The sequence below is a fragment of the Amycolatopsis sp. WAC 01416 genome (assembly GCF_003947485.1).
In the GTDB taxonomy this organism is placed as follows: domain Bacteria; phylum Actinomycetota; class Actinomycetes; order Mycobacteriales; family Pseudonocardiaceae; genus Amycolatopsis.
The window spans coordinates 1-461,373 of sequence record NZ_QHHX01000009.1; the positions used below are offsets into that span (position 1 = coordinate 1).

412 protein-coding genes, 2 tRNA genes, 3 pseudogenes and 1 riboswitch (1 of these 418 only partly in view) are annotated in these 461,373 nt (G+C 68.9%); of the genes and pseudogenes, 231 read left to right on the forward strand and 186 right to left on the reverse strand.

Annotated features, from left to right (window positions below; translation table 11 throughout):
• Positions 1–229: pseudogene (locus DL990_RS28830) on the reverse strand (IS256 family transposase); the annotation flags it as partial.
• Between the two features lie 117 nt (positions 230–346).
• Between DL990_RS28830 and DL990_RS41545 the strand changes: the two are divergent.
• Positions 347–1,849, forward strand: a complete 1,503-nt coding sequence (locus tag DL990_RS41545; RefSeq protein WP_199746650.1) for a hypothetical protein — start codon at positions 347–349, stop codon at positions 1,847–1,849.
• A gap of 520 nt (positions 1,850–2,369) precedes the next feature.
• Here the strand turns inward: DL990_RS41545 and DL990_RS28840 are convergent.
• Complete coding sequence (locus tag DL990_RS28840; RefSeq protein ID WP_125788143.1) at positions 2,370–3,134, reverse strand: SDR family oxidoreductase; 765 nt, start codon at positions 3,132–3,134, stop codon at positions 2,370–2,372.
• Between the two features lie 3 nt (positions 3,135–3,137).
• On the reverse strand, positions 3,138–4,031 hold the full coding sequence (locus DL990_RS28845; RefSeq protein WP_125788142.1) for an NAD(P)-dependent oxidoreductase: 894 nt from the start codon (positions 4,029–4,031) through the stop codon (positions 3,138–3,140).
• Between the two features lie 121 nt (positions 4,032–4,152).
• Here DL990_RS28845 and DL990_RS28850 point away from each other — a divergent pair, with 121 nt between their 5' ends.
• The 3 genes from DL990_RS28850 (at position 4,153) to DL990_RS28865 (ending at position 9,353) form a co-directional block, all read left to right on the forward strand.
• Positions 4,153–7,401, forward strand: a complete 3,249-nt coding sequence (locus DL990_RS28850) for a BTAD domain-containing putative transcriptional regulator (protein ID WP_125800540.1) — start codon at positions 4,153–4,155, stop codon at positions 7,399–7,401.
• Between the two features lie 402 nt (positions 7,402–7,803).
• Positions 7,804–8,901, forward strand: a complete 1,098-nt coding sequence (locus DL990_RS41550) for a hypothetical protein (RefSeq protein ID WP_199746651.1) — start codon at positions 7,804–7,806, stop codon at positions 8,899–8,901.
• Entirely contained in the window at positions 8,898–9,353 is a 456-nt protein-coding gene (locus DL990_RS28865; protein ID WP_255431396.1) for an SUKH-3 domain-containing protein, read from the forward strand. The genes DL990_RS41550 and DL990_RS28865 overlap by 4 nt, the downstream gene beginning before the upstream one ends.
• 2,258 nt (positions 9,354–11,611) lie before the next feature.
• Here DL990_RS28865 and DL990_RS28875 read toward each other — a convergent pair.
• The 3 genes from DL990_RS28875 to DL990_RS28885 all read right to left on the reverse strand — a co-directional run bounded on the left by DL990_RS28875 (position 11,612) and on the right by DL990_RS28885 (position 18,650).
• Positions 11,612–15,970, reverse strand: coding sequence for a tetratricopeptide repeat protein (locus DL990_RS28875; RefSeq protein ID WP_125800541.1), 4,359 nt, complete (start codon positions 15,968–15,970; stop codon positions 11,612–11,614).
• Positions 15,967–16,773, reverse strand: a complete 807-nt coding sequence (locus DL990_RS28880; protein WP_125800542.1) for a hypothetical protein — start codon at positions 16,771–16,773, stop codon at positions 15,967–15,969. The genes DL990_RS28875 and DL990_RS28880 overlap by 4 nt, the downstream gene beginning before the upstream one ends.
• 1,079 nt (positions 16,774–17,852) lie before the next feature.
• Positions 17,853–18,650, reverse strand: a complete 798-nt coding sequence (locus tag DL990_RS28885; protein ID WP_233620605.1) for a leucine-rich repeat domain-containing protein — start codon at positions 18,648–18,650, stop codon at positions 17,853–17,855.
• A 277-nt stretch (positions 18,651–18,927) separates the two neighbouring features.
• On the opposite strand from DL990_RS28885, the gene DL990_RS28890 reads away from it, so the two are divergent.
• The 5 genes from DL990_RS28890 to DL990_RS28910 all read left to right on the forward strand — a co-directional run bounded on the left by DL990_RS28890 (position 18,928) and on the right by DL990_RS28910 (position 22,114).
• Positions 18,928–19,272 (forward strand): hypothetical protein, encoded by a 345-nt coding sequence (locus DL990_RS28890; RefSeq protein ID WP_125788137.1) that lies wholly within the window; start codon positions 18,928–18,930, stop codon positions 19,270–19,272.
• Positions 19,273–19,625: 353 nt separating this feature from the next.
• Positions 19,626–19,994, forward strand: a complete 369-nt coding sequence (locus tag DL990_RS28895; RefSeq protein ID WP_125788136.1) for a hypothetical protein — start codon at positions 19,626–19,628, stop codon at positions 19,992–19,994.
• Between the two features lie 4 nt (positions 19,995–19,998).
• Positions 19,999–21,435 carry a DnaJ C-terminal domain-containing protein gene (locus DL990_RS28900; RefSeq protein ID WP_125800543.1) on the forward strand — a complete coding sequence of 479 codons (1,437 nt, stop codon included), beginning with the start codon at positions 19,999–20,001 and terminating at the stop codon, positions 21,433–21,435.
• 108 nt (positions 21,436–21,543) lie between these two features.
• Positions 21,544–21,741, forward strand: a complete 198-nt coding sequence (locus DL990_RS28905; RefSeq protein WP_125800544.1) for a hypothetical protein — start codon at positions 21,544–21,546, stop codon at positions 21,739–21,741.
• 79 nt (positions 21,742–21,820) lie between these two features.
• Entirely contained in the window at positions 21,821–22,114 is a 294-nt protein-coding gene (locus tag DL990_RS28910) for a hypothetical protein (protein WP_125788133.1), read from the forward strand.
• Between the two features lie 297 nt (positions 22,115–22,411).
• Here the strand turns inward: DL990_RS28910 and DL990_RS28915 are convergent, their stop codons facing one another.
• Entirely contained in the window at positions 22,412–23,155 is a 744-nt protein-coding gene (locus DL990_RS28915; RefSeq protein ID WP_125800545.1) for a hypothetical protein, read from the reverse strand.
• 646 nt (positions 23,156–23,801) lie between these two features.
• On the opposite strand from DL990_RS28915, the gene DL990_RS28920 reads away from it, so the two are divergent.
• Positions 23,802–24,422 carry a lipopolysaccharide assembly protein LapB gene (locus tag DL990_RS28920; protein ID WP_125800546.1) on the forward strand — a complete coding sequence of 207 codons (621 nt, stop codon included), beginning with the start codon at positions 23,802–23,804 and terminating at the stop codon, positions 24,420–24,422.
• A 452-nt stretch (positions 24,423–24,874) separates the two neighbouring features.
• Here the strand turns inward: DL990_RS28920 and DL990_RS28925 are convergent.
• A tRNA-Leu gene (locus DL990_RS28925) sits at positions 24,875–24,958 on the reverse strand.
• Positions 24,959–25,200: 242 nt separating this feature from the next.
• On the opposite strand from DL990_RS28925, the gene DL990_RS28930 reads away from it, so the two are divergent.
• Complete coding sequence (locus DL990_RS28930; protein ID WP_125784730.1) at positions 25,201–26,223, forward strand: LLM class flavin-dependent oxidoreductase; 1,023 nt, start codon at positions 25,201–25,203, stop codon at positions 26,221–26,223.
• Between the two features lie 76 nt (positions 26,224–26,299).
• On the forward strand, positions 26,300–26,965 hold the full coding sequence (locus DL990_RS28935) for a S1 family peptidase (RefSeq protein WP_125784729.1): 666 nt from the start codon (positions 26,300–26,302) through the stop codon (positions 26,963–26,965).
• Here DL990_RS28935 and DL990_RS28940 read toward each other — a convergent pair.
• Positions 26,962–28,344, reverse strand: coding sequence for a hypothetical protein (locus DL990_RS28940; protein WP_125800547.1), 1,383 nt, complete (start codon positions 28,342–28,344; stop codon positions 26,962–26,964). The genes DL990_RS28935 and DL990_RS28940 overlap by 4 nt on opposite strands.
• A 59-nt stretch (positions 28,345–28,403) precedes the next feature.
• Positions 28,404–28,748, reverse strand: a complete 345-nt coding sequence (locus tag DL990_RS28945) for a hypothetical protein (protein ID WP_125800548.1) — start codon at positions 28,746–28,748, stop codon at positions 28,404–28,406.
• Positions 28,749–28,850: 102 nt separating this feature from the next.
• On the opposite strand from DL990_RS28945, the gene DL990_RS28950 reads away from it, so the two are divergent.
• The 5 genes from DL990_RS28950 (at position 28,851) to DL990_RS28970 (ending at position 35,389) form a co-directional block, all read left to right on the forward strand.
• Positions 28,851–30,008 carry an acyl-CoA dehydrogenase family protein gene (locus DL990_RS28950; protein ID WP_125800549.1) on the forward strand — a complete coding sequence of 386 codons (1,158 nt, stop codon included), beginning with the start codon at positions 28,851–28,853 and terminating at the stop codon, positions 30,006–30,008.
• Positions 30,005–31,171 carry a CaiB/BaiF CoA-transferase family protein gene (locus tag DL990_RS28955; protein ID WP_125800550.1) on the forward strand — a complete coding sequence of 389 codons (1,167 nt, stop codon included), beginning with the start codon at positions 30,005–30,007 and terminating at the stop codon, positions 31,169–31,171. Before DL990_RS28950 ends, DL990_RS28955 begins: the two co-directional genes overlap by 4 nt.
• 44 nt (positions 31,172–31,215) lie before the next feature.
• Entirely contained in the window at positions 31,216–32,055 is an 840-nt protein-coding gene (locus tag DL990_RS28960; protein WP_125800551.1) for an LLM class F420-dependent oxidoreductase, read from the forward strand.
• Between the two features lie 117 nt (positions 32,056–32,172).
• Positions 32,173–33,801 carry a GMC family oxidoreductase gene (locus tag DL990_RS28965; protein WP_125800552.1) on the forward strand — a complete coding sequence of 543 codons (1,629 nt, stop codon included), beginning with the start codon at positions 32,173–32,175 and terminating at the stop codon, positions 33,799–33,801.
• A 13-nt stretch (positions 33,802–33,814) separates the two neighbouring features.
• Positions 33,815–35,389 carry a succinic semialdehyde dehydrogenase gene (locus DL990_RS28970; RefSeq protein WP_125800553.1) on the forward strand — a complete coding sequence of 525 codons (1,575 nt, stop codon included), beginning with the start codon at positions 33,815–33,817 and terminating at the stop codon, positions 35,387–35,389.
• Here the strand turns inward: DL990_RS28970 and DL990_RS28975 are convergent.
• Together DL990_RS28975 and DL990_RS28980 are read right to left on the reverse strand one after the other, a co-directional pair.
• Positions 35,386–36,675 (reverse strand): MFS transporter, encoded by a 1,290-nt coding sequence (locus DL990_RS28975; protein ID WP_125800554.1) that lies wholly within the window; start codon positions 36,673–36,675, stop codon positions 35,386–35,388. The genes DL990_RS28970 and DL990_RS28975 overlap by 4 nt on opposite strands.
• Entirely contained in the window at positions 36,672–38,333 is a 1,662-nt protein-coding gene (locus tag DL990_RS28980) for an amidohydrolase (protein ID WP_125800555.1), read from the reverse strand. Before DL990_RS28980 ends, DL990_RS28975 begins: the two co-directional genes overlap by 4 nt.
• Before the next feature lie 209 nt (positions 38,334–38,542).
• Between DL990_RS28980 and DL990_RS28985 the strand changes: the two genes are divergently transcribed.
• Positions 38,543–39,448, forward strand: a complete 906-nt coding sequence (locus DL990_RS28985) for an Lrp/AsnC family transcriptional regulator (RefSeq protein WP_125800556.1) — start codon at positions 38,543–38,545, stop codon at positions 39,446–39,448.
• Here the strand turns inward: DL990_RS28985 and DL990_RS28990 are convergent.
• Genes DL990_RS28990 through DL990_RS29000 form a run of 3 tightly spaced genes read right to left on the reverse strand, consistent with a single transcriptional unit; the run spans position 39,445 to position 42,992 of the window.
• Positions 39,445–40,974, reverse strand: a complete 1,530-nt coding sequence (locus DL990_RS28990; protein WP_125800557.1) for an AMP-binding protein — start codon at positions 40,972–40,974, stop codon at positions 39,445–39,447. The two genes, DL990_RS28985 and DL990_RS28990, sit on opposite strands and share 4 nt — an antisense overlap.
• Before the next feature lie 16 nt (positions 40,975–40,990).
• Positions 40,991–42,118 carry a DUF5938 domain-containing protein gene (locus DL990_RS28995; RefSeq protein ID WP_125784717.1) on the reverse strand — a complete coding sequence of 376 codons (1,128 nt, stop codon included), beginning with the start codon at positions 42,116–42,118 and terminating at the stop codon, positions 40,991–40,993.
• A 25-nt stretch (positions 42,119–42,143) separates the two neighbouring features.
• The gene (locus tag DL990_RS29000) at positions 42,144–42,992 is read right to left on the reverse strand and encodes an SDR family NAD(P)-dependent oxidoreductase (RefSeq protein WP_233620606.1); all 849 of its coding nucleotides are present in this window, start codon (positions 42,990–42,992) and stop codon (positions 42,144–42,146) included.
• A gap of 119 nt (positions 42,993–43,111) precedes the next feature.
• Between DL990_RS29000 and DL990_RS29005 the strand changes: the two genes are divergently transcribed.
• On the forward strand, positions 43,112–43,720 hold the full coding sequence (locus tag DL990_RS29005) for a TetR/AcrR family transcriptional regulator (RefSeq protein ID WP_125800558.1): 609 nt from the start codon (positions 43,112–43,114) through the stop codon (positions 43,718–43,720).
• A 60-nt stretch (positions 43,721–43,780) separates the two neighbouring features.
• Here DL990_RS29005 and DL990_RS29010 read toward each other — a convergent pair whose 3' ends face one another.
• Positions 43,781–46,450 carry a beta-N-acetylglucosaminidase domain-containing protein gene (locus tag DL990_RS29010; RefSeq protein ID WP_233620607.1) on the reverse strand — a complete coding sequence of 890 codons (2,670 nt, stop codon included), beginning with the start codon at positions 46,448–46,450 and terminating at the stop codon, positions 43,781–43,783.
• Positions 46,451–46,598: 148 nt separating this feature from the next.
• Positions 46,599–47,051: an FCD domain-containing protein gene (locus DL990_RS29015; protein WP_125800559.1), complete on the reverse strand. Its 453-nt coding sequence runs from the start codon at positions 47,049–47,051 to the stop codon at positions 46,599–46,601.
• 78 nt (positions 47,052–47,129) lie between these two features.
• Between DL990_RS29015 and DL990_RS29020 the strand changes: the two genes are divergently transcribed.
• The 5 genes from DL990_RS29020 to DL990_RS29040 all read left to right on the forward strand — a co-directional run bounded on the left by DL990_RS29020 (position 47,130) and on the right by DL990_RS29040 (position 51,513).
• A complete protein-coding gene (locus tag DL990_RS29020) occupies positions 47,130–48,134 on the forward strand; it encodes a YbhB/YbcL family Raf kinase inhibitor-like protein (RefSeq protein ID WP_125800560.1) in 1,005 nt (334 codons plus the stop codon).
• An 18-nt stretch (positions 48,135–48,152) separates the two neighbouring features.
• Entirely contained in the window at positions 48,153–48,764 is a 612-nt protein-coding gene (locus DL990_RS29025) for a precorrin-3B C(17)-methyltransferase (RefSeq protein ID WP_125800561.1), read from the forward strand.
• 268 nt (positions 48,765–49,032) lie between these two features.
• A complete protein-coding gene (locus DL990_RS29030) occupies positions 49,033–50,088 on the forward strand; it encodes an LLM class flavin-dependent oxidoreductase (RefSeq protein WP_125800562.1) in 1,056 nt (351 codons plus the stop codon).
• Positions 50,089–50,098: 10 nt separating this feature from the next.
• A complete protein-coding gene (locus DL990_RS29035; RefSeq protein ID WP_125800563.1) occupies positions 50,099–50,989 on the forward strand; it encodes an AraC family transcriptional regulator in 891 nt (296 codons plus the stop codon).
• A gap of 59 nt (positions 50,990–51,048) precedes the next feature.
• Complete coding sequence (locus DL990_RS29040) at positions 51,049–51,513, forward strand: SRPBCC family protein (RefSeq protein ID WP_125800564.1); 465 nt, start codon at positions 51,049–51,051, stop codon at positions 51,511–51,513.
• Between the two features lie 6 nt (positions 51,514–51,519).
• Here the strand turns inward: DL990_RS29040 and DL990_RS29045 are convergent, their stop codons facing one another.
• Positions 51,520–52,482 (reverse strand): M64 family metallopeptidase, encoded by a 963-nt coding sequence (locus DL990_RS29045; protein ID WP_125784709.1) that lies wholly within the window; start codon positions 52,480–52,482, stop codon positions 51,520–51,522.
• 94 nt (positions 52,483–52,576) lie between these two features.
• Here DL990_RS29045 and DL990_RS29050 point away from each other — a divergent pair, with 94 nt between their 5' ends.
• The 3 genes from DL990_RS29050 (at position 52,577) to DL990_RS29060 (ending at position 54,662) form a co-directional block, all read left to right on the forward strand.
• Positions 52,577–53,548, forward strand: a complete 972-nt coding sequence (locus DL990_RS29050; protein ID WP_125784708.1) for a LysR family transcriptional regulator — start codon at positions 52,577–52,579, stop codon at positions 53,546–53,548.
• Between the two features lie 75 nt (positions 53,549–53,623).
• Positions 53,624–54,376: a trypsin-like serine protease gene (locus tag DL990_RS29055; RefSeq protein ID WP_125800565.1), complete on the forward strand. Its 753-nt coding sequence runs from the start codon at positions 53,624–53,626 to the stop codon at positions 54,374–54,376.
• Between the two features lie 55 nt (positions 54,377–54,431).
• Entirely contained in the window at positions 54,432–54,662 is a 231-nt protein-coding gene (locus DL990_RS29060) for a hypothetical protein (RefSeq protein WP_125784706.1), read from the forward strand.
• On the opposite strand, the gene DL990_RS41555 is transcribed toward DL990_RS29060, so the two are convergent.
• The 4 genes from DL990_RS41555 to DL990_RS29075 all read right to left on the reverse strand — a co-directional run bounded on the left by DL990_RS41555 (position 54,652) and on the right by DL990_RS29075 (position 57,293).
• On the reverse strand, positions 54,652–54,795 hold the full coding sequence (locus DL990_RS41555) for a hypothetical protein (protein WP_199746653.1): 144 nt from the start codon (positions 54,793–54,795) through the stop codon (positions 54,652–54,654). The genes DL990_RS29060 and DL990_RS41555 overlap by 11 nt on opposite strands.
• A gap of 107 nt (positions 54,796–54,902) precedes the next feature.
• A complete protein-coding gene (locus DL990_RS29065) occupies positions 54,903–55,889 on the reverse strand; it encodes a helix-turn-helix domain-containing protein (protein ID WP_125800566.1) in 987 nt (328 codons plus the stop codon).
• 2 nt (positions 55,890–55,891) lie between these two features.
• Positions 55,892–56,545, reverse strand: a complete 654-nt coding sequence (locus DL990_RS29070) for a trypsin-like serine protease (protein WP_125784704.1) — start codon at positions 56,543–56,545, stop codon at positions 55,892–55,894.
• A 403-nt stretch (positions 56,546–56,948) separates the two neighbouring features.
• Positions 56,949–57,293, reverse strand: coding sequence for a hypothetical protein (locus tag DL990_RS29075; RefSeq protein WP_125784703.1), 345 nt, complete (start codon positions 57,291–57,293; stop codon positions 56,949–56,951).
• 283 nt (positions 57,294–57,576) lie between these two features.
• Between DL990_RS29075 and DL990_RS29080 the strand changes: the two genes are divergently transcribed.
• The gene (locus DL990_RS29080) at positions 57,577–61,272 is read left to right on the forward strand and encodes a CARDB domain-containing protein (RefSeq protein WP_233620608.1); all 3,696 of its coding nucleotides are present in this window, start codon (positions 57,577–57,579) and stop codon (positions 61,270–61,272) included.
• Positions 61,273–61,316: 44 nt separating this feature from the next.
• Here DL990_RS29080 and DL990_RS29085 read toward each other — a convergent pair whose 3' ends face one another.
• Complete coding sequence (locus DL990_RS29085; protein ID WP_125784702.1) at positions 61,317–61,871, reverse strand: TetR/AcrR family transcriptional regulator; 555 nt, start codon at positions 61,869–61,871, stop codon at positions 61,317–61,319.
• A gap of 97 nt (positions 61,872–61,968) precedes the next feature.
• Between DL990_RS29085 and DL990_RS29090 the strand changes: the two genes are divergently transcribed.
• Complete coding sequence (locus tag DL990_RS29090) at positions 61,969–62,871, forward strand: NmrA family NAD(P)-binding protein (RefSeq protein ID WP_125784701.1); 903 nt, start codon at positions 61,969–61,971, stop codon at positions 62,869–62,871.
• A gap of 35 nt (positions 62,872–62,906) precedes the next feature.
• Positions 62,907–63,896 carry a chlorophyllase gene (locus DL990_RS29095; RefSeq protein ID WP_125800567.1) on the forward strand — a complete coding sequence of 330 codons (990 nt, stop codon included), beginning with the start codon at positions 62,907–62,909 and terminating at the stop codon, positions 63,894–63,896.
• Positions 63,897–63,915: 19 nt separating this feature from the next.
• Here the strand turns inward: DL990_RS29095 and DL990_RS29100 are convergent, their stop codons facing one another.
• Complete coding sequence (locus DL990_RS29100) at positions 63,916–64,311, reverse strand: ATP-binding protein (protein WP_125800568.1); 396 nt, start codon at positions 64,309–64,311, stop codon at positions 63,916–63,918.
• 76 nt (positions 64,312–64,387) lie between these two features.
• Positions 64,388–64,813 carry a RidA family protein gene (locus tag DL990_RS29105; RefSeq protein ID WP_125800569.1) on the reverse strand — a complete coding sequence of 142 codons (426 nt, stop codon included), beginning with the start codon at positions 64,811–64,813 and terminating at the stop codon, positions 64,388–64,390.
• 92 nt (positions 64,814–64,905) lie between these two features.
• Between DL990_RS29105 and DL990_RS29110 the strand changes: the two genes are divergently transcribed.
• The 3 genes from DL990_RS29110 to DL990_RS29120 all read left to right on the forward strand — a co-directional run bounded on the left by DL990_RS29110 (position 64,906) and on the right by DL990_RS29120 (position 67,891).
• Positions 64,906–65,382, forward strand: coding sequence for a MarR family winged helix-turn-helix transcriptional regulator (locus DL990_RS29110; protein ID WP_125784697.1), 477 nt, complete (start codon positions 64,906–64,908; stop codon positions 65,380–65,382).
• Between the two features lie 69 nt (positions 65,383–65,451).
• Entirely contained in the window at positions 65,452–65,673 is a 222-nt protein-coding gene (locus tag DL990_RS29115) for a hypothetical protein (protein ID WP_125800570.1), read from the forward strand.
• Positions 65,674–66,016: 343 nt separating this feature from the next.
• Positions 66,017–67,891, forward strand: coding sequence for a Calx-beta domain-containing protein (locus tag DL990_RS29120; RefSeq protein WP_199746654.1), 1,875 nt, complete (start codon positions 66,017–66,019; stop codon positions 67,889–67,891).
• Positions 67,892–67,944: 53 nt separating this feature from the next.
• On the opposite strand, the gene bla is transcribed toward DL990_RS29120, so the two are convergent.
• On the reverse strand, positions 67,945–68,835 hold the full coding sequence (bla, locus tag DL990_RS29125; protein ID WP_125784693.1) for a class A beta-lactamase: 891 nt from the start codon (positions 68,833–68,835) through the stop codon (positions 67,945–67,947).
• A 101-nt stretch (positions 68,836–68,936) separates the two neighbouring features.
• Between bla and DL990_RS29130 the strand changes: the two genes are divergently transcribed.
• The 11 genes from DL990_RS29130 to DL990_RS29180 all read left to right on the forward strand — a co-directional run bounded on the left by DL990_RS29130 (position 68,937) and on the right by DL990_RS29180 (position 88,428).
• Positions 68,937–69,818, forward strand: a complete 882-nt coding sequence (locus tag DL990_RS29130; protein WP_125800571.1) for a LysR family transcriptional regulator — start codon at positions 68,937–68,939, stop codon at positions 69,816–69,818.
• Positions 69,815–70,705 (forward strand): serine hydrolase, encoded by an 891-nt coding sequence (locus DL990_RS29135; protein ID WP_125800572.1) that lies wholly within the window; start codon positions 69,815–69,817, stop codon positions 70,703–70,705. The genes DL990_RS29130 and DL990_RS29135 overlap by 4 nt, the downstream gene beginning before the upstream one ends.
• Before the next feature lie 74 nt (positions 70,706–70,779).
• Positions 70,780–71,235, forward strand: coding sequence for a flavodoxin family protein (locus tag DL990_RS29140; RefSeq protein WP_125800573.1), 456 nt, complete (start codon positions 70,780–70,782; stop codon positions 71,233–71,235).
• Complete coding sequence (ppk2, locus tag DL990_RS29145; RefSeq protein WP_233620610.1) at positions 71,232–72,242, forward strand: polyphosphate kinase 2; 1,011 nt, start codon at positions 71,232–71,234, stop codon at positions 72,240–72,242. The genes DL990_RS29140 and ppk2 overlap by 4 nt, the downstream gene beginning before the upstream one ends.
• A gap of 253 nt (positions 72,243–72,495) precedes the next feature.
• Entirely contained in the window at positions 72,496–74,265 is a 1,770-nt protein-coding gene (locus DL990_RS29150) for an alpha/beta hydrolase (protein ID WP_125800574.1), read from the forward strand.
• A 219-nt stretch (positions 74,266–74,484) separates the two neighbouring features.
• Entirely contained in the window at positions 74,485–75,402 is a 918-nt protein-coding gene (locus DL990_RS29155; RefSeq protein WP_125784683.1) for a helix-turn-helix transcriptional regulator, read from the forward strand.
• Positions 75,403–76,059: 657 nt separating this feature from the next.
• The gene (locus DL990_RS29160) at positions 76,060–77,466 is read left to right on the forward strand and encodes an MFS transporter (protein WP_125800575.1); all 1,407 of its coding nucleotides are present in this window, start codon (positions 76,060–76,062) and stop codon (positions 77,464–77,466) included.
• A gap of 169 nt (positions 77,467–77,635) precedes the next feature.
• Positions 77,636–79,396 (forward strand): fatty acyl-AMP ligase, encoded by a 1,761-nt coding sequence (locus DL990_RS29165; RefSeq protein ID WP_125800576.1) that lies wholly within the window; start codon positions 77,636–77,638, stop codon positions 79,394–79,396.
• Positions 79,393–85,857: a type I polyketide synthase gene (locus DL990_RS29170; RefSeq protein ID WP_125800577.1), complete on the forward strand. Its 6,465-nt coding sequence runs from the start codon at positions 79,393–79,395 to the stop codon at positions 85,855–85,857. Before DL990_RS29165 ends, DL990_RS29170 begins: the two co-directional genes overlap by 4 nt.
• A complete protein-coding gene (locus DL990_RS29175; RefSeq protein ID WP_125800578.1) occupies positions 85,854–87,437 on the forward strand; it encodes an acyl-CoA carboxylase subunit beta in 1,584 nt (527 codons plus the stop codon). Before DL990_RS29170 ends, DL990_RS29175 begins: the two co-directional genes overlap by 4 nt.
• Before the next feature lie 13 nt (positions 87,438–87,450).
• Positions 87,451–88,428: an alpha/beta hydrolase family protein gene (locus DL990_RS29180; protein WP_125800579.1), complete on the forward strand. Its 978-nt coding sequence runs from the start codon at positions 87,451–87,453 to the stop codon at positions 88,426–88,428.
• Between the two features lie 35 nt (positions 88,429–88,463).
• On the opposite strand, the gene DL990_RS29185 is transcribed toward DL990_RS29180, so the two are convergent.
• The 5 genes from DL990_RS29185 to DL990_RS29205 all read right to left on the reverse strand — a co-directional run bounded on the left by DL990_RS29185 (position 88,464) and on the right by DL990_RS29205 (position 92,681).
• The gene (locus DL990_RS29185; RefSeq protein WP_125784670.1) at positions 88,464–89,426 is read right to left on the reverse strand and encodes a pyridoxal-phosphate dependent enzyme; all 963 of its coding nucleotides are present in this window, start codon (positions 89,424–89,426) and stop codon (positions 88,464–88,466) included.
• Complete coding sequence (locus DL990_RS29190; protein ID WP_125784668.1) at positions 89,423–90,067, reverse strand: transcriptional regulator; 645 nt, start codon at positions 90,065–90,067, stop codon at positions 89,423–89,425. Before DL990_RS29190 ends, DL990_RS29185 begins: the two co-directional genes overlap by 4 nt.
• Positions 90,060–90,413: a RidA family protein gene (locus DL990_RS29195; protein ID WP_125800580.1), complete on the reverse strand. Its 354-nt coding sequence runs from the start codon at positions 90,411–90,413 to the stop codon at positions 90,060–90,062. The genes DL990_RS29190 and DL990_RS29195 overlap by 8 nt, the downstream gene beginning before the upstream one ends.
• 295 nt (positions 90,414–90,708) lie before the next feature.
• Entirely contained in the window at positions 90,709–92,277 is a 1,569-nt protein-coding gene (locus DL990_RS29200) for a multicopper oxidase family protein (RefSeq protein ID WP_125800581.1), read from the reverse strand.
• On the reverse strand, positions 92,274–92,681 hold the full coding sequence (locus DL990_RS29205; protein WP_125784662.1) for a hypothetical protein: 408 nt from the start codon (positions 92,679–92,681) through the stop codon (positions 92,274–92,276). Before DL990_RS29205 ends, DL990_RS29200 begins: the two co-directional genes overlap by 4 nt.
• Before the next feature lie 80 nt (positions 92,682–92,761).
• Here DL990_RS29205 and DL990_RS29210 point away from each other — a divergent pair, with 80 nt between their 5' ends.
• Positions 92,762–93,658 carry a LysR family transcriptional regulator gene (locus DL990_RS29210; RefSeq protein WP_125800582.1) on the forward strand — a complete coding sequence of 299 codons (897 nt, stop codon included), beginning with the start codon at positions 92,762–92,764 and terminating at the stop codon, positions 93,656–93,658.
• 24 nt (positions 93,659–93,682) lie between these two features.
• On the opposite strand, the gene DL990_RS29215 is transcribed toward DL990_RS29210, so the two are convergent.
• From DL990_RS29215 to DL990_RS29225, 3 genes are all read right to left on the reverse strand, one after another.
• Entirely contained in the window at positions 93,683–94,777 is a 1,095-nt protein-coding gene (locus tag DL990_RS29215) for a S1 family peptidase (protein ID WP_125784658.1), read from the reverse strand.
• 429 nt (positions 94,778–95,206) lie between these two features.
• The gene (locus DL990_RS29220; RefSeq protein WP_125784656.1) at positions 95,207–96,352 is read right to left on the reverse strand and encodes an SGNH/GDSL hydrolase family protein; all 1,146 of its coding nucleotides are present in this window, start codon (positions 96,350–96,352) and stop codon (positions 95,207–95,209) included.
• An 8-nt stretch (positions 96,353–96,360) separates the two neighbouring features.
• Positions 96,361–96,933, reverse strand: a complete 573-nt coding sequence (locus tag DL990_RS29225; RefSeq protein WP_125800583.1) for a TetR/AcrR family transcriptional regulator — start codon at positions 96,931–96,933, stop codon at positions 96,361–96,363.
• 118 nt (positions 96,934–97,051) lie between these two features.
• On the opposite strand from DL990_RS29225, the gene DL990_RS29230 reads away from it, so the two are divergent.
• Positions 97,052–97,900, forward strand: a complete 849-nt coding sequence (locus DL990_RS29230) for a hypothetical protein (RefSeq protein WP_125800584.1) — start codon at positions 97,052–97,054, stop codon at positions 97,898–97,900.
• Positions 97,901–97,914: 14 nt separating this feature from the next.
• Positions 97,915–98,910: a DUF3592 domain-containing protein gene (locus tag DL990_RS29235; protein WP_125800585.1), complete on the forward strand. Its 996-nt coding sequence runs from the start codon at positions 97,915–97,917 to the stop codon at positions 98,908–98,910.
• Here DL990_RS29235 and DL990_RS29240 read toward each other — a convergent pair.
• A complete protein-coding gene (locus tag DL990_RS29240; protein WP_125800586.1) occupies positions 98,890–99,327 on the reverse strand; it encodes a Dabb family protein in 438 nt (145 codons plus the stop codon). The genes DL990_RS29235 and DL990_RS29240 overlap by 21 nt on opposite strands.
• Positions 99,324–100,505 (reverse strand): MFS transporter, encoded by a 1,182-nt coding sequence (locus tag DL990_RS29245; protein ID WP_125800587.1) that lies wholly within the window; start codon positions 100,503–100,505, stop codon positions 99,324–99,326. Before DL990_RS29245 ends, DL990_RS29240 begins: the two co-directional genes overlap by 4 nt.
• 81 nt (positions 100,506–100,586) lie before the next feature.
• On the opposite strand from DL990_RS29245, the gene DL990_RS29250 reads away from it, so the two are divergent.
• Positions 100,587–101,930, forward strand: a complete 1,344-nt coding sequence (locus DL990_RS29250) for an FAD-binding protein (RefSeq protein WP_125800588.1) — start codon at positions 100,587–100,589, stop codon at positions 101,928–101,930.
• A gap of 47 nt (positions 101,931–101,977) precedes the next feature.
• A complete protein-coding gene (locus DL990_RS29255; RefSeq protein ID WP_125800589.1) occupies positions 101,978–102,745 on the forward strand; it encodes an EI24 domain-containing protein in 768 nt (255 codons plus the stop codon).
• Here the strand turns inward: DL990_RS29255 and DL990_RS29260 are convergent.
• On the reverse strand, positions 102,730–103,365 hold the full coding sequence (locus DL990_RS29260) for a DsbA family oxidoreductase (protein WP_125800590.1): 636 nt from the start codon (positions 103,363–103,365) through the stop codon (positions 102,730–102,732). The genes DL990_RS29255 and DL990_RS29260 overlap by 16 nt on opposite strands.
• A gap of 62 nt (positions 103,366–103,427) precedes the next feature.
• Between DL990_RS29260 and DL990_RS29265 the strand changes: the two genes are divergently transcribed.
• Entirely contained in the window at positions 103,428–103,904 is a 477-nt protein-coding gene (locus DL990_RS29265; protein ID WP_125800591.1) for a MarR family winged helix-turn-helix transcriptional regulator, read from the forward strand.
• 10 nt (positions 103,905–103,914) lie between these two features.
• On the opposite strand, the gene DL990_RS29270 is transcribed toward DL990_RS29265, so the two are convergent.
• Positions 103,915–105,330, reverse strand: coding sequence for an MFS transporter (locus tag DL990_RS29270; RefSeq protein WP_125800592.1), 1,416 nt, complete (start codon positions 105,328–105,330; stop codon positions 103,915–103,917).
• A 170-nt stretch (positions 105,331–105,500) separates the two neighbouring features.
• On the opposite strand from DL990_RS29270, the gene DL990_RS29275 reads away from it, so the two are divergent.
• Positions 105,501–107,294, forward strand: coding sequence for a carboxypeptidase-like regulatory domain-containing protein (locus DL990_RS29275; protein WP_125800593.1), 1,794 nt, complete (start codon positions 105,501–105,503; stop codon positions 107,292–107,294).
• A 75-nt stretch (positions 107,295–107,369) separates the two neighbouring features.
• Here the strand turns inward: DL990_RS29275 and DL990_RS29280 are convergent, their stop codons facing one another.
• Complete coding sequence (locus DL990_RS29280) at positions 107,370–110,354, reverse strand: family 16 glycoside hydrolase (protein ID WP_125800594.1); 2,985 nt, start codon at positions 110,352–110,354, stop codon at positions 107,370–107,372.
• A gap of 200 nt (positions 110,355–110,554) precedes the next feature.
• On the opposite strand from DL990_RS29280, the gene DL990_RS29285 reads away from it, so the two are divergent.
• Positions 110,555–111,247 carry a DsbA family protein gene (locus DL990_RS29285; RefSeq protein ID WP_233620611.1) on the forward strand — a complete coding sequence of 231 codons (693 nt, stop codon included), beginning with the start codon at positions 110,555–110,557 and terminating at the stop codon, positions 111,245–111,247.
• Between the two features lie 20 nt (positions 111,248–111,267).
• Here the strand turns inward: DL990_RS29285 and DL990_RS29290 are convergent, their stop codons facing one another.
• On the reverse strand, positions 111,268–111,684 hold the full coding sequence (locus DL990_RS29290) for a helix-turn-helix domain-containing protein (RefSeq protein WP_125784626.1): 417 nt from the start codon (positions 111,682–111,684) through the stop codon (positions 111,268–111,270).
• A 105-nt stretch (positions 111,685–111,789) separates the two neighbouring features.
• Here DL990_RS29290 and DL990_RS29295 point away from each other — a divergent pair, with 105 nt between their 5' ends.
• The 7 genes from DL990_RS29295 to DL990_RS29325 all read left to right on the forward strand — a co-directional run bounded on the left by DL990_RS29295 (position 111,790) and on the right by DL990_RS29325 (position 121,610).
• Positions 111,790–113,196 (forward strand): FAD-dependent monooxygenase, encoded by a 1,407-nt coding sequence (locus DL990_RS29295; protein ID WP_125784624.1) that lies wholly within the window; start codon positions 111,790–111,792, stop codon positions 113,194–113,196.
• A gap of 73 nt (positions 113,197–113,269) precedes the next feature.
• Positions 113,270–114,583 carry a hypothetical protein gene (locus DL990_RS29300; RefSeq protein WP_125800596.1) on the forward strand — a complete coding sequence of 438 codons (1,314 nt, stop codon included), beginning with the start codon at positions 113,270–113,272 and terminating at the stop codon, positions 114,581–114,583.
• On the forward strand, positions 114,580–115,632 hold the full coding sequence (locus DL990_RS29305; protein WP_125800597.1) for a hypothetical protein: 1,053 nt from the start codon (positions 114,580–114,582) through the stop codon (positions 115,630–115,632). Before DL990_RS29300 ends, DL990_RS29305 begins: the two co-directional genes overlap by 4 nt.
• Positions 115,619–118,660: a hypothetical protein gene (locus DL990_RS29310; protein ID WP_233620612.1), complete on the forward strand. Its 3,042-nt coding sequence runs from the start codon at positions 115,619–115,621 to the stop codon at positions 118,658–118,660. Before DL990_RS29305 ends, DL990_RS29310 begins: the two co-directional genes overlap by 14 nt.
• 58 nt (positions 118,661–118,718) lie before the next feature.
• The gene (locus DL990_RS29315; RefSeq protein WP_125800598.1) at positions 118,719–119,246 is read left to right on the forward strand and encodes a hypothetical protein; all 528 of its coding nucleotides are present in this window, start codon (positions 118,719–118,721) and stop codon (positions 119,244–119,246) included.
• 183 nt (positions 119,247–119,429) lie between these two features.
• Positions 119,430–120,275: a DUF3592 domain-containing protein gene (locus tag DL990_RS29320; protein ID WP_125800599.1), complete on the forward strand. Its 846-nt coding sequence runs from the start codon at positions 119,430–119,432 to the stop codon at positions 120,273–120,275.
• Between the two features lie 21 nt (positions 120,276–120,296).
• Positions 120,297–121,610, forward strand: coding sequence for an MFS transporter (locus DL990_RS29325; protein WP_125784614.1), 1,314 nt, complete (start codon positions 120,297–120,299; stop codon positions 121,608–121,610).
• Here the strand turns inward: DL990_RS29325 and DL990_RS29330 are convergent.
• Positions 121,603–122,418: a hydrolase gene (locus DL990_RS29330; protein WP_233598835.1), complete on the reverse strand. Its 816-nt coding sequence runs from the start codon at positions 122,416–122,418 to the stop codon at positions 121,603–121,605. The genes DL990_RS29325 and DL990_RS29330 overlap by 8 nt on opposite strands.
• Positions 122,419–122,500: 82 nt before the next feature.
• Entirely contained in the window at positions 122,501–123,097 is a 597-nt protein-coding gene (locus DL990_RS29335) for a DUF6801 domain-containing protein (protein ID WP_125800600.1), read from the reverse strand.
• 362 nt (positions 123,098–123,459) lie between these two features.
• Here DL990_RS29335 and DL990_RS29340 point away from each other — a divergent pair, with 362 nt between their 5' ends.
• Positions 123,460–124,014, forward strand: a complete 555-nt coding sequence (locus DL990_RS29340; protein WP_233620613.1) for an adenylate/guanylate cyclase domain-containing protein — start codon at positions 123,460–123,462, stop codon at positions 124,012–124,014.
• Positions 124,015–124,154: 140 nt separating this feature from the next.
• Here DL990_RS29340 and DL990_RS29345 read toward each other — a convergent pair whose 3' ends face one another.
• On the reverse strand, positions 124,155–125,543 hold the full coding sequence (locus DL990_RS29345) for a Gfo/Idh/MocA family protein (RefSeq protein WP_125800601.1): 1,389 nt from the start codon (positions 125,541–125,543) through the stop codon (positions 124,155–124,157).
• A 172-nt stretch (positions 125,544–125,715) separates the two neighbouring features.
• Positions 125,716–126,411 carry a nitroreductase family protein gene (locus DL990_RS29350; RefSeq protein WP_125784606.1) on the reverse strand — a complete coding sequence of 232 codons (696 nt, stop codon included), beginning with the start codon at positions 126,409–126,411 and terminating at the stop codon, positions 125,716–125,718.
• Positions 126,412–126,691: 280 nt separating this feature from the next.
• On the opposite strand from DL990_RS29350, the gene DL990_RS29355 reads away from it, so the two are divergent.
• Complete coding sequence (locus tag DL990_RS29355) at positions 126,692–127,411, forward strand: trypsin-like serine protease (protein ID WP_125784604.1); 720 nt, start codon at positions 126,692–126,694, stop codon at positions 127,409–127,411.
• A 57-nt stretch (positions 127,412–127,468) separates the two neighbouring features.
• Here DL990_RS29355 and DL990_RS29360 read toward each other — a convergent pair whose 3' ends face one another.
• Positions 127,469–128,236: a twin-arginine translocation pathway signal protein gene (locus tag DL990_RS29360; RefSeq protein WP_125800602.1), complete on the reverse strand. Its 768-nt coding sequence runs from the start codon at positions 128,234–128,236 to the stop codon at positions 127,469–127,471.
• A 154-nt stretch (positions 128,237–128,390) separates the two neighbouring features.
• A complete protein-coding gene (locus tag DL990_RS29365) occupies positions 128,391–128,999 on the reverse strand; it encodes a CGNR zinc finger domain-containing protein (RefSeq protein WP_125800603.1) in 609 nt (202 codons plus the stop codon).
• Positions 129,000–129,063: 64 nt separating this feature from the next.
• Between DL990_RS29365 and DL990_RS29370 the strand changes: the two genes are divergently transcribed.
• From DL990_RS29370 to DL990_RS29395, 6 genes are all read left to right on the forward strand, one after another.
• The gene (locus tag DL990_RS29370; protein ID WP_125784598.1) at positions 129,064–129,702 is read left to right on the forward strand and encodes a haloacid dehalogenase type II; all 639 of its coding nucleotides are present in this window, start codon (positions 129,064–129,066) and stop codon (positions 129,700–129,702) included.
• A 71-nt stretch (positions 129,703–129,773) separates the two neighbouring features.
• The gene (locus DL990_RS29375; protein ID WP_233598833.1) at positions 129,774–130,271 is read left to right on the forward strand and encodes a hypothetical protein; all 498 of its coding nucleotides are present in this window, start codon (positions 129,774–129,776) and stop codon (positions 130,269–130,271) included.
• On the forward strand, positions 130,271–131,644 hold the full coding sequence (locus tag DL990_RS29380) for a hypothetical protein (RefSeq protein ID WP_233620614.1): 1,374 nt from the start codon (positions 130,271–130,273) through the stop codon (positions 131,642–131,644). Before DL990_RS29375 ends, DL990_RS29380 begins: the two co-directional genes overlap by 1 nt.
• On the forward strand, positions 131,641–133,011 hold the full coding sequence (locus DL990_RS29385; RefSeq protein WP_125800604.1) for a VWA domain-containing protein: 1,371 nt from the start codon (positions 131,641–131,643) through the stop codon (positions 133,009–133,011). Before DL990_RS29380 ends, DL990_RS29385 begins: the two co-directional genes overlap by 4 nt.
• A 20-nt stretch (positions 133,012–133,031) precedes the next feature.
• Positions 133,032–134,144 (forward strand): AAA family ATPase, encoded by a 1,113-nt coding sequence (locus DL990_RS29390; RefSeq protein WP_125800605.1) that lies wholly within the window; start codon positions 133,032–133,034, stop codon positions 134,142–134,144.
• Entirely contained in the window at positions 134,141–136,897 is a 2,757-nt protein-coding gene (locus tag DL990_RS29395; protein ID WP_125800606.1) for a DUF5682 family protein, read from the forward strand. Before DL990_RS29390 ends, DL990_RS29395 begins: the two co-directional genes overlap by 4 nt.
• 42 nt (positions 136,898–136,939) lie before the next feature.
• Here DL990_RS29395 and DL990_RS29400 read toward each other — a convergent pair whose 3' ends face one another.
• Positions 136,940–138,406, reverse strand: a complete 1,467-nt coding sequence (locus tag DL990_RS29400; protein WP_125800607.1) for a carotenoid oxygenase family protein — start codon at positions 138,404–138,406, stop codon at positions 136,940–136,942.
• A gap of 81 nt (positions 138,407–138,487) precedes the next feature.
• Between DL990_RS29400 and DL990_RS29405 the strand changes: the two genes are divergently transcribed.
• Both DL990_RS29405 and DL990_RS41970 read left to right on the forward strand, forming a co-directional pair.
• Positions 138,488–139,207, forward strand: a complete 720-nt coding sequence (locus DL990_RS29405) for a TetR/AcrR family transcriptional regulator (protein WP_125800608.1) — start codon at positions 138,488–138,490, stop codon at positions 139,205–139,207.
• A gap of 384 nt (positions 139,208–139,591) precedes the next feature.
• Positions 139,592–139,882, forward strand: coding sequence for a hypothetical protein (locus DL990_RS41970; RefSeq protein ID WP_233598830.1), 291 nt, complete (start codon positions 139,592–139,594; stop codon positions 139,880–139,882).
• Between the two features lie 97 nt (positions 139,883–139,979).
• Here the strand turns inward: DL990_RS41970 and DL990_RS29415 are convergent, their stop codons facing one another.
• Positions 139,980–140,591: a TIGR03086 family metal-binding protein gene (locus tag DL990_RS29415; RefSeq protein ID WP_125800609.1), complete on the reverse strand. Its 612-nt coding sequence runs from the start codon at positions 140,589–140,591 to the stop codon at positions 139,980–139,982.
• 70 nt (positions 140,592–140,661) lie between these two features.
• Here DL990_RS29415 and DL990_RS29420 point away from each other — a divergent pair, with 70 nt between their 5' ends.
• On the forward strand, positions 140,662–141,090 hold the full coding sequence (locus DL990_RS29420; RefSeq protein ID WP_125800610.1) for a MarR family winged helix-turn-helix transcriptional regulator: 429 nt from the start codon (positions 140,662–140,664) through the stop codon (positions 141,088–141,090).
• A 1-nt stretch (position 141,091) separates the two neighbouring features.
• Here DL990_RS29420 and DL990_RS29425 read toward each other — a convergent pair whose 3' ends face one another.
• Positions 141,092–141,718, reverse strand: coding sequence for a hypothetical protein (locus DL990_RS29425; RefSeq protein WP_125784583.1), 627 nt, complete (start codon positions 141,716–141,718; stop codon positions 141,092–141,094).
• Positions 141,719–141,802: 84 nt separating this feature from the next.
• Between DL990_RS29425 and DL990_RS29430 the strand changes: the two genes are divergently transcribed.
• Entirely contained in the window at positions 141,803–144,799 is a 2,997-nt protein-coding gene (locus tag DL990_RS29430) for a DEAD/DEAH box helicase (RefSeq protein WP_125800611.1), read from the forward strand.
• Positions 144,792–145,496: a hypothetical protein gene (locus tag DL990_RS29435; RefSeq protein WP_125800612.1), complete on the forward strand. Its 705-nt coding sequence runs from the start codon at positions 144,792–144,794 to the stop codon at positions 145,494–145,496. The genes DL990_RS29430 and DL990_RS29435 overlap by 8 nt, the downstream gene beginning before the upstream one ends.
• On the opposite strand, the gene DL990_RS29440 is transcribed toward DL990_RS29435, so the two are convergent.
• A complete protein-coding gene (locus DL990_RS29440; RefSeq protein ID WP_125800613.1) occupies positions 145,484–146,482 on the reverse strand; it encodes an enoyl-CoA hydratase/isomerase family protein in 999 nt (332 codons plus the stop codon). The two genes, DL990_RS29435 and DL990_RS29440, sit on opposite strands and share 13 nt — an antisense overlap.
• A gap of 130 nt (positions 146,483–146,612) precedes the next feature.
• Here DL990_RS29440 and DL990_RS29445 point away from each other — a divergent pair, with 130 nt between their 5' ends.
• Positions 146,613–148,268: a DUF885 family protein gene (locus DL990_RS29445; protein WP_125800614.1), complete on the forward strand. Its 1,656-nt coding sequence runs from the start codon at positions 146,613–146,615 to the stop codon at positions 148,266–148,268.
• A gap of 22 nt (positions 148,269–148,290) precedes the next feature.
• Here the strand turns inward: DL990_RS29445 and DL990_RS29450 are convergent, their stop codons facing one another.
• Together DL990_RS29450 and DL990_RS29455 are read right to left on the reverse strand one after the other, a co-directional pair.
• On the reverse strand, positions 148,291–150,813 hold the full coding sequence (locus DL990_RS29450) for a LamG-like jellyroll fold domain-containing protein (RefSeq protein WP_370451382.1): 2,523 nt from the start codon (positions 150,811–150,813) through the stop codon (positions 148,291–148,293).
• 210 nt (positions 150,814–151,023) lie between these two features.
• Positions 151,024–151,533, reverse strand: coding sequence for an HAD domain-containing protein (locus tag DL990_RS29455; RefSeq protein WP_125800615.1), 510 nt, complete (start codon positions 151,531–151,533; stop codon positions 151,024–151,026).
• 97 nt (positions 151,534–151,630) lie between these two features.
• Here DL990_RS29455 and DL990_RS29460 point away from each other — a divergent pair, with 97 nt between their 5' ends.
• Positions 151,631–153,214: an FAD-binding oxidoreductase gene (locus DL990_RS29460; protein ID WP_125800616.1), complete on the forward strand. Its 1,584-nt coding sequence runs from the start codon at positions 151,631–151,633 to the stop codon at positions 153,212–153,214.
• Here the strand turns inward: DL990_RS29460 and DL990_RS29465 are convergent.
• Positions 153,189–154,112, reverse strand: a complete 924-nt coding sequence (locus DL990_RS29465) for a LysR family transcriptional regulator (protein ID WP_125800617.1) — start codon at positions 154,110–154,112, stop codon at positions 153,189–153,191. The genes DL990_RS29460 and DL990_RS29465 overlap by 26 nt on opposite strands.
• A gap of 117 nt (positions 154,113–154,229) precedes the next feature.
• Between DL990_RS29465 and DL990_RS29470 the strand changes: the two genes are divergently transcribed.
• Together DL990_RS29470 and DL990_RS29475 are read left to right on the forward strand one after the other, a co-directional pair.
• On the forward strand, positions 154,230–155,615 hold the full coding sequence (locus tag DL990_RS29470; RefSeq protein ID WP_199746655.1) for a M20 family metallopeptidase: 1,386 nt from the start codon (positions 154,230–154,232) through the stop codon (positions 155,613–155,615).
• The gene (locus tag DL990_RS29475; RefSeq protein WP_233620615.1) at positions 155,615–156,889 is read left to right on the forward strand and encodes an MFS transporter; all 1,275 of its coding nucleotides are present in this window, start codon (positions 155,615–155,617) and stop codon (positions 156,887–156,889) included. Before DL990_RS29470 ends, DL990_RS29475 begins: the two co-directional genes overlap by 1 nt.
• Positions 156,890–157,261: 372 nt before the next feature.
• On the opposite strand, the gene DL990_RS29480 is transcribed toward DL990_RS29475, so the two are convergent.
• The 4 genes from DL990_RS29480 to DL990_RS29495 form a co-directional block, all read right to left on the reverse strand.
• Positions 157,262–158,500, reverse strand: a complete 1,239-nt coding sequence (locus tag DL990_RS29480) for an HNH endonuclease signature motif containing protein (RefSeq protein WP_125800619.1) — start codon at positions 158,498–158,500, stop codon at positions 157,262–157,264.
• A 120-nt stretch (positions 158,501–158,620) separates the two neighbouring features.
• A complete protein-coding gene (locus tag DL990_RS29485) occupies positions 158,621–158,914 on the reverse strand; it encodes a transposase family protein (protein ID WP_125800620.1) in 294 nt (97 codons plus the stop codon).
• A 392-nt stretch (positions 158,915–159,306) separates the two neighbouring features.
• Complete coding sequence (locus DL990_RS29490) at positions 159,307–160,890, reverse strand: AMP-binding protein (protein WP_125800621.1); 1,584 nt, start codon at positions 160,888–160,890, stop codon at positions 159,307–159,309.
• A 75-nt stretch (positions 160,891–160,965) separates the two neighbouring features.
• A complete protein-coding gene (locus tag DL990_RS29495; RefSeq protein WP_125784559.1) occupies positions 160,966–161,526 on the reverse strand; it encodes a TetR/AcrR family transcriptional regulator in 561 nt (186 codons plus the stop codon).
• A gap of 125 nt (positions 161,527–161,651) precedes the next feature.
• Between DL990_RS29495 and DL990_RS29500 the strand changes: the two genes are divergently transcribed.
• From DL990_RS29500 to DL990_RS29510, 3 genes are all read left to right on the forward strand, one after another.
• Positions 161,652–162,356 carry an alpha/beta fold hydrolase gene (locus DL990_RS29500; protein WP_125800622.1) on the forward strand — a complete coding sequence of 235 codons (705 nt, stop codon included), beginning with the start codon at positions 161,652–161,654 and terminating at the stop codon, positions 162,354–162,356.
• A 76-nt stretch (positions 162,357–162,432) separates the two neighbouring features.
• On the forward strand, positions 162,433–163,077 hold the full coding sequence (locus DL990_RS29505; RefSeq protein ID WP_125784555.1) for a flavodoxin family protein: 645 nt from the start codon (positions 162,433–162,435) through the stop codon (positions 163,075–163,077).
• On the forward strand, positions 163,078–164,130 hold the full coding sequence (locus tag DL990_RS29510) for a LacI family DNA-binding transcriptional regulator (protein WP_125800623.1): 1,053 nt from the start codon (positions 163,078–163,080) through the stop codon (positions 164,128–164,130).
• A 149-nt stretch (positions 164,131–164,279) separates the two neighbouring features.
• Here the strand turns inward: DL990_RS29510 and DL990_RS29515 are convergent, their stop codons facing one another.
• The 9 genes from DL990_RS29515 to DL990_RS29555 form a co-directional block, all read right to left on the reverse strand.
• Positions 164,280–165,581, reverse strand: a complete 1,302-nt coding sequence (locus DL990_RS29515; protein WP_125800624.1) for a protein kinase — start codon at positions 165,579–165,581, stop codon at positions 164,280–164,282.
• A 16-nt stretch (positions 165,582–165,597) separates the two neighbouring features.
• The gene (locus DL990_RS29520) at positions 165,598–166,230 is read right to left on the reverse strand and encodes an SGNH/GDSL hydrolase family protein (RefSeq protein ID WP_125800625.1); all 633 of its coding nucleotides are present in this window, start codon (positions 166,228–166,230) and stop codon (positions 165,598–165,600) included.
• Positions 166,227–166,988: a sugar phosphate isomerase/epimerase gene (locus DL990_RS29525; protein WP_199746656.1), complete on the reverse strand. Its 762-nt coding sequence runs from the start codon at positions 166,986–166,988 to the stop codon at positions 166,227–166,229. Before DL990_RS29525 ends, DL990_RS29520 begins: the two co-directional genes overlap by 4 nt.
• A complete protein-coding gene (locus DL990_RS29530; RefSeq protein WP_125784547.1) occupies positions 166,985–168,022 on the reverse strand; it encodes a LacI family DNA-binding transcriptional regulator in 1,038 nt (345 codons plus the stop codon). Before DL990_RS29530 ends, DL990_RS29525 begins: the two co-directional genes overlap by 4 nt.
• A gap of 66 nt (positions 168,023–168,088) precedes the next feature.
• Positions 168,089–169,531 (reverse strand): polysaccharide lyase 6 family protein, encoded by a 1,443-nt coding sequence (locus DL990_RS29535; protein WP_125784545.1) that lies wholly within the window; start codon positions 169,529–169,531, stop codon positions 168,089–168,091.
• A 13-nt stretch (positions 169,532–169,544) separates the two neighbouring features.
• Positions 169,545–170,846, reverse strand: a complete 1,302-nt coding sequence (locus DL990_RS29540; RefSeq protein WP_125800626.1) for an alpha-L-fucosidase — start codon at positions 170,844–170,846, stop codon at positions 169,545–169,547.
• 32 nt (positions 170,847–170,878) lie between these two features.
• Positions 170,879–171,745: a carbohydrate ABC transporter permease gene (locus tag DL990_RS29545; RefSeq protein ID WP_125784541.1), complete on the reverse strand. Its 867-nt coding sequence runs from the start codon at positions 171,743–171,745 to the stop codon at positions 170,879–170,881.
• A complete protein-coding gene (locus tag DL990_RS29550; protein WP_125800627.1) occupies positions 171,742–172,698 on the reverse strand; it encodes a carbohydrate ABC transporter permease in 957 nt (318 codons plus the stop codon). Before DL990_RS29550 ends, DL990_RS29545 begins: the two co-directional genes overlap by 4 nt.
• Positions 172,695–174,023 (reverse strand): sugar ABC transporter substrate-binding protein, encoded by a 1,329-nt coding sequence (locus DL990_RS29555; RefSeq protein WP_125800628.1) that lies wholly within the window; start codon positions 174,021–174,023, stop codon positions 172,695–172,697. The genes DL990_RS29550 and DL990_RS29555 overlap by 4 nt, the downstream gene beginning before the upstream one ends.
• 182 nt (positions 174,024–174,205) lie before the next feature.
• On the opposite strand from DL990_RS29555, the gene DL990_RS29560 reads away from it, so the two are divergent.
• Complete coding sequence (locus tag DL990_RS29560; protein WP_125800629.1) at positions 174,206–175,213, forward strand: hydroxyacid dehydrogenase; 1,008 nt, start codon at positions 174,206–174,208, stop codon at positions 175,211–175,213.
• 119 nt (positions 175,214–175,332) lie between these two features.
• On the opposite strand, the gene DL990_RS29565 is transcribed toward DL990_RS29560, so the two are convergent.
• A complete protein-coding gene (locus DL990_RS29565; protein ID WP_125800630.1) occupies positions 175,333–176,496 on the reverse strand; it encodes an epoxide hydrolase family protein in 1,164 nt (387 codons plus the stop codon).
• 81 nt (positions 176,497–176,577) lie between these two features.
• Between DL990_RS29565 and DL990_RS29570 the strand changes: the two genes are divergently transcribed.
• Together DL990_RS29570 and DL990_RS29575 are read left to right on the forward strand one after the other, a co-directional pair.
• A complete protein-coding gene (locus DL990_RS29570) occupies positions 176,578–177,144 on the forward strand; it encodes an ABATE domain-containing protein (protein ID WP_125800631.1) in 567 nt (188 codons plus the stop codon).
• Between the two features lie 913 nt (positions 177,145–178,057).
• Positions 178,058–178,303, forward strand: coding sequence for a hypothetical protein (locus tag DL990_RS29575; RefSeq protein ID WP_125784529.1), 246 nt, complete (start codon positions 178,058–178,060; stop codon positions 178,301–178,303).
• A 6-nt stretch (positions 178,304–178,309) separates the two neighbouring features.
• On the opposite strand, the gene DL990_RS29580 is transcribed toward DL990_RS29575, so the two are convergent.
• From DL990_RS29580 to DL990_RS29620, 9 genes are all read right to left on the reverse strand, one after another.
• Positions 178,310–179,311, reverse strand: coding sequence for a LysR family transcriptional regulator (locus DL990_RS29580; protein WP_125800632.1), 1,002 nt, complete (start codon positions 179,309–179,311; stop codon positions 178,310–178,312).
• Complete coding sequence (locus DL990_RS29585) at positions 179,308–179,847, reverse strand: sigma factor-like helix-turn-helix DNA-binding protein (RefSeq protein ID WP_233620616.1); 540 nt, start codon at positions 179,845–179,847, stop codon at positions 179,308–179,310. The genes DL990_RS29580 and DL990_RS29585 overlap by 4 nt, the downstream gene beginning before the upstream one ends.
• Positions 179,832–181,178: an alpha-lytic protease prodomain-containing protein gene (locus tag DL990_RS29590; protein ID WP_125784525.1), complete on the reverse strand. Its 1,347-nt coding sequence runs from the start codon at positions 181,176–181,178 to the stop codon at positions 179,832–179,834. The genes DL990_RS29585 and DL990_RS29590 overlap by 16 nt, the downstream gene beginning before the upstream one ends.
• A 348-nt stretch (positions 181,179–181,526) precedes the next feature.
• The gene (locus DL990_RS29595; RefSeq protein WP_199746657.1) at positions 181,527–183,125 is read right to left on the reverse strand and encodes an alpha-amylase family glycosyl hydrolase; all 1,599 of its coding nucleotides are present in this window, start codon (positions 183,123–183,125) and stop codon (positions 181,527–181,529) included.
• A gap of 50 nt (positions 183,126–183,175) precedes the next feature.
• Positions 183,176–184,045, reverse strand: a complete 870-nt coding sequence (locus DL990_RS29600) for a carbohydrate ABC transporter permease (RefSeq protein ID WP_125784523.1) — start codon at positions 184,043–184,045, stop codon at positions 183,176–183,178.
• Entirely contained in the window at positions 184,042–185,016 is a 975-nt protein-coding gene (locus tag DL990_RS29605; protein WP_125784521.1) for a carbohydrate ABC transporter permease, read from the reverse strand. Before DL990_RS29605 ends, DL990_RS29600 begins: the two co-directional genes overlap by 4 nt.
• Entirely contained in the window at positions 184,994–186,373 is a 1,380-nt protein-coding gene (locus DL990_RS29610; RefSeq protein WP_125784519.1) for an ABC transporter substrate-binding protein, read from the reverse strand. Before DL990_RS29610 ends, DL990_RS29605 begins: the two co-directional genes overlap by 23 nt.
• 379 nt (positions 186,374–186,752) lie before the next feature.
• The gene (locus tag DL990_RS29615; protein ID WP_125784517.1) at positions 186,753–187,757 is read right to left on the reverse strand and encodes a LacI family DNA-binding transcriptional regulator; all 1,005 of its coding nucleotides are present in this window, start codon (positions 187,755–187,757) and stop codon (positions 186,753–186,755) included.
• Between the two features lie 32 nt (positions 187,758–187,789).
• On the reverse strand, positions 187,790–189,001 hold the full coding sequence (locus tag DL990_RS29620) for an MFS transporter (protein ID WP_125800633.1): 1,212 nt from the start codon (positions 188,999–189,001) through the stop codon (positions 187,790–187,792).
• Positions 189,002–189,056: 55 nt separating this feature from the next.
• On the opposite strand from DL990_RS29620, the gene DL990_RS29625 reads away from it, so the two are divergent.
• Positions 189,057–189,602 (forward strand): hypothetical protein, encoded by a 546-nt coding sequence (locus DL990_RS29625; RefSeq protein WP_233620617.1) that lies wholly within the window; start codon positions 189,057–189,059, stop codon positions 189,600–189,602.
• 115 nt (positions 189,603–189,717) lie between these two features.
• Complete coding sequence (locus tag DL990_RS29630; protein ID WP_125784513.1) at positions 189,718–191,100, forward strand: PepSY domain-containing protein; 1,383 nt, start codon at positions 189,718–189,720, stop codon at positions 191,098–191,100.
• Here DL990_RS29630 and DL990_RS29635 read toward each other — a convergent pair.
• Entirely contained in the window at positions 191,090–191,986 is an 897-nt protein-coding gene (locus tag DL990_RS29635) for an SDR family NAD(P)-dependent oxidoreductase (protein ID WP_125784511.1), read from the reverse strand. The two genes, DL990_RS29630 and DL990_RS29635, sit on opposite strands and share 11 nt — an antisense overlap.
• Positions 191,987–192,068: 82 nt before the next feature.
• Between DL990_RS29635 and DL990_RS29640 the strand changes: the two genes are divergently transcribed.
• Together DL990_RS29640 and DL990_RS29645 are read left to right on the forward strand one after the other, a co-directional pair.
• Positions 192,069–192,644: a TetR/AcrR family transcriptional regulator gene (locus DL990_RS29640; protein ID WP_125784509.1), complete on the forward strand. Its 576-nt coding sequence runs from the start codon at positions 192,069–192,071 to the stop codon at positions 192,642–192,644.
• 17 nt (positions 192,645–192,661) lie between these two features.
• The gene (locus DL990_RS29645) at positions 192,662–193,780 is read left to right on the forward strand and encodes a CdaR family transcriptional regulator (RefSeq protein ID WP_125800634.1); all 1,119 of its coding nucleotides are present in this window, start codon (positions 192,662–192,664) and stop codon (positions 193,778–193,780) included.
• On the opposite strand, the gene DL990_RS29650 is transcribed toward DL990_RS29645, so the two are convergent.
• The 3 genes from DL990_RS29650 to DL990_RS29660 form a co-directional block, all read right to left on the reverse strand.
• Positions 193,777–194,718: an alpha/beta hydrolase gene (locus DL990_RS29650; RefSeq protein ID WP_125784505.1), complete on the reverse strand. Its 942-nt coding sequence runs from the start codon at positions 194,716–194,718 to the stop codon at positions 193,777–193,779. The genes DL990_RS29645 and DL990_RS29650 overlap by 4 nt on opposite strands.
• A gap of 64 nt (positions 194,719–194,782) precedes the next feature.
• Positions 194,783–196,090 (reverse strand): MFS transporter, encoded by a 1,308-nt coding sequence (locus DL990_RS29655; protein ID WP_125800635.1) that lies wholly within the window; start codon positions 196,088–196,090, stop codon positions 194,783–194,785.
• Between the two features lie 121 nt (positions 196,091–196,211).
• Entirely contained in the window at positions 196,212–196,853 is a 642-nt protein-coding gene (locus tag DL990_RS29660) for a TetR/AcrR family transcriptional regulator (RefSeq protein WP_125784501.1), read from the reverse strand.
• Between the two features lie 127 nt (positions 196,854–196,980).
• On the opposite strand from DL990_RS29660, the gene DL990_RS29665 reads away from it, so the two are divergent.
• Positions 196,981–197,829 carry a shikimate dehydrogenase gene (locus tag DL990_RS29665; protein WP_125784499.1) on the forward strand — a complete coding sequence of 283 codons (849 nt, stop codon included), beginning with the start codon at positions 196,981–196,983 and terminating at the stop codon, positions 197,827–197,829.
• Positions 197,819–199,582: a bifunctional sugar phosphate isomerase/epimerase/4-hydroxyphenylpyruvate dioxygenase family protein gene (locus DL990_RS29670; protein ID WP_125800636.1), complete on the forward strand. Its 1,764-nt coding sequence runs from the start codon at positions 197,819–197,821 to the stop codon at positions 199,580–199,582. Before DL990_RS29665 ends, DL990_RS29670 begins: the two co-directional genes overlap by 11 nt.
• Before the next feature lie 79 nt (positions 199,583–199,661).
• Here the strand turns inward: DL990_RS29670 and DL990_RS29675 are convergent, their stop codons facing one another.
• The 4 genes and pseudogenes from DL990_RS29675 to DL990_RS29690 all read right to left on the reverse strand — a co-directional run.
• Entirely contained in the window at positions 199,662–202,304 is a 2,643-nt protein-coding gene (locus DL990_RS29675; protein WP_158632666.1) for a tetratricopeptide repeat protein, read from the reverse strand.
• Positions 202,305–202,530: 226 nt separating this feature from the next.
• Positions 202,531–203,706, reverse strand: a complete 1,176-nt coding sequence (locus DL990_RS29680) for a 4-hydroxybenzoate 3-monooxygenase (protein ID WP_125800637.1) — start codon at positions 203,704–203,706, stop codon at positions 202,531–202,533.
• Positions 203,707–203,738: 32 nt separating this feature from the next.
• Complete coding sequence (locus DL990_RS29685) at positions 203,739–204,509, reverse strand: IclR family transcriptional regulator (protein WP_125784491.1); 771 nt, start codon at positions 204,507–204,509, stop codon at positions 203,739–203,741.
• 26 nt (positions 204,510–204,535) lie between these two features.
• Positions 204,536–204,955, reverse strand: a pseudogene (locus DL990_RS29690) (arsenic transporter); the annotation flags it as partial.
• Between the two features lie 142 nt (positions 204,956–205,097).
• Here DL990_RS29690 and DL990_RS29695 point away from each other — a divergent pair.
• Both DL990_RS29695 and DL990_RS29700 read left to right on the forward strand, forming a co-directional pair.
• Entirely contained in the window at positions 205,098–206,324 is a 1,227-nt protein-coding gene (locus tag DL990_RS29695; RefSeq protein WP_125800638.1) for an FAD-binding protein, read from the forward strand.
• 82 nt (positions 206,325–206,406) lie between these two features.
• Complete coding sequence (locus tag DL990_RS29700; protein ID WP_233620618.1) at positions 206,407–207,579, forward strand: PLP-dependent aminotransferase family protein; 1,173 nt, start codon at positions 206,407–206,409, stop codon at positions 207,577–207,579.
• On the opposite strand, the gene DL990_RS29705 is transcribed toward DL990_RS29700, so the two are convergent.
• Positions 207,576–208,280: a FadR/GntR family transcriptional regulator gene (locus DL990_RS29705; RefSeq protein WP_125800639.1), complete on the reverse strand. Its 705-nt coding sequence runs from the start codon at positions 208,278–208,280 to the stop codon at positions 207,576–207,578. The two genes, DL990_RS29700 and DL990_RS29705, sit on opposite strands and share 4 nt — an antisense overlap.
• 148 nt (positions 208,281–208,428) lie before the next feature.
• Here DL990_RS29705 and DL990_RS29710 point away from each other — a divergent pair, with 148 nt between their 5' ends.
• The 4 genes from DL990_RS29710 to DL990_RS29725 are packed head-to-tail and all read left to right on the forward strand — an operon-like array spanning position 208,429 to position 213,209.
• Positions 208,429–209,706 (forward strand): SLC13 family permease, encoded by a 1,278-nt coding sequence (locus tag DL990_RS29710; protein ID WP_125800640.1) that lies wholly within the window; start codon positions 208,429–208,431, stop codon positions 209,704–209,706.
• A 12-nt stretch (positions 209,707–209,718) separates the two neighbouring features.
• Positions 209,719–211,128 carry an acyl-CoA synthetase gene (locus DL990_RS29715; RefSeq protein WP_125800641.1) on the forward strand — a complete coding sequence of 470 codons (1,410 nt, stop codon included), beginning with the start codon at positions 209,719–209,721 and terminating at the stop codon, positions 211,126–211,128.
• Positions 211,121–212,377 (forward strand): carboxyl transferase domain-containing protein, encoded by a 1,257-nt coding sequence (locus tag DL990_RS29720; protein ID WP_125800642.1) that lies wholly within the window; start codon positions 211,121–211,123, stop codon positions 212,375–212,377. Before DL990_RS29715 ends, DL990_RS29720 begins: the two co-directional genes overlap by 8 nt.
• A gap of 10 nt (positions 212,378–212,387) precedes the next feature.
• Positions 212,388–213,209, forward strand: a complete 822-nt coding sequence (locus DL990_RS29725; RefSeq protein ID WP_125800643.1) for an SGNH/GDSL hydrolase family protein — start codon at positions 212,388–212,390, stop codon at positions 213,207–213,209.
• Here DL990_RS29725 and DL990_RS29730 read toward each other — a convergent pair.
• Positions 213,190–214,143 (reverse strand): helix-turn-helix domain-containing protein, encoded by a 954-nt coding sequence (locus tag DL990_RS29730; protein ID WP_199746658.1) that lies wholly within the window; start codon positions 214,141–214,143, stop codon positions 213,190–213,192. The two genes, DL990_RS29725 and DL990_RS29730, sit on opposite strands and share 20 nt — an antisense overlap.
• 101 nt (positions 214,144–214,244) lie before the next feature.
• Between DL990_RS29730 and DL990_RS29735 the strand changes: the two genes are divergently transcribed.
• Positions 214,245–215,246: a trans-acting enoyl reductase family protein gene (locus DL990_RS29735; RefSeq protein ID WP_125800644.1), complete on the forward strand. Its 1,002-nt coding sequence runs from the start codon at positions 214,245–214,247 to the stop codon at positions 215,244–215,246.
• On the opposite strand, the gene DL990_RS29740 is transcribed toward DL990_RS29735, so the two are convergent.
• A complete protein-coding gene (locus DL990_RS29740; RefSeq protein WP_125800645.1) occupies positions 215,236–215,736 on the reverse strand; it encodes a D-alanyl-D-alanine carboxypeptidase in 501 nt (166 codons plus the stop codon). The genes DL990_RS29735 and DL990_RS29740 overlap by 11 nt on opposite strands.
• A gap of 154 nt (positions 215,737–215,890) precedes the next feature.
• Between DL990_RS29740 and DL990_RS29745 the strand changes: the two genes are divergently transcribed.
• The 16 genes from DL990_RS29745 (at position 215,891) to DL990_RS29820 (ending at position 240,443) form a co-directional block, all read left to right on the forward strand.
• A complete protein-coding gene (locus tag DL990_RS29745) occupies positions 215,891–216,625 on the forward strand; it encodes a response regulator transcription factor (RefSeq protein WP_125784469.1) in 735 nt (244 codons plus the stop codon).
• Positions 216,622–218,028 carry a HAMP domain-containing sensor histidine kinase gene (locus DL990_RS29750; protein WP_125800646.1) on the forward strand — a complete coding sequence of 469 codons (1,407 nt, stop codon included), beginning with the start codon at positions 216,622–216,624 and terminating at the stop codon, positions 218,026–218,028. Before DL990_RS29745 ends, DL990_RS29750 begins: the two co-directional genes overlap by 4 nt.
• Positions 218,025–218,486, forward strand: a complete 462-nt coding sequence (locus tag DL990_RS29755) for a GerMN domain-containing protein (RefSeq protein WP_125800647.1) — start codon at positions 218,025–218,027, stop codon at positions 218,484–218,486. The genes DL990_RS29750 and DL990_RS29755 overlap by 4 nt, the downstream gene beginning before the upstream one ends.
• Before the next feature lie 288 nt (positions 218,487–218,774).
• Positions 218,775–219,524 (forward strand): 2,3-dihydro-2,3-dihydroxybenzoate dehydrogenase, encoded by a 750-nt coding sequence (gene dhbA, locus DL990_RS29760; RefSeq protein ID WP_125784463.1) that lies wholly within the window; start codon positions 218,775–218,777, stop codon positions 219,522–219,524.
• A gap of 157 nt (positions 219,525–219,681) precedes the next feature.
• Positions 219,682–220,875: an isochorismate synthase gene (locus DL990_RS29765; protein WP_125800648.1), complete on the forward strand. Its 1,194-nt coding sequence runs from the start codon at positions 219,682–219,684 to the stop codon at positions 220,873–220,875.
• A complete protein-coding gene (locus DL990_RS29770) occupies positions 220,872–222,494 on the forward strand; it encodes a (2,3-dihydroxybenzoyl)adenylate synthase (RefSeq protein WP_125800649.1) in 1,623 nt (540 codons plus the stop codon). The genes DL990_RS29765 and DL990_RS29770 overlap by 4 nt, the downstream gene beginning before the upstream one ends.
• Positions 222,491–223,159, forward strand: a complete 669-nt coding sequence (locus DL990_RS29775) for an isochorismatase family protein (RefSeq protein WP_125784457.1) — start codon at positions 222,491–222,493, stop codon at positions 223,157–223,159. Before DL990_RS29770 ends, DL990_RS29775 begins: the two co-directional genes overlap by 4 nt.
• Positions 223,159–223,392, forward strand: a complete 234-nt coding sequence (locus DL990_RS29780; protein ID WP_125784455.1) for a phosphopantetheine-binding protein — start codon at positions 223,159–223,161, stop codon at positions 223,390–223,392. Before DL990_RS29775 ends, DL990_RS29780 begins: the two co-directional genes overlap by 1 nt.
• Positions 223,389–224,243 (forward strand): siderophore-interacting protein, encoded by an 855-nt coding sequence (locus DL990_RS29785; RefSeq protein ID WP_125800650.1) that lies wholly within the window; start codon positions 223,389–223,391, stop codon positions 224,241–224,243. The genes DL990_RS29780 and DL990_RS29785 overlap by 4 nt, the downstream gene beginning before the upstream one ends.
• 31 nt (positions 224,244–224,274) lie before the next feature.
• Positions 224,275–225,279 (forward strand): ABC transporter substrate-binding protein, encoded by a 1,005-nt coding sequence (locus DL990_RS29790; protein ID WP_125784451.1) that lies wholly within the window; start codon positions 224,275–224,277, stop codon positions 225,277–225,279.
• Positions 225,276–226,259: an iron ABC transporter permease gene (locus tag DL990_RS29795; protein WP_125800651.1), complete on the forward strand. Its 984-nt coding sequence runs from the start codon at positions 225,276–225,278 to the stop codon at positions 226,257–226,259. Before DL990_RS29790 ends, DL990_RS29795 begins: the two co-directional genes overlap by 4 nt.
• 5 nt (positions 226,260–226,264) lie before the next feature.
• The gene (locus DL990_RS29800; RefSeq protein ID WP_199746660.1) at positions 226,265–227,287 is read left to right on the forward strand and encodes an iron chelate uptake ABC transporter family permease subunit; all 1,023 of its coding nucleotides are present in this window, start codon (positions 226,265–226,267) and stop codon (positions 227,285–227,287) included.
• Positions 227,284–228,060, forward strand: a complete 777-nt coding sequence (locus DL990_RS29805) for an ABC transporter ATP-binding protein (RefSeq protein WP_125794390.1) — start codon at positions 227,284–227,286, stop codon at positions 228,058–228,060. The genes DL990_RS29800 and DL990_RS29805 overlap by 4 nt, the downstream gene beginning before the upstream one ends.
• Positions 228,054–238,010, forward strand: coding sequence for a non-ribosomal peptide synthetase (locus tag DL990_RS29810; protein ID WP_125800652.1), 9,957 nt, complete (start codon positions 228,054–228,056; stop codon positions 238,008–238,010). The genes DL990_RS29805 and DL990_RS29810 overlap by 7 nt, the downstream gene beginning before the upstream one ends.
• The gene (locus tag DL990_RS29815) at positions 238,007–239,413 is read left to right on the forward strand and encodes a DHA2 family efflux MFS transporter permease subunit (RefSeq protein ID WP_125800653.1); all 1,407 of its coding nucleotides are present in this window, start codon (positions 238,007–238,009) and stop codon (positions 239,411–239,413) included. The genes DL990_RS29810 and DL990_RS29815 overlap by 4 nt, the downstream gene beginning before the upstream one ends.
• Positions 239,400–240,443, forward strand: a complete 1,044-nt coding sequence (locus DL990_RS29820; protein ID WP_125800654.1) for a 3-deoxy-7-phosphoheptulonate synthase — start codon at positions 239,400–239,402, stop codon at positions 240,441–240,443. Before DL990_RS29815 ends, DL990_RS29820 begins: the two co-directional genes overlap by 14 nt.
• A 108-nt stretch (positions 240,444–240,551) precedes the next feature.
• Here the strand turns inward: DL990_RS29820 and DL990_RS29825 are convergent, their stop codons facing one another.
• The 9 genes from DL990_RS29825 to DL990_RS29865 form a co-directional block, all read right to left on the reverse strand.
• A complete protein-coding gene (locus DL990_RS29825) occupies positions 240,552–241,175 on the reverse strand; it encodes a hypothetical protein (RefSeq protein WP_125800655.1) in 624 nt (207 codons plus the stop codon).
• A 142-nt stretch (positions 241,176–241,317) separates the two neighbouring features.
• Positions 241,318–241,854 carry a hypothetical protein gene (locus DL990_RS29830; RefSeq protein ID WP_125800656.1) on the reverse strand — a complete coding sequence of 179 codons (537 nt, stop codon included), beginning with the start codon at positions 241,852–241,854 and terminating at the stop codon, positions 241,318–241,320.
• A 100-nt stretch (positions 241,855–241,954) separates the two neighbouring features.
• The gene (locus DL990_RS29835) at positions 241,955–242,611 is read right to left on the reverse strand and encodes a response regulator transcription factor (protein WP_125784434.1); all 657 of its coding nucleotides are present in this window, start codon (positions 242,609–242,611) and stop codon (positions 241,955–241,957) included.
• Positions 242,590–243,660, reverse strand: a complete 1,071-nt coding sequence (locus DL990_RS29840; protein ID WP_125800657.1) for a histidine kinase — start codon at positions 243,658–243,660, stop codon at positions 242,590–242,592. The genes DL990_RS29835 and DL990_RS29840 overlap by 22 nt, the downstream gene beginning before the upstream one ends.
• The gene (locus DL990_RS29845) at positions 243,653–244,756 is read right to left on the reverse strand and encodes a sensor histidine kinase (protein ID WP_125800658.1); all 1,104 of its coding nucleotides are present in this window, start codon (positions 244,754–244,756) and stop codon (positions 243,653–243,655) included. The genes DL990_RS29840 and DL990_RS29845 overlap by 8 nt, the downstream gene beginning before the upstream one ends.
• A gap of 8 nt (positions 244,757–244,764) precedes the next feature.
• Complete coding sequence (locus DL990_RS29850) at positions 244,765–245,793, reverse strand: hypothetical protein (RefSeq protein WP_125784428.1); 1,029 nt, start codon at positions 245,791–245,793, stop codon at positions 244,765–244,767.
• Entirely contained in the window at positions 245,790–246,689 is a 900-nt protein-coding gene (locus DL990_RS29855) for a hypothetical protein (protein WP_125800659.1), read from the reverse strand. Before DL990_RS29855 ends, DL990_RS29850 begins: the two co-directional genes overlap by 4 nt.
• Positions 246,686–247,897, reverse strand: coding sequence for an MFS transporter (locus DL990_RS29860; RefSeq protein ID WP_125784424.1), 1,212 nt, complete (start codon positions 247,895–247,897; stop codon positions 246,686–246,688). The genes DL990_RS29855 and DL990_RS29860 overlap by 4 nt, the downstream gene beginning before the upstream one ends.
• A 2-nt stretch (positions 247,898–247,899) precedes the next feature.
• Entirely contained in the window at positions 247,900–250,023 is a 2,124-nt protein-coding gene (locus DL990_RS29865; RefSeq protein WP_125800660.1) for a metallophosphoesterase, read from the reverse strand.
• A 191-nt stretch (positions 250,024–250,214) separates the two neighbouring features.
• Between DL990_RS29865 and DL990_RS29870 the strand changes: the two genes are divergently transcribed.
• Positions 250,215–251,123, forward strand: a complete 909-nt coding sequence (locus DL990_RS29870; RefSeq protein WP_125800661.1) for a helix-turn-helix transcriptional regulator — start codon at positions 250,215–250,217, stop codon at positions 251,121–251,123.
• On the opposite strand, the gene DL990_RS29875 is transcribed toward DL990_RS29870, so the two are convergent.
• Complete coding sequence (locus tag DL990_RS29875; protein ID WP_125800662.1) at positions 251,124–251,771, reverse strand: TIGR03943 family protein; 648 nt, start codon at positions 251,769–251,771, stop codon at positions 251,124–251,126.
• Entirely contained in the window at positions 251,768–252,727 is a 960-nt protein-coding gene (locus DL990_RS29880) for a permease (protein ID WP_125800663.1), read from the reverse strand. Before DL990_RS29880 ends, DL990_RS29875 begins: the two co-directional genes overlap by 4 nt.
• A gap of 156 nt (positions 252,728–252,883) precedes the next feature.
• Here DL990_RS29880 and DL990_RS29885 point away from each other — a divergent pair, with 156 nt between their 5' ends.
• Positions 252,884–254,491, forward strand: coding sequence for a choice-of-anchor A family protein (locus DL990_RS29885; protein WP_125800664.1), 1,608 nt, complete (start codon positions 252,884–252,886; stop codon positions 254,489–254,491).
• A 370-nt stretch (positions 254,492–254,861) separates the two neighbouring features.
• On the opposite strand, the gene DL990_RS29895 is transcribed toward DL990_RS29885, so the two are convergent.
• Entirely contained in the window at positions 254,862–255,050 is a 189-nt protein-coding gene (locus DL990_RS29895) for a hypothetical protein (protein ID WP_125784412.1), read from the reverse strand.
• A gap of 206 nt (positions 255,051–255,256) precedes the next feature.
• Between DL990_RS29895 and DL990_RS29900 the strand changes: the two genes are divergently transcribed.
• Positions 255,257–256,150, forward strand: a complete 894-nt coding sequence (locus DL990_RS29900) for a helix-turn-helix domain-containing protein (protein WP_125800665.1) — start codon at positions 255,257–255,259, stop codon at positions 256,148–256,150.
• A gap of 102 nt (positions 256,151–256,252) precedes the next feature.
• On the opposite strand, the gene DL990_RS29905 is transcribed toward DL990_RS29900, so the two are convergent.
• Both DL990_RS29905 and DL990_RS29910 read right to left on the reverse strand, forming a co-directional pair.
• Positions 256,253–256,924 (reverse strand): GntR family transcriptional regulator, encoded by a 672-nt coding sequence (locus DL990_RS29905; protein ID WP_125784408.1) that lies wholly within the window; start codon positions 256,922–256,924, stop codon positions 256,253–256,255.
• Entirely contained in the window at positions 256,921–258,354 is a 1,434-nt protein-coding gene (locus tag DL990_RS29910) for an aldehyde dehydrogenase (RefSeq protein WP_125784406.1), read from the reverse strand. The genes DL990_RS29905 and DL990_RS29910 overlap by 4 nt, the downstream gene beginning before the upstream one ends.
• Before the next feature lie 138 nt (positions 258,355–258,492).
• Here DL990_RS29910 and DL990_RS29915 point away from each other — a divergent pair, with 138 nt between their 5' ends.
• On the forward strand, positions 258,493–259,938 hold the full coding sequence (locus DL990_RS29915) for a GMC family oxidoreductase (RefSeq protein ID WP_125800666.1): 1,446 nt from the start codon (positions 258,493–258,495) through the stop codon (positions 259,936–259,938).
• On the opposite strand, the gene DL990_RS29920 is transcribed toward DL990_RS29915, so the two are convergent.
• Genes DL990_RS29920 through DL990_RS29930 form a run of 3 tightly spaced genes read right to left on the reverse strand, consistent with a single transcriptional unit; the run spans position 259,922 to position 262,914 of the window.
• Positions 259,922–260,845, reverse strand: coding sequence for an alpha/beta hydrolase (locus DL990_RS29920; RefSeq protein WP_125800667.1), 924 nt, complete (start codon positions 260,843–260,845; stop codon positions 259,922–259,924). The two genes, DL990_RS29915 and DL990_RS29920, sit on opposite strands and share 17 nt — an antisense overlap.
• Positions 260,842–261,801, reverse strand: a complete 960-nt coding sequence (locus DL990_RS29925) for an aldo/keto reductase (RefSeq protein WP_125800668.1) — start codon at positions 261,799–261,801, stop codon at positions 260,842–260,844. The genes DL990_RS29920 and DL990_RS29925 overlap by 4 nt, the downstream gene beginning before the upstream one ends.
• A 9-nt stretch (positions 261,802–261,810) precedes the next feature.
• Entirely contained in the window at positions 261,811–262,914 is a 1,104-nt protein-coding gene (locus DL990_RS29930; RefSeq protein WP_125800669.1) for a zinc-binding dehydrogenase, read from the reverse strand.
• A 50-nt stretch (positions 262,915–262,964) separates the two neighbouring features.
• Here DL990_RS29930 and DL990_RS29935 point away from each other — a divergent pair, with 50 nt between their 5' ends.
• Entirely contained in the window at positions 262,965–264,344 is a 1,380-nt protein-coding gene (locus DL990_RS29935; protein ID WP_199746661.1) for an amidohydrolase, read from the forward strand.
• Here DL990_RS29935 and DL990_RS29940 read toward each other — a convergent pair.
• Positions 264,261–264,977, reverse strand: coding sequence for an SDR family NAD(P)-dependent oxidoreductase (locus DL990_RS29940; RefSeq protein ID WP_125800808.1), 717 nt, complete (start codon positions 264,975–264,977; stop codon positions 264,261–264,263). The two genes, DL990_RS29935 and DL990_RS29940, sit on opposite strands and share 84 nt — an antisense overlap.
• 69 nt (positions 264,978–265,046) lie before the next feature.
• On the opposite strand from DL990_RS29940, the gene DL990_RS29945 reads away from it, so the two are divergent.
• Positions 265,047–265,988, forward strand: coding sequence for an aldo/keto reductase (locus DL990_RS29945; protein ID WP_125800670.1), 942 nt, complete (start codon positions 265,047–265,049; stop codon positions 265,986–265,988).
• Positions 265,989–266,398: 410 nt separating this feature from the next.
• Here the strand turns inward: DL990_RS29945 and DL990_RS29950 are convergent, their stop codons facing one another.
• From DL990_RS29950 to DL990_RS29970, 5 genes are all read right to left on the reverse strand, one after another.
• A complete protein-coding gene (locus tag DL990_RS29950; RefSeq protein ID WP_125800810.1) occupies positions 266,399–267,052 on the reverse strand; it encodes an alpha/beta fold hydrolase in 654 nt (217 codons plus the stop codon).
• Positions 267,053–267,127: 75 nt separating this feature from the next.
• Positions 267,128–268,048, reverse strand: a complete 921-nt coding sequence (locus DL990_RS29955; protein ID WP_125784394.1) for an ABC transporter permease — start codon at positions 268,046–268,048, stop codon at positions 267,128–267,130.
• Entirely contained in the window at positions 268,045–268,989 is a 945-nt protein-coding gene (locus DL990_RS29960) for an ABC transporter permease (protein WP_125678541.1), read from the reverse strand. The genes DL990_RS29955 and DL990_RS29960 overlap by 4 nt, the downstream gene beginning before the upstream one ends.
• Positions 268,986–270,566 (reverse strand): ABC transporter substrate-binding protein, encoded by a 1,581-nt coding sequence (locus DL990_RS29965; protein ID WP_125800671.1) that lies wholly within the window; start codon positions 270,564–270,566, stop codon positions 268,986–268,988. Before DL990_RS29965 ends, DL990_RS29960 begins: the two co-directional genes overlap by 4 nt.
• Complete coding sequence (locus tag DL990_RS29970) at positions 270,563–272,323, reverse strand: ABC transporter ATP-binding protein (protein WP_125800672.1); 1,761 nt, start codon at positions 272,321–272,323, stop codon at positions 270,563–270,565. The genes DL990_RS29965 and DL990_RS29970 overlap by 4 nt, the downstream gene beginning before the upstream one ends.
• A gap of 234 nt (positions 272,324–272,557) precedes the next feature.
• Here DL990_RS29970 and DL990_RS29975 point away from each other — a divergent pair, with 234 nt between their 5' ends.
• Positions 272,558–273,544 carry a methyltransferase dimerization domain-containing protein gene (locus tag DL990_RS29975; protein WP_125800673.1) on the forward strand — a complete coding sequence of 329 codons (987 nt, stop codon included), beginning with the start codon at positions 272,558–272,560 and terminating at the stop codon, positions 273,542–273,544.
• On the forward strand, positions 273,541–274,476 hold the full coding sequence (locus tag DL990_RS29980; protein WP_125800674.1) for an alpha/beta hydrolase: 936 nt from the start codon (positions 273,541–273,543) through the stop codon (positions 274,474–274,476). The genes DL990_RS29975 and DL990_RS29980 overlap by 4 nt, the downstream gene beginning before the upstream one ends.
• Before the next feature lie 222 nt (positions 274,477–274,698).
• Here the strand turns inward: DL990_RS29980 and DL990_RS29985 are convergent, their stop codons facing one another.
• From DL990_RS29985 to DL990_RS30000, 4 genes are read right to left on the reverse strand one after another with little or no spacing between them, the layout of a single operon-like run.
• A complete protein-coding gene (locus tag DL990_RS29985) occupies positions 274,699–275,286 on the reverse strand; it encodes a TetR/AcrR family transcriptional regulator (protein WP_125784384.1) in 588 nt (195 codons plus the stop codon).
• A gap of 41 nt (positions 275,287–275,327) precedes the next feature.
• On the reverse strand, positions 275,328–276,962 hold the full coding sequence (locus DL990_RS29990) for an amidohydrolase (RefSeq protein ID WP_125800675.1): 1,635 nt from the start codon (positions 276,960–276,962) through the stop codon (positions 275,328–275,330).
• A 3-nt stretch (positions 276,963–276,965) separates the two neighbouring features.
• A complete protein-coding gene (locus tag DL990_RS29995; protein ID WP_125800676.1) occupies positions 276,966–277,757 on the reverse strand; it encodes a molybdenum cofactor biosynthesis F family protein in 792 nt (263 codons plus the stop codon).
• A gap of 9 nt (positions 277,758–277,766) precedes the next feature.
• Positions 277,767–279,632 (reverse strand): primary-amine oxidase, encoded by a 1,866-nt coding sequence (locus tag DL990_RS30000; RefSeq protein ID WP_125800677.1) that lies wholly within the window; start codon positions 279,630–279,632, stop codon positions 277,767–277,769.
• A 114-nt stretch (positions 279,633–279,746) separates the two neighbouring features.
• On the opposite strand from DL990_RS30000, the gene DL990_RS30005 reads away from it, so the two are divergent.
• Both DL990_RS30005 and DL990_RS30010 read left to right on the forward strand, forming a co-directional pair.
• Entirely contained in the window at positions 279,747–280,466 is a 720-nt protein-coding gene (locus tag DL990_RS30005) for an SDR family NAD(P)-dependent oxidoreductase (RefSeq protein ID WP_125784376.1), read from the forward strand.
• A gap of 14 nt (positions 280,467–280,480) precedes the next feature.
• Complete coding sequence (locus tag DL990_RS30010; RefSeq protein ID WP_125800678.1) at positions 280,481–281,278, forward strand: SDR family NAD(P)-dependent oxidoreductase; 798 nt, start codon at positions 280,481–280,483, stop codon at positions 281,276–281,278.
• A 152-nt stretch (positions 281,279–281,430) separates the two neighbouring features.
• On the opposite strand, the gene DL990_RS30015 is transcribed toward DL990_RS30010, so the two are convergent.
• From DL990_RS30015 to DL990_RS30055, 9 genes are all read right to left on the reverse strand, one after another.
• Positions 281,431–282,126, reverse strand: a complete 696-nt coding sequence (locus DL990_RS30015; protein WP_125800679.1) for an ABC transporter ATP-binding protein — start codon at positions 282,124–282,126, stop codon at positions 281,431–281,433.
• Complete coding sequence (locus DL990_RS30020; RefSeq protein ID WP_125784372.1) at positions 282,123–283,826, reverse strand: ATP-binding cassette domain-containing protein; 1,704 nt, start codon at positions 283,824–283,826, stop codon at positions 282,123–282,125. The genes DL990_RS30015 and DL990_RS30020 overlap by 4 nt, the downstream gene beginning before the upstream one ends.
• Positions 283,813–284,673 (reverse strand): branched-chain amino acid ABC transporter permease, encoded by an 861-nt coding sequence (locus DL990_RS30025; protein WP_125784370.1) that lies wholly within the window; start codon positions 284,671–284,673, stop codon positions 283,813–283,815. Before DL990_RS30025 ends, DL990_RS30020 begins: the two co-directional genes overlap by 14 nt.
• A 137-nt stretch (positions 284,674–284,810) precedes the next feature.
• Entirely contained in the window at positions 284,811–285,989 is a 1,179-nt protein-coding gene (locus DL990_RS30030) for an ABC transporter substrate-binding protein (protein ID WP_125784368.1), read from the reverse strand.
• On the reverse strand, positions 285,986–286,378 hold the full coding sequence (locus tag DL990_RS30035) for a nuclear transport factor 2 family protein (RefSeq protein ID WP_125784366.1): 393 nt from the start codon (positions 286,376–286,378) through the stop codon (positions 285,986–285,988). The genes DL990_RS30030 and DL990_RS30035 overlap by 4 nt, the downstream gene beginning before the upstream one ends.
• Before the next feature lie 32 nt (positions 286,379–286,410).
• Positions 286,411–287,178, reverse strand: a complete 768-nt coding sequence (locus DL990_RS30040; protein WP_125800680.1) for a MoaF C-terminal domain-containing protein — start codon at positions 287,176–287,178, stop codon at positions 286,411–286,413.
• Positions 287,179–287,218: 40 nt separating this feature from the next.
• Positions 287,219–288,199, reverse strand: coding sequence for a helix-turn-helix domain-containing protein (locus DL990_RS30045; RefSeq protein ID WP_233598822.1), 981 nt, complete (start codon positions 288,197–288,199; stop codon positions 287,219–287,221).
• Positions 288,200–288,278: 79 nt separating this feature from the next.
• A complete protein-coding gene (locus tag DL990_RS30050) occupies positions 288,279–288,761 on the reverse strand; it encodes a hypothetical protein (RefSeq protein ID WP_125800681.1) in 483 nt (160 codons plus the stop codon).
• A gap of 364 nt (positions 288,762–289,125) precedes the next feature.
• Positions 289,126–290,460, reverse strand: a complete 1,335-nt coding sequence (locus DL990_RS30055; protein WP_125784357.1) for a cytochrome P450 — start codon at positions 290,458–290,460, stop codon at positions 289,126–289,128.
• A gap of 236 nt (positions 290,461–290,696) precedes the next feature.
• Here DL990_RS30055 and DL990_RS42485 point away from each other — a divergent pair, with 236 nt between their 5' ends.
• The 3 genes from DL990_RS42485 to DL990_RS30070 all read left to right on the forward strand — a co-directional run bounded on the left by DL990_RS42485 (position 290,697) and on the right by DL990_RS30070 (position 294,012).
• Positions 290,697–290,945: a hypothetical protein gene (locus tag DL990_RS42485; RefSeq protein ID WP_370306177.1), complete on the forward strand. Its 249-nt coding sequence runs from the start codon at positions 290,697–290,699 to the stop codon at positions 290,943–290,945.
• The gene (ilvD, locus tag DL990_RS30065; RefSeq protein ID WP_125800682.1) at positions 290,921–292,600 is read left to right on the forward strand and encodes a dihydroxy-acid dehydratase; all 1,680 of its coding nucleotides are present in this window, start codon (positions 290,921–290,923) and stop codon (positions 292,598–292,600) included. Before DL990_RS42485 ends, ilvD begins: the two co-directional genes overlap by 25 nt.
• A gap of 287 nt (positions 292,601–292,887) precedes the next feature.
• The gene (locus tag DL990_RS30070) at positions 292,888–294,012 is read left to right on the forward strand and encodes a helix-turn-helix domain-containing protein (protein WP_233620619.1); all 1,125 of its coding nucleotides are present in this window, start codon (positions 292,888–292,890) and stop codon (positions 294,010–294,012) included.
• A gap of 3 nt (positions 294,013–294,015) precedes the next feature.
• Here the strand turns inward: DL990_RS30070 and DL990_RS30075 are convergent, their stop codons facing one another.
• Complete coding sequence (locus tag DL990_RS30075; RefSeq protein WP_125784352.1) at positions 294,016–296,328, reverse strand: LuxR C-terminal-related transcriptional regulator; 2,313 nt, start codon at positions 296,326–296,328, stop codon at positions 294,016–294,018.
• Between the two features lie 87 nt (positions 296,329–296,415).
• Positions 296,416–296,649 carry a hypothetical protein gene (locus DL990_RS30080; protein WP_125784350.1) on the reverse strand — a complete coding sequence of 78 codons (234 nt, stop codon included), beginning with the start codon at positions 296,647–296,649 and terminating at the stop codon, positions 296,416–296,418.
• A 179-nt stretch (positions 296,650–296,828) separates the two neighbouring features.
• Here DL990_RS30080 and DL990_RS30085 point away from each other — a divergent pair, with 179 nt between their 5' ends.
• The 5 genes from DL990_RS30085 (at position 296,829) to DL990_RS30105 (ending at position 300,855) form a co-directional block, all read left to right on the forward strand.
• A complete protein-coding gene (locus DL990_RS30085; RefSeq protein ID WP_125800683.1) occupies positions 296,829–298,007 on the forward strand; it encodes a sensor histidine kinase in 1,179 nt (392 codons plus the stop codon).
• Complete coding sequence (locus DL990_RS30090; protein WP_125784347.1) at positions 298,008–298,679, forward strand: response regulator transcription factor; 672 nt, start codon at positions 298,008–298,010, stop codon at positions 298,677–298,679.
• An 84-nt stretch (positions 298,680–298,763) separates the two neighbouring features.
• On the forward strand, positions 298,764–299,339 hold the full coding sequence (locus tag DL990_RS30095; protein WP_125800684.1) for a dihydrofolate reductase family protein: 576 nt from the start codon (positions 298,764–298,766) through the stop codon (positions 299,337–299,339).
• Between the two features lie 39 nt (positions 299,340–299,378).
• Positions 299,379–300,212, forward strand: a complete 834-nt coding sequence (locus DL990_RS30100; RefSeq protein WP_125784343.1) for an ABC transporter ATP-binding protein — start codon at positions 299,379–299,381, stop codon at positions 300,210–300,212.
• A 106-nt stretch (positions 300,213–300,318) separates the two neighbouring features.
• Positions 300,319–300,855, forward strand: a complete 537-nt coding sequence (locus DL990_RS30105) for a DUF4232 domain-containing protein (RefSeq protein ID WP_125784341.1) — start codon at positions 300,319–300,321, stop codon at positions 300,853–300,855.
• A gap of 6 nt (positions 300,856–300,861) precedes the next feature.
• Here the strand turns inward: DL990_RS30105 and DL990_RS30110 are convergent, their stop codons facing one another.
• Positions 300,862–301,275: an ATP-binding protein gene (locus tag DL990_RS30110; RefSeq protein ID WP_125784339.1), complete on the reverse strand. Its 414-nt coding sequence runs from the start codon at positions 301,273–301,275 to the stop codon at positions 300,862–300,864.
• A 153-nt stretch (positions 301,276–301,428) separates the two neighbouring features.
• Here DL990_RS30110 and DL990_RS30115 point away from each other — a divergent pair, with 153 nt between their 5' ends.
• Positions 301,429–301,779, forward strand: a complete 351-nt coding sequence (locus tag DL990_RS30115; protein ID WP_125784337.1) for an STAS domain-containing protein — start codon at positions 301,429–301,431, stop codon at positions 301,777–301,779.
• Positions 301,780–301,791: 12 nt separating this feature from the next.
• Here the strand turns inward: DL990_RS30115 and DL990_RS30120 are convergent, their stop codons facing one another.
• Together DL990_RS30120 and DL990_RS30125 are read right to left on the reverse strand one after the other, a co-directional pair.
• Complete coding sequence (locus DL990_RS30120; RefSeq protein ID WP_233598820.1) at positions 301,792–302,274, reverse strand: STAS domain-containing protein; 483 nt, start codon at positions 302,272–302,274, stop codon at positions 301,792–301,794.
• A gap of 193 nt (positions 302,275–302,467) precedes the next feature.
• The gene (locus DL990_RS30125; protein ID WP_125800685.1) at positions 302,468–302,806 is read right to left on the reverse strand and encodes a helix-turn-helix domain-containing protein; all 339 of its coding nucleotides are present in this window, start codon (positions 302,804–302,806) and stop codon (positions 302,468–302,470) included.
• A gap of 68 nt (positions 302,807–302,874) precedes the next feature.
• On the opposite strand from DL990_RS30125, the gene DL990_RS30130 reads away from it, so the two are divergent.
• Positions 302,875–303,432, forward strand: a complete 558-nt coding sequence (locus tag DL990_RS30130) for a carboxymuconolactone decarboxylase family protein (RefSeq protein ID WP_125800686.1) — start codon at positions 302,875–302,877, stop codon at positions 303,430–303,432.
• Here DL990_RS30130 and DL990_RS30135 read toward each other — a convergent pair.
• Both DL990_RS30135 and DL990_RS30140 read right to left on the reverse strand, forming a co-directional pair.
• Positions 303,429–303,638 carry a hypothetical protein gene (locus DL990_RS30135; RefSeq protein ID WP_233598818.1) on the reverse strand — a complete coding sequence of 70 codons (210 nt, stop codon included), beginning with the start codon at positions 303,636–303,638 and terminating at the stop codon, positions 303,429–303,431. The two genes, DL990_RS30130 and DL990_RS30135, sit on opposite strands and share 4 nt — an antisense overlap.
• A gap of 57 nt (positions 303,639–303,695) precedes the next feature.
• On the reverse strand, positions 303,696–304,682 hold the full coding sequence (locus DL990_RS30140) for a LysR family transcriptional regulator (protein ID WP_125784329.1): 987 nt from the start codon (positions 304,680–304,682) through the stop codon (positions 303,696–303,698).
• Between the two features lie 90 nt (positions 304,683–304,772).
• Between DL990_RS30140 and DL990_RS30145 the strand changes: the two genes are divergently transcribed.
• Positions 304,773–306,188: an aminopeptidase P family protein gene (locus DL990_RS30145; RefSeq protein WP_125800687.1), complete on the forward strand. Its 1,416-nt coding sequence runs from the start codon at positions 304,773–304,775 to the stop codon at positions 306,186–306,188.
• 243 nt (positions 306,189–306,431) lie between these two features.
• Here the strand turns inward: DL990_RS30145 and DL990_RS30150 are convergent, their stop codons facing one another.
• The gene (locus tag DL990_RS30150; RefSeq protein ID WP_125800688.1) at positions 306,432–307,565 is read right to left on the reverse strand and encodes a metalloprotease; all 1,134 of its coding nucleotides are present in this window, start codon (positions 307,563–307,565) and stop codon (positions 306,432–306,434) included.
• 237 nt (positions 307,566–307,802) lie between these two features.
• Between DL990_RS30150 and DL990_RS30155 the strand changes: the two genes are divergently transcribed.
• The 7 genes from DL990_RS30155 (at position 307,803) to DL990_RS30185 (ending at position 314,654) form a co-directional block, all read left to right on the forward strand.
• Positions 307,803–308,402: an XRE family transcriptional regulator gene (locus tag DL990_RS30155; protein WP_199746663.1), complete on the forward strand. Its 600-nt coding sequence runs from the start codon at positions 307,803–307,805 to the stop codon at positions 308,400–308,402.
• A 78-nt stretch (positions 308,403–308,480) separates the two neighbouring features.
• A complete protein-coding gene (locus DL990_RS30160) occupies positions 308,481–309,653 on the forward strand; it encodes an FAD-binding oxidoreductase (protein ID WP_125800689.1) in 1,173 nt (390 codons plus the stop codon).
• Positions 309,650–309,958, forward strand: a complete 309-nt coding sequence (locus DL990_RS30165; RefSeq protein WP_125800690.1) for a (2Fe-2S)-binding protein — start codon at positions 309,650–309,652, stop codon at positions 309,956–309,958. Before DL990_RS30160 ends, DL990_RS30165 begins: the two co-directional genes overlap by 4 nt.
• A complete protein-coding gene (locus DL990_RS30170; RefSeq protein WP_125800691.1) occupies positions 309,955–311,316 on the forward strand; it encodes an NAD(P)/FAD-dependent oxidoreductase in 1,362 nt (453 codons plus the stop codon). Before DL990_RS30165 ends, DL990_RS30170 begins: the two co-directional genes overlap by 4 nt.
• Positions 311,313–312,224, forward strand: a complete 912-nt coding sequence (locus DL990_RS30175) for a dihydrodipicolinate synthase family protein (protein ID WP_125800692.1) — start codon at positions 311,313–311,315, stop codon at positions 312,222–312,224. The genes DL990_RS30170 and DL990_RS30175 overlap by 4 nt, the downstream gene beginning before the upstream one ends.
• Positions 312,225–313,226 carry a proline racemase family protein gene (locus tag DL990_RS30180; protein ID WP_125800693.1) on the forward strand — a complete coding sequence of 334 codons (1,002 nt, stop codon included), beginning with the start codon at positions 312,225–312,227 and terminating at the stop codon, positions 313,224–313,226. It begins immediately after the preceding gene.
• Between the two features lie 57 nt (positions 313,227–313,283).
• A complete protein-coding gene (locus tag DL990_RS30185; protein ID WP_125800694.1) occupies positions 313,284–314,654 on the forward strand; it encodes an aldehyde dehydrogenase (NADP(+)) in 1,371 nt (456 codons plus the stop codon).
• A 58-nt stretch (positions 314,655–314,712) separates the two neighbouring features.
• On the opposite strand, the gene DL990_RS30190 is transcribed toward DL990_RS30185, so the two are convergent.
• Genes DL990_RS30190 through DL990_RS30200 form a run of 3 tightly spaced genes read right to left on the reverse strand, consistent with a single transcriptional unit; the run spans position 314,713 to position 317,752 of the window.
• Positions 314,713–315,927: an amidohydrolase family protein gene (locus DL990_RS30190; protein WP_125784310.1), complete on the reverse strand. Its 1,215-nt coding sequence runs from the start codon at positions 315,925–315,927 to the stop codon at positions 314,713–314,715.
• On the reverse strand, positions 315,924–316,364 hold the full coding sequence (locus DL990_RS30195; protein WP_125800695.1) for a GAF domain-containing protein: 441 nt from the start codon (positions 316,362–316,364) through the stop codon (positions 315,924–315,926). The genes DL990_RS30190 and DL990_RS30195 overlap by 4 nt, the downstream gene beginning before the upstream one ends.
• The gene (locus DL990_RS30200; protein ID WP_125800696.1) at positions 316,361–317,752 is read right to left on the reverse strand and encodes an MFS transporter; all 1,392 of its coding nucleotides are present in this window, start codon (positions 317,750–317,752) and stop codon (positions 316,361–316,363) included. The genes DL990_RS30195 and DL990_RS30200 overlap by 4 nt, the downstream gene beginning before the upstream one ends.
• A 144-nt stretch (positions 317,753–317,896) precedes the next feature.
• Here DL990_RS30200 and DL990_RS30205 point away from each other — a divergent pair, with 144 nt between their 5' ends.
• The 5 genes from DL990_RS30205 to DL990_RS30220 all read left to right on the forward strand — a co-directional run bounded on the left by DL990_RS30205 (position 317,897) and on the right by DL990_RS30220 (position 321,113).
• Positions 317,897–318,823 carry a MurR/RpiR family transcriptional regulator gene (locus DL990_RS30205; protein ID WP_125800697.1) on the forward strand — a complete coding sequence of 309 codons (927 nt, stop codon included), beginning with the start codon at positions 317,897–317,899 and terminating at the stop codon, positions 318,821–318,823.
• 79 nt (positions 318,824–318,902) lie between these two features.
• Positions 318,903–319,067, forward strand: a complete 165-nt coding sequence (locus DL990_RS41310; protein WP_158632667.1) for a hypothetical protein — start codon at positions 318,903–318,905, stop codon at positions 319,065–319,067.
• Between the two features lie 95 nt (positions 319,068–319,162).
• Entirely contained in the window at positions 319,163–319,456 is a 294-nt protein-coding gene (locus tag DL990_RS30210) for a hypothetical protein (RefSeq protein WP_125784302.1), read from the forward strand.
• Positions 319,449–320,546 carry a VanZ family protein gene (locus DL990_RS30215; protein ID WP_125800698.1) on the forward strand — a complete coding sequence of 366 codons (1,098 nt, stop codon included), beginning with the start codon at positions 319,449–319,451 and terminating at the stop codon, positions 320,544–320,546. Before DL990_RS30210 ends, DL990_RS30215 begins: the two co-directional genes overlap by 8 nt.
• Before the next feature lie 165 nt (positions 320,547–320,711).
• Entirely contained in the window at positions 320,712–321,113 is a 402-nt protein-coding gene (locus DL990_RS30220) for a hypothetical protein (protein WP_125784299.1), read from the forward strand.
• Here the strand turns inward: DL990_RS30220 and DL990_RS30225 are convergent, their stop codons facing one another.
• The gene (locus DL990_RS30225; RefSeq protein WP_125800699.1) at positions 321,114–322,208 is read right to left on the reverse strand and encodes a S1 family peptidase; all 1,095 of its coding nucleotides are present in this window, start codon (positions 322,206–322,208) and stop codon (positions 321,114–321,116) included.
• Positions 322,209–322,632: 424 nt separating this feature from the next.
• On the opposite strand from DL990_RS30225, the gene DL990_RS30230 reads away from it, so the two are divergent.
• The 6 genes from DL990_RS30230 (at position 322,633) to DL990_RS30255 (ending at position 328,388) form a co-directional block, all read left to right on the forward strand.
• The gene (locus DL990_RS30230; RefSeq protein ID WP_125800700.1) at positions 322,633–323,802 is read left to right on the forward strand and encodes an LLM class flavin-dependent oxidoreductase; all 1,170 of its coding nucleotides are present in this window, start codon (positions 322,633–322,635) and stop codon (positions 323,800–323,802) included.
• A gap of 98 nt (positions 323,803–323,900) precedes the next feature.
• Positions 323,901–324,650, forward strand: coding sequence for a hypothetical protein (locus DL990_RS30235; protein ID WP_125800701.1), 750 nt, complete (start codon positions 323,901–323,903; stop codon positions 324,648–324,650).
• Entirely contained in the window at positions 324,647–325,036 is a 390-nt protein-coding gene (locus DL990_RS30240; protein ID WP_233620620.1) for a VOC family protein, read from the forward strand. The genes DL990_RS30235 and DL990_RS30240 overlap by 4 nt, the downstream gene beginning before the upstream one ends.
• Positions 325,037–325,235: 199 nt before the next feature.
• The gene (locus tag DL990_RS30245; protein ID WP_125800702.1) at positions 325,236–325,733 is read left to right on the forward strand and encodes a DUF6292 family protein; all 498 of its coding nucleotides are present in this window, start codon (positions 325,236–325,238) and stop codon (positions 325,731–325,733) included.
• A 230-nt stretch (positions 325,734–325,963) separates the two neighbouring features.
• Positions 325,964–326,881, forward strand: a complete 918-nt coding sequence (locus DL990_RS30250; protein ID WP_125784288.1) for a diiron oxygenase — start codon at positions 325,964–325,966, stop codon at positions 326,879–326,881.
• Position 326,882: 1 nt separating this feature from the next.
• Positions 326,883–328,388: an FAD-dependent oxidoreductase gene (locus DL990_RS30255; protein ID WP_125800703.1), complete on the forward strand. Its 1,506-nt coding sequence runs from the start codon at positions 326,883–326,885 to the stop codon at positions 328,386–328,388.
• A 177-nt stretch (positions 328,389–328,565) separates the two neighbouring features.
• Here the strand turns inward: DL990_RS30255 and DL990_RS30260 are convergent, their stop codons facing one another.
• The 3 genes from DL990_RS30260 to DL990_RS30265 all read right to left on the reverse strand — a co-directional run bounded on the left by DL990_RS30260 (position 328,566) and on the right by DL990_RS30265 (position 330,706).
• Positions 328,566–329,123 carry a M23 family metallopeptidase gene (locus tag DL990_RS30260; protein WP_125800704.1) on the reverse strand — a complete coding sequence of 186 codons (558 nt, stop codon included), beginning with the start codon at positions 329,121–329,123 and terminating at the stop codon, positions 328,566–328,568.
• A 157-nt stretch (positions 329,124–329,280) separates the two neighbouring features.
• Complete coding sequence (locus tag DL990_RS41315) at positions 329,281–329,448, reverse strand: hypothetical protein (protein ID WP_158632668.1); 168 nt, start codon at positions 329,446–329,448, stop codon at positions 329,281–329,283.
• Positions 329,449–329,890: 442 nt separating this feature from the next.
• Complete coding sequence (locus DL990_RS30265; protein ID WP_125800705.1) at positions 329,891–330,706, reverse strand: serine hydrolase; 816 nt, start codon at positions 330,704–330,706, stop codon at positions 329,891–329,893.
• A 260-nt stretch (positions 330,707–330,966) separates the two neighbouring features.
• Between DL990_RS30265 and DL990_RS30270 the strand changes: the two genes are divergently transcribed.
• Positions 330,967–331,779, forward strand: a complete 813-nt coding sequence (locus DL990_RS30270; protein WP_125800706.1) for a trypsin-like serine protease — start codon at positions 330,967–330,969, stop codon at positions 331,777–331,779.
• Between the two features lie 26 nt (positions 331,780–331,805).
• Here DL990_RS30270 and DL990_RS30275 read toward each other — a convergent pair whose 3' ends face one another.
• Complete coding sequence (locus DL990_RS30275) at positions 331,806–331,961, reverse strand: hypothetical protein (protein ID WP_233598816.1); 156 nt, start codon at positions 331,959–331,961, stop codon at positions 331,806–331,808.
• A gap of 134 nt (positions 331,962–332,095) precedes the next feature.
• Here DL990_RS30275 and DL990_RS30280 point away from each other — a divergent pair, with 134 nt between their 5' ends.
• The 3 genes from DL990_RS30280 to DL990_RS30290 all read left to right on the forward strand — a co-directional run bounded on the left by DL990_RS30280 (position 332,096) and on the right by DL990_RS30290 (position 335,195).
• Positions 332,096–332,932 (forward strand): PhzF family phenazine biosynthesis protein, encoded by an 837-nt coding sequence (locus tag DL990_RS30280; RefSeq protein ID WP_125800707.1) that lies wholly within the window; start codon positions 332,096–332,098, stop codon positions 332,930–332,932.
• An 18-nt stretch (positions 332,933–332,950) separates the two neighbouring features.
• On the forward strand, positions 332,951–333,727 hold the full coding sequence (locus tag DL990_RS30285; protein WP_125800708.1) for a hypothetical protein: 777 nt from the start codon (positions 332,951–332,953) through the stop codon (positions 333,725–333,727).
• Positions 333,728–334,370: 643 nt separating this feature from the next.
• Positions 334,371–335,195: an SAM-dependent methyltransferase gene (locus DL990_RS30290; RefSeq protein ID WP_125784748.1), complete on the forward strand. Its 825-nt coding sequence runs from the start codon at positions 334,371–334,373 to the stop codon at positions 335,193–335,195.
• 17 nt (positions 335,196–335,212) lie between these two features.
• Here the strand turns inward: DL990_RS30290 and DL990_RS30295 are convergent, their stop codons facing one another.
• On the reverse strand, positions 335,213–335,539 hold the full coding sequence (locus DL990_RS30295; protein WP_125800709.1) for an ankyrin repeat domain-containing protein: 327 nt from the start codon (positions 335,537–335,539) through the stop codon (positions 335,213–335,215).
• A 254-nt stretch (positions 335,540–335,793) separates the two neighbouring features.
• On the opposite strand from DL990_RS30295, the gene DL990_RS30300 reads away from it, so the two are divergent.
• Positions 335,794–336,198 carry a hypothetical protein gene (locus DL990_RS30300; protein ID WP_125784272.1) on the forward strand — a complete coding sequence of 135 codons (405 nt, stop codon included), beginning with the start codon at positions 335,794–335,796 and terminating at the stop codon, positions 336,196–336,198.
• Between the two features lie 420 nt (positions 336,199–336,618).
• Complete coding sequence (locus DL990_RS30305; RefSeq protein ID WP_199746664.1) at positions 336,619–336,933, forward strand: hypothetical protein; 315 nt, start codon at positions 336,619–336,621, stop codon at positions 336,931–336,933.
• A gap of 54 nt (positions 336,934–336,987) precedes the next feature.
• Here the strand turns inward: DL990_RS30305 and DL990_RS30310 are convergent, their stop codons facing one another.
• Positions 336,988–337,854 carry a hypothetical protein gene (locus tag DL990_RS30310; RefSeq protein ID WP_125800710.1) on the reverse strand — a complete coding sequence of 289 codons (867 nt, stop codon included), beginning with the start codon at positions 337,852–337,854 and terminating at the stop codon, positions 336,988–336,990.
• Complete coding sequence (locus DL990_RS30315) at positions 337,854–338,222, reverse strand: hypothetical protein (RefSeq protein WP_125784268.1); 369 nt, start codon at positions 338,220–338,222, stop codon at positions 337,854–337,856. Before DL990_RS30315 ends, DL990_RS30310 begins: the two co-directional genes overlap by 1 nt.
• A 131-nt stretch (positions 338,223–338,353) precedes the next feature.
• Here DL990_RS30315 and DL990_RS30320 point away from each other — a divergent pair, with 131 nt between their 5' ends.
• Positions 338,354–339,016 (forward strand): class I SAM-dependent methyltransferase, encoded by a 663-nt coding sequence (locus DL990_RS30320; protein ID WP_125784266.1) that lies wholly within the window; start codon positions 338,354–338,356, stop codon positions 339,014–339,016.
• Here the strand turns inward: DL990_RS30320 and DL990_RS30325 are convergent.
• From DL990_RS30325 to DL990_RS30335, 3 genes are all read right to left on the reverse strand, one after another.
• Complete coding sequence (locus DL990_RS30325; RefSeq protein WP_233620621.1) at positions 339,006–339,695, reverse strand: choice-of-anchor P family protein; 690 nt, start codon at positions 339,693–339,695, stop codon at positions 339,006–339,008. The genes DL990_RS30320 and DL990_RS30325 overlap by 11 nt on opposite strands.
• Positions 339,696–339,719: 24 nt before the next feature.
• Positions 339,720–340,544, reverse strand: coding sequence for a L,D-transpeptidase family protein (locus DL990_RS30330; protein ID WP_199746665.1), 825 nt, complete (start codon positions 340,542–340,544; stop codon positions 339,720–339,722).
• Positions 340,545–340,900: 356 nt separating this feature from the next.
• A complete protein-coding gene (locus DL990_RS30335) occupies positions 340,901–341,302 on the reverse strand; it encodes a Dabb family protein (protein ID WP_125784264.1) in 402 nt (133 codons plus the stop codon).
• A gap of 98 nt (positions 341,303–341,400) precedes the next feature.
• Between DL990_RS30335 and DL990_RS30340 the strand changes: the two genes are divergently transcribed.
• The 3 genes from DL990_RS30340 to DL990_RS30350 all read left to right on the forward strand — a co-directional run bounded on the left by DL990_RS30340 (position 341,401) and on the right by DL990_RS30350 (position 343,297).
• Complete coding sequence (locus tag DL990_RS30340) at positions 341,401–342,027, forward strand: TetR/AcrR family transcriptional regulator (RefSeq protein WP_125784263.1); 627 nt, start codon at positions 341,401–341,403, stop codon at positions 342,025–342,027.
• A 190-nt stretch (positions 342,028–342,217) separates the two neighbouring features.
• Positions 342,218–342,571 (forward strand): hypothetical protein, encoded by a 354-nt coding sequence (locus tag DL990_RS30345; RefSeq protein ID WP_125784261.1) that lies wholly within the window; start codon positions 342,218–342,220, stop codon positions 342,569–342,571.
• Positions 342,572–342,871: 300 nt separating this feature from the next.
• Positions 342,872–343,297, forward strand: a complete 426-nt coding sequence (locus DL990_RS30350) for a VOC family protein (RefSeq protein ID WP_125784259.1) — start codon at positions 342,872–342,874, stop codon at positions 343,295–343,297.
• A gap of 387 nt (positions 343,298–343,684) precedes the next feature.
• On the opposite strand, the pseudogene DL990_RS42490 reads toward DL990_RS30350, so the two are convergent.
• Positions 343,685–343,786, reverse strand: a pseudogene (locus DL990_RS42490) (RNA polymerase subunit sigma); the annotation flags it as partial.
• Between the two features lie 226 nt (positions 343,787–344,012).
• Here DL990_RS42490 and DL990_RS30360 point away from each other — a divergent pair.
• Entirely contained in the window at positions 344,013–344,636 is a 624-nt protein-coding gene (locus DL990_RS30360; protein ID WP_233620622.1) for a S1 family peptidase, read from the forward strand.
• 139 nt (positions 344,637–344,775) lie between these two features.
• On the opposite strand, the gene DL990_RS30365 is transcribed toward DL990_RS30360, so the two are convergent.
• On the reverse strand, positions 344,776–345,219 hold the full coding sequence (locus DL990_RS30365) for a DUF1579 family protein (RefSeq protein ID WP_125784257.1): 444 nt from the start codon (positions 345,217–345,219) through the stop codon (positions 344,776–344,778).
• Between the two features lie 732 nt (positions 345,220–345,951).
• Between DL990_RS30365 and DL990_RS41560 the strand changes: the two genes are divergently transcribed.
• Complete coding sequence (locus tag DL990_RS41560; protein ID WP_199746666.1) at positions 345,952–346,119, forward strand: hypothetical protein; 168 nt, start codon at positions 345,952–345,954, stop codon at positions 346,117–346,119.
• A gap of 227 nt (positions 346,120–346,346) precedes the next feature.
• Entirely contained in the window at positions 346,347–346,580 is a 234-nt protein-coding gene (locus DL990_RS30370) for a hypothetical protein (protein ID WP_125800711.1), read from the forward strand.
• A gap of 393 nt (positions 346,581–346,973) precedes the next feature.
• Here DL990_RS30370 and DL990_RS30375 read toward each other — a convergent pair whose 3' ends face one another.
• Positions 346,974–347,762 (reverse strand): GntR family transcriptional regulator, encoded by a 789-nt coding sequence (locus tag DL990_RS30375; protein WP_125800712.1) that lies wholly within the window; start codon positions 347,760–347,762, stop codon positions 346,974–346,976.
• 119 nt (positions 347,763–347,881) lie between these two features.
• On the opposite strand from DL990_RS30375, the gene DL990_RS30380 reads away from it, so the two are divergent.
• The 16 genes from DL990_RS30380 (at position 347,882) to DL990_RS30440 (ending at position 356,116) form a co-directional block, all read left to right on the forward strand.
• Positions 347,882–348,265, forward strand: a complete 384-nt coding sequence (locus DL990_RS30380) for a hypothetical protein (RefSeq protein ID WP_125800713.1) — start codon at positions 347,882–347,884, stop codon at positions 348,263–348,265.
• 553 nt (positions 348,266–348,818) lie between these two features.
• Entirely contained in the window at positions 348,819–348,947 is a 129-nt protein-coding gene (locus tag DL990_RS42230; protein ID WP_255431397.1) for a hypothetical protein, read from the forward strand.
• A complete protein-coding gene (locus DL990_RS41320; protein WP_158632669.1) occupies positions 348,947–349,111 on the forward strand; it encodes a hypothetical protein in 165 nt (54 codons plus the stop codon). Before DL990_RS42230 ends, DL990_RS41320 begins: the two co-directional genes overlap by 1 nt.
• Before the next feature lie 5 nt (positions 349,112–349,116).
• A complete protein-coding gene (locus DL990_RS41325; protein ID WP_158632670.1) occupies positions 349,117–349,287 on the forward strand; it encodes a hypothetical protein in 171 nt (56 codons plus the stop codon).
• A 1-nt stretch (position 349,288) separates the two neighbouring features.
• Positions 349,289–349,555 (forward strand): hypothetical protein, encoded by a 267-nt coding sequence (locus tag DL990_RS30385; protein WP_125800714.1) that lies wholly within the window; start codon positions 349,289–349,291, stop codon positions 349,553–349,555.
• Position 349,556: 1 nt separating this feature from the next.
• Complete coding sequence (locus tag DL990_RS30390; protein WP_125800715.1) at positions 349,557–349,736, forward strand: hypothetical protein; 180 nt, start codon at positions 349,557–349,559, stop codon at positions 349,734–349,736.
• A gap of 87 nt (positions 349,737–349,823) precedes the next feature.
• The gene (locus DL990_RS30395) at positions 349,824–351,209 is read left to right on the forward strand and encodes an FtsK/SpoIIIE domain-containing protein (RefSeq protein WP_125800716.1); all 1,386 of its coding nucleotides are present in this window, start codon (positions 349,824–349,826) and stop codon (positions 351,207–351,209) included.
• On the forward strand, positions 351,209–351,571 hold the full coding sequence (locus DL990_RS30400; protein WP_125800717.1) for a hypothetical protein: 363 nt from the start codon (positions 351,209–351,211) through the stop codon (positions 351,569–351,571). Before DL990_RS30395 ends, DL990_RS30400 begins: the two co-directional genes overlap by 1 nt.
• Entirely contained in the window at positions 351,568–351,792 is a 225-nt protein-coding gene (locus DL990_RS30405; RefSeq protein WP_233620623.1) for a hypothetical protein, read from the forward strand. Before DL990_RS30400 ends, DL990_RS30405 begins: the two co-directional genes overlap by 4 nt.
• Complete coding sequence (locus DL990_RS30410; protein WP_125800719.1) at positions 351,789–352,214, forward strand: hypothetical protein; 426 nt, start codon at positions 351,789–351,791, stop codon at positions 352,212–352,214. Before DL990_RS30405 ends, DL990_RS30410 begins: the two co-directional genes overlap by 4 nt.
• Positions 352,211–352,402 (forward strand): hypothetical protein, encoded by a 192-nt coding sequence (locus tag DL990_RS30415; RefSeq protein ID WP_125800720.1) that lies wholly within the window; start codon positions 352,211–352,213, stop codon positions 352,400–352,402. The genes DL990_RS30410 and DL990_RS30415 overlap by 4 nt, the downstream gene beginning before the upstream one ends.
• A 12-nt stretch (positions 352,403–352,414) precedes the next feature.
• Entirely contained in the window at positions 352,415–352,618 is a 204-nt protein-coding gene (locus DL990_RS30420) for a hypothetical protein (RefSeq protein WP_125800721.1), read from the forward strand.
• A gap of 17 nt (positions 352,619–352,635) precedes the next feature.
• Positions 352,636–353,304 (forward strand): DUF2637 domain-containing protein, encoded by a 669-nt coding sequence (locus tag DL990_RS30425; protein WP_125800722.1) that lies wholly within the window; start codon positions 352,636–352,638, stop codon positions 353,302–353,304.
• Between the two features lie 88 nt (positions 353,305–353,392).
• Positions 353,393–354,760, forward strand: coding sequence for a replication initiator (locus tag DL990_RS30430; RefSeq protein WP_125800723.1), 1,368 nt, complete (start codon positions 353,393–353,395; stop codon positions 354,758–354,760).
• Complete coding sequence (locus DL990_RS30435) at positions 354,735–354,908, forward strand: AlpA family transcriptional regulator (protein WP_125800724.1); 174 nt, start codon at positions 354,735–354,737, stop codon at positions 354,906–354,908. Before DL990_RS30430 ends, DL990_RS30435 begins: the two co-directional genes overlap by 26 nt.
• Positions 354,909–354,910: 2 nt before the next feature.
• Positions 354,911–356,116: a site-specific integrase gene (locus DL990_RS30440; RefSeq protein WP_125800725.1), complete on the forward strand. Its 1,206-nt coding sequence runs from the start codon at positions 354,911–354,913 to the stop codon at positions 356,114–356,116.
• Positions 356,117–356,224: 108 nt separating this feature from the next.
• Here the strand turns inward: DL990_RS30440 and DL990_RS30445 are convergent.
• The 5 genes from DL990_RS30445 to DL990_RS30465 all read right to left on the reverse strand — a co-directional run bounded on the left by DL990_RS30445 (position 356,225) and on the right by DL990_RS30465 (position 362,024).
• A tRNA-Pro gene (locus tag DL990_RS30445) sits at positions 356,225–356,298 on the reverse strand.
• A gap of 138 nt (positions 356,299–356,436) precedes the next feature.
• Positions 356,437–357,606 (reverse strand): alginate lyase family protein, encoded by a 1,170-nt coding sequence (locus tag DL990_RS30450; RefSeq protein WP_125800726.1) that lies wholly within the window; start codon positions 357,604–357,606, stop codon positions 356,437–356,439.
• Positions 357,607–357,796: 190 nt separating this feature from the next.
• A complete protein-coding gene (locus DL990_RS30455) occupies positions 357,797–360,013 on the reverse strand; it encodes a glycosyl hydrolase family 18 protein (protein WP_125800815.1) in 2,217 nt (738 codons plus the stop codon).
• 304 nt (positions 360,014–360,317) lie between these two features.
• On the reverse strand, positions 360,318–361,097 hold the full coding sequence (locus tag DL990_RS30460; protein ID WP_125800727.1) for an enoyl-CoA hydratase/isomerase family protein: 780 nt from the start codon (positions 361,095–361,097) through the stop codon (positions 360,318–360,320).
• A 36-nt stretch (positions 361,098–361,133) separates the two neighbouring features.
• Positions 361,134–362,024: a PaaX family transcriptional regulator C-terminal domain-containing protein gene (locus tag DL990_RS30465; RefSeq protein ID WP_125784251.1), complete on the reverse strand. Its 891-nt coding sequence runs from the start codon at positions 362,022–362,024 to the stop codon at positions 361,134–361,136.
• A 146-nt stretch (positions 362,025–362,170) separates the two neighbouring features.
• Between DL990_RS30465 and DL990_RS30470 the strand changes: the two genes are divergently transcribed.
• Positions 362,171–363,808, forward strand: a complete 1,638-nt coding sequence (locus DL990_RS30470; protein WP_125800728.1) for an ABC-F family ATP-binding cassette domain-containing protein — start codon at positions 362,171–362,173, stop codon at positions 363,806–363,808.
• 27 nt (positions 363,809–363,835) lie between these two features.
• Here the strand turns inward: DL990_RS30470 and DL990_RS30475 are convergent, their stop codons facing one another.
• The 7 genes from DL990_RS30475 to DL990_RS30505 all read right to left on the reverse strand — a co-directional run bounded on the left by DL990_RS30475 (position 363,836) and on the right by DL990_RS30505 (position 371,735).
• Complete coding sequence (locus tag DL990_RS30475; protein WP_125800729.1) at positions 363,836–364,666, reverse strand: carbohydrate ABC transporter permease; 831 nt, start codon at positions 364,664–364,666, stop codon at positions 363,836–363,838.
• Entirely contained in the window at positions 364,663–365,550 is an 888-nt protein-coding gene (locus DL990_RS30480; RefSeq protein ID WP_233598812.1) for a carbohydrate ABC transporter permease, read from the reverse strand. Before DL990_RS30480 ends, DL990_RS30475 begins: the two co-directional genes overlap by 4 nt.
• A 7-nt stretch (positions 365,551–365,557) precedes the next feature.
• On the reverse strand, positions 365,558–366,829 hold the full coding sequence (locus DL990_RS30485) for an extracellular solute-binding protein (protein WP_125800730.1): 1,272 nt from the start codon (positions 366,827–366,829) through the stop codon (positions 365,558–365,560).
• A gap of 125 nt (positions 366,830–366,954) precedes the next feature.
• The gene (locus DL990_RS30490; RefSeq protein WP_125800731.1) at positions 366,955–369,060 is read right to left on the reverse strand and encodes an alpha-galactosidase; all 2,106 of its coding nucleotides are present in this window, start codon (positions 369,058–369,060) and stop codon (positions 366,955–366,957) included.
• Positions 369,061–369,282: 222 nt separating this feature from the next.
• Positions 369,283–369,720: a PPOX class F420-dependent oxidoreductase gene (locus DL990_RS30495; protein WP_125800732.1), complete on the reverse strand. Its 438-nt coding sequence runs from the start codon at positions 369,718–369,720 to the stop codon at positions 369,283–369,285.
• A gap of 4 nt (positions 369,721–369,724) precedes the next feature.
• Positions 369,725–370,687 carry an RNA polymerase subunit sigma-70 gene (locus DL990_RS30500; protein ID WP_125800733.1) on the reverse strand — a complete coding sequence of 321 codons (963 nt, stop codon included), beginning with the start codon at positions 370,685–370,687 and terminating at the stop codon, positions 369,725–369,727.
• 100 nt (positions 370,688–370,787) lie between these two features.
• Complete coding sequence (locus DL990_RS30505; protein ID WP_125784236.1) at positions 370,788–371,735, reverse strand: methionyl-tRNA formyltransferase; 948 nt, start codon at positions 371,733–371,735, stop codon at positions 370,788–370,790.
• Between the two features lie 137 nt (positions 371,736–371,872).
• On the opposite strand from DL990_RS30505, the gene DL990_RS30510 reads away from it, so the two are divergent.
• From DL990_RS30510 to DL990_RS30525, 4 genes are all read left to right on the forward strand, one after another.
• Complete coding sequence (locus tag DL990_RS30510) at positions 371,873–373,216, forward strand: lysine N(6)-hydroxylase/L-ornithine N(5)-oxygenase family protein (protein ID WP_125800734.1); 1,344 nt, start codon at positions 371,873–371,875, stop codon at positions 373,214–373,216.
• A 46-nt stretch (positions 373,217–373,262) separates the two neighbouring features.
• The gene (locus DL990_RS30515) at positions 373,263–395,489 is read left to right on the forward strand and encodes a non-ribosomal peptide synthase/polyketide synthase (protein ID WP_125800735.1); all 22,227 of its coding nucleotides are present in this window, start codon (positions 373,263–373,265) and stop codon (positions 395,487–395,489) included.
• A complete protein-coding gene (locus DL990_RS30520; protein ID WP_125784230.1) occupies positions 395,486–395,695 on the forward strand; it encodes an MbtH family protein in 210 nt (69 codons plus the stop codon). The genes DL990_RS30515 and DL990_RS30520 overlap by 4 nt, the downstream gene beginning before the upstream one ends.
• A 122-nt stretch (positions 395,696–395,817) precedes the next feature.
• The gene (locus DL990_RS30525; RefSeq protein ID WP_233620624.1) at positions 395,818–396,858 is read left to right on the forward strand and encodes a metallophosphoesterase; all 1,041 of its coding nucleotides are present in this window, start codon (positions 395,818–395,820) and stop codon (positions 396,856–396,858) included.
• A 133-nt stretch (positions 396,859–396,991) separates the two neighbouring features.
• Here DL990_RS30525 and DL990_RS30530 read toward each other — a convergent pair whose 3' ends face one another.
• From DL990_RS30530 to DL990_RS30540, 3 genes are all read right to left on the reverse strand, one after another.
• The gene (locus DL990_RS30530; protein WP_125784228.1) at positions 396,992–398,077 is read right to left on the reverse strand and encodes an iron-siderophore ABC transporter substrate-binding protein; all 1,086 of its coding nucleotides are present in this window, start codon (positions 398,075–398,077) and stop codon (positions 396,992–396,994) included.
• A 113-nt stretch (positions 398,078–398,190) separates the two neighbouring features.
• Positions 398,191–399,948: an ABC transporter ATP-binding protein gene (locus DL990_RS30535; RefSeq protein ID WP_125800736.1), complete on the reverse strand. Its 1,758-nt coding sequence runs from the start codon at positions 399,946–399,948 to the stop codon at positions 398,191–398,193.
• Positions 399,945–401,630: an ABC transporter ATP-binding protein gene (locus tag DL990_RS30540; protein WP_125800737.1), complete on the reverse strand. Its 1,686-nt coding sequence runs from the start codon at positions 401,628–401,630 to the stop codon at positions 399,945–399,947. The genes DL990_RS30535 and DL990_RS30540 overlap by 4 nt, the downstream gene beginning before the upstream one ends.
• 103 nt (positions 401,631–401,733) lie before the next feature.
• On the opposite strand from DL990_RS30540, the gene DL990_RS30545 reads away from it, so the two are divergent.
• Positions 401,734–402,780, forward strand: a complete 1,047-nt coding sequence (locus DL990_RS30545; protein WP_125800738.1) for an iron ABC transporter permease — start codon at positions 401,734–401,736, stop codon at positions 402,778–402,780.
• A 23-nt stretch (positions 402,781–402,803) separates the two neighbouring features.
• A complete protein-coding gene (locus tag DL990_RS30550; RefSeq protein ID WP_125800739.1) occupies positions 402,804–403,841 on the forward strand; it encodes an iron chelate uptake ABC transporter family permease subunit in 1,038 nt (345 codons plus the stop codon).
• Here the strand turns inward: DL990_RS30550 and DL990_RS30555 are convergent.
• Positions 403,822–404,673: a DMT family transporter gene (locus tag DL990_RS30555; RefSeq protein WP_125784218.1), complete on the reverse strand. Its 852-nt coding sequence runs from the start codon at positions 404,671–404,673 to the stop codon at positions 403,822–403,824. The two genes, DL990_RS30550 and DL990_RS30555, sit on opposite strands and share 20 nt — an antisense overlap.
• A gap of 156 nt (positions 404,674–404,829) precedes the next feature.
• Here DL990_RS30555 and DL990_RS30560 point away from each other — a divergent pair, with 156 nt between their 5' ends.
• The 3 genes from DL990_RS30560 to DL990_RS30570 all read left to right on the forward strand — a co-directional run bounded on the left by DL990_RS30560 (position 404,830) and on the right by DL990_RS30570 (position 407,298).
• Entirely contained in the window at positions 404,830–405,354 is a 525-nt protein-coding gene (locus DL990_RS30560; RefSeq protein WP_199746667.1) for a DinB family protein, read from the forward strand.
• Between the two features lie 17 nt (positions 405,355–405,371).
• Positions 405,372–406,082, forward strand: coding sequence for an MBL fold metallo-hydrolase (locus DL990_RS30565; RefSeq protein WP_125784216.1), 711 nt, complete (start codon positions 405,372–405,374; stop codon positions 406,080–406,082).
• A gap of 112 nt (positions 406,083–406,194) precedes the next feature.
• Positions 406,195–407,298, forward strand: coding sequence for an LLM class flavin-dependent oxidoreductase (locus DL990_RS30570; RefSeq protein ID WP_125800740.1), 1,104 nt, complete (start codon positions 406,195–406,197; stop codon positions 407,296–407,298).
• A 3-nt stretch (positions 407,299–407,301) separates the two neighbouring features.
• On the opposite strand, the gene DL990_RS30575 is transcribed toward DL990_RS30570, so the two are convergent.
• The gene (locus DL990_RS30575; protein WP_125800741.1) at positions 407,302–408,069 is read right to left on the reverse strand and encodes an IclR family transcriptional regulator; all 768 of its coding nucleotides are present in this window, start codon (positions 408,067–408,069) and stop codon (positions 407,302–407,304) included.
• Positions 408,070–408,110: 41 nt separating this feature from the next.
• Between DL990_RS30575 and DL990_RS30580 the strand changes: the two genes are divergently transcribed.
• Positions 408,111–409,013, forward strand: a complete 903-nt coding sequence (locus DL990_RS30580) for an acetaldehyde dehydrogenase (acetylating) (protein ID WP_038514145.1) — start codon at positions 408,111–408,113, stop codon at positions 409,011–409,013.
• Complete coding sequence (gene dmpG, locus DL990_RS30585) at positions 409,010–410,044, forward strand: 4-hydroxy-2-oxovalerate aldolase (RefSeq protein WP_125800742.1); 1,035 nt, start codon at positions 409,010–409,012, stop codon at positions 410,042–410,044. The genes DL990_RS30580 and dmpG overlap by 4 nt, the downstream gene beginning before the upstream one ends.
• Here dmpG and DL990_RS30590 read toward each other — a convergent pair.
• A complete protein-coding gene (locus DL990_RS30590; protein WP_125784211.1) occupies positions 410,035–410,628 on the reverse strand; it encodes a TetR/AcrR family transcriptional regulator in 594 nt (197 codons plus the stop codon). The genes dmpG and DL990_RS30590 overlap by 10 nt on opposite strands.
• A 90-nt stretch (positions 410,629–410,718) precedes the next feature.
• Here DL990_RS30590 and DL990_RS30595 point away from each other — a divergent pair, with 90 nt between their 5' ends.
• The 13 genes from DL990_RS30595 to DL990_RS30655 all read left to right on the forward strand — a co-directional run bounded on the left by DL990_RS30595 (position 410,719) and on the right by DL990_RS30655 (position 423,627).
• Positions 410,719–411,639, forward strand: a complete 921-nt coding sequence (locus DL990_RS30595) for an oxygenase MpaB family protein (protein WP_125800743.1) — start codon at positions 410,719–410,721, stop codon at positions 411,637–411,639.
• 197 nt (positions 411,640–411,836) lie between these two features.
• The gene (locus DL990_RS30600; protein ID WP_125800744.1) at positions 411,837–412,862 is read left to right on the forward strand and encodes an LLM class F420-dependent oxidoreductase; all 1,026 of its coding nucleotides are present in this window, start codon (positions 411,837–411,839) and stop codon (positions 412,860–412,862) included.
• A 373-nt stretch (positions 412,863–413,235) separates the two neighbouring features.
• Positions 413,236–415,251, forward strand: coding sequence for a neutral/alkaline ceramidase (locus DL990_RS30605; protein ID WP_125800745.1), 2,016 nt, complete (start codon positions 413,236–413,238; stop codon positions 415,249–415,251).
• Between the two features lie 17 nt (positions 415,252–415,268).
• Positions 415,269–416,228, forward strand: coding sequence for a sphingomyelin phosphodiesterase (locus tag DL990_RS30610; RefSeq protein WP_125800746.1), 960 nt, complete (start codon positions 415,269–415,271; stop codon positions 416,226–416,228).
• 34 nt (positions 416,229–416,262) lie between these two features.
• Positions 416,263–417,567: an MFS transporter gene (locus DL990_RS30615; protein WP_125784205.1), complete on the forward strand. Its 1,305-nt coding sequence runs from the start codon at positions 416,263–416,265 to the stop codon at positions 417,565–417,567.
• Positions 417,564–418,964: an aminotransferase class V-fold PLP-dependent enzyme gene (locus DL990_RS30620; RefSeq protein WP_125800747.1), complete on the forward strand. Its 1,401-nt coding sequence runs from the start codon at positions 417,564–417,566 to the stop codon at positions 418,962–418,964. Before DL990_RS30615 ends, DL990_RS30620 begins: the two co-directional genes overlap by 4 nt.
• Before the next feature lie 75 nt (positions 418,965–419,039).
• The gene (locus tag DL990_RS30625) at positions 419,040–419,471 is read left to right on the forward strand and encodes an SRPBCC domain-containing protein (RefSeq protein ID WP_125784201.1); all 432 of its coding nucleotides are present in this window, start codon (positions 419,040–419,042) and stop codon (positions 419,469–419,471) included.
• A complete protein-coding gene (locus DL990_RS30630; protein ID WP_125784199.1) occupies positions 419,461–419,796 on the forward strand; it encodes a helix-turn-helix transcriptional regulator in 336 nt (111 codons plus the stop codon). Before DL990_RS30625 ends, DL990_RS30630 begins: the two co-directional genes overlap by 11 nt.
• Complete coding sequence (locus DL990_RS30635; RefSeq protein ID WP_125800748.1) at positions 419,793–420,242, forward strand: SRPBCC domain-containing protein; 450 nt, start codon at positions 419,793–419,795, stop codon at positions 420,240–420,242. The genes DL990_RS30630 and DL990_RS30635 overlap by 4 nt, the downstream gene beginning before the upstream one ends.
• Positions 420,239–420,931, forward strand: a complete 693-nt coding sequence (locus tag DL990_RS30640; RefSeq protein ID WP_125800749.1) for a DUF899 domain-containing protein — start codon at positions 420,239–420,241, stop codon at positions 420,929–420,931. The genes DL990_RS30635 and DL990_RS30640 overlap by 4 nt, the downstream gene beginning before the upstream one ends.
• Before the next feature lie 21 nt (positions 420,932–420,952).
• Positions 420,953–422,374, forward strand: coding sequence for a class I adenylate-forming enzyme family protein (locus tag DL990_RS30645; RefSeq protein ID WP_125800750.1), 1,422 nt, complete (start codon positions 420,953–420,955; stop codon positions 422,372–422,374).
• A 51-nt stretch (positions 422,375–422,425) separates the two neighbouring features.
• Complete coding sequence (locus DL990_RS30650) at positions 422,426–423,277, forward strand: LLM class flavin-dependent oxidoreductase (RefSeq protein WP_125800751.1); 852 nt, start codon at positions 422,426–422,428, stop codon at positions 423,275–423,277.
• A 53-nt stretch (positions 423,278–423,330) separates the two neighbouring features.
• Positions 423,331–423,627 (forward strand): hypothetical protein, encoded by a 297-nt coding sequence (locus DL990_RS30655; RefSeq protein ID WP_125784189.1) that lies wholly within the window; start codon positions 423,331–423,333, stop codon positions 423,625–423,627.
• Between the two features lie 71 nt (positions 423,628–423,698).
• On the opposite strand, the gene DL990_RS30660 is transcribed toward DL990_RS30655, so the two are convergent.
• From DL990_RS30660 to mrf, 4 genes are read right to left on the reverse strand one after another with little or no spacing between them, the layout of a single operon-like run.
• The gene (locus DL990_RS30660; protein ID WP_125800752.1) at positions 423,699–424,796 is read right to left on the reverse strand and encodes a GTP-binding protein; all 1,098 of its coding nucleotides are present in this window, start codon (positions 424,794–424,796) and stop codon (positions 423,699–423,701) included.
• Positions 424,793–424,951, reverse strand: coding sequence for a 50S ribosomal protein L32 (gene rpmF, locus DL990_RS30665; RefSeq protein WP_005149940.1), 159 nt, complete (start codon positions 424,949–424,951; stop codon positions 424,793–424,795). Before rpmF ends, DL990_RS30660 begins: the two co-directional genes overlap by 4 nt.
• On the reverse strand, positions 424,951–425,208 hold the full coding sequence (locus DL990_RS30670) for a type B 50S ribosomal protein L31 (protein ID WP_125784185.1): 258 nt from the start codon (positions 425,206–425,208) through the stop codon (positions 424,951–424,953). Before DL990_RS30670 ends, rpmF begins: the two co-directional genes overlap by 1 nt.
• A complete protein-coding gene (gene mrf / locus DL990_RS30675; RefSeq protein WP_125800753.1) occupies positions 425,205–426,458 on the reverse strand; it encodes a ribosome hibernation factor-recruiting GTPase MRF in 1,254 nt (417 codons plus the stop codon). The genes DL990_RS30670 and mrf overlap by 4 nt, the downstream gene beginning before the upstream one ends.
• 84 nt (positions 426,459–426,542) lie before the next feature.
• On the opposite strand from mrf, the gene rpmB reads away from it, so the two are divergent.
• The 6 genes from rpmB to cobA all read left to right on the forward strand — a co-directional run bounded on the left by rpmB (position 426,543) and on the right by cobA (position 429,240).
• Complete coding sequence (rpmB, locus tag DL990_RS30680; protein WP_020635051.1) at positions 426,543–426,779, forward strand: 50S ribosomal protein L28; 237 nt, start codon at positions 426,543–426,545, stop codon at positions 426,777–426,779.
• Entirely contained in the window at positions 426,779–426,946 is a 168-nt protein-coding gene (rpmG, locus tag DL990_RS30685; protein WP_005149953.1) for a 50S ribosomal protein L33, read from the forward strand. Before rpmB ends, rpmG begins: the two co-directional genes overlap by 1 nt.
• Positions 426,946–427,251 (forward strand): 30S ribosomal protein S14, encoded by a 306-nt coding sequence (gene rpsN, locus DL990_RS30690; RefSeq protein ID WP_125784181.1) that lies wholly within the window; start codon positions 426,946–426,948, stop codon positions 427,249–427,251. Before rpmG ends, rpsN begins: the two co-directional genes overlap by 1 nt.
• Positions 427,248–427,496 carry a 30S ribosomal protein S18 gene (gene rpsR, locus DL990_RS30695; protein WP_125784179.1) on the forward strand — a complete coding sequence of 83 codons (249 nt, stop codon included), beginning with the start codon at positions 427,248–427,250 and terminating at the stop codon, positions 427,494–427,496. Before rpsN ends, rpsR begins: the two co-directional genes overlap by 4 nt.
• 64 nt (positions 427,497–427,560) lie before the next feature.
• Positions 427,561–427,968, forward strand: a complete 408-nt coding sequence (locus tag DL990_RS30700; RefSeq protein ID WP_125784177.1) for an ankyrin repeat domain-containing protein — start codon at positions 427,561–427,563, stop codon at positions 427,966–427,968.
• Positions 427,969–428,022: 54 nt separating this feature from the next.
• Positions 428,023–429,240: a uroporphyrinogen-III C-methyltransferase gene (gene cobA / locus DL990_RS30705; protein WP_125784175.1), complete on the forward strand. Its 1,218-nt coding sequence runs from the start codon at positions 428,023–428,025 to the stop codon at positions 429,238–429,240.
• Here cobA and DL990_RS30710 read toward each other — a convergent pair.
• Both DL990_RS30710 and DL990_RS30715 read right to left on the reverse strand, forming a co-directional pair.
• Entirely contained in the window at positions 429,228–429,788 is a 561-nt protein-coding gene (locus DL990_RS30710; RefSeq protein ID WP_125800754.1) for a GNAT family N-acetyltransferase, read from the reverse strand. The two genes, cobA and DL990_RS30710, sit on opposite strands and share 13 nt — an antisense overlap.
• Complete coding sequence (locus tag DL990_RS30715; RefSeq protein ID WP_199746668.1) at positions 429,778–430,665, reverse strand: alpha/beta fold hydrolase; 888 nt, start codon at positions 430,663–430,665, stop codon at positions 429,778–429,780. Before DL990_RS30715 ends, DL990_RS30710 begins: the two co-directional genes overlap by 11 nt.
• 118 nt (positions 430,666–430,783) lie before the next feature.
• Here DL990_RS30715 and DL990_RS30720 point away from each other — a divergent pair, with 118 nt between their 5' ends.
• From DL990_RS30720 to DL990_RS30730, 3 genes are all read left to right on the forward strand, one after another.
• On the forward strand, positions 430,784–431,626 hold the full coding sequence (locus DL990_RS30720; protein ID WP_125800755.1) for a crotonase/enoyl-CoA hydratase family protein: 843 nt from the start codon (positions 430,784–430,786) through the stop codon (positions 431,624–431,626).
• A gap of 37 nt (positions 431,627–431,663) precedes the next feature.
• On the forward strand, positions 431,664–433,367 hold the full coding sequence (locus DL990_RS30725; RefSeq protein WP_125800756.1) for an AMP-binding protein: 1,704 nt from the start codon (positions 431,664–431,666) through the stop codon (positions 433,365–433,367).
• Between the two features lie 285 nt (positions 433,368–433,652).
• Entirely contained in the window at positions 433,653–434,411 is a 759-nt protein-coding gene (locus DL990_RS30730; RefSeq protein ID WP_125784167.1) for a D-Ala-D-Ala carboxypeptidase family metallohydrolase, read from the forward strand.
• A gap of 5 nt (positions 434,412–434,416) precedes the next feature.
• Here the strand turns inward: DL990_RS30730 and DL990_RS30735 are convergent, their stop codons facing one another.
• Genes DL990_RS30735 through DL990_RS30750 form a run of 4 tightly spaced genes read right to left on the reverse strand, consistent with a single transcriptional unit; the run spans position 434,417 to position 438,181 of the window.
• Positions 434,417–435,049, reverse strand: a complete 633-nt coding sequence (locus DL990_RS30735) for an NUDIX hydrolase (RefSeq protein WP_125800757.1) — start codon at positions 435,047–435,049, stop codon at positions 434,417–434,419.
• Positions 435,046–436,239: an adenylosuccinate synthetase gene (locus DL990_RS30740; protein WP_125800758.1), complete on the reverse strand. Its 1,194-nt coding sequence runs from the start codon at positions 436,237–436,239 to the stop codon at positions 435,046–435,048. The genes DL990_RS30735 and DL990_RS30740 overlap by 4 nt, the downstream gene beginning before the upstream one ends.
• Positions 436,236–437,210 carry a hypothetical protein gene (locus tag DL990_RS30745; RefSeq protein ID WP_125784161.1) on the reverse strand — a complete coding sequence of 325 codons (975 nt, stop codon included), beginning with the start codon at positions 437,208–437,210 and terminating at the stop codon, positions 436,236–436,238. Before DL990_RS30745 ends, DL990_RS30740 begins: the two co-directional genes overlap by 4 nt.
• A gap of 2 nt (positions 437,211–437,212) precedes the next feature.
• Positions 437,213–438,181 (reverse strand): adenylate cyclase, encoded by a 969-nt coding sequence (locus tag DL990_RS30750; RefSeq protein ID WP_125800759.1) that lies wholly within the window; start codon positions 438,179–438,181, stop codon positions 437,213–437,215.
• Between the two features lie 109 nt (positions 438,182–438,290).
• On the opposite strand from DL990_RS30750, the gene DL990_RS30755 reads away from it, so the two are divergent.
• Positions 438,291–439,226: a hypothetical protein gene (locus DL990_RS30755; RefSeq protein ID WP_125800760.1), complete on the forward strand. Its 936-nt coding sequence runs from the start codon at positions 438,291–438,293 to the stop codon at positions 439,224–439,226.
• 17 nt (positions 439,227–439,243) lie between these two features.
• Complete coding sequence (locus tag DL990_RS30760; RefSeq protein ID WP_233598810.1) at positions 439,244–439,678, forward strand: hypothetical protein; 435 nt, start codon at positions 439,244–439,246, stop codon at positions 439,676–439,678.
• A 76-nt stretch (positions 439,679–439,754) separates the two neighbouring features.
• Here DL990_RS30760 and DL990_RS30765 read toward each other — a convergent pair whose 3' ends face one another.
• Positions 439,755–440,132, reverse strand: coding sequence for a hypothetical protein (locus DL990_RS30765; protein WP_125800761.1), 378 nt, complete (start codon positions 440,130–440,132; stop codon positions 439,755–439,757).
• 23 nt (positions 440,133–440,155) lie between these two features.
• Positions 440,156–440,509, reverse strand: coding sequence for a hypothetical protein (locus tag DL990_RS30770; protein ID WP_233598808.1), 354 nt, complete (start codon positions 440,507–440,509; stop codon positions 440,156–440,158).
• Positions 440,510–440,522: 13 nt separating this feature from the next.
• On the opposite strand from DL990_RS30770, the gene DL990_RS41975 reads away from it, so the two are divergent.
• The 7 genes from DL990_RS41975 to DL990_RS30805 all read left to right on the forward strand — a co-directional run bounded on the left by DL990_RS41975 (position 440,523) and on the right by DL990_RS30805 (position 444,376).
• Positions 440,523–440,732, forward strand: a complete 210-nt coding sequence (locus tag DL990_RS41975) for a hypothetical protein (protein WP_233620625.1) — start codon at positions 440,523–440,525, stop codon at positions 440,730–440,732.
• A 237-nt stretch (positions 440,733–440,969) separates the two neighbouring features.
• Complete coding sequence (locus tag DL990_RS30780; protein ID WP_125784153.1) at positions 440,970–441,203, forward strand: hypothetical protein; 234 nt, start codon at positions 440,970–440,972, stop codon at positions 441,201–441,203.
• A 38-nt stretch (positions 441,204–441,241) separates the two neighbouring features.
• Entirely contained in the window at positions 441,242–441,877 is a 636-nt protein-coding gene (locus tag DL990_RS30785; protein ID WP_125784151.1) for a CDP-alcohol phosphatidyltransferase family protein, read from the forward strand.
• 62 nt (positions 441,878–441,939) lie between these two features.
• Entirely contained in the window at positions 441,940–442,323 is a 384-nt protein-coding gene (gene gcvH / locus DL990_RS30790) for a glycine cleavage system protein GcvH (RefSeq protein WP_125784149.1), read from the forward strand.
• A 125-nt stretch (positions 442,324–442,448) separates the two neighbouring features.
• The gene (garA, locus tag DL990_RS30795; protein ID WP_005150023.1) at positions 442,449–442,916 is read left to right on the forward strand and encodes a glycogen accumulation regulator GarA; all 468 of its coding nucleotides are present in this window, start codon (positions 442,449–442,451) and stop codon (positions 442,914–442,916) included.
• Complete coding sequence (locus tag DL990_RS30800) at positions 442,913–443,683, forward strand: MerR family transcriptional regulator (RefSeq protein WP_199746669.1); 771 nt, start codon at positions 442,913–442,915, stop codon at positions 443,681–443,683. The genes garA and DL990_RS30800 overlap by 4 nt, the downstream gene beginning before the upstream one ends.
• 219 nt (positions 443,684–443,902) lie before the next feature.
• Complete coding sequence (locus tag DL990_RS30805; protein ID WP_005150031.1) at positions 443,903–444,376, forward strand: bifunctional nuclease family protein; 474 nt, start codon at positions 443,903–443,905, stop codon at positions 444,374–444,376.
• A 168-nt stretch (positions 444,377–444,544) separates the two neighbouring features.
• Here DL990_RS30805 and DL990_RS30810 read toward each other — a convergent pair whose 3' ends face one another.
• Complete coding sequence (locus DL990_RS30810; RefSeq protein ID WP_125784145.1) at positions 444,545–445,159, reverse strand: TetR/AcrR family transcriptional regulator; 615 nt, start codon at positions 445,157–445,159, stop codon at positions 444,545–444,547.
• A 297-nt stretch (positions 445,160–445,456) separates the two neighbouring features.
• On the opposite strand from DL990_RS30810, the gene DL990_RS30815 reads away from it, so the two are divergent.
• Positions 445,457–446,038: a MerR family transcriptional regulator gene (locus DL990_RS30815; protein ID WP_005150040.1), complete on the forward strand. Its 582-nt coding sequence runs from the start codon at positions 445,457–445,459 to the stop codon at positions 446,036–446,038.
• Between the two features lie 46 nt (positions 446,039–446,084).
• Positions 446,085–446,186, forward strand: a riboswitch (glycine riboswitch).
• A 170-nt stretch (positions 446,187–446,356) separates the two neighbouring features.
• Positions 446,357–449,236, forward strand: a complete 2,880-nt coding sequence (gene gcvP, locus DL990_RS30820) for an aminomethyl-transferring glycine dehydrogenase (protein WP_125800762.1) — start codon at positions 446,357–446,359, stop codon at positions 449,234–449,236.
• A gap of 3 nt (positions 449,237–449,239) precedes the next feature.
• Here gcvP and DL990_RS30825 read toward each other — a convergent pair whose 3' ends face one another.
• On the reverse strand, positions 449,240–449,602 hold the full coding sequence (locus DL990_RS30825; protein ID WP_125784141.1) for a nuclear transport factor 2 family protein: 363 nt from the start codon (positions 449,600–449,602) through the stop codon (positions 449,240–449,242).
• A 114-nt stretch (positions 449,603–449,716) separates the two neighbouring features.
• On the opposite strand from DL990_RS30825, the gene DL990_RS30830 reads away from it, so the two are divergent.
• Positions 449,717–450,544, forward strand: coding sequence for a helix-turn-helix domain-containing protein (locus DL990_RS30830; protein ID WP_199746670.1), 828 nt, complete (start codon positions 449,717–449,719; stop codon positions 450,542–450,544).
• A gap of 48 nt (positions 450,545–450,592) precedes the next feature.
• Complete coding sequence (locus DL990_RS30835; protein ID WP_125800763.1) at positions 450,593–451,417, forward strand: aldo/keto reductase; 825 nt, start codon at positions 450,593–450,595, stop codon at positions 451,415–451,417.
• Between the two features lie 289 nt (positions 451,418–451,706).
• Here DL990_RS30835 and DL990_RS30840 read toward each other — a convergent pair whose 3' ends face one another.
• The 5 genes from DL990_RS30840 to DL990_RS30860 form a co-directional block, all read right to left on the reverse strand.
• Complete coding sequence (locus DL990_RS30840; RefSeq protein WP_233598805.1) at positions 451,707–452,390, reverse strand: hypothetical protein; 684 nt, start codon at positions 452,388–452,390, stop codon at positions 451,707–451,709.
• Between the two features lie 93 nt (positions 452,391–452,483).
• Complete coding sequence (locus tag DL990_RS30845; protein ID WP_125800764.1) at positions 452,484–453,395, reverse strand: 3-methyladenine DNA glycosylase; 912 nt, start codon at positions 453,393–453,395, stop codon at positions 452,484–452,486.
• On the reverse strand, positions 453,392–454,435 hold the full coding sequence (locus tag DL990_RS30850) for a hemolysin family protein (protein ID WP_125784135.1): 1,044 nt from the start codon (positions 454,433–454,435) through the stop codon (positions 453,392–453,394). The genes DL990_RS30845 and DL990_RS30850 overlap by 4 nt, the downstream gene beginning before the upstream one ends.
• A complete protein-coding gene (locus tag DL990_RS30855; RefSeq protein WP_125800765.1) occupies positions 454,432–455,778 on the reverse strand; it encodes a hemolysin family protein in 1,347 nt (448 codons plus the stop codon). The genes DL990_RS30850 and DL990_RS30855 overlap by 4 nt, the downstream gene beginning before the upstream one ends.
• A gap of 157 nt (positions 455,779–455,935) precedes the next feature.
• Complete coding sequence (locus tag DL990_RS30860; protein ID WP_125800766.1) at positions 455,936–456,532, reverse strand: TetR/AcrR family transcriptional regulator; 597 nt, start codon at positions 456,530–456,532, stop codon at positions 455,936–455,938.
• A 201-nt stretch (positions 456,533–456,733) separates the two neighbouring features.
• Between DL990_RS30860 and DL990_RS30865 the strand changes: the two genes are divergently transcribed.
• From DL990_RS30865 to pip, 5 genes are all read left to right on the forward strand, one after another.
• Positions 456,734–457,132: a hypothetical protein gene (locus tag DL990_RS30865; protein WP_125800767.1), complete on the forward strand. Its 399-nt coding sequence runs from the start codon at positions 456,734–456,736 to the stop codon at positions 457,130–457,132.
• A gap of 2 nt (positions 457,133–457,134) precedes the next feature.
• Positions 457,135–457,761 (forward strand): DUF3558 domain-containing protein, encoded by a 627-nt coding sequence (locus DL990_RS30870; protein ID WP_125800768.1) that lies wholly within the window; start codon positions 457,135–457,137, stop codon positions 457,759–457,761.
• Entirely contained in the window at positions 457,758–459,101 is a 1,344-nt protein-coding gene (locus tag DL990_RS30875) for a hypothetical protein (protein ID WP_125800769.1), read from the forward strand. Before DL990_RS30870 ends, DL990_RS30875 begins: the two co-directional genes overlap by 4 nt.
• 24 nt (positions 459,102–459,125) lie before the next feature.
• Positions 459,126–459,857, forward strand: a complete 732-nt coding sequence (locus tag DL990_RS30880) for an ESX secretion-associated protein EspG (protein WP_125800819.1) — start codon at positions 459,126–459,128, stop codon at positions 459,855–459,857.
• 145 nt (positions 459,858–460,002) lie between these two features.
• Positions 460,003–460,950, forward strand: coding sequence for a prolyl aminopeptidase (gene pip / locus DL990_RS30885; RefSeq protein ID WP_125800770.1), 948 nt, complete (start codon positions 460,003–460,005; stop codon positions 460,948–460,950).
• 69 nt (positions 460,951–461,019) lie between these two features.
• Here pip and DL990_RS30890 read toward each other — a convergent pair whose 3' ends face one another.
• Positions 461,020–461,373: the 3' end of a Glu/Leu/Phe/Val dehydrogenase dimerization domain-containing protein gene (locus tag DL990_RS30890; RefSeq protein WP_125800771.1), read on the reverse strand. The gene runs 837 nt beyond the window's last position; only the last 354 of its 1,191 coding nucleotides appear in the window; its start codon lies off the right edge, out of view; the stop codon is at positions 461,020–461,022.

A 461,373-nucleotide genomic window follows, 5' to 3' on the forward strand; every position in this document is an offset into this window, starting at 1 on the left:
CCGGGTCGTGCTTGTCATAGCCGAGGTGATCGGTGATCTCGCCCTCGAGCGCGGACTCCAGCATCAGCTTGGTCAGCTGCTGCAGCACCCCGCCCTCACCGGTCAGCTTCAGCCCGCTGGCCTTGGCGCTGCTCAGCAGCTGCGCGACGAGCTGCTCATCCAGGCCGTCCAGGCCGGTCCCTGGCTTCGAGTCCTCGGCGTTCTCCACGCCGGACATCCTGTCGGTCATCAGGTGCACTTCCATGATCGGGAGTTACACCGAACGTTTTACAGTCCCCCGTAGGGCGCCTGCTTCGGATCGCACTCTCGTCTTAGAATCGGCCGTTCGAGGATCGGAGATGGCTCAGTGGTCGACCAGCAGTGGGCAGTTGATCAGCTTCAGGCGTTCGTGGCCAAGATCGAGGAGATGGCGGAGCTCTACCGCACGATCCACACAATCGGTAGTGACCGGCCCGAAGCTGAGGACTTCGAGAGGGAGATCAGCGAGCTGGAGGACGAGCTGTGTCGGCTGGAGCCAGCGGTACAGGTCGTGATGGATGCCGTCGACCCCGAGCTCCGGAACTACCAGCGTTTCGACCCGGACCTACCCGGTTCTGTCGGTGGTATCTCCTGGACAGAACGGTGGTTCCCAGCGAGGCGCGCTGCGCTGAGGGCAGTAGGGCTGCATACGGTAGGAGCTGAGGCCAAGCGGAGGATGCAGGAGGACTCGGGTCGGACGTCCGCTCTGGCCGCTGACGGATATGGTGGGGCGGATTTCGAACTGGTGTGGCCGCGGGAGCTGTTCGTCAGGGAAGGCGAGGCGCTGATCGCGCATGCCGGGCAGGACTTCACCCAGCAGTGCGAGTGGTTGCTTACTGAGGCCTTCGCCGGCACTTCCGCGATCGACGCCATGAGTGAGAACGGTTCCTCCAGTGACTTCTGGGGCAGCGACCCGCTTTCCAATGCACTACGTGGCACGAGAAAGTTCCTGTCGCGGCTTGTGGAAAATGCGGGCCAGCTGAGAGAGGCATCTGTACGAACGCCGTACTGGTCTCAGCGGCGGCGCGCGACTGTACCGAGCCGTCTCGATATGTCAGCGGTCGCCCGTGAGTTCGTGCGGATGGTCGACTCGTTCCGGTTGAACGGTTACTTCGGTAGGGCGTTCCCCGACATCTGCGTCGACGACCACGACGGGGTCGACGTCGATGGTGGCGATGTCCTGCAGCAGATGCTGGGCATCTCGAACCTACGTTGGCCGCTGCACGCCGCCCAGCTTTTGGAGCTCGAGGATGCCATGTTCGACGTGATAGAGGCACTCCACGACCTGGTCGCGCGGCCGCGGTCTCGCTCGTTTCACAGCTACGGCGGCTGTGGGTGGCACTACTCGCAGTTCGCGATTGAACCGGGCAGAGCGCTCTACAGGTGGCGTGTCAACCAGCTTCTCGACCGTAGCGAGTTGGGCCTGAGGCTGGCCGACGACGGCGAGGACATCGGACGGCTCGTCGCCGTCACCGACGACGCCCGGGCCGACCTTGTCACGCGTCTCGCGAACCAACCGCCCGGTCGGACATCCGACCGGGTTCGGCACGGCATCGCCTTGTATCGTGCGCGCGGATCAACTGAGCACGACAAGCGGTCTGCCATCCTTGTACTGGCCGGGATCATCGAGGAACGCCGCCAACTCCTGAAAGACAATCTAGTCAAGAAGGACGAAGGCGCACTCTTCGACATCGCCAACAACTTCGCCCTACGTCACCAAGACCTGAAGCAGCAACGCGACTACGATCCAGCCTTCCTAGACTGGATCTTCTGGTGGTACCTGGCAACGATCGAACTCAGCGACCACCTTCTTGCACGCCCCGCCTCGTAGTAACCGATCTCCTTGTCCCACCCGTCAAAGACAAGACTCGGACGGACCTCCACCATGAACACGGATCCAGATATTTGGCCCAATCCGGTCGTGTGAACGTCCGCTACTGCCGATGAGCGGCTACGACATCGCAGTCAGTGACCCATGCCTGTGGCAACGGATGGCGGACTTTGAGTTCGCGTTGAGAAGATGCGCGCGACGCCGTCGCGAACTGCTGTCCAGTTGTGGTGATCCACACCAAACCCGGAGGTCCTCCCGCACTCCAAGATCATCCGACTACGTGTCCCCACGTTCGCGACCTCCCGGGCAGTACACCTAGCACGTTTGGAAGACCCGTGCTCGAGAGCTATCGCGCGGGGTAACCGGTCGACCCGGTGGGGTTGGCAGGCGCACGCCGCCGATGGGGCCGGTGAGAGCACCGCCCCCATCAGCCACCCGTCCGCAGTCAGGCTCAAAGGAAAATGATGCTCACCGAAAATCGCGGTCGAGCCTCGCCGCTCTCGTTCGCGCGGTGCCGTCCTTACTGGGGTGCGGGGATTCCTTGGCTGATCCCGCCGTCGACGGTCAGTCTGGCGCCGGTGGTGAAGGTCGCGTCGAAGGCGAGGAACAGCACGGCCGCGGCGACTTCCTCGACGCTGCCGTGCCGCTGCATCGGGGTTGCCATGTCTCCCATTTTCATGAAGGCGTCCCGGCTCTCGTCGGTCATGCCGGTGATGCCCATGGTCGGGGTGTCGATGAAGCCGGGGCTGACCACGTTCACCCGGATGTTCCTGGGCAGTAGCGCGTGGGCGATTCCTTTGGCGAACGCCCGGACCGCGGCTTTCGCTCCGGAGTAGACGGTCAGGGCGTCTGTTCCGCCTTCGTCGGCGATGGAGGTGGTGAAGACGATCGAGCCACCATCTCGGATGAGGGGAGCCAGCCGTTGGGTGGTGAAGAACGCGCCCTTGGTGTTGGTGTCGAAGCTTTGGTCGTAGGACGTTTCGGTTACCTGGGCGAAGGGTTCGAGCTTGGCGAGTCCGATGTTGACGAATACGAAGTCGATTCGGCCGAGCTTTTCTTCGACGAGGTCACCGAGCGCGTGGATGTCGGCCATGCTGGTGGCGTCGGATCGGACCACGTGCGCGGCCGGGGACGCGAGTTGGGTCCGTGCCGTTTCGATGTTCTTCTCGTTGCGGCCGGTCAACAGGACTTCCGCGCCACCGTCGAGGAGTGCCTTGACGACGGCGAGTCCCATGCCGTGCGTTCCGCCCGCGACGACGGCCTTCTTGCCTGAATACTCGCTCATCGTCTACTCCACGGGTTTCTTGATCAGGTCGACCATGTCGGCGAGGCCGCGGCCATGAGCCGGCGGGCCGATGAGGTCTCGCAGGGGGGTGATCAGGTGGGAGAGCAGGGCTTTGTCGACGTTCTGGGCGTTGCTGGTCGTGACGATGTTGGCGATGGCCACCGCCTGCATGTCCGGCGGGGAATCGGATTCTGCGGCAGCCTGTGCGCTCGTGTCGTTTTGCTGGACGAGCAGGGGCAGCGCGACGGTCGTCGCGGTCAGCCAGGGGGCCAGCAGGGACGAGGCGAATTCCGTGAGATCGGCCTTCTCCGTGCGGACGAGGGCGAGTGCGTGGCTCGCTCCGGCGAACTGGCCGTACATCGCGCTGAGCAGGGCCAGGTCGTAGAGCGACGCCAACCCTGGGGCGGCGCCGACGTACTTGGCGATGCCCAGCCGGTTCAGCGCCTGCTCGTACTGGTCGAAGACGCGCCGTGAGCCGCTGTAAAGGACGAAGGCTTCCGGCTGGCCGATCATCGGAGGCACGGCCATGATGCCGCCGTCGAGGTAGTCGGCGCCGCGCTGGGCCGCCCAGGTAGCGGTCTCGCGGGCCTGGTCCGGAGTGCCGTTGGTGAGGTTCACCAGTGCTCGACCGGTCAAGGCGTCGCCGACCGGATCGAGGATCTCGTGCAGGACCAGGTAATCCAGCAGACAAACGACCACCAGAGGACTGGCCGTGACCGCCTCGGTGATCGTGGCCGCCCGCGTCGCGCCGTCCGCGACGAGACTGTCGGCCTTGCCCGCCGAGCGGTTCCAGACGGTGGTGGGGTGGCCGGCGGCCAGGAACGCGGCGGCCAGCGCCTTGCCCATTGCGCCGAGGCCGATGACCGTCACCGGGACGGGCGATTCGTGCTCGTTCATTCACAACTCCATTCGGTCTGTGACCACCACTCTGGGATGGGGCACCCCAGGTCGGGTCTAGGTCCGGTCTAGGTCGGGTGCGCGTCGAGCCGGCCGCCGGCCCGCCGGTTACCGTGGTGCCGTGCGTTTCGGAGTGCTCGGTCCGTTGGCCGTGTGGACGGCGGACGGGACCCGGGTCAACGTCCGGGAGTCGAAGGTCCGTGCCCTGCTGGCGGCCCTGCTGGTCCACGAGGGACGGCCGGTGTCGGCTGATCGGCTCATCGATGACCTGTGGGGCGAGCGGCTTCCGCTGAACCCCCGAAAGACCTTGCAGACGAGGGTCTGGCAGCTTCGGCGGGCGTTGGAAGACGCCGAGCCGGGAGGGCGGGACCTGGTGGTGTCCCAGCCGCCTGGGTACCTGCTGCGGGTCGATCCGGCCAGGGTCGACATGGGCCGGTTCCGGGACCTGACCGCGCAGGCGCGAATCAGCGGCGACGCCCGCACACGGGCGGAGCTGTTGTCGGATGCCCTGCGGCAGTGGCGGGGGCCGGCGTTCGCGGACTTCCAGGACGCGGAGTTCGCCGGGCATCTCGCTCGACGTCTTGAGGAGGAGCGGCTGGTCGTCCTGGAGGAACAGGCTGAGGCGAGGCTGGAGTCGGATGACCGGCTCGCCACCGCACTCGCCGGCGAGCTCGGCGAACTGGTGGCTCGATACCCTCTGAGGGAACGTCTGTGCGCGGTCTACATGCGTGCGCTCTACCTCGCCGGGCGCCAAGCCGAGGCACTGGCCGCCTACAGCGGGCTCCGCCACCGGTTGGCCGAGGAACTGGGCCTGGACCCCGGGCCTGAGCTGGCGACCCTTCACCAGTCGATCCTGGAACAGGCCACCCACCTCAGCCTCACCTCCGGCGCCGCGCCGCGAACCACCCTGCCCATCCCGCTGAGCGCCCTGATCGGCAGAGCGGACGTCGTCGGCGCGGTGCGCTCGGCGCTGGGCACGGCCCGGTTGGTGACGCTGACCGGCCCCGGCGGTGTCGGCAAGACGCGGCTGGCCGTGGAGACGGCGGGCGGTCTGGTCGATGCCTTCCCCGACGGCGTCTGGCTGGTCGAACTGACCATGCTGGATCGCCAGGACGATCCGCGGACGTCAGCGGAACTGACCGACCTGGTCGCCGCGGTCCTCGGCCTCCGCGACGACGCCACAACTGCCTCGTTCCCGTCCTCTGGTCCCGTTTCCTCGCTCGAGCGGCTCACCGGTGCCTTGTGCACGAAGCAGCTACTGCTGGTCCTGGACAACTGCGAGCATGTGACCGAGCCGGCCGCCGAACTCGTCGAACAGCTGCTGTCGACAGCGCCGGGGCTGCGAATCCTGGCGACCAGCCGTCAGCCGCTCGCGGTCGACGGGGAACAGGTGTGGCCCGTGTCGCCGCTGGAGCCACCGGCGCCCGGGGCCTCGATCGAAGCCGTGCGCAAGTCCAGCGCGGTCAGGCTGTTCCTGGCACGAGCGAGCGCCGCCGTGCCCGGGTTCGAGTTGACCGCGGACAACGCGGACGCCGTCGCCACGATCTGCCGGCGGCTCGACGGGATTCCTCTCGCCTTGGAACTGGCCGCCACCCGGCTCCGGGCCTTGGGCGCGCGGGAACTGGCCGCACGAGTGGACGACCGGTTCCGGTTGCTGGCAGGCGAGAAACGGGGAGCACCTGCTCGTCAGCGGACGTTGCGGGCGATGATCGACTGGAGCTGGGAACTGCTCACCGAGGCCGAACGCCTGGTGCTGCGCCGTCTTTCCGTCCATGCCGGAGGCTGCACCATCGAGGCGGCCGAAACGACCTGTGTCGGCGGGGGAGTGCGGGCGAGGGAGGTCCTCGATCTGCTTGCCCGGCTGGTGGACCGTTCGCTGGTCGTCATGACCGAGGCCGCGGACGGCCCTCGGTACCGGCTACTCGAATCCGTCGCGGCCTACAGCCACGAACGGCTCGACGAGGCAGGCGAGTCCGAACGGATCCGGCAGCTGCACCGCCGGTACTACACCGAACTCGCCGAACGCGCCGAGCCACACCTGCGAAGCAGACAGCAACAATACTGGTTGCGGCGCCTCGACGCCGAGACCGCCAATCTCCACCGGGCGCTGGACGACGCGATCCAGCACGACGAAGCGGAAGTGGCTCTCCGGCTGGTCAACGCGCTGGGCTGGTACTGGTTCCTGCGCGGCAGGCTCGGCGAAGCACGCCGATTGCTGAACCTGGTCTTGCCCCTCCACGGGCAAGCACCTGCCGCGACGCGGGCCGTGGCGGCCGTATGGCAAGCAGGCATCACACTGCTGATCCGCGATGCCACCGATCCGAACACGGTCGTGCCGAGCGGCGTGCTGGACACGGTGAACGACACCGTCGCCGACCCTGCCGTGCGAGCGTGGGCCGAGTGGTTCCTCAGCTTCGCGCAGAGCGGTTTCGACACCCCGGCAACGACCGGTGACCGGATCGATCGGCTTCTGTCGGCCTACCGCGCCGCCGCCGACGACTGGGGCGTCGCGGCCGTCCTGATCACGCACACGTTCGCTCTCGCCAAGGGCGACATCGCCGAAGCCGGCCGGCTCGGCCGTCAAAGCCTGACCCTCTTCGAGGAACTCGGCGACAGCTGGGGGCAAATGAAAGCCAGGCAGCGCCTCGCCACACTGTCCGAAATCAATGGCGACTACGAAGACGCCGCACGTCTTCGCCGTGAGGGCCTGTGCAACGCCGAAGAGCTCGGGTTATGGACCGAAGCGGCGTATGAACTGTCCGGACTCGGACGCAGCGCCCTGCTGGCAGGCGACTACGGCACAGCCGAGGAGTTCCACACCCGAGCGATGCGACTGGCCGCGGAACAGTCCCACCAGTGGGGCGTCCAACACGCCGAAGTCGGCCTCGGGCTCGGCGCGCGCAGGCAAGGCAAACTCGATACCGCCGAAACACATCTGCGAAACTGGCTCGACTGGTGCCGACGCTGGAACGGAACCCCCGGCCTCGCCTTAATCCTGGCCGAACTCGGCTTCATCGCGGAACAACGCGGCGACGCGTCGACGGCGCTCGACCTCCATCTCGACGGTTACACCGCGGCACAGGCCACCGGCGACCAACGGGCGATCGCGCTCGCGCTGGAAGGATTGGCCGGGGCACACTCGCTCGCCGGCCATCATCACCACCACGCCGCCCGCCTGCTCGGTGCGGCCGCCGCACTCAGAAAAGCAGCGGGAGCGCCACTACCGGCCGCCGAACACGGCGACATCGACCGGATCACCGCCAGGATCCGGCACAACCTGCCCGAAAACGTCTTCGTCACCGAATTCGAAAACGGTCGGAGAAACGACCTCGACGTGATCGCCGGAAACACCACAGCGCCAAACGCCTAGCAGCCAGCAAACGCCCTCGCTGGTCGGGCGAACGCCGGCGCGTCCGCGTCTTGACGGCCCTGCGCGCCGTCGTGGTAGCCGGTGAGGTCGGAGGGAACAGTCAACTGAGGAAATGCCAAGAGTTTGAGACTGATCATGGTGACGTCACCATGAGACAACAGAGAAAGCCCAGGTCGCGCAAGATCGGCATGTCACGGGCGGCGAGACCCTACAGGCGCTGTAGGGTCTCAAAACAGACCTCATTTTCTCATTGGCAGTTTCATGCCTGGTTCATTTATGAAGCTGGAATGAGATTGGGCTGTCCGGGTGGTCGTCGTCGACACACCGAGGTGGCGCGGTGTGGGTAGGTCTGCCCGATGGGAGGGTGCCCTCGCCTGCAGCTACCTAGGTGAGAGAGCAGGGATGGCCGCCGCGGACATCCCTACGTCGACGGTGGTCAGTTGTCGTTGCGCGGTCACGCTTGCCGAGCAGGCTCAGGTTTGGGCGTCGGTAGAACTGGAGGCGTTGAGGTCGGCTGTGCCGTGGAGGACTTTCCGCTGGTACAAGGGGCAGAAGCACTACTCGGGTACGTTCTGGTCGGCGACTGAGCGCGATCTGGTGATCTACGAGTCTCGGCTCGAGCTGGCGCGATTGCTGTTCGCGGACTTCGACACCTCCGTAGGCCACATCGTGGCCCAGCCGTTCCTCCTGCGCGCCCCGGCCCGCGTTGCTCCGGAACCGCTGTCGGGCAGCGAGTTACGGCGCCTGGGAGCGGATGCCTTGGCCGACTACAACAAGCAGCGGCGGGTCTGGCACGCCAACCTGGGACCGATCAAGACTCCGCAGCTGGCCGAGCTACACGAGGACTTGTGGGACATCGTCGACAGCAACACCCAGGATGGAGACAAAGCCAAGAGCGCGGTCGCGATCGACGCGTTTCCCGGGCTGGGCAAGACAACGTCGGTGCTGGCGTTCGCCAAGCAGTTCCACCTGCGGGAGATCGCCGAAGAAGGCGCCTTCACCAGGGACGGGCACGAGCGCTGGCCGGTCTGCCGGGTCGGGTTGACCGGCAACACCGGCATGAAGGACTTCAACCGGGCCATGCTCGAATACTTCGCCCATCCGGGGCGAACCACCGGAACGACGGCACAGTTCGCTCACCGGGCACTGGATTGTGTGCTGTCCTGCGCGGTCAGGATTCGGCACAGACCAGGCCGTCGTCGGGGTCGTCGTGCCAGCCCTGCTCGGCGAGCCACCGGTGAACGGGTTCGGGTGGGATGTGCCCGATTTTCGGCGGATACTACGGCGCCCCCAAGAGAGGCAACGGACACGGCAGGTGCGGCCTCATCGGGTGCCAAGCTGGACGGACAGGACGTACGTGGTGTGGAGGCTGCTGCGATCATGGGCAGGTCCCTGGGCAACGAGAAGTACCTGTGGGGAATGGATCCGTGTGACAGTTGCAAGGCTGTTGTGGCCCATTACGGCATCCGGTTCCGCACGTACGATCGGAGGAATCCGTGAAAGAGTGGCCGACTGGGCTGCAGGACGAGCTTCTGCGAGTCGGATGGAGCCCGGAACGCCGGGTGGACACCTCGGAGTGGCGGAGCATCTTCGAGCCGCACGGGCTCGAGATGTTCCCAGCGGCGGAGGACTTCCTGTCCCGGTTCGGCGGGCTCTCGTTCGAGAAACGTCCGAACGGGGTCGATTCCTACTGCTTCCAGTTCGAGCTGGATCCCAGGCTGTGTGCGGGTGAGGAGGATCTGTTCCTCGACTGGGGGAAAACGATGGGAAAGGCCTGGTTTCCCCTGGGGGAGTACGACAACAGCAGGTTCTTCCTCGCCATCGACGAGGACGCGGTGATCTACACCGCCGTCAACTGGATCGCCCGGTTCGGCCGAGGGGTCGAGGGGCTCGCCGCGATCGTGTTCGGTGTGTTGCCGGAGCCCCTCGAGATCGACGCCGTCGAGGACTGACGCAGCGGCGGTCGAGTGCGCGGATCATCACCACGCTCACTCGGCCGCATACATTCCGCGGGGCCTGGCCGACGCCACCAGCACGCACGCTGCCGCTGAAGAAGTGCCGCAAAACTGAGACCGGTCGTGAGTGACACCGGAGTGAGACGACTCGGAAACCGCAGGTCGTAGAAGATCAACATGTCACGCGCGGTGAGACCCTACAGCGCACCCTGGAAACCCCGATCCGGCCCGGCACTGGGGAACCTGCACGATGCCCCTGGGGTCATGACCTCGCTGTCGCCGGAGTCCGGCAGAGCTGGTCCCAGGACTACCAGGCGCCGGAATGGCTCTGCGAGGCCTGGTACGCACTCCCCGGTCGGGATGGGGTGTGGGCGCTGATCGATCCTTCGCCCGCGCCGGCACGTCACCGACGATCAGGCGGACGAGTACGGGCTGCGTCTGATTCTGTTCCGTCCCGCCACACCTGGCGGGGTCGGCGCTCTCCAGCTTCGGATGGGCACACGGTCTTCGGTGAGATTCGGTTTTCCTTGTGCGGCATCGATCGGCGCGCGATCCTCGTGCACGTCGAGGTTGAAGAGAAACACCGGCGCCGTGGAGTCGGCCGAGTGCTGGCCGCCGCCGCAGCAGCCAGAGCGCCCCGTTACAGCTGGACGATGCTGCCAATCGGTCAGGACCCGATCGCGGTCGCGTTCTGGGCCCGGATCGGAGCCGCCGGCCCGGCGAGTCCGCGTCCCTGCTCGCATCAAGTTGAACAAGGGGTTGTGCCCTCAGAATCGCGATGGACGAAGTGGTGGTGACACGCACGAGAAGAGGTGGTTCGAAGCCGCCGGCAACTCGGGCCGGGTCCGCGGCGACCAGGACTCGCGCGCCCGCGTGCAGGAAGCATCGCGCGCGGACCGCCGCCGGGATCACGACATACGGTTTCGCCGTCATCGCCACGGAACCGTCGGGGCGGCGCTGGAACACCACCGACGTCTCGAGGACGGTGACCACGAGCGTGTCGCCACGTGACCATCCCAGCAGGTCGACCGAGTCGTGGTTCTGCACCCGGCCTGAGGCGTCAACCCGGGCCATGCCGACATAGGGCGCTGCGGATGACGGCGGGGCGGGCAGCGACGCCAGGGCCGGAGCCGGCGGTGGCGCTGGTGAACCCTGGGCCGGACCGGCGGGACGGCGGCGTTCCGCAGGGACAGGCCCGGCATGAGACCGCTCATGACGTTCCTCCCCTGCGCAGACGTTCAGGGGAGGAACCAGCGGACAGGTCCAGCCTAGCCGAACCAGAAAAACCCGGAACACTCCAGTGACCTGGAGCGACCGGGTTGTTGCTCTGTGATGCGGGAGATTTCCCGTGCAAGTGTGTCCGAGGGGACGTGATCACAGATCCTTGACAGATCCCCCAATTTCTGGGAGGTCATGCGGAGATCGTATCAGAAGACTCATTGTGGGTTGAGATTCGATCCTGCCGCAGTTGCCGCAGTAGGACTGCCGCCGCGCCTTTGTGCTGAATACTGGCTGCAGTCGTTGCGCTGGTCGCCAACGGCGGAAGCAGGTCGAGCGGGAGCTGCTGGCCTTCGCTCGTGTCCATGCGAAAGGTGTCGTACGCAGGGCAGTGCCTGCAGGCCGCATAGTGCGTGCTCTTCAGGTGCTGCTCTCTCGTGGACGCTACTCTTCAGGTTTCAGAGGGCTCGTTTGGTTTGCTGGGGGATGGCTCGGTTGATCGTGAGGACCAAGGGAGTTGTTCGTTTGCCAGTAGTACTTCGAATCTCTGCGGCCTGGTTCCTCAAAACCGTGTCCAAGTTCTGTGCAGTATCGTGTCTGCGTGCTTCGGTTATCCGTCGATCGTCCTTGGCTAGGGTTGTCTATCGACAGTGGCTCAAAACAGTAAGCACTGTCCAAACATGACAGTCCGCGACACCCCGACAGAGCACGTCGCACACACTCGACTTCACCCGGTACAGCGACAGTGCGCGACACGGACAAGACCCCCGACGGAAGGGCCTGCCCCCGGGCTGGGTCACCGCCGGCCACCTCGAATTGCCCCGCACCGCGCAACTTCGCGCTCTGGGCAACGGGGTCATGCCCAAGCAGGCAGCGGGCGCACTACGTCACCCGCTGGACGACCTCACTCACCTGCACCGTCCGCCCTGCCACCCGCTGGCCAGCCCGACCCAGGACAGGCCCTCCCGCGTGAGCCGACGGCGCAGTTGTTGTCGCAGCCTGTGCGGGTTCGCAATGGTCCGCTTCGCGGAGCGCCGTCAGCGCTGGGGTCGCGTTGACGCCCGCTCGACCTGACCCGATACTCCGAGTCCTGCGGAATAGGTAACATCTTCTACCTGTTCGAAGAAATTATCGTCAAGGTTCGCCCCGTCGGCTCTCCAGGATGCCAGATATGCGGCCAGGTTATCGAGCCGGAGGTCCAAGTCCTGCTTTTCGGGGTCGCGCCGCCGCGTGTGACTCGAGTGTGTGACGAATTGTTCGAGCACCTCACTGACGCGTACTAGCTCTTTGCGGTATTCTGCCGCCAGACCGTGATCTGCTCGAACCTCTGTCGGTGGTGTTGAGTGCGCGCGCACTATCGTGGCGCACGCACGAATACGGCAGAGCATGACACCGCAGTCGTAGTATCGGGCACCGTTCCCGCCGACTGCCTCACGTGTCGCTTCGAGCAGGTGTTCGAGGGTTCTCCTTATGCGCCTTCTTCGCATCGCCCACGCTATGAGAGATTCTTTGGTGGGGAGGTTTTCTCTAGTGGGCAGACTGTCCAGTGCGCGCTCGAAGAGCTCGATCAGAGACGACTCGACGTTGATTTCACGAAGCCGCCCAACCACCCAGGATCCCCTGGTCTTCATGTGCGCAACTACGTTATCCGGGAGGTCCTGAGTGATATCCACCTGCGAGTCGGCGTAGATGCAGTAGATCTCTTCCAGCTCGTAGCCCAAGTGCAGTTGCCAATGTAGCCGAGACGCCACGGCTTCCACGATTTCGGCAGCCAGGCTCAGTTCGGTGCGGAAGGCCGGATCTGTCACAGCAAACTCTCGGTACAAACGCATCGCCTGCTCGCCGGCGGGTACGGCAGCTTCCAGGTCAGCGCCTGACATCGCGCGTACGGCCGCGAATGTGCGCAGGCTGCGCGCAAGGGAGGGCCGCTCACCTGCGTGCGAATCGGCCAGCTCCTGACACAGCTCAACCGACCGCTGTGAAGGAACGTGAGCGTCGGTGTATCGACCGACCTCCAGCAGCCGCGCCACCTGATTGTGGACGACGACCGCAAACTCGCTCAGGTACGTTGGCCGATCGGTGGTCACCAGTGACTCGAACAGCTCGCAAGCACGCTCGGTACACGTCAACGCCTCTTCGCGTTGTCCGGAGGTTGCCAGCCTGTTGCCATGATTGGTCAGCGCCCGCGCCAGCCCGGGCAAGCAGGTGAGGGGGTGGGCCGCGGCCAGTTCCTCATACATTCGTAGGGCGCGTTCCGACTCGACCACTGCTTCGGCGTGCCTGCCGCGTTCGGCCAGACGGATCGCGTGATTGCTCAGCGATTCCGCAAGGTGGGCATCGGCCGCGGTGGGCTTCGGGTCTGCCAAGGTCGCTCGCAGCGCGACCACGCGTTCGGAGACTGTGAACGATTCGGCGCGTCGGCCGGAGTCGGCCAGCCAGACCGCGTGATTGTGCAGCCACGTCGCCAACTCCCGCTGTTGCGACGGGTCACTGGCATCGTTCAGTTCCTCCCGTAACGTGAGTGCGCGCTGGGAAAACGTCAAGGCCACGGCGGGTTGCCCGGCTCTGCCCAGCCGCAGGGCATGTTTGTACAGCGTGCCGGCCAGCGCGAGCTGACGGACCGGCCCCTCCGCATCGACGGCTGGCTCCTCGCTAAGCTGGATCGCCTGCTCAGAACAGATCAGGGCCTCCTCGTGGCGGCCGTACCGATCGAGCAGCGCCGCGTGGTTGTGCATCGCGGCCGCCCATTCGGGCACATGTGCGACCCGGTTGCCTGCACACAGCTCCTTTTGCAAGTGGAGGGCGCGCTCCGAGCAGGCCAGGGCCTCGTCGTGGCGGTCGTTTTCGGCCAGCCGTGTGGCGTGATTGGTGATCGCCTTGGCGAAGGCGGCCAGGTGCGCCGCCCGCTCGGCCGCCGCCAGCTCCTCGAAGGCCTGGACCGCGCGATCGGAACATTCCAGGGCCTCGCCGGACCGGCCGGCTTCCGCCAGCCGTATCGCCAGGTTGACCAGTGAGGTGCCCAGGTACGGCAGATACATCGCCCGGTTGGCTGCCACCAGCTCCTCACGCAGTGCCACGGCGCGTTCGCTGCAGGCCAGCGCCTCGGTCTGCCGACCGTGCTCGGCCAACCGGACGGCGTGATTGTGTATCGATACCGCTAACCCGGGCAAGTAGGCCGCGCGGTCGGCCGCGGCGAGCGCTTCACGAACCTCCAGTGCACGCTCGGACAAGGTGATCGCCTCGGCCCGAAACCCGGCCTGGCCAAGAAGACTGGCGTGGTTGGCCAAGGCGTTGGCCAAGGAATCACGGTGACGCGCGGGATCAGTCGCGTGCAATTGTTCATATAGTGCGACCGCCCGCCGGGAGACGTCCAGAGCCTCAGCACGTCGTCCCACCTCGACGAGTTGCAGCGCGTGGTTGGTCACAGCGGTGGCAAGATCGGAAAGCCTTTCGCCGGGGCTGGTTTCAGCCAGCCCCTCATACAGCGCCGCGGTGCGTTCGGTGTGGACCACGGCTTCGGCAGAGCGCCCGAGTTCAGCCAGGGTGAGCGCGTAGGTGCCGACTGAGCGCGCCAGTATCGGCAGGTGCGTGGCGCGGTCCGCCGCGGCCAATCGTTCGCTGATACCGACGGCATTCCGGGAGTGCTCGAGCGCTTCGGCGGGTCGGCCGGCCGAAGCGAGGCGGTCGCTGACTTCCAGATGCAGGTCCGCCCGGTCGACGGGGTCGTCGACAAGCGGAAACACGCGTGCGGCGAGAGCGCTGACGATTTCCGCGGCGCCGACGTCCAAGTTGGTGTTCCGGCCATCAGGCAGCGCCTGCTCCACCGCGCCGAGGACCTCCACAGGAACGTCCTTGATGTCGGCGATGGCGGTCAGCGCACCGCTGCCGGCCGCGACCGCAATGTTCGGCTGCGCTTTGAGCAACGGATACAGCACTTCCGTGCCGACGTGAGGCCACCGATCGGTGGCCGAGGCGAGGAAGGTCACCGCGCGGGCCGCGACGCTCAAGCGTTGCCCGGTGCTGGCGACGGCAGACTGGCCGGGCTCACCCGACCTCCAGCGGTCGGGATCGACGGAGTTGGTGTCGTTGTCCGTGAGTGCGGCGACGATGCCCCCGACCGCCGTGTTCAAGAGCGCGGTGAAGTCGAGGAGCAACCTGCCGGGCACGGTCGTGGCCCAAGGATCAGGCTCGTAGGAGCCGATGTCGTGGCCAGGTGTGAGCAGGGAAAGGAAGTCTTCAGCGAGCCGGTCGGGCAGCAACGGTTCCAGGACGTTGGCCTGTGCGGGGTCGGTAGGTGGATAGCAGCTGGCGTGGTCGGTGAGAACCCGCTCGGTGGGTTCGCCCGGCATGAGTTCGTTCAGGACGCTTTGGGCTGCCTGCAGGTGTGTGGAGCCGGTAAGGATCGCGGTGAACACGGTACGGGCCATCACCGTGTCGGAAGTGCGGAAGTCGAGACCGGCCTCGGCGTTCTCATACAGCTGCCGCCAATTCTCGTGCTCCCGGTTCAACAAATAGGCGGTCAAGCCGACCATGTTGGCAGGGGCGGTGCGGCCATGGGCTTCAGCGTCCACGGCGACCAGCGCGGCCATCTGCACCGCCAGCGTCAGACCGAAGTCCGGGTGGCGAAGCGGTCCGGGTGGCGCGATGGCGTCCGACCGGGTGACCTCCGGATAGCGCTGGGCGAAGCAGTCCCGTGCTGTGGTGAACATGTCGTCGCGGTGCCCGCCGACATCGGGTAGCGGAGGCAGCTTCTGAGCGGAGGTGTCGATGTCCTGCTGGAGCTTGTGGAGTTTTCCCTGGATCGCCGGCCATCCGCCGGCGGAGCGGGCCAGCAACAGAACCCGTGTCGGCACGGACTGGTGCAGGAGCCGGTTCTGAAACAACCAGCTCAGATCCGACACAGGCCATCGATCGGCGTAGTCGACCAGCAGCAGCACCCCGGCGCGCCCGTCCGGCCGCAAGTCCTGGCTGCCCGCCGCCGGTGGGTGGGTGTCCATCCGGTGCGAGGCGCGCACGGCCATCCAGCCGACCCGCCGGGCGTCGGCCGCGAGTTGCGCGGCGAGACGCGTCTTGCCCTGGCCGCCTTCGCCGTGTAACCACCGCACCGCGAACCGCGGGCGAGCGTCTCGCCAAGTGGCCAGCTCATTCAGTTCCGCATCACGGCCGGTGAAGTCGACGACCTCGGCGCGGGCGTCCAGCAACCGGCTGGGCTGCGCCCGCAGCCACTGCGGGTCCGGGCTGGTCGCCTGGCGATGTTCGAACAGCAGGTACAGTGGGGTTCCGTCACCGAATACGTGGATGTCGGCGCCGAGAGCGCCGTAGGCGTAGCCACCTTCGGCCCGCACTTCCTGGTTCAGCGATTCTGGCAGCGGGGGCCCATCATCAATCCCGGTCACTGTGGCGTTCCGATGCCGCCGACCGCATCACCCGGTGCGGACGGCACTTGTTTGCCGGCGTGGTGATGGTGGGTGACGTTGCCGAACATCGCGCCCGAGGCGATGGAACCTTGGCCGGCCGCAGTGACGTGCTGCACCGCGGGGGGCGGGGATGGCACCTGTTCGATCCGATGGTCAGAGACCGGCACCGGGGCCGCCAGATGCGCGGCGTCGGGTGGATACGGGTGATCCGGCAGGCAGATCCAGCACACCGCAGTAGTCTCCTTCACCAAGACCTGCATCGGCCGATACGTCGCGGGAGCTGCATCCCGGCTGTGCCGGACCACCTCTTCGAAGAACCACTCGGAGGCGACCAAGGCGAGTAGGCCCGGCGACTCGGCGAGGGCGGACTTCAAAGGGTGGGCATCCAGCAGCCGGAAGGCCAGGTTGATCGATGCCGCGGTGACGCCATGCTTGTCGTAGTTGACCTCTCCCGCGTGCAACGCCATCCGCACCCGGATCCGTTCCTCGTCCGGGTGCGTGGCGTTGTGTTCGCGCAACGCCCTGGCCAGCGCGTGTGGCACGGTGTCCACGAACGGCGCCTTGGGTATCGCGGCGGGAGCCAGGATGAACACCCCATCGCCACGGTCCTCATGGTGGCAGTCCGCCCATGGCACGCCCGCCATGGCGAACGCTTGCTCTACGGCCAGGTATAACCCCTCACGGACACCGAGCTGGTGCTGATTGGTCCGTCGCTTGTCCCCGAACCCCTCCACATCCACCACGATGATCGTGTGATGCACCGCCGACTTCGATCCGTTCACACGACCCCCTGCCAGTCGGGCAAGCCCCGCTGCTGCGGCCAGTTGTACCGGCCAACGACCGGACGCGGTGGGTCAAATGACACATAGATCTCCGGACGGCAGCGACACCACCCGACCGGGCGAATCGATGGGCAACCCATGGGGCGAACAGTTGCCTCTGTTCTCTCGCACTTGCTGCGAGCTCTTGCCTCGATCGGAGTATTTCGGCACTAGCGGGCTGGGCGCCGTCCTCCTCGAGCGGTACCACCGGCTGGTGGTCTGTGTCCCTGATCTCCGCGCGCACGGCGACCGATCTAGCGGCCGGCCAAATGAGAACGGAGACTGGAAGCCTTCCGGGAGAATCACGTTGAGCGCCGACCCGAGGGACTTTCCGCGCTGGCTCGCTACGGTCGCCACATCGAACCTGTCGGCTTCACTCGTGAGAGCTTCCTCGTCACCGTGGAACTGGCGCTGGACGGGGGGCGCGAGGTGCACGGGTACCGCCGTCCAGGTACTGCCCTTGTGTCAGTGTCGAGTCTTGGCGTGGAGCTTCGAGGCGTTTGTGTCGTGATTGGTGGTTAAGCAGTGGTTCTGGGCGAGTTCGGTGTGTCAAGGTGACGGAATGTCCGGCCGGTTTGATGATCGCGATGAGCCACTGCGTTACCTGCGTCTGGGGGCGGTCCTGGTGCGCTGTCCACGATGTACTGGCCGGGCAGTGGCCACTGGTACGAGGGTGAGTTGTACGGGGTGCGGGTATGCCGCCGTGGACGGGCACCCTGGGGCCGAGATTGACCGTGTGGAGGTGTCTGCGGCCGGCCGCTGCGGGAACTGCGGGCGGCCGGTGGCGCAGCGGCGGCAGCGATGGCGACGCGCCGAGCCGCGCACTCTGCGGGTGTCCTGCTCCCACTGCCGGACCGTGACGGCTCTTGCCGTGTCGGCGGTGTGGTCTCGGTCTGTTCCGGCGGTTCCCCGGTATCGCGGCCTGGAGCTGCGTGAGAAGCACCAACCAGATACACGGGATCCAGGCACTGTAGGGCTATCGGCCACCGCGGGAATGTGCCCGCGTCGGAACGGCTCGGCCGGGCGGTGCCGTTCCTCCGTTAGCGGCCGACGGGCTGGGCGATGTCCGAGCCGCCGGTGTGTGGCGTCGGGACGTAGCCTGGTTCCGGCTTCGGCAGCGTCGCCAGGCAGTTCGCGGAGCACGCGTTCACCAGCAGTGGCAGTACGTCGGTGCCGACCCGGCTGGAGATCCATACCTGGCGCAATTCTTGGTTGACCGGCCTGTCGCAGACGCTGCAAGTCCGTACGGCGGTGATTCCCCACACGCCCGGATCGAGCTCGGCGAAGTCCGCCTGGTTGGCGTGGGTGACTGGCCGCAGTGCCGGAAACGGTGGCCGGAACTTGCTGTTGCCGTAGAGGACGCGGGTGCTTACCGTGCTGTCGGTGACCTTTATGCACCTGGTGAGTTCGTACGGGTACCAGTGCAGCCGGTGTGATGTGTAGGGCTCGAACACCTCAAGGTTGGTCATAGCTCCGATCTCGGGTGGCAGGCGCACCAGGTTCGTGCCGTAGAGGACCAGCCGCCTGACCGCGGTCAGCTTCGCGATCGTGGACGGCAAGGTGACGACCTGCCGTCGTTCCGCCGCGCTCATCCCCCTGAACGGAGTGAACTCCGTCCGGCCATCCGCGGCCGCCTCGTCGATCAGTGTCAGTAGGTGCTGCCAGCCTTCTGCCGCGTGGTCCTGCGTGTCCTTGTGGAAGGAAACGGTCACCGGCCGGGTCGCCTTCGAATAACCGACGCACCGGCAATGATCCCGGCCGGGCTCACCTTGCGGGGATCCGACGGCGTCGGCGAACCGATTGGGGAACACCTGCGGTGAGTTCTCGTCCGGCGACACCTGTGAAGCGTATCGATGAGGGTCGGGTAACGGTTGCCCACCGCGACGACCCGCAGGGCGCAACCCCCTGTCATCGGCATGACCGGGTGTTTTGGCTCGTGCCGTCGTGCTGCAGACGTCGGTAGTGCGTCTCCGCGTCCGCCGGAAAATCGGTCCCTACCATGGAGTATGTTGATGGTACTGAGCTTCGCTCACTCATGCCAACGGCAGGGCAGCGGGTCTGGTCGCTGTGTATCGCCGCATGAGCGGAGATTCGAAACCTGACTAAGGGTGGTCGATGAGCGCCTACACGATCGCGGCCATAGGTGCACTCATCGACACCCATCGCGAATTGGTCCCCGTCCTTGAGGAACATCTCATCGAGAACGAGGGCGAAGTTTTGCCGCATCTCGTGATGGCCGACGTCGTCCGATGGTTGGTCGAGCATCGCACCTCTGACCCCGAAGTCTGCAGCTCGGTGGTGGGTTGGCTCGAAGAGGAATTCGGGCGGGGCCCGGAGGAGGTACGCGGGCTGATCACCGTGAGCGGCGTCGAGATGATCCCGGATCCCGGTCACCCCGGTGCTGAGCTTCGAGACCTGTTGGGGCCTGTTCTTCGTGAGGCGGACCCGTGGTCCGCCTGATCATGTCAAACATCACTCGGCGAGTGACCGGGCATTGAACTGCGGTTATGGAAGAGCCACGGTAATCGAGCTGTGCCGCGCAGCCTCCGTTGGAGACAGTGGGTACGAGGCTCAGCCGAGATATGTTCTCTGCTCGACAGCGAGAGTCTGGCTATCTGGCACGCGCCGCAGGCGGCCGACCGGGCCTGGCGGAACGACCCTGCGGCGCGGCCAAAAGGATCAGAGAGTTGTGGAGCATTCGCGACCGGTGAATGCCTGTCGGCGACCTTGGCCAGTCAGGCAGTGTCATGGTGCTGGACGCCTTCGCCGATTTGATCAATTATCATGCGCAGACAGCCGGATGAGGGGGGCGCATGACGACGTTGCTGGTGCGGGTGGCGGGGGACGAGGACCTCGACGCGGAGACGCGGAAACTCCGGAGTGCCTTGCTGGAGCTGGACGTCGCGGACGTCCGCTTGCCTGTGGTCGTCGCGCCCGACGGCGCGAAAGGCACCGGAACTGACATCGGGGCGATGATCGTCAGCCTGGGTGGTTCCGCAGTGCTGACCGCGCTGGTCACCGGCGTCTGCCAGGTGCTGCGGACCTGGGTGACCCGGGACAAGGACCGGCGCGTGGTGATCGAGGTCGGTGGCAACAAGTTGGAGCTGACCGGAGGGAACGCCGAACAGCAGGCGCGCGCGATCGAAGCCTTCACGAAGACGCTGGAGCTGGAAGCGGACTGAAGACATGGGTGTCCGCGACGCACTCCTCATCGCCACCGGCACGTACAACAGCGGACGGCTCGCCGAGCTGCGTTCGCCGGCCGCGGACGTCGGCGAGCTCGCCGACGTGCTGGCCGATCCCGCGATCGGCTGGTTCGAGACGCGGCAGGTCGTCGACGCGCCCGCGCATCAGGTGATGCGGGCGATCGAAAGGTTCTTCCGCAACCGCGGCACCGACGATCTGCTGGTGCTGCATATCTCCTGTCACGGCGTCAAAGACGACGACGGCCTGCTGTACTTCGCTTGTGCCGACACGGATCCGGAGCTGCTCGCGTCCACCTCGGTACCAGCGGAGTTCCTGCACGCCCAGATGGGCCGGTGCCGCGCGAAGTCGATCGTGCTGTTGCTGGACTGCTGTTTCAGCGGGGCGTTCGTACCGGGCATGAAAGCGTCCGCCGGAGTGGACGCGAAAGAACAGCTGTCCGGCTACGGGCGCGCGGTCCTGATGGCCACCGGACGGACGGAGTACGCGTGGGAAGGGAACCGGTTCCGGGAGCTGGAACCAGAGCCTTCGCGTTTCACCGAAGCCATCGTCCACGGTCTGCGCACCGGGGAAGCGGATCGGGACGGCGACGGCAGGGTGGCTGTGGACGAGCTGTACGAGCACGTCTACGAGCGTTTGCGGGAATCCGGCGTCAAGCAGACGCCGCAATGGTCGTCGGAACTGGTGCACCGCGTGTACCTGGCGAACCGGGCGATTCCCCTGCAGACGGAGCAACCAGCGAAGTCCCGGGCCCGGCCGCAGCGCCGTGCCCGCCGCGGGCAGGACGCGTTGATCATGCTCGACGTCCCGCTGAGGGACGCGGTCGTGGGCAAGGTCGAAACGGTGCAGATCGAGACCGCGGTCACGTGCGGAGAATGCCAAGGGCTCGGCACTGCCGCGGATTCCGTCGTCGACCGGTGTTCCGGATGTGGCGGGGACGGCCGCAGGGAAGGGGAGGACTGCGGGGCCTGCGACGGGTTCGGGACGCTCATCACTGATCCCTGTCCGGTCTGTGACGGCGACGGCCGGGTCCGTGTGCGGAGGCAGACGACATTCAGCATCCCGCCTGGGGTGGCGACCGGTATGCGCATCCGGCTGGCGGAGCAGGGTGAAGTCGGGCCTGGCGGCGGGCCTGCCGCCGATCTTTACGTCGAGATCAACGAACTGCCCGACGACCGATTCGAACGGCGTGGCAACGACCTGTTCTGCACGACCACCATCCCGGCCGCGATCGCGCGCGACGGCGGGATCGTCGACCTGGACACCTTCGACGGCACGAAAAAGGTCCGGATACGGGGCGGGATGAAGTCCGGCCGGACGATCCGTGTCGCCAGGCTCGGCGTTCCGCGGCTCGGCGCGTCCGGCAAGGCGGATGACCGGGGAGATCTGATGGTCACGGTGGACGTCGACCGGGGCTAGGCGGGCACAACGTCGAGACCGAGAACTTCACGCTGCCACTCGGCCTGGTGACCTTCCAATCCCAGTACACCGCACGCGTGCTCGCACTCGCCGAACGCCGCATCGTCGGTGGACTCAGGTGGCGACGAGCGCGGCCGCACGCTCACGATCATCGAGACCGCCAAGTCGGCCGGGCACGCCCGGATCGCCGAGAAGAACACCAAGATCCTCGACAACCTCGACAAGATCATCACGACCTGCGAGAGCTGCGAGGACGACGAGGTCGTCCTCGGCGGAAAGGTCGCACAACTCGATGGCGCCAGCTGACAACGCACACCACCTCATCGAAGCCGCTGCGCGCTGAACGGCCGCTGCCCGGAAACGGGCCGAGGACACGCTGCTTGCGGTGAAGAACTCCGGCGAAGCAATCAACGCCTCCAAGCTCGCGAAGCGGGCCGGCGTCTCTCGGTCATGGCTCTACTCCCAGGCCGACCTGATCGCGGCCGTGCGAGAAATCAGCCAGCATGCACAGGCACCACGGTCAGCGCCGGCCACCGACCGATCTCTCCAAGTACGGCTCCAGTGGCGCGTCACGTCGCTGACCGAGCAGAACGACCAGCAACGTCTCCAACTCGAACGCGCCTACGCCGAGATCCGACGTCTCCAGGCACAAGCTCCCGGAAGCATCACACGGTCCTGACGGGGAAAACTGGGGACCTCACGGATCTACTCGCGGATTCAACTGTCGCGTATTCATTGTGAGGGTGGCCGGTCTGGTCACGGTGTGTGGCGCTCGCTGGATGCGTAGCGGTTCCAAAGGCATCAAACGCGAACTCTTGTGGTGGCTAGTCAAAATCTTAAACTAGTCAACGCGCCGACCCGCGGCAACCTCCGCACGGTATGTTCGCCCCAGGGGACACAGGTAACCTGGGCAACACAGGCGGCCGGTTGACACATGTAGGCGCTGCCTGCACTCGTTGTCCGATATGGTCGAGTGCTAGTCGAACAGCACGAACGCGCCGCCGCTATCGTCAATAGTATTGGGCACGATCCGCGTGGGACGACCCATCAGATGCGTGAGGTCCTGTCCGTAGAGGACCGTCGCGACGAACCTCTCGTCATTGGCCTGGTCGATGCTGGCCAGCCAGATTCCGACGATGCCGCCGGACCTGTCGCGGACCATCGCGAAGTTGCCCCCGGAGTCGCGCCGCTCTTCTGGCCGCACCTTCTCCGCCTTCGGCTTGCGCCGCAGTCGCCCGAACAGGCCCGGCTTTTCGGGCGGCGTCAGCATGTCTCTGACCGGCCGCGACACGCGGATCATGCCGTCGTTGGCGCAGGTGGCGATCCTGACTGCGCCGTCGCCGCCGGTCACGGCGATCAGCGAATTGATCGTGGCCGCGTTGAACTCCGCGTTACCGAAGGCGGGTCCGTGCCGGTTGAACAGCCCGGTCACCAGCTCCTGGCTCGCCGGGTCCCACAGACGGACGCCGGACTCGCTAGCCCGCGACGCGAGGGCTAGCAGCGTCCGGTCGCCCAGCGGGACTGCCACGAGCGCGTCCACCGGGGTATCGAGTTCGCCGCGGCCCACCAGCTCTCCGCCGTCCAGGTCCCATATCTCGATACCCCGTCCCACCGCGACTGCCAGCCAGGACTGCCCGCCCGTGCCACGAAGGGGTGTCATCACGCCGCGAAAGGGCTGGGACAGCCCGAACTCGCGACCGTTGAGCTTTCCCGTCGGCATCGAGACGCCACACTTCGAGCCTGCCACCGTTGTCCACGGCGAACCCCGCAGTCCCGTCGGCGAACCGCACGCCGGTCGGTTTGTACACGCGATTGCCGACGCCGCCCTCGGGCGTCTCAGGGAACTGGATGGCCGAACGCTGCTCGCCGGTCGCGGGATCAACGATCCGAATGATGTCCTTCTCGGCCGTGACCAGCAGTTCGGCACTTGAGTCCGTCGCCGGTATCGCCGCCATCCCCATCGCCCAGCTGACCTCATACTCGCGCAGTGGCACGTCGGCGGTGCCGAACGTGGCCAGGTCCCACACCGACACGGCCCGCGGCCCGCAGACAGCCAGGGCGGGTCGGCCGCCGATCGTCACCACGGCCATGTCCCACACCGCGGTCTCGCCCACCTGGCGCCGCTCATCGTGCGTCGCCCCACGGGCGACGTCCCACAGCTGGACCCAAGACTCGCTGTCGGCGCAGGCCACCAGCGGCCCACCAGGCACGGCGGCCAGCCGCATCAGGTTGTACACCTCACCACGCAGTTCGAGTTCGACGTGCATGGCGCTCCCAACGTCGGAATCCGCTGCCACGCACCATAGCGAGATCGGCCGAGGACCGCTCCCGACCCGCTGCAGCACGGTCTATACGAAGCCTGCGCCATGAAGCTCTACTACGACCACACAACCCGCAACGTCGCCATCCGCGCCACCCACCAGAGTCCCACCCCTAACGAGCTGGTCTGTGTCGCGAACCTGAGCATGATCCGCGCAAGCAGGGGCGATCCTGAGGGAGCACGAGCGCTGCTCTGGCGCGCCTACAACGCGGGAATGTACTGGGTGCTTCCGCAGATCGGCGAACTGCATGAGGAGCAGGGCGCTCTGCGCCAAGCCGAACGCATTTATCGCAGGTCTATCAGAGAACTCGGCCGACTCTCGTGGACTGCAGTGACAGGCCTCCTCCGCGTGTACGAGTCCACGGGGCGACACGACCGTGCTTACGCACTGGCCATGGCGAAGCCGAAAGACTTCCTGCCGATCTTCGCCACCGCCCGCGCCAAGGGTGGTGATCGCGCGGGTGCTGAACGGCTCCTGCTCAAACTGGTGGATGCCGGGCACCCCCGGTTCCTGGTGCAGGCCGCCTCGATGCGCAAGCACGAGGGTGACCTCGAAGGCGCAAGGCGGATGCTTCGTCGCGCACGCGATGCCGGTGTAGGGGGCGCGGAGAAGGCACTCAGAGAATTCCAAGCCCGTGACACACTCCCGAGTGGAGAGTCCGGCTGAGTCTCGGTTATCGGGTGGACGGCTGCTACAGGGACGAACCGAGCGGATGGTCCGCCCGAAACCCCGGCAGGATCAGGAACGTCCCGGTCGCAGTGGTGGTCACGAACCGCATCGACGCGTCCTGTTCGTCCACCGTCGAGCTGTTGCCTCTGCGCTCTCGGCAGCGCTTGCGCACCCACTTCTTCTGACCTCCTCCTTGCGAAAGGCGGAGCATTGTCGACAGCGGGGCGCGACGAGGAAGCTCGCGAAGTCTTGACTGAAGCCGCGTCGTGGGGAGACCTCGACGCAGCCGAGCTGGGGGTTCGAACTCACACGGCGCCATCGCGCGTCTGAGCCGGCGTCCGCAGCGGTGACCTGCGACGCCGTCCCCGGGCCTTGAAAAATAAAGAAACCTTCACTCGGTAGTGTTGAGTGAAGGTTCTCGTAACTGGTGAGTTCTCACCTAAAGCGGGTGTCCGAGGGGGGACTTGAACCCCCACGTCCGTTAAGGACACTAGCACCTCAAGCTAGCGCGTCTGCCATTCCGCCACTCGGACTTGCTGATGTGAGAAGAGTATACGTCGCCTCGGAGGCCTCAATCAGGGGGGTCTGTGTCGTCACGCAGACCTACATTGAGACGATGATCGGTTACCCTCCGACAGCTTTTGTGTCTCCGGATGGATGGATAGTACGGGTAAGTCCCCAGGTCGGAAGCTAGAAATGCGTAGCGTGACTGCCGGTGACAGAAGGTCGTGGGCGGCGGGGAATCAAACCCGGTCACGGAGCGCTTACACGTGCTGTGAAGAAGATTGGTTTCCTCTCGTTTGGCCACTGGTCGGCGAGTGAGCACTCCGAGACCCGGTCCGCCGCGGACTTCCTGCATCAGTCGATCGACTTGGCGGTCGCGGCCGAGGAGCTCGGCGTGGACGGTGCCTACTTCCGTGTGCATCACTTCGCGCGGCAGGCGGGCAGTCCGTTTCCGTTGCTGTCGGCGATCGGCGCGCGGACCTCGAGGATCGAGATCGGGACGGGCGTGATCGACATGCGCTACGAGAACCCGATGTACATGGCCGAGGAGGCGGGCGCCGCCGACCTCATCTCGAGGGGCAGGCTCCAGCTCGGGGTCAGCCGGGGGTCCCCGGAGCAGGTGATCGACGGGTGGCGGTACTTCGGTTACGGGCCCGCGGAGGGGCAGACCGCCGCGGACATGGCGCGGCAGCGCATCGAGGTCTTCCTCAAGCTGCTCGACGGCGAGGGGTTCGCGCAGCCGAATCCGCGGCCGATGTTCCCCAATCCGCCGGGGTTGTTGCGGCTCGAGCCGTACTCGGAGGGGTTGCGCGAGCGGATCTGGTGGGGATCCAGCTCGAACGCGACCGCTGTTTGGGCCGCGGAACAGGGGATGAACCTGCAGAGTTCCACGCTCAAGGACGACGAGACGGGCGAGCCGCTGCACGTTCAGCAGCGCAAGCAGATCGAGGCCTACCGCGAAGCCTGGAAGGAGGCCGGCCACGCGTGGGAGCCGCGGGTGTCGGTCAGCCGCAGTATCTTCGCGTTGACCAACGACCTGGACCGCGCGTACTTCGGGCGTGATCGGAACTCGCGCGACCAGGTAGGCATGATCGACGAGACGACCAGGGCGATTTTCGGGCGGTCGTATGCCGCGGAGCCGGATGAGCTGGTGCGGGCGCTCAAGGAGGACGAGGCGATCGAGGCCGCGGACACCTTGTTGCTGACCATCCCGAACCAGCTCGGTGTCGAGTACAACGCGCACGTCCTGGAGAGCATCCTCACGCACGTGGCGCCGGAGCTCGGCTGGCGCTGAGAATGCGCGATTCGGCGGATGGGCCGGGGCGCTTCGCTCGTTACGATCAGGGGATCCCCGGCCATCGGAGGGTCCCATGAGACTGCCCCGATTCCACTTCCTGTTCGGCCTCGCCTCGGTCTTCTGCCTGGCCCTGCCGCCGACGGCGCAAGCGAGCGCGCCGGCCCCGCTCGGCGGCGGGAGCGTGTTGCAGACCAGCGTCTCGTCCCGGTGCACGGCGGGATTCGCCGCCGTCTCCGGCAAGACCGGCTATCTGATCGCGAGTTCCTCCTGCGGCAAACCCGGCGACACCATCCGCAGCGCGGGCCGGGTGGTCGGGGTGGTCGTGGGCGCCCAGGTCCCGCCGACCGGCGCGATCGTCATCCGCGTGACCAACACGACCGACTGGCGGCTGGTGGGATCGATCCCGCCCACCGACAGCCGGGTGACGATCACCGGTTCGGTCGAAGCGCCGGTCGGCTCGTCGGTGTGCCGGTACGGCGCGACCACTGGCTGGCACTGCGGGATCATTCAGGCGAAGAACGTGTCGATCACCTTCCCCGAAGGAACGCTGACCGGCTTGACCCGCACTTCCGTATGCGCCGAGCCGGGTGACAACGGCGGGCCGTTCGTCAGCGGGACGCAGGCGCAGGGAGTACTGGTCGGCGGCAGCGGGAACTGTTCCAGCGGCGGCACCACCTACTTCTTCCCGGTCAACCGCGTCCTGTCGGCCTACGGGCTGACGATCCTCACCGGAACCTAGAACGGCAGCGCCCTCGGATACGGGGGAGGGGAGTGCCGCGCGAACGCGGGCGTGGTCGTGACCCGGGCTTCCCCGACGGCGTCGAAGATCGTCTGGTGTTCCGCGGCGAGCCCGGCGGCTTCGGCGTTCAGCGCGGCAGGTCCGCTCGACGGCCAGTGTCCGCGGTCCAGTCGCCGCTCCAGCGTACGCAGGGCGGTGATCTCCTCGGACGCGGTGAACACACAGTGTCCGGCCCGGTTCACGAACAGCTGACGAAGGTTCCCCGGGTCTCCGGCCAGCGCGACTCGCTCGGCGTAGGCGCGTTCGTGTGCCGCCGGCGCGGTGCCGTCCGCGATGGTGTGCATGGTCAGCACCGGGAACGGCGTGCGTCCCAGCGGCAGCCCGAATCGCGCCAGGTAACCCACGGCGGCCGGATCAGGCGAGACACGTGGCGCCCTCGCCAACTTGTCGAGGTCGGTGCCGAGATCAAGGCCCGCTTCCGCGTAGGCGCGTTCCACCAGCGGCCGCTCGCCTGCCTTCGCCAGGATCCGCCGGTAGTCGACACCCACGTTCCAGCTCGGGTTGCCGCCCGCGCGCTGTTCCAACGCGACCCTGTCGACGCCGAACGCACTGGCGCGGTAGAAGCGATCCCATACGCCCTGCCAGAAAACCTGATCGGCGACAGCCGCCGGCCGGGGACGGGTGGCGTCGAACCAGCCGGGGATCTCGGCCAGCGCGTTCGCCAGCGCGAGCCGGGCCTGGCCTTGCGGGTTCGCGGTGGAGGCCTGGACCACGTCGGCGAACTTGCCCGCATTGGCCGCGGGGTCGGTGATCCGCACCAGTTCCAGCCGCGCGTCGAGCAGTGTGTTCAGCGCGTAGCCGAGATCGAGCCCGGAGTTCCAGTGCGCGGCCCCGCCGGCGAGGTTGCCGCAGAAGGTCATCAACCCGGCGAACCGGCGCGGGTTCCGCTCGGCGAGCAGGGTCGCGGTGATCGCACCCACCGATTCGCCCGCCGCGATGGTCCGCCGGGGCGTTCCGACCGTGCGAGCGAACCAGTCGTGCAACCGGATCTGGTCGGTCAGCGCTTCCTCGATCGACCAGCCGCGCACTGCCCGGTACTGCGACGCGGCCAGCGCGTAGCCCTGCTCCAGCAGGTAAGACTCGGTCGTGGGCTGTGAGGTCAGCGCGATCCGCTCCGGCTCCGGATACGCCAGGGAGTACATCCCGTGACTCCACAGCATGAGCGTGCCGTTCCAGTTTTCCGGCACCAGGACCAGATAACGCGCGCCTTCGAGTTCGCCCTCGTATCTGGTCACCGGGCCGGCGGCCGAGGCGCCAGGACTCACCAGCCCCAGTAAGACGGTGAGCAGAGCCAGGAAAGTCAGACCACGCCGTGCCATGACCATCACCCCGGGAGTCATCCTTCCAGCGCGGGGTGAATTGTCCAGATCCGCTTGGCCTAACTGAAGATGACCGAGCGCAGGAGAAGTCTGTCCGAACCGCGGCCGCCGTTGGGGCGGAGCGTGAAGTAGGAGTCGCTCGCGCAGTCGTCGTCCAGGAACACCACCGCGGTCGAGTCGGTGTCGTTGCGTGGACGGAACGCGTCGACGTCCCAGTCGGCTATTTCGGGGATTTCGATGCATTCGCCGCTGGGTGGGTCCACCAGGATGCCGACCTGGAGCTCTTCGTGTTCGTCGTAGTAGCGGTAGGTGAATTCGCCCTCGGCCGCGGAAGCCACCGCGGGGATCGTGAAGCACAAGGCGACGGCACTGGCAATGGCCAGGAAAGCGGTACGTGTACGCATCCTTCGACGTTAGGACGATGATCAACATCGCCGGTAGGTCTCGCGGCCAGATCCACTCTGGGGAGTGGACCGGAGTCCGGCCGGTGATCGATAGTGAGGGTCATGTACACCGGCAACCCCGACGTCCCCGACGACGTGTTCGCGGCCGTCCTCGGCCAGATCGACGACTTCGTCCGTACCCGCGTGATGCCTCGTGAGCTGGAGATCATGAGCACGGACGCCATCCCGGCCGATCTGCGGGCGCAGGCCGCGGCGATGGGGTTGTTCGGGTACGCGATCCCGCAGGAGTGGGGTGGACTCGGCCTCGATCTGGTGCAGGACGTCGAGGTGGCGATGACGCTCGGTTACACGTCCTTGGCGTTGCGGTCGATGTTCGGGACGAACAACGGGATCGCCGGGCAGGTGCTGGTCGGGTTCGGCACGGACGAGCAGCGGGCACGGTGGTTGCCGGGTATCGCGTCGGGCGAGATCGTCGCGTCGTTCGCGCTGACCGAGCCGGGTGCCGGATCGAATCCGGCCGGGCTGCGGACCAGCGCGAAGCCGGATGGCGACGGCTGGGTCATCGACGGCGGCAAGCAGTTCATCACCAATGCCACCGAGGCCGGTCTTTTCGTGGTTTTCGCGCGTATGGGCACCGGCATCGCGGTGTTCCTGGTGCCCGCGGACGCGCCAGGCATCACGATCGGCGCGAAGGACGCGAAGATGGGGCAGGAAGGCTCGCGCACCGCGGATGTCACCTTTTCGCAGGTGCGTGTCGGGCCGGAAGCACTCGTCGGCGGGGACGGGGATGTCGGCTACAAGGCAGCGATGACGTCGCTGGCCCGCGGCCGGATCCATATGGCGGGGCTGGCGGTCGGGACGGCGCAGCGGGCGCTCGACGAGTCGGTCTCGTATGCCGCGACGGCGACTCAGGGTGGCACGCCGATCGGGGATTTCCAGCTGGTGCAGGCGATGCTCGCCGATCAGCAGACCGGTGTGCTCGCCGGCCGGGCGCTCGCCCGTGAGGCGGCGCGGTTGTATGTGACGGGGCAGGACCGGCGGATCGCGCCGTCGGCGGCGAAGCTGTTCTGCACCGAGATGGCGGGGAAGGCCGCGGATCTGGCGGTGCAGGTTCACGGCGGAAGCGGCTACATGCGCGAGGTCCCGGTCGAGCGCATCTACCGGGACGTCCGGTTGATGCGGTTGTACGAGGGCACGAGCGAGATCCAGCGGCTGATCATCGGTGGCGGTCTGGTGCGGGCCGAGAAGAAGAAAGCATGACCCGGCCGCTCGAAGGGGTCACCGTCGTCGCCATCGAACAGGCTGTCGCCGCTCCGCTGGCCACCCGCAATCTCGCCGATCTCGGCGCGCGCGTGATCAAGGTGGAACGCGTCGACGGCGGGGATTTCGCGCGTGCCTACGACCACGCCGTACACGGCACCGGCGCGCATTTCGTGTGGCTGAACCGAGGCAAGGAGTCGCTCGCCGTCGACCTCAAGACCACCGAAGGCCGTGACGTCGTCCGGCGGCTGGTCTCGAAGGCCGACGTGTTCGTGCAGAACCTCGCTCCCGGCGCGGCCGAGCGGCTCGGTTTCGGTGATCTGCGGGCGGACCATCCCGAGCTGGTCGTGGTGAACCTGTCCGGATTCGGGGCGGGCGGGCCGATGGAGCGGCGCAAGGCCTACGACATGCTGGTCCAGGCCGAGGCCGGGCTCATCGCGATCACCGGCACCCCGGACGCTCCGGCGAAGACCGGGATCCCGACCGCGGACATCGCGTCCGGCATGTACTGCGCGCAGGCGGTGCTGGCGGCGTTGCTGCGCCGCTGGCGCACCGGCGAGGGCGCGACGATCGAGGTCTCGATGCTGGAGGCCACCATCGAATGGATGGGGTACGCGCTCAACACCCGGATGTACGCCGGAACCGAGCCCGAACGCATGGGCCTGAGCCACAGTTCGATCGCGCCGTACGACGCCTTTCCCACCCGTGACGGCCAGATGCTGATCGGCGTCCAGAACGACACCGGCTGGCGCACCCTCGTCACCGACGTCCTCGACGCGCCCGAACTCGCCGACGATCCCCGCTTCACCACGAACGTGCGACGCGTGGCTCACCGCGCGGAATGCGACGCCGCCGTCGCCGCCCGGACTTCGCGGTGGTCCAACAGCGAACTCGACGAACGGCTCGCCGCGGCAGGGGTTCCCGCCGCCCAGCTCAAGGACGTCGGCCAGGTCGCCGATCATCCCCAGCTGCGGGCCCGTGATCGCTGGCGCGAGGTCGGTACCGAATTCGCCCGGATCGACGCTTTGCTGCCGCCGGTGACCTTCGACGATTTCGAGGCGTGCATGGGCGACGTCCCGGCGCTGGGGGAACACACTCGAGCCTTGCTCGTCGAGTCCGGAGTGGACGCCGACGACTACCTTCGCCGTGGCATCGCCCGCTGAATTCCGGGAGCGACTGGAGGAACTCCAGGTTTACGCTCGAGATCATGCGATTCGCCATCAAGACTTCGCCGCAGGACACCGTCTGGTCCGACATGCTCGCCGTCTGGCAGGCCGCCGACGAGATCGAACTCTTCGAATCGGGCTGGACCTTCGATCACTTCTATCCCATTTTCTCGGATTCGACCGGTCCGTGCCTGGAAGGGTGGGTGACCCTCACCGCGCTCGCGCAGGCCACGAAACGACTCCGGCTGGGCACCTTGGTCAGCGGGATCCACTACCGGCACCCCGCGCTTCTCGCGAACATGGCCGCGACGCTCGACATCGTTTCCGGCGGCCGGCTGGAGATCGGCGTCGGCGCGGGCTGGAACGAGGAGGAATCCGGCGCGTACGGCATGGAACTCGGCACCATCAAGGCACGCAGTGACCGGTTCGAGGAGGCCTGCGAGGTGCTCGTCGGCCTGCTGACCCAGGAGAGCACCACCTTCCAGGGCGAGCACTATCAGCTGACCGACGCCCGCTGTGAACCGAAGGGTGTGCAGAAGCCACATCCGCCGATCTGCATCGGCGGCAGCGGCGAGAAGCGGACCTTGCGCACGGCCGCGAAGTACGCCCAGCACTGGAACTTCGTCGGCGGCACGCCGGAGGAGTTCGCGCACAAGCGGGAGGTGCTGCACCGGCACTGCGCGGACATCGGCCGGGATCCGAACGAGATCACCTTGTCCTCGCACGTGCGTCTCGGCACGGACGGTGAGTACGCCAAGGTCGCCGCGGGCGTCGAAGCCCTCGGTGAAGCGGGCCTCGACCTGGCGATCATCTACCTGCCGCCGCCGCACACGCCAGCCGTGCTGGAGCCGCTGGCGAAGGTGCTCGAGCCGCTGCGCTGAGGACTCGAAGACCGGCCGGGGAGCGACGGCCCGTTGCGGAACCGGCCGGTCTCGCTATACGGTGACAGAACTAGAACAGGTTACAGTTCTGCACGGTGGGCGGACCGAGGAGCGGACATGGCGAACAGGGCTGCGCGCGGCGACGAGGCCGACTACGTGGTCGTCGGATCGGGCAGCTCGGGCGCCGCGATCGCGGGCAGGCTGGCGGAAACCGGAGCCAGCGTGATCGTGCTCGAGGCGGGCAAGAGCGACCAGAAGATGCTCGTCAAGAAGCCGGGGCTGGTCGGCCCGATGCACGCGGTGCCCCAGCTGAAGAAGCCCTTCGACTGGGGCTACTACTCGGTGCCGCAGAAACATGTTCTCGATCGGCGGATGCCGGTGCCGCGCGGAAAGGTGGTCGGCGGCTCCAGCTCCATCAACGGCATGGTCTACGTCCGCGGCAACCGCGCCAACTTCGACTCCTGGGCCGCCGAGGGCAACAAGGGCTGGGACGCCGACAGTGTCAACGCCGCGTACAAGCGGATGGAGGACTTCGAGGACGGCGAGAGCGACTTCCGGGGCGCGGGCGGGCCGATCCGGGTCACCCGCAACAAGACCCCGCAGGAGGGCACGCTCCAATTCCTCCAGGCGACCGCCGACGCGATCGGCTGCGAGATCCTCGACGACTACAACGCCGAGTCCCAAGAGGGCGTCAGCCGGATGCAGCAGAACGCCGCAGACGGCCTCCGGTACAGCGCCTCGCGCGGCTACATCCACCATCTCGCGCCCGCCACGCTGCAGGTCCAGTCCGGAGTGCTGGCGAAGAAGGTACTCATCGAGAACGGCCGTGCGGTCGGCGTCGAGGTCGTCGACGCGAACGGGGGACAGCGCACGCTGCGCGCGGGCAAGGAGGTCATCCTCGCGGGAGGCTTCGTCGGGTCCGCGCAGCTGCTGATGTTGTCCGGGATCGGCCACGCCGAGCACCTGAAGGAGCACGGCATCGACGTCGTCGCGGACCTGCCGGTCGGGGACAACCTGCACGACCACATGTTCCACGCGCTGACCTTCCGCGCGTCGTCGAGCAAGAACAGGGGCACGCCGCCGTACTTCGCGCGCGGCCTCGTCAGCGAACTGATGCGGCCCGGCACGACGTTCCTGGCGAACTCGGTCTTCGAGGCGGTCGCCTTCCTCAAGACCTCTCAAGCCGCCGAGGTGCCCGACCTCCAGCTGCACCTCCTGCCGTGGGCGTACGTGACGCCCAACCAGGACGCGCCGATCCGGCACGACGTCGACAAACGGCCCGCGCTCACCGTGCTGACCACGCTGATCTACCCGAAGAGCCGCGGCACGCTGCGCCTCGCTTCGGTCGATCCCACGGCGGCGCCGCTCATCGACCCCCAGTACCTGTCCGACCCGGCCGATCTCGAAGTGCTCGGCGAGGGCTCGGAGATGGTCCGCGAGATCTTCGCCTCGGGGGCGTTCAACGGCTCGATCAAGGAAGAACTCCACCCGGGCAAGGGGTTGCGGGGCCAGGAGTTGCGCGACGCGATCCTGAACCGCGCGACCTCGGTCTACCACGGCGTCGGCACCTGCCGGATGGGCGTCGACGAGCTCGCGGTCGTCGGTCCCGACCTGAAGGTCCGCGGTGTCGACGGCCTGCGGGTCTGCGATGCCTCGATCATGCCGTCGATCACCGGCGGCAACACCAACGCGCCCGCCATCATGATCGGTGAGATGGGCGCGCAGCTCGTCCTGTCGGACAACTGACGGAAAGAGGGTCATGACCGTCACACCGCTCGCGCTCACCCGTCCGGCGTCGGTGACCGACGCGTTCCTGCGACGCCTCGTCGCCCGGGTGCCGGGCTCGTCCGGCGCGACCTGGAAGCTCACCGAGGTCTACACCGGTGACGTGCTCGTCGAACTGCCCCAGTCGACACCCGCCGACATCGAGCAGGCGTTCACCACCGCTCGCGCCGCGCAGGAGAAATGGGCCGCGACACCGCTCAAGCAGCGGCTGGAGGTGTTCAAACGGGCGCACACGCTCTTCGTCGACAACGCGCCGGCCGTCACAGACCTCATCCAGGCCGAGAGCGGCAAGAACCGGCGGATGGCGATCGAGGAGACCTGTGATCCGGCGATGGTGATGAGCCATTACCTCACGCGGGCCACCAAACTGCTGGCGCCGACCAAACGCGGCGGGCCGGTCCCGTTCCTGACGACGTCGACCGAAGTCCGGCAGCCCAAGGGCGTGGTCGGGATCATCGCGCCGTGGAACTTTCCTTTCGCCACCGGCATTTCCGACGCCGTCCCGGCGCTGATGGCCGGGAACGCGGTGGTGCTGAAACCCGACAACAAGACCGCGCTTTCCCCGCTCTACGGTGTCGAGCTGCTGGAGAAGGCCGGGCTGCCGAAGGGCCTGTTCCAGGTGGTGTGCGGTGAGGGGCCCGACGTCGGCCCCACCCTCATCGACCAGGCGAACTACGTGATGTTCACCGGTTCGACGGCGACCGGCCGGGTGATCGGCGAACGGGCGGGCCGCAACCTCATCGGCTGCTGTCTCGAACTCGGCGGCAAGAACCCGATGATCGTGCTCGAAGACGCCGACCTGGCCGAGACCGTGCAGGGCGCGATCTTCGGCGCTTTCGGCAACACCGGGCAGATCTGCATGCACATCGAGCGGATCTACCTGCCGGAATCCCGTTACGACGAGTTCAAGAAGGCTTACGTGGCCAAGACCAAGGCGCTCGACGTCCGCGCCGCCTATGACTTCGGGCCGGACATGGGTTCGCTCGTCTCCGTCGACCACATGAGCCGCGTCAAGTCGCATGTCGACGACGCCGTCGCGAAGGGCGCGACCGTCCTTTGTGGAGGAAAGCCGCGGCCCGATCTCGGCCCGGCGTTCTTCGAACCGACGATCCTCGAAGGCGTCACGAAGGACATGCTCTGCGGTGTCACCGAAACCTTCGGACCCGTTGTCGCGCTGCACAAGTACCGCACGGTCGACGAGGCCGTCGCGTTCGCCAACGACACCGAGTACGGCCTCAACGCCTCGGTCTGGGGCGCCGACGTCGGCGCCGCCCGCGCCGTGGCCGCGCGGATCGAGTCCGGCAACGTCAACATCAACGACATCCTCGCCACCGCGTACGCCGCCAAGGGGACACCGTCCGGCGGCGTCAAGAATTCGGGCGTCGGCGCCCGCCACGGGGACCAGGGCCTGCTCAAGTACACCGACGTGAAGAACGTGGCGGTGCTCAAGAAACAGGTCATGGGCCCCCGTGGCGGCCAGACCTACGAGAAGTACGTCGAGGGGATGCTGTCCGGGCTGAAGCTCATGCGGCGGTTGCGCATCCGCTAGGCCGTGTCCGGGGAGTCTGTGTGCTGCGGAGCGGCCAGCACGCAGACGATGCTCAGCACGCACATGCCGATCAGCAGGCCGATCGCCGGCCAGACACTGCCCGTCGCTTGGAACAACAGGGTCGACACCAACGGCGAGAGGCCGCCGAAGAGCGCGCCCGCCAGCTGGTAGGACAGCGAGATGCTGGTGTACCGCGCCCGCGGGCGGAACATCTGCGACAGGATGGCGGCGATCGGACTGTAGGTCGCCGTCATCGCGAGGCGCATCGCCACGAACGCCGCGATGATCAGCGCCGCGTTCTTGGTCGAGAGCACCAGGAACTGCGGTGCCGCGAGTACGGCGACACCGACAAGGCCGATCACGACCACCCGCACCCGGCCGAAGCGATCGCCGAGCCAGGCCGCGCCGAAGCTGACGACCAGTTCGACGAACGCGGCGATGGTGAGCGCGTTGAGCACCAGCGATTCGGAGACGCCGACGGCCGGATCGGTCGCGTACGCCGTCGCGAAAGTGGTGACGAGGTAGTAGCCGCCGACCGCGACGGGCAGCACGCAGATGCCCAGCAGGATCGGTTTCCAGTTCGTCCGGACGGCGTACAGGATCGGCGCGCCGGTTTCCTCGGCGGCTTCTTCGAAGACCGGCGACTCCTCGACCTTCAGGCGCACGATGAGGCCGACGCCGATGAGCAGCACGGAGGCGAAGAAGGGGATCCGCCAGCCCCACGTGGTGAGCCATTCGGTGCCGCCGATGCTCAGGAGACTGAACAGGCCGGTGGCCAGCAGCGCGCCCGCCGGATTCCCTGCCTGTGCGAAGGCGCCGTAGAAGGTCTTCTTGTCCGGCGGCGCGTGTTCGACGGCCATGAGCACGGCGCCGCCCCACTCACCGCCGACGGCGAGCCCTTGGACGAACCTGAGCACCACGAGCAGGATGGGCGCCCACGTGCCGATCTGCGCGTATCCGGGCAGGCAGCCGACGAGGAAGGTCGCCGCGCCCATCATGGTCAGGGTCACCACGAGCGCGGTCTTGCGGCCGACCCGGTCACCGACGTGCCCGAACACGATGCCGCCGAGCGGCCGTGCGAAGAACCCGACCGCGTAGGTCGCGAAGGCCGCCGCGACTCCGGTCAGCCGGTCGCCGGTCGCGGGGAAGAACACGGTACCGAAGACCAGGCTCGCCGCCGTGGCGTAGATGTAGAAGTCATACCACTCGATCGTGGTGCCGACGAAGGCCGCGAGCCCGGCCCGGCGGGCTCGACGGAGCGACTGGGTGTCGGTTTGGACGGTCATCGGGCCACCTCGCCGTCGATCCAGGTTTCGAGCACGCGGATACCGGCGATCCGGTCCGGCTCGCAGGTGAGGGGATTCTCGCCGAGCAGCACGAAATCGGCGCGTTTGCCGGGGCTGATCGAGCCGAGGTCGCGCTCACGGCCGAGCACCCTGGCGCCGGCGATCGTGTGGGCGGCGACGGCCGACCGGACGTCGATCAGCAGCTCGTCGCCGCCGAGCCGGTGGCCGCGCCGGGTCGTCCTGGTCACCGCGGTCTGGATGGCTTCGAGCGGGTTCGGCTCCGCGACCGGGGCGTCCGAGCTCAGCGTGACCGGGACACCCGCCGCCTGGAACTCGCCGAGGGGGTTGAATCGCTCGCCGGGGGTGCCGACCGCGTCGGTGACGCCTTCGCCCCAGTTGTAGTAGTGCTGCGGCTGGTTGACCGGGTGGACGCCGAGCGCGGCCATCTGCTTGATCTGCTCCGGGGACGGCAACCCGCAATGCTCGATGCGGTGACGGGCGTCGGGCCGGGGATTTCGCCGCTGCGCGTCCTCGATGGCGTCGAGCACCATCGCGATGGCGTCGGGGGACTGGGCATGGGTCGCGGTCTGGAGCCCGGCCTCGTGCGCCTTGCCGATCAGCGCGGAGTAGTCCTTCGGGTCGTGGTAAAGCTGCCCGGTGCGGCACGGATCGCCGACGTAGCCGTCCGGGAAGTACGCGGTCCAGCCGCCGAGCGTGCCGTCGGCGTAGAACTTGATCCCCGCGAACGCGAGCCGTGTGGTGCCGAAAGCACCGTGCAGCCCCATTTCCAGAGCTTGGTCGAGCAGATGCGACAGCAGGTACATGTGGACGCGCGTCTTGAGCAGACCGGCTTCGTCCAGCCGCAGATACATGTCGAATTCGCGGCGCGTGACCTGGGCGTCGCCGATCGCGGTCACGCCCGCGGCGAGGAACTTCTCCTGCGCGGCGGCCAGCTGCCGCGCGTGCTCCTCCGGCTCGTCCTCGAGGTGGAAGTTCGGCCCGTGCCGCCCGACCTTCACCCCGGTGACGCCGGTGAGGATGTTGCACGCCGCGTCCGAGAGCTCCCCGGTGAGTTCGCCGTGCTCGTCACGAAAGAACACGCCGCCGTCGGGATCCGGGGTGTCGCGGGTGATGCCGTTGCGCCGCAACGTGAAGCTGTTGACCACGCCGCCGTGCCCGCTGGCGTTCATGAGGTAGACCTCGCGGTCTTCGGCGACCGCGTCGAGCTCCTCCTTGCGGGGATGCCGCTTCTCGGCGAGGTTGCGATGCTCGTAGCCGTAACCGCGGACAGGCCTGCCCGCCGGGGTGTTCTCGGCCGCTTCACGCAGCAGCGCGACGATCTCGGGAATGGTCGACGCGCGCTCGGGACCGCAGTCCACCCAGGTCATCATCTGCCCGTACATCAGCGGATGCGCGTGCGGATCGATGAAGCCGGGCAGGAGCGTGCCCGGCAGCCGTCGCACCTCCGGCTCGGGGTGGCCGAGGCCCGCCGCGCGGGCGCGGCATTCGTCGACCGAGCCGACGGCGGCGATTTCCTCGCCGAACACGAGTACCGCTCCGGCGCCTTCGGTGGCGTCGTCGACGGTCACCAGCTCGTCGGGAAGCAGGATCGTCGCTCTCGCGTCGAGGACTGAACGATCGAGGGGCAACAGACGCATCGCGCGGACTCCAGGGATTCGACGGTGAAGTGGGGCGAAGGTAAGCGACGAGAACCGCGAGCGCAATCAGATCGGTCGTGCACGGACAGTGTTCGCGATCGATATGTCGGCGATCATGGACAGAACGCGCAACTCGGCTGTCGTTCGGGCTGCCTGGCCGGTGATATGGTGCCGTCTGCCGTCGGAAACTCAGCAGAGGGGAAACCGCCGTGGACGACGCGTTGGTCGCGGCTTTGCGCGCGGACGGCCGGATGAGCGTTGCCGATCTGGCTCACCGCGTCGGGGCGTCACGGTCGGCCGTGTCGGCGCGGCTGGAGCAGCTGAAGGCCGACGGTTCGCTCAACGTGGTCGCGGCGGTCCATCCCGAGTTCCTCGGCCTGACCGCGTACGCGCATCTCGCGATCCGCACGTCGGGCCGTTCGCAGGCGACGACGGACGCCATCGCGGCGCTGCCTGCCGCGGCCTTCGTCTCCGCGGTGAGCGGGGAGTACCAGACCGTCGCCGAGCTGCGGTTGCCCGATTCCCCGGAGCTTTACCGCACGGTGGCGGACATCCGCGGCCTGCCGGAGGTGGAGCAGGTCAACACCCTCGTCTACGTGGACGTGGTCAAGGGCCTGTTCATGCCCGGCCGTCCGCTGCCGCCCTGGCTGCGGCTCGACGATCGCGACCTCGCGATCATGTTGCGCTTGCAAGCCGACGGGCGCGAAAGCTACGCGCGCATCGCCGAACACGTCGGGCTTTCGCCGTCGGCCACCCGCACCCGCGTGCGCTTCCTCGTGGAACACGACGTCATCCGGATCGCGCCGGTACTCAGCCGGGCCCGTCCGGACGCCGGCCTGGTCTGCGGGATCGGCCTGAACGTGCGGGGCGCGGGGGACTCCGTGACGGCGGCGCTCGCCGCGCGCGACGACACCGAGTTCCTCGCCAGGACCATCGGCCGGTTCGACGTCGTCGCCACCATCGCGGCGCAGTCCGCCCGCGACCTCGACCGGGCGCTCGAAGAGATCAGTGGCAGGCCCGACGTCGTGACCGCGGAAACGTGGGTCCACCTCCGTATCGCCAAGGAACGGTACGAGTGGCCGTTGCCGACCGCGGACGAACTCGCACGCCGCTAGTCGTTGTCCAGCAAGGATTTCCGGATCTCGGTCTTGAGCACCTTGCCGATCTTGGACCGGGGGAGATCCGGCCAGATCAGGATCTCCTTGGGGGTCTTGACGCTGCCCAGCCGCTCCTTGACCACGGCACGGAGTTCTTGCGCCACCGCTGTCTTCCCGGTGTGGAGCTGGACCACGGCGGTGATCTGCTCACCCCATTTCTCGTGCGGCAGCCCGATCACGGCACAGTCCTGCACCGCTTCGTGGGCCATGAGCGCCTGCTCGACCTCGGCCGAGTAGACGTTGAAGCCGCCGGTGATGATCATGTCCTTGGCGCGGTCGACGATGTAGAGGTAATGATGCTCGTCGAGATACCCGATGTCGCCCGTGTGATGCCAGCCGTGCGCGCTCGCTTCCGCCGTCGCGGCCGGATTCTTGTAGTAGCCGAGCATCACCAGCGAACCGCGGACGACGATCTCGCCGCGTTCGCCGGGCGGCAGCAGTGCACCCGTCTCGGACATGATCGCGACCTGGGTGAGCGGGGTGGGCCTGCCCGCGGAGGTGAACCGTTCGAGCGCGAGCGAGCCGTCGGGATGGACGTGGTCGGCGGGGGCGAGGGTGGAGATCATCATGGGCGCTTCGCTTTGGCCGAACAACTGCCCGAAGACGGGGCCGATCCGGGTGATCGCCTCGGCGAGTTTCGTGGCCGACATCGGCGCGGCGCCGTACCAAAGGCATTGCAGCGACGAAAGATCGGCACTGTCCAGCGCCGGATTGTCGAGCAGGAGGTAGATCAGGGTCGGCGGCAGGAAGGTGTGCGTGATCCGGCGGCTTTCGACCAGCGCGAGGAACTCGCCGAGGTCCGGCGACGGCATCACGACGATCTCGCCGCCGAGCGCCAGGACCGGGAAGCAGAGCACCCCCGCCGCATGCGTCAGCGGGGCGAGCGCCAGATAGCGCGGCCGCCCGGTGAACGGGTAGCTCATCAGCGTGAGCGCCGACATCGTCTCGACGTTGGTACCGCTGAGCATCACCGCCTTGGGATGGCCGGTCGTGCCGCCGGTGCCGACGAGCAGGACCATGTCGTCGAGCGGGGTCTCCTCCCACGGCTCGGCCTCATCGAGCCATTCGGAAAACGGGACGGCGCCGGGCATCGAGCCGTCGAGGCAGACCACTGTGGACAGTTTCGGCAGGTCGGGAAGCATCCGGGAGACGAGCGGTGCGAAAGACTCCTGCACCAGAAGGCAGGTGCAGTCGAACAGGTCGAGCAGTTCCCTGTTCTCGGCGGCTTCGTTGCGCGGGTTGACCGGGCACCACACGGCGCCGGCCCGGCCGATGCCGAACACGCAGCCGAACGACAGCGGATCGTTCCCGGACAGGATCGCCACCTTGTCGCCGGGCTTGACACCCGACCGGGCCAGCGCCCGCCCCACCCGCCACGACAGTTCCCGCACTTCGCCGTAGCTGAGGGATGTGTCGCCCATGGTGAGGCAGGGTGCCGCCGGATCGAGTGAAGCGCCCTTGTCGAGATAGTCGGTCAGTCGCACGCGCTCGTCCTCCCGGTCAGTCGTGGACGGTCAAGACCGGCTTCGAAACCAGCCCGAAGCTTCGTAGCACGCCGAGCAGTTCGCGGTGGCCGAAAGCCTGGCACCCGGACGCGAAACCGACCCGTTTCGGTGGCTGTTGCAGCAGCGAGTACGCACCGTATGCCTGCATCAGCCCGGTCTGCTTGTAGTTGCAGGTGCCGTGGATGACGCAATGCGCGCGGCCCAGCGGTCCCGAGGCGTGCACCGAATCGAGCGACGTGTTGAGCCGCTGGTTCTCCCGCGGCGGCATCTCGTCGCGCACCGCCGCGGCCTGCTCCGCCAGCACGCGCATCTTTTCGTCCAGCGGCAGGTCTTTCACCTGTTCCAGGACGGCCGCGACGATCTGCGGCACCCCCTGCATGAGCGCGCGATCGAAGACGCCGCCGACGGCCTTGACGTTCGCCACGCGGGCGTCGTTCTTGAACCAGACCGGATGCGACGTGCCGCCCCAGGGCAGGGCCAAGCCGGTCTCGTGATGGCCGGGCACGGTGACGTCCTGCAGGCCGCCGTCCGCGGGCCAGGGCAGATACTCGTTCTGCTCGAGGTAGTAGGCGGCGGACAGTGCGGCGTTGACGAGGATGGTCTTCGTCGAAGCGACCGTGGGATAACCCTTCCAGAAGACCAGGATGTCCAAAGTGTCCAGTCCAGGGGTCTCCAGGCAGAGGTTCGCCGCGATCTCGCCGGTGGTGTACATCTGCGCGATGCCGGGGGAGAGCAGGAGGCCCTTCTCCGCCATCTGCTCGCCGTAGCGGTCTTCGGCGGAGATCAGCCAGTCCTGTTCGCCGGTGGTGTCGAGATAATGCGTTCCGGTGCGCAGGCAGGCTTCGACGACCTCGTGGCCGTACTCACTGAACGGGCCGACGGTGTTGCAGACGACCTTGGCGTCACGGAACAGTTCGGTGAGCGCTTCGACGTCGTGCGAGACCTCGACGACCTCGTGGTCGATGGTGTCGAGACCGGGGACGTGGTCGAGCGCCTCCTGGATGCGGGCCTTGTCCCGGCCGGCGGCGATGAACGGGACGTTGTACTCGCGCAGGTACTCGCAGATCAGCCGTCCGGTGTAGCCGGAGGCGCCGTAGACCACGACGGGCTTGGGGCTGCTCATAGGGATTCCTTTCGGTGAATGCTGGTCACATGCCCATTCCGCCGTCGACCGGAAGCCCGGCGCCGGTGATGAAACGTGCCGCGTCGGAGGCGAGGAACACGACGGCGTCGGCCATGTCGGCGACCTCCCCGAGCCGCCCGGCCGGGGTCTGCCCGATCACGGCGCCGATGGCCTCTTCGACGCTGGGGAACAGGCCGACCTCGACGACGTCCTGCGCGAGCTGATTACCCATCTGGGTGGGGACGAGGCCGGGGTAGACGCAGTTGACGCGGACGCCGTAGCCGAGTTTCCCGGCCTCCATCGCGGCGACCCTGGTCAGCCGGTCGACCGCCGATTTCGTCGCCGAATAGCCCGCGATCCCGGGGAAGGCGATGGTCGCGGCGACCGAAGAGATGTTCACGACGGCGCCGCCGGTGCCCGCGGGTCCGCCGGGCCGCATCGCGCGGAAGGCGTGCTTCACGCCGAGGGCGGTGCCCAGCACGTTGACGTCGAGCATCTTGCGCACGTCGGCCGGATCCAGATCGGCGACGAGCCCGGTGATCTCGACACCGGCGTTGTTCACCACGATGTCCAGCCCGCCGAGTTCGCCGATGACCGCGGCGACCGCCTGCTCCCAGCTCTGTTCGTCGGTGACGTCGAGCCGGACGAAGCCCGCGTTGGCGCCTTTCTGCTTGATCTGGTCGGCGGTGGCGCGCCCGAGGTCCTCCTGGACGTCGCCGATGACCACCGAGGCGCCCGCCAGGGCGAGCGCTTCGGCCATCCCGGCTCCCAGGCCCTGCGCTCCACCCGTGACCAGGGCTTTCCGGCCCGAAAGGTCGTACGAACCCATGGACTTCTCCTCCTTGAGACGGTCCGCGGTTGCGGTGTGGGTCACATCCTGAGCCTGTTTTGGACAGTCGTCAAGATAATCTTGGACAGTCGTCAAGATTTCCGCGACGCTAGACTGAGGGACCCGCGGCAGGCGCGGGCTCCCGGACCGGACAGGAACTCGTGGTGACCGAGACGAGCGAGCGGATCGCACGCCGGAGCGTGGACAAGTTCGCCCAGCGCCGGGCAGAACTGGCGGACTCGACGCTGCAAGCGCTGTCCGAACTGGGGTACGCCAGGACGAGCCTGCGGGAGATCGCCCAGAAGTCGAACTTCTCGCACGGAGTGCTGCACTACTACTTCACCGACAAGGTGGAGCTGCTGACTTACGCGGTCCGCAAGTTCGAAGAAGTGTGCGTCACCCGCTACGACGAGGCCGTGGCCGCGGCGCGGTCGGCCGAAGAACTCAAGCAGGGCTTCGGCGCCGCGATGGCGGGCACGCTGCGGGCCGACGCCGCGATGCACCGGCTCTGGTACGACCTGCGGAACCAGAGCCTGTTCGAGGCCGCGTTCCGCCCCGACGTGCTCGAGATCGACACGCAGCGGCAAGCGATGATCTGGCGCGTCGTGGAACGCTATGCCGAACTCGCTGAGGCTTCGCCGGTCGTGACGCGACCGGTCGCCTATGCGGCTTTCGACGGCTTGTTCCAGCAGGCGCTGCTGCACCATCTCGCCGGCGAGGAGACCAGCCTGGCCGAGGATGCCGGGTCGTTGATGGGGCAGCTGGTTTCGTAGGCCCGGACCTTGGGTTGGACGGCACTCGTTCCGCAGCCTCCGGCAGAACCGTTGAACGCGTCAGACCTTCGGTACTACCTCCGCGATCCTCGGCGCCGCGCCTCCCGGGGACCAGAGGAGCCGGACCTGGCCGGTCACGACGCCCTCGGCGGGCAGTTCCGTGTAGCCGCCCGACATCCTGCCGATCGTGCGCCAGCCCCCGGCCGGGTCCTCGATCTGGACGTCGGCGCCCGCGCCTGCTTCCGCCGCCAGTACGACTACCTTGTCCAACGGTTTCGGCGTGGCGGAGGTGACCACGAGCGCGTCGCCGGGCATCGGTGCCGACGCCGCCGTGTACAGCGAATCGGCGTTGTTGTCCGCGGCGGCGGCCAGGTTCGATCCCGCCGGGGTGCCGGTGACCGTGTACTTCGGACTGTCCGGTGTGGACACCGTGAATTCCCGGACCACGACCCAGAAGGACTGCGGTCCGGTCGTGCGCAGGCGGACGAACCTGGCCTCGGCGCCGTCCGGAAGGTCCGCCGAGATCACCGGTTCGGTGACTGTCTTCACGGTCGTCCATCGCGTGCCGTCGGCGGAGTACTCGAGGACGCCGTCGCGCACGAAGTCGTCCGGACTGGTCGGTTTGCCCATCAGGATGTCCACATGGGACACCCGTTGCGATGAGCCGAGGTCGACGCCGATGGTGGCGCCGACGCGGGGCGCCCAGTCGCTCCAGTAATAGGTCTCGGGGTCACCGTCGACCATCCGGGCGGGCACGTTGTCGGTGTAGGTCCCCAGCGACGTCGTCGGCTGCGGCCGGATTCCCGGCAGGCCGAACCAGCGGTCTGCCGTGGCCAGCGCGCTGTTGAGGAACGGGACGCAGACCGCCGTGCAAGTGCTCGGGTTACGCGGCCCGCGCGAGGTCGGGACGCGGATCGCCTGCGCCTGCTTGAGCGCGGCGACGAGTTTCCCGCGCTCCGCCCACGCCTTCGCGCCATCGCCGTCGAACTGTGCCAGCAGCATCTTCACCGCGTGACCGCCCGCCTGGCCGTAGAGGCCGACCTGGTCGAGCCACGGTCCGACCTCGGCGAGGAACTTCGGGTTCGACGCCATCCCGTGTCGCAGCTCGTCGGGATCGGAGGCCATCGCGGTGAGATAGCGATCCAGTTTCGCCGCCGCGTCCCACGGGTCCTTCTTCTCCAGCGCGGACCAGAAAGCGGCGAGCAGGGGGCGCAACACCGGTGAATCCAGATCCGGCTTCCCGGTTTCGAGGCGGACGAGCAGACTCGAATAGTTGTTCTCCGCGAACACCTTCAGCGCCGGCGCAGCGGGGCCGCCGAGGTCGGCGATGGCGGCGAGCCACGATTCGTCCGGATCGTAGCGATCCGGGTTCCAGAGGAAGTCACCCGAGGTGAATTCGGCGATCTTGGACGCCTCCGCCTGCACCATCGGGTTCGCGGTGATCCCGGACAGATACTTCGCGACCCCGGGCTCACGGCCGATGTACGGGCCGAGCAGCAGCCGTTCGGTGATGTAGTCGTTGACCGGGTAGTTGTCCCAGATCAGGATGTCGTGCCCGAAGACCTCTTTCGCCTGCCGGGCCTGCTTCTCGGTGATCTGCCCGGCGATCACACCGACACCGGTCCACTCGACGATCACCGCCTTGTCGAGCTGAGTGCGCAGCGCGGTCTTGTACGGTGAGTCGGCGAGGTCGTAGTACTCGGTCGGGACGGTCTGGAGCCGCTCGACACCGGGATGTGTGGTGATGAAGTCCTGCTGAACCCGGTTGAGCAGGAACGATTGCGCCGCGCCCGCGGCCGCGCCGCCGGTGCCGAACAGCGCGGCGTCGGCGTCGCAGTTCCAGCGGGTGTAGGAGATGTCGTCGAGCGGGATCGCGAACGACCGCACCCCGATGTCCCACAGTGATTGGAACTTCGTGACCAGCGCGGTCTTGTCGGCGTCCGAGGAGTAGCACACGGAAAGGCCGGGGGAGAGGGCGTACGTGAACTCGACGTGGTTCGCGGCGGAACGGGCCACCAGTTGCGAGAGCAGCGCGAGCTGTTCCGGCGGGTACTGGTCGCGCCAGCGGGCACGCAGGAACGGGTCGTCCTTGGGGGAGTAGACGTACATGTTCTGCTTGGTGCGGCCGTAGAAGTCCAGCTGCGCCAGCCGATCCGCGTGCGACCACGGCGCGCCGTAGAACCCTTCGATCACGCCGCGCAGCGGGGCCGCCGGCCAGTCGCGCATGCCGAACGCGCGGCTCTTGCCGGACGCGAAGAGCTGCCGGAACGACTGCGCGGCGTAGAACGTCCCCGAAGTGTCCACACCGGACAAGGCGATCACGCCGCGGTCGGCGGCGAGGACGTATCCGCCGGGGGACAAGCCTTCGGGGCCGTCGACGCGGAGCGCGGCGAGCGCGAGGGCCGTCGCCCTGCTTTCGGTGGGACCGCCGACGAAGACGACGAGCCCGCCGTTACCGCGTTCCCGCTCGACGGCCGCCCGGTCGTTGTCGGTGATCTTGACGATCGTGCTCGCGCCCGCCGAGCGGAGCACCCGGTCGACGACGGCGAGCGCGGACGGATCCGTGCCCGCTCCGACGACTTCGACGACGGTGCGCGGGATGGTCACCTGACCCGGTCGCGGCGTCAGCTGCTGGGGTGTCGGCCACACCCGTGCCAGTGGTGGTTCGGCGGCGGGAGCCGCGCTCGCCGGTGCGGGGACCGCCACCGCCACCGTGGTCACGAGAAGCATGACCGGAATGAGTCGAAGTACCCACCCGAAGGACATCGGCCGCCCCCAAATCGTCGATCAACGACGTTCTGCGAGCAAGGAAACACCCAATGTGATGACGAAGGCTAGGTCGGTCTGGGTGATTTTCGCCAGCGACGGGCCTGCGGACTTATGACTCGTCCGTCTGTGCGGCCGCGGTCGGGGTGAGATGCCGGGTCAGCGCCTCGGCCGCCGCGTCGGCGTCGCGGGCCAGTTCGCTCGCGGTCCACATCCGGTCGAAGGTCTCGAGCAGGACGGGGTTTCCGCAGCCGTCCAGCAAGGTCGGGTGGAAGACGCGGTGGGCTTCGGACCACGCACCGCTGAGGTGCTCGCCTTTGTCGGATTCGAACGGCGGCGTCCGGCTCGGCCGGTGATGGGCGGCGCGTACGCGGGCCTCCCAGGCCGGGACGGCGAAACCGCGGTTGGGCAGTCTGTCGGCGAGGCCGTCGCCGACCACGCGTACGACCGCCAGGCTCACGCCCTGTTCTCTCGCGAGGTCCTGCGGTTTGAGCGCGGCGCCGGGGGCGTGCTCGCCACGCATGATCGCCTCCCGCAGGCGCGTGTACACCTGCTCGGAGAGCATCTGCTTGTCTCCGGTGAAGCCATCGATGAAGGATGGACGAATCGAAAGATAATCGATTATCTGTGTTATGGTCGATTTATGACCGCTGTCAATGACCCTTTCGCCCGGCTGCCCGAAGTGGCCTCCTTCCTTGTCACCAGTACGTCTGTCGCCGAAGGTGCCGCCTGGTCGCCCGATCAGTTGGCCGGTAAGGACGCCTCGCCACAACTGAGTTGGAGTGGTGCCCCGCGAGGCACCAAGAGCTACGCCGTCACCGTCTACGACCCCGACGCCCCCACCGGCTCCGGTTTCTGGCACTGGGCGGTCGCCGACATCCCCGCCACCGTGACCGAGCTGCCGGAGGGGGCCGGCGACGACAGCGGATCCGGGCTGCCCGAGGGCGCCTTCCAGCTGCCCAACGACGCTCGCCTGGCCCGTTTTCTCGGTGCCGCGCCGCCTGCCGGACACGGCGTGCACCGTTACTTCGTCGTGGTGCACGCCCTCGACGTCGAGTCGCTCGGCGTCCCGGCCGACGCCACGCCCGCGTTCCTCGGCTTCGCCATGGCCTCGCATGTGCTCGGTCGCGCCGTCCTGATCGCCACGGCCGAAACCCCGGGTGAAGAGCGCGTCGAGGTCTCGCGGCTCATCCCGGCCTCCGCCGAGGCCGTCTTCGCGGTCTTGAGTGACCCGAAGGGCCATGTCGACATCGACGCGTCAGGGATGCTCCTCGACGCGGAAGGGGACCCGGTCCGGCAGGCGGGTGACCGGTTCCTCGTCCACATGGACCGTGAAGCGCTCGGGGACGTGCCCTTGGGCAAGTACGACGTCGAGGTCGTCATCACCACGCTCGTCCCGGAACAGGAGATCGCCTGGACCGTCGAAGGCCGGGTCCGGCCGCACGCCCGGCACATCTACGGCTACCGGCTGGCGCCGGCCGAGGGCGGCACCCTCGTCACGTCGTACTACGACTGGTCGGAGGTCGGCGAGGAGTGGAAGAAACGCCTCACCTTCCCTGTGGTCCCGGTGTCCGCGCTCAAGGCCACGCTCGGGATTCTCGAACGGACGGTCCGGCGTCGAGGCGAAACACCCCCGCGCGGGCGCTGAACCCGCCAGAATGACCCCGTGCGAATACTTCCCGTCGTAGTGGCGCTCGTCTTGCTCGGTCTCGCCGGTTGTCAGGGCGAGGTGTCCGGTCAAGCCGAGCCCGAGGGCGACAGCTTCACGATCAAGGACGGGTCTCGGCTGCGGTTCCGGCCGGTGCTGGCCGAGCTCCCGCCGGGGCCGCCGACAGGTTCGGCGACCGACCGGCAGAGCACCGATCCCGCCGGGCAACAGGCCGCCGCGGCGGCGCTGGACTGTTCGGCGGGCCCGGATCCGCTGGACGGCCGGGACGATCCGGCGCTCCCGCTGGTCAGCTGCGACCGTGTGGAGGGCGTCAAATACCTGCTCGGCCCGGCGTTCCTCACCGGAGCCGACCTCAGCCGGGCGAACGCCCGGCTCGCCACGCAATCGGGAGGCCCGATCGTCGGGCTCAGTTTTACCGACGCGGGTGCGCGGACGTGGGCCGACTGGACCGCGGGGAACGTCGGCAAGCAGGTCGCGATGGTGCTGAAGAGCCGCGTACTGACCGCGCCGATGATCCAGTCCGCCATCACCGGCGGCGAAACCCAGATCACCGGCAAGTTCACCATGTCCGAAGCCCGTCAGCTGGCAAGGGACATCGCCGGCGCTTGAGAGTGGCTCCGGCACCTACTGGATTCCGGCTTCGGCTGATCGTGTAGCCCCGGTCCGTGAAGGACTCCTTCACGCACTTCAAGCGACCAGAGCGCCGGAAAGCGTCGGTCGGCGGGGTCGTGAGTAGCGATTCGGGTTAGAACCCGAATCGCCACTCACGACCACCCGGACCGAACGGCGACTACGAGACCGCGGCAGTCCCCGGACCGGCGCGGAATACGATCACCCGACCCGACGTTTGAGCGTTCAACTACTTGAGGAGTTGGACATGGGTTACGAGATCCTGGGCACCCGGCAAGAGCCGACTTTCGGCCTGGACACGTTCGGCGACGTCGAGAACGGCGCGGACGGCCAGCCGGTTAGCCAGGCCGAAGCCATCCGTCAGGTCGTGGCCGAAGGCGTCCTCGCCGACCAGGTGGGCGTGGACTACTTCGGCGTCGGCGAACATCACCGCGCGGAGATGGCGGTGTCCTCGCCGGACGTCGTGCTGGCCGAGGGCGCGGGGCAGACCGAACGGCTCCGGCTGGGCACGGCCGTCACGGTGCTCAGCTCGGACGACCCGGTGCGCGTGTACGAGCGGTTCGCCACGCTGGACGCCGTTTCCCGTGGCCGCGCCGAAGTCACACTCGGCCGGGGTTCGTTCACCGAGTCGTTCCCGCTGTTCGGGTATTCGCTGGACGACTACGAGGTGCTCTTCGCCGAGAAACTCGACCTGTTCACCCAGTTGCAGGGGGAGAAGCCGGTCGACTGGTCCGGGACCGTCCGCCCCGCGCTGGAAGGCGCGCAGGCGTTCCCGGTCACCGAATCGGGCAGGCTGCCCGCCTGGGTCGGCGTCGGCGGGACCCCGCAGTCGGTGGTTCGCGCGGCCGCGTACGGCCTGCCGCTGGTGATGGCCGTGATCGGCGGGTCGCCGGAGCGGTTCACCCCGCTCGCGGACCTGTACCGGCGCGCGGTGAAGGAGGCGGGTCACCAGGAGCTGCCGATCTCGATGCACAGCCCTGGTCACATCGCCGAGACCGACGAACTGGCCGTCGCCCAGCATTTCGCGCATCACCAGGCCGCCTTCGCCAAGATCGGCGCCGAACGGGGCTGGGGCCCGATGTCCCATGCCGACTACGACGCCATGGCCGGGTCGCGCGGCGCGCTCTTCGTCGGCTCTCCCGAAACCGTCGCGCAGAAGATCGCCTGGGCGGTGCGGACCCTCGGTCTGTCGCGATTCCAGCTCAAGTACAGCGTCGGCGCGCTTCCGCACGAGCAACGCCTGAGCTCGATCCGGCTTTACGGCGAGCAGGTCATCCCGCGCGTGAAGGAGCTGCTCGGCTAGCCTCGAAACCGTGGTGTTCGATTCCGAGCGATTCGACCTTCAGCCGTACACCGGGTTCGACATGTCCCGTTATGTCCGGCGGACCTATTGCAGCTGGGAGGATTCCGGCTGGGAGTCGCTGCTCGTCCAGCGGTTCGAGCACGTTCCGGTCGCCGAGGACCTGCGGCTGCCCGCCGTCGCGGATCTGCATCTGGTTCTGCCGCTTTCGGGGCGGGCGGTGATGGAGACCCGCGGCGAAGGCCGGTGGAACCGCCACCACTGGGGGCCGGGGCGGCTCGAACTCGCCGTTCCCGGCAGGCCGGTCCTGCGCCGCTACCGCGGGGACGAGTCGATGCGCAGCCTGCAGGTGCACCTCCCGGGCCCCACGGTGGAATCGGTCGCCGCGCGGCTGGGCGGACATGCGGTGGACCACGAGGCGATGGCGGCGTCCGTGGCCGGCGGAGATCCGTTGCTCGACGAGCTGGTCCGGGCCGTCGGGAACGCGAGGGAGAACGACGACCTCTACGCCGAATCCGCGGCCGCCTTCCTCACCGTGCACCTGCTCACGCGCCACGCGCGGAAACCGGACCCGCCGAGTGCCGGCCGGGAGGACGAACGGGTCCGCGCCGCCGTCGTGATGATGCGTGACCGGCTGGGCGACCCGCTCAGCGTCGCCGAAATCGCCGGAGAAGTGCATCTCAGCGTCTACCACTTCATCCGGGTCTTCAAGGAGAAGACCGGCGAGACACCGCATCGGTTTCTCGGCGGGCTCCGTATCGAGGAGGCGCGAAGGCTGCTGCGCGTCACCGATCTTCCGATCGCGCGGATCGCGGAGAGATGCGGATTCGCCACTCCCGGCGCCTTGTCGGCGGCTTTCCTGCGGCACACCGGATCGCGCCCCTCGGACTACCGCAATTCCTGATCGCCGCCCCGCAATCCCGCACATGGTGACCCCGGCCGCCCGTTCCTAGGGTGAGCCGGGTGAGTAGTTCTGGAACGCAGTCGTACGACGTCACCGCCGAATCGCCCGCGCCGCCCGACGCGGTGTGGGCACTGTTGCTGGACGCCCGCAGCTGGCCGGTCTGGTCACGGGTGGGGTCACTGGAAGTCGCCGCGTCGCAAGGACTTTCCGCCGACGGGCGCGACGGTGTCGGTGCGGTCCGCGCCTTCCGCACTGGCAAGACGGTCACCAAGGAGCGGATCACCGCCCTCGACCCCGAACGCCGGTTCGCCTATGAGGGGGTGGACGTCCCGGTGATGATCGATTACCGGGCCTCGGTCGAGTTGAGCGAAATGCCCGGCGGGGGAACGCGGATCCGTTGGCACGGAACGTATCGCGTGGGCAAGGGAAACGCGTGGATCTTCCGGTGGTACCTCCGCCGCTTCATGCGGGACATGGCGACCGGGCTCGCCGACCACGCCGGCGGCCCGGCCGAGAGGCCATGACGAGGATCAGTGCCGATGAGCGGCTTCGCGGTGGAAGCCCGCGATCATCGCTTCGGTACTCGGCGGGTTGAAGGGCTGACCGAGAGTGCGCATCAGCGAGTTCACGCTGGGGCGGTACATCCCGGTCTTGCAGTAGCGGGATCCTTCGAAGGCGCCGACCGTGCCGCCGTCGGGGGAGGGCTTGCCGAGCCAGGTGTACCACTTGGCGCGGCGGTCCCGCATCTGCGCGGCCGTGAGCGCGGAAGCGTTGGGCTCCCGGGGTTCGCGGGCGTCGCAGGTGCCGTAGTCGTATTCGTCGGCGAGCCCGCCGATGGAGTGCCCGAGTTCGTGGGCGACGATCTGACTGGCCTGGATGTTGCCGCCCGAGGAGGTCGCGACCCCGCCGCCGGCGCCGCCGTACTTCGTGGTGTTCGCCAGCATGATGACCTGATCGACGTCCGGCGCGGCCGCGGCGTACTGGTTCGCCTTGGTTTCGTTGACGCACAACAGCCGTTCGATGCCGCCGCACCAGAAGTACGAGCCCAGCGCGGTGTTGCGCCGGATCCCCTGCGTCGGGTCGTTGGTGATGCCGGACTGGGGTGACACCACGTCGACCTGCCAGAGGTTGAACTGCTTGCGGTAGCTCTTGTACGGCTCGATGGCGAACAGCGCCGCGATGCTGGAGCGGACGTGCTGCGAGTACGTGCCCAGCTGGGTCGAGGTGTAGCCGTCACCGACGAAGACCAGGTCGAAGGTGGTCTCGCTCGGGCCGTTGGTCTCGATCGGGGTCACCGCGGCGGCGCTCGCGATCTGCTGCGGCGCGGCGGTTCTGTCCGAAGCGGGCCGGGTGACGTCCACCCGGGTGATGGTTCCTCCTGGTTCGAAGGCCTCCATCGACGTCGTGAACCGGGGAGCCGCCGACGCCGTCGCGGGAACGAGTGCGGCGGCGAGGGTGGCGGTCAGCGCGAACACGAGACAGGCGCGTCGCATGCGTACTCCTTGCGGGGAGGTTGGGGGAGTACGAAAAACGATCCCGACTTTCGACGGCTTCCGGCACATCCCAAGTGGCCATAAGGTCCGCGTGATGGACGTCGAGTTACGTCACCTGCGCGTGGTGTGCGCCGTCGCCGACGCGGGCAGCATCACGCGCGCGGCGATCGCGATCGGGAGCACCCAGCCCGCGCTGACCGCCGCCGTGCAACGGATCGAGCGCGCGTTCGGCGGAACCCTGTTCGTCCGTGGGCGGGACGGCGTCTTCCCGACGGCGTTCGGCGAATGCGTGCTCGGCCGCGCGCGGGCGGTCCTCGCCGCGGCGGACACGATGCACCGGGACGCGGGACGCTGGCTGGCGGAAGGCGAAGAACGCCCTGTCGCGCTGGGTGGGATCGGCGGATCGATGGTCGTCGAACTGGCGGACCGGCTCGGCGATTCCGGCCGGGGGCAAGCGGTTTCGGTGACCACCGAGTTCTCGCCGTCGCGGCTGCTGGATCTCGTGGCCTGCGGACAGCTCGACGCCGCCGTCGTCGCCGACTATCCCGGGCACGTCCTGCCGTCCGCGCCGGGTGCGGTCTCGCGGCCGATCGCCACGCAACCGGTGTTCGTGGCGATCGCCGCGGACCATCCGGCCACCCGGCACGGCGAGATCGACCTCGCCGATCTCGCCGGGGAACGCTGGGTGCTCGGACCGTCCGACGGGGCAGGCTGGCCGGAGTGCTTCGAGGAAGCCTGTGCGCGGGCCGGATTCCGGCCGAAGGTCGCGCACCGGAGCACGGAACTGCGGCCCCTGCAACGCCTGATCGCGGCGGGCCGGGCGATTTCTCCTTGTCAGGTCACCTTTCCCGCCTCGCCGGGAATCGCGATCCGCGCGCTGACGGGAGATCCGTTGTGGATGCGATATCTGATCGCCTGGAGTGTCGACGGTGCCTTCGGCGGGAACAGCGATGCCTTGATCGCCGCGGCCGAGGCGGCTTACCGGTCCGACACCGAAAGCAGCCTCACCTATCGCCACTGGCTCGCCCGCCGCGGTGAACCAGTCGCACGGCGTGCCATCGGGTGACACCTGGTCGGGGAATTCCCCTTGTCGGGCAGTGGGTCCTAGCCTCGGATCACCTCATCGACGAAGGGTAAGAAATTGCGTCTGCGCGCCCTGCTGGCCGCTGCTGTCCTGACCATCACCACCGCTCCGGCCGCGCTTGCCGCGCCGGACGTCGCCCACGGCACCGATGTCCCACTCGGGCAGTTCGGGTTCGTCGCGAAGATCGCGATGACGAAGATCCCCCGCCCGGACGGCTCGACCTACACCAGTTACTGCACGGGTGCGCTGATCGCACCCGGCTGGGTCGTCACCACCGGGCACTGCTTCCACGACGCGCACCGCAAGCGGGTCGCGGGCAAGGTGCCGTATCCGACGATGGTGACGCTGGGCCTTGTCGACGAAGCGACCGAATCAGGCGTGGCCCGCAAGGCGACCGAAGTGCTGCAGGCGAAGGAAAACGACGTCGCTCTCATCAAGCTGGACACCCCGGTGACCACCGTGACCCCGCTGACGGTGAACCGGGTGCTGCCGAAGATCGGCCAGCAGCTGACGTTGGCGGGCTGGGGCAGTTTGACCGCCACGAATCCCGCTCCCGCGACCCGGATGCAGCAAGGCACCGTCCAGGTGGCGACGGTGGCCCCGGCGACGATCGGTGTCCGCGGTGCGGCGCCCTCGATCACGACCAGCGCCTGCACCTACGACTCGGGCGCGCCGTACTTCGTCCCGGGAGGCAAGAGCGGCGTCTTGGTCTCGCTGGAGGCCACCGGGCCGAATTGCCCGCACGCCGGGATCGAGACGACCTCTCGCGCGGACGTCATCGCGGACTGGATCGTCACTCACACGGGCTAGCGGGCCGTTTTGGCCGGTGGCGGATCGGGTAGTGGCGTGAGCAGGAGGTAGTGCGATGACGAGTGCTCGAATGACCGCGCCTCCGGCGCCGCCGGACCCCATGCCGCCGGATCCCGGGATGCCCGAACCCGGGATCCCCGAACCGGTGCCGGACCCTGGCAGGCCAGAGCCGGTCCCGGACCCCGGGGTGCCCGAACGGCTCCCCGATCCGGGGCCGGACCGCCCGGTCCCGGAACCCGAGAGCCCGCCGGAAGCCCAGCCGGGACCGGCGGGACTCAGAGGGTGAACGCGAGCCAGAGCGCGAGCCAGGCGCAGGCCGCGACCGCGACGACGACCGCGAACACCCGCAGACCGGCGGTGGCGATCCGGAGCGACGCGGTGCCGTGGTGCGGACGGTGGTGCTGTCGGTGATTGCCCATGGTGCCGCCCTCCCTTCAAGATCACCTTCCGTCGTCCGCGCGTTCTTCGCAGCGGGGATGAGCTGCCCGGGTGACCCCATCCGGGTGAGGACTGCTCGCGTGGGTCGTCAGAGCCAGCCGTTGTGGGCGGCGAACACCCCCAGCTGAAACCTGCTGGAGACGCCCGCCCGATCCATCAGGGTTTCGAGGTAGCGGAACAGGGTGCGCCTGCTGACGCCGAGCGAGGCGGCGATCTCGTCGTCCTTGAGCCCGGCGGCGAGCAGGATCAGCAGCTGCCGCTCGATCGGCCGGATCGGCTGCTCGGCCATTCGTCCTTGCCGGTCGAGCGGGAGCGCCGCGGCCCAGGACGTTTCGAACAGTCCCTCCAGCGCGGAGAAGAGGCTGCACGGGCGCACGACGACGATGGACTGGTTGCGATCGGCCTCGCGGATGGTCAAGGCGATGGTGGCCGCACGGTCGTCGAAGAGCGTCAGTTTCACCGGGAGCTCAGGCAGGAGGCGTGCCTGTTCGCCCGCCCGAAGGCACGGCAGGATGTTCTCGGCGAGATAACCGGGATTGCCGAACGACGCTCCACTGTAGACACAGCGGTAGGTGATCCCGCGCCGCAGTTGCTCCTCCTCCAGCAGATTCCGGCGGCCACCGGTGAAGTAGGGCGGGGAATCGAGACGGCGCACCTGATGCCGCACCGTGGTCGCGAGCTGCCGCAGGCGGGGGATGATGGCGTCGCCGGTGACCACTTCGAACAGGTCCTGCGCGTTCGGCATCCCCGAATGCGCCCGGCGGAAGACGCGATACGCGGTCTGGACCGCGAGCCGCGCGTCGTGGAGCTCGGCTTGCCGCCGCGTGGTCAGCGCCGTCAGCGCTTCGCTCGGGTTCGCGGGGAGGAACTCGGCCCCGTCCACTCCGGACGGCACGGCGAGTCCGGCGTCGGCCAGCTCTTTCAGTGCCAGCCGGACCGTCTCCGCGTCGTCCTCCCGGCAGACCAGGCCCTCGGCGGTGACGGGCGCGGACTCGAGCATCTGGAGATAGGTCCGGGCGGCGGTCTCGCCGACGCCGAGTCTGATCAGCTGTGCGGCGAGCCCGTCCGAGGACACGCTTAGATGCCCGAAGTGTTGCGGATCCAGGTGCGGTTCGCCGAGATCGCGGTGTGCGTCGAGCTGTCCACCTTGTTGCCGGCGATGTGCACGCCGACCTGCTTGCCACCGACGAAAACCGGCCCGCCCGAGTCGCCGCCGTTGGTCAGTCCGTTGCCCCGGCGTGCCTTGATCAGTCCATTCCCGACACTGGTCACCGTCATCCGGGCGACCTTGAGGTAGCGCTGCAGGTCGCCGTCTTCGTTGTAACCCCAGCCATAAACGTATTCGGTGTCTCCGACGGCGACGGAGGTGCCAAGGGACGCATAGGTCGTGCTCACCGAGCGGTCGAGCCGCAGCAGCGCGATGTCGGCGCCGCTGGACGGCGTGTAGATGTCGGCCACCACGGCGTACGTCCCGGCCTGGTGGTCGACATCGCCCACCCGGACCGAGTATTCGGCGCCAGGCTCGTCGACGCAGTGCTCGGCGGTGAGCACCCAGCGGGCGCCGATGATCGAACCGGAGCACCACTGCCGGCCGTTCTGTTCGATCATGGCCGCCCACGGGCCGGATTGGGCGTATTCGCCGTCGATGATGGGGGCGGCGCCGACGGCCGGAGCGACCGTCGTGAGCCCGGCCGCGCACAGCAGGGCGGTGAGGAGAACTCGGATGCGCATGGGTGCCTTCCAATGCAGGGGAATCGGGGAAAGCGACGGATCACCCGTTCACGGCCGCGGCGGATCACCAGGGATCGCCCGGCCGGATCCGTTACCGGTTTTCCCATGCTAGGCAGGCGGATACGGCGGTCGATAGCGACTAAAGACGGGATAAGGCCGCACCGGACCTGGGCTTTCGGCACGGTAGTGCCGATGGCACCGATGTGTCACGGAAGGCGGCTGGGGCCTGGGCCAGGTGCGCCCAATGTGGCATTGGGGACGCTCGGCGACCCCAATGCCACATTGGGCGCACCGAACGAGCTACGGCGACGCTTCACCAGCGTCTCAAGGCTCGCCGTAGTTCCGTGAAGGCCTCCTTGAGGGACCCAGAGTCCCTCAAGGAGGCCTTCACGGACCTCGCTGGTCATCGACGACGGGGCTTGGGATCGAGTAGTTCCTCGGCGAGGAGAATGGCCCGGTCCGAAAGCGTGGCGGACAGCCGCTCCACCGAATCGCCGATCCGGCCCGCTTCCCGTCGCACGCCCTCGCCCACGGGCTTGCTGTGCCGATCGGCGAGTCCCGCGAGCCTGCTCCCGGAGACCAGGACCAGATCGGCGAGGTGCTCGCCGAGTTCGGTCAGCCGGTTCGCCGTCCTGCCCGCTCGTCGGGCCACGAGGTCCTCGGTCTCCCGTCGCAGCTCCCGGACGGCGGACCTCGACTCGCTTGTCGTCCCGGTGAGCGCGGACTTCAGGGTTTTCGTCACGTCCATCAGGAATCGACCTCCACGCGGATTGCCTGATTTGAGTGTACAGCCGTACTCTGAGTCAGCGGAACACGCAACTCACATTCCGTTGTTGCATAAGAAATAAGCCCAGAACCGGTGAACGCTCGTAGGCTGAATAGCACACCTGACTGGCTCATCAGGCCAGCCCACAAGGTGGGTAGTCGCAAAATTTCTGAAACGTGTCAACTTCTTGCATCCTGTCCCCGGTTTGTTGCATGCTCGTACGGCTCTGGCTCCCTCCCCGCCGTCTCAAAGAAGAGAAGACGCCATGACACGTATGCGCCTGTCCCGGCTCATCGCCGGTTTCCTGGTCACGGGGCTTTCCGTCGCCGGACTCTCCCTCGCTTCCGCCGCGAGCGGGCCACCTCCCGATCCCGCCGCCCCACCAGGTCCCGCCGCGCTCGCCGAGGTGCCGTTGACCCGCACGGTGTCGGCGAGCAGCGCGCTGCCGGGTTACCCCGTGGCGAACGCCGTCGACGGAAATCAGGAGAGCTACTGGGAATCCGCCAGCAACGCGTTCCCGCAGTGGATCCAGGCCGACCTCGGCACGGCCAAAACCCTCTCGCGGATCGTGCTGAAACTGCCGTCGGGCTGGGAATCCCGGACACAGACGCTGGCCGTGCGCGGGAGCACCGACGGCGCGGCGTTCACCGACCTCGCCGCGCCGGTCGGCTACACGTTCACCCCCGGCTCGAACACGGTCACGATCCCGATGACCGCGTCGGCCCGCTACGTGCGTCTGCAAGTCACCGCGAACACGCGATGGCCGGCCGCGCAGCTCGCGGAGTTCGAGCTGTACGGGCCGGACACCGGTGACACGCAGGCGCCGAGCGCGCCCGCGAACCTCGCGCTGACCGAGCCCGCCGCCGGGCAGATCCGGCTGAGCTGGGCGGCCTCGGCCGACAACGTCGGGGTCACCGGCTACACCGTCTACCGCGACGGCACGCCGGTCACCACGATCACCGGCACCACCTTCACCGAGGGCAGGCCCACCGGGACGCGGGTCGAGTATTTCGTGCGCGCCAAGGACGCGGCAGGCAACGAATCCGGCGACAGCAACCACGTCGTGCGCTCCGGGACGAGCGCGGGCGCGAACCTGGCGGCGGGCAAACCGATCGAGGCCACCTCGGCGGTCCACTCGTTCGTTCCCGCCAACGCCAACGACAACAACACCGCGACGTACTGGGAATCCGCCGCGGGCTATCCGAACTCGCTGACGGTGAAGCTCGGGACCGACGCGGACGTCGACTCGGTCGTCGTGAAACTCAATCCGGACGCGATCTGGGGCGCGCGGACGCAGAACTTCGAGATTCTCGGCCGCGCGCAGGGCGCCACCGCGTTCACCGCCCTGTCGGCGCGGGCGGATCACCGCTTCGACCCGGCCACCAACCAGAACTCGGTGGTCATCCCGGTCAGCGGGCGTGCGTCGGACGTGCGCTTGCAGTTCTTCGCCAACTCCGGTGCGCCAGGCGGCCAGGTCGCGGAGTTCCAGGTGATCGGCACTCCGGCGCCGAATCCGAACCTGGTCGTCACGGGCACGAGCTGGACGCCCGCCGACCCGACGGAGACCAGCAAGGTCGCCGTGTCGGCGACGGTGAAGAACATCGGCACCGCGAACGCGGGCGCGACGACCGTGAACGCCGCCCTCGGCGGCACCGTCGTCGGCGAAGCGGCGGTCGGTGCTCTCGCGGCAGGCGCGTCCACCACGGTGACGGTCGACGCGGGGACGCGGCCGCAGGGCACGTATACCGTGGCCGCCACCGTCGACCCGGCAGGCTCAGTGGCCGAGCAGAACGAAACCGACAACACCTACACCTCGCCGACGCCGCTGGTCGTCGCGCAGTCGCCGGGTCCCGACCTCGAGGTCGCCGGCATCACCTCGAACCCGCCGAACCCGTCGGCCGGTTCGGCGGTGTCGTTCACCGTCGCGGTGCACAACCGCGGCACGAGCGGCGCGGGCGCCTCGGTGACCCGGCTGGCCGTCGGCGGCACCACGCTGACCGGCGCCACCGGCGCGATCGAGGCGGGAGCCACCGCGAACGTCGCGATCTCGGGCACGTGGACCGCCGCGGACGGAGGCGCGACCCTGACCGCGACGGCCGACGCGACCGGCACGGTCACGGAGACCAACGAGGCCAACAACGCCCTCTCGCGGGCGATCGTGGTTGGCCGCGGCGCGGCGGTCCCGTACGTCGAGTACGAGGCGGAAACCGCGCAGTACCAAGGAGAACTGCTGGTGGCGGATCCGCTGCGCACCTTCGGCCACACGAACTTCGCGACCGAGTCCTCCGGCCGCGAATCCGTGCGGCTGGCGAATCAGGGTCAGTACGTGGAGTTCACGTCGGCGAACCAGGCGAACTCCATCGTCGTGCGCAACTCCATCCCCGACGCTCCCGGCGGTGGCGGACAGGACGCGACGATCAGCCTGTACGTCAACGGGACGTTCGCGCAGAAACTGACGCTGTCGTCCAAGCACAGCTGGCTCTACGGCAGCACCGACGATCCCGAAGGCCTGACCAACACCCCGCAGGCCAACGCGCGGCGGCTGTTCGACGAGTCGCACGCGCTGCTGTCGCAGTCGTATCCGCCGGGCACGAAGTTCAAGCTGCAGCGGGACAGCGGTGACAACGCGGCGTTCTACATCGTCGACCTCATCGATCTGGAGCAGGTCGCCCCGGCGTCGGCGAAGCCCGCGAACTGCACGTCGATCACGGAGTACGGCGCGGTGCCGAACGACGGGAACGACGATTCGGCGGCGGTCCAGCGCGCGGTGACCGACGACCAGAACGGCGTGATCGGCTGTGTCTGGATCCCGGCGGGGCAGTGGCGGCAGGAGAAGAAGATCCTGACCGACGACCCGAACGTGCCCAACGGCGGCGGCCAGTACAACCAGATCGGCATCTCCAACGTGACGATCCGCGGCGCCGGAATGTGGCATTCGCAGCTGTACTCGCTGACGGAGCCGCAGAACGCGGGCGGTATCAACCATCCGCACGAAGGCAATTTCGGGTTCGACATCGACAAGAACACGCAGATCTCCGACATCGCCATCTTCGGTTCCGGCCGGATCCGCGGCGGCGACGGCGGCGCGGAAGGCGGCGTCGGTCTCAACGGCCGGTTCGGCACCGGCACGAAGATCTCGAACGTGTGGATCGAGCACGCCAACGTGGGTGCGTGGGTCGGCCGGGACTACACCAACCTCCCGGCGCTCTGGGGCCCGGGCGACGGTCTCGAGTTCAGCGGTATGCGGATCCGGAACACCTATGCCGACGGCATCAACTTCACCAACGGCACCCGGAACTCGAAGGTGTTCAACTCGTCGTTCCGCACCACCGGTGACGACTCGCTCGCGGTGTGGGCGAACCAGTACGTGAAGGACCCGTCGCAGGACATCGCGCACGACAACGTGTTCGCCAACAACACGATCCAGCTTCCCTGGCGTGCCAACGGGATCGCGATCTACGGCGGCTACGGCAACAAGATCGAGAACAACGTCGTCCACGACACGATGAACTATCCGGGCATCATGCTGGCGACGGATCATGATCCGCTGCCGTTCTCCGGGCAGACGCTCATCGCGAACAACGCCCTGTACCGCTGCGGCGGCGTGTTCTGGGGCGAGCAGCAGGAGTTCGGCGCGATCACGTTCTTCGCGCAGGGCAAGGACATTCCCGGGGTCGTGGTGCGGGATACGGAGATCCACGACTCGACCTACGACGGTATCCAGTTCAAGACGGGTGGCGGAGTCGTGACCGCGGCCGTCACGAACGTGAAGATCGACAAGTCGAACAACGGGGCAGGCATCCTCGCGATGAGTGGCGCCCGCGGCAGCGCGACCTTGACGAACGTGACGATCACGAATTCGGCGGGCGGCGACGTCGTCCGTGAGCCGGGATCGCAGTTCGTGATCAACGGCGGACCGGTGCCGGCGGTGGTCTCCTCGGGCCGCCGCGGTACGAGGTAAGGAAAGTCGTCAGCGGCCGGAGCGGGCGACCGCTCCGGCCGCTTTCACGTCCGGGGGCTCAAACCCGCCACGGCCAGCCGGAACAGCCGGTTCGCCTGTGCGGCCGGATCCGGGTGGTGCTCGGTCGCCAGGACGATGCCGACGATCATCGTGATCAGATCCGCGACGGTGACCTCCGGCGCCACCACGCCGTCCTGGGCGGCTTGACGGAGCAGCGGGCTTCCGGCGTCCTCGATGGCGGCGGAACAGGAGTTCTCGTGGGTCGGGCCGTCGTAGGCGAGTGCGGCCGCCAGGCCACGGGCGGCGACGCAGTAGGTGACGACCTCGTCGAGCCAGGTCAGGAGTGCCTTCCGGCTGTCGCCCTCGCCGGTCAGTTCGGCGGCGCGGGCGCACAGCGCCGCGATCCGTTTCGCGGAGACCGCTTCCAGCAGGGCCCGGCGGGTGGGGAAGTGGCGGCGGACGGTCGCCGAGCCGACGTTGGCGGTGCGTGCGATCTGCTCCAAGGAGGCACTGGAGCCGTGGGCCGCCACCTCCTCCTCGGCCACCGCGAGGATACGCGCGTAATTGCGCCGTGCGTCGGCGCGTTGGCCGTCGGACATGTCTTCACCTCGGCGTTTGCGTAAGTGGCGGGCCCCGCCATATGGTAGCGGACGATAAGTGGCGGGCCCCGCCACTTAGCTTTCCGAAGGAGCGAACATGTCCTCAGCACCCGTTTTGGTCACCGGCGCCACCGGCAGGCAGGGCGGTGCGACCGCCCGTGCCCTGCTCGCCGCCGGTGTTCCCGTCCGCGCGCTGGTGCGTGACCCGGCCAAGGCGAAGGCCGTCGAGGCGCTCGGCGCCGAACTCGTCGTCGGCGATCTGCACGACATCGATTCCGTGATCCGGGCGGCCAAGGGGGCCCGCGCCGTCTTCTCGGTGCAGATGCCCGGCGTGAGCGCGGAAGGGTTCGATTTCGTCGGGGAGGTGACTCAAGGCGTCAATCTCATCGAAGCCGCGAAAGCGGCCGGCGTGCCTCAGTTCGTGCACACCTCGGTTTCGGGAGCCGGTCAGCACGTGGACGCGGACGGATGGGCCGAAGGGCGCTGGAGTTCGATGGAGCCCACGCTGGGCGCCAAGGCGGCGATCCAGGACCGTCTCCGCGAGGCGGGCTTTCCGCGGTGGACCTTGCTCAAGCCGGGCTTCTTCATGGAGAACTTCCTGCCCGACATGAAGTTCCTGTTCCCGCGCGGGGTCGGCGGCGGCCTGGTGAGCGTCATCAAGCCGTCGACTTCCCTCTCGCTGGCCGCCGTCGACGACATCGGCACCGCGGCCGCCGCGGCCATCGCCGAACCGGAGCGGTTCTCTGGCGTCGAACTCGAGCTCGCGAGCGACTTCCTGACCATGGCGGAGATCGCCGAGGTCCTTTCCGATGTGCTGGGCACGCGGCTGCCCGCCCCGGACATGACCGTGGAGCAGGCGGTCGCGGCCGGGATGCCGCCGATGGGCGCCTCGCACGAGTGGCTGAACGTGGTCGGCCAGCCGGGGCGGCCGCGATACGCGCGAGAGCTCGGCGTTCCGCTCACCGACTTCGCCGCCTGGGCACGGAAGTACCTCGCGTAGAGGTGATCGTTTGACAAAGCGGAACGCTGCTCCGTATGTTTGTGGAACAGTGCTCCGCTTATCGCGGCGCCGTCACGCAAAGGGGAAGACTCACCATGAGCGCCACACCTGTCCTCTCGATCGCCCCGGTGGTCCTTCCGACGCCGGATCGGGCCGTGGACCTGCGGCTGCGGCTCTCCGCGCCGACGACCGGAAGCGAGTTGCCGGTCATCCTGCTGTCGCACGGTCAGGGCCCGTCGAACCATCTCTCGTCGCTGAACGGCTACGCCCCGCTCGTGAACTACTGGGCGGCGCACGGCTTCGTCGTCATTCAGCCCACGCATCTGAGCTCGCGGACACTGAACCTGCCGTCCGGCGACCCGGAAGCGCCGCTGTACCAACGGTCCAGGGCCGAGGACATGATCCGGATCCTCGACCGGCTCGACGAGATCGAGGACGTCGTCCCCTTCCTGCGTGGTCGGCTGGATCGGGCCAGGATCGCCGTGGCCGGGCACTCGATGGGCGGGCACACCGCGAGCCTTCTGCTGGGCGCGCGGTACACCGATCCCCGCGGCGGTGAGGAGATCGACCTCGCCGAGCCCCGGATCTCGGCCGGTGTCCTGCTCGCCGCACCCGGCCGCGGTGGCGACGCCGTCACCGAATTCGTGGCCGAGAACTACACGTTCTTCCTCAGCACCGACTTCTCCGCGATGACGACGCCCGCGCTCGTCGTCGCGGGGGAGAAGGACGCCTCGACCCATCTGACGGTTCGCGGTCCGGAATGGCATACCGACCCGTACTTCCTTTCGCCGGGCCGCAAGACGCTCCTCACCCTGGTCGACGCGGAGCATGGGCTCGGCGGGGTGTCCGGCTACGACGTCGCCGAGACGACGGACGAGAACCCCGAGCGTGTGGCCGCGGTGCAGCGCCTCACCTGGGCGTACCTTCGCTCCGAGCTTTACCCGGGAGACAGCGCCTGGCGGGTGGCGTGCGAGGAGCTGGCCGCGGCGCCGGATCCGCTCGGCCGGGTCGAGGCGAAGGATTGAAGTAAGGTGATCCGGTTCGTCAGAGCATCGGGATCTCGGCCCACACCGTTTTGTATTCGGTGCCGGTGTTCACGCCCCACTGTGCGCTGATCGCCTCGACCAGCGCCAACCCTCGCCCACGGGGGCTTGTCGGATCCCGTTCGGTCACGCGGCGCGGCCGCAGGAGCGGGCGGTGGTCGTCGACTTCCACGCGGACGACGTCCCTGTCCGAGGGCAGGGAGACCCTGAGTTCGCAGACGCCGTTCGCGTGTTCGTGCGCGTTGGTGACCAGTTCGGTGGTCAGCAGTTCGGTGTCCGCGATGGTGGTGCGGTCGACCTCGCCGAGCTGCTCTCGCAGCCAGGCCCTTACCTTTCCCAGCGGCGGGGCGATGCCGGCGGGGAATTCGTAAGCCTGCCGTGTTCCCGTGATACCCACGCGTGTCTCCTTAGCGGGTTTCCCAGCTTGGCCAAGAGCATGGGTGCAGTCTCGGGATACCCAAGGAGAGTGGCGTTCACACGCGGGATGGTCCGGCGATCGCGGTGACCCTGATCTCGACCCGCATCTTCGGCGCGCCGAGGGCGGGGACGCCGATCTCCGTCCAGATCGGCGCGCGGTCGCCCATGCGCTCGCGGAACTGCTCGACCATCACGCGGTTGTGGACCTCGCCGATGAAACCCGGCGTCTCCGGGACGTGGTACGAGTTCACGGCGATCACATCGCGCCAGGTCGCGCCGGCGGTGGCGAGGGTCCGCTCGACGTTCTCGAAGGCCCGGACGATTTCCTCCTCCAGGTCCGCGGGGAAGTTCAAGTCGTCGTCCCAGCCCCCTTGTCCCGAGATCTCGATGCGATCGCCGACGCGCACTGCCTGGCTGTAGCGCATCTCGGCGAGTTGCCGGTCGCCGTATCCGGGAGTGGCGAAGAACTCCGGCTGGGTCATGGTGGATCCTCTCGTTGACTTCATGCTTGAAGTCAACGTAGCACGATTTGACTTCACGTGTGAAGTCGTCTGGTTCTGGGTAAGGTTCCGCCATGGCCACCCCGGACCCGGACGAAGCACTGTGGCTGACCCCTGCCGAAAAGGAGGCCTGGACCGGGCTGGTCTCTTTGGTCCTCCTGCTGCCGGGGCGGCTGGAGTCGCCGTTACAGCATGACGCCGGGCTGACGCTGTTCGAATATCTGACCCTCAGTCACATTTCCGAAGCCCCGGAGCGACGACTGCGGATGAGCGAACTGGCCTACCTCGCGAACGGCTCGCTCTCGCGCCTGTCCAATGTGGTCAAACGCTTCGAGCAGCGAGGGTGGGTGGAGCGGACCCCTGACCCGAGTGACGGCCGGTACACCCTCGCCGTGCTCACGGACGACGGCTACGAAGTCGTGGCCGCGGCGGCGCCCACGCACGTCCGTTCGGTGCGGGATCTCGTCCTCGACCCCTTGACCGCGGAAGATCAGCAGGCGCTGGCCCGCATCGCCGCCAAATTGCGGACACGGCCGGTCGATCTCGCCTAGGTCTCACTTCGAGGCGGTCGATGGTGCGCGCGAACACGAAGGGGGGAACTCTCGTGTTCAAGAAGGCGCATGCCAGTGACGCCCCATTGGGCCGACGGTTACGAATCGAATCCGTACGGAAACAACGGCCTGCTCTTCGCCTGCCACGGCTGTTCCACGATGCGGATCGCCGAATCGTTCAGCAGTTTCCCGTCGAACCGATCGAACTGCTCCACCGCCATTTACGCCGATCCGGTCAACGGTGGGGCGACCGTCGGCCTCGATGACGCGGAGATCCGGTGTTCGTACTGAAACCTCAGGTCTCGGCGGGGTATCGATCAGCAGGCGACGTTACGACATTCGGTGATTGTTCCGTCGTGAAATCCGGGCGGAATCGGCTTTCGTCCGGCGACGTGATCACGGAAGACACTTGAATTTCCGGCTTCTCTCAGGCGGAAGAGTGAGAGAAGCCGGAAAGTTTCAGCTTGTCGGCGTAACGCGGGCATTGTCCGCGTAGGCCGGATTCGCGGTAACAGCCCGTTGAGCGTCTTGACATGGACCGTTCGGGGCCCGCGTTAACGAAATGCGGATCTTTCCGTCGTTCCAGGAAGCCCACAGGAATTCCGGCTCCGGCCGGGTCTCGAAAGGGAAGTCCATGTCGCGAAGACCATTGTTCGTCGTTCTGACCGCCGTCACGGCGGTGCTCGCGTCCACCGCGGTCGCCGCCGCGGCCCCGCCGGGAGTCGACCCCGCCACGGTCGACCTCACCCTCGACGCGGGGCAGAGCACGACCGTGACCAAGAACGTGACGACCTCGGCGGTGCCGCCGAATCCCGACCTCGTCCTGCTCGCGGACACCACGGGCAGCATGGGCGGGCCGATCGGCAACGTACGGTCGAACGCCGGCGCCATCACCGGTGACGTGCTCGCCGCCCAGCCGACCGCACAGTTCGGCGTCGCCGAGTACAAGGACTTCACCGATTCGGTGCCGTTCAAGGTCAACCAGGGCATCACCGGGGACACGGCCGCGGTGCAGGCGGGGATCAACCAGTGGGCGGCATCGGGCGGCGGGGACACGCCGGAGGCGAACCTGAACGCTCTCTATCAGCTGGCCTCCGGCGCGGTCGCCTTCCGGCCGGATGGCACCCGCATCATCGCCTGGTTCGGTGACGCGCCCTCGCACGATCCGAGCGGCGGACACACGCTGGCCCAGACCATCGCGGCGTTGCAGGCGGCGAAGATCCGCGTGGTCGCCGTCAACGTCGGCAACCTCGACGCCACGGGACAGGCCACCGCCATCACCTCGGCCACGGGCGGTGTACTGCTGAACAACGTCCCGGCCGGTCAGGTCTCCCAGGCCATCCTGGACGGCATCAAGTCCATCGAGGTCACCGTGACCCCGAAGGTGACCAGCTGCGACCCGCAGCTCACGGTCACCAACGACCCGGGCAGCGTCAAGGTGGCCAGCGGCGACGTCGCCACGTTCACCGAGACGATCACGGCGTCGGCAGGGGCCGCTCCCGGCACCTACCAGTGCGTCGTCGACTACCAGGTCGACGGTGTGTCGCGCGGGTACATCGAGACCACGACCGTGCGCGTGCTCGGGTTGAGCATCGACGACGTGACGGTCAACGAAGGCTCCGGGGGAGCGCAGGTACCGGCGACGTTCACGGTGTCGCTGCTCGGCGGTCCCAGCCCGAATCCGGTGACGGTCCAGTACGCGACAGCGAACGGCACCGCGACGGCGCCCGCCGACTACGCGGCGGCGAACGGGACTGTCACGTTCGCACCGGGACAGACGACCAGACCGGTGACGGTCCTGGTCAACCCGGACACCGTCGACGAGCTGAACGAGACGTTCACGGTGAACCTGTCGGCCCCGTCGGGCGCCGGTCTCATCGACGCGACCGGGGTCGGCACGATCGTCGACGACGACCGTGACGGCGTCTTCTCCTGCACCGGCACCGCGGCCAACGTCCTCGGGGTGACCGCGGCGCGGGCCAACCCGGCGAACCTGCCTTGTGCCGACGACAGCAGCACCGTCGCCGCCGCGACGCTCAACGCCGGCCTGATCAAGGTCGACACCAAGGTGCTGACCGCGTCGACCGATCTCACGCCGGACGACCAGTCGGCGGCCCCGGCCGCGGGCGATCGCGCGCTGGCGTCGGCCAGGATCGACAAGACGGTGATCAGCACGCTCGGGCTGACCGTCGAACTCGGCGTGATCCAGTCGCAGGCGACCGCGACCTGCCAGCCGTCGCCGGGCGGGCTCGCCCCGGTGCTGGCGGGCAGTTCGAACGTCGCCTCGTTGAAGATCAACGGTGAGTCGATCACGGTGGGCTCGGCGCCGCTGACCATTCCGCTGGTCATCGGCTCGCTGAAGCTCAACGGCCAGACCGTGGCGAACGGCGTGGTGAAGCAGCAGGCCGTGGCACTGGACACCGCCCTCGCGAAGATCGTGCTCGCGGAGTCCCAGGCCGACGTGCACGGAACCTCGGCGCATCCGGCGGGCAACCCCTGCCGTCGCTGAGCCGGTGAGTCCCGCCGGGACGGACGGATCCTCGTCCGTCCCGGCGGGCTCGGTCAGGGGAGGGCTTTGACCACGGCCGCGGTGGCTTGCGCGAGGAGTTTGTTGTCGATCTTCGCGTCCTTGCCGGACCGGTCGGTCAGGATCGAGATGACGATCGGCGCCCGGTTCGGCGGCCACACGACCCCGATGTCGTTGCGCGTCCCGTAGGACGCCGTTCCGGTCTTGTCGGCGACCGGCCAGCCGGGGACGCCTGCCCGGATGTTCTGGTCGCCGGTGGTGCTGGCGCGCATCATGTCGACCAGGATCTTGCGTTTGTCCTCGGGGAGGGCGTCGCCGAGGGCGAAGGCGCGCAGGCTCACCGCGAGCGCGCGGGGCGTGCTGGTGTCCCGAGGGTCGCCGGGCGCGGTGTCGTTGAGTTCGGGTTCGATCCGGTCGGCGTGGCTCGTGGTGTCGCCGATGCCGCGCAGCACCGCGTTGAGTCCTTCGGGGCCGCCGAGTTCACGGAAGAGCAGGTTGCCGCCGGTGTTGTCGCTGTACCGGAGGGTCGCGTCCATGACGGCGCGCAGCGGCAAGCCCGTGCCGACGTGCTTCTCCGTGACCGGCGAATTGACGACCACGTCCTTTTGGCCGTAGGTCACCGTGCGGTCCAGGTCGGCGATCGACGTCCGCTGCAGAACGCCGCCGGCACTGAACACCTTGTGCGTCGAGGCGTAGGCGAACCGTTCGTCGGCGCGGAAGGCGACTTCGCGGCCGTTCGCGGTGTCCACCGCGTACACCCCGAGACGGGCGCCGAAAGCACGTTCGAGCTGTTCGAAGTCGGCTCGGTCGACCGAAACGGCCGGAGTGGCGGCGGGCGGCTGCGCGGGAGCGGGGGTGGAGCACGCGGCGAGTGGCACGACCGAGAGCGCCAGCAGGGCGGCCCAGCGGCGAGAAGTGACGGACACGGTGATTCCTTTCAAGATCGTTCGATGTCCGCAGTCTGTCCAGCGCCGGTCATGCTGTCCAAGACACAAATGACCTCTTCCATGCGTAATGCGCATAGTATGTGGTCGTGGACCTGATCGGCAGCTGCCGGGCGTTCGTGAGCGTGAGTGAGGCCGGGACCTTCACCGCGGGAGCCGCTATCGCCCGCGTTCCCCAACCGGTGGCGAGCCGCCGGATCGCCGCGCTGGAACGGCATTTCGGCGAGCGGCTGTTCGACCGCTCCACCCGGCGCGCCCGGCTCACCCCGTTCGGCCAGGACATGCTGCCGTCGGCGAAACGGCTGGTGACCCTGGCCGACGCCATGGAACACGACGCGCAACGCGCCAAACTGCGGCCGCTTCGGCTGGCGATGCCGGAAACCTGCACCGTCCGCGAGCTCGCCGAACTCGACGCGGCGGCGCGAACGCTCGACGTCTTCCTGGAATTCCGGCAGGCCCCGCCGAGGGAGCGGGCGGAACTCGTGCGCACGCAGGAGGTCCGCGCGGCGCTCACGGTCGTCCCCGCCGAAGAGGGCGGGTGGAAGGTGCCGCTCGGCCTGGCGGGCAGAGGGAAGCCACGGGTGGGCGCCCTGCATCTGGAAACGCTTCGGGTCGGCCGCTCCGGCCGCACACCACGCCGGGTCTGGATCCAGCCAGAGGACGACGTGCCGCATATCCGCGACCGTCTGTTCCGGATCCGCGACTCGGTGGGACTGCGGCCGGCGCAGGTGTCCGTCGCCGATTCGCTCACCGCGGCCGCGGCGGCCGTGTTCGGTTCGGACGATCTGTTGTTGTGCTCGCCCGCACAGGCGGCCGAACTCGGCTTGGCCTGGCGGCCGCTCGGCGAGATCCGGCTCGCGCGCGGATTCGAGGTCTCGGCGGGGCTCGGCGAGGACGCGCAGCGGCTCCGGGCACGATTGTGGCCGGACATCGCTCGATGTCTCGGCGCGGAGGAGACGACATGAACACCGAAACGCTGCGCGCCGAACTGGACGATGGCGGCCTGCGCGGTTCGTTTCTGGTGCGGGATCTGCGGACAGGATACGAGATCGGCATCGACCCCGACCTGGAGTTCCCGAGCGCGTCGCTGGTGAAGATCCCGCTCGCCGCGGCGACCCTGGAGCGGATCCGCCGGGGCGAACTGGACGGTTCGGTGCGGATCGACGTCCAGCCGGGGCGGGCCACCGCGCCGGGACCGACCGGGCTGACCCGGTTCCGGCATCCGGCCAGGGTGGCGATCGACGACCTGCTCTATCTGTGCATGGCCATCAGTGACGAGACCGCGGCGGACACGCTCTTCGCGCTGACACCGCCCGCCGAGGTCACCCGGATGACGCGCGAATGGGGCGTTTCCGGGATCACCGCCCGGCATCCGGCCGCGGACCTCAGCGACACCCCCGCCGAACGGTTCGACCCCACCGACGTCCACCTCGCGCACGCGCTCGCGATCAACGCGGGCACCGCCGGGCAAGGCCATCCCGTTCCGCAGCTCGACGTCACGCGTGCCAGTTCCGGTTCGGCCCGTGCGTTCGTGAACCTGCTCGAAGCGCTCTGGAAGCCGTCCAAAGTGGACGGAGAGGTGGCGGCGCGGGTGCGCGAGCTCATGGGACTCAACCTGCTGCGTCAGCGGCTGAGCCCCGATTTCGTCTCCGACGCCACGAAATGGTCGTCGAAGACGGGCACCGTACTGAACCTGCGGCACGAAGTCGGGGTGGTCGAACACGCCGACGGCGGGATGTACGCGATCGCCGCGCTGACCGGATCCCGGGTTCCGGCGGCGATCCAGCCGGAGGCCGAAGTGCTGATGGCCCGCGTTGCGCGGGCGTTGCGCGATCACCTGCGTGAGGGATGACACAGCACCCGTTGTCACAGTTCTCCCCGCTGCCCGGTTCTGAGGAGAAAGAACCGGCGAAGTGGAGGATCGGCATGAAGGTCGTCATCGTGTGCGTTTCGGTGTCCCACGGCAACACGGCACGGATCGCGGAGGTGCTGGCGGGGGTGCTCGGCGCCCGCGTCGTCAGCCCCGACGAGATCGATCCGGCCGACCTTGATTCCTGTGACCTCGTGGGTTTCGGCTCGGGGATCTTCGGCATGGACTTCCATCCGCGCCTGCGGCGGTTCGTCGAGGAACTGCCGTCGAAGCAGCGGCGGAAGGCGTTCGTGTTCACCACGAGCGGGTTGCCCGAACCGCGATTCCGGCGCTACACCCGTCGTCTGGCGCGGTTGCTCGGCCGCAAGGGATTCGAGGTGGCTGGCACGTTCTCGTGCCGGGGTTTCGACACCTGGCTGCCGTTCAAGCTCGTCGGCGGTATCGGCAAGAACCGGCCCGGCACGGCCGATCTCGAAGCGGCGCGACGGTTCGCCGAAGGGCTCGGCGGTTGACGCGCCGCGTTTGCGCGCCGTCCGGCGTGGGTATCAGCGGCGCGTGCCAGGCCACTCGTACTTCCCGGAAACTGAGGGACCAGCGTCTCGTCGTCGACTACGACGATGCCGACGATCCGGTCCTGCTCCGCCCCGACGGATCGCCGATCGACACCTGGCGGGAGAACTACCCGTACACGACGCGAATGTCGCGCGAGGAATACGACGTCGTGAAACGGACGCTGCAGATCGAACTGCTGAAAATGCAGTACTGGATCAAGGACACCGGCGGCCGCATGGTGATCCTGTTCGAAGGACGCGACGCGGCGGGCAAGGGTGGAACCATCAAACGGTTCACCGAACACCTCAACCCGCGCGGCGCGAGGGTGGTGGCGCTGAGTAAACCCACCGAGCGAGAACAGGGGGAGTGGTACTTCCAGCGCTACGTCGACCACCTGCCCACCGAGGGCGAGATCGTGCTGTTCGACCGATCCTGGTACAACCGCGCCGGCGTGGAACGGGTGATGGGGTACTGCACGGACGAACAGTACGAGCGCTTCATGCGGCAGGCGCCGACGTTGGAGCAGATGCTCGTCGAAGACGGGATCATCCTGGTCAAACTCTGGTTCTCGGTGTCGAAATCCGAGCAGCGCACCCGGTTCCTCATCCGGCAGGTCGACCCGGTGCGCCAATGGAAACTGAGTCCCAACGACATCAGGTCGCTCGACCGCTGGGACGCCTACACCGAAGCGAAGGTCGCGATGTTCCGGTCCACCGACACGGAGGTCGCGCCGTGGACGGTGGTCAAGAGCAACGACAAGAAACGAGCGCGCGTCGAGGCGATGCGCAGCGTCCTCGCTCGCGTGGACTACGCGGACAAGGACGAGGACGCCGTCGGCGAGCCGGATCTGAAAGTGGTCGGTGCCGCGGCGACCCTGCTGGAGGAGGGGGAGGACGACGCGTCGCTCAGCCCGACCCCGATCGCGCCGTCGCAGGAGCCCGATCACGGACCCGGCCTGCATCCGTGACGGAAGGCGTAACTCGCGTGATCAGGGACGTAACTCGCGTGCTTGAAGGCGGAACACGCGAGTTACGCCTCTGATCACGTGAGTTACGGGTCTGATCACGCGAGTGTCGAGATCCTGCCATGTCGGGTATCCGCCAGCTCCGGGCCGTGTGGGAAACCTGATCACCCGTCTTTACTTCACGTACGGACGTCGGGGGCTCTTGTCGAAAGGGATCATGGTGATCGGTAGTACGAGAAAGACGCGGAGAGGCGCGGTGGCCGTGGTCGCCGGTGCGTTCCTGGCCTCGGGCCTGGTGCCGGCTCCCGCCGCGGGTGCGGCTCCCGCGACCAAGGCCGACCCGGACACCGCGGCGCTCGCCGGCGCGCTGACCAAGCAGGCCGTGGCCTGGGGCGAGTGCTCGTTCCCCTCCGTCGCGCCGGCGACGGAAGCCGAACTCAAGAAGGTCAAGGGCCTCGCCTGCGCCACCATCCAGGTGCCGCGCGACTGGCACGACCCGCAGGACGGCAACACGATCGGCGTCCGCGTGTCCAAGACCGCGACCGCCTACCCCGGCACCGGCAGGCAGGGCATCGCGCTGGTCAACCCGGGCGGACCCGGCGGCGAGGGCCTGCCGTGGGGCGCCGCGATGGCGATGCGCAGCCCCGTGCTGGCCTCGCAGTACGACTTCGTCGGTTTCGATCCCCGCGGTGTCGGCCAGAGCACTCCGCTGACCTGTAGCTACACCGTCCCGGACAGCACGGATCAGAACGTGATCAGCCGGGCGAAGGTCGAAGGCTGCCTGAAGAACCCGCTGACGAAGTTCATCACCACCGAGCAGACCGCGTACGACATGGACTTCATCCGGGTGCTGCTCGGGGAGAAGAAGACCAGCTACATCGGTTACTCGTACGGCACGTGGCTGGGCACCTGGTACGCCACGACGTTCCCGAGCAAGGCGCACCGGTTCCTGCTCGACTCCTCGACCGACGCGAGCCGCTCGACGCTGGAGAAGACCTGGGACCTCCAGCCGCGCAGCCGTGACCGCCAGTTCCAGGAAGCGCTGCTGCCCTACATGGCGCGCAACGACGCCAAGTACAAGACGGGCACCGACCCGCTCGAGATCCGCCGCGACTGGGAGAAGGCGGGCGGCACCCGGGAGTTCGCGGGCATGCTCTACGCCGCGTGGTTCATCATCCCGGCGATGTACGACACCTCCCAGTACCCGTCCGCGGCCTCGATGGTGGCCGCGCTGGCGAAGGGGCCGGCGCCCACCGGGACCGACGCCGAGAAGCTCGAGCAGGTCGTCGCGAAGGCACTGACCACGCCCGGTCTGACCGACGCGAACAAGGCGTTCCTGAACAAGGCGAAGGGCAACGCTCTGGAGGCCATCGCGAAGAAGGACTCGGTCGAGCGCAAGGCTTCCTACCAGGGCGGCGCCGAGGTCGAGACCTGGGACGCGGCGTTCGAGGCGATCCGGTGCCAGGACGGTCAGTGGAACCAGAACCTGCACTACTGGAACTACTGGCAGGCCGACCTGACCGTGAACGCGCCGTTCATCGCGCCGATCATGGCCCTCTCGGGTGCGCCGCTGTGCGCGTTCTGGCCGACCACCAACGCCAAGCCGGCGCCGGATCAGAAGACGTTCCCGAAGCTGCTGATCGCGCAGACCGAACTCGACGCGGCCACGCCGTACGAGGGCGCGCTCGCCACCGCGAACGGCCTGCCGGGCGCCAAGATGATCAGTGTCGACAACGAAGGCAGCCACGGGATCTTTCCGTACAACACCGACTGCGTCGACGACCCGATCGTCGCCTACTTCCAGACCGGTCTCACGCCGAAGAAGAAGTTCACCGGCTGCCAGGGGCTGCCCCTGCCGGGTGAGGACAAGACGGCCGAGGTCGGCGGTCACCTCGGGCACGACGGGAAGATCAAGATCAAGATGATCACGCCCCAGGTGCGCAAGGCGAACGAGATCGTCCGTGAGCTGCTCGAAGGCGCCGCGACCCCGGCGGCCGACGAGAAGGGGATGCCCGCCAACGCCTAGTCCCCGAAAGCGTCGAACAGAGGCTCCCGCGAGCCCGATCCGGTTCGCGGGAGCCTCTTCGGCGTGCCTCCACCGGGATCTGTGATCCTTTCGTTATCGGTCCAGCCGCACGATTCCGGCGCTTTCCCCCTCAAGAGCAGTGAGTGGAAGCAGCGATTCCGCGAGGCGTGACATCGATGTCACGCCGTTCGATCCCGGGGGTGGGGGAGGAGAAGCGTCATGCTCGCCGAGTCGCGGGGCCTGTCGATGGAGGCCGAGCAGCTGTACCGGGCTTTGCTGGACGGGCGCCCGATCACGCCCGGCGCCGAGCTGGCGGAGCTGGAGCGGTTCGGTCTGGTCCGGGCGGGCGCGTCCGGGGTCGAGGTGCGACCGCCGCGTGCGGCACTGTCGGCGTTCGCGGCGCAGCACGAGGCCGCCGCCGTCCGCGCGCGGGAAGCGGCCGAGGTGCTGGGCGCCGCTTACTCCCTGCGGACCGGCCGGGACGCGGATTTCGTCGAGGTGCTGCGCAGTCGCGACGAGGTGATCGCCACCTTCGAGGCCATGCAGACGCAGGCGAGCGTGGACATCGTCGCCTTGGACCCCGGGTCGTACATGAGCCCGAAAGCCGAGGTGAGCACGGTGCAGCCGGGTTCGATGGCGCGGGGGATCGCGTACCGCGTCGTCTACGACTCGTCCGTGCTGCAGCACGATGACGGATTCGCCCAGGTGCAGTCGAGTATCGCGCTGGGGGAGCAGGCCAGGGTGTTCCCGAGACTGCCCTTGAAGCTGGTGATCGCCGACAGCAAGCGGGCGCTGATCGCCGTCCCGAACTCCGACGCGGGTGACGTGCTGGCCCTGCTGATCCATCCGTCGATGATGTTGAGCGCGCTGATCGAGTTGTTCGCGTCGTTCTGGCGGATGGGCGTGCCGGTGCGGGCGGGTGGTCCGGACGACGCCGAAGCCGCACAGGAACCGACAGTCGCCACTCGTCGTCTGCTCGCGCTGTTGAGCGGAGGCCTGACGGACGAGGCGATCGCGCGCGAGCTCGGCATCAGCGAACGCACGGTGCTCCGGCGGATCAGCCGCCTGCAGCAATTGCTGGGCGCGCAGACGCGATTCCAGCTGGGAGTACAGGCGTCGCGCCAAGGCTGGCTCTGAATCGCGTTTCTGTGGCGCGGGCCCCAAGGCCGGCGGTGGAAATTGTCACGTGAGAAAGGGGCCGCTTCTCACGAGTGGTAGGGGTAAGTAGAGCCGACCGTGTCGTCCATTCAGTCACGCGAAACCGCCAGTTCGGTACATGAAAGGCAAAAGTGTCGTGTCGGTGGTCTGGCACGGTTGTCCCGGCGGCACCAGGGGCCCGGCAAAGTCGCATAACTGCTGGTCAAGCGGGGTTGGAGTGGTGGAGGTGGGCTCGTCAAAGTGACCTGACGCCTTCTCGGCTGTCCACAGGGGACACTTTCGAGGTGACAGTGCCCGATTCGGGCGTTTTGCGAAGGGGTCGTGAGTGGCAATGATCGTTCTGGCCAAGGGTGTTTCAGGTACCTGCTGGAGTGAGCCGGGTAGCGACCGGTCCGTGAAGGACCCCTTGCCTCGGCTCAGCCGAGGCAACTCGACCTTCACACCTTCCCCAGTACATGAAGGCCCCCATCCTTGCGCCAGGCGCAAGCAAGGGGGCCATCACGTACCTCACGCAAGCAAAGCCGCAGGCCACGCGTAGGTAGCTCAGAGAGGGCTCGTTCTAACGAGCCGGAACACGCACGACCCTCGCGACACACCCCGCGTGAGAGCCGTCCTTACCGCTCACGAGGAGGAAACATGGGCCCGACGCTCCTCATGATCGCGTTAGGGGCGTTCGTCACCACCCTCGACAACACGATCGTCGCGGCGGGCGCGCCGTCGATCGCCCGGGAACTCGGCCTCGATCTGCCCACGCTGCAATGGGTGAGCATCGGCTACATGCTCTCGTTCGCCGGCCTGCTCCCGGTGGCGGGCACGGTGGTGGACCGCTGGGGCCAGGCCGCGACGCTGCGGGCCGGGCTGCTCGCGTTCGGGGACGGCGCGGCGGCCGGCGGGCTGGCCACGACGGCGTGGCTCGTCATCTCCGCGCGGGTACTGCAGGGCGCCGCCGCGGCGTTCCTGGTCCCGGCCCTGCTCAGCTTGCTGCGCACCAATCTCGACGCGCGAGGGCGGGCGGTCGGGGCGACGGTGTGGACCGCCTGTCTCGCGGCCGCGCTCGCGCTCGGTCCGACGCTCGGCGGGGTACTGAGCGAATATTGGGGCTGGGGCTGGATCTTCTTCGTCAATCTCCCGTTCGTGGCGGCGATGCTGCTGCTGTCGCGTACGGTCGCCCTCGCGGATCGCGATCCGGCGGCCGGGCGGCCCGCCGTGCTGTCCATGCTCGTGGTGACCGCGGGGATGATCCTGATCACCGCCGCCGTGGTGGAGCTGGGCGAGGGCGGCGCGCTGCTGTCCGCGGTGTTCGGCGTCGCGGGGACGGGGTTCGCGATCTGGTTCGTGTTCCGGGAGAGACGCGCGCGCGTGCGGCTGGTCCCGGTGGGGCTGACCGGCCAGCGGGTCTTCGCCGGCGCCCTCACCGTGCAGTTGCTGTGGGGATTGGGCGTTTCGGGCGTCTTCTTCTTCACGCCGTTGCTGCACCAGGAATCCCTCGGACTCGGGCCGCTGCACGCCGGATTGCCGCTGGTCGTGGTGGCGGTGGCGGTCGTCGCCGCGGCGGCCGTGGTGCCGTGGGCCCTACCGCGATTCGGTCCACATCGGACTGTCGCGGCCGGGCTGGCGACGGTGGCCGCGGGACTGCTGGCGATCGCCGCGGTCAACCACGTGCCGGAAGTGCTTCCGCGGATTCCCGGGTTGGTGCTGATCGGTGCCGGATCGGCCCTGACCACACCGTTGACCTCGTACGCGCTGGAAATCGTGGCGGAGCGGCACGCGGGCACGGCGTCCGGGCTGCTCACCGCGTCGCGTGAACTGTCGAGCGCGCTGGGAGTCGCGCTGATCGGGGCCGTGCTGGCGGTGGTCCGCACGGCCCGGCTCGACGAGGGCGCCGCGTCCGCGCTGGCGAGTGGTTACACGGCGGGCCTGCTGACGGCGGCGGGACTGGAACTGGCCGGCGCGCTCCTCGCGCTCCGGTTGCTGAACCCCCGGCAGGGCCGAAGTTCGTCCCGAAGTGACAAGCAGGGTGCCCCCTTTCTCACTTCCCGGTGAGCACGTCGGCATCGCCGTCGGCGTTTCACCGTCCTTTCATTGACACTCTTCCCGCGGTATCCATACAGTTCCGGGCAGATAAAGAACGGTCTCCGGAATGGAATCCGCTTTCGGCAACGGTGCCGTTCCGAATTCACCCGCTCCTGCTCACGTCGTCAAACGAGGGGCCATGGAAACCATTTCGGAATCGGTCGTCGCCGCCTACGAGCCGGACGACGCGCGCGGCGGTGAGTCGTTCGCGACACTGCTGAGGTACTGGGCGTGGCGGCTCGGCGACGAGGTCGCCGTGACCTATCTCGACCATCGCGCCGGAGCGGACGGCCGGGCGGTCACCCTGTCCTGGCGCGAACTCGACGACCGGGTCGACGTCCTCGCCACCCGGCTGACGTCTTTCACCGCCCCGGGGGACAGGGCGGCGATCCTGGCGCGGCAGTCCGTCGACTACGTCGTCGCCTTCCTCGGCGCGATCCGCGCCGGGCTGGTCGCGGTCCCGCTGTTCGCCCCGGACCTTCCTGGGCACGCGGGCAGGCTGGCCGCCGTGCTCGCCGACTGCGCGCCGCGGGTCGTGCTCACCACCGCCGACGGGCTCGACGCCACCGCCGGTTTCCTTTCCTCGACGGATATCGAGCGCCCCGCCGTGCTCGCCGTCGACACCCCGACTCCGGTCGCGGCCGGTGACCGTTCCTGGCCGCGACCGGAACCAGACGGACTGGCGTACCTGCAGTACACGTCCGGTTCCACGCGGACGCCGGCGGGCGTGATGCTGACCCACCGCAACGCGCTCACCAACGCCCGCCAGGCCTGCGACGCCTACTCGGTCGAAACCGGGACGACATCCACGGTCAGCTGGCTTCCGCTCTTCCACGACATGGGCCTGATCCTCGGGATCGGCGCGCCGATGGCGGCGGGCGCGGCATCGGTTCTGATGGATCCGCTCGCGTTCCTCGAACGGCCGTCACGCTGGTTGCGTGCCCTCTCCGCCAGCCCCGGCGCGATCAGCGCGGCACCCAATTTCGCCTACGCCTACAGCGCTTCCCGGGTGACCGAGGACGAGAAGAGCTACCTCGAACTGAGCCGGGTCGTCTCGTTGATCAACGGTAGCGAGCCGGTCCTGCCCGCGACCATCGCGAAGTTCCACGGTGCCTTCGAGGACTGCGGGCTGCGGCCCGAGGTGCATCGTTCCTCCTACGGGCTCGCCGAGGCCACCGTGCTCGTCTCCGTCACCGAAGCGGGCAAGGCTCCGCGCCAGGTCGCCTTCGACCGCGAGCGGCTCGCCGTCGGACTGGCGACGCCCGCCATCCCGGGGGCGGTGTCCACCACGCTCGTCTCCTGCGGATTTCCAGCTGGGCAACGGGTCCGCATCGCCGACCCGGTCACCGGCGCGCTCGTCGAACCGGGGCGAGTGGGGGAGATCCAGGTCAACGGCCCGAACGTCGGCGTGGGCTACTGGGGACGGCCCGCCGTATCCGACGGTGTCTTCGGCCTGCCACCGATCGACCCGGAGTCCGGCGCGGGCTGGCTCGCGACCGGGGACCTCGGCGTGCGTCACGAGGGCGAGCTGTTCATGACCGGCAGGCTCAAGGATCTCGTCATCGTCGACGGCCGCAACCACTATCCGCAGGACATCGAACAGACCGTGGAGACGCATCCCGCGGTCCGGCCGCATTCCGCCGCGGCGTTCGCGATCGAGCACGAAGACGGCGAAGCGGCGGTCGTGGTGGTGGAACGGGCCAAGGGTGCCGAGGCCGACACCACCGTGGCGACCGGGGAGATCCGGAGGGCGGTCTCGGCCGCGCACGGTCTGCGGCCGCACGACGTCGTCTTCCTCGCCCCCGGCGAGGTTCCGCGCACCTCCAGCGGCAAGATCAGCCGCGCGCTGTGCCGGAAGTCCTTTCTGGACGGTTCGCTGACCGCGCGGCGGCTCGCGTGACCGCGGAGATCCGCGCCTGGCTCGTCGCGCGGGTGGCGGAGCGGACAGGGCTGCCCGCGGCTCAGATCGACCCGGACCGCCCGCTGCACGAGAGCGGCCTTTCGTCCCGGGAGTCGATGGAGCTGGCGGCGGAGCTGGGCCGGTACCTCGGCCGTCCGCTACCGCCGACCCTGGTATGGCAGTACCCGACGATCGCCGCTCTCGCCGCGCGTCTGTCCACAGTGGAGGAATCGGCGATCGTGAGCGGTGAAGGCCGCGAGGGAGAGCCGATCGCGATCGTCGGAGTCGGCTGCCGCCTGCCGGGCGGCGCGGACTCGCCGGAGCGGTATTGGCGGCTCCTGGACGACGGCCGTGACGGCATCCGCGACGTCCCCGAAGGCCGCTGGGACGCGTTCGAGGAGGACTTCGGCCGTGGCGGATTCCTCGGTGACATCGCCGGTTTCGACGCCGCGTTCTTCGACATCACCCCGGGTGAGGCCGAAGCGATGGATCCCCAGCAGCGGATGCTGCTCGAAGTCGCCTGGGCGGCGCTGGAACACGCCGGGATCCCGCCGTCCACCTTGCGGGGCACCCGGACCGGCGTGTTCGTCGGGCTCTCGGCCGGCGAGTACGGCCACCTGACGATGGCCGATCCCGCCACTGTCGACGTCTGGTCCGCTACCGGGGCCGCGACGAGCATCGCCGCCAACCGGCTTTCGTACCTGTTCGACCTGCGCGGGCCCAGCCTCACCCTTGACACCGCCTGCTCGTCTTCGCTGGTGGCGGTGCATCAGGCGGTGCAGAGCCTGCGCCGCGGTGAATGCGGGACCGCGCTCGTCGCCGGGGTGAACCTCCTGCTCTCACCCGCCGTCACCGCGTCCTTCCGGCGTGCCGGGGTGCTGGCCCCGGACGGGCACTGCAAACCGTTCGACGCCGACGCCGACGGCATCGCCCGTGGTGAGGGCTGCGGCGTGATCGTGCTCAGGCCGCTGAAGGCCGCTCGCCGCGCGGGGGACCGGGTGCTCGCGGTGATCCGCGGCAGTGCGGTCAACTCCGACGGCCGGTCCAACGGTCTCGTCGCGCCGAGCCCCGGCGCGCAGGCCGACCTGTTGCGTGACGCGTACGCGGCGGCGGGTGTCGAACCGTCCTCTGTGGACTATGTGGAGGCGCACGGGACCGGGACGGCGGTGGGAGATCCGATCGAGGCCGTCGCGCTCGGCGAGGTGCTCGGAGCCGGCCGCGAATCCGGCAGGCCGCTCCTGATCGGGTCGGTGAAGGGAAACCTGGGCCACCTCGAAGGCGCGGCTGGGATGGCCGGGCTGATCAAGGTGGTCCTCGCGATGGTCCACCGGCGGCTGCCGCCGACCCCGCATCATCGCGCACCCAGTCCGCATATCGATTTCCCCGGCCTTCGTCTCCGTATGGTCGGCGCCGGGACGGACTGGCCGCGGTACTCCGACGTCGTGCGGGCCGGGGTCTCGGCGTTCGGCTTCGGTGGCACCAATGCCCACGTCGTCCTCGAAGAGTGGCCCGCCGCGTCGTTCCCCGCTCGTGGGGCGGACGCCGAGGGCCCGCGCGTGCTGGCGCTGTCGGCCCGATCGCCCGAGGTGCTTCGGGCGCGTGCCGCCGATCTGGCCGACTGGCTCGAAGAACCCGCCCATCGCGCGGTTCCGCTCGACGCGGTCGCCACGACGCTGGCCAGGAGCCGGGACCACCTGCCGATCCGCGGTGCGGTGGTGGCCGAGGAACGCGACGGCGACGCCGCCGCGCTGCGGGAACTGGCCGCCGGTCGCGACGGCGGTGACGTCGTCGTCGGCGAGGCCGATCCCATGCCCGACGTCGTGTTCGTCTTCTCCGGCTACGGCTCCCAGTGGCCCGGCATGGGCCGCCTCCTGCTTCGCTCCGAACCCGCGTTCCGTGCCGAGGTGGAGGCGCTCGACCCGGTGTTCCTGGCCGAAGCGGGGTTTTCCCTTCGCGCGGTCTTCTCCGGCGAGCGCGACCTGCCGGACCTCGCCGCGACCCAGCTCGCGTTGTTCGGCATGCACCTCGCCCTCGCCGGGCTCTGGTGTGCGCACGGCGTCGTCCCGGCCGCGGTGGCCGGACATTCGATGGGCGAGGTCGCGGCCGCCGTCGTCGCGGGAGCGCTGGACGTCACCGACGGCCTCCGCGTGATGGCCACGCGCGCCCGGCTGCTCGCCGAGGTCGACGCGTCCGGCGACGGAGCGATGGCGGTGGTCGAACTGTCCCCGGCCGAGCTCGCCGATCTGGAAGCGGAGTTCCCCGGGATCACCGTCGCGGTCTACGCCTCGCCGGTCCAGTGCACCGTGAGTGGCGGCGCCGAGCAGGTCGAGGCCCTGGTGTCGCATGTGGAGGGCCTCGGAAGGCTGGCGAAGCGGTTGCCGGTCGGAGGTGCCGGCCATTCGGAAGCCGTCGACGCCGTCCTCGGCCGGTTCCGCGCCGAGCTCGACGGGCTTTCCCCGCGACCGGCGGAGATCCCCTGCTACAGCAGTGTTCTCGACGATCCACAGTGGTCACCGGTGTTCGACGTCGACTACTGGGCGGCGAATCTGCGCCGTCCGGTGCGGTTCAGCCAGGCGCTGGCGGCGGCGACCGCGGACGGGTACGGCGTGTTCGTCGAGATCTCGCCGCATCCGGTCGCGCTGGCCGCGATCGAGCAGAGCACCGGCGCGCTCGCGCTGCCTTCGGCGAGCCGTCGGATCGACGAGCGGACGGCGTTCCTGACCTCGCTCGCCCGGCTCCACACCCTCGGACTGCCCGTGGTGCTCGACGGCGGTGGGCCCCGCCCGCTTCCGGTCGAGCTGCCCGGACCACGCTGGCGGCACGAACGGTTCTGGCCGCGACGGCCGGCCTCCCGGCCCGGATCCGGTGGCGCGCATCCGTTGCTGGGTGTCCACATCGAACAGCCGACCGGCGGTGGGCACCTGTGGCACGCGGACGTCGGGACGGCGGTGCAGCCGTGGCTGGCCGACCATGCGGCGATGGGGGTCCCGCTGTTCCCCGCCGCGGGTTTCCTGGAACTGGCGCTGGCGGCGGTGAAGACCGTCCTGCGGCCCGGCGGGCACCTGCGCATCAGCGGTCTCGAACTGCGCCGTGTGCTCCCGCTCGCCGCGCACACCGAGGTGACGACCAGTCTGGGCACCGGCTCCGGACCGTCCGAAGTGGACGTCTACGCGCGGGCCGCGGGTGGCGGCTGGGTCCGGCACGCGACTGCCCGCGTCCGCGACGGGAACACCGCGGTCGTGCCGTTCGGCCCGGTCGGCGGCGACGCCCGGCCGGTCGACCTCTATCAGGTGCTGGCCGCGGCCGGGCAGAGCTACGGTCCCGCTTTCCGCGGACTGCGAGAGGTTCTGGCGGCGCCCGGGCGGGCCTCGGCGCGGATCACGCTGCCCGCCGACCATCCCGCGTACGTCCTGCATCCGGTGATCGCCGACGTCTGTCTGCACGCGCTGGCCGCGGCCGCCGGGGACACGCTGCGCGAGGCCGACGGCGTCTTTCTGCCGCTGACCCTCGGCGAGATCGTCCTCGCCGGTGATCCTCGGCGCGGTGTCCGGGTCGACGCCGTACTCGACTCACTCGACCCGGCCGGTGACGGCCTGGTCGGCGGCGTCCAGCTGGTCGACGCCGACGACGTCGTCCTGGTCGAGTTCCGCGACGTCTACTGCCGCCGGTTCCAGCGTTCGGCTCTGCCGGTACCGATGGCGGATCTGCTGTTCGAGACGGTCTGGCGGCAGGCCGGGCATCCGGCGGCGAAACCGGGTCCGCACAGCTGGGTGGTTCTGGAGGACGAGTCACCGTGGCCGCCGGCGTTGCGCGAACGACTCGCCGGAGACGAACTGGTGACGGTTCCGCTCGGGGATCGGGCCGCGTTGGCGGAGATCCTGCGTACCCGCGAAGTGACGGGAGTCCTCGCGTGGGTGGCCACTTCGGACGCGCCTGACCCGATGCGGGCCGCACGGAGTGTCGCCACGCTCTCCGGCGTCGTCGCCGAGCTGGCCGAAGCGGCGTCCGCACCACGGTTGTGGCTCGTCAGCACCGGCGCCTCGGCCATCGAGCCCGGCGAACGCGGTGATCCCGGACAGGCCTGGCTTCGCGGGCTGGTCCGTGTCCTCGCCTTCGAACACCCCGAGCTGCGAGCGAGCCAGGTCGACTTCGATGCCGAGCCGGATCCGGCACAGCTGTGGGTCGCCAGGCTGGCGGCGGAGCTCCACGCTGACGCGCCGGACGACGAAATCGCCTGGCGTGAGGGCGTCCGGTACACGCGGTTGCTGGCCCGCCCGGACCTCGGGGAAGCGGGCCACGAAACCGTTGTGCGCGAAGGCGCCTACGTGATCACTGGTGGTCTTGGCGGACTCGGCCTGGTCGCGGCGGACTGGCTGGCCGGTCGTGGCGCGACCAGGTTGATCCTCTCCGGGCGTCGCGGCGCGAGCCCGGCCGTCTTGGCGGACCTGCGTGCACTGGACGCGGACGTCCGCGTGGTGACGGGCGACATCGCCGAGCCGGGGACCGCGGAAGCGCTGGTCGCGGCCGCCACGGAAGGCGGTATGCCGTTGCGTGGCGTGCTGCACGCGGCCGGCGTGCTGGCCGACGGTGCCGCCATCGCCGTCGACGAGGATGCCGTCGAGGCCGTCTGGCGCGCGAAAGCGCTGGGAGCGTGGCGATTGCACGAGGCCACGGCCGGACACGAACTCGACTGGTGGCTGACGTACTCGTCGGCGGCCGCGTTGTTCGGATCGCCGGGGCAGGCCGCCTACGCGACCGCGAACGCCTGGGTGGACGCGCTCGTCGAGTGGCGCCGGGCAGGCGGGTTGCCGGCGGCGACCATCGGCTGGGGAGCCTGGGGCGAGGCGGGATCGGCCGTCGGAAGCCGCAACCCGGTGCTCGAACCGCTCGGCACGGACGAGGCACTGGCGGCGATGGAAGCCGTGCTGAACCGTGATCGCGGATCGACCGGCATCGCCCGCGTCGACGCCGGGACGGTACTGGCCCTGTTCCCGCGTCTGGCCGGACGACCGTTCTTCGAGATGCTGGTGCCGAAGGAAGAACCGGATACCGGACCATCCACTTGGGACGGATTGGACGCACTGCGGGCGGTCCTGCCGGAAGCGGCCCGCGAGATGCTGGCCGACTACCTCGCCGGTCTCGTCGCCGGGATGCTCGGCCTCGCCGCGGACGAGATCGACAGGCACGTCCCGCTCACCAGGCTCGGCCTGGACTCCCTCACCGCCATGCGCGCGAGGGGTGTGGTGGAGCGCGATTTCGGCCTGTCGTTGCCGATTCCGTTGCTGTTGCGCGGCGCCAGCCTCGGCGAACTCGCCGATCACCTCGCCGAACAGGCAGGCTTCGGCGAGGGAGGCCCGCGGCCCGCCCGGCCGACCGTGACCGTGGGACCGCGTGATCCGGCCGAACGCTGGATCGCCCGGCACTGGCAGACCGAACTCGGCGGCGCGGAATCCGGCGGTGCGGAACCCGGAGTCCACGACGACTTCTTCGCCGCAGGAGGCGACCATGAGGCGGCGAAGCGACTGCGCGCGGTGTTCGCCGGGCAGCTCGGGGCAGTCCCCGACGTCGACCTGCTCTTCGCCACGCCGACGATCGCCGTGATGGCCGATCTGCTGCGTGACCGGATCGAGGGACGCGGGGGCTGTCCGGTCCGGCCTCTGCGCGAAGGCGGCGCGGATCCGGTGTTCCTGTTCCATCCGGCGGGCGGCCCGACGAGCGTGTACGAGGGACTCGTCCGCCTGTTGCCGGAGGGCAGGCCTGTCTATGGTCTCGAACGGATCGACGAAGAGGACACCGTCGAGGACAAGGCCGAGTGCTATCTCGAGCTGATCAGGGAGATCCAGCCACAGGGCCCCTATCGGCTGGGCGGCTGGTCGTTCGGCGGCTGCCTCGCCTACGAGGCCGCCCGGCGGCTGACCGCGGCGGGGGAGCGGGTCGATCTCGTGTTCATGATCGACAGCATCCTGCCCCTGCCCGCACGTGGAAAACCGGCGGACGAGATCCTGCTGGACCGGTTCGACCGGTTCGCCGAGCACGTCGAACGGACCTACGGTGTCCCGCTGGACATCCCGCGCGAGGACCTCGTCCGGCTCGGCGACGACGAGCAGATCCGGCTCGTGATCAGCAGGCTGGCCGCACAGGTCCCGGAGATGGGACAGGGCGTGCTACGGCACCAGTACGAGTCCTATGTGGACGCCCGGGTCGCCGAACGCTACCAGCCGGAACCCTATGCGGGGCCGGTGCTCCTGGTGCGTGCGCAGGAGCCGCATCCGCTGACGACCACCCTCGATCCGCGGTACCTGCGTACCGACGACGCCCTCGGCTGGGACGTCTTCTGCACGAATCTGGAAGTGGTGCGGGTGCCCGGCGATCACCTGTCGATGATCGACCCGCCGCACGTCGCGGTGGTCGCCGCCGAACTCTCCGCCCGGCTCGGGGCACCGAGGGCGGCGAGACCGTGACCGATGCCCCGTTCGCGCCGACGACGGCGTTCCGGATCGCCGATCTCGCCGCCCGCCAGGACGAAGCCGTCCGGATCGCCGAGAAGCGGGCCGTCGACCGGCAGCACACCAAGGGAAAGCTGACCGCGCGCGAACGCGTCGAGCTGTTGCTGGACCCGGGTTCCTTCGTCGAACTCGACCAGTTCGCCCGGCACAGGTGCACCGAGTTCGGGATGGACGCCAACCGCCCGTACGGCGACGGCGTGGTGACCGGCCACGGCACCGTCGACGGCAGGCAGATCTGTGTGTTCTCCCAGGACTTCACGGTCTTCGGCGGCAGCATGGGCGAAGTCTTCGGCGAGAAGGTCCTCAAGGTGATGGATCTGGCGATGACGCTGGGCTGCCCTGTCGTCGGGATCAACGACTCCGGCGGCGCCCGGATCCAGGAAGGCGTCGTCTCGCTGGCCTATTACGCCGAACTCGGCAGGCGCAACGCGCTGGCCTCCGGCGTCATCCCGCAGATCTCGCTGATCATGGGGCCCTGCGCCGGCGGAGCGGTCTACTCGCCGGCGATCACCGACTTCACCGTGATGGTCGACGAGACCGCGCACATGTTCGTCACCGGGCCGGACGTCGTGCACGCCGTCAGCGGTGAACGGGTCACCGCCCAGCAGCTCGGCGGCGCCTCGGTGAACAGCGAGGTCTCCGGGAACGCCCATCATCGGGCGGCCGACGAACAGGACGCGATCGACTGGGTACGGACGCTGCTCGGCTACCTGCCGTCCAACAACCTCGACGCCGTCCCCGAGTACGCCGACGAAACCGATCCCGACCTCACCGCCGCAGACCTCGAACTCGACCGGCTGGTGCCGGATTCGCTGAACCAGGTCTACGACATGACCGAGGTGATCGTCCGGCTCGTCGACGACGGCGACTTCATGGAGGTGCACAGCGGCTTCGCGCCGAACATGATCTGCGCGTTCGGGCGGGTGCGGGGCCGCACCGTGGGCATCGTCGCCAACCAGCCGCGGCATCAGGCCGGCGTGATCGACATCGACGCCTCGGAGAAGGCCGCGCGGTTCGTGCGGTTCTGCGACGCCTTCGGCATCCCGATCCTGACCCTCGCCGACGTCCCCGGCTACCTTCCCGGCGAGGCGCAGGAACGGAACGGGATCATCCGCCGCGGCGCCAAACTGATCTACGCCTACGCCGAGGCGACTGTGCCGATGGTGACCGTGGTGATCCGCAAGGCCTACGGCGGCGGCTACGCGGTCATGGGGTCGAAGCATCTCGGTGCGGACGTCAATCTGGCCTGGCCCACCGCGGAGATCGCGGTGATGGGCGCCGAGGGCGCGGTGCGGGTGCTGCACCGGCACGAACTGGCCGCGCTGCCGCCGGAACAGCGCTCCGCCGAACGAAGGCGGCTCACCGAGGCGTACCGCGAACGGCATTCGAATCCTTACCTGGCAGCGGAACGCGGCTACGTCGACCAGGTCATCGCGCCGTCGCAGACCCGCCTGCAAGTGGCGCGAGCCCTGCACACGCTGCGGACGAAACGGCAGACCACCCCGGCCAGAAAACACGGAAACATCCCATTGTGAGCGAGGAGAAACGATGAAGCGAACGTGGCGTTGGGGTGCGCTGGCGCTGTGCTTGGCCGCACTGCTCGGAAGTTCGGTCCCCGCGAGCGCGGCGCCCACGCCGGTCACCGCGGACAACGGCGCGAAGGTCGTCGAGGAGACGTGGCTGGACCCGCGCACCGTCGATCTCAAGATCAGTTCGCCCTCGCTCGGCACCACCGGCATGGTCCGTCTGCTCGTCCCCACCGGCTGGGTCGCGCAACCCACCCGGACCTGGCCGACGCTGTACCTGCTGCACGGTTGCTGCGAACCGGTGGACTACCGCTCTTGGGACCAGTTCACCGACGTCAAGGCGTTCACCGCGGACAAGGACGCCCTCGTGGTCATGCCGACCGGCGGGCCCGCCGGGATGTACACGAAGTGGTGGAACTTCGGGCTCAAGAGCACGCCGGACTGGGACACCTTCCACACCCTCGAAGTGCGGCAGATCGTCGAACGCGGTTACCGCGCGGGCACGCGCCGGGTGATCGCCGGACTGTCGATCGGCGGATACGGCGCGCTCGCGTATTCCTACAAGCACAAGGGGATGTTCGCCGCGGCGGCGTCGTACAGCGGCGTGCCGAACACGCTCAATCAGGGAGCTCCGTTGTTCATCCAGGGGATCCTCGCCCGCGCGGGGGTCTTCAACTACCTCCAGCTCTGGGGCGACAGCTGGGGGATGCGGCCGCTCTGGACGGCGAACAACCCGTTCGACCACGTCGACGATCTGCGCGGCACCGCGCTCTACATCTCGTGCGGGAACGGCAAGACCGGCCCGCTCGATCCGCCGGGCCAGTCCGACATCTTCGAATCCCAGGCGCTGGCCTCCTCGGTGAGCTTCACGGATCGGTTGAAGGCCAAGGGCATCCCGGCGACCGTCGACTACTACGGCGATGGCACGCACAGCTGGCCGTACTGGCAGCGCGCCCTGCGCAGCTCCTGGCCGGTGCTGGCAGGAGGGCTCGGCCTGTGAGCGCGCCATCGCAAGTAGGTGACGAATTGCGGGTGTTACTCGGACGCGATCAGTTCGGCGAAGCGTTCCGGGCTGACGTTCCCGCCGCTGATGATCACCCCGACCCGGCCGGAAACGGGAATCCGCCCGCTGAGCAGTGCCGCGAGACCGGTGGCCCCGCTCGGCTCGATGACGAGCTTCAGCCGTTCGAAGGCGAACCGCATGGCGTCGCGGACCTGGTCGTCGGTGACCAGTGCGATGTCGTCGACGAGCTTCCGGTTGATGGAGAAGGTCAGTTCGCCGGGGATCTCGGCGGCCTGGCCGTCGGCGATGGTCCGCGGCACCGGAATCGACACGCGCTCCCCGGCGTCCAGCGAACGTTTGGTGTCGTCGCCCGCGGCGGGTTCGACGCCGACGACCCGGATGCCGGGCCGCACGGCCTTCGCGGCGGTCGAGCTGCCCGCGATCAGGCCGCCACCACCGACCGGGACGACGAGGGTGTCGAGGGAATCGGTGTCTTCCAGTAGTTCCAGCGCCGCCGTGCCCTGTCCGGCGATGACGTGCGGGTGTTCGTACGGCGGGATGAGCGCGAGGCCTCGTTCGGCCGCCAGCGCTTCACCGATCGCGACGCGGTCGCCGGTGTACCGGTCGTAGGTGACGATCTCGGCGCCGTAGCCCGCGGTGGCGTCCTTTTTGGACTTCGGGGTGTCCTCCGGGATCAGGATGACCGCGCTGCTCCCGAGTTCCCGCGCGGCGAGCGCGACGGCCTGGGCGTGGTTGCCCGAGGAGTAGGCGGCGATGCCCTTGGCCAGCTGCTCCGGTGAGAGCCGGGAGGCGGCGTTGTACGCGCCACGGAACTTGAAGGCCCCGACGCGCTGGAGGTTTTCGCACTTGATGAAGACCTCGGCGCCGACGAGGTCGTCGAGGGTCCGGGAACGCACGACCGGGGTCCGGTGCGCGACACCGGCCAGGCGGGCGGCGGCGTCACGGATGTCGTCGATGGTCACGGGGGCGGTCATGATGCTCCTTGATCACGGATTTCGGCGAGATAGTTGTAAGCGGAGGCGCGGGAGATCCCGATGCGGGCGGCGACCTGGGGCACGGCCCGCCGCACGGCGAAGACACCGCGCGCGTGGAGGCTGCGGAACAGGTCGAGCCGTGCTTCGCGGCTGAGCGCGGCCCAGGGTTTGTTCAGCCGGAGCTGGTGTTCGTCGACGATCGCGTCCACCACCGCGTCGACGTCGTCGCCGAAGGTGGTGGTCGGCGTTTCGGTGGCGGCACCGACGTCGGCGAGTTCACCGACCAGGGTCTTGAGCTGGCCCAGTGCGGTGACGTCGAGGTTCACGCACAGCGCGCCGAACACCGAGCCGCCGCTGTCGCGCAACAGCATGGTCGAAGACTTCACCAGCTTCCCGGACGCCGTCCGGGTGACGTAGTTCAGTTGGTCTTCGGCGTCGTCGCCGCGGGCGAGCAGGCCCATGCCGATCTCGCTCATCGAGCCGCCCACGCCGCGGCCGGTGACCGAGCCGGCGATCGCGACCACCGATCGCTCCGGACGGCGGAAGTCGTGCACCACGACCTCGCAGAACGAGCCGAGCGTCGCTGCGATGCCGTCGGCCACCGGGGCGAGCGCGTCGAGGATCGCGTCCTGCTCAGACATCGCGTACTCGGGCGAGGGCCTCGACTTCGACGCTGCCGCCGTAGGGCAGAGACGCGACGCCGACACAGGTCCGAGCGGGCCGAGGCTCGGCGAAGAACTCTTCGTAGACACGGTTGAGGCCGTCGCGGTCGGCGATGTCGGTCAGGTACACGACGACCTTCACCACGTCGGCCCGGGTCGCGCCGACCGAATGCAGCGCGACGTCGAGGTTGGCGAAGGCCTGCGGGCATTCGGCGTCGAATCCGCCGGGCGCCAGTTCTCCCGTCTCGGTCACGCCGAGCCGTCCGGACACGGAAACCAGGTCGCCGCTACGGAAGGCCGGCGGGTACGGATGCTCATTGGTCACGAGACTGACTGTATAAGCGTTGGACAAATAGTCCAAGCGAGTATCGAGTGACGTACCGCTCACGCAAGATCGTCGACGCGCCCTCGGTGACCGAGAAACCTGCGCGACCGCGACGCCCTGTGTCCCGGCGACGTCGTGCTCACCGGCAGTCCGGCCGGGGGACGAGGTGACCGTCGCCGTCGAGGGCGTGGGCGAACTGACCAACCCTGCCCGGCGTGGGCTGAGCCTGGCCGGATGTGTCAGGAAAGGGTCATTCGGGACGTTTTCGTCCTGAACGACCCTTTCCTGACATCGCTCAGACCACTTCGAAGTTCGCCATCATCGCCATGTCCTCGTGTTCGGCGTTGTGGCAATGGAAGACGTAGCGGCCGCGGTAGCCGTCGAAGCGGGCGATGACCTCGACCGACTCGCCGGGACTCAGGTCCACGGTGTCCTTGGTACCGCCGTCGAACGGTCCCGGCGGACGTCCGCCGCGTGAGAGGATCCGGAAACCCACCAGGTGCAGGTGCACGGGGTGGTGGATGTCGGCGACGAACCGCCAGATCTCGACGTCACCGAGGTGAGGGCTCGCCGACATCAGGTCCGGCGAGAACGGTTCCCCGCCGATCACCCAGCCCGCGCGGCCGTGGACGGTGCCGGCGCGGAACGAGAAGTCCCGTGTGGTCGTGGCCTGTTCGCGAGTGAGTGGGGGGATTTCGCTGAGCTTCGCCGGAATCCGGCTGTCGTCCGCCGCGCGGCGCGCGACGACGAACCGCATGACCTTGGCGGTCGAGCCGGTGCCGAGCCGGTTCACCAGGGTGACCTCGGTGCCGACCGGATACCGGCCGAAGTCGACCACGAGGTCGTACCGTTCCGCCGGTGCGATGGGAAGGTGGTCGTGTTCGCGCGGCGCGTCGAGGAGGCCCTGGTCGCCGCCGATCTGGACGAAACCGCCTCCGCCGGGTGGCGGTGGGTCCAGTGCCAGGTCGTAGCGCCGGGCGTTGGAGCCGTTGAGGACACGCAGGCGGTATTTGACGGCCGCCACTTCGTGCACCGGCCACGGCGCGCCGTTGACCAGGACGACGTCACCGAAAACGCCTTCCACGTAAGCACTTTCCACGCCCGGCGTGATCCGCAGTGTCCGGTCGAGAGACGGGTACGCGAAGGCGCCGTGCTCGTCGAAAGAGCGGTCGGCGATCATCAGCGGGAGCTCACGGTCCCCGGACGGGAGCCCCAGCGAGTCTTCCTCGTCGTCGCGGACCAGATGGAAACCGGCGAGGCCCCGGTACACGGCCGGACCGGTGAAGTCCATGCGATGGTCGTGGTACCACAGGGTCGCGGCCCGTTGCCGCAGCGGGAAGACGTAGTCGCGCTCCCCGTTCGAGATCCGGGCGCGCGAGTCGGCCATGCCGTGCCCGGTGTGCCCGGCGGTCCAGCCGGACCGCGGCAGGACGAGATCGGTCGGATAGCCGTCGGACTCGGCGGGCGTGTGCCCGCCGTGCAGGTGGACCACGGTCGGGACGGGGAGTTCGTTGCGGTGGTGCGCCACCACGGTGCGGTCCCGCCGCGATTCGATCGTCGGTCCCGGGAAGATCCCGTCGTAGCCCCAGATCGGCGTCCGGACACCGGGCAGGATCTCGGCCGTCGCCGCCCGCTGGGTGATCGTGTAGTGATCGGCGTCGGCGGTCCTTTGTGGACGCAGGACCGGCGGGATCGGCAACGGTACCCGGAACGGTTCCGGCAGCGGGAGCGCGCTGCGCAGCAACTCGCCCGTCCCGGGCGCGCCCTGTGCGATCAGGCGGGGAGCGGTGATCCCCGCGGCGACGAGGACACCGGCCCCACCGGCGAGCCCGAGGAAGGTCCGGCGGGGAAGACGGCGGCTCATCGGCTCGCCCGCCAGGTCTGCGGCCGCCAGACGGCGATCGTGGTCAGCACGGTTCCGGTGACCAGGGCGACGCCGAGCGGGACGTGCAGATCGAGCGCGCCCTTCATCCCGGCGAGATACTGCCCGGTCTCGCCCAGCGCGAGCAGCAGGCTGACCCAGAACAACCAGCGCGGTCCGCGCACCAGCCACAGGACCAGCGCGGCCAGGATCTGCGCGTACGCCAGGTAGGACACCGCGTCGGCGCCCCAGCGGTGTAGCCAGAGCATGTCGTAGTCGCCGCCGAGATAGCCGCCGGCGAACACCGGCTGGCCGATGATCGCGACGGCGTGGGCGGTCACCAGCACCCGGTTCACCACCAGCGTGCCGTTCGCCTTCCGGCTCGGGCCGGTCAGGGTTTCACTCACGTGCTCGAACGTAAGAGACCACGGCTTATGCTGTCCAAGACAAGATCAGTTATGTGTTCATAACAGGTGAGGTATCAGCAGTGGATCTTCTGGCGCTCCGGTACTTCCAGACGGTCGCCCGGCTCGAACACGTCGGCCGCGCCGCCGAGAAGCTGCGTGTCGCGCAGCCCTCGCTCAGCCGGACCTTGGCCAGGCTGGAAAACGACCTGGGGGTGCCGCTGTTCGACCGGCACGGCCGCCGGATCCGGCTCAACCGGTTCGGCACCGCGTTCCTCCGCCGCGTCGACCGGGCACTGGCCGAACTCGACGACGCCAGGCAGGAACTCGACGACGCCGCCGGACTGGAACGCGGCGCGGTCACCGTCGCGGCCGAAAGCCTGCTCGTGCTCACCGAACCGCTGCGTACCTTCGTCCCCGGCCATCCGCTGGTGGACGTGCGGCTGTCCCAGGGGTCGGGGGAGGGGATGGTGCAGAAGCTGCGATCCGGCGACGTCGACCTGTGCGTCACGTCGCAACCCTTGACAGGCAACGACATCCACAGTCGCGTGCTGCTCGACGAAAAGGTGATGCTCTGCGTGCCCGCCGGTCACCGGCTCGCCGGACGCGGTCGCGTCGGGCTCGCGGATCTCGAAGGCGAGCCGTTCCTCACCACACGGCCCGGCTACTGGCAGCGTGCGCTCGTCGATCGTCTTTTCGCGAAGGCCGGCCTCGCACTGCACGTCGTCTGCGAGGGAGACGAGGCCGCGGTGCTCTTCCAGCTCGTCGACGCGGGACTCGGCATCGCGTTGGTGCCCTCCCTGGGTCTGCGGTCGGTCACCAGCCCGACGGTGGTCTGGCTCGACGTCGACGATCCCGACTGTCGCCGCGTGCTCAGCGTCGCGTGGCGCGAGGACACCTATCTTTCCGTTGCCGCCCAGCGCTTTCGTGACCACACCGTCGAATATTTCCACGCACAGGCCGGGCCTCGGTCGCGGTGACCAGCGCCCGGCCTCGCGACGTGCTTACGGGTTGAGCGTGACGCTGTAGGCGCTCATCGCTTCGCCGATGGGCTGGAAGTAGGAGCTTCCGCCGCCCTTGCCGGAGGTGATGCCGAGGCCGACGCTGCCGGAGAACAGGCAGCCGCCCGAGTCACCGGGGTTGACCAGCGCGTTGGTCTGGATCAGCTGGTGCACCGAGCCTTCGGCGTAGTTCACCGTGACGTTGAGCCGCTGCACCGAACCAGAAGTGAGGCGGGTAGTGCTGCCGCTCTTGCTGATCCGCTGGCCGACGGTGGCGGAACCGGCGGAGGCGATCCGCTGGGTGGAACCGTTCCACAGGGTGACGGCGCCGGGCGCGCTGCCGGTGGTGTTGCGGATCAGGCCGTAGTCGTTGGTCGGGAAGCTGGCGCCCTGCGACGGTCCGACGTTCCACTGCGACACCGCGCGGGTGCAGTGGCCGGCGTCGAGGATGTAGTTCTGGCCGCCGCGGTTGGTGTTGAACCCGACCGAGCAGCGGGTGCCGCCACCGGTGATGGCCTCGCCGTTGTAGATCGCGGTGTGCATCTCGCCGGTGGTCCGCTCCACCCGGACCCGGTCACCGAGCGCTTCGGCGGCCTTCACGAGGGCTTCGGTACCCTTCGCCGCGTCGGAGAGGGTCAGCACTACCTGGTTGGTCTTCGGGTCGAGACCGATCGACGTATGCGCGACGGCGGGCAACGCCTGCAAGGCGTTCTGTGCCCCCGCCAGTGCCGCGCTGGAGTGCTTGACCACGCGGGCCTGGGCTCCGGCCGCGGTCACCTGGTCCGCGGCGGCCTGGTCGAGCACGTTGACCACCGGCTTGGCGGCGTCGTCGACGTAGCCGTCGGCGGCACGGGCGCCGAGCGACGCGGTGACCTTCTGCAGTGTTTCGACACTGGCCGTCTGCGTCCGGAGGAACTCGACGGCGGCCGCCGTGCTGATCCCGGCTTCCGAGGCGAGGGACGTCACGGCTTCGTGCTGCACCGTCGGGGAGTAGCCCGCGATGGTGGTGGCGGTGGCCGTGGACGGGGCGAGGAAGCCGATGACCGCGGCCGCGGCCACCAGTGTCGTGGCGGTACGGGCTAAGGGGTTTGTGCGCATACCGGTGACTCACTTTCGCGAGGGGACATCCAGCGCGAGGGGTGGTGCACTGGACACGGTGGGTAGCCGGGTGCGGCCAAGGCGACCCGGCACCGGTGATCCGGTGCCGATCATGGTGATCCGCCGCTCCGGTGGCGGATACCGACTTTCGTTGGACAGGAAGAAAAATAGGTATCGCGAAAGGGGGCTACCGACGTATACGCGCACAGTAAACGCGGCGGCAGGTCGTGAGTGTTCTGGGTCGTCAGGGCCAACGGTGTTCCAGGTACCCGCGGCGGCGCGGTCGTGGGTATGTCGTGAAGGGGCCCTTTGAGACGATGAAGGTCTCAAAGGGCGCCTTCACGACGTAAGAGTTCGACGCCGGGCCCATCGGAAGCGCTGAAGAAGCCGCCCGCTCACCCGATCTCTCGTACTTCAGAGCCCTGCACCTCACGACCCGTCGATGACGAGGTGTTTCGCGAAGCGCTCTCCGATGAGCCGGTGTGTGGCCGCGTCCGGGTGGAGGGCGTCGGGCAACGGCAGCTCGGCATGGTCGGCCTCGCCGTACAGTTCCAGGCCGTCGACGTAGCGCAGGTGCGGATCGGTCGTGCTCCGCTCCTTGACGATCCGGGCGAGTTCCCCGCGGATCACGGTGAGCGTCAGCTTCCCCGCGGCGGTTTCCGCGGGGTCCCCGGTGGCCCTGAATCGCACTTTTCCTTCCCGTAGGCCATCGGGGTCGAACTGGCCGGGTCCAGGGGTGTGCTCGTGGATGGGGCAATGGATCGGCGAGACGACCAGCAACGGCGTGCGGGGATGCCCTTCCCGGATGGTGTCGAGGAAACCGTGCACCGCCGGGCCGAACGCGCGCAGCCGCATCAGGTCGGCGTTGACGACGTTGATGCCGATCTTGACGCTGATCAGATCCGCGGCCGTGTCCCGCATGGCGCGGGCGGTGAACGGGTCGAGCAGCGCGCTGCCGCCGAAGCCCAGATTGACCAGCTCCACACCGGCGAGCACCGCGGCCGTGGCGGGCCAGATCCCGGTCGGGGTGGCCGCGTTGGAGCCTTGGCTGATGGAACTGCCGTGGTGCAGCCAGACCTTGCCGCCGCTCGACGGTACATTGTGGACGGACGCGTCGGTGCGCAGGGCGACCAGTCGGGTCGTTTCGTTATGCGGCAGCCAGATTTCGACGTCCTTCACGTCGGCGGGCAGGCCGGTGAAGCGCAGGGTGCGCACAGGTCCGGGCTGGTGAGTTCTGGCGCCGGTGACCATGTCGACGCTGATCGTGTCGCCCTCGGTCACACTCGCCTGTCCCGCGAGCCTGCCGTCGACGAGTAGTTCGTAGACGCCGTCGGGCCGGGGTGGCACGCCGACGAGGAACCGTTTGGTGGCGATGACGTCCAGTTCGACGAGCGTGGCCGCGGTGCGGAAGGCGAGCCGCACGCCAGACGGCTGCGATTCGGCCATGGCCAGCTGATCGTCGGGGATCTGCTGCCTGGCGCGCGCGGGCAGCCGGTGGGGGACCACGCCGCGTTCGGTGGACTCGAGGTCGAGCGCGCCGCGGACGAGGTCGGCGGTGATCGGGATCGTGAGCATTCTTCCGTTCATTTCGTTCGGGGCCAGCCGCGCAGCAGGACGTCGAGCGCGTCGAGGATCTCGGTCCAGCTCTCCTGCGAGCCGGGGGTGCTGTGGCTGAAGCCTCCGGCGGCCTCCAGGCCGACGTAGCCGCTGAAAACGCTGCCCAGGAGCCGGACCGCGTGCGTCTGATGCGGCTCGGCGAGGTCGTAGCCGCGCAGGATCGCCCGCATCAGTTCGGCGTGCCGGACGCCGGCGCTGGTGGCCGCCTGCTCCGGGGCGAGCCGGAACCTCGCGGCGGTGAACCTGCCGGGATGTTCGAGGGCGTAGTCGCGGTGGACGTTCGCCAAGGCGACCAGCGCGTCCTTGCCCGCCAGGCCCGCCACCGCGGTGGAGGCGAGGTCGGCGAGTTCGGCCAAGGCCAGCAAGGCGATCTCGGTCTTCAGTTCATGGGCGTTCTTCACGTGCGAATACAGGCTCGCCGTCTTGACGCCGCACCGTTTCGCGAGCTCTGTCGGCGTCACGAGTTCGAAGCCGATCTCGTCGGCCATGTCCGCGCCCGCCCGGACCACGCGTTCCGTGGTCAGTCCCGCTCTTGCCATGCCGACGACTCTACCATAGTCCATTTGGGATTTGCCTAAGAGGCTTAGGAAGCAAAACTTGGGTTCGGTAGCGCCCGGTCCGACGGAGGCTGGGCGCTACCGAACGGAGGTGAGCGTGATGAACACAGTGGACCCGGCTCGTGCCCGGTACGAGCGCATCGAGCGCCTGCGAGGTGACCGCCGCCTGCTCGTGGGCGCGATCCTGGCCTCCGCGGTCACCCTGGTCTGCGGCTTCGTGACCGGACACGGATTCGGCGCGCTCCTCGAACAGTTCCGGACGATGGCGATCGACAGCGTCTTCGACGACCGCGGCGACGGCGAGCCGCCGTATGGCTCGATCTGGGGGACTTTCGGCCTCCTCGGTTGTCTCGCCGCGGGCAACCTCGCGCGAGCCGCGATGCGGCGCTACCAAGGACGGCGGTCGGGGCCGGCGTTCCCGGTCGTACTGGCTTTCGCGGCCAGTACGCTCGGCCTCTGGGAATCGTCACGAGGATGGCTTCCGCCGCTCGCCGTCGGCACCGCGGTCGACCCCGTCTTCCACACGGACGAAAAGTGGGGGTTCTGGGCGTGGCTGATGTACTACGCCGACCTGTGGATGCCGGCGTTCCTGCTCCTCCTGACGTTGCTGGCCCTGTGGTACGCCGTCCAGGTTTCGCGGCACCAAGCCGAACTGGCGCGCACCAGGGAACGGCTGTTGCGGCACGGCCGCCGGGTGCCGGCCGAGGTCGTCGAAGTGAAGCTGCGCATGGGAGGGGACGAGTCGGGCACCCGGGTCGTCGGCGCGGACGTGACGGTGTCCTTCGTCGATCTCTCGGGCGTCCGGCACTGGGTGACCCGCCGCACCGGCGACACCACGATCGCCGGCGCGGAAGTGCTGTTCGACCCGGCTTCACCCGCCGATGACAAGAAGATCTTCGTGGCGCTGCGGCGCCATCCCGCCCTCAGCGACTGGCTGTCCGCGAACTGAGCTCTGGAGTGTCCATGCCGCTCACCCTTGTCCGCGGATTCCTGACCGGGATCATCAGCGGGACGACCTTGTGCGCGTTCATCGTCGGCGTCGTCATCGAGTACGTCCCGCTGATCATCACGGGAGTCGGACTTCCCGTCGTCTATGGGATTCTGCTCCACCTCGCCGGGGCACCGCGCCGCGCTCGCGAGGCGAAGGTCGTTCCGGTGATCGCGCTCGCCAAGATCGAAAGCCTTCGTGCCGGGGGCACCGAGACGGGGGACATCCCGGTCGACCTCGTCTTCACCGTCGCCCCCGACGGTATGGCCACGTTCCGGCTGAAGGTCGTCCACCACATCAACCTGGTCGACATCCCGAACTACCGGCCGGGCGACGTCCTCGTCGTCCGGTACCTGCCGGACCGGCCGTGGAAGGCGGAGGTCGTGGACCGGCCGCCGCCGTCGTGGGAACGCCGCGCGGCCGAAGCCACGATCGAATCCGCTCCGGAGTCCAGCCTGGTGCAGGAACCGCCGGAGGGCTGCGGGTTCGCCGCGCTCGCCGTCCTCGGGTTCCTGCTCGGCGCGGGGCTCGTGCTGTTCCTGTTCCGCGCCGAGCTGTTCGCGCCGGAAACGCCTGCCCGGACGGAAGAAACCCAGTCCGGCGTGACCACGTCCTCCTCGGGATCCGCGACCGTCGACGTCGACAGATCCTTGCTGGGCGAAGGGGAGTTGCGCCGGGCGATCGACTCACTGGCGCAGGCGACGGACGTTTCGCAGGTGATCACCGTGGTCGTCGAGGACCGGCGGCTGACCGTGGTCTTCGCGCCGTCGGGCGCCCAGGTGCCGCGGTTCGACCTCCGCGCACTGGAGGTCGACCGCGTCCCTGCCCTGGTACGGCGGGCGAAGGCGACCGTCGAAGTCGGGGAACCGCAGACGTGGCAGGTCACGACCGTCCCGTTCGGCACCGCTGTGAGCACCCGGGTGATCGTGACCGGACCCGACGGCAGCGGCTCACTCGCCGACGGTGGCTGAAGCCGTTCCGTGCTTTCCCGGCGCGGCGCTGCCGGAGTACTCGCCGAGATCGGAGATCAGCGCGGTCAGCTCGGCGTCGTCGTCGTAGCGGCGCTGGTGCAGTTCGGCGATCTTCGTGCCCATCTCCGGGTCCGGATCGTCGGTGACGTCGAAGGAGGCGAACTTGTCGACCAGCGGAAGTCCGACCCGGTCGGTGTTCCGGTGCGCCGGGTGGATGAGGTACTCCCAGTAGCCTTCGAGGTCTTCGAGCACGAAGACGGCGCCCCATTCGTACTCGCCGCCGAAATCACGGCCGACGACGAAGGACTTCACCGACGGGATGACCCGGCCTTGATTGCGAAGGCTCTCCAGTGCTTCTTCGATCTGCTCGGGGGCGGCGTCGGGCCGCAGGGTGAAACGGTTGCCGTGGTAGATCATCGTTTTTCCTTTCCGTTGTTCCGGTTCGTGAGAAGAGCGGCGAGTGCCGCTCCGGCTGCCATGGCGATACCGGTCCAGGTGAAGGCGTCGGAGATGCCGATGCCCTGGACGAGTGGCTGGACGACGAGCGGGGACAGGAACTGCCCCAGGAAGATCCCGGTCACCAGGCCGCTGAGGACCCGGCCGCGCTGCGCGGGGTGGGCGACCTCGGCCAGGCGCAGGTTGAGGTTCGGGACGACGAGGCCGACCCCGAGCCCGCCGACGAGCAGCCCCGCCACCACTTGGGCGACGGTGCCCGCCGTGCCGATCACCAGCCAGCCCGCGCCCATGAGCGCGACGCTGAACGTGGTGATCGCCGTGGAGCTCAGCCGTTCGCGCAGGCGAGGGAATGCCAGCGCACCGGCGACGCCGGTCACCGTGCTCCCGGCGACCACGGCGCCGATGACGGCGGGGCCGCTGCCGAATCCTTCCAGCAGGAACGGCAACTGCGTCGGCGCCATGTAGAAGGCCAGCGTCACCACCAACGCGAGGACGTAGACGCCGAGGACGCGGGCGGGCAGCCGGGTCCGCTCGCTTTCACTGACCGCGGGGCTGCTTCGGGCCGGTTCGCTCAGGGAGACGATCGCGAAGAGGGCCACGATCGCCGAGGCCGAATAGATCCAGAACGGTGCCTTCCAGTCCACTGTGGCCAGCAACCCCGCCAGAGGCAGGAAGACGACGCCGCCCAGACTCGCGAACGCCTGCTGCAACCCGAGGAACGAGGCACGCCGATCGCCGGAGTACCAGTCGGTGATCAGGGTGCTGACCGCCGTCATGATCGCGCCGACGGCGAGTCCGAGTCCAGCCCGGGTGGCCAGCAACAGGGGAAGGTCGCTCACGAAGAAGCCGGCCGTGCCGGAGATCGCGTAGAGCCCAAGGCCTGCCAACAGCAGCGGACGGCGTCCCACGCGGTCGGCGACGATCCCGGACAGGGGCGCGCTGCTCGCGATCGCGAGCGAGGTCACGGTCAGCGCCAGCCGTACGAGCAGATCGGAGCCGGGCGTTCCGGCGAAGACCTCGCGCATCGCGGGCAGGCTGGGCGCGATGATCGCCGCGGCCATGATGGTCAGCGGCGCCGCGGCGAGCACGGTGCCGCGCGCCAGGCGCGTCGGCGTCAGGGCGTCCGCTCGGTTCGTCATTCCACCAATCTCGCAGCGGGAGGCCGGGGTTCGCGTCGGTGAAAATCGCCTAGGCGCGCCCGAAGTCGGTAGCGTGCGGGCATGACCGCCGAGATCTTGCCCGCCATCTCCGGAGAGATCCTCACCGGAGAAGCGGACCTTTCCGTCGCGAGCAGCGACTGGGGAAACCTCGTCCACACCAGGCCGGGCCTGGTGGTGAGGCCGGCTTCGGTGACCGACGTGGCCGTGGTGCTCAGGTTCGCCGCCGCGCGCGGCCGCTCGGTGCCCGCCCGCGGTGCCGGGCATTCGCCGTACGGCCAGGGACAGGTCGAGGGCGGCATCCTGCTGGACATGACCTCGCTGCCGCCGCGCAGGGTGGTCACCGGTGATCTGGTGTCGGTGGATGCGGGCGCCCGCTGGCGGGAAGTGCTGGAGACGACGTTGCCGTACGGGCTGGTGCCTCCGGTACTCACCGACTATCTCGAGCTGACCGTCGGCGGCACCCTGGTGGTCGGCGGGATCGGCGGCGCCGCCCACCACCACGGCACGCAGACCGACAGCGTGGTGGAACTGGAAGTGGTCACCGGCGCCGGCGAGGTGCTGACCTGCTCCCGCGACAGCGACAAGGACCTGTTCGACGCCGTCCTCGGTGGCCTCGGGCAATGCGGGGTGATCACTCGCGCGACCCTGCGCCTGATCCCGGCCCCGGCGCGGGCCCGGCGGTGGAAGCTCTACTACGACTCCCTTCCGGCGTTCCTGGCGGATCAGCGCACCGTCGTCCGCGATGGTCGTTTCGACTACGTGGAAGGCCAGCTGATTCCCGTCGACGACGGCTGGCGGTACATGCTGGAGGCGGTCGCCTACTACACGCCGCCCGACGCGCCGGACGAGGACGCGTTGCTGGGCTCGCTCGACTTCGGCGAGTCCGAAGACGAGGACACGACGTATTTCGACTTCCTGAACCGGATGGCCGACGGCGAGGCTGCCTTACGTGCGGAGGGAAGCTGGTTCCATCCCCACCCATGGCTGAACCTGTTCCTCCCCGACGACACGGTCGAGCACTTCGTGGCCGAAACCCTCGCCGCCACCGGCGAACCCGAACTGGGTGCCACGGGACTGCTCCTGCTCTATCCGGTGCGGAACGACCGGTTGAAGACGCCGTTGTTCAGTGTGCCCCCGGGTGAGCTCTCCTGGCTGTTCTGCCCGCTGCGCGCCGGTTCCCCCGACGACCCGCTGCACAACGCGCGTTTGCTGGAGCTCAACGTGGACCTCTACCGGAAGGCACGGGGCCTGGGCGGTAAGGCATACCCGACCAACGCGCTGCCGATGTCCACAGAGGACTGGCGCGCGCACTTCGGCCCCGCTTGGCCGAAGCTCGCCGAGGCGAAGGCCCGGTACGCGCCGGGAAACCTGCTCAATCCGGGACAGCGGCTCCGGTCGCCTTGAGGACCGCGGCCACGACCGGACATCCCGGACACTGGTAGAAATGTCCGATGCGGGATTTCTTCAAGGGTTTCCGGATGTTCGGGCAAGGCCTGGGCATCCTTCTGCGGTCGCCGAGACTGCTGCTGATCGGCGCGCTGCCCGCGTTGCTGACCACGCTGTTGCTGATCGGCGGTGTCGTCGCGCTGGCGTTCTGGATCGATGATCTCTCGCTGCTGCTCACCCCGTTCGCCGACGACTGGTCGCCGGGCTGGCAGACGACGATCCGGGTGGCGGTCGGCGTCGCGGTGTTCGGGGTCGCGCTGGCCATCGCGATGATCGGGTTCACGGCGATCACCCTCGCCGTCGGCGGGCCGTTCTACGAGCACATCGCGGAGAAGGTCGAGGACGACCTCGGTGGCGTGCCCGGCGCGGTGGACCTCTCGTGGGGGCGGTTGCTGGTGCTGGGCCTGAAAGACGGTCTCGCTCTCGTGCTCCGTTCGCTGATGTTCACGATCCCGCTGCTGATCGCGGGCTTCATCCCCGTGGTGGGGCAGACGGTCGTGCCGGTCCTGCTGGCTTTGGTGACGGCGTGGTTCCTGGCGCTGGAACTGATCGCCGTGCCGTTCTACCGGCGGGGGATGGGTTTGAAGCAGCGTCGGCCGCTGCTGCGCCGTCACCGCGCGCTCGCCCTCGGGCTGGGGCTTCCCGTGTCGCTGCTGTGCCTGATCCCGTTCGCCGCGCTGATCGTGATGCCGGTGGGCTTCGTCGGTGGTGTGCTCGTCGCCCGCGAGGTCCTCGCGGCGGACGCGGCCGATCAGCTTCACCGCGTGGCGTGAGCTTCTCGAAGGATACCGAGGAGGACATCGACCGGCTCCGCGCCGGAGATGGCGAAAGCGCGGTCGACGACGAAGAACGGCACCCCCTTCGCACCTAGGCGTCTCGCTTCGAGGGCGTCTTCCCGGACGGCGTCCGCGTAGTCGTCTCCGGCCAGGACCAGACGCGTCTCGTCGGCGTCCAAGCCGATCTCGGTCGCCAGGCGGACGAGGGTTTCGGTGTCGTCGAGGACTTCGCCCTCCGCCAGTAGGGCGTGCATCAGCCGTTCATGGGCATCCGGCCCCAGTCCGTGCGGTCGCGCGAATTGCGCGACACGATGGGCGTCGAACGTGTTGCAGAGGAAGGCGCTGTCGAAGTCGTAGGTCAGGCCTTCCGCCGCCGCGGGTTCGGTGACCCTGCCGACCAGCGAGCGGACATCGGCGAGTGTTCTGCCCGTCTGTTCCATGAGGGCTCCGTAGAGCGGCCGAGCGGCACCGCGCGGATAGTGCGGGGCCAGCTGGAAACTCCTCCAGACGACCTCGACGTCGTCGCTGTGCTCGAACAACTCGATGGCCTTCTCCAAGCGGCGTTTACCCAAGTAGCACCACGGGCAACCGACATCGGACCAGACTTCGACGCGCACGTTCGCCTCCAAGGGAACTCTGTGGTGAAGATGATCTGGATCGTGAATGATCTGCCGCTAGCATGGGCAGGGTGACAGGTTCGGAGATCGGCGCGCTCCCGCAAGGGCTGGACGACAACCTCGGCTGGCTCCTCGGGCAGGTGTGCCGGGCACACGGATCCGTTCTGGAGCGTGCGGTCTCCGATATCCCGCACGGTCTGCGTGGCTTCCAGGCTCTGTGCGGCGCGGTGCACGGGAGCGCGCGGAATCAGGCGCAGCTGGGCAGGCAGCTGGACATCGACCGCACCGTGATGGTGTACCTGGTCGACGACCTGGTGGCCGCCGGCTTGGTGGAACGCGCGGTGGATCCGGACGACAGGCGGAACAAACTGATCCAGGGGACCGAGGCCGGGCGGAAACTGCTGGAAACGACCAAGGCCGCGATCATGGAAGCGGAGGCCGAGGTGCTGGCGCCGTTGCCGGGAAAGGATCAGGACCGGTTCCGCGAGATGCTGCGAGCCGTCGTCGCGCACAACCTGCTCGCCGCAAGTGGTGGCTGAAAGAGAAAGTTCACGCACGTGAGAGTTCCTCGCGTGCAGGGATGACGACGAGCGCGCTGAAAAGGGCCAGCACGACGAAGGCCGCGCTGCCCGAGTAGGCAAGCCTGAAACCGGAGGTGAGAGCTTCCCGCTGCCCCAGGACGGTTTCGGCCGGTGACGCGGTGCGGGAAGCGGCGACCGCCGCCAGTACGGCGGTGCCCATCGCCGAACCGATCTGCAGGGTCGTGTTCACCAGGCCCGACGCGACCCCGGTGTTTTCCGGTGACCCTGCCGACATCGCGGTACCGATGACGGCTGGTACCGCGATGCCCATCCCGATTCCGGCCAGGAGAAGCGGTGGGAGCACGTCAGTGAAGTAAGCGCCGTCGACAGGGACCGTGGTCAGCAGCGCCAGCCCTGTCGCCGCGACGAGGAGTCCCGTGGTCAATATCGGGCGGGTGCCGAACCGGCCGATCAGCCGTGGCCCGAGCCAGAGTGCGACGAGGGCGTTCATGACCGGCGTCGGCAGGAAAGCGAATCCGGTGGTGAGTGCGTCGAGCGCGAGAACCCGCTGTAGGTAAAGGGCGGTGAGGAACTGGAACCCCATCATGCCGGCCACCATGAGAAGCATGACGATGTTCCCGCCGGTCACCGCGCGGGAACGGAACAGGCCCAGTGGCATCAGCGGAACGGGTGCTTTCGTCTGGCGAACGAGGAATCCGGTCAGGAGGAACACCGCGAGCGCGAGCAGGAGCCAGCGCCGGACAGGCTGACCGCTGTCGACGATGACATAGACCAGCAGCATCACGCCGGATGTCGCCAGCACCGCACCGAACGCGTCGATGCCTGCCCGCAGGCCGGCGCCGCGGTCTCGTTCGATGGCCGCGAACGTGGCCAGGACGACGACGAGGCCGATCGGCACGTTCACCAGCATGGTCCAGTGCCAGCCGAGGCCCTGCGTGAGCACACCTCCCAGGATCATGCCGAGTGATGCCCCGCCCGCCTGCACGAAACCGAAGAGTCCGAGCGCCTTGCCCTGTTCGGGTTGACCGGGGAAGAGCGTGACGATCATGCCGAGCACGACCGACGTGGTGAGTGCTCCGCCGACGCCCTGCAAACAGCGGAAGGCGATGAGTGTCGCCTGGTCGCCCGCCGAACCGCAGAGCAGGGACGCGACGGTGAAGACGCTCAAGCCGATCAGGAACACCCGACGCCTGCCGATCAGGTCACCGAGCCTGCCCGAGAACAGGAGCAGCCCGCCGAAGGGGACGAGATAGGCGTTCACGATCCAAGTCGAATTCGTTTGCGTGAAGCCGAGATCGGTCTGGATGGACGGCAGTGCCACCACCACGATCGTGCCGTCGAGCACCACCATCAGCGACGCCAGGCACAGCACGACGAGTGCGTGCCACCGCGACCGGCCGCTCGTACCGCGATCTTCGAACATCGGCCGGTTCCCCCTCGAAGCATTAATCTGTGAACCAGATCATCTGTTAAACAGATTATCGCGAGGCGGGTGATATTGCCAAGGGCCCAGCAGGTCGATGTCTGTGTCAGATGACGCAGACACGGCGGCTCCCCGGCGCCATCGTTGGCGGACACTGAGGGGAGCTTCCGATGAAGAGAGCACTGTTCCTGGCCGCCGCCATACCGATCGCAGCCCTGCTGACGACCGGACCGGCGGTCGCCGACGAGGGAATCGTGTCCGGGGTGGTCAAAGCCGCGGGCTCCGGAGAGCCGATCGCCGGCGCGTGCGTGACACTATTCGATCTCGACCTGAAAGAGACGGGCTCGGGGTGCGCGGGTACGGACGGCCGCTACGAGATCACCGGCGTCGTTCCCGGCAAGTACAAGGCACGCGCGACCGCCGCCGGATACGCCGAGCTTTGGGCGTACAACAAGGGAAGCGCGCTCGCCGCGGAAGTGCTGGACCTGCCGCACGGACTGGACTTCGGGTTGCGGCAAGGCACGGCCACCGTCCGCGGCCGGATCACCGATCAGGGAAAGCCCGCCGCGGGAGCGTCGGTGAGCCTCACCGACCAGAACCAGCGGTGGTGGTCGACGGTGCTCACCGCGGCGGACGGCACGTACTCGTTCAGCGGCGTGAAAGCCGACACCTACACGATGGCGATCACCTATGGGGATCGCACGCAATGGATCCGGCAGAAGGCGAGCTTCCCGGAGGCGGAGACCTTCGCCGTCGCCGATGATCAGGTCGCCGTCGTCGACGAGGCCATCGCACCGTACGGGAAGCTCCGAGTGGTCGCGACGGACGAGAAGACCGGCGCGCCCGTCGCGGGTGCGTGCTCGCAGGTCGAACAAGGGCATCCGCCGCAGCTGCGGAAATGCGCCGGCGCGGACGGCGTCATGCTCTACGAGGACATGCCGCCGTTCGGTTACTACACGCTGAGCGTCTGGGGACCGGATGGTTCCTACCAACCGGTGAACTGGGAGCGTGTTCACCTGGCTCCCGGAGAAACCACCGAAATCCGGGCGTCGATGAAACCCGCCGCGTCGATCGTGACCACCGTGCGGGACGCGAAGACCAAAGCACCGCTGGCGCGGGTCTGCGTCGACACCTACGCCCTTCCGGTCGTCGGTGTCCTCGACGCCGACTATCTGTACCACTGCAGTGACGAGAGCGGGAAACTGGTGATCGGGCCGATCGAGCCCGGCGCGTACAAGCTGCTGGTCAAGTCGCTGGACGAGCGTTACGGCATGCAGTGGGCAGGGACGGACGGCGGCACCGGTGACGTCGGGCAGGCCCGCACGGTCACCGCCGAACTCGGCAAGGTGGTCACGACGCCGGACATCAAGATGGATCCCGCCGGGACGATCACCGGCAAGGTAACCGATCGCGCCACGGCGGCCGCGCTGGGCGGCGTCTGCGTCTACCCGTACGCGGTCGATCCCCGGATCGGCTTCCGCTTCGACGTGAACTGCAGCCGGAACGACGGCACCTACACGATCAAGGGCCTCGGACCGTACAAGTGGCCGCTCGAGTTCGCCTCGTCCCGAGGCGACTACGCGTGGGAGTGGTCGGGAGGAGCCGCGGACCGGTTCGCCGCCCGTCCGGTGCGGGTGCGGCCCGGCGCGACGATGACCGAGAACGCCGCGCTCGTGCCGAACGGCTCGGTCACCGGACGGATCCTCGGTTCGGACGGCAAGCCGACCTTCGGGTACGTGTACACCTACAACGCGCGCACCGGAGACATCGTCGACTGGACCACGCCGGACTCGAACGGGCAGTACACCGTCAACGGCCTCACCACGGAGAAGGTCAAGATCAGGTACTACACCAATACCGAATGCTGGTACCGCGAAGCGGCCGATTTCGCTTCCGCCACACCGATTCCGGTCACCGCCGGGCAGACCACCGGCGGAGTGGACCTCGGCCCCTGCCGCCGCTGAGGGGTGTGATCGCGCGTGAAGGCCTCCTTCCCTCGGCTCAGCCGAGGGAAGGAGGCCTTCACGCGTAACGGCGTCCTAGCCGATGGGCTCGATCCAGATGTTGCGGAACCGCGGATTCTCACCGGGATCCCCGTGATCCTGGAGGCGGATCGCGCCCGGTCCGGCGTTCTCCGGGTTGTTGTCGCCCGTGCCGCCGTCGATCGCCACGTCGTTGTGGACCACGACACCGTTCCAGACCACGGTCACGCGGGCGTTGTCGGTCTTGTTCCCGGCACCGTCGAACCGTGCGGCCCGGAAGGTGACGTCGTAGGTCTGCCAGGTCCCGGGGGCCGTCGCCATGTTCCGGTCGGGCGCCCGCTTCGAGTAGATCGAGCCCGCTTCGTTGTTGGCGAGCGTGGTGTCCCCGAACGATTCCAGTACCTGGAGTTCGTAGCGTTCCTGGAGGTAGACCCCGCTGTTGCCCCTGGCCTGTCCGGTGACCTCGGGCGGATAGTTCGGCTCGTTCCACTCCACGTGCAGCCGGAAATCGCCGAACTGCTGTTTCGTGCGGATGTCCCCGCCGTTCGACTCCATCGCGCCACCCGAGACCGGCCACGTCGCGGCGCCGCCCGCGCGTTTCTCCCAGGCGTCCAGGTCGGTGCCCTTGAACAACTGGATGCGCTGGGACTCGGTGACGGTGAGGCTGTCGAGGTTGACGTTGCCCGCGTCGCCCGTGTCGTAGCGATAGGAGATCGTGTTCGCTCCGGCTTTCAGGTTCAGCGTTTCCGGCTGGGTGTTCCAGGTGTCCCAGTTTCCGGTACTGGCGAGCCTGACCTGTTTCACCTTGGCGCCGTTGACGTAGACGGTCACGGATTTGGTGCCGGGAGCCGGATCCGGGCCGTTGGAGTAGCGCAGTGCCGCGTTGTAGGCACCCGTCTTCGGCGCGTTGACGGTGAACGTCGTCGCGGCGCCCTGGTTCCAGTAGCCGTCGACGAAACCGGTGCCCGTGTAGCCCGCGTGGTTCGTGTTCGTCCCGGCGCCACCGCTGAGCGCGGCCCGCTCCGCCTCATAGGTCGTGCTCGCCGGCGTGCCGCCGACCAGCGAGTTGAGCGTGTACCACGCCTCGGTGCTCCACAGCGCCGCACCGGACTCCGCGGCGAACGGACGCGGCGACCGCACGTGGACCACGTGCCCGGCCTTCAGCCCCGCCATCTGCAGCGTGACCTTCTTGCGGTCGGCAGAAAGGCTCGCGGAGGTGACGGACAGCGTCGTCTCGTCGATCTTGGGCCCGCCGTACGCCGGGGTGGGCTGGTAGCGCCACTGCTGCGCCTGGTACTTCGCCGCCAGGTTCTGCGCGGTCTCGGCCGACAGCGGCTGGGTGTACTCGAGCTCGAATCCGCCCGCGACCGCCCGCATCGCCTTGATGTCGAAGGCGTTCGTGCCGTTGGGTGTCACCTTCTGCAGGCCGTAGGCGAGCTTGCCGGGCTGGCCCCAGTTGCCTCCGCCGTCGATGCCGCCGGTGTAGATCGCGCCGTCGGGACCGAGGCTGATCCGGCTGACGCCCGACTCCAGTCCTTGCGTCATGCGGAAAACGGCGCCCTGGTACTCGCCGTTGACCTTCTCCAGGAAGGCACGCTGGAGCCCGCCGTAGGTCACGTCGCCGTACACCATCTGCCCGGCGAAGGGGCCCTGCGACAACATGACCATGTTGCTCGGCGAGTTCGCGATCTCGTTGTGCGGCAACCACAACACCGGCGCGGTCACCGGTTTCGAGTCGAACGGGCCCGAGGGATTGGTGTAGTGGTTGAAGAAGCGGTCCTGCTTGACCCGCACGAGCTTGTTCGCCGGCAGCCAGCCGCCCTGGTTGTCGGTGACGAACACGTCGCCTTCGGGGCCCCAGCCGATGCCGTGTGGCGTGCGTAGCCCACCGGCGATGTAGGAGACCTGCCCGGTCGCCTTGTTGACCTTGATCGTGGTGCCGCGGTTCGGCGCGGGCTGCGGGTCGGTCGTGGCGCCGCCGTAGTTGATGGACACGGAAAGGTTGGCGTAGAAGAAGCCGTCCTTGTACAGCAGGCCGAAGGCGAACTCGTGGAAGTTGCCGCCGAACGGCCAGGTGGCGACGGTACGGTAGTCGTCGGTCACGCCGTCGCCGTTGGTGTCGTTCAGTTCGACGAGCCGCGTCTTCTCCGACACGTACAGCTTGCCGTCGACGTACTTGACGCCCATGGGTTCCTTGAGCCCGCTGGCGACGCGCTGGGTCCGGACCTTGCTCGGGTCGGTGTTCCCGCTGACGTTGCTCAGCAGGTGGACCTCGCCGAGGACCTTGTCGGATCCGCCCCAGGTGGCGATCGCGAGCCGCCCGTCCGGCAGCCAGTCCATGCCGGTGACCTGCGGCTGGAAACCGTCGGGACGCAGGTTCGTCAGCGTGAAACCGGGGTGGACGCCGTTGAGTGGCAGGCCGTCACCTGGCGAGTCCGCGGCGCCCTCGCATTCCTTGCGTCCCGGCGCGGTCACCCGGACGACGTCGGCGTCGGTGCTGAGCACCGAAGTCGGCACGAGCGCGAAGTCGGCCGCGCCCGGCGGCCGCCATTCGAGGGTGACCTGCTGGTCGTGGAGGTTGTCGAAATGGTCGATCCGCAGCGCGTGGTACCCCGTGCCCAGCTGGACCGAGCCGGTCGCCGGGGTCGCCCCGTGCAGACCGTCGTGGTTGATCACCGTCTGGCCGTCGATCCGGAGCCGCGACCCGTCGTCGCTCGTGAGCCGGAATTCGTACTGGCCGGCGGAAGCGATGTTGATGTTGCCGATGACCTCGGAGACGAACTGTTCACCGAGCCCGAAGTCGGCCGTGGTGGTCCAGTCGATCGTCGGCATCAGCTTGTCGACGTTCGGCGTCTGGCCGGATTTGATCGTGCAGAGCTTGGTGATCTCGCGCTGGAGGTCGTACGTGCGGAGCGTGACTCCCGGTTGCTGGGGTGGGATGGCCGCTTCGGCCGGGGCTGTCACCAGCCCGGACACTGCCGTGACCAGCGCCAAGGAAGCGACGATGGACCGGTTGAAGCGCTTGCGGACAGACGGAAGCATCGTCGCTCCTCGGGTCGGCGGCGGAGCACCTCTGTGACGACGCTGAACCTAAGAGGACTTTCGGTCGAAGTCAACGAAAGTATGTACAGAACGGACGAAAGTTAGACCGAACGGTCTCCTCGGGAGGCACACGCACTTGAAAGTGCCTTTTGTAAGCCCGTTCTCACTCACCCATGATGGGGTTACGCACTACTAGTGAGGTGAGGAAATTGCTCGAGCGGGCGGCACGATCCGACGGGTCGCGGGTCGTCATCGAGGTGTGGGCCGACCTGGGCTGCCCTTGGTGTTACGTCGGAAAGCACCGGCTCCGGGCCGCGATCTCGCGGCGTCCGGACCCGGAACGGTTCGAGATCCTGATGCGATCCTTCGAGCTGGACCCGGACGCGCCGCAGGAGCCGGAGAAGAACGAGGAGAGCTTCATCCGGACCCACGGCGGCACCGCCGCCCACGTCTTCGAGGCGGAGCGCCGGATGCAAGCCATGGCTCGCGAGGAGGGGCTCGAATACTCTCTGGATCGCTTGAACACCAACACGTTCGGCTTGCACCGCGTGGTGCAGTACGCCAACGATCAAGGCCGCGGGTTCGAGTTCTTCTCCGACGTACAGGACGGCTTCTTCGCGGGCACCCTCGCTCCCTACGACCCGGACGCTCTGGCAGGCGTCGCGGAGTCGGCCGGGCTGGACGGGCGGCGAGTACGCGAGATCCTCACGGGCGACGAGTACGCCGACCGTGTGCGCGCCGACCGCCGCGAGGGTGTGGAGCTGGGCGCGACCGGTGTCCCGTTCGTCGTCTTCGACCGCCGGGTGGCCGCTCCAGGCGCACAGAAGGCCGACGTCTATGCCCGGTTGCTGGAGCAGGTGGCCGGGCCCGTGCCGAGTGAGCGCGTGTCATGACCAAGTCGATTTGCCCGGCGTTACGAAGCGCCGGCCACGGCCTTCGCCCGGCCGACTCCGGTCAGCTCGCTGGCTGCCCGGTTGCCGGCGATCTCGCTGTGGTGGGTGGCGGCCCACTCGGCCATCGCCGTCACCGCGTCGATCAGCGACCGGCCTAGGTCCGTCAGGTCGTACTCCACCCGCGGCGGGACTTCGGCGTACGCGGTCCGGGTGATGAGGCCGTCGCGCTCGAGATGCTTGAGCGTCTGGGTCAGCATCCGCTGGGAGATCCCGGGGATGCTCGCCTGCAAGGCGGAGTAGCGCAGCGAGCCGGCGCGCAGGGTGCCGATGGTCAGCACCGTCCACTTGTCTCCGATGCGGTCGAGCACCTCGCGGATGAAGGCACTGTCCTCCGGCCATGCCCGGCACGGACCGACGATCTGCCGCGCTGACGCCATCTCGATCACCTCATCATCCGGATGCAACCGCACTACCAGTATGTAGTGCCCCCTGGGCGACCACGCACTCACACCATTCTGAAATGTCCATTCGATCCGAGGGAAATGATCACCTTGAACGCATACGACACCATCGTGGTCGGCGCGGGTCCGGTCGGGCTGTGGACGGCGGCGGAGCTGGCCCTGGGCGGCGGGCGACCGCTGGTCCTGGAGCGGGCCGAGCAGCGCAGCCCGCACTCGAAGGCGCTGGCCATCCACCCCCGCACCATCGAGGTACTGGCGATGCGCGGGCAGGAAGAGGCCTTCCTCGACGGCGGGCTGCCCGTGCCGGACGGGCATTTCGGCATGCTGCCCGCCCGCCTGGACTTCCGCGGGCTGGCCACGCCGTTCCCGTTCATGCTCGCGCACCCGCAGCTGCGCACCGAAGAACTGCTCGAACAGCACGCCATGGCACTCGGGGTGGTGATCCGGCGCGGGCACCGGGTGTCCGGGCTGAGCCAGGACGACCAGGGCGTGACGTTGCGGGTCAGCGGTCCGGACGGCGACTACGAGATCACCGCGGGCCACGTGGTCGGTGCGGACGGCGCGGGCAGCTCCGTGCGCCAGGCGGCGGGCATCGACTTCCCCGGCACCGACTCGACCGTCTTCGGCTTCCTCGGCGACGTCGAGCTGGCCGACCCGCCCGAGCGGCCGGGTTTCTGGCACAACGAACACGGCGCGCTGATCGTGGCCCCGATGCCCGACGGGCGCTGCCGCGTCACCGGGTACGCCCCGTCCGCGCCCACCCTGACCCTCGAATCCCTGCGGGAGACGACGAAACGGATCGCGGGCACGGACTTCGGCATGCACTCCCCGGTGTGGCTGTCCCGCTTCGGCAACGCCACCCGGCTCGCGGCGGAGTACCGCAAGGGCCGGGTGTTTCTGGCTGGCGACGCCGCGCACATGCATTTCCCGGCGGGCGGTGTCGGGCTGAACGTGGGCCTGCAGGACGCGATGAATCTTGGCTGGAAGCTCGCCGCGGTCCAGCAGGGCCGGGCGGCCCCGGCCCTGCTGGACACCTACCACCCGGAACGCCACCCCGTCGGTGCGGCCCTGGGCGAACACACCAAGGCCCAGACCGCCCTGATCACCGCCACCACCGAGGAAGGGCTGTCCTTGCGCCGGTTCATGGCGGATCTGCTGCGTACTCATCCCGACGTGGCGACCACGCTGGCCAACACGCTGACCGCGCTGGACGTGCGCTATCCGGGCACGCATCCCCTGGCAGGCAGGCGCCTCCCGGCCACCCGCGAGCAGCTGCACCTGCTGCGCGAGGGCCGCCCTGTGCTGCTGGCCCAGGAAGCCGGCCCGGCGTTGAAGGACCTGGCCACGAGCGCGGACCTCCGGCTTTACGAGTCCGAGCTGCCCTGGCCCACGGCCGCCGTGCTGATCCGCCCGGACGGGCACGTATGGGCCGCGGGGGACACTCCTGAGCAGTTGGCGGACGCCATGGCGGAGCTGCACCTGGCCTGACGAAAGCGGCGGAAGCCCCACGGCGAGCCTGCCCGGCTCGGATAGAGTTGCGGCCGGAGCGTGGGGAGGGCGAGTGACGACGGGATCGGGCGAGTCCCGGCTGCGGTCGGCCGTCCTCGCGCGGGCATGGGCGAGCATCCCCGGTGTGGAGGTCCTGTCGTCGGCCGACGGCGGTCCGCTGACCCGGACGATCAAGAAGATCATCGACCCGCTGGTGATCCGCACCGCGGCGCGCCCCCGGCTCGGCCGTCCCGTGCTGGACACGGTCACGGCGGCCGAGTTGACGGAAACGCTGCTGGCCGACGCGGACAGGCTGCGCGCGACGGCCGCGTGGTTCACCCACCTCAAGCGGCAGCGCCGCGCCCTGCGCATCACGGCGGGCAACGTCCAGGACGTGTGCTTCCCGCTGGCGTACGAATTGGCGACGGGGTTCGGGTCACCGGGGCCGGACGCGGGGGAGACGGCCGCGGCGGCGTTGCGGGACCTGCACGGTGAGGGCAGCGCGGTGGGCGTCGATCAGCTCACCGCGTACCTCGCGGATCCGCGGCACTCGGCCGGGCTGACCGCGGAACTTCGGCGCCGCTGGCACGCCGAAACCGCCGTACCGCAGGACATCGCCGCGCTCCGGGCGTTCGTCGACGGGCTTTCGGACTCCGCTTGGCGTGCTCTCACCGATTCGGCCGCCGGGCACGCTCTCGGGCTGATGCTGCGGCAGCCGGGCGGAGCCCGCGGCTTGAGCGAAGTCGTCCAAGGGATTTCAGGGCTGCGCGCACCGGATCTCGGTCTGCAGCGCGGGGATCGCACCGCCGTCCCGCCGCTGAGCCGGAGCGACGAAACCGGCACCGAACTCCTGGAACGCAGTGTCGAACGGCGGGTACGCGCGACCCTGCGCCGTATTCCGCCGGACGAGCGGGCTTCCGTCGAAGACCTCGTCGACGACGAACTCACCAGGGTCGCCGCCGGATTCGGGCTCGGTCTTCCCGCGCTGGCCGCGTGTTTCGCGCTCGGTGTGGTCCTCGCGCCCGCGTTGCGGCCACTCGACGGCGCGGCTCCCGCCGGTGTTCCCGAATTCGCGCGGCAGCTCAACGCGCAAGTCGCCCGGGAGGGTTACGTCCTGCACGCTCGTCGAGCCCTGGCCGGTGCCACGCCGCTCACTCCGCGGCCCGACGCCGAACTCCTGCGCGATCTTCGCGAGTTCGCCAAACACTTCCTCGGCAGGCTGTGGGTCCGGCTGCACGGTTTCGACGTCCGCGGTGACCTGCCCGCCGATGCCGCCGACGTACGCGACCTTGTTACCGGCGTGGTCCGTTCCACCTCGCTGGATCTGCGGACGAAGGTGCGGCGCGCGCTCATGGCGCGTCTGCCGGATCTGGAGGCCGTGTCGTGACGCATCCGGTGCACACACCCGTCATCGCGGCCGACGGAGCGCTCATCCGCTTCGCCCTGGCGGATCTCCTCGCCGGCCGGACCGCCACGATGCACATCGAACTCACCGACGCCGGGGCGGCCGAACTGTGGCTGACCCGGCTCGTCGGCGCGGAGGCCACTCTCGCCGCACTCGGCCGAGGCCAAGCGGAAGTCGCCGCCGTCCCGGAACTCGGCAGGCTCGCCTTGCTGCTGTGGCTCCGTCGCTGGTGGCCCGCCGGCCCGTCGCTCGGGATTCCTTCGCTGGACCCGGCGTTGCTGGATCTCGAAACGGCGGTCGCGACGGCCGACGTCGAGAGTCTGGCCGAAGGTCTTCTCGACGGGTTCGAAGCTTCCCCGGCCGAACTGTTCGACGCGGCGATCGCGGACGGCGCCCTCCTGGCGGCGGCCCCGCCGGTCGCGGAGGAGGTCCGGGGACTGTGCGCCCGGCTCGCCGCCTGGTTCGACGACGAGGACGACGTCGTGCGCGCCGAGGCCGCGGCGGAAATGTCGGCGCGGCTGGAAACGGTGACGCCCGGCCAACGTGCGTACGCGCTGGCCGCGGGACTCGATCCGCTCGCACCCGGCGAAGGGGTGCTGGCGAGCGGACGCGCGAGCGTCGACTGGACCCGGGTGCCGTCCGGGATCCTGGACGCCGGCGAGGACACGGTGACCTGGCGGATCGTCGCCGCCGCGGCCGCCACCAGGCTCGAAGTCGTCGTCGCGGGCGCGTTCGCCGACGCGGCCGTCACCGCGTTCGCGAGTCACACGGGCGAGCCGTTCGCGGAGGTGCCGCTGGAGCTGGGCGCCGGGCGGTTCTCCGGCACGGCGGATCTGGGCGAGAACGCGACCAGGCTCGCGGCTGTCGACAGTGGACAGATCGCCCTCGTCGTCGGCGTGGCGGACGAGGGCGTCGCCGGGACCACGGTGGAAGACCGGGCGGAGGTGGTCGCGCTCGTGCGGGCACGCCCGCCGGAGGCCAGGACGCTCGCCGAACGGGCGGCGGCCGCTTCCGCCGATGAGGAGTTCTGACGTGCTCGTCGGCATGCCACCGCCCCGGAATCCGCCGGACCGGCCGCTCCCGCCCGAACTGAGTCCGGCCACTTCGCACGGTTACAACTGTCGTTGTGTCGCGCGGCATTTCGGCCTCGATCCGGCACCGTACGGAGAACTGCCGGCGTGCTCGCTGTCCGAACGCCAGTATCGGAAGCTGCTCGTCGACGCGGCCAAACTCCAGGACAAGGCCAAACGGCTCGCCGTCACCCGGGACGTCGCCGGCGCGCACCGCACGTACGGGAAGATGCGGGAGATCGCGCAACGGCTGGACCGGACGGATCTGGACCTCGCCGCGGTCAGCGATCTGGCCACCGTCTGCTATTCCGCGGGCGACCTGCGCAACGCGAGACAATGCGCCGAGGCCGTGCTTCAAGCCTTCAGGGTGAGCACCGCCGCCATCGTCCACTTCGGACAGTACGCCGAGGTCCGGATGATCGAAGGCTCCCGGGAGGTCGCCGAACGCGTGCTCATCTCCTTGAGCACGGAGGAAGGGGACGTCGTCAAGGCGCGTGAGCTGATCGCCGGGCAACGGCGCCGGGCGGCGCTGCGCAAGGAAGAGGGCCCGGAACAGTACCCGCCCGAGCTTCTCGACGTGCACGGCGCGGACGAGCTGGAGCTGCGGATCTTCGACGTGCGCGTCCAGATCGCCGCCGGGGACATGGCGGGCGCGCGGGCCGCGATCGAGGAGATCCTGACGGCGTTGGACGCCATCGCGGAGATCGACGAGGTCCGCGAGCAAGTGGTGGCGCTGCAGGCGATGGCGCGCGCCGAACGTGCCCGCGTCCGCCAAGCGGGCGGCGAAGACGCCGACGCGCGCGCGGATCTGCTGCGGCTGAGCGCCCAGCACGAAGGCCGTCCCTTGGCCGCCAGGGCGAGCATCGAGCTGGCTGCCGATCGGGCCTTCGGCGGCGACCTCCCCGGAGCGGTCGCCGCGATCGTCGCCGCCCGTGACGAACTCGCGGACGCCGGCCTGAACGGCGATGTCGCGGAGGCGAGCCACGCGCTGGGCACCCTGCTGCTGTTGGCGGGTGATGCCGCGCAGGCCAGGGAACAGTTCGAGCACGCGGGAAAGATCTGGACGGCCAACGCCGACGTCCCGGGCCTGCGGCGGCTCGACGTGGCGCTGGCCCGTTGCGCCGTGGCCGGAGGCGACTGGGCGACGGCGGGGGAGCACGTGACCCGCGCCCGGGAGTCGGCGCGGACGTCGGGGGACTGGTCGGACCGCCTGCACACGGATTTCGTGGCGGCCACGATCGGCTTCGCCCACGGCGAGGACCTGCGCTCGGTGCTGGATGTGCTGCTCCCGCTGGCCCTCGCGGCGGCGGAATACCGGTTCGAGTTCACCTCGCCGCAGGCACGCACGGCCTGGGCCCGTGACGTCGCCGGTCCGGCGACGGAAATGCTGATGGCGCTGCTGGCCAGGCTCCAGGAGCCTAGGTTGGCGGCGGAACTGATCGAGCGCACCTGCGCCGTCGGGGCGTACACGGGCGTCGAGGGCCGTTCGCTGGACCTCACCGGCGCGCTGCCCACCCTCGAAGTCGGCCCGATCGCCGAGGGACTTCCGTTGGCGGCACTGGGTTCCGTCACGTCGTCGCTTCCGCTGCGGCTCGCCCCGTCGCCCGCGCTGCGCTGGTCGCCGTCGTCGCCCATGGAGCTGGACCCGTGGCTCCGCCTCGCCGCCGAGCGATATCGACTTCCCCGTCCGGTCGCCGAAACCGTCGAGACCTGGCCTGCCGCGAAGCCCGGACGCGAGACTTTCCTGCTGCGCTACGCCGACGCCGGCCACACCTTCCTCACCTGGCGGACCACCGAGGACCTCGACACCGTCCACACCCATCCCATCGAATTCGCCCTGGTCGCGACCGCTCGCCAGTTCCTGGACGCCGCTTCCCCCACACCACGCGAAGGCGAGAGCGTGGCCGACGCCGTCCGTCGCTCGCTCGGTGAAGACGCGTTCGGCAGCTTCGAAGGCGAACAACGCCTTGCCCGCGTCCTCGCCCTCAATCTCCTGCCGGCAGACCTCGTCGAGCGGCTCCGGCGTGCCGCCGCCGGCGGAGCCCGCCCGCTCCTGCGGATCCAGCCTTCCCCGAGCCTCGCCGGTGTCCCGTGGGGACTGCTCGCCCTGCCCGACAGACGGGCCGATCACGTGCTCGAGATCGACGAGATCGGCGGCTGTTTCGACAGTGACGAGCGCGTTCTCGACGTCGCCGACGTCTCTCTGCTCGCCCCGGCCGCGATCTCACGCCGTCGCCCCGCCGCCGACGGCCCGCCCGTCTACCTGCTCGACCCGCGCATCCCCGGCCAGAGTGCGTTCGGCGAGCTGGGTTCCGTGCTCGGCAAGCAGGACGCGACGTCGCCGCTGATCCGCCATCTGGACGCGCGGCTCGCCGAAGGCCCGGTCCTGCCCGCCGCCGGACGCGGGCTCGATCTGGTCCGCCGCACCGACACCGATCGGCGTCTGCTCGCCGAACTCCTCTCGCGGCCCTGTTCGCGGCTGGTGTTCGTGGGACACGTCAGCCGGGTCCACGACGAGTACGGCGCGCAGACCGCGCTCCATCTGTCCTGTTCGGCCGATCTCCCCGGCACGGCCACCCCGATCGGAACACACCGGCCGTTCACCGCCGCCGACCTCGCACTGTCCGAATTGGACGGTATGCCCGCCAGGGTGGCGCTGATCGGCTGCGCCAGCGCGAGCGATTTCGGCCTGGCCGAACCGTTCGGTGTGCTGCTCGCCGCCGTCGCGGCCGGCGCGGGACTGGTCGCCGCCACGGTCTGGGCCTTGCCGACTTCGGCCGCCGTGCCCGGTTCGGACCCGATGTCCGAACTGGTCATCGCCGTCGACGCCGCGCTCGCCGGCGAGGATCCGGTCACCGAACTGTGCGCCTGGCAGCGGTCACGGCTCGCCCGCTGGCGCGAGAAGCCCGAACCGGCGGGCTCGCCGGTCTTCTGGGCGCCGCTGACCTGCCTCGACGCGACCGACGACGGGAAAACCTGGGTTCGGTAGCAGGCCGGTCCGCCGAAGCTGTGTCCAGCACGAACGACACGGCGAAAGGCGGCACCCGATGTTCAAGAAGATCCGCGACAAGATCAACGACGCGACGCAGCAGGGCATGGCGCGAGGCGAGCAGGACTTCCACCGTCACGCGGAACAGTTCCGGCAGGCCGCCGCCGCGCAGGGGCACGACATCACCCCGCAGCTGCCCACGCCGCAGCTGGCCGCGCAGGCGTTCCGGAACCTCAACGCCGACCCGGACATGGCGGCGTTCCTGGCGCTGCCGATGGACGAGCAGTTGCGCCAGCAGCAGGAACTGCAGGCCTACGGCACCGAACTGCGACGGCTCTACGACACCTGCGAGCCCGCCACCCTGGTGATCCGCGAACTGGAGCCGACCGGCCGGAAGATCGCCGGGCAGGCGCAGTACACCGCGACGCTCGAAGTCACCCGCGCCGACGGCACCACCTATCGGACGGTGTCGCAGCTGATCGCGCCGCTGGCGACGATCCAGCAGTACGCGCCCGGCACCCGTCACGAGGCCCGCGTCGACCCCGCCGACCCGGCGAAGGTCGCCGTGTTCGGGCCGATCTCTTAGCGCTGGTAGGCGGAGCTGCGATAAGTCCAGAGAAGTGACCGTATGCGTGAACCCGCCCTGCCGAAGGCCCCGCAATCGCGGTGGCAGGGCGCCTTGCTCGCTCGACATGACCTTTTTGCCATACCGCGCCCTGCCGACGTCGATCGCGGTCGCGGGTTCACTCACGAAAGTTAGGCGGCGGTGATGTTCGGGTCCTTCGAGTTCGGCCTGCCAGGAGACCCCCGGCATGCCCGCCGCCCGGGTCCGCGCCTGTGGTTGCTCGGCGTGCCGACGACACTCGCGTGGGCGGCCGTCGGCTGGTCGGGCGCCCTCGGGCTGCTGGACGGCTTCCGGCTGATGTCGCTGAACCGTGTCGACGCGTGGGGGCCCGACGCGGGTCCGGCGGTCTCGCTCGTCCTGTTCTTCAGCGTCTCGATCACGGTGGCTTCGTCGCTCGGGTTCGCGATGCTGTGGGGCGGCGGGATGTCGTTGCGCGGGATGGGCGTCGGCTTCCGGGCGAGCAGCCTCGCCGCGTCCCTCGGCATCGCGCTGGGCAGCGGCGTCGCGATCCCGTCCTGGACGCCGCCCGAGTCGGTGGGGCAGCGGCTGCCGTCCGACCCCTGGACCGATGTGGACTGGATCATCTACTACGAGCCGTATCTCGTACCGGCGGTGGCCGGGGTGAGCGCGCTGGTGATGATCATGGTGCTGGGGCGGGCTTTCGTCACCAGGGCCGAGGCGGACGACCGCGCGCAGGCGCTGGCCCGGACCGGCCGTCAGGTGATCGGCCACGTGCTCGGCGTCGAGTTCACGAACGTCTGGGTGATGGGGAATCCGCGGTTCAGCGTGCAGGTCCGGTTCCCCACGGACGGCGGCGAGCGGACCGTCATCACGACGATGATCACCTCGCCGATGCGGGCCCCTTCCCGAGGTTCGACGGTGAAGGTCACCTACGACCCGCTGAACCCCGACTCGGTCCAGGTGGATCCGGATCCGGCCGATCGGGCCGCCGGCGGAAACTTCGGTGCGTTCCTGCCTCCGCTGTTCTGATCGCCCTCTACACTCGCGCGGATGGACGAACAGACGGCAGAGGTGTCCACCGCGTCAGCGGTGCGCAAGGCGATGATCCGGCTGGTCCCGTTACTCGGGCTGCTCTATCTGCTCAACTATCTCGACCGGGTCAACGTCGGGTTCGCGGCGCTCACCATGAACGCCGACCTCGGCATCAGCTCGGCCGCCTACGGGCTCGGCGCGGGCCTGTTCTTCGTCGGGTATTTCTTCTTCGAGGTGCCCAGCAACGTCATCCTGCACAAGGTCGGCGCCCGGATCTGGATCGCGCGGATCATGGTCACCTGGGGCATCGTCGCCTCGGCCACCGCGTTCATCCAGGGCGAGGTCAGCTTCTACATCGTCCGCGTGCTGCTCGGGATCGCCGAGGCCGGGTTCTTCCCCGGCATCATCCTGTACCTGACCTATTGGTTCCCGCGTAAGCAGCGAGCCAAGATCGTCGCGCTGTTCTTCCTCGCGGTGCCGCTGTCGTCGGTCATCGGGAGCCCGGTTTCGTCTCTGCTCATCAAGCACGGCGACGGCGTCCTCGGCTTCGACGCCGGCTGGCGCTTCATGTTCTTCGCCGAAGGGGTGCCTTCGATCCTGCTCGGGGTGGCGGTGTTCTTCCTGCTGCCGAGCAAACCGAAGGACGCGAAGTGGCTCTCCCCGGGGGAGCGCACGGCGTTGCAGTCGGCCATCGACGCGGAAGACTCCCGCGAGGTCGGTAAGGAGGTGAGCACCCGATCGGCGCTGACCGATCCGCGCGTGCTCGCGCTGAGCGCCGTCTACTTCGGGATCATCTTCGGCCTCTACGTCCTCGCGTTCTTCCTGCCGCAGGTGATCAAGGGCTTCCAGCAACAGTTCCAGACCAACTACAGCATCGTGGAGATCGGGCTCATCACGGCGATCCCGTACGCGGTGGCCGCCGTGGCCATGGTGCTGTGGGCACGCCATTCGGACCGCACCGGCGAACGGGCGGGGCACGTCGCCATCGCCGCGTTCGTCGGCGCGGTCTCGATCGCCGTCGCGCTGTACCTGGGTTCACCACTGCTGGTGATGATCGCGGTGACCCTCTGTGCGATCGGCGTGTTCACCGCGATCCCGGTGTTCTGGCAGCTGCCCAACGCCTTCCTGACCGGAGTCGGTGCCGCCGCCGGGATCGGCTTGATCAACTCCTTCGGTAACTTGTCCGGCTTCGTCGGTCCCTACCTCACCGGCTGGTTGCAGGGGGTGACCGGAAGCTTCCGCGCCGGGATGTGGGCCGTCGCGTTCTTCATGGCGATGGCGGGGGCCATCGCGTTGACCTTCCGCAACAAGGAAAAGAACGCGATCAAGTGAGGTGGTCGAAGTCGCCGTTCACCCACCGGATGTGGGTTTCGGCGCTTCGGCGAACCACAGCCTTGGCGTCACGATCGATGGTGTCGCCGCCGAGGGTGTAGAGCCGGTCGTAGGCGAAGTCGTCGAGCCGGTCGACGATGCGGCGGACCACGGCGCCCGAAAGCGGGATGTGCTTGGGGAAGTTGCGCTGGAACGACACCCAGTCCGGCGCGAGCCCGCCCGTGATCGTGTCCCCGGCCAGGATGCTGCCGTCCGGCGTCCTGGCCACGGCGCTGCCGCGCATATGCCCGCCCAGTCGCACGAGTTCGAGGCCCGGCAAGGGTTCCGCGTACTCGTCCCAGAACTCGAACGCCGGATCGGGGGCGGGCAGCCATTCGCGGTTGCGTTCGTTGACGAGCACCGGAACCCCGCCGAGCGCGCGGCTCCAGCCGAGCTGGGCGCCGAACATGTGCGGATGGCTGGTGGCGATCACGGAGACGTCGCCGAGGCCGCGCACGACGTCGAGCACCTCGGTGTCCAACCAGGACGGCGGATCCCAGAGCATGGTGCCTGCCGCGGTCACCGCGATGAACGACCAATGGCCGATCGCGAAGTTCGGTTCCCGTTTGATGCTGTGCAGGCCGCGGCCGTGATCGCGGTGCAAGGTCTTGTGCGGCGCGGAGATCAGTTCTTCGTGCGTCCACCAGCGTCCGGTGTGCGCGCCGAGGTCGCCTGCTTCCTCGATGCCGACCTCGCCGCGGTCGAGAACGCACCGGGGAGGTTCGGGAGTGGCGGGATGTTCGATACCGCACCTGTCGCAAATCCACATGATCGACAGCTTGCGACCTCCAGTGCGCTGGAGGTCAAGACCCGTCTTCCCCCGGCTCGTCGAGCCGGGGGAAGACGGGGGTTCAGCTGACGGTCGTCTTGCCGAGGACGGTGTCCTGGTCGGGCGGGTCGAGTGCGAGCTGGACGTCGAACTCGCCGAGGGAGCTGTCGGTGACGATATGCGAGGTCGCCGCGGCGTCCACGCTGCTGGTCGCCTCACCGGCTGGGGTGCCAGCGGGGATGGTGAAGTCGACCTTGCCCTCCGCGGTGAACTTCAGCGGTCCTTCGGCGGGCACCTCGGTGTCGGGGATCGGCAGTTCGATGGGGATCGCGATCTTCTGCTCGCCGAGCGCGATGTTCACCTTCGAGCTGATCGTGCCGGAGAGCTTCTTGGCACCGACGAGCCGGAGGCCGTCGCCCGCGGCCTGGCCGGCGTCGACGTCGAGGGTGAACGGCACCGAAACCGGCTCTCCGGCCTTCGCCGCCGCCGGGATTTCCGCCTTCACGACCACCGCCACCTTCTGGTCGCCGATGATGGGGAAGCCGCCCTTGTACGTGAGATTCTTTTCGACGGCGGCAGCGGTTCCCGCCGCGGCGAACATGATCGTGCCGGCGACCGCGGCCGCGATCCCGGCCGCGCAGAACCGCCGAACACCCTTCCGTACGAGGGTTTCCGTCATGTCAGGTCCTTTCGTCGTTGAATGGGATCGACGCCGAATCTAGGTGGAAAGTCACCAACGAGGAAAGGAAAAGATCTCTCGCGTTTTCTTTACGTGTCGATCTTGTCACGCCTATGTGGAATAGCGTGTTCGTGAATTGTCATGCGAAGGCGGAAAGGGGAAATGCGCGCCGCATTCTTGTCATCCCGGTGACAGGTGCTCCGGACCTACCGTGCGCGGACTAAGGTCTTGATCGTGACCGAACGACCCGAGCCGTGGCATCGCCGGACCCGCAGGTTCCTGCGCGCGACGGACCAGCGCGGCGAACTGGTGCGCGGGGCGCGGACCGGCCCAGTGCCACCCGTGAGCTGGGACTTGCCGCCGTGCAGGCCTGGCAGGTCGTCCGCCGGACCGGGGCGCCGCCGATGTCGGCGGACGGGATCACGGTGCTGTTCACCGACCTGGTCGGCTTCTCGACCTGGGCGTTGCAGGCGGGTGACGAGCGCGTGCTGGAGTTGCTGCGTTCGGTCGCCGAGGTGACCGAATCGGTCGTCACCGGGCACCGCGGCAGCATCGTGAAAGGGCTCGGCGACGGCGTGATGGCCGTGTTCGGCGACCCGGGCGAGGCGGTGAAAGCCGCGTACGAGACGTGCTCCGCCGTCAGCGTGATCAAGGCCGAGGGCTATCTGCCCCATCTGCGCGCGGGGCTTCATCGCGGCAACCCGAGCCGCGTCGGCAACGACTACCTCGGCGTCGACGTGAACATCGCCGCCCGGATCATGGCCGCCGCCGACGGCGACGAGGTCCTGGCAAGCGGAAGTGTCGTCGACGAGCTGGACCCCGGCTCGGTGATCGTGCGCCCGCGCCGGAGTTTCCGCGCCAAGGGGACTCCGAAGGACCTCCGTGTCTACCGCGTCGTGCCTCGCTACTCCTCGTAAGTGGCAAGAGGAGAAAGGCCCAGGTGCGCCAGCGGTCATAGCGGCCGAGTACATGAAGGACCCCTTCCTTGCGCCTGGCGCAAGGAAGGGGTCCTTCATGTACTCGGCAAGGCAAGGACGCCGGTGTCGAGCCGCAAGCCCTAGCCGGGCATCTCCGAGGGCTGCGAGTCCAGCCCCGCCCGGGGCTTCGACCAGCCGCCGCGGGTGAAGTCCGGCACCGCGACCGGTTTCCCGCCGTGGGCGAGCGAAACCACGCTCAACGGCACTGGGGAGCACCAGGCAGCCGAGTCGTAGACGTCGATGTCCGGCACCATCCCGGCGCGCATCTGCTGCACGATCCGCCACTGCAGCACGTAGTCCATGCCGCCGTGCCCGCCGAGGTTCGGGTCGTCCTTGAGCTTCTTCCACAGCCAGTGGTCGTGGCGCTCGCGGTACGGCCCGAAGTCCTTCCACGCGTGCCCGCTGTGATCGGGCTCCAGGTAGATGCGGGCGGGGTAGTCCTCCACGATGCCGCGGCTGCCGGCGAGACTGTTGATGCGGCTGTACGGCCGCGGCGAGCTGACGTCGTGCTCGGCGCGGATGATCCGCCCCTGCTCGGTCTCGATCAGGCAGGTCACCAGGTCGCCGTTGACGTAGGTCTCTTCCCACGACGGATGGCCCGGCGGCATGTGGCGTTTCCGGTAGTCGGCGAGCCCCTTCGGCTCGGTCGCCGTGGCGCGCAATGTGGCGAACCGGTCGCCGCGGTTGACGTCCATGCAGGCGGCGATCGGCGCGAGGCCGTGCATCGGATAGAAGCTCGCGGTGCTGCGGGTATGCCATTTCCGGCGCCACGCGTCGGTGTAATACGTGTCGGAGAACAGCAGTGCGCGCAGGTCGTGCAGGTAGCCGCCGTGCCCGTTGGTGACCTCGCCGAAGACGCCCTCGTGCGCCATCTTGAGGATGGCCAGCTCGTTGCGGCCGTAGCTGCAGTTCTCCGCCAGGAACAGGTGTTTGCGGGTCTGTTCGCTGGTGTTGACGAGGTCCCACAGCTGGTCGAGCTCGGTGGCGATGGGCAGTTCGACGCCGACGTGCTTGCCGGACAGCAGCGCGGCCTTGCCCTGCGGGTAGTGGAACTCCCACGGGGTGGCGATGTAGACGAGGTCGATGTCGTCGCGGGCGAGCATTTTCTTGTAGGCGTCAGCGGACCCGCCGTACTCGGCCGGGCGTGGACGCCCGTCGGCGGCGAGCTTGTCCGCGGCGGCCTTCGCGCGCTCGGCGCGGATGTCGCAGACCGCGGTGACCGCGGCGCCCGGTACGGCGCTCCACCCGCCGATCATGGACATGCCACGATTGCCGAGACCGATCATCCCGATCCGGACGGTTTGGTGCCGCTCGAACGGCACCCCGATCATGCTGCGCTGACCAGGACGGCGAGGCGCGCTTTCCGCCTCTTCGGCTGCGGTCGCACTCGTCGGGATCGCGGCGATCGCCCCGGCGGCGAGCGCGCCGCCGAACAGTGTCCGCCGGGAGACAGAGGGCAGGTCGGCCATGAAGAACACTCCTTCGTGTCGCCTTCGGTGCCCAGACCTTGTCCAATCGCCGCCGGATATGTCAAGAGATGCATCAAAGTGAGCAGAAAACTGCACTAATGCGCAGTTTGACTGCTTGTTTGCGGGCGCTTCGCGCAACCCGGGTGCGCGCACACCCGGGTCACGCTCGCGCTCAACGGCGGATCAGCACCTGATCGATCGACTTGCGCACCAGGTTCGGCACCACGCAGTCGTCCGCCGGATAGCCGACCGGGATGACGGCGAACGCCTTCTCGTTCTGAGGCCGCTCGAGCAGCTCGCCGAGGAACCGCATCGGCGACGGCGTATGCGTCAACGCGGCCAGCCCGGACAGATGCAACGCCGTGATCAGCATGCCGACCGCGATGCCCACCGACTCGTCGACGTAGTAGTGCTTGTGCTTGGTGCCGTCCTCGTCGAGGAAGTAGCGCTGCTGGAAGACCACGATGAGGTACGGGGCGTCGGTGAGGTGGGTCTTCACGGCGTCGGTGCCCAGCGGACGCAAGGCGGACAGCCATTCGTCGCCGAGCCTGCCCTCGTACGAAACGCGCTCCTCTTCTTCGGCCGCCTCCCGAATCCGCTGTTTGGTCGCGGCGTCCTTGATGAGCACGAAGGTCCACGGTTGCTGATGCGCGCCACTGGGTGCGGTGGAGGCCACCGCGATGGCGTCCACCACCGCTTGCTCGGGTACCGGGTCGGTCGAGAACATCCGCACGGTGCGGCGGGTGTCCATGCGGCGGCGCAGATCGGCGGCGGTGGCCAGCGATTCTTCCGCGGACATGCGCGCCGGACGGTAGGGCACCGGCTCGAAGGGGTCGCCGTAGGTCGGGGTCCACTGTGCTGCGGTCATGGTCTCGATTGTGGTGGCGGACCTGGTTTTCGGGAAGCCCCGGAGTCAGGTTATGTCCCTGGGGTTATGCCGCCATCCGTCTCAAGTGGACGGACGCCGGTCGTCGTAACCGGCGGGCCGTTCCAGTACCTAGACGGCCACTTAGCGGTGGCCGCGGCGTAGGAATAGGTATCTACTGCACGACTTTCGTCGGTGTCAGGTTTCTCTTGCCGCGCCCCAGAATCAGCACACCCGTCCCCATCGCGCGGCCGAACCCGGGTCGCAGAAATGAGTCGGAACCATGCGACTGCGCTCCTTCGCCCTGATCGCCGGCACCGCCTTCGCGGCGCTGCTCGGCGTCACCGCCCCCGTGGCGTCCGCCGCGGAACCGTCCTCCGATGTCCAGCCGATGATCATCGGCGGCCAGAACGCGTCGAGCGGCCCCTGGGCGGCCAGGCTCTTCGCCAACGGCAGGCAGACCTGTACCTCGACGATCATCGCGCCGCAGTACATCCTGACCGCGAAGCACTGCGTCGCCAGCAGTGGCACGTTCACCTTCCGGATCGGCAGCCTCGACCAGCAGAGCGGCGGCACCATGGCCACCGGCTCCACGGTCACCCGCCACGCGAGCGCGGATCTCGCGATCGTGCGCCTCACCGCCCCGGTGAACGCCACGTACTCGCCGCTGGGCACCACCGCCAACGTCTCCGTCGGGCAGACCGTCCAGGTCTACGGCTGGGGCGCGACCAGCCAGTGCGGCTCGGAGATCAACTGCCAGTCGCGCTACCTGAAGGTCGCCAACGTCTCGGTCACGTCGGTCTCCTGCCGTGACTACAACGGCGGCATCGCGGTGTGCGCGCGGCGCGGCGACGGCATCACCGCCGGCGGCGACTCGGGCGGCCCGATGTTCGCCTCCGGCCGTCAGGTCGGCGTCGCGTCGACGAGTGACCGGCAGACCACGACCGCGTACACGAACATCACGCGGTACCGGCCCTGGATTCAGCAGATCGCCGGCGTCTGACGTCTGGATGTGGCAGGGCCCTCCCCGGCGGTTGCCGGGGAGGGCCCTGTGCTTGTTCTAGTCGGGACGGCCGACCTGGGTGTTCGACAGGTCGAGACCGATCGCGAAGTCCGCCGTGTAGCCGCTTCCGGCCTGCTGTGGACGTAGCAGCATCTGGGCTCCGCCGCTGCGGTAGATCGAGTCCCGGCTGTTGGTCGTGTCGGCCGGGCCTTTGCGCCGGTACGGCTCGGTCCGCAGATAGGCCGCGCCGAACTCGGGTGTGAAGTAAAGCTGCGAGGTGAACTCGTACGGACGGCCGTTGGTTCCGACGGTGCGTATTTTGATGTGGATATGCAGCGTGCGTCCCGTATACCAGCCCGGAAGAATGGTCGTGAACCTGGCCGCTCCCGCTTGGTCGGTGTTCTGGTAGCCGCGCAGGAAACGGCGGCCGCGACTTCCCTGGGACGGAATGTCGGAGTACAGCCCGAACGCGTCGCACTGCCAGAGGTCGACCATGGCGCCCGGTAGTGGGGTGCACACCTGCTGGCGAATTTGCTGAACGGTGAAATTGATTGCCAGCGCGGTGCCTGCGACCAGTTGTCCGGTGGATGGCTCACTGCGGATATCGGATCGGTTGAGCCGTTCGTCGACGAAGTACGGACCTTCCATTTGCTCTGGCTTGACCACGCAGTCCAGCGTGCAGACCTCGGGTGTGCCTGCGCTGGAGGTGGTGGCACTCGCGGTGGCGGATCCGGCGACAGTGAGTGTCGCGCCGGCGGCGCCGAGAAGAATCAGCGCCTGCCGCCTGCCGAGTACCCGGCCTACGGGCTCATCATCGTCATGCATGGGTTTCCTTTTCGCCGAATGAGGGGAGCAAGGGAACTGAGCGCGACAAGGGTTTGCCGCAATGTGTCGCGCGCATTCGATTGTCCGTCATCACTCGTCCGCTGTCGAGAAAGTTCACTCTCGCGCATCATACTTCGAAGTGGGCGGCATTCTTTTATGGGCCAAGCTCTCGAACCGCTGCTACGGCATTCGCGGCGGACTGGGGTTCGGGCGCCTGTGTGGATGCCCTACGCGCCCGATGGTTGGCCACGTTGACGCGATTTCCGCATAATCCCGGCATGCAATAGCGACGTCGTCCGGGTCGCGTCGTATCGATGAACGCACCTCGGCATGTAGGTGCGGCACAGGCGCGGAACCGTTCCACGCCGAGAGACTGGGCGACGCCGAGTATTCCGACGCCACAGATCAGTGAAAGCGCGTCGACGACGGTCGCGTCCGGCCGGAGTGAGACGGCCCATCGAGCGCGGTCGCGCGAGGTGTCGAGGGTGACGCCACCGATCGAAGCGGTGAGCGCGGTGGCGGCAGTGATGAGGCACGCCTGGTCCGGGTGGTCGATCAGGTCCCGCGCTGTGACGCGTAGCCGGTGAACGGCACGCAGATCACTGCGTCGGGTGGGCTCAGGTAGTGAGTGAAGCTCGGCGAAGGCAGCGAGAGATGCCAGGTCGGGCAGCTTGTCCTCGCCGTGCCAGACCTCCGCGGCGGTGTTGACCAGGTCGGTAGCGACGCCCGCCGCCCAGACGTAATCGTCTAATACTACTTGCATCCCTTACCGACCTCTCGTACGTTCACGGTTAACTGCTACTTTAACCCTTACCAGGAGGTTGTCCGTGGAGATCGACGCCTTGGTGTTCGACATACTCGGTACGCTCGTCGACGAGCCCGCCGGGATTCGCGCGGCCATCCGGCAAGCCGTGCCGGATGCCGACGCGGACGAGCTGGTCGAGCTGTGGCAGGGCCACGTCGAGACCGAGCAGCGGCGCATCGTCGAGGGGGAGCGGCCGTACGCCCCAAGTGACGTTCTCGACCGCGAAGCAGCTCAGTTGGTCACCAAGACAGACGTGGTGCCGAAGCTTTCGCCGTGGCCCGACTCCGTCGAAGGGCTGGCCAGGCTCGCCGAGAGCCACCGGATGATCGGGCTCTCCAACGCCGGCCGGACGAGCCTGCTGCGGATCAATGCCCACGCCGGCCTCCGCTGGCACGTGGCGCTGTCCGCCGAGGACGCCCAGACCTACAAACCGGACCCGGCCGTCTACGAACTGGCCGTCGAGGCCTCAGGTGCACCGCCGGAGCGGCTGCTGATGGTCGCCACCCACGCGTGGGACCTGAGGGGAGCGCAGAGCGTCGGTCTCCGGACGGCTTACGTCGCGAGGCCTGTCGGGGACCCGCCTTCGGTGGCGGATCGCTTCGACTTCCATGCCGACGACCTCGCCGATCTGGCCGGTCAGCTCGCAAAACATCGAACCTGATCAAAACTGTCGGTGCCTCCCGCTAGGTTCATCCCAGTCCCCACCGAGGCACCCCGCAAGGAGAAGATGCGTTGTCAGACTGGGAAAGAGCGAGCACGGCCCGGGTGTTGCCACCTGCCCGCCCGCGCAAGCTCGCGAAGGTCCCGTTCGTCGAACTGGCCGACGGACGGGTGCAGGGCGTGGTGTCCAGCGGATCGGACATCGGGCGCGTGTACGTCTCGTCGGTCGCGGCGAGCACGTACGAGTTCGCCTGTAGTACCAACAACAATCGGCCTTGCGGCGGGGCGCGGGGCATGTTCTGCAACCACATCCTCGCCCTGATCAACGAATCCACTCTTCAGTACGGCGCCGAGCGGGTCGCGCGGTACTTGCGCGTCGAAGTTCCGGAGCCGACCGCGCAGGCCATTTCGCAGACCATGAGCGCGACGCGGCCGTCGCAGGGCGACAACACCGCCGCCGCGTCCGTGTTCAGCCAGTTCTTGCGGCACTTGGCCTATCTGGAATTCGAAGCGTCGACGGCGCCGCTGCCGGAACTGCACTGGTTCCCGCCGACCAGGGCGGTGGTGTGATGCGCACCGATCTGCTCACCGACCCCATCGACGGTCTCGACGAGGCGCTGGCGGTCGTCGACGCCTTCGATGACGTACTCGTCGCCGGATTACTTCGTCCACAGAAGATCGCCGGGTTGACCGAGCTGGCAGAGGCCGTCGCGGGGTCGCCGTTGGCGTCGAGAGTCGCCGAGGCGGCCGAGAAGACGGCAGCCGGTGCCGCGGGGGAGGAACACTTCGTTTCCCTTGCGGCGGCGAGGATCGCCGTGTTCGGTTCCGTGCACGACGCCGTCCTCGCACGCCTTGCCGAGGCGACCGGCCGGCGGTCGGAAGAGGAGTCCATCCGGCAAGTGTCCGAGACGGACATGCCGAATCTGCCGGCCGCGGCCCGTTCCTGGCTGGCCGATCTGGCCCGCGCCGGCTGGCAGGGTATCGACCACGATTTGATCTCGGCTTCGTCGCAGGTGATCTCCGCTCTGCTCGCGGAACCGGGCCTGCGTCGGCTGGCTGTCCTGCTCGACGGCTTTGCCGCGGAGCTCGCCGCGTCCTGTCCTGGTGCGGCGTTGGAACGTGTTCCGGTTCGACGCTGGGGTGACCTGTGGTCGCGCGGGATACTGCTGACCTTGCCCGCGGCCACGCCCACGATCGGCACGGTCACCGGCCGCCTGCTGCCGCTCGGGGTCGAGCTGCTGGAACACTCGACGGCCGCCCAAGCCCAGGTCCACGCCGTGTTCGAGCCCGAGGACGGCAGCACGCCGCGTCTCGTGCGTGCCAGCGTGACGGTGCCGAAGCCGGATACGATCATCGGCGCCGGGATCTGGCAGTTGCTGCGCCCGCATCTTTCCCTGCTCACGGCGATCAGCGAGGGCCGCTCGATGGACCTCGCCGAGATGCCGGTCACGGCCGAGGGCGACCTGCTCTGGCAGGACCGACATGCCCGCCTCGGTGAGCTTGCGGACGCTTTCTCCACCGCGCGTGTCGCGCTGCCGAAGGCTGTCACGCCGGCGGTCGCACCACTGGATCGGCATCCGGTGCGGATCGCCGTCCCCGTCTTCCTCGAGGGTTACGGCATCGAGGGCGACGAAGACGCGCTCACGTTCACGTTCGCGGGGAACCACCTCGCCGTCGAGACCGACCGCATCCCGGCGGCCGGTCCGCTGACGCCGAAAGCGGTCGCGAGTTCCAGCGCGTGCATCGGCCTGATCCGGTGGGACGGCGGTTTCCGGCTCCAACCGCTCGCGGTGGAGACGACGGTGCGCAAGAAGACCACCGCCGTGCACGCCGGAGCCTGGGCCGGGGGCACCACGGACAAGGCCGGGGTGAAAGCCGAGAAGGCGGCCACCGACGCCGCGGCCGTGCTGCGCGAACGCGCCGGAAGGCTGTTGCGGAAATGACCGAATCCGAGGACAACCGCCGCCAGGTCCTGTACTGGCGGCTGCTCGCCCGGCTTTTCGACACCGAGGAGCAGGCCGCGCTCGAAGCGGCGAGTGTGGCCGTGGTCGAGGACATCGGCCTGCCGTCCGCTCTGCTCGATCCGAACGTCGCGGTCGACTCGGTCGTCCAGCGTCATCCGGAACTGGCCGCCGAGTTCGACGGGCTGATGGTCCCCGAAGCCGAAGACAGCCGGGACAAGGCCGCGGAGGTGCGGCGCGCGGCGCTGGTGTCGAAGGTGCTGCTCAACGTCTTCGCCGCCGCGCCCTCCACTGTGACGGCCGGGCAGCTGTCCAGCTGGCAGGCCGACGCGGGCTGGTTCGAGCGCGCACTGGGATGCCGTCCGGGCGAACTCCGCGGCGGTCGTCCCGGTGGCTCCCCGACCGGGCTGGGTGGTACCGGCGGGGGCCCGGCTCCCGATCTGAGCACGCTGCTCCCGTCGATCGGCCCGGAACTCGGTGCCATCGAGGCCGACCTCGTCAAGCGGATGCATCTGCGCGAGGTCCTCGCCGATCCCGCGCTCGCGGCGAAGCTGAGCCCGAGCATGTCACTCATCGAACAGCTGTTGCGGGACAAGGACAATCTGTCCGGAGTGGCGCTGGCCAACGCCAAGTCGCTCATCCGCCGCTACGTCGACGAGATCGCGGAGGTCTTGCGGACCCAGGTCGAGAAGGCCTCGACGGGCAAGGTCGACCGGTCGGTCCCGCCGAAGCGCGTGTTCCGCAACCTCGACCTCGATCGCACCATCTGGAAGAACCTCACCAACTGGAGCCCCGACGAGGAACGGCTCTACGTCGATCGCCTCTACTACAAGCAGACCGCGAAGAAGACCACCCCGCAACGGCTCATCGCGGTCGTCGACCAGTCCGGCTCGATGGTGGACTCGATGGTCAACTGCGCCGTACTGGCCTCGATCTTCGCCGGACTGCCCAAAGTGGACGTTCACCTGATCGCCTACGACACCCAGGCCCTCGACCTCACGCCGTGGGTGCACGATCCGTTCGAAACCCTGCTGCGCACCAATCTCGGCGGCGGCAACGACGGCATGGTCGCGATGGCGCTGACCCAGCCGAAGATCGCCGAGCCCGCCAACACCGTGGTGGTGTGGATCTCCGACTTCTACGAGACCCGCGTCGAGCAGCTCTTCGAAAGCATGGCCGCGATCCACCGGGCCGGGGCGAAGTTCATCCCGGTCGGCTCGGTCACCAGCGCCGGCCGGGGCAGCGTCAACCCCTGGTTCCGCGAGCGCTTCAAGGATCTCGGCACGCCGGTGATCTCCGGCCACATCACCAAGCTCGTCCACGAACTCAAGACCTTCCTCACCTCCTGAACTTCCCCGAAAGGCAAGACATGTCCGACGTCCTGCGCGCCCCCGCCGAACTCAAGTACGCCGAAGAGCTGGATTGGCTCGAGTCGATCGACGACAGCCCCAAACCGTTCGCCTGGCGCCTGTCCCCGAAGATGGTGCGCCTGTTCGTCCTCGGCGCCGAGCGCGCCGACGGCCTCGACCGTGAGATCTCGCAGAAATGGTTCGGCGACCGGAGCATCGTCGAACGAGCCATCGTCACGCTCGCCTCCGACCGCGGGCTGCTGCTGATCGGCGACCCCGGCACCGGCAAGAGCTGGCTCGCGGAACTGCTGGCCGCGGCGATCTCCCGCAACTCGACGCTCGTCGTGCAGGGGACCGCCGGCACCACCGAGGATCACATCAAGTACTCGTGGAACGTGTCCATGGTCATCGCCAAAGGCCAGTCCCGGGAGTCGATGATCCCGTCGCCGATCATGACCGCGATGGAGGCGGGCTCGATCGGCCGGTTCGAGGAGCTGACCCGGTCCACCAGCGACGTGCAGGACGCGCTGATCTCGATCCTGTCCGAGAAGTACATCTCGGTACCGGAGCTGGACAGTGACGGCATCGTCTTCGCCAAACCCGGCTTCTCCGTGATCGCCACCGCCAACAGCCGTGACCGCGGCGTCAACGACCTGTCCTCCGCGCTCAAGCGCCGGTTCAACTTCGTCCGCATCCCGGTGGTGACGAACAAGAAGAGCGAGGCGGAGATCGTCCGCTTCCGCACCGAGGAACTGCTGCGCCGTCACCAGATCGAGCTGGACGTGCCGCCGACCCTGCTCGACGTGCTGCTGCGCAGCTTCGGTGACCTGCGTGCCGCGGCGGCGTCGGCGGGCAGCGACGACGAGAAGCTGGAGTCCGCGTTGTCCACCGCCGAACAGATCGGCGTGCTCGAAGACGCGGTGCTGCACAGCAACTTCTTCGGCGAACAGGCGCTGACCGCCCGAACGCTCGCGTCGTCGCTGGTCGGCTCACTCGCCCGTCGTGAGCCGGAAGACCTGGCGATTCTCAACAAGTACCTGCACGGCGTCGTCGAGCCGCGCAGCAAGGACGAGGGCGGAGACTGGCCGGAGTTCCTCGACGGCGGCCGCGACGCGATCGCCACGCTCTCGTGAGCGGCGCCTTCGAGGCGCTGCGCGGCCAGTTGCAGGAGGCCGCGGCCGCCTTCGCCGACGGGCCCGGCGCGCTGGAGGGCATCCTGCTCGGACTCGTCGACGACGTCGACCGCGCGGTGCGGGAACCGTTGGAGATCTTCCCGGTCTGCCACCATTCCCCGGCTTCGGCCGTGGCGATGGCCCGGCGGTTGCGGGAGAAGCAGCCGAAGGTGGTGTACCTCGAGCTGTGCGAAGACATGGCGCCCTTGCTGACCGAGCTGCGCAACTGCCGTCTTCCCGTCGCGGTGCAGGCTTTCGCGACGGACGTGAAGGGCTTCCCCGCCGAGTGGGCGCCCTTGTCCGTTGTCGCGCCGATCACCGAGGCTTCGGCCGAGTACCAGGCGATCGCGTACGCCCTCGACACCCCGGGTGTCGAACTCGTCCTCGTCGACCGGTCGGCCGACCACGTCTTCCAGTGGAACGAAGGCGAACCCGCTCCGGATCCGGACGCGCCGCCCGCGGAGGAAGAGGCCGCGCTGCACGGTGACGCGGTCGGCGTCGAGATCGGTGACCTGCGGCCGCGGTTCGCCGAACTCGAGGAACACCTCCTGCGGCACGGGCGGGTGCGGCACTGGTCGGAGTGGTGGCACCAGTACGTCGAGCTGCCGCTCGGGGACAGCGACCACGACACCTACCGCCAGGTCATGTTCCTGATCGGCAGCCTGTTCCGCCGTCTCGCGCCGGGCGACACCCGGCGCGTGCGGGTGGACGAAGACCGCGAGCGTTACATGTGGACCCGCATGCGCGAGCACCTCGCCACTTCGGGTGCGGATCCCGCGGACTGCCTCTACATCTGCGGCGCGTTCCACGCGGCCAGCCGGGTCGCGGAGTTCGGCGTCGAAGGCACGGACGGGTTCGTGATCAGTCCGCGCAGCGCGAGCACCTGGCAGTACGGGCTGATCCCGTCGAGCCACGCCTCGATCGAGGCGCAGTTCGGGCTCGCCGGGGGATCGGTGTCGATCGCCGCGACGGAGTGGGCGAAGAACCTCAAGCGCACCAAGGTGAAGCAGTTCCAGCTGGACGGGCAGGTTGGCGTCCCGAAGCGGAAGAAAGCCGCGGAGCTGCCGGCACAGACGCCGGATCCGGCGTCGTCGGATCAGCTTTCCGGTTTCCTGCAACGGCCTCCGGTGCTCGACCGGCTGGACGAGGCCGAGTTGCTCGGCTGGTCGGTCGAGATCGTGCGGGCGGCGCGCCGCAATGGGTACCTGTCCTCGACGGCCGACGCCATCGCGGTGTTCGAGACCTCGATCCTGCTGGCGGGCCTGCGTGACAGGGCCAAGCCGACGCCGTACGACTTCCAGGACGCGGCGGTCACCTGTATCGAGAAGGACGTCGTGCCCGGCAGACGCGACGTGCGCCGCCTCGTCGAGATCATGATGGGCGGCGACCGGATCGGCCAAGTCGGCTACGACGCGTTGCCGCCGCTGGCACGCGACGTGCACGACAGGCTCGAGCCCCTGAACCTCAAGCTGCAGCAACGAGGTGTGCAGCGGGCGCTGCTCGACATCGCTTCGAGGCCGGAGCTGGAGCCCTGCTCCGATCTGCTGTGGATGCTGCGGTACCTGATGCCGCACGGCGCGGCGCGGCCGATCATGGGGGAGCGGCGGCTCGGTGAACGGCCGATCCAGGAGTCGTGGGATCTGGCGCTGGGCACTCACCAGCGGGCCCTCATCGAGTTGGGCTACGAGGGCGTCAGCATCGAGCAGGTGCTGGAGCAACGGCTTCGTCGTGCCGCCTACCATCCGCAGGCCACCGCGGCGAAGGTGCTCGGAGCGGTCGAGGACGCGACGCTCTACCTGCGCAGCGCCCGGCTGGCGGGGGAGCTGGGCACGCGTGCCCTGGAGGTGCTGGCCACCGAACGCTCCGTCGACGGAGCGCCGGAAGTGCTGCGGCGGGTGCGGAGGCTGCTGGCCCACTACCGGACCAGCGAGCCGGTGCTGCCCCGATGGATCGAGGATTTCGTCAGGACGGGGTACGCGCATTACTGCACCCTGCTCCCGGCGGCCTTCGCCGACGAGGAGGCCGGTGTCGAGCAGGTCGCCGCGATGCTCGGCTTCCTGTTCAGCATGGAGGCGCTCGCCTTGTCGCTGGGGTGCGACCGTACGCAGCTGGAGCTGGCGATCTCCGGATCGCATCCGGAGGAGCCGTCGAAGGTGGCGTTGCTGTGGGCGGCGCAGGTCCAGCTCGGACGCCTCTCGCGCGCGGAACTCCGCGAGCGGTGCGCCGGACTGCTGGCCAACCCGTTGGTGCTGCCCGCTTATCCGCGCTACCTGAGCGGGTTCGTCCACGCGTTGGAACCGGCGCCGGGATTGGCCGACTTCGTCGTCGAGGCGGTGTCGAACGCCTTCTCCGAGCTCCCGGACAGGGTGCTGCTGCCGTGGTTGCCGACGTTGATCACCACGCTGCGGTCCCGGGGCGCGGACCTGGTGCCGCTGCTCGTGCGTGAGGCGGGGCGGATCTTCCCCGGTCGCCTGGCGGCGCTCGATGAATGGGTGCCGCCCTGGAAAAACCAGTCGGAACCGCTTGCCATATTGAGGAAATCGGGCGGGAGCGGGCTCGCGCTGCTGGCCGCGCACCCGGCGGCCTGCGACGCCGTGGCGGGGCTGCTGGGCTGCGACGAGCCTTGGGGGAGCGCCGCACCCACTGGCTTGAGGCTGCTAGAGCGGTACCCGGACTCCGCCGCCGCACTGGAGGAGGTGCTCACCGGGGTGTGAACCCGAGGGCGGTCGCCGGGCATCCGGCGACCGCCCGATCGGTCAGTCGGCGACCCAGCTTCCGTGGAAGCCCAGCGGCACCGGCCTCGGCAGATGGATGCGCGCCAAGGGTTTCGCGGTGAAGTCCTGTGCCGCGAGGATCACCAGGTCCGAGGCGTTGCGGTCGGGATTGTTGACGTAGGCGATGGCATAACCGTCGTCCTCGGACTTGCCGCGGGACGACGGGACGAAGACCGCTTCGCTCGCGTCGGCGCCCCGCCCGAATTGATGCACCTCCGAGCGTCCGTTCCGCAGGTCGTGCTTGATCAGCGCGTTGCCGAAGGTATCGGCGGGCTTGTCCAGGTAGACGTCGAACAGTTCGCCGGGGGAGGCCGAGTAGCCGTACCGGTGCCGTCGTGACACCAGGCTTTCGTTGACCCGCGGGAACTCCTGTGGCCGGTCGTCGAGGACACGGCGCCGCACACGGCCCAGCGCGAGATCGATCGTCCAGCGCTCCAGCACCGGCGGCCCTGACGCCGACGGGCCGCCGAAGCCCTGCTTGCCTGCCACCTCGAACGGTGCCGGCATCGTCGTCAGGTCGACCACCACCGTGGAGCCGTGGTCGTAGGCGTTGAGCGTGTGCGAGTAGAACACCGGATCCACGCCGAACCAGCGGACGGGGCCACCATCGCGTTTCATCACCCCGACCCTCGCCGGGTGATCCGTGTTCCACTTGTAGGGCACGACTTTGCCCGGCTGCGGGTCGAAGGTGACCGGTACGTCGAAGACGACCACATAGTTCTCCGTGAGCCCGAAGTCGTGCATCATCGGGCTGTCAGTGACCGGGATCCGGGTGGTCCGCCCGACGCGGCCGGTCCGGTCGATCATCAGATGCCGTACGTGGTCCCAGGTCGGGTGGTAGGTCACGGCGTGCAGTTCGTCGGCGCGCGCGTCGAACTTGGTGTGCGCGGTGTAGGAGCCCTCCAGTGAGCCGCTGAAATCGAAGGGCCCCAAGGTGTTCAGCTCGCCGTCGAGTTCGTATGGCGGGGCGCCGGACTCCTGCAGGGTGAGGATGCGGCCGTGGTGGCTGATCACGTGGGTGTTCGGCGCGAAATCCTCGGTGGGCACCGGCCACGGGTACCGCTCGCCCAGTTTCGCCGCGACACCGGACGAACGCACCCATCGGTTGCGGTACCACTCGGCCTTCCCGTCGCGCAGCCGGACACCGTGCACCATTCCCTCACCCAGCATCCAGTGGTGAGCGCGCGGATCTTCGAGCCCGAGGGCGTTCGGCCCGGTGCGCAGGTACCGCCCGCAGAGGTCGTTCGGAATGCGGCCGGTGACCGGCAGGCCGAACGCGGTCACCTCCTCCTTCACCGGCGCGAACGCGCCTTCGGCGAACGGGTAACGCGGTTTCGCCGGATTCGTCGCGGCGAACGCGGGCGCGGTGCTCCCGTAGGTCGCGGCGGCTCCTCCGATGGCGAGGGCGGCCGCGCCGCGGAGCACGTTCCGCCTGTTCGGTTCGGTCATGTCGATCCCCCAACTCGGAAACAACTGTGTATGCCATGAACAGTGTATGCCTTTACCTGTTTTGGATGCAACAATGCCCCGATGGACGACGTCGAGATCGGGTTGCTGCCGCCGGGTACCGCGCTGGCCTGGGGGAACGCCCCGGCGCCCCGGCGCGGGCCGAAACCGGGATACAGCCTCGAGCAGATCGTCGACGCGGCCATCGCGCAGGCCGACGCGGAGGGCTACCAGGCACTGTCCATGCCGTCGATCGCCAAACGGCTCGGCATCACCGCCAATGCGCTTTACCGGTACCTGAGCTCCAAGGAGGAGTTGCTCGTCCTGGTCGCCGAAGCGGCCTGGGGGCCGCCGCCGGAACTGTCGTCCGGCGACTGGCGCGCAGCGGTGACGGCCTGGGCTCGCGCGCTTCTCGCACGCTGCCGTCGCCACCCGTGGCTGATCGACCTGCCGGTGCGAAGGGCGCCGAGCACGCCGAATCTGCTGGGGTGGCTGGAAAACTTCCTGGAGGGGATGGCCGGCTCGGGTCTGAACATCCAGGATGCGACCGGCTGCGCCGTCCTCGTGGACGGCTGGGTCCGCAGCACCGCCTCACTGCTGCGAGACGTCAACGCGAGCCCTTCGGATCAGGTCCGGGCGTTGAGCGCGTTCCTGGGGCCGCGTCTCGAAGGCCGAGGCTACCTGCGCGTCGCCGCCGTGATCTCCGGCGAGGCGTACGGCGAAGAAGGTATGGAGGAAGCCGACATCGAGTTCGGTCTCGGCCGCATCCTGGACGGCATCGAAGCGCTCATCGATCGCCGCTGAACACCTCGTCGATCCGGTCACGAGCCGGCGGACATCGGCGCGAGCGCGGGTCAGGTGGGGTAGGCGCGCAACTGGACATCAAGACGAGATTCGGCCCGACCCGTGTCCGGCGTTGCGGCCCGCGGGACGGTCCGCCGATCGTGCTGCTCTCCGGCGGGATGGGAACGTCACTGTCCTGGTGTCCGCATATCGCCGAACTCGCCGTCCGGCACCGGATCCACGCCGTCGACATGATCGGCGAGCCGGGGCGATCGAGCCAGACCGCGCCCATCGGTCCACGGAGGACTGCGCGGATCGGCTTGCCGAAGTCGTCGATGGGGTGCTCGCGGGAACCGGCCACAAGAAGGTCTGCTTGCCGGCGTTTCGCGAGGCGGCTGGCTCGCCTTGAACCTCGCTACCCGGGCGACCGGCCGGATCGCCGTCGTCGTCACCTTCGAAGCCGCGGGGTTCGGCGCGATCGGCCGGAGCTTCATCTGGTGGAGCTTCCGTGAGATCTTGCCGAAATGGCTGCTCCGGTTGGTGTCGTCCGGGGATCCCGCGGTCCGGCGTACCGTGCGACCTCTGCTTTTCGGTGCCCTCAAATACAAACAGCGCCTCCCTGAAATGCACCTGTTCAGCGACGACGAGTTGTCCGCGATCGACGTGCCCGTCCGGCGACCCGGCTCGGATCACTGAACCCGCACATCGATGTGGAGGTCGTGCCCAAGGCCGCACATGGGTTGTCCCTGGAGAAACCGGTGCTGATCACCGCCCGGACTCTCGAGGCCGCGCATCACGCCAGTACGGCTTCGTGACGCGACCACGACGGCGAACGGCCGAGCAAGGCGACGATCGTGTCCAGGTCGGACGGTCCCTTCTCGTCGACGGCAGGGGCGAAGGCGGCGCCGGGTGCCTTCCGGTTCTTCCCGTCCGGAATCGATTCGGCGAACCGCAGCCCGGCGTCGAGGACCTCTTGCTGGAACGTGATCGGCAGGCCGAGGGTTTTGGCGACGTCCCACGAGTGCACCAGGTAGTCGACGAAATGGAAGCCTAGAGCCTGCTCCGCGGTGAAGGTGACTTCGGTGGAGAACTCGGGAAGGGCGAACTTCCGGTCGGCGAGGTCGTGGGGGACGAAGGCGTTCAGGACTCGCTTGACCGAGGCGCGGTAGGTCTCCACGGGGTCGTCGCCCAGCGGGAGCAGGCGCCAGTGGCCGAGGTCGGTCTCGCCCTCGGCCGCGGCGGCGAAGCCGTGGTGCTGAGTGGCCATGTGCGCCAGCAGGCCGTGCAGGGTCCAGGCGCTGCACGGCGTCGGCTTGGTCAGGTCGGCGGGCGTGATCTTGGTGACCAGATCCAGACTGGCCCGAGTCACGATGGCGTCGAGGATGCGGAGTTCATCGATAGGCATACGCATATCATCTACATATGCATACGAGTTCGTCAACCGGTTTCGCGAACCGGGTCGGTATGGTCTGCGCATGGCGGAGCAGGGGAGGCCGGATCTCGCGGCGATGCTCGGCGGGCTGATGCGACGGCTGATGAACGCCGAGACGCCGGTGCTGGCCGAGCACGGGTTGACCATGTGGGGCTACGTGGTGCTGAGCGCGCTCGACGACGGGCCCGTCCGCACGCAGGCCGCCCTCGCGAAGGCGGTCGGCGCGGACAAGACCCGGATCATCGGCACCCTCGACAAACTCCAGGAGGACGGGCTGATCACCCGCGAGCCGGATCCGAAGGACCGCCGGGTCCGGCTGCTGGGGATCACCGAAGCCGGCCGCGCCGCGCGAAGGTCCGCCCAGTCGGAGATCCAGGCGCAGGAGGAGCGGCTGCTCGGACAGCTTTCCGCCGCCGATCGCGAAGCCTTCCTTCGCGCCGCGCGTGTGCTGTCCGAGACGCGGTGTCCGTGAGTCAGCCGAGCGACTCCACGACCATGCCCGCCGGATAGTCCGACGGCGACCGGCGCCACCACGCGCCGAAAGCCTGTGCCAGCCGCCGTGGCACCTCGACCTGCGCGCCGCCTCCGTGGAAGTCGATCGTCACCAGAACGCCGCCGATTTCCGTGGAACCCCAGGGGATCCGCCGGATCAACTTCGCGTAGTCGGCGCTGGCTGACACGAACGTGACCACCTTCGCCGCCCCGATCCGGCGTGCCTCCCCGAGGACGGCGTCTTCGAGCACACCGGACGGCCAGTCGCGGAGCTTGAGTTTCCGGTCGTAGCAGGAGATCGGCTCGTCGGCGCGCAGCAGCCCGTAGCCGCCGCTGAGGATCAGCGTCCGCCCGGACGCGGCGGCCTCGCCCAGGGCGCCGCCGACGTTCCGGTAGAAGTTCCCGTTGTAGCGCAGCCACGCGGGCCGCAACCCGCCGTCGTCGACCTTGGACCTCGCCAGGACATCGGCCCGCGCGCGAAGCATCGCCTCCGGCCAGACAGTGCTGGACTCGGGCAGGTCACCGCCTCGGTTCTTGGCCTTGGAAGGGCCGAGAACGGTCAGCGCCTCGCGCGGATCGATCGCGTCGAGAACACCGGTCGCCTCCATCGAAGGGATCCTATCGGCGACGCGCTGACCGGACGCTGATCGGTCCCGGGCATGCTGGAAGGACCAGACCGCGGAAGGGGGATCATGTCGCCACTCGTCGTGCACGGCTTGTGGTCCCGTGGCCGCGGGATCGTGCTGTGGGGTGAGCACGGCGACCGCCCGGCGACGACGTCGATGCGGCCGTCGAGCGCGGCCCGGCCGCATCCGTTCGCCGCGTCGGTCGCGGATCTGACGGCCCTGCATCCCGGCAAGCCGGCGTCGGCCGTCCTGCTGCTGCCGTCACGGCGCGGCGGACCGGTCGCCTCGCCCGAATTGGGCGCGCGGGGCCGTCCGCAGCGGGAACTGACGCTGGAACCCTGGTCGGTGCCCGCGCTCCTGATCGACCCGTCCGAGCTGGGGGACCTGGCCGACACGGTCAGCTACGGCACCTCCGTCCGTCACCTTCGCGCCGTCGTGCGGCTGGCGGACGACCTGGTGCGCCGCGGCCGGGTGCTTCCCACGCTCGTGCGGAACGAGATCGTGGCGCGGGCGCGCTGGCGGCCGGTGGCCCGCGGTGGCGACGCGGTCGCGGTCCGGGCGCTGATCGCGGCCACCCCACCGGTCGGCCGGGCCGAACACCCCGGACCGGATCCGGCGGCGCTCGTCACCGACGCGCTCCGCACCCTGGTCGACGCCGCGGTCCGCGACCGGCTGGCCGCCGCCGGACACGCCAAGGAAAGTGACGGGCGCGAAGGCCCGTTCGGGTCGTGGCTCCACGCGCTGAAGAGCGCCGACGACCGGATCGGCCAGTCGCCCGGACGGATGGGGATCGTCGCCGAGGGCATCGCCGCCTGGGACGCCGTCGGCGACACCGACCTCACCGAGGGCACCGTCTGCGTCCGGCTCGACGAGGTTCCGACGCTGCACGGCCCGGCCGACGACCCGGACGACCAGACCGGCGACGGGACCAAGTGGCAGCTGCGTTTCCTCCTGCGCTCCACGGCCGACCCCAGTCTTCTGCTCCCGTCCGAGGACGTCTGGTCCGGCAAGGCGGGCGCCAAGTTCACCGACCCCGAAGGCCTCTTCGCCGCCGAGCTGGAGCGGGCCGCCGAGGTGCTGCCGCTGCTCCGCCCCGCGGTCGAAGCCGAGAAGCCGGGCATCTATGACCTCACCGTCGCCGAAACCGTGGAGTTCCTCGACGGCGGCGCGGAGCGACTGGTCGCGGCCGGGTTCGACGTCCAGCTCCCGGCGAGCTGGGGCGGCCGGCGGAAACTCGCGCTCAAACTGTCCGTCCGCGGCGCGCCCGTCGACCAGGCCGCCGTGCACCGGCTCGGGCGGCACCAGCTCGCCTCCTACCGCTGGGCGCTCGCCGTCGGGGAGGACGCGCTGACCGACGAGGAACTCGCCGGGCTCGCCGCCGCGAAGTCGTCGCTGGTGCGGCTGCGCGGCCGGTGGGTGAGCGTGGACCCCGAGCTGCTGCGCGCCGGCCTGGAGTACCTCCGTCGCGAGCCGGATCGCGAGAAACCGCCGCTACCCACCCCGGCGGACCTGCTGGCGTTGCTCCGAGGCGGCTTCGAAGCGCCGCTGCCGGTCACCGAAGTCACCACCGACGGCTGGATCGACGACTTCCTCGCCGGACGACTCCAGCGCACGATCGAGCCGATCGAGCTGCCGCCGACCTTCGTGGCGACGCTGCGGCCCTATCAGAGCCGTGGTGTTGCCTGGCTTTCATTCATGGCGTCGATCGGGCTCGGGGCCTGCCTTGCCGACGACATGGGGCTCGGCAAGACCGTCCAGCTGCTCGCGCTCGAAGCGATGGAGAGAGCGCAGGACGATACGGGACCGACGCTGCTGGTCTGTCCGATGTCGCTGCTCGGGACGTGGCAACGGGAAGCCGCCAAATTCGCCCCGAAGTTGCATGTCCACCTCCATCACGGCGCCGATCGCGGCCGCGTGCGGACCGAGGGCGCGGATCTCGTCGTCACCACCTACTCGACCGCCGCCCGCGACGCCGACGAACTCGCCGCCATCCGCTGGCACCGGCTCGTACTCGACGAGGCGCAGGCGGTCAAGAACGCGAACACCGGACCCGCGCAGGCCTTGCGCCGGATCCCGGCCGGGCATCGGGTCGCACTGACCGGGACGCCGGTGGAGAACCGGCTCGCCGACCTGTGGTCGCTTTCGGATCTGCTCAACCCCGGCGTCCTCGGTGGCAGGCAAGAGTTCCGTGAGCGGTTCGAGGTGCCGATCGAGCGCCGGGGCGACCTCGCCGCGGCCACCGAGCTGCGCCGGCTGACCCGGCCGTTCCTGTTGCGGCGCCTCAAAACCGACCCCACCGTGCTCGCGGACCTGCCCGAGAAGATCGAGATCCTGCAGGAATACCGCCTCACCCGCGAACAGGTGACGCTGTACCGCGCGACCGTGGACGAGATGATGACGAAGATCGCCGACAGCGCCGGGGTCAAACGGCGCGGCAACATCCTCGCCGCGATCACCAAACTCAAGCAGATCTGCAACCATCCCGCGCATCTGCTGCACGACGGTTCGCCGATCGGGCACCGCTCCGGCAAGGTCGACCGGCTCGAAGAACTCCTGGCGGAGATCCTGGACTCGGGCGATCGCGCGCTGTGCTTCACCCAGTTCGCCGAGTTCGGCCACCTGCTCGTGCCGCATCTCTCGCACCGGCTGAACGTGAAGATCGCCTTCCTGCACGGCGGGTTGTCGCAGCGGCGCCGAGACTCGATCGTCGAGCACTTCCAGTCGGGCGAGGGCCCGTCGATCCTGCTCGCGTCGCTGAAGACAGGGGGAGCGGGGCTGACCCTCACCGCCGCCACCCACGTCCTGCATCTCGACCGGTGGTGGAATCCGGCGGTCGAGGAACAGGCCACCGATCGCGCGTTCCGCATCGGCCAGCGGCGCAGCGTCCAAGTGCGGAAGTTCGTCTGTCCCGGAACCATCGAGGAACGGATCGACGAAGTCATCACCAAGAAGGAGGCGCTGGCCGATCTCGTCGTCACCGACGGGGAGGACTGGCTCACCGAGCTGTCCACCGATTCGCTGCGCGAGGTCTTCACGCTCGGCCGGGAGGCGGCCGATGACTGAGGGATTCCGCCGGGCGCTCGACGAACTGGGTGTCCACAGAGGACTCGTGCCGCCCTGCACGGTCGATACGCTCACGCTCGGGCCGGGGGCAGCCGTCGCCAGGGTCCGGGTGACCAGGCAACGGTTCTACGAGGTCCGTATCGGCTTGCCGGCGTTCGGCAAACAGGTGTGGACGGCGGTCGCCGCCGCCGTCGTCGCGGACGAGCCCACGAGGACCGCCTTGCTCGACGGACGGGTCCCGGACGGCATCGATCGCTTCTTCGCCGCCGAGCAGGTGCCGCTGTTCCCCGAGGCGGCGTGGGAACTGTCGCTGGACTGCACGTGTCCCGGCACCCGCGTCCCGTGCGATCACCTCGTCGCGGGCCTGATCGCTCTCGAAGCGGACATGGACCCGTTCTCGATCTTCACGCTCCGCGGACGCGATCGCGCGACGCTGCTCGAAGAGATCGGACGGCAGGCGGGTGCGCGCGTGACAGCTCCCGCCGCGGAAGACGAAACAGCAGGGCTCGACGAGGTGATGGACGATTTCTTCGGCTGGGGCCCGGCCGGGGACGTCACGAACAGGCGACGCCCGCCCGCCGGGGATCCGCTGGGGCTGCTCGACGAGGTCCCGCCGCTCAAGGCCACAGTGGACGGAAAATCGGTCACCGCCCTGCTGCGGCCGCTCTACCGGGCGATCACCGGTCAGGAGAAGTAGGCGTCGACGATCGTGTCGTCCACTTCGGACAGAGTGGCGGGCGACCACTTCGGCGCACGGTCCTTGTCGATGATCTGCGCCCGGATGCCTTCGGCGAACTCGGCGGTCGAGAGTGCGTGGGCCGAAATCCGGTATTCCTGCGCCAGCACGGTTTCCAGGTCGGGCATCGCCGCCGCCGACCGGAGCGCCCGCAGGGTCACCTTCAGCGCGGTCGGCGACTTCGCCTCGATCTCCTTGGCGGCGGTGGCGGCCGCGTCACCCCCGGCGTGAAGCCGGGCCAGGACCTCTTCGACGGTGTCCGCCGCGTAGCAGTGGTCGATCCAGGCAGCGTCCGCGGCCAGCGCGCTCGGCGGCGCGGGCTCGGAGATCAGCTCCAGCGCGTCGTCCGTGGGGCGCGACGTGAGCGCGTCGAGCAGGTCCGGGATCCTTTGGCTGGGCACGAAGTGATCGGCGAGTCCACAGTGGATCGCGTCGGGCCCGGAGATCGCCCCGGCGGTGAGCGCGATGTGCGTCCCGAGTTCGCCGGGAGTCCGGGACAACAGATACGTGCCGCCGACGTCGGGGACGAAACCGATGCCGGTCTCGGGCATGCCGACGCGGGCGCGTTCGGTGACGATCCGGTGGCTGCCGTGCGCGGAGACGCCGACCCCGCCGCCCATCACGAGCCCGTCCATGAGTGCGAGATACGGCTTGGGGTAGCGCGAGATCAGGAGGTTGAGGCGGTACTCGTCGGCCCAGAACCGCAACGACGCGGTGCCGCCGCCGCGCGCGTCTTCGTAGATGGCGCGGATGTCGCCGCCGGCGCAGAGCCCGCGATCGCCGGCGCCGTCGATGAGCACGGCGCGGACTCCGGGGTCGGCGCGCCACGCTTCGAGGTGGTCGAGCATGGCGAGGACCATGCCGTGGTTCAGCGAGTTCAGCGCACGCGGCCGGTTCAGCGTGATCCGGCCGATTCCGCTCTCGACGAGGAACTGGACGTCGTTCACGAAGCCACCCTAAAAGTCGGAAGTCCGACTATGTGGAGCTTGTGGCGTACGCCTCGGACGGGGAAGTCGGTGCTTTGCTAGTGCTAATAACTGCCAGCGGGCGCGAGGTACGGTCTGGTAGTCATCGGTCATGAGCGATGAGCCCACCGCGGCGGAGCTGGCCGACGAACTTCTCGACGTCCTCGCGACCGAGCTCCCTTTGATGGCGACGTTCGACAACGTCCCCGGGCACGACCACGAACTTCGGGACGTGTCGGAGGCGGGCGACGACCGGCTGCGCGAGCGCGCCGTCCGGATCGCCGGGCAGGCCGCCCGGTCCACCGATCCGGACCGGATCACCCTGGGGGTCGTCACTCATCACGCGGAATCGCTCCTGACCAGGCTGGATTCGCGGCTGACGGAATTCATCCTCGCCGATCCGATGGTGGCCGAGGGGATCGGGGTGCTGGCGTGGCTTCCGCAGCTGGAGCCGTCGGGGGAACAGGCGGAGGAGGACTATCTGGACAGGCTGGCCGCTTTCCCGGAGTTCTTCGCGGCACTGGCCGAGCGCCACCGTGCCGGGGTCGCGGCGGGCCGGACCCCGGTGGAACGCGCGGTGCGCAACGCCGTCGACTACCTGGACCGGATCCTGGCCGCCGAACGCCACCCGGTGCTCGTCCCACCGTTGACCGGCGACCGTGTCGCGCGACGGGAGCGGCTGTTCACCGAGCAGGTGCGACCGGCGCTCGTCGCCTATCGCGAGGTGCTCGCCCGGGAGATCGCCGGACGTGGCCGCCCCGACGACCGGCCGGGTCTCTACTGGCTGGAGGGCGGCAAGGAGAGTTACGCCGGCTTGGTCAAGACGCACACCACCACCGGGATCTCGCCGGAGGAACTGCACGAGACCGGTCTCGAACTCGGCCGGGCGCTGGACGAGGAGTACCGGCGGCTCGGTGCGGCCGTGTTCGGCGAGCACGATCCCGCTGCGGTCCGGCTGCGGATGCGCACCGATCCGTCGCTGCGCTGGCGGGACGCGGACGAGATGATCACGACCGCGACGGAAGCGGTCGCGCGGGCCGCGGCCGCCGCGCCTGGCTGGTTCCGGCGGATGCCGTCGGCCGAATGCGTCGTGCGTGCCGTGCCGGAAGCCGACGGGCCCTCCGCCGCGCAGGCGTACTACATGCCGCCGTCGGCGGACGGCAGCCGTCCCGGCGTCTACTCCACCAACACCTACCGGGTGACCGAGCGGTTCCGGTTCATCGCCGAGTCCGTCGCCTTCCACGAAGCCGTTCCAGGGCACCATTTCCAGGCCGGTGTGTCCTACGAGCTCGACGGAGTGCCGCGGCTGCGCAGGCTCGTCCCGCTCTCGGCGTTCGACGAGGGCTGGGCGCTCTACACCGAACGGCTCGCCGACGAGATGGGGCTGTACTCGGACGACGTGATGCGGCTGGGCATGGTCGCCGAAGACTCCTTGCGCGCCGCGCGGCTCGTCGTCGACACCGGACTGCACGCGCTGGGCTGGAGCCGGCAGCGATGCGTGGACTACCTCGCCGGACAGTGCGTGCTCAGCGATGTCGAGGTGCAATCGGAGACCGACCGCTACATCGAATGGCCCGGTCAGGCGCTGTCGTACATGACGGGCAGGCTGGAGATCCAGCGGTTGCGCGCCTTCGCCGAGGAGGAGCTGGGAAAGGCGTTCGACATCCGGGACTTCCACGACGTGGTGCTGAGGAACGGGCAGGTGCCGTTGCCCGTGCTCAGCGACATAGTGCGGGAATGGGTGGCAGGCACGCGGCGCCGGGAGTGACCCCGGCGCCGCGCGAGCGAGCTCAGTCGCGCTTCGCGAGCATCGCGACTTCGGCGTCGGACAGCGGCCGGTCGTACAGCCGGACGTCGTCCACCGCGCCACGCAGGAAGTCGACCTGCTGACCGCCGTACTGGCCGCGGCCGACCACGGTGTGTCCGGTGCTCGGTGCGGCGGAACAGGCGTTCTGTGAGGCGACCTTCTGGCCGTCGACGTACAGCGACAACGTGCCCGCCTTGGCGTCGCGGACCCCGGTCAGGTGGTACCAGCGGCCGACTTCCGGCTTCTCCGGCGACAAGGCGCGGAGGCCGACGAAGCTCATCGCCCACCGCTGATCCTGCCCGGAGTACTGCAGGAAGAACGCGCTGTCGCGGCCGGTGTCCTGGCTGACGACGGTCTGGAAGGCGCCGCTCGCTTCATCCAGCTTCGCCCACGCCGAGACCGAGTAGCTGCTCGCCGTGTCGACGAGATTCGCCCCGGTGTCGGCCTGGCCGTTGCCCGTGAAGGCCAGCGCGCCGCCTTCGACGCCGCCTGCCCACTGCGTGTTGGTCAGCGCGGCGTGCGCGGTGCCGACCGAGTCCTTGGCGCTGGATCCGGTGCCCTCGTTGAACTTGTACGCGTGCACACCGGCGAGTCCCGGAGTGCCGGGACCCGGGTCGGGTGCGCCGGAACCACTGCCGTCGGCGTTACGGATGATCGCCTGGTTGACCGCGCGCACCTGCGCGAAGTCCATCTTCTTCACCTGCCTGTCGTAGGTGAAGAAACCGTTGACCTCGTGCTCGACATCGGTGATCTGCGTGTAGATCGAGCCGCTGATGCCGCAACTCTGCGCCGACGCGAGCACATCGCGCTGGTTCTGGACGTAGCGGCTGTTCAGCGTCGCCTGGTCCTTCACCATCTCGTAGGCGTGGCCTTCGCCGAACCACATGTGGTCCTCGACTTCGAGGCCGTAGCCGCCGTGTTCGCCGTCGATCGAGATCCGCTTGGCGTCGGGCATCGGCTTCGCGGGGCCAGGGTAGGCGTGCCAGTCGATGACGTCACCCTTGCCGGAGTCGCCGAGGGAATCGCAGCAGTTGACACCGCTGTGCGCGTTGACCAGCCGCGTCGGATCCTGGGCCTTGACGTCGTCGGCGATCTTGCCGGTGGTCTCGCGCGACCATTCGCCCCAGCCCTCGTTGAACGGCACGTAGCCGACGATCGAGGTCCAGTTCTTCTTCTGCTCCACCAGTTCCTTCAGCTCGACCTGGAACTGCCGCTGAGCGTCGGCAGGCGGGCGCCCGCCGGTGCGCATCGACGGCATGTCCTGCCAGACCAGCAGCCCGAGTTTGTCGGCGTGGTGGTACCAGCGGTCGGGTTCGGTCTTGATGTGCTTGCGGACCGTGTTGAAGCCGAGGACCTTGTGCTGTTCGAGATCGAAGCGCAGCGCCTGGTCGGTCGGCGCGGTGTAGATGCCGTCCGGCCAGTACCCCTGGTCCAAAGTGGACTGCAGGAAGAGGATCTTGCCGTTGAGGGTGAAGCGGAGTTTGCCGTCGGCGCCCTTCGCGGTGCCGAATTCGCGCATGCCGAAGTAGGACGAGACCTTGTCCACGGTGCGTCGGCCGTCCTTGAGCTCGACGTCCAGGTCGTAGAGGAACGGCGAATCCGGCGACCAGAGTTTCGCCTTGGGCACCGGCAGGGAGATCGTCCCGGCAGCGGACGCCTTGCTGCGGCTGACCACCTTCCGGCCGTCGCGGACCACGGCCTCGACGGTCAGCCCGGAGTTCCCGCCGGTGTCGACGGTGAGCTTCAGCGTGGAGGACTTGAGATCGGGGACCATGCCGAGCGTGCCGATGTGCTTCGCCGCGACCGGTTCCATCCACACGGTCTGCCAGATGCCCGAAGCGCCTTCGTAGAAGATCCCGCGGTCGGGGACCAGCCGCTGCTTGCCGACGGGCTGCCAGGTCGCGTCGGCGCGATCCTCGACGCCGACGATGATCTCCTGCTCTCCCTGGGGTTTCAGCGCCGAGGCCACGTCCGCCGAGAACGCGCCGTAGCCGCCCTGGTGCGCGGCCACCTCCTTGCCGTTGACGTAGACCTTCGCCTTGTAGTCGACGGCGCCGAAGTTGATCCGGAGGGTGTTGTCTCTGCCGACGTTCCAGTTCCGGGGCACGGTGAACGTGCGCCGGTACCACATGAAGTCCTCATGCCGCTGGATCCCGGAAAGCGCCGATTCGGTGGGGTAGGGGACCAGGATCTTCTCGGCGAGCTTCTCGCCGAAGGGCGGGACCTCGCCGGGGGCGGCGCCGGCGAACTCCCAGACCCCGTTGAGGTTCTGCCAGTTCTCGCGCACCAGCTGCGGCCGCGGGTACTCGGGCAACGCGTTCGAGGGCGACACCTGATTCGTCCACGGCGTCGTCAGGCGCGGCTTGCCCATCTTCCAGCCGCTCTCCGCGGCCGTCGCGGCTCCCGGCGTCATCGCCAGGGCGGAGACCACCGCGACCGCGGTGACCAGTGATTTCCGGAAGCGTCTCGGCTTTCGGGAGCGGTGTGGTGACAACGTTGACAACATCTGCTCGACACCCTTCTCCGGGGGCGGCCGCCTCGGCGGAGGTGCGCCTCCCGCTGGACTTGTGCAGGCGTGAAACCACGACGCCGTGGCCGGGGAACCAGTGTGAGCCGGGCCACGGGCGGCCGTCAGGATGTTTTTACATCGTTGATACAACGTTGTAAAGCGTCGAAGGCCTCGAATCGGTCCTGGGTGGAAGAGCTGTCCTGTGTGTCAGGGAAGGCGGGTTTCCCGCAGCCACTCGGCGAGCTTCCGGTAGTCGGCGCTGGTCAAGCCGCGCCGGGGATCGACCCGATGCAGGAGGGCCGGTCCGGGATGGTTGCCGGACACCCAGTCGCGATCGATGTCGGAAAGCTCGTCGTCGATCCACACGAACGGACGGTCCTGGGCGTGGTCCAGTAGAGGGCGGGTCTTCCAGTGCAGGCCGATGCGGGCGTCGAACTCGTCGGTGTCGGACGGCTCCGGCCAGTCCACCACTGGCAGGCGGGGTAGGCCGAGTCTGGGGGCGAGGGAGTCGTTGGCGTCCTGAAGCCAGGTCGTGGCCCAGATCAGCTCGCCGGGAAGAGCTTTCAGGCGCAAGCCATGCGACGGGTCGAGCCTGCCGAGAAGCGGGTTCTCGTCATCCTGCGGCGACGGTCCGAACAAGGGGTAGCTCGAAGGCTCCAGCCCGAAGGGGATGAGCGGGCCGTCGACGTCGAGGTAGATCAGAGGACCTGGGGCCACGACGGCACACGTTATCGGTGTTCGTCGTCGCGGTGCGTTGACACAATAATTGACCGATAGGTAACTTACTGGCGAGTCAGATCGGAGGGAGGCATCGATGCCGACCGAGGAGCGTTCCTGGTGGGGCTGGGGCACCACCGCCGGCGCACTGTCCAGGGAAGAGTCCGACGCACTGGTCGCCCGCACCTCGGGGGTGCTGCCCGCTCACGACTTCACCGACCACGCCCCGCCGGACCCCGCGGCGCTCGACGTCCCGGCATCGCGGATCCGTCCACCCGCGGCGCTCGCCGCGTTGTGCAGCGACCTTCCCGCCGATCGGCTGTCCCACGCCAGGGGCAAGGCGTTCCGCGATGTCGTCCGCAACCTGCTCGGACGGCTCGGCCACGTGCCGGACCTGGTCGCCCGCCCTCGCACGGAACAGGACGTCGTCGACCTCCTCGACTGGTGCACGACCTCAGGCACCCCGCTGATTCCTTACGGTGGCGGCAGTTCCGTGGTCGGCGGGGTCGAACCGAGGTTCGACGGGCCGGCGATCTCGATGGATCTCGCGGGCCTGGGTGGCGTACTCGAAGTGGACACGGTCAGCCGCGCGGCCCGGATCCAGGCCGGGATCTTCGGGCCGGCGCTGGAAGACCGCCTTCGCCCGCTGGGGCTGACCCTGCGGCATTTCCCGCAGTCGTTCGCCCATTCGACGCTCGGCGGCTGGCTCGCCACCCGCGCGGGCGGGCATTACGCCACCCTCGCCACGCATATCGACGATCTCACCGAATCGCTGCGTGTCGTCACACCCGCTGGGATCAGCGAATCCCGGCGCCTGCCGGGATCGGGCGCCGGCCCCTCGCCGGACCGGATGTTCCTCGGCTCCGAGGGAACGCTCGGTGTGATCACCGAAGCCTGGATGCGCCTGCAGGACCGGCCGGTCTGGCAAGTGACCGCGTCCGTCGCCTTCGAACGGCAGGATGACGCCGTCGCCGCCACCCGCGCGATCGCGCAGTCCGGGCTGTACCCGTCGAACTGCCGTCTGCTCGACCCGGCGGAGGCGTTCATCAACGCGGGCGCGAGTGTGGGGGGTGGCCTCCTGCTGATCGGGTTCGAATCCGCCGATCATCCGGTCGACCCCTGGCTCGACCGCGCGCTCGAAGTGACCGCGGGCCACGGTGGAATCGTGAAAACCAGGCGCGGCAAGGATTCCTCCGGCCAGGACAGTGCGTCGACGTGGCGATCGTCGTTCCTGCGCATGCCCTATCAACGCGACGCGCTGGCCCGCCGGTCGCTCATCGTGGAGACCTTCGAGACGGCGTGCACCTGGGACGGCTTCGAGGAGTTCCACGACGCGATCACGTCGGCCGCACGCGCCGCGATCGACGAGGTGTGCGGCGGTGCCGGTGTCATCACCTGCCGTTTCACCCATGTCTACCCCGACGGTCCCGCGCCCTACTACGGGATCTACGCGGCCGGGCGCTGGGGGAGCACGGTCGAGCAGTGGGACGAGATCAAGGCCGCCGTCTCCGAGGCGATCGCGGCCCATGGCGGCACGATCACCCACCACCACGCCGTCGGCCGCGACCACCGGCCCTGGTACGACCGGCAGCGTCCCGACCCGTTCGCCGCCGCGCTCGACGCCGCCAAGTCCGCCCTCGACCCGGCGGGAATCCTCAATCCCGGGGTGCTGCTCCGCTGACCGGCGAGCGGACGAACGAGGTCAGCAGCGTGGTGAACCGCATGGCAGCCAAGGACAACGTCCGCCCCGCCATGGTCTGCACCTGGGCTTCGCGCTTGCGGAACACGGCGTTGTCGAGCAGGACATAGGCCACTCCTTCGGTGGCGGCGTCCTCCTCGATGTCACCCAGCCCGCCCACGAGCGTGATTCCGCCGCCGCGGCGGACGAACTCGTACTTCGGGCTCAGTTCGTTGCACACCAGCACCGGATGCGCTGTGAGGTTCTCGATCCTGGTGGCGATGTCGAACAGGTCGCGCAGGCTCTGCCCCGGCGTCGGCAGTGCGAGCGGGTGTACGCACAGTTCGGCGAGCCCCACGGAGTCGCGGCCGGTGAGCGGGTGATCGAGCGGGACGATCGCGTACACCGGGACGACGACCGCGCTTTCGACACGCACACCGTGCTGAGGTCCCGTCGCGAACGTGACGGCGACGTCGGCCGCGCCCTCCAGAACCCGCCGCGTCGCCTCCTCCCTGGTCACGACGTCGATGTGGAACGTGACGTCGTGGTCGCGCCGGAAAGTCGCGATCGCCCGCGGGACGACACGGCGGGCGAATCCCTCGGAGCAGGCGACCGTGAGGGACCGGGCGTGCAGGCCGCGGCCGGTGCGGAGTTCGTCGACGAGAACGGCCGATTCGGCCTCGCTGCGGCGGACGTGGTCGAGCAGCCGGTTCCCGGCCTCGGTCGGCACCATGCCACGCGGATGCCGGACGAACAGCGGTACCCCGATGCCTGCTTCGAGTTTGGCGATCTGACGGCTGATCGCCGAGGGCGCCACCGTCAGTTCCGTCGCCGCCTCGGACACCGAACCGGTGCGGGCGACTTCGAGGAAGTACGTCAACGCGATCGGCAGCAGTCGCATCAGGTCTCCGCAGGTTTGCCTCAATGAGAACGCGGAGCACCGTAAACGGCAATGGTCAGGGTACGCAAACCGACTTACGCTCCTCAGCGATACTCGACGAGCGAATCGGGAGATACCGTGGCGATCCCTGCAGGACTGGTCTCGAAAGCCCGGGAGCACGTCGACTCGGGTGCGTTCTTCGCCGAGCTCGCCGACCTTGTCCGGTATCCGACTGTGAGCGATCATCCGAGCGGCCGCGTTGCCATCAAGGCATATCTGGACGAGGTGCTGACCCCGGCGCTGACCGCGCTCGGCTGTTCCGTGGCGACCCGGCCCAATCCCGACCCGGCCGGCGGCCCGTTCCTGATCGGAACCCGTATCGAGTCGCCGGAGCTGCCGACACTCCTGTGCTACGGCCACGCCGACGTCGTCGACGGGCACGAGGGCCGGTGGAGCGAAGGCCGGGACCCGTGGACGCTGACCGCCGACGGCGAGCGCTGGTACGGCCGCGGCTCGGCGGACAACAAGGGACAGCATCTGATCAATCTGACCGCGCTCAGGCTGCTCCTCGCCGAGACGGGTTCGCTCGGGTTCAACCTCAAGTTCCTGTTCGAGACCGGCGAGGAGATCGGTTCGCCCGGTCTCGACGAGTTCGTCGCGGCGAACCGGGAGGCGCTGAGCGCCGACGTCCTCGTCGCGTCCGACGGTCCGCGCCTGGACGCGGCGACACCGACGTTGTTCCTCGGCGCGAGGGGCAGTGTCCGCATCGCCCTCGACGTGGATCTCCGTCCCGACGCCTACCACTCGGGGAACTGGGGCGGTGTCCTGCGCAATCCCGCCACCACCCTCGCCGGGGCGATCGCCTGTCTCGTCGACGGGCACGGCCGCGTCCAGGTGCCGGAACTCCTGCCGCCAGGACTCCCGGACAGTGTCCGCGCGGCGCTCACCGCGCTCCAGATCGGGAACACGCCAGGGGATCCGGCGCTGGACGAGGGCTGGGGTGACACCGGGCTGACCGCGGCCGAGCGGCTGTACGGCTGGAACACCCTCGAAGTCCTCTCGCTGGGCGCGGCCGACATCGAGCGGCCGGTCAACGCCATCCCCGGCCGCGCCCGCGCGATGCTGCAACTGCGCTACGTCGCGGGCACCGACGTCGACCGCGTGGGCGAGGCGATCACGAAACACCTTGCCGCGCATGGATTTTCGATGGTCGACGTGACCGCCGAAGGCAGCTTCCTCGCCAGCCGCACCCCCGTGGACGACCCGTGGGTCGGCTGGGCGAAGGGCGTCCTCGACGAGGTTTCCGATCGTCGGGTGGCGATCCTGCCGAGTTTCGGAGGGGGACTGCCGAACCACGTTTTCACCGACCTGCTCGGCCTTCCGACGCTGTGGCTGCCGCACTCCTATCCCGGTTGCCTGCAGCACGCGCCCGACGAACACCTACTCGCGCCGATCGCGCGAGAGGGGCTCGTCCTCGCCACGGCGCTGTTCCACGCGCTCGGGCGGCGAGGCGAGGAAGCATGATGAGCGACCAGACGATGGCCAAGCCGCGCACGCCGTCGTCCACGCGACGCGCGATCGCCGCCGCGACCATCGGCAACGCGCTCGAATGGTTCGACCTCGCCGTGTACGCGCTCATGGCGGCCTACATCGGCAAGACCTTCTTTCCCGGCGGGAACGCGGCCGTCCAGCTCGTCCAGGCGTACGCGGTCTTCGGCATCACATTCCTCGTACGCCCGCTCGGCGGTCTAGTGCTCGGCGCCTACGCCGACCGGTTCGGCCGCAAGAAGGCGCTGGTGCTGACCATCTGGCTGATGGTCGCCGGGACGTTCCTGCTCGCGGTGATGCCGGGATACGCGACGATCGGTTTCCTCGCCCCGGTCGGCGTGATCGTCGCCCGGCTGATCCAGGGCTTCGCCGCGGGCGGGGAATTCGGGGCGGCCACGTCGTTCCTGATCGAACAGGACGATCGCCGCAAGGGATTCCTCGGCAGTTTCCAGTTCGCCAGCCAGGGTTTCGCGACGCTGTTGTCCGCCGGGTTCGCCGCCGGGCTGACCGCCGCACTGAGCGCCGACGCGATGACGTCGTGGGGCTGGCGGATCCCTTTCATCTTCGGACTGCTCGTCGGCCCGGTCGGCTACTACATCCGGCGTCACGTCGACGAACCCGCGGCCGAGCAGGCGGATAAGCCGAAGTCACCGCCCGTGCGGACGCTGTTCCGTTTCCATTGGGGCGGCCTGCTGATCGCCGGGGGAGCGCTGGTCGTCTCGACCTCGCTGAACTTCATCCTGCAGTCGCTGCCGACGTTCGCGATCAAGAACCTGGGCCTTGACGACTCGCTGTCGTTCGTCGCACTGATGATCACCGCCGCCATCCTGACCGTCGTGACGCCGATCGTGGGCCTGCTCACCGACCGGCACGGCCGCATCAAGATCATGATCGCGGCCGCGGCGGTGATCGGAGCCGGTGTCGTGCCGTTGTATCTGTGGGTCACGATCTCGCCGTCGTTCCTGACGCTCACGATCACGATGACGATCCTGGGGCTGCTGAAGGCAACCTACTTCGGCGCGCTTCCTTCGGTGATGGCGGACGTCTTCCCCGCGCACACCAGGGCGACGGGCCTTTCGTTCGCCTACAACGCGACCGTCGGGATCTTCGGCGGTTTCACGCCGACCATCGCGACCGCGATGATCGCGGCCACGGGGTCGCCGGTTTCGCCTGGGTACTACCTTCTGGCGACCGCGTCGCTGAGCATCGTCGCGCTGGTCGCGGCGAACCGGCGCCGCGGGATTCGCTGAATTCGAGGGAAAGACGGGCGCTGCCACGACAAGATGCGGTCGGCCAAAGCGTCGCCGGGGATGTCCGAATGGCCGCGTGCGGGATCGAACACCGCGACCTGCTGCTGGTTGGTAGGGAACGCCAGGCGGCAGGGGCACGAGGTGCCAGTGGACGCGCCGGTTGGCCAGGTACTCATCGACGGTGAAGTCGCCGACAGTGTGCTCGCGGTGCTCGACCGGGGCAGGTCCGGTGGGCGAGATCAAGGTAGGCATCGGCTTGCCACGGAGAACGGGTGGTCATGCCGTCCATATTTACGTGATCTCGCCTTGCGGTGATTTCGGAATCGGGGCACGCCGAGGGGCCCGTCGCCGGTGGGGCGGGCTCCTCGGCGTTCAGCGGCGGGGTGTTTGTAGCGGGTCCAGGTATTGGGGTGGGATGAATTCGGGGCGTCCGTCGGTGGCCATCCGTACTGCCCAGCCGGATTGTCCGTGGATGACCATGTGGTGGTAGCGGCAGAGCAGGCAGAGGTTGGTGAGGTCGGTGTCGCCGAGTTCGCCCCACGGCAAGAGGTGGTGGGCTTCGCAGTGTTTGGGTTTGCGGTGGCAGCCGGGGAAGGCGCATCCGTGGTCGCGGATGTTCAGTGCTCGTCGTTGGCCGGGGGTGACGGTGCGGGCGGCGCGGCCGATGTCGAGGGGTTCACTCTCGGTCCCGAGAACCGCGGGGATGATCTTGGCGTCGCAGGCGAGCATGCGGGCGTGGCGTGCGGTGATCTGGGTGACTTCGTCCACGCAGGCCGACCCGAGCCCGGAGGTCAGGGTCTCCAGCGGGATCGTGACCACCACCGTCGTCCGATCCCCCGACAGGGTGGGGGCTTTGTCGTTGGTCATGGCGTAGTGGATGGCGTCGAAGAGTGCGTCGCCGTGGCGTTCGCCGGGGGTGCGGGGGTCGCGGTTGCCGTCGTGGTCGGTGGGTCTTCGTTGTCCCCAGGTGTCGAAGAGGGCTTGAGCGCGGGCCCCGAATTCGGGGTCGAGCAGGCCGTTGAGTCGCCACCAGCCGTCGTCGCGTTTCCGCAGATGGACCTCGCGCGAGGGTGGTTTCAGGTCTTCGTCTTTCGGCTCGTTCCCGTCGGGATCCAGGCGCGCCAAGAGTTCCGCGCCACCGTTGAGGATCTCCTGGGGGCCGGCGTGGCGGGCCAGGTTCACCAGGATCTGTTCCGCGCCGGACCGGTCCTCTTCTGATGCCTCGGCGGGGATTTTCTTCAGTACCGCCAGGAGTGGGTCGAGGTGCTGGTGCCCGAGTTCCCCTTCGGCCGCAGTGGCTCCGGCGATGGGGGCGAAAGCAGGGGCGGGGGTGCCGTCCAGGTTTCGGCTTTCGTTCACCGCCAACGCGCGCGCCACGGTATCGCGGGCTTCTTTGGGGCTGATGCGGGCGGTTTCGGCGAACCAGCCCGCGGTCGAACCATGCCCGAAGAGTTCCATCGGACCGCGGGACTCGATCTCCGTCAGGAACTGCCCGACCTCCGCCAAAGCCTGTCGTGCCACCGACAACCGCTCCACCACGCCGTGCGCGAGCTCGCGCGCACCGGCACGCCACAACTCCTGTGGCGGTTCGAGGATTCGTTGGCTGGACACCCGGCCATAATACCACCGAATCGAACAGGCATTCGAGTCGAAAGGCGTTTTCCCGAAAGTGTATTGAGCCTTTTTCATCTTGGTTAGGTGAGGTTGTGTCCGAGGTGAGGATGGCTTTGTCTAGTGCGGTGACGCGGTGGGTGCTGGTGAGTACACGCCAGTGTTTGAGGTGGCGAACCCGCGTTCGGTGCGGATGACGGTGCCGTCGAGGATGGCGTAGTTGTTGTGGCTCCAGGCGAGCTGCCACAACGCGGCGGTCAGGGACGGGGCGCGCTGGGCGAGCAGGTTGATGACTTCGTGCAGGTAGCGGCACACCGTGGCCACGCCGATGCGGAATCCGGCAGCCAGGCGGGCGTAGGTGTCGCCGTTGTGCAAGTGGGCCGGCACGAGCAGGGCCTGACGCTGGCAGGACAGCCGGCGCTAGTCCGACCCGATCGCCTGCCGGTGTTCCCGGATGATCCGGGCCAACTTGGCCGATGTCTGGCTGGACAACGTGATCGCCGACGGGTAAGACAACGCAGCGAAGCTCCTGGCAGTGCATGGTTCTTGGTCGTTCCACGCATCTACCAGGAGCTTCGCCATACCCAGCACACCAACACACCCTCACCAACCCAAACCAGGTTGGAAAAGGCTCATTGAAGACAGTTCACCTTTATTGATGCGCTAATGACACTTGCGGGTGATAGGGGCGCAACGACCCCGCGGCGTATGAGGCTGACCTGCGCTCGATCCTTCGAGTTTCGTTAGCCTCTCGTCGTGCGTTCGCTGTACCGCCGTGCGCGTGGCGAGACTGACCTGCGGCGATTTCACAGTTCCCGCAGTAGATAACGCTGCAGCTTTCCGCTCGCATTACGCGGCAAGGCTTCGATGAAGCGCACGCGCCGTGGGTACTTGTACGGCGCCGCGGTCGCTTTCGCGTGGTTTTGCAGTGCCCGCGCCAGGTCCGTGCCCGGGTCGGCGCCGGGACGCGGGACGACGAACGCCGTGACGACCGAACCGCGGTCGGGGTCCGGCGTGCCGATGACGGCGCATTCGTCCACGTCCGGATGGGTGAGCAGGACTTCCTCGACCTCGGGCGCGGCGATGTTGTAACCGGACGAGATGATCATGTCGTCGCTGCGGGCGACGAACCGGAAATAGCCGTCGGCGTCGCGGACGTAGGTGTCGCCGGTGATGTTCCAGCCGCCGCGCACGTAGTCCTGCTGGCGCGGGTCCTCGAGATAGCGGCAGCCGGTGGGGCCTCGCACCGCCAGGAACCCGGGAGTGCCGTCGGGAACGGGTGAGCCGTCGATGTCGAGAACGGCCGCTTCGTAGCCGGGTACTACCTTCCCGGTCGCGCCGGGACGTGCGGTGTCGTCGGCGGCGGAGATGAACACGTGCAGCATCTCGGTGCTGCCGAGGCCGTCGATGAGCGGCCGTCCGACGATCTCCCGATACCGCTCGGCCACGGGAGCGGGAAGCGATTCGCCGGCGGAGACGGCCCGGCGCACTCCGGCCAGGAGTCGTCCGTCGCCGGCGTTCAGAATCGCGCGATACGCGGTCGGGGCGGTGAAGAGGACCGTGACGCCCTTGTCGGCGACGATGGCGGCGAGTTCCGCCGGAGTGGCGCGTTCGACCAGAAGCGTGGCCGCGCCCGCACGCAAGGGAAAGACCAGGAGGCCGCCGAGGCCGAAGGTGAACGCCAGCGGTGGCGTGCCGCAAAAGAGATCGTCGGACGTCGGGCGCACGATGTGCCGGGAGAACGTGTCGGCGATCGCGAGCAGGTCGCGATGGAAGTGCATCGTCGCCTTCGGGGATCCCGTCGTGCCCGAGGTGAAAGCCAGCAGGGCGACGTCGTCGGCCGCGGTCGGGACGTCGGCGAACGTGGGCGGATGTCGCTCCGCACGGGCGGCCAGATCCGTTCCGTACGACACGACGGGCAGATCGGCCGGGAGTTCGTCCAGCAGGCGTTCGTCGCAAACGGCGAGTGCGGGCTTCGCGCGGCCGACGATCTTGTCGAGTTCGGTACGCCGCAGCATCGGCATGGTCGTGACGGCCACCGCGCCCGCCTTGAGCACGGCCAACCAGGCCGCCGCGAGCCACGGGGTGTTGGTGCCCCGCAACAGCACCCGGTCTCCGGGAACCACTCCGAAATCGGCGACCAGGACGTGGGCGACGCGGTTGGCGCGGGCCAGGACTTCGCCGTATGTCCACGTTTCGGCGAGGGAGAGCAGGCAGGGCCTGTCCGGACCGAAGCGCGCCACGGTGTCGTCGAGCAGTGCGGTCGCGGCGTTCAGCCTGTCGGGATACCGCAGTTCCGGCAGGTCGAACACGAACTCCGGCCACTGCCCGGCGGGCGGCAGCCGGTCACGGCAGAACGGGTCGACGTGCGCGCTGGGAGAAAGCCTCATTGTCGCCGCTCCTCGGTCCGGCCCCCTCCTGCGAAGGTAGCACTTGTTACGACCGTCGAGAAGACGCGATGAAGCTCAGGGGACGAGGTCGGCCACGGCTCGATGCAAAGTGGCGCGCACGGTCTCGGCGTCATCGAGGTTGCCGCCGTGAAGCGCGCCGTCGCGGAGAAGGACGAGAGTGCGGGCGGCGTGGTCCGGGTCGGCGTGGCTCGCGTCGCGAGCCAGGTCGCGAAGGACGCCGAAGAACCAGTCCCGGTGGTCGTCGATGACCTGGCGGACCTGGTGTTCGGGATCGGGGTATTCGGCCGCGGCGTTGAGGAACGGGCAACCGCGGAAGTCGTCGTCGAGCGTCCGGTCGCCGATGATGCCCAGCGCGGCGAGCAGCGCTTCGCGGGCGGATCTTTCGCTTGTCACCGCGTCGACGCCCGCGCGGATCCGCTCGCTCGTGGTGCTCAGGTAGGCGGCGACGAGGTCGTCCTTGGTGGGGTAGTGGCGGTAGAACGTCGCCCTGGTCACGGCCGCCTCGGAGACCAGGCGCTCCACGCCGACGGCATGGATGCCCTCGGCGTAGAAGAGCCGTGACGCTGTCTCGAGCAGCCGGATCTTCGGATGTACGTCCCGGTCGACAGTCGGCATCCTCCAACCCTAGAGAAAGAACGGTCATTCCACCAGGTCGCCTTCGTCACGTTGCGGAAGGTCGTCCGGGCAAGCATTGTTCAGGGAGAAAGACCGATCGTTCTCCCTGACTTGAAGGAGCCACCATGACCAACCAGAAGCCCGCCATCGTCCTGGTCCACGGTGCTTTCGCCGACTCGTCCAGCTGGAACGGCGTCGTCCCGAAGCTGCGTGAGCAGGGCTATCGGGTGCTGGCCGCGTCGAACCCGCTTCGCGGCATCGAGTCCGACGCGGACTACGTCGCGGACGTCGTCAACGGCGTGGACGGCCCCGTGGTGCTGGCCGGGCATTCCTACGGCGGCGTGGTGATCAGCCGCGTGGCCACCACCGCGCCGAACGTCAAGGCGCTCGTCTACATCGCCGCCTTCCAGCCGGAGGCGGGGGAGAGCGTGTTCGAGCTGTCCGGCCGGTTCGAAGGCGGCAAGCTCGGCCCGGACACCACGAACGTCCTGGCTTCCCAGGGCGAGCTGTCGATCAAGCCCGAGAACTTCTCGGACGTGTTCGCGGCCGACGTCTCCGCGGAGACCGCCGACGTCATGGCGGTCACCCAGCGTCCGGTCACCGAGCGCGCGCTCGCCACGCCGTTCGACGGCGAGCCTGCCTGGAAGAACCTGCCGTCGTGGGCGCTGATCGCCGAGCAGGACCACGCGATCCCCGCCGCCGCGCAGGCGTTCATGTCCGAGCGCGCCGGCTCGGAGGTCACCAGGACGGACGCTTCGCACGCCGTCTCGGTCTCGCGGCCGGACGTCGTCGCGGAGGTCATCCTCGCGGCGGCAGCCAAGGTCGCCTGACCTCGGTCGCTTGACAGCGGAAACCTCCCCGGAGAGACTGCAAAAGCGTTTTTGCAGTCTCTCCGGGGAGAACCACGTGAAGGTCTTGGTGCTCGATTCGAGTCCGCGTCGTGAGGGCAATTCCTGGGCCCTCGCCCAGGCTCTGGCCAAAGGGGCGGAGGAAGCGGGACACGCGGTCGGCTTCGTCCGCCTTTCCGATTTCGTCGAGTCGCCGCTGGGGGACTGTCGCGACTGCCGGCTGAGCGACCGGTCCTGCGGCATCGCGGACGGCTACGAGCGACTGCTGTTCGACCACGTGCTCCCGGCGGACGCGATCGTCTACGCGACACCACTGCACTGGTACGGCATGACCGGTCGGCTGAAGTCCTTCTTCGACCGGCTTTTCTGCTACACCTCCGGCAGTTCGCCGCATACCGCCGAAGTCGTGCCCGGGCTGATGCACAAACGCGCCGCCGTGCTGATCTCCTGCGAGGAGAGCTACCGCGGCGCGACACTCGGGCTCGAAGCCCAGTTCCAGGAACTCGCCCGGTACCTGCGGCAGGACCTCGCCGGGATCGTGGTCGGGGTCGGCAACAGCCGGGGCGAGGTGGAGTGCGATCCCGCCCGGCCGCTGGAGGCCGCGGCGGACCTCGGACGTAGGCTGGGCGACGCCAACGTCACCGACTATCGGCTGGACACCGACCGGCCGAACCGCGTTTGGGGACCGCCCGTGGAGGCCTGAGTGTCGCCGACCATCCGTGACGTCGCCGCGGCCGCGGGGGTCTCGATCACCACCGTCTCGCATGTGCTGAGCGGGCAGGGCCGGATCTCCGAAGAGACCCGGCAGCGCGTCGCGCGGGCGGCGGCCGAACTCGGCTACCAGGCCAGTGTGCACGCACAGCAGCTGGTCACCCGGCGCAGCCGCACCTTGGCGATCCAGCTCGCGAACTCGGTCGACGCCGGCAGCGCGTGCGCGCTCGTGCCCAACTCGGACTACTTCCTCGAAGTCCTCAACGGGGCGGCCGAAGTGGCGTCGAAACGGTCGTACGCCTTGCTCCTGACGCCGAGGGAAGCCGACCTCGACCGGCTGAACGCCTTCGCCGTCGACGGCGCGATCCTGGTGGATCCCCGTGGGGACGAGCCGTTCTTCGCGACCGGCTGGTGCCGTGACCGGCCGCTGGTTACCGTCGGACGCCCGATGGCGGCGCCGTGCCCGGTGCCGGTCGTCGTCGACAACGACCTGGTCGCGGCCGCGCGGCTGATGCTGGATCACTTGGCGGACAACGGTTACGAGCGTCCGGCGATGATCACCACCGACACCCGCCGCTCCTACGCGGCGGACCTGGTCGCGGGATACCGGGGCTGGATGGAGGCCCGGGGCCTGGAGCCGATGGTGGCCGAGATCGACGAACCGCCGACCACCGAAGGCACGGCGGAGGCGCTGGGCAGGCTGCTCGACCGGCGGGTGTGCCCCGACGCCGTGTTCACGACGTCGGAGAACCTCGCCCTCGGCGTCCTCCACGAGGCCCGTCGCCGCAGGCTCGCGGTGCCCGGCGCGCTCGGGATCTGCAGTGCGGTCGACAGCGGATCGCTCCGGCTCACCTCACCGCAGGTAACCGGCATGTTCGTGTATCCCCGCGAGGTGGGCGGCCGCGCGGCCACGGCGTTGATGGACCTCATCGAGGGGAAGGCGTCCGACGGCGAGCCGCGCCGGATCGAAGTCGCCGTGCGTTTGAACGCGCGGGAATCCACCGTTCCTCGGCGCGGGGGGGTCGTGAGTGGCAATGAGGGTTAGAACCCGAATCGTCACTCACGACCCCCCGCGCAAAGTTCGGCCCAAATCAGGCACCGCTGTCTCGAAGGTGTCCTTTATGGACGGTCGAGACCGGCACGGTGCCGACGCCTTGTCCGCTTGAAGTACCTGAAGGACGCCAACCCCCACCGCTAAGAACTCCGGCACTCCGCGACCGGCGTGTCCCCGCCGTCTTCGCCGGTGGTCGCGATGAAGCCGAAGGTGGTCGTCCCGCCGGCGGGGAGGACCGCGTTCCAGTCGGCTTCGGACACCCGCACGCGATCGCCGTCCTGTGCCAGGGAACCGTTCCACAGATTGGCGATGCGGGTGCCGGGCGGCAGGGTCCAGCTGACCTCCCAGCCGGTGAGCCGGGTGTCCTGGGAGTTCCGCACGGACACGCGGATCTCCGAGCCGCCGGGCCAGCGATTGGCCACCTCGTACCGCGCTTCGCACACCGGTTTCGCGGTGGGAGTGGGCTCGATCGGTGCCGCCTGCGGAGCCTCGGGCGCGTCGCCGTCGAACAGGAGGACGCCTGCCAGCACACCGCTCGCCACGACCACACCGCCCGCGATGGCGAACGGCAGGCGTGAACGACGAGTGGGCGCGGGAAGCCGTTTGGTGCCGGACAGGATCGCCGGACGGCCGTCGGCGACGGCGGCGAGCATCCGCTCGGCTTCGGCCATGTCCGGCCGTTCCAGTGGATCGCGCCGGAGCATCCGCAGCAGGACGTCCGTGAGCGGGCCGGTGGACCGCGGCGCGGTGATCTCGCCGCGGGCGACTCGTTTGAGGAGGGCGATCTGGTTGCCGTCGGTGCCGAACGGCGGCGCGCCTTCCAGCGCGGTGTACAGCGTGGAGCCGAGGGAGAACACGTCCGACGGATAGCCGGGCTCCTCGCCGTCGGCGACCTCGGGGGAGAGGAACGCGGGTGTGCCGACGACGAGACCGTCGCCGGTCATCGTCCCTTCGCCCGTGGCGTGGGACAGGCCGAAGTCGGCGATCTTCGCTTGCCCGTCCTCGGTGATCAGGATGTTGTTGGGGGTGACGTCCCGGTGCAGGATGCCGTCCTCGTGCGCGGCGGCCAGCGCCGAGGCGATCTGCGCGCCGAGTTCCGCCACCCGGCCCGCTGGGAGCGGGCCGTCGTCCGCGAGGAGTTCCGTCAGCGGCCGCGACGACAGGAACTCCATGATCAGATAAGGGGTTCCGTCCTGTTCGACGACGTCGTAGACGGTGACGGCGTGCGGATGCTTGAGCCGCGCGGCGACCCGGGCCTCCCGCATCGCGCGCACGATCGACCGGAACGGCGCGTCACCCGGCGAGTTGTCCGGCAGCAGCTGTTTGACCGCGACCGTGCGGTCGAGCCGCTCGTCCCGCGCCTGCCACACCACGCCCATCGCGCCCCGGCCGACCTTGTGCTCCAGCCGGTAACGACCGGCGATGATGGCGTTCCGGTTCACGGGGCAACTGTATCCGTTAAGAAAGCTTGGCCTCCTCGACCGGCGAACCGGCCGTCGCGAGCCAGGCCTCGGCGAGCAGGCGGTGGCCGAGCGGGCTGGGGTGGACGCCGTCCGGGGCCAGTGTCGCCGCCCCGTGTTCGGCCGCCGCGCGCGGCATGAACAGATCCGCGCGGATCAGCCGCGCGCCGAATTCGGTGGCCACTTCCAGCGCGACTTCGATCCGAGGTGCCAGATCGGCCACCCAGTCATGGTGCTCCGGCTCCACCGGTAGCAGGAACGGCGTGATCACGTACAACTCGGCAGGCAGGTGCTGCCGAGCGTCGGCCAGCAGCCGGGTGTAGGCGGCGCGGAACTTGTCGATCGGGCTCGGCAGGCCGCGGTCGAAGGTCCGCCAGGTGTCGTTGATGCCGATCTTCACCGTCAGCACCGTCGGACGCGCCGCGAGGACGTCGGTGGTCCAGCGGGCTTCGAGGTCGTAGATCCGGTTGCCGTTGATGCCCCGGTTGATCACTTCCGGCCCGTCACCGAGGAGATCCGCGATCTGCCGGACATAACCCTTGCCCAGCGACGCCGGATCGGTGCGATCGCGGCTGGAGTCGGTGATGGAGTCGCCGGCGAAGAGCAACCTGTCGGCTTCGGTGAACCTCACGCGGCCGCCTCGATCAGCTTCCGCAGCGAGTCGGCCTCACCGGGGATCAGGTCCGGATCGTTGTCCGGGACGAATTCCAGCAGTGCGTCAAGCTGCCGCCCGGTCTTCGCGAGCAGGCCGAACGCCCTCGTCCACAGGTCCGCCCGGAAGGTCAGCGGATGCCGCTCGTTGCTGGGCCACCACGAGAAGACGTGCACCGCGCGCACGTGGTCGAGCACCAGTTCCAGTCCCGCGAGCGCCTGGTCGTCCGGCAGGTCCTGCGGCGGTTGCCAGTAGGTGCCGAGATTGTCGCGGCCGACCTCTTCGAGCAGCCGGACGGTCGATTCCGCGGTGTCGGTCAGTGTCCCGCCGTGGAATTCCAGCGCGACCTCCAGACCGTGGTCGTTCGCGACGTCGGCGGCCTCGCGGAGACCGGTGACGACCTGCGCGCGTTCGTCGGGGTCGACGTCCTCGGAGCCCGCTTTGCCGGCCCACACGCGGATCCGCGAGGCGCCGAGCCGGACCGCGGTGGCGGCGATCTCGCCGAACTTCCCGGCTTCGGCCGGGGTGGCGCGGAAGTAGGAACCGTAGGAGTCGCAGGTCAGCCCGTGCCGTGCCATGGCTTCGAACGCGCGCTCGGCCGCCCAGTCGTCGTCAGGGCGCACGTGGACGTCGGCGCCCCACTCGATCACCCGCAGCCCCGCTTTCTCGGCACGGCGCGCGACCTCGTCGGCGTCCAGCCGCCGCAGCGTCACCGAACACAGTCCCGGGCGGATCATTTTCCCTCCAACGGTTGAGTGCTTTCGCGCAGCACGACCTCACCGGTGATCGGCTTGACACGAGGACCGGCCGCGCGGTCGTCGAGGATGAAATCGAGCGCCTGTTCGCCCATACGCTCGATCGGCACCCGCACAGTCGACAGCGAAGGCCTTATGTCGCGCAAGGTAATAATGTCGTCGAAGCCGGCGATCGCGATCTGCGCGGGGACCAGCAGCCCGCGGTCGCGGCAGGCGGCCATCGCACCGACGGCCATCACGTCGTTGACCGCGAAAACACAGCCGCGGAAGCCGTTCTCGATCGCACGCACCATCGCCGCGTAGCCGCCGTCGCGGGTGAATTCCGCGCGCAGCACGTGGTTCTCGGGCAGGGGGACGCCGTGCCGGGCGAGTCCGTCACGGAAGCCGAGTACGCGATCCCGCGACGTCAGCAGGCCGGGCGGCCCGGCGAGCACGAGGAAGTCCCGATGCCCGAGCGCGGCGAGGTTGTCCGCCAGATCCGCCGCCCCGGCCCGGTTCTCCAGCATGACGGTGTCGAACGGCAGTTTCCGCTGGCCGATCACGACGACTTGACCGTCGGCGGCCTCGAACGCCTTGAGTTCCTTGGTCAGATTCCGTTGCAGGGCACTGTCTTCGTTACGCGACCCGGCCAGGATGACCGCTCGCGCCCGTTGCCCGCGCAACGTGGTGACGTACTCGAGTTCCTTCTCCGGATGGTTTTCCGTGCTCGCGATGGTGACGGTCAGCCCGTGCCGCGCCGCCACGCGCATCACCCCGGACGCGATCGAGGAGAAGTAGGGGTCGACGATGTCGTGCACCAGCAGCCCGACGACGTTGCCGCGGCCGCGGGCCATCGCCTGCGCGGGCACGTTCGCCGTGTACTGCAACCGTTCCGCGGCCCGCAGTACCGATTCGCGCAGCGTTCCGCTGACCTGTCTGGTGCCGCCGTTGAGCGCCCTCGACGCCGTCGCGAGCGACACGCCCGCCTCACGGGCGACATCGGCCAGGGTAGCCGAACCCGCGGCGCGCTGCGGCATGGTTCCTCCTCGATCGTGCGGTGGGCTCACGCCGGCGTGGGCTGACGCCGGCGTGAGCCCGGTTCGCTACGGAGCGCCGGGGCCGACGTCCGCGGTGGTGAGCGGCCGGTTGGCGATGGCGGCCGTCGAGTACTCGTCGGCACCGACGTCACGCAAACTGCCGCGAGCCTGGCCGTCGATGTCCAGCGTGACCGGCGCGGTCGACAGGGTCGCCGCGTCGATCGCGGGGCTGCCCGCGGCGAGCCGCGAGACACCGTCGCTGCCCTGCACGAGCTTCGGGTCGACCCGGCGGAAGGTGCCGGCCGGGATGTTGCCGTTCCCGCCCGAGCCCCACAGGATGTTGCCCGACCACGTGAAGTTGCCCGTGGTGCTCATCGCGACCAGGTCACCGTTGCTGCCGACGAAGAGATTGTCCGAAATCGTGCAGTCGCGCGGTTCGATCGTCCGTTTGGTCTCGCCGGCGAGTGTGCCGCTGTTGTTCAGCAGCGTGTTGTGCGCGATGAGCACGCGGTCCGCCGCGTCGTTGCCGCGCCGTGATTCCTTTGACTCACCAGGGAAGTGGTCGCGGACGCTGCCGCTGCCGACGACCAGCGCGCTGCCGGACACTCCGGCGACGTAGTTGTTGAGGATCTTGTGGTCGTTGCCGTAGATCCGGATGCCTTCCTTGCCGCCGAGGATGAAGTTGGATTCGACGAGGGTCTTGTTTCCGTGGCGGAGCACGATGCCGCCCTTGCTGTTCCGGATGGTGTTGTTGCGGATGAAGTTGCCCGACGACTTGACCGAGATCGCCTCCGGGTCGCCGTTCGCGCGTTCGAACAGGTTGAACTCGATCTTGGCGCCGGCGGTGGTGAGCGCGCGGGGGCTGACGCCGAGCCGGATCGGCTCGCCGCCGTTGTCACCGGGGAAGGTGTGGTCGGAGAAGTAGTTCCGGAAGACTTCGACGTCCGCCGCCATCTTGTCCTCGTCCGCACCCTCGATGCAGAGCATGACGCCGAGTGTCGTCTTGTGGTGGAAGTGGTTGCGGTCGATCTTGCTGTTGTCGGCGCGGACCATCACCCAGTGCAGGTCGGGGAGGTCGGCGAACTGGAGATCGTTGCGGGTCAGCCGGATCCGCGAGCAGTTCGCCGGGATCTCCAGCGTGGTGCTCTGGCGGAACTTGAACCCGCTGATCGTGACGCCGGTGGAGTCGTCGAAGACGAAGCTCTGCTCACCGTTGAGCGTCACCCCGCCGCGGGACTGGGCGACGATGGTGATCGGCTGGTCCTTCGTGCCGCGCCTGCCCTTGATGCTGATCGGCTTGCCCGTGGGCACGGTGTAGGTGCCGTTGTTCACGGTGATGACGGCACCGGGGCCTGCCTTGTTGATCGCGTTCTGCAGTTCGGTCAGCGAACTGACGTTCAGCGCGCACAGCCCCTGCGGTTTGGCCGACGCCGTGCCCGCGGTGACCCAGGGGACGGTGATCAGCGCGGCGCCGAGGGTGGCGCCGCTGAGGAACCTTCTGCGATCCATGATGCCTCCGTGCTCAATCGGTGGGGAGGGTTTCGGCGGCGGGGCTTTGTTCGCTGAGGAACAGTTCGATCACCGGGACCGGGGTGTCCGGTTTCCGGATGGGGAGCTTGAGGGTGAGCGTGCCTTCCGGCTGCCCGCCCATCTGGGTGTTCTGCGCGGTCTGCCCGGGATCCGTGTGCACCTGCCGGATTTCCGAGGCGTCGTCGAGCAGCTGGGCGTAGCGCACGCGCCCGGCGAGCCCTGGCAGGTGCACGTGGTTCATCGGCCAGCTGAAGAGATGCAGGTACAGCCGGTCTCCGCGCTGGGTGTAGCGGCCGTCCGCGGGGGCGGTGAACCCGGCGGGACCGCAGCCGCGGATGGCGCGTTCGTGCCGGTCCATCCAGCGGCCGAGTTCGGCGAGCACCTCGAGCGCCCGCGGGTCGATCTCGCCCCGGCCGTTCGGGCCGACGTTGAGCAGCAGGTTGCCGTCCTTGGACACGCCGTCGACCAGCATCCGGATCAGCAGTTCGGGGCTCTTGTAGTCGAGGTTGTCGCGGTCGTAACCCCAGCTGCCGTTCAGCGTCTGGCACGCCTCCCACACCACGGGGACGCCGTCGCGGGTCATCGGGCCGGACGGCTGGTACTGCTCCGGGGTGATGAAGTCGCCGGGGATCCCGGCGCGGTCGTTGACCAGGATGCCAGGCTGGAGTTCGCGGACCAGCGCGAGCAGGCCGGGGGAGTCCCAGTCGTCCGGTCCCTTGCCGCCCCACCATTCCTTGCGGCCCTGGTACGAGAAGTCGAAGAACAGGTAGTCGATCGTGCCGAAGCGGGTGAGCAGCTCACGGACCTGACCGTGCAGGTAGAGCTGGTACTCGGCGATGTCGGCGTACTGGTGCGCCGCGATGTACTCCGCGTCGTCACGGCGGGGATGGGTGCCGTCGACGGGGAACGCGGGGTGGTGCCAGTCGATCAGCGAGTGGTAGAAGCCGACCTTCAAGCCTTCTTCGCGGCAGGCATCGACGAACGGGCCGAGCAGATCCTTGCCGTAGGGCGTGTTCGTCACCTTGAAGTCGGTGAGATCGCTGTCCCACAGGCAGAAACCGTCGTGGTGCTTGGTGGTCAGTACGACGTAGGTCATGCCCGCGGCCTTCGCGGCCCGTGCCCAGGACCGCGGGTCGTACTTGTCCGGCTCGAAGTGGTCGAAGTAGACCCGGTACTGCTCGTCGGTCAGCTTTTCGCGGTTCTGCACCCATTCGTGCCGGGCGGCCAGCGAATACAGTCCCCAGTGGACGAACATCCCGAACCGGTCGTGGGTGAACCAGGCGGTGGAACTCACTTCAGGATCGCTCCTTGATTGTCTTTGGTGAGTCAGCCCTTGAGTGCGCCCGAGGCGAGGCCGCGGACGAACGAACGCTGGAAGAACAGGAACGCGGCGACCGAGGGGAGCAGCGCCAGCAGCGACGCCGCCATGATCACGCCCGGCGTGACGTTCGTGTCGATCCGCAGTGTCCGCAGGGCCAGCGGCAGGGTGTAGGTCGAGGCGTCGGTCGACACGAGCAGGGGCAGCAGGTACTGGTCCCAGATCATCGTGAAGCCGAAGACCCCGATCACGCCGAGCGCGGGCTTGCACATCGGGAGGATGATCTGCGCGAAGATCCGCAGATCGCCGGCGCCGTCGATCCGCGCGGCCTCCTCGAGTTCGCGGGGGACGTCCTTCATGAACTCGGTCATCACCAGGATCGAGAAGGCCCACGCGCCCAGCGGCACGATCATCCCGGCGAGGCTGCCGATCAGGTTGAAGTGCACCAGCGGCAGATCCGAGAGGATCAACGACAGCGGGATCGCGAGGATCTCCTCCGGCAGCATCAGCGTCGCCAGGATCGCGACCAGCACGAAGGTCATGAACCGGAACTTCTTGCGCGCCAGCGCGTAACCGGCCAGCACCGAGACGATGACCTGCAGCAGCAGGCCGAAGCCGACCACCAGGAACGAGTTGAGCAGGTACATCCCGACGCCGAGGTCGAACGCGATGCCGAAGTTGTCCAGGGTCGGGCTCGACGGGACGACGCTCAGCGCAGTCGGATCGGAGACGTTGTTGAACGCGCTGACCAGCAGCGCCAGCAACGGCCCGGCGAACACCAGGAGCAGCAGGGTGTACAGGACGAACTTCAGGATCCGTCCGCCCGGCGATTTGACGGCGTCGAGGCCGAGTGCCGAATCGTTGGCCGCGGTCATGCGTCTCGCCTCCGTCGGAGCACCTGGACGAACAGCGTCAGCACGAGCGTCGCGAGGAACAGCAGGACCGCACCCGCCGCGCCGACGCCCAGCCGGTTCTGTTCCAGGCCGAGTTTGTAGATCAGGGTCATCGCGACTTCCGTCGAGCCGTTCGGCCCGCCGTTGGTCAGCAGGAACACCTCGGTGAACACCCGCAGGCCGCGGATCGCCGCGAGCACGAACAGGATCGAGAACACCGACCGCAGGCCCGGCAGCGTCACGTGGAGGATCTTGCGCCAGCGGGAGGCACCGTCCACAGTGGCCGCTTCGTAGAGGCCCCTGTCGATTCCGGCCAGTCCGGCGAGGAAGATCATCATGTCGTACGGCGCGCCGCGCCAGATGCCGGTGACGATGACCGAGATCATCGACGTGTCGGGATCGTTGATGAAGCCCGACGGGCCAAGCCCGACCATGCCGAGGATGGAGTTCAGCATCCCGTCCTCGGTCGGGTGGTACATGATCCGCCAGAGTTCGGCGACCACCGCGATCGGCACGACCACCGGCAGGAACGCCGCCGACCGCAGGAACTTCAGCCGTTTGCTCTGGCCCTCCATGAACAGGGCGAGCGCGAGGCCGATGACCATCGACCCGACCGTCTGCCCGACCGCGATGACCACGGTGTGCCAGATGGCGGAGTGGAACGCCTCGTCACCGAGGACGGTGCTGTAGTTCTGCCCGCCGACCCACTGGTTGCCGAGGTACGGCTGGACGTCCTGGAAGGACATCGTCACCGCGGTGATCATCGGGATGAACTTGAAGTACACGAACAGGATCAGGGCGGGGGCCAGGAACAGCCACGGCGTCCACCACTTCCCGTCGCGGTCGCTGCGCCTGCGGGCCTTCGGCGCGGGCGCCCGCTTGGCAGCGGGACGGTCCGCGCCGACGGCCGCCGGCTTGGCGTGATCTACGGTCATGACGCGCTGATCCCCTGTTGCTGCAAGGTCGCGGTGAGCTTGGTGTCGAGTTTCGCCAGTTCCGCCTTGGTGTCGAGCTTGCAGTCGGCGATGAGCGCGCTGACCGTGTCGGCGGTGTCCTGGCGGACGGGCGTCCAGTTCGGGATGGACGGCGCGTAGTGGCCGGACTTGGCATAGATCTCGGCGTAGGTCTTCCAACGCGGGTCGGGCCGGACCTGGCTGATGTCGATGTTCTTGTTCACCGGGAGCTGCACGATGAAGGCAGAATCGCCCTCCATGCCGATCTTCTGGCCGTCGGCCGAGATCGCGAAGTCACCGAAGGCGTCCTGCCCGGCCTGGTTCGGCGAGCCTGCCATCATGTAGATCGACAGGCCCTCGGCGAGCACGTCGGCGTTCTTGGCGCCCTGCGGCATCGGGACGACCTCGTACTTGTCCTTGCCGAGTGCCTTGTCGAAACGCGGCAGCAGATACGGGCCGACGACGTACATCCCGGCCTTGCCCGCCTCGAAGGTCTCGTTGGTCGCCGGGGTCGGCATGGTGACCGAACCGGGCTGGATCACGTTGTCCTTGCAGCCGAGGTCGCGGAACCACTGCACCGCGGCGACGGATTCGGGCGTGCTCATCGACGGCTTGTACTTGCCGCCCCCGGCCTCGGTGATGAAGTCGCCGCCCGCGGCCCACAGGAAGTTGGAGAAGTACCAGGAGGCGTAGCCCCGCTTGGTCGACAGCGTCGCGTTGAGGCCCGCGGTGTCGTTCTTGCCGTTGCCGTCGGGGTCACCGGTGGTGAACGCCTTGGCGAGGTCGACGAGCTCCGGCCAGCTCTGCGGCACGCTCTTGCCGAGCTTCTCGCGCCAGTCCTTGCGGATCAGCAGCGCCGAAGCCTGCGCGCTGTAGGGCAGGCCGTACAGCTTGCCGTCCGGGGTCTGGTTGGACTTCAACGCCTGCTCGGTCAGCTCGGCGGCGTGCTTGATCTTGCCCTGTTCGATCTCGCGCACGAGACCCTGGCTCTTCAGCGTGCCGACCTGCGTGACGTCGTTCATCACGATGTCCGGCAGGTCGCGCTGGGCGGCGCGCTGGGCCAGCTTCGTCTCGAAGTCGTCGAAGATCGCGGTGACCTGCACCTTGAACCCGGTGGCCTTCTCGAAGGCTTCCGCGAGCCGTTTGGTGGCCTGCTCGCCGGCGCCGCCGGGAGTCGTCCGGGTCCACAGTTCCAAGGGCGCCTTGGTGTCCTGCGCGACGTTCGTTCCGGCGGGGCCTGCCGAGCAGCCCGAAAGGACCAGCGCTGAGACAGTGAGTCCCACGCCGATCCACCGCGATTTCCGCATCGCATCTCCTGTTCACTGTGGACCACGCTGTCTACTCCGCAGGGGACGGTAAGCGCTTTCCCGACCTGAGGTCAATGGTCCGATGATTACGAATTTCAATCGGCAGGGTTTGCCCCTGCGTGGGCCTTGCCGCGCGTGGACCGGGGAAAGCATCCGATGTATGGTCGCCGACGGAGGTAGGGATGACCGAGCTGCAACACCGGCCGACGGCACTTCTCGTGATGGAGGAACGCCGCCGCGACGACGTTTACCCCGAGGCGGTGCTGAAGGAGATCGGCACGCTGGTGGACCTGCGTGAGCCGCTCACCCGCGAGCGGCTGGCGGAGGATCCGGCGGCACTGGAAGGCGTCGAAATCCTGTTGTCCGGCTGGGGTGCCCCGGTGCTGGACTCCGTCCTCTTGGGACACGCGGCGGACCTGCGCGCGGTACTCGTCGCCGCCGGATCGGTCCGGCCGCTGACCACCCCCGAGTTCTGGGCGCGCGAGCTGCCGATCGTGTCCGCCGCGGCGGCGGGCGCCGTCCCGGTCGCCGAGTTCACCCTGGCCCAAGTCCTCTTAGGACTCAAGCAGGTACACCGGATCTCCCGCGAGATCCGGGAGCGGCGGGCCTATCCGCCCGACCCGAGGGTCGCCGGTGCCTACCGGTCCAGGGTCGGCCTCCTGGGCCTCGGCGAGATCGGTGCTCTCGTCGCGTCGCATTTGCGCGGTTTCGACGTGGACGTGCTCGCGAGCGACCCCGTCGTCGACCCGGCGACCGCCGCCGGACTCGGCGTGCGGCTGGTGGGTCTGGACGAACTGTTCGCCACCTGCCCCGTGGTCAGCCTGCACGCGCCGCTGCTTCCGGAGACCGAAGGACTGGTGAACGGGGAGCTGGTGGCCAGGATGGGCATCGGCGCGACCCTGATCAACACCGCCCGCGGCGCCGTCGTCGACGAACCGTCGGTGATCCCGGTGCTGCGCGAGCGCCCGGACCTCACGGCGATCCTCGACGTCACCTGGCCCGAACCGCCCGAGCCGGACTCGCCGCTGTACACGCTGCCGAACGTGGTGCTCACCCCCCATCTGGCCGGCGCGCTGGGCGCCGAACGCGCCCGGATGGGCGAACTCGTCACGCGGGAGCTTCGGCGGTTCGTGCTCGGGGAGCCGCTTCAGTACGCCGTCGCACCGGACCGGGCGCACTTGCGGGCGTGATGCTCGCAGTTCGAGAGATCGGTCCGCGTTCTGGCCGTCGACCTGCCAGGACACGGCGACAGCGCTCCCGCGGAGAAGGGCGCGGCTCGGCGTGAGGTTGCGTCAGGTCGTATAACGCCCTATACCGCGTGCCGACTGGCGGTCAACACGGCCGTGAGGCCCTCCTGCAGATCTTTGACGAAGTACCCGGGCACCTCCAGCGACGGGAAATGGCCCCCGGTTTCGGGTGACCTCCATCGGACGATCTGGCGGTACCGCTCCTGCGCCCAGGGGCGCGGATACTTCTCGATGTCGCGGGGATAGACGGTGATCGCCGACGGGACGTCGACCCGGAGATCGGGATCGAGCGAGTTGTGGCTTTCGTAGTAGATGCGGGCCGACGACGCGCCGGTCCGGGTCAGCCAATACAGGGTGACGTCGTCGAGGACACGGTCCCGGGAGATCGTCTCGAACGGGCTGTCCTCGGTGTCGGACCACTCGGCGAACTTGTCGAGGATCCAGGCGAGAAGCCCGACCGGTGAGTCGACGAGCGAGTAACCGATGGTCTGCGGCCTGGTCGCCTGCTGCTTCGCGTACGCCGCGCGGTGATGCCAGAAATCGTGGGTTTCCTCGGTCCACTCGCGCTCGATCGCCGTCAGCCCGTCCGTGGTCAGCCCGGGCGGCCCCTCCGCGAACGTCGTGTGGATGCCGAGGACGTGCGCCGGGAAACGGCCGCCGAGAACCGTGGTGATATTGCCGCCCCAGTCGCCGCCGTGGGCGGTGAACCTGTCGTAGCCGAGCCTGCCCATCAGCTCCACCCAAGCGGCCGCGATCTTCTCGGTGCCCCATCCGGTGGTGGCCGGCTTGTCGCTGTAACCGAAGCCGGGTAGCGAGGGCACCACGACGTGGAACGCCGGCGCGTCCGGGTTCTCGGGGTTCGCCAGTTCATCCACCACATCGACGAATTCGGCGATGCTGCCCGGCCAGCCGTGCGTCAAGACCAGGGGAACGGCGTCCGCGCGGGCGGACCGGCGGTGCAGGAAGTGGATACCCAGGCCGTCGACGGTCGTGCGGAACTGACCGATCCGGTCGAGGTGCTTCTCGAAAGATCGCCAGTCGTATTCGGTGCACCAGTAGTCCACGACATCGACGAGGTCGGCGAGCGGAACGCCCTGCCCCCATCGGCGATCGACCGTCTCGGGCTCCGGTAGCCGCGCCGCGGCCAATCGCGCGCGCAGATCGTCGAGTTCGGCGTCAGACGCGCGGGCTTCGAATGGTTGTACGTCGCTGGTCGGACGGGGCATGGGACCTCCTGTCATCGTGGAACCGGCTAAGACGGTTCTAGCAGCTCTTCCGGTCTGGGTGCAACCGGCTAAGGTGGTTCCATGCCTGCTGGGTTCCCTGACTTCCGCCTCGGCAACGTGCTCGCGACCAGCTTCACCGCGACTCTGACGGAGCGCCGCGGTGACGCCGTGGAGCGCATTCCCACGCCGCCCCGACTCGTCGACTGGCTGGCGGTGAACGGCCTCGCCGTGGACTCGTGCACCGACGCCCAGCTCGAACTCGCTCGAGAACTGAGGGAGTCGATTCACGCCGCAGCGACCGCGGGCGCGCTCCAGGACGCGCTTCCCGCTTCGGCTGTCCAGGTCATCAACGACCACAGCACTCAGGGCCGCGCCGCGGCTGTCCTGACGCCCGAAGGCAAGCGGCGATGGCAGCTCGGTTCGGCATCCCGCGTGGAAGACGCCCTCAGCGTGATCGCCGCCGACGCGATCAGCATCATCGCAGGCGAACGCGACGGAAAACTGGCCCTGTGCGCATCGCCGACCTGTCAAGCCGCCTTCTTCGACACCAGCCAAAGCCGCACCCGCAAATGGTGCGACATGAACACATGCGGGAACCGTCAGAAGAAGGCGCGGTTCAATGCCAGCCAGCGGAAGAGCTCTCTGTGAGCGTATCGGTGGGTGGCGAGGCTGGGTCTGTTGCCGGGGAATGGCGACGGGGCCGGGTGGCGGTGTGAGGTCGGGCTGGTGACGTGAGCGCCCGGGCCGTTGCCGAAGAAGGGTGACAGGCAAGAGCGGCGGCCGTGCGAGGTCGGTGCTGTTCCAGTTCGTTGCCGGGTAACGGCAATCGGTTCGGGCGGCGGTGTGAGGCCGGCTTTGTGATGTGACTGGCTGCTCTGTTGCCGCGAAACGGCGACGAGCGGCATCGGCATCGAGCCCGGCCACCTCGGCTGATCGCCGCTGAACGGCAATAGTGGGCTATCGGCTTCGTGACCCGGTCACCCGCCGTTGCCGCGAAACGGCAACAGGCCGGGCATCGCGGAGGTGCAAGGCCGGACCGGCGACATGAGCGCCCGGGCCCTTGCCGTTTCGCGGCGATGGGGTCGGGCGGAGAACTGTGGCCGGCCTGGTGGCATTGCCGCTCCGACCCGTTGCCGCAGAACGGCGACAGACCAGAGCAGCGGCGGCGGTGTGAGGCAGCTCTGTTGCCGCGAAACGGCGATAAGCGGGGACGGCACCGGCCCGGGCCCATCGCCGCGAAACAGCGACACCTCAGCGCAAAGCAGTCACGGGTTCCGCGCCGCAGGCGCATACCTCGGCCCAGGCGAGATCACCCAGTTCTGGTATTCCGGCATGAAACCACCCGTGCCGAGCCCAAAAGGAACCCCCAGGGCCTCACTATGTCCACTGTGGACGGAACTGGCGAAGTTGACCATCTCCTGATCGAGGATCTCGTGCGGCGGCCGCCACCGGACAGCCGCCACCCCTGGACGACACGTCACCGTGACACTTTCCGGTGACAACCCGGTGAACCGGCCGGATCCGGGGAATACGCGGGCATCGAGGAGAAAAGGAGAGAACGATGAAGTCACGTATCGCCGCCCTGGCGGCCGCAGTCACGTTCTTGGTCTCCGCGGGAGCCGTCACCGCCTCGCCAGCCATCGCGGACCCGGTGCCCGGCAACCCGAACCAGTTCTACGCGTCGTGCGCCGTCGACCTGCTGGGCGTCCCGGTGGGTTGCCTGGAAACCGACGAAGAACACGCGACGCACATCTGCCAGTATGTGCTCACGGCGTTCGGTCTCGGCCTCGACTGCATCCAACGCTGAGCCGGATCAGGTGCCGAGCCAGCCGGGGTTCGCCGCCGCCCACTCGGGAAGACGGTGGCGGATCGCGGCGGGTTCGGCGATCGCGTGCATCAATCCACTTCGGACGGTGGTGACGTCGATGGGTGAGCCTTCGCGCCACAGCAGGAGATGCCTTGTCCTCAGCGGAACACCGCGCAGGGCCACCACCGGGCCGGGCATCGTGGTACCGGAATCGAGGGACTGGACCGGCGCCACCGCGCGGGGATCGTTCCGGACGGCCTGCCACAGCGCCGTCGGTTCCACTTCCCGCACGGTGATCTCACCGAGGCCGGCGCGGGTGCACTGATCGGTCAGGTGGTCGCGGAACCCGTCGTCCGCGCCCGCCGCGGTCAGCCAGGCCGATCCGGCGAGTTCCGCCAAGGACACCTCGCCGCGTCCGGCGACGGGATGGTCCGGGGACACGATCACGAACACCGGCTCCGTTCCGACGGGAAGCAGGTGGACGCCGTCCGGCGGGACGATCTCCTGGCCGGGGTGATCCACGTACAGCGCCAGTTCCACCGTGCTGTCGAAAAGCGCGGCGAACAACGCGGTCCTGCCGGTCATCGTGAGCAGTTCGACCGGACGGCCGGGTGCGGCCGCGGCGACCACGCCACTCAGCATCTCGGCGAAGACGGTCGGGAACGCGCCGATCCGGAGCAGGCCTTCGGGCGGTGCGCGGTGGAACCGGCGGATCGCCAGTTCGAGGTCGTCCGCCGCGGCCAAGACCCGTTTCGCGTGCTTCAGGAGCACTTCGCCCAGCGCGGTGGGGTGGATGCCGTGCCGGTCGCGTTCGAACACCGTCCGCTCCAGGGCCCGCTCGACCCGGTGCAGTTGTGCGCTCAACGCCGGCTGCGAGAGCCCGAGCGCGGTCGCGGCCTTCGCGAGACTGCCCGCCGACGCGATCGCGTCGAGAAGGCGCAGATGCCGGACATCGATCTCCGCGGGCCAGGAATGGCCGTCCCCGGGACCGATCAGGGGGCTGATCACAGGTCGTCCTCGTCGATGATCGTGCGGAGTTCGTGCAGTGCGCGGTGCTGGACGACCCGGACCAGGCCGGGGCACACCCGCAGGATCGCGCCCGCCTCGGGCGCGGTCATGCCGACGGTGATCCGCAACCGGAGGATCTCCTGCTGGATACCGGGCAGTTTGCTCATCAGCCGCGTCAACCGGTCGTGGCCGTCGGCGGCGAGGGCCTGCCGCTCGGGTTCGTTGGGCTCGGGCGTCGCGCGATCGGGCGGATCGGACCTGGGCTCCGATCGGTCCCGTGCTCGCCATCGGAAGGCGGCGGCGACCTTCCGGGCGGCCATCACCCGCACGTCGGTTCCGTCCAGCCGGAGCCGGCAGTAGTTCGCGACCACCGGCTGGACGATGCTCATCAACTCGTTGGTCGCCGCGGGGTCACCGCGGCGGGCGCGGGGGACGAGGGATTCGAGATCCGCCGCCTCCGCGCCGTCGTCAGGGGAAGGAGCCGCCCCCGGCGAGGTGAGTTCGCCGGGGGCGGTCCAGGTCAGGCGAGTTCCCAAAGCGCGGGCACGTTGGGCGGCTCCCAGCCAGGCTGGGAGGTGTGCGGCTGGATCACCCGGTAGTTGCTGCCGCCGTAGCTGGCGGTCGCGCCGGAGCCGTAGTAGGTGTTCGGCGCCCAGGTGCCGCCCGGCGGGTTCGAGGTCGTCGGGCTGGTCGGGGTGGTGGTCCTGGTCGGCGTCGTGGTGGTGCTGGACGGCGGGTTCCCGCTGACCGTCAAGCGCAGGTTGTAGACGCTCAGGATCTCCGTGACCGGCTGGAAGTAGATCGTGCCGCCGGAGGTGCAGTTTCCGGAGCCACCGGAGGTGACGCCCTGCGCCTGGTCGCCGGTGATCCACGAACCGCCGGAGTCACCGGGCTCGGCACAGGCGTTCGTCCGGGTCAGGCCGGTGATGGTGCCCTCGGGGTAGGTGACCGAGGTGTTCTTCTGCAGGATGGTGCCGCAGTGCCAGCCGGTGGTGGAGCCGGAGCGGCACACCGAGGAGTTGACCGGGGCCTCGGTCGAACCGGCGACCGGCACGGTGCCCGGGTAGCGGTTCACCAGCGGGCGCGGGGTGTTGCCGGCGTCGGCGCGGACCCAGGCGTAGTCATTGCCGGGGAAGCTGGAACCCGCGACGCTTCCGCTCGGGTTCGAGGTGCGCGTTCCGGTCGTGCCGCAGTGTCCGGCGGTCACGAAGCCGCCTTCGACCGCGAAGCCGATGGAGCAGCGGCCCGAGCCGAAGGTGTAGGCGTTGCCTCCGATGATGTCGATCAGCGGGCGCGGGTCTTCGGTGCTGGCTTCGACCCGGACCAGGTCGGACGGCACGCCGGACTCGGCCGCCCACGACTTCGCGGCGGCCTCTCCGCCGGCGTTGGCGAGCACGACGATCGAATTGGTGGTGACGTCGGTGAACCAGCCGGGCACGGTGTTCGGTGCCTTGCCGGACTTGGCGTCCAGCCGCAGCTTCGCGGCGTCGAGATCGGTGGCACTGCGGGCGACGGTCTTCGGGGTCGCGCCCGCGGCGCGCACCAGGTCGGTCTGTGCGGCGTCGGTGACCGCCACGGTGAGCGTGGTCCCGGTGCCGTCCAGCCACGATCCGGCGTACGACGTGCCGAGCTGCTTCTTCAGCGTGTTGTCGGCGACCGCGGCGCGCTGTTCGCTCGCGAGCCGGAGCTTGGCCTGCTCGGGGCTGATCTTCAGGTCGCGGGCCATCGCGGCCAGCATTTCGGACTGGGCCTGGTCACCGGCGGTGGCTTGCTGACCGGCGCTCGCACTGGGGGTGAGGGCGATGGCGGTGACCAAGCCTGCCCCGGTTATGGCCGCGGCAGTGGCGGCTAAGATCTTTCTGTTCATGTCGGCGCTTTCCTCGAAAGTGGCGGGGGAGGGGGATTCGTCCCCGACCGTACGAGGCGCCTCACTCGATTGGTACATACCATTTGGGTCATATCACCCGGCTTGAACGCGGGGTGATATGGCGGGATTCCATGGTGATCCGGCCGATGAATCCGTTACGGTGCAATGGTTTAGCCGCCAACGGAGGAAGCTGAGTCCAGCCGCGCCATCCGATCCGTCGCGGCGTTCCCTGTCGTGAATACCGTACTTTTGAGGGGTAGGGCAAAGGGAAAACCGGAACTTCTCACAGTGTGAGGAAGTGCCCGTCGTGCCGGAGGGTGCGCCGGCACGACGGGCGAGGGCCGGTGATCAGGTGCGCAACCACACCGCGGTGTCCGTCGGGAGTTCACCGTCGACCGGGCCGCTGGCCATGAGCACTTCGCGATGCGAAGGCAGCGGCACCGGCGAGTCCGAGAAGTTCAGCACGAAGGTGAACCCCGGTTCCCTGGTGAACGCGAGTACGCCTTCGCCCAGGTCCAGCCACTCCAGTTCGCCAGGACCGAGCGCGGGGAGTTCGTCCCGCAGGCGCAGGCCGGCGCGGTAGAGCCCGAGCATCGATGCGGCGTCGGCGGCCTGTGCCTCCGCCGTGCTGGAGCGCCATTCCGTCGGCTGGGGCAGCCACGTCCCGCCGGTGCCGAAGCCGAACGGCGGTGCGTCGCCGGACCAGGGGATCGGGACGCGGCATCCGTCACGGCCGGGGTCGGCGCCGTTCGTGCGCGTCCACACCGGATCCTGGCGGAGTCCGTCCGGGATGTCCTCGACCTCCCACAGGCCGAGCTCTTCCCCCTGGTACACGTACAGACCGCCCGGCAGCGCCATGGTCAGCAACGCCGCCGCGCGCGCCCGGCGGGTGCCGAGTTCGCGGTCCACCGGCGTGCCGTGCAGCCGATCGGCGAACGCGAAACCCGTGTCGCCCTCGCGGCCGTACCGGGTCACATGCCGGGTGACGTCGTGGTTCGACAGCACCCAGGCCGCTGGCGCGTCGACCTCCTCGTGCGCCACCAGCGTCCGCTGGACGACGTCCCGGAACCGCGCGGAATCCCACGGGCACACCAGGAAATCGAAGTTGAACGCCGCGTGCAGTTCGTCGCGGCGGAGGTACCTCGCGGCGCGCGACATGTCCGGCAGCCACATCTCGCCGACCAGCACCCGGTCGCCGGGGTAGCTGTCGGCGATCTTGCGCCACGACCGGTAGATCTCGTGCAGCCCCTCCTGATCGGAGAACGGCGTCTCGTCACCGGGATCGACGTCGGGCAGCCGCGGGTCCTTCACCAGCCCATCGGCGACGTCGATCCGGAAGCCGTCGACGCCGCGGTCGAACCAGAACCGCAGCACGTCCTCGAAATCCTGGCGGATGTCCTGGTTGTCCCAGTTGAAGTCCGGCTGGCGCGAGCTGTACAGGTGCAGGTACCACTCGCCGTCCGGCACCCGTGTCCACGCGGAACCGCCGAAGCGCGACTTCCAGTTGTTCGGCGGCTCGGCGCCGTCCGGCCCGCGGCCCGGCCGGAACCAGAACCGTTGCCGCTCGGGCGATCCCGGCTCCGCCGCGAGTGCTTCCCGGAACCAGCGATGCTCGTCGGAGCAGTGGTTCGGCACGATGTCGATGATCACGCGGATCCCCTTGGCGTGGGCCGCGGCGATCAGGTCCTCCGCTTCGGCGAGGGTGCCGAAGAGCGGGTCGATGTCCCGGAAATCGGCGACGTCGTAGCCGCCGTCGTCCATCGGCGACGGATACCACGGGGTGAACCAGATCGCGTCGATCCCCAGCTCGGCCAGGTAGTCCAGCCGCGCGCGGACGCCGGCGAGATCGCCGACGCCGTCGCCGTTCCCGTCGGCGAAACTGCGGATGTAGACCTGGTAGATCGCCGCGCTCCGCCACCATCCGGCGGTCTGCCCCAATGCGGTCACGGAAGTGCCCTCCTCAGTCGTTCGTGGATACCCCGAATGCGGCGAAGAATTCAGCCTTTGAGGCTGCCGGCGGTGAGCCCGGCGAGGATGTGCCGCTGGAATGCCAGGAACAGCGCCACCATCGGCAGGCTGGCCAGCACCATGCCCGCGACGAGCACGTTCAGCGGCATGTCGATGGCCACCCGTTGCAGCATCACCGACAGCGTCTGCTTTTCGGTGTCCGGGAACACCAGCAGCGGCCAGATGAAGTCCTTCCACGCGGCCACCACCGCGAGGATCGACACCACGGCCAGGATCGGCCGGGAGATCGGCAGGATGATGCGCCACAGCGTGCGCACCGGCCCGGCGCCGTCGAGCCGCGCGGCCTCGATCAGCTCGTCCGGGATCTGGTCGAAGAACCGTTTCAGCAGGTAGATGTTGAACGCGTTCGCGGCGGCCGGCAGCCAGATCGCCGCTGGGGAGTTGATCAGGTTGACGTGCAGCAGCGGCAGATCGGTGATCGTCACGTAGGTCGGCACCAGCAGCGCCGCGGCCGGAAGCATCAACGTCGCGAGCATGAGTCCCAGGACGACGTTGCCGAATTTCGGCCGCAGCTTCGACAACGCGAACGCCGCTGGGACGTCGATGGCCAGCTGGGCCAGCCAGGCGCCCCCGGCGACGATGACCGTGTTGAGGAAGTACTTGCCGAGACTCAGCTGATCCCACGCGTCGGCGAAGGTCTCCGGATGCCACTCGGTCGGGACGAGCGTCGCCGGTGTGTGAGCCAGCTCCTGTGGCGACTTCATCGCCCCCGTCACCACCCAGTACAGCGGGAACAGGAACGCGATGACGAACAGAAGCAGGGTGCAGCCGAAGATGACGGCGTAGCCGATTTTGCCGCCGGGGCTGCGAAGCGTGCTGGGGGAGACGAGCGTCCTCATGACTGATCCGCCTTCCGGGTCAGGCGCACGTACAACGCGGAGAACACCCCGAGCGCGACGAACAGCAACAGGCTCAACGCGCTGGCCGAGCCGAAGTCGTTGTAGACGAAGGCATAGCGGTACAGCAGGAGGAGCACGGTGACGGTGGAGTCGTCCGGCCCGCCGCCGGTCATCACGTACGGCTCGGTGAACACCTGCATGGTCGCGACGACCTGCAGCAACAGGAGCACCAGCAGCACGAACCTGGTCTGCGGCAACGTGACGTGGATCAGGCGCTTCCACAGCCCCGCGCCGTCGAGCTCCGCGGCTTCGTAGAGCTCGCCGGGGATCGTGCCGAGCGCGGCGAGGTAGATCAGCGTCGTGCTGCCCATGTTCGCCCATGTGGAGACGAACACCAGCGACAGCATCGACGTGTCACTCGAGTCGAGCCACTGGCCGCCCGGCAGGCCGACGGCGCCGAGCGCGGAGTTGAACAGTCCGGAACCCGGGTCGTAGAACCACTTCCACATCAGCGCGGTGACCACCGGCGGCAGCATCACCGGCAGATAGACCGCGAGCCGGAAGAACGCCTTGGCGTGCCGTAGTTCGTTGAGCAGGACCGCGGTCAGGAACGGCACCACGAAACCGAAGACCAGCGCGAGCCCGGTGAACAGCAACGTGTTGCGCCAGGCGACGCCGAACAGCGGATCTTCGAACAGGCGGGTGAAGTTGTCGAAGCCGACCCACGTCGGCGGGTTGACGAAGTCCACCTGCTGGAAGCTCAGCAGCACCCCGCGCACGATCGGATACCAGGAGAACAGCGCGAACACCACGAGCGCGGCGCACAGCAGCCCGTACGCGGTAAGGTTCTCCTTCAGCTTGCGGCGCAACCGGTTCCGCCGGCGTTCGGCCGCGGACGCGACCGGCCGACCGGCCCGCGACGACGCTGTCGCGGGCCAGTCGAGGACGCTACTTGACCTGTGCGAGGACACTGTTGACCTTCGACTCGGCCGACGACAGCTGCTGATCGATATTCGCGCTCCGATCCGTGAGCACCGCCTGCATCACACTGTCGAGGACGGCGTAGACCTGCTGTGCGTTCGGCGGCTCGATACTGCCCTTGATCCGCGAACTCGCGTCCACATAGGACTGATAGTTTTCGGCGGGAACGTTGGCGTGCTTCGCTTTGATCGCGAGCTGCTGGTCACGGACGGCGCCCTGCCAGACGTCCGGGGTCGGCTCGGCGGGCAGTCCGACCGGCTGCTTGCCGTCGACGTACTGCTGGACGTGCTTCTCGAAGCGATCCGGGTTGAGGTACTTCCAGCGGACCCATTCCAGGCCCGCCTTGATCTTCTCCGGCGAGGCCTTGGGGTTGATCATGTAGCCTTCGCCGCCGAGCAGCGTGCCCTGCCCACCCGGCATCCCGGCGACGCCGTAGTCCTCGTACTTGCCGTTGAACTGCTTGACCAGCACCGGGACGTTGTCCGGCGCGGCCATGTACATGCCGAGCTGGCCAGCGCCCATCATGCGCTGCACGTCCTGCGCTTCCAGCAACTGCTTGGCGCCCATGGAGTCGTCGTCCCACCGCATGGCGCGCAGCTGGTTCAGCGCGGCCTTGGCCTTGTCGTTGTTGAAGGCGGCGACCCATTTGTCGCCCTCCTTGCGGGCGACCTCGCTGCCCATGGAGTAGAGCCAGCCGGTGAGGTGCCAGCCGCCCTGGTTGTTCTTGCTGTAGTCGGCGTATCCGACGGTGCCGTTGCCCAGCGCGGCGATCTTCTTCGCCGCTTCGCGGACCTCGTCCCAGGTCTGCGGCGGCTTGTTCGGGTCGAGCCCGGCCTTCCGGAACAGCGGACGGCTGTAGACCAGGCCCATGCTGTAGTTCATCGTCGGCAGGCCGTAGAGCTTGCCGTCGGCGCCCCGGAAGTTGTCCAGCAACTCCGGCTTGATGTCGCCGAAGTTCTTCAGGCCCTTGGCCGCTTCGGTGATGTCGGCGGCCTGACGGCGCGCGATGATCTGCGCCGGATCGGTGAAGTAGACGTAGTAGACGTCTTCGAGCTGCCCGCCGGCGAGTTTGGCGGAGAACGTCTTCGGGTCCATGAACCCTTCGTGCGGCTCGATGTCTATGTCCGGGTGGGTCTCCTCGAACTCCTTGACGTCGGCGTCGAACACGCCGCGTTCGAACGGCTGGCTGGCCGGGGGCTGGCCGGTGACGGTGATCTTGACCTTGCCTCCGGCCCCGGTGGTTTCACCGGAGCCGGATCCGCAGGCGGCCACCCCCAGAGTCAGTCCGCCCGCAAGGAGCAGGCAGAACATCCGGCGGCGCACGGTGGGGGACCAAGTGCTGCTCATCTTCAAGCCTCATCTCGGGATCGCGACGGCTGTCACGTGATTGCGGTCACTCTAAAACGAAGCCCCGGATTAACGCAATAACTGGATGAGAACTTGCAACTTTACGACAGCCGACGCGTGCAGGGGCGCCTCAAGTACATGAAGGCCCCCTTCCTTGCGTCTAGCGCAAGGAAGGGGGCCTTCATGTACTGGGGAAGGTGTGCGGGCCCCCGCAAGGAGGTGACTTAGTGAGAAGAAGGCGTCCTTCGCCGCGTCCGATGCGACGAAGGACGCCTCCGGCCCTGGTCAGGCACGGGGGTCGTGAGTGGCGATTCGTGTTCTAGCCCGAATCGCCACTCACGACCCCGGCGCGACCACGCCACCTTCGCCCTGCCCTCACTTAAGTACGGCGGGCGGTGGAGCCCCGGACGACGAGTTCGGGTGCGAAAAGCAGCTCCTCGGCCGCGACCTCGCCACCGTTTATGCGCTTGACCAGCAGTTCCACCACGGCGCGGCCCATCGCCTCGATCGGCTGGCGGGTCGTGGTCAGCGGCGGGTCGGTGCAGTTCATCAGTGCCGAATCGTCGTAGCCGACCACCGAGATGTCATCGGGGACCGACAGCCCCTGCCGCCGGGCCGCGCGGATCGCGCCCAGGGCAAGCAGGTCGCTCGCGCACAGCACGGCCGTCGCGCCGCGGGGGTACAGCCGGGCCGCGGCCGCGTGCCCGCCTTCGATGGAGAACATGCCGTGTTCGACGAGTTCGTCCAGGACGGGGAGACCGAGTTTCCCCGCGTAGGCGCGGAAAGCCTCGAGTTTGCGCTGGGACGGCACGTGGTCGGTCGGGCCGAGGACGAGGCCGATCTTCTCGTGCCCGAGCGAACTCAGATGCCCGACGACCTGCTCGACGGCGACCGCGTCGTCGCACGAGATCTGCGGCAGTCCGAGGTGCTCGACGGCGGCGTTGATCAGCACTGTCGGCAGGCGGCGTTCGGCGAGATGGTGGTAGTGGGAGTGCACCGCGTCGGACTGGGCGTAGAGCCCGCCTGCGAACACGACACCCGAAACCTGCTGCTGCAGAAGCAGCTCGACGTACTCCGCTTCGGAGACGCCGCCCGCGGTCCGGGTGCACAGCACCGGCGTGAAACCCTGCTGGGCCAGCGCGTTACCCATGATCTCGGCCAGTGCGGGGAAGATGGGATTCTGCAATTCGGGAAGGACCAGTCCGACCAGGCGGGCGCGATCACCGCGCAGCTGGGTCGGCCGTTCGTAACCCATCACGTCCAGCGCGGTGAGGACGGCGGCCCGGGTGCCGGCGGAGACCCCGGAGCGGCCGTTGAGTACCCGGCTGACCGTGGCTTCACTGACCCCGACCTTGCGGGCGACTTCGGCAAGACGACGCGTCATGGCTGAAACTTTACCGCAAGCGAGCGCAAAACCTAGACATTCTTGATCGGTGCGGTGCTGGAGTATCTCAAGACATGGAAGTCGCGCGAGGAGGGAACGAGCGCGGCGGCCGCCGGAGCGGCGAAGCAGACGACGGCGCAGGCCGCCAAGACGGGCGCCGCTCCGAATCGGTCGATCGCGGGCGCGATGAGGGCCAGTCCGGCGGGCGCCAGGCCGTAGGAGAACAGGAAGTCCAAAGAGGACACCCGGGCGAGCTTGCCCGGCTCGACCTCGCGCTGGGTCGCGGTGAACCACGGGACGTTGAACAGCTCGATGCCCAATCCGGCGATGGCGTAGGCGGCCACGACGAGGGCCGGGTGCACTGGGAACAGCAGGCTCAGTGGCGCGAAGCCGTAGCAGCCGAGCCCGATCAGCGCTGCCCAGCCCTGCCGTCTGGGGCGCCAGCGGGCGATGACGACGGCGCCGGCGAGCGCGCCGATGGTGTACGCGGTGAGCCCGGCGGCCAGGACGGCTTCGGTGTCATAGCGGTCGCGGCTGACCAGCGGCAGCACGACACCGGTGGCCGAGTAGCCGGTCGCGATCACGGCGGTCAGCGCGCCGAGCCCGGCGAGGAACCACGGATGACGTCGAGCTTCGCGGAGACCGTCGGCGAACTCGCCGAAAAAGCGGACCTTCGTCTTGGCCGGGGTGGGCGCGAAAGTGCCTCGCGGCGGGATCAGCGCCGCACCCAGCCACAGCACCGCCGTCCCGATCACCAGGGCCGACGTCGACGCGAACTGGGAGAGCAGTGCGGTGAGCCCCGGCGCGACCAAGGTCGTGACCCGGACGGCGAGCGTCATTGCGGCGTTGGCCTGCTGACGCCGGTCCTCGGCGATCACTTCCGCGGTCAGCGCCTGGAACGCCGGGCGGCAAGCGCCCTGACCGACACCGACAACGGCGGCCGCGACGGCCATCAACAGGACGGACCGGCCCATCCCTGCCGTGATCAGGGGAGTGGCGAGACCCGCGATGAGGCCGGCCCAGAGCACGACCCCGCGCCGTGAGTACCGGTCGGCGAGTACCCCGGCCACCGGGACCGCCATGAGGAATCCGGCGGTCCGCGCGGCCAGCACGACGCCGAGGTCCACGGCCGAAAGCGACCGTTCCAGCACGGCCAGTCCGAGGATGAACGGCAGCGCCCAAGTCGCCAGTCCGGAGGCGGTGTTCCCGGTCCAGAGCCGGACGAACGACAGGCTGCGGAACACCGGGTGACGATAGCAAGGAGAGACAGCGGGCCCGGTCGCGCTCTACTCTGCCTCCGTGCGCACACCGACCTCGACCCGAGGCCCGGCCCGGCGCCTCCGCGGCGGGGCCGTGGGGGTCCTGACCGGGACTTTGGCGACCGGTGCCCACGTCGGGACCAGCGGACGAGTCCCCGACCTCGGCGTGGTCGTGCTGCTCGTCGCCCTGCTGAGCTGGGTGGCGTACGCGTTCGCGGGCCGTCGGCGCGGTCCGCTCGCCATCCTTGGCCTGGTGGCGGGCGGGCAGGTGGCGATGCACGCCTGCCTGACCTTCCTGACCTGGCAGTCGCACTCCCATCATGCCGAAACCCCGGGCAACGGCCTGTCCATGGCGGCCGGGCACGCCGCCGCGACCCTTGTGGTGGCCATGGTGCTCGCGGGCGCCGAGCGTGTCCTGTTCGCGCTCACGGCGCTGATCGCTTCGGTCCTCCCGCGCCGCCTGGCCCCGCGGCCGGCGACGGCGCCGCTGCGGATCCACGTCCCGCTCGCGGTGAATTTCCCCGCGACCGAGGCGCTCCTGCGAGACGTGCTTTCGCGGCGCGGTCCGCCGGTGTCGTTCGCCTGATCCCCGAAACCCTGCCGAGACCCATGCCCCGGCAGGGCTCAGCACGCGTGCCGTGACCATCCCGGCGCGCGGCGAAGGCGCACGCCTCCCCACCGACGCCTCAGGAGTTCCCCCCATGGCAACGCAAACCGATCCGACCACGAGTCCACCCCGCACGTCCGGCTGGCGCGGGCTGTTCCTCCGCCTCCACTTCTACGCAGGTGTTCTCGTCGGCCCGTTCGTCCTCATCGCCGCGCTCACCGGCGTTCTGTACGCGGCGACGCCGCAGATGGAGTCCTGGATCTACGCCGATCAACTCCGGGCACCCGTCGGGCTGAACCAGGTCTCGCTCGCCGACCAGGTCAAAGCGGCTCAGGCGGCCAACCCTGGTGGTGATCTGGTCGCCGTCCGTCCCGCTCCCGAACTCGGCGACACGACTCGAGTGCTCTTCGCACAGGACGGGCTCGGCGAGTCCGAACGGCGCGCGATCTTCGTCGACCCCGCCACCGCGCAGGTGCGCGGGGATCTCGTCGCGTACGGCTCGAGCGGTGCCTTGCCGTTCCGGACCACGCTCGACCAGTTGCACCGCAACCTGCTGCTCGGCGAGCCGGGACGGCTTTACAGCGAACTGGCCGCGTCCTGGTTGTGGGTGGTCGCGCTGGGCGGTCTCGTGCTGTGGGTGAGCCGCCGCCGCGCCCGCCGGAACGAGAAGGCCGAGTCCGTGCGTGGGCAGTCGGTGCGCCGTCACGGATCTGTCGGCTTGTGGGTGCTGCTCGGCGCACTGTTCCTTTCCGCGACAGGGCTGACATGGTCGGCGTACGCGGGCGAGAACGTCTCGGCGCTGCGTGAATCCCTCGGCTGGGCCACGCCCGCGTTGAAGGTGACCGGCGCCGACGAACACGCCGGGCACACCGGGCACTCGGGTCACGGCGAAGCGCCCGCCGCGAAACCCGAGAGTGTGGACGCGATGCTCGCTTCGGCCCGCGCCGCCGGGATCGACGCGCCCTCCGTCGAGATCGGACTGCCTGCCGAACCCGGCGGTCCTTGGCAGGTGGCGGAAGTCGAGCGCGGCTGGCCGACGCAGGTCGACGCCGTCGCGGTCGACGGGACCACCGGGCAGATCCTCGGCGAGGTGCGGTTCGACGACCACCCACTGATGGCGAAGCTCGCCCGATGGGGGATCGACGCGCATATGGGCGTGCTGTTCGGCTGGCCGAACCAGATCTTGCTGCTCTTGCTCGGCGCCGGGCTGGTCACGCTGGTCGTGCTCGGCTACCGGATGTGGTGGCGGCGCAGGCCGACCCGGGCCACCGGGCTGACCTTCGGGCGGCCCATCCCGCGCGGGCAGTGGCGAAAGGCCCCGCCAGCCTTGGTGGCGGGTCTTCTCGTCCTCGCCGCCGCGATCGGCTGGTTCGTGCCGCTGTTCGGCCTCAGCCTGCTGGCTTTCCTGGTGATCGACCTGGTGTTGGGCCTGCGGTCCCGCCGGTCCGAACCGGAAGCCACCGACGTCACCGGATGAGTTCCGCGCTCGCCGCCCATAACCGGGCGGCGAGCGCGGTGTCGGCCAGCCTGCCGCGTACCGGTTCCCGCCTGGGTTCACCGCGCAGGCCGAATACCCGGGGGCCGAACATCTCGCCGCCGCGCACAGCGGGATCGAGAACGGCGCGGACGGCGGGCCAGGCGCCGGCTTCCTTGCCCTGCAACAGAAGTCCGGTCGGGAACTTCCGACCGCCCGGTGACGCGTGCACCGGCCTGGGCGGGGTCAGCGAGTCGAGCGCGCCGCCGGGATGGTCGACGACGCTCAGCACCGTGCTGCCTGCCGCGCGCAGCCGCCTGTCGAGTTCGAAGGCGAACAGCATCTGTGCCTGCTTCGAGCGCGCATAGGTGCGTTTGGGCTGGTAGTCGCGCTTGCTCTGGAGATCGTCCAGATCGAGTTCCGCGGACTTGCCCACGAAACTGCCCGTGGTGACGACGCGGCCGGCCTCCGCCGCTTCGAGCAAGGGCATCAGCCGATGCGCCAGCACGAAATGGCCGAGATGGTTGGTGGCGAAGGTCAGTTCGAGGCCATCGGCGGTCTCCTGCCTCGGCCGTCCCTCCAGGAGGACGCCCGCGTTGCAGACGACGGCGTCCAGTCGCTCGATCTCCAGAGCGTCCACAGAGGACTTGATGGACGAAAGATCGGAAAGGTCGAGCCGCAGGTGCCCGAGTTTCGCGTCCGGGACCCGGGACCGGATCGAGGCAATCGCGGCGTTGGCCTTTTCGGCGTTCCGGCTGCCGAGGAGCACGGTGGCCCCGGAGCAGGCGAGCTGTTCGGCGACGAAGTAGCCGATCCCCGCGTTGCCGCCGGTGACCAGGAAGGTCTTGCCGTCGGCTCGGGGCAGGTGGTGGACGTTCCAGTCACTCATGACGTGCTCCTCCTCTAAGTCGAAGTCACTCCGAAGATACACTCGTTGCGATTTCGGAGTTACTTCGATGTAAGGTGATCGTATGGGAACGACCGAGCCGGGCAGGCGTGAACGAAAGAAGGCGGCGACCCGCCAGGCCCTGTCTGAGGCGGCGCGAGAACTGTTCCTGGAACGGGGTTTCGACAACGTCACCGTCGCGGAGATCGCGGACGCCGCCGACACGGCGGTGTCCACGCTGTTCGCGCACTTCCCCGGCGGCAAGGAGGCGCTGGTCCTCGGCCACGGGCACGAACGCGAGGAGGCACTCGCCGCCGCCGTGCGCGAACGCGGCGAGGACGTTTCGATCCTGGACGCCTTGCGGGACTTCCTCGCGAGTCGCGGCCCGTTCGATCCGGATCGCGGCCCACTGGCGCGCCGGGTCGCGGATCTGGTGATCGCCACCCCGGCGCTGCGCGCCTACGCCAGGACATTGTGGACGGGCTGCGAGGACGCGCTCACGAAGGTCGTCGCCGAAGAGACCGGACAGGGCGATTTCTCCGTGCGGCTGCTGGCTCGCTATGTCCTGGAGGTCCCGGACCTTGCCGGTGCCGAACCGGATCCCGCCGCGGCACTGGAAGCCGCTTTCGTCTTCCTACGGCGAGGCTGGCCGGGGTTCTGAGCGGCTAGCCTGGAGCGATGAAGGGTCTGCTCTTGCGGCTGTCCGAGGTGGACGCCGACGCGGAAGCCGCGGTCCGGGTCATCGCCTATTTCGATGAGCTCGTGGCCAGGCAGGCCCGCCTCTCCGATCTGGTGCGCGCCACCGCGGCGCTCGCGGGCTGCGTGGCCGGGCTGCGCCGGGAAGGCGTCCCGTCGCCACTGCGGTTCACCCCGGACGGCGAGCCCGCCGCCGATGCGGTGACAGAGCCCGCGTCGGCCGACCTCGGTGAGCCGCCGGGGAAGGTCTGGCTGGAGCGGGCCGGTTCGCCGGGGCCGCTCGACGATCTCGTGCTGGAGCGGTTCGCCATGGCGGCCCGTGTCCTCGGCCGCGCCGAACCCGGTGGAAACGCGCCGCATCTGGCGGATCCCGCGCTCGTCGAATTGCTGCTGGGCGAGCAGGCGGGGGAGGAGGACCGGGCCAGGGCGCTCCGACTGCTCGGCCTGGCCGCCGGACGACCGGTGCGGGTCTTGGCCGTCGGTACCGAGGACGGCCGCGATCCCGGTGCGGCCGCCGTCGGGCTCCTGGCGCGAGGCGGTTCGCTGCCCCGGCTGCCTGTGGCGACGGTGGGGGAAGTCGCCGCCGTGCTGCTGCAACCCCGCGACGACGACGCGATCGTCGGCGCGCTGCGTTCCGCACTCGCCGACCGGGCGAGGGAACGCGACGCCACCGGCGGGGTACGGGTCGGTGTCGGTGATGCCGTGCCGGGACTCGAAGCGCGTCACTCGTGGTTGCAGGCCAGGCTGGCGGAACGCTTCGCCGTCCCCGCCGCCGAGCCGATCGTGGTGCACGGCGACCTCGGTTCGCTCACTCTGCTCGCCGAGGTACCGGTCGCACGGTTACAGGGACAGGACGACGTCCTCGCACTGGACGCCCTCGCCGCGACGCCGACCGGGGCCGCCGACGTCGCGGCGCTGGAAGCGTTCTGCCGGACGGGATCGCTGCGGCAGGCGGCGGTCGCACTGCACCGCCACCACAGTTCGGTGGCGGCCAGGCTGGCCCACGTCGAAGACGCGCTGGGCTGGCGGCTGGACGAGCCGGGCGATCGCTTCCGTGCGCGTCTCGCGTTGCTCGCCCGCCGCCTCGCGCAACGCGGCTAGGCCTCCAGCGCTCGCGCGAGCACGGTGATCGCTTCCGCGACCTCGCGTTTGCTCACCGCGGCGTGCTCCACCGAGGACGAGCCGTGGAACGTTCCCGGGAACAAGTGCAGTTCGGTGGTGACGCCGGAGGCGAGGAGAGCCTGCGCGTAGGCGATTCCCTCGTCGCGCAACGGGTCGAACTCCATCACCGAGACGTAGGCCGGCGGCAGGCCGCTCAGGTCCACCGCCCTGGCGGGCGCCGCGTGGACGGGGACGTCCGCGCCGCCGCGAACCCCCTTGCCGAGATAGCAATCCCAGCTGATCTCGGCCCTCGGCTTGTTCCACTGTGGAGTGTCGACGAACGCCCGCATACTCGGCGTGTCCAGCCGGTCGTCCACCTCCGGCACCCCGAGGTACTGGAACGCGATCGCCGGGCCGCCCCGGTCGCGGGCGAGCAGGGCGAGCGCCGCGCACAACCCGCCGCCCGCGCTGATGCCGTGGATCGCGATCCGGCCGGGGTCGACGCCGAGTTCGGCCGCGTTCTTCGCGACCCAGGTGAGCGCCGCGTAGCAGTCTTCGAGAGCCGCCGGATACGGCGCTTCGGGTGCCAGCCGGTAGTCGACCGACACCACGACGACACCGATTTCCCTGGCGAAACGCACGTTGGCCGCGTGGTCGATCTCCAGGTCGCCGATGACGAATCCGCCGCCGTGGACGTCGAAGATCGCGGCGGGCGCCGAGATCCGGTCCGGCGTGTAGATCCGCACCCGGACATCCGGGGCGCCTTCAGGACCGGGTACTCGTTCCTCGCGGATGCCGACACCCGTTTCGTCCACCACGCCTTGCCGCTCCGCGAACACTGCCTTCAGCTGTTCCCGGGTGCCGGGCAGATCGGTGAGGTCCAGTTTGGGCAACAGCGGGACGGCCGGGGCGATTTCGGGGTCGTACGCGTAGGTCATCGGTCGTACTCCTGACTCGGCGGGAGGATCCGCCCCCGATGATGGCCGCCCCGGCCGCCGGGTTTCATCCGCCACGCGTCGCGGAAGCGGGCTCTTTCACCCACCGAACGTGCGCCGTGCCGAGGTCTTCGGTCGGCACGCGGTGCGTTTCGCGGGCGGTGAGCGCGGCCGTGGCACTGAGCAGGCAGACGGCGGCGGTGAACATCGCGACGCCGAGCCAGTCTTCCTTCCCCGAGCCGATCGCGGCCACCACGCTGGGGGCGAACCCGGCGATGGCGAACCCGATCTGGGTGCCGATCGCCATCCCCGAAAGGCGGACCTTCGCGCTGAACATCTCGCCGTAGAACGACGGCCACACCCCGTTGACGGCACTGTAGGCGACACCGAACAGCAGGATGCCGAGCGCGAAGATCAGCGGATACGAACCATCCGAAATGGACCACAGGTACGGGAAGATCAGTACGGCACAGGCGAGACAACCCGCGATGAACACGGGTTTGCGGCCGATCCGGTCGGAAAGTCCGGCCAGGAAAGGGATCGCGAGCAGTGCGACGACATTGGCCAGTACGCCGACCCACAGTATCGGCCCGCGTTCGAGCCCGACCGTGTTGACCGCGTAGCTCAGCGCGTAGACGGTGAAGATCGTGCTGACGGAGGCGATGGTGGCCGCGGCGACGACGCGGAGCACGTCCTTCCAGTGCGTCCGGAACAGCACGGCGACCGGCAGTTTGGCGACGTCGGACCGGTTCTGTTCGAACACCGGGGTCTCGTCGATCTTGCGGCGGATCACGAAGCCGACCATCACCACGACGGCACTGCACCAGAACGGGATCCGCCAGCCCCAGGTGAGCAGTTGTTCCTGGGGGAGCGCGGCGATCGGCAGGAAGACCGCGGTGGCGAGGATCTGGCCGGCCTGGGTGCCGCTGAGGGTGAAGCTCGTGTAGTAGCCGCGCCGGTGGGCAGGCGCGTGCTCCATCGACATCGAGTTGGCGCCCGCCTGTTCGCCGGCGGCCGAAAGCCCTTGCAGCAGGCGGAGAACCACCAGCAGGATCGGGGCGAGTACGCCGATGGAGGCATAGGTCGGCAGGCAGCCGACGAGGAACGTCGTGGCGCCCATCAGCAACAGCGTGAACACCAGGACCTTCTTGCGGCCGAGGCGGTCGCCGACGTGCCCGAGCACGAACGCGCCGACCGGGCGGGCCAGGTATCCGACGCCGAAGGTCGCCAGCGCAAGCAGTGTTCCGGTGGCGGGGGAGGAAGCCGGGAAGAAGACCTTGTTGAACACCAGCGCGGCGGCGGTTCCGTAGATGAAGAAGTCGTAGTACTCCAGTGCGCTGCCGATCCAGGCCGCCAGTGCGGCCTTACGGGGCATGCCTTGCGTGACAGGAGGGGGAGAGGCCACGTCGACGCTCCAATGTACTATCCAGCAATGTACGATCTAGTTAGTTAATACAGCGTGCGAGACGGTGCCCCGGTTGTCAAGAGCGGGGATTTCAGGCCGTCAGGTACTCGATCACCAGGTCGCCCAGCATCAGGCGATAGTGGGCGCGGCGCGCGGGGTCGAGCATGTCGCGGCCGAAGATCGCGGAGAAGGTGTGCCGGTTCGCGAGACGGAACACGCAGAACGAGCTGATCACCATGTGCACGTCGAGCGCGTCGACGTCGTCGCGGAACCGGCCTGTCTCCCGGCCGCGGTCGAGGATGCGGGTGAGCACGTCGAGGGCTGGATTCGCCATGCCCGACAAGGCTTCGGACCGCGCGATGTGCTCGCCGTGATGGATGTTCTCGATGCTCACGAGCCGGATGAAGTCCGGGTTCGCCTCGTGGTGGTCGAAGGTGAGTTCGGCGAGCTGACGGATCGCGTCCTCGGGTTCGAGGTGGTCGACGTCCAGATCCTGTTCGAGGGCGCGGATGGTCGCGTACGCCCGTTCGAGCGCGGCGACGTAGAGCTGCTCCTTGCCGCCGAAGTAGTAGTAGATCATCCGCTTCGTGGTGCTCGTACGATCGGCGATCTCGTCCACTCTCGCGCCGGCGTAACCCTTGTCGGCGAACTCTCTGGTGGCCACCGCGAGGATTTCGGCGCGGGTGCGTTCCTTGTCGCGCTGGCGCTCGACCTCGGACGACGGTGCGGCCACCTGACTCCCTCCGAACCGCTGGTGGAGGCCCTACTCTAGCGCAGCCCTTCTCGCGTCGGCCGGTCCGCGCTACAGTGAACTCACTAGTTCGTACATTAACTCTGCTCGGCATCCACGGAGGATCTTGGTGACCAGTTACCTCATCGGCCTGGTCGGCACCGGCATCGGGCCGTCACTGAGCCCGGCGCTGCACGAACGGGAAGCCGACGAACTCGGGCTGCGCTATCTCTACCGGCGGCTCGACCTCGACGTGCTGAGGATGCCGATCGGTGAGGTGCTCGCCGCCGCGCGTACCGCGGGCTTCGACGGCCTCAACATCACCCATCCGGTGAAACAACAAGTGCTCCCGTACCTCGACGAGATCGCGCCCGACGCGGCGGCGCTCGGCGCGGTGAACACGGTGGTGTTCCGCGAAGGGGTGGCGACCGGGTACAACACGGACGCGACCGGTTTCGCCCGCAACCTCATCGGAGGACTGCCCGACGCCGACATGGACACGGTCGTCCTCCTCGGTGCGGGCGGGGCGGGCGCCGCCGTGGCGCATGCCCTGCTTTCGCTGGGAACCGGACGGCTGATCGTCCACGACGTCGACTCCGCGCGCGCCGGAACCCTGGTGGCCGGACTGCGGAAGCGGTTCGGCGGCGACCGCGCTCTTTCCGGCTCCCTCGAAGACGTTCGGACCGCGGACGGCCTCGTCCACGCCACTCCGACCGGGATGGCCGCGTATCCGGGATCGCCGGTTCCCGCCGAATCGCTGCGGCCCGGGATGTGGGTGGCCGACATCGTGTACCGGCCGCTGGAGACCACGCTGCTGAAACAGGCGCGGGACCGCGGATGCCGGACGCTGCACGGCGGCGGGATGGTGGTCTTCCAGGCGGCGGACTCGTTCCGTCTCTTCACCGGCGCGGAACCGGACGCCGACCGGATGATCCGCCATTTCGAAGCGCTGGAAGGGAAACCCGCCCATGCCCGGTGACACCGCCATCGCGACCGTCTGCCTGTCGGGCACGCTCGAGGACAAACTCGCCGCGGCCGCCGCGGCCGGCTTCGACGGGGTCGAGATCTTCGAGAACGACCTGATCGCCTCACGGAGGTCGCCTTCGGAGATCCGGCGGCTCTGCGCCGATCTCGGCCTCACGATCGATCTCTACCAGCCTTTCCGTGACTTCGAGGCGGTGCCGCCGGACGTGCTCCGGTCGAACCTCCGCCGGGCGCGCCGGAAGTTCGACCTCATGGCCGAACTCGGCGTGGACACCGTCCTGGTCTGTTCGTCGGTCTCGCCCGACTCCGTCGACGACGACGATCTCGCCGCCTCTCAGCTGCACGAGCTGGCTTCGCTGGCCGCGTCACGCGGAATCCGTGTCGCCTACGAAGCCCTTGCGTGGGCCCGGTTCGTGAACACGTACGAGCACGCGTGGCGGATCGTCCGGCGGGCCGGCCACGCGGCCTTGGGAGTCTGCCTCGACAGCTTCCACATCCTTTCGCGGGGCAGCGATCCCCGCGCGATCCGGACCATTCCGGGGGAGAAGATCTTCTTCCTGCAGCTGGCCGACGCGCCGCTGCTGGACATGGACGTGCTGCACTGGAGCAGGCATCACCGGCTTTTCCCGGGGCAAGGCGCGTTCGACCTGGCCACGTTCATCGGTCACGTCCTGGCGGCAGGTTATCGAGGGCCGCTTTCGCTGGAGGTGTTCAACGACGTGTTCCGGCAGGCGGACCCGCGACCCGCGGCCATCGACGCCATGCGGTCGCTGACGGCCTTGCGTGAATCCGTTGGCACCCTTGAGATTCCCGAGGCTCCTCGGCTGGATGGGCACGCCTTCGCGGAGCTGGCCGTTTCGGGAACGGTGCTCGCGGAACTCGGCTTCACCCACGTCGGAACCCATCGCACGAAGCCGGTCCAGTTGTGGCAACAGGGATCGGCGCGCTTGCTGGTGAACGAAGCGACCGAGGAGGGCGCGATCAGCGCCCTCGGCCTGACCAGCGCGAACCCGGCCGGATCGGCGCGGCGCGCGGAGACGTTGCTCGCGCCGGTGCTGCCCCGCGAGCACAGCCCGGACGAGGCCGACCTCTCCGCCGTCGCCGCACCGGACGGGACCGAGATCTTCTTCTGTGGCAACGACGAATGGTTGCGCGACTTCGCTCCGTCCGGGACCGCGCCTGCCGGGCTGGGAATCATCGGCATCGACCACGTCGCCTTGACCCAACCCTTCGACCACTTCGACGAGGCGACCCTGTTCTACCGTTCGGTGCTGGGCCTCCGGCCGGAACCGGTTTCGGAGTTCGCGGCGCCGTTCGGGCTTGTGCGCAGCCGTGCGGTCGGAGACCAGGACGTCCGTTTGACGTTGGACAGCGCCCTGGTGCGGCGAGGGGAGTGGTCGCCGGGAGTGCCGTCGCCACAACACATCGCTCTCGCTTGCGAGGACGCGATCGCCGTCGCGCGAGCTCTGCGCGAGGCGGGTGCGCCACTGCTTTCGATCCCCGGGAACTATTACGACGACCTGGATGCGCGGTTCGATCTCCCGTTTTCGGCGGCATTGCGAGAAAACTCGGTGCTGTATGACCGGGACGCGTCCGGCGAGTTCCTGCACTTCTGCACCGAACTGGTCGGCTCGCGGGTCTTTTTCGAGGTGGTGCAACGGATCGGCGGATATCGCGGGTACGGGGTCGTGAACACGCCGGTGTACATGACAGCGCATCGGGAACGACGGCTCAGTCTGGCGCGCTGAGGCTCGCTCGGCCGAAGAGCTCACGCTCCGGCCGGTCGAGGCGGGGTCGGATTCCGGCGATCAAGCTCGTCAGATCAGGTCAGCTGACGGACTCGTCGTCGAGTTCGGCGAGCTGTTGCGCGACGCGGTCGGCATCGGCAGTCCGTTCCTGGGTCCGGTTGAGTCGCAGGGCCTGTTGCCATACCAGGCGAGCCTCGGCTCGGCGCCGGAGCGCGGCCAAGGATTGGCCGAGATGTTCGAGGGTATCGGCTTCGTAGTAGGTCGCCCCCAGGTCCCGGCACAGTTCCAGTGATTCGTGGAAGTGGTCCAGAGCCAGATCGTATTCGCCGCAGTGGTGGGCGATGTAGCCGAGTGTGTCCAGGGTTACTGCCTGGCCCTGCCGGTTGCGGGCGTCGCGGAACAAGGCCAGTGCCTGCTCGCATGACGAGCGGGCCTCGTCGTACTGACCCAGCCGCGCTTGGTGCCACCCCATTCGATCGAGCGCTTCCGCCTTCCACACGAGGTTGTCCAAGGGCTCGAACAACCGGAACGCCTCCTTCGCGTGGTTGAGGGCGAGCTGGTCGTTGTTCTGCTGCCGCCAGACCATGATCAGGTCGTAGTACGAACGAGCCTCGCCGTGGGTGTCGCCGGTCTCCTTGGCCAGTTCGCGCCCCCGGTACAGGTGCTCCAACGCTTCGGTGAGCCGCTGTGACCGTGCGTATGCCTGACCCAGAAGCCGGTGGGCGAGTCCTTCGATCGTGGCGTCGTCCAGTTCACGCGCGGCGGCCAGCCCGGCTTCCCAGGTGGTCCGCTGTTCGTGAAGGTGGCCGCGTCGCCAAAGGTATCCGTGCAGGATCCACGCGAGCTGCCAGACCAGCGTCTGCCAGCCAAGTCGTTCGGCGGTCGTCTGTGCGGCGATCAGGCACGGATGTTCCTGGTCGAACCAAGCCAGAATGGAGCTGTCGTCGGTGAAGGAAGGCAGCTCGAACTCGGCCGGAGTATCGCCGATCTCGACCTTCTTCCGGTCGGGATACAGCAGTCGTTCGCCCGCGTAACCGGCGTGGATGTAGTACGAGATCAGCCTGTGCAGTTTGCCCAGCGCCTGGTCGTCCTGTCTCGCCCATTCGGCGGCGTAGAGGCGGACCAAGTCGTGCATGCGGTACCTGGTTGGCAAGTACCGCTGCAACAGGTGCGCTTCCTCCAGCCGTCGCAGCAGGTTGCGTGCCTGCTCGGTCTTCAGATTCGTGAGCACCCCCGCGGCGACCTCGTCGATATCCGGGCCCGGGGCCAGGCCCAGCATCCGGAAGACCTCGGCCGCCTGCGCGTCGAGCGCTTGATAGGACCAGGACAAGACGGTGCGCAGGTTCGCGGAGAGTCCACCGCCGTCCAGCGCGTCCAACCGAGCCGAGGCATCACCCAGGTCCGTGGCCAGCGCCGCGAGCGGGAAATCGTGGTGGGCGGCCGCGTGGGCGGCGACGATACTCAGCGCCAGAGGCAACCCCGCGCAATAGCCCACCAGGTCTTCCACCGCGTCGGGCTCGGCCTCGACGCGGTGTGGCCCCAGCCGTTTGGTCAGAAGTTCGCGTGCTTCGGTGTCGTTCAGGGTGCCCAGGCTCAGCGGTCGTGCGCCGTGGGCGACGATCAGTTCGGTGGGCTGGTGGCGGGTCGTGATCAGCACGGTGCAACTGGAGCTCTGGGGAAGCAGGGGTACCACCTGTGCGCCGCCGCGGGCGTTGTCCAACAGGATCAGCATGCGCCGGTCGGCGACTTTGCGTCGATACAGCGCGGCCTGCGCGGCGGTGCCGACCGGGATGTCCCGTTGCGAGGAGCACAGGGCATCCAGGAAACCGCGGATGGCGACCTCGGCCGCCACCGGCGCACCGGACGGGTCGTAACCGCGCAGGTTCACGTAGAGCTGTCCGTCCGGGAAGCGGTCGATGTTCTCGTGTGCCCATTCCAGCGCCAGCCAGGTCTTGCCGATTCCGCCCATGCCGCTGACCACCATGATGGGAGTGGTGCCCTTGAACTCCGCGTCGACAATCGATGAAGCGGTCAGTTCGGCGAGCTCACGGATCCGACCGGTGAACAGTCCTGATCTGCCGGGTAACTGCCTCGGCGCGGAAATCTCCGTCAATTGTTCGGTTTCGCGCTGATACGGATGGTCGGGAAGGCAGATCCAGGCGCGAGTGGTCGTCTCTTTCACTTTCACCGTTGTCGGCTGATAGCGGCTGGGATCGTCAATCGAACTGTTCTGGACGACTTCCTCGAAAAACCAGTCGGACACGATGAACGCCAGCACGCCCGGCGACTGGGCGAGTGACGTTTTCAACGCGGGTGCTTCGATCAGCCTGAATGCGCGGATGATCGACGGGCCGGTGACGCCCTGAGTGTCGTGTTTGATCTCGCCCGCGTGCAGGGACATGCGCAGCCTGATGCGTTCTTCGGGGCGTGTGGCGCTTTCGTTGTATTGCAGCAGAGCCTTGATGAGCATCTGCGGCAGTGATTCGACGAAAGGCGCCTTGGGCACCTGGGGCGCGATCAGAACGAGGACCCCGTCGCCGCGATCTTCGTGGTAGCAGTCGTCCCAGGAAATGTTCGCGGCATTGAGGGCCCAGCGTAAAACCTGATACAATCCGTCGCGAACGGCTTCCTGAACGGGGTTTCGTCGACGTTCGGCGCTGCCGAACCCTTCCACGTCGAGGACCAGCAGTATCCGATGGCCGGGCTGCTTGGAATAGACCATGCGATCAACCCCTCGTCGCGGTGTCGGCTCCATGCTACAGGACGATCAAGATACCGACTTCCGCCGAGAAGCCTCCGAACGCCGAGACTTTCAGCGTTGCCGAAAAACGGCGACCGAGGCCATCGCGCGCGAATTCCCGTCAGGGAACCGGGACGTTCGAGGCGGCCCGGAAACGGTCGCCGGGCGGGGCGACGGCCGGCGTTGCCCGTTGCCGGGAAACGGCGAATCAGAAACCGATCGGCAGTCCCGCGTAGTTCTCCGCCAGTCCCGCCCGTCCCGCCTCGCTCCGCGCCAGCCACCGCAACTGCGAAAGCTGCAGCTGCCGGTCGAACGGATCGTCCGACTGGTGCAGCATCGTCGTCATCCACCACGAGAAATGCGTGCATCGCCAGACCCGGCGCAGTGCGGTGTCGGAGTAGGCGTCGGCGAGTGCGGAGTCCTTGTCCCGCACCAGGGCCGCCAGGGCGGGGGCGAGGAGGGCGACGTCGGCGACGGCGAGGTTGAGGCCTTTGGCGCCGGTGGGCGGCACGATATGGGCGGCGTCGCCGGCGAGGAACAGGCGGCCGTGCCGCATGGGCTGCTGCACGAAACTGCGCATGGGCAGCACGCTCTTGTCGGTGATCGGCCCTGGTGTGAGGGTCCAGCCGTCCTGGCCGTGGCCGAGCCGGGTCGCGAGCGCCTCCCAGATCCGGTCGTCGGACCAGGTGCCGATGTCGGTGCCGTTGGGCACTTGCAGGTACAGCCGGCTGACGGTGGCCGAACGCATCGAGTGCATCGCGAAGCCGTCGGGATGCCAGGCGTAGATGAGTTCGTCGGTCGACGGGGCGACGTCGGCGAGGACACCGAGCCACGAATACGGGTAGGTGCGCTCCCAAGTCTGCTTCGCGGCGTCGGGGATCGCGGTGCGGCAAGGGCCGAAGGAACCGTCACAGCCGACGATGACGTCGGCGTCGAGCCTCTGTCGTGTGCCTTCCGCGTCGGTGAAGGTGAGGTAGGGACGGTCGGTCTCGATGTCGTGCACGGCGGTGTCGGCCACCTCGTAGTGGATCTGCTGCCCGGCTGCCGCTCGCGCCTTGCCGAGGTCCTTCGTCACCTCGGTCTGGCCGTACACGGTGACGCTTCGCCCGACCAGGTCCACGAAGTCGAGATGGTGCCTCTCCTGCGGCCACTGCAGGTAGATACCGCGGTGCTCGTCGCCTTCGCGGTCGAGGCGGTCCGCCAGGCCTGCCTCGTGAAGAAGGTCCACTGTGGACTGTTCGAGGATGCCCGCGCGGATCCGCGCCTCGACGTACTCGCGCGAGCGGGCCTCCACGATCACCGATTCGACCCCTGCCAGATCGAGAAGATGCGACAGGAGCAGTCCGGCCGGGCCGGCGCCGACGATGGCGACTGGGGTGCGCATGACCGGAGTCTGGCCGCCGGGTGGGCGAACTCCTAGCGTTCGCTTCCACTCAGTGAAACCGGCAGGCTCCGCCCGATTCCGGCGGCCGCGACCTGGAGCGCGGACACCAGCCGCGCCCGGCCGCGGCTCAGATCCGGGACGACCAGGCCGAGCGCCGCGACGACCTCGCCACCGGACGGCCGGATCGGGACGGCGACCGAACAGGCGCCTCGGCTCATCTCCTCGACAGTCTGCGCGAACCCCTCCCGGCGGACGCGCCGCAACTGCTCACGGAGCCGTCCGGGCTGGGTGACGGTGTACGGCGTGACGCGGGTCAGGGAGGCGAGCACCTGCCGCTGGACGTCCTCCGGAGCCCAGGCCAGCAGCACCTTCCCGACGCCGGTGGCGTGCAGCGGCAGCCGTCCGCCGATCCGGCTGACCACCGGCACGGACGCGTTCCCGGAGAGCCGGTCGAGATAGAGCACCTGGACGTCGTCCCGCTCGCCGAGGTGCACGGTGGCGCCGGTCGCGCCGTAGAGGTCCTGGAGGAAGGGGGCGGCGACCTGCCGCAGTTCGAACTGGACGGGTGCGAGCAGTCCGAGGTCCCACAGTCGCCGGCCGACGGCGTACCGATCCTCGCGCCGCTCCAGCGCGCCCAGGCCCACGAGTTCGCGGGCGATCCGGTGCGCGGTGGGCAGCGGTAGGCCGGCGCGGCCCGCGAGTTCGGTCAGCGACAGCTCGCGATGGTCGACGTCGAACGCGCCGAGGAGCGCGAACGCCCGTGAGGTGACGCTGGCGCCCGGTGTGGACAGGTTCCCGGCCATCCGGGCATTCTCTCACTGAGCGGAAGTCAGGGCAGCAGGATCAGCCCGGCCCACAAGCCGGCGACGGCGAGCACGATGGCCGCCGGAACCGTGAGGTTCGGCCCGAGGTTGACCCCGATCAGCACGGCCAGCACCACCGGGGCCCCGCCCGCGGTGGCGAGCGGCAGCAGCACGAGCACCGCCGGCAGGTTGTTGATCAGGTTGGCGAGGACGGCCGCCATCAGGCCGAGCACGACCAGGACGAACGCCGGGGCCTTCCCTGCCGGGACCGCTTTGCCGCCACGAGGCCAGGCCGCCAGGTCTGCGGCGAAGAACCGGCGGAACACCAGGTACTCGGTGAGCACCGCCGCGAGCCAGGGCAGGGGCATGAGCCCGGTGAACCGGAGGAAGGAGATACCGGTCGCGGCGACGGCGAGCAGATTGGTCAGATTGGACACCGGCAGCAGCCGCCGTGGCCGTCCCCGGCCGAACCGGGCCATGAGCATCCCGCCGGGAAGGCCCGTCAGTGCCAACCTCCTCGTGAAGCCATACCCGGCAATCTAGCCTGAGTAGGCTCGGCGTCCGGACGCCGTAAGGAAAAGGGGCTTGGTGCGCGAGACGAACTGGGCGGGGAATCAGACTTTCACCGCAGAACGCATTCTTCGCCCTCGGACCGTCGAAGAGGTCCAGGAAGCCGTCGCCGGGGCGACGGCGGTCAAGGCATTGGGCAGCAGGCATTGCTTCAACGACATCGCGGACTTCCCGGGCGGTGTCCAGATCGACCTGGCCGGGCTCGACCAGATGGCCGAACTCGACAGTGACGCGGCGACGGTCACGGTGCCGGCGGCGGCGCGCTACGGCGACGTCGCCATCCAGGCGCACGCGGCCGGGTTCGCGCTGGCCAACCTCGCTTCGCTGCCTCACTGCACGGTGGCGGGCAGTGTCGCGACGGCGACCCACGGTTCCGGGCGGCGCAACCAGAGTCTCGCGTCGGCGGTGTCCGGTTTGGAGCTGGTCACCGCGGACGGTGAGGTGAAGACGTACTCACGGCACGACGGCGTGGTCGTCGGCCTCGGCGCGCTGGGCGTGGTCACCCGGCTGACCCTCGACCTGGTGCCGTCCTTCGACCTCCGCCAGGACGTCTTCGACGGGTTGCCATGGGAGTCGGCGTACGAGCACTTCGAAGAGATCCAGGACGCGGGTTACAGCGTCAGCCTGTTCACGAACTGGGCCCGCGAGACGATCGACCAGGTCTGGGTCAAGGGTCCGGGGCGGCCGGGCGCGGACTTCTTCGGCGCGAAGGCGGCGGACGGGCCGCGGCATCCCGCTCACGCGGCGGGTATCCCGGCGGACAACTGCACGCGGCAGCTCGGGGTCCCGGGGCCGTGGCACGAACGGATCCCGCATTTCCGCCTCGACTTCACGCCCAGTGTGGGGAACGAACTCCAGACCGAGTACTTCGTGCCGATCCGGCACGCCGTCGCGGCGATGGAGGCGATGCGCGGACTCGGGCACCGGCTGGCGCCCGTCCTGCTCACCTCGGAGATCCGCACGGTCGCGGGGGACGACCTGTGGCTCAGCCCGTTCCACGGCGGCGACAGGCTGGCACTGCACTTCACCTGGCAGCCGGACGAGGACGCGGTCCGCGAGCTGCTGCCCGTCATGGAGGAACGCTTGGCGCCCTTCGGGGTCCGGCCGCACTGGGGGAAGCTGTTCCACCACGCCGTGGACTACCCGAAGCTGGCCGATTTCCGGGCGCTGGCCACCGAACTGGACCCGGACGGGAAGTTCCGGAACCCGTTCGTCCGGCGGCACGTGTTCGGGGAGCCGGGCTGATATCCTGGCGGTAGTTGCTTGCTCGCGCGGGAAGATCCCCGGCTGCTGCACTGGAGCCGCACGTTTCTCCCGAGGAGCCTTCATGTCTCTTCCCCTCGCCCGTCGTATGGACGGCGTCACCAGTTCTCCCGTGCGCGACCTGCTCGCGCTCACCGCCCGTCCGGGCGTGATCTCCTTCGCGGGCGGTATGCCCGCGCCGGAACTGTTCGATGTGGACGGCCTCCGCGCCGCCTTCGACCGGGCACTCGCCGAGAAGTCCGCATTACAGTATTCGCCCACCGAAGGGAATCCGCGGCTGCGCGAGCTGCTCGCGAAACGGCTGGCCGGTCGCGGGCTCGCGACCACTGTGGACGATCTGCTGATCACCACGGGTTCACAGCAGGGCCTTCAGCTGCTGAGCACCGCGTTGCTCGATCCCGGAGCCACCGTGCTGGTGGAAGAACCGGTGTACCTGTCCGCGTTGCAGTGCTTCCAGCTCGCCGAGGCGCGGATCGTGCCCGTTCCCGGTGACCCGGAGGGGATCGATCCGGCCGCGCTGGACGAGATCGCGGCCAGGGAACGGCCGTCGCTGTTGTACCTCGTCCCGACGTTCTCGAATCCGTCCGGCCGGACGATCAGCCCCGGCAGGCGTCGCGCGCTCGCGGAAGTCATCGCGCGCCACGGGTTCTGGCTCGTCGAGGACGATCCGTACCACGAGCTGCGGTATCGCGGCGAACGCGAAGAACTGATGTCGGCCCGTCCGGAACTCGCCGAGCGCGCGATCTACCTCGGCAGTTTCTCGAAGGTGATCGCCCCGGGGATGCGGCTGGGCTGGCTCCGGGCGCCGAGGGAGCTGTTGCGCCGCGTCGCGATCCTCAAGCAGGCGAGCGATCTGCACACCTCGACGGTCGATCAGGCGGCGGCGGCCGAGTACCTGGCCGCCGCGGATCTCGACGCCCACGTGCGGAAACTGTGCGCGACCTACCGTGTCCGCCGCGACGCGATGCTGGCCGAGCTGCCCGCGATCACGCCGCCCGGGACGACATGGACCGACCCGGACGGCGGGATGTTCGTCTGGGTCACCCTTCCCGGCGGCGCGGACACGGATTCACTGCTGCCTGAAGCGTTGCGCCACGACGTCGCTTTCGTGCCCGGTTCGGCGTTCCAGGTGGGGGAGCCGGACCGGTCGGCGTTGCGGCTCTCGTTCGCCGCACACGCGCCGGAGACGATCGCCGAAGGGCTGCGGCGGCTGCGCAAAGCCCTTCATGGACGCTAATCGGCCTGCGGATCCCAGGTCAGCAGCCGGACTTTGCTGACGGTCTGGACGTGCCGTCGCATCGCGTTCGCCGCCGCCTTCGGATCGCCGTTCCGGATGGCGTCGGCGATCTTCTGGTGCTGGCTCAGCGAGCGGGACGGCCTGCCGGGCTGTCGTAGCGACTCGTTGCGGCTCTCCGCGATCTGCGCGTCGATCGAGCGCATGAACTCGGCGAGGAGACCGTTGTTCGCGGCGGCGGTGATCGCTTCGTGGAACCGGCGGTCGCCTTCCGCGCCGTGCCCGCCGTCGCCGATCTCGGTCGCCATGTACGCCAGCGCCGCGTCGATGGCGGCGAGATCCGCGTCGGAGCGCCGCAGCGCGGCCAGTTCCGCGAGCTTGGTCTCCATCGCTTCGCGGGCTTCGAGCACTTCCGGGAGCCGGCTGCGGCGCGCCACGAGTTCGTCGACCGGTTCGACGTCGAGGTGATCGTTGCGCAGGTAGGTGCCCCCGCCGTGGCGGGACTCGAGCAGTCCCTGTACTTCGAGGACGACGATCGCCTGCTTGATCGACGCGCGGCTGACCCCGAGCCGCTCGGCGAGGTCGCGTTCGCTGGGGAGCTTGTCGCCCGCGTGCAGGCCGGACTCCTCGACGTGCGCTTTGATCCGCTCGATGACCTGCTCGTAGAGCTTCGCCCGGTTCAACCGGCTCAGCGCCTCCGGCACTCGGTCCCCCTCGCTCGTACTGGACAAGTGGCTGAGCCAATTTACCATTCTTGGGTTGACAGGTGGTCGCCGTCACAGGGAAAGTGGCTCAGCCACTAGTCCACTCGGCCACTCGCCAAAGGGGCTCCCGCCGTCAAGGAGGACGGTCATGTCCGCCCAGCTGATCTCGATTCTCGTCCTCGTGGTGATCTTCGCCCTCGCCACGACCCGTTCGATCAACATGGGGGCGCTCGCCTTCGCCGGCGCTTTCCTCGTCGGCACCCTCGCCGGTGGCCTGGACACCGACGGCATCTTCGCCGGATTCCCCGGCGACATCTTCGTGGTGCTGGTGGGGGTCACCTATCTGTTCGCCATCGCCAGGGCCAACGGCACCACCGACTGGCTGGTGGCGGCGGCCGTCCGGCTGGTCGGCGGCCGGATCGCGCTCATCCCGTGGGTGATGTTCGTGGTCACCGGCGCGCTGACCGCGATCGGCGCGGTGAGCCCGGCGGCCTGCGCGATCGTCGCGCCGATCGCCCTCGGTTTCGCCGCCCGGTACAAGATGGGCCCGCTGCTCATGGGCGCGATGGTGGTGCACGGCGCGCAGGGCGGCGGGTTCTCGCCGATCAGCGTCTACGGTTCGATCGTCAACGGGATCGTCGAGCGCAACAACATCGCGGGCAGCCCCGTGGTGCTGTTCTTCGCGAGCCTCGGCATGAACCTCGCCATCGCGGGTGTCCTGTTCGTCGTCCTCGGCGGGACCAAACTGCGGCGCCGAGAGCTGGTGACGGCGGGCGCCGCCGGTGCGGAGGCCGACGAGGAACCGCTGCCGCACGAACAGCGCATTCCCTTGGACGGCCCCAAGATCGTGACGCTGACCGGCCTGATCGCGCTCGTGGTCGGCACCCTGGTGTTCGACCTCGACCCGGGCCTGACCGCCATCACCGTCGCCGTCCTGCTGAGTGTCGTGTGGCCCAAGACCAGCCGGTCCGCCGTCTCCGAGATCACCTGGCCGACCGTGCTGCTGATCTGCGGCGTGCTGACGTATGTGGCGGTGCTGAAGGAGATCGGCACCATCGACTACGTCGGCAACGCGGTGACCACCGTGGGGATCCCGCTGCTCGCGGCGCTGCTGCTCTGCTACATCGGCGGCGTCGTCTCGGCCTTCGCGTCTTCGGTGGGGCTGATGGGCGCGCTCATCCCGCTCGCCGTCCCGTTCCTGGCGCAGGGCACGATCGGGCCGGTCGGCATGATCGCCGCCCTCGCGGTCTCGGCGACGATGGTGGACGTCAGCCCGTTCTCCACCAACGGCGCGCTCGTCCTCGCCAACGCGAAGGACGTCGACCGGGACAAGTTCTTCAAACAGCTGCTGGTCTACGGGGCGCTCGTGGTGGCCGTCGTGCCGCTGATCGCCTGGCTCGTGTTCGTCGTGCCCAACTGGGGCTGAGGGAGGAGATCCATGCTGATCGCCGGAAAGAGTGACCGCGTCGCCCTGCGGTTCGGGGCCGAATCCCTGACCTACGGCGAACTCGCGTCCGTCGCGGGCCCGATCGCCGCCGCGCTGGCCGGTCGCACGCGCGTCGCGGTGTGGGCGACACCGACGCTCCGGACCTGTGTCGCGATCGTCGCCGCGCTGACCGCCGGGGTCCCGGTGGTGCCGGTCAATCCGAAGGCCGGATCACGCGAACTGGCGCATATCGTCGCCGACAGCGCGCCGGATCTCGTGCTGGCCGCGCCGGATGCCGTGCTGCCGCCGGAACTCGAGGCGCTGCAACGGGTTCCGGTCGAACTGGACCTCTCGGGCACGCCGTGGCATGGCGACGAACCGGACCCGGAAGCCCCGGCGTTCGTCATCTACACCTCCGGGACCACCGGACCGCCGAAGGGTGTCCTGCTCCCGCGCCGGGCGGTGGCGTCGAATCTCGACGCGCTCGCGGAGATCTGGGACTGGACCGACGCCGACGTCCTCGTGCACGCCCTCCCGTTGTTCCACGTGCACGGCCTGATCCTCGGGGTGGTCGGCCCGTTGCGGCGGGGCGGTTCGCTCCACCACCTCGGCCGGTTCACCAGTGAAGCGGCCGCGAAGGAACTCGCCGGCGCGGGCACGATGCTCTTCGGCGTCCCGACGATGTATCACCGGCTCGCGGCCGACTGCGAGGCCGATCCCGCGCTGGCTACCGGAGTGGGCGCGGCGCGGCTGCTCGTCTCGGGTTCCGCGGCCTTGCCCGCGACCGATCACCAGCGCATCACCGCCGCGACCGGCCAGCGGGTCGTCGAACGCTATGGAATGACCGAGACACTGATGAACTGCGGTGTCCGCGCCGCGGGGGACCGGCGGCCCGGTGCGGTCGGCCCGCCGGTGCCCGGCGTCGAACTGAGGCTCGTCGACGACTCCGGCGAACCGCTCATCGGCGAGATCGTCGGTGAGATCGAGGTCCGCGGCCCGAACCTGTTCCTCGGCTACCTGAACCGGCCGGACGCCACGGAAGCCGCGTTGCACGACGGCTGGTTCAAGACCGGTGACATGGCGATACGCGATCCGGACGGTTACGTGCGGATCGTGGGCCGCCGCGCCACCGACCTGATCAAGAGCGGCGGCTACAAGATCGGCGCGGGCGAGATCGAGAACGCGCTCCTGGAGCATCCCGGGGTCGCCGAAGCGGCCGTCACCGGGGAACCGGACGACGACCTCGGCGAGCGCATCGTGGCCTGGATCGTCCCCGCCGAGGTCAAGCCGTCGGCGGGCGAACTCGCCGACCACGTCGCCGGACTGCTGTCACCGCACAAGCGGCCACGTGTCGTGCACTACCTGGAAGCGTTGCCCCGCAACGAGATGGGCAAGGTCCTCAAGCGGGCTCTCCATGGCTGACCCACTCGGCTGGGACGGTTACGAAGTTTCCCTGGCACGCGCGAGGGAACGCACGGGCACGGACGAAGCGGTCGTCTGCGAACGCGCGAAGATCGGCGGCCACGAGGTCGTGAAGATCCGCTTCGAGTTCGGGTTCCTCGGCGGCTCGGTCGGGACCGGGACCGGCGCGCTCATCGAGCGGGCGTTCGACGAGGCGCACTCGCACCGTCTGCCCGTCGTCTCGCTGTTGTCCACGGGCGGGACCCGGATGCAGGAAGGCGTGCCCGCTCTGCGGCAGCTGCAACGGATCGCGCGAGGTCTGGCACTGCTGCGCGAAGAGGGGCTGCCCCACATCACCGTCGCGCTGCATCCCACCACCGGCGGCGTGTGGGCGTCCCTCGGTGCCGACGCCGATGTCGTGCTCGCCGTTCCCGGCGCTCAGGTGGGCTTCGCCGGCCGCCGGGTGCGGCCGGAGCGGTACGCCGACGACCCCGCGTATACGGCGGAAAACCAGTACGCGGCCGGATATGTCGACGAACTGGTGACCGAAGACGCGCTCGCCGATCGGCTGGAGGTCTGGCTCGGGCTCTTGACCGGTGCTTCCCGGGACCGCCCGGCGGACCTGCCGCGCGCGCTCGGCGCCCTCGATCCCACGCGGGACGGCTGGCACTCCGTTCAGCGGGCGCGATCGGTGGGCCGGCCACGCGCGGACGCTTATCTCGACGACCATTTCGACACTCGCGTCCACCTCCGGGACGGCGCCGACGGTGGCGTCCTCTGCGGGATCGGGAGCCGTGGCGGGCGGCCGGTGGCGTTCGCGGCGCAGACCGGGACCGCGACCACACCCGAGGGCTTCCGGACGGCGACACGGTTGATCCGGCTCGCCGACCGGCTGGGGCTACCGGTGCTGACGCTCGTCGACACCCCCGGCGCGGCCGCCGATCCGGCCGCGGAGACGGCCGGGGCCGGGAACGCCATCGCCGGCCTGTTCGGCACGATCGCGGCGGCGAACGTCCCGATCACGACCTTGGTGATCGGTGAGGGCGGTTCGGGCGGCGCGCTCGCCCTCTGTTCGACGGACCGGATCTGGCTCACCCCGGACGCCTGCTTCACCGTGATCGCCCCGGAACTGGCGGCCGGGATCCTCAAACGGGACCCTGAAGAGATCCCCGCCCTCGCCGGCGAACTCAAGCCACGCCCCGAAGATCTGCTCGCCCTCGGTGCCATCGACGGCATCGCGGGATCGGAACCGGTCACCTTCGTGAGATAAGGGGTTCGACATGTTCAAGCGGATATCCGCCGCGACGATCGCCGCGGTCACGCTCGCTCTCCTGGCTGCTTCGCACGTCCAAGCGACTACGCCGTCCCGCTATGTCGCCATGGGCAGTTCCTTCGCGGCGGGTCCGGGAATCCCGCCGCAGCAACCGGGAACACCGGCCGCGTGCGGACGTTCGACGAAGAACTACGCGAGCCTCGTGGCCGCCGGCCGCGGGCTCGCCCTCACCGACGCCACCTGCAGCGGCGCGACCACCGCGAACATCCTCACCACCGGACAGGCCGGGCAGCCGCCGCAGATCGAGGCCGTCACCAGGGACACCCGGCTCGTGACCATCACCATCGGCGGCAACGACGTCGGCTACGTCGGCAGTCTGTTCACCTACGGCTGCCAGAACACCGGCGGCACGAACTGCGGCCAGGTCGACCAGGACGCCGTCCGCGCGGCACTCACCACGGTGCACGAGAAGATCGGCGCCGTCATCGCGGAGGTCCATCGGCGCGCACCGCGAGCCCGGGTGCTGGTCGTCGACTACCTGACGATCGTGCCGCGCACCGCGCCCGCGTGCGACGGCGTTCCGCTCACCCCGGCGCAACTGGCCTTCGAACGCGAGGTCGCGGATCGGCTCGCGGCGGCGACCCGGCAGGCCGCCCGCACTGAGCGGGCCACCTTGATCCCGGCTGCCGCCGTCAGCGCGTTCCACGACGCTTGTGCCGCCGTGCCGTGGATGGAGCGGTACGCGGCCGCGCCGGGACGCGTTCCCTATCACCCGAACGAAGCCGGGATGGCGGCCGTCGCGGAGCTGATCACGGCACGGCTGCGTTAGCCGCGCGGAAGGTGCGGCGGTAGCTGTCCGGCGGCACGCCGACGGTCCGGTTGAAATGCCGTCGGAGTGTCGCGGCGGTGCCCATCCCGGTGGCCTCCGCGATCAGGTCGACGCTGTCGTCGGTCCGCTCCAGGAGTTCCTGCGCGCGGCGGATGCGCTGGTTCAGCAGCCAGCGCAACGGGGTCGTCCCGGTCGCCGAGCGGAAATGCCTGGCCAGATTGCGCGAGCTCATGTTGGCGTGGCGGGCGAGATCCTCGACGGTCAGCGGCCGGTCCAGCCGTTCGGTGATCCAGGGGAGCAGGCCGCCGAGCGGATGGTCGTCCTGTTCGGGCACCGGGGCGGTGACGAACTGGGCCTGCCCGCCCGCGCGGTGCGGCGGGACGACCAGGCGGCGGGCCACGGTGTTCGCGACCGCCGAACCGTGGTCGGAGCGGACCAGATGCAGGCACAGGTCCATCGCGGCGGCCTTGCCCGCCGAGGTGAGCACGCTGCCGTTGTCGACGTAGAGGACGTCCGGATCGACCTCTACCAAGGGATGTCGGGCGGCGAGGACGTCGGTGTGCGCCCAATGCGTCGTGGCGCGGCGGCCGTCGAGCAGGCCGGCGGCCGCCAGCACGAACGCGCCCGTGCAGAGGGACGCGACCCGTGCGCCCGCTTCGTGGGCGGCCCGCACGGCGTCGACGAGGTCCGCGGGCGGATCGATGTCGATGTCGGCCCAGCCGGGGACGATGACCGTGTCGGCGCGCGCGAGATGGCCGAGCCCGTGGTCCGGTTCGAGGAGGAAGCGGCCGACCCTCACCGGCTTCGATCCGCAGACGCTGAGTTCATACCAGGAGCCGGCGAATCCCGGCAGGCCCGTGCCGAAGACCTCGTGGGCGATGGCGAGCTCGAACTGCAGCATGCCGTCAGTGGCGGCGAGGGCGACCGTGCTCATGTCCGAAAGTGTACGCATGATGGCGTTCCGGACACTGTCAGCGGACGGGACCCGCCGACAGGATGGTCCACAGTGGATCAGTCGAGGACAGGAGAACCCTCATGGGTACGTACGACGTCGCGGTGTTCGGGGCTTACGGGCACACCGGGCGCTTCGTGGTGGAGGAGTTGCGCGAGCGCGGTTTCGGCGTGCTGGCGGTGGGGCGTGACGAGGCGAAACTGCGCGGTCTGCCTTGGTCCGATCTCGACATCCGGCAGGCGTCGGTCGACGACGCGGCTTCGCTCGACCGCGCGTTCAAGGGCGCCGAGGCGGTGATCAACGCCGCCGGCCCCTTCGCCGACACCGCCGCTCCGGTGATCGAAGCGGCGTTGCGAGCGGGCGTCCCGTATCTGGACGTGGCGGCGGAGCTCGAAGCGAACATGGACACCTTCGCGCATTTCGGTGATCGTGCCGAGGGAGCGACGGTGATCCCGGCGATGGCGTTCTTCGGCGGCCTCGGCGACCTGATGGTCACCGCCGCGATGGGCGACTGGACGTCCGCGGACGAAGCGCACGTCGCCTACGCGCTGAGCAGCTGGCATCCGACCGAGGGAACCCGCGCGGCGGGCAAGGTGTCACGGGAACGGCGAGGCGGTCAGCGGATCCGGTTCTCCGGCGGCCGGATCGAGTATCGCGACGACGCGCTGCCGGAACTGGACTGGGACTTCCCCGCGCCGCTCGGGACCCGCGCCGTGCTCGGCGAGTTCACGATGGCCGACGTCGTCACCGTCCCGAGCCACCTCGCCATCCCGGAGGTGACCACGTACATGACCGTGAACGCGGCTCGTGAGGTGGTGACACCCGAGACGCCCACGCTGGGATCGGACGGCCCGTCCTCGCAGGAGTTCCTGGTCGACGTCGTCGTGCGATCCGGTGACGCGGAACGGCGGATCGCCGCGCGAGGCCAGGACATCTACGCGATCACGGCACCTTTGGTGGTGGAGGCCGTCCAGCGGGTGCTCGACGGGCGGACCAAGGCGACCGGGGTCGTCTCGGCCGGGGAGGTCTTCGACGCGGCCGACTTCCTGGCGGCGCTGACCCCGCGGATCACCGTCACCGGGTGACACCCGCCCGCCGGCCCGGATGCGGCAGCCGCGCGGGCGGGGCTTCGCCGGGCCGGTACTCGAAATGCCACCATTCGTTGTCGTAGATCCGGTAGAGCGCGAAGCGGGCACCGTGGTCCTCCAGCCACTGCGCGCCTTCGCGCGGCCGGACGTCCAGCGCGGTACCTCGGACGTGCGCGGAATCCTTCGGCGGCAGGACCCGCTTTCGCCCGGCCTCGGCGAGGAAAAGGCGATGCTGCTCGGCGGCGTCGCGATGTCCCGACGTGACGCCGAGGAGCGTGCCGTGCCGCCAGAACGCCTCGGTCCTGGCGGCGGTGAACGCGTCGAGGGTGCCGGCGGTGAGCCCGGCGAGGTTCTCGGCGGGGAACCGCAGCGACAGCGCCCAGCCGCAGGCGAGCCGCCGGGCGTTGCCGGGGGACCGCAGCCACGCGGGGATCAGCAGCAGCACCGCGAGGACGCGGGTGATGGCCGCGAGCACGAGTTCTTTCATGCCGTTCACAGTCGGCGTCGCTTGTCCGAGGCCGGTCGCGGCGACGTGCGCGGACGCCGACGAAAATGTCACCGTTCCGCACGGAGCACGCCGTGACAGAACGAAGACATTCCGCGGACGCTCCGCGGAAACAGGATGGGCACCATGGCGTGTCATGGACGAGCGGATCACGTCCGGCGCTGCGATAGTCGTCGGCATGCCCAGGGTGCTGCTCATCGAGGACGACCAAGCCGTGCGTGACGGGCTGTGCATGGCGCTGGGCGGCCGCGGCCACGCGGTCGACGCGGTGGCCACCGGCGAGGAAGGCCTCGCGCGGCTCGCGTCGCGGCCGCCGGACATCGTCGTGCTGGACCTGATGCTGCCCGGGCTGGACGGCTTCGAGGTCTGCCGCCGGATCCGTGCCGCGGGCGACCTGCCGATCATCATGCTCACCGCGCGCAACGAGGACATCGACGTCGTGGCCGGGCTCGCCGCCGGCGCGGACGACTACGTGGTCAAACCCGCCAGGGCACAGGTACTGGAGGCGCGGATCCGCGCGGTGCTGCGCCGCAGCGGGCAGCCGTCGCACGCGGCGCCGGCGGCGTCCGGGATCGAGCGGCACGGCGATCTCGGCATCGACCGTGCCGCGCTGACGGTGACCAAAGGCGGGGAACCCGTCGCCCTCGCTCCGACCGAGCTGCGGCTGCTGCTGGAACTGACCCAGGTGCCGGGCCGGGTGCTCAGCCGTCAGTACCTGCTGGAAAGTGTGTGGGAGCACGGCTACTTCGGCGACTCGCGGGTCGTCGACGCCTGTGTGCAGCGGCTGCGCGCGAAGATCGAGGACGACTCTTCCGCGCCGGTGTACGTGCAGACGGTCCGTGGGTTCGGCTATCGCTTCGGGCCACTGTGAAGCTTTGGGGTCTGCGGACACGGCTGCTGATGGCGTTCAGCATGCTGGTCGTGATCACGGCGGCGACGGTCGCCGGGTTCGGCTACGTCCAGTCCCGCACCGTGATCCTCCAGCAGGCACAGGACGCCACCGCCCGTGTCCTGGTCGACAAGGCCACCGCGCTGTACCCGCTCGGCCCGCTGCCGCCGGGTGACGGGACGCTGAGCCGGATCAGCGGCGAACTGTCCGACCGTGACTTGAGTTCCTTGGTGCTGTACGCGGAAAAGTCGAGCGGGAACGAGCAGATGCGGGCGCTGATCTCGCCCGAACTCCGTGCACGGGTCCAGGCGGGAAACGTGGCCTGGCAACGGGTCGACGTCGCGGGTACGCCGATGTTGCTGGTGGGCACCAGGTTCACCGTGCTACTGCCCGGCGGACAGCAGCGGGCTTCGGGGATCGAGGCCTACATCGCCCGCAGCATGGTTCCCGAGGAGCAGAGCATCGACGAACTCGCCACCCGTGCCTGGCTGATCGGCGGGGTGGCGCTCGTTCTCGCCATCGGACTGGCACTGCTGGCCGCGCGTGGCGTCCTGCGGCCGGTGCGGGAACTGGGCGACGCGGCACAACGGCTGGGCGCCGGCGATCTGCGGGCCCGCATCAGTGTCCGTGGTTCGGACGAACTGGCGGGTGTGGCGCGGACTTTCAACGAGACGGCCGAATCGCTGGAACGGCATGTCGGCGAGTTACGACGGATGGAAGCCGACGCACGGCGGTTCGTCGCGGACGTCTCGCACGAACTGCGCACCCCGCTGGCCGCGATGACCGCGGTCGCGGACGTGCTGGAGCAGGAGGCGTCGCGGCTGCCGGGGGACGCGGGACGTGCGGCGCGGATGAGCATCGACGAGACGCACAACCTGACCCGGCTGGTGAACGACCTCATCGAGGTGTCGCGGTTCGACGCCGGGGCCGCCGCCCTCGCACCGGAGGAGGTCGACGTCGCCGAGGTGGTCACGGCGAGCCTGCGCATCCGCGGCTGGGCAGGCGAGGTGGAAGGAGATCTGCCCGCCGGGATCTTCGCCGGGCTGGATCCGCGGCGGATGGACGTCATCGTGGCGAACCTGGTCGGCAACGCGGTGCGGCACGGGGAAAAGCCGGTCTCACTGAGACTTTCCGAAGCAGGGGAGTGGATCACGCTGGAGGTCGCGGATCGCGGGCCGGGGCTGGCGCCCGAGGTGCTGCCGCACGTGTTCGACCGGTTCTACAAGGCCGATTCGGCAAGGGCGCGTTCCGGCGGCAGCGGGCTCGGTCTCGCGATCGCCTGGGAGAACGCCCGTCTGCACGGCGGCACCCTGAGCGCGGCCAACGGCGTCGACGGTGGCGCCGTGTTCACCCTGCGCCTGCCTCACCGGGTGGTGACGGAATGAAGCGGATCGTGTTCGCGCTGCTCCTGATCGCGTCGGTGGTCGCGGGTTGCGGTGTCCGGCCCAGCGCCGTGATCGCCGGAGCGCCCGCGCCGACGGGGCCTGCCAACGGCGCGGTGCTCTACTTCCTGTCCGGCGGGCAGCCGGTCCGGGTGCTGCGCCCGCTCGCCGAGGGACTGCCGCCGGCGAGCCCCGTCGATCTGCTCGCCGCCGGACCGGACGAGAGCGAGCGGGAACGGGACTACACCACCGAAGTCCCGCCAGGCACCGCGGTTCTCGACCAGAGCGCCGGGCCCAACGGGGTCACGGTGACCCTCTCGATCGGCGTCGCCGCGCTGTCGGCGATGGCCGTCGACCAGATTGTGTGCACCGCCAGGGATTCGCTCGGCGGAAGCGCGCAGATCACCTTGCGGGGCGGAGGAACCATACGCGGTCCACTGTCCTGTTCCTTGCCCGGTTAGCGGTGCGGGGGGTCGTGAGTGGCGTTTCGGGTTAGAACCCGAAACGCCACTCACGACCCGCGCGCCCCACGGCTGAGCCGAGGGAAGGGGGCCTTCACGCGCAGCCGCAACCACGTAGCCCTTTGCCCGCCAGGACCGGAATGCAGACACAAGTGGCACGTGCCACGGCATTTTTACCCTGCCCGTCCAGGCGGACGTGTCATGGATCACCGGTGTCGGTCCCTCGCTTTGTCCGGATCCGCCCGCTAGCTTAGGCAAGGCTAAGCATAGGGAACGGGGGGTTGTGGCGTGGAAGGGATCGAGGGCAAGGTCGCGCTCGTCACCGGAGGCGCGCGCGGGATCGGGGCGGCCGTCGTGGACGGGCTCGTCGGAGCGGGCGCGATCGTGGCGGCGGTGGACCTGACCGAAGGGCCTTCGCGGGACGGGGTGACCTCGTTCGTCGCGGACGTCGGGGATCCCGCGGCTGTCGCGCGGGTGGTCGACGACATCGAACGCGAACTCGGGCCGATCGGGATCGGGGCGTCCGTCGCGGGCGTGCTGAAGCCGGGGTCGGTCTGCGAGACGAGTGACGAGGACTGGGCGGCGACGTTCGCGGTCAACTCCACCGGGGTCTTCACTGTCCTTCGTGAGATCTCCCGCCGGATGTTGCCTCGCCGGAGCGGTGTCCTGGTGACGGTCGGGTCGAACGCGGCGGGCGTCCCGCGCGCCGGGATGGCCGCGTACGCCGCCTCGAAGGCCGCGGCGACGATGCTGACGCGCTGTCTCGGCCTCGAACTCGCCGGTTCCGGTATCCGCTGCAACATCGTCTCGCCCGGCTCGACCGACACTGAGATGCAACGTCTACTGTGGACGGACGAGAACGGCGCGGACCTTGTCATCGCGGGAAATTTGGAGCAATACCGCGTCGGCATACCACTGGGCCGGATAGCCGAACCCGCCGATATCGCCGACGCGGTCCTGTTTTTGGCCTCCGATCGAGCGCGGCACATCACGATGCAGAATCTCTACGTCGACGGCGGCGCCACGCTCCGCGGGTGATCTCGATGACGCAACGAAGACTTTTCGGGTCCGTACGATTAGGTTAGGCTAACCGAAAAGGCGCGTCCGGGGGTTTGCGTTCCGCGCCGGCATACGGCACCGCGGCACCACGCGGGTGCCGACCTGGTCAGTAGTATTCGCGAAAGGGAATCCAGTCGTGTCCTCACCTGCACCGGCCCGACCAAGGCCGGTCCACCAGGCGGCCGATCTGCTGGCGGCGTACCTGCCCGGATCGTTCTACTACTCGTCCGCTCGAGGATCGCTTCTCGCCGACGGGGTGTACTCGCCGGTCCACGCGGCGCCGGGCAAACGTGCCCGTGCCGCCGCCGAGATCCTCGACGCCGCTTTGGTGGCGGGAGTGGACGAACCGGTGGTCGTCGGGGCGATCGGGTTCCGGCCCGACGCGCCGAGCAGCCTGGTGGTGCCCGCGGTGGTCCGCCGGGCCGGACCACCGAAGAAGAGTGGTCCGGTGGCGCCGCTCGGCGGGAACTGGTCGGTGTCGCCGCGGCCGGCACCGGAGGTCTACACCACTGCCGTCGCCAGGGCGCTGGACGAGATCCGCGACGGTGACCTGCGCAAGATCGTGCTGGCCCGCTGCCTCGACGTCACCGGCGGAGACCCCGTCGCCGTACCGCGGCTGCTGGCCCGCCTCGTCCACGCGGACCCGGCCGCCCATGCCTTCGCCGTCGACGTCAGCGCGCCGGGTGATCCCGCGCCGCGCACCCTGATCGGCGCGAGTCCGGAACTGCTGGTCTCCCGCCGCGGCCGGATCGTGACGGCCAACCCGCTGGCCGGATCGCGGCCGCGAGTGGCCGACGACGCCGAGAACGCCCGCCGGATCGACGATCTGCTGGCGTCCGAAAAGGACCGTGCCGAACACGCCCACGTCGCCGCTCAGGTGGCCGAGGTGCTGGGCCGGTTCTGCGTCGACCTCGACGTCCCCACCGAACCCGAGGTGATCGGTACGCCCACGATGTGGCACCTCTCGACCAGGATCAGCGGACGGCTCGCGGACCCGGGCGACGCCGGTTCGTCCGCGCTCGGGCTGGCTGAAGCATTGCATCCGACACCCGCCGTCTGCGGTGTGCCGACAGCGCTCGCTCGCGACACCATCGCCGCGCTCGAACCCGAGGATCGGGGCTATTACGCGGGTCTCGTCGGCTGGACCGACCAGGACGGTGACGGCGAATGGGTCGTCACCATCCGCTGCGCCGAGGTCCGCGACCGGACGGTGCGGCTGTTCGCCGGCGCGGGTGTGGTGGCGGGTTCCGACCCGGAAGCCGAACTCGCCGAGACCGGCGCGAAGTTCGGCACCATGCTGCGTGCGCTCGGCCTGGAGGGAGTGGCGTGAACCCGGACCACGTGCCCTGGCCGCCCGAAACCGCCGCGCGGTACCGGGCTTCGGGATACTGGCGCGGCCAGACCTTCGGCAAGCTGCTGACCAGCCTTGCCGAGGCGTACGCCGAGCGTCCGGCCGTGATCGGCGAGACCGCCCGCTGGACGTTCGCCGAACTCGACGAGCGGGCGCACCGGGTCGCCGGCGGGTTCGCCGGGGCCGGGATCCAGGCGGGTGACCGGGTCGTCGTGCAACTGCCGAACGTGCCGGAGTTCGCGTCCGTCGTTTTCGGACTGTGGCGGGCGGGCGCGCTGCCGGTGTTCGCGCTTCCCGCGCACCGGGCCAGCGAACTGCGGCATTTCGCCGAGCAGAGCGAGGCCGCGGCGATCCTGACCGTCGGCGAACACGAACGGTTCGACCACGCGTCCATGGCGCGCGCGGTCGCGGCCGAGATCCCTTCGGTGCGGACCGTCTTCGTCGTCGGCACGGAGGAGTTCGCCGTGCTCGAAGCGGCGACTCCGCGCGCTCTGCCGGATCCGGATCCCGCCGGGGTCGCGTTCCTCCAGCTGTCCGGTGGTAGCACCGGCTTGCCCAAGCTGATCCCGCGCACGCACGACGACTACCTCTACAGCGTGCGCGAAAGTGCGCGGATCTGCGGCCTGCGCCCGGAAAGCGTGTACCTGGCCGCGCTGCCGGTCGCGCACAACTTCCCGCTCAGCTCGCCCGGCCTGCTCGGGGCCCTGCACGCGGGCGCGGCCACGGTGTTCGCGCCGCGTCCCGACGCCGACACCGCGTTCCGGCTGATCGAGGCCGAGGGCGTGACGATCACCGGGCTCGTGCCGCCGCTGGCCGCCGCGTGGGCGCAGGCGGCCGCGCGGACCACCCGCGATCTGTCCTCTTTGGACGTCCTGCTGGTCGGCGGCGCCAAATGCGCGCGTGAGCTGGCCGAGAAGATCGGGCCCGCGCTGGGCTGCCGTCTGCAACAGGTGTTCGGGATGGCCGAAGGGCTGGTCTGCTACACCCGGCTCGACGATCCGGACGAGTACGTCCTCGCCACGCAGGGACGGCCGATTTCGCCGGACGACGAGATCCGCGTCGTGAACCCGGACGACCCACTGTCCACTTCGGACGATGTCGTCGCGCCGGGCGAGATCGGCGCGTTGCTGACCCGTGGCCCGTACACGATCCGCGGCTACTACCGCGCCGCCGAGCACAACAAGACCGCGTTCACCGAGGACGGCTTCTACCGCACCGGCGACCTCGTGCGACAGCATCCGTCGGGACACCTCGAAGTCGTCGGCAGGGCCAAGGAACAGATCAACCGCGGCGGCGAGAAGGTGGCCGCGGAAGAGGTCGAGAACCACCTGATGGCCCATCCCGGCGTGCTCGACGCCGCCGTCGTCGCGGTGCCGGATCCGTACCTGGGCGAGCGCACCTGCGCCTACGTCGTCCCCGCTGCCGGTGCGGAACCGGTCGCGGCGGAACTGCGCCGGTTCGTGCGCGAGCGCGGGGTGGCGGCGTTCAAGGTGCCCGATCTGGTCCAGGTGGTGCCGGAGTTCCCGGTGACGGGGGTCGGCAAGACCAGCAAACGCGAGCTGCGGGCGGCGCTGGCCGCCCTGGCGAAGGAGATGTGAACGTGTCACTTCCCAAGATCCAGCCGTACGCCCTGCCGGCGGAGGCCGAGCTGCCCGCCGGACGGGTCGACTGGAAACCCGACCCCGCCCGCGCCGCGCTGCTGGTGCACGACGCGCAGCGGTACTTCCTCGCGCCGTACGAGGGATCCCCGGTCCCGGAGATGGTCGCGAACATCGCCGCGCTGGCCGACGCCGCCCGCGCCGCGGGCGTTCCGGTGTTCTACACCGCGCAGCCCGGTCACCAGGCCGCCGAGGATCGCGGTCTGCTCACCGAGTTCTGGGGCGACGGCATCGGCGCGGTCATCGAGGACGACCCCGCGGCCGCGGACGTGGTGCCCGAACTCGCCCCGAAACCGGGTGACACCGTGCTGACGAAGTGGCGCTACAGCGCGTTCCAGCGCAGCACGTTCACCGAACAGCTCGCCGAAGCCGGTCGCGATCAGCTGCTGATCACCGGTGTCTACGCGCATATCGGCTGCCAGGCCACCGCCGTCGAGGCGTTCATGCGCGACATCCAGCCGTTCCTGGTCGGTGACGCGGTCGCGGACTTCTCCCGCGAACGCCACGACCAGGCCTGCGAGTACGTCGCCCAGCGCTGCGGCGCACTGACCACCACGGCCGCCGCGCTCGGCGCGCTGGCCCCGATGCACGCCGGAGCACGGTAATGAGCCTCACCACCACGAAGATCCACGCCGACGTAGCCGAACTGCTCGGCTGCGACCCGGCCGAGCTGACACCGGACACCGATCTCACCGACCTCGGCCTCGACTCGATGCGGATCATGGGCCTGGTCGAGCAGTGGCGCACCGAGGGAGCCGACACCCTGGAGTTCGCCGACCTCGCCGAACAGCCGACCCTCGGTCACTGGACCCGGGTCCTCACCGGGAGCCCCGCGTGAGCCGCGCCGACCACCGCCACCGGCACCTCGAACGCATCGCCGAGGTCCGCGTGGGCGAGCACGCGGAGAAGGTGGGCTACCCGATCCGCGTGCGGACGGCCGAAGTCGTCCGCACCGCGATGATCGGCTCCGGACTGGTTCGCGTGACCCTTGGCGGACCCGGCACGGCCGGGTTCGAGGCGCATTCGCCCGACGAGCACGTGAAGCTGATTTTCCCGGAGCTCGACCCGGAGCCGAGGCTGCCGGAGCCGAACGGCGACATGCTGCGCTGGCCGAAGCCGTTCCCGACGACGCGCGAGTACACGGTCCGCCGCTACGACCCGGCCTCCGGGGAACTCGACCTCGACGTCGCGCTGCACGACGGTGGACTCGGTGCCGAGTGGGCCAAGGCCGTCACGCCGGGTACGCCGGTGCACGTCGCGGGTCCGCCGGGCGGGCTGATCGTGCCGCACAACTACGACCGGTACCTGCTCGCCGGCGACCTCACCGCCCTGCCCGCGATCGCGCGCTGGCTCGAAGAACTGCCGCGCACCGCCGCGGGCTGGGCGTTCATCGAGGTCGCGGACGCGGCCGAGGAGATCGAGCTGTCCGCACCCGAGGACGTCGAAGTGCATTGGCTGCACCGGGGTGCCGCCGCGCCGGGCACCACCGACATGCTCGCCCGCGCGGTACAGACGATCGAAGTCCCCGCAGGTGAACGGCTCTACGCCTGGGTCGCGGGCGAGGCGGGGCAGATCAAACCCCTGCGCCGATGGCTCAAGAACGACCTCGGGCTCGGCAAGGCCGACCACGACGTCACCGGCTACTGGAAACTCGGCGTCGCCAACTTCGACGACGACCACGACCACTGATCCCCACCCACTGAAATAACGAGGAATTCCCATGCGCACCACCAGAACCCGACGTCTCGCCGGAGCGATCGCGCTCGCGCTGACGGTCGCGACCGCGGCCACCGCCTGCGGTTCCGGCGAAGACGGCAAGGCCGCAGACGGCGGTCAGACCCGGGTGTTCGCCGCCGACAACGGCCAGATCACCATCCCGGTCTCGCCGAAGCGGGTCATCGCCACCGGCTACGCGGTCCCCGCCCTGCTCGAAGCGGGCGCGCCGCTGGTCGGGGTGTCCAGCTGGAAGCGCGGTGTCCCGCTGTTCAACGAGCAGGAGCGCAAGAAGTACGACGAACTGGCGAAGGTCGCCGGCGAGACGGCGGCGGAGACGAACTACGAGGCGATCGCGCAGGCTGATCCCGACCTCATCGTCATCGGGGTGCCCAAGCCGGTGCTCGCCGACATCGACGTCAAGCGACTCGAAGCGATCGCCCCGGTCGTGGCGATCGGCCCGTCGGTGCCGTCGATGTGGCGTGAGCTGTCCCGTAAGCAGGCCGATGCCGCGGGTGCGGCCGCCGGGTTCGACGCCGTCAAGACCGCGTACGAGACCAAGGCCAAGGGGCTGGCCGAGAAGTACAAGGCCGTGCTGCCGCAGCTGAAGCTGGGTCACGTCGGTGCCTACGGCGAGGTCGCCAAGGGCAACTTCCAGCGCGAGTTCAACGGTTCGTGGGGCACCAACGCCGCACAGGACCTCGGCGCCACCTACTACGGCCAGGTCAAGGTCAAGGGCGGCGGCTCCAAGGACGTCAGCGAGTACCCGTCGATCGAAGAGCTGCCGACGGCGTTCGCCGAAGCCGACGCGATCAGCTACTCGGTCGGCCCGGACGGTTCCGTGCCCGCGCCGGTCAAGTACGTCCTCGACTCGCCGCTGTGGAAGGAACTCCCCGCGGTGAAGGCGGGCAAGGTCTACGCGTTCCGTTACACCGAGGCCGCCACCTACCGGGCCGCGACGTCCACTTTGGACGCTGTCGACCAGGCGTTCGCGCCGCTGCTCAAGCAGTGACCACCACCGGGCGGTCCGCGCTGCTCGGCGCCGCACTGCTCGGGCTCGTCGTGGTCGCCGTGCTGAGCGTCGGCATCGGCGCGCACGCCATCGCCCCCGGAGAGGTCGTGCGCGCCCTGCTCGGCGACGGGAACCCGAGTGACCGGGCGATCGTCCTGGACATCCGGATGCCGAGGGCGGTGCTCGCGATCGGCGTCGGCGCGGCCCTCGTCGACGACGGGGTGCTCGTGCAGGCCTTGTCCCGCAACGCTTTGGCCGAACCCGGCGTGCTCGGCGTGACCGCGGGGGCCGGGTTCGCCATCGCGGTGGGTTCGTCGTTCGGCCTCGCCGCGTCGGCGACCGTCGAACTGGGCCTGGCGGTGGTGGGCGCGCTCGGCGCCTCGGCGCTGGTGTACGCGGTCGGCAGCAAGTCGCCGCTGCGGCTTGTGCTCGCCGGGACCGCGCTGAGCGCCGTGCTGCTGGGGCTCACCCTCGGCCTGCGGCTGCTGTTCCCGGAAACCTTCGACGTCTACCGGTTCTGGTCGGTCGGTTCGCTGGCAGGCCGGGAACAGGCGCCGACGACGGTGCCGCTGATCATCATCGGGCTGTCCCTGCTGGGCGCGTTCGCGGTGAGCCGTCAGCTGAACGCCATCGCGCTCGGCGAGACGGTCGCGCACACCCTCGGCGCGAACGTCGCCCGCGTCCGGATGGCCACCCTGCTGCTGATCACGCTGATGGCGGGCGCGGCCACCGCGCTGGCCGGGCCGATCCTGTTCGTCGGGCTGATCGTGCCGCATCTGGCGCGGCGGGTGGCCGGCGCGTCCATCCCGTGGCTGATCGCGTTCGCCGCACTGCTCGGCCCGGTCCTGATGCTGGCGGCGGACGTCGGCTCGCGGGTCCTGCTGCCGACCGGTGAAGTCCCGGTCGCGATCGTGACCGCGTTCCTCGGCGGCCCGGTGCTGATCTGGGCCGTCCGCAAATACGGGGCGGCGCCGCTGTGAACACTGTGAGCACACTCGTCCTGCGGCGCGGGCGGTTCTCCGCCCGGCTGGAACGCCGCACCCTCTGGTTCTTCGTGGCGATGATCGTGGTCATCGCCGGGCTGACGCTGCTCGGCCTCTGCTACGGCGCGGCGTGGGCAAGTCCCGCCCGCGTGTTCGCCGCGCTCACCGGTTCCGGTGGCGGTCCCGGCGTGGTCATCCGGGAATGGCGCCTGCCGCGGGTGCTGGCGGGGCTGGTGTTCGGCGCCGCGCTCGGGCTGGCGGGCGCGATCTTCCAGAACATCACCCGCAACCCGCTCGGCAGCCCGGACGTGATCGGCCTCGACGCCGGCGCGTACACCGGAGCGCTGTTCGCGATCACCGTGCTTTCGGGGACGTCGACGCAGCTGACCGTCGGTTCGGTGGTCGGCGGCGTGCTCACGGCGGCGATCGTGTACGCGTTGTCGCTCGGCGGCGGGCTGTCCGGGCTGCGGCTGATCGTGATCGGCATCGCGATCAACGCGATGCTGACCGCGTTCAACTCGTGGATCGTGCTGCGCGCGGAACTCGAGATCGCGATCGCGGCCGTCGGCTGGAACGCCGGTTCCCTCAACGGGGTCGGCTGGGACGACGTCGCCATCCCGTTCGGTGTGCTCGCCGTGCTGTTCGTCGTGCTGTTCACCAGGGCGCCGGCGTTGCACCAGGCCGGGCTCGGCGGGGCACTGGCGGTCACCACCGGCGTCCGGTGGGACCGGCTGCGGCTGGTACTGGTCCTGATCGGGGTCGGCTGCACTGCCACGGTCACCGCCGTCGCCGGGCCGATCGCGTTCATCGCGCTGGCGGCCCCGCAGATCGGGCGGCGGCTGGCCCGCACACCCGGTATCGGCCTGCTGCCCGCCGCCCTCACCGGTGCCGTGCTGCTGACCGCCGCCGATCTGGCCGCCCAGATGTTACTCGCGCCGGAAGCGCTGCCGGTCGGTGTGATCAGCACCGTGATCGGCGGCGGCTACCTGATCTGGCTGCTCACCAAGGAGGTGCGGCGCACATGAGTGCCCGCTTGACCGCTCGGGACCTGACCCTCCGCTACGGCGACCGGGTGGTGTCGACCCGGCTCACCCTCGACGTGCCCGACCGGGCGTTCACAGCCGTCGTCGGACCGAACGCGTGCGGCAAGTCGACGCTGCTGCGCGCGTTCGTCCGGCTGCTGCGGCCAGCCGAAGGCGAAGTCCTGCTCGACGGCAAGGACGTCGGTTCCTTCCACGGCAAGGGATTGGCGCGGGAACTCGGTTTCCTGCCGCAGGACCCGGTCGCGCCGGAGGACGTCCGCGTCCGGCAGCTGGTCGCACGCGGCCGGTTCCCGCATCAGTCGCTGTTCGCGTCGTGGTCCGAAGAGGACGAACGCGCGGTGCTCGACGCGATGACCGCGGCCGGGGTGGCGGGGCTGGCCGACCGGCCGGTGCAGGAACTCTCGGGCGGACAGCGTCAGCGCGTGTGGGTGGCGCTGGTGCTGGCGCAGAAGACGCCGTACCTGTTGCTCGACGAACCGACGTCGTTCCTCGACATCGCGCACCAGTACCAGCTGCTGGGGTTGCTGGCGCGCCTGCGCGACGAGGGCCGCACGGTGATCGCCGTCCTGCACGACATCAACCAGGCCTGCCGGTACGCCGATCACCTCGTGGCGTTGCGCGACGGCCGGATCGTCGCGGAAGGCGCTCCCGCCGACATCGTCGACGCCGAGTTGATGAAGGAGGTCTTCGATCTCCCCAGTGTCGTCGTGCCCGACCCGGTGACCGGAACCCCGATGGTGGTGCCCTCATGCTGAACCTCACCGGAGCCCAGCTGGGCATTTGGACCGCGCAGCGGCTTGAGCCCGACTCGCTGTACTACGTCGTCGGCGACGTCATCGAAATCGTCGGCGAAAAGCCGGTCGACGTCGAGGCGCTGACCGAGGCGATCCGCGCGACCGCCGAGGAGGCCGACAGCCTGCGGCTGCGCGTTTTCGAGACGGCGGACGGGCCATGTCAGGTGGTGTCGGACGACGCGGTGCCGCCGCCCGAGGTGGTGGATCTGCGCGGTGAGGCCGATCCGGTGGCCGCGGCGCACGCACGGGTCGAGACCGAACGCCGCCGGGTCGCCGAAGCGTGCCGTGACATGGTGGACCGGCCGCTGTTCGCCCATCTCGTGCTGCGGCTTTCCGAGTCGCACGTGTGGTTCACCCAGCTCGGGCACCACCTCGTGTTCGACGGCTACACCGCGGCGATGCTCGCGCGCCGGACGGCCGCTCGCTACACCGCTTCGGTCCTGGGCAAGGACGTGCCGCCCTCGACGTTCGCGCGGTTCGCCGATCTCGTCGAGGCCGATCGCTCATATCGCGAGAGTGAACGGTTCGAGCAGGATCGGGCGTATTGGCGCGAGCGATTCACGCCGTTGCCGGATATCGACGACGGCGGTGGCACGTCGGGGCCTCCCGAAAGCACGGTGACCGCCCGATCGATCCTGCCCGCTTCGGACGTGGCCCGGTTGCGCGAGCTGGGAAAGCGCGCGGGAACGACCTGGGGCGACGCCCTGATCGCCTGCTACGCGGCCTTCCTGCACCGCGTGCTCGGCTGGACCGACGTCGTGTTCGCGATGCCGTTGATGTGCCGCGAAGGCGCGGCGCTGCGGACCCCGGCGATGGCGGTCAACGTGCTGCCGCTGCGGGTCACGGTGCTCCCGGTGGATTCGGCGGCCGAGCTGACCGCGCGGGTCGCGGGCGCGCTGAAGGAGATGCGCACGCACCAGCGGTATCGCGTCGAGGACCTGCCGCAGGACCTGGCGGTGCCCGGTGCCGGGGCGCTGCTGCACGGCCGCGGCATCAACCTCAAGGCGTTCGACCTGAAGCTCGACTTCGCCGGCTCGCACGGCACCATGCGCAACGTCGCCGGTGGACCGCCGGAGGACATGGGCCTGTCGGTTCTCCCGACCTCGGACGGCGGGTTGCTGCTCGGCTTCGAGGTCGACGCGCGGACCCACGACCAGGCCGCCGTCGACGCCAAGCTGACCGCGCTGCGCTGCCTGATCACCGCGCTGACCGAACCGGACGGCCCGGCCGTCGGTGGCGCCGACCTCGTTCCGACGGGGGAGCGGGACGCGTTGCTCCAGGCGTGGACGACACCCGCGCCGGACGGCGAACTCCTTGACGTATCCGAACTTCTGGACCGGCTCGATCCCGAACAGACCGCTCTGGTCTTCGGCGGCGAACGGCTGGCCGCAGGCGAACTCGTCACGCGCGTACACCGGTTCGCCCGGGCGTTGCGCTCCCGCGGTGTCGGTCCCGATGACGTCGTCGCGCTGGCCCTGCCGCGATCCGCGGACCTCGTCGTCGCCCTGCTGGCGGTGCTCGACGCGGGGGCCGCGTTCCTGCCGCTGGATCTCGCCCATCCCGTCGAACGGTTGCGGGAACTCGCCGCCGAAGCCGGTGCGGTGCTCACGATCGCCGTCGACGCGGAGATCGTGCCCGGGCCGCATTTGCTGCTGAGTGAAACCGATCTGTCCACACTGGACTCCTCGCCGCTCGACGTGCCGCGGCACCCGGACCATCTCGCGTACGTCATCTTCACCTCCGGCTCCACCGGCCGCCCCAAGGGCGTCCTCGGCCGGGCCGGCGGACTGGCGACGCTGCTGCGTCATCACCGCGCGACCACGGTCGCCGAGACCGAACGCGCCGCGGGCCGGCGGCTCCGGGTCGCGCACACCTACTCGTTCGCCTTCGACTCCGCGCTCGACCAGTTGATGTGGCTGCTGTTCGGGCACGAACTCCACGTCTACGGCACCGATGTCGCGCGTGACGCCGACGAACTGCTGGCCGCGTTCGCCCGCGACCGGATCGACGTCGTCGACACCACGCCGTCGATGGCCGCGCCGCTCGTCGACGCCGGGCTGCTCGACGGCCCGCACCCGCCCGCGCTCCTCGTCCTCGGCGGCGAGGCGACTCCGCCCGCGCTGTGGCGCCGGGTCGTGGAGTCGGGTGTCCGCGCCCGCAACATGTACGGTCCGACCGAGGCCACTGTGGACGGTGCCGGATCCTGGTTGGACACCGGGGAACCGACGATCGGGACCGCGGTACCCGGCACGGCGGTGCGAGTACTCGACGCCGCGCTGCGTCCCGCGCCCGCGGGCTCACCGGGCGAGCTGTACCTCGCCGGACCGCATCTGGCGCGCGGCTATCTCGGACGCCCCGGTGCGACCGCCGAACGGTTCGTCGCCGATCCGTTCGGCGCGCCCGGTGACCGGATGTACCGCACCGGAGACCTCGTCCGCTGGGTGCCCGGTCGCGGGCTGGAGTATCTGGGCCGCCGCGACGGCCAGGTCAAGGTGCGCGGACACCGCGTCGAACTCGGCGAGGTCGAGGCCGCGCTGGCCGCCGTACCGGGAGTGCGCGCGGCGGCGGCCGCCGTGCGTGGGCCGAGGCTCGTCGGGTACGTCGTCGGGCAGGTCGTCCCGGACGAGGTCCGCGCCGAGCTCGCCGGGCGGGTGCCCGAGCATCTCGTGCCCGCCGCTGTGGTCGTGCTCGACACGCTTCCGTTGACCTCCAACGGGAAGATCGACCGGGCCGCGCTGCCCGCCCCGCGCGCGGCGGCGGGCCGGACCGCGGCCACCGAACGCGAACGGCTGCTGTGCGCCACCATCGCGGAGGTGATCGGCGTCGAAGAGGTGGCCGTCGACGACGACTTCTTCGCACTGGGCGGCGACAGCATCACCGCGATCAGCGTCAGCAGCAGGCTGCGCGCGCACGGACTCGACCTGCGCCCGCGTGACTTGCTGGCCCGCCGCAGTTTCGAAGCACTGGCGGCGGCGAGCGCGGAGATCGGCGGCCCGGCCGCACCGCCGGACGAACCCGTCGGTGAGGTGCCCGCCCCTCCGATCGTCCGTGCCCTGCTCGACCCGCATCCGGACGTCACGACCGTCGCCGGATACACGCAATGGACCGCGATCCGGCTCGACGAGGACCTTCCACCCGGCCTGCTGATCGAAGGCGTGCAAGCGCTCCTTGACCACCACGATGCTCTTCGGCTGCAAGTAGATGACGAATTGCGGGTCCGGGAACGCGGCGTGGTGAAGGCGTCCGACGTGGTCATCGAGACGACCGGCGAACCGGCCGAGGTCGCGGCGGAGCTGGCCGCATCCCTTGATCTTCGAAAGGGCGTGCTCCGGGTCGCGCTGCTGCCGGATCACCTCGTCATCGTGATCCATCACCTGGCGATCGACGGCGTCTCCTGGCGGGTCCTCCTGCCGGACCTGCGCGCCGCGTGCGCCGGTGAACCGCTCGAACCGGTCGGGACGTCGTGGCGCCGGCACGCGCTTCGCCTTGCCGAGCAAGGGACTTCCGGCGCCCGACGTGGCGAACTCGAGCACTGGCGGGGCGCGCTCGACGGCCCGCGTCTCGGCCACCGGCCGCTCGATCGGGCCGTGGACACGGTCGCGACCGCGCGGCGTTCGGTCACGCTCGCCTCGCCGGAGCAGACCGACGCGGTGCTCAACGGTTTGCCCTCGGCCTACCGTGCCGGACCGGACGACGTCCTGCTCGCCGCGCTGGTGCTCGCCCTTCGAGCGTGGCGGGGTGCACCGGTCGAGGCGGAAGCCGTGTCCCTCGAAGGACACGGCCGGGATCAAGACGGGATGGACCTCTCGCGCACCGTAGGCTGGTTCACCGCCGAACATCCGTTGCGGGTGGCCGCCGGCGCGGTGGCGGCGACCACGGACTTCGGCAGCGCGCTCGCAGGCGGCGACGCGGCGGGAAAGCTGGTGCGGGCGGCCAAGGAGGCCAAACGCGCCGTCCCGGACAACGGCATCGGCTTCGGTGTCCTGCGCTACCTCGACCCGCTCACCCGGGACGAACTCGCCGCCGTCCCGCGGCCGGACGTCGTCCTGAACTACCTCGGCCGATTCGCCGCGCTGCCCGGCACCGGCTGGCGGCTGCCGGAGGAGGACCCGTTCGCGGTCACCGAACCGGACGCCAAATCGCTGGAACAGGTACTGGCGCTGAACTGCTTCGTCCGTGAGGACGGCCGCCCCCTGCTGGCCGTCGAATGGACCGCGGCAGGCGAGGTCCTGCCGGAGGAAAGCGTTGCGGCGCTCCAGGAAGCCTGGTCGCGAGCGCTGGAGGCCCTGGCCGCGCACGCGGCGCTGATCGGACCGGACGGCGGTGGGCTCACGCCGTCGGATCTGCCGCTGGTCGGCCTCGACCAGGCCGACATCGACACGCTCGAACGCCTGGGCCGGGTCGAGGACGTGCTGCCCGCGACCCCGTTGCAGACCGGGCTTTCGTTCCACACCCTGGCGCGCGGCACCGAAGACACCGACGTGTACGTGGTGCAGGCCGTCACCCTGCTCAGCGGCGCGCTCGACGCCGGCCGCATGCGGGAGGCCGCGGCGGAGGTGCTGAGGCGGCATCCCGCGTTGCGCGTCCACCTGCACACCACCGACGCGGGCGAAGTCGTCCAGGTCGTGCCCGCCGAGGTCACCCTGGACTGGCGGTTCGCGCAGGTCTCACCGGAGCAGGTCGAGACCGAGTGCCGCGCCGAACTCGCGCGGCCGTTCGACCCGGCGACCCCGCCGCTGATCCGGTTCCTGCAGCTGACCCTCGGCCCGGACGAGCACCGCCTGGTGCTCACCAACCACCACGCGCTGCTCGACGGCTGGTCGATGCCACTGGTCGGCCGCACGCTGCTGGCCACCTATGCCGAACTCGGCGGCGGCCCGGCCGCCCCGGTCGCACCGCCGCTTTCGGAGTACCACCGCGTGCTCGGAGAACGCGATCCGGACGCGGCACTGGAGGCCTGGCGCGAGGCGCTGGCCGGGCTCGACGAGGGAACCCGGCTCGCCCCGGCGAGTGTCGAGTCCACTGTGGAGCGTCCGGACCGCGTCACCGTCGAACTGGGCGGGGAGTTCAGCGAGCGGCTGCGTGCCTTCGCCCGCGAACGCGGGATCACCCCGACGACGGTGTTCCAGACCGCCTGGGGTGTGCTGCTCGCCAGGCTGACCGGCCGCCGCGACGTCGTCTTCGGTTGCCCTGTCTCCGGTCGCCCGGCCGACGTTCCCGGCGTCGAGCGCATGATCGGGCAGCTCGGCAGCACGATCCCGGTGCGGGTGCGGTTCGACGCCGCCGACACCGCGGCCACCGTGCTGGAACGTGTGCACACCGAAAGCGTCCGGCTCACCGATCACCATCACGCCGGACTGCCGGACCTCCAGCGCGTGGCCGGCGTCGGCGACTTGTTCGACACGATGCTGGTGATGGAGAACTTCCCGCTCTCCAGCCGCTCCCGCACCACCCTGGCGCCCGGGCTGGACCTCGTCGGGGTCGACATCACGGACGCCACGCACTACCCGCTCACGGTGATCGTGCTGCCCGACGACGAGTTCACCGTCGGCCTCGGCTACCAGCCCCAGGCGTTCACCCGCGAGGAGGCCGAGTCCTACGGCCGCTGGCTGCGCGCCGTGCTGACCGAGATCGTCACCGATCCGTCCAGGCCGGTCGCCCGGTTGCGCGCACTCGACGCCGGCGAAGAACGCGCGATGTTGCGTCTCGGCGAAGGCCCGGAACCGAAGCGCGAACGCGGCGGCATGCTGGAGGAGTTCGGCCGCTGGGTCCGGGAGACGCCGGACGCCGAAGCCGTCGTGTGCCGCGACCGGAGCCTGACCTACGCCGAACTGGACCGCCGTGCCAACCGGCTCGCGAACACGCTGATCGACGCCGGAGTGAAACCGCAGGACCCGGTCGCGGTCCTGCTGCGCCGTGACGTCGACCTCGTGGTCGCGTTGTTCGGTGTGATCAAGGCGGGCGCGGTGCACGTGCCGATGGATCCGGACTACCCGGCCGACCGGCTCGCGTACATGCTCGACGACATCGAACCCGCCGCCGTCGTGTCCACTTCGGACGTCGAGGGTCTTCCTGTCGTGAGCCCGGACGTACTGTCCATAAAGGACACGGATCCCGCTGTGTCATCGTGTGAGGACGCGCTCGCCTACGTCATCTACACCTCCGGCACCACCGGCAAACCCAAGGGCGTGGCGGTGCCGCACCGCGGCGTGCCGAGCCTGATCGCGCTGCAGGAGGACATCGTCGGGATCGGGACCGCCGAGCGGTACCTGCACTTCGCCTCGACGAGCTTCGACGTCGCCTTCTGGCAGTTCATGCTGCCGCTGCTGTCCGGCGGCACCTCGGTGATCGCGCCGGAGGAGGTGCGGATCTCCGGCGACGACCTGCTGGCCTACGCCGCCGAACACCGCGTGACCGGGCTCAACCTGCTGCCTTCGTTCCTCTCCGCGATGCCCGACGACGCCACCGTCGACCCGGACGTGTTCTTCGTCGTCGGCGCCGAACGGCTCGACCCGGAGCTGGCGCGGCGCTGGGGGAACCGGCGGGCGCTGTTCAACGCCTACGGGCCGACCGAGGTCACCATCAACTCGGTCACCTGGCATTACGACCCGGCCGATCCCGGTCCGCTCCCGATCGGCCGTCCGGATCCGGAGGTCCGCGCGTACGTGCTCGACGGCGGGCTGCTCCCGGTCGGCACGAACGTCACCGGCGAGCTGTACCTGGCCGGGCCGAAGCTCGCCCAGGGTTACGTCGGCCGGGCGGCGCTCACCGCCGAACGGTTCGTCGCCGACCCGTTCGGGCCGCCGGGGGAGCGTATGTACCGCACCGGCGACCTGGTCCGCTGGCGGCCGGACGGGCAGATCGTCTTCCTCGGCCGCGCCGACCACCAGGTCAAACTGCGTGGGTTCCGGATCGAACTCGGCGAGATCGAGACCGCGCTGACCGCGCACGACGACGTGCGCGCCGCCGCGGTGATCGTCCGGGAGGACCGGCTGGTCGCCTACGTCGTCCCCGTGGACGGCGCCGAACCGGATGCGGCCGCGCTGCGCGAGTACCTCGCCGCGGAGCTGCCCGCGTACATGGTGCCGACCGCGTTCGTGGCGCTGGACCGGCTTCCGCTCGGTCCGAGCGGCAAGCTGGACCGGGCAGCGCTGCCCGCGCCGGAAGCCCGGTCGGATGGCGGGCGTGAACCCGCCACCCCGGCGGAAGCCGTGCTGCTGCGGGTGGTCCGTGACCTGCTCGGCCCCGACGTCGGCCTGGACGACGGCTTCCTGGACGCGGGCGGGGACAGCATCGCCTCGCTGCGGGTGGTTTCCCGCGCTCGTCGAGAAGGGCTGAACCTGACGGCTCGCGACGTCCTCGAAGGTGGCACGGTCGCCGGGATCGCCGCCCGCTGTGGTGAACCCGAACGGGCCGAAGAGGCCCACGCGGTCGGAGACGCCCCGCTCACGCCGATCATGCGCGATCTGTTGCTGCGTGCGGGGAAAGCGGCCGACGGGTTCTGCCAGTGGATCGAGATCTGCGTGCCTTCGGCGGACGACGTCGCCCGCTGGCGGTCGGTGCTCGACGCCGTCCTCGCCCGCCACGACGTGCTGCGCGCGCATCTGGTCGAGGACGTGTTGCGGGTCCCGGACGTCGGCGCCGTGACCGGTGCCGACGTGCTCACCGCCGTCCGCGCGCCCGGCGATCCGCGTGCGGCGCTGGACGCGCAGCTCGAACAGATCGTGGCACGGATGGACCCGCGCACCGGCCCGCTGCTCCGGGCGGTGCTGGTGGACGCGGGGGACGAGCGGCCAGGACGGTTGCTGCTGGTGGCGCACCACCTGGTCGCCGACGCGGTGACCTGGCGCGTGCTGCTCGACGACGTCGAACAGGCCTTCCACGGCAACACCCTGCACCGGCGCGGGCAGTCGTTCCTCGGCTGGGCGCGGTCGCTGCGCGCCGCCGCGCCGCATCGAGATGACGAATTGCCCTACTGGCGGGGGATCGCCGCCGCGCCGGTGACCACGCTCGGCCGCACCCGGCTCGATCCGGCACGTGACACCGTGGCGACCGCCCGCCATCACCGGGTCGACATCGGCGAGGACACGACCCACGCCGTGCTCACCGCGTTGCCCACGGCCTACCGCACCGGCCCGGACACCGTGCTGCTGACCGCGCTCGCCCGGGCCGTCGCCGCCTGGCGGGGGACCGGGGCCGATCTGCTCGTCGCCGTCGAGAGTCACGGGCGGCCGGGGCACACGCCGGACTTCGCGGGAACGGTCGACCTGGCGCAGACCGCCGGCTGGTTCACCGCCGTACATCCCGCGCGGATCGCCCCGCCCGCCGGACCGCTGCCGGACGCGCTGCGGGCCGTGCGTGACCATCTGCGCGCGGCGGGGGACGGCCTCGGGCACGGAATCCTCGGCGTCGACGGCCCACGGCCCGAGATCGCCTGGAACTATCTCGGCCGATTCCCCGAGGCTCCCATCGAGGAGACCCTGTGGCAGCGGCCGCCGGACGCCGATCCGCTCGGTTCCGGCGGCGGCGCGGAAATGCCTCTGCCGTACGCGCTGACGGTGAACGCGATGGTCCCCGACGGCGGCACGCTCGGTGTCCGCTTCACCTGGCCGTCCGCGCTGTTCACCGAAGACGAGATCGCCGTGCTCGGTGCGCGTTTCCGTCGCGAACTGGACGCGCTCGCCGCCGACATGCCGGGCCCCGGCGAGGTCCTGCCGCTGACGCCGTTGCAGGAGGTGATCCTGCGCGAGTCCCGCGCGGCGGAAGAGGACCCGTATCCGGTGCAGGCCGCGTTCACGTTGTCCGGTGACCTCGACGTCGAGGCTTTGCGGGCGGCGGCGACGGCGCTGGTGCGACGGCAGCCGAACCTGGGCGCGGTGTTCCCGCCGTCGCACGAGGTCCAGGTGATTCCCACCGAACCGCGGGCCGGTTTCCGCGTCCGTGACGTGTCCGAAATGGATGCCGCGTCGGACGAGGAACTCGCCGAGCCGTTCGACCTTGCCCGCGGCCCGCTGTGGCGGGTCACCGTGCTGCGGCACGGACCCGGCCGCCAGACCCTCGTGCTGACCAGTCACCATCTGCTGTCCGACGGCTGGTCCGCGCCACGGATTCTCGGCGAACTGTTCGCGCTGTACGCGGGAAAGCCGTTGCCGGAGCCGGTTCCGCCGACCCGGTACACCAGGCTGCTCGCCGCGGCCGACCACTCCGCCGACGTCCGGGCATGGCGGGCGGAACTCGACGGCCTGCCCGAAGGCGACCACCTGCCGCGCACCGGCGGATCCGACGAACCCGCGCTGTTCACTGTGGACGGTCAGCTGGTCGCGGAACTGACCAGGCTGGGCTCGTCGCGCGGACTCACCGTCAACACGCTGTTGCAGGGCGCGTGGGCGGCCGTTCTCGCGACCCACGCCGGGCGCCCCGACGTCAGTTTCGGGGTGATGACCTCGAACCGGACGTCCGATGTGGACGGTGTCGAAGAGATCATCGGCCTGCTGGCGAACAGTGTCCCGGTACGCGCCCGGTTCACCGGGACGGTCGCCGAGGCCCTCGCCGATGTGCAGGCACGGCAACAGGCGATGGCCGCGCACCACCGGATGGGCCTGCCCGAACTCGCGTCGCTCGCCGGCCGCGAGCGGCTGTTCGACAGCCTGCTCGTGTTCGAGAACTACCCGGTGGATCCGGCGAAGCTGCGCGAACCCGCGCCCGGCCTGACCGTCACCGGGACGAGGTTCCGGGAACGGACGCACCATCCGGTGAGCGTCACCGTCGTTCCCGGCGAGCACGGCTGGGAAGGCGTCCTGTACGCAAGGGACGCCGACGCTCGGTCGCTGGCAGGCGATCTCGTCGGCTTCCTCCGGGAACTGCCGTCCTGGCTGGACGGCGACGCCGCCCGGTTCGTGGGTGAACGGTGACCGCGCGCCCGATCGACGCCGCGCTGTGGCGCACGGCGGCCGTCCTGGTGCTCGGCACGTTCATGGCGACCTTGGACAGCACGATCGTCTCGGTCGGCGTCGACACCCTCGCCGACGAGTTCGGCGCGCCGGTCACCGGCGTCCAATGGGTGACGACGGCGTACCTGCTGGCCGTGGTCACGGCGGTGCCGGCGTCGGGCTGGCTCGCCGACCGGTTCGGCGGCCGCCGCGTCTGGCTCACCGCCGTCGTCGTGTTCCTGCTGGCGTCCCTGCTGTGCGCGCTGGCGCCGACGTTGCCCGCGCTCATCGCTTTCCGTGTCCTGCAAGGACTCGCGGGCGGCCTGCTGCCGCCGATCGGGCAGGCGCTGCTCGCGCGGGCCGCCGGACCGGACCGGATCGGCCGCGTGATCAGCGTCGTCGGGCTCGTGCCGCTGTTGTCGCCGGTGCTCGGCCCGCTGGCGAGCGGCACGATCCTCGCCGTCGCCGACTGGCCGTGGCTGTTCTACGTCAACCTCCCGGTCGGCGTCGCGGCCGTGGTCCTGGCGCGGCGCTGGGTCCCGGCCGGCGAACCCGGCGGCAAGGGTGAGCGGTTCGATTTCCGGGGCGCGATGCTGCTTTCCCCGGGGCTCGCGGTGCTGGTCTTCGGGCTCACCTGGTTCGAACAGGGCTCGCCGGTGGTCGCCGGGATCGGCGTCGCGGCGGGCGTCGTGATGCTCGCCGCGTTCGTACGGCACGGTCTGCGGGCCGAAGCACCCCTGCTGGATCCGCGGTTGTTCACGAAGCCACCGTTCGGGGTCGCCGCGCTGGCGCTGGTGCTGCTCGGCGCGTCGGTGTTCGGCACGATGTTCCTGCTGCCGCTCTACCTCCAACGCGGCGCAGGACTGTCCACATGGGACACCGGACTGCTGCTGGTGCCGCAGGGCATCGGCGCGGCGGCCGGGTCGGTGCTGGTGAACCGGCTCGTCGACCGGCTTTCGCCACGCACACTGGTGCTGATCGGGATCGGGCTGGTCGCCCTCGGCACCGCACCCTTCACCCAGCTCGGCCTGGGTCTCCCGGACTGGGTGATCGTGGTTTCCCTGCTGCTGCGCGGTTTCGGCGCGGCGCTGATCGGTGCGCCGGTGATGACGATCGTCTACCGCCGGGTCGAACCCGCCCGGCTGCCCCGTGCCGCCGGGGCGCTGAACCTGCTCAACACGCTCGGCGGCTCGATCGGCACCGCGGTGCTGGCCCTGGTGCTGCAGGCCCGGCTGGCCGCGCGCGGCCCGGACGTCGCCCCGGTCTTCGCCGACGCCTTCTGGTGTGTTCTCGGCCTCGCCGTCGTGGCGGTCGCCGGTGCGACGCGGCTGCCCCGGACCGGGGTGGCCGCCCCCGACAAGAAGAGAGGTCATGCGGATGCTTGACCAGCTGCCCAGTCCGGCCGAGGTGGTCACGATCGGCTTCGTGCCGGAGGAGATCGTCCGGCACCGCGAAACCGTCGCGAACGTGCTCGCCAGGCGGGACTCCCGGCTGCTCGTCGTCGTGGGCCCGTGTTCCGTGCACGACACCGACGGCGCGCTCGAATACGCGCACCGGCTCGCCGAGGCGTCTCGCCGGTTCGCCGACGACCTCGTCGTGGTCCTGCGCGCCTACCTGGAGAAACCGCGGACGATCGCGGGCTGGACCGGTCTGGTACCCGACCCCGGCCTGGACGGCAAAGGCGATCTCGCCGCCGGTGTCCGCATCGGACGGAGGTTCCTCGACGACGCCGCCGCGACCGGGCTGCCGCTGGCGTACGAGTTCGTCGATCCGTTCCTGGCGCCCTACTTCGCGGACACCATCAGCTGGGGCGCGATCGGAGCGCGGACCGTCGCCAGCCAGCCGCACCGGCACCTGGCGTCCTGGCTGCCGATGCCGATGGGCATGAAGAACTGCGTGTCGGGACGGCTGGACACGGCCGTCGCCGCGGTCCGGGCGGCCGCGCTGCCCCACGTGTTCCCCGGCGCCGCGGCCGACGGCCGCCCGCGGATCCAGCGCAGCGCCGGGAATCCGGATGCCCACCTCGTCCTGCGCGGCGGCCCGAAACCCAACCACCACGCCCACGCCGTCGCGGACGCCCTCGACGCGCTGACCACCGCGGGACTGCCGCACCGGCTCGTCGTCGACGCCTCGCACGGCAACAGCGGCAAGGACCACAACCGGCAGCCCGTGGTCGTCGCGGACCTGGCGGACCAGATCTCGGCGGGCAACGACGCGCTGGCCGGGGTGATGATCGAGTCGTACCTCTCCGACGGCAGGCAGGACGTCGGGTCCACGCCGCCGCGGCCCGACCTGAGCATCACGGACGCTTGTCTGGGCTGGGAGCGGACCGTTCCGCTGCTGGAGTCCCTCGCCTGCGCGAACGCGGTGCGGCGGTTGAGCGCCCCTGGACGCTCTTCGCATTCAGCCCTCTGAATGCGGCGGGCTTCCAGCGCCTCGGCCATCGATCGGGACCCCAGTACGTGAAGGACCCCTTCACTGCGCTAGACGCAAGGAAGGGGTCCTTCACGTACCGCGAGGGCCTTACTTCTTCCAGATGATCGGGTCGTCCTTGTACCCGTCACCGTCGCCGAAGGTCGCGCCGCCGACCTCGCCGCCGTCCCTGACGGCCTGGAGTTCGCAGGTGTCGTAGGTCGCGCCGACGGTCTTGAAGTCCTTCTTCGCCGACTCGGACTGGCACTTCGGGGTCTCGCCGGTGATGATCACGCCGGTGCTCTTGTTGTTCGGGCCGACCGCGCGCAGCCGCACCGTGCTGTAGGTGAGGTCTGTGCCGCCGACGTTCTCCACCGTCATCCGGATGTACACCGGAGTCATGCCCTTGGCCTTGTCGCCGTACGCGGCGAGGTCTTCCTTCGGGCCGAGCTCGATCGCCTTGACGGTGATCGCGATGGTGCCGGACTTGTCGTTGCCGTACTTGAACGGGACGACGGCGCGCTCGCCGACCTTCAGTTCGCTGCCGGGCGCGGTGGCGTCCGCGTTCGAGACCGGGACGGTGCCGCTGGTCGCGGGCGAGGACGCCGCGGCCGTCGTCGGCGCGGGCGCCGGGGCGGGAGCGGGGCTGCCCGACTCCTCTTTGCCGCCGCAGGCGGAAAGCAGCAGCACGGCGGCGCAGCCGGTGGCGGACAGGGCGATGCGGTCGAACTTCATGGATCTCCTCGGACTCCCCGCCGAATCCTGCTCCGGCGTTCTCGCCACGCACCGTAGTCGATGAGGGAGTAGAACGGTGTGGGCCATTCGCACCACGAACGGTTACGAAAAGGTTACGCTGTTCGGCTTAATGGGGTGCCGTTCACTTCTTCCAGGTGATCGGGTCGTCTTTGTAACCGTCGCCGCCGAACGACGCGCCGCCGACCTCGCTACCGTCCTTGACGCCTTCGGTGTCGCAGGTCTCGTAGGTCGCGCCCGGTGTGCTGAAGTTCTCCGGCGCCGTCTCGCCCTTGCAGGCCGCGGTGCCGCCGGCCATGATCACCTTGGTGCCCTTGCCGTTCGCGTCCACCGCGCGCACCGACACCGAAGTGTCGGCGAGGTCCGTGCCGCCGACGTTCTCGATCACCATCCGGACGTAGACCGGAAGCGTGCCCTCGCCCTTGTCCTTGAACCCGGCGAGGTCCTCCTTGGGCCCGATCTCGACCGACTTGACGGTGATCGCGATCGTGCCGGACTTGCCCGCGTCGCTGAACGGGACGACGGCGCGTTCGCCGACTTTCAGCTCGCTGCCTGGCGCCATGGTGCCATCGGCTCGGACGGTCTTCCCTGCCGCTTCCTCGCCGCAGGCGGAAAGCAGGAGTGCGGCGGCGCAGCAGGTGGCGATCAGGGCGGACTTCATGGATCTCCTAGGACGTCCGCCGAACCGGTACCGGCGAGCTCGTCACGCACCGTAGCCGCATCCGGCGGTGGCGACTGTGGCCCGTTCGCACCACAACCGATCACAAATCGCTTACGCCGATCAGGCCGTCCTGGATGGCCCGCGCGACCAGTGCGGCCTTGGTGGGGGCCTCCCGGCCGATCTGGGCGTATTTGACCCGGATCCGCTCGAGATGCGAGTTGACCGTGTTCGGCGAGATCCCCAGCCGGTGCGCGACGAAGTCCTTCGACTCGGACTGGAACCATTCGATGAGCACTTCGGTCTCACGCGCGGAGAGGGCGGGGCGCCGCTCGGAGCGGTCCCCGGCCAGCGCGCCCGCCAGCGACGGCGGCGTGTACGACCGGTCGGCCGCCGCCGCGCGCACGGCTTCGAGGAGGTGCTCGGCGCCCTCGGCCTTGGTGAGATAGCTGAGCGCGCCGAGTTCGAGGCACTGCAGGACGGTCTCGTCGTCGGCCCGCATCGAGTAGACGACGACGCGACGGCCCGCCTCGATGAGCCGGCGCAGATCACCGATGGCCGGGGTGGTGCTGTTCAGGTGCAGGTCGAGGATGACGACGTCGGCCCGCGCGCCCTCGCCGATCCAGGCGGCCCGCACGTCCTCGCCTTCCGCCACGACGGTGACCGGCGGGCTGCCCGACGACAGCCAGTACACGACCCCGGCCCGCACGGCCGGATGATCGTCGACGACCACCGCCGTCAGTTCGGTCCCGAACGCCATTTCGCCTCCATCCACGATTGTTCTCCCAGTGCGTGCCATTCGACGTCGACGGCGCCCGATCCGTTCGCCGTCGCACCGGGTTCACCGTCGGTGATCGCCGCGACGCGGATTTCGTCATCGGTCCGCAGGACGCTGACCCTGGCCTGCGATCGGGCGGCGACCAGCGCGGTCATCAGCGGACCGGTCAGTTCGCGGCGGACGCCGGTCGGGATCGGCGCCGGTTCGCCGCTGACCGCCAGCGTCACCGTCAGTCCCCGCCGCTCGGCGAGATCGACGCAGGCCGAGACCTCGTGCAACAGCGGATCGGGCACGTCGTCGTTCTCCGCGAACAGCCGTCGCAGCTGCGTCGCCGCGAGCGCGCAGCGCCGCCGGACCGCTTCGTCGCGCGGGTCCAAGGTGTGGTCGGCCAGTCCGGCGAGCAGCGGCAGGGTGGCGCCGAGCTGACCGGCGAACCGGCTCCGCTGGTCGGCTTCGCGCTCCTCGGCGAGCGCCTTGCGGTGGGCCTGCCGGTCGCGTTCCGCCGAGGCCACCGCGGCCTCGCCCACCCGCCGGTTGACGACCCTGATCAGCGCCAGCGTCGCGGCCTGGAAGGTGAGCACGCTGAGCCCGACGATCACCAGGCCGCCGATCTCGCCGCGGTCGGCAGGCGCCGAACCGATCTGCCGGGAGAAGGTGAGCGTCATCTGGAGGACGAGCGCGCCCATCGCGAGCGCGGGGCGGTCCAGCAGCAGCACCAGCAGATGCCAGCCCGCGAGACCGGACGCCCAGTCGTCCCCGCCGAGCAGCCGATCCGGTGGCAGCGCCCAGACGGCGACCGTCGACGCGGCGAGGACCAGCACCGCCCCCGCGATCGCGACCGGCCAGGGGACCGGCTTCCAGCGCAGGACCCACCACGCCGCCACGACCAGCACCACGGCGAGCGCCGCGAACGCCAACCGGTCGGCGGTGTCGCCGAGCCGGGGCAGGCTCAGCCCGGCCTGGATCACCGCCGTCGCGAGCAGGACCGCGATCCGGCAGCCGCCGAGGACCCGGTCCGCGGTCTCACTCATGGGGCCACACCAGGTCCACCGTGGTCCCCGCGCCGGGCGCGGAGGTCACCTCGGCCCGGCCGCCCGCCGCGGCCATGCGTTCGACGAGCGAACCGCGCACACCTCGCCGCTGCGCCGGTGTCCGCGCCGGATCGAAACCGCGGCCCTCGTCCCGGACGGTTACGCGTACCCCGCCTACCACTGTCAGCCTGGCCTCGCCGACACCCGCGTGCCGATCGACGTTCACCAGCGCCTCACGCACGGCCCGCACCAGCGCGAGCGCCGCCGACGCCGGGATCGGCGGGACCGGTGACCAGTGCGTCTCGACCGTCACCGGGCTCTGCGCGAGCACGCCGCGCAACGAGGTCTCGAGATCGACCACACTGCCGGGACCGGATTCGCCGGTGAGGATCGCGAGATCGCGGCGGGCGTAGCCGGCGACCTCGGCCGGGTCCGCCGTTTCCCCGCGCTGGGCGACCGTGAGGAAGGTGGCCGCCGCCGTGTCGTGCAGGACGGCCAGATACTCCCGTTCCCGCAGTCGTCGTTCCACGGCAAGGGATTCCTCACGCGTCAGCCGGGCACGGCGCTCACGGAGATGGTCGATCCGGCGCGTCGTCCGCGACAGCAGGAGGAAGGCGCCCCTGGCGAGGGTGGCCTCGAGCAGCACACGCAGTACCACCGAGAGACCGCCCTCGAAACCGAGCGGCACCACCTCGATCGCCAGCAGGCAGGCGAGGGCGGGCACGGTGATCTTCGGCGGCCATTCCCACTGGAGGGTGATCGCGGTGATGGTGAGGACGTTCAGAGCCCATTGGTTCAGCTCGCCCGCTTCGGGCGCTGTCAGGAACTGGGTGCCGCAGATCGCCGCGGCGCGCACCAAGGCCAGCGCGAACGCCACCGGTCTGCCCCGGCCCGTCTTTCCCACCAGGTATTCGGTGACGGCGGTGACCAGCGCCAGCGCGAGCAGACCGAAGGCGAGCGGTAGCGCGCCCGACGGTGTGGCGAGCACCCCGAAAACGCTGATCACCAGCAATCCGGCGCCTCTGGCCGGACCGGCGAACCGGCCGACCACCCGCAGGAACTCCGCTTCGACGGAGGTCTCACGATCGGACGGCACGGCAGCAGTCAAGCAGACGCCTCGAGCGTCCGCAGGTCCAGTACCCGCCAGGTGAGAGCGTCGTTCCCGCCCGCGGACCACCACACGAACGGGCCGCGCGCCAGCACGGTGCCGAACTCCGCGGCCAGGTCGGCCAGCCTGCCGGTGGCCGTGTCGTAGAGGGCGAGTACGCCGCGATCGTCGTCGACCACGACCGCGTACCGGTCGAGCACGACGACGTCGCCGAACGCGGGCCGGATCCCCTTCCCTCCGACACGTCTTCGCTCGGAGCCGTCGGGTCGCATGAGGTCGAGCCGCGCGGTCCCGCTCTGGCGCAATACCTGGACCCGGCACCAGGACGGCGTGCAGTCGACCAGTTCGACGCTCTGCCCGTCGACCTTCGTCCTGCGGCCGTCGCGGAGGTCGACGAGTTCCGACGGTCCCGCCTGTTCGACGGCCGCCGCCGTCGCGAAGGGCCACGCGGTGAGCGCGTAGTCGCCGGGCAGTGGGGTGCGGGTCACCGGGCCGCCGGCCAACGCCACCGTCCGCACCTCGGTGGCGTCACCCCGCACGGCCACCCAGCTGGCCTGGGCGTCGTGCACGACGAGGTCGTACTGGGAGTCCAGGAGCACGACCCGCCCGGTGTCGGCGGTGACGGGGACCGGGCCCTCACCGTGTGGCCCGGCCCGCCACAACGTCCCCGTCCCGGTGATGTCGGACAGTTCCAGCCACACCAGCGCGTCCGGGGAAGTGGCGAGGACGAACCGGGGCGAGCCCGACGGCGGGACCTCGCGGAGTACACGATCTCCCACCACGAGCCGGACGACGTCGTCCGCTTGCCGCACTCCGGCCGAGGTACCGGAATCGAGGAACGCCAACGGCGTGTAAGGCACCCCGGTGACGGCGTTCGCGGCGATCCTCGCGTCCGGCCAGACGTCGGTGAGCGAAGGGACGGCGGGTGCCTTGGCCTCGGGGGCGGGCGCGGGCAGAACCATCACGACGACGGCCGCCAGCGCGGCCAGCGCCAGCCCCGTGCGGGTGCAGTCGCGCGGGATCACCGCACCACCGCGGGAGAGGAGGCGCTCGCGCGGACGAGCGCCGGAGCGCCGGTCCCGTCGGCGGGGACCGCGTAGATCGCCTTGTCCCGGCCGTAGGCGACGGTCCTGTCGTCCAGCCACTGCGGCTGGTCGTCCAGATGCGCGGGGTCGGCGAGCGGGACGTCGCGGCCGTCGGCGAGAGAGAGCACGTGCAGCCGCCACCGGTCGCCCGTACGGAACTTGTAGGCGACGCGGGTGCCGTCCGGCGAGAGCGACGGGCATTCGACGTTGCGCCGCATCGCGGTCAGCGTGCGACCGCGGAGATCACCCCACACCAGCCAAGTGCCGCCCGCCGATCTGGCGGTGGCGTAGAACGTCAGATCGTCCCGGGCGAAGGTCACTCCCCAGTAGTTCAGATCCTGGGCCGGGTACGGCTTTCCGTCCACGGTGAGCGCGAAGTCCTCCAGGGAGCCGTAATGGTTTCCGGTGTCCAGGTCGAAGATCCCGGAGGTGGTCGAGAACGTGCCTACCCCGCCCAGATAAGAGTCACCGGAGCGGAACACCGTCCAGCCGACCAGTCGTCCGGACGGGGAGACGCGGACCCGGGACGGCAGCCCCCATTCGGAGATCGACCGTGGTTCGGCTCCCGGTTTCGTGACGACCAGTTCGGCCTGATCGGGCATCGCCGTCGCGCGCAGGCACGCCAGCGTCCCCGCGGCGACGTCCACGCGCTGACAGGCCGGGCCGACGCGGTCGTCCTGCCGGACCCGGCCCGAGTCGTCCACGTACAGCAGGCCGCCGTGCGCGAGGTCCAGCCGCTGTTCCGCCACCGCGTCCCCGGTGCGCAGTCCGACGAAGACCGCCCCGGCCGCCACCGTGACCACCACGGCCGCGACGCCCACCCACATCCGTTTCATTTCACCCTCGTTCCGGCCAGTACCGACACCAGCAGCACCACGGCGAACACCGCGAACGCGGGCCGCAACGCCACCCCCGCCGCGAGCGCGCCGAACACCACCGCGCCCGCCGCCCTGGCCAGCGCCTGTCCTGTTTGGACGATCGCGAGACCGGTGGCCCGCAACGACTCCGGTACCAGCGGCGACGCGTGCGCCATCAGGACGCCGTCCGTGCACGCGTAGAACACCCCGTGAGCAGCCAGGACGACCGCCGCCACGGGCCATCCGCTCGCCGAAGCGGCCAGGACGGCGTACGCGGCGAGCAGCACGACGTGACCGCCGAGGAACACCTTCCACCGTCCGACGCGGTCGGCGAGCCGTCCGATCGGTGAGGCCAGTGCCATGAAGCTCAACGCCGTCGCCAACGGCAGCAAGGGAAGCGCTCCCGGTGGCAAGCCGGCGGACTGCTGCACACCGACGAACAAGAACATGTCGCCGACCGTGCACACCCCGAGAAGCGCCGCGGCCAGACAGGTGCGGCGGAGCGCGGGTTGCCGCAGCAGGGCGAAACCCGCCCGCAGCCGTACTCGTGACCGCTCGACCGTCCCGGCGGGGGCACGGACGAACACGGCCAGCACGATCACCGCGATCACGGCGAGGCAGAAGCTCACCCCGAACACCGCCGGATAGTCGCCGACGAGAAGCGTCAGCAGGCCGAACGCGGCGATCGGCCCGAGCAGCGCGCCCGCCGTGTCCATCGCGCGATGGACACCGAACGCGCGGCCGAGACCGTCGGCGGGGGTGGCGAGGGTGATCATCGCGTCCCGCGGCGCGGTGCGGATGCCCTTGCCGGCGCGATCGGCGCCGATCACCAGCCCGATCGCGCCGAGCGAGGATCCCGCCGCGGGGAAGGCGAGTTTGGTGACCGCCGAGAGGCCGTAGCCTGCCAGCGCGACGGCTTTCGGACGGCCGAGGCGGTCGGAGAGGTAGCCGCCCGCCAGCCGCAACAGCGCGGTCGCGCCCGTGTAGAGCCCGTCGATCGCGCCCAGTTGCAGGTAGCCGACGCCGAGGCCGTAGACGAGGTACAGCGGGAGCACGGCGGTGACCATCTCGGCGGACATGTCCGTGATCAGGCTGACCACGCCGAGGCCGATCACGGTCGCGGGCACCGATCCCGCCCGGCTCGCGGGCCGGGCGGGATCGGTGGAACGGAGGGTGGAGAGGTACATGGCTACGCGCTGACGCGGATGTCGTCGACCGCGGACTCCCACAGCGACGCGGTGCTCGCGTCGGCGGCTTCGACCAGCAGCCGCACGCTGCGCCCGGCGAACGACGACAGATCGGCCGTCGCGGTCTGCCAGGCACCCGCGACCTCGGTCGCGGAGCCGAGCTTCTCGAACACCGTCGTCGGCGTGGTGCCGTCGAGCACGCGGATCCGCAGGTGGTCGGCGGAAGTCGCGTTGTCGCCGTGCGCGAAGGTGTAGGAGAAGGTCAGCTTGCCGCCCGACGGCACGGTGAACGACGGCGAGGCCATCGACGACCCACCGCCGTCGAGGTCGTTGACGCCGTACTCCGATCCGGCCAGCCGACCGGTGACCAGGCAGTTCGCGCCGCTGGTCGTATCGCCGCGCTGCTTGATCTGGTTGCTGTAGGTCGAGGTGGTCTGCTCGGGATCGCCCCGTTCCCATTTGCCCGAGGTGGCGGTGTCCGCCCCGGCCGCGTTGAGCCGCCAGCCCTTGTCGGTCTCGAAGTCGTCGGCGAACGCCTCACCGCCCGCCGGACCGACGCTCACCGAGACCTGCGCCGTCTGGGTCGTGGAGCCCGATGACCCGGTGACCGTGGCCGCTGTCGAGCCGGTCGCCGCGTCCGACGCGGTCAGGGTCAGCGTCGCCGTCGTGGTGCCGTTGGCGGGCGGGGTGACCGACGACGGCGAGATCGTGCCGGTCACTCCCGAGGGCAGGCCCGACACCGACCGCGCGGTCGCCGAGCTGAAGCCGCCGGTGCTGCCGACGTTGACCGTCACCGACGCTGTCCCGCCCGGTTGCACCGACACCGACGACGGGCTGGTGCCGACGGAGAAGGTGGGGGAGGACACGCCCTTCTTGCATTTGCCGGTCGCGGTGTCGGTGAAGGTGCGGCCCGACACCGGCACGAAGTCGCTGCGGTAGTCCGTCGCGCTCAGCGTCAGCTTCCCGACGCCGAAGGTGTTGGTGTTACCCGCTTCCTGCACGGCGGCCGACGACTGGTCGAACTTGTAGTAACCCCGGCCGCCGGTGCCGATCAGCAACTCGCGGACGCCGTTCACGTCATCGCGTGTGCCGTCCGGCCGCGACGGTGCGTACCGCTGGTAATTGTGGTCGTGGCCGACGACGATCAGGTCCGCCTTCGCGTTGTAGAGCGCCTGGAAGAACGGCGTCACCGACGAGTCGTCGCCGTGCGAGCCCCGGCTGAACCGCGGGTGGTGGAAGAACGCCGCCGTACAAGGTTTGGTGCTCGCCGCGAGGTCGTTCTTCAGCCAGGTCTCCTGAGCCGAGCCGGTGCTCCGGGTGATGTTGGAGTTGAGCGCGACGAAATGCCAGTCACCGACGTCGAAGCTGTAGTAGCCCTTGGCGCGTTCACCGGCCCGAGTGCCGAAGTAGTCGAAGTAACCCGAGGCGCCGGACGTGTTGTACTCGTGGTTGCCCGGCGTCGGATAGGTGATGGACTTGAACTGCCCGTAATAGGGGTCGTAATTCTTCTCGTATTCGGACAGCGTGCCCGAGCTGTAGGCGTTGTCCCCGGCCAGGATCAGCGCCTGTGGATTCATTTTCTCGATCAGCGGCGCGGTCTGGTTGCACGAAGACCCGCAGACGTCGCCGACCGCCGCGACGGTCGTGGTCGCCGCGGCGAGCGGACCGTCACCCGCCTGATAGGCGTCGATGGCGAAGCGGCTGGCGGGGTCGGCCAGCGCCGCCGACACCCGTACACAGTCGCCCTCGAACGCGCGGGTGTGGAAGGCTTTGCCCGGCCAGTGCTGAGCGGTGAGCGTGAACGAGCCGGCGGTGCTGCCGGTCAGCGTCACGGAGTCGTTGCCGCGCAACGAAAGTTCCGTGAACCGGACGCGGAGCCAATGCGCTCCTGGCGCGCAAACGGATCGGGCGGCCATCATGGCCGCGCCGTCACCGGACACCGAGGCGGGGCCGCCGGTGACACCCGCCTCGGCGAGTTGCGGAACCTGATCGGCCACTTCGGGTACGGCGGGTGGCGCGGCTCCGCCTGCTTGCGGTTGCGCGGCGACCAGGAACGCCCCGACGGCCAGCGTGGAGGTCGCGACGGCGAGTGTCCGGCGGCGCCATCGGCTTGTGGTTGAGCGCATGGAAAATCCTCTTCGGTCAGCGACGGGAGGAAAGTGGGATTCGGGAATTCCGGGGGATTCTTCCGACGATTCAGACCCTAACCGCGGCCGGAGGAGCGTCAACGGAAAGTCGCCGAGGGGCTGGATAACTCTGAACGGAGCCCGGTTCACCCGACGAAAGTCGGGCGTTTCGGACGGTACGCTGCGCCTTCATGACGAGTCTCGCTCCGGCGGAATTCGGTGCCGCCCTGCGCGCCGCGATCGAACGCAGCGGGCTGAGTCTCAGCGAGATCAGCCGCCGCTTGCGTGACCAAGAGACGCCGGTCAGCGTCAGTGCGCTGAGCTATTGGCAGAATGGTGAGAACCGGCCGGAACGGGCCAGTTCGCTCGCCGCCGTGACCGCGCTGGAAACCATTCTGGGCCAGCGGCCTGAGACGCTCACAGGTCTGCTCGGCCCGCGACGGCCGCGCGGCCGCTGGACCATCCGGGCCGACACGGCCCTGCCCTACGACCAGGTGTGGCGGCGGCCGGAGGAGGTGGCGCGCGCACTGGCCAAAATGGACGTGACACCGGACGAACTCGACACCCCGAACCGGCTTTCGCAATACCTTTCGTACCGGGTGGACGGTGAGGGGCACCAGGAATCGGTCCGGGTCCGGCGGCTGATCCGGGCCGATCACGACGGCACGTCGAGGTTCGTCTTCGTGAACCGGTGTTCCAGCATCACGCAGCCGCCGGCCGTGCTGTTCGCCGAAGGCTGCCGTCCGGCGCGGTTCCGCGCGGACGTCCCGTCGTCCACCTGCGTCTTCGAGTTCGCTCTCGACCGCACCTTGGCCGCCGGCGAACTCGCCGTCGTCGAGTTCGGGGTGCGCTTCCCACCGGGGCAAGCCAGAAAGCACGTCCAGATCGCGCTCTACCGCCCGGCCCGCGACGTCGCGGTGCAGATCGTCTTCGACCCGAAGCGACTGCCGCGGCGGTGCGCCGGTTTCTTCCGGCCGAGGGGTTCGATGCCACCCGAGGAACGCTGCGAAGCGACGTTCGACCGGGACACCAGCACGTTCCAGTTCATCACGCTGGACCCGCAGCCCGGCCAGTACGGGATCCAGTGGAGCTGGACGTAGCTATTCGTAAGGACGTTCGGGCGCGGCCACCGGCGTGACGATTTCGACCTTCAGGAACGGGATGCGTTCGCCGTTGACGGCGTCCGCCACGGACCCCGGCCGGAACGTGCCGGTGACCTCGACCCAGGTGTCGGGTTCGTGCGGGACGCTCCCGTCCAGCACGACCTTCACCGGGCGCCCGTCCGCGGCGCAGCAGGTCAGGATCATCCGGACGAGCAGCGCCCCGCCGTCCGGGCCGGCGGCGGTGAAGCCGGTGAGCACGACCCGTCTCGAACCGAGGGAACGGCCCTCGTCGAACACCGCGCGCGAGGCGTAGTCCAGGACGGTCACCTTCACCGGGTCGCCGTCGGGCAGCGGCGGGTACTCGTCCGGGCGGGCCAGTGCCGTGCCCGCGTTGCCCGCCGCGTAACTGCCGAGTGGTTGCGGGGAGACCAGCAGCAACGCGAGGACCGGAAGCGGGAGCAGCCAGGCCACCTTCGGGTGACGATGGCGGTTCGCCGCCGCCAGGATCAGGACCAGGACGCCCGAGGCGAGCAGGAACGGCCAGAGCCCTTCCTTCACATAGCGCAGGTATTGGCCGGTCAGGCAGACCTTGACCACGGCCGCGCCCAGCAGGAGCAGCACGACGGTCGCCGCGGTCCGGTTCACCAGAGCACCGCCCCGGTCACGGCCGCGCAGGCGAGCGCGACCACGAACGTGGCGGGCGCGAACCGGACGGCGAACCGCCTGCCGAAGGTCCCGGCCTGCATGGCGAACAACTTCAGGTCGACCATCGGCCCGACCACCAGGAACGCCAATCGGGCGGTGAGCGAGAACTGGGTCAGCGAGGCGGCGACGAAGGCGTCCGCCTCGCTGCAGATCGACAGCAGGACCGCCAGCAGGGCCAACGCGAGGACACTGAGCACCGGGTTGTCCGCGACGGCCTGGAGCCAGCGGCCGGGGACCAGGACGTTGAGTGTCGCGGCGGCCATGGCGCCGACGACCAGGAATCCGCCCGCGTGCACCAGGTCGTGGCCTGCCGCCCCGGCGAACGCCCGCCAGCGCGTGTCACCGTGAGCGTGTTCGGGTAGCTTGATCCACTCCGTCCGGCCGAGGCCGAGCCACAGCCACCCCATCACGACCGACGCGGCGAGACCGGCCGCCGCCCTGGCGAAGACCATCGACGGCTGATCGGGGAACGCGATCGCCGTGGCGGCCAGTACGACCGGATTGAGGGCGGGGGCCGCGAGCAGGAACGCCAGCGCGGCGGCAGGGGTGACCCCTTTGCGTACCAAGGCGCCGGCGACCGGGACCGAACCGCATTCGCATCCCGGCAGCACCATTCCGCTCGCCGCGGCCGCCGGAACCGCGAGAGCGGGATGTTTCGGAAGGACTTTCGCGAAGAATTCGCGCGGGACGAAGACCGCGATCGCCGCGGAAAGGGTCACGCCGAAAGCGAGGAACGGAACGGCCTGGAGGACGATCGAAACGAAGACCGTCGTCCAGGTCTGCACGATCGGTGTCCCGAGGACATCGTCGAGTGGGCCTCGGAGGAGCAGAACGACAACGAGAAGGCCCGCGAGCACTTCCACCGAACCGACGCGCCGGTCCACTTCGGTCTTCACCGGCCCTACTCTAGGGTTTTCGCCTTCCACCAGGAATTTCGTCGTCTGGATAACACTGGACGACCACGAATGGGGTGGGTTGCCTTCCTCGCCCGGTCGGGGGTATTTCCGGTTTCCGGTTGTGTTCACCCGGTCGAAGGGCACAAGAATCGCCCCATGCGTGCAAGGCGGTTCGCCTCCCTTTCTGCCGGTGCCGCCGCCGCGGTGTGCGTGGCGGCCCTCGTGGTCACCGACGGCGCGGTCGCCGCCCCCTTACCGGGCGGCCTGGGACCGTGTGTCGGATCCGCCTGCCCGGACAAATACCCGCCGGTGAACAACAAGGACTACGCGGGCCGGGACAACGGCATCAACGTCTATGTCGGCGGCGAATTCCAAGTACGCGAAGCGGCGGCGGAAGCCGAAGGGCGAGTCGTCGTCCTCGGTGATTTCGACATGGCGAAACGCGCAGGCGCGTCCTCCGTCTACAACGTCGGCGTCGCCGGTGTCGGATCACGCGTTCCGCCGCCGGACGGCGCGGACTTCCTGAGCACGGGCGGGAACGTCAGCATCGCGACGGGCCAGCGGCTGCTTGCCGAGGACGGTGTCGTCCGGCACGCGGGAACCGTCACCGGGACGGTGATGGGCAAACTCGAAAAGGACCCCGACGCGGTGAAACCCTATGTGGGCCTGCGCGAGGATCTTCGGGTGGCCAGCAAGTGCTACGCACGGGAAGGCACCACGCCGCGTCCGGCCACGGGCACGGCGGTCAACCAGGGATACCGCACCCTGTTCACCGGAGACGGTAAGTCCGCGCTGCAGGTGTTCACCGTGGACTTCGACCTGACCGGCGCCACCGGCGGCATGCAGGGGATCGAGTTCGAAGGCATCCCGGCGGGGGCCACGATCCTGGTCAACCTGGTGGGAGCCGCCAGGACGATCAACACCTACACCGGAGACCTGAACGACCAGGACCCGCTGAACAAACTGCGGGAACGTCTCCTGTGGAACTTCCCGGACGCCACCCAGGTGAAGATCGCCGGTGGCGCCCAGTTTCAGGGGAGCGTGCTGATCGGCGAGCCGGGGAGCACCGCGACCATCACCGCGTCCGGGATGAACGGCCGCTTCTTCACCACAGGCTCGCTCGTGCACACCTCCGAAGCCACCGGCGGGGGCGGGCAGGAGTTCCACGCCTATCCGTTCGACGGCGACCTGCCCGAATGCGTCAGCGCGCCGACCATGACCCCGAGCAGCTCCACTTCTTCTTCGTCGTCGTCTTCGAGTTCGACTTCGACGAGCCCGACGAGCAGTTCGACCACGACGAGCAGCAGTTCCACGACGACCAGCAGCTCGGCCACGTCGACCTCGCCCACTTCCACCTCGACGACGGCGGTTTCGACCACGGCGACTTCGACGACGCCGACCTCGTCGAGCCAGACGAGCACCACCTCTACGTCCAGCAGCAGTTCGGCGCCGAGTAGCAGTTCCTCCAGCAGCGCCACCTCTCCGAGTCCGACGAGCAGCAGCACCGCTACATCTTCGAGCTCGAGTAGCACGTCACCGACGACCAGCAGCTCGTCGAGCACGACGCCGGGCCCCGGGGTGACCGTCACCACCACGCCGGGGCAGCCGGGAGCGACCACTCCTGGCGGCGGGCCGACCGACAGTGGACCGCTGGCCTCGACCGGCAGCGAGGTCCGGGGACTGCTGGTCTCCGGCCTGTTCCTGCTGTTCCTCGGTGGCGCGCTGGTGGTGCTCACGATCCGGTCGAGGCGCCGCGAGTCCTAGCGTCCTGCGCCCGGATCGGGCACTCAGGTTTCGAAAGCGGTCCGGCCCGTCGCCGCCAGATAGGCGTCGACGAGCCGGTTCCCGACCGCGTATCCCGCACCGGCCGGCAGGCCGACGGGAGTGCCGCCGAAGCTGCGGTTGATGCCAGGCCCCGGTCCGTGGGGATGTCGTGAAGGGCTCCATTGAGACGTTGAAGGTCTCATAGGGGCCCTTCACGACATGAGAGTTCGAAACGCCACCGTGAGCCTCAGCGCTACTGCGACAGCGCGTGAAGGCCCCCATCCTTGCGGCTAGGTACAGGAAGGGGACCTTCACGTACTGAGAGGAGGCTCGCCAGAACCGTCCTAACCACTCACGAGGCACCTGTCGCTTACTGCCGCAGGGCGAGGCCGCCGGCGACCGGGATCCCGACGCCGCGGACGGTGTCCAGGAACCGGGTCGGCTGGACGGCAGTGAAACTCGACGCCGATGAAGTGAGGGCCGTCGCAGGTGCCGCCTCGGCGGCGAAGCCCGTCACGACCGACGAGAACGTGAGGATCCCTGCGGCCAGAGCCGCCACTCGGGATCTGAAAGTCGACAGTGGACGCGATGTATCCAGCGCGGGACTCATGTAACCCCCAGTAAAGGCCCGGATCGGGCTTCCGGAATTTACTTTTCTCCCAGCCCGTCCCGGTATCGGCCGTTCAGGCTAGTGCGGCGCCCCTGAGGCCGGACCAGGGAAAAGCCCGGATGCCCCTGCCGCCGCCCCCTTCTACCGTCGTGATCATGATCCGACGCCTACTGCTGACGGTGCTCGCCGGTGCGGCGGTCCTGCTCGTGCCCTGGACCGTCTACCTCGCGCATACGCTGCCCGACCGGTACGACACCGGCCAGTGGCGCGCGGCCTGGGTCGGATTCGACGTCGCACTCCTGCTCTGCTTCGCGGCCGGAGCGTGGCTCGGGTTGCGTCGCCGCCGTGCGGCCGTGCCGCTGCTGTCCGCCACGGCCGCGATGTTGTGCTGCGACGCCTGGTTCGACGTCATGCTCGGCTGGACGTCGTCCGAACGGTGGACCAGCGTCGCGCTGGCCGTCCTCGTCGAGATCCCGGTCGCCGTGTTGCTGGCCCTCGCCGCGCGGAGGCTGTCGAGCGAAGCGTTGCCGCGGCGATCGGTCACGTTGCGCGACATCGCGATGCGGGAAGACCCGCGATACCACTGGGTGACGCGCGAGCTTCCCGGCGGAGCGGAGGAGGTCGCGCGCCGCACAGGACTGGGGCGAACCGAAGTCGACGGATGTCTGAAAACCTTGCAGGACAACGGTTTTGTGCGTCGTGACCGGAAAGGCGACTGGATCGCGATCCCGCAGGACCTCCGTGAGCCGAGGCCGGAGGACTACGACGGCGAGGAGCGGGAGCGGGTCACCGCGTTCCTCGACGCAAAGTATGCGAACGAGGTCGCCCTGCTGTCCTGGGCCGCGGAGCACCGCGACGAGTTCGGCCAGTGGTCGACGGCTCAACGGGCCTCGGCGCGGTTGACCGAAGAGGAATTCCGTGAACTGGACGCGGAGTACCGCGAACTGATCGCGCGGTACTGCCGGCGCCGACGTCGTCCGGTGGAGGGGGAGAAGGAACTCTCGGTCCGCTTCTACGCGTTCCCGCCGCCGGAGACCGTCCCGGCCTAAGCCCGTCGAGGGAGGCCTGGGTCCGGTTGGTCGTGAGTGGCGTTTCGGGTTCTAACCCGAAACGCCACTCACGACCACCCGGCCGGATTTCACCACGAACCCCTAGGGATGCCGCCAGGCCAGGAACGTCTCCAACGTGGTCAACCGGTGTTCCCGCACGGCCAGTTCGATCTCCCCGGCCGGCGCGTTCCGATCGAACAGGTCGAGGATGTTCTGGTGCTCCTGCACGGATTCGTGTGCGCGGCCGGGGACGAAGCTGAACGTCGACGTGCGCAGCCCGGCCAGCCGGTTCCAGCCGCGGTTGACCAGATCGAGCACCTGGGGATTGGGGCAGGTGCCGAACAGGACGCGGTGGAAATCGCGGTTCAGCGCGGTGAATCGCGACGGCTCGAAGTTGTCCAGGCAGGCGGTCAGTTCCGCGTTGAGTCCCTTGGCGTCGTCGAGTGCCTTGGCGGGCAACGTCGGCGCCGCCAGCGCGGCGGCGTACCCCTCGACCAGCGCGAGGGTCTGCATGGTGTGCTGGTAGTCGCGTTCGTCGGCCATCGCGACCTGCGCGCCGATGTTGTGCTCGTAGGTCACCAGCCCCTCGGCTTCCAGCCGCCGGACGGCCTCGCGCACGGGTACGGTGCTGACCCCGAGTTCCTGCGCGATCTGCCCGAACACGAGACGGTAGCCGGGGGAGAAGGTGCCGTCGTCGATCCTCGCCTTGATCCAGTGGTAGGCGATCTGCGACTTGCTCATCGCGGTCGAGTTCACCGCGTCGCCGGCGGTCACGAGTAGTGCAGCCAGACTGACTTGATCTCGGTGTAGGCGTCGATCGCCCACGGCCCCATCTCGCGGCCCCAGCCCGACGCCTTGTATCCGCCCCACGGCGCGGCCATGTCCGGGATCGGCGGCATGTTGACGAACACCGCGCCCGCCCGGATGCCGTTGGCGAACCGCTGCGCGACGCCGAGGTCGCGGGTCCACACAGTGGCCGCGAGTCCGTACTCGGTGTCGTTCGCTCGCGCGAGCAGTTCGTCCTGATCGTCGTAGGCGGTGACGGCGAGGACCGGCCCGAAGATCTCTTCGCGCATGATCGTCATGTCGTCGGCCACTCCGGCGAACAGCGTCGGCGAGTAGAAGTAGCCTTCGCGGTCGATGCGCCGGCCGCCGGTGACCAGATCGGCGCCCTGCTCACGGCCGGTCGAGACGAGGAAGTCCACGTGCTCGCGGTGCTTCGCGGACACGAGGGGCCCGAGCTGGGTGGACTCGTCCAGGCCCGGCCCGAGCTTGAGGTCTTCCAGCCCGGCGGCGAGTTTCGCGACGAACTCCTGCTCGCGTTTGCGGTCCACGAAGAACCGGGTGTACGCGGCACAGACCTGTCCGCTGTTCAGCGTCGCACCCGCGAGGTTGCCCGCGACGGCGGCGTCGATGTCGGCGTCACCGGCGATGATGCTGGGTGCCTTGCCACCCAGTTCGAGGGTGAGGCGCTTCAGGTTCGACTCCGCGCTGGCGGCCGTGATCAGCTTCCCGACGGCGGTCGACCCGGTGTAGGACAGGTGGTCGACGTCGTCGTGCTTGCTCAGGAGCGCGCCCACCGCGCCGTCGCCGGTGACCAGGTTGACCACCCCTGGCGGGAAGCCGGCCTCGTGCACGAGTTCCACCAGCCGGATGCTGGTCAGCGGCGTGACCTCGCTGGGCTTGATCACCACGGTGTTGCCGGTGGCCAGCGCGGGCGCGAGCTTCCACACCAGGATCATCAGCGGGAAGTTCCACGGCGTGATCAGCGCGTTCACCCCGACCGGCTCGCGGCGGGTGTAGTGCAGCGTGTCCGGGAAGGACACCGGGTTGGTGGTGCCCTGGATCTTGGTCACCCAGCCCGCGAAGTACCGCAGATGCTCGGCCGCGCCGGTGACGCTGACCTGGCGGGAGATACCGATCGGCTGACCCTGGTCACGGGTCTCGAGCGCGGCCAGCTCCTCGTGGTGCTCGTCGACCAGCGACGCCAGTTTGAACAGCAGCGCGGCCCGCTGGACCGGCAGCAGTCCCGCCCAGGCGGGGTCGTTCAAGGCCTTCCGTGCGGCGCCGACGGCCGCGTCGACGTCGGCGGACGATGCGGTGCCGACGTCCTCGATCACCTGGCCGGTGGCCGGATCGTACGTCGGCAGTGACCCGCCTCCCGCGGCGGTCCACTGTCCGTCGATGAACAGGCGTGTGGCCATGGCTAGCTCCTCCTCGACCGGTGTGTGATCGAGTATCGGGCGCCACGAGGTCCCCGGTCTTGCCCGCCAGGGCACGCCGATTGTCGGCCAGCGAACCGAATCCGCCGGACGGCGTCGTGCCTTGCGAGGGTGAGGGACATGGACGTCATCGTGGTGGGAGCGGGTTCGGCCGGTTCGGTGGTCGCCAGGAGACTGGCCGACTCCGGGGCGTGGGTCACCCTGCTCGAAGCGGGCGGGCCGGATACGAACCCGGCCATTCACGACCCTTCGCGGGCAGGGGAGCTGTGGCACGGCCCCGAGGACTGGGACTACTACACGGTGCCGCAGCCGCACGCGGCGAACCGGCGGCTGCATCTGCCGCGCGGCAAGGTGCTCGGCGGATCGCATTCGCTCAACGCGATGATCTGGGTGCGCGGCGCCCCGGCCGACTACGACGGCTGGGATCTGCCCGGCTGGCGGTGGGACGACGTGCGCCCGGTGTTCGAACGGATCGAGAAGGATCTGCTCGACGTCGTGCTGAACGAGCCGTTGCATCCGATCCAGCAGTCCATTGTGGACGCGGCAGTGCAGACCGGCCTGCCGTTCAACCCGGACTACAACGGCGACGAGCTCGACGGCGTCTCGGTGCAGCGCGTCACCACACGCGACGGCGAACGGCTCAACACCTGGCTCGCCTACGGGCGACCCGCCGCCGAACGGATGACCGTCCACACGGGAGCGCTCGTCCATCGGCTGCTGTTCGAGGGCGACAAGGTGACCGGTGTGCTGGCCGAGGTCGGCGGCGAACTGCGCAAGGTCTTCGCCGACGAGGTCGTGCTCGCCGCCGGCGCGCTGGCGTCCCCGGCGATCCTGCTGCGCAGCGGTGTCGGTCCGGCAGGCGAACTGGCCGCGCACGGCATCGACGTCGTGGCGGATCTGCCGGGGGTGGGGAAGAACCTGCACGACCACCTGCTCTCGCCGGTCATCTTCGCGACCGACCGCCGTCAGGTCGACCCGCCCGCGCCCGGCCGTTCGGTGACCCAGACCCATCTGTTCTGGCGCAGCCGTCCCGGCTTGGCGGTGCCCGACACGCAGCCGATCCATTTCAGCGTGCCGATGTACGAGTCGTGGATGACCGGCCCGGAGACCGGGTTCTCGCTGATGGCGGGCATGGTCACGCCGCGCAGCCGGGGCAGTCTCCGGCTTTCGGGGTCGAACCCGCTCGACGAGCCGTTGATCGACCTCGCCGCGCTGGAAGACCCGGCTGACTTCGAGAGCCTCGTCGCGTCGGTGGAACAGTGCCGTGAGATCGGCAGGGCGGCCGCGCTGGCGGAGGACTGGGGTGCCCGCGAGCTGTATCCGGGACCGGGCGCCGACGTCCGCGACTACGTCCGGCGGACCGCGATCACCTACCACCACCAGGTCGGGACCTGCCGGATGGGCACCGACGCCGAATCCGTGGTCGACCCGGAGCTCGCCGTCCACGGTTTGAGCGGACTTCGGGTCGCCGACGCGTCGGTGCTGCCGCGGGTGACCACGGGCAACACCAACGCGCCGGCGGTGCTGGTCGGCGAGCAGGCCGCCCGGTTCATGCTCGGCCGATAGTGCGGCGCAGCCAGGAGGCCCGGGCGGCGAGCGCGGCCCGGGTCACCTCGCTGTCCGGGGCGATCCGGTCGAAACCGTGGTACGCGCCCGCCCAGACGTGCAGTTCCGTGGGCACCCCCGCCTGCCAGAGGCGCCGCGCGTAGTCGACGTCCTCGTCGCGGAAGATCTCGGCCGCGCCGACCTCGATGAAGGCGGGCGGTAGCCCGGTGAGGTCCTCCGCGGTCGCCGGGACCGCGTACGGCGAGGTCTGTCCATTCAGGAGTGATCGCCAGCCGAACTCGTTGGCTGCCCGGCCCCACACGCCGCGTTCGCCGAATTCCACTGTGGACGCGGAGCCGTTGCTGCTGTCGATCATCGGGCACAGCAGCAGCTGACCGGCGAGTGCCGGGCCGCCGCGATCCCTGGCGAGCAAGGCGATTCCCGCGCTCAACCCGCCTCCCGCGCTGCCGCCGCCGACGATCACGCGGGCGGGGTCGAAGCCGAGTCCGTCCGCGTGCTCGACCATCCAGGTCAAGCCCGCATAGCAGTCCTCCAGCGGTGCCGGATGCGGGTGCTCGGGAGCCAGCCGGTAGTCCACGGTGACCGCGACGAAGCCGAACTCCTCGACCAGCGAGACCATCCGGGGCAGGTCGGCGAACCGGTCGTCCAGCACCATGCCGCCGCCGTGGATGTTGTAGAACCCCGGCGCGCCCTGGGCGTCCCGCGGCTTGACGACGGTGACGACCACGCCGGTACCGGGCACCTGCCGGTCCTCCCAGACGAGATCCCGGTCGCCGATCGCCTCGGCACAACTCAGGTTCCCGTCGGCCATCGCCTGCCGGATGCCCGCCAGCGAGCCGGTGCTCAACGGTGGTCCCGCCGGCAATACTTCGAGGGCCGCGGTGAGTTCGGGGTCGAAGGCCGTCACGGTCCCTCCGGATCGACGACGCCCCGGTCGGCCCAATACGGCTCGACGAGCTCGCGGAGCCGGTCCGCGCCGACGCGCTCGACGAGGTCCACCGCGCCCAGGTTGTCCTTGAGCTGCTCGGTACTCGTCGCGCCGAAGAGGGTGGTCGTGTTGGCCGGGTGGGTGAGGGTGAACGCGAGGCACAGCCGCGCCGGGGTGGCGTCCAGTTCGGTCGCGAGCTTCACCAGTTCCGGAGCGGAGGCGGCGATGCGTTCGCGGATGTCACCGGGGTCGCGGCCGACCTGGCGCGCGCCGCTGTTCTTGCCCAGCAGGACCCCGCCTTCGAAGATGTCCGAGGACTGGAGCGTGACCCCGAGCTCGCCGAAGACCTTCTTGAAGGGCTCACCGTCCGGAATGGACCTTCGCGCGACGCTGTACTTCAGCTGCGCGATGGCGGGCCCTGGCACGTTCTCCGCCGCGGCGAAGTCGTGCAGGGCCTGGATCGTGGCGGCGGACCAGTTGTTCACACCCCACTGCCGGAAGAGCCCGGCCTCGCGGAGCTCGTTCAGGTCCAGCACCAGTTGGTGCAAATCGGTGTCGTCGCGGCGGAGATCGCCCAGCACCACCAGATCGGCGTGCTCGACGCCGGCGCGGAACAGCGCGTTGTCGAGCTGGTCTCGGAGGTTGTGTTCCGGATAGCCCTCCAGCCACAGCTTGCTCGAAAGCAGGTAGTCGTCGCGGCGGAGACCGGCCGCGCGGACCATGGCGGAGAACAGGACGTCGGTGAAGACCGGTGTGGCGCCGGGGAAACCGTATACGCCGACGTCGAAGAGCGTGATCCCGGAATCGACCGCGGTGCGGATCAGGTCCACCGCCTCGCGGAAGTCCATCCGGTCGTAGGTGTGCCAGGAGCCGAGCGAGAGCACGCCGGTGAGCGGCCCGTCGCGGCCGATCCGGCGCTGGGGGATGACGGACATGGAGGTCTCCTAGGGAAGACGGGGATCGATGACGGCCTTGAGTTCGCCGAGCCGCGACATCGACTCGACGCACTTCGAAGCTTCGGACAGGCCGACGGGCGCGCTGAACAGCTCGTCCCACGGCAGCCGATCGGCGAACGTGCGGAAGAAGTCCACCGAGCGGTGGTAGTCGGCGATGTCGCCGTTGAGCGAGCCGACGACCGTGAGTTCCTTGCCCATCACGGTGCCCAGCGCCACGGGGGAGGGGGCGGGACCGGTGGAACCGACGATCGCGACCGTGCCGCGCTGCGCGGCGAACGCCACAGCCTCCTCGCCGATGGTCGGCCCGCCGGCGAAGTCGAAGACGTGGTCGGCGCCCCGGCCGCCGGTGAGTTCCTTGACCCGATCGATGCGATCTTCCGTGCTGCCGTCGACGGGGATCGTCGCGGTGGCCCCGAAACGTTCGGCCGTCTTCAACCGGTCGGCGGGGCCGCCGATGGTGATCACGTCGCCCGCGCCGGAGATCCGCGCGACGGCGGTGGCGAACACGCCCAGCGCGCCCGCACCCTGGACCACGACCGTCGCGCCGGGCCGGATCCCGCCCGAACGCGACACCGCCCGCAGCACGGTCTTTCCCGCACAGCCGGACATCGAGGCCCAGGTGTCCTTGACATCGTCCGGCAGAAGGAGTTTGGCCGCGCCGGGGGTCACGTAGCAGTACCGTACGAGACCGCCGGTCGCGTACGGGAAGACGTCGGAGCGCTGGAGGAAACCGTATCCGCGCTTCTCGCAGGCGACCGGTTCACGGAGGATCGTGCAGCCGTAACACTTTCCGCACGTCGACTCGGACCAGCCGATGCGGTCGCCCTCGGCGATCTCGCGGCCGAGGGTGTCGGTGGTGCCCGGTCCGACGGCCACCACCTCGCCGACCATTTCGTGACCCAGCACCATCGGGAGCATGCCGGGGAAGGTCATCTGGCCGGACCAGAGGTGCACGTCGGTGCCGCACAGCGTCGTGCAGGTGATCCGGACCAGCGCGGCGCCCGGTTCCGGCTCCTCGGGCAGCGGTAGTTCCCGCAAGGTGAGCGCGGAGCCGTGTTCGGTGAGCACCGCCGCTTCGGTTCTGTTGACCATCTTTTTAGTCTACAGTCGTAGGAGAAAAAGTCCAGATCCTGGAGGAAACCATGCCGTCGCAACGTATTCGCCCCGCATCGCTGGTGGTCCGCGGCGGTCCGATCCGCACCTTCGACCAGGCGGGCACGGTCGTGCGGGCGATGGCCGTACGCGACGACCGGATCGTCGCACTCGGTGATGTCGCGCTGGACCACATCGGCCCGGAGACCGAGGTGATCGACCTCGCGGGCAGAACCGCTTTGCCCGGTATCAACGATTCGCACCTCCACGCGACCTGGCTCGGTGCCCGGTGGCCGGACACGCTCATCGGTGGCGCCGGATTCACCGGGGGAGAAGAGAAAACGGTACGGACCGCGGCCGAGCGCCGGGCCGCCATCCTGCGCGCGGGCGATCTGTGCGCGTCACTGGGCATCACGAGCTACACCGAACCGGGTCTCGGCCCGGGTGAGACGGGATGTTTCGGCGCCGAGGTGCTGGAGGAGTACGCGGCGCTGGCGGCGAAAGGGCTGCTTCGCGCGAGAGTCACCGCGTTGCGGCTCTTCGGCCTGCTCGACGGCGCCAGTTCGCTGGCGGACTTCGAGCGTGGGCTGGCGACGCCGTCGCCGGCCGCGGATCCGTTGTGGCTCAGCGTGCCCGGCGTGAAGATCTTCGCCGACGGCATCCCGCCCATGCGCTCCGCGTGGACACATCACTGTTACGCCGACGGTTCGCACGGTGCGCTGCTCGTCGACGGCGACGACGATCCGGAACGCGCGGACAACCTCGCCGCGATGATCCGCCTCGCCCATGACGCCGGGATGACGGTCGCCGTGCACGCCACCGGGGACCGCAGCATCGAGGCCGCGCTCGGGTCGCTTCGCCGCGGTGACCACCTGGTGCACGGCGATCTGGTGACAGCGGATCAGCTGGCGCGGATGGCGTCGGCGGGGATCGGCCTGACCACGCAGCCCGCGATCGCGGTCGCCATGCGGGGCATGCTGTCGGCCGCGCTCGGCGTCGAGGTCGGTGCCCGTGCCTGGCCGCTGGGGGACATGCTGAGTTCGGGTGTCCCGCTGACCTTGAGCAGTGACGCGCCGGTGGTCACTCCCGACTGGCGGGTGCACATCGCCGCAGCCGCGCGGATGCTGAAGATGTCCGAAGTGGATGCCGAGCTGATGGAACGATTGCTGCGCTGCTACACGGTCGCGGCCGCCGGGCAGGACGGGGCGGCGGGTTGGAAGGGATCGCTGACCGTCGGCCGGGTCGCCGATTTCTGTGTGCTGGCGGCCGATCCGCTCGAGGTCGCGTTCGCGGACCTGCCGGACGTCGGTGTCGAACTCACCGTGTCCGGCGGCCGCGTCGTGTACTCAGGTGAGCAGTTGCCCGCCGTCGACCTGGAGGCTCACCCCGGTGAGATGGCCGGCGTCGGCGGAGGCGAGGAACAGGACTGACGGCACCACGTCGGCGACGGAAGCGATGGTTCCCAACGGAATCCTCGCTTCCCACGCCGCGCGGGCGGCGGTGTCCGAGGCGAAACCGGCGGTCATCGGGGTGAGCACCGGGCCGGGCGCGACGGCGTTGACACGGACGCCGTGCGGTGCCAGTTCGAGCGCGGCGGAGCGAGTGAGCGCCTCGACGGCGGCCTTGGTGGCCTCGTAGTGACCGAGCCCCGGGGTCGGCTGCCGGGCGCCGATGGAGGTGATGTTGACGATGGCGCCTCGGGTGCCTGCTTCCAGCATGTGCGCGCCGACCGCGCGAGTCATCAGGAAGGTGCCGCGGAAGTTCACCCGCATGCACAGATCGAAGATGCCGATGTCCAGCCCCACCAACGGACCGCCGCCCCCGGCGAGACCCGCGTTGTTGACCAGGACCTCCACCGGGCCGAACCGGTCGGTGATCAACGCCAGCGCCGCGTCGACCGAGCCGGGGTCGGAAATGTCGAGTTCGACGTGCTCCGCGCCGAGTTCACCGGCCAGGTCGTGGGCCGCGCGGGCGTCGACGTCGGCGATGACCACACGGTCACCCGCGGACTGGAAGGCTTCGGCGACTCCGCGGCCGATGCCACTGGCACCGCCGGTCACCACTACTAGTCTCTTGTTCATTCTACGATCGTAGACTAAAACTTGTTTCCGTTGCCAGCGAAAGGAAATCTCGTGCACGAGAAGCGAAACGGGCTGGGCTTCGCCACTTCGGCGCTGGGCCTGGGATCGTGGAACACCTGGGACCGCATGGACTTCGACGACGCGGTGCGCCTGATCCGGCACGCGATCGACACCGGGGTCACGCTGTTCGACGTGGCCCACTACAACATGGGGCCGCATGCCGAACAGTCGCGCACGGACCTCCTCTTCGGCGAGGCCGTCCGAGCGGCCGGGATCAGCCGCGACGAATACCAGTTGTGCGGCAAACTCTGGCTCTGGGACTACCCGAACACCGGTTTCGCCGAGCAGCTCGCGACCTCTTTCGACCGCGTCGGCGTCGACCGCGCGGAAGCCGTCGTGGTCGGCGACTACTTCGAGCGCCCGGACATCCCACGGATCGTCACCGAGGTCGCCGAACAGATCCGGCTCGGCCGCTTCGACGTCTGGGGCGTGAACAACTGGCAGGCCGCGGACCTCGACCGGGCACTGGACTTCGCTTCGCGCGAAGGACTTCCCGCACCTGCTTTCGCCCAGCTCAAGTACAGCGTCGCGCGGCGGTCCATGGCGGAAGGTCCTTTCTACGGCGCACATTTCGAGGCCGGGCGGTTGACGCTGCAGGCGTCCGACGTGTTCGAGGGTGGCGTGCTGCTCGGCAAGACCCCATCGCGGAAGATCGGCGCCGATCCGGGCGGGATCCGGGATTCGATCCGTGCCGCCGCTTCGCGAGTGGTTGCGGTGGCCGGGGACTTCGGGGTGAGCCCTTCGCAGCTGGCTGTCGCGTTCTGCTTGGCGTACGCGCCGGTGGCGAACGTTTTGTTCGGGGTGAGCCGGATGGCCCAGCTGGAGGACAACCTGGGCGCTGTCGCGTTGGCCGCTTCTCGCGGGGCTGAGGTGCGGGCGGCTCTGGACGATCTCTGGCTGGACCGTTCGGTCGCCGCCGATGGGACCTTCTGACGCCTTTCGGGACCGCAATGAAGGACGCTTTCATAGCAAAATTTGCTATGAAAGCGTCCTTCATTGCGGTTGCGGGAGTGCTGGATCCGCGCCCGCTGCTCCATCGCCACGCGAGGCCGCCACCCCTGCCTGACGTGCCATGAAAGGTCCTTTCCTTGCAAAATTCGCAAGGAAAGGACCTTTCATGGCATCGGTCGTGCCTCGGGAGCTGTTGCGGGCGAGGGAGGGAGCCGTTGCGAGGGCGTGGGAGAGGGCTGCGTTGCGAAAGCCACTTTCGCAACCTTCAACGTTGCGAAAGTGGCTTTCGCAACGCAGCCGGCGCCGCCTCCCGGATGTCATGAAAGGGTCGTTCAGGACGAAAGATGTCCTGAACGACCCTTTCATGACATGAAGGCGGTACCGGCGCAACCTCAGCCGAGGAACTCCAGCACCGCAGCCTTGAACTCCGGACTCCGCAAAGCCCCACCGTGATCCCCGGGCACCCGCACGAGATCCGCACCCGGCACCAGCTCGACCAACGTCTCGATGCCCTGGCTCACCGGATCCTCCACCCCCGCGACGAACCGCGTCGGCACCGACACAGCACCGGAAACCGGCGCGAAAGGCTCCGACCGCAGGTCCTCGATGCACCGCGCGAGCGCGGCGGGGTTCCGTCCCGGTGCGGTGATCATGTGCGCGATCATCCCGGTCAGCGGATCCGCCGGTGCCTTACCGCCGTCGGCGAACGCCAGCGCGGCCGCGACGTCGACGGCGCCGAACGGTTCGAACGGGCTTACGCCGGCGAGCACGAGCCGCCGGACCGGAGCTTGCGCGGGCAGTTCCCAAGCCAGCCGCGCGCCGAGCGAGTATCCGACAACGTCCACTTCGGACAGATCCGAGACCAGCCGGGTCAGTTCCGAAGTGATCGCGGCGGCACCCAGGGAGCCCGAGGGAGCTGGGCTGGAGCCGTGCGCGGGAAGGTCGGGCACGAGCACTTCGCGGCCCGCGGCGGTGAGCGCGGCGGGCCAGCCCGTGGTGATCCAGTCGGTGTGCCCGTCGGAGGCGAATCCGTGCACCAGCAGCACAGGCGGCCCCGAAACAGTCTCGGGGGCGAAGCGGCGCACGGCCAGGGAAGTAGTGGCAGACAACGGAATCCTTTCTCAGTTGCCGGAGGGGCGGCGGGTGCGCAGGCGCTGCATCTCGCTCAGCGTCCGCGCGCGGGCGTCGACGGCGATCCGCAGCGACGAGCCGATGAGGTTCAGAAGGAACACGCACACCATGATCGTCACGCCGGGCACGATCACCAGCCAGGGCGCCTGCACGAGGTACGAGCGGCCCTCGGCGATCATGTTCCCCCAGGTCGGGGTCGGGGGAGCGATACCGAGACCGAGGAAGCTCATCGCCCCGTCCACCAGCATCGCCGCCGCGGACAGGATCACCACCTGCACCAGCGCGAGCGGCAGCACGTTCGGGAACACGTGCACGACGAGGATCTTCCACTTGCTCATCCCCGAAACCCGGGCGGCGCCGATATAGGCACGCCCGGCGATGCCGAGCACCCGGCTGCGGATGACGCGGGCGGTGAACGGCGTGAAGATCACCGTCAGCGCGATGAGTTCGGTCCAGATGCTCGCGCCGAGCGAGATCGCGAGCGCCATCGCGAGGATGATCGCCGGGAACGACATCCAGGCGTCCATCACCCGCATCAGCACCGCGTCGGCGGCGCGGAAGAACCCGCTGATCAGGCCGATCACCAGGCCGGTGAAGGCCGCGCACAGGGTGATCAGCGCGGACAGCCCGAGCGACGCCCGTCCGCCGGAGACCAGCCGGGCGAGCACGTCACGGCCGAACGAGTCCGTGCCGAGGGGATGCGCGGCCGACGGCGGCAGGAGCCGGTTGACCGGGTCGGTCGCGCTGACGCTCGGCAGGAAGAACGGCAGCACGATCACGGCCAGGACGATCACCGCCAGCAACCCGGTCGTGATCACCAGCATCCGGTTGCGCCGGAACACCCTGGCGGCCCGGCCGGGCGGCGGCGTTTCGCGTACCGGCGACGTCTTTTCCACCAGTGCCACGCTCACGAGACACGCACCTTCGGGTCGAGCAGCGCGTACGACAGGTCCACCAGCAGGTTGACCAGCACGAACAGCACCGCGACGAACAGGGTCACACCCTGGATCAGCGGGAAGTCGCGAGTGGACACGGCGCCCATCAGCAGATGGCCCAGCCCCGGCACGACGAAGATGGACTCGATGATCACGATCCCGCCGACCAGCATGGCGAAGTTGCTGCCCAGCTGGGTGATCAGTGGCATCAGGGCGTTCGGCAGGACATGTTTCGTCATGACCTGCCGCTCCGACAGTCCCTTCACCCGCGCGGTGCGCAGATACGCCAACGGCAGTTCGCCGAGCAAGCTTTCCCGCAGGGTGAGCACGAACAACGCGGTCTGCCCGATGACCAGCACGGTCAACGGCAGCACCAGCGCGGGCACCGCCGTCGCGGGATCGGTGAAGAGGTTCTCGTAGCCGCTGGAGGGGAACCAGCGCAGCGTCACCGAGAACACCAGCACGAGCATCAGCGAGATCCAGAAGTCCGGCATCGCCATCCCGAGCGCGGACAACCGGTCCAGCGCCCGCGCCACCGGATTGCGCGGCGACACCGCCTGCCACGAGGTGATCGCGACCGAGAGGAAGAAACTGATCACCGTGGACAGCACGGCGAGGGTCAGCGTCGGCAGGATGTGGTCGGCGACCACACCGAGCACCGGAGCGTGGTAGGTGATCGACGTGCCGAAGTCGCCCTGCAGCACGTTCCCGGCCCAGCTGAAGTACTGCTCCCAGAGTGTCCCGTTCAGTCCCATGCTCTCCCGCAGGGCGTCCACATCGGACGGTCGCGCGGTCGGGCCGAGGATGGCCTGCGCCGGGTCGCCGGGGATCAGCCGGATGACGAAGAACATCATCGTCCCGACGATCACCAGGATGATCACCAGATCGCGCAGCCTGCGCAGCAGCAGACCGGTCATGACGCCAGCCAGGTGTTCCAGAAGACGCGGTAGAAGTCGCCGTAGCCCTTGAGCTTGGGGGAGTAGGCCGCGTACAGCTTCGACTGGCTCAGGGTGATCACCGACAGCTGCTTCCAGGTGAACGCCTGAAGCTTGTCGACCACCGCTTTCGCCTGCTCCGGCGTGGTCGAAGCGTTGAACTCGGCCATGAGCGCGTCAAGCTCGGGAGAGGACGAACCGTTCAGCGTGCCCAGGGTGAGCGCGGGCATCTGCGCGGGCGAGGTCAGCGCCGAGTCGAAGAACAGCGTGGTGATGTCCCAGCCGCCCGGTTCCTTGGTCAGCGTGCCGAGCATGGTGGCGAAGTCGAAGGTGTCGATCTTGGTGTTGATGCCGATCTTCGACAGGCTGTCCTGGATCAGCACCGCCCACTTGCCGAACTCCGGGTACGAGTTCGTGGTGACGATGCGGATCGTGGCGCCGGCGGTGATCCCGACCTCGGCCAGCAGTTGCTTGGCCTTCTCCGGATCGTGCTTCTTGTAGACCTCTTCGCCGGCGGTCGAATAGAACTGCTTGTTGTCCGGTGAGGCGAACGCGCCGGTCTCGATGGTGAGGTCCTTGCTGCCGCCGGTGGCCGCGTTGATCGCGGGCTTGTCCAGCAGCAGGTTCAGCGCCTCGCGGGCACGGGGGTCGGCGAACTTCGAACCGGTGTTGAAGTTCGGGATCACCACGTTGTCGTTGCCGCCGGGCAGGTTGTGCACGACCACGGCCGGGTTGTCGCGCAGCGGCTCGTACTGGTCGTTCGTTGGCATGATGTGGTCCCACTGGCCGGTCTGGAGGCCGTTGATCAGCGCGTCCTGGTCGGAGACCACCTTGTAGGTCACGGTGTCCAGGTACGCGTGCTTGGCGCCCGCCTGCCCGCCCCAGTCCTCTTCGGACAGGGACTTGTAGCCGGAGTACCGCTCCAGCACCAGCTCGCGGCCGATGTCCCAGCTCTTGAGCTTGTACGGCCCGGTCCCGATCGCCTTGTCCTGAGCGAACCCGGTCGGCGCGACGCCGGCGAGGTTCTTCGCCTCGTAGATCTCCGTGCCCGCGCCGGCGAGTTCGTTGATCAGCGGGTAGCGGGGTTGCTTGAGCTTGATGGTCACCGTCGCCGGGTCGGCGGGTGTGATCGCCTCGATGTCCGGTGTGACCAGCTGGCCGGTGCGGTGCACCTGCTGCCATCGCTTGAGGCTCGCGACGACGTCCTCGGACGTCAGAGGGTTGCCGTCGTGGAAGGTGACGCCCTGGCGCAGCTTGAAGGTGTACGTGAGCCTGTCCGGGCTGGTGGTGTAGTCCTCGACCAGCATGGGCCGGGCGGCGAAGCCCTTGTCGACCTCGAACAGCTTCTCGTACATCATGTTGCCGATATGCGCGGTCACCTGACCGGGGTTGGCGACCATGTCGAGGGACTGGGGATCGGTGGGCACGGCGACGTTCAGGTTGCCGCCGGGCTTCGGCGGCCCATCGGCGGCCCCGCCGCCGGCTTGCCCTCCCATGCACGAGCTGATCAGCAGGACGGTCGCCAGGCCGAGTGCGGCCTTGGTCAGGGTTCGTCTCATGGGTTCCGCACTCCAGTGTGGGGGTGGGCGGGCAGTTCGGGGTTCGCCGCGAGGAGACGGCGGGTGTACTCGTGCCGGGCGTGGAGCCGGATCTCGTCCGGTTCGCCGATCTCGATCAGTTCGCCCTGGTACATCACGCCGACGCGATCGGCTACGGAGAGCACCAGGCTGAGGTTGTGCGTGATGAACAGGAAGCTGAGCGCACGGGTGCGCCGCAGTTCCAGCAGCAGGTTCATCACCTGGCCCTGCACCGAGACGTCGAGCGCCGAGGTGGGCTCGTCGGCGACGATGAGGTCGGGTTCGGCGGCGATCGCGCGGGCGATCGAGACACGCTGGCGCTGCCCGCCGGAGAGTTGCGAGGGGAGTTTCTTCGCGGTGTCGGAGGGGAGGCCGACCTCGTCGATCAGTTCCGTGACACGGCGGTCCAGCTCGGCGCCGCGGAGGCCGGTGAGTTCCCGCAACGGTTCGGCGATGATCCGGGCGGCGGTGTGCCGGGGATCGAGCGAGCTCTGCGGGTCCTGGAAGATGAGTTGCGCGCGGCGGCGGAACGCGCGCTGGTCGCCGTCGAGGCCGGACGGGGTGCACCGGTGCTCGCCGAAGGTGATGGTGCCTTCCGTGGGCGTCTCCAGCGCGCTCACCAGCCGGCCGAGCGTGGTCTTGCCCGAACCGGATTCCCCGACCAGGCCGAAGAACTCGCCGGGCGCGATCGCCAAGGAGACGTTGTCGACCGCGTGCACCTCCGGCTCGCGGCTCAGGGAGAACCGGCCGCGTCGTCCGTACACTTTGGACACCGAATCGATGACGAGCGCGGTGCCCTCGCCGGTGTCTCCGGTCTTCGCGCGGCTCAACGACCTGGTTTCGGTCGCGACCGCCGATTCGCCGTTCATCGCGGCTTCGAGCAGCGCTTCGGAGATGGTGGGGAACCCATCGCGCCTGCTCACCCCGAGCTGCGGGACGCAGTCGAGCAACGCCTTGGTGTAGGGATGCTTCGGTGCGTGCAGAATGTCCTCCGTGGACCCGAGCTCGACGAGTTCGCCGCGGTACATCACCGCGATCCGGTCGTCGACCTGCGCGGCCACACCCATGTCGTGCGTGATGAAGACGCAGGCGGTGCCGTGGTCGCGGCGGACGCGATCGAACAGGGTGAGGATCTCCGCCTGCGTGGTCACGTCCAAGGCGGTGGTCGGCTCGTCCGCGATCAGGAGGGTCGGGTCGGCCATGAGCGCCAGCGCGATCATCACGCGCTGCTGCATCCCGCCGGACATCTGGTGCGGGTACAGGGAAAGCACCCGGTCGGTGTCGGTGAGCCCGACCTCCTGCAACAAACCGCGTGCCTTCGCCTCGGCCTCACGGTGCAGCGGCGTGCCCTTGCGCGCGGCCTGGCGTGGCAGGGAACCGGGCTTCCGGTAGGCCTCGACCAGCTGTTTGCCGACCCGTTGACTCGGGTTGAGTGAATCCAAGGCCTCCTGGAAGATCATGCCGATCCGCGGGCCGCGGTAGGCGCGCATCTCGTCGGCGGAAAGCCGTGTGACGTCCACGCCGTCGACGGTGATCGCACCGCGGGTGAACACCGGCGCGACGAACTCCAGTAACCGGATGATCGACAAGGCCGTCACCGTTTTACCGCTGCCGGATTCGCCGACCACACAGAGTGTCCGGCCTTGTTCGAGGTCGAACGAGAGTTCGCGGACCAGTTCGCGTTCGGTTTCGTCGGCGATCACGCCGACGGTCAGTTCTCGTAATTCGAGCAGGGTCATGAATCCCCTTTCCCGAGCCCGCCCGAAGCGGGCCGCACTGCCGGGGAACGGGCCTCCGGCGGGGGTAGTTCTACGCATGTTGACACCGGGTGGAGGTGCTGTCAATGGGTATATTCTACGAATGTAGGAAGTTGATATCCGGCAGGTTTTTCCTGGTGGTGGGCGAAAACTTGCACTGGATTCTTTTGTCTACGCCTGTAGACTCTCGGCGGAAACGAGCTAAGGAGGGCACCCGTGAGCGGGTCGACCAAGACTGCCGGTCCCGAGCGGATCGTGGACATCGCCGTGGGGTACATGGCGGCAAAGCAACTCTTCGCGGCGAGCCGGATCGGCCTGTTCACCGCACTCGCCGACGGGCCGCTGACGGCCGCGGAACTGGCGGGGAAGACCGGCAAACCGGAGAAGATCACCCGCATCCTCGGTGACGCCATGTCATCACTCGGTCTGCTGTCCCGTGTGGACGGACGGTACGAGCCGGCCGCCGACGCCACGGAGTACCTCGGCGGCGGAGACCTCGATCTGGCACCGTTCCTGACGTTCCTGGACTCGATCAGCTACCCGCATTGGCTGCAATTCGGTCACACGGCCGACAGTGGCGAGCCGGGCAAGCTGGAGATGGACGACGCACGCTGGGGCACGTTCATGGCCGGTGTCATGACGTATAACGCCCTGCACGCCAAGATGCTGGCCGGCGCGTTCGATTTCGGCCCCCACCGGAAGCTGCTCGACCTGGGCGGCCTCTCGAGCGCGTTCGCGGTCGAGGCCATGAAGGCCAACGACGAACTGCGCACCACGTTCGTCTTCGACCCGGGCTTCACCGAGTCGGTCACCACCGCGGCGGCCGAGGCGGGCCTGGCGGACCGCGCGGCCGTCGTCGGCGCGGAAACCCCCACCGCGCGCCCCGAAGGCGAGTTCGACCTGGTGATGGTCAACCACGTCGTCCACCGGTTCGACGCGAAGCAGAACGCGGAGATCCTGCGCAACGCCCGTGCCGCCGCGGCACCGGGGGCGACTTTGCTGCTGCTCGACTTCTTCCTCGACGACGACGGGGTCCAGCGCCCGATCGACGCCCTGCACGCGGGGGAGTACCTGGTGATCGACGGGACGGTCGTCTACCCGGAGGCCGAGGTCCGGGCGTGGCTGAGCGGGGCGGGCTGGCGGGTCACCGACCGGCTGGCGCTGCCGGGCAGCCCGCGGGTGCTCGTCGCGGAAGCGGTGTGACCGTGACCCTCGATCCCGCCGTCAAGGAGCTGCTCGCCCGCAGTCCGCAGCCCGAAGCGCCCGCTGTTCCCCCGACGGCCGCCGAGTTGCGCGCCGCGTTCGCCGCCTCTTGGCGACGTCCCGAGTCGGTCGAAGAGGTCGCCTCGGTCACCGACCATGTGCTGCCTTCTGGCGTGCGCGTGCGGATCTACCTGCCCGAGTCGGCCACTCCGGTGCCCGCGTTCGTCTGGATCCACGGCGGCGGGTGGACGATCGGCTCGATCGACGAGAACGAGGTCGCGTCGCGGGCGGTGTGCAACATGGCCAAGGTCGCCGTCGTCGCGGTGGACTACCGGCTCGCGCCCGAGCATCCGTTCCCGGCGGCTCCGGACGACTGCTACGCCGTCGTCGAATGGCTCGCATCGGGTGGTGCGGGTCCCGCGGTCGCCTCCGGGCGGATCGCGATCGGCGGGGAGAGTGCCGGTGGCAACCTGTCGACGGTGGTCTCGATGATGTCCCGCGACAGGGGTGGCCCGCCCGTGGCCGCGCAGGTGCTGATCTGCCCGGTCTACGGTCACCCGGACGACGGTTTCCGGTCCTATGTGGACTTCGCCGAGGGTTTCGGCATGACCGCCGGGGCGATGCGGTTCTTCTTCGAGCAGTACGTGTCGGATCCGGCTCAGCTGAACGATCCGTATCTGCTGCCGATGCGGGCCGCCGACTTGACGGGGCTCCCGCCGGCACTGGTGCTCACGGCCGAGTACGACGTCCTGCGGGACGAGGGGGAGGAGTTCGCGCGGCGCCTGACCGACGCCGGGCCGCAGGTCGAGCTGACGCGGTACTCGGGGCAGATCCACGGGTTCTACGGTCTGTACACGGATCTCCCGGCTTCACCGCGCTCGCACCGGCACGTGGCGAGCTTCCTGACCCGGATCTTCGACTCCCGCGATTAGTCACCTACTTGCGGTATCGGCCGGCGCCGGCACGTTGCGAAAGCCACTTTTGCAACGCTCAAGGTTGCGAAAGTGGCTTTCGCAACGTCCTCATAGTGGTGGCGCGAGTTCCGCCTCATCACGCGAGTCCGGTTGTGCAGGCGGAAGTCCGTGAAGGCCTCCTTCACTACCCTGAAGGTAGGGAAGGAGGCCTTCACGGCGTCCGATGCGGGAAAGGGCCCGTCAGGGGCGGGTGAGACGCTCGAGGAACGACTCTAGGTGCTGTCGCTGCAAAGCGATCGTCGAGAACTCCCCGGCGACCAGGCTCATCACGTTCGCCCCGGCGTTGATCAGCACGACCTCGTCGACCAGCTGTTCGTCGGGGATCTCGGTGACGATGTCGCCGTCCTCCCTGCCCTCGGTGAGATACCGGTGCAGCAGGCCCCGCCACGAGCGGATGTGTTCGAGGTACTTGTCCTGCAGTTTCGGGTTGGTGAGCGAAAGCTGCCAGAAGGTGAGCAGGACGCGCCCCGCGGCGATGCGGTCCTCGTCGATGGGCATCGACGAGACGCACAGCTCGCGGAGCGCGGTCAGCCCGCGCAACTCGTCCAGCTCCACGTACTCGCGCATCATGCCGAGCGCGCGTTCGTAGGTGGCCTGGATGATGTCTTCCTTGCTCGGGAAGTACAGCTTGAGCGCGCCGTTGGCGAAGCCGGCGGCCGCCGCGATCTCGCGCATGGTGGCGGCCTCGATCCCGCCCTGGGTGATCAAATCCCAGGTGACGTCGACGATGTGACTACGCCGCTCGTCGTGGTCGATGATCTTCGGCATCGGCAGACCTCCCGCACTGGTTCTTCTACCAGTGTAGGAGATCAGGCCCGGTGATACACGCGGTGCCCGGCGAACCACGTTTGTGTCACCTTTGTCTTGACGAGCGCGGCCGGATCGGTTCGGAACGGATCGCGGTCGAGGACGACGAAATCCGCCGACTTCCCGGGCACCAATGAGCCGGTGACGTCGCCCAGCCCCATCGCGCGGGCGGCCGCGAGAGTGAAGACCTCGACCGCTTCGGCCAGGGTGATCGCCTGCTCCGGCCACAACGCTCCGGGGAACGTGCCGGTCGGATCCCGACGGGTGACGAGGCCGTGGATGCCCTCCCAAGCGTTCGGCGATTCGCTGACCGGCCAGTCCGAACCGCCCGCGACCAGCGCGCCCTCGTCCAGCAGCGACCGGTTCGGCTGCATCCGCCCGGCGCGATCACCGGGCAGCACCTCGGCGATGGCGGCCGGGATGACGCCGGGCACCCACAGGAACGGCGAGATGTCCGCGGCGACGCCCAGCGCGGCGAAGCGGGGGAGGTCGTCGGGGTGGACGAACTGGCCGTGCGCGACCTGGAACCGGGATTCGGTGAAGCCCTCGGCACGCACCTTCTCGACGGCGTCCAGCGTCGCCCGCACCGACGCGTCCCCGGTGCAGTGCACCTTGGCCGACAGGCCCGCCGCGGCGGCGGTGCGCAGCCAGCCCACGAGTTCGTCACCCGGCATGGTGGTGGCGCCGTGGTGACAGGCTCCGTGCGCGGCGTCCGGCAGGTACGGCTCCAGGAACGCGGCGGTCCGGGTCGGCGGGACACCGTCGAGGAAGATCTTCACGAAGTCCGGCCGGTGGTGCTCGCTCCGGTACTGCCCGGCGACCTCCAGCAGCGGTGCCCCGATCGGGTCGAAACCGAAGATCGGGTCATTGATCAGCAGCGACGAAACGACCCACGCGCGTAGTTCGCCCGCGTCGTCCAGCGACTTCAGCGCGCGCAGGATGTCCGACGAAACACCGGCGTCCTGGAACGCGGTCACGCCGTACGAGTGCAGGGTGCCGATGCCGTGCCGTGACGCCGCGGCGTGCTGATCCGCGGTGAGCGTCCGGGTCTCGCTGAGCGCCCGCTCGACGGCGACGCCCGCCGCCTCGAGCAGAATGCCGACGGGCTCACCGGTCGAAGGATCGCGGACGATCTCCCCGCCCGCCGGGTCGGGCGTCGACGAGGTGACGCCCGCCAGTTCCAGCGCCCGGCTGCTCACCCAGCGGTTGTGCCTGCTGTCGTCGGAAAGCATGACGGGCCGTCCGCCGGCGGCCTCGTCGAGCGCGTGCCGGGCCGAAGACCGCGAAAGGGCGCTGACCAAAGTGGACGCCCAGGCGCCGCCGACCACCCACTCGTCCGGCCCGAGCCCGGCGGCCCGCGAGCGGACGGCCGCGAGGATGTCGTCCAGTCCGGCGTCGAGGCCGAAGTTCAGTTCGAACAGGGCCGCGCGGCCGGCGAGGGCGTGGTGGTTGTGCACGTCGACCAGGCCGGGCATCACGAAAGCGCCTTCGAGGTCGACGACCTCGGTGTTCGGCCCGCGTTCGATGTCCTCCAAGGACAGCACCTTGCCGTCCTTGATCGCCAGTGACGATGCCCAGGGTCTGCCACCGTCCACTGTGTACACGGTGGCGTTGGTGAGGACGATGTCGGCGGTCAAGGCTCAGCTCCCGGCGGGGTCGTACGCCTCGGGGTGCACGGTGGTGCTCAACAGCTTGCCGTGCGCGCCGAAGGTGAAATGGGTTGGCGTGCTGCCGGTGGCGTCCAGTCCGAAAAGGACACCGTGCGAGCGCAGCCGTTTCGCGTCACGGTGGTCGGCGACGGTCACCGACGCGCACGGGATCACCTTCTCCCGCCACGCGAAGACGTAGATACCCGGCCGCAGCTCGTAGACCGAGTTCTCGTCGGTGTCCGCGAGCCCCCGCTCCGGACCGGCCAGGCACTGCCACGTGTACCAGTGCGGGCTGAGGTACACGTGCTCGTAGGCGTGCTCGGTGCTGTACACCCACAGCACCCGGCGCCCGACCAGCGACGTGGTCGGGGCGAGCGATTCCCCGGCCGGCTCGATGCCGCCGATCGTGGCGGCCACGAAGGCCTGCGTGACACGGGGCGAGGTGTCGCCGATCTTGCTCAGCACGAGGAGGGCGCGGCCGCGGCGCAGGTCCAGTAGCAGCGTGAACGCCTCGTCCTGCCGTGCCTGCGGGTGGAACTGGACGTAGTAGAGGTCGTCGTCGACCAGGAACGTCTCGCAGCGGTCGGTCCCCGTGCCGCGGTAGGACCATTCGATCCGGGTGCCGGAGAAGGCCGCTGTGAACGTGGTGCCGTCTTCGCAGGCGAGTTCGAAGGTGCGGCCGTGCAGGTCGCCGACGGTGGGTGCCTTGTTCGCGTCGAAACCGGGGGCCAGACCGTCCAGCGGCAGCCAGGTGGACGTATCGGACAGGGTCAGTTCGGGCATCGATGAGTCCTAGTGCTCGTGGGCGGAACAGTGATCGTCGGAGGCGCCGGAAGGCAGGTCCAAGGCCGGGTTTCGGTCCAGGAAGCCGTAGGGACGCAACGAGAAACCGGAGTAGTCGACCGGCATGACCGGCCAGTCCTCCGGACGCGGGATGTGGGTCGGGCCGAACACGTGCCACAGCACGAGATCGGTGTCGACGAGATCGCGGTCGGCGGCGGTCCAGGCGGGGAGACCCGCTCCGCCCGGATGCGCGTTCGGGCGGTCGCCTGCCGGGAAGCGTTCGTCCGCGCGGTACGGCGTCGCCCACAGGTGACGGGTGGCGAACGTCGCCCGCTGGTGGACGGTCGATTCAGGCTGTGCCATCAGGGTCGCGGACGGCCTCGGCACGAGCTGGTACGCCGTCGGCGAGCCGAGCCGGTTGGTCCGTTCCGCGCTGCGGATCTCCCAGACGCGTGCCTTGGCCGGATCCGCGTGCCGCTGTGCTTCCCGTTCGGTTCGCAGCGGGGTCTCCTTCCAGGTGAACGCGTTCCCGTACGGGTTCTGATCGCCCATCGGCACCCGTTCGACGTCGACCTCGACGAGCGAGTTGCGTTCGCCGTCGATCGCCACGTCCAGCCGCGCGCAGAACAGGTGCTGGTGCACCGGCGCGAACAGGCCGGGCGCGATCTCGTTGGCGTGTGGATGTTCCGTGCCTGGGTGCGCGGCGCCGGCGAAAACGATGCCGGTGGCCTTCGCCTCCAGTTCCACGGTGCCGTCGAGGTAGAAGTACCAGAAGAAACCGTAGTCGTAGTTGCCGATGGTGGAGATCGACGAGATCACCAGCCGCCGCGACCGCCGCACCTCGGCGCGGCCGGCGAGATCCGTGTGCTTCCAGAGAATCCCGTAGTCCTCCTCGTGCATGCAGATCGCACGCGGGATCTCCACCGGGTGGCCGTGATCGTCGGCGACGAACGCGGGGAAGTAGTGGATGACGCCGAGGCAGTCGCAGCCCAGCCGCAGGTCGTTGCCGTTCTTGCCGAGCAGGTACTCGCCCGCGTCGAAGTAGCTGATCCAGAACCGGCCGGGCGCGGTGTCGCCGTAGGGCACCACCATCTCCGGCACCGAGGCCCGGTGGAGCACCGAGCGATCCTGGAACGAGATCCGGTTCAGGGTCAGACCCTCGCGGGCGTTGAAGCCGACCCGGAGCTTCCAGCCCTCCCAGGTGACCTCGTTGCCGTCGACGGTGAAGCTCGGACCCTCCGGCTGGGTGATCTCGATCGGCTTGAGGGTGGTGCGTGCCGGGACACCGTCATAGCGGCCGTGCTCCGGCGGGACGGGCACGTCACCTTCGTCCTCCACCCGGATGACGCGCTGCCCGGTCAAGTCGATGTGCACGATCAGGCCTTCGACCGGATGTGCCCAGGGGCTGTCGGATTCGTCGTCGCGCAGGAACGTCAGCGAGCGGATGACCCGGCCGGTCTCGTCGGGCCTGCCGAAGAACCCGGGCGCCAGGGGAGCGCAGAAGGCGTGCCCGATCCGGTCACCGAGACCGCGCCGCTCCATCGCGGCCTGCCATTCCGGCGACGCCTTGGTGATCGACGCGGCGAGGTCGTACTCCTCGAAAAGGTACGCGGGCTGGCCTTCGCCGCAGTCCTCAGTGGAGACCACTTCGCGCTTCGCCAGCGAAACGACCACATCACGCGCCTGGCCGGTCGCGGTGTCCAGCAGCGTGTACTGGACGCGGCGATCAGGGGCGGCGTCGCCCTTCTCCGGCTCCACGGGCAGCACGGCCGGGAACCGCGTGGTCTCGGTGAGCAGGCCCTCCCCGGCCAGGATCGCGCGGCCTGCGGTGAGTTCGTCGGCGGTCAGCGGGTCGAGCGGATGCGGCCTGGTCATGCTTCGCAGTCTTGCCGGTCCGCCCCCGGCTGAAAAGGCCGCCGTGCGGCCGCGGACAAGAAGGGTGCACTGACGGCCAACCTCCGTGAAAGGCCCGGACCGGAGGATGGCGCCATGCGACTGGATCTCGCGGGCAAGGCCGTGCTGGTGACCGGCGCGGCGTCCGGTATCGGCCTTGCCTGCGTCGACGCCTTCCTCGCCGAGGGGGCCAGGGTCGGCGCCGTCGACCGGGCACCCGTGCCGACACTCGCCGACGGTCTCCTGGCGGTCCGGGCCGACGTGACCGACGAGCCGTCGGTGGCCGCCGCTGTCGGCGCCGTGGCCGACCGGTTCGGCGGACTCGACGTCGTGGTCGGCTGCGCCGGGATCTCCGGACCGGTGGGGACACCGGTCACCGAAACCTCGGCGGCGGACTTCGCCGCGCTCATGGCGGTCAACGTCACCGGCCAGTTCCTGCTGGTCAAACACGCCGCGCCGTGGCTCACCGCGTCGGGTGGCTCGGTGGTCCTGCTGGCCAGCGACTCGGCGTTCACCAGCGCGCCCGGCATGGTGCCGTACTGCGCTTCGAAGGGGGCCGTGGTCGCGATGACCAGGGCTCTCGCGGTCGATCTTCCCGGCGTCCGGGTGAACTGCGTCTGTCCCTCGGTGGTCGACACCCCGATGGCGCGCGGCGATCTCGGCGATGTCCTCGACGATCCCGCGTTCCCGGTGCAGGCTCCGGAAGAAGTCGCCTGGCAAGTGCTTCATCTCGCGTCCGCGCGCTCGCGGGCGGTCAACGGCCAGGCCGTGCTCGCCGACTTCGGCGTCTCGGCCCGTTCCGGTTTCCCCGCTTAGAAAGGACTCCGCAAGTGAAGAAGGTTGTCGCGATCACGGGTGGCGGTACCGGTATCGGTGCCGCGGTGGCCCGCCGGTATGCCGACGAGGGTGCCCAGGTGGTGGTGCTCGGACGGCGGCGCGAGCCGCTGGAGAAGGTGGCCGCCGAAACCGGCGCGCGCGTCATCGCGTGTGACGCCAGCGATCGCGAAGCCGCCGAGAACGCCGCGGCGGAGATCGCCGGCGAGTTCGGCAGGCTGGACGTCGTGGTGGCCAACGCCGGCGGGCACGGCCTGTCTTCGGTGACCGACACCGGCGACGAGGAATGGGAACTGGCCCTGCGCTCGAACCTCTCCAGCGCGTTCGTGTTCTGCCGGGCCACGCTGCCGTCACTGGTCGAAACCGGTGGCCAGGTGGTCATCGTGTCGTCGCTGGCCGGGCTGTTCGCCGGGCCGAACGTCGCCGGCTACACCGTCGCCAAGCACGCGCTGATCGGCCTGACGCGCTCGATCGCCCGCGACTACGGGCCGAAGGGCGTCCGCGCGAACGCGGTCTGCCCCGGCTGGGTGCGGACCCCGATGGCGGACGGCGAGATGGACCAGTTCGCCGAGGCCGCGGGCTTCGACGGCGGTCACGCCGAGGGCTACCGGCGGGTCACCGCCGAGGTCCCGCTGCGCCGCCCCGCCGAACCCGAGGAGATCGCGTCGATCGTGCGGTTCCTGGGGTCTTCGGAGTCTTCGTACATCACCGGTGCGGTGATCGTGGCCGACGGCGGCGCGCACGCCGTCGATCTGCCGACTTTGGCCTTCGAACGGGCGGGAATGGGTTCTTGAGGTGGTCGTGAGTGGCGATTCGGGTTCTAACCCGAATCGCCACTCACGACCCCGGCACCGGCCACGCCACCTTTGCCCTACCCCTCAGTAGTAGTTGCGCGTGAAGGCCCCCTTCCCTCGGCTCAGCCGAGGGAAGGGGGCCTTCACGCGCTTCAGGATTCGCCGAGGTAGGCCGCGTGCAGGGTGCTGGGGGAGTCCAGCAGGCCCTGCGCGGAACCCGCATAGGTGACACGCCCCGAAGACACCACCAGCGCGTCGCTCGCCACCCCGAGGGCCAGATGCGTGAACTGCTCGACGAGCAGGATCGCCGCACCTTCCTCGGCGAAGCGGGTGACCATCGGCAGCAGCCGCGTGAACACCACCGGCGCGAGTCCCAGTGACATCTCGTCGATCAGCAGGAACGACGGCCGCGCGGCGAAGGCGCGGGCCAGCACCACCATCTGCTGTTCACCCCCGCTGAGCAGCGCCGCCGGTGAGTCGCGGCGTTTCTCCAGCTCGGGGAACAGTTCGAACAGTTCGTCGGCCCGCGCGCGGGTGCGCGCGGTCAGCATCAGGTTCTCCAGCACGGTCAGGCCGCCGAACACCGCGCGGCCCTGTTCGATATGCGCCAGACCCCGCCGCGCGCGGGAGACGCGCGACTGCTTCGTGATCTCGTCCGGTCCGATGTGGACGGTCCCGGCCGAGGCGGGCACCACACCCGAGACAGCCTCCAGCAGGCTGGTCTTCCCGGCGCCGTTGGGGCCGACGAGCGCGGTGATCCGGCCCGGCTCCAGGGTCAGGTCGACACCGGAGATCACCGGCCCGGCGCCGCGCGTGACGGTCAGCCCCGCTATCCGCAAAGCGTTCACAACAGCTCCGTTTCGCCCATGTACGCCTTGAGCACGGCCGGATCCGCGAGCACCTCGGCCTGCGGGCCGGAGGCCAGGACACGGCCGAAGTCGAGGACGGTGATCGTGTCGCAGACCGAACGCACCAGGTCGAGGTCGTGCTCGATGAGCAGCACCGACACCCCGAACCGGGCGGGAACCTGCCGCAGCCGTTCCCCGAACGCGACGTGTTCCTCGTGCGGAAGTCCCGCGGCCGGCTCGTCGAGGAGCAGGACACGCGGCCGCGCCAGCAGATGCCCGACGACCTCGACCAGCCTGCGCGCGCCGACGTCCACTTGCGACAGTGGAGTGCGGGCGGAGGGGCAGCCGAAGAAGTCCAGCGCCTCGCCGATCTCATCGGCGGTGAGCCGCCGCCTGGCCAGGAATTTGAGGTACGCCCCGACCGTCAGGCCCGGCGGGACGCGGTCCTGCTGGAACGTCCGGCGCAATCCGGCGCGGGCCCGGTTCGACGGCGACCCCGTCAGCGGGTTGCCGCCGAGTTCGACCCGGCCCTCGGCGTTCGGCAGGAAGCCGCTGATCGCGTCGACCAGCGTCGACTTGCCCGCGCCGTTCGGCCCGATCACGCCGAGCACCCCGTGTTCCGGCACCGATATGTCCACTGAGGACAGTGCTGCGACGTGCCCGAAGTTCACGCTCAGACCGCGCACGGTGAGCACCGGCGGGCCGGGCGCCTTGGCTTCGATGTCCGCGGTCCCGGCGGCGAGGTCGAGTTTCGCCGGTTCCTTCTTGGATCGCCGGTACCAGACGTTCCGCACCGTGGTGCCGAGGTTCCCGCCGCCGGCCAGCGCCTGGACCCCGAGCACGCCGAACACCACGAAACCCCAGTCCTGGGGGATCCCCCAGCGTTTCAGCAGTTCGGGAACGCCGACCCACAGCACCGCGCCGAACACGGCCATGTCGATCAGATGCGCGCCCGACATGATCGCCAGCACGTACAGCGCCAGCGACTGGATCGCGGTGAAACTGGCCGGGAAGGCGAGCCCGACCTGTCCGGTGAGCAGACCGCCGCTGATCCCGCCGAGGGTGGCGCTCACCGCGAACGCGGTCAGTTTCGAGGTCCGCACGCTCGTCCCGGCGGCGGCCGTGCCGCGTTCGGAGAAGGCCACCGCTTGCCAAGCGCTGCCCCAGCGCCCGCGGCGCAGGAAGTAGACGGCCAGGCAGCACAGCACCAGCACCACGATGGCGAGCTGGAAGTAGGACCGGTCGTCGGAGAACGCGTCGGGCCGTTCGACCGAGATCCCGCCCGCGACGCCGGGGAACTGGAGCTGCACCAGCGCGAGATCGGCCGCGGCGGCGAGCCCCAGCGTGACGACGGCGAGGTTGATCCCGCGCAGCCGCAACGCCGGGAGCCCGACGAGCACCCCGACCAGCCCGGCGGCGAGACCGCCGAGCAGCAGCCAGGTGAGGAAACCGCCAGGGGCCTCCGCCTCGTTCAGCGCGGACACCGTCCACGCACCGACCGCACCGAAGGTCAGCTGGCACAGGGAGATCATTCCCGCGCTCCCGGTGACCACGCCCAGTCCGAGCAGCGAGATCCCGGCGACGACGGCGCTCATGCCGAGGTACACGAAATACCCGTCGAGCCCGACACTCAGGCCATAGCCCGCCGCGATCGCCACCAACGCGACGACGAACGGCATCCCTCGTTCAGCGAGCCGCATCCCACACCTCCTTGCGCTGCGACCAGAGCAGCAGCGCGACGATCACTGCGAACGGTAGGAAGTACCGCACCACCGAAAGGCCGTCGACCTGCGCGGCGGCACCCTGGATCAGGCCGAGCCCCAGCCCGCCCGCGACGGCGAAGTCGAGGCGGCGGAATCCGCCGAGTAAGGCCGCCGCGGCCGCGGGGACCACCAGCATCGCGAGCGAAGTCGCGTCGTTGGACTGCGACGGCGCCACGATCGAGATGACCAGCGTGCTGACCACCCCGGTGACCGCCCAGACCGCGACGCTGAGCCGTTTCGCCGGGATGCCCAGCAGCTCCGCCGTCGTCGGACGTTCCGAAAGCGCCCTGAGCTGGACTCCCGCTGAGGTCCGGCTCAGCACGATCCGGCTGGCCACCGCCACCAGCACCGCCAGCGCGACGGTGACCACGGTGACCTGGCTGATCACCACGCCGCCCACGGTGACCGCCGGTCCGTCGAGAATCGGGTGGAACGGCTGCGGTTTGTTGCCGAACAGGATGAACGACAACGAGATCAGCAGGAGCAGCACCGCCACGGTGACCGCCGAGCGGGTGCCGGTGTCCGCCTCGGCGAGCCAGGTGGACACGATCCAGCCGAGCAGCGCGCTGAGCAGCCCGCCGAGCAGGATCCCCGCCACCGTGGCGAGCCAGGTCGGCAGTCCCGCGTGGACGGACAGGAACACCGCCACGTAACAGCCGAACATCCCGGTGGCGGACTGGGCGAAGTTCACCACCCGCACCAGGCGCGACATCAGCGTCAGGCAGACCGCCAACACCGCGTACAGTCCGCCGGCGGCCAAGCCTGCCAGCGCTCCCTGCAGCATGAATCCTCCTGAGTGGGGGGAGGGGAGGGGAGGGGGAGGGCAAGTGGCCGTCCGGTCCGGGGGGTCGTGAGTGGCGATTCGGGTTAGAACCCGAATCGCCACTCACGACCCACGCGACCCACCACTTGCCGTTCCGGTTACTTCTTGGGGATCCGCAGCCAGTCGTCGGCGACGAGCTCCCATTTGTTGGTGCCGGAGGCGAGCTTGATCGGCCAGCCCGCGGTGTTGTCGTGGTGGGTCTGGCCGGGGCCGAAGACGTACGGCGTGCCGACCATGGGATCGGTGATCGGCTTCATCTCGCGCAGCGCCTTGGTCACCGACTCACGCGTGATGTCCCCGCTGATCCCCTTGACGACGTCGAGGAAGTACTTCGCCGCCAGGTAGCCGCCCTGGCTGAACGAGGTCAGCGGGATGTTGTTCTTGGCCATCAGCTCGCGCCAGTCCTTGTTCTGCGGGCTGGTCGCGTCGGTGAACGGGTAGAACTCGGCGGGCACGTACACGCCGGCACCGGCGTTGGTGATGGCCTTGGCGTAGTTCTCGCTGTAGACGCTGGTCAGCAGCAGCCACGTGACGTCGTTCCAGCCCTGCGCGGCGGCGGCCTTGAGCTGTCCGATGGAATCCGGTTCGACCGGGTTCACCGTGATCGCCTTGCAGCCGGCGTTGCGGGCCTTGACGATGTAGGAGGTGTAGTCGGAACCGCCGTAGGGCACCGTGGCGTCGAGGTACTTGAGCTTCTTGCCGGTGATGGCCGACCACTCGTCGATGGCCGCCTGGTACGACGGCAGTGTGTTGCCCGCGATCTCCAGCAGCGCGCAGATGTCGTTCAGCTTCAGCGTTTCCGAGCCGTAGAGCAGGGTCAGCGTCATGTCGTGGTAAGGGCCGACGTTGACCGGAGCGATGTTGGGACTGGTGAAGCACGCCGGGTCCACGCCGATGCCCTGCATGGACAGGATCTTCTGCTGCTCGTAGTACTTGTTGTTGATCTCGCACTCGATGAGGCTGGACGAGCCGACGAGCGCGACCGCTTCGTCGCGGCCGACGACTTCACGGGCCGCGGCGGCCGCGGCCGCCGGGTCGCCCTTGTCGTCGAGGGCCTTGTACTCGATCTGTCTGCCGTTCACGCCGCCGCTCGCGTTGGCCGCGTCGAAGACCGCCTTCGCGGCTTGGGATGCCTCGGGGAAGGTGGCCGCGCCGCTCAGCGCGTTGACCGAACCGACCACGATCGGGCCGCTCGAACCGCTTTCGGCCCCGGCGCAGGCGGCTGTGGCCAGCAGGACGCCGGCGGCGAGGGCGACCAGTCGCCGTGCGGGTTTCACCGGTTCCCCATGGCGTTCACGACGGGCACCGAGTCGACGATCTGCTCGAACGAGACCACCTTGCCGCCGTCGAACCGCCACACGTGCGCGACCCGGGCGGTGAACGAGCGACCGGTCTCGCGGTGCTTGCCCTGGTAGGTTCCGAGTCCGATCACCGTGTCATCGGCGTCGAGCAGGTCGCCGAGGGTGAAGGTGTAGCCGTCCCAGTCCTTCGCGATCGCGCCGAAGACGTTGTCCCGTACTTCCTCCGGGCCGGTGTAGGTGCCGGCGTAAGGGAAACCGGCCGCCTCCGTCCAGGTGGTGCCGGGACCGAGCGGGGCCAGCATGCCCGCCAGATCGCCCCGGTCGCTCGCGGCGTAATGCGCGGCGATGATGTCTGAATTGGACACTGAGAACTCCTGATGTCTTTGGTGAACGGTGGTCAGACCGGTTGCGCGTCGGGATAGGCGACGGCGCCGAGTGGGTAGATGTGCCCGCCCGCGCGAGAGTGTTCCGACCGGCCATCGCCGGTCAGGCCGAGGAAGACGCCGGTGGTCTTCAGCCCGTAGCCGAGGTCGTGCAGCCACACACTGGCCACGGCGATGCGGAATTCGCGGAAGCAGAACAGGTAGAGCCCGTCCTGGAACTTCCACACCGTCGACAGGTCCATGTCCCCGTGGCCGCGCTGCACACCTTCGAGGCATTGCCAGGCATAACGTTGCGAAGACACGTACACGTGCTCGTAAAGGTGTTCCGGGCTGTAGCGGTAGATGTTGCGCTTGCCGATCAGGTCGCGCGACGGCCCCGGTACCTCACCGGCCGGCGCGCCCGCGTCGGTCGTGCCGGACCAGAACGTCTGGGAGACACGGGGAACGCCTTCGACGTCCTCGGCGCCGATGACCGAGCGCACGGCGAGCGCGCGATGCGTCGTCGTGGAAAAGACGACGGTGAGCGCTTCACCTTCCACGCTGGTGTGTGGGAGATTGACGAAGAAAACGTCTTCCCGGACGGCGACCGCGTCGTACGGATCCTTGATGCCGTTGCAGGAGACGGTTTCGGCGTCCTCGAACCGCAGCGCGAGCGTCGTTCCGTCGTCGAGGGTGACGGTGAGCTCGCGTCCCGACAGGTCCGCGTTCGGCAGGCGGTAGGTGGCTATTCCGGCGGCGAACTCGTCATAGGTGCGCCACTGTTCCTCTGATGCTTCGGGCATGCGGTCATCGTCGAGGTGACCGCACCGGAAGGGCCAGCTGTCACGCGCTGGGTGGCAACAACCGATCGCTCACGGTCAAGCCACGGCGAAGTTCGCTCGGCGAGCAGCCGAATTCCGTCTTGAACACCCGGCTGAAATGCGGCGCGTCGACGAAACCCCACTTCGCCGCGATGGCCGCGACGGGTCGCGAAGTGTGCACGGGATCCAGCAATTCGCGGCGGCAGTGTTCGAGGCGACGGGTGCGGATCCAGCTTGAGACGGTCGTCCCCTGTTCGTGGAAGAGGCCGTGCAGATGCCGGGTGGAGATGTAGTGCTCGGCGGCGATCTGGGCCGGGCCGAGGTCGGTGGAGGAGAGGTTCGTGTCGATGTAGGCGAGGACGCGGCGCATCAGTTCGTGGTGTGGCCCGGCGGTCGAGCGGGCGAGGTCGAGTTCGCTGGCGAACAGCGTGGCGAGCAGATCGACCGCCGTATGCGCGAGCCGGACACCCGCCGGCCCGCCGAGCTGGTCGAGGTTGCTGCCGAGTTGCGCGAGGAAGGGCACGACGACGTTGCCCATGCCTCGTTTGCCCGACATCGGCACCGCGGTCAGCTGGCCGACCAGATCGCGGGGGAGATCGATGAGCCGCTGCGGGAACATCACCACGAGCGTGCGGAAATCCTCTTCGAACGCCAGGGTGTACGGCCGGTGCGTGTCGTACAACGCCACGTCACCGGGACGCAGCATCGCCTCGCGGTTGTCCTGCACCAGCAGCCCGGTCCCGGACAGGATCAGGCTCAGCTTGTAGTAATGCCTGTCGGCCCTGGCGATGAGCTCCGGCGTCCGCTCGACCACGTGCGCCGACGCGGTCACCTCGGTGAGTTGGACGTCGTCGGCGCCGCACGAGCGGATGCGGCCGCGGAAATGGTCGCGGTGCTCGCTCGTCACGTGCAGCGGCACGAAGGATTGCGACACCACCGTGCGGAAATCGGTGAAATCTCGCGCGACCGTGGTGGTCGTCGGGTCGGCGGTGGCGGTGGTCACGAGGTCACCTCGCAGCATCGGGGGGTGAATTTCATATACGATAAGCGATACGATGCTGCCGGGCAATGACCCCGCGAGGTCAGTCGGCGAGGCGGAACAGGAGGGTCCTCGGGTCGACGTCGACGGGTACCACCGTGCCCGTTTCGTAGCGGCCGACGTCCTCGGTGAGCACTCGCGCACTGAACGGAGTCACGCCGGGACCGGTGACCACGAGGTCGACGTCGTCGGCGGGAGTGCTCACCTCGCCGACCCAGATCCGCTTGCTGGAAACGACTTCGGCGTTCGCGCGGACACCTTTCCGGTCGAGCCCGCGGTGGACCTCACGGGCTTTGGCGTTCTGCCAGAGGTGCGAAGTGACGGTGCCCAGCCCGCCGATCGTGAACACCAGGCCCATGGCGACGACCACCAGGCGGTCGTCGTCCTCGGGTTCGAAGTGAGTGCTGATCCAGAGCAGCCCCGGGCCGATCAGCACCAGCACGGTCATGAGGAACCCCAGCAGGCACCCGATAACGGTGAGGACAGGCAGTTCCGGCGCTTCCTTGCCTCGGCGGTCCGTCTTCACCGGCGTGAGGTTACTGGCCGGTTTCCGGCCCCGGTTCGGTAAAAATGCCCGCTTGCCCGCGGTTGTGCCGGGCGAGCGCGTCGAATGACCGCTTGCGCTCGAACCGGTACGACGCCATGTCGTAGTCGTACTCAGGCCGGGACGGATCATGCGGCAGGTTCGGCGGGTGAGGCAGCCCTCCCTCTCTTGAGTGGTACGAGGGGTAAGGCCTTGTTGCCTGCCTTGAGGGTCGATGCCAGGTGCTCAAGGTCGGTCGAGTGGTTCGCGTCCCCTGTGGACGGTTGGCGAGCCTCCGGACCTTCGGCAGCCCGCGCCACATTTGCCTTACCCCTCAATAGAACCGTCTTTACCGCTCACGAGCCCGTCACGCGAGCGCGGCGGGGAGCGTTTCGAATCCGCGCAGGATCCGGGTCTGCCGCCGCCGTGCCCCACCGAGAAGCCGCAGATCGGGGAAGCGCTCGAAGATCGACCGCAGCCCGATTTCCCCTTCCATCCTCGCTAGCGAAGCGCCGAGACAGTAATGCCGCCCGGCGCCGAACGACACGTGGTCGCGCGCGTTCGCCCGCTCGACGTCGAAGGTCGCCGGGTCGTCGAAGATCTCCGGGTCCCGGTTGGCGCCCGCGAGCACGGTGCTGACGATCGCCCCGCGGGCGACGCGTGTCCCGCCGATCTCGGTGTCGCGCGCGCAGAGCCTGCCGGTGAGCAGGACGGGCGGGTCGTAGCGCAGGATCTCGTCGACGGCGTTGCTCCACAGGTCCGGATCCGCCCGCAGCTTCGCGAGTTCGCCCGGATTCCTGGTGAGCAGGGCGATGCCGTTGCCGAGGAGGTTGACGGTCGTTTCGAAGCCGGCCGCCAGCACCAGTCCCGCGGTGGCCTTGAGTTCCCGCTCGGTCAGGCCCACCCCGTCCTCGCGGGCGGCGATGAGCTTGCTGAGCAGGTTGTCGCCGGGATTCGCCCGCAGCTTTTCCAGATGCAGGGTGAGCCACGAGTCGAACTCGGCCAAGGTCGCTTCCACTGTCCGGAAGGTCCGCCACGGGAGGCCGAGGTCGAGACTCGGGGCCGCGGCACCGCCCAGCGCCAGCACCTTGTCCCGTTCTTCGAGCGGGACGCCGAGGATCTGGCTGATCACGGTGACCGGCAGGAGTCCGCAGTACTGCTCGATGAGATCGACGGGGTCGGCCGGGTCGAGACCGTCGAGCAGTTCGTCGGTGATCGCCTGCGTGCGATGCCGTAGCTGCTCGACGGCGCGGGCGGTGAAGACGCGGGTGACCAGTTTCCGGTAGCGCGTGTGGTCGGGCGGTTCGCTCGCGAGCAGCGACGGCGGTTCTATCGGATGGATCAACCCGGACGAAGACCAGGCGACGAGCCGGTTGAGCAGCGGATTGTCCGGGACGAACCGCACGGTTTTGAACGCGTCGTCGCTCAGGATTTCCTTGCACGCCCAATGCCGGGTGGTCACATGCCCGACCCGGGTGGTGGCGATTGCGCCGCGCGAGCGGATCTCGTCGAACAGTCCGGTCAGGTCCGCTCCGCCGCTCGCCTCGACCGACAGCCTGCCCTGGAGATCGCCCCGGCGTGCCGCTGCCCGCAGCGCGACGCGGGGGAGCGCGTGGCCGATGCTCCAGCGGGTCACCGGTTTGGCGATCTCCTCAGCCCGGCGCCGCAAGGTCCGTGCGGGAGCGGTCTTGAGTGTGAACATCAGGACTCCGTCCGTGCAGGTCCTTCGAAGGTATCGGAACGACGTGTCAGTAGCGAGCCGCTCCGACATCTGCGGACCCGCTTCCCACGACGTCGTCGGTGTGGTGCAGCTGCGCGACCTGCTCGGCGACCACGAAGACCTCGCCGGGGCCGTCAGACCGGCGGTGGTGTTCCCCGATTCACTGCGGGTGTCGGACGCGCTGCGGAGTTTCAAGGCCGAGCGGCGCCGTCGCGGGCATGGTCACGCTGGAGGATCTGCTGGAAGAGATCGTCGGTGAGATCTACGACGAGACCGACCGCGACGTGCTGGCCGTACACGACGGCCACGATGGAAACCGGGCGACCGGGTGGCGCTGCACCGGGGAGCGCCGCATCGTGGACCGGATGCGGAGCGGTGAGTTGCGCCGGGCGCGTCCGGTTGGCAGCGTGCCCGGTGTCCCGCCACGAAGAAAGGTGTTCCGATGCCGCAAGACCAGCCGGATTTGAAACCTCGTTCGCGCGATGTGACCGACGGTCTGGAGCGCGCGGCGGCTCGCGGGATGCTCCGCGCGGTCGGCATGGGCGACGACGACTTCGCCAAACCGCAGATCGGGGTGGCGTCCTCGTGGAACGAGATCACCCCGTGCAACCTCTCGCTCGACCGGCTCGCCAAGGCCGTCAAGAACGGTGTGCACGCGGCGGGTGGCTACCCGCTGGAGTTCGGCACGATCTCGGTGTCCGACGGGATCTCCATGGGACACGAGGGAATGCACTTCTCGCTGGTGTCCCGCGAGGTGATCGCCGACTCGGTCGAGACGGTGATGATGGCCGAGCGGCTCGACGGCTCCGTGCTGCTGGCCGGCTGCGACAAATCGCTGCCGGGCATGCTCATGGCCGCGGCCCGGCTCGACCTCGCCTCCGTCTTCCTCTACGCCGGCTCGATCATGCCCGGCCAGGTCGACGGCCGGGACGTCACGATCATCGACGCCTTCGAGGCCGTCGGCGCCTGCCTGGCGGGCAAGATCACCCGCGCCGAAGTGGACAAGATCGAACGCGCGATCTGCCCCGGCGAAGGCGCCTGCGGCGGCATGTACACCGCCAACACGATGGCGTCGGTGGCCGAGGCACTCGGCATGTCGCTGCCCGGATCGGCCGCCCCGCCCGCCGTCGACCGGCGCCGTGACGGGTTCGCCCACCGGTCGGGGGAGGCCGTCGTCGGGATGCTCCGCCAGGGAATCACCGCGCGGCAGGTCATGACCATGGAGGCGTTCGAGAACGCGATCGCCGTCGTGATGGCGCTGGGTGGTTCCACCAACGCCGTCCTCCACCTGCTCGCGATCGCGCGGGAGGCGGAGGTCGACCTGCGCATCGACGACTTCAACCGCATCGGCGACAAGGTCCCGCACCTCGGCGACCTCAAGCCGTTCGGGAAGTACGTGATGAACGACGTCGACAAGGTCGGCGGCATCCCCGTGGTGATGAAGGCGCTGCTCGACGCCGGGCTCATGCACGGCGACGTGCTCACCGTGACCGGCAAGACCATGGCCGAGAACCTCGAAGGCATCGCGCCCGCCGGGATCGACGGCGAGATCATCCGCCCGCTCGACCGCCCGATCCACAAGACCGGCGGACTGACCATCCTCAAGGGATCGCTGGCGCCCGAAGGCGCTGTCGTGAAGTCGGCGGGCTTCGACGAATCGACGTTCACCGGCACCGCGCGGGTGTTCGACGGCGAACGCGCCGCCCTCGACGCGCTCGCCGAGGGCCGCATCGTCGCCGGGGACGTCGTGGTCATCCGGTACGAAGGCCCGAAGGGCGGGCCGGGGATGCGCGAGATGCTCGCCATCACCGGCGCGATCAAGGGCGCCGGGCTGGGCAAGGACGTCCTGCTCATCACCGACGGCCGGTTCAGCGGCGGCACGACCGGCCTCTGCGTCGGCCACATCGCGCCGGAAGCCGTCGACGCCGGGCCGATCGCGTTCGTGCGCGACGGCGACCCGATCACGCTCGACGTCGCGAACCGGACGCTCGAGGCCGAGATCGACGACATCGAGGCCCGCCGGGAGGGCTGGGTGCCCAAGCCTCCGGCGTACACGCGCGGAGTGCTCGGCAAGTACGCCAAGGTCGTCCGCAGCGCGGCGCACGGAGCCGTTTGCGAGTGAGACTTGCCCGGTGCGCGGATGGCGGTCACACGTGTCGTCCACTCGGTCACGTGTGATCGCCGGTTTGGTGCCGGGAGCATCACCAGCTACAGCGAAGGGGCGAGCGGGGAAGGCCATGTGCCGCGCTCACGCACCGGCGAATAGCCGCGCGTGTGCGCCGGTGACCACCACGAACGGGTGATGCGTAGGCCGGATGGGCGCGAGTACGTAATTCACCCGATGTGCCCCGCTACTCCGGAGTAGCAGACTCGGCGCCCCGACGATTCCCGCTGCTCCGGAGGTCGATGATGACCCTGACCGCGTCCCTTGCCCCAGCCCGTTCCGCCGCCCTCGTGATCGCCCGCGTGGTCGTCGACGGGATCCGGCATTCGCTGCCCGAGCACGCGTCGCTGTTCGACGCGCGCGCCACGGAGTTCGTCGCCTCCGTGCTGGAGCACGACCGGATGAACTCCGCGCTGGGCATCGCCGCCGGTGCGGACGCCTTCCGGCAGGTCGGTGTCGCCGAGTACGCGGCGGGCAAGGATCTGGAGCGACTCTCCCGGGCGTACCACTCGGCGGGCCGGGCCGCGCTGCCCGTGCTGGCGTCGTTGTCGAGGCAGCCCGGGGCGGGCTCGTCCGTGATGGACAGCGGGGTGGAGGCCCTGCTCCGGTGCGCCGACGTCCTGATCCGGTTGTCGACCGCGGCCTACCGCGCCGCGCACACGCCTTCGGTGGCCGAGTTGCGCCAAGAATTGCTGAAGGAGCTCTTGAGCGGCCGCCCGCCCGCGAAGTGGGCGGGTCTCGCGGCCGAGGCGGGCTGGGTGCCGCCCGCCAGGGTGGTGGCCGTCGCCGCCGAGCCCGGCGCGGTGCGCGCCTCGTTCGGCCCGGAGGTGCTGGCCGATCTCGGGGGCGAATACCCGCATCTGCTCGTGCCCGACGACGTCGAGATCAGCGGTGTACTGGCGGGGGCGCGGGCGGCGGTCGGGCCCGCGGTGGCGCCCGCCGAAGCCGCGGTGTCCCTGCGCTGGGCCCGTCGGACGCTGGAACTGGTCCGCCGCGAGGTGATCGAGGACGGCCCCCTCGTGCGCTGGTCGGATCACCTGACCACGCACTGGCTGTTCGCCGACGAGGTGCTCACCTCCGCGCTCGTCACGCGCAGCCTGGCGCCGATCGCCGATCTGCCCGCGAACGAACGCACCAAACTCGCCGAAACCCTCGACGCCATGCTCGCCGCCCGCGGCGGGGCACCCGAGATCGCGGAGAACCTCGGCGTCCACCCGCAGACGGTCCGCAATCGCCTGCGCCGCCTCCGGGTCCTGTTCGGCTCCCGGCTCGACGACCCTCAGACCCGGCTGGACCTGCGGATCGCCTTGCGCGTGGAGCTGCTCACGCCCGAACCGGCAGGGACGACCACCCCGATCAGGGCGGCGTGAAGCTCACGCGGGGCCTGCCGACCGGGTCACCCAGGTGGCGACCTGAACGCGGTTGGAGTAGCCGAGTTTGGTGAGGATGTGGTCGATGTGGGTGTCCACCGTGCGCCGCGCGATGCCGAGCCGGTCGGCGATCTCCTGGTTCGTCAACCCTTCGGCGATCACGTGCGCGATCTCGGTCTCGCGTTTGGTGAGCACCTGCGCGGCGGGTTTCCGCGGCTCGGGGGTCCGTTCATCGAGGGCGTACGCGATCGCGTCGCCGATCGGCATAGCGGCGCCGTCGGCGAACTCCTTGATGGCGACCTCCCAGCCCAGCGCCGCCGTCACGACCTCGGTGTCGGTCTGTAGCGGCTCGGAGAACGCGGCGTACCGGGTCGGCCAGGCGCCGACCGTGCGCCAGACGTTCATCGAGGCGCCCTGGAGGAGCGCGGCCCGGTCGGGGCGGCCGGTGCGGGCCGCGCAGCCTGCCATGACGGTGAGCGTGAACCCGACGACGACGCGGTCGTCCACTCGCTCGTGCAGGCGGAGGACCTGTTCGCAGCACCGGCTCGCCACGGCGAGATCACCTTGGAGGTATTCGGCGGCGGCGCGCGACCACAGGGCCCAGCCCCGCCAGAAGACCTCGCCCCGCCGTTCGCAGCGTTCGACGGCTTCGGCGAGCACTGCCCGGCCGCGGTCGATGTCGCCGTTCAGCCAGACGGCCAGCCCGTGGTTGTAGCTCGCCCACAGGTCCGCGCCTTCGTCGCCGTGTGCTCGGAAAAGCTCGATGGCCGTGCCGAACAGACGGGCGGCCTCGGACATGTCGTCGCCGATCAGCGCGGCGTAGGCGCGTACGTGGAGCACGTATGCGGCCGCGAGTTCGTCGCCGCTCGCCTCGGCTTCGGCGGCCGCCCTGTCCAGCATGCACCGATGGGCAGGCATATCTCCCTGCACCACCGCGAGGAAACCGGACAGCCAGAGCCCGTGCGCCCGCTCCGGGACACCCGGTGCCGCGACCTCGTCGAGACGGCGGACCCACATCCGGCCCTCGGTGTTCAGCCCGCGGACGATCCAGAACTCCTTGACGTCACGCAACATCCGCAGCCCGACGACCGCGTCCTCCGGATCGCCGGTGCAGTAGTCGAGGGCGACGCGCAGGTTCGCGTGCTCGCGCCGGAGCCGTCCGATCCAGCCGAGCTGATCGGTCTCCAGCCATTCGGTGGCGTACCGGCAGGCGAGTTCGGCGAACCAATCACGGTGCCGTTTCCGGAACTCCGCCGTCCCGCCCGTCTCGGTGAGCCTGTCGACTCCGTACTCGCGCACCGATTCCAGCATGCGGTACCGCACGCCGCCGGGGTACTCCTCGCGCAGCAGGATGGACTTGTCGAGCAGACCGTCGACGACTTCGAGGACCCGTTCGCGCGGCAGTTCGCCGCCGGAACAGACCTGCTCGGCCGCGTCGAGGTCGAAGCTGCCGGAGAACACCGACGCGCGCGCCCACAGCAGGCGTTCCGGCCCGGTGCACAGGTCGTGGCTCCAGTCGATCAGGGCACGCATGGTCTCGTGCCGCTCCGGCCGCCCCCGCCGGTCCTTGGTGAGCACGGAGAACTGCCGGTCCAGCCGGTCGGCAAGCTGACGCAGGGACAACGCCCGCGCGCGGACGGCGGCCAGTTCGATGGCCAGCGGCAGCCCGTCGAGCCTGCGGCACAGCCGGATCAGCGGCTCGGTGTCCTCCTCGGTGAGCCGGAACGACGGCGCGACCGCGGTCGCGCGGTCCACGAACAGCCGCACGGACTCGTCGTTCATCACGCGCTCGAAGGAGTCGCCCTGTTCCGGGATCGCCAGCGGCGGCACCGGCAGGACCCGTTCGCCCGCCACCCCGAGGGATTGCCTGCTCGTGGCCAGCACGGTCACCTGAGGGCAGGACCGGACCACGGTGTCGGCGAACCAGGCGCAGCTGTCGACCAGATGCTCACAGTTGTCCAGCACCAGCAGCAACCGGCTCGCCTGAAGCGCCTCGACGACCACTTCGATGGCCGGTTTCGCCGAGCGGTCGCCGAAGCCGAGGACATTCGCCACGGTCGGCACCAGCAACGCGGGTTCCCGCAGCTCGGCGAGCGAAACGAAGGCGACCTCGTCGGCGGTCGCTTCCTTGTGGGCCGCGGCGACCCGCCACGCCAGCCTGGTCTTGCCGACACCGCCCGGCCCGGTCAGCGTGACCAGCGACGACGTCTCCAGCAGGCGCCGCGCCTCGCCGGTCTCGGCGTCACGACCCACGTAGCTGGTCACTTCGGTGGGATCGGCGGGCCACCCCGAAAGCGAGCCGACTCCGTCCGCCATGCACTCTCCCGCGATCGACCAGCCCCGCGATTCCGTCCGATGTAGACGGAATCGCCCGGCTGCGGATCCTAGCGGAGAAGCGTCCCCCTAGCGGGACGCTTGTTTGCCGCGGTCGTGCGCCCAGCCCGCCAGCACCGTTCCGGCTGCCACGAGCAGCAGGAACACGAGCAATCTTCCGCCCCATTCACCGGGTACCCAGTCGAACGCGCCCCACAACTGGGTCGCGGAGTGATCGAAAAGGCTGCGGATGGCGGCCTGCGCGAAGACGGCGACGGCCACCATCCCGACTATTTGCAGCCCCAGATAGCCGCCCTTGGTCATGCTTCCTACCTCCTGTTTCGCGGTCGGACCCAGCATCGCCGTCGCGGATCCGGGAGCACATCGGCAGCGCGTCGCGCTTCGCGTCCGACCAAAGTCGAGTCCGGTCCCGACCGAGGTCGGGGCCAGGATCGTCCTGTGTCCGGCTGCGCCGCCGCGGACGGGTCGACCATGATGGGCCGGTGATCACCGACGCCCAGCCGCCCGTCCGTCCGTGGGGGCAGGCATGGCGCCTGCTCGCCGCGGCCGCGCTGGGCGTGCTGCTCTGGCTCGTCACGGCGTCGCAACTGCCGGTGGGTGCGACGGGTCCGAGGGTGGACTGGCTGACCACCGGTGATCCGCTGATCGCACTCGCCTGCCTGATCGCCCTGCTGTGGCGCCGCCGCTTCCCGGTCGTGATCACGACCGCGGTCATCCTCGCCTCGACGGTCTCGGTACTGGCGGCCGGCGCGGCGTTGCTGGCGCTCTGCTCGCTGGCCACCCGGCGGCGACCGGCCGAAACGGCGGTGGCGGCAGTGTTGTCCGTGGTCACCGCGGTGCTGACGGTCGATCTCTACCCCCAGCGGGAGGTACCGGGACCGTTGTGGCTGCTGATCAGCCTCCCCGCCTTGCTGGTGGGCATCGTGGTGGCCGTGGGCGCCGCGATCGGGGCTCGCCGGGAGGAGGTGCGCTCCCTGCGGGAACGGGTCGAAAGCGCGGAGCGAGAGCAGGCCGCGCGGGCGGCCGAGGCACGGATCATGGAGCGGCACCGGATCGCCCGCGAGATGCACGACGTCCTCGCCCACCGGGTCTCGCTGGTCGCCATGCAGGCCGGGGTGCTGGGGCACCGCCCCGATCTGCCCGCCGACCAGGTCGCGGAACTGGCTCGCGGGATCGCCGACGGCTCCCATCAGGCGCTGGAGGAACTGCGCGACGTCCTCGGCGTGCTGCGGGCGAGCCCGGACGAACTGGAGCCACCGCAGCCTTCGCTCGCCGACCTGCCGTCGCTCGTCGCGGACGCGCGGGCGCTGGGACTGGACGTCACCTTGACGGTCACGACGTCGGGCGAACCGCCCGGCTCGGTCGCGAGGACCGTCTACCGGATCGTGCAGGAAGGGCTGACCAACGCGGGCAAACACGCGCCGGGTGCCGAAGTGGGCGTCACCGTCGAGGGGGAAGCGGGCGGCGGCCTGCGGGCGACGGTCCGGGATTCCGGTGCGGCGCGGGCGATCGCGGGCCCGCCCGCGTCGGGATACGGCCTGCTCGGCCTGTCCGAACGGGTCGGGCTGGCAGGTGGCGAACTGGACCACCACCCGGAGCCGGGCGGCGGATTCGTCCTCACCGCGCGATTGCCGTGGCCGGTCCGCGAAGGGAGCGAGTGAATGGACAGCGAGCGGGTGCGGGTCGTGCTCGTCGACGACGAACACCTGGTGCGGATGGCGCTGCGGCTCATCGTCGACGGCGAACCCGACCTCGTCGTGGTCGGCGAGGCCGCCGACGGCGACGCCGCGATCACCGTGGTGGGGGAGCAGCGGCCCGACGTCGTCCTGATGGACGTCCGGATGCCCGGTCGCGACGGGCTGAGCGCGACCGAGGAGATCCTCCGCCGCCAGGAGCCGCCCCGGGTCCTGGTGCTGACCACCTTCGACTCGGACGAGATGGTGCTGGGCGCACTGCGCGTCGGCGCGCTCGGCTTCGTCCTCAAGGACACCCCGCCGCCGCGGATACTCGCCGCGATCCGGACGGTCGCGACCGGCGAACCCGCGCTTTCGCCCGCCGCCACGGCCCGACTGATCGCCGCGGCCACCGGGCCGCATTCGTCCGACGCGCGCCGGGCGTCCCGCGAGACCGCGCGCGGGCTGCTGGCCACGCTGACCGATCGCGAACGCGAGACCGCGAGCGCCATCGCCGAGGGGCTGTCCAACACCGACGTCGCGCGGCGGCTGGACATCACCGTCGCGACGGTGAAGGCCCACACCAGCAGCATGCTCGCGAAACTCGGCGTCGAGAACCGGGTCCAGATCGCCCTCCTGGTCCGCGACGCCGAAGCCTGAAAACTTTTCGGCCCGGTGTCGAATCCGTCGTTCCCCGGTCGACGCAGTGTCGAAAGCAGTTCGGAACGACCAAGGAGAAACCAGATGCGCACCCTGATCGCCACCGCGTTCGTCTCGCTCGACGGCGTCGTCGAGGGGCCCGGCGGGGAGCCGGGCTACCGCAACTCCGGCTGGACCTTCGACGGCATCGAGTTCGACGAAGCGGCGTACGAGCTCAAGGGCCGTGAACAGGAAGAGGCCACGGCGATGATGATGGGCCGGGTCAGTTACCAGGCGTTCGCGCCGGTGTGGCCCACCATGACAGAGGAATTCGCCGGCTACAACGCGATGCCGAAGTACGTCGTTTCGACCACGCTGCGGGAGGAGGACCTCGTCGGCAACTGGGGCGAGACCACGATCCTCCGCTCGCTCGACGACGTCGCGAAGCTCAAGGAGGCCGAGGGCGGGCCGATCATCCTCCACGGCAGCGCGGAACTGAACCGGGACCTCGCCGACGCCGGGCTGATCGACCGCTACCACCTGCTGCTGTTCCCGGTGCTGCTCGGCGCGGGCAAGAAGCTCTTCAGCGACAGCGACAAGGACAAGCAGAACCTCAAGCTCGTCGAGAGCGAGGCGTACTCCAACGGCGTCCAGAAGCTGGTCTACGACATCATCCGATGATCGGACCCCGGGCGGGTGCGGGCCGCGCGCCCTGCGATCATGAACCGCGTGACCAAACCCGTGTTCGTGCAGCCGAACCTCGACGGACCGGCGGTGGAGCTTTCCGGGGTCGAGGTGCACGTCGGCCGCGTGCCGCTGGTGTCGGACGTCGACTGGCGGGTGGACTACGGCCAGCGCTGGGTCGTCCTCGGCCGTAACGGGGCCGGGAAGTCGACCATCCTCTCGGTGGCTTCCACCCAGCGGTTCCCCAGCGCGGGCACGGCCGTCGTGCTCGGCCATCGCATGGGCGCGGTCGACCTGCGTGACGTGCGGACGCACATCGGCTTCGTCGGGGCGAACCAGCGGTTGCCGGACGCGGAGAACCACGACGCGCACACCGTGGTGCTCACCGGGTTCAGCGGAAGTGTGCTCCCGCTGTGGGATCGCTACGACGACGCGATCCGGGACAGGGCGTCGAAACTGCTCGAACTGGTCGGCTGCACCGAATTGCGCGACCGGCCGGTCCGGGTGTGCTCGCAGGGTGAACGCGCCCGGGTCCGGCTCGCGAGGGCGCTCATGGCCGACCCGCTGCTGCTCCTGCTGGACGAGCCGTTCGCCGGTCTCGACCTGCCCGGCCGCGAAGATCTCCTGATGGCGCTGGAGAACCTGACGCTCGCCCAGCCGGAACTGGCCACGGTCACCGTGACACACCACCTGGAGGAGATCCCGGCGACGGCCACGCACGCCCTGATGGTGCGGCGCGGCAAGGTCACCGGGGAGGGGCCGATCGACGAGGTCCTCACCGGCGAGGGGCTCTCCGCCTGTTACGAACGCGACGTCGAGGTCCACCGCATCAACGGCCGCTGGGCCGCGCACGCGACCCGGCGGTCCTGAAGGCGGGTGTCACTCCTCGGGGTTGTTCCGGCGGAGCAGCGGCATAGTCCCGGTTTCCGTGGGCATCTTTCCCGGTGAGTTCGCTCGTCGAGCGGGAGGAGATGTCATGAACGTCCGGGTGAAACAAGCCGCCGCGGTGACCGTTCTGGGGATCGCCGCGCTGACCGTGACCGGTCCGGCCGAGGCCGCCACGCCGCGGTGCGCGACGGCGGACCTCGCGGTGTCCTTGGGCGAGCCGACGCAGCTCGAAGAGGCGACGGGCCAGTACGACGTTCCGTTGACGTTCGAGAACGTCTCGCCGCGTGCCTGCGGCCTGCACGGCGTGCCCGAGGTCGACCTGGTCGGTCCGGCCGACCCGAACGGGCCGGTGTACCACTTGCCGCGGGTCGACAACGGCGAACCCGGTAACGAGGTGCCGCCGGGCTCGACCGCGACGGCGACCGTCACCGTGCTGTCGCGGACTCCGGGCTCGGCCGGAAGCCAAGGCTCGGCCTCATGGACACCTTCAAAGCTGGTGACCGTCCCGCCGGGACAGACGGAGGCAGTGAGCGTGGACTGGCCGTCCGGGCTGCCGGTGCTTCGTCAGGACACCGCCACGCGTCCGGGCAGCTGGGTCAACGGGATCGTCGCCGGACCCGCCTGAGGCCGGTCACACGGCAGGGCAGGGCCAGGCGAGCCGGACGATGGTCCCGGTGGGTGTACTCGTCACCGAGGCCTCCGGAGCGAAGGCTCGGATGATCGGCAAGCCGCGTCCGCCGTCCGGGCGGCGCCCGTCGCGCCAGCGCCCTTCGTCGGCGACGGTGATCTTGAGCCGGCCGTCCTCGTGGGCGGCGGTGATCGTCATGACGTTGGCGTCGGTGCCGTCCGGGTACGCGTGCCGGACGACGTTCGTCATCGCCTCGTAGGAGGTGAGCTTGAGGTCCTCGGCCAGTTCCCGGGGAAGACCACGTTCGAGTGCCCACTTCGCCAGAAGATCCCGCAACGCGGCCGCCTGTGCGGGGACGGCGGCGACCTCGAGGATCAGCTCGCCGGTGGTCTCGCGCACCGGCTCGTCGATCGGCATCACGAAGCTTCTCCTCGTCGCCCGCCGCGGTCCACGACCACCGGATCCAGTGACCAGATTAAGGCACCGGCGGGACCGGGACACGAGTGCGGCGCGAGAGGGCCTCGCGATCCGATATGTTCGAGAACAGCGGGGTTCCGACATAAGGGGTGGATGACGGTGACGAGCGGAGACGGCGACAACCGGGAGATCCCGTTCTCGGTGACCGTCACCAGGCCCGATGGCGCCGAGGTCGTCATCGCGGTGGCGGGCGAGATCGACCTGACGACCTCCGAAGATCTCAAGGAGACGTTCGAGGCGGCGCTGGAGCCGGCGCCCGGCAGGCTCGTCGTCGACCTCGAAGGCGTGGACTTCTGTGACTCCACCGGGCTGGCGGCCCTGGTCAGGATCAACGACCGGTGCGGCACCCAGGGTGTCGACCTGAGTTTCCTGCCGTCGCCGACGATCCGGCGGCTGGCTTCGAAGACCGGCCTCTCGACGCTTCTGCCGCTCGCCGGATCCTGAGCGTCGCGGCGGTCAGCGGTTCGATACTTCTCGGATCGCTTCGTCGAGGCGCCGGTACACGGGGATATGGGCGTCGACCCGGAACAGCTGCAGCAAGCGCAACACGGGCCGGGTGTCGGCGACGAGCCGGGTCGCGCGGTGGTGGAACCGGGCGCGCGCCGCGGCGGACTCGATGACCCGTAACCCGGCGACGCCGAGGAAGCCCACCTCGGTGAGGTCGAGCACCGTGGTCGCGGGGAGGCGGCCGCTCAGTGCGCGTTCGAGTTTTCCGGCCGTGGCGAGGTCGACCTCCCCGGTCGCGGCGACGACGAGCAGGTCCTGACTCCACCGGATCCGCCGGATCCGCAACAGGTCCTCGTCCGACGGTCGCGGCGAGGGAACGCCGGGACGGATGACGGCGCGGAGAATCGGGCCGTCGCGGCTGCCACGGGTGGACGGAACGCGTTCGATCATGATGCTGGTCTCCCGGATGACCGGGGACGACGAGACGGACAACGGGTAAGCCTGCACAACAGCTGCGCAAGTCGACTCGCCGCCGCGTCGCCCCGGGAAAAGTGCTGGGCCGCGGAAATGTGGGTCGGTCTCGCGGGCTGGTGGACTCAACCCTCACGTACTTCTCACCGTACGCCGCCGGCCATATCTGGCAATACCACGGGCGGTGAACAGTGGGATTCATCTTCGCGCATGATCATTCGCGTAAGGCCTTTTCCCAGGCGCGGCCCCATTTTTCCAGTGGGTGCAACGCGTCGAGGAGTCGTTCCCCCAAAGGGGTCAGGCGGTAACCTTCCTCGCCGGACTCGACGATGCGCGCTTCGGTGAGCTCGCCGAGCCGCGTGGAGAGCACGCTGGACGACATGAGTTCGCAGCGCCGCTGGAGTTCCCGGAATCCGACGTCTCCCTGGCGCAGTTCCCAGATCACCCGAAGGGTCCACCGGCGCCCCAGCAGATCGAGTGCGGCCATGAGCGGGCGGCCGGTTTCGGAGCCGCGGACCGGCCGCCCGGGCCGCGGGGTCGGGTGATCGGGCATGTCATCCCCTTGCGCTTCGACTTTCGAAGCAGCATAGTGGTTCGAAAGTCGAAGCACACGAGGTGGTCATGGCACGGATCGCACCACTCGTCCCGCCCTACGAGGCGGACGTCGAACAGGCCCTTCGCAAATGGATGCCGCCCGGCGTGACACAGGATCCGCTGGCGCTGTTCCGGGTGCTGCAGCACCATCCGGCACTGGCTTCACGGATGCGCGTCCTGGGCGCGGGCCTGCTCGCGCACGGGGAATTACCCGCGCTGGACCGGGAAATCGTCATCGCCCGGGTCACCGCCCGATGCGGATGCCGCTACGAATGGGGTGTCCACGCCGCGATTTACGCACCGTCGGTCGGTTTGACGCCGGATCAGCTCGAAGCCACCGTTTCCGGCGACGCCGGGCATCCCGCTTGGTCCGGGCGGCATCGCGCGCTGATCGGCGCCGTCGACGAACTCCACGACACGGCAACGGTTTCCGATGAGGCGTGGGCCGCGCTCGCCGAGCACTACCCGGCCTCGCAACTCCTGGAGCTGCTCGTGCTCGCGGGCTGGTACCGGACGATCGCGTACGTCGCCAACGGCGTCCGTCTCGAAGAAGAGCCTTGGGGTGCCACCTATCCCGATCGCTAGGGCCGGCGCGAGTCGATTCCCCTGGTGTCGTCCCGTTCCTGTTTCGAAGCCTTCCACGAGGCGAGCACACACAGGAGTGCCGCCACGAAGCCGATCGCGGTGAGTGTCCCGGCCCAGACGGCGCCGGTGGTGACGAGAAGGTAGAGCTGGACCACGGCGGTGCACGTGTAGACGACCGCCAGTCCGAGCCAAAGCCGTTGCGCCATCATCCCCCCGTTTCCGTTCGCCCGGTACGGGGTCAATCGCGGCTGGGCGTGATCTGGTTACATCCCGGCGCCCCGGAAGAAGTCCACCAGCCCGTCCCAGGACTGCGAGCTCCGCCGCCGCTCCCACCAAGTCCGGAACGGGGTCGACGCCATCGCGTGCCGCGTGTACGACGTCATCACCGCGCGGTACACGTTCTCCGTCTGGTCCCACGTCAGCCGTTCCTTGCGCCACGCCAGCACCAGCCGCATCCGCATGGGGTCGCCCTTCAGCGGCCGGACGACCATGCCCGGCAGTTCGGGCGCGGTGGGTTCCACGAGCTGCACCGCCTGCCCGGCGGCGATCAGGTGCCGCCCGCCGCCGTTGGGGCATTCGAAGCGGATCCGCGGCGTGAAGCCGGCGCGGTGCGTCGCCGCGCGCAGGGACGTCAGCGAGCCGTCCTCGGGTCCGGGCGGGCCGATCCACGCTTCGTCCGCGAGATCGGCCAGGTCGACTTCGAAGCCGTCGGCGAGCCGGTGCCGGGCGGGAAGGCCGATGAAGACGGGCACCCACGAGAACAGCACCCGGTGTCCCAGGTGTTTCGCCAGCGGCACTTCCTGGTCGTCCGACATGGCGATGACGGCGATGTCGAGGGTCGCGCGGGCCAGCGCCTGTGCCAGCACGGCACTGGAAGGTTCCACGTGGACGGTCACGTCCAGGCCCGGCAGCGCGTCGTCCAGCCGCTCGACGAAGGTGGGCAGACAGTCCATTTGGGACGATCCGAGCCGGACCGGGCCCTCGCCGAGGGCGCCGAGGAGGTCGCTCTCGAACCGGTCGAACTCCACGAGCAGGGTCAGCGCGCGGCGCAGTGTCTGTTCGCCGACCGGGGTCGGGGTCACGCCGGTGTGGCTGCGGACGAACAGCGGCGCGCCGATCTGCCGTTCGAGCCGCTGGAGCAGAGAGGTCAGCGACGGCTGCGACATGCCGAGCGCGGCGGCCGCCTGCGAGAGGCTGCCCGCTTCGGCGATGGCGCAGATCGCCCGCAGGTGCCGGATCTCCAGGGCCATAGGCGGAGTCTATCGCCGCCGGTCATTACGGCCGGGCCGTTCGTGGTGCGAAGGTGCGGCCAAGACTCCGACTACCTGAAAGGGGAGCCGATGACCGGCGACCGAACCCGGCCGGATCTGCGCGCGCTGCTGGCCGCCAAGGGGTTCCGGAACTGGATCGGCGAAGGCTGGGAGCCTGCCGACACCGCCGTCGATCTGCCGTCGGGCACCGCCGAGGCGGCCGCGGCCCATCGCGGCAGGCTGTCGGCGGAACTGCCCGGCCAGCGGATCGCGCTCGCGGCGGGCCGGGCGGTGGTGCGGTCCAACGACACCTTCCACGGCTTCCGCGCCGACAGCGACTTCGTCTGGCTCACCGGTTGCCAGCGTGAGGGCGCGATCCTGGTGATGACCCCGGCGGGGGACAGCCACCACGCGACGCTGTATGTCCCGCGCCCGGCCGAGCCGAACGAGCCCGATTTCGTGGGCGACGCCGACACCAGCCCGCTGTGGGTCGGCTCCGCCGCCGGGCCGGCGGCATACGGGGACGTGCTCGGCATCGACTGCCGCCCGCTGGAGGACCTTCCGCACGGTTTGCGCGGGCGGTACCCGAGCTTCCTGACCGGTGCCGGGGTCGATCCCGCCCTCGACGCGTTCGGCTTCGGCCACAGCGATCGGCTTCGGACCGTCCTCGCCGAGTTGCGGCGGATCAAGGACGAGTGGGAGATCGGCCAGTTGCGTGACGCCGTCGACGCCACCGCCCTCGGATTCGCCGACGTGCTGGCCGCGCTGCCGGAGGCCGTCCGCGGCGGCGGGGAGCGCTGGCTGCAGGGGACCTTCGACCGCCGTGCCCGCACCGAGGGCACCGGCCCCGGATACACGTCCATCGTGGCCGCCGGGCCGCACGCGCCCATCCTGCACTGGACGCGCTGCGACGGGCGGGTGACCGACGACAGCCTCCTGCTGCTCGACGCCGGAGTCGAGCTGGATTCCTTGTACACGGCCGACATCACTCGCACCTTCCCGGTCGGTGGCGAGTTCACGAAGGCTCAGCGTGACGTTTACGACCTCGTGCACAAGGCGCACGTCGCGGCCCTTGGCGAGGTCCGGCCCGGACAGGACTACGGCGCGTTCCAGGCGACGGCGCTGCGGGTGCTCGCGGAGGGCCTGCACGATTGGGGCCTGCTTCCGGTGTCGGTGGACGAAGCGCTGTCGCCGGACGGGCAGCAGCATCGGCGGTACATCGTCTGCGGTACCGGCCACTTCCTCGGGCTGGACGTCCATGACTGCGCCGCGGCGCATCCCTCCGCGTACCGGGAGGGCACCCTCGCCGAGGGGATGGCGCTGGCGGTGGAGCCCGGTCTGTACTTCCACGCCGGCGACCTCACCGTGCCGTCGGACCTGCGCGGCATCGGCATCCGGATCGAGGACAACGTCGTGGTCACGGGGTCGGGGCACGCCCTGCTCTCCGGCGGTTTCCCCTCGACCGCCGACGAGGTCACCGCCTGGGTCCAGGCAGCCAGGGGGTGAGACCCGGAGGGCCGGGCCGAGCTCCGGCCCTCCGGTGGCCCTGTCAGTACTTGAGGGGTAAGGAAAGGTGGCAGGTTGCGAAAGCCACTTTGGCAACCTTCAACGTTGCGAAAGTGGCTTTCGCAACGTCGGGAAGAGGGTGCGGGTAGCGAAGTCGCCCAGGGGCCACGAGCGAATCCCCGCGATCCGGCACCTTTGCGTTGCCCTCGACAACAACCGTCCTCACCACTCACGAGGTCCCCGTCAGTACCGGATGGTGTGCCCGGCGAGGATCCGCTCGGCGGCACCGGTCGTGGACAGGCCCGCGGCTGGCCGGTCCACGGTGAAGTACTCACGGAAGTCCTGGCTGAAGTGGCGGGTCATCAGCGCGATCGTGCGGTTCCAGTTCCCGCCGTCCGGCCCGCCCGGCGCCCACAGGTCCAGCAGCGACGAGCCGACCCGGCCCTGCACGGTGTCGCCGTCGTCCCAGCCGGGCGTCGAAGCGTCGTTCTCGAAGCTGTAGGAACTCCCGTTGTCGTAGACGTAGCGGTAGTCGCCGAGCGCGTAGGCGGCGACGGCGTCCGCGAAGCCTTCGGTCCACGCGCACGATTCCGAGCTGTGCTTCTCGATGTAGTGCGGGTTGCAGTTGTCAACGACGGGGAAGCCGCGGCCGTAGAGCTGCCACTGCAGCCAATGCCCGGCCTCGTGGAGGATGAGGTGCTTCGAGTCCGGCATCGTCGCGCCGAGGAAGACGTAGTTCGTGTTCGGGTAGTCCCAGTAGCCGCCGCCGGCGACCTTCGGATCCCAGACGAAGGTGATCTGGTCGCAGCGTCCGTCGGACTGCCTGGCCGTCCAGCACGACGAAGACGGGTTCGCGCGTTTCCAGTAGAGGACGTTGAGCGTGTCCACCACCTTCCACGCCCGCTGCAGCGTCGAAGGCACCTTCACCGTGCCGAGATCGAGAGTGCCGGACACGTTCGTGCGGCGTGCCGAGTCGAACGCGTAGTCGGTGGTGTTGTTCGCGGCCTTGACGACCCGCCACATCGAGGTGCTGCTCGACCGGAACCGCACGTACGCCTCGGCGAGCGACGCGGTGTGGCAGGCGGTGAACCGGCCGTCGGACGCGCCGGTGATGCCGGCGGCGAGCCTGGCCGCCGCGCCGGAGCCGGTGCGGCCCCACAGTTCCCAGTTCGCGTTCCGGGCCACCTGCGTGCGCAGGGGTTTGCTCGTCCCGGCTTCCGCGTCGAGATGGTCGAAGGCGAGCGTGCCGGTGAGACAGGCGTTCGCGGCCGCCGTCGCCGGTGTGACGGCCGCGGTCGCGGTGAGCCCGAGGGTCGTGATGAGCACCGCGCCGAACGCTCGAAGTCGTCGGCTCGCGGATCTGCGGATCAGCTGCACGGGGATCTCCTCGCTGGAGGGAAACGACGGTGCGCCCGTGACCCTGTGTCGACGGTGACACACCGGTTGGTGATGGAGTTTCATCGCGGCCGGAGCCGCCCACCATCGCGTCGCCCCATCGGCCGCGGCTATGCCCCCGGTGTCGGCACGCGTGTCATGATGTCCGCGAACTCGATCGGCAAAGCGAACGATTCGCCCATCCGGTCGTACGGTTTGACGAACGACAGGGGAGAAGCGGTGGAGGACGGGACGCCCTCGATCCGGGACATGCTGGCGGTCAACCTGCGTGCGGCCAGGGCGGCGAGGGGTATCTCGCTGTCGGAGCTTTCGCGGCGTTCGGGCATCGGCAAGGCGACGCTGTCGCAACTGGAGTCCGGCGGCGGCAATCCGACCATCGAGACCGTGTTCAGCCTGTCCAGGGTGCTGGAGGTGGCGATCTCGGATCTGCTCGACCACCGGGCGGGCGGCGCACTCACCGTGGTGCGCGGCGCCGACGTCGAGGTGCTCAGCGGTGAGGGGGTGGATCTCCGGCCACTGCGGCGGATCGAGACCGGAGACGGCGTCTTCGAGGTGTACGACCAGGTGGTGCGCGGGGACGCGCCGCAGCGTTCGCAGGGGCATGTCGGTATCGAGCACACCATCGTGCAGTCGGGTTCGCTGCTGGTCGAGGTGGCGGGCCGCGGCGTCGAGGTCGGGCCGGGGGACTACGTCGCCTTCGACGCCCGCGAGCCGCATTGCTATACCGCTTCGAAGGGGCCGGTGCACTCGGTGCTGCTGCTGCAATATCGCGCCGACGAACGGCTCGACGGCAGGCCGCATCCGGTGCTGAAGGGCTGACCGCACCCGGGGTGTTGACACGTCTCCTGGCGGGAACCTACTCTCCGATCGTTCGCTTTACCGAACGATGGAGGGTCGATGAACCGAACGCGCGTGGTCGTGCTCGGCGCGGGCATCGTCGGCGCCGCGTGTGCCCGTGAGCTGAGCCAGGCGGGCTTCGACGTCGTGGTCGTGGACCGCGGCCGTCCCGCCGGGGGCACCACGTCGCACGGCGAGGGCAACATCCTCGTCTCGGACAAGGGACCCGGCGCCGAACTCGAACTCGCGAAGCTTTCGATCGCGCTGTGGCCCCGGCTGGTCGCCGAGATCGCCGACGAGGACGCCCGTGCCGCTTCGGAGATCGAGTACGACCCCAAGGGCGGCATCGTGGTCGCCACCACGGACGACGGCGCCCGCGCTCTCACCGCGTTCGCCGCGTCGCAACTCGGTGTCCGCGCGGAACCGTTGTCTCCCCAGGAACTCGCCGAAGCGGAACCCGCGCTGACCCGTGAGGTGACCGCCGCGTTCACCTACCCGGAAGACGCTCAGGTCCAGCCCGCGGGTGCGACGCTCGCGCTACTGGGCTCGGCACTGCGCCACGGCGCCCGGCTGCGGCCCGACACCGAGGTGCTGGGTGTGTCCGTCCACAACGGACGGATCACCGGCGTCCGCGTGCCCGGTGAGGTCATCGAGGCCGACATCGTCGTGAACGCCGCGGGCCCGTGGGCAGGCCAGGTCTCGGCGCGCCTCGGCGCCCCGATCGCGGTCCGCCCTCGCCGCGGCGAGGTGCTGGTGACCACCCCGATGCCCGGTGTCGTCCGGCACAAGGTCTACGACGCCGATTACGTCGGCGCGGTCGGTGCCGATTCGGGTGAGTTGCAGACCTCCGCCGTCGTCGAGTCGACCTGGGGTGGCACCGTGCTGATCGGTTCGTCACGCCGCCGGGTGGATTTCGACGACGCGATCCGCCCGGACGTGCTGAGCGCCATCGCGGTCAAGGCGCTGCGGCTGTTCCCGGCACTCGCCGACGTCGCCATCATGCGCGCGTACGGCGGTTTCCGGCCCTACGTGGACGACCATCTGCCGGTGCTCGGCGAGGATCCGCGGCTGGAGAACCTCTGGCACGCCACCGGGCACGAAGGCGCCGGTATCGGATTGAGCGTCGGTACCGCGCGGCTGCTGCGCGAACTGCTCACCGGGGCGGAACCGGCGATGCCGGTCGAAGAGTTCACTGTGGACCGTCCGGCCGTCCTGGCGGAGGTGGCCGCATGAGCGGATGGCTGCTGCCGCGTGATCGCGATCCGGTTGGCCGCACCGACCGCCCGATCCGGATCACCGTCGACGGCGAGACCCTGATCGGGATCGCCGGACAGAGCGTCGCGGGAATCCTGCTCGCCGCGGGCCGGGCCTCGTGGCGGACCACGCGTTCCGGTGCGCCACGAGGGGTCTTCTGCGGGATCGGCGCGTGCTTCGACTGTCTGCTCACGGTCAACGATGTGCCCGACGTCCGCGCGTGCCGCCGTCCGGCCGCCGACGGCGACGAAATCCGCACCCAGACCCGGGAGGAGACCACGTGAAAGTGGTGATCGTCGGCGCCGGGCCCGCCGGGCTCGCGGCGGCCGAGCACGCGCTGCGGGCCGGTGCCCGCGTCACGGTGCTGGACCAGGCGGACGCTCCCGGCGGCCAGTACCACCGGATGCTGCCCGAGGCTTACGCGGCGCGGAGTCCGGAGCGGGTTCAGCACGGCCGGGCGGAGTTCGACCGCAGCCGCCGGGTGCTCGCGCATCCGCGGTGCCAGTGGCTGCCCGGGTCCACGGTCTGGGCGTTCGACCGGGCGGAGAAGCGGGTGCACGTCCTGCGGGGACAAGCCGACGGTGGTGGACGGCGGCGGCTGTCCCTCGTCCCGGACGCGCTGATCCTGGCGACCGGCGCGCACGACCGCACCCTGCCGTTCCCGGGCTGGGAACTGCCCGGCGTGTACACCGCGGGTGCGGCACAGGCGTTGGCGAAGGGTGAGCGGGTCGCGATCGGTGAGCGGGTCCTCGTCGCCGGGGCCGGGCCCTTCCTGTTGCCGGTCGCGGAATCGTTGCTGGGCGTCGGCGCCGAAGTGGTCGCGGTGCTGGAAGCGAACCCGTTCACGACCGTCCGAAAAGGATGGTCGTCCCGCCCGTGGCGTCTGGCCGCCCACGCCGGGAAAGCGGGCGAACTGGCGCGGTACACAGCGACGCTGGCGCGTCATCGGGTCCCGTACCGGCCGGGCCGGGCCGTGATCGAGGCACGCGGGGCCGATCGCGTCCGCGAGGTCGTGACCGCGAAGGTCCGCGCGGACTGGTCGATCGTCCCCGGCACCGAGCGGACGTACGAGGTCGACGCGGTCTGCGTCGGACACGGCTTCACGCCGCAGCCTGAACTGGCCGTCGCCGCGGGCTGCGTCCTGGACGGCGGTTTCGTCCGGGTCGACGGCGCGCAACGGACCACTGTGGACGGTGTCTTCGCCGCGGGCGAGATCACCGGCATCGGCGGCGCGGTCACCGCGGCCGCCGAGGGTGCGGTGGCGGGATGCGCCGCCGCCGGAGGTGAGCCGTCGCCGGGGTTGATCCGCGCCCGCGACCGGGCCCGCACCTTCGCCGAACGCCTCGCCACGGCGCATCCGATCGGCACGGCCTGGCGAAGCTGGCTGCGCGAAGACACGATCGTCTGCCGTTGCGAGGAAACCACGTACGGCGAACTGACGCGTGCGGCGGGGGACGCGGCCTGTCCCGGACCGCACGCACTGAAACTCGGCACCCGGGCCGGCCTCGGCCCGTGCCAGGGCCGCATCTGCGGTCCGACCGTGTCCGAACTCTGCGGTGGCACCGAACGGCACCACCGCCCGATCGCCCAGCCGATCCGGCTGGGCGAGCTGGCCGCCCGAACCGAAGGAGAACCTGAATGAGCACCCCCGACCTCGGTGGCGTCGTCGTCGCGACCGCCCTCCCGTACCGGGCGGACGAGTCGGCGCCGGCCGGGCTGGCCGTGGACTACGACGCCTACGCCGCACACTGCCGGTGGCTGGTCGACAACGGCTGCCGGGGTGTCGGCCCGAACGGCTCCCTCGGCGAGTACTCCTCGCTGACCGACGAGGAGCGCCGTCGCGCCGCCCGCACCGCGATCGAAACCGTCGGCGACGACGGGATCGTCGTCGTCGGCGTGCACGGCCCCGGCTCGCATCAGGCCAAGCACTGGGCCGAGGTGGCGGCCGAGGACGGTGCCGACGGCCTGCTGTGCCTGCCGCCCACGATGTACCGCGCGAACCGCGGCGAGGTGCTCGCGCATTTCGAGGCGGTGGCGTCGGTCGGGCTGCCGGTGATGGTCTACAACAACCCCATCGACACCAAGGTCGACCTCACCCCCGCCCTGCTGGCCGAGATCGCGCAGATCGACAACGTGGTCGCGGTCAAGGAGTTCTCCGGTGACGTCCGGCGGGTGCTGGAGATCCGGGAGCAGGCACCGGGCCTTGACGTGATCAGCGGCGCCGACGACGTCGTGCTGGAAAGCCTGCTGATGGGCGCGACCGGCTGGTTCGCCGGGTTCCCCAACGTGTTCCCCGCCGAGTCGGTTCGGCTGTTCGACCTGGCGCGGTCCGGCAAACTCGAGGAGGCCAGGGCGCTCTACGAACCGCTGGTGGCCGCGTTCCGCTGGGACTCGCGCACCGAGTTCGTCCAGGCGATCAAACTCGGAATGGACCTCGTCGGCCGCTACGGCGGTCCGTGCCGTCCGCCCCGGGGCCCGCTGACCGACGAGCACCGCGAGCAGGTCACCGCCGACATGCGCCGCGCGCTCGCCTCGCTGGGGGTGGCGTAGGTGCGATCGATCCGGTCGATCACCGCCGTCGACTCGCATACCGAGGGCATGCCGACCAGGGTGGTGACCGGCGGGATCGGTGCCATCCCCGGCGACACCATGGCCGAACGCCGCCGGTACTTCATGGACCACATGGACCATCTGCGGCAGTTCCTGATGAACGAACCGCGCGGCCATTCGGCGATGAGCGGCGCGATCCTGCAGCCGCCGTCGAGGCCGGACGCGGACTGGGGCGTGGTGTACATCGAGGTGTCCGGCTGCCTGCCGATGTGCGGGCACGGCACGATCGGCGTGGCGACCGTGCTGGTGGAGACCGGCATGGTCGAGGTGACCGAACCGAAGACCGTGGTACGCCTGGACACCCCGGCCGGGCTCGTGCACGCCGAGGTCGAGGTCCGGGACGGCCGCGCCGTACGCGTCAAGCTCCGCAACGTCGCGTCGTTCCTCGCCGAACGTGACGCGGTCGTCGAGGTGCCGGGCCTCGGCGCGGTACGTTACGACCTGGCCTACGGCGGCAACTTCTACGCCATCCTCGAACTGTCCCAGGTGGACATCCCGTTCGACCGGGCGGAGAAGGACCGCATTCTGGCCGCGGGGCTGGACATCATGGCGGCGATAAACGAACAGCGTCCGCCGAAACATCCGGCGGACCCGCTGATCGGGGGCTGCAAACACGTCCAGTTCCTCGCTCCGGGGTCGGATGCCCGGGCTTCGCGGAACGCGATGGCGATCCATCCGGGCTGGTTCGACCGGTCGCCGTGCGGCACCGGCACCTCGGCCCGGATGGCGCAGCTCCATGCCCGCGGCGAACTGCCGCTGCACACGCCGTTCGAGAACAGCTCGTTCATCGGCACCACGTTCACCGGCGAACTGGTCGCCGAGACCACCGTCGGCGGTGTCCCCGCCGTGGTGCCGGAGTTCTCCGGGCGCGCGTGGATCACCGGCAACGCCACCTATCTGCTCGACCCGGACGACCCGTTCCCCGCCGGCTTCGTGCTCTGACGCGAGGCAGCACCCAGGCCGAGCCGCCGCGGCGGAGAACCCGGAGAGGAAGGAAGCATGAAGCACATCGAGAGGGCGGCGGAGATCGCCGGTGAGTGGGCCGCCACCGACCCGAAGACGCGCACCGCCGTGATCACGGGTGTCGCCGACGCGCTGGACGCGGCCGGCCCGTCCCTGATCGAGGTCGCCGACGCCGAGACCCGGCTGGGGACGAAACGCCTGACCGGCGAGCTGGCCCGCACGACGTTCCAGCTGCGGCTGCTCGCGGCCGAGAGCAGCTCGGTCCACGACGTCCGGATCGACCGTGCCGATCCGTCGTGGCCGCCCGGCCCGCGGCCGGAGCTGCGCCGGTACCGCACCGCTGTCGGACCGGTCCTGGTGTTCGCCGCGAGCAACTTCCCGTTCGCGTTCAGCGTGGCGGGCGGGGACACCGCCTCGGCATGGGTGGCCGGATGCCCGGTGGTGGTCAAGGCTCATTCCGGACACCCGGAGCTGTCCCGCCGGACGGCGTCGGCCGTCGTGGAGGCACTCGGTCGATGGGGCGCGCTCCTTGGCCTTGTCGAAGGGGAAGCCGCCGGGGTGGAGGCGTTGCGCCATCCGGCGATCGCGGCCGCCGCGTTCACCGGGTCGGTGGCGGGTGGGCTCGCACTGGCGCGGATCGCGGCCGAGCGGCCGGTGCCGATCCCCTTCCACGGTGAGCTGGGCAGTGTCAATCCGGTGATCGTCCTGCCCGGCGCCGCGGCGACGCGGGCCGAGGAACTGGCGGCGGGTTACGCCGGTTCGCTGACGCTGGGCAACGGCCAGTTCTGCACGAATCCGGGTCTGGTGTTCGCGCCGTCCTCGGGGCCGTTCGTGGATCTCGTCGCAGAACGGCTGCGCGAGACTTCGGCCGCGCCGTTCCTGAACGACCGCATCGCGTCCGGATTCCACGCCGGCGCCGAGAGGCTGGCCGCGATCCCGGGAATGCGCGAGATCGTCCGGGGAGCCGGGGCCCGGCTGCTCGAGATCGACCTGGCCGGCTTCGTGCCCGATGCGGCCGAAGAGTGCTTCGGTCCGCTGGGTGTGGTCGTGCGGTACTCCCGGCTTTCCGACGTCCTGCCGGTTCTGGCGTCCTTGCCCGGTCAGCTCACGACGACCGTGCACGCCTTGCCCGAAGAGGCCTCCGAGATCGAGGCGCTGCGCCCGGTGCTGGCCGCCCGCAGCGGGCGGATCCTGTGGGGCGGCTGGCCGACCGCCGTCGCGGTGACCGCCGCGATGCAGCACGGCGGACCGTTCCCGGCGACGACGTCACCGTCGTCGACGTCCGTCGGGACGGCGGCCGTGGAACGCTTCCTGCGGCCGGTGTCCTATCAGGACTGGCCGTCGCATCTGCTGCCGGAACCGCTGCGGGACGACAACCCGTGGGACGTCCCGCAGCGCTTCTCCTGACCCGCAATTCGTCACCTACTTGCGACGGGAATGCAGCGCAAGTAGGTGACGAATTGCGTCAGGGGGAGACCACGGTCCCGCCCTGAACGATGTGCCGGAACTTCTCCGGCTCGGCGAGGACGCCGATGTCCTCCAGCGGATCCCGGTCCACGACCAGCAGATCCGCGTGCGCGCCGGGGGCCAGCGTGCCGATCTCGCCGGTCAGGTTCAGCAGATCCGCCGCGGTCGACGTCGCGGAGCGGATCACCTCCAGCGTGGACTGGACTTCGGCGCGCAACCGGAACTCGTGATTCTGGTGCCGGTGCATCCCGCCGAGCAGATCGCTGCCGTACACCAGTTTCACCCCGCCCCTGGCCGCCCGCTCGAGTGCGGCCATACCCGCGCCGAGGACCTCGTCGACCTTGCGCCAGCTGGATTCCGGCAGTCCGTGCTCGCGTCCTTCCTCCTTCAACGCCCAGTACGTGACCAGGGTCGGCACGAGGTACGCGTCGTGCCGGAGGAACAGTTCGACGCTGAGGTCGTCGATCAGGTTGCCGTGCTCGATCGACCGCACACCCAGTTCCAGCGCGCGGTTGACCGCGCGGGCGGTGTAGGCGTGCGCGGCGACGTACCGGTTGGCCGCCTCCGCCTCCTCGACGATCGCGCGCAGTTCCTCGGCGGAGTACTGCGTCGAGTCGATCCGGTCGGTGGGGGAGGCGACGCCGCCGGAAGCCATCACCTTGATGTGGTGCGCCCCCTTGCGCAGTTCGTCGCGCGTGGCCGCGCGGACCGCGTCGACCCCGTCGGCGACCCGGCCGAGACCGGCGCAGCACGGGTGGTCGTCGCTGGCGTTGGCGCCTCGGGTCCGGCTGTCACCGTGTCCGCCGGTCTGGCTCAGTGCGCGGCCGCAGAACAGCAGGCGCGGACCGCGGAACAGGCCCTCGGCCTGCGCGTCGGCGAGGCCGTAGTCGGCGCCGGAGGCGTCACGGACGGTGGTGAAGCCCCGGTCCAGCATCCGGCTCATCGTGCGGGCGCTGTGCGCGGCCACGTAGGACGGCGACGAGGCGGGCAGCGATCCCAGGTCCGCGGTCGAGGCGGTGACGTGCACGTGGGCGTCGACGAGACCGGGCAGCACGAACGCGCCACGCAGGTCCTCCGTCCGGGCGTCACCGGCGCTGAGACCCACGCCGATCTCGGCGATCCGGCCGTCGGCGCACCGGAGGTCGCCCTCGGTGTACTCGCCCTTGACCGGGTCGAGCAGGCGGGCGTTGCGGAGCAGCAGCGATCCGGTCATCGGGTCTCCTCCAGGAGTTCGCGCAGGGCCGGGGCCGCCAACGGTGCCAGGGAGCGGGCGACCGCGACGGAATCGTCGTCGTAGCTGCCTTCGGCGTCGAGGATGTTGAGGACGCCGAGGGTGCGGCCGTCGGCCACCACCGGAACGTTGATCACCGCGCCGCAGCCGAGCCGGTCGATGAGTTCGTGGTCGGCGAAGATCTCCCGCACCGCCGCGCTGTTCGGTCCGAAATAGGGCTCCTGCCCGGTGATGCACCGCTCCAGCCAGCCCGCCGCCACCTCGACGGTCTTCTCGCCGCCCACCGGATACTCGTCCGGATGACTGCTGTGCACGCGCCGCAGCGCCCGCCGTTCGGGCACCCAGGCCAGCACGGTGAACAGCCGTACGCCGATCGAGGCCCGGGTCTTGTCCTCCACAGTGGACAGTGACACCGTCACTTCGTCATCTCCTTCGCGGTTTTCACGGGCGCGCCGTGTTCGGTCAGTTCTTCCAGGGAACGGCCGGCGGTGGACAGGCCGAACACGACCACGACCACCACCCCGGCCACCAGGACGGCGGTGGTCATGCCGAAGACGCCGGCGAACCCGAGGCTCGCCGCGGACAGGCCGATGATCGTCGGGGCCAGGATGCTGCCGACCCGGCCGAACGCGCTGGACAGCCCGGTCCCGCTGGCGCGGATCCAGGTCGGGAACACCTCTGGGGTGTAGGAGTACACGCCGGCGTAGGTGCCGTTGAGGAAGAACGACAGCACCGCCCCGGCCAAGGTGATCGACCACGGCGCGTCCATCTGGCTCAGCCAGAAGGCGCTCACCGCCGAACCCGCGAGGTACAACGCGATGGTGTGCTTGCGGTCGAGCCGTTCCGACAGCCACGCGGCGGAGAAGTACCCGGGGATCTGCGCCAGGTAGATGATGATGGAGAACTCGAAGCTCTTGGTCACCGTGATGCCCCGCTCGACGAGCAGCGTGGGGATCCAGGAGAAGAAGCCGTAGTAGGAGAACGTGATCACGAACCACACGGTCCAGATCACCGCGGTGCGCCGGGCCATCGCCGGGCTCCACAGGAACTTCAGCGCGCTGAGGAGATTGACCTTGGGGGTCTCCGTCGCGGGCTGGGTCTCGGTCTCCGGGACGGCCGGAAGTTCCTGTCCCGTCGCCTTTTCGACGTCCCGCTCCAGTTTCGCGACGATCTTCTCCGCCTCGGCGTGCCGCCCGTTCGCGACGAGGAACCTCGGCGATTCCGGCAGGGAACGGCGCCACCACAGCAGCATGACGATCGGCAGCGCGGTGATCAGCTGGGCGACCCGCCAGCCTTCCGGCACCGTCGGGACGACGAACCGGCCGATCAGCGCGGCCATGACGAACCCGAACGAGAAGAACCCGGCGAGCGCGCCGACGAACCAGCCACGTCGTTTGGCGGGCACGAATTCGGACAGGAACGGCGCGATGATCGCGCTTTCGGCGCCCGCGCCCGCCCCGGCCAGCACCCTGGCGCCCAGGAAGACCTCATAGTTGGGGGAGAAGGCGGCGACCACCGAGAACACCGCGTAGAAGGCCAGCGCGTACATCATGACCTTCTTGCGGCCGATGCGGTCGCCCAGCAGCCCGCCGCCGATCGCGCCGAAGAGGAAGCCGAACGGTGTCGCCGACCCGATCAGCCCGAGCTGCCCGTTGTCGAGGCCCCACACGGCTTTCGCGCTCGGAAGGAGGAAGGCGACCACGGCGGAGTCCATGCCGTCGAAGGTGTAACCGAGCCCGCCGATGAGCAGGAGCAGGTAGTGGGGACGGCTCAATGGGAGCCGGTCGAGTCGTGCCAGAAGCGTCATGGGGAACGCCTTCCGTGGTTCGGGCGACTAGGAGTCACGAGAGTGCGGACAACGTATACTGCGTTTCATCAAAACTGCAATGGTTGTTGCAAGTGGTTCGGCGGGCACGATGCGTTACCGTGACGCGGTCGAGGGAGGGCGTGCGTGACAGAGACGGAAACCGACGACGGCTTCGAGGCATGGCTTCGGGATCGGACGCCGGAACGCGGCCTGCGGCCGAAGTCGGCCGCCGTGCTGGAAGTGCTGGTCTCGCAACCGCGCCGGGCGTCGTTCGGCTCGACGGCCGAGCTCGCCCAGCTCGCCGGGGTCAACGTCGCCACCGTCACCCGCACCGCGCAGGCGCTGGGTTTCGCCGGCTGGCCGGCGCTGCAACAGGAATTGCGGGCGCGCTACATGTCGTCGCTGAGCGCGCCACAGGTCGCCGAGGAACACCGGGACGTCGACTCGCCGGGATCGGCGTCGCTGCGCCGCGACCTCGACAGCCTCGCTCTGCTCAACCGGCGGTTCGCCGAGGACGAGATCCGTAACGTCGCGCAGGCCGTCGCCGCCGCGCGCCGCACAGTCGTCATCGCCGACGGCAGTTACGCGGCGGTCGGGATCGCCTTCGCGCACAACGCCCGGCTCGCCGGCTACGACGTCCACGCGATCACCGCCGGCGACGCCGAACTCGCCAACGCCACGGCGAAACTCTCCTCCGAAGACGTCCTCATCGCGATCAGCTTCTGGCGGCTCTACGAGAGCACCGTGCTCGCCGCGAACGAGGCCAAGGCCAGGGGAGCTCGCGCTTTCGCCATCACCGACGCGGCCAGCCCCGCGCTGGCGGGTGCGGTCGAACAGGTGTTGATGGTGCCTGCCGAGGGCGTGACCTTCTTCCCGTCGCTGACCGCCGGGATGAGCCTGGTGCAGGCCATCGTCGCGCAGCTCGCCGCTGTCGATCCCGTCCGCACCGGGGAATCCATCGAGGCGGCCGAGGCCATGTGGTCGCGGTTCGACCTGCTGCACCGCCGTCCTGGATCGGCCGATCGGACAGTGCCGAAAAGGCCGACCGGTCGAGGCACATCCGCCGGATGACCGATCCGCCCGCCCCTGTCGGCGGGTGATCCTGGTTCCAGGCCGCCGGAACAGGCGGTACGGGATCGAGGAGGCCGAAATGACGATCATCGCGACCATGGGCGCTTACGCCGGGCTCGCTCTTCTGGCACTGATGGCGGCGACCCCGCTGCTGGTCGAACTCGACCAGCGCTTCCCGGTCACCCGTCGGGCGAAGACGGCCGAACGGGAACGCCGCCTGCCCGCCGGGCTCGCATCGGCGTGACGCAGAGCACAGATTCGCCCGCCGACTACCTCACGTGAGTGATTCGCACTCGGCCAATTCGTGACTTTGCGTCGCGCTATGGAACGCTGAGTGACGTGACCGTGGATTTCTGCACCAACGCCCAACCCGCCGACGCCTTCGCGGAGTTCCGGAGGAACGTCGACGAACTGACCCAGACGTTCACCGACGCCTGCCGCCAGGGGCGCACACCGGGCGACGCCACCCTCGACCTGTTGCAGCGGGTGCACCGCGAAGACCGCAACTGGGTCGTCGTCCACCTGACGTTCGCCATCGCCGCGCTCGCGCATCAGCGAGCCCTCGCCGTCACCCGCCCAGGTGGCGTGACGGGTGCGCCGGAGCGTGCGTTGTTAACTTCCGCGAGTGACTGATCCGACCATCTCCGCGGTCATCGCGGTGTTCGCGGGTTTCGTGCTCGCGGGCCTCTTGGCCGTCCCGTACATCGCCGCGAGCTATCGGCGCCGCGGCGAACTCGGGCTATGGCGGGTCCTGCTGGTGTTCGGCTTCCTGGTCTACGCCATGTCCCTGTGGACGTACACGTTGCTCCCCATCCCGGAGACGACGACGGCGTGGTGCGCCGAACACGCGGCCGGTCATCTGCAACTACGCCCGTTCCAGTTCCTCGCCGACATCGGCCGCGAACAGACCGGGACGGGCATCCGGGCGTTCCTGCGCAATCCCGCCGTCCAGCAGGCGGTGTTCAACGTCGCCTTGTTCGTGCCGCTGGGCATGTTCGTGCGGCACCTGTTCCGGCGCGGTTTCCCGGCCACCGTCGCCATCGGGTTCGCGGTCTCGCTGTTCATCGAATGCACCCAGCTGACCGGTGTCTGGTTCCTGTTCGAATGCCCGTACCGGCTCGCCGACGTCGACGATCTGCTGACCAACACCCTCGGCGCCGCCCTCGGCTTCGGGCTGGCCCCGTTGCTGCGGCTCCTGCCGGGGAACGAGCCGTCCGCACCTCCGGGCACGCCGCGGCCGGTCACGGCGCGCCGCCGTCTGCTCGGGATGGCGGTCGATGTCGTGTCGGTCGTCCTGCTCGGCACCACCGTCGCGATTCTCACGACCCTGCTGGTGGGCGAGCCGGACACGGTGGTCACGGCACTGATCGGCACCCTGCTGCCCGCGGTGCTCTTGTTGTTCGTCATCCCCCTCGCGGGTAACGGCGCCAGCTTCGGCCAGCGGGTCGTGTTGCTGCGCCCCGCCGGGCCGGACGGCGGGAAGCCCGCCCTGTGGCGGATGGCGGTGCGGTTCCTCGCCGGTTCCGGCGGCTACTTCACGCTGCTCACCCTGGCTTCGGCGGTCAACAGCGGATTCGAGCCGCTCGCGAACCTGCTGTTCTTCGTCAGCGGCATTCTCGCGATCCGGCCTCAAGGCCACCAAGGACTCTCCGGACTGATCGCCGGGCTGCGGATGGCCGACGCGCGCGACCAAGAACTCGTGGACACGCTCACCGGTCCGTGAAGGCCTCCTTGAGGGACCCAGAGTCCCTCAAGGAGGCCTTCACGGACCGGTCACCTGACACGGAACTTTCGGCTCAGTCGCCTGGGTTCCACCCGATCGGGTCGACCCTGCCGTTCCCGCGAGTCATTGCGCCTGGCAGCGAGCGCGGGCCGGAACACTCGCCCGGTGGACGTGGAGTCGATGGACGAGGTGGCCGACTGCCTGCTCTCGGTGGCTTGGAACATCTTCACGCTGATGGGGAAACCTGCCGCGAGGCCGGGGGACCGGCCGGAGGAGATCCGGACCCTTCTCGTCGACGCGTGCCACGAAGCCGGGATGCGTGCCCGTGAATGGGCGGCGGCGCACGGGGCGGGAACTGAGGACGACCGGCGGCCTTTCCTGCGGCTCGCGGAGGTCGGGACGGACGCGAATCTGTTCCTGGGCATGGTTTCCGGCACGCTGGTCGCCGATCACGAGCGGGTCCGTCGCCGCTGGGCCGAGATCGAGGCGCTGGTCCTCGAGGCGGGCGAACTCGCCGAACAGGTCAAAGGGGCGGCTGGTGAGCCTGCCGCCCCTTCCCTCGGCTGATCAGTCCTTTTCGAGCGTCAGGTCGTAGCGGTTGAGTACCTCCTTGACGGGCTGGAAGAACGTGGTGCCGCCCACGTCACAGTTCCCGGAACCGCCCGACGTCATACCCTGCGCCTGCACCAGTTTCGTGCCGGAACCGGAGGAGGGACGGCTGACGAACGAGCCGCCGGAGTCGCCGGGTTCGGCGCAGGCGTCGGTCTGGGTGAGACCTCGCACGATGTTCCCGTTGCCGTAGTTCACCGTCTGGTCCAGCGCTTCGACCCGTCCGCAGTGCCAGTGGGTGGTGATCCCGGACCGGCAGACCCGGCCGCCGACGCCGACCACGTCGGCACCCTCGATCCGCACGTCGGATCCGTCTCCGTAGCGGTCGACCCGAGGCGGCGTCGACACGTCGGAGTGGGTCACCTTGACCGTCCCGTAGTCGTTGCCGGGGAAGGACGACCGCTCGACCCTGCCGATCGTGCCGCCGACACCGCGGACGGTGCCACCGAGTTCGGTGCAGTGGCCCGCGGTGATCACGTAATGATCATCGTCGTCGTAGGCGTTGAAACCGACCGAGCAGGCACCACCGCTGAAGTAGAGACCCTGCCCGCCGATCACGCTCCACAACGGCCGCGGCGCGTTCTTCACCTGGTCCACCCGCACCGGGACGCCGGCGGAGGTGGCCCATGCCCGGCCTGCGGGATCGCCGCCCACCACGCTGACCACGACCTCGTTCGTGGGCGCGTCGACATACCAGCCGGCGACCGAATCGGGTACGCCTTCGGTTCTATCGTCCAATGTGGACTGGAATTTCTTCAGTTCGGCGGCGCTGTGCCGGAGTACCTTCGGGATCGCGCCCGCGGCGCGGATCCCCGCCGACCGGCTCGCGTCGGTGGTGCCGACGACCAGTTCGCCGGTCGTGGTGTCCAGCCAGGAGCCGGCGAAGGCGGCGCCGAGCGAGGTGCCGAGCTTCTGTTGCACGGCGGCCAATGCGGCCGGGCCCGCCGCTTCGCTCAGCACCGAGGTCGCCGCCGAAGCCGGGGACGCGAACGCGGTGACGGCTGCCGCGGCGCCGATCAGGACGGTCATGGTGCGCAGAGGACGTCGGATCACGAAAACCTCCATGGGATAGCGGAATTCGGTGCGTGGTGTGGATGGAATCGACGTTACGACAAGGTCGCGTCGTCGAATGCCGCCATTTGAGTAGCGCTCACAATTCCCCTTTCCGGCGCAAAGGAACGCGCCATTGCCGGGTGTTGCTCACTCTTGTGAGTGGATCATGCGCGATTTACCGTCCCCGATGTGCTGGCCGAATCGCGACAATCCGCGACGGGGCGCGGCATTCGGGAAAGTGTGTCTTCGGTGTTCGTCACCTGATTGTGCGCGGCTGAACCCGTTTGCCCGTATCGGTGACGAACGGATCTCGGTCGGCGCCGCGCCGTTCCGGCCACGTTGCGCCGAACGTGCGACTTCTGTAACGCGGCGCGCGCACCCGCGGACTGATCTCTCGGTGACCTGAGGCAGACGGAGGCCATGGATGAAGATCGATCTGTTCAACGAGATCCAGAACCCGCGGCCGTGGCCGGAGGGACACGAAGGGCTCAGGTTCGCCCAGGCGATCGAACAGGCCGTCCTCGCCGACGAACTGGGCTACGACTGCTGGTGGCAGGTCGAACACCACGGGGCGGGGGAGTTCAGCCTGTCCTCCGCGCCCGAGCTGATGCTGGCCGCGCTTTCGCAGCGCACCACCCGGATCCGGCTCGGCCATTCCGCGGTACTCGCGCCCGGCCGGTTCAACCATCCGATCCGCGTCGCCGAACGCGCCGCGACGCTCGACCATCTCAGCGGGGGCCGGGTCGAACTCGGGCTGACCCGCTCGACGATTCCCGAATGGCGACTGTTCGGCATCGAACCGGACGAGGCACGCGCCCAGACGCAGCAGGCTTTCGAAATGATCCCGCGCATGTGGACTTCCGAACGCTTTTCCTGCGAAAACGACGCTTATCGCGTCGACGACGTGTCGATTTCGCCGAAACCGCTCCAGAAGCCGCACCCGCCGCTCTGGCAGGCGGCCGCGAGTCCGGCGTCCTTCGAAGAAGCGGGCCGCCGTGGCGTCGGTGTCCTCGGCACGACGATGTGGGAGTCACTGGAGCGCGCGGGACGGCTGATCAAGCTCTACCGCGACGCGGCCGAGAGCTGTACCGATCCTGTCGGGGCTTTCGTCAACAACCAGGTCGGGTTCTTCACCTTCGTCCACTGCGCCGACACCGACGAGGAGGCGATGCGCGACGGCGCCGCCGCGGCCGCGGCCTGGTACACGGTGACGGCGCTGAACTTCTTCGAGGCGGCGAGCGAATTCGTGCGCCTGAACGCCCGGCAGGAGGAGATCGTCGCCGCGCCCGACGGCGGCGGGCTCACCGGCGACTTCCTACGTGGCGAGGCGAAGAACGCCCCGACCGAGGCGAATCTCCTGATCGCCCGGATCCTGCAAGGCGAAAACGTGCCGGACGACGAGATCTTCACCGTACTGAGCGCGCAGGACTCGCTGATCGTGGGCAGCCCCGAGACCTGTCGCAAGAAACTGCGGGCCTACGCGGAACTGGGCATCGACCGGATGATGTGCCTGCAGCAGATCGGCGGTATCCCGCACGAAAAGGTGCTGAAGAGCATCCGCCTGATCGGTGAGATGATTCCGGAGCTGGGCTGAGTCGTGAGGGGAATACACCCGTTACGTCGAGTGCGGTAGCCGGGAAGGCCGCTCCAGGGCCGACGCGCGGGTGATCCCCGGTCACCAGACTCGCGGATATGACCGGAAAAGTGGTTCGGCCCGCGATGTGGGCCACTATCGGCGGCCAGGCCGTCGCCGCACTGGGCACGATCCTGCAATGGATCGCGGCTCCCGAATTCGTGAAGGTCGTCCCGGCGGGACTCGGCTACATCGCCGGGGCACTGGTCATCCTGTGGCTGGACCGCCGGGCGTTCTGGTCGCCACTGGCCGCGATCGCCCTGACGGCGTGGATATTCCTGGGCACCGGCGAAATGCTGGGCCGTCAGCTCTCCTCGCCGAATACACTGCTGGCGGCCGGAAACTGGGTGATGGTCGCCGGACTGGTGGTTTCGGCGCCGGCGGGCGTGATCGCGTTGGTGATCAACCGGGCGACGGCGACCGAGCCGCAGATCCCGCCACTGAGTCCCCGAAATCCGCGCCGTCCGCTCGTGATCACCGCTGTGGCCGCACTGGCGGCAGTGGAGATCGGGCTCGGCGCCACGCAGGACTTCGATCTGACCCGCCCGGGTCCTTCGTTGTTCCTGGCGCTGCCGGTATTGGTCGCGGTCGTACCCGGCCGTTCGATGATCCTGCTCAGTGCCGTGATGTCCGCGGTTTTCCTGGAGGCCTCCTTCAGTTACGCCGGACTCGGTGGCAGGCTGAGCGCACCGGCCGACGGCTCGGCGTTCGCTCTCGACGTGCTCCAACTGGCGGGGATGACGGTCATGGTCGTCGTGGGCGCGGTTGCCGTGGGCCGGGGAAAGCGAATCGACACCATTTCGCGGTGAAAGGACAACTGCCCGTGCCGAAGTTCAAGGATGTTTACGCTGTCTTGCCGGTCTCGGACCATTCCGCCGCGGTCGCGTGGTACGAGCGGTGGATCGGGCGGAGGCCCGACGCCGAGCCCATGGAAGGCGTCGCGGAATGGCTGCTCGCCGGAAACGCGGGGATCCAGGTCGCCCACGCACCGGAGGCCGCGGGTAAGAGCGCCGTGGTCATCGTCGTCGAGGACATCGACGACACCGTCGGCTCCCTCGGCGCCAGGGGCGTGGAGTGCGGCCTGGTCCAGGACTACGACTTCATCAAGCTGACGGAGGTCGCCGATCCGGCGGGGAACAAGGTCACCTTCGTCTGGGAGAACCCGAACTACCGGCCGTCGCCGACGGATGATTGATCTCCGGAGCACCGGGTAATCGTCTCCTGCCGGCCCCCACCAGCCGGATATGGCGCAAACGGAGTTGAGAACCATGACGCACGCCTACGTAGAGAAGACGGTCGATCGTGCCGGAACCCCGCGGCGATGGCCGAATGAGCCGGCCTTCTCGCGGTCCGCGTTTCGCTCCGAGCACGGGTGGAACCCTCCGCGTGGCGGAGTGAACCTCATTGCCGCGTCGAGCAGCCGGCGCCGCAGTGCCGACGAGGACGAGCACGAGGTGGCGATCGGCATGGAACCGGAATTCGACGACGTGATCCTGAAGGGACTACACCGGTATGTGAGCCTGGTGATCGAGGCGCTGGGGTTGCACGGAGACGCCTGTTGCGTGCAGCTCGAACCGATCGCGAGCGCGTACATCGCACTCGAGCGAAGACTGCCGAACAGACCGGACCGCGACGTCGCCTTGCTGTGGGACGAACGACACGGGTGGGCCTTGGGTGTGGAGACCAGTAGCGGCGAAGACCTGATCGTCGTCGGGTACCAGGGTCTCGAACTGCTGCCGCCACCACGGGCGGTCGCCACGTTCGCGGAGAGCCTGTACTCGGATGAGGCCACGGCGCTGCTCGAGCCACCGCCGCTCGGGGCGGCCGAGGCAGAGGATGGGCTCGCCCTCCGTCTGGCCGCGTACGCAGGCCTCTCACCACACGCACGATGATCGGGCCGACCGGGCGCGAGGCGGGCTGAATCCGGCGGGCCCGGGCCGGGCTATCCGAAGGTCATGGCACAGCGTGTGTTTCGTGATCGACGGGATGCCGGCCGCGTGGTCTGGTGCCGCTCGAGTATCCGGTCCGGCACGCTCCTCAGATCCCCCTCTCGCGGCGCCGCCATTTAGGTGTTACCTTGGGTAACAGTGAACCTCGGTAACGTCTAGTCAGGGAGGTCCGTATGACCAGCACCGATGTGCCCCGCACCGCGGAAGCGGCCGGTGCCGGCCGCCACGAGACCGCGCGGCGGCTCCTCGATTCCTCCGCGATGCTGTCCTACGACCCGGCCACCGAGGTGGACTGGGAGACGCCGCTGGACAAGGACTTCCACGGTGCCAGCCCGGAGTGGAGCACGCTCTACGGCACGAGTTACTGGGCGGAGATGACTCCGGAGCAGCAGAAGGAGCTCACGCGCCAGGAGGCAGCCTCGGTCGCGAGCACCGGTATCTGGTTCGAGATGATCCTGCAGCAGATGGTGCTGCGCGATTTCTACGCCAAGGACCCGACCGATCCGGCGTTCCAGTGGGCCCTGACCGAGATCGCGGACGAATGCCGGCATTCCATCATGTTCGCCCGCGGGGCGGAAAAGCTCGGTGCGCCCCCGTACCGTCCGCGCAGGCTCGCGGTCGAGCTCGGCCGCGTCTTCAAGGCGACGGCCCGCGGCGAAGCGGCGTACGCGGCGATCCTCGTCGCCGAAGAAGTCCTCGACGTAATGCAGCGCGACTGGATGCGTGACGAGCGGGTGGTCCCGTTCGTGCGGACCATCAACAACATCCACGTCGTCGAAGAATCGCGGCATATGAAGTTCGCCCGCGAGGAGACGCGGGAACAGCTGGAGGGCGCGGGTTTCCTGCGCCGCCGGATCAACGCGCTGGTCATCGCGATCGCGTCGTACTTCATCGTCAGCAGCATGATCAACCGCGACGTCTACAAGAACGCGGGACTCGACGCCGAACGCGCGCTGCGCGAGGCGAAGTCCAATGAGCACCACAAGTCGATGATGCGGTCCAGCTGCGCCGGGCTGATGGAGTTCCTCGGCTCGTGCGGCCTGCTCACCCGGCCCGCACTGGTGTTCTACAAGCGGGCGAACCTGATCTGACATGGCCTTCGCGATCACCCAGACCTGTTGCAACGACGCCACTTGTGTGTCCGTCTGCCCGGTCAACTGCATCCACCCGACCCCGGACGAGCCCGACTTCGGCACCACGGAGATGCTCTACGTCGATCCGGCCTCGTGCATCGACTGCGGAGCCTGCGCGGACGCCTGCCCGGTGGACGCGATCTTCCCCGCCGATCTGCTGACCGGTTCGCTCCAGGTCTACGCGGGGCTCAACGCGGAGTACTACGCCGACCGCGAGACCGTGCCCGCGGCCGATCCCGCGCCGAACTTCCACCACTGGAGTCCTCCGACGTTCGACCGGGCCATCCCGAGCGACTTCGCGCCGCCGGACATCGCCGTAGTCGGCACCGGCCCGGCCGGCATGTACGCCGTCGAGGATCTGCTCCTGCACACGAACGCGCGGGTCACCCTCATCGACCGCTTGCCGGTCGCCGGCGGACTCGTCCGCTTCGGCGTCGCCCCGGACCACCCCGCCACGAAACGGATCGGCGAAACCTTCTCGCGGTTCCACGAGCACCCGCGGCTGCGGATGCGCCTTGACACGGAGGTCGGCCGCGACGTCACCGTCGACGAGCTGGCCGAGCGCCACGACGCGGTGGTCTACGCCGTCGGTGCCTCGTCCGCACGCCGTCTCGGCCTCGACGGCGAGGACCTGCCGGGCAGCATCGCCGCGACCACCGTCGTCGGCTGGTACAACGGCCACCCGGACGTACCCGCGAACGCGGTGGACCTCTCCGCGGAACGGGTCGTGCTGGTCGGCACCGGCAACGTCGCACTGGACGTCGCCAGGATCCTCACCGCCGATCCCGCCGCGCTGACCGGCACCACGATCGCCCCGCACGCGCTGGAACGGTTGCGTACGAGCAAGGTCTGTGAGGTCGTCCTGCTCGCCAGGCGCGGGCCGGAGGACGCCGCCTACACTTCCCCGGAACTGCTCGCGCTGGCACAGCGGGCCGGTGTGCCGCTCGTCGTCGACGACGCGGACCCGCGCACCGCGGCCGCGATCGACGAGGGCACCGGCAAAGCGTCGCTGCTGCGCGAACTCGGCCGAGAGCCCGTCGACTGGACCGCGCCGCCGGTCGCGGACTCACGCCGGATCGTCCTGCGCTTCCACTCCGCTCCCACCGGGATCGTCGGCGACACACAGGTGCGCGGTGTCCGGGTCACCGGTCCGGACGGGCCGGTCGAGATCGCCGCGGGACAGGTCGTCCGCGCGGTCGGCTACCGCGGAACACCGGTGCCCGGCCTGCCGTTCGACGAGACCCGCGGCACGATTCCGAACACCGCGGGCCGCGTCGACAGCCGTAGCGGTGCCTACGTGGTCGGCTGGATCAAACGCGGCCCGTCGGGCGGAATCGGCGCGAACCGCACCTGCGCCAGGGAAACCGTCGCGACCCTGCTGGAGGACATCACCTCCGGACGGCTCCCGGTGCGGGCACGACGGTCACCGATCGCCGCACTGGCCGCCCGCTTCCGCGGCCGGTGAACTCGCTTGGTGGCGCCGGTCCGTCCTTCTCTTGAGAGCCAGGCGCTCTCTGCCGAAATCACTTATCGCGAGCAGGTGATCGACGTCGCCTTGGGCATTTGGGTCAACCCCGTCGACGACGGCCGGGTCGTCTCGGGGCCGTCCACTCTTTGGTAGGAGACGAAAGAGCAGCGCGATTCACGCATAGTTGTTGACGCTGACCGGCCAGGTGCCGGTCGACGGGGTCCAGCCCTGGATGGTGGCGGGGATGCCCACGCGGCTGCCGCAGTCGATCACCTGGAAGTGCAGATGCGGCGCGGTGGACGCCCCGGTGCTGCCCGACCAGCCGACGACCCGGCCCTGAGGCACCCAGGCGCCCGCGTTGTAGAGGGCCCGGTTCAGATGCGCGTAGTGCGTGCAGGTGCCGTTGGAGTGCCGGATGAGCACCTCGATGCCGTTCTGCCAGTACGGCGACCAATTCGAGAAGATGATCTCGCCGCCCTGCGCGGCGGACACCTCGTAGTCGGCAGGGAGACCGAAGTCCCAGGCGTATTCGTTGTAAGGACCGACGTGGGAGTACGTGCCCTCCGGTCCCTGCGTGACCTGATAGGCCTCGCCTGCCGGATACGGCAATTCGTAGTAATAGTCCGCGGCCGACGCCGTGCCGGAGCCGGTGACGGAGATGCCTGCCGCCACCAGCACGGCACTCACCATCGTGCCGATCCTGCGGGGTAACGCCTTTTCGAATCCGCTCATCGTGCCTCGCTTCCCGGGTGAACCAATCCCTGCCGTGTGCAGGACGTCCCGACTAAACAGGCGGTTCGTCAAGGGAACAAGGGTTCGTTCGGGGCTTGCGCGAGGTCGGCGAGGGCCGTATTCGAAGCGCTCGGCAGTCCATTGTGGAGCCTCTGGATCAGGCCCCGCCCCAGAACTTGACCCACTCCCGGATGTCCTCCGCGTCGGCGGGCGGCGTCCCGAGGCCGCTCTGCTCGACCACGCCCGCGGCGCCCACGGTGATGAGGATTCGCTTCTGGCTTCTGCGGTGCAGCAAACCGGAGCCTGCGCTCCCGGATCGCTCCATCCAAGCTCTCCCGGGCGGCGATCTAGGCTGCACGCATCGTTGCTTATCACAGGGGTAAGGCAAAGGCGGCAGGTTGCGAAAGCCACTTTGGTAACCTTCAACGTTGCGAAAGTGGCTTTCGCAACGTCGGGTGCAGGGGTTCGGTAGCGAAGAAGGGGGCCTTCGCTGCGTCGGCGCCTTCGCGGAACCCATGGTCGGGATGCGTCGCGAAAGCCACTTTCGCGACGCCTGAGGTCCCGAAAGTGGCTTTCGCGACACCTGGGCGCCCCACGGCCGCGAGCGAATCCCCGCGACCCCACACCTTTGCCTTACCCCTCAAGAGAACCCGTTGGGCAAGACCAGCGCCATGCGCGAACCCTGCCGCTCCGGCTCGCCGCCGACGAGCACGATCGGGGGCCGAGCGCCGGATCCGGCGTGATCCGCCGGGTCCGACGTCGCGTGGTCAGCCCTTGAAGTATCCCTTGAACAGGATCTCGCTGATCTTGGTGGTGGTTTCCTGGCCGGTTTCGTAACCGTTCTGGATGACCTTGGTGTTGTTCATGAGCGAGAGGGTGTATCGCTCATGCGGGCCGACGAAGCCGACCGAGTTCATGATCCAGGAGCCGTCGTCGTTGTCGTCGGACCAGCCGTTCTTGTTGCCGGGGCGCGCGGCAGGGCCGGCGCCCCAGACACCCCACTGCTGGTTGACGTCGACAGTGCGCATTTCGCGGACGATGTAGTCCCGGTGCTGCCGGGGGAGTTCGGTCAGGACGTAGTCGACCAGGCGGTCCAGGTCGTTCGCGGTGGTCAGGATCCAGCCCCAGTGGTGCGGATGCTGATCGGTGAACCGCATGTCGGTCATCCCGTACGACGGGAAGCGCTTGGCGAACTCGGCCTCACCGCCGTACCGGGTCCACAGCGTGTGGGCGGCGGCGTCGTCGCTGGAGTCGAGCATCCGGTGGATCAGGTCCCGGTCTTCGGCGGTCAGCTGGACGGCCCCGGAATCGTTGCGCAGCAACAGGTCGACGACCATCGCCAGCTTCGGGGTGGAGCAGGCCCAAATGAGGGTCCCGGCGGCCCGGCTCCGGTAGACGGCGCCGGTCCACCGGTCCCGGAGGACGATTCCGGTGTCACCGGGCCTGCTGTCGGCGTACGCCTGGGCTCGTGCGATGCGCGACTGGAGCTCCCGGTCGAAGCGGGTCGTCGCGCCGGCGGGCGCGGCGGGTGCCAACGCGAGGACCGCCAGTATCGCGGTCAGCATGACGAAAAGTCTCTTCATGTGCTCCCCAGGTCCGATATCGGTTCTTCCTGAGCTTGAAGGCGTTCACCGGTGCCGGAGGTTGCCGCAACCCGCCGAATAGTGACGCCGGTCACTCCTCCGTGGGCTGTCGTCCATTGTGGACGGTAGGTAGGGCCGGCACCACCACAGGGCGTCCTGCGGTCACCACGACGGATCAGCGGGCTGACCCGGTGGTCCAGGACGCGGCGGACCGCGATGCTGGACCCGATCGATCCGAAGTCGTCGAACGAAGGAAAAGTATGTCGAGAGTGGATTCCGTGCGCCGCCACCTGATTCGTGCCGCCAGTGTCGTGCTGGCAGGAACTTTCTGCGCGATCGTCCTGCCCGGGAGTGCCGATGCCGTGGTGAACGGGAAGAACTCCACCGAGCGCTACGAGTTCATGGCCTCGATCCCGGAGATCGTGCCTGAGCTGAACAACGCCAAAGGTGTGTGCGGAGCCGTGCTGGTCCACCCGCGATGGGTGGTGACCGCGGCGCACTGTGTCGACCCGGAGAACAACCCGGCCCGGCCGGAGGGGACGGTGCGCATCGGCAGCCGGCAGCGGACCTCCGGCGGCACCGTGCGCACGATCGACCGCGTGGTGCGCCACCCCGGCTACCAGCCGGGTGAGCCGAACAAGAACGATATCGCGCTGGTGCGCCTGGACCGCCCGGTCTCCGAACAGCCGATCCGCATCGCCGACCGCCCCGGCAGGCCGGGCACGCCGACCCGCTTGATGGGCTTCGGCACCACGGTCGACACCGGCGACATCGCCAAGGCGGTGTTTCCCGAACGGCTCCAGCAGCTCGACACCCGCCTCGGAGCGGTGTCGGAATGCTCGCCCGGCTACGCGGATTCGACCCGGCTCTGCACGATCAGCCGCAAGCGTGGCGCGATGGCGTGCATGGGCGACTCCGGCGGGCCGCAGATCCAGCGCGGGAAAGGCGGCCGGTGGGAGCTGATCGGCGTCACCTCCGGCCCCGGTGACGACGACGTGCCCTGCGCCAACGGCCCCGGCCTGTACACGAGCGTGCCCGCCTACGCCGACTGGATTCACCGCACCATCCGCTGACGCCGACCGATGTCGACTGTGCGGTGTCAGCAGGCCCTGACGATGACCGAGTGCGCCTTGCCGCCGAGGTCGAGGATCTTCACGTCCTTGTTCCCGGCGGGCATGCGGACCTGATAGGTGCCGGGATCGACCGGGTAGCCGAAATAGCTGCCGTTCGGGGCGGACCCGGTACCCGCGATCATCGAGCCGCCGCGGTAGATCGTGCTGGAGACCGCCGTAGACCGAGATGGCCGGACCCGCGGTGGCCAGAACGGGTGAGAACGCGCCGGGCGGTCGAACGCACCACGTCCCGTGTCCGGTCGGTAGCTTTGAGGGCATGCGAGCGTTCAGTCAGGTCGATGTGTTCACCGACGAGTTCCTGTCCGGAAATCCGGTCGCGGTGGTTCATGGCGCCGACGACCTCACCACCGGGCAGATGGCGGCGTTCGCTCGCTGGACGAACCTGAGTGAGACCACGTTCCTGCTGCCGCCGACCGATCCGGCCGCCGACTACCGGCTGCGGATCTTCACCACGAGCCGCGAGTTGCCCTTCGCGGGCCACCCGACGCTCGGGTCCGCTCGTGCGTGGCTGGAGCGCGGTGGCACGCCGAAGACGGCAGATCGCCTGGTGCAGGAGTGCGGCGCTGGTCTGGTCGCGGTGCGGCGTGACGGGGACCGGCTCGCCTTCGCCGCTCCGCCGTTGCGCAGAACTGGTCCCGTACCGCCATCGACGATGGACGTTCTGGCCGCGGCGTTGCGGGTCGAGCCGGGCGACATCCTGGCCGCGCGGTGGGCGGAGAACGGGCCGGCGTGGGTCGCGGTGCAACTCGCCTCCGCCGAGGCGGTACTGGCGCTCGACCCCGATCCGACCGCGTTCGGTGAATATCCGGACGTCGGCGTGTTCGGTCCGCACCCGCCGGGCGGCGAGGTCGACTTCGAGGTGCGGGCGTTCGTCGATGAAGACGGCACGTTCGTGGAGGACCCGGTGACCGGCAGCCTGAACGCCGCGATCGCGCAGTGGCTCATTCCCGCCGCCGTCGCCCCGGCCGCATATGTCGCCGCTCAGGGTACGAAGCTGCACCGCCGCGGGCGGGTGCACATCGAGCAGTCCGACGGCGAGATCTGGGTCGGTGGCGACACGGTCGTGGGTATCACCGGCCACGTCGCACTCTGAATTCAGGAAAGGAGCGCGATGACGGACATCGACGAATTACCGCCGTACCGTGCGGTGCTGGTCGTGGACACCAAGGAATTCGGCGGTCATTCCGATCGAGGGCAGGCGGTGCTCGCGGACGCCATTCCCGACGTGCTGGCGCTCGCCTTCGAACGCGCGGGGCTCGGCCACGTCTGGCGTGAGGCGTTGTTCCCGCATGACACCGGCGACGGTTTCGGGATCGGTTTCGCGACGCGTCACCTGCCCGCGGTGGTGATGCGGTTCTTCGACGCGCTCCAGGAGGCGCTGGCGGAACGGGATGCCCGGTGGCCCACCGGCGACCGGCGGGTCCGGCTGCGAATGCGGGCAAGCCTGAACGTCGGCCCGGTCCGGGATCCCGGCTCCGCGGCCGTGGTCGGCAGCACGGTGATCACGACACATCGGCTGCTCGACGCGCCCGAGGTGCGTGATCTGCTGGCGCGATCCGATCCCGGGCAGACGTTCTTGGCGGTGGCGTTGTCGCAGCGGGTCTTCGAGGACGTGCTGCGGACGGAATACGCGCGGCTTCCTTCGTCTTTGCTGGTGGCCCGGCGGGTCGAGGTCAAGGAGTACTCGGGCACGGTCCACCTCTATGTGCCCAGGCCGAGCGGTGACTTGCTGACACACGGTTTCGGTGCCGAGGCGGAACCCGCGCCGATCACTCCGGACGCCCCGCGACCGGCGGGCACGACGAACATCATCACCGGCGGCGACTTCGGAACGGCGATCCAGGTGGGGCATTTGCACGGAAATCTTCGGCACGAGCCGGATCGATAAGGACCGCACGTCGGAGTGACAGAAGGCTCCTCAATGGGAGACGCTCGCTCAGGCGCCTTTCACTCGAAGGTGCACAGTCGTCCGAAAGCTCGCGTCGATGGCTCACGCGGAACCGCATCGTTTGCGCCATCGACCAGTACCTGCCTGACATGTACGCCGCCAGCTTCAAGATAGTGAAGAACGCTCATGATGCCTGGGACGTGACCCAATCGGCGGTCGAAAAGCCCTGAAGAAAGCACCCGGCAAGGACGTGCGTGCCTGGCTGTGCAAGGTCGCGATAAGGCGTCCCGTGATTCTTCAGGGCCATCCGGTTGCGGCAGGACATGCCGAAGTTCCTCGACACAGCTCGGCGTGAGGCTGAACGACGTGAGGAATAGGGCACTGCGGCGGGGCGAACGTCGTGGACGTGGGTGTCGCCCTGCACGACCCCGGTCTGGTTGACCGAGCCGCCGACGGCGTGCGCGACCTCGTTGGTCGTATGGTCCACGGCCCACTTCCACTTTCGAGGCTAGCTGCCTGATTCCCGTGTTTCGGTTCATTCACCGCAAGGGAGGAGGCAGATCGGCCCATGGCACCTCATGACCGGTACTGTGCGGTCTTCGATGCGTTTCCTGCGCGAAGGTCTTGGGGGATCGGGATGAGCATGGATGAGGCCGCGCGGGTGGCCGCGTCGGTGGACAAGGTTTCGGTGGGGCGGGTATACGACTACCTGCTCGGCGGGACGCACAACTACGCCGTCGACCAGGCTTTCGCCGAGAAGCAGCTCGCCGTGCTGCCGGAGATCCGGGATTTCGCCCGCGCGAACCGGGCGTTTCTCGGTCGTGCAGTCCGTTTCATGGTGGGGCAGGGGATCCGGCAGTTCGTGGACATCGGGTCCGGATTGCCGACGCAGGGCAACGTGCACGAGGTCGCCGACGAGGTGGCGCCGGGTGAATGCCGGGTGGTGTACATCGACAACGAGCCGATCGCCCAAGCGCACGCCCAGATCCTGCTCGAAGAGACGGCGGACCCGGCCCGGCATGCCGCCCTGGACGCCGATTTCTTCGACCGGCGCCTGCTGTGGGACCGCGTGATGGACACCGGCCTGATCGATCGGAGCGAGCCCATCGGGCTGCTTCTGGTCGCGCTGTTGCATTTCATGCCCGACGAGCAGAATCCGCACGCCGCACTCGGTTTCCACCGCACGATGCTGCCGCCGGGAAGCTTCCTGGCCGTGTCGCATATTCATGTCGCGCCCGAGGACGTCGAGACGCAGAACGCGGGCAAGCGGGTGGCGCAGGAGTACGAGCGCCGGACCAACCACGCCGCGATCATGCGCTCGCGCGAGCAGATCAGTGAGTTCTTCGGAGACCTGGAGCTGGTCGAGCCCGGTCTGGTGTGGCTGCCTCGGTGGCGCCCCGACGTCGCGGGCGCCGACAAGGACGCGCCGCGTTCCCGCGGGCTGGCTGGGGTGGCACGCACGCGCTGAAACTCGCGATCAACCTGCTAGGGCGTCTGGTGCCCTCGATTGAGCCAACCGCGCATGATTTCGACGGCAAGCCAATGCCCCCGGATCCCCGCCTCCTCGACGACCGGGATGCCGTTGCGGCGCCGGAGCGGGTCGGCTCCGCGAGCGAGCAGGAACGCGGTGGTGTCGGCATGCAGCGGCTCACCGGTCTGGACGTGGCCGTCGTGTTCGACGTCGATGGCGTGGCGCAGAAGGGTCCAGCCGTCGCCGTTGTCGTCCTCGATGTCGTGACCGGCATCGAGGAGGTCTCGTAGCCGGGGAAGGTCTTCGAGTTCGACGGCTTGGTGAGCTGGTGACCAGGACATAGAGTGCCTCTGCAAGATCGATGCCGGTTCTGTCACACGATATCGGCCGAGGTACCCGGGAAGCCGCCCGGACGTTGGGCGGCTCGTCCCACGGCGTCCCATGGGAGAGATGTTTCCGCAGGTGAAGCGCGGGACCTTGTCCCATCGTCCCAAGTCTCCTCGAGACGCTTCCGCTCGCCGGAAGTCGATGCGCAGACTGGGTTGGCCCATTCGGGCAGGCAGCGAAATCGAGGGGTGGAATCACGATGAGGTTGATGCGAGAACTCGCGATCGGGTTGGCGGCTTCCGCCGCGTTGTTCGCCGTGCCGACGTCCGCGAACGCCGTGGCGGCGGACCCGGCGCCAAGTCGGCCGGGTGCAGGGATTGCGGCGGAATGCTATCCGTATCCGCTGCTCTGCGGTGTGATCCGCAATCTGTCGAGTTCTGATCGTGGATTGCGGATCACCAAGGCGTGGGGTGATCGACACGACTCCAGCAGCTGGACAACGTTGGCGCCTGGCAAGAGTTCACGTGACTCCCATGTCAGGGACGCCGACGGATACTGGGTGGCCCGAGGCTGCATCGCCGAGCAGGGGTGGTACGAGTACAAGGGGCCACAGTGGGTGAAGGTCAGCAACGTGCCGCTTGGCTCGGAATGGCAGGTGGAATACCGCTGCTGAGCAGAGGTAAGAATGCCCGGCGACGATCATGAAATCGTCGCCGGGCGGCCACCAGGGCACGTATCCGGCCGAGTCGATGGCAAGAACGGCGGAACGGTCGTACGCGCGCCGTACGATGCTCTGCGAGATCTGTCTGGCCGATGACGCCTTGGGCGGAGTACTTCGCTCGTCAGCGGCGTAAGCCCACTCCGCCACCACCTGACTTCTGATCCCGTTGCCGTCCAGAGCAGCTACGGGCTCGGCCAGTTGGCCGGTGCGAGGATCCCGGTGATGACGAGGTGTGTCGGCGCGGCCCAGCCAGCCGCGGGGATCCCTCGGCGAGGCTGAACGAGACGAAGCCTCGGGTGGCCTTGTCGAGTGTGAAGCCGAGGCCTTCGGCAGAGAACTTCTTGGCGCGGGCCAAATCCTTTCTATCGCGACGTGCTCGGCTTCAAAGCACGCGAGGACGTCGGATTCGCGGGGATGCGGTGGGTGAGCGTCAGCCCACCGTCCCAGCCGGACTTGCGGATCGCCCTCGCGCCGCCCGACCTGGACCAGGGAGCGTCACCGGCCGACCGGCAGGCGATCGAAGACCTCATGGCCAAGGGATTGCTGGGCCGTCTCGTCTTCGTGACGCTGCGCTTCACCCAACCGGAACTCGGCAGGCGAAACGACCACAAGCCGAGTGATCGATCAGGCCTGGACTTCTACCGGAGGAGACAGCATGATGCGCGGAATTCGAGTCGTAACCAGTGAGGCCGCCCTCGATCGGTCGCGTCGCGGGAACGTCGAACCGGCTGGCTTCGGGACTCAAGGATTCACGTCGACGTTCAGTTGCGGGGGATCACGTAGTTCGTCGTCGACGTTGTCCAGGCGCGCGGTCAATTTGGTGATCGCCGCGCGGGCGTCGTCGCAGATCCCGTTGGCGGCCACCAGATACGAATCGCAGATCTCCCAGTAGTTGCCACCGCCGATCGCCGCGGGATCCTTCGTCCGCTGTGCACCTTGAACGGCTTCGGCCAGCACCTTGTCCAGGCCGAGGATCTTGTCGATGGCGAACGGGAATTTGCCAAGTACCCAGTTGCCGATGACGTCGAACATGGTCAGGCCGAGCTGTTCGAACTCGGGGTCGGCGAACGTCTCGGCCTGGAGCGCCCCGACGAACTGCTTCATGACCTTGACCATGTCGGCTCGCGCCTGTTCGAAGGTCTGGGAATACGCGATGAGGCACTGGCCCAGTTTGCCGACCGCCAGAATGTAGGGTTCGGTGTAGTTCTCCAGTTCCTCACGATAGGTCTGTACGCCGACCGCGACATCGCCTTCCCACCTGCCGAGCGCGGCGCCCAGTGCGCTGTCGAGGTTGTTGAGCACGTCGAGGCTGGGACTTGCCTCGCCTGCCGACTTGTAGCGCAGCTCGTCGATGGCCAGCCACCCCTGATGCATGACCTTGAGCTGCTGGTGCGCGATGACGTCGGACGGATGGAAGAACCGCTCGAACGGATAGTTGACCCACCGGTCGGGGTGCGGGCCGGTGGGGCCGTAGTCGTGGAGCAGCCAGTCCACCCAGCCGGCCACCCAGCGGGCCCAGACCGCCAGTTCGTCGCACTGATCCTGGTATCGGTCGAATTGCGGGTAATGGGCCGGCGCGCGATCCGGCCAGTACGGTGGATGTCCCATCAGCGGCCCCCGTCCATCCAGGGTTCTCCGATGCGCCGGAGTCGTTCACCCGCGGCCGTTTCGGTTTCGGCATAGAGCTTCGAAGCCGTCTGCAGACCGCCCTGCAACCGTCGGGCCGTGTCGACGAAGCTGTCGTTGTATGAAATGAGCGTGTCGAAGGTTTCTTTGAACTTGTTGCTGAAGTCTTCGCAGGCGTGAAAGAAGACCCCGGCGTCGCCATAGTCGCCGAGTAGTGCGGAATTCCTCTCGATCACGGCTTGCGCGTTCTTGACGGCCGTGCCGTGTGTCTCGAAATGGGTGACGGCCTCGCTCGCGCGCTGGGCGGCGTGCTTGACCAATTCAGGGTCGACCGCGAAACCTTGTGACACCGTCCGCCTCCATCTGCACTGCCCGCTCAGTAGATGTAGATCCTGGAAATCGACTTGGACGATACCTTGGTCGCTCGCGTCGGAGAGGGACTTTCAGGAAACTCGCCGATCGCGGAAGCTACGGTTCGTTGGTGAACTGGTTGAGTGAGACCCGGAACTCGTATGACACGCTCGCGGCCGGCTACGCCGATGAGACCCGAGACCTGCTCGACAGGAAACTTCACGTTCGCGCGGGGGTCGTGCTGTTCGCCGACCTGGTCCGCGCGATCGGTGGCGGGCCTGTCGCGGATGTGGGCTGCGGGCCGGGGCACACCGCCGCGCTGCTGCGGGAGCTGGGCGTGGACGCGTTCGGTATCGACCTGTCTCCCGCGATGATCGAGATCGCTCGCCGAGAACACCCCGATGTGCGATTCGAGGTCGGTTCGATGACCGACCTCAAGGTCGACGAAGGCTCTCTCGCCGGCGTGCTCGCGTGGTGGTCGCTGATCCATATCCCGGACGAGGTGGTGCCGGGCGTGCTCGCGCGGTTCCATCGGATCGTGCGGCCGGGTGGGATGGTGGCCGTGGGTTTCCACGTCGGGGACGAGCCTGAGGACGAGACGAGCGGGAATGGGGACCAGTCCACGCGGGCGGCGGACGGGTACCTTCGACGGCCGTCCCGCGTGGCCGATTGGCTCCGCGAAGCGGGTTTCACGGTGGAGGCGCAGCATCTGCTGAGTCCGGACGAGCCGAAGCCGGGCGCGATACTCTTCGCTCGCCGATTCATCGGCCCGTCCGGGGCGGTCAGCCGGTGACGTCCAGGTGCGCGGGGACCGGGGTGGGCTTGGGGGCCTTGCCGCCGGGCTGAGGCTTGTCACCGCTGGGCTTGGTCGGCGGTTCCGGGGTGGCGCCGGGAGATTTGGCGCAGGTCGCCGATGCGATGTCCAGCGTCTGTGTCCGGCCCAGCAGCTTGGCCGATACCGCGGTCACGGTGAGCGTGCCGCCGGCGTTCTTGGTCTGCTTGTTCACCACCAGTTCGAGCAACGGGGCCAGCGGGACGGTGGTGTTGGGCGGGACCTGGTCGAGCTTGTTCGCCTTGCCGCCGACCTCGAGGTTCGCGATCGACACCGAACCCTTGCCGTCCTGGCATTCGGCCTTGATCACGTCGGCGCTCAACCCGGGCAAAGTGGCCCCGGCGGGCAGGGTGGCGAGGTTCAGCGAGAGACCGGCGACGCTGGACTTGGCGTGCCCCGGTTTCACGTCGGCGTTCAGTACCTTCGCGCTGACCAGGGACGGGCCGGAGGCCGGCAGCGCCACTGAGGCGAGCGACTCCTTGCCCGCGCCGGAAACCGAAGGCGTACGGGGAATCGTGACCAGACCGGACGCGGCGATGGCGTAGGCGGACTCGGCCGGGGCGGCCACGGCGGGGGTGGCGGTGAAGGCCAGGCAGACCGCGGCCGCGCCGGCGAGCACGCTGGTTGTGCGTGGGGACAAGGAAATTACCTCCATGATCGGGTTTCAGGTGATGTTCACGACGGTGCCGAGCGGCAGCTCGACGAGGCGGTCCAGTGCCTCGCGGGTGACCCGGATGCAGCCGTCGCTGGTGGCCTTGCCGACGAAGCTGTCGTCCGGCCAGGTGTGCAGGCCGACCGTGCCGGGCCCGCCACCGAAGGTCTCGTGCGAGTCGGAATGACTGCTCAGCGGCAGCACGATCGGGCTGTAGGTGTTCACGCTCTCCTTGATCGAGGCGAGAATGAACGCGCGACCGGTTGGCGTGGGGTGTTCGGGTTTGCCGGTGCCGATGGTCCACGAGCCGATCGGTTTGCCCAGTTCCAGGATTTCCAGGCGGAATGCGGCGAGGTCCACGTTGACCCGGAAGTCATTGTGCGCCGATTCCACGGTTTCCGGGGTGGCGTGCAGCCAGCCGGTCGCGCCGTTGGGCCGGGCGGGCAGCAGTACCTGTGCCCAGTCGCCCTGCCGGGCGATCACCGGGACCCAGGTCGGTGAGCCGATCTGGGTTTCGGGCAGCCGGGCGATCGGCTCCGCGCCGGGTGCGCGGTAGACCACCGCATCCGCCTTGGGATGCAGTACTTCGCCGCCGGCGGGGAGCGTGGGGGACGGGTCCGCGGGCGCGGAGTTCAGCTGTCCGAAGGTGTTCGCCTCGGGCAGCGAGGCGAACACCTCGGGCGACGAGGGTGGCGGCGCCACGGGGGCAGCGGCGCCGCCACCCTCGTCCCCGGTGGTACCGCAGCCGGACAGCGGAAGCATCGCCAGCACCAGTACGAGAAGCGCGCGAACCGGATGTAGGCGTGCGCCATCGCAAGAGGTCTGCAGTTCGGTCATCGGGGCCTGTCCTTGCGCAGAGTCATCCGCAACGGGAGACGAATCGGGAACGATCATCTCTAACAGGAAAGCAGTGCGTTGATCAATGCGCACGGTAGGTGATCGGAACGAATCTGCCTGCGGTTTTGTCGCGTTTTACCAGGTCGATCGGGCGGACTGAGTTCACTCGATCGAGGCGGAAATGCGTTTTCGCTAATCCGCGGCGGAAATACGCTGTGTATTTTCTCCTGCGGCCATTCGGAGGACTCGTGCAATAGTGGCGGGCGCGATGACCACTCGGAGTGTCCTCTTCGCTCGCGGGCGGGAGCCGGCCGCGAGTTTCCGCGCGATCGGCATTCCGCTGCGAGACGGCCCGGTCACCCGAACCGGACGTCGGGGATCGCCGTCATCAGCCGCTCCCATTCGGGATACCTGGCGAGCTTGCCTTCGTACACGGCGGTGATCTTCGCGGCCAGCTCCGGATCGGGGTCGTCGGTGACGGCGACCCCGACGTGCAACTTGGCGTAGTGCGGGAGGATCTCCGGATCTCCGGCCAGATGGACCGGGTCGTACATGTAGCGCTCGAGCGCGTCGAGGTCGGCGAGGCCGAAGGAGTAGGCGTGGGTGTAGCCCGCGGCCGGGTCGCCGAGGAACCTGCCGACCGTGGAGAACGCTATCGACTCCACCGCCGCGGTCCGGCGGATCAACTCCAACGCGCGAGTCTTCTGTTCCTCGGTGCTCTCCTCGCGGAACGCGAAGCGCATGAACTGGACGATCAAGACTTCCTCCTGTACTTTGAACCGATGAGTTCAATGTAGTGAACGGATAGGTTCATGTGCAATCCTGGATTTCGGAGACCGGTGGAGAGGATCGTGTCGTGACGAAGGTGACCGCTCCGCGCGGGCGGGTCGACAAACGTCAAGCGATCTTGGACGTGGCCTTCACGGTCTTCGCGCGCCGTGGTTACGCCCGGGCTTCCGTTCAGGAGATCGCGGATGAGGCCAAGGTCGCGAAACCCACCGTCTACAACCATTTCAGCGACAAGGAGACGCTGTTCCGCGGCTCCATGGCGGCCGCCGCCGACGGTGTCGCCGCCGACTCGCTCGACGCCATCGGACCGCTCCGCGACGCGGGAGCAGATGTCCGCGCGGCCCTCGGCACCGCGGCTTCCCGTCTGCTGCGGATCTGTTCCGGCGAGCGTTCGCACGCGCTCCGGTCGTTGGCCTACGCCGAACTGGCCACGTTCCCCGAGCTGGTGGTCGCCATGCAGGAGCGCACGTCGGTGGATCTGACCGAGGCGCTGGCCGACCGGTTCGCCCGTCTCGCCCTTTCCGGCGCGCTCCGCTCCTGCGATCCGGCCAGGGCCGCCGAACACTTCCTCGCTCTGCTGATCGGGCCGCTGGAATCTCGCTCTCGCCTCGGCGCTCGTGTTCTCCCGGAGAGTGAACTCGAAGGCATAGCGGAGTCGGCCGTCGACACCTTTGTGCGCGCATACGGTTTGTAGGCCGCTCCCCGATGGCGGCCGGTCAGCGGCGGATCAGTGGCCGGTAAGGACTCCCTCCTGATCTGACGGCAACCGCCGGCCAAGGGGGAGCCGACCATGCCCGATTTCGAAGTGGAGCTGGCCGGCTCAGCAGTTTCCCGGCGTCGATACGGCGCGCTGAAACTGAAACGGTCGGGCGTACGCTTCCTGGGTGGAATTCGTGGTTGCCGATGACGACGTGTGGCTCTCCGCGTTCGGTGTTCTCCCGCAGGCTGAAGAAGCGTCGGACGACGATTGGGTGCGGGAGCTGCGGGTGCCCGTCTCTGTCACCGGGGAGCTCCACCTGTCCTGGGACGTGCTTCATCAGAGCGTCCGCGTTCGGTACACATGGGCATCGGACCTCATTGTCGATGTCTACCGTGAACAGGCGACTCTTCTCACGGTCGATGACCGCAAGACCGGCCCCGTCGTCGTGTTGGAGTACTACGCGGAAGGCTGTCGCGGCCGGGCATTCGTGCGGACTCAACCGACGCTCGCTTTGGAGGACACCTTCCTGCGTACGTGACTGCCCGCTCACATCCCGGGCATAAGCGTCCGAGGTTGCGCACTGCGGGTCGTCGCGGTGGGCAAACTACTACGGACCGTCATCGACACGTGGGCGGCGGGAGTGCTGACACAGTGACCGCGTCGCCCCGCCGAACAGTCGCGGAGTCCTGCCGATACCGCCCTTCGAGCGATTTCGTGTCACCAGTGAGTTGGAAGGTCAGCCGGTTCGCATCGGAACCCCGAATCCTTCGGAAGCGCCCGGACCGAGGTTCGTGGAATAGAATGAACCCGGGATATCCGAAATGGAAAGGCATCGTGCATGACGAGTCGGTTCGAATGGGCGACCATCGACAGCGTGGATCCGCGGCGGCTGGCGGATTTCTGGTGCGGCGTTCTGGGTTACGTCGTTTATGAGGACAAGAACGGCGCAGCGGTCGAGATCGGGCCCGATCCGGAGGAGCCGGACGAACAGCGGTTGGCCGCGTTGCGTGGCGGGCCCGCTGTGCCGAATATGGTCTTCGTCCGTGTTCCCGAGGCCAAGACCATCGCCAAGAACCGGGTGCACTTCGAGGTCTGTCCGATCGACAGTGACCAGCAGACCGAACTGGAGCGGTTGCTCGCGCTCGGCGCGTCCAAGACGGATGTGGGACAGGGAGACGGCCGGTCCTGGGTGGTAATGGCCGACCCGGAAGGAAACGAGTTCTGCCTGACGCGCAGCCTCGCGCCGGGGGAGTTCGAGCTGTAGTCCGGAATTGCCGGGTACGCTGCCCGGGCGGGAACAGGGGTTTCTTGCGTCGCTCCGACGAAACAGCCCTGGTCGTCGAGACCTTCATGTCCGAACATCGCCGAACGAATATGACACGGGACGCTGGCAACTGATTGCTGATTGTTTGTAGCTGATTCTCTACGAATACCTGTAAGTCATACTCGCTGGGCGACGGTTCCTCTGCGGCGCTGGAGTATGACGCATCGAATCACCACGAGTGACTTTGGTTTCGGGCCGGCATCTGCGGGCGGGTGGTGGTCGTCGTCAACGGGGCGCCTGCTGATGCGGCAGGCGTCAGAGACTTGATCTGATCGGGACTTCTTCCAGGATGTCCGGCGCTGACACGGTCATGAAACCGAGGCCTGCCATCTCGCTGTGACACAGCACCGCCTGCCACGGCTCGGGCAGCCGGGTGAACGCCTTCGCGGCGAGCGAGCGCTTGAGCCCGGCGGTGTCGGAGAAGGGGACCCTCTGGCGGTCTGTGAGCAGGGAACTGCGAGGCCTGGGTCAGTGCGATCGTGCACAGATCTCGGCGGCCGTCGGCTTTTGATCACTCGTCAGGCTGACGCCGGTTGTGCCGCTGGCTGCGCGGTACTGGACTGGTCGCACATCTCCAGTCTCCTGAGGATGGAAGGACATGATCATGTTTGGCTGCTCACGCCGTAGGCAGGCCGGGGTGCTGTTTTCCGCGGCTATGGCCGTCTTGTTGACCTGCCCGGTCGTTTCCGCGGCTCCGTCTGCGGTCGGTGCGGCGCAGCAGTCGGCGGTGAACGGCGGTGATGCGATGTACACGGTCTCGCCGGGACCCGGCCGTGAACCGTATTATTGTTCAGCGGGGTTCGCGATTCTCGTCAAGGGCGTCCGGTATGTCCTCACGGCCGGGCACTGCACCGAACACGGGCTGGACTGGGAAGGTATCGGCCCTAACGTGGACAGCCATTTCCCGGTGACCGATTACGGCCGTGTCCGTGACCTTTCCGGCTCCGGGCCCAGCCAAGTCAATTTATACGATGGCAGCACCCAGCGGATCCTGCGCGCGGGCATCCCGCAGGTGGGGCAACCGGTGTGCAAGAGCGGCATGACGACGAAGAAGACGTGCGGGAAAGTCCTCGGCCTCAACCAGACCGTGAACTACGGCAAGGACAAGCAGGTCGTCGGGACGATCGCGACCGACATCCCCATCGAGAGCGGTGATAGCGGCGGCCCGTTGTTCTATGGCGGCGTCGGCTACGGAGTGCTGTCCGGCGGGAACAGCCAAGTCAGCTTCTTCCAGCCACTACGCTCCGTGCTCACCGCCTACGGCGCCACCCTCGCCTGAGAGGGAGGCGCCCAAGTCGCCGGGCGCGATCCCTCCCATTTGGCTTGCCCAGGTGAGAGATCCGGGACAGGCTGCCGTGCGTGACATCATCCCCTGTCCGGGCAAATCGATCTTGACTTGGCTTCCGTGCTTTGCGTTGCTAGATCCGTTCGAAGATGACGTCGAAGTCCTTGCGCCAGGTGGATCCGTGGTCTTCGGACGCTTCCCAGCGTGCGTTGATCCGGTCTGGTTGGACGTCGGCGATGAAGCGTTGGTGCATGTCGGGGTCTTGGCGGTTCAGGTGCCAGCGTGTGCCGTCGAAAGTCATGGCGAAGACTCGGCAGACACCTCGTTCGTCGTGGTAGAGGGCTGTGTAGGTGTCGCGGGTATCGCTGCGGCCGAGAACCAGGACCATCTCGCTCGCCGCCTTGTCGTCGTCGGCGCCCATGGTCCAGCGGAGGACTACGAACGCGTCACCGAGCCACTCGACCGTCGCTGAGCCAGGCACCTCTTGGTCAGCGGGGTCCAGGAACCATGCGTTGCGCAGCGTTGTCCGCCACGAGCCGACAAGGACGTCCAGTTGTTGCATGACCTCGTTACGCATGGCTACCTCCCTGACGTCGAGCCCGAACTCTTCGAGCTCGCAGGAGTCTCGCGGGGGACTGCCTTTACCGCGCTGAGGGAAGCGCGAGAGCGGCCTGCGATGTAGGAGTGGAGCCTCTGCGAACCAGAACCGGTCCACAGGGACTTCACCTCAAGACTATCGGCCTGGTTTTGAGCTGAACAAGAAAGAGCCCCTGGCCTGTACCTGAGGTACAAGCCAGGGGCTTCGTCTTCCGGTCGGGCTGACAGGATTCGAACCTGCGACCCCTTGACCTTATTCGGGGCGATGCTGACCTGCTCGCCTATGTCGCGCACGCCTGGTGACCAGCAAAAACGCGAGTCGTCGGTGGTCGTCGTTAGTCGTCGCACGTGGGTGTCATGTGGCATGAATGTGGCATGCGCCGCGGCTGCACTGCTGGGAGTCGGTGACGGCCGATCAGGCGTATCGAGGTAAGGCTACGCTTAGTGCGACTCGCTCGCTGTGCGCTACCCACCCACTACACATAGGGGTTGGCTCGCCCATGTGGGCCTACATGTGGTGTTGATGGTCCGGAAATGTCGGTGACGTCGGCTACACTTCGACTAACGCGAACAGGAAAGACCCCGACCGGGGTCGACACCTCGGCCGGGGTCCAGTGCATTGGCGTGCTCTGCGACCGTACAAGGCGGCAGTAGTTAGCGACAAGGCTGGCTGCTGTGCGGGTGTCCGAGCTCGCAGATATGGATCAACATCATGGCTAAGAAGTACACGCCGGGTACGCCGGCACCCTCGTCCGGGCAGTACAAGGTGCCTGGCAGCAAGACCGAGGTCACTGCGATCGAGGGCAAGCCTCTGCCGCCTACCCCCAAGCCCGGACAAAGCTACGTGCAGGTCGACAAGACCAAGCACAAGGGCGACTAACTGATAAGGCCTGTGGGGCGGAGTCAATGCCGCTCTGCCTCACAGGTCTCATCGTGACGAGGGGTGGATCTCCACCTACAAGTGGGGGGCCGCTTCGGCATCTCGTCGACCTGGCGCAAGCCCAATCGCACCGTGTCAAGGGGGCACTTCGAGTCTGTCCGGCGCGTGCCCGCGGTCTGCCCCCTTGACACGGTGTGATGCCCTCTGGGAGGTCGTCGGGATGCCGAATGGCCACGCACGAACGCGACGTGCGCTCTCTCCTGGCCATCTCGGAGACCTGCCCGTCCGGCGAGGACATCTTCTTCTTTGAACGGTCCGAGGACCCCACGGCCTGCCTCGCCGCGGCCGACCGCGCGGGGACCGGCGCCAGCCGCATGCCCCGTGCGGGGCTCGGCCGCGGCAAAGGGCATGAGGCCGTGCGGCCCCGCAGGGGCCGCCTTGAACAAGAAAAGAAACTCTGAACACACTGAGCCTGACGCCCCCGGCAAGCAGGGTCTACAAGAGACAGGGGAAGTCCAAAGAGGAACGCCCCGTAGCGGAGGTTGGTTGGCCCACTTCACAGCTACGAGGCGTTCAAGTTCGAAAGGTAGCAGATCACTCGCTACGGGGCGAAAGCTTGTATGCGGCTGTGAACGAGGAACCGCACCGGTAGCACTTGGTGGCAGCACACGTGATATCTGGGTCACCACATTCGGGGCAGCCATGCAGCCGTACAGGGAGCACTTCGCCAAAGTCGGCAAGGGTGAACTGCGTCGCCTCGCCGTACGGTCGCTCATGGTCGACGGTGCCGTCTGAGCCGACCGCGCGCGGCGCATCGTCTTCCTCGGGGTGGTGCTTACCCATCTGCTGCTGCCTTACTGTGGTCGGTCCATCATGTAGACGAACTCGTAGCGGTCACTGGGAAAGATGATGTCGGCTGCCTCAACGGGGATCAAGTCGTCCGAATCACCCTGCGTTGCAAGAACAGTCTGCCGAACCTCGACGACGTGAACATCGGCGGGGATGGCCAGTTCGGACGTCTCGAACGCGGTCGGGGGCCGAACAATCAGCCGCTCCTGGATGTGCGAGATGGTCCATCCGATCGCAGCGAACCGCGCGTTCAGGCCGTGTGTGCCATGGGGGCCTTCGTGCGGGTGCTCGATGACGGTTCCGCCAGTGATGCTCCTGGGCTCCCATGACGTCGACATGCTCATCGGATGGCGGTCGGCGAACACTCGGTAGGTCGTCTCGGTGACACGCTCCCCGGGGGAGATATCCAGCCGTTGGGCGACCCACTCGGTGGCCGGCACTTCGTGAGTGTCGTGCTTGGCGCTTGGCGTGCGTCCCGCTCGACCGGCTTCGCGTACGTACGTGCGCTCTTCTTGCTCGAAGTGCCTGTAGGGCATGGTCCGGATCATCCGATCCAGCTTCGCGACGTAGGTGCCTTTGCCTGGAACGGTGTAGACGAGACCTTCGCTCTGGAGGACCTGAAGAGCCTTCTTGCTGGTGATCATGCTGACGCGGTGCTGCTCACAGAGGGCTGCTGCGCTGGGGACGGGCGCGTCAACCTGGAGCAACCCTGCGCGGATCTGCTGTCGGAGGTCGTCGGCGATCTGCATGTACTGCGGTACGGCCTTGCCTTGACTTCGTTCGCTACTGGTCATCGTTGGTCATCCTTGGTCCATTCGAGTGACTGACTGGGTATGGTTTGACATACCAGGTATGTCGACGCATACTAGGTATGTAACACGATACCAGGTGCTCGACTCTCTGGAGGCTCGACATGCAGGACATCCCGTTCATCAGCACTGGCTACAAGTTCATGGTCACCGAAGCGCCGACCATGAAGATGAAGGAAGACAAGAACGGGGAGCTCACCCCGGTGGCGGACAAGCGCACGGGCACGATCCCGTTCGTGGTGATGCTGTTCGCGAAGCCGCGCCCGGTGGAAGGACGCCGCCCGGGTAAGGGCGAAGAGATCAAGGTTACGCTGGCGACGGACCCGGGGGATGGGTTCGACGAGGGCACCTATGTGGAGCTGATCGCGCCGGTGTTGAACACCTGGCAGACGACCAACGATGAGGGACGGATCACGGGTTCGGGCCTGTGGTTCAAGGCTGAGGGGCTGAAGCCTGCCGGGATGGGCGCTGTTCGCGACGCTGCCTGAGTCCGGCCACATGACCGGCGGGTGACCGGTTCGCGGAACCTCCCCAGTGCCCGCGGCACAACACCCTGGAGCGCTGCCCTGTAGGCAGGCTGCCCGTTCGAGCCGGGTCCAGCGCGCTTTCCGTTCATTGACAAATACACAGTGGGCCGATCCATGCCAAAATCCGCGCCGTTTGTGGTGGCGCGCATTGGTTCCCGGCGCCATTCTCCGGGGACCTTTGGGCTTTACCAGATTCGCAACGCTGGCAACCGATAGCTGCGACAGCAGGGAGATGTCATGGGCATCTGGAGCGGGTTCGACGAGGCCGACGTCGACGCCCACATGGACGAGATGAACGCGGAACTCGACAAGGAAATCTGAGGCAGGAAAGGAGAAGGACGATGGTGGGAGTTGTGGCGGGCAGGGGCGGGCTGTCCTCGTATGACCCGTCCGGCCCGAAGCGGGGCTACTGAGACCAAGCACGTTTGCACCGCGAAGTTCTACGTGGTGTGCGGGATCGCGACATGCGAAGTGTGTGGCGCGCAATGGAACTACCCCTGAGGAGAGAAACGACATGATCGCGAACGTACTGCCGTACGTGTTCTGGCTGGTCCTCTCGGGCTGCCTGATCGCGGCGGCTCCGATGATCGGCATTCCGGCCCTGGTGCTGTCGCTCGGCCTGGCCGCGAAGGTCGGTCGGTGATGGGCCGCCCGGTGCGCGTCGGCTCGGTGATCCGCATGCTCGCGGCTCGCCTGGAGCAGGAACGCAGGGAAGCGCTGGAGGAACCGACCACGGACCTCGGCTGGCAGGCGGGATTCTGCGCGGGCCTGGAACACGCCCGACACGTGATCCGGAACGGAGGCTGAACACCATGCCGGAAATCCTGGACATCATCACCGCGGCTACGGAGGCGTACCGCAAGTTCGAAGCTACGCACCCGGAACGGGAGATCCGGCAGGCGGTAGGGAACGCAGTCAGATTCCTTGCCGCCGACCTGAAATCGGCCGCCGAACTGACGGCAGGGACACAGGAAAGGGCCTGACATGCAAATCGGAGTGCTCAACCGGCGCGCCCAGGAACGCTACGCCACGTTCACATCGATTTTGGATCTCCTGGGCGAGATCCTGGGGGACGTAGACAAGCTGATCGCGAAGGTCGACGACGGCGCGGCCGGTGCCGACTCTTGGAGCATCGCCACCCAGGACGAACTGAAGCAGTACCGGGCGAACGCCTTCGCCGCGCTGGATCACCTGCGGACGCTGGGCAAGAAGCACGAAGCCGAACTGATCTCGCGCGAGTGGAGGTTCTGACATGAGCCATCAGGTAGACCGCGTGGTCGACGACCTGTCGTCCGCCCTGCTCCAGCTCAAACACGCGATGCGGGGAATGCCGCTGAATCAGAACGGTTTCCGCGCCGCGCACGACAAGGCCGCCCGCGCGATGGGCACGCTCACCACCGAGCTGCTCGACGCCCGACCGGCCATGACCTGAACAACCTTCCGCACGAGACCGGCCCCGCACCCCTCTTGACCGAGGACGCGGGGCTGTTTTCGTTCTACCCCAAGGAGAAACACTCCCATGTGGACCAAGAAGCGCTACGAGGCCCCGAAGTCCTCGCGTCGCGTGGGCGGCGAGTTCCGCGCTCTGAAGTGGACCGCCCGGCACCCCGGCTCCGTGCTCGTGCCCGCCACGCTCACCGCCTCCGGTATCGAGCTCGGCTGGGCCACCACGGGCGGCATCATCGGCGGCACCGCGGCCGGACTGTGCACCTGGTACCGGGCGCACCCGGACACCTTCGACTACTACGCCGCTCCCCGGATGCGAGCATGGCGCCGACGCTGGTCGGTCTACTTCGGACCGAAGTTCAACAAGGCACTCCGGGCCTGCGACCTGTACACCACGGACCGCAAGACCGGCCAGGAATGGTTCCCGCGGGTAGTCCGGGTGCGCTCGTACTCGCCCTCGGTGGACACGATCACACTGTCGCTAGCACCCGGGCAGGGACGCCGCTCGTTCGACGACAAGCTCGAAATCCTCGCCGACACACTGCGGGTGGAGCGGATCGCGATCGAACGGCCGAAGCCGGGCTACGTCGCGCTGATCGTGGAACGCTCGGAGCCGTTCACCGAGACCATTCCGGCCCCGGAGATGCCCGAAGAGTCCGACGCGGTCGACCCCGGCGACATCTACATCGGCGAGACCGAGTACGGCTCGGAGTGGCGGCAGGGAGTGGGCAGTCAGCACATCTTCATCGCCGGAGCGACCGGAGCGGGCAAGAACTCGGTCGTCCTCGCGATCCTGCGCGGACTGGCCCCGCTGATCCGTGACGGCAAGGTGCGCCTGTGGATCTGCGACCCGAAGCAACTGGAGTTCGCCAAGCTCGCGGGCGTCGCCTACCGGTACGCCGACGACGAGGGCCGATGTGCCGAGCTGGTCGACGAGTACCTGGAGGATCTGCGCGCGGTCCAGCGCATGTTCGCCTCGACCGGCAAGCGGAAGATCACGATGTCGCGGGAAACCCCGCTGAACATCCTGATCCTCGACGAAATCGGCGCGCTCCTGGCCTACGGTGACGGCACTATCGGGCGGGCACTGCGGAAGAACCTCGCGATCGTCGGGTCGCAGGGCCGCGCTACCGGTCACTCGATGATCGCCGCGGTGCAGGAGCCGACCAAGGACACTGTGCCGATTCGTGAGCTGTTCCCGGTTCGGATCTGCATGCGCGTCACCGCACAGTCGCATGTGGACATGGTCCTCGGCGACGGCTCCCGGCTCCGCGGTGCGCTGGCCGACGAGATCCCCAACATCGAGGAGACGGCCGGTATCGGCTACGTGATCCGGCAGAAGACCCGCACACCAATCCGGGTCCGCGCGGCCTACACCGACGACGGCGACATCGACGACCTCGTCGCCTTCATCCGCTCCGGCTGGACGGGTGAATCCCGCCTCACGGTGGTGGCCTGATGCTCACGCCGACGAACTACGCAGTGATCGTCGTCGGACCGTTCTTCGAGGTGAGGTCCTGGAATCGACGGGATCGCACCTGGGATCTCACCAACGAGCGGCTGTACAGGTCGCGCGCGGACTGCCGCCCCATCATGGAGTGGCTGATGTCGCAGGACTCGGACACCTACGACATCGTCGAATACTCGCACGCGTACCGCTGCCACTGCGTGATCTGCGGAGACCCACCGGACTACGACGAGGTCTACCTGTTCCCGGACTGGCACGAACTCGTCGCCTACGTCGCCAGCTATCCCGGCTGGGTGACCACCTCCGAAGTACTGATCTTCTGTCCCGATCACCGACCCCTGAGGGAGGAATGACCATGTGGCGCATCGGTTTCTACGTGTGGCGCGTGTGGCTGGTCACCAAGTACGGCGCGCCCGCGGTTGGCCTGCTGGCGCTGATCTTCTGGGCGCAGGGTGCCTCACCGCTGTTTTGGGTCACCTTCGGCGTGTTCGGCTGCATGGGCCTCGGGATGGCCCTCGGGGTGATCGAGTTCCGCAACCAGGAGTTCGGCAAACCGAGGGAGCGCATCCGATGACCAGACGCACCAACCGAGATCAGCTCGGACTGTTCGGCACGGTCGACCCGGCCCCGCCGCCGACACCCGCCCGCCAGTGCCCACCGGTCCGCGACCGCAAGAAGACGCCCGGTGCTGCCGGGAACCCGTTGGTGGCAAAGGACGTTCTCGCGGAAGTCCGCGATGGCCGCTACGGGCTGCTCGACGACTCCGACAAAGTCGTCGTGATCGAAGACGGCGAACGCGCCCGCCCGGCACTGGACGAGGACATCGTCCACCACCTCATCGCCAACGGCTACATCGCTCGCTGCCGACCCGGACACACCATGACCTGCGTCTACGGAATCAAACCGCGCCCGGTCCTGCCGCTCCAGCTCACCAGCCGCGGCAAGTCCATGCTTCAGCGCTGGTCCAACCTGCAACCGCTGGGAGACAACACATGAACCTCTTCCGCCTGCGACTGCTCCAGACCGAGTTCTACGAGATCTGCGACGGGCCGTACACGGCGGCTGCCTTCCGGCGGCTGGCCGAGCTGGGCGACGAAATGGCCACCATGCACGAGAACGAGGCCGCGGAACTGCGGCGGCTGTCCGCGATCGCAACCAGCCGAGCAACCTGCAACCCGAACTGAAGGGGCTGAACTATGAGCAACCTGGACTTTCTGAGCAATATCAACGGGCTGATGTCGGAGTACTACCAACTCTGGCAGAAGCTCGACAACCGCGTCGACGGCGAGCGGTTCCGGAGCACGAGCTTGGCCGACCTCGCCGACCAGATCGCCGCAAGGCTGGAAGAGGAAGCGGATCACTACCGCTCCCAGGCGACCCGCTGGCGCGACGGGAACTGACAGGAAAGGAGGTCGTGATGTCCACCACGGACACCACGCAATCGGCTGGTCTCGACCTGGTGGGCATCGTCCGCATCATCGTCACCGTGGCCCTGGGCGCCATCGGCGGGGCCGCTGGGTTCATGCACACGCACGACTGGGCTGCCCACCACGGCCAGACCGGCTGGCTCGCCTGGGCCGACGCCGTCGTGATCGAAGGCATCGTCGTGGTCGCCGGTTTCGAGGTCCAGCGGGACCACCGCCGCGGCAACACCAAGTTCCTGACCTTCCCGATGGTGGTGCTCTTCGTCGGCTTCGGGGTGCAGATGACGGCGCAAGTCGCGCTCGCTGAACCCACCCCGGCCGGATGGCTCGTCGCCGCGCTGCCCGCGCTCGGGTTCCTCGTCGTGGTCAAACTCCTGATGCGACACGCACCCGAGACCGAGACAGCCCCGCCAAGCACGCCGGCCGAAATCGACCCCGCACCGGTCCCGGCAGAACGTCCGGCACCGCCCGCGCCGTCCCCGCGGCTTCGGCTTCCGGCGGAGATCTCCAGCCGCGTCGACGCCGCCGTGACCGCCGCCCGGAGCGAAGGGCGCGAAGTCACCACCGAGGACATCCGCCGTGTCGCTCGCATCCCTGAGCAGATGGCCGCGCAGGTCCTCGCGCAACTCACCACGCACAACGGGCACAAGCTCGACGCCTGACGCACCACGCATGACCTCGACGGGGCACGGCCACCAAACACCACGGCCGTGCCCCGTTTCTCGTCTCCATCAACTGAAGGGCTCCGACATGCTGACGTTGGAACACCGCCTCACCGCCCGTGTCCGGGCCGCCGACTACCAGGAATGGCGCGCCAAGGTCCACGCCGTCAACGGCTGCGCCCGGCCCATCCGGCTAGCCGGAGCACACCAGCTCCAGGACGCCAACACCGGACAGGTGCTGCACCACCACGGCGGCGACATCTTCGCCCCCTGCGGCAACCGGCGCTCCGCGGTCTGTCCCTCCTGCTCCGACCGCTACGCCGCCGACGCCTTCCACCTCATGCGCGCCGGACTCATCGGCGGACACAAGGGCGTCCCGACCACGGTCACCGACCGGCCGCGCTCCTTCGTCACCCTCACCGCCCCGAGCTTCGGCCCCGTCCACCACGCTCGCACCACCGCCCGCGGGAAGCGCATCCCCTGCGGCTGCGGCGAGGTCCACCACGAAGCCGACACCCGCATCGGAACCCCGCTCGACCCCGAGACCTACGACTACGTCGCCTCGGTCCTCTGGCAGGCACACGCGGGCGTCCTGTGGCAGCGCTTCACCACCCGCGTCCGCCGCGAGATCGCCAAACGCGCCGGGCTCACCGCCCGCGAGTTCCGCGACCACGCCCGCCTGTCCTACGGCAAGGTCGCCGAATACCAGCGGCGCGGCCTCGTCCACTTCCACGCCGTCGTCCGCCTCGACGGCCCCGGTGGCGCCCTCGACGACGCCCCGTCCTGGGCCACCCCGGACATGCTCGACGACGCCGTCGCAGCCGCCGCGCGCCACGTGAAGGTCACCACCCACCGGCCTGAGGGCGAAGTCCTCGTCCTGGCCTGGGGCGCGCAGGTCGACGTCCGGCGCATCGAACGCGCGGCCTCGGCAGAGATCGAGGACGAGAATGGGCAGATCAGCGAAGGTCGACTCGCGGCCTACATCGCCAAGTACGCCACCAAGGGCACTGGCAAGACCGAAGCGGCCGACCGTCCTATCCGGTCGCAACAGGACATCGACTACCTCAAGGTCTCGGCGCATCACCGTCGCATCATCCAAACCGCGTGGGACCTTGGCGACCTCCCGTCCTATGAGGACCTGAAACTCCGGCGCTGGGCGCACATGCTCGCGTTCCGCGGGCACTTCCTCACCAAGTCGCTGGCCTACTCCACAACGTTCAAGACCATCCGCGAGGACCGGCGCGCGTTCCGGCTCGCCGAAACCCTCGAACGCCTCGGCCTCGACGACCGCGCGGACACCGTCCTCGTCGTCAACGACTGGACCTTCGACGGCACCGGATACACCGACGACGCAGAACGCGAACTCGCCGCGGGCATCGCCGAACGCATCCGCGACGACCGCAAACACAAGTACGACAAGGAGAACTACGATGGACCCACTTCTCACGATCGATGAAGTCGCGGGCATCCTGAGGGTGCCCACGGAGACGCTCCGTACCTGGCGCAAGCTGGGCAAGGGACCGGCGGGCATCCGCGTGGGCAAGTACGTCCGCTACTTCCCGGATGACGTGTCCGGCTGGCTCGACGCCCAGAAGGGCATCTGACGATGGCCCGCGCGTGGATCTACGACCGCACACAGTCCAGCGACTACGTGGACGCTGTGCGCAAGGCCAAGGCAAAGAAGCGGCGCCCGCCCGCGCGCTACCTGGTCCGCTACTACGACGTCGCCGGAAAGCTCCGTTCGGAGGTCGCGTCCAATAAGGACAAAGCTGAAGCGCGTTGCGCCGAGCTGGAGACGGCACTACGTGCTGGGTCCTATGTGGATCCGAAGTCGTCCAAAGTGACCTTTACCGACATGGCGGAAAAATGGCTGGAGAGTCGGCACGACCTCCGCAAGTCCACGTGGTGGAAGTACCGGGGCCTGCTGGACAACCACGTGATCCCCAAGTGGGGTGATCTGCCGCTGAACGCCATTGAGCGCGAGGACATCGCCGTTTGGGTCGCCAAGCTACTGAAGTCCAAAGAGGATGGAGGTAGCGCACTCGGGCCGTCGCAGGCTCGCCATGCGTTCCGCGTGCTCTCGATGGTGCTCGAATGGTGTGTGCCTCGGCGTATTCCGGTCAATCCGGCCCGGGGCGTGAAGCTCCCCGTACGGCCAGAAGCAGAGCACGTCTACCTGTCATATGAGCAAGTCGAAGCGCTTGCGAACGCCAGTGCAGGGCTGCGCACGAAGTACGACCGGCCAACCGCGGGCGCCGGGATCAACAAGGCGCTGATTCTGCTCCTGGCCTACACGGGACTGAGGTGGGGCGAGGCTGCCGCACTGCGCGTTGGCCGAATCGACCTTGCGCGACGTCGCGTCCGGGTGGCGGTGACGTTCTACGAGATCGGGGGAGAACAGCTTGAGGGGTTGCCGAAGACCGGCAAGCGACGGACGGTCTCGTTTCCGGCGTCGCTGGTGCCTGTCCTCCGCCCGCTCGTCGACGGGCGGGATAAGAACGATCTCGTGTTCACCACCGCACGCGGACTGTCGCTCCGGGCGAACAACTGGCGCGTCCGGGAGTTCAATGCGGCCGTGAACGCTGCCGGGCTGGCCGCTGAGGGGCTGACGCCGCACAAGCTACGCCACACGGCTGCCTCGCTCGCGATCGCCGCTGGCGCCGACGTGAAGGTCGTTCAGCAGATGCTTGGACATGCCGACGCGTCCATGACGCTGAACGTCTACGGGCACTTGTTCCCGGACAGGCTCGACGAAGTCGCCGACGTGCTCGACATCCGACGTCAGGCGGCACTGGCAGGCATGGCGGCATGAGGGGGACCAGCCTCGGAGCGAGTGACATATATGTGACATGCTCCGGGGCTGAGTGCGTCCTAAAACGACCGAAGGCCACGTCTACCTGCGTAAACGTGGCCTTTCCGGTCGGGCTGACAGGATTCGAACCTGCGACCCCTTGACCCCCAGTCAAGTGCGCTACCAAACTGCGCCACAGCCCGGACCCGCGCTCCGTGGAGTGCGATGTGAGTACTTTAGCGGGTCCCGAACAGGCGCTTGCAAGCAGGGGTCACTGTGTGTCTGAGCTGCGGAAACGGACCGTGAGGGCCGCCCTGTCGCATTCGGGCGGCCCGCACGGGTCACTGTGGGTTGCCGGCGTGGGTGAGGGTCTGCCAGGACACGAAGAGGTTGTTGGTGCCGGCCGGGCGCTGGCGCAGGGTGAGGGCCTCGGTGTTGCTCATGGTGTGCCCGAGGCGGGTGTGGAGGTGGTTGTACCCGACTTCGGTGATCGGGCCGAGGCCGAGCTTCAGGTCGCCGCCGCAGAGCCACGACGGGACGGCCGCGCCCAGCTGGTACTTCGCGTGGAAGCCGAGGCCTTCGCGGAGGCGGTCGGCGATCTCGGGGTAGAGGTCCTGGCCCTGGATGCGGGTGGTCTCGGCGAAGTTCGCGATGGCGGCGAGGCCGTAGCCGGTGTGGGTGAAGTCGCGGCATGTCTCTTGGGAGAGGCCGTTGACGAACGTCGTCTGGCCTTGCCAGTACTTCACGATCTTGTCGCGGGTGTCCAGGCCGCTGCCGGGCGCGGTCTTCGGGAGCGCGCCGTCGCTGGTCAGGTAGAGGTAGGCGGGGACGCGGGTGCGGAACTTCGCGACCGCCTTGTCGTAGGTCGCCTTGTCGTCGAGGAACACGGCGATGCCGATCGCGGCTTCGGTCATGCTGAGTTCCCAGTTCCCGTTGCTGTGACTGCCGTTGATCACCTCGGGCAGGTACACGTTCCGGAGCATGGTGCCGAAGCGGCCGGAGTTCGGCCAGCTCGTATAGGTGTGCTTGATGATCTCGGCGGCGCGCGGCCACGAGGAGGCCGACCACGCGGACTGTAGGGGAGCGTTGCTGTTCGTGTGGTCTTTCAGTACCGCGGACCAGGCGTCCATGATCTCGATCGCCTTGGTCGCGTATTTCGCGTCGCGCGTGACATACCAGGCCAGCGAAAGGGAATACGCGGCGATCGCGTCTTGCCGCTCATCGGTACAGCCGATGTTCGGATTCGAATACGAACCGCATTCGACGATGGCGCGCGGTTTCGGTGACCGGGGCAGTGACACGTACGAATTCGACATCATCGCGTCGTAGGCTTGTTTCCACGGTTGCGCGCCTGCCTGGACCTTGGCGCGGACGAAGTCCAGTTGCGGGCGGCTGACCAGCACTCCGGGATGGGTGAAGGTGGCGGGCGCGGCCTGAGTTGGGGCGCTGAAAAGGCCTAGCGCCAAGGGGACGAGGGTGGTCAGGGCGAGCAGTTTCCTCGGTAGGGACATGGTTCTCCTCGGGCGGGTGTGAGCCAGGTCACCGGCGGCGCGCGATTCAGTGTCGTGGTCTGAATCAGCCGCGTCAAGACCTTTGTTCGCCTCGAAAAGAAAGAGATCCCGTGCTGTTCAGCGGGCTGAACGAATAGTGGCCATTGCGGTGCCGGGGTGCCGGTGACGAACACCGGCACCCCGGGAACCGTCACTTCAGCGAATTGTCCACTGTGGTCATGAGGGATCCGGTGTCACCCGACATCTCCCAGGCCATGACTCCGAGCAGTCCTCTGGTCTTGAGCCAGGCGATCTTCTGCTGGATGGACCAGGCGTCGTCGAAGGTCCACCATTGCCCGCCGTTGCCGGTGTAGCACGATGTGGCCACTGCCGCGGTGTCGTGCTGGACGGCGCAGTTGGGGACACTGGCCAAGAGATTCGCGTAGCCACGAGTACCTGCTTCCTCGGCGAACTGGCCGGGCGCGGCTCCTGTCGCGCTCTGCCATTCGCCCTTCTTGCCGCCGTCCGCGACCCCTTGCCAGCCTCTCCCGTAGAACGCGAGCCCGAGGGTCAGTTTCCGTGGATTGGCCCCTGCCTCGGTGTAGGCGTTGATCGCTGATTCGACACTGAACTTGAAGTTGTACGGATCGTCCGCGTCGGCGTAGAGGTTGCCCTGATGGCCGGTGCGGTTCGGCTCCCACGAGTTGTCGCTGCCCGAGCCGTGGAAGTCGTAGCCTTGCACGTTCGCGACGTCGAGGTAGTCGAAGATCTTCGGGATCTCCCAGCCGCCCTTGACCTTCGCCGGGTCGGCGGGGGTGAACGCCTGCAGTTCGTACCGCTTGCCGGTGGTCGCGCCGTATGCGTCCATCTGCGTGCGGAATTCGGCCAGCAGTGCGGTCAGGTTCGTCTTGTCGTTGGCGCTCCAGTGGTTTCCGGGGTGTCCGTCGGGGCTGCCCGGCCACTCCCAGTCGATGTCGATGCCGTCGAAGATGCCCGCGGCCGTACCCGGGCCGCCCGCTCCGCCGTACGCCTTGATGTTGCCCTTCAGGTACGTGTCGATGCACGACGCGACGAACTTCTGCCGCGACGCGGCGGTGGCCGCGACGTCGGAGAAGTACTTCGAGTAGGTCCAGCCACCCAGCGAGATGAGGATCTTCAGGTTGGGGTGCTTGACTTTGAGCTTCTTCAGCTGGTTGAAGTTGCCGCGCAGCGTTTCCCAGCCGGTGTCGCCGACACCGTCGACGGACTGGGCGGCGGACATCGGCCGTGAGTAGTCGGCTTCCGCGTCGCCCGCGCCGTCACCCTGGTTCGGGTCCTGCGGATTGGGCGTCGTTCCCTTGGTGACACCCGACAGGCAGGTGTGGTTGACCGGGTCGATGTTCCCGAAGGCGTACAGCAGATGGGTCAGCTTGGCGGCCGATCCATTGGTCACCATGTTCTTCACGAAGAACTGGCGGCCGTAGATGCCCCACTGGACGAAGTAGCCGACCCGGGCGTACCCGTTCACGATGTCGCCGGTGCGAGCGCTGACGGCCGCGCTCGCCGCGGAGACGTTGTCGTACCCGTCGCGGGCTTTGACCGTGAAAGAGTACGAAGTGGACGGTGAAAGCCCGCTCACCGTCGCGGTCGTCCCGGTCACCGTCGTGGCGAGGGTCGTACCGCGGTAGACGTCGTAGGAAACGACGCCGGTGTTGTCCGTCGACGCGTTCCACGCCAGCGCGACGGAGCCCGACGTGACCGCGGTCGAGCGGAGGTTCGACGGCGCGGTCGGCGCCTGAGTGTCGTCGCCCGGGTTGTTGGTGGTCACCGCGAGCGCCGGGGTGGGCGGCGACTTGGCGTCCTTCCGGTCCTTGGCGACGACGGTGAAGCTGTAGGCCGTGTTCGGCGTCAGCCCGGTGATCCTCGCTTCGGTACCGGTGACCGACGCCGCCAGCGTGGTGCCCTGGTAGACGTCGTAGCCGGCGACGGGCAGCGAGCCCGGTGCCGACGCGTTCCAGGCCAGCGCGGCGGTCGTGGTCGTCTTCGCCACGAGTCGCAGGTTGGCCGGGGTCGACGGTGGTGTGTCGCCCGAGCCGTCGCAGTTCGCGTCGTCGATCCGGCACGTGGTCGGGTTGACGGCCGAACTGAGCCGGAAGGAGGGGCTGTAGGGGTAGGTCGAACGGCCCGGCGCGAGCGATTTGATGTAGAACGCCGGGGAGAGGGTGACCTGGTCGCCCGACTGGGAGACCGTGGCGTGGGAGCCGCTCGTGGCGGTGACGCCGGCGGGGACGGTGAAGGTGATGGACCAGTCGGCGACGGTTTCGCTGCTGGGGTTGGTGACGGTGTACTCACCATTGGTTCCGGTCAGGGTGAAGGCGGCGCGGAGGCGGCCCGCCGCCAATGCCGGATTGCCCGCGGCTACCAAGAGCCCGGCGGCGAGGAGTGTCACGGTGAATGCGCTGAGTAGTCGTTTTCCGGTGCGTCTCATGGCGGTTCTCTCCAAAAGAGGCGGCGAGACTGACCTGCTCTGAAAATGGCGCGTGTGGTCTAGACCACACCTGAATGTAGCGCGGAGCCGATAAAAGGTCTAGACCGATTCGTCGGTCATGAACCACCAGGCCGGGGCGCTCGGCGGAATCCTCCGCCGAGGTGGGAACGGCGTGCGGTCGGCTGCCGGAAGAACCTCTGCCGAAACGAAAACCGCAGCGCCGCTGGAGAAGCGGCGCTGCGGTATCGGGGTCGTGCGGGCCGGCTCAGCGGCCGGTGAAGGTCGCCTTGCCCGGGCCGTCCGCGAGGAACGACTTCACCGCGCCGCGCAGGTCCTCGGTGTCGAAGAGTCCGGCGGCGATCGTCGTGATGTGCTCGTTCGCCTCGGCGACGCCGCCGTGCTCGTAGTGCTCGAGGACCTTCTTGGTGGCCGCGTGCGCCTTTGTCGGCCCCTGCGCGAGGTCGGTCGTGAAGGTGCGCACGGCCTCGTCGAAGCCGTCGATCGGGAACACCCGGTTCACCACGTTCCAGCGTTCGAGTGTCGCGGCGTCGTAGGTCGCACCGGTCATCACGAACTCCTTGGCGCGGCCGACGCCGGCACGGGCGGCGAGCCGCTGTGTGCCGCCCATGGTCGGGGTCAGGCCGACGACGCGTTCGACCAGGCCGAATTTGGCCTTCTCGCTGGCGAGAATGATGTCGCAGGCGACAGCCACCTCGAAGGCCCAGGTCAGGCACAGACCGTGGGCGGCGAACACGGTGGGGAACGGGAGGGCGGCGATCCGGTCGGGGATCGCCAGCATCTCGTCGAAGAGCACCTTCGCTTCGGCCGCGCTCGCCTGTGCGTCGAACAGGGAGACGTCGACGCCGCCGCTGACGATCTTCCCCTCGGCCCGGATCAACGCCGCGCGCGGCGGCGTGGCCTCCAGTTCGCCGATCGCCTCGCCCAGTTCCTGCTGGAGTTCCGCGGTGTAGAGGTTCAGCGGCGGCGAAGCGATGGTCAGGACGGCGATGTCGCCCTCGCGGTCGAGGCGGATCGAGGTGGCCAAGACGGAAGTCCCTCCGCTAGATCGTTTTCCGTGACCCTAGCCGGAGGAGTCCGCGAGTTCGTCCCATTGCGCCTGTGCTTCTGGTCGCCATTCGACGTGCTTGCGGTGGAAGAGTTCCGCCGCGCGCACGCCACTCCAACCGTCGGGAAGGAGTTTCAGCGGAAGACGCGGATCGAGGAACGGGAAGCTGCGCCATTCGTGGACGAGTTCGGTTTGCGCGCGCAGGACGCCACGCTCACCTGAAGGCCGCAAACCGGTGAAGCGGTCGATGAAGTCTTCGTAGCGGTCCTTAAGTTCGCTCAGGTCCCAGGACCGCGCGACCATCGTCTCCTGGTCGCCGACGTCGCCATAGGCGGCGGTGAACGACATCGCCTGCGCGTCGAGGCCGAGTTCCTGCACGATCTGCTGGGCCTCCCGCTGGCGGCTGAGATCCGGGCTGACCCAGACACCCGCCACCGGTGAGCCGAACCCGGCCCACGTCAGGCGCGTGCGCAGCCGGTGCCGAAGGTCCCTCTTCGCTTCGGGGACCGACACGATCAACATCAGCCAGCGGCCGTCCCACGCCTTCTCTTCGTTGCCGAAGGCGTAGATCCGTTCCGCGCCTTCGGTCAAAAGGCGCCTGCCTGGTGGAGTGAGCGACCAGCGCACTCTTCGTCCGACGCGTTCGGAGACGACCCAGCCCTCGGCGGAGGAACGGGCGAGCGCCTGCCGTGCGGACTTTTCCTCGATGTCGAGCACGCGCAGCGCCTCGACCAGCGTCGACGTCCAGATGGGCCGGTCACGGGGCAGGACGTATTCGCCGAGGATCGTCATCAACAAGGATCGCGCGCTGGCGTGACTGACTTCCCGCCGCCTGCTCAACGTCGGCCTACGGGTACCGCCTTTCTGCTGGTGGACGACGGGGACCTGGGTGGCGGAATCCGCCATTTGCTGTCACCGACCTCAATGCTCAGGGGTTCGTTCGGGTCCAGAAGAACAACCAGGTTACCCACGTTCCGTGATCGCTTGGATACTTGCCACTCTTCCGAGGGACCACGAGCTGTTCAATCGGTCCCCGTAGACTTACCGATCTCATGAGCGCCACACTCGTTGCCAAGGATCTCGCCGCCGGCCACGGCGACCGTCTGCTGTTCTCCGGTCTCGACCTGGTCGTCGCCCCGGGCGAAGTGATCGGTCTCGTCGGCGTCAACGGCGCGGGCAAGTCGACTCTGCTGAAGACCCTCGGCGGCCTCGTACCGCCGGAAGAGGGCAGCGTCCGGCTGAACCCGCCGACGGCCACCGTCGGTCACCTCCCGCAGGAGCCGGAACGTCGTGAGGGTGAGTCCGTCCGCGCGTTCCTCTCGCGCCGTACCGGAGTCACCGCCGCCCAAGCCGAACTCGACGCCGCCACCGAAGCGCTCACCGCGGGCGAACCCGGCGCGGACGACGCCTACGGTCTGGCCCTCGACCGCTGGCTCGCGCTCGGTGGCGCCGATCTGGACGACCGTGCGGGCGAGGTCGTCGCGGATCTCGGGCTCACCGTCAGCCTCGACCAGCCGATGATGTCGCTGTCCGGCGGGCAGGCGGCCCGGGCGGGGATGGCCTCGCTGCTGCTGAGCCGGTACGACATCTTCCTGCTCGACGAGCCGACCAACGACCTCGACCTCGACGGCCTGGACCGGCTCGAGCGGTTCGTGACCGGGCTGCGCGCCGGGACCGTGCTGGTCAGCCACGACCGGGAATTCCTCGCCCGCACCGTCGACCGCGTCGTCGAACTCGATTACGCACAGCAGCAGGTGCGGACCTACGGCGGCGGTTACGAGTCCTATCTGGAGGAACGTGCCGTCGCGCGGCGGCACGCGCGTGAGGAGTACGAGGAGTTCGCGAACACCAAGGCCTCGCTCGAAGCGCGGGGCTCGATGCAGCGTTCGTGGATGGAGAAGGGCGTCAAGAACGCCCGCCGCAAGGCCACCGACAACGACAAGGTGGGCCGCAAGTTCCGGAGCGAGGCGACGGAGAAGCAGGCGTCGAAGGCCCGGCAGACCGACCGCATGATCGAGCGGCTCGACGTCGTCGAGGAACCGCGCAAGGAATGGGAACTGCGGATGGAGATCGCCGCGGCGCCCCGGGCGGGCGCGGTCGTGGCGACCTTGCGCGGCGCGGTCGTGCGGCGGGGTGAATTCACCCTCGGTCCGGTGGACCTGCAGATCGACTGGGCGGACAAGGTCGCGATCACCGGGGCCAACGGCGCCGGGAAGTCGACGCTGCTCGCCGCCCTGCTCGGGCGGGTCCCGGTCGACGAAGGCGCCGCGTCGCTCGGCTCCGGTGTCGTGGTCGGCGAGGTCGACCAGGCACGGAAGCTGTTCCTCGGCGACCTTCCGCTCGTCGAGGCGTTCGCCCGTGAGGTCCCGGAACTCGCCGACGCCGACGTCCGGACGCTGCTGGCGAAGTTCGGGCTCAAGGCCGCGCACGTCCTGCGCTCGGCGGCCACGCTGTCGCCGGGGGAGCGGACCCGGTCGGCGCTGGCGCTGCTGCAGGCGCGCGGGGTGAACCTGCTGGTGCTGGACGAGCCGACGAACCACCTCGACCTGCCCGCGATCGAGCAGCTGGAGTCGGCGCTGTCGGAGTATCCGGGGACGCTGCTGCTGGTGACACACGACCGGCGGATGCTCGACGCGGTGGCGACGACGCGGCGGCTGGAAGTCGCCGACGGGAAGGTCACCGAGCTCTGAGCAATCAGATGACTGATTGCTCGGAGGTCAGCCCTTGGTGGCGCCGCCGGTGAGTCCCTTCACGAACTGCTTCTGCAAGGCCAGGTAGAAGATCAGCACCGGCAGTGTGGCCAGGAACATCAGCGCGAACACGCTGCCGAGGTCCGTCTGGTACTGGCCGATCGAGCGGTAGATCCCGGTGGTGATCGTGGTGCCTTGGCTGGGCCCGAGGATGATCAACGGGTCGATGAAGTCGTTCCAGATCCACACCCCGAGGAAGATCAGCACACTCGCCGTCGCCGGGCGCAGCAGCGGGAACACGATCCGCCAGAACACCTGCGCGCGGCTCGCTCCGTCGAGCCGCGCGGCCTCCTCGAGTTCCACCGGTACCCCGCGGATGAATCCGGTGAACACGAAAACGCCGAACGGCACGTAGTAGCCGACGTTGAACAGCACCAAGCCCTGCAGCGTCGCCATCAACCCGGTCAGGCGCAGTACCTCGGTGACCGGGATCAGGATCACCTGGGGAGGGATCATCAAGCCCGCCAACAGGATCAGAGTGAGCACCTTGGTCCATCGCCGGTCCGAACGTGCCAGGTAGTGCCCGAGCATCGCGGAAAGCACGGTCAGCACCAGGATCGACAGCAGGGTGACGAGCATGCTGTTCGCCAGGCTCACCCAGAACAGGCCGTCGGGCCGGGTGAGCACGGCGTGGATGTTGGTCGGCGTCGGTGGCAGCGGGACCGCCGCCGGCTCCTCGGCAATCCGATCGCCGGGTTTGAACACGTTGACGAGCACGTAGTACAGCGGCACGAAGAAGATCGCGCTCGCCAGGATCGCCGAGGCGGGCCGCAGCCACGAACCGTCCTTCGTGGTCACAGGTCGACCTCTCGCCGCCGCAGGAACCGCAGCACGATCGTGGTCAGCGTCGCCACGATCACCAGCATCACGACAGCCATCGCGGACGCGTAGCCGACGTGGTTCGCGTCGAGGCCGGTGGCGAGGACGTCGAACGCGATGGTGGCGGTGGTCCCCGAACCCGGCCCGCCGTTGGTGACCACCTTGACGTGGTCGTAGGTCTTGAACGCCGAGATCAGCAGCACGACGGTGTTGATCGTCAGTGACGGGGCGAGCAGCGGCCAGGTCACCGCGCGGAACCGCCGGACCGGTCCGGCGCCGTCGATCTCCGCCGCCTCCAGCAGTTCGGCGGGCACGCCTTGCAGGCCCGCGAGGTACACGACCACGCAGAACCCCAGCATCTGCCAGCACACGATCGAAGCCAGCGAGTACAGCGCGAGGTCCGGATCCGAAAGCCAGCCAGGCGGATGCTCGACGCCGAGGGCGCGGAGCGCGTCGTTGACCGGCCCCCGGTCGTCGAGCAGCTTCGTCCAGATGATGCTGACCACGACCGAGCTGAGGATCACGGGCGTGAAGAACACGCTCCGCAAAGCGTTGTACAGCCAGCCTTTCCGGTCGAGCAGCAGGGCGACGCCGAGTCCGAGCACGTTCGGCACGACCACGACGATCACGGTCAGGATCGTGGTGACCCGAAGCGCGGTCAGGAACTGCTCGTCCTGGAACAGCAGCCGGTAGTTCTCGAGACCCACGAATTCCGCGGGCGGATCGAACGGGTTGTGGTTCGTCAGGCTGTAGCCGAAGCTGATGAGGATCGGCGCCATGACGAAGCAGAGGTAGATGACGACACCGGGTGCGCCGAACGAGGCGAAATGCCACACCCTCGGCAGGATCGGTTTCCTCCCCATCGTGGTGTCAGCGCGCCTTCGCCCACTCGGTGTCCAGGAACGCGCACGCGTCGGACACCGTCTTGCGGCCGATGATGACGTCCTGCGCGGCCTGGTAGACCTTGTCCTTCATCCCCGGCAGAAGCCCGTCGTCGGCGGTTTCCCAGCTGAAGGCGTTGACGACGGCGTTCTTCGCGACGGCTTCCTTGTAGAGCTCGTAGCCCGCCTTGAAGACCGGGCCGACGTCGGAAGGCGGCGTGTAGCCCTTGATCGCGGGGAACAGACCGTCGGCCTTGACCGAGGCATCGATCTGTTCCTTGTCGAGCTGGAACGCGAGCGCGAACTTCCTTGCCGCGTCGAGGTGCGGCGACTTCGCGTTGACGACGATGCCGCCACCGGTATAGGCGGGCACGACAAGTTTCCCGTCCTCGGAAGGGAAGTTGAAGACACCGATCTCGAAAGAAGGCTTCTTGGCATCGGCGCTGGCGGCGAACCAGTTGCCCATCGGGTACATCGCGCCTTCGCCGTTGAGGAAGGCCGCCTCGGTCGCCGAATAGTCCCGCGAGACCTGCGTCTTGTCGATGTACCCCTTGGCCACCAGATCGGCGAACTTGCCGAACGCCTGCTGGAAGGCCGGGTCGCTGAACCTGACCTTGTCGGCCCGCCGCTGGGAAAGCCAGTCCGGTGTCTTGCCGTAGACCTCGACGCTGACCAGGCCGTCCAGCAGCATCGCGGACGGGAAGCCTTCCTTGCCTCCGCCGATGGTGAACGGCTTGATGCCCTTCGTCTTCAGCTTCTCCGACGCGGCAAGCAGTTCCGCCCAGGTCTTCGGCGGTGACGTGATCCCGGCGTCGGTGAAGAGCTTCTTGTTGTAGTAGATCGGCGGGATGGTCTGGGTGTTGGCGGGAAGCTGGTGATGCCCGCCTTTGATCGGGTTGGCGCCGGGGAACTGGAAGTCCTTGAGTTCCTCGGGCGTCCACGCGTAGAGGTTGCCCGATTCGGCGAAACCGGCCGAGTCGACGGCGATCGCCACGTCGGGGAACTGGCCGGACTGCAGCAGTTGCTTGGCGTAGCCGGTGCGGTCGGTCGACGGGGCGACCAGTTTCTTCACGCTGAGGCCGGGATTGCGGTCCGTGACGCGTTTGATGGCGGAGTCCCAATAGGACGGTGGAAGGTTCGGCGTCTCGAAGGTCAGGAACGAGATCTCGCTGCCGGAACCGCCCGTGCCGCCGCCCACGGTGCAGCCGGTGAGGCTCGCGGCGAGGAGCAGTGCCGCTCCCAACGCGAAGGACCTTCTCATGCCCCAGCCACCCTTCTCGCGGCTCACATACGACGGGCATTCGATCGGATGTCTAGGGGGATGTCAAGCGGTCAGTGCCGTCTTCCGTTGCCAAAAATGCGCGATACATCTGATCTCTTGAGCACTCACAGCTTGGTCAGCCGGATCACCACACTGGCGAAATCGCCGTCCGGCAGACCTGGGAACAGGCCGTGTGCCAGGAGGGGGGCGCCGTGCCACACCTTTCCGGTGTCCTCATCGCGGTAGCGGGCGGTGGGGTCGAGGCCGTCGAGCCGGACTGGTCGTTCGGGAGTGTGGAAATGTGCCGCTTGCCGGAACACGAACACGACCGCACGCTCACCGTCGGCCGCCACGTACTGCAGAGCGGAGACGCCGTCGCCGGTCGGCGGCACGAGACGGTAGAGCTCGCCGTGCTGGACGACCGGCCGGATCTCCTTGTACAGCGCGATCTGTCCGCGCGCGTACTCGAGTTCCTCCTCGGACCAATCGACGATGTCGCCGCCGATGCCGAGCACTCCGGCCATCGCGACGTGGAACCGGAAGCGCTGCGGCGTGGATCGGTGGGTGACGAAATTGGGGTCGTCGGTGACCCACGCCGACATCGCGCGCGCCGGATACACCTGGCCGTAGCCGTGCTGGATGACGAGCCTGTCGAGCGCGTCGGTGTTGTCGGAGGTCCAGACCTGATCCGTCCTGGCCATGATCCCGAGATCGATCCGGCCGCCACCGCCGCTGCACGCTTCGATCCGCAGCCCGGGGTGGCGGGCGCGCAGGCGGTCCATGATCGCGTAGACCGCGTGAGTGTGCTCCACCCACAGCCGGTCCGGATCAGCGTCGGCGGGCCAGCCCGCCTCGCTGAACGGGCGATTCATGTCCCATTTCAGGAAGTCGATCCCGTGCTCGCCGACGAGCGAGTCGAGCGTGCCGAACGCCCACTCGGCGACGTCCGGGCGGGCGAAATTGAGCACCAGCTGGTTTCGCAGCTCCGAGCGTGTCCTTTGTGGATGGTGCAGGACCCAGTCCGGATGCGCGCGGTACAGGGCGCTGTCCGGATTGACCATTTCGGGTTCGACCCAGAGCCCGAACTTCATGCCGAGGCGGTGCACTTCGCCGATCAGCGGTTCGAGACCGTTCGGGAACTTGTCGCGGTTGACGTGCCAGTCGCCGAGACCGGCGTGGTCGCCGTTCCGGGCGCCGAACCAGCCGTCGTCCATCACGAACAGTTCGACCCCGAGGGCCGCCGCTTTCTCCGCCAGCTTCCGCTGTCCGTCTTCGGTGACGTCGAAACCCGTGGCTTCCCAGGAGTTGTAGAGCACCGGCCGGAGTTCGCCGGGATACGGGAGGACATGGCCGATCGTGTACGCGTGCCATGCTCGGCTCGCGGCGCCGAATCCGCCCTCGGTGTACAAGCCGGCGAAGACCGGCGTGGTGAGCGTGTCGCCGGGTGCGAGCCGGGGGACGACGCCGTCCTGGCCGGAGCCGCCGGTCACGGTGAGACGGCCGGCGGACGAGCGGGTGGTGGTGATCCGCCACGAACCGCTCCACGCGAGCGCCGCGCTGTAGACCTCGCCGTGCCTTTCGGTCGCTTCGCCGTCGTCGAGCATCACCCACGGGTTGGCATGGTGGCTGGTGATGCCGCGCCTGCTGCCGAAGTTGGTTTCGCCGTGGGGCACCGGCTCCCGGAGCAACCGGCTCTCCGCGGCCCAGCCGCCGACTACGTGGCTGACCCGGTAGTCCGGCCGGAACGGCACGGCCCACGTCGCCGAGTCGGCGCGGATTATCTCGATCGGGCCTTCGGTGCCGTCGTGGGTGAGTTCGGTCCAGCGTTCGACGACGTCGGTGCCGTCCGGGACGCGGTAGCCGAGCGTGATGCGCAACGGGTAGTGCCGATCGCGGAAATGGACGAGCAGTCGTCCGCCGTCGATGTCGTGGGAGACGTACCGCCATTCGAGGGCGCGGGTCCCGTCGGCGAACCGGACCTGGAGGGCGGGGGTCCAGTACCGGGTGCCGCCGTCGGCGGCGAGTTCGTCCAGGCCCTCGTTGGGATCGTTGAAGGAGTCCCAGCGCGTCAGGGGCAGGGGGAGGAGGTCGGCGACCTGGTCCGGCGTGAGAGCGGGGCCCCAGTAGACGTGGGCGGGGGTGTCGTCCTCGGCCAGTCTGAGCGCGTAGCTCGTGGCCGCCGTGCGGATGAGCCAGGAACGGGTGCTCGCGTCGAAAACGATCTCGGTCACCGGGCCATCCTGACGCCGAACGGGGGCCGCGGCCAGTGGCTCCCGCTCGGCGGTACATCGGGCTGCTCTGCCAGGGGCCTGCCCCATGGTCGCCCGGTCACCCTCCCCGAGGGAATCACGAGACCCTCTGTCCCGATTCCCGCATCGTCACGACGTCGTGACGGTCCCGGATCTTGATGCCACCCCACTCGGCCCCTGCCGTGACACCGGCGCCAGAAGCACTCAGCCGCCGACCCTCGCGATCGCCACGATGTTCTCCGGCCGCACGCGCACGATCACCTTCCCCGGTGACGTCGCGTAGGCCAGCCAGCCCTCGATCGCCTCCTGCCCGGCCTTCCCGAGATACCGCTGAGCGATCAGCGTCGAACCCTGACGGACCCCCTCGGGACCTGGAACGAACTCCGCGATGCCCTCCACACTCACGAACGAGTAGGGCGGGGCGGGGTCCTCGACGACTACCGAAACGCGCGGATTCTCCTTGAGCGCCTTGCCTTTGACGGTGTCGGCGCCCAGGTTGACCAGGATGTCGTCTCCGTCGAGGGCGAACCAGACAGGGACCGCGTGCGGCCTGCCGTCCGGGCGGACCGTCGCGAAGACGGCGTTGCGGGTGCCTTCGGTGAGAAAGGCGCGGCGCTGTTCGTCGGTCATCTTCTCCGGCATCGCTTCATCCCTCCAGGGTGGCGTCCAGACCGAAGGCCGGGAACAGGTGGCTGTCGAACGTGGTGAACTCCGCGGCCTTGCCCTCGACGACGCGGACGAGATCGAGTTTGAACGCGCGGAAGACGGTGTCGCCGGGACGCCGGAGGTACGAGGCGAACGCGGGCATGCGGTTGGCGTCGACCGCGACGGCGCGCCATTCGCCCATCTCCTCGGCGATCCCGCCGAGCCGGGCGAGGTGTTCGAGCCCGATGTAGCACTGGGGTTCCGGCGGCATGGTCACGCGGACGTCGTCGCGGACCAGACTGCCCAGCGTGCCGAAGTCGCCGCTGTCGTGTGCTTCGATGAGCCGCCGGACCAGCGCCCGTTCCTCGTCGGACGGTGCGACGGCGGACCATTCCCCGCGTTGCTGCGGGAGGCGTTCGCGCAGGGTGGCGCGGCCGCGTTGCAGGGCGCTGTTCGCGGCGGGGACGGAAAGGTCGAGCAGGTTCGCGGTTTCGGCGGCCCGCCAGCCGAGCACGTCGCGCAGGATCAGCACCGCGCGCTGCCGCGGCGGCAGCAGCTGCAGGGCCGCGAGGAAGGCGAGTTCGATGGTCTCCCTGGCGACGGCGAGCGCGTCCGGTTCGGCCTCGGGCGGCGCGATCTCGTCCAGCAGCCGGTCCGGATACGGCTGGATCCAGGGGACTTCGGCGAACGATCGCAGCGACGGCACCCGGCGTTCGCTCTTGCGGATCGCGTCGAGGCAGGCGTTGGTGGCGATCCGGTACAGCCACGCGCGGAAATTGCCGCCATCGAACGTGTCCAGTCCGCGCCACGCGTTGAGCAGCGCCTCCTGGACGACGTCCTCCGCCTCGTCGAACGAGCCGAGCATCCGGTAGCAGTGGACGTGCAGTTCCCGCCGGTGCCCTCCGGTGAGCGCAGCGAAGGCGGTTTCGTCGCCCGCCTTCGCCGCGGCGATCGTGTCGGTCATGGCGCCTCCCATCGAGTGTTCTTACCCGATGTAACGGCGCCCTTCGCGGGAACTCATCGGTCCCGTGATGACTTTTTTCGCGGGACGGTCAAGCGGCAGGTCAAGGCCGGGTGGTGAGGTATCCGCCCATGGTGCGGAAGTAGTCGTTCGCGGCCAGTTCGGTGCCGTCCTCGGTCCGGACCCGCTCGATGACGAGACCGTGCGAACGGCCGCGGCGCGCTTCCGGTCCGGCGACGATGACGACACCTTCACCCTCACGGATGAAGATCCGCCCGGGAGTCCCGCCGTAGTGACCCACCGACACCGAGGAGCGGACGACGCGCAGTTGCTTGCCACGGTGGTAGGTGAAGGCGTTGGGGTACGGGTCGGACTGCGCGCGCACCAGCCGCTCGATCTCGTCGGCGGGCCAGGACCAGTCGATGAGACTGTCTTCGAGGGCACGCTTGTGGAAGAAGCTGGCCTTCGACCTGTCCTGTTTGACCGGTGTGTAGTCCCCGCTCGCGATGAGCTCGATCGCCTCGGTGGTGATCGGGGCGATGAGGTCGACCGTCCGGTGGAAGAGGTCCGTCGTCGTGTCCTTCGGGCCGACCTGGACCGACCGCTGCAGCACGATGTCGCCCGCGTCGAGGTCGGCGTCCATCATGTGGGCGGTCAGGCCCACTTCCTTCTCACCGTTGATGAGCGCCCAGATCAGCGGCGAGAAGCCGGCGTACGCGGGCAGCAGCGAGTCGTGGACGTTCAGCGTGCCGTGGCGCGGCATCTCGAAGATCTCGGGCGGCAGCCAGGTGCGCCAGTTGTTGGCGACGATCAGGTCGAGATCGGCTTCCTTCAGCTCCGCCAGCAGTTCGGCGTCGTCGGGACGCTGGCGCAGCAGCGCACGGATCCCGTTGGCCTCGGCGAGGTCCGCGACCGAGTCGGACCAGATCTTCTCGTAGGCGTGGTCACTCTTCGGGTGGGTGACGACAAGGGCGACATCGTGCCCCGCGTCGATCAACGCCCGCAGGGTGCGGTGTCCCCAGGTCTGGTATCCGAACATGGCGACCCGCATGGGACCGGCCTCCTCCTGGTCGAGGGATGAACATCACCACTGAAAGTACTAGTTGAGCCTCACCTAACTTAGGTTAGGGTTCCCTGGTCTTTGTTGCGAAGTACCGAGATGCGGCTGAGCCGCGCTAGGGGTTCAAGATGGCACGAGCAGTGGTCGGTGAACGGGTTCCGGTCTACGACGTGGTCGGGGTCGGGTTCGGGCCTTCCAACCTGGCGCTCGCCATCGCCGTCACCGAGCACAACGGCGCGTCCGGAACGGAGACGGTCACCGCCCACTTCCTCGAGCGGCAGCCCCGGTTCGGCTGGCATCGCGGGATGTTGATCGACAACGCGACGATGCAGGTCTCCTTCCTCAAGGACCTGGCGACGATGCGGAACCCGACGAGTTCGTTCAGCTTCCTGTCGTATCTGCACAGCAAGGACCGGTTGGTCGACTTCATCAACCACAAGAACCTGTTCCCGTTGCGGATCGAGTTCCACGACTACTTCGAATGGGCGGCGGAAAAGGTCGACGACCTGGTTTCCTACGGCACCGAAGTACTTTCGGTGACCCCGGTCTTCGACGGCGACGAGATCGTGTTCTTCGACGTCCATGCCCGCACCGGCGGCGAACTGGTGAACCTGCGCGCCCGCAATCTGGTGATGAGCACCGGGCTGCGGCCGAACCTCCCCGAAGGTGTGACACCGGGCACACGGATCTGGCACAACAGCGAACTGCTGCACCGGCTCGAAGGCATGGCCGCCGAAGAGCCGCGCCGGTTCGTCGTCGTCGGAGCCGGCCAGAGCGCGGCCGAGGTCAGCGCGCTGCTGCACGACCGCTTTCCCCGGGCCGAGGTGTGCGCGGTGTTCGCGCGGTACGGCTACAGCCCGGCCGACGACAGCGCGTTCGCCAACCGCATCTTCGACCCCGAGGCGGTCGGGCGGTTCTACGAGGCGCCGGAAGCGGTCAAGGAGCGCCTGATGCGCTACCACGGCGCGACCAACTATTCGGCGGTCGACATCGAACTCATCGACGAGCTGTACCGCCGCGTCTACCGCGAGAAGGTGCAGGGGATCGAACGGCTGAAGCTGATCAACGTCTCCCGTCCCACCGAGGTCACCGACACCGGCTCCGAAGTGCGGGTGACCATCGAGGCGCTGGAGACCGGGGAGCGGACCAGGATCGACGCCGATTTCGTCGTGTACGCCACCGGGTACAGCCCGGCGGATCCGACGCCGTTGCTCGGTGAGCTCGCCTCCGCCTGCACGCGCGACGACGAGGGCAGGCTCCGTGTCGAACGCGACTACCGGATCGTCACGGAACCGCCGCTGGACGGCGGGATCTACCTGCAGGGCGGCACGGAGCACACGCACGGCATCACGTCGTCGCTGCTGTCCAACACCGCGGTCCGCGTCGGGGAGATCCTCCAGTCCATTGTGGACAGGCGAGCCGCCGACGTGTCCCGGCCCGAGTACGCGGTCAGCGGGACCGGGCCCGCCTGACCCGCATACGACGTTTCGAGTTCTTGAACGGTGGAGGCAAACCCCGATGAACCGCGGCTTTCCCCTGACCCCGGCACAGCAGGGGATCTGGCTCGCCCAGCAGCTCGACCCGGCCGACCCGGTCTACACGATCGGCTGGGTCACGGAGCTTCGCGGAGACGTCGACATCGCCCGGCTGGGTGAGGCCGTTCGGCGGGCCGTCGCGGAGGCTGAGTGCCTGCACATGACGGTCGGACTGGAAGGCGACACGCCGGTCCAGCGTCCGGCCACTCCCGGTGAGGTCGCCGTCTTCGACTTCACCGGCGAGCCGGATCCGGAACGGGCGGCCGAGGAGTGGGCGCGGGCCGAACTGGCCGTGGTCGCCGATCTCGCCCGAGGGCCGCTGACCACGCACACGCTGCTGGTGCTGGCCGCGGACCGGGTCCGCTGGTTCCAGCGCTACCACCATCTGGTGATGGACGCGTACGGGCAGGCGGTCCTGACCCGCCGCGCGGCGGAGCTCTACTCGGGCACCGCCGACGAGGTTTCCTGGCCGCTCTCGGGGTTCGCCGAGGCCGACCATGACGGGCAGGCCGACCGCGCCTATTGGCTCGGCGAGCTCGCGGGCAGGCCGAACCCGGTGCGCCTGCTCGGCCGCGCGTCGTCCGGGCGGATCCGGTTGCGACGGCATTCGTGGGAGCTGCCCGCGGCGAAGTCCGGGACGTTGCGGAAGTTCGCGCTCGACGCCGGAACGAGGCTGTCCCGCGTCGCGATCGCCGCGGTGGCGGCCTACGCCCACCGGGTGACCGGTGCCGAAGACCTCGTCCTCGGCCTGCCGGTCACCGCGCGCACCACCCGCGCCCTGCGCGAGCAGCCGGGCATGGTGTCCAACGTCCTGCCGCTGCGGCTGACCGTGCGGCCCGAGACGACGCCGGCGCGGCTGGTCGACCAGGTCGCGGAGAAGGTCTCCGCGCTGTTGGAGCACAGCCGGTACCGCGGTGAGGACCTCGCCCGCGAACTCGGTGCGAGCGGTGGGGTGCACGAACTCGTCGGGCTGAGCGTGAACTACATGGCCGTGGACGGCGAACTGGCGTTCGGCGACGCGAGCGCCACCGTGCACAACCTCGAACTCGGCCCGATCAGCGACGTCGCCATCGCCGTCTACGACGCGGGTGAGGGACGAGGGCTGCGCTTCGACTTCGACGCGGACGCGCATGTCTCGTCCGACGACGAACTCTCCGAGCACCGCCGCCGGTTCGCCGCGGTGCTGGACGCCCTGGTGGCGGGCCCGGACCTGCCGCTGGCCGCGATCGACCTGCTCCCGGCGGAGGAACGGGCCGGGGTGCTGGAGCTCGGGACCGCGGTCGCGGACTCGCCGGAGGTGTCCTGGCCCGAGGCGTTCGACCGGGTCGTGGCACGGAAACCGGAGGCCGAGGCCGTCGTCTGCGAGGACGTCCGGCTGACCTACGCCGAGGTCGACGCCGCCGCCAACCGTCTCGCCCGGCTACTGCGGCGACGCGGCGTCGGTGACGAGGACGTCGTCGCCGTGGCGATGCCGCGTTCGGCCGATCTCATTGTCGCGCTCCTCGCCGTCATGAAGGCCGGGGCCGCGTATCTCCCGCTCGACCTCGACCATCCCGAGGATCGTCTCGCGTACATGCTCGCGCACGCGGGCGCGAAGATCGTCGTGTCCACAAAGGACGAAGCTGCTCAGCTGCCGTCCGGTGTGGACGTCGAGCGGGTTCTCCTCGACGATCCGGCGATCACCGCCGAACTCGCCGCACTGGACGCGTCCACTGTGGACGTGACAGGAATCTCGCTGAACCAGGCCGCGTACGTCATCTACACCTCGGGCTCGACGGGGAAGCCGAAGGGTGTGGTCCTATCCCACGACGGGATCGGCAGCCTGATCAGCACGGCGACCGAACGGATCGGCATCGGCGAGGACAGCCGGGTGGTGCAGTTCGCCTCGACCGGATTCGACGTGACGGTCTGGGATCTGGTCATGTCGCTGTGCGTCGGCGGAACGCTGATCGTGGTGCCGTCGCACCGCCGGGTCGCGGGCGTCGAACTGACCGGCTACATCGCAGGCAACGCGGCGACGCACATGATTCTGCCGCCGTCGCTCGTCGCGGCACTGCCACCGGAGTGCGAACTGCCGAAGGGTGCGGTGCTGATCGTCGGCACCGAGACCGTCCCGCCGGAACTGATCGCGCGCTGGGCGGAAGACCTGAACGTCGTCGCCGCGTACGGGCTGACCGAGGCGACGGTGAACTCGACGTTGTGGGCGGCCGAGCCGGGCTGGACCGGGCCCATCCCGATCGGCCGACCGGACCCGAACACCCGCTGCTACGTCCTCGACACCGCGTTGCGGCCGGTCCCGGTCGGCGTCGAAGGGGAGTTGTACGTCGGTGGACGCGGTCTCGCGCGGGGATACGCCGGACGTCCGGGGCTGACGGCGGAACGGTTCGTCGCGGATCCCTTCGCCGGCGGCGGCCGGCGCATGTACCGCACCGGTGACCGCGTCCGCTGGCGCGCGGACGGGAACCTGGACTTCTTGGGCCGCAGCGATCACCAGGTCAAGATCCGTGGGTTCCGGATCGAACCGGGGGAGATCGAGTCCGCGCTCGCCGGATACGCCGGGGTCGACCGGATCGCCGTCGTGCCGCGCGAGGTCAAACCGGGTGACCGGCGCCTGGTGGCGTATGTCGTCCCGGAGGCGGACGGGTCGCCGTCGCTGCTGAAGGAATTGCGGAGCCACGCGGAATCGGCGCTGCCGCACTACATGGTGCCATCGGCGTTCGTGGAACTCGACCGGCTGCCGATCATGCCGAACGGCAAACTGGACCGCACCTCGCTGCCCCTGCCCGACTTCGGCGCCGCCGCCACCGGCCGCGCGCCGCGCACCGAGCGGGAACGGATCCTGTGCGACGTCGTCGCGCGGGTCCTCGGGCTGGACTCGGCGGGCGCGGATGACGACTTCTTCTCCCTCGGCGGTGACAGCATCCTGTCGATCCGGCTGGTGCTGGGCGCGGCGGAACACGGCCTCGCCATCACGCCGCGCCAGGTGTTCCAGCACCGGACTCCCGAAGCGCTCGCCGCCTGCGCGGAAGCCGTGTTCACAGAGTCCGCCGAGTCCACTGTGGACGAGCGACCGCTGCTGGAGCTCACCGGTGCCGAACGCGCGGCGCTCGCCGAGTACGCCGACGTCCTGCCGGTCACGCCGTTGCAGGAAGGATTCTTCTTCCACGCGGAGTTCGAAGGCGGCACGGCCGCCGACATCTACACGGTGCAGGAGGTGCTCGACCTCGAAGGGGACGTCGACGCCGGCGCGCTGCGCCGATCGGCACAGGTGCTGCTGGACCGGTACTCGTCGCTGCGGTCGGGCTTCCGGCAGCTCGACGGCGGTCGGGTGGTCCAGACGGTGACCCGGCACGCCGAACTGCCCTGGCGCGAGGTGGCCGCCGATGACGCCGCGGAAGCCTTCGAGGCCGATCGCGCGCGCCGGTTCGACTTCGCCCGGCCGCCTCTGCTGCGGGCGACCTTCACGCGGCTCGGGGAGGATCGCGCCAAGCTGGCGCTCACCTTCCACCACATCATCGCCGACGGCTGGTCGGTCGTGGTGCTGCTCCGCGAACTGCTGGCGGGACACGCGGGCACTCCGCTCCCGGAACCCGGCACGCGCGCGGACCACCTGCGGCGGCTCGCGGCGCGCGATCACGAGGCTTCCCGCGAAGCCTGGCGTGCCGCATTGTCCGGAGTGGACGAACCCACCCGGCTGATCGAAGCCCGGGACGCGGCCGGGCGACGGCCGTCGCGGCTGCACCTGAGCCTCGGCGAGCGGGCGACGGCGGAGCTGTCCGCCATGGCACGCGCGCACGGGCTCACCCTCGGCACCGTCCTGCACGGCGCCTGGGGACTCCTGCTCGGCGGGCTCACCGGCCGGGACGACGTGCTGTTCGGCAGCACGGTCTCCGGCCGCGACAGCGGTGCCGCCGGTCTCGAGTCGGCGGTCGGCCTGTACATCAACACGGTGCCGGTGCGGCTGCGCTGGTCCGCGTCCGAAACCGTCGCCGCCGTGCTGCGGCGGCTGCAGGACGAGCAAGCGGCCTTGCTGGAGCACCAGCATCTCGGCCTCGGCGAATTGCAGCGGATCGCCGGTGCCGGGCAGGAAGAACTGTTCGACACGCTCGTGGTCGTCGAGAACTTCCCGCGTGACGACGAGCGCGCGTCCGGACCCGTGCGCCTCACCGGCGTCGAGGTCACCGACGCGGTGCACTTCCCGGTCGCGGTGATCGCGACCCCGGGTGAAGACCTGGGGTTCAGCCTCAAATTCGACGCCGCCCGGGTCGACGCGGTCGCGGCAGGGCAGCTCGCGGAACGGTTCGCCCGGCTGCTGGAGACGTTGACCGCGGACCCGGGCCTGCCGGTCGCCGCCCTCGACCTCCTTTCGCCCGCCGAACGCGGCCGCCTGGCCGAACTCAACGCGACCTCGCATCCGGTGCCCGAGCGGACGCTGGCCGAGGCCATCGCCGAGCAGACGGCCAAGACACCGTCCGCGACGGCCGTGCTGTTCAAGGACACCGAACTGTCCTATGCGGACCTCGACGCACGGGCGGAGAACCTGGCCCGCCGGCTGCGTTCCCTTGGCGCCGGTCCCGAAGAGGTCGTCGCCGTCGCCGTGCCGAGGTCGGCCGAGCTGATGGTCGCCCTGCTGGCCGTCCTGAAGGCCGGGTCGGCGTATCTGCCGATCGACCTGGACTACCCGGCCGACCGGCTCGAATACATGCTGGCCGATTCCGGTGCGCGGCTCGTGCTTTCCGAACCTGGGACGGCCGCGCGGATTCCTGCCGTCGCCGGGCTGACACAGGTTTCCGTGACCGGCGAACCCGTCGCCGACGATGTCCCGGGTGTGGCCGCCGGACCCGACAACACCGCGTACCTGATCTACACCTCCGGCTCGACAGGGCGGCCGAAGGGCGTGGCCGTCACGCATCGCGCGATCGTCAACCGGCTCGCGTGGATGCAGCACGAGTACCGCCTCACGGCCTCGGACCGGGTGCTGCAGAAGACGCCGTCGAGTTTCGACGTGTCCGTATGGGAATTCTTCTGGGCGCTGTGCGAAGGCGCGACGGTGGTGCTGGCCGAGCCGGACGGCCACCGCGACCCGGCGTATCTCGCCAGGGTGATCCGGGAACGGGAGATCACCACCCTCCATTTCGTCCCGTCCATGCTCGCCGCGTTCCTTGGCAGCGACGAGGTCACCGGCGACCTCGGCTCGTTGCGTCAGGTGTTCTCCAGCGGCGAGGCGCTGACCGGAGAGACCGCCGCGCGCTGGCGCTCGCTCACCGGCGTCCCGCTGCACAACCTCTATGGCCCGACCGAGGCCGCAGTGGACGTGACCTTCTTCGACGCCACGGGTTTCGAAGGCGCGTCCGTCCCCATCGGACGTCCGGTGTGGAACACGCGGGTGCACGTCCTCGACGGCTGCCTCCGCCCGGTGCCCGACGGCGTGGCCGGTGAGCTGTACCTCGCCGGTGTCCAGCTGGCCCGCGGCTACCACGGGCGGCCCGGTCTGACCGCCGAACGCTTCGTCGCCGACCCGTTCGGCGAACCGGGACAGCGCCTGTACCGGACCGGTGACCTGGTCCGCCGCCGCGCAGACGGCGAACTCGAATACCTCGGCCGCACCGACCGTCAGGTGAAGATCCGCGGTAACCGGATCGAACTCGGCGAGATCGAAGCCGTGCTCGCCGCGCAGCCGGATGTCGCGGCCGCCACGGTGGTGGCGAAGGACGGCGCGCTCGTCGGCTACGTCGCAGGCGGAGCGGATCCGGAACTGTTGCGAGCCGCCGTCAGCGAGGCCTTGCCCGCCCCGATGGTCCCGCGGGCGTTCGTCGTCCTCGACGAGTTCCCGTTGACCCCCAGCGGAAAGCTCGACGTCCGCGCCTTGCCCGCGCCCGAGGTCGGTGTGCCCGCTGCCGCGCCCGAGAACGACCAGGAACGCGCCATGGCGCGGATCTTCGCGGATGTCCTCGGCCTGGACGCCGTCGGCGCCCACGGGGACTTCTTCCTACTGGGCGGCGACAGCATCTCGTCGATCGCCGTGTCGAGCCGCGCCCGGCGGGCAGGCTTCGAACTGAGCCCCAAGGACGTTTTCGAACTCCGGACCCCGGCCGCGCTCGCCGCTTCCGCGACGCCGGTCGAGCCGGTGGCCGACGCCGACGGTGCCGGCGCGCTCCCTCTCCTGCCCGAAATGCTTCGATTGCGGGAGCTCGGTGAGGCGGTCCAGCCGGAGTCCGTGTTGCTGACCATGCCGAGCGGGGCCGACGTCGAGACACTCGCCGCAGCCCTTCAACTCGTCCTCGACCACCACGACGGTCTGCGGCTCGAACTGTCGAAGATCGCTTCGGTCCTGTGGTCGCTCGAAATCCGTCCACAAGGGACGGTCCAGGCGACCGATCTGCTTCGTCACGGGGCCGGGTCTCTCGAAGACGAGTACTCCGGCGCCGTGGGCAGGCTGACGGACAACCTGTTGCAGGCCGTCTGGTTCGACGAGCCGGGCAGGTTGCTCTTGGTGGCGCATCCCGCGCTGCTCGACGCGCGGAGCTGGACAACGCTGGCAGCCGATCTCGCGGTCGCCTGGCAAGCAGTGATCGGCGGTCGTCCGCCGGTGTTCACCCCGGTTACGAGTTCGCTGCGGACCATCGCCCGTCGGATCACCGAGAGCGCACAGGATCCAGCGCTGCTCGGCGAAATCGAGCACTGGGCCGAGACCTTGACGCCCGGCTCCACCGAGATTTCCGGCGACGTCACCGAACGCCGCGTCACGCTGTCCATCGAGGACACCCGGACACTCGTCGACTCGCTGCCGTCCACTGTGCACGGAGACGTGATCGACGTTCTTCTGACGGCGCTGAAGGCCGCCGTCGACGATGATCTCCTCGTCGACCTGCACGGACGCGTGGTCGCGGTGGACACCGTCGGCGCGTTGACGTCGGTCCGCCCGGTGCGGATCACCGCGTCCGGCGAACCGCTCGCGATGCTCAAGGCCGTCAAGGAGACGGTCCGGAAGACGCCCGAAGGCTACGGTCCGCTGCGTTACCTCAATGCCCAGACCGGTCCGCTGCTCGCCGGACTCGCGAAGCCGTCGATCGCCTTGCGCTACGACGGCCGGATCCCGGCCGGACCGGGGGAGTGGCAGGTCGCCGGGCACGCGGCGGTGCCCCCGGCGGGCGACCACGTCCTGCGGATCGGTGTCGCCTGCGAGGAGACCGAGTACGGGCCGAGGCTGACGGCGACGTTCGCCTGGCCGGCCGGAACGCTCGCGGACCGCTGGGTCGCCGCCTTGCGGGAGCTCGCGGCGGTGGACACGGACGCGATGGTGGGGCTCACGCCGTCCGACCTCGAACTGGTGTCACTGACCCAGGAGGAGATCACGCGCGTCGAGCGGTTCAGCCCGCTGCCGGTCGCCGACGTCTGGCCGCTGTCCCCGCTCCAGGAAGGCCTGTTCTTCCACTCCAGCTACAACTCCGACCGCGTCGACATCTACACGATCCAGGAGGCGATCGACTTCGATCACCGCCTGGACGCCGGCAGGTTGCGCTCGGCGGTGTCCGCGCTGCTCCGCCGGATCCCGAGTCTCGGCGCCGGTTTCACCAGCGAAGGACTGCGAGGACCGGTCCAGTTCGTGGCGGCCGACGTCGAGCCGCCGGTGTCCGAAGTGGACCTTTCGACGCTGCCCGAAGACGAGCGGCGGGAGCGGCTCGACGACCTGATGGCCGAGGACCGCGCGACGCGGTTCGACCTCGGCGCGCCGCCGTTGTTCCGTCTGAAGCTGATCCGGCTCGGGGACGGGCGCGACCGGGTGGTGCTGAACCGGCATCTGCTGCTCTGGGACGGCTGGTCCGCCTGGCTCTTCATCGAGCAGCTGTTCGCGCTGTACGACCTCGGCGGGGACGACCGCACGCTGCCCGCCGCCGGGTCCTATGTGGACTTCCTGCGCTGGCTCGACCGCCAGGACATCGAGGCCGCCACGGGAGCGTGGCGGGAGGCGCTGTCAGGTTTGGCGGAGCCGACCGTCATCGGTCCGGAGGGCCGGGATCTGGTACCGGCCACCCCGGTCAACCTGGACACCGTGCTCCCGGCCGACCTGGGCCGCGGATTGCGTGAGCAGGCCAGGCGACACGGCCTGACCGTCAACTCCGTGCTCAACGCGGCCTGGGGCCTGGTCCTCTCGACGATGACCGGACGGCACGACGTCGTGTTCGGCGCCGCGGTCGCGGGCCGGCCCGCGGCGGTGCCCGACATCGAGAACACCATCGGCCTGTTCCTCAACACCGTGCCGACCCGGGTGCGGCTCGACGCGGCCGAGTCGGTTCTGGACCTGGTACGCCGCTTGCAGTCCGAGCGGATGGACCTGACCCCGTACGAGTTCATGAGCCTCGGTGTCCTGCAGCGGGAGGCCGGGCACCGCGTGCTGTTCGACACGCTCTTCGTGCTGCGCAACGCAGACGGTGACGAACGGCGCGACGGACTCCGTCACCGGCACGGCATCACCGGCCTGCTCAACATCGACGCCACGCACTACCCGCTGACACTGGTGGTCACGCCGGGCGAGGAAATCCGGATCACGCTGTCCTACCGGGACGACGTCATCGACACCGATGAGGCCGCCTCGGTGCTGGGCCGCTTCACGTCGCTGGTCGCGCAGATCGTCGACGACCCGGCGAAACCGGTCGGCGCGCTGGCCACGGTGTCCGCTGAGGACCGCGCCGCGCTGGAGGCGGGCTGGGCCGAGGCCGAGCACCCGGTCATCGAGGACACGATCGCCGACCTGCTGGCGGTTCAAGCGGAACGGACGCCGGACGCGACAGCGTTGGTGTTCGGGGCCGAACAGCTCACCTACGCGGAACTCGACGCGCGCATCAACCGGATGGCCCGGTTGCTGCTGGCGAAGGGGGCCGCGCCGGAGCAGGTGATCGCGCTCGGCCTGCCCCGGTCGATCGACATGGTCGTCGCGCTGTTCGCCGTGCTGCGCATCGGCGCGGCGTACCTGCCGCTGGAACTCGACTACCCGGCCGACCGGCTCGCGGTGATGCTGGAGGACGCGCGGCCGCTGTGCCTCGTGTCCACAAAGGACGTCTCGGCGACACTGCCTGATGACGTCCCTCGCGTGCTCGTCGACGACCACGAAGACAGGGCGTTCGGCGGCGGCCCGATCTCCGACGCCGAACGCCCGCTGTTCGCACGAGGCCGCGCGGACCGCATGGAACATCCGGCGTACGTCATCTACACCTCGGGCTCCACGGGCAAACCCAAGGGCGTCGTCACGCCGTACCGCGGCCTGACGAACATGCAGCTCAACCACCAGGGCGCCATCTTCGCACCGGCCATCGCTTCGGCGGGCGGACGGCGGCTGCGGATCGCCCACACCGTGTCGTTCGCCTTCGACATGTCCTGGGAAGAGCTGCTGTGGCTCGTCGAAGGGCACGAGGTCCACGTCTGCGACGAGGAACTGCGGCGGGACGCGCGGGCGCTCGTGGCGTACTGCGACGAGCACGAGGTCGACGTCGTCAACGTGACGCCGACGTACGCCCACCTGCTGATCGAGGAAGGGCTCCTGGAGGGACACCGGCCCGCGCTCGTGCTGCTCGGCGGCGAGGCGGTGTCGGAGTCGGTGTGGAACCGGCTGCGGGACACCGACGGAACCTACGGCTACAACCTGTACGGCCCCACCGAATACACGATCAACACGCTCGGCGGCGGCACGACCGACAGCGACACCCCCACCGTCGGCCAACCGATCTGGAACACGCGCGCCTACATCGTCGACGCGTGGCTCCGGCCGGTCCGGGACGGGGTCGCGGGCGAGCTCTACATCGCGGGTGAGGGACTGGCCCGCGGCTACCTCGGCCGCCCCGGCCTGACCGCCGAGCGGTTCGTCGCCGACCCGTTCGTGCCAGGGGGCGGGCGCATGTACCGCACCGGTGACCTGGTGCGCCGCCGTCCGGACGGGAACATCGACTTCCTCGGCCGCACCGACGACCAGGTCAAGATCCGCGGCTATCGCGTCGAACTCGGTGAGATCGAGACCGCGCTCAGCCGGTACCCCGAGGTCGCGCAGGCCGCCGTCCTCGCGCGGCCCGACCCGTCGGCGCCCGGCCTGCAGCGGCTCATCGGCTACGTCGTCCCGGCCGAGCTGAGCGGGGACGCACGGGCCGAGGCGGAGGCCGACCAGGTCGGCGAATGGCGGCAGATCTACTCCGACGAGTACACCGAGATCCCGACGGCCCTGTTCACCGAGGACTTCGCGGGCTGGGATTCCAGCTACGACGGTGCACCGATCCCGCTGGAGCACATGCGGGAATGGCGGCAGGCGACCGTCGACCGGATCACCGAACTGAAGCCGGAACGGGTGCTGGAGATCGGCGTCGGCACCGGTCTGCTGATGGGGCAGATCGCCCCGATCGCGCGGGAGTACTGGGGCACCGACCTCGCCGCGCCGGTGATCGCGAAGCTGAACCGCGAGCTGGAACGGGACCCGGAGCTGGCGGCCAAGGTGAACCTGCGCGCCCAGCCGGCGCACGTGTTCGACGGCCTGCCCGAGGGCCGGTTCGACACCATCGTGATCAACTCCGTCATCCAGTACTTCCCGAGCGTCGACTACCTGACCGGCGTCATCACGAAGGCGATCGGCCTGCTCGCGCCCGGCGGTGCGCTGTTCGTCGGCGACGTCCGGAACCTGCGCCTCGCCCGCGCCTTCCACACCGCGATCCAGCTCACCCGCGCCGACGCCACCTCCGACGTCGCCCAGGTGCGGCGCGCGATCGAACGCGGTGCCGCGCTGGAAAAGGAACTGCTGATCGACCCGGATTACTTCACCGCGCTCGCGCGGCGGCTTCCGGACGTCGCCGCGCAGGTCCGGATCAAACGGGCCCGGCTGCACAACGAGCTGAGCCGGTACCGCTACGACGCGGTCCTGGTCAAGGCGCCCGCCACGACCCTTTCGGTCGCCCAAGCGCCACGCCTGTTCTGGGATGAGGTGGGCTCCCTCGCCGCACTGCAAGCCCGGCTGGCCGGTGCCGAAACGCTGCGCGTGAGCCGGATCCCGGACGCCCGGCAGGCTCCGGAGGTCGAGGCGACACGCGCCCTGGACGCCGGTGCGCCGCTCATCGACGTCCTCGCGTTGTTCCGTGGTGACGACGGCATCGAACCGGAGGACGTGCACGAACTCGGTGACCGGCTCGGGTTCCGGGTGTACTGCACCTGGTCGGCCGACGGTTCGTTCGAGGCGGTGTTCGTCCACAAGGGAGAGCCGAGCTCGCTGGTCACCGATGTGCATCAGCCCGTCTCGGTCGGTACGAACCTGGCCAAGTACGCCACGAGCCCGACCGCGGCCCGCGGTGGCGGCGAACTGGTGCAACGCCTGCGCGATCGGCTCAAGACGGAACTGCCGGACTACATGGTCCCGGCCGCGTTCGTCACGCTGGGCGCGCTGCCGCTGACCGACAACGGCAAGCTCAACACGCGGGCGCTCCCGGACGCCGACCAGACCGTGCGGCTCGCCGAAAGCCGCCCGGCCGAGACCGCCGAAGAAGAGACGCTGTGCGCGCTGTTCGCCGAGGTCCTCGGACTGGACGGGGTCGGCGTCGAGGACAACTTCTTCGACCTCGGCGGGCATTCGCTGCTCGCCACCCGGCTGATCAGCCGCGCCAGGACCGAACTCGGCGCGGAACTGGCCATCCGTGACCTGTTCGAGGCGCCGACGGTGGCCGAGCTGACCACTCGCGCGGGTGACGGAGAACCGGCGCGGCCGGCGGTGGTCCGTGCCGAGCGCCCCGAACGCGTCCCGCTTTCGGCGGCCCAGCGCAGCCTTTGGCTGGTCGACCGGATGGAAGCGAACGCCGTCGCGTACAACTTCCCGCTGACGTTCCGGTTGCGGGGCGACCTTGATCTCGGCTCACTCCGGCTGGCGCTGGGCGACGTCCTCGGCAGGCACGAAGTCTTGCGGACCGTGTTCATCGAGCACGACGGGGAGCCCTACCAGCGCGTTCTCGACGCGCCCGAGATCCCGTTCGCCGTGGAGGAGTGCGACGAGGCCGGGTTGGAGGCCCGCATCGCCGAGCTCTCACGGACACCGTTCGACCTGGCACGGGAGATCCCGGTCAGGCTGCGGGTGCTGCGCCTCGGCGAAGGCGACCACGTGATCTCGCTGGTCTTGCACCACAGCGCGACCGACGAATGGTCCGACCGTCCGTTCCTGGGCGACCTGACCTCGGCGTATGAGGCCAGGCGCGGCGGCGCGAGTCCAGTGTGGACAGATCTGCCAGTGCAGTACGCCGACTTCGCGTTGTGGCAGAAGGACTTCCTCGAACAGCGCGGCGCCACCCAGGTCGCCTTCTGGGCAGGCTCCTTGAACGGCGCACCGGACGAGCTGACGCTGCCGCTGGACCGCCCGCGTCCGCTCCGGCCGACCGGACGGGGCGGGAAGGTCAAGTCCCGGCTGTCCGGCGAGCTGTCGGCCGCCGTGCGAGACCTGGCGGCGAAAGCCGGGGCGAGCCCGTTCATGGTGCTCCAAGCGGCGGTGGCCGCACTGCTGCACCGGACCGGCGCCGGGGACGACATCCCGCTCGGTGCCCCGATCGCGGGACGCACTGACGCGGCGCTCGACGACCTGGTCGGCTTCTTCGTGAACACGCTGGTGTTGCGGACCGACCTGTCCGGCGAGCCGACGTTCGCCGCGCTGCTCGACAGGGTGCGCGAGGCGGATCTCGCCGCGTTCTCGCACGGTGACCTGCCGTTCGAGCGTGTCGTCGAGGAGCTGAACCCGCCCCGGGTGCCGGGCCGCAACCCGCTGTTCCAGGTGATGGTGGGCTACCACCGGCGGAGCGACGCGCACGACGTGCTCGGGCTGCCCGCCGAGTGGTTCGAGATGGACACCGGCATGGCGAAGTTCGACCTGCACTTCACGATGGTCGACGGCGGGGACACCGCCACGCTGATGCTGGAGTACGCCGAGGACCTCGCCGACGAGCCGACTGCCGAGCGGCTGCTCACCCGTCTCACGTCGCTGCTGGAGCAGGTCACGGCCGAACCGGACCGGCCTGTCGCGGCGCTCGGCGTTCTCGTCGGCGATGAACTCGCGCGGGTGACCGAGTGGAACCGCACGGCACGTGAGGTCCCGGTCGCGACCCTGCCGGAGTTGTTCGAGGCGCAGGTGGCTCGGACGCCGGACGCTACTGCCGTGGTGTTCGAAGGCTCGGAGCTTTCGTACGCGGAGTTCAACGCGCGGGTGAATCGGCTGGCGCGTTGGTTGGTCGAGCAGGGTGTGGGTGCGGAGTCGGTGGTGGCCGTCTCGCTGCCGAGGTCGATCGATCTGATCGTCGCTCTGTATGCGGTGCACAAGGCCGGTGGTGCTTACCTTCCGGTCGACCGCGACTATCCGGCGGACCGCGTCGCGTTCATGCTCGAAGACGCGGCCCCCGCTGTCGTCCTCGACGAACTGCCCGTTGTGGACGGCTACTCCGTTGAGAACTTGGGCCGTGTAGTGGATCCTTCGTCTCCGGCGTACGTGATCTACACATCCGGTTCGACGGGACGTCCCAAGGGTGTCGTGGTGCAGCATTCCGGCATCGTGAACCGTCTGCTGTGGATGCAAGCCGAGTACGGCCTCACCCCTGACGATCGGGTGTTGCAGAAGACGCCGTCGAGTTTCGACGTGTCGGTGTGGGAGTTCTTCTGGCCGCTCGTCACCGGCGCCACGCTGGTGGTCGCCAAACCCGAGGGACACAAAGACCCGGCGTACCTCGCGGAGTTGATCCGCACCGCCGGGATCACCACCGTCCACTTCGTCCCGTCGATGCTCGCGCTGTTCCTGGAAACCGCGGAGTGCGCGGGATTGCGCCGGGTGATCTGCAGTGGCGAGGCACTGCCGTCCGAACTGGCCGCCCGCGTCGACGTCCCGCTGTACAACCTCTACGGCCCGACCGAAGCGTCCGTCGACGTGACGGCGTGGCGGGCCGGTGCCGAGACGACGCCGTCCGTCCCGATCGGACGTCCGGTGTGGAACACGCGGACGTACGTGCTGGACGCGCGGCTGAACCCGGTCCCGCCGGGTGTCCCCGGCGAGCTCTACCTCGCCGGTGTGCAGCTCGCTCGCGGGTACCTGGCCAGGCCGGGGCTGACCGCCGAGCGGTTCGTCGCCGACCCGTTCGGTGGCCCGGGGGAGCGCATGTACCGCACCGGGGACCTCGCGCGGTGGTCCGCCGATGGCGTCCTCGAGTTCCTGGGCCGGGTCGACGACCAGGTCAAGATCCGCGGCTTCCGGGTCGAACTCGGCGAGGTCGAGGCGGCACTGACCGCGTCCGGGTCCGTCACGCGTGCCGTGGTCGTCGCCCAGGAAGACCGGCTGGTGGCCTACGTCGTCGGCTCCGCGGACGGGCTTCGTGAAGCAGTGGCGACGAAGTTGCCGGAGCACATGGTGCCGTCGGTGTTCGTCGTACTCGACGAGATCCCGCTGACCCCGAACGGCAAACTCGACCGAAAGGCGCTCCCTGCGCCCGAGTTCGTGGCCACAGAAGGCCGGAAACCGCGGAACGCCAGGGAAGAAGCCCTGTGCGCGTTGTTCGTCGATGTGCTCGGCGTCGAGCAGGTCGGGATCGACGACGGGTTCTTCGCGCTCGGCGGGCATTCGCTGCTGGTGATGCGCCTGGTCAGCCGGATCTCGGCCGCCCTGGACGCCACCGTGTCGGTTCGCGACGTCTTCGACGCCCCCACCGTCGCGGCGCTGGCGGAACGGCTCGCCGACCCCTCGGACCGGCCGGCCTTGAGTGCGGGGAACCGGCCGGAAGCCTTGCCGCTTTCGCCCGCGCAGCAACGGTTGTGGTTCCTGTACCAGCTCGAAGGGGTCACGCCCACCTACAACATCCCGCTCGCCTGGCGTCTGTACGGCGAGCTGGACGCGGACGCGCTGCACGCGGCGATCGGCGACCTCGTCGAGCGGCACGAACCGCTGAGGACCGTGTTCGCCGAGGAGGGAGGCGTCGCGGCGCAGCGGATCCTGGCCGACGCACGTCCGGAGGTCCGCTTCGAGGACGCGGGTGACCTCTCGGCGCAGTTGTCCGCCGAAGCCGGCCGCGGATTCGCCCTCGACGCGGAACTCCCGATCCGGGCCACGGTCTTCACCGTGTCCGCGCGGGAACACGTCCTGCTGCTCGTGATCCATCACGTGGCGACGGACGAATGGTCACAGGGACCGCTGATGGCAGACCTGGCCAAGGCCTACGAGGCGCGTCTGGCCGGAGTCGCTCCACAATGGACGAAACTGCCGGTCCAGTACGCGGATTACGCGCTATGGCAACGCGAACTGCTCACCTCGACGGCGTCCGGGCACCTCGGGTTCTGGCAGGAAGAGCTGGCCGACCTGCCCGGCGAACTGGCCCTGCCGGTGGACCGGCCACGGCCGGCCGAGTCGAGCCATCGTGGCGGTCTCGTCACCTTCCCGATCGACGGAGGGCTCACCGAACGCCTGCGTGCGGTCGCCCGGCGGTACGACGTCAGCATGTTCATGCTGGCGCAGGCCGCCGTCGCGGCACTGCTGCACCGGCTCGGCGCCGGGGACGACATCCCGCTCGGCGCGCCGAGTTCCGGCCGCGTCGACGAACGACTGGAGCCGCTGATCGGCTTCTTCGTGAACTCGCTCGTCCTGCGCACCGATCTGTCCGGCGACCCGGCGTTCGGCGACCTGCTCGCCCGGGTGCGCGCGACGGACCTCGCCGCCTTCGAGCACCAGGACCTGCCGTTCGAGCGCCTGGTCGACGCGGTCAACCCGGAACGCTCGCTGGCCAGGCACCCGTTGTTCCAGGTGATGGTGGTCTACCTGCCCGAATCGGGCGACGGATGGGAACTTCCCGGCCTTAGTGCGGTCCAGGAGGACTTCGCACAGGGCGTGGCGAAGTTCGACCTCGAATTCGGGTTCCTGGAGAACAGCGCCGGGATCTCGGGCGCGATCGAGTACAGCGCCGACCTGTTCGACCACGCCACGGCCGAGTCGTTCGCGCGGCGGCTGGTCGCCGTTCTGGAGCAGGTGGCCACCGATCCGGCGATCCCGGTCGGCGAACTCGACGTCCTCGGCGAGGACGAGCGCACGCTGCTCAAGCTCTGGAACGACACCGCGCACGACGTTCCGCCGGTGACGTTGCCGGAGTTGTTCGAGGCGCAGGTGGCGCGGACTCCGGACGCTTCTGCCGTGGTGTTCGAGGGCACTGAGCTTTCGTACGCGGAGTTCAACGCGCGGGTGAATCGGCTGGCGCGTTGGTTGGTGGAGCGGGGTGTGGGTGCGGAGTCGGTGGTGGCGGTGTCGCTGCCGCGGTCGCTCGATCTCGTGGTCGCGCTGTACGCCGTGCACAAGGCAGGGGCGGCGTATCTGCCGCTCGACACGGACTATCCGGCCGACCGGCTGACGTTCATGCTCCAAGACGCGTCGCCCGCCGTGGTTCTCGATACTTTGCCTGATCTCGATGGCTACTCCGGAGAGAATCTGGGCCGTGTCGTGGATCCTTCGTCTCCGGCGTACGTGATCTACACGTCGGGTTCGACTGGTCGTCCCAAGGGTGTGGTGGTGCAGCATTCCGGCATCGTGAACCGTCTGCTGTGGATGCAAGCCGAGTACGGCCTGGCGGCTGATGATCGGGTGTTGCAGAAGACGCCGTCGAGTTTCGATGTGTCGGTGTGGGAGTTCTTCTGGCCGCTCATCACCGGCGCGACACTGGTGGTCGCCAAACCGGACGGTCATCGCGATCCGGCGTACCTCGAAGCGCTGATCCGGGAGCAGCGGATCACGACCCTGCACTTCGTCCCGTCGATGCTGGAAGCGTTCCTCGCCGAAGAGCCGGGATGGCACGACGTCCGCCGGGTCCTGTGCAGTGGCGAGGCGCTGCCGCCGGAACTGGCCGCCCGAGTCGGCGTCCCGCTGCGCAACCTCTACGGCCCGACCGAGGCATCGGTGGACGTGACCTCGTGGGAGGTCGTCGATGACACCGTCCCCATCGGACGTCCGGTGTGGAACACCCGCGTCCACGTGCTGGACGCCAGGCTCCGGCCGGTTCCGCCTGGCGTGGCGGGAGAGTTGTACCTCGCGGGTGCGCAGCTCGCGCGCGGCTACCTCCGCCGGGCAGGACTGACCGCCGAGCGGTTCGTGGCGAACCCGTTCGCCGCGGGGGAGCGCATGTATCGCACGGGAGACCTCGCGCGATGGCGTGCCGACGGCGCGCTCGAGTACCTCGGCCGCGCCGACGATCAGGTCAAGCTGCGCGGGTTCCGGATCGAGCTGGGCGAGATCGAGTCAGTGCTCTCCGCGCGGGTGGTCCTGCGGGAGGGGAGGCTCGTCGCCTACCTGACCGGCCCGGCCGACGTCGAAGAGACCCGGCGGCTGGCCGAGGCCGCACTGCCGGAGTACATGGTGCCGTCGGCGTTCGTGGTGCTGGACGAGTTCCCGTTGACACCCAACGGGAAGCTCGACCGCAAGGCGCTGCCCGCGCCGGACTTCGCCGTCGCGGTCACCGGCGACGCCCCGCGCACTCCGCGCGAAGAACTGCTGGCGTCGCTCGTCGCCGGTGTGCTCGGGCTGGAGAAGGTCGGCGTCCACGACGACTTCTTCCGCCTCGGCGGTGACAGCATCGTCGCGATGCAGCTGGTCGGCCGGGTGCGGAGCGCCGGGCTGCTGCTCAGCCCGCGTGACGTCTTCCGGCACCGGACCGTCGCGGCGCTGGCCGAGGTCAGTTCGGTGCGGCTCGACGCGCCCGCGCCGGCGGACGGGAAGCCGTTGGTGGAGCTCGAAGCGGGCGAACGCGCCGAGCTCGACGAGGTCGCGCCGGACACGGCCGAGGTATGGCCGCTGACGCCGTTGCAGGCCGGGTTGCTCTTCCACACGACGATGGACGGCGACGGCCCCGACGTCTACACCGTCCAGGTGTCGTTCGATCTCGAAGGACCGCTCGATCCCGCGCGACTGCGCGAGGCTGCTCAGTCCCTCGTCGACCGGCACGCGGTCTTGCGCACCGGCTATCGCTACCTCGCTTCTGGCCGTCCGGTCGCGTTGGTGGCGCGTTCGGTCACGGTTCCTTGGCGTTTCGTGGACTCGGCGGACGACTTCGAAACGGAGGCCGCTCACGACCGGCGCCGCTTCGATCCGGCGGCCGCGCCGCTGCTGCGGTTCCTGCTCCTGGCCTTGCCGGATGGACGGCACCGGCTGGTGTTCACCCACCAGCACGTCCTGCTCGACGGCTGGTCGGTGCCGCAGCTGTTCGCCGACCTGTCCCAGCTCTACGCCGGTGCCGACGTGGCGCCGTCACGGCAGTACCGCGACCATCTCGGCTGGCTCGGGGAGCAGGACCGGGAGGCGGCGGAAGCCGCTTGGCGGCAGGCGCTCGACGGGCTGACCGAGCCGACGCACCTCGTCCCGCACGACCCGCAGCGGACCCCGGCCCTGCCGGACCGGTCGTCACTGGAACTGCCGGAGCAGGCGACCGAGGCGCTGGCCTGCTTGGCCCGCTCGCGCGGTCTGACCCTGAACACGCTCGTCCAGACCGCGTGGAGCATCGTGCTCGGCAGGCTGACCGGCCGGTCGGACGTCGTGTTCGGCGCGACGGTCGCCGGGCGCCCGCCGGAACTGGCCGGGGTCGAGCGGATGCTCGGCCTGTTCATCAACACGATCCCGGTGCGGATCGTGCTCGACCCGGCCGAGAAGCTGGGCGCACTCCTCGACCGGGTCCAGGACGAACAGTCCGGATTGCTGGCGCATCAGCACTTCGGGCTCGCCGACATCCAGCGCGGTGCCGGGCTGGGGGAGCTGTTCGACACGCTGATGGTGTTCGAGAGCTATCCGGGCGCGGACGGGGACGAAACCGGTGCCGGCCTGCGCGGGGACATCGTCCGCCACGAGGACTCGACGCACTATCCGCTCACCTGGGCGGTGGAACCCGGCGCGCGGCTGAAGCTCACGGCTGAGTACCGCTCCGACCTGTTCGACGGGGGCCTGCCGGAACGGCTTCCGGCCGCGATGGAACGGGTGCTCGCCGCCATGGTGTCCGATGTGGACGCCCCGGTCGGCAGGGTCGACATCCTGATCGAGGCCGACCTCGACCTGATCGTGCGCGAGTGGAACGGGACGGCGCTCGCCGTCGAACCGTCCACTGTGGCCGGTCTGTTCGAAGCGCAGGTCCGGCGTTCGCCCGACGCGACGGCGGTGGTGTCCGGTGAGGTCGCCTTGACCTTCACCGAGCTGAACGAACGCGCCAACCGGCTCGCCAGGGCGCTGGTCGCCCACGGCGTGGGCCCGGAGGATTTCGTCGCCTTGGCGCTGCCGCGTTCGGCGGACGTGCTGCTGGCGATCCTCGCGGTCCACAAAGCGGGGGCGGCGTACCTGCCGCTCGACCCGGACTACCCCGTCGAACGGCTGGCCGCGATGCTCGCCGACGCGCGGCCCAGGATGATCCTGACCGAACCCGAGCTGCTGGAGTCGTTGCCCCGGACCGAGATCGAGACAGTGGCGCTGTGCGCGCTCGTCACCGAGGATCGGCAGGCGCACGACCTGACCGATCGGGACCGGGTCCGCCCGCTGGACCAGGAGCATCCGGCGTACGTGATCTACACGTCGGGTTCGACGGGGACGCCCAAGGGGGTCGTCGTCCCGCATCGCGGTGTGGTGAACCTGTTCCACAGTCACCGGGCGACGTTGCACCGGCCCGCGGTCGAGGCCACCGGCAAACCGCACCTGCGGGTCGGGCACGCGTGGTCGTTCTCCTTCGACGCCTCCTGGCAACCGCAGCTGTGGCTGCTCGACGGGCACGCCGTGCACATCGTGGACGAGGAGACCCGGCGCGATCCGGAGCTCCTGGCCGCGATGATCTCCCGGGACGGCTTCGACTTCATCGAGGTCACGCCGTCGTTCTTCGCGCAGATGGCGGAAGCCGGGCTGCTCGACGGCGACCGGTGCCCGCTGGCCGTGATCGGTGTCGGCGGCGAGGCGGTGCCCGAAAGTCTGTGGCGCCGTCTGGCCACTTTGGACGGCACCGAGGCCTTCAACCTCTACGGGCCGACGGAGTCCACAGTGGACGCTTTGGTCGCGCGGATCGGTGACAGCGAGAAGCCGTTGGTCGGCCGTCCGGTCGCGAACACCCGCGCCTACGTGCTGGACGCGGCGCTGCGACCGGTGCCGCCCGGCGTCACCGGCGAGCTGTACCTCGCCGGCTCCGGTCTCGCCCGGGGCTACCTCGGGCGGGCGGCGCTGACGTCGGAGCGGTTCGTGGCGGATCCGTTCGGTCCAGCGGGTGCCCGGATGTACCGCACCGGCGACCTGGCCCGGTGGACCGCGGACGGTCGGCTGGACTTCGGCGGCCGCGCCGACGACCAGGCGAAGATCCGCGGGTTCCGGGTCGAGCCCGGCGAGATCGAAGCCGTGCTCGAGCGGCACGAGGACGTCGCGCAGGACGTCGTCCTCGTGCGGGAGGACCGCCCGCGGGTCAAGCAACTGGTTGCCTACGTGGTGTCCACTGTGGATCTCGCGGACCTGCGGCGGTTCGCGGCCGAGACGTTGCCGGAGTACATGGTCCCGGCGGCGTTCGTCGCGCTCGACGCGCTTCCCGTGTTGTCCAACGGGAAACTGGACCGCAAGGCACTGCCGGCGCCGGACTACTCGGAGCTGGCCGGAGGCAGGGCGCCGGAGACCCCGCTGGAGAAGGCGCTGTGCGGGCTCTTCGCGGAGGTGCTCGACGTGCCGGAACTCGGCGCCGACGACGACTTCTTCGCCCTCGGCGGGGACAGCATCGTCGCGATGCGGCTGGTCAGCCGGGCTCGCGCGGCCGGGCTGAAGATCACACCGCACGAGGTGTTCGCGCGCCGGACCGTCGCGGCGCTGGCCGAGGTCGCCGAGAGCCTGACGGCCGACGACGTCATCGCGCCGACGCCGATCATGCACGCGCTGCGCGAACTGGGCGGGCCGATCGACGGCTATCACCAGGCGGCGTTGCTCCAGACGCCGTCCGGGATGACCGGTGGGCAGCTGAAGGCCGTTCTCGGCGCCGTCGTCGCACGGCACGACATGCTGCGCGCGCGGCTCGACCGGTCGGTGGACGGCTGGGCGCTCCGCGTCACCGAATCCCTCGACGTCCGCATCGAACGCGTCGAGGTCGAAGGTGATCTGTTCTCTCTGATCGAGCGGCACGCGGAGCCGGCTCGCGCCAGGCTCGACCCGGACGCCGGCGTGATGGTGAGCGCGACGTGGTTCGACGCTGGATCGTCGGGACCGGGCCGGTTGCTGCTGATGATCCATCACCTGGCGGTCGACGGTGTCTCATGGCGGATCCTGTTGCCGGATCTCGTTTCCGCGTGGGACGCGGTCGCTCTCGGCCGGACGCCAGAACTGTCCACAGTGGACACTTCGTTCCGGCGGTGGTCGCAAGTACTGTCCACACAGGACCGTGAGAGCGAACTGGGCCGGTGGAAATCCGTGCTGGGCGGCGGAGACCCGCTCCCGCTGGACCGGCCGCTCGATCCCGCGCGGGACGTGCAGGGAACCGTGAAGATGGTGTCGCTGACCCTGCCCGCCGAGCGGACGGCCCCGCTCCTGTCCCGAGCGACCATCAACGACGTCCTGCTCACCGGTCTCGCGCTGGCCGTCACCCGGTGGCGCGGGGACGGGGGGCACGCGGTGCTGGTCGACGTCGAGGGACACGGCCGCGAGGAGGAACTCGCCCGTGGCGCGGATCTTTCGCGGACGGTCGGCTGGTTCACCACCGTCGTCCCGGTATGCCTCGACCTCGGCGACCTCGACCTGGACGACGCGTTCGCGGGCGGAGCCGCCGCCGGTGTCGCGCTCGAGCGGGTCCGGGCGCACCTCGACGGGCTGCCGGACGGCGGCATCGGGCACGGTCTGCTCCGGTACCTCGACCCGCGCACCGGTCCTGAACTCGCGAAGTTCGCGAAGCCGCAGATCGAGTTCAACTACCTGGGCCGGATCGGCGTCCCCGAGGCGACCGACTGGTCGTACGCGGCGGAGGCCGAAGCGGCCGAACTCGGCGCGGACGACGCGATGCCCGTCTCGCACGCGCTGACGATCAACGTCCTGACCGAGGACCGCCCCGGCGGCCCCGAACTGGCCGCACACTGGTCATGGCCGGAGGCCGTGCTGACCGAAGAGTCGGTGCGGGAACTGGCGGAGGGCTGGTTCCTCGCGCTCGACGCGCTCACCCGCCGGGCTGATTCACCGGCTTCACAGAAGGAGAACAAGGAATGACGAACCCGTTCGAGAACCCCGACGGCACGTACCTCGTGCTGGTCAACGACGAGGGCCAGCACAGCCTGTGGCCCGAGTTCGTCGAGGTCCCGGCGGGCTGGACCACGAAGTTCGGCCCGGCCTCGCGTCCGGCGTGCCTCGAGTACGTCGAGACCAACTGGACCGACCTCCGTCCCGCTTCGCTCGTCAAGGCCATGGAGTCCTGACCCGCTTCGGTCCGTGAAGGCGTCCTTGAGGGACTCTGGGTCCCTCAAGGAGGCCTTCACGGACTTGCGTTGTTCAGAATCGCGACCGAATTCGTCCATAAAACGTGAGTAGCGTTCGGGTTATGGATCGAAGAGCGTTCATGGTGACCGCCGGTGGCGCGGCGGCGGGGGCGGCGATGCTGCCGGGGCAGGCGGAGGCGCAACCGCAGACACAAGGGAAGTGGGGCCCGCACGGGCCGGTCGTCCGCTTCAACGTCCTGAGCGACATCCAGGGCGACCTCACCGACTTCGGCAAGGCGCTCGACGACCTGCACGCGATCAACCCGGGCAGCGCCGGGCTTGGTATCGCGGGTGACCTCACCCCGCGCGGCTACGACTTCGAGTACGCCCAGCTTCGCTCGACCTTCGACAAGCACCCGCATCCGCGCGAGGTCGCGTGGGCCATCGGCAACCACGAGTTCTACGTGCCGAAGTGGCGCGATCCCGACACCCTCGCCCAGGAGACCTGGCCGAACGGGACGACCGAGGATTCGCTTTTCCGCAGCTTCTACCGGTTCGCGGGCCGCAACACCGTCTACTCCGAGACCTCGTTCGGCGGCGTTCCGGTGCTCTGCCTCGGAACCGAGCAGTACGCGAAGTACCACGAGCCCAAACTGTGGGACGAGGTCTGGATGAGCGACCGGCAGTTCACCTGGCTCGAACAGCGCCTCCGGTACTGGTCGAACCGGCGCAGCCCGGTGATGGTGCTGACGCATCATCCGCTGCCCAACACCGTTTCCGGTACGCACAACAAGCTCTACCGGTCCGACTACCTCCAGCCCGACAGGCTGCTTTCGATCCTCGGCCGCCACCGGGACGTGTTCCTCTTCTCCGGGCACACGCACTGGGACCTGAACCTGTCGGACTGGGTGGTCCGCCGGGTGGTGCCGGGCACCGGGAATCTCGAAGGGTTCACCGTCGTCAACACCGCGGCCGTGCAGACCGGCTGGACGGATGACGGGAAGGGTGGGGAAGTGTCCCTCGGCGGCGCGTTCAACCAGGGGCTGCAGGTCGAGGTGTCACCGGGCTCGGTGGTCATCAAGGCCAGGGACTTCACCACGAAGACCTGGCTGAAGCAGATCACCGTTCCGCTGCACAACTCCTGGGGACGTCAGGACGGTTAGGCCGGACCGGTCCGTGAAGAGGCCTTCACGGCTGGCCGAAGTACATGAAGGCCCCCTTCCTTGCGCCAGGCGCAAGGAAGGGGGCCTTCATGTACTCGGGAGGGCAGGTCACCGGTGTCGAGCCGGTCGCGGCCTAGTTGGCCGGTTTGACCTCGGTCTTCGGGTCGCCGTCGACCGCGGCGGCGAGCTGCGGGACGATCCGGTCGATCACGTACGGCAGGCTCAGCACGGTCACGAAGGAGACCGCGCTGCCATAGGTGCCTTCGTTCTCGATGAAGACCTCACGCTTCTCCTTCGACACCTTCAGTCCGCTGTAGAGCGCGTCCTTGCCGAGGATTTCCTGCGCCTTGGCCGGGGTGTCGATGAGCCACACGAGCGCGTCGCGGTCGAGCAGGTCGGTCCGCTCGGCGCTGAGGCTCTTGCCGAACTTGTCACCGATGGCGGCGTCGAGGTCGGCGGGCAGCTTGAAACCGAGCGATTCGAGGATGTGCGAGCGACCGTCCTGGCTGCCGTAGACGAAGTAGCCCTCGTAGGTCGACGCCATCAGGGCCGACTTGCCCGCGAACTCCGGGTGGTCCTTGCGGGCCTGGGCGAACTTGTCCTCGACGCCCTTGACCAGTTCGTTCGCCTTGGTGGCGCGTCCGACGGCCTGGCCGACCTTCTTGGTCGCCTCGTTCCAGGGGATGCCGTAGTCGTTGTACTCCTTGGGCTGCGCGACGACCGGGACGCCGATCTGGCTCAGCTTGTCGTACTGCTCCTTGGTGAGCCCGGAGTACAGCGCGATGATCAGATCCGGCTTCAGCGCGGCGATCTTCTCGTACTGCGGCCCGTCCACGTCCTTGAGGACCTCGGGCAGCGCGGCGCCGCCGAGCTTGTCGGTCGCCCACGGGCTGATGGTGCCGGGGAACTTGCCGAGCCAGTCGGTGACACCGACCGGGACCACGCCGAGGGCGAGCAGCGCGTCCTGCTCGGTCAGGCCGACCGTGACCACACGCTTGGGCTCCTGCGTGATGGTGGTGCTGCCGTATTTGTGCTCGATCGTCGTCGGGAACGCGTTCGCGTCGACCGCGGAGCCGGCGGAGTTCTGCGCGGCCGGGGTGGCCGACTCGCCGCCTCCTCCGCACGCGGTGAGCGAGGCGGCCAGCACCAGGGTGGACGCCAGCAGGCCGGCGGTCTTCAGGCGCCCGCGCACGGCGGAGAGGGTGGGGATTCGGGCCATCATCCGTCCTTCGTGATCGGCGGTCCGGCGCAGTGCCGGATTAATCGAGAATCAGGTTTGGCTAACCTAAGACGCAGACCGCTCGATTGCAACCGGTGACGGTGCGTCCCGGGTCACGTCCGTGAACGGTTGTCCGACCATGCCGCCCAAAGCGTTGCGTACTGACCGCCGGAGGCCACGAGTTCGTCGTGTGTCCCGCTTTCGACGATCACGCCCGCTTCGAGTACGACGACGCGGTCCGACGCCGCGGCCTGGGTCAGCCGGTGCGCGACGACGAGACCGGTCCGGCCTTCCAGTGCGGCGGCCGCGGCGGCTTCGAGGGTTTTCGCGCCCGCGCTCCCGGCTTCGGCGGTGGCCTCGTCGAGGATCGCGATCGGCGGGTCCGCGAGGACCAGCCTGGCCAGCGCCAGTTGCTGGGATTGGGTGACGGTCAGCTGGTGCCCGCCTTCGCCGACGACGGTCGCGAGACCTTCGCTCAACGCCTCGGCCCAGCCGCGCGCGCCGACTTTTTCCAAGGCCGCCAGCAACTCCGCGTCGGTCGCGCCGGGATGGGCGAGCCGGAGATCGTCCGCCAGCGAACCGGCGAAGACGTGCACCTCCTGGCTGATCAGCGCGACGGCCCGCCGGGTGGCGGACGGCCCGAGCTCGTCGAGCGGAACGCCGCCGACGGCGATCGTCCCGGAGTCCGGGGTGTGGATCCCGGCGATCAGCTTGGCCAGCGTCGTCTTCCCGGCTCCGCTCGCGCCGACCAGCGCGACCCGTTCACCGGGGGAGAGGTTGAGGTCGACGTCCCGCAGCACCGGGTGTCCGTCCACATAGGAATGAAAGAGCCCGGCCGCCTTCACCGACGCGTCAACGGGTTTCGCGGGCAGCTCGGGTTCGCGCGGGGCGGGCAGGTCGGCCACACCGACCAGCCGGGCGAGGCTCGCGGCGGCCGCTTGCGCGTCGTCCACCAGCGCCAGCGCGCTGTTGATCGGACCGAACAGGCTGTGGAAGTACAACGCCGCCGCCGTCGCCGCCGCCACGGTCACCGCGTCGGCGCCCACCAGCAGGAAACCGGCCGCGAGCACGGCAGAGAGGCCCACGAACTCGGCCAGGTTGAGCCGGGCGAAGAACCTCGTCATCAGCCGGACACCACGCAGCATCAGGTCCATCGCGCCCTCGGACCGCTGCCGGACGCGCTCCACGTGGGCGTCGGCGAGCCGGAACGCGCGGACGGTCTTCGCGCCGCCGATCGTGTCGAGCAGTTGCTGTTGCTGCGAACCGGTCGCGATCCGCTGCTTCGCGTACAACGGCACGGCGTTGCGGACGTACCAGCGCACGGTGTGCAGCTGGATCGGCGTCGCCAGCAACGCGGCCAGCAGGAACCGCCAGTCGAGAACGGCGAGCGCGCCGAGGGTCAGCACGATGGTGAGCACCGAGCGGCCCAGTTCGGGCAGGGCCTCACGGACCGCCCTCGCGACCACCGTGACGTCGTTGGTGACGCGGGCGGTCAGGTCGCCGGAGCCCGCGCGTTCGACCTGCTCCAGCGGGAGACCGAGCGCCCGGTCGACGAACCGTTCGCGCAGTTCCGCCAGCAGCGTCTCGCCGAGCTTCGCGGTCAGCGAGACACCCAGCGCCGTCGCGATCGCCTGCCCGACGGCGACCAGCACCAGTGCCACCACGGGGGTGGTCAGTTCGGTCGCGGGCCGCTTTTCGATGACCAGGTCGACGATGTGGCCGAGCAGGCGTGCGGTGAGCAGCCCGATCGCGGTCGCGCAGACGAGCATCGCCAGCGCGCCGGCGGCACGGGCCTTCGAGGTGCGGAGCAGTTCGCCGAGGACCGCGCGGATCCGCCTGCCGTCGGCGGTGGGAAGCAGCTCACGCGTCATGACAGCACCGCCGCGCGGTAGTCGGCGCGGTCGCGGGCGAGTTCGGCGTGGCCGCCCTCGCCGGTGATCCGGCCGCCGTCGAGAACGACGACGCGGTCCGTCACGGCGAGCAGGGCGGGGCTCGTGGTCACCAGGATCGTGGTCCGTCCTTGTCGTAGCCGGGCGAGCCCGGTGGCGATCCTCGCCTCGGTCACCGTGTCCACCGCCGTCGTCGGGTCGTGGACGACGAGCACCGGCGCGTCCGCGGCGAGCGCGCGGGCGAGCGCGACCCGTTGGCGCTGCCCGCCGGAGAGGGAACGCCCGCGTTCGGTGACCGCGGTCGCGGTGCCGTCCGGCAGCGCCGCCGCGACCTCGTCCGCCGCCGACGCGGCCAGCGCGTCGCCGGATTCGCGGCCGCCGGCGTGCACGTTCTCCGCCAGCGTCCCTTCGAACAGGTCCGCGTCGTGCGCGGCTACCAGGACGACCTCCCGCACCCGGTCCGGGTCCACAGTGGACAGATTGACGCCGTCGACGTGGACCATGCCCTCGGCGGGATCGCCCGCGCGGCCGAGGCAGTCGAGCAGATCGGTCGCGGCGGCCGGATCGGCGGCGACGACGCCGATCAACTGCCCGGCCGGGATGTCGAGGTCGACCCCGCGGAGGCTGCGGTACGACACCTGGGTGAACTTGACGTTCCCGCCGGAGGGGGCGGGGAGTTCGCCGTCACCCGGTTCGACCGTCACCGGCGTGGTCAGCAGGTCGGCGACCCGGGACGCCGACGCGCGGCCCTGCGCCAGTTCGCCGTTCACCCACGAGAAGATCAGGAACGGGGTGAGCAGGAACTGGGCCAGCCCCACCGCGGCGACGAGATCGCCGACGCTGATCGCCCCCGACGACGCGAGATGCCCGCCGACAAGCGCGACGACCGCGATGAAGACGCCGGTCAGCGCCAGCACCGCGCCGTCGTGCCAGGCCTTCGCCTTTGCGGCGCGCAAGGTGGCCTTGAGCGAGTTCTGGCTGGTGTCCCGATAACGGGCGACGGCGGCGGGTTCGGCGCCGATGCCCTTGAGCACCCGCAGGCCGGAGACCAGATCCGTGGCGACCCCCGAAGCGTGCGCGGAACGCTCCTGTTCGGCCTCACTGCGGCGTTCCAGCGGCTTGCCGATGAGATGCGCGAGGTACAGCAGTGGCGGCGTGCCCAGTAGCACGAGGAGACCCAGCGGAAGCGAGATGCGCAGCAGGGCGACGGCGCTGACCAGCACCCCGGCGAGCGCGGCGATCCCGAACGGCAGCGCCGCGTTCACCACGCCGACCCGCTGCGCGTCGCTGGTGCCGATGTTGACCAGTTCACCCGCCAGCTTGCCGTTCTCGGCGCCACCACCGGGATGCAGGACGCGGCGGCTGATCGCGATACGGAGATCGTGCGCCGCCCGCAGCGAGGCGCCTTCGGCCGCTCTCGCGGCGAACCGGTAGCTGTAGGACAGTCCCGCGAAGACCACGCCGAGCACGGCGAGCCAGAACACGAGCGTGCCCGCGGAACCGCCGGCGACCGCCTGGTCGATCACCACCCCGATGATCACCGGGACGAGTGCTTCACCGCCTTGGTGTCCGGCGGCGAGAACGGAAGCGAGCGTGACTCGACGTCGCTGCCCGGAGATGGCCTGGCGCAGGACGCTCCGGCTGGTGGTGGCCGTTGCGGACACCGGCGCCTCCGTGGGTCGGGGGTAGGTAAGGCTAGTCTAAGTAGATAGCTCGTTGAGGTGAACTCCGGCGTTCGGTTAGCTCGCCTCACTCGAAGGAGGTTCCGTGGTCGTCACCGAACGCGCGCCCGCCGCCGCGGCGTCCCCGCCCAGCGCGGCGGCACGGACGTTCCGCGCGGGTGGTCTGGTGGTCGGGCTCGCCTTGCTGGCGCTCGTGTTCCTGCTCAGTATCTGGGTGGGGTCGAAGAGCATCCCGTTCACCTCCACCTGGTCGGTGCTGTGGCACAACGACGGCTCGACCGAAGCGGTGATCATCCACGACCTCCGCATCCCGCGGACCCTGCTGGGCGTGGTCGTCGGCGTGGCGCTCGGCCTGGCGGGCGCGGTGATGCAGGCGCTCACCCGGAACCCGCTCGCCGACCCCGGCCTGCTCGGCGTCAACACCGGTGCGTCGGCCGCGGTCGTGTCGGGTATCGCGTTCGTCGGGGTCACCGGCGTGCTCGGCTACATCTGGTTCGCCTTCGCCGGGGCGGCGATCGCGTCGGTCGTGGTGTACGTCCTCGGCTCGGCGGGCCGCAGCGCCACCCCGGATCGGCTCGTGCTCGCCGGTTCGGCCGTCATGGCGGTGCTCCAGGCCTACATCGTCGGGATCCTGCTGCTGATGCCCGAGACGTTCAACCAGTTCCGCTTCTGGAACGTCGGTTCGCTCAGCGGCCGCAAATGGGACGTGTTCTGGCAGATCTCGCCGTTCGTGGCGGTCGGCGCGGTCATCGCGCTGCTGCTCGCCCGGCCGCTCAACATCCTCGCGCTCGGCGACCAGACCGGCAAGGCGCTCGGCGCCCACATCGGCCGCACCCGGGTGCTGGGCGCGATCGTGGTGACCCTGCTCTGCGGCGCGGGAACCGCGGCCATCGGACCGGTCATCTTCCTCGGGCTCGCCGTGCCGCACGCCGCGCGCATGCTGGTCGGCCCGGACCAGCGCTGGGTCCTGCCGTACTCGATGCTGCTCGCGCCGATCGCGCTGATCGGCGCCGACGTCGTCGGCCGCGTGCTGAACCCGCCGGAGGAACTGCAGGCGGGAATCGTCGTCGCGTTCCTCGGCGCGCCGGTGTTCATCGCGCTCTGCCGTCGCAGGAAGCTGGCCCGCCTGTGACCGCGATCAAGGAGCGCCCACCGATGAGGACCCGCGTCCTCCGCACCCCGGGCGGCGGACTGTCCCTGCGCGTGACCCCGCGGGCGGCGATCGTCGTCACCCTGCTGGCCGTCGCCGTGTTCTTCGTCGGGGCGGTCAGCATGACCACCGGCGACTACCCGTTGTCCGTCGGCGAGGTCATCCAGACGCTGTTCGGCTTCGGCGACCGGAGCACGGAGTTCATCGTGACCACCCTGCGGCTGCCGCGGCTGCTGACCGCGTTGCTGGTCGGTGGCGCGCTCGCGGTCAGTGGCGCGATCCTCCAGAGCCTGTCCGGGAACCCCTTGGGCAGCCCCGATTTCATCGGCTTCACCGAAGGCGCCGCCGCGGGCGCGTTGCTGACGATCATCGTCGTGCACGGCGGCATGCTCCAGGTTTCGCTGGGTGCGCTGGTCGGCGGCGTCGTGACCGCGGGCTTGATCGCGTTGCTCGCGCTGAAGGGCGGCGTGCACACCTTCCGGCTGATCCTCGTCGGCATCGGCGTGAACGCGATGCTGCTCGCGTTCAACTCGTACCTGATCACCAGGGCCTCCTGGCAGGACGGCCTGGCGGCGCAGGCGTGGCTGGTCGGCGGGCTCAACGGCCGCGGCTGGGAGCACGTCGTCCCGGTCGCGATCGCCATCGCCGTCCTGCTGCCGCCCGCCCTCGTCTACGGCAGAAGGCTTTCCCTGCTGGAGATGGGGGACGACTCGGCCAAGGGACTCGGCGTGCCGGTGCAGCGGAGCCGGGTCGTGCTCCTCGGGGTCAGCGTCGGGCTGTGTTCGATCGCCACGGCCGCCGCCGGTCCGATCGCGTTCCTGGCGCTCGCCGCGCCTCAGCTGGCGAAGCGGCTGACGCGGTCGTCGGGACCCGGGCTCGCCGCGGCCGCGCTGATGGGCATGCTCCTGCTGGTGACGAGTGATCTGATCACCCAGCAGTTCCTCGCCGGCCTGCCCGTCGGTCTGGTTACCGGGGCGATCGGCGGGCTGTACCTCGGCTGGCTCCTGGTGTCCCGGCGCGGGGTCAGCCGAGCTGCGCGCTGACCGGCTCGATCGGCGCGGGCTCGCCGAAGCGGGCCAGCGCCAGCGCCGCGGACACCGCGAGCACGAAACCGACCGCCGCCACGGCCGCGAACCCCGGTCGCGTGGTGTCGCCGAGGACGAGAACCCCGATCAGGGAAGGGAAGACGGTCTCGCCGATCACCATCATCGCGGTCGAGGTGGTGACACTGCCGCGTTGCAACGCGGTGGCGTAGAACAACATCGCCAGCGCGCCCGCCACGGCCAAGGTGTAGACGGCGGGGTCGGTCAGCAGATCCAGCGGGGCAAGGCTGGTGAGCACGCGGCCGGACAGGGCGACCACGCCGAAGCACAGGCCCGCGATCAGGCCCAGCGCCGGCGTCCGGATCCGCCGCGGCGCGCGGCCGGCGAACATCCCGGCCGTGCCGAGTACGACCACCGCGCCGATCAGCACGAGCCGGAAACCCAGCCCGGTCGCCGACGAGCCTTCGCTCTCGGCCGACATCCCGAGCAACGCGAGCCCCGCGCAGACGACCGCGACCGCCGTCCACTCGCGACGCCCCAACCGGACACCGAGCGTCCTCGCCGCGACCGCCGTCACGGCCAGGCTTCCGGCCAGCGCCGCCTGAACCACGAACAGCGGCAGCACGCGCAGGGCGGCGAGCTGGGCGACGAACCCGATCACGTCCAGCGCCAGACCCGCGACGAACTTCCACTGCCGCAACACCCGCACCAGCAGCCGGGGATCGACGCGGTCCTCGGCGCCCGAGGTCGCTTTCGCGGCGATCGCCTGCATCACCGAAGCGACGCCGTACGCACAGGCCGCGAAGAACGCGCAAACCAAACCCCACCACATGAACCACGAGCCTAGCCCTGCGGTGTCCACACGGAGATCTCACGTGATCGGGCGCGTAACTCACGTGATCGGGCGCGTAACTCACGAGTTACGCCTTCAATCACGCGAGTTACGCCTTCAATCACGCGAGATCGCCGTATGTGTAGGGTGAGCGACATGTCGAACAGGAGTTCGAGCGCGGCCGACCCGGTGGAGCGAGCCTGGCCGGCGGGGATCGCCGAGGACGAAGCCGGGATCCAGTGGGACTTCCTGCGCTTCCTCCGCGCCACCGCGGTGAACAAGGTCGCCGGGCTGACCAGGGAGCAGGCGGCCGCGACCCCGCTGCCGGCGTCCCCGCGGATGAGCGCGCTGGGGCTGCTCAAGCATCTGACCGCCGTGGAGCGCTGGTGGCTGTCGATCGAAGCGGGCGGCGCCGAGCTGCCTTCGTTGTGGGAAGGTTCACCGGATCCGAGCTGGGACCTGACCGAGGACGACGACCCGCGTTCGGTCGTCGAGGCGTACTGCGCCGAGTGGGCGCTCTCGGAGTCGTCCCTGGCCGGGGCCTCTCCGGACGACCGGGCGCGCCGGTCGGGGAAGTTCACCGTCCGCTGGGTGCTCGCCCACGTCGTCCAGGAAACGGCGCGGCACGCCGGGCATCTGGACATCCTGCGTGAGCTGGCCGACGGAACCACAGGGGAGTAGCGTCGTAAGGTGTCCGCATGGCTGACAGGCTGTACTTCCGGCAATTGCTCGCAGGCCGTGACTTCGCGGTGGGGGACCCGGTCGCGACGCAGATGGTCAACTTCGCCTATCTGATCGGCGACCGGGAGACGAACGAGGCCGTCATCGTCGACCCGGCGTACGCCGTCGGCGATCTGCTCGACCTGCTGGAAGCCGACGGCATGCGGCTGACCGGCGTGCTCGCGACGCATCACCACCCCGACCACGTCGGCGGCGAGATGATGGGCTTCTCGCTCCCGGGGATCGCGGAGCTGCTGGAGCGCGTCCAGGTACCGATCCACGTCAACACCGCCGAAGCCGAATGGGTCCGCCGGATCACCGGCGTCTCGGAAACCGATCTGCGCTCGCACGAACACGACGACGTGCTCGAGGTCGGCGCGGTGCCGATCCGGCTGCTGCACACGCCGGGACACACGCCCGGCAGCCAATGCTTCCTGGTCGACGGGCGGCTCGTCTCCGGTGACACGCTGTTCCTCGAAGGCTGCGGCCGGACCGATTTCCCCGGCGGTGACGCGGAGGCGATCTACCGGAGCCTGCAATGGCTGGCCGGGCTGGACGGGGATCCGGTCGTCTACCCGGGTCATCAGTACTCGGCCGAGCCGTCGGCGAACCTTTCGCGCGTGAAGGACACGAACTTCGTGTACCGGCCGAAGTCGCTGGAGGAATGGCGGCTGATGTTCGGCGGCTGACCGCCTGCCGTCTCCGCAAGTAGGTGACGAATTGCGGAGGAAGGCGTCCAGATCGCGGGACGCGAGGCTCGCTGTTTGACCGGCCCGGCTCCGGAGGCCGAAGCTCGGAACCGTGACGCTCAAGCTGCATTGGTTCCTGCCCACCACCGGTGACGGCCGGACGATCGTGGAGCACTTCCACGCCAGCCGCGCCGCCGGGGCGTCCGCCGCCCGCGAGCCGAGCCTCGACTACCTCGCGCAGGTCGCCCGCGCCGCCGAGGCCAACGGTTTCGAAGGCGTGCTGACGCCGACCGGGACCTGGTGCGAGGACGCGTGGCTGACCACGGCCGCGCTCATCCGCGAGACGAGCACCCTCAAGTTCCTCGTCGCGTTCCGGCCAGGGACGGTCTCGCCGACGCTGGCCGCGCAGATGGCCGGAACGTTCCAGCGGATCTCGCGAGGACGTGTGCTGCTCAACGTCGTCACCGGCGGCGACGCGGTCGAACAGCGCCGGTTCGGCGACTGGCACGATCACGACCAGCGTTACGCCCGCACCGGCGAGTTCCTCGAGATCGTGCGCGGCGTGTGGAGCGGCAAGCCGTTCGACTACGCCGGCGAACATCTCAAGGTCGAGGGTGCGACCACCCGGGCGGCACCCGATCCGGTGCCGCCGATCTACTTCGGTGGCTCCTCCGCGGCCGCGCTCCCGGTCGCGGCGAGGCACGCCGACGTCTACCTGACCTGGGGTGAGCCGCCCGCGCAGGTCGCGGAAAAGATCACCAAGGTCCGTGAACTCGCCGAGGAGCAGGGACGGAAGCTCCGGTTCGGCGTCCGGCTGCACACCCTCTCGCGTGACACGTCAGCGGAAGCCTGGGCGGAGGCGGGAAAGCTGCTGGAGGCGATCGATCCCGAACGGATCGCCCACACGCAGAAACAGTTGTCCGCCAGCGAATCCGTGGGCCAACAGCGGATGGCGGCACTGCACGGCGGGAAGACCGGCGGTGGCGTCCGCGGTCTGGAGATCCACCCGAACCTGTGGGCCGGCATCGGTCTGGTGCGCGGCGGCGCGGGCACCGCTCTCGTCGGCAGTCACGATGAGGTCGCCGACCTCATCGAGGAGTACCACGCGCACGGCATCGAGGAGTTCGTCCTCTCCGGATACCCGCATCTGGAAGAGGCGTACTGGTTCGGCGAAGGCGTGCGGCCGGAACTGGTCCGGCGAGGGCTCGTCGCGTAGACCTCAGAGTGTGCGCGACAACGCCAAAGCGGCGGTCCGCACCGCAGGTGCGACGCGGTTGGTGTGCATGCGATTCGCCCAGCCGGAGATCGACAACGCCGCCACCGCCACCCCTTGCGCGTCGAGCAGCGGGCTGGCCGCGCAGACGACACCCACGCCGGATTCCTCGCGTTCGAACGCGATTCCTTCGCCATGGATCTTGGCGAGCTGACGGCGAAGCAGGCCGGCGGCGGTGATCGTCCGCACGCTGACGCGCGGCAGCCCGGCATCGATCACTTGTGTCACCACGGATTCCGGCGAGAACGCGAGGATCGCCTTGCCGACGCCGGTGGCGTGCGCGGGAAAGCGGCCGCCGATCCGGGACGGCAACGACGGTGCGTCCGGTCCCCGGAGGATGTCGAGGTAGACGACCTCGGTGCCTTCCAGGACAGCCAAGTGCACGGTGTTCCTGGTCGCCTCGCGGAGATCGGCGAGATACGGCCGTGCCGCCTCGACCAACCCACGGCGCCGCACCGCGAGCTGGCCTATCTCGAACAGCTTCAGCCCGAGCCGCAGTGTCGCGTCCTCGCGTTCGAGCAGGCCGGTCGCGACCAGATGCCCGGTGAGCCGGTGGACGGTCGACTTCGCCAGCCCGGTCCGCCGCGCCAGCTCGGAAACGCCGAGAGCGTCGTCGCCGGGACGGAAGGCCGACAGCAGCGCGGAGATCCGGGCGGCGACGAGGCCGTCCGCTCCGGTTCGTTCCGGGTCGTCGTTCCGCCCAGCGGCACGCATGGGTTGAGTGTGCCCTATCCGCTCGGGGAGCGTCACCTGACATGGCGCAACGGAAAGCGGTGGCCGCGATCGTCGGTCCCGGGAACATCGGCACCGACCTGCTCGCGAAGCTCAGGCGCAGCGAACACGTCGAGGTGCGGTACATGGTCGGCGTGGACCCGGACTCGGACGGGCTGGCCAAGGCCGCCGAGCTGGGGCTGGAGACCTCCGCCGGCGGCGTCGACTGGCTGCTGTCACGCGACGAACTGCCGGACCTCGTCTTCGAAGCGACTTCGGCGAAGGCGCATCTGGCCAACGCGCCGCGCTACGCCACCGCCGGGATCCGCGCGATCGACCTGACCCCGGCCGCGGTCGGCCCGTTCACCTGCCCGGCCGTGGGCCTGCCCGAACGGCTGGACGTGCCGAACGTCAACCTCATCACCTGCGGCGGCCAGGCCACGATCCCGATCGTGCACGCGGTGTCGCGGGTGACGCCGGTGCCCTACGCCGAGATCGTCGCGTCCGTCTCCTCACGCTCCGCCGGGCCGGGCACCCGGGCGAACATCGACGAGTTCACCGCGACGACGGCGCGCGGGATCGAACTCGTCGGGGGAGCGAGCCGCGGCAAGGCGATCATCATCATCAATCCGGTCGAACCGCCGATGATCATGCGTGACACGGTGTTCTGCGCGATCGACCCGGACGCGGACTTCGACGCGGTGAGCGAATCCATCCACCGCATGGTCGAGACCGTCCAGGGTTACGTGCCGGGTTACACGCTCAAGGCGGATCCCCAATACGACCCTCCGCGGCCGGGCTGGAGCGGGCAGGCGCGGGTCGCGGTGTTCCTCGAAGTCGCGGGGAACGGGGACTTCCTGCCGAAATACGCGGGGAACCTCGACATCATGACGGCCGCGGCCGCCCGTGTCGGAGACCTTCTGGCCACGCAGGAGGTGGCGGCATGAGCTGGGACGACGTGAGCCGGGAAGTCCGGCTGGTCGACACGAGCCTGCGCGACGGCAGCCACGCGATGGCGCATCAGTTCACCGAGAAGAACGTGCGCGACACCGTCCGGGCGCTGGATGACGCCGGGGTCTCGCTGATCGAGGTCAGCCATGGCGACGGCCTCGGCGGCTCGACGTTCAACTACGGCTTTTCCCTTGTGGACGAACGGAAGCTGATCGAGGCTGCGGTCAACGAGGCACGGCACGCGAAGATCGCGGTGCTGCTGCTGCCCGGCCTCGGCACGGTCGGCGACCTGCGGGTGGCGGCCGACCTCGGCGCGGGCGCGGTCCGGATCGCGACCCATTGCACCGAGGCCGACGTGTCCGTCCAGCACTTCGGGGCGGCACGCGACCTCGGACTGGAGACGGTCGGTTTTCTGATGCTGTCCCATATGTCCACGCCCGAGGCGCTGGCGAAACAGGGCCGGATCATGGTCGACGCCGGGTGCCAGTGTGTCTACGTCGTCGACTCCGCCGGGGCGCTGATCCTGGAGGACGCGGGTGAACGCGTCGCCGCGCTGGTGGCGGAATTCGGGGACGAGGCGCAGGTCGGCTATCACGGACACCAGAACCTCAGCTTCGGCGTCGCGAACTCGGTCCTCGCCTACCGGGCGGGTGCGCGGCAGATCGACGGTTCGCTCGTGGCGCTCGGGGCCGGCGCGGGCAACTCGCCGACCGAGGTCCTCGCGGCGACGTTCGAGCGGCTCGGGATCCGCACGGGCGTCGACAAGGACGTGCTGATGGACGCGGCCGAAAACGTCGTGAAGCCCTACATCACGCGGCTCCCGGTGATGGACCGCTCGTCGATCGTGCAGGGATTCGCCGGGGTGTACTCGAGTTTCCTTCTGCACGCGGAGCGCGCCGCCGAGCGCTACGACGTCCCTGCACACGAAATCCTCTACCGCGTCGGGGCCGCGAAGTACGTGGGCGGTCAGGAGGACATGATCATCGACATCGCCCTGCAGCTGGTCGCCGAACGCGGTCAGGGCTGACGGTCGGCGCCGAGTACGAGGCGGACGCAATGGTCGATCAGGCGCTCGCGGCTCACCTTGAGCGAGCCGTCGAGGTAGGCGATGAACACATTGCTCAGCGCGCCGACCAGCCCGATCGACGTCATCTGCCGCTCGGCCGCGTCACCGTGGGACAGCTGCCCGCTGACCAGCTCTGCGAAGGAGGGGAGGAGCGCGATCCCGCGGGTGGTCAGCGCGGGATCGGTGATCGGCGCGAGCAGGAGCACGCGGCCTTTGCGCGGATCGTCGAGCATCAATTCGACGAAGGCGCGGACGGCGGCCTTCGCCCGTTCGGCGGGTTCGGCCGTGTCGCTGACGGCGTCGACGAGCGCCTGTCGCGCCTGCTCGCCGATGTGCTCGTAGACCTCGACGACCAGTTCTTCGCGGTCGGTGAAGCTCTCGTAGAAGTACCGCTCCGTCAGCTTGGCGTGGCGGCACACCGCGCGGACGCTCACCCCGGCGCTGCCCTGGGTCCCGAGCAGGTCGAGGCCCGCGTCGACGAGTTGTTCCCGTCGCGCGGCCTTGCGGTCGTCCAGGGTCGTGCCTGCCCAGCTCCGGCCGGCCATGATCGGCTCCTCTTGTTGACTACGGCCGTTGTCAACTTTAACCTGACAACAGTTGTGGTCAATTTAACCAGCTCAGTGAGGAGACCGGGGATGACACAACCGCGGCCGCTCGGACCGGATTCGCTGACCTGGAAGTACTTCGGCGACTGGCGTGGGCTGCTCATCGCGCTCTGGGCCGGATCCATGCAGAACATGCACCCCGAGCTGGGCGCGGGCGTCGAGGAGCATTCGCGGTTCTTCGAGGAGCGCTGGCAACGGCTGTTCCGCTCGCTGTACCCGATCGGGGGAGTGATCTACGACGGCCCGCGCGCCCGGCAGACCGCATTGGAAGTGCGCGGTTACCACGATCGGATCAAGGGCGTAGACAAACACGGGCGGCGCTATCACGCGCTCGACCCGGACACCTTCTACTGGGCGCATTCGACGTTCTTCGTGAGTGCGATCCTCATCGCCGACAACTTCTGCGGCGGGATCGGCGAGGCCGAGAAGCGGAAGCTGTTCGACGAGCACGTCCAGTGGTACGAGATGTACGGCATGAGCATGCGCCCGGTGCCGGAGTCGTGGGAGGACTTCCAGCTGTATTGGAAGCGCATGTGCGAGGACGTCCTGGAGGACAACAAGGCGACTCGCGACGTCCTCGAGATCCAGGACATCGCCAAACCGCATTTCCTGCCCTGGCTGCCGGACTTCGCCTGGAACCTCGTCCGCGGGCAGGTGGCGCGGAACTTCGTCTGGCTGACGGTGGGGTTGTACGACCCGCCGATCCGCGAGCGGCTCGGCTACACCTGGACCGAACGCGACGAGCGGCGGCATCGCCGGGTCGGGAAGCTGATCAACGCGGCGTTCAAACTGGTGCCGCGAGACCGCCGGTACCACCCGCGTGCCAGGGCGGGCTGGCGCCGGGAGCGTGGCGAACTGGCCCCGGACGCGCCGTTGGTCGAGACTCCCGCGAGGAACCTTCCGCCGCTTTCGGAGCGGGGCAAACCCGAGCACTACTCACCGAACGTCTGACGAGGAGCCTCGATGAAGCTTGGCGAGTGGTCATCGGCCGAAGGCGTCGGCTCGCGCCGCCGCGGTCCGATGCCCCCAATGCGGCATTGGGGACACTGAGCGTCTCCAATGCCACATTGGGGGCCTGCCTGGGGCCCGACAAGAGCCACTCACGACCACTCCTTCCCGCAAGTACGGACACTGACTAGGGAGCCTCGATGAAGCTGGGTTACCACCTCGGTTACTGGTCCTCCGGCCCGCCGGAGGGCGCGCTGGACGCGGTCTTGCGGGCCGAAGAACTCGGCTTCGATTCCGTGTGGACCGCCGAGGGTTACGGCTCGGACGCGTTCACCCCGCTCGCCTGGTGGGGCGCGTCGACCAGCCGGATCAAGCTCGGCACCAACATCGTCCAGATGTCGGCGCGCACCCCGACCGCGACGGCCATGCACGCGCTGACCCTGGACCACCTGTCCGGCGGGCGGTTCGTGCTCGGGCTCGGCGCGTCCGGGCCGCAGGTGGTCGAAGGCTGGTACGGGCAGCCGTATCCGAAGCCGCTGGCCCGCACCCGCGAGTACGTCGACATCGTGCGGAAGGTCGTCGCGCGCGAGGCGCCGGTGACCCACGACGGGCAGCACTTCCAGTTGCCGCTGCAAGGCGGGACCGGGCTCGGCAAACCGCTGAAGTCCACAGTGCACCCGTTCCGCAAGGAGATCCCGATCTTTCTCGCCGCGGAGGGGCCGAAGAACGTGGCGCTGTCGGCGGAGATCTGCGACGGCTGGCTCCCGTTGTTCTTCTCGCCGAAGACCGACGCCTTCTATCGGACGGCGCTGCAGGAGGGTTTCTCGCGTCCCGGCGCCCGGCACGGTTTCGACGATTTCGAGGTCGCCGCGTCCGTCCCGGTGCTCGTCCACGACGACGTCGAGGAGGCCGCGAGCTGGATCAAACCGTCGCTCGCGCTGTACATCGGCGGCATGGGCGCGAAATCGGTCAACTTCCACCACGACGTCTTCGCCCGGATGGGGTACGAGGACGTCGCGGACAAGGTCCAGGAGCTGTACCTGGCAGGCCGCAAGGACGAGGCGACCGCCGCGATCCCGACGTCGCTCGTGGAGGACACCTCGCTGATCGGGCCGGCGGAGAAGATCCGCGACGAACTCGCCGCGTGGGAGGAGACCGTGGTGACCACGCTGCTGCTGCGGGGCGATGCCGCCACGCTCACGAAGGTCGCGGAGTCTCTTTCATAGGTCGCGGCTTACGAGACTTGGCCGGCTCGGCACCAGTGCCCTCTTGAGTACATGAAGGACCCCTTCCTTGCGCCTGGCGCAAGGAAGGGGTCCTTCATGTACTCGGCAAGGTGTGAAGGTCGAGTTTCCTCGGCTGAGCCGAGGGAAGGGGGCCTCGCGTGACTGCGTGGACGGCACGTGTGATCGGACGGACGACACGCGTGATCAGATGGACGTCATGGCCGATCCTGCGGCCGCGATCGTCGCGTGCGATGCGGGGAGAGGCCCGCCCCTCGGTCCCGGCCGTTCGTGGGTTGCGACAGTGAGGCCCATCACGTAGCGTCCCGCCACGAACATGAAGTCGGTTCATGTTCGTGGCCGGGAGGTGCGACTCATGACGGTGAGCCGGAGGCGGATTCTGGCGGGCGCTGCGGCGTTGCCGGTCGCGGCGAGCGTGCTCGGCACGCGGAGCGCCGAAGCCGCGCCGCGGCAGGGTTTCCGTGTCGGCGTCGGCATCTCCGACGTCACCGGCCCGGCGGCCGAGAACGGCATGATGGGCTACTCGATGCCGCAGCAGCAGACCGCGGGCATCCACCTCCGCACCCGGGCGCGGGCCTTCGTGGTCGACGACGGCGCCAAGCGGATCGCCTTCGTCACCGCAGACCTCGGCGCGCTGTTCCAGTCCGTCCACCAAGGCGTGATGCGCAAGCTCCAGTCGGCGTACGGCGACCTGTACACCGAGCAGAACGTGCTGCTCAACGCCACGCACACCCATTCCGCGTGCGGCGGGGATTCCCATTACGCCGCTTACGATCTGGCGATCCTCGGCTTCCAGCAACAGGTGTACGACGCGCACGTCGACGGGATCTTCGAGGCGATCAGCCGGGCGCACGCGAACCTCGCGCCCGGATCGATCCGGCTCGGGCGCGCGGAGCTGACCAAGGCGAGCGTCAACCGCTCCCGCAAGGCCTTCGACCTGAACCCGAAGGCGGACAAGGACCACTTCCCGCAGGCGATCGACCCGGCCGTCACGGTGCTGCGGTTCAGCCAGAACGGCGTCGACGTCGGCGCGATCAGCTGGTTCGCCACGCACGGTACGTCGATGAGCAACGGCAACCACCTGATCAGCGGCGACAACAAGGGTTACGCCGCCTACGAATGGGAGCACGACCACGCCGGCGTGCGCTATCTCGACGGGGACCCGCGGTTCATCGCCGCGTTCCCGCAGACCAACACCGGCGACATGAGCCCGAACCTGAACCTCGAACCCGGCACGCCCGAAACCGAGTTCGAGAACACCCGCACCATCGGCGACCTCCAGTTCCGCGCGGCCAAGAGCGCTTTCGACGCGGCCGCCGAAGCCGTGACCGGGGGCGTCGACCACCGGATGTGCTACGTGGACATGTCCGACGTCGCCGTCGACGCGAAGTACACGCCGAACGGTCGGCCCCAGCGCACCTGCACGGCCGCGATCGGCGTGTCGATGCTGGCGGGAAGCCGCGAGGATGGCCCAGGCCTGCCGCTCCCCGAAGGCGTGAAGAACCCGTTCATCGACTGGCTCGGCGGCATCGACGCGCCGATCCCGCAGGCGCTCGCCGACGCGCACGCGCCGAAGGTGATCGCGGTGCCGTTCGGCGCGATGAAGCCGTATCCGTGGACGCCGGAGGTCCTGCCGCTGCAGATCGTCCGGATCGGACAGCTGCACCTCGTGGCCGTGCCCGCCGAGCTGACCATCGTCGCCGGGCTGCGCCTGCGCCGGACCGTCGCCGCCGAATTCGGTGTCCCGCTGGAGAACGTGCTCGTCCAGGGTTATGCGAACGCGTACAGCCAGTACGTCGCTACGCCCGAGGAGTACGACTCGCAGCAGTACGAAGGCGCGTCGACCCTGTACGGCCGCTACACCCTTCCGGCATACCAGCAGGAATTCGCCAAGCTCGCGGCCGCGATGAAGGCGGGGGCGACGGTCTCGCACGGGCCGACGCCGCGGGATCTGCGCGGCAAGCTGATCAACTTCCAGCCCGGGGTCGTGTTCGACAGCGCGCCCGCGTTCAAGGGCTTCGGCGACGTCCTGGTCGACGCGAAGAGCACCTACGCGCGCGGTGAACAGGTCGCGGTCGAGTTCGTCACCGGGCATCCGAAGAACGACCTGCGGCGCGGTGGCACGTTCCTGGAGATCCAGCGGCTGGTCGACGGCAAGTGGATCAGGCACGCCGACGACGGCGACTGGGACACGAAGTACCACTGGGCGCGGACCTTCGTCGCCGAATCGAAAGCCGTCGTCCACTGGAAGATCCCCGCGAACGCCCCGATCGGCAAATATCGCGTGGTCCACTTCGGCAACTGGAAGAACGGCTGGAACGGGGCGATCTCCGCGTTCAGCGGAACCTCGCGGACGTTCGTCGTCTCCTGACCCAGGAAGGAACCCACGTGCGGAAGCTCGCCGTAGTCGCCATCGCCGCCGCGATGTTCGCCGGAACCGCCGTACCCGCACAGGCCGCGGTCTCGGTGAAGGTCATGGCGTTCAACATCTGGCAGCTGCCCTGGATCGCCAGCCCGAACACTTCGGACAAACAGGCCAGGGCTCGCGCGGCGGAGGACGTCATCCGCGCGAACGACGCCGACGTCGTCGTCCTGGACGAGGCTTTCAGCGCCCAGGCGGAGGAATTGCGGAACCGGCTGAAGGACGTCTGGCCGCACCAGACCCCGCTCGTCGGCCAGTACTGCGGCACTTCGCCGGGCTGGACCACGGTGAACGGGAACTGCTCGAATTCCCCCGTCGTGGTCAATGGCGGGGTCACCGTGCTCAGCAAGGCGCCGGTGACCGAGCAACATCAGCTGGTCTTCCGCAATTCGTACTCCGGCACCGCGGATTACCTGTCCAACAAGGGCGCCGCGCTCGCCCGGCTGGTCGTCAACGGGAAGCCGCTCTGGATCGCGGGCACCCACATGCAGGCCGACGAGGGGCCGGAGACGCTGCCGAAGGCGCACGACATCCGGATGGCGCAGCTCGGCGAGATCCGGGATCTGGTCACGAAATACGCGCCCGCGCCCGAGGCGGACGTCGTCGCCGGCGACCTGAACATCGAGTACTGGGCCGGGCAGACGCGCAAGGATTCGCTCGGCCGGACGCAGGTCCAGCAGGGCGAAGCCTTCCTCGGCGGCATCCTGCGCACAACGGGCGAAGGCTCGTACACCTTCGACGCGGCCACGAACCCGAACGCGGCGAAGTCCGTTCCGGTGACCTACCGCGACTCGCTGGACTACGTCGGCGCCGTGCGCGCGGGCGGCCGTCCACTCGCCGCTGTCGGCCCGGTACAGCTCGTGCATTACGACGGTGGCACGATTCCCTCCGACCACTACCCGGTGGTGGCCAAGATCCAATACTGAGGCCTTCATCGGGAGAATCGCCTCGAGGAGGATCATGGCATCGCTGCCAGCACGGACGAGGTACCGCTACTCGCTCGGCTCGTTCGTCACCGGCGCTTTCGGCACCGTCCCCGGCCTGCTCCTCCTCAAGTACCTCACCGACACGATGGGCGTCGCGGCGGGCGTGGCCGGTCTGATCGTGTTCGTTCCCAAGGCGTGGGACGTGCTCTTCAACCCGATCGCGGGAAGGCTGTCGGACGCGGACATGGTCCGCACCGGCAGCCGGCGCCGGTTCCTGCTCTACGGCGGCATCGGCGTCTCGATTCTCTTCGCGGCCCTGTTCGCGCACCCGGGCCTCGGTGGCCCGGTACCCGACGCGATCTACGTGATCGTCGTGTTCCTGTTGTGCGCCACCGCGTACGCGTTCTTCCAGGTGCCGTTCAACGCACTGCCCGCCGAGCTGACGGACTCGGCCGAAGAGCGCACGAAGCTGACCAGCGTCCGGATCGGTTTCCTCGCGGTCGCCATCCTGGTCTCCGGCGGTGGCGCGCCCGCGATCACCGAGCTCATCGGCGGTGTCGCCGGTTACCGCGTCATGGGCCTGTTCATCGCCGTGGTCATCCTGCTCGCGACACTCGGCGTGTACTTCGGGCTGAAGGGCGCTCCGGTAGGCGCGCTGCGGCCCAACACGGTGAGCCCGCGTGAACTGCTCCGGACGCTCGCGCAGTGGCGGCCGTTCCGCTGGCTGCTCGGGGTGTACTTCATCCAGGCGCTCGGCATCGGCACGGTGCTGGCCGCGATCCCGTACTTCGCGGAGCGGATCCTCGGCAGCTCGGGCTATTCGACGGTCCTGTTCGTCGGTTTCGTCGGCCCGGCACTGCTCACGATGCCGCTGTGGCCCCGACTCGGGGCGAGCGTCGGGAAGCTGGCCGGGTTCCGGATCGCCACCGCCGCGTTCGGCATCGGCCTGCTCGGGCTCCTCGGCGCCGAGGTGTTCCCGTTCGCCGTCACGATGGTGTTCGTCGCCTTCTGCGGTGTCGGCTACGCGGGGATTTCGGTGTTCCCGCTGGCGATCCTGCCGGACCTGATCAGCGACGAGGAGGAGCGGACCGGCGAGACCAGGGCCGGGGTCGCGGCCGGCGTCTGGACGGCGTCGGAGACGTTGGGGCTCGCGCTCGGGCCGGGCCTGTGGGGACTCGTGCTGCAGTTCGGCGGATACCAGTCCAGCCTCGACGCCAAGGCCGCGCAGCCGGACAGCGCGCTCACGGCGATCCTCTTCGGCGCTTCGATCCTCCCTGCCGTGCTGATCGTGCTGGGTATCCCGTTGCTGCGCCGGTCGGTGTTGGAGCGCCGGTCGTGACCGCCGAGGACGTCCTGCAGGAGCTCCGGGAACTGCGTGCGGGCGACCTGCCGACGCACGGAGGCCGGACGCTCGCGTATGTCTACGACAGCGGTCTGTCCGAAGTGGACGAACTCGGTGCGGCGGCGCACGCGCTGGCCTCGTCGGCCAACGGGCTGGATCCGACCGCTTTCCCCAGCCTTCTGCGGATGGAGAACGACCTCGTCGGCGCCGCCGCACGTCTGCTGGGCGGCACGGCGGAGACGGTCGGTTCGGTGACCTCAGGCGGCACGGAGTCGTGCATGCTCGCGGTCCTGGCCGCCCGCGACGCGCGTCCGGACGTGGCTTCGCCGAGCATCGTGCTGCCCACGACCGCGCATGCCGCGTTCCACAAGGCGGCGCATTTCTTCGGTGTCCGCGTGGTTTCGGTGCCGGTCGCCCCGGTGACCTTCCGTGCCGTTCCCGAGGCGATGGCCGCCGCCGTCGACGACAGCACGGTCCTCGTCGTCGCGAGCGCTCCGTCGTACGCCCACGGCGTCCTGGATCCGATCCCGGAGATCGCCGCCCTGCTCGACGGCGTCCGGTTCCACGTCGACGCCTGCATCGGCGGCTGGGTGCTGCCGTACCTGGGGCTCGGCCCGTTCGGGTTCGACGTTCCCGGCGTCACCAGTGTCTCGGTGGATCTGCACAAATACGCCTACTGCCCGAAAGGCGTGTCGGTTCTCTTGCACACCAACGCCGACCTGCGCCGGCCGCAGTACTTCGCCAGCGCCGACTGGCCCGGCTACACGATGCTGAACACCACGCTGCAGAGCACGCGCTCCGGTGGTCCGCTCGCCGCGGCGTGGGCGGTCGTGCGCCACGTCGGCGACGAGGGTTACGCGAAGCTGGCTTCGGCGGCACGCGACGCGGCCGTGGAGATCCGCGCCGGGATCGAGACGCTCGATGGGTTGCGGGTCCTCGGTGATCCGGTGTCGACCCTGCTCGCGTTCACCGTGGCGGACGGCGCCGGGTTCGACCTGTTCACCGTCGCGGACGAGATGCGGGAGCGCGGCTGGTACGTCCAGCCGCAGTTCGCCCACGAGTCGTCGCCCGCGAATCTGCACCTGACCGTGACGGCCGCGAACCGGGGGAGCGAGAAGGACTTCTTGGCCGACCTTGGCGCCGCGGTCGTGGCCGCCCGTGAGGCCGGGCCGGTCGTCGTCGACCCGCGGGTGGCCGAGTTCGTCGCCGCGCTGGACCCCGCGACGTTGACGCCGGATCAGTTCGCCGGGCTGCTGGCGGCCGCGGGTCTCGGCGGCGACGCGGGTCTGCCCACCCGGATGGCGGACATCAACGCCTTGCTGGCCACCGCTCCCGGCCCGTTACGCGAGCGGCTGTTGCTGGAGTTCCTCGGCGCGCTGTACACGGCTTCCTGATCCGCCCTTGACGCAATCGCCCGGTTGCTATACAAAGTTATAGCAACCGATTGATTGCTACTTGAGGAGGCTGTCGTGGGATTCCCCGACCGGATCGAACGCACCGTCGAAATCGCCCATCCGCCCGCGAAGGTCTGGGCCGCGCTGACCACGGCCGAGGGGCTGGGCACCTGGTTCGGGAACCAGGCGAGCATCGACCTGCGCCCCGGTGGTGAGGCCGAGATGAAATGGGACGAGGGGCACAAGGCGGAAATGCGCGTCGAGCGCGTCGAAGAGCCGGAGATTTTCGGCTTCACCTGGAACATCTACGGTCTCCCCGACGACGACCCTCGCCGCACCTACGTCGAGTTCACCCTCGAACCGGCCGGTGCCGGTACCCGGCTCACCGTCGTCGAGTCCGGCTTTTCCCAGCTGCCGGAAGACGCTCACCGTGTCGCGTTCGAAGGGAACACGAAGGGGTGGGCGGCCGAACTGGGTGAACTGATCGAATACCTCGATGCCGTCTGACACCGAAGCGATCGCCGAACAGGTCTTCGTCGCACTGGCCGACCCGAGCAGGCGGAGCATTCTCGCCGTCCTCGCCTCGGGCGGCCCGGCCACGGCGACCGACCTCGCCGACCGGCTGCCGATCACGCGGCAGGCCATCGCCAAGCACCTCGCGCTGCTCACCGACGCCGGGCTGGTGATCCCGGAGCAGGGGGAGCGGCGCCGCGTCCGCTATCGGCTGCACTCGGCGCCGATGCAGGTCGCCCAGCAATTCCTCGCCGCGCTCGCCCGCGATTGGGACGGGCCGCTCGCGGCACTCAAAGACCATTTGGAGGGAACATCATGAGCTTTACGACGAGTTTCACCGTGGACCAGACGCCGCGACAGGTCTTCGACGCCTTCAACGACGTCCGCGGGTGGTGGTCGAAGGAGGTCGTGCACTCCGGCGACGAGTTCGAGTACCACTACGAGGAGCTCCACCGCTGCCGGATGCGGATCACCGAGTCCGTGCCGGGCCGCAAGGTGTCCTGGCTGGTCCTCGAGAACCACTTCGACTTCACCCGCGACAAGACCGAATGGGTCGGCACCACGATCACGTTCGAGATCGCCGAGAAGGACGGCAAGACCGAAGCGCGTTTCACCCACCACGGGCTGGTCCCGGAGTACGAATGCTTCGACGTCTGCCACAAGGCATGGACCTTCTACGTCGGCACCAGCCTGCGCGAGCTGATCACGACCGGCGAGGGGCAGCCGAACCGGCGAAGCGTCCTGCCCGCGGAGCTGGCGGGATGAACATCGTCTCGCCGGCGGAATGGGAAGAGGCGCGGCTTCGTCTGCTGGTGAAGGAAAAGGAGCTGACCCGCGCCCGTGACGCACTGGCGGCCGAGCGGCGGCGCATGCCGTGGGTCGCGATCCAGAAGCAGTACGAGTTCGACGGTCCGTCCGGGACGGCGAACCTGCTCGATCTCTTCGAAGGACGACGCCAGCTGATCGTCTACCGGGCCTTCTTCGATCCCGGGGTGGAGGGTTTTCCCGACCACGCCTGCAAAGGCTGCTCACTGATCGCCGACCAGGTCGCGCACGTCGCGCACCTGAACGCCCGCGACACCACCTTGGCCTTCGCCTCGCGGGGCACGCAACCGGACATCGCGCGGCTGAAGGCGCGGATGGGCTGGACGATGCCGTGGTACACGATCGCCGGCGACTTCGACGTCGACTTCGGGGTCGGCGAATGGCACGGCACCAACGCCTTCATCCGCGAAGGCGACCAGGTGTTCCGCACGTACTTCGTCGACGCCCGCGGCGACGAAGCGATGGGTGGCACGTGGAGCTACCTCGACATCACCGCGCTGGGGCGGCAGGAGGAGTGGGAGGACTCGCCGGAGGGCTATCCGCAGACGCCGCCTTACGAGTGGTGGAACTGGCACGACGCATACGAGGACTCCGCTTCGTCCGGCGGCGGGTGCTGCTCGGGGTCTTGACCCTGGGTTAGGGTCCGGCCGGTGGAGAGTCTGTTCCTGACCCGGGTGCTGGACGCGCTGCGTTCCGGGGGCGACGAGGTGCTGTTCAGCCAGGACGGCCTGGAGACGGGCTACGGGCACGCGCTCGACTTGGTACGCCGGATGTACGCGGGACTGCCGGAGCACGGGGTGGTCGCCATCGACGCCGGCAACCGGCCGGAAACCGTCCTCCTGCAGATCGCCGCGCAGCTGCGGGGTTCGACCGTGCTGCTCGTCGCGGCGTCGGCGAGTTCGCCGGATCGCCTCGCCGCGGTCGAGGCGGCCGGGGTCACGATCCTGGTGACCGAGCAGCCGTCGGACTGGCCCGCCGGCGACGCGCGGGTGACCACGCTCGACGAGCTGGTGGACCGCGAAGGTACCGATCCGGCGGAGCTGCCGGAGTCGGTCACCGCCATCTTTCCCACCGGAGGTACCACCGGGGCGCCGAAACTCATCCGGCACAGCGGGATCTACGACGGGATGGCCCATATCTTCGCGCCGGATCCGGCGGCGCCGGGACGCACGCTGCTGATCGCGCCGATGACGCATATGACCGGCAACGCCACCGTGCTCGGCGCGATCCTGCGGCGGGAAAGTGTCGTGCTGCTGCGGGGCTTCGACGCGGGCACGGTGCTGGACGCGATCGCGGAGCACCGGATCACCACGTTGTCCCTCACTCCCGCGCGCCTGGCCGCGGTGCTCGACCATCCGGCCATGACGTCGACCGACGTCAGCAGTGTGCGGCAGCTTTCGCTGGGTGCCGCCCCGCTTCCGCCGAGACGGCTGGCTCAGGCGCTCGAGGTGTTCGGGCCCGTCGTCGGACAGGGATACGGGCTCACCGAGGCGCCGATGATCGCGAGCATCTCCGCGGCGGAACTCGGCGGGCGGCCGGAGCGGCTCGAGTCCGTGGGCCGGATCGTGCCGGGCATGGAGGCCAGGATCGACGACGGTGAGGTCCTGGTGCGCGGACTGGCCATGATGGTCGGTTACCACGGGTCGGCGCCGATCGGGGACGGCTGGCTGCGGACCGGTGACCTCGGGCGGTTCGACGACGAGGGATACCTCTACCTGCTGGACCGGGCGAACGACGTCATCATCACCGGCGAGCACGGCACCAAGGTGTACTCGACCGTGGTCGAGAACGCGCTCGCGCGGCATCCGCTGATCCGGTCCGTGGCCGTGTTCGGTGTGCCGGGCGACGGAGGCGAGGGCGAGCGGGTCCACGCCGTGGTGGTGCCGGTCGCTTCAGGAGCGCTGTCGGCCGAAGAAGTCCGGGCAGAGGCCAGGGAGTTCTTCGGGCGGGAGCATTTCGTACCGTCCGATGTGGACTTCGCCGACACACTGCCACTGACGGCGATCGGCAAGGTCGACAAGCGGGCGCTCCGCGAGCCGTTCTGGGCCGGGCACCGCCGCCACATCGCCTGACCGTGATGAGCGCCTTGACCTCCAGTCAAGTGGAGGTCGCACGATGGGCCCATGAAACTGGGTGTGATCCTCCCGGCCGACGATCTCCGTGTCTCCGCCCGGCAGGCCGAGGACGCGGGCCTCGACAGTGTGTTCCTCGGCGATCACCTGATGACCGGACGTCCTTCGCTGGACAGCACGGTCGGGCTGGCGGTCGCCGCCGCGGTCACGACCCGGATCCGGATCGGGCTGAGCGTGTTCGTCCCGGCGATGCGGCCGTTGGCGTGGGCGGCCAAGCAGATCGCCTCGTTGCAGCAGGTGTCGGGCGAACGGCTCATCCTCGGCATCGGCTCGGGCGGGGGAGAGGCCCAGTTCGCGGCGGCCGGGGTGTCGTTCGCCGAACGCGGCCCGCGCACCGACCAGGCGCTCCGCCTGCTGCCGGGCCTGCTGGCGGGCAAAGAGGTGCGGATCGGCGACGCCGTCGTCGAACTGGCGCCGCCGGTGGCGGTCCCGCCGATCTGGGTCGGCAACCGGGGCAGGCTCGTGCTCCAGCGGGTCGCCGAACACGGCACCGGGTGGTTCCCCTCCCTCCTGTCGCCCGAAGCCGTCGCCGCCGGACGGCGACGGCTGATCGATCTCGGCGTCGCGGATCCGGTGATCGCGGTCGGCGCCACCGGCACGCTGGGCGGGGACGCCGACCTGCTGCCGGTGGAGGACCTGGCGAAAGGGATCGGAGACGCCTACGGGATGCCGCTCGACCAGGCGATCTCCCTGCCGCTGACCGGTTCCGCCGAGGCCGTCGCCGAACGGCTGTCGGCCTACGGTGAGGCAGGAGCGGCCCACGTCGTCGTCGGGCTGGCGGGCCCGCGCTGGGCAGACCAGGTGCGGACACTCGGTCGGGTGAGAGCGCTGCTGGGCCGGTAGCCCGGTGCTACGGTCCGCCTGATCAGGCATTTTCGATCAGGAAGGACCCGATCATGACCGCCGCCCACACCGAACACGCCGGCCATACGCACGCACACGGTGAAGGCTGCGGCCACGTCGCCGTACCGCACGGCGACCACGTCGACTACGTGCACGACGGTCACCTGCACCGCCCGCATGACGGGCATTTCGACGAGTGCGAGACCGGCGACCACATCCCGCACCAGGGTCACGACCACGCACACGGTGAGGGCTGCGGCCACGTCGCGGTGCCGCACGGCGACCATGTCGACTACCTGCACGACGGCCACCGGCACGCCGCGCACGGGGACCACTACGACGACCATTGAGCGTGCCGGTCGTGAGTGGTGAGTGGCGTTCCAACGTCACTCAGCACTCACGACCACCCTGACCCGCCACCTCAGTGGACGTGCACCGCTTCCCACTCCGGAAACGGATCCGCGCCGGCCGAACCGGTGCACAGGCAGGACCGGAGCGAGTCCAGCAGGGCGTCCTCCTCCAGCCCCACCCCGATGAACACGAGTTCCTGCCGCGGCGTCTCCTCGACACCCTGCGGCTCGAACCGGGCGACCGACCCGGCCTGCGACCACAATCCGGTCACCCCTGGCCGTGACGCCAGCGAGAAGAACCCCTTCGACCGCAGGACCGTCCCGAACTCCCCGGAATCGAGCCTGCCGACGAAGTCCCACAGCCGTTCCGGATCGAACGCCCGCCCGGCACGGAAGACCACGCTCGAGATCCCGTACTCCTCCGTCTCCGGAACGTGATCGCCGTTGAGTTCGGCCACCCAGCCGGGCGCTTCCTGCGCCCGCTCGACGTCGTAGCGCCCGGTGCCGAGCAGCCGGTCGAGAGGGACCCGGCCGTGTGTCGAGACGACGACCTCGGCGGCCGGGTTGAGCCGCCGCAGCACCGCCGTCAGCCGGTCGAGGGAGCCGGCCGGGACCAGATCCGCCTTGTTCAGCAGGAGGACGTCCGCGAATTCGATCTGGTCCATCAACAGGTCGCTGACCGTCCGCTCGTCCCCGTCGTACTGGTCCAGCCCGCGTTCGGTCAGCGCGTCCCCCGCCGCGAGTTCCTGCTCGAAGTTCACCGCGTCGACCACGGTCACCATCGTGTCGAGCCGCGCGGAGTCCAGCAGGGTGGCGCCGTCCTCACGCGCGAACGAGAACGTCGCCGCCACCGGCATCGGCTCGGAGATCCCGCTCGATTCGATGAGCAGGTAGTCGAACCGGCCGTCCTCGCAGAGCCGCGAGACCTCTTCCAGCAGGTCGTCGCGCAAGGTGCAGCAGATGCAGCCGTTGGTCATCTCGACGAGCCGTTCCTCGGTGCGGGACAGGCTGTTCCCGTCCCGCACCAGCGCGGCGTCGATGTTGACCTCGCTCATGTCGTTCACGATCACCGCCACCCGCAGCCCGTCGCGGTTGGCGAGGACGTGGTTGAGCACGGTCGTCTTGCCCGCGCCGAGGAAGCCGGACAGCACCGTGACCGGCGTCGTCATTCCCCACCCTGATGGAAATGCTTCATCAGCTTGCGCGGTACGAGTTTCGTCTCGCCGTTCACCTTGATCGGCACCAGATCGGGCACGGCCGCCTTCCACTGCGAACGCCGGGACCGGGTGTTGCTGCGCGACATCTTCCGCTTCGGGACTGCCATTACTTCGACCCTCCGCGCCGTCCGTAGCGGCGGTGGAACTTCTCCACCTGGCCCGCGGTGTCCATGATCCGCTGGTTGCCGGTCCAGAACGGATGCGACCACGAGCTGATCTCGACGTTCACCACCGGATAGGTGTTGCCGTCGCTCCACTCGATGGTCTGCTCCGAGGTGGCGGTGGACCGCGTCAGGAAGGCGTCCCCGGTGGAGAGGTCCTTGAACACCACAGGGTGGTAGTCGGGGTGGATTCCCGGTTTCACTGCGTTTCGTCCTTTCGGTTCGACACGTTCACGTCGTGCTTCTCAGGGTCGGTTTCCGTGTCCTCACACGGTTCTTCGTGCCACTCGCCGAACGGATCGGGGTAGCTGAGCCATTCCTGCTCCCCGGCGGCGAGCTCCTCTTCGGTCAGCAACGCCCCGTTCAGGGCGGACTCGATCTCCTCGGGGGTGGCCTGATCGGTGACGACGACCAGTTCCTGCGCGCGGTCGCCGAACAGCGGGTCCCAGCGCAGGGAGGCGAGGGTGCGCCGCTCGGGGGAGACGTCCGCCCAGTCCGGTCCGCCGGGGGCGGCGAGCCACGCCCCGGCGTGCCCGACACCGAGACCGCCGCCCGCGGACTCGATCCACAGCGCCATGTCCGGCTGGCTCGCCACCCAGAGCCGTCCCCGGGTGCGGACGACGCCGTCGAGCAGGACGTCGATCGCGTCGTGGAGGCGCTCCGGGTGGAACGGGCGCTGCGAGGTGAAGGTGAGCAGCCCGATGCCGCAGTCGGTGTGCAACGGCGGCTCGCCGCGCAGCAGAGGTCCGTGCATGTCGGTGACCTCGCCGCGCCGGGCGTCGGAGGGGACGGCGTCGAGCACGGTCTTGCCGTCCACAGTGGACAGCTCGACGCGTGGGATCGACGGCGCGACCCGGTCGAGCACGGCCGAGGCCTTCGCCGCGGACCAGGCGTCCGTCGCCGCTCCGGCGAGGACCAGGAGGTCGGCGAACTCGACCTGGGAGAGCGCGACCTGGGCGACGGTGCGCTCGTCCTCGGGGCTGGCCCGCAGGTTCCGTTCGGCCAGCGTGTCGTCGCCGGTGCTGTCGGCCAGCCAGCCCGTGCAGTCGACGACGGTCAGCACGGCCCGGAGATCGACGTCCTCGATCACCGGCCGTTCGCCGACCAGGACGTTGTGCAGCGCCCAGCTGACCGGCTCGGGTTCCATGGCCTCGTCGAGCCGCACCACGATCCGCCGCACCTGCGGCATCCGGGAGAGCTTGCGCAGCAGTGGCAGCAGGTCTTCGCGCAACGTGCACGAGACGCAGCCGTGCGCGAGTTCGAGGACGGTCAGCTGGTCGCGGTCACCGAGCCGGATCCGCCGCTTGACCACGCCGGAGTGAATCTGCCTGAGGTCGTGGTGCACGACGGCGGTGCCGGGTTCGGCGAGGCGCAGCCGCTCGGCGAGGTCGGCGTTCGGTCCCGGTGCGAGGCCACTGATCAGGACGAGGGGCACGCGGGGGTTGTCGGTCACTGAAGCTCCGGGGCGTCGAGGGCGTTCTGGTTCGGCTGTGTAGAGTAAATGAAAACGACAACCGATATCAACTGGGGAGGGTATATGTCCGCCGTGTGCCAGGTCACCGGCCGCAAACCGGGTTACGGGAAGCAGGTGTCGCATTCGCATCGGCGCACGTCCCGGCGCTGGGAGCCGAACCTGCAGGCCAAGCGGTACTTCGTGCCGAGCGAAGGACGCTGGGTCCGGCTACGGGTCTCGGTGAAGGGCATGAAGACCATCGACAAGCGGGGGATCGAGGCCGTCGTCGCCGGGCTCCGCGCGAAAGGGGTGAAGCTCTGATGGCCAAGAGCACCGACATCCGGCCGATCATCAAGCTCCGCTCGACCGCCGGCACCGGCTACACCTACGTCACCAAGAAGAACCGCCGGAACGACCCGGACCGCATGGTGCTGCGCAAATACGACCCGGTCGCGCGCAAGCACGTCGAGTTCAAGGAGGAGCGCTGATGGCCAAGAAGTCGAAGATCGCCAAGAACGACCAGCGCAAGGTGATCGCCGCGCGCTACGTCGAACGCCGTCGCGAGCTGAAGGCCACCATCGCCTCGCCCTCCGCGTCGCCCGAGGAGAAGGCGGCGGCCGTGTCGGCCCTGCAGGCGATGCCGCGCGACGCCAGCGCGACCCGGATCCGCAATCGTGACACCGCCGACGGCCGCCCGCGCGGCTACCTGCGGAAATTCGGGCTCTCGCGGGTCCGGATGCGGCAGATGGCGCACAACGGCGAACTGCCCGGCGTCACGAAGTCGAGCTGGTGAGCGCGATGGGCAAGCCGAACCGCGACCGTCCCTTCAAACGCAAGACGAACCTGTTGCGCGCCAACAAGATCACCGAGGTCGACTGGAAGGACGTCGATCTGCTGCGGAAGTTCATCTCCGACCGCGGCAAGATCCGCGCCCGGCGCGTCACCGGGCTGACCCCGCAGCAGCAGAAGCAGGTCGCCACGGCGATCAAGAACGCCCGCGAGATGGCGTTGCTGCCCTACCCCAACGCGGGGCGCTGACACCGCCGGTCCGGGCGGTGCGACACACCGCCCGGACCGCGACCGCTGTGGGAGAATCGGGCCCATGACGGAGAACCCCGGACAGGCCGAGGAATTCGATCCCGAACTGCTGGAGCTGTGGGCGAAGGTCTTCGGCTTCGCCCGTTCGGGCGCGGCCGCGGAGCTCGCCGCGTACGTCGACGCGGGCGTTTCGGCGAACCTGACCAACGACCGGGGCGACACACTGGTCATGCTCGCCGCCTACCACGGTCACGCGGACACCGTCGCGGCCCTGATCGAACGCGGCGCCGATCCGAACCGCGAGAACGACCGCGGCCAGAGCCCGCTGGCCGGCGCGGTCTTCAAGAACGAACCCGAGGTCGTGAAGGCCCTCCTCAAGGGGGGCGCGGACGCGACGGCGGGGGAGCCGTCGGCGATCGACGCGGCCAGGATGTTCGGCAACGCCGAGCTGCTCGAGCTGCTCCAGGGCTGAGGCGGTCCTCACTCGGATCGCGGTCCGGGCCACTGAATCCTTACACTGCCCCGCATGGATGACCCGCATTACCTCTCCGGCCTCGACCTGGCCGGCCGTCGTGTCGTGATGATCGGTGGCGGGACGGTCGCCCAGCGCCGTCTGCCGCGGTTGATCGGCGCCGGCGCGCGGGTCGAACTGGTCTCACCGCACACCACGCCGTCGGTGAGCGCCATGGCCGACGCCGGGGAGATCGTCTGGCATGAGCGCCGCTACACCGACGGAGACCTCGCCGACGCCTGGTACGCGCTGGCGTGCACGAACGACCCCGAGGTCAACGCCGCCGTCTGCGCCGAGGCCGAACGCGCGCGGGTGTTCTGCGTCCGCGCCGACGACGGAGACCTCGGCAGCGCGGTCACCCCGGCTTCCGGCAGGCACGGCGGCCTGCTGGTCGGCGTTCTTTCCGGTGGTGAGCCGCTGCGGTCGGCCACCGTGCGGGACAGCGTCCTCGACGGCCTCCGCGCCGGCACCGTCGCCGACGGCCGCGTGCCGGACGCCCACGACGAGCTGCCCGGCGTCGCCCTCGTGGGCGGTGGCCCCGGCGACCCGGAACTGATCACCGTCCGCGGCCGCCGTCTCCTCGCCAGGGCCGACGTCGTCGTCGCCGACAGGCTGGCGCCGCGCGAACTGCTCGACGAACTCGCGCCCCACGTCGAGATCGTCGACGCCGCGAAGATCCCGTACGGCCGCGCCGCCAGCCAGGACGTGATCAACTCCACGCTGATCGACCGGGCCAAGGCCGGCAAGTTCGTCGTGCGGCTCAAGGGCGGCGACCCGTACCTCTTCGGCCGCGGCTTCGAAGAGGTCCTCGCCTGCGCCGAAGCGGGTATCCCGGTGACGATGGTCCCCGGCATCACCAGCGCGTTCTCCGTTCCCGCCGCGGCGGACGTCCCGGTGACCCACCGCGGTGTCGCGCACGAGGTCGTGGTGGTGTCCGGCCACGTCGCACCGGACGACGAGAAGTCGCTGGTGGACTGGGATCTGCTGGCGAAGATGCGCGGCACGATCGTGCTGATGATGGGCGTCGAGCGGCTCCCGCAGTTCGCGAAGGCGCTCCAGGCGGGGCGGCCGGGCGACACGCCGGTGGCGATCGTCGAGGACGGCACCATGCGCACGCAGCGGGTAATTCGCTCCACTTTGGACAAGGTGGTCGACGACGCCGCCACGGCCGGGGTGCGGCCACCCGCGGTGATCGTGTTCGGCCCGGTGGCGGGGCTGGCTCAACCCTCGTAATCATCCTTCGAGACGTAGAACCAGTCGGTCCCGTCGTCGCCGGACGAGTCGAGGTGCGCGGCCCGGACCAGGCCCGCCCGCAGCGCCACCCGCCGCGACGCGACGTTGTCCGGCCGGACACGGGCGATCACGAGGTCGTCCGGCCGGTGGACGCGGGCCCAGTCCACCGCCGCGGCGGCGGCCTCACTGGCGTATCCGGCACCCCAGGAGAAAGGGAAGAACCGGTAGAAGAGGTTCAGGACCGCCTGGTGCCTGAAGCCGACGATCTTCACCCCGCAGAACCCCAGCACCTCCGGTGACCCGTGCGACCGGACCGTCCAGTACCCGAAGCCGTACCGGTTCCACTGGTGCGACCAGCGGAGTAGCAGCAGTTCCGCGTCTTTATGCGTCTCCAGCATGTCCGAGGGGTTGTGCGCGCAGGCCTCCGGATCGGTGTGGAGGGCGAAGATCGCGTCCAGGTCTCCGGGGCCGGGACGGCTCAGGAGCAGGCGTGCGGTCCGCAACTCCTCCACACCCGTGTCCCGGGTCGGCGCCGGATCAGCGGTCATGGCAGCGCGCCGAGAAGTCGGCGATGGCCTCGGTCAGGCGGGTCGGGTCGAAGCGCAGTTCGACCGGGCTGCGGGCCTGGACGAACTCGGCCGCCGGCATGTCCGCGGCCAGCGTGTCGGCGTCGCCGAACGGGTGGATCGGATCGCGCTCGTGCCCGATGACCAGGGCCGGGGTCTCGATCTTCCGCCGGATCGACTTGGGCGGCGCGATCCGGCCGAACAACACGCCGTGCAGGAGCGCGGCCATCGGCGCGGGCTCCTGGGACAGCGTGTCGGTGACGACGTCGACCCACTGGTTGCCGTGCGGCACGAGTTTCGCCGCCAGCGCCACCCCCTGCACCGTCACCGGCAGGAACCGGGCCGCCATGAGCAGCGGCGCGAACGTGATCAGCCCCGCGACGATCGCGTTGTCCAGCACGGGCATCTCGACGACCAGCCCCAGCGCGCGGTCCGGCGCGGCGACGCCCACTTCGAGCGCGACGTTGGCGCCCAGCGACGTACCGCCGATGACGGCGGCGTCGATCTCCAGATGGTCGAGCAGCGCGACGGTCTGCTCCGCGAACGCGGGCATCGAGTACAGCCACGAGTCGGTGGGCCGGTCCGAGTCCCCGTGACCGAGCAGGTCGAGCGTCACCGCCCGGAACCCGGCTCGCGCCAGCTTACGGGCGAGCGGGGCGTGCATCCGCCTGGTCAGCATGATGCCGTGGGTGAGCACGACGACCCGGTCACCGGAGCCGAACTCGGTGTAGGCGAGCCGGTGACCCTCATGGGTGAAGGATCCCGACAGTTCGATCGGCCGGGAGGAGCGTTCGCGTCCGCGCGCGGTGCTGGGCGCGGGCAGGTCGGCGACCGCGGTGGCGCTGCTGGCCGGGCTCATGTCCCACCGTCCTTCGTCGATCGTCGGTACTCACCGGTAGTACCAGGAAAGCATCTCAGGAGCGGTCGGGCACAGTGGCCGTTGGCAACCTGTCAATCACATGAGTCAAGATGACCTCATGACCGCTACAGCTGACAGTCTTCCCGATCTCGTTTCGCTCAAGGTGGAGATCGACGGGCACGTCGCCGAAGTGACGCTGCTCGGTCCGTCCAAGGGCAACGCGATGGGCCCCGACTTCTGGCGTGAGCTGCCGATCGTCTTCCGCGCACTGGATGCGGACCCGCAGGTGAGGGCGGTCGTGCTGACCGGCAGTGGCAAGCATTTCTCCTACGGGCTCGACCTTCCCGCGATGATGCCCAGCTGGGGCGAAATGCTCGGCGGCGACGCGCTCGCGGGCCCGCGCACGAAGTTCCTCGACGAGGTCAAGACCCTCCAGGCGAGCGTGTCCTCCATCGCCGAATGCCGCAAACCGGTCATCGCGGCCATTTCCGGCTGGTGCATCGGCGGCGGCGTCGACGTGATCGCGGCCGCGGACATCCGCGTGGCGAGCGCGGACGCGAAGTTCAGCGTGCGCGAGGTCAAGGTCGCGATCGTGGCCGACCTCGGCAGCCTGCAGCGGCTCGCGCCGATCATCGGCGAGGGGCACCTGCGAGAACTTGCCCTGACCGGCAAGGACGTCGACGCCGCTCGTGCGGAGAAGATCGGCCTGGTCAACGACGTCTACGCCGACCAGGGCACCCTGCTCGCCGAGGCTCGCAAGCTGGCGCAGGAGATCGCCACGAACCCGCCGCTGGTCGTGCAGGGCACCAAGAACGTCCTGTCGGCCAACACCGAACGCCAGGTCGCGGACGGCCTGCGCTACGTCTCGGCCTGGAACGCGGCGTTCCTGCCCAGCAAGGACCTCGGCGAGGCCGTCCAGGCCTTCCTCGAGCGCCGCGCGCCCGAGTTCAAGGGAGAGTAGAAAGAACCGGCGGCCACCCAGGACCAGGAGGACGATCGTGAGCGCTTCGGAGGCATACCGCACGTTCCGCGAGGCACGGGACTATCTGCAGGCCCATCGCGAGGACTACGAAACCGCCTATCGAGACTTCACCTGGCCGAGGCCCGCCGAGTTCAACTGGGCTCTGGACTGGTTCGACGTCGTCGCGGCCGACCCGGCCAATCAGGACCGCGACGCGCTGTGGATCGTCGAAGAGGGCGGCATCGAGAACCGCTGGACCTATCCGGAGATGGCGCGGCGGTCCAACCAGGTCGCGAACTGGCTGCGCTCGCTCGGCGTGGCCAGGGGCGACCGGCTGATCCTGATGCTCGGCAACCAGGGTGAGCTGTGGCAGACGATCCTCGCCGCGATCAAACTGGGCGCGGTCATCATCCCGGCTTCGACCCTGCTCGGCCCGGCGGACCTCACCGACCGGGTCGAGCGGGGCGCCGCGAAACACGTGGTGATCCGCTCGGTGGACGCCCACAAGTTCGAGAACGTCGAGGGCGACTACACCCGTATCGCCGTCGGGGAACCGGCCGAGGGCTGGCAGTCCTTCGTGGACGCCTACGAGGAAGCGGACACTTTCACGCCCGACGGCCCGACGGCGGCGGAAGACCCGCTCCTGCTGTACTTCACCTCGGGGACCACCGCGAAGCCGAAACTGGTGCAGCACACGCAGGTCTCGTACCCGGTCGGCCATCTGTCCACAATGTACTGGATCGGCCTCGAACCGGGCGACGTCCACCTCAACATCTCTTCGCCTGGCTGGGCGAAACACGCGTGGAGCAACGTTTTCGCGCCCTGGAACGCCGAAGCGACGGTGTTCCTCCACAACTACGCGCGGTTCGACGCGGTTTCCCTGATGGCGCAGATGGAACGATGCGGCATCACCAGCTTCTGCGCCCCGCCGACAGTGTGGCGGATGCTCATCCAAGCTGACTTGTCCGTGCTGAAGACGCCGCCGCGCAAGGTGGTCGGCGCCGGCGAACCGCTCAATCCCGAAGTGATCGACCAGGTCGAAAAGGCGTGGGGCGTCACGATTCGCGACGGATTCGGGCAGACGGAGAGCAGCGTCCAGATCGCCAACACCCCGGGGCAAGAGGTCGTGCCGGGCTCGATGGGCCGTCCGCTGCCGGGATTCACCGTGGCGCTCGTGGACCCTGTCACTGGCGAGCGGGCGCAGGAGGGCGAGATCTGCCTCGACCTCGAGAAGCGGCCCGTCGGGCTGATGGCCGGATACGCCGACGACGAGGAGCGCTCCGCCGCGGCCTTCGCGAACGGCTTCTACCACACCGGAGACGTCGGCTCGATCGACGAACGCGGCTACATCACCTACGTGGGCCGGACGGACGACGTCTTCAAGGCTTCGGACTACCGGATTTCCCCGTTCGAACTGGAAAGTGTCCTGCTGGAACACGAAGCGGTCGCCGAAGCGGCCGTCGTCCCCGCGCCCGACCCGATCCGGCTCGCGGTGCCGAAGGCGTACGTCGTCCTCACGAACGGACACGAGCCCACGGCCGACACCGCGCTGTCCATCCTGGCCTTCTGCCGGGAACATTTGGCCCCGTACAAGCGAATCCGGCGGCTGGAATTCGCCGAGCTGCCGAAGACGATCTCCGGCAAGATCCGGCGGGTCGAACTCCGGGGACGCGAGAACGACGCCGCCGAACGGCCGGCGGGCGAGTTCCGCGAAGAGGACTTCCCAGAGCTGAAGGGCTGAGGGCCCGGTCCCGAACTCCGAACTCGCGTGATTGGAGACGTAACTCGCGTGTTTGAGGGCGTAACTCGCCCAGCCGGCGTGTTTCGCCTCCAATCACGCGAGTTACGTTTCCAATCACGCGAGTTACGGGTTTGGCCACGCGTCGTTCATCGGGTCGCGGGCCGTGTGGGTCGAACGACCCACAGTGCGGTAACCGGAACCGCGTTAGCATCCTGTGCAGTGAATCGTTGACAACCCGTGGGGGTCACGGGTCTCACCTTCCCTGTCTTGAAAGGTGTTCCTGTCATGCGCATTCGTTTCCTCCTGCCGATGCTCGCCCTCGTGGCCGGGCTCGGTACCGCGGTCGCCACCCCGGCGGCCGCCGATCCAGGTCCGGTGACGGCGGGCGAAGTGTCCGTCGCCGACGCCTGCTACTCCTGGGGACGCACGTTGTCCGCAGGCGCGTCCGGTGAAGACGTCCGGCAACTGCAGATCCGCGTCGCCGGATATCCCGGTTACGGTGGTGTGCTCGCCATCGACGGCCAGTTCGGCGCGGGCACCAAGGCCGCGGTCACCCGCTTCCAGCAGGCGTACGGGCTGGCCGCGGACGGCATCGCCGGATCGGCCACGTTCACCAAGCTCTACGCGTTGCAGGACGACGACTGCACGCCGGTCAACTTCACCTACGCCGAACTGAACCGGTGCAACTCCGACTGGTCGGGCGGCAACGTCTCAGCGGCGACGGCGAAGGCCAACGCGCTGGTCTCGATGTGGAAGCTGCAGGCGATGCGGCACGCCATGGGCGACCGGCCGATCGACGTCAACGGCGGCTTCCGCAGCGTCGCCTGCAACAACGCCGTCGGCGGGGCGACCAACAGCCGTCACCTCTACGGCGACGCGGTCGACCTCGGCGCGGGCTCACAGGGCTTCTGCGGGCTGGCGAAGCAGGCCCGAAACCACGGGTTCAGTGAAATCCTCGGCCCGGGCTACCCCGGCCACAACGATCACACGCACGTGGCACACCGGTCCACCCGGTTCTGGTCGGCGTCCTCCTGCGGGATCTGACCTCGTCACTCCCAGCGCCACAACGACGGCGGCCGTCCTCCCTTGGGGAGGGCGGCCGCGTGTTCGGTGGTGCGCCGCAGCCCGGGGACCCGCTCCATGGTCCGGCCGAGATTGGCCGGATAGGGGCGGTCCCCGGTCAGCGCTTCGGTCGCGTCCAGAGCCTGCGCCGTCGTGAAGATCGGGCCGAGGAGCCCGGCGGTGAACGCGACGTCCCGCCACAGCTTCTCGGCCAGCATCGGGCGGCAGTCCGCCACGATCCGGTCGTGGTCGAACGCCAGCGGCGGGACTTCGTCCAGTGGAGCCCACACCACGTTCCCCGGTTCGTCTAGCGCGGGATTCACCGTGGCCCACAAGGCGATGGAGAGCGTGGGACCGCGGGGGTCACGGTTCGGCTCGTCGAAGGTGGCGAGCTGTCCCGTCGCCGAGAGCGCGTCGGACGGTAGGCCGATTTTGCCGACCACCGCTCGGTGCGCCGCGCCCCGCAACCGCTCCCCAAGCCCGAGAAGCACCCCCGGCAGGGCGAGTTCCCCCTCGAACGGCTCGGCGGCTCGCGGCGCGATTCCCAGCAATACGGTCCTGGTGCCGGGGGCGAACCGCACCACGAGCACGTCAACGGACACCGGCGTCGACTCGATCACGCGTTGATTGTCGACCTTGCCTCGACGACCCGGTAACCGGCCCTGTCCGGGCCGTATCCGGCGACGGCCACCGGCAGCCGCGCGCCGAACCACGCCGCCGGATCCGGCAGGTCGACGGCGGGGGAGCCGTCATCGGGTACGACCTTCAGCCCGGTCGCGTCGAGGTGGGTCACCGCGAACGCGTCCACGCCGTCACAGGCCGCGATCGCGTAGTCCAGCAGGGCCGCGTCGAGATGGCCCGCCCGCCACGCGCCCTGGAAGTCGCCGGTTTCGTTGTGTGCCTCCGGAAAACGGGCGAGCACGGCGGCGGACTCGGTCGGCAGCGGCCCCGCGCCGTGCCGGGTGAGATAGGTCCGCGTGACACCCAGTACCGCGTGCGGGCGCCCGGCCAGCAAGGTGCGGGCGTTGTGCGGGGTGGTGGTCGACCAGGTCGTATGCGGGTGGAATCCGTGGTGCTGGTCGAGGAGAACCCCCTGCGCTCCCTCGAAGACCAGCCGTCCGGAGTCCGCCAGCCGCCCTGGCTCGCCGCCGTCGGTGATCCGCACCGCGTCCGCGAAATCGCGGTACAGCGCCACCAGTTCGTCCACGGTGTGCGGTGGCGTGGCGAGCGGTGCGTAGAACCGCGCGAGCGCGTCCAGTTTGCGCCGTAACACCGACGGGGTGGCGCAGTCGGCGACCGTGGGCGCTTCCCCCGGCGTCCCGATCACCTCCTGGCCCTCCACCACTTCACCCGGCGCGGCCCGCGCGAGCAGCGAGTACCAGACGGTCTCGCCGATCCCCTTCCCACACGAGCCGTGCCGGTTCGCGCCTCGGGCCTCCTCCCTGGCCCGGTTCGCGTAAATGTGGAAGGGGGTCGTGAGCAAGGCACTCCCGTCCACACTCAGCAGCGAGAGCGGATTCCGGACGCCAGCCGCCTCGAGCCGCCGCGCTTCGGCCGCCAGCGCGAACGGCTCGACCAGCACGAACCGCGACAGATGGGTGGGCACGCCGGCGAACGTGCCCGCCCCGAACTGGCTGAACGTGTGGTGCCGCCCGTCCACGACGACGTTGTGCGCGGCCTGCGCGCCCCCGTTGAAGCGGACCACGGCGGTGGTGGGCCGGGCGGCGCAGAGCGCGTCGACCACCGCGCCCTTGCCTTCGTCGCCGAAGCCGAGCCCGACCACCACCACGTGTCCGTCCAGGAGATTCATCGCAGCACCACGTCGCTCGGCCCGTCCGGCTCCGGCACCGCCGAAGTGACGACAGATTTGGTGCCCAGCTTCGCCAGCGCCTTGCCGACCGCCTTGCTTTCGGCGACCGAGCCGACGTCCGCGAGGTCGGCGAGCGCCCGGTCGACGTCGACGACCCGTTCCTCCAGCCCGATGGTGGCCGCGATCAGTTCGCACACCGCGCCGGGATCGTCGAGCTTGAGGAAGTTCTGGCCGAGCAGACCGCTCCAGTGCTCGCCGATCTGCGGGTCGTTGTAGTACGACGACTGGTTCGGCAGCACGAAGTAGACGTGCCACTTACGGGCCAGCTCCCGGTACACCGACGCCGGGTCGATGTCCTCCCGCACGTCGTCCCCGATCACGTGACGGATGTGGCGGGCCTCCAGCGCGGGCTTGTTCAGCTCGTCGCCGATGATGAACAGATAGCCCTTACGGCCGCGGTTCTGCCAAGCGTCGGTGACCACGTGCCTGGCCATGAAGTAGGCGGCCAGCTCGTAGGATTCGCTCTTCTGCCCGCCGCCACCACCTTCTAGGAACATCGTGCGCAGCTGCTCGTCCATCCGGTTGTCCGATTCGAACTGCCCGATCTGCAACGGGACCCGGTCGCTGTCGGCGTCACCGATCGCGCCGAACAGGACCTGCGGGTCGGCCAGGTAACCCCGGCGCTTGAGCAGGCCGTGCAGTTTGCCGAGCTTGCCCTGCATGATCCGCGGCACCCGGCGCATCGAGCCGGTGACGTCGAACAGCACCGCGATCGGCGTCGAATCGGTGTGGTCGGCCGAATCCCGGCATTCCCGGACGGCGTTCAGCGGGTCGAGCGCGGGCGCGACCTTCCACTCTTTCGCGGGTTTGGAGCGGAGATCGGCGGTGTAGCCGAAATCGTCCTCGCCCTTGGCCGCGCGGAAGGTCCTCGCGGCGGCGTAGGCGTTGTCGTCCCAGTGTCCGTGTCCCATGGTCAGGCTCCTGTCTCGGGGATGGTGAAGGGTCGGAAGGTGCGGGGGCCGTACAGGTCGTCGAGCAGTTCGTCGTACTCGTCGAGCAGATCGGCAGCTTCGGGTCGTTGCGCCGGGATGTCCTGGGTGCACCACGTCGCGAACTCGCGTTGGCGGGTCTCGTTCGGCGCCAGTAGTTCCAGCATCATGCGGTGGAGCATGTGGACGTCCGTCGCCGCGGTCATCGGGAGTCCTTTGTGGACTTCCGGCGGGTACTGGATGGACTTGTCCGCCGCCAGCGGGAGCACACCGTCTTCGACGGCGAAGGACCAGCCGGCGAGGACGATGCCGTGCTGTCCCGGATGGACGAGCACGTTGTCCGCGGTGAGGTGGCCGTGGACGACACCCGCGCGATGGGCGCCCGCCACGGCACGCAGGAGGCGACGGTGCATCCACGCGTAGTCGCGGCCGTCGAGCCCGCCAGGGAAGGCTTTCCCGATGTCGGCGAGGGTGACGAAGCCGTCGACGAGCGGATCGAGGACGCTGAAGGCACGGTCGCCCCGCGCCACCGGACCCGAGGTGTCGAGCAGCCGCGGGTAGTAGGGACGCAGCCACCGGTGCCGTTCGGTGAAGCCGTCGAGCGTGCGCAACGCCGCCCACTCGGCGTGGATCAGCGGGTTGAGCGCCGGGTCGCGGACGAGTTTGACCAGATGAGGGCCGGTGGTCCGGTAGGTCGTCGCGACGCTGCCCACCGCGAGCGGCTCGGCGAGGGTGTACGCCGACGTCGCGGTGGTGACCGTCTGGCGCCGGGCTCGTTTCCACTCGTCGTGGAGGTGGTTGAGGGTGGCGGCGGCCCGGTGGGCGCGGTCGTCGCCGGGGTTGCGGTCGGGGTGGAGCACGGCCGCCAGTTCGCGGTAGCGATGGCGGGTGAACAGAGCGGCCGCGTCGACCGTGTTCTCGATCATCGCCACGGCGTCTTCCCTGGTGAGCATAGTTTGAGTCTAGACGACTCTTACTTCGATCCGCAAGGGGGTGGGTACAAATCCCGTGCCGCTCGGCGGCTTCGGGCAATAGGCTGGGCGAGCCGAACAGGGGGTGTTGGTGGTCGTCCGCGAACCGGATCGGAAAGACAGGCAGCGCACGAACACGATGATCACCGCGTTCGTGATCGGGATCGTCTGGGGAACCGTCGCGGCCTTCGCCGGGCGGTGGACCGTCGAGGGGTTGGCCGGCACGTACGACGTGCGCGCGGTGATCTCCGAGTGGAACTCCACGACCAGCGAAGGACAGCACGGCCCGCATACCAGCTACGACGTCCTGGCGATCGCCGAAGACGGCCGCGCGATCGAATTGCCGACACGAGACACGTTCGGCCTCGCTGATCCGGTGGTCGCCCGGCTTTCGTCGGTGACGGACCGGGTTTTGTCCGTACGCGGGGCCACCGACGTCGTGGAAGCCCACCATCCGTGGGAAAAGATCGCGGCGATGTCCCTCGGCTTGGCACTCCTGGTGCTCGCGGCCATCGTGCTGGTCAAAGTGGCGAGACCGGGGGGCGCGCGGAAGGCGCTGCCGTTCGTCGCCGGGCTGGCCTTCGCCGCGTTCGTCGTGCTGACGCCGGTCGGGTTCGGCGGGACGGCCTACGGTGAGGCGGCCGACCCCGTCCCGAATTTCTGGGAACTCCGGCGCGACTTATGGGGGCCGCCACCGGTGTTCGCCCGTGGACAGACCGCCGTCTCCGGGGAGGCGGCCGTGCGTGTGCTCGACAGCAGGCCCGGACCGCCAGAGGGTGCCGAGGCGTGGTTGAGCGGATTCCACGTCCTCACCTTGCGGATCGAGGCGTCCCGCCTCGGCGACACGCCGCTGGAGCTGTCGGCCGACGAACACGGTGAGCCGGAGCGGGTCAAGGACTGTGCGGGCGCTCCCGGCGCTTTCGACGGCACCACGGGTCTCGTCTGTTTCGTGGTCCCGCCCGGATATCGGCCCGAGTACCTCCTCGTCGGCAAACTCGAGCGGGAAGTCCTGCTGAAGCTCCAGTGATCGACGAAAGGACTCCAGTGCCGGAAAATGCGCGGAAGCCCGGAGTTCTTTCCTCGGCGCTTTCGACCGTTATCCCCTTTCTGCTGATCTTCGGTCTGGTCTGGGGCTTCCTCGGTTCCGACATCGGTGAACTGAGCACCGGCGAGGACGTCACGGTCACCGAGATCTCGGGGTGCACCTCGGAGGGATCCGCGGTGAACGGCCAGACCCCCTACTGCTCCGGGAAATGGCGCTTCGCCGACGGTCGTACCGGAGGCGGCCGGATCCTGGGTGAGGAGATCGCGCGGGGTGACACGGTCTTCGCCGGTGACGGATTCGCCTACCGGACGAGATCGCCGTTGATCTGGAAGGTCTCGGCAGGTGGCGCGCTGGGTCTCTTTCTCGTCGGCATGGTGATAGTGGGCGTCGTCCTGTACCGGTTGGACGTCGGCAAGCGGCGTCGCGAGGACTGAACGTGCGTCCGGCCACAGTGGACTGTGCGGCAGTGGGAACCTGGAACAGAAACCGCGCGCCGGGTCAGGCTCGCGCTCAGGAACGCGTCGCTTCGATCTGGCGCTCGTCCTCGGTCGAGCAACTCGTCACCGGATCGTTCGGCCCGCTTCCGCATGTCCAGGCGCCGATCACCACCGGACCGGGCCCCTGCGGCGACGCGGCTTCGGCGGGCGTCAGCTTGGTGAAGTAGTCCGTGAGCACCTGAGTCGCTTCGGCACAGTCGGTCTTCCCGTGTGCGACGACCTTGTTCTTCGCGCCTTGGAGCCCGGCGACCTCGCCGCAGGGCGTCCCGGCGGGCGCCGAGGCGGCGGCAGGGGAGGACGGCGCCGGCGCGGCGGCGGGAGCTGGATCGGCTCCGCAACCGCTCAGCAGGACGATTGCGAACGCGGCGGGAAGTACGGCGAGGCTCTTCATGGGCCCTTCTTCTCGGGGATGGTTCATTCGACGGGGACGACGGCGGCGAACACGTTCTGTTCGCCCTTGCCGCAACTGGTGCCGCCTTGCGCGGCGGGAGCGCCGGAGACGCACAGCCAGCCGTCCACGGTCTCGCTGACGGGTTCGTCCGAGCCCGCGGACTGCCGTCCGGCGATCCTCTTGTGGAACGAACCGACGATCCCGGTCGCGTCCGCGCACGAGACCCCGGGTCCGTTGAGCACCTGCAAGGTCAGCCCGCTGGCCGCGGTGACCGTGCCGCACGAACCCTGAACCGGTTCAGCGGGTTTCGGCTGGGAAGTGGGAGGCGGGGCGGCGCGGCTCGGCGGGGTCTGCGACGGGATCGGTGGCACCGACACGCTGGACACCGCAGTGGGAACCGAGGGAGGCGAGGCCGACATCGAGGTGACAGGCGGTGGCGGATCGTCGCCCGAACAGGCGGCGAGCGTTCCGGCGACGGCGCAGGCCGCGAACAGGCGCCGCCACGTTCCCGTGGTCGTCGAGACGGGCAAGGCGATCCTTTCGTCGGCCGGTCGTGGTCGGCCCATTCTGACCCGGCCGGGCCCGAAGCCGTGGCATTGAGCCACGTTCGATTCGCGGGAGGCTATCGCGCCCCCGGTGCCGCGATACGCGAGGACCGCCCAATAACTGTCCATTGTGGACGATTAACATGCCGTTCACAGCGCGACAACACCCCACTGTCGTTGCGAACCGATCGGACGAATCCACGCCGGACCCGTTAACGCGCGGCGCCGTTCTGCCGAAAAGAAAGGTAGCGCTCCGGCGTGTCCCAGTCCCCGTCACGAAACCGTGAGAGTGATGAAGACCGACGAACAGACCGACCCCGCGTCACCCCAGGCCACCGCACCGGCGAGCACGGAGCTGCCACCGACGGCACCGTGCACCGTCGTCTGGTGTGGCGGCCGCCCGTACGTCCTCGAAAGCTCCGCCGGCCACAATCGCTGGGTCGGCACCGATCACCGGGGCAGGCCCGTGGCGCTGACCAGCGCGGACCTGCAACGCCGCGGCTGGACACACACCCGGGCCAGCTGACGCGGGAGGGCGTGCGCGCCACTGGCTAGGCTGAGCGGGTGAGTACGCCCCCCGAACCGAGCGTGACCAGCGAAGAGCCTTCCCTCTGGCGGCAGGCCCTGAACGTCCCCAACATGCTTTCGATCCTCCGGCTCGCCGGGGTGCCGGTCTTCCTTTGGCTGCTCCTCGGCCCGAAGGAGGACGGCTGGGCGCTCGCGCTGCTCGTGTTCAGCGCGCTCACCGACTGGCTCGACGGCAAACTCGCCCGCTGGCTCAACCAGATGTCCCGGCTCGGCCAGCTGCTCGATCCCGCCGCCGACCGGCTCTACATCCTCGCGACCCTCATCGCCTTCCTGATCCGCGACATCATCCCCTGGTGGCTGGTGGTCCCGCTGGTCGTCCGCGAGGCCGTGCTGGGTGTCTGCGTACTGCTGCTCCGGCACCGCGGCTTCGCCCCGCCGGAGGTCACCTACATCGGCAAGGGCGCCACCTTCGTCTTGATGTACGCCTTCCCCTTCCTGCTGCTCACCCAGGGCGGATCCGACATCGCCGCGATCGCCCGGCCGATCGGATACGCCTTCACGGCGTGGGGCGCGGTCCTCTACGTCTATTCAGGCGTGTTGTACGTCGTCCAGACGGTGCGGGCGCTGCGAACGGCCGAACCCGGCGAGTTGCGGGAGGCGGCGGGCGCCTGACCCGGCGGGATGCGAAACTGCGCGCGTCGGTTTCGAGTGAGGGCTGAGAAAGGGGAGCGGCGTTGTCCACTCCAGAAGAACTGCGGTACACCGAGGAGCACGAGTGGGTCTCCGTGCGCGATGGCGGGCTCGTGCGCGTGGGCATCACGGAGTACGCCCAGGATCAGCTCGGTGACGTGGTGTTCGTCGAACTTCCCGAGGTCGGCAAGCAGGTCGGCTCGGGGGACACGTTCGGCGAGGTCGAGTCGACCAAGAGCGTTTCCGAGCTGTTCGCCCCGCTCGACGGCGAGGTGGTCGCGGTCAACGACGCGGTGACCGAGTCGCCCGAGCTGATCAACAGCGACCCCTACGGCGAGGGCTGGCTGATCGAGCTCCGTCTCGACGACGCGAGCTCGGTGGAATCCCTGCTGGAGGCCGAGGCCTACCAGGCGCTGATCAAGGAATAGCCGCAGGCCGCGGCCCTTCGGGAAGAGTAGGGGGAGCCGCGGGCCGGAGATTCGATCAGGCACGGTACGTTTGACCTCCACACGTTCTTGAGTAGTGGCAACACACATGCGTTAGGAGAGCTCAGGTGAGCACGAACGACGGGCCCGGCGTTCCCCCGGAGCAGTCTCCGGAGCGGACTTCTGTCTTCCGGGCCGACTTCCTGGCCGACGTCGAAGGCACTGAGGCTCCTCCGGCTGCCGAGGCCCCTGTCCAGGGTGTGGACGCGCTGCCCGCGGGTTCCGCGCTGCTGGTCGTCAAGCGGGGACCGAACGCGGGTTCGCGCTTCCTGCTGGACCGCGACACCACCAGCGCGGGACGGCACCCGGACAGCGACATCTTCCTCGACGACGTCACGGTCTCCCGGCGGCACGCCGAGTTCCGCCGTGAGGGTGGCGAGTTCGTCGTCATCGACGTCGGCAGCCTCAACGGCACCTACGTCAACCGCGAGCCGGTCGACCAGGCCGTCCTCGCCGGTGGCGACGAAGTCCAGATCGGCAAGTTCCGCCTGGTCTTCCTGACCGGCCCGGGTCACGGGGGCCAGGGGGCACGGTGACGGCGGCCGGGCGGCCTGATCGGGATGCGTCGCAGCGCGATGGGTTGAGCATCGGGGCCGTGCTGGCACAGCTGCGCGGCGACTTCCCCGATGTCACCATCTCCAAGATCCGGTTCCTCGAGGCGGAGGGTCTGGTCCAGCCGGGCCGGACCCCGTCGGGGTACCGGCAGTTCGCTCCGGCGGACGTGGAGCGCCTGCGATTCGTCCTGTCCGCCCAGCGGGATCACTATCTCCCGCTGAAGGTCATCAAGGAACAGCTCGACGCGGCGGATCAGGGCGCCGCGTCCGCTGAGCACACCGCGGCGATGCCGCGGTTGCCGCGCAAACTCGTATCACTCGACTCCCCGGGGGAGAACGGCGGACTGCCGTCCCCCGGGGATTTCGAGACCGATCGAGAGATCAGGCTGACCGAGGAAGATCTCCTCCGCCAGGCGGGCATCGACGCCGCCACCCTGGCTGAGCTGCGGCAATACGGTCTCGTCCGCCCAGGCGCGGCGGGGTTCTTCGATCCCGACGCGGTCCTCGTGGCGAAGACCGTGAAAGCGATGACCGAATTCGGTATAGAGCCGAGACATCTGCGTGCCTTCCGGGCCGCGGCCGACCGCGAGGTCGGCCTGCTGGAGCAGATCGTGACCCCCGTGTATCGGCATCGTGACGAGGACGCCCAGGCGAGGGGCGACGAGGTCGTCCGGGAGCTCGCCGCGTTGACCGTGGCGTTGCACACGCTCTTGGTGAAGGCCGGAATACGGGCAGTCACAGGCGGTTGAACCGCTCCAGGGGACCGGGAGCCGTTGTGAGGCCACTTGTCAATGACTGAATGTTCGGCAGCCTATGCCGTACCGTGAGAGTTGGTTTGCCACAGGCGAACCGAGAATGTCGGAGACAGCGAGCACAGCGCTCGGAAGACGGGTAGCGTCGGGATCGCCGTCGCTTGGTCGTCGAGACAAGCGTTGCAGCCCGTGCGCACGAGAGGGAGGCGAAGCCCGATGAGCGAGATGCGCGTCGTCGGCGTGCGGGTGGAGCTACCCGCGAATCAGCCGATCTTGTTGCTACGGGAAACCGAAGGCGAGCGTTACCTGCCGATCTGGATCGGCTCGGTCGAGGCCACCGCCATCGCCTTGGAGCAGCAGGGAGTCCGCCCGGCCCGTCCACTCACCCATGACCTGCTCAAGGAGGTCATCGGGGCGCTGGGCCGTGAACTGGAGCAGGTCGTCATCACCGACTTGAAGGAAGGCACGTTCTTCGCGGAACTGGTCTTCGACGGGGACATCCGGGTTTCGGCGCGGCCGAGCGATTCGGTGGCGCTGGCGCTGCGGGTCGGGGTCCCGATCCACGCCGTCGACGCGGTGCTGGAGGAAGCGGGCCTCATCATCCCCGACGAGCAGGAGGACGAGGTCGAGAAGTTCCGCGAGTTCCTCGACTCGGTCTCGCCGGAGGACTTCCGCGGCGCGGACACCTGAGCACATCCTGGGATTTCGCACGAGGGGCGGCGCCACCGGCGCCGCCCCTCATCGTATGTGCGGTCGTGAGGGCCGCGGTGAGGTGTCGGTACAGGTGGTCGTGAGTGGCGATTCGGGTTCTAACCCGAATCGCCACTCACGACGGACCGCGCCCGACCCCACCTGCCGTCAGGCCGCGGTCGCCTTGACGAACAGGTCCGCCAGCTCCCGTCCGTACCGCTCCAGGTCCAGTTTCCGGTCGGCCGCGAACTTCGCCGCGACGCCGTCGATGGCCTGCGCGATGGACAGCGCCATCACGTCCGGCGCGAACTCGCCGAAAGCGCCTTCCTGCTGGCCCTGCCGCAGCTGGCGTTCGAGCCTGCCGGTCCGGAACTCCTCGACGATCGGCGCCGACATGAACCAGCCCTCGGCGTCCGAGCCGCTCGAAGCCATCTCGACCATGACCCGCACCAGTTCCGGGTACGAGCCGAGGAACGCGATCTCCGACTCGATGTAACCGCGCAGCAGCCCGGCCCGGTCGGTCGTGCCCTGGATCCGTTCCTCGAGGAACTTGTCCTTCATCCCGGTCGCGGTGGTGACCACGGCCTGCATCAGGCCCGCCTTGTTGGTGAAGTGGTACGAGATGATCCGGGTGCTGGAGAGCCCGGCGCGCTCCTTGATCTTCGCGAACGACGTCTTGTGGTAGCCGAGGTCGGAGATCGTCGCGATCGTGGCCCCGATGATCTGGGCCCGCCGGGCCGCCTCGGTGACCGACAGCCCCAGCTCCGCCTGAACCTCTTGCATGGCACTTTGAGTAGAGGGATTTACTTGCATGAGTAAAAATTAACACGACTGAGTAAAGATGGCAAGCGTACGGCCGAACGGGGGACGGTGCTCGACAAGCCTCAAGAAGAGCTTGAGGCCGACCGCGCGTCGCGTTGACCGGTTTGCCGGACGCGCTTACCGTCAATGAGAGTGAATCGCCAAGGTGTGATTCGGATGTCTGGGGCATTCGTCTTGACGATGAACTCCGGTGCGGGCTCACGTGGGTCCGCGCGGCTTTGTTCGCCGGCCGCCAGGTCGGGCGAGGGGAGGCATGGCGTGGTCGAGGCTGGTAGCCCTCAAGAGCCGCTCGTTCCGGTCGCTGACGGCGAGCAGGGCGAGCTGTTCCCCGACTCTTCCCTCCCGGACGAACTCGTCGGTTACCGCGGTCCCGCAGCCTGCCAGATCGCCGGGATCACCTACCGGCAGCTCGACTACTGGGCCAGGACGAAGCTGGTCGCGCCGAGCATCCGCACCGCACACGGTTCCGGTTCGCAGCGGCTCTACTCGTTCAAGGACATCCTCGTCCTGAAGGTCGTCAAGCGGCTGCTGGACACCGGCGTCTCGTTGCAGAACATCCGCGTCGCCGTCGACCACCTGCGCCTGCGCGGCGTCCGCGACCTCGCCAAGGTCACCCTGTTCTCCGACGGCACCACCGTCTACGAGTGCACCTCGCCCGAAGAGATCGTCGATTTACTCCAGGGCGGGCAGGGTGTCTTCGGGATCGCGGTCAGCGGCGCGATGCAGGAGATCAGCGGCACCATCCACGAGTTCCCGGCCGAGCGGGCAGACGGCGGCGTGATCGAAACGGTCACGCCGGACGAGCTCACGCAGCGCCGTAACGCACGTCGCACCGGCTGATCATGAAGCCGCGCGGGCGGCAGGGTAGGCTCACTTCCGCGGTCGACGAATCCGCGCGGGAGAGACCGAGCCGATAACCGTTGAGCTCGGCGCCGAAGGAGCAAGTCCTCCCCGGAACCTCTCAGGCACCCTGGACCGCGCGGAAGAGACGCCTCTGGAAAGTGGTTCGCCAGGTCACATCCTGGCGGCCCCGCCGACGGTGCAAGCCCGGCTCAACACTCGGGCGAAACTCTCAGGCGCCCCCACGGGGGTACGGACAGAGTGGGGAGGGCCAGGACAATCGTCCCGGCCCCACCCCCGCGTCTTGGGAGGTCCCCGATGGAGCCTGTTTCACTGGCCGCTCTCGAATCCGGAACCCCCTTCGCGGACCGGCACATCGGTCCCGGCACCGAAGAGCTCGCGCGCATCCTCGACGTCGTCGGCGTCGCCTCGCTGGACGAGCTCGCCGAGCGGGCCGTTCCCGCGTCACTGCGGGAATCCGCGACACCGCTGGACCTCCCGCCCCCGGCCACCGAGACCGGCGCGCTCGCCGAACTCCGCGCGCTGGCCGCGCGCAACCGGCCGATGGTCCAGATGATCGGCCTCGGCTACCACGACACCGTGACCCCGCCGGTGATCCGCCGGAACGTGCTGGAGAGCCCGGCCTGGTACACCGCGTACACGCCGTATCAGCCGGAGATCTCGCAGGGCCGCCTCGAAGCACTGCTCAACTTCCAGACCATGGTGGCCGATCTGACCGGCCTGCCGATCGCCAACGCGTCGATGCTGGACGAAGCGACCGCCGCGGCGGAGGCGATGACGCTGGTCCGCCGGGCGGGCAAGGCGAAGTCGGCCCGCTTCGTCGTCGACGAGGACACCCTTCCGCAGACGATCGAGGTTCTGCGTACCCGCGCCGAGCCGCTCGGCATCGAGCTGGTGACCGCGGATCTGTCCCAAGGCATCACCGGACTGGGGCTCGGCGGCGACTTCTTCGGCGTGCTGCTGTCCTATCCGGGCGCGTCGGGTGTCGTCCGCGAATGGGAGCACACCATCGCCGAGGCCAAGGCGCTGGGCGCGGCGGTGGTGATGGCCGCGGATCCGCTGGCACTGACGCTGCTGCGGTCGCCCGGTGAGCTCGGCGCCGACGTCGCGATCGGATCGACGCAGCGATTCGGCGTTCCGATGGGCTTCGGCGGGCCGCACGCGGCGTACCTCGCCGTCCGGCAAGGGCTCGAACGACAGCTGCCCGGCCGGCTGGTCGGGGTGTCGAAGGACGCCGACGGCGCGCCCGCGTACCGGCTCGCGTTGCAGACTCGCGAGCAGCACATCCGCCGTGAGAAGGCGACGAGCAACATCTGCACCGCCCAGGTGCTGCTGGCGGTCATCGCGTCGATGTACGCGGTGTACCACGGCCCCGAAGGCCTGCGCGCCATCGCGAACCGCGCGCACCGGATGGCCACCGTGCTCGCGGCGGGGCTCGCCGAAAGCGGTGTCGACGTCGTGCACTGCGAGTTCTTCGACACCGTCATGGTCGCCGTCCCCGGCCGTGCGACCGGGATCGTCGCCACCGCCAGGGAACTCGGGGTCAACCTGCGGCTCGTGGACGCGGACCACGTCGCCATCGCCTGCGACGAGACGACGACCCGTGAGCACCTTTCCCTGGTGTGGAAGGCGTTCGGGGTCGCGGTGTCCGATGTGGACTCACTCGACGCGGACACCGCGGACGGCTTCCCGCCGGATCTGCGCCGCACCAGTGCTTACCTGACGCATCCGGTCTTCCACGCGCACCGTTCGGAGACGGCGCTGCTCCGGTACCTGAGGGCGTTGTCCGACAAGGACGTCGCGCTCGACCGGAGCATGATCCCGCTCGGCTCCTGCACGATGAAACTCAACGCCACGGCCGAGATGGAGCCGATCACCTGGCCCGAGTTCGCCGGTCTGCACCCGTTCGCGCCCGCCGAGGACGCGGCCGGGCTGCTCAGCGTCGTGAAGGATCTGGAGCGGTGGCTCGCCGGCATCACCGGCTACGAAGCGGTCTCCCTGCAGCCGAACGCGGGAAGCCAGGGCGAGTTCGCCGGGCTGCTGGCGATCCGCGCCTATCACCGCGAACGCGGGAACGCGGCACGTGACGTCTGCCTGATCCCGTCCAGCGCGCACGGGACGAACGCGGCCAGCGCGGTCATGGCGGGGATGCGCGTGGTCGTCGTGAAATGCGACGACGAGGGCAACATCGACCTCGGCCACCTCAGGTCCACTGTGGACGAGCACGCGGACGACCTCGCCGCGATCATGATCACCTACCCCTCGACGCACGGTGTCTACGAGGACACCGTCCGCGAGGTCTGCGCATTGGTGCACGACGCGGGCGGCCAGGTGTACGTCGACGGCGCGAACCTGAACGCGCTGATCGGGGTGGCGCAGTACGGGAAGTTCGGCGCCGACGTCTCCCATCTGAACCTGCACAAGACCTTCTGCATCCCGCACGGTGGCGGCGGACCGGGCATCGGGCCGATCGGCGTCCGCGCGCATCTGGCGCCGTACCTGCCGAACCACCCGCTGCAACCGGAGGCGGGCCCGGCAACCGGTGTGGGCCCGATCAGCGCCGCGCCGTGGGGGAGCGCGTCGATCCTGCCGATCTCGTGGGCCTACGTCCGGATGATGGGCGCCGACGGCCTGCGGCGCGCGACCCTGACCGCGGTCGCGAACGCCAACTACGTGGCCAAACGCCTCGCCGGGCACTATCCGGTGCTGTACTCCGGGCACGAGGGGCTCGTGGCGCACGAATGCATCCTCGACCTCCGCGCGATCACCAAACGGACCGGTGTCACGGTCGACGACGTGGCCAAGCGGCTCGCCGACTACGGCCTCCACGCGCCGACGATGTCCTTCCCGGTCGCGGGAACGCTCATGGTCGAGCCCACCGAGAGCGAGGACCTCGGCGAACTCGACCGGTTCTGCGACGCGATGATCGCGATCCGCGGCGAGATCGAGAAGGTCGCCGCGGGGGAGTGGCCGGTGGCCGAAAGCCCGCTGCGCAACGCCCCGCACACCGCGCGCTGTCTCGCGGGTGAGTGGGATCGCCCGTACAGCAGGGAGACCGCGGTGTTCCCTGCCGGTTTCACCGCCGCGAAGATCTGGCCTCCGGTGCGGCGGATCGACGGGGCCGCGGGCGACCGCAACCTCGTCTGCTCCTGCCCGCCACCGGAGGCCTTCGCTTGAGCCTCAACCGGGCATCTTGTCGAGAAAGCCCAGCACCTGCTTGATCCGCCCGTCCTCGACGGTGATGACGTCGAAGCCGATCGCCAGCGGTTCTTCGGCGCCTTCCGGCGCGAGGTACCACTGGAACCGCGCGATGTCGTGATGCGCGTCGGGAGCGGCCGGCAGGCTGAACCTCAGACCCGCGAACTGGGCCTGCGCGCCGGCGATGAAGCCATCGACACCGTCGTGGCCGGTGACAGCGCCGAGCGGGTCGGTGTAGGTGGTGTCCTCGGTGAACACTTCGGCGATGAGCGCGCGGCGCCTGTCCGCGTCGGTCTCGTTCCACACGGCGATGTACTGCTCGGCGACGCGCTGGATGTCCGACATGGTGTCTCCTTGTTCTCTCGGGGGTTGTTCGATGCCGCAACAATGTCGGCTGAGGGTGGGGCCCGTCGATTACGCGGGAGGTAATGGCGGCCCGTCGTCCGTGGCCGTAGGTTCGTGATCGTGACGACCACAGTGACCGTGAGCCGCGCGGGCCGCCCCGTCGGCGAACTCCTCCGCGAATGGCGCGACCGCCGCCGGATCAGCCAGCTGGATCTCGCCATCTCGGCGGACATCTCCACCCGGCACCTGAGCTTCGTGGAGACCGGCCGGTCCAAGCCCAGCCGCGACATGGTGCTGCGGCTCGGCGAACATCTGGAGGTGCCCTTGCGGGAACGCAACCAGCTGCTGCTGGCCGCCGGTTACGCACCCGCGTATGCCGAAAGCGGCCTCGGCGCCCCGGAACTCGCGGCGGTCCGCAAGGCGGTCCGCCAGCTGATGACCGGACACGAGCCGTATCCGGCCGCCGTCGCCGACCGCTGGTGGAATCTGGTCGACGCCAACTCGAGCATCTCGATCATGACCGGCCTGGTCTCGCCCGCCTTGATGACGCCACCGGTCAACGTCCTGCGCGTGACGCTGCATCCGGAGGGGATGGCGCCGCATGTGCTGAACCTGGGGGAGTGGCGCGCTCATCTGCTGGGCAGGCTGCGGCGTCAGGTGACCCAGACGGCTGATCCGGTCCTCACCGATCTACTCGAGGAGCTGCTCACCTATCCGTGCGCGGATCCCGTCCCCGAAGTGGAGGTCCCCGGACCGGGCGACATCTTCGTCCCGTTGCGGCTGCGGCACGAGGGCACCGAACTCACCTTCTTCAGCACGGTCTCCACATTCGGGACGCCGTTGGACATCACGGTCGCCGAGCTGGTGATCGAATCCTTTTTCCCCGCCGACGCGGACACGGCGGAGTATTTGCGCGCGTACGCCGCGCGCGGGGTGGAATGATGCGGGGCAAGAAGTCCTGCCGCAGACCCCAGTGAGGATTCCCCTTCCATGGCCGTGCCTTCCGTCGTCCTGAACAACGAGGTAGCCATCCCCCGACTCGGTTTCGGCGTCTGGCAGGTACCCGCCGGCGACACGGCCAAGGTCGTCCGGACCGCCATCGAGGCCGGGTACCGCAGCATCGACACCGCCGCGTCGTATGGGAACGAAGCCGGTGTCGGCGAAGCGATCCGCTCCGCCGGGGTACCGCGCGACGAACTGTTCATCACCACGAAGCTGCCGAATCCGGGCCACGGCTACGACGAGGCGCTCCGGGCGTTCGACGCGAGTCTCGCGGAGCTCGGCCTGGACCACGTCGACCTGTACCTCATCCACTGGCCGATGCCGACCCGTGGGAAGTACGTCGAAACGTGGCGGGCGCTGGAAAAGCTGTACGAGGACGGCCGGACACGGGCCATCGGGGTGTCGAACTTCCATGTCCCGCATCTGCGGCGGCTGTTCGACGAGACCGGGATCGTTCCCGCGGTCAACCAGGTCGAGCTGCACCCCAAACTCCAGCAGAAGGCGCTGCGGGAGTTCCACGCCGAGCACGGCATCGTCACCGAGGCGTGGAGCCCGCTCGCGCAGGGGTCGCTGCTCTCGGACCCGACGCTGACCGCTCTCGCGGCCAAATACGGCAAGAGCCCGGCGCAGCTGGTGCTGCGCTGGCATCTCCAGCTCGGCACCGTGGCCATCCCGAAATCCGTGACCCCGTCCCGGATCCGCGAGAACTTCGCCGTCTTCGACTTCGAACTGGCCGAGGACGACCTCGCGGCCCTCGCCGAGTTCGACGACGGCACCCGCACCGGCCCCGACCCGGACACCTTCGGCTCCTGAGTGGTAGGGACGGTCCTGACCACTCACGAGCCTTGACCGGCTCGGTACCGGTCCTCTTGCCTGCACGAGGTACATGAAGGACCCCTTCCTTGCGCCTGGCGCAGTGAAGGGGTCCTTCATGTACTGGGGAAAGGGTGAACGTGGCCTTCACGGACCGGGCCTGGCATCAACCGCAGCCGGAACCACGTAGGTACCTGAGCCACCCTTGGCTCTGACCACTCACGAGACTCGAGATACGGGAAAGGCCCCTTCCCGAGCGGTGAAGGGGCCTTTCCCGTAAGTCCGGGGCTCAGGTGGCCTTGATCCCTGCGGCGGCGAAGTCGGCCTGCTGGGCGGGCTGCTGCAGGAACTGCCGGAACGTCTGCGAGGCACGCATCTGGACCTCGTCGATGTTCTTCCCGGCGAGGCCGACGAGCGGGTAGTCGGCCGAACGCGCCGTCGCGATCGACTGGGCGGGCGAACCGACCAGTTCGGGCTTGGCGGTGTTCAGCTCGGTCACCCAGTAGGTGGACTCGGGGATCCAGGCGGCGGGGAGCCCGCCGATGGCGTCCAGGTTCGTCCGTCCGACGAGGCCGTCGAGCACGGACGCGGAGGACAGCGCGTCGATCTGGATGATCACGCAGTGGTCGCGGACCACGGTCGCGGCGTTGTTCCACCGCTCGGCCGCCGCCCGGACCGGCTTCTCGATGCTGGGGGTGACGATGACCCGCATCGGGGTGTCGCCGGCGCTGCAGGCCTTGGCCTGGGCTTCGGCGCGGGTGTTGAGCTCCCCGTCCGCCCAGTTCCAGCCGAAGACGCCGATCGCGACCAGGACAAGGAGGACCAGGCAGGCGATGGGCCACTTGGCGATCCGTCGCCGCGGGGCCTTCTTCCCGACGATCCGGTGCGAACCGGTCGCCTCACCGCGACCCTGAGGCCGCTTCGGGTCGAGGGGATGCGGCACCGGCTCTTCGGCCACGCTGTGTCGCCCCATCGTTGTCCTTTCGAAACGTGCGCGCTCGCGCTGCGTATGCAATCAAACCGTTATCACTCTAACAGGGGAGGATGTTACGGGGAATGCGGCAACTCACAGTTGTTTTCCGCGTGTCGCGGACGCCTTCTTTAACTCGGTCAGGAGCCGTTGGCAATGCGCTATCAGGTGCTCACGCAGCGGCGCGGCCCGGCGGGCGAAACCGGCCTGCGCGCGGGCGTACTCGGCCCGGCCCTCCGGGGTCTCGATCCGGACGGGTGAGTACCCGAAGTCCGCCAGGTCGTACGGACTGGCCCGCATGTCCAGCTCACGGATGTCGGCCGCCAGCTCGAAGCAGTCCCCGACCAGCTCGGCGGGTACGAACGGGTCGAGTTTGTACGCCCACTTGAACAAGTCCATGTTGGCGTGGAGGCAGCCGGGCTGTTCGAACTCGATCTGGTTCTCCCGCTCCGGCCGCAGCGTGTTGCGAGGCCGGGCGGGTTCGGTGAAGAACCGAAAAGCGTCGAAATGTCCGCACCGGATCTCCAGCGACTCGACGACGCCGTCCGTTCCGGCCGAACCGAGCCGGAGCGGAAGTTGTGAGTGACGAACCTCATCCGCCGATTCCCGGTAAACCATTGCCCATTCGTGAAGTCCGAAACAACTGAGTCTCGGCGAGCGGGACGCGGTCGCGGAGAGCAGTCCGAGGACGAATTCGGCGGTCCTGGCCCGGCCATCGGTGAAGCCCGCCGGATCGAGCATGACTCCGTCCGGCGTCTCCAGATAGCCCCTGCGCTCCAGGAACCGGCGCGCGGACGCGCCTTCGAGCAGGACGCCCGCGCCCGGCTGCCAGCGTTCGACATGCCCGGGCCGGTGCGAGTAATAGGTGAAGAGGAAGTCGAGCACCGGATGCTTCTCGCCCCGCGAGCGGCGGCGCTGGTGCGGTGTCGTCCAGCGCCGCATCCGCGTGACGTGGTCGTCTTCCCGAGCCCGCCAGACGGGCTCGCTAAGAACGATCGGACCGGTCATGACATGACGTGGGTACCGTCGCGGACAGTTCCCACGTATTCCTCGACGAGGTCCTCCAGCGCGACGACACCCACGGCGGCCCCCGCCGGGCTCAGCGCCCGCGCCAGGTGACTGCCTTCCTTGCGCATCGCCGAAAGCGCCTCGTCCAGCCGGGCGTCGGCGTGCAGTTCGGTCAGCGCCCGCGTCTTGTCCGACGGCACCACGGTGCCCGGATCCTCGCCCACGAGGTCGAGGATGTCCTTCACATGGATGTAGCCGGTCAGCGTCCCGTCGTCGGTGCACACCGGGAAGCGGGAGAACCCGGTGGAGGACACCGCGCGCTCGACGTCGCCCAGCGTGGGCGAGCAGGGCAGCGTGGTCAGTTGCGCCGTCGGGACCAGGACGTCGGCGACCGTCTTCTCCACCGAAGACAGCGTCTTGCTCAGTCGCTGGTGCTCGGAGTGCTCCAGCAGCCCCTCGCGCCGCGACTCGCTGAGCAGTTCGGCGAGTTCGTCGGAGGTGTAGGCGGTTTCGAGCTCGTCCTTCGGCTCGACCTTGAACAGCCGCAGCAGCGAGTTCGCCACGAAGTTCAGCAGCCAGATGAACGGGTTGGCGAGCTTCACCCAGGCCACGTGGACCGGGACCAGCCACAGCGCCAGCCGCTCGGGCTCGGCGATCGCGAGGTTCTTCGGCACCATCTCGCCGACGAGGACGTGCAGGACGGTGATGAACGCCAGCGCGATCGCGAACGAGATCGGGTGCAGCAGCACCTCCGGAATCCCGAACAGTTCGAAGAACCCGGCCAGCTGGTGTGCGATGGCGGGCTCACCGAGGCGCCCCAGCAGCAGCGAGCAGATCGTGATGCCGAGCTGCGCGCCCGCGAGCATCAGCGAGACGTTCTTGCTCGCGTTGATGACGATCCGGGCACGGGTCTTTCCCTGCTCCAGCAAGGCTTCCAGCCTGTCGCGCCGCGAAGAGATCAGCGCGAACTCGGCACCGACGAAGAACGCGTTGGCCAGCAGCAGGACCACGACGAGGAAGATGTTGAACCAGTCGCTCATCGGGCGGGCTCCTGCTCGGCGGAGATGGCGGTCTCGCTGACCCGGCGGACTTCGACCTCGGCGATGCGGAGACGGTCCATTTTGGTCACCGTGAGCCGCCAGGCATCGAGTTCGGTGGCGTCGCCGGGGGAGGGGATCCGGCCGAGCCGCTCGAGGATCAGCCCGGCGATGGTCTCGTAGTCGCCGTCGGGCATCCGGAATCCGGTCTCGTCGGTGACCTCGTCGGCGCGAAGCTGTCCCGAAACGAGCCAGTTGTCGGTGCCGACCTGCTGGGAGGACGGCGCTTCACGCTCGTCGTGCTCGTCGCGGACGTCACCGATGATCTCCTCGACGACGTCCTCCAGCGTCACCAACCCAGCGGTGCCGCCGTACTCGTCGACGACGATCGCGAGCTGGAACCGGGAATCACGCAGGCGGTTGAGCAGCGAGTCGCCCGGCAGCGATTCGGGCACCGTCGGGATCGGCCGCATGACCGAACCGATCCGCACCGTGGCGCGCTGGGTGGCCGGGACGGTGAACGCCTGCTTGATGTGCACCGCGCCCTGTACGTCGTCGAGATCCTCGGTGTAGACCGGGAAACGTGAGAAGCCGGTGCGGCGCGAGATCTCGATGAGATCGGAGATCGTGTCGTCCACGGTCAGCGATTCGAGCTGGACGCGCGGGGTCATCAGCTCGTCCGCCGTCCGCTCGCCGAAGCGGAGGGACTTGTCCAGCAGTTCGGCGGTCGACGTGTCGAGCGTGCCGCTTTCCGCGCTGGAGCGCACGATCGAGCCCAGTTCCTGCGGAGAACGGGCCGAGCGCAGTTCCTCCTGCGGCTCGACTCCGAACTTGCGGACGAGGAAGTTGGCGCTGTTGTTCATCAGCGTGATGAGCCAGCGGAACAGCGACGAGAACCGCGAGTGGTATCCCGCGACGGCCCGCGCGGTCTGCAGCGGCCGGGCGATGGCGAGGTTCTTCGGCATCATTTCGCCGAGGATCATCGACAGCGACGTCGCCAGGATCAGTGCGACGGCCAGCGACACGCCGTTCGCCACGCCTTCGGAGAAGCCGACGGCGGTGAACAGCGGGTGCAGCAGGTCACCGATCACCGGTTCCGCGAGATAACCGGTGATCAGGGTGGTGATGGTGATCGCCACCTGCGCGCCGGAGAGCTGGAACGAGAGCGTGCGGTGCGCCTTCTGCACGGTGTGCGCGCGCCGGTCGCCGACCTGGCGGACGTTCGCGTCGACCGTGCTGCGCTCGAGCGCGGTGAGGGAGAACTCGGCGGCGACGGCGAGGCCGGTACCGACCGTCAGCAGGAGGAACAGGAGAATGCCGAGAACGGCGAGCAGGACTTCCATCATTTCCTGCCGATGGGGTCGGCGGGAAAGTCCGCGGAACAGCCGGGTGTGCCACCCGGCTCGATACTGTCACCAGGTGACTGCGCGTCGCGCACGAAAAGAGTCACTCCTCGATCGAAATCAACGAATACCGCCGCTGTACTGCGACGATAGGACAATCTTAACGCGTTCCCCCGGCGGCGTGGGCGCGGTGCCGTCGCACGCTCTCCTCGACCAGGTCGAGCACCGGACCGAGATCATCACCCGGCTGGCCCATCGCGAGGTGCGAGACGAGTCCCTCGAGGACGAGTTCGAGATACGCGGTCAGGACGTCGATGTCGACGTCGTCGCGCAGGATCCCGGCGTCGCGCTGGCGCAGCAGACGGCGCCGGGTCGCGGCCGTCAGCTGATGGGACCGCTCGGCCCAGCGGGCACGGAACTCGGGGTCGGTGCGCAGCCGGCGGGAGACCTCCAGCCGCGTGCCGAGCCAGTCGGCGGGATGCTCGCTGCGGTTCGTCAGCAGCTCACGCATCACCTGGACGAGCCCCTGCTCGGCGACGATGTCGGCCATGCGGACCGCGTCGTCCTCGGCCAAGGCGAGGAAGAGGGACTCCTTGTCGCGGAAATGGTGGAAGATCGCACCGCGGGAAAGGCCGGTGGCTTCCTCCAGCCGCCTGACAGTGGCACCCTCGTAGCCATAACGTGCGAAGCACACGCGGGAGCCGTCGAGGATCTGGCGCCGGCGTGCGTCGAGGTGATCCTGGCTGACCCGTGGCATCCTGGAATCCTGTCACCGGGAACCCGGTTAAGCAATCCGTACGTACGTACTGTGACCAGTTCGCGGGATGTCCGGCCGGTCGGGGAACCGGAAGGTTTCGCAACACGTCCGACTACTCGGCCGGATCGGCTGACACGCCGTCCGCCGCTTGGCTACGCTTTGTCCGTCACGGTGCGTGAATGCTGAGGGGAAGGTGCGGGCGTGAACATCATCGAAGACGCCGCGAGCGCGATCAAGGCCGTCTGGGGTGACCTCACCACGCCGAAGGAGCCGACCGTTTACGGCGGTGGCGGCGGTGGCGGCGGCGGGTTCGAGATGAGCCCCGAGGAGCTGAAGACCGTCATCGGGCTGTGGCAGGACGAGCTGAAGAAGGTCGTCGAAGACGGCGAGAAGATCCGTCGGATCAGTGAGGATCTGATGCCGCCGGGGCAGGACGAAGCCAGCTCGAGCTACGTCGATTCCGGTATCACCTCCTTGATATCCCTGCAGAACCAGAACGACTCGATGAAGGCGTACATCGAGGGGTACATCGAGAAACTCGAGCTCGCTCGCACGAAGACGATGGCCACCGACCAGGCCAACACCCTGCGCACGACCTGAGGATGCCGAACGTGTTGAGAAATCGTGCCGCCGCAGTGGCGCTCTTGTTCGTTTCGGTCGCGGTCGCAGGGTGTACAGGGGAGACCCCTGGTACGCCGAGCCCGACCCCGGGAACGTCGCCGTCGTCGGCTTCGTCGGCCGCGCCAGAGGACCCGAACGTCCCCAAGGTGACGAATCCGCTGGACGCTTCGGCGTTCGTCGGCGACGCGTGCAAGCTGCTCCCGGCCGCTGCGGCCGCGGAACTGGGGTTCACCGAGCCCGGAGCACCGAAGAACGACACCAATAACCCAGCTTGTAGCTGGGGAATTCGTGGCAAGGCCGACAGCCTGCAGATCATCCTCGGTAGCGGCAACCGCGAAAAGGGCATGGGCGGGCTGGCCGGCCTGCACAAGGCCAAGGAAGCCGGGCAATTGAAGTTCCTGGAGCCCGGCCCCGACGTCGAGGGATATCCGACCGTCTATTACGGACTGCAGGACCGGCGAGCGCGTGGCAACTGCGACCTTTCGGTCGGCGTGGCCGACGACCTGGCGATCAGCGCCCAAGCCGAGGGCTACGACAACGAGCAGGACTCCTGTGGGACCGCGCAGAAGCTCGCGTCGGCCATGATCAAGACACTCAAGGGGGCATGAGGGTGGACGGCAAGCAGATCTACGAGAACTTCACCGAGGGCGACACCCGCAACCTGCGCAGCGCGGCCGATCGCGTCGCTGAGCTTTCCGACGCCTATGTCGAACGCGGCATGGCCATCAAGTCGCTGCAGACGCGGATGGCGTCCTCCTGGACGGGGTCCGGCGCCGACGCGGCGAACGCCGGTGCGGGCCCGCTCGAGCAGGCTTTCAAGGAGACGGCGGACCCGCTGTTCACCACAAGGGCTTCGGTCACCATGCAGGCCGACAGCTTCGACGATTCGGGATCGTCCGTCGTCCCCGTGCCGCCGAAGCCGGACAAGCCCGACCCATGGACCACTGGACTGAAGGGCGCGATCCCGATCGCCGGGCCGTTCATGGTCAACAACGACATCAAGAACTACCAAGAGGGCGTCGCGAAGCACGAGGCGGCGAACCAGAACAACGTCCGCGTGATGGACCAGTACGACTCGGTCACCAGCAGCACGAGCTCCAACCTGCCGACCGATTACGGCGTGCTGAAGAACGACGGTGCGAACGTCAGCGTCAAGGTCGATGGCGGTCCGCCCCCGATCAAGCCGCCGCCGGTCATCCCGGTGAAGCCGAGCCGGAACGGCGGCGGGGACGACGAGAACGACGGCACCGACACCAGCGGTACGGACGACAACGGCACCAACCAGAATCAGACCAAGCCGGGCACCGACCAGAACCAGACCAAGCCGGGCTCGACCGATGATCGTCCGGTGAACCCGAGGGACAAGCCCGGTGGCGACACCAACATCACGACGCCGACGCGGAAGCCGGGTACCGGGGACACGACGCTGCCGTCCGGTGGTGGCCGGGGCAAACCGGGACCGACGACCGAGATCCCGGGCAGGAACCCCGGACGCGGACCTGGTGACTCGGACAACGTCATCGGCCTCCCGAACGGGCCGGGCCAGAACTACAACCCGGGCGGTGGTACTGGGCAGAACCCGCCCGGAGGCACCAGCGGACGCAACGTTCCCGGGCCCAACAGTGCGGCGAGCAGGCTCCTCGGTGGCGAGGGCGGCACCGGTGGCCGCGCGGGTGGTCCCGGTGGACCGGGTTCCGGCGGCCTGGGCGCGGGCCGGGGCTCCGGCATGGGCGGTCTCGGCGGCCTGGGTGGCGCCGACGTGGCCGGTGGCCGTGGTGGCGCCGGCCGCGGTCGCGACGATCGGATGGGCCCGATGGGGGCGGGCGGCAGGCGTGCCGACGGTGACGAGGACGACGAGCACCAGCGTCCCGATTACCTGATCGAGGCCGACCCCGACGCGATCTTCGGCACCGACCAGCGGACCAGTCCGCCGGTCATCGGCGAGTAGCGGATGACCGTCAGAACAGGCCGGGTGGACGTCCCGGTCGAAGCGTTGGCGGTGCTCGCCGAACGCGAACGCGTCGGCGACCTGCACATCACGCTGCGCCCCGAGCCGCGCTGGCTGTCGAGGACGGCCCGCGCGGAGGCGGACAAGCGAGTGCAAGTGGCGTTGGCGCAAGCCGGGCTGCTGGATTCGAGCGGCCGCGCGTCGGTCGACTTCTTGGACTGGCTTCCGGTGCTCACGAAACCGGCCATCGAGTACTACGGCTGGGTGAACACCGGAGGCGAGACCTACGGCGTTCTCGCCGCCTCACTGGGACTGCAAGCGGTCCTGGCGGTGGCGTCCGGCGACTGGGTAGGACTCCAGGAGATCGACCGCCGTCGGCTGCCTGAAACGCTGATCGAGCAGTTGCCGCCCGTTCCCGCGGGCGGTGGCAGGCTTCGCACGATCCGCGCGTACGAGCTCGAAGAGGCGGCGCGGCGCGGCCCGGACACACATTCGCTGCCGCCGGTGATCGCGGACATCGTGAGCCTCGTGCAGCGGCCGGTCGAGGGGAGCGGCGAGCTTTACGTCGGCAAGCGGGACGAAGTCGGCAGGCACGTCGCCGTCGAGGATCCGCTCCACTTCGCCGACACCGACTGGGGCCGGTACCTCAGCTACACGACCGGGCACGGCAAGGACGCGGTGGTCCACATCGGACCGGCCGGTCCGTCGGAACTGGCCGACGCGCTCCGGCACGTCTCCGGGACCTTGCCCGGCTAGTCACAGGCAAGTACATGAAGGCCCCCTTCCTTGCGCCAGACGCAAGGAAGGGGGCCTTCATGTACTTAAAGCACGCGCACCCAGGCGTCGATCCCGGCTATTGTGACAGCGCTGTTGTATTCGGGCGGGTCCGGGAGGACGAGAAGTGACACGGCTGTATCCGGAAATCGAACCGTACGACCACGGGATGCTCGACGTCGGCGACGGGCACCTCGTGTACTGGGAGGTCTGCGGTAATCCCGACGGCAAACCCGCCGTCACACTGCATGGCGGCCCGGGGACAGGTTGCAGTACCGGCCTGCGCCGCTATTTCGATCCGGCCAAGTACCGCGTCGTGCTGTTCGACCAGCGTGGCTGCGGCCGGAGCACGCCGCACGCGGGCGAGCCCGAGGCCGACCTCTCCGCCAACACCACCGACCACCTGCTCGCCGACATGGAGCGGCTTCGCGAGCATCTGGGCATCGAGAAATGGCTGATCTTCGGCGGTTCCTGGGGCTCGGTGCTCGCGCTGGTCTACGCCGAGCGGTATCCGGGCCGGGTCTCGGAGATGGTCCTGATGGGTTTGGCCACCGGGCGCCGGAGCGAGACCGACCTGCTCACCCGCGGCCTCGGCGGCGTCTTCCCCGAGGCTTGGGCCAAGTTCCGTGACGGCGTCCCCGAAGAGGACCGCGACGGCGACCTGGCGGCGGCGTACCTCAAGTTGCTGATGGACCCGGATCCGGCGGTGCACCGGAAGGCGGCGGCCGACTGGTGTACCTGGGAGGACGCGGTCATCCCGACCTCCCCGCCGTACAAGAGCTTCGAGACGCCGGAGTTCCGGCTCGCGTTCGCGAGGCTGGTCACGCACTACTGGAGCCACGGGTCCTTTTTGGACGAAGGCGTGGTCCTGCGGGAGGCCGGGAAGCTGGCCCACATCCCCGCCGTGCTCGCCGAGGGGAGCCTCGACCTGGGCAACCTCATCGGTACCCCGTGGGAACTGGCGCACGCGTGGCCGGGCAGCGAGCTGGTGGTCATCGACGAGGTCGGCCACAGCACCCAGGACGAGCCGATGCGCGAAGTCCTCATCGGCGCGACGGACCGCTTCGCCTCCTGAGTCGCTGATCGCGCGTGAAGGCCCCCCTTCCGTCGGCTCAGCCGAGGGAAGGGGCCTTCACGCGCACTCTCAGGGGATCACCAAGACGGGGGCGGCTTCAGAGGTAGCGACGGCGTCCGAACGGGTGGTTTCGGCGAGCCGCAGGCCCGTGGTGCGCGGGGCGATCCGGTCGAGGTTCCAGGAACTCAGCAGCAGCGCCACCTTCGCCCGCATCTCGGTGCGCAGTCGCAGGAACGAGTCGGCGGGATCGGCGCCGACCTCGCCGAGCAGCAGCCACCACGCCCACGCGGCCGCGCCGGCGTTGGCGACGAAGTCCGGGATCACCGGGATGCCGCGGGCCGCCAGGCCGGCTTCGGCGTCGGGTGTGGTCGCCGCGTTGGCCGCCTCGATGACGACCTTCGCCTTGACCAGGCCCTGGTTCCC

What these genes read in the sequence shown, in the direction of transcription:
- DL990_RS29650 (WP_125784505.1), bottom strand. Translation starts at nt 194,718, where the DNA reads ATGACCTACGCGTACGACCCCGAAATCGCCCCGGCCGTCCCGCTGTTG.
- DL990_RS30055 (WP_125784357.1), bottom strand. Translation starts at nt 290,460, where the DNA reads ATGTTCACACTCAAGACCGCTCCCGCACGGACCTTGCGGCGCCGGGCT.
- DL990_RS28980 (WP_125800555.1), bottom strand. Translation starts at nt 38,333, where the DNA reads ATGCGTCTGTTGCCCCTCGATCGTTCAGTCCTCGACGCGAGAGCGACG.
- DL990_RS29565 (WP_125800630.1), bottom strand. Translation starts at nt 176,496, where the DNA reads ATGCCCCGTCCGACCAGCGACGTACAACCATTCGAAGCCCGCGCGTCT.
- cobA (WP_125784175.1), top strand. Translation starts at nt 428,023, where the DNA reads ATGGATGACCCGCATTACCTCTCCGGCCTCGACCTGGCCGGCCGTCGT.
- DL990_RS29225 (WP_125800583.1), bottom strand. Translation starts at nt 96,933, where the DNA reads ATGGCAAGAGCGGGACTGACCACGGAACGCGTGGTCCGGGCGGGCGCG.
- DL990_RS29910 (WP_125784406.1), bottom strand. Translation starts at nt 258,354, where the DNA reads ATGGCCACACGCCTGTTCATCGACGGACAGTGGACCGCCGCGGGAGGC.
- DL990_RS28935 (WP_125784729.1), top strand. Translation starts at nt 26,300, where the DNA reads ATGAGACTGCCCCGATTCCACTTCCTGTTCGGCCTCGCCTCGGTCTTC.
- DL990_RS30425 (WP_125800722.1), top strand. Translation starts at nt 352,636, where the DNA reads ATGTCCACCACGGACACCACGCAATCGGCTGGTCTCGACCTGGTGGGC.
- DL990_RS29640 (WP_125784509.1), top strand. Translation starts at nt 192,069, where the DNA reads ATGGGAACGACCGAGCCGGGCAGGCGTGAACGAAAGAAGGCGGCGACC.
- DL990_RS30535 (WP_125800736.1), bottom strand. Translation starts at nt 399,948, where the DNA reads ATGACGCGTGAGCTGCTTCCCACCGCCGACGGCAGGCGGATCCGCGCG.
- DL990_RS29535 (WP_125784545.1), bottom strand. Translation starts at nt 169,531, where the DNA reads ATGGATCGCAGAAGGTTCCTCAGCGGCGCCACCCTCGGCGCCGCGCTG.
- DL990_RS28940 (WP_125800547.1), bottom strand. Translation starts at nt 28,344, where the DNA reads ATGGCACGGCGTGGTCTGACTTTCCTGGCTCTGCTCACCGTCTTACTG.
- DL990_RS30515 (WP_125800735.1), top strand. Translation starts at nt 373,263, where the DNA reads ATGAACCGCGGCTTTCCCCTGACCCCGGCACAGCAGGGGATCTGGCTC.
- DL990_RS30275 (WP_233598816.1), bottom strand. Translation starts at nt 331,961, where the DNA reads ATGATCGCGGGTACCGGGTCCGCCCCGAACGGCAGCTATTTCGGCTAC.
- DL990_RS29095 (WP_125800567.1), top strand. Translation starts at nt 62,907, where the DNA reads ATGTTTGTGGAACAGTGCTCCGCTTATCGCGGCGCCGTCACGCAAAGG.
- DL990_RS30370 (WP_125800711.1), top strand. Translation starts at nt 346,347, where the DNA reads ATGGCCACGCACGAACGCGACGTGCGCTCTCTCCTGGCCATCTCGGAG.
- DL990_RS29385 (WP_125800604.1), top strand. Translation starts at nt 131,641, where the DNA reads ATGACCGAATCCGAGGACAACCGCCGCCAGGTCCTGTACTGGCGGCTG.
- DL990_RS28975 (WP_125800554.1), bottom strand. Translation starts at nt 36,675, where the DNA reads ATGACCGTCCAAACCGACACCCAGTCGCTCCGTCGAGCCCGCCGGGCC.
- DL990_RS30605 (WP_125800745.1), top strand. Translation starts at nt 413,236, where the DNA reads ATGACGGTGAGCCGGAGGCGGATTCTGGCGGGCGCTGCGGCGTTGCCG.
- DL990_RS29635 (WP_125784511.1), bottom strand. Translation starts at nt 191,986, where the DNA reads ATGAGTGACTGGAACGTCCACCACCTGCCCCGAGCCGACGGCAAGACC.
- DL990_RS28840 (WP_125788143.1), bottom strand. Translation starts at nt 3,134, where the DNA reads ATGAGCGAGTATTCAGGCAAGAAGGCCGTCGTCGCGGGCGGAACGCAC.
- DL990_RS30600 (WP_125800744.1), top strand. Translation starts at nt 411,837, where the DNA reads ATGAAGCTGGGTTACCACCTCGGTTACTGGTCCTCCGGCCCGCCGGAG.
- DL990_RS29710 (WP_125800640.1), top strand. Translation starts at nt 208,429, where the DNA reads ATGTCCGCCCAGCTGATCTCGATTCTCGTCCTCGTGGTGATCTTCGCC.
- DL990_RS30640 (WP_125800749.1), top strand. Translation starts at nt 420,239, where the DNA reads ATGAACATCGTCTCGCCGGCGGAATGGGAAGAGGCGCGGCTTCGTCTG.
- DL990_RS29465 (WP_125800617.1), bottom strand. Translation starts at nt 154,112, where the DNA reads ATGCGACTGCTGCCGATCGCGTTGACGTACTTCCTCGAAGTCGCCCGC.
- DL990_RS29675 (WP_158632666.1), bottom strand. Translation starts at nt 202,304, where the DNA reads ATGGTCTATTCCAAGCAGCCCGGCCATCGGATACTGCTGGTCCTCGAC.
- DL990_RS30360 (WP_233620622.1), top strand. Translation starts at nt 344,013, where the DNA reads ATGGCCGTCTTGTTGACCTGCCCGGTCGTTTCCGCGGCTCCGTCTGCG.
- DL990_RS29295 (WP_125784624.1), top strand. Translation starts at nt 111,790, where the DNA reads ATGATCACCTTGAACGCATACGACACCATCGTGGTCGGCGCGGGTCCG.
- DL990_RS29010 (WP_233620607.1), bottom strand. Translation starts at nt 46,450, where the DNA reads ATGCTTCTCGTGACCACGGTGGCGGTGGCGGTCCCCGCACCGGCGAGC.
- DL990_RS29575 (WP_125784529.1), top strand. Translation starts at nt 178,058, where the DNA reads ATGAAGTCACGTATCGCCGCCCTGGCGGCCGCAGTCACGTTCTTGGTC.
- DL990_RS30395 (WP_125800716.1), top strand. Translation starts at nt 349,824, where the DNA reads ATGTGGACCAAGAAGCGCTACGAGGCCCCGAAGTCCTCGCGTCGCGTG.
- DL990_RS30020 (WP_125784372.1), bottom strand. Translation starts at nt 283,826, where the DNA reads ATGCGGCTCGCTGAACGAGGGATGCCGTTCGTCGTCGCGTTGGTGGCG.
- DL990_RS29655 (WP_125800635.1), bottom strand. Translation starts at nt 196,090, where the DNA reads ATGCCCCGTAAGGCCGCACTGGCGGCCTGGATCGGCAGCGCACTGGAG.
- DL990_RS30650 (WP_125800751.1), top strand. Translation starts at nt 422,426, where the DNA reads ATGAAACTGGGTGTGATCCTCCCGGCCGACGATCTCCGTGTCTCCGCC.
- DL990_RS29965 (WP_125800671.1), bottom strand. Translation starts at nt 270,566, where the DNA reads ATGAGACGAACCCTGACCAAGGCCGCACTCGGCCTGGCGACCGTCCTG.
- DL990_RS41550 (WP_199746651.1), top strand. Translation starts at nt 7,804, where the DNA reads ATGGCCGCCGCGGACATCCCTACGTCGACGGTGGTCAGTTGTCGTTGC.
- DL990_RS30110 (WP_125784339.1), bottom strand. Translation starts at nt 301,275, where the DNA reads ATGCCGATCGACGAGCCGGTGCGCGAGACCACCGGCGAGCTGATCCTC.
- DL990_RS29075 (WP_125784703.1), bottom strand. Translation starts at nt 57,293, where the DNA reads ATGGACGTGACGAAAACCCTGAAGTCCGCGCTCACCGGGACGACAAGC.
- DL990_RS29610 (WP_125784519.1), bottom strand. Translation starts at nt 186,373, where the DNA reads ATGAGCAGCACTTGGTCCCCCACCGTGCGCCGCCGGATGTTCTGCCTG.
- DL990_RS29080 (WP_233620608.1), top strand. Translation starts at nt 57,577, where the DNA reads ATGACACGTATGCGCCTGTCCCGGCTCATCGCCGGTTTCCTGGTCACG.
- DL990_RS30280 (WP_125800707.1), top strand. Translation starts at nt 332,096, where the DNA reads ATGCGAGCGTTCAGTCAGGTCGATGTGTTCACCGACGAGTTCCTGTCC.
- DL990_RS28900 (WP_125800543.1), top strand. Translation starts at nt 19,999, where the DNA reads ATGGGTGTCCGCGACGCACTCCTCATCGCCACCGGCACGTACAACAGC.
- DL990_RS30850 (WP_125784135.1), bottom strand. Translation starts at nt 454,435, where the DNA reads ATGAGCGACTGGTTCAACATCTTCCTCGTCGTGGTCCTGCTGCTGGCC.
- DL990_RS29345 (WP_125800601.1), bottom strand. Translation starts at nt 125,543, where the DNA reads ATGGCCGACCTGCCCTCTGTCTCCCGGCGGACACTGTTCGGCGGCGCG.
- DL990_RS29420 (WP_125800610.1), top strand. Translation starts at nt 140,662, where the DNA reads ATGGCGGAGCAGGGGAGGCCGGATCTCGCGGCGATGCTCGGCGGGCTG.
- DL990_RS29865 (WP_125800660.1), bottom strand. Translation starts at nt 250,023, where the DNA reads ATGCGCTCAACCACAAGCCGATGGCGCCGCCGGACACTCGCCGTCGCG.
- gcvP (WP_125800762.1), top strand. Translation starts at nt 446,357, where the DNA reads ATGGAGCCTGTTTCACTGGCCGCTCTCGAATCCGGAACCCCCTTCGCG.
- DL990_RS30070 (WP_233620619.1), top strand. Translation starts at nt 292,888, where the DNA reads ATGACCCTGACCGCGTCCCTTGCCCCAGCCCGTTCCGCCGCCCTCGTG.
- DL990_RS28915 (WP_125800545.1), bottom strand. Translation starts at nt 23,155, where the DNA reads ATGCCGACGGGAAAGCTCAACGGTCGCGAGTTCGGGCTGTCCCAGCCC.
- DL990_RS30025 (WP_125784370.1), bottom strand. Translation starts at nt 284,673, where the DNA reads ATGCTGCAGGGAGCGCTGGCAGGCTTGGCCGCCGGCGGACTGTACGCG.
- DL990_RS29185 (WP_125784670.1), bottom strand. Translation starts at nt 89,426, where the DNA reads ATGACCGCCCCCGTGACCATCGACGACATCCGTGACGCCGCCGCCCGC.
- DL990_RS30125 (WP_125800685.1), bottom strand. Translation starts at nt 302,806, where the DNA reads ATGCCCGATCACCCGACCCCGCGGCCCGGGCGGCCGGTCCGCGGCTCC.
- DL990_RS29115 (WP_125800570.1), top strand. Translation starts at nt 65,452, where the DNA reads ATGCCAGTGACGCCCCATTGGGCCGACGGTTACGAATCGAATCCGTAC.
- DL990_RS29275 (WP_125800593.1), top strand. Translation starts at nt 105,501, where the DNA reads ATGAAGAGAGCACTGTTCCTGGCCGCCGCCATACCGATCGCAGCCCTG.
- DL990_RS30580 (WP_038514145.1), top strand. Translation starts at nt 408,111, where the DNA reads ATGGCGCAACGGAAAGCGGTGGCCGCGATCGTCGGTCCCGGGAACATC.
- DL990_RS30440 (WP_125800725.1), top strand. Translation starts at nt 354,911, where the DNA reads ATGGCCCGCGCGTGGATCTACGACCGCACACAGTCCAGCGACTACGTG.
- DL990_RS29685 (WP_125784491.1), bottom strand. Translation starts at nt 204,509, where the DNA reads ATGGCCGGGAACCTGTCCACACCGGGCGCCAGCGTCACCTCACGGGCG.
- DL990_RS29315 (WP_125800598.1), top strand. Translation starts at nt 118,719, where the DNA reads ATGTTCAAGAAGATCCGCGACAAGATCAACGACGCGACGCAGCAGGGC.
- DL990_RS29140 (WP_125800573.1), top strand. Translation starts at nt 70,780, where the DNA reads ATGAAGGTCGTCATCGTGTGCGTTTCGGTGTCCCACGGCAACACGGCA.
- DL990_RS29270 (WP_125800592.1), bottom strand. Translation starts at nt 105,330, where the DNA reads ATGTTCGAAGATCGCGGTACGAGCGGCCGGTCGCGGTGGCACGCACTC.
- DL990_RS29290 (WP_125784626.1), bottom strand. Translation starts at nt 111,684, where the DNA reads ATGGCGTCAGCGCGGCAGATCGTCGGTCCGTGCCGGGCATGGCCGGAG.
- DL990_RS29830 (WP_125800656.1), bottom strand. Translation starts at nt 241,854, where the DNA reads ATGAAGTCCGCCCTGATCGCCACCTGCTGCGCCGCCGCACTCCTGCTT.
- DL990_RS29745 (WP_125784469.1), top strand. Translation starts at nt 215,891, where the DNA reads ATGGACGAGCGGATCACGTCCGGCGCTGCGATAGTCGTCGGCATGCCC.
- DL990_RS41315 (WP_158632668.1), bottom strand. Translation starts at nt 329,448, where the DNA reads ATGGAGCGATCCGGGAGCGCAGGCTCCGGTTTGCTGCACCGCAGAAGC.
- DL990_RS29590 (WP_125784525.1), bottom strand. Translation starts at nt 181,178, where the DNA reads ATGAACAGAAAGATCTTAGCCGCCACTGCCGCGGCCATAACCGGGGCA.
- DL990_RS29600 (WP_125784523.1), bottom strand. Translation starts at nt 184,045, where the DNA reads ATGAGGACGCTCGTCTCCCCCAGCACGCTTCGCAGCCCCGGCGGCAAA.
- DL990_RS30595 (WP_125800743.1), top strand. Translation starts at nt 410,719, where the DNA reads ATGACACAACCGCGGCCGCTCGGACCGGATTCGCTGACCTGGAAGTAC.
- DL990_RS28965 (WP_125800552.1), top strand. Translation starts at nt 32,173, where the DNA reads ATGGCGAACAGGGCTGCGCGCGGCGACGAGGCCGACTACGTGGTCGTC.
- DL990_RS29460 (WP_125800616.1), top strand. Translation starts at nt 151,631, where the DNA reads ATGCCGACCGAGGAGCGTTCCTGGTGGGGCTGGGGCACCACCGCCGGC.
- DL990_RS29320 (WP_125800599.1), top strand. Translation starts at nt 119,430, where the DNA reads ATGTTCGGGTCCTTCGAGTTCGGCCTGCCAGGAGACCCCCGGCATGCC.
- DL990_RS29190 (WP_125784668.1), bottom strand. Translation starts at nt 90,067, where the DNA reads ATGTCTGAGCAGGACGCGATCCTCGACGCGCTCGCCCCGGTGGCCGAC.
- DL990_RS29240 (WP_125800586.1), bottom strand. Translation starts at nt 99,327, where the DNA reads ATGATCTACCACGGCAACCGTTTCACCCTGCGGCCCGACGCCGCCCCC.
- DL990_RS29960 (WP_125678541.1), bottom strand. Translation starts at nt 268,989, where the DNA reads ATGACCGGTCTGCTGCTGCGCAGGCTGCGCGATCTGGTGATCATCCTG.
- DL990_RS29530 (WP_125784547.1), bottom strand. Translation starts at nt 168,022, where the DNA reads ATGCCGCAGCGCGCCGCGGGTTCGGCTACCCTGGCCGATGTCGCCCGT.
- DL990_RS29570 (WP_125800631.1), top strand. Translation starts at nt 176,578, where the DNA reads ATGCCTGCTGGGTTCCCTGACTTCCGCCTCGGCAACGTGCTCGCGACC.
- DL990_RS29545 (WP_125784541.1), bottom strand. Translation starts at nt 171,745, where the DNA reads ATGACCGCGGCCAACGATTCGGCACTCGGCCTCGACGCCGTCAAATCG.
- DL990_RS29725 (WP_125800643.1), top strand. Translation starts at nt 212,388, where the DNA reads ATGTTCAAGCGGATATCCGCCGCGACGATCGCCGCGGTCACGCTCGCT.
- DL990_RS30470 (WP_125800728.1), top strand. Translation starts at nt 362,171, where the DNA reads ATGAGCGCCACACTCGTTGCCAAGGATCTCGCCGCCGGCCACGGCGAC.
- DL990_RS30750 (WP_125800759.1), bottom strand. Translation starts at nt 438,181, where the DNA reads ATGCTCACCAGGGAAGACGCCGTGGCGATGATCGAGAACACGGTCGAC.
- DL990_RS28995 (WP_125784717.1), bottom strand. Translation starts at nt 42,118, where the DNA reads ATGAGCAGCCCCAAGCCCGTCGTGGTCTACGGCGCCTCCGGCTACACC.
- DL990_RS29820 (WP_125800654.1), top strand. Translation starts at nt 239,400, where the DNA reads ATGCGGATGCTTGACCAGCTGCCCAGTCCGGCCGAGGTGGTCACGATC.
- DL990_RS41320 (WP_158632669.1), top strand. Translation starts at nt 348,947, where the DNA reads ATGGGCCGCCCGGTGCGCGTCGGCTCGGTGATCCGCATGCTCGCGGCT.
- DL990_RS30555 (WP_125784218.1), bottom strand. Translation starts at nt 404,673, where the DNA reads ATGTGGTGGGGTTTGGTTTGCGCGTTCTTCGCGGCCTGTGCGTACGGC.
- DL990_RS29790 (WP_125784451.1), top strand. Translation starts at nt 224,275, where the DNA reads ATGCGCACCACCAGAACCCGACGTCTCGCCGGAGCGATCGCGCTCGCG.
- DL990_RS30860 (WP_125800766.1), bottom strand. Translation starts at nt 456,532, where the DNA reads ATGCCACGGGTCAGCCAGGATCACCTCGACGCACGCCGGCGCCAGATC.
- DL990_RS30095 (WP_125800684.1), top strand. Translation starts at nt 298,764, where the DNA reads ATGCGCACCCTGATCGCCACCGCGTTCGTCTCGCTCGACGGCGTCGTC.
- rpsN (WP_125784181.1), top strand. Translation starts at nt 426,946, where the DNA reads ATGGCCAAGAAGTCGAAGATCGCCAAGAACGACCAGCGCAAGGTGATC.
- DL990_RS30140 (WP_125784329.1), bottom strand. Translation starts at nt 304,682, where the DNA reads ATGGCCCTGGAGATCCGGCACCTGCGGGCGATCTGCGCCATCGCCGAA.
- DL990_RS30660 (WP_125800752.1), bottom strand. Translation starts at nt 424,796, where the DNA reads ATGACGACGCCGGTCACGGTGCTGTCCGGCTTCCTCGGCGCGGGCAAG.
- DL990_RS29735 (WP_125800644.1), top strand. Translation starts at nt 214,245, where the DNA reads ATGGGTACGTACGACGTCGCGGTGTTCGGGGCTTACGGGCACACCGGG.
- DL990_RS30845 (WP_125800764.1), bottom strand. Translation starts at nt 453,395, where the DNA reads ATGACCGGTCCGATCGTTCTTAGCGAGCCCGTCTGGCGGGCTCGGGAA.
- DL990_RS28845 (WP_125788142.1), bottom strand. Translation starts at nt 4,031, where the DNA reads ATGAACGAGCACGAATCGCCCGTCCCGGTGACGGTCATCGGCCTCGGC.
- DL990_RS30400 (WP_125800717.1), top strand. Translation starts at nt 351,209, where the DNA reads ATGCTCACGCCGACGAACTACGCAGTGATCGTCGTCGGACCGTTCTTC.
- DL990_RS29365 (WP_125800603.1), bottom strand. Translation starts at nt 128,999, where the DNA reads ATGCAAGTAGTATTAGACGATTACGTCTGGGCGGCGGGCGTCGCTACC.
- DL990_RS29835 (WP_125784434.1), bottom strand. Translation starts at nt 242,611, where the DNA reads ATGGCGTTCGGGACCGAACTGACGGCGGTGGTCGTCGACGATCATCCG.
- DL990_RS30175 (WP_125800692.1), top strand. Translation starts at nt 311,313, where the DNA reads ATGAGCACCCCCGACCTCGGTGGCGTCGTCGTCGCGACCGCCCTCCCG.
- DL990_RS30000 (WP_125800677.1), bottom strand. Translation starts at nt 279,632, where the DNA reads ATGACCAGGCCGCATCCGCTCGACCCGCTGACCGCCGACGAACTCACC.
- DL990_RS29430 (WP_125800611.1), top strand. Translation starts at nt 141,803, where the DNA reads ATGTCGCCACTCGTCGTGCACGGCTTGTGGTCCCGTGGCCGCGGGATC.
- DL990_RS29730 (WP_199746658.1), bottom strand. Translation starts at nt 214,143, where the DNA reads ATGAGCACGGTCGCCCTCGCCGCCACTGACGGCATGCTGCAGTTCGAG.
- DL990_RS29250 (WP_125800588.1), top strand. Translation starts at nt 100,587, where the DNA reads ATGACCGCCGAGATCTTGCCCGCCATCTCCGGAGAGATCCTCACCGGA.
- DL990_RS30105 (WP_125784341.1), top strand. Translation starts at nt 300,319, where the DNA reads ATGAACGTCCGGGTGAAACAAGCCGCCGCGGTGACCGTTCTGGGGATC.
- DL990_RS29160 (WP_125800575.1), top strand. Translation starts at nt 76,060, where the DNA reads ATGGGCCCGACGCTCCTCATGATCGCGTTAGGGGCGTTCGTCACCACC.
- DL990_RS29555 (WP_125800628.1), bottom strand. Translation starts at nt 174,023, where the DNA reads ATGCGGAAATCGCGGTGGATCGGCGTGGGACTCACTGTCTCAGCGCTG.
- DL990_RS30710 (WP_125800754.1), bottom strand. Translation starts at nt 429,788, where the DNA reads ATGACCGCTGATCCGGCGCCGACCCGGGACACGGGTGTGGAGGAGTTG.
- DL990_RS30655 (WP_125784189.1), top strand. Translation starts at nt 423,331, where the DNA reads ATGACCGCCGCCCACACCGAACACGCCGGCCATACGCACGCACACGGT.
- DL990_RS29915 (WP_125800666.1), top strand. Translation starts at nt 258,493, where the DNA reads ATGGACGTCATCGTGGTGGGAGCGGGTTCGGCCGGTTCGGTGGTCGCC.
- DL990_RS28890 (WP_125788137.1), top strand. Translation starts at nt 18,928, where the DNA reads ATGAGCGCCTACACGATCGCGGCCATAGGTGCACTCATCGACACCCAT.
- DL990_RS41555 (WP_199746653.1), bottom strand. Translation starts at nt 54,795, where the DNA reads ATGGGCAATCACCGACAGCACCACCGTCCGCACCACGGCACCGCGTCG.
- DL990_RS30700 (WP_125784177.1), top strand. Translation starts at nt 427,561, where the DNA reads ATGACGGAGAACCCCGGACAGGCCGAGGAATTCGATCCCGAACTGCTG.
- DL990_RS28960 (WP_125800551.1), top strand. Translation starts at nt 31,216, where the DNA reads ATGCGATTCGCCATCAAGACTTCGCCGCAGGACACCGTCTGGTCCGAC.
- DL990_RS29110 (WP_125784697.1), top strand. Translation starts at nt 64,906, where the DNA reads ATGGCCACCCCGGACCCGGACGAAGCACTGTGGCTGACCCCTGCCGAA.
- DL990_RS28950 (WP_125800549.1), top strand. Translation starts at nt 28,851, where the DNA reads ATGTACACCGGCAACCCCGACGTCCCCGACGACGTGTTCGCGGCCGTC.
- DL990_RS29475 (WP_233620615.1), top strand. Translation starts at nt 155,615, where the DNA reads ATGAGCGACCAGACGATGGCCAAGCCGCGCACGCCGTCGTCCACGCGA.
- DL990_RS30525 (WP_233620624.1), top strand. Translation starts at nt 395,818, where the DNA reads ATGGATCGAAGAGCGTTCATGGTGACCGCCGGTGGCGCGGCGGCGGGG.
- DL990_RS29525 (WP_199746656.1), bottom strand. Translation starts at nt 166,988, where the DNA reads ATGATCCGCCCGGGACTGTGTTCGGTGACGCTGCGGCGGCTGGACGCC.
- DL990_RS29255 (WP_125800589.1), top strand. Translation starts at nt 101,978, where the DNA reads ATGCGGGATTTCTTCAAGGGTTTCCGGATGTTCGGGCAAGGCCTGGGC.
- DL990_RS30380 (WP_125800713.1), top strand. Translation starts at nt 347,882, where the DNA reads ATGCAGGACATCCCGTTCATCAGCACTGGCTACAAGTTCATGGTCACC.
- rpmF (WP_005149940.1), bottom strand. Translation starts at nt 424,951, where the DNA reads ATGGCAGTCCCGAAGCGGAAGATGTCGCGCAGCAACACCCGGTCCCGG.
- DL990_RS29985 (WP_125784384.1), bottom strand. Translation starts at nt 275,286, where the DNA reads ATGCCGAAGATCATCGACCACGACGAGCGGCGTAGTCACATCGTCGAC.
- DL990_RS29060 (WP_125784706.1), top strand. Translation starts at nt 54,432, where the DNA reads ATGACGAGTGCTCGAATGACCGCGCCTCCGGCGCCGCCGGACCCCATG.
- DL990_RS29450 (WP_370451382.1), bottom strand. Translation starts at nt 150,813, where the DNA reads ATGTTGTCAACGTTGTCACCACACCGCTCCCGAAAGCCGAGACGCTTC.
- DL990_RS29405 (WP_125800608.1), top strand. Translation starts at nt 138,488, where the DNA reads ATGGACGACGTCGAGATCGGGTTGCTGCCGCCGGGTACCGCGCTGGCC.
- DL990_RS29855 (WP_125800659.1), bottom strand. Translation starts at nt 246,689, where the DNA reads ATGAAACGGATGTGGGTGGGCGTCGCGGCCGTGGTGGTCACGGTGGCG.
- DL990_RS30290 (WP_125784748.1), top strand. Translation starts at nt 334,371, where the DNA reads ATGGATGAGGCCGCGCGGGTGGCCGCGTCGGTGGACAAGGTTTCGGTG.
- DL990_RS29925 (WP_125800668.1), bottom strand. Translation starts at nt 261,801, where the DNA reads ATGTCCGTCATCCCCCAGCGCCGGATCGGCCGCGACGGGCCGCTCACC.
- DL990_RS29425 (WP_125784583.1), bottom strand. Translation starts at nt 141,718, where the DNA reads ATGGAGGCGACCGGTGTTCTCGACGCGATCGATCCGCGCGAGGCGCTG.
- DL990_RS30520 (WP_125784230.1), top strand. Translation starts at nt 395,486, where the DNA reads ATGACGAACCCGTTCGAGAACCCCGACGGCACGTACCTCGTGCTGGTC.
- DL990_RS30390 (WP_125800715.1), top strand. Translation starts at nt 349,557, where the DNA reads ATGAGCCATCAGGTAGACCGCGTGGTCGACGACCTGTCGTCCGCCCTG.
- DL990_RS29495 (WP_125784559.1), bottom strand. Translation starts at nt 161,526, where the DNA reads ATGCCGACTGTCGACCGGGACGTACATCCGAAGATCCGGCTGCTCGAG.
- DL990_RS29355 (WP_125784604.1), top strand. Translation starts at nt 126,692, where the DNA reads ATGCGACTGCGCTCCTTCGCCCTGATCGCCGGCACCGCCTTCGCGGCG.
- DL990_RS29335 (WP_125800600.1), bottom strand. Translation starts at nt 123,097, where the DNA reads ATGACGGAAACCCTCGTACGGAAGGGTGTTCGGCGGTTCTGCGCGGCC.
- DL990_RS29070 (WP_125784704.1), bottom strand. Translation starts at nt 56,545, where the DNA reads ATGCGCATCCGAGTTCTCCTCACCGCCCTGCTGTGCGCGGCCGGGCTC.
- DL990_RS30255 (WP_125800703.1), top strand. Translation starts at nt 326,883, where the DNA reads ATGGCCTTCGCGATCACCCAGACCTGTTGCAACGACGCCACTTGTGTG.
- DL990_RS29380 (WP_233620614.1), top strand. Translation starts at nt 130,271, where the DNA reads ATGCGCACCGATCTGCTCACCGACCCCATCGACGGTCTCGACGAGGCG.
- DL990_RS29415 (WP_125800609.1), bottom strand. Translation starts at nt 140,591, where the DNA reads ATGCCTATCGATGAACTCCGCATCCTCGACGCCATCGTGACTCGGGCC.
- DL990_RS29840 (WP_125800657.1), bottom strand. Translation starts at nt 243,660, where the DNA reads ATGAGTGAGACCGCGGACCGGGTCCTCGGCGGCTGCCGGATCGCGGTC.
- DL990_RS41325 (WP_158632670.1), top strand. Translation starts at nt 349,117, where the DNA reads ATGCCGGAAATCCTGGACATCATCACCGCGGCTACGGAGGCGTACCGC.
- DL990_RS30415 (WP_125800720.1), top strand. Translation starts at nt 352,211, where the DNA reads ATGAACCTCTTCCGCCTGCGACTGCTCCAGACCGAGTTCTACGAGATC.
- DL990_RS29500 (WP_125800622.1), top strand. Translation starts at nt 161,652, where the DNA reads ATGACCAACCAGAAGCCCGCCATCGTCCTGGTCCACGGTGCTTTCGCC.
- DL990_RS30855 (WP_125800765.1), bottom strand. Translation starts at nt 455,778, where the DNA reads ATGATGGAAGTCCTGCTCGCCGTTCTCGGCATTCTCCTGTTCCTCCTG.
- DL990_RS29755 (WP_125800647.1), top strand. Translation starts at nt 218,025, where the DNA reads ATGAAGCGGATCGTGTTCGCGCTGCTCCTGATCGCGTCGGTGGTCGCG.
- DL990_RS30310 (WP_125800710.1), bottom strand. Translation starts at nt 337,854, where the DNA reads ATGGGACATCCACCGTACTGGCCGGATCGCGCGCCGGCCCATTACCCG.
- DL990_RS29870 (WP_125800661.1), top strand. Translation starts at nt 250,215, where the DNA reads ATGACGAGTCTCGCTCCGGCGGAATTCGGTGCCGCCCTGCGCGCCGCG.
- DL990_RS29720 (WP_125800642.1), top strand. Translation starts at nt 211,121, where the DNA reads ATGGCTGACCCACTCGGCTGGGACGGTTACGAAGTTTCCCTGGCACGC.
- rpmG (WP_005149953.1), top strand. Translation starts at nt 426,779, where the DNA reads ATGGCCAAGAGCACCGACATCCGGCCGATCATCAAGCTCCGCTCGACC.
- DL990_RS29220 (WP_125784656.1), bottom strand. Translation starts at nt 96,352, where the DNA reads ATGCTCACGATCCCGATCACCGCCGACCTCGTCCGCGGCGCGCTCGAC.
- DL990_RS29245 (WP_125800587.1), bottom strand. Translation starts at nt 100,505, where the DNA reads ATGACGAACCGAGCGGACGCCCTGACGCCGACGCGCCTGGCGCGCGGC.
- DL990_RS30130 (WP_125800686.1), top strand. Translation starts at nt 302,875, where the DNA reads ATGGCACGGATCGCACCACTCGTCCCGCCCTACGAGGCGGACGTCGAA.
- DL990_RS29490 (WP_125800621.1), bottom strand. Translation starts at nt 160,890, where the DNA reads ATGAGGCTTTCTCCCAGCGCGCACGTCGACCCGTTCTGCCGTGACCGG.
- DL990_RS30480 (WP_233598812.1), bottom strand. Translation starts at nt 365,550, where the DNA reads ATGGGGAGGAAACCGATCCTGCCGAGGGTGTGGCATTTCGCCTCGTTC.
- DL990_RS30630 (WP_125784199.1), top strand. Translation starts at nt 419,461, where the DNA reads ATGCCGTCTGACACCGAAGCGATCGCCGAACAGGTCTTCGTCGCACTG.
- DL990_RS29885 (WP_125800664.1), top strand. Translation starts at nt 252,884, where the DNA reads ATGCGTGCAAGGCGGTTCGCCTCCCTTTCTGCCGGTGCCGCCGCCGCG.
- DL990_RS29860 (WP_125784424.1), bottom strand. Translation starts at nt 247,897, where the DNA reads ATGTACCTCTCCACCCTCCGTTCCACCGATCCCGCCCGGCCCGCGAGC.
- DL990_RS30160 (WP_125800689.1), top strand. Translation starts at nt 308,481, where the DNA reads ATGAACCGAACGCGCGTGGTCGTGCTCGGCGCGGGCATCGTCGGCGCC.
- DL990_RS30500 (WP_125800733.1), bottom strand. Translation starts at nt 370,687, where the DNA reads ATGACCGACACGATCGCCGCGGCGAAGGCGGGCGACGAAACCGCCTTC.
- DL990_RS30075 (WP_125784352.1), bottom strand. Translation starts at nt 296,328, where the DNA reads ATGGCGGACGGAGTCGGCTCGCTTTCGGGGTGGCCCGCCGATCCCACC.
- DL990_RS30420 (WP_125800721.1), top strand. Translation starts at nt 352,415, where the DNA reads ATGAGCAACCTGGACTTTCTGAGCAATATCAACGGGCTGATGTCGGAG.
- dmpG (WP_125800742.1), top strand. Translation starts at nt 409,010, where the DNA reads ATGAGCTGGGACGACGTGAGCCGGGAAGTCCGGCTGGTCGACACGAGC.
- DL990_RS29935 (WP_199746661.1), top strand. Translation starts at nt 262,965, where the DNA reads ATGCCGTCGCAACGTATTCGCCCCGCATCGCTGGTGGTCCGCGGCGGT.
- DL990_RS30485 (WP_125800730.1), bottom strand. Translation starts at nt 366,829, where the DNA reads ATGAGAAGGTCCTTCGCGTTGGGAGCGGCACTGCTCCTCGCCGCGAGC.
- rpmB (WP_020635051.1), top strand. Translation starts at nt 426,543, where the DNA reads ATGTCCGCCGTGTGCCAGGTCACCGGCCGCAAACCGGGTTACGGGAAG.
- DL990_RS29020 (WP_125800560.1), top strand. Translation starts at nt 47,130, where the DNA reads ATGACCGCTGTCAATGACCCTTTCGCCCGGCTGCCCGAAGTGGCCTCC.
- DL990_RS30405 (WP_233620623.1), top strand. Translation starts at nt 351,568, where the DNA reads ATGACCATGTGGCGCATCGGTTTCTACGTGTGGCGCGTGTGGCTGGTC.
- DL990_RS30300 (WP_125784272.1), top strand. Translation starts at nt 335,794, where the DNA reads ATGCGAGAACTCGCGATCGGGTTGGCGGCTTCCGCCGCGTTGTTCGCC.
- DL990_RS29435 (WP_125800612.1), top strand. Translation starts at nt 144,792, where the DNA reads ATGACTGAGGGATTCCGCCGGGCGCTCGACGAACTGGGTGTCCACAGA.
- DL990_RS29360 (WP_125800602.1), bottom strand. Translation starts at nt 128,236, where the DNA reads ATGCATGACGATGATGAGCCCGTAGGCCGGGTACTCGGCAGGCGGCAG.
- DL990_RS30145 (WP_125800687.1), top strand. Translation starts at nt 304,773, where the DNA reads ATGACCGGCGACCGAACCCGGCCGGATCTGCGCGCGCTGCTGGCCGCC.
- DL990_RS29135 (WP_125800572.1), top strand. Translation starts at nt 69,815, where the DNA reads ATGAACACCGAAACGCTGCGCGCCGAACTGGACGATGGCGGCCTGCGC.
- DL990_RS30265 (WP_125800705.1), bottom strand. Translation starts at nt 330,706, where the DNA reads ATGAAGAGACTTTTCGTCATGCTGACCGCGATACTGGCGGTCCTCGCG.
- DL990_RS30765 (WP_125800761.1), bottom strand. Translation starts at nt 440,132, where the DNA reads ATGAAGAGCCTCGCCGTACTTCCCGCCGCGTTCGCAATCGTCCTGCTG.
- DL990_RS30465 (WP_125784251.1), bottom strand. Translation starts at nt 362,024, where the DNA reads ATGGCGGATTCCGCCACCCAGGTCCCCGTCGTCCACCAGCAGAAAGGC.
- DL990_RS30350 (WP_125784259.1), top strand. Translation starts at nt 342,872, where the DNA reads ATGACGAGTCGGTTCGAATGGGCGACCATCGACAGCGTGGATCCGCGG.
- DL990_RS30635 (WP_125800748.1), top strand. Translation starts at nt 419,793, where the DNA reads ATGAGCTTTACGACGAGTTTCACCGTGGACCAGACGCCGCGACAGGTC.
- ilvD (WP_125800682.1), top strand. Translation starts at nt 290,921, where the DNA reads ATGCCGCAAGACCAGCCGGATTTGAAACCTCGTTCGCGCGATGTGACC.
- DL990_RS29645 (WP_125800634.1), top strand. Translation starts at nt 192,662, where the DNA reads ATGAAGGGTCTGCTCTTGCGGCTGTCCGAGGTGGACGCCGACGCGGAA.
- DL990_RS29740 (WP_125800645.1), bottom strand. Translation starts at nt 215,736, where the DNA reads ATGAAAGAACTCGTGCTCGCGGCCATCACCCGCGTCCTCGCGGTGCTG.
- DL990_RS29900 (WP_125800665.1), top strand. Translation starts at nt 255,257, where the DNA reads ATGATCCGACGCCTACTGCTGACGGTGCTCGCCGGTGCGGCGGTCCTG.
- DL990_RS29120 (WP_199746654.1), top strand. Translation starts at nt 66,017, where the DNA reads ATGTCGCGAAGACCATTGTTCGTCGTTCTGACCGCCGTCACGGCGGTG.
- DL990_RS29560 (WP_125800629.1), top strand. Translation starts at nt 174,206, where the DNA reads ATGACCGAGCTGCAACACCGGCCGACGGCACTTCTCGTGATGGAGGAA.
- DL990_RS30825 (WP_125784141.1), bottom strand. Translation starts at nt 449,602, where the DNA reads ATGTCGGACATCCAGCGCGTCGCCGAGCAGTACATCGCCGTGTGGAAC.
- DL990_RS30730 (WP_125784167.1), top strand. Translation starts at nt 433,653, where the DNA reads ATGCGCATTCGTTTCCTCCTGCCGATGCTCGCCCTCGTGGCCGGGCTC.
- DL990_RS30250 (WP_125784288.1), top strand. Translation starts at nt 325,964, where the DNA reads ATGACCAGCACCGATGTGCCCCGCACCGCGGAAGCGGCCGGTGCCGGC.
- DL990_RS30715 (WP_199746668.1), bottom strand. Translation starts at nt 430,665, where the DNA reads ATGAGCCCGGCCAGCAGCGCCACCGCGGTCGCCGACCTGCCCGCGCCC.
- DL990_RS29050 (WP_125784708.1), top strand. Translation starts at nt 52,577, where the DNA reads ATGGACGTCGAGTTACGTCACCTGCGCGTGGTGTGCGCCGTCGCCGAC.
- DL990_RS30740 (WP_125800758.1), bottom strand. Translation starts at nt 436,239, where the DNA reads ATGAATCTCCTGGACGGACACGTGGTGGTGGTCGGGCTCGGCTTCGGC.
- DL990_RS30285 (WP_125800708.1), top strand. Translation starts at nt 332,951, where the DNA reads ATGACGGACATCGACGAATTACCGCCGTACCGTGCGGTGCTGGTCGTG.
- DL990_RS29445 (WP_125800614.1), top strand. Translation starts at nt 146,613, where the DNA reads ATGAGCGATGAGCCCACCGCGGCGGAGCTGGCCGACGAACTTCTCGAC.
- DL990_RS30615 (WP_125784205.1), top strand. Translation starts at nt 416,263, where the DNA reads ATGGCATCGCTGCCAGCACGGACGAGGTACCGCTACTCGCTCGGCTCG.
- DL990_RS29155 (WP_125784683.1), top strand. Translation starts at nt 74,485, where the DNA reads ATGCTCGCCGAGTCGCGGGGCCTGTCGATGGAGGCCGAGCAGCTGTAC.
- DL990_RS30875 (WP_125800769.1), top strand. Translation starts at nt 457,758, where the DNA reads ATGAGGGTGGACGGCAAGCAGATCTACGAGAACTTCACCGAGGGCGAC.
- DL990_RS29230 (WP_125800584.1), top strand. Translation starts at nt 97,052, where the DNA reads ATGAACACAGTGGACCCGGCTCGTGCCCGGTACGAGCGCATCGAGCGC.
- DL990_RS29180 (WP_125800579.1), top strand. Translation starts at nt 87,451, where the DNA reads ATGAAGCGAACGTGGCGTTGGGGTGCGCTGGCGCTGTGCTTGGCCGCA.
- DL990_RS28945 (WP_125800548.1), bottom strand. Translation starts at nt 28,748, where the DNA reads ATGCGTACACGTACCGCTTTCCTGGCCATTGCCAGTGCCGTCGCCTTG.
- DL990_RS29680 (WP_125800637.1), bottom strand. Translation starts at nt 203,706, where the DNA reads ATGCGCACCCCAGTCGCCATCGTCGGCGCCGGCCCGGCCGGACTGCTC.
- DL990_RS29280 (WP_125800594.1), bottom strand. Translation starts at nt 110,354, where the DNA reads ATGCTTCCGTCTGTCCGCAAGCGCTTCAACCGGTCCATCGTCGCTTCC.
- DL990_RS30530 (WP_125784228.1), bottom strand. Translation starts at nt 398,077, where the DNA reads ATGGCCCGAATCCCCACCCTCTCCGCCGTGCGCGGGCGCCTGAAGACC.
- DL990_RS29350 (WP_125784606.1), bottom strand. Translation starts at nt 126,411, where the DNA reads ATGACCGCAGCACAGTGGACCCCGACCTACGGCGACCCCTTCGAGCCG.
- DL990_RS30590 (WP_125784211.1), bottom strand. Translation starts at nt 410,628, where the DNA reads ATGGCCGGCCGGAGCTGGGCAGGCACGACCCTGGACGACCGCAAGGCC.
- DL990_RS29615 (WP_125784517.1), bottom strand. Translation starts at nt 187,757, where the DNA reads ATGACGCGTCGTCTTGCCGAAGTCGCCCGCAAGGTCGGGGTCAGTGAA.
- DL990_RS29700 (WP_233620618.1), top strand. Translation starts at nt 206,407, where the DNA reads ATGTCTCTTCCCCTCGCCCGTCGTATGGACGGCGTCACCAGTTCTCCC.
- DL990_RS30200 (WP_125800696.1), bottom strand. Translation starts at nt 317,752, where the DNA reads ATGACGCTTCTGGCACGACTCGACCGGCTCCCATTGAGCCGTCCCCAC.
- DL990_RS29165 (WP_125800576.1), top strand. Translation starts at nt 77,636, where the DNA reads ATGGAAACCATTTCGGAATCGGTCGTCGCCGCCTACGAGCCGGACGAC.
- DL990_RS30560 (WP_199746667.1), top strand. Translation starts at nt 404,830, where the DNA reads ATGTCGAACAGGAGTTCGAGCGCGGCCGACCCGGTGGAGCGAGCCTGG.
- DL990_RS29390 (WP_125800605.1), top strand. Translation starts at nt 133,032, where the DNA reads ATGTCCGACGTCCTGCGCGCCCCCGCCGAACTCAAGTACGCCGAAGAG.
- DL990_RS29105 (WP_125800569.1), bottom strand. Translation starts at nt 64,813, where the DNA reads ATGACCCAGCCGGAGTTCTTCGCCACTCCCGGATACGGCGACCGGCAA.
- DL990_RS30080 (WP_125784350.1), bottom strand. Translation starts at nt 296,649, where the DNA reads ATGACCAAGGGCGGCTATCTGGGGCTGCAAATAGTCGGGATGGTGGCC.
- DL990_RS30185 (WP_125800694.1), top strand. Translation starts at nt 313,284, where the DNA reads ATGAAGCACATCGAGAGGGCGGCGGAGATCGCCGGTGAGTGGGCCGCC.
- DL990_RS30385 (WP_125800714.1), top strand. Translation starts at nt 349,289, where the DNA reads ATGCAAATCGGAGTGCTCAACCGGCGCGCCCAGGAACGCTACGCCACG.
- DL990_RS29085 (WP_125784702.1), bottom strand. Translation starts at nt 61,871, where the DNA reads ATGTCCGACGGCCAACGCGCCGACGCACGGCGCAATTACGCGCGTATC.
- DL990_RS30135 (WP_233598818.1), bottom strand. Translation starts at nt 303,638, where the DNA reads ATGGCGCAACGGCTTTGGCTCGGACTGGCGGTCGTCTACACGTGCACC.
- DL990_RS29780 (WP_125784455.1), top strand. Translation starts at nt 223,159, where the DNA reads ATGAGCCTCACCACCACGAAGATCCACGCCGACGTAGCCGAACTGCTC.
- DL990_RS29090 (WP_125784701.1), top strand. Translation starts at nt 61,969, where the DNA reads ATGTCCTCAGCACCCGTTTTGGTCACCGGCGCCACCGGCAGGCAGGGC.
- DL990_RS30375 (WP_125800712.1), bottom strand. Translation starts at nt 347,762, where the DNA reads ATGACCAGTAGCGAACGAAGTCAAGGCAAGGCCGTACCGCAGTACATG.
- DL990_RS30435 (WP_125800724.1), top strand. Translation starts at nt 354,735, where the DNA reads ATGGACCCACTTCTCACGATCGATGAAGTCGCGGGCATCCTGAGGGTG.
- DL990_RS30165 (WP_125800690.1), top strand. Translation starts at nt 309,650, where the DNA reads ATGAGCGGATGGCTGCTGCCGCGTGATCGCGATCCGGTTGGCCGCACC.
- DL990_RS29715 (WP_125800641.1), top strand. Translation starts at nt 209,719, where the DNA reads ATGCTGATCGCCGGAAAGAGTGACCGCGTCGCCCTGCGGTTCGGGGCC.
- DL990_RS30040 (WP_125800680.1), bottom strand. Translation starts at nt 287,178, where the DNA reads ATGCCCGAAGCATCAGAGGAACAGTGGCGCACCTATGACGAGTTCGCC.
- DL990_RS30495 (WP_125800732.1), bottom strand. Translation starts at nt 369,720, where the DNA reads ATGCCGGAGAAGATGACCGACGAACAGCGCCGCGCCTTTCTCACCGAA.
- DL990_RS29825 (WP_125800655.1), bottom strand. Translation starts at nt 241,175, where the DNA reads ATGAAGTTCGACCGCATCGCCCTGTCCGCCACCGGCTGCGCCGCCGTG.
- DL990_RS29550 (WP_125800627.1), bottom strand. Translation starts at nt 172,698, where the DNA reads ATGACCGTAGATCACGCCAAGCCGGCGGCCGTCGGCGCGGACCGTCCC.
- DL990_RS29995 (WP_125800676.1), bottom strand. Translation starts at nt 277,757, where the DNA reads ATGCCCGAACTGACCCTGTCCGATACGTCCACCTGGCTGCCGCTGGAC.
- DL990_RS29200 (WP_125800581.1), bottom strand. Translation starts at nt 92,277, where the DNA reads ATGAGCCGCCGTCTTCCCCGCCGGACCTTCCTCGGGCTCGCCGGTGGG.
- DL990_RS28895 (WP_125788136.1), top strand. Translation starts at nt 19,626, where the DNA reads ATGACGACGTTGCTGGTGCGGGTGGCGGGGGACGAGGACCTCGACGCG.
- DL990_RS29630 (WP_125784513.1), top strand. Translation starts at nt 189,718, where the DNA reads ATGGCAACGCAAACCGATCCGACCACGAGTCCACCCCGCACGTCCGGC.
- DL990_RS30090 (WP_125784347.1), top strand. Translation starts at nt 298,008, where the DNA reads ATGGACAGCGAGCGGGTGCGGGTCGTGCTCGTCGACGACGAACACCTG.
- DL990_RS29330 (WP_233598835.1), bottom strand. Translation starts at nt 122,418, where the DNA reads ATGTGGATTTGCGACAGGTGCGGTATCGAACATCCCGCCACTCCCGAA.
- DL990_RS30230 (WP_125800700.1), top strand. Translation starts at nt 322,633, where the DNA reads ATGAAGATCGATCTGTTCAACGAGATCCAGAACCCGCGGCCGTGGCCG.
- DL990_RS28955 (WP_125800550.1), top strand. Translation starts at nt 30,005, where the DNA reads ATGACCCGGCCGCTCGAAGGGGTCACCGTCGTCGCCATCGAACAGGCT.
- DL990_RS29235 (WP_125800585.1), top strand. Translation starts at nt 97,915, where the DNA reads ATGCCGCTCACCCTTGTCCGCGGATTCCTGACCGGGATCATCAGCGGG.
- DL990_RS30835 (WP_125800763.1), top strand. Translation starts at nt 450,593, where the DNA reads ATGGCCGTGCCTTCCGTCGTCCTGAACAACGAGGTAGCCATCCCCCGA.
- DL990_RS29970 (WP_125800672.1), bottom strand. Translation starts at nt 272,323, where the DNA reads ATGACCCTGCTCGAATTACGAGAACTGACCGTCGGCGTGATCGCCGAC.
- DL990_RS29045 (WP_125784709.1), bottom strand. Translation starts at nt 52,482, where the DNA reads ATGCGACGCGCCTGTCTCGTGTTCGCGCTGACCGCCACCCTCGCCGCC.
- DL990_RS29670 (WP_125800636.1), top strand. Translation starts at nt 197,819, where the DNA reads ATGCCCGGTGACACCGCCATCGCGACCGTCTGCCTGTCGGGCACGCTC.
- DL990_RS30410 (WP_125800719.1), top strand. Translation starts at nt 351,789, where the DNA reads ATGACCAGACGCACCAACCGAGATCAGCTCGGACTGTTCGGCACGGTC.
- DL990_RS30720 (WP_125800755.1), top strand. Translation starts at nt 430,784, where the DNA reads ATGACCGCTACAGCTGACAGTCTTCCCGATCTCGTTTCGCTCAAGGTG.
- DL990_RS29215 (WP_125784658.1), bottom strand. Translation starts at nt 94,777, where the DNA reads ATGCGCACAAACCCCTTAGCCCGTACCGCCACGACACTGGTGGCCGCG.
- DL990_RS42230 (WP_255431397.1), top strand. Translation starts at nt 348,819, where the DNA reads ATGATCGCGAACGTACTGCCGTACGTGTTCTGGCTGGTCCTCTCGGGC.
- DL990_RS29810 (WP_125800652.1), top strand. Translation starts at nt 228,054, where the DNA reads ATGCTGAACCTCACCGGAGCCCAGCTGGGCATTTGGACCGCGCAGCGG.
- DL990_RS30745 (WP_125784161.1), bottom strand. Translation starts at nt 437,210, where the DNA reads ATGGGACACGGACACTGGGACGACAACGCCTACGCCGCCGCGAGGACC.
- DL990_RS29325 (WP_125784614.1), top strand. Translation starts at nt 120,297, where the DNA reads ATGGACGAACAGACGGCAGAGGTGTCCACCGCGTCAGCGGTGCGCAAG.
- DL990_RS30430 (WP_125800723.1), top strand. Translation starts at nt 353,393, where the DNA reads ATGCTGACGTTGGAACACCGCCTCACCGCCCGTGTCCGGGCCGCCGAC.
- DL990_RS29930 (WP_125800669.1), bottom strand. Translation starts at nt 262,914, where the DNA reads ATGGTCAACAGAACCGAAGCGGCGGTGCTCACCGAACACGGCTCCGCG.
- DL990_RS29265 (WP_125800591.1), top strand. Translation starts at nt 103,428, where the DNA reads ATGGGCAGGGTGACAGGTTCGGAGATCGGCGCGCTCCCGCAAGGGCTG.
- DL990_RS30295 (WP_125800709.1), bottom strand. Translation starts at nt 335,539, where the DNA reads ATGTCCTGGTCACCAGCTCACCAAGCCGTCGAACTCGAAGACCTTCCC.
- DL990_RS30270 (WP_125800706.1), top strand. Translation starts at nt 330,967, where the DNA reads ATGTCGAGAGTGGATTCCGTGCGCCGCCACCTGATTCGTGCCGCCAGT.
- DL990_RS30115 (WP_125784337.1), top strand. Translation starts at nt 301,429, where the DNA reads ATGACGGTGACGAGCGGAGACGGCGACAACCGGGAGATCCCGTTCTCG.
- DL990_RS30365 (WP_125784257.1), bottom strand. Translation starts at nt 345,219, where the DNA reads ATGCGTAACGAGGTCATGCAACAACTGGACGTCCTTGTCGGCTCGTGG.
- DL990_RS29805 (WP_125794390.1), top strand. Translation starts at nt 227,284, where the DNA reads ATGAGTGCCCGCTTGACCGCTCGGGACCTGACCCTCCGCTACGGCGAC.
- DL990_RS30505 (WP_125784236.1), bottom strand. Translation starts at nt 371,735, where the DNA reads ATGCGGGTCGCCATGTTCGGATACCAGACCTGGGGACACCGCACCCTG.
- DL990_RS29015 (WP_125800559.1), bottom strand. Translation starts at nt 47,051, where the DNA reads ATGCTCTCCGAGCAGGTGTACACGCGCCTGCGGGAGGCGATCATGCGT.
- DL990_RS29030 (WP_125800562.1), top strand. Translation starts at nt 49,033, where the DNA reads ATGGGTTACGAGATCCTGGGCACCCGGCAAGAGCCGACTTTCGGCCTG.
- DL990_RS30840 (WP_233598805.1), bottom strand. Translation starts at nt 452,390, where the DNA reads ATGGGGCGACACAGCGTGGCCGAAGAGCCGGTGCCGCATCCCCTCGAC.
- DL990_RS30260 (WP_125800704.1), bottom strand. Translation starts at nt 329,123, where the DNA reads ATGAGCGGATTCGAAAAGGCGTTACCCCGCAGGATCGGCACGATGGTG.
- DL990_RS30450 (WP_125800726.1), bottom strand. Translation starts at nt 357,606, where the DNA reads ATGTCCCTACCGAGGAAACTGCTCGCCCTGACCACCCTCGTCCCCTTG.
- DL990_RS30550 (WP_125800739.1), top strand. Translation starts at nt 402,804, where the DNA reads ATGAGGACCCGCGTCCTCCGCACCCCGGGCGGCGGACTGTCCCTGCGC.
- DL990_RS30805 (WP_005150031.1), top strand. Translation starts at nt 443,903, where the DNA reads ATGAGCGAGATGCGCGTCGTCGGCGTGCGGGTGGAGCTACCCGCGAAT.
- DL990_RS30005 (WP_125784376.1), top strand. Translation starts at nt 279,747, where the DNA reads ATGCGACTGGATCTCGCGGGCAAGGCCGTGCTGGTGACCGGCGCGGCG.
- DL990_RS41560 (WP_199746666.1), top strand. Translation starts at nt 345,952, where the DNA reads ATGGCTAAGAAGTACACGCCGGGTACGCCGGCACCCTCGTCCGGGCAG.
- DL990_RS30190 (WP_125784310.1), bottom strand. Translation starts at nt 315,927, where the DNA reads ATGACCGGATCGCTGCTGCTCCGCAACGCCCGCCTGCTCGACCCGGTC.
- DL990_RS41310 (WP_158632667.1), top strand. Translation starts at nt 318,903, where the DNA reads ATGACGATCATCGCGACCATGGGCGCTTACGCCGGGCTCGCTCTTCTG.
- DL990_RS28920 (WP_125800546.1), top strand. Translation starts at nt 23,802, where the DNA reads ATGAAGCTCTACTACGACCACACAACCCGCAACGTCGCCATCCGCGCC.
- DL990_RS30235 (WP_125800701.1), top strand. Translation starts at nt 323,901, where the DNA reads ATGACCGGAAAAGTGGTTCGGCCCGCGATGTGGGCCACTATCGGCGGC.
- DL990_RS30330 (WP_199746665.1), bottom strand. Translation starts at nt 340,544, where the DNA reads ATGACCGAACTGCAGACCTCTTGCGATGGCGCACGCCTACATCCGGTT.
- DL990_RS30810 (WP_125784145.1), bottom strand. Translation starts at nt 445,159, where the DNA reads ATGCAAGAGGTTCAGGCGGAGCTGGGGCTGTCGGTCACCGAGGCGGCC.
- DL990_RS30510 (WP_125800734.1), top strand. Translation starts at nt 371,873, where the DNA reads ATGGCACGAGCAGTGGTCGGTGAACGGGTTCCGGTCTACGACGTGGTC.
- DL990_RS30565 (WP_125784216.1), top strand. Translation starts at nt 405,372, where the DNA reads ATGGCTGACAGGCTGTACTTCCGGCAATTGCTCGCAGGCCGTGACTTC.
- DL990_RS28970 (WP_125800553.1), top strand. Translation starts at nt 33,815, where the DNA reads ATGACCGTCACACCGCTCGCGCTCACCCGTCCGGCGTCGGTGACCGAC.
- DL990_RS30100 (WP_125784343.1), top strand. Translation starts at nt 299,379, where the DNA reads ATGAACCGCGTGACCAAACCCGTGTTCGTGCAGCCGAACCTCGACGGA.
- DL990_RS29400 (WP_125800607.1), bottom strand. Translation starts at nt 138,406, where the DNA reads ATGACCGAACCGAACAGGCGGAACGTGCTCCGCGGCGCGGCCGCCCTC.
- DL990_RS29310 (WP_233620612.1), top strand. Translation starts at nt 115,619, where the DNA reads ATGAGGAGTTCTGACGTGCTCGTCGGCATGCCACCGCCCCGGAATCCG.
- DL990_RS30870 (WP_125800768.1), top strand. Translation starts at nt 457,135, where the DNA reads ATGCCGAACGTGTTGAGAAATCGTGCCGCCGCAGTGGCGCTCTTGTTC.
- DL990_RS42485 (WP_370306177.1), top strand. Translation starts at nt 290,697, where the DNA reads ATGGTCACGCTGGAGGATCTGCTGGAAGAGATCGTCGGTGAGATCTAC.
- DL990_RS30575 (WP_125800741.1), bottom strand. Translation starts at nt 408,069, where the DNA reads ATGCGTGCCGCTGGGCGGAACGACGACCCGGAACGAACCGGAGCGGAC.
- DL990_RS30780 (WP_125784153.1), top strand. Translation starts at nt 440,970, where the DNA reads ATGAAGACCGACGAACAGACCGACCCCGCGTCACCCCAGGCCACCGCA.